General features: G+C 59.2%; 397 protein-coding genes, 8 tRNA genes, 8 pseudogenes and 2 riboswitches (2 of these 415 running past the window's edge). Of the genes and pseudogenes, 236 read left to right on the top strand and 177 right to left on the bottom strand.

The features are described from left to right. From PI739_RS12445 to PI739_RS12430, 4 genes are all read left to right on the top strand, one after another. A protein-coding gene (locus tag PI739_RS12445; RefSeq protein WP_054082129.1) for a serine hydrolase domain-containing protein crosses the window boundary here: on the top strand, positions 1-869 show its 3' portion. 280 nt of this gene lie to the left of the window's left edge; the window shows 869 of its 1,149 coding nt (coding positions 281-1,149); the start codon falls outside the window, past its left edge; it ends in the stop codon at positions 867-869. Between the two features lie 153 nt (positions 870-1,022). Beyond that, positions 1,023-2,183 carry an OmpA family protein gene (locus PI739_RS12440; protein ID WP_054082130.1) on the top strand — a complete coding sequence of 387 codons (1,161 nt, stop codon included), beginning with the start codon at positions 1,023-1,025 and terminating at the stop codon, positions 2,181-2,183. A gap of 73 nt (positions 2,184-2,256) precedes the next feature. Then, positions 2,257-2,904: a pyridoxamine 5'-phosphate oxidase gene (pdxH, locus tag PI739_RS12435; RefSeq protein WP_003363512.1), complete on the top strand. Its 648-nt coding sequence runs from the start codon at positions 2,257-2,259 to the stop codon at positions 2,902-2,904. A 147-nt stretch (positions 2,905-3,051) separates the two neighbouring features. Further along, positions 3,052-3,516 (top strand): outer membrane lipoprotein, encoded by a 465-nt coding sequence (locus PI739_RS12430; protein WP_003363510.1) that lies wholly within the window; start codon positions 3,052-3,054, stop codon positions 3,514-3,516. Between the two features lie 128 nt (positions 3,517-3,644). Here the strand turns inward: PI739_RS12430 and PI739_RS12425 are convergent, their stop codons facing one another. From PI739_RS12425 to PI739_RS12390, 8 genes and pseudogenes are all read right to left on the bottom strand, one after another. Next, a complete protein-coding gene (locus PI739_RS12425) occupies positions 3,645-5,258 on the bottom strand; it encodes an NAD(P)/FAD-dependent oxidoreductase (RefSeq protein ID WP_003431164.1) in 1,614 nt (537 codons plus the stop codon). 97 nt (positions 5,259-5,355) lie between these two features. Then, positions 5,356-6,036 (bottom strand): COG3650 family protein, encoded by a 681-nt coding sequence (locus PI739_RS12420; RefSeq protein WP_003363504.1) that lies wholly within the window; start codon positions 6,034-6,036, stop codon positions 5,356-5,358. Between the two features lie 256 nt (positions 6,037-6,292). Next, a complete protein-coding gene (locus PI739_RS12415; protein WP_054082131.1) occupies positions 6,293-6,994 on the bottom strand; it encodes an ABC transporter ATP-binding protein in 702 nt (233 codons plus the stop codon). Then, on the bottom strand, positions 6,995-7,762 hold the full coding sequence (gene livG / locus PI739_RS12410; protein ID WP_003314434.1) for a high-affinity branched-chain amino acid ABC transporter ATP-binding protein LivG: 768 nt from the start codon (positions 7,760-7,762) through the stop codon (positions 6,995-6,997). Beyond that, a complete protein-coding gene (locus PI739_RS12405; protein ID WP_003363501.1) occupies positions 7,759-9,024 on the bottom strand; it encodes a high-affinity branched-chain amino acid ABC transporter permease LivM in 1,266 nt (421 codons plus the stop codon). Before PI739_RS12405 ends, livG begins: the two co-directional genes overlap by 4 nt. Beyond that, the gene (livH, locus tag PI739_RS12400) at positions 9,021-9,944 is read right to left on the bottom strand and encodes a high-affinity branched-chain amino acid ABC transporter permease LivH (protein WP_003314436.1); all 924 of its coding nucleotides are present in this window, start codon (positions 9,942-9,944) and stop codon (positions 9,021-9,023) included. Before livH ends, PI739_RS12405 begins: the two co-directional genes overlap by 4 nt. Before the next feature lie 227 nt (positions 9,945-10,171). Further along, a complete protein-coding gene (locus PI739_RS12395) occupies positions 10,172-11,296 on the bottom strand; it encodes a branched-chain amino acid ABC transporter substrate-binding protein (RefSeq protein ID WP_003431160.1) in 1,125 nt (374 codons plus the stop codon). 75 nt (positions 11,297-11,371) lie between these two features. Beyond that, a pseudogene (locus PI739_RS12390) lies at positions 11,372-11,623 on the bottom strand (hypothetical protein); the annotation flags it as partial. On the opposite strand from PI739_RS12390, the gene PI739_RS12385 reads away from it, so the two are divergent. Beyond that, positions 11,622-11,927 (top strand): DUF2288 domain-containing protein, encoded by a 306-nt coding sequence (locus PI739_RS12385; RefSeq protein ID WP_003393364.1) that lies wholly within the window; start codon positions 11,622-11,624, stop codon positions 11,925-11,927. The pseudogene PI739_RS12390 and the gene PI739_RS12385 sit on opposite strands and share 2 nt — an antisense overlap. A gap of 150 nt (positions 11,928-12,077) precedes the next feature. Here PI739_RS12385 and PI739_RS12380 read toward each other — a convergent pair whose 3' ends face one another. Beyond that, on the bottom strand, positions 12,078-14,369 hold the full coding sequence (locus PI739_RS12380; RefSeq protein ID WP_271351882.1) for a putative bifunctional diguanylate cyclase/phosphodiesterase: 2,292 nt from the start codon (positions 14,367-14,369) through the stop codon (positions 12,078-12,080). A 361-nt stretch (positions 14,370-14,730) separates the two neighbouring features. After that, positions 14,731-17,577, bottom strand: a complete 2,847-nt coding sequence (rapA, locus tag PI739_RS12375; protein ID WP_003363488.1) for an RNA polymerase-associated protein RapA — start codon at positions 17,575-17,577, stop codon at positions 14,731-14,733. 233 nt (positions 17,578-17,810) lie between these two features. On the opposite strand from rapA, the gene PI739_RS12370 reads away from it, so the two are divergent. Next, positions 17,811-18,152 (top strand): hypothetical protein, encoded by a 342-nt coding sequence (locus tag PI739_RS12370; RefSeq protein ID WP_003363486.1) that lies wholly within the window; start codon positions 17,811-17,813, stop codon positions 18,150-18,152. A gap of 100 nt (positions 18,153-18,252) precedes the next feature. Beyond that, complete coding sequence (locus tag PI739_RS12365; protein ID WP_002554798.1) at positions 18,253-18,408, top strand: hypothetical protein; 156 nt, start codon at positions 18,253-18,255, stop codon at positions 18,406-18,408. Between the two features lie 218 nt (positions 18,409-18,626). On the opposite strand, the gene PI739_RS12360 is transcribed toward PI739_RS12365, so the two are convergent. Beyond that, complete coding sequence (locus PI739_RS12360; RefSeq protein WP_054082133.1) at positions 18,627-20,204, bottom strand: pectate lyase family protein; 1,578 nt, start codon at positions 20,202-20,204, stop codon at positions 18,627-18,629. 169 nt (positions 20,205-20,373) lie between these two features. Next, complete coding sequence (locus PI739_RS12355) at positions 20,374-20,844, bottom strand: MaoC family dehydratase (protein ID WP_003363482.1); 471 nt, start codon at positions 20,842-20,844, stop codon at positions 20,374-20,376. Positions 20,845-21,212: 368 nt separating this feature from the next. Here PI739_RS12355 and fadD2 point away from each other — a divergent pair, with 368 nt between their 5' ends. The 6 genes from fadD2 to PI739_RS12325 all read left to right on the top strand — a co-directional run bounded on the left by fadD2 (position 21,213) and on the right by PI739_RS12325 (position 36,907). Further along, on the top strand, positions 21,213-22,901 hold the full coding sequence (gene fadD2, locus PI739_RS12350) for a long-chain-fatty-acid--CoA ligase FadD2 (protein ID WP_003431152.1): 1,689 nt from the start codon (positions 21,213-21,215) through the stop codon (positions 22,899-22,901). A 353-nt stretch (positions 22,902-23,254) separates the two neighbouring features. Beyond that, positions 23,255-24,946: a long-chain-fatty-acid--CoA ligase FadD1 gene (fadD1, locus tag PI739_RS12345; RefSeq protein ID WP_054082134.1), complete on the top strand. Its 1,692-nt coding sequence runs from the start codon at positions 23,255-23,257 to the stop codon at positions 24,944-24,946. 504 nt (positions 24,947-25,450) lie between these two features. Next, the gene (gene hrpA, locus PI739_RS12340; RefSeq protein ID WP_046271180.1) at positions 25,451-29,362 is read left to right on the top strand and encodes an ATP-dependent RNA helicase HrpA; all 3,912 of its coding nucleotides are present in this window, start codon (positions 25,451-25,453) and stop codon (positions 29,360-29,362) included. A 240-nt stretch (positions 29,363-29,602) separates the two neighbouring features. Continuing rightward, complete coding sequence (locus PI739_RS12335; RefSeq protein WP_003363473.1) at positions 29,603-30,724, top strand: beta-ketoacyl-ACP synthase III; 1,122 nt, start codon at positions 29,603-29,605, stop codon at positions 30,722-30,724. A 120-nt stretch (positions 30,725-30,844) separates the two neighbouring features. After that, positions 30,845-35,740 (top strand): NEL-type E3 ubiquitin ligase domain-containing protein, encoded by a 4,896-nt coding sequence (locus tag PI739_RS12330; RefSeq protein WP_271351878.1) that lies wholly within the window; start codon positions 30,845-30,847, stop codon positions 35,738-35,740. 39 nt (positions 35,741-35,779) lie between these two features. Further along, positions 35,780-36,907: a GNAT family N-acetyltransferase gene (locus PI739_RS12325; RefSeq protein ID WP_003363470.1), complete on the top strand. Its 1,128-nt coding sequence runs from the start codon at positions 35,780-35,782 to the stop codon at positions 36,905-36,907. Between the two features lie 284 nt (positions 36,908-37,191). On the opposite strand, the pseudogene PI739_RS12320 reads toward PI739_RS12325, so the two are convergent. The 4 genes and pseudogenes from PI739_RS12320 to PI739_RS12305 form a co-directional block, all read right to left on the bottom strand. After that, a pseudogene (locus tag PI739_RS12320) lies at positions 37,192-37,341 on the bottom strand (hypothetical protein); the annotation flags it as partial. Between the two features lie 104 nt (positions 37,342-37,445). Then, on the bottom strand, positions 37,446-39,278 hold the full coding sequence (locus PI739_RS12315; protein WP_003431136.1) for an ABC transporter ATP-binding protein: 1,833 nt from the start codon (positions 39,276-39,278) through the stop codon (positions 37,446-37,448). A gap of 102 nt (positions 39,279-39,380) precedes the next feature. Further along, positions 39,381-39,944 carry a peptidylprolyl isomerase A gene (locus PI739_RS12310; RefSeq protein WP_003363466.1) on the bottom strand — a complete coding sequence of 188 codons (564 nt, stop codon included), beginning with the start codon at positions 39,942-39,944 and terminating at the stop codon, positions 39,381-39,383. Positions 39,945-40,166: 222 nt separating this feature from the next. Further along, positions 40,167-41,090 carry a LysR family transcriptional regulator gene (locus PI739_RS12305; protein WP_003363464.1) on the bottom strand — a complete coding sequence of 308 codons (924 nt, stop codon included), beginning with the start codon at positions 41,088-41,090 and terminating at the stop codon, positions 40,167-40,169. 154 nt (positions 41,091-41,244) lie between these two features. Between PI739_RS12305 and PI739_RS12300 the strand changes: the two genes are divergently transcribed. Next, positions 41,245-41,472 (top strand): 3-phosphoglycerate kinase, encoded by a 228-nt coding sequence (locus PI739_RS12300; RefSeq protein ID WP_271351874.1) that lies wholly within the window; start codon positions 41,245-41,247, stop codon positions 41,470-41,472. A gap of 184 nt (positions 41,473-41,656) precedes the next feature. Here the strand turns inward: PI739_RS12300 and PI739_RS12295 are convergent, their stop codons facing one another. Beyond that, positions 41,657-46,489: a M10 family metallopeptidase C-terminal domain-containing protein gene (locus PI739_RS12295; RefSeq protein WP_271351873.1), complete on the bottom strand. Its 4,833-nt coding sequence runs from the start codon at positions 46,487-46,489 to the stop codon at positions 41,657-41,659. A gap of 267 nt (positions 46,490-46,756) precedes the next feature. On the opposite strand from PI739_RS12295, the gene PI739_RS12290 reads away from it, so the two are divergent. Beyond that, positions 46,757-47,635 carry a carboxylate/amino acid/amine transporter gene (locus PI739_RS12290; protein ID WP_074804848.1) on the top strand — a complete coding sequence of 293 codons (879 nt, stop codon included), beginning with the start codon at positions 46,757-46,759 and terminating at the stop codon, positions 47,633-47,635. Position 47,636: 1 nt separating this feature from the next. Here PI739_RS12290 and PI739_RS12285 read toward each other — a convergent pair whose 3' ends face one another. Together PI739_RS12285 and PI739_RS12280 are read right to left on the bottom strand one after the other, a co-directional pair. Continuing rightward, positions 47,637-48,371 carry an SDR family NAD(P)-dependent oxidoreductase gene (locus tag PI739_RS12285; RefSeq protein WP_003314465.1) on the bottom strand — a complete coding sequence of 245 codons (735 nt, stop codon included), beginning with the start codon at positions 48,369-48,371 and terminating at the stop codon, positions 47,637-47,639. A gap of 78 nt (positions 48,372-48,449) precedes the next feature. Beyond that, positions 48,450-48,698, bottom strand: a pseudogene (locus PI739_RS12280) (BRO-N domain-containing protein); the annotation flags it as partial. A gap of 234 nt (positions 48,699-48,932) precedes the next feature. On the opposite strand from PI739_RS12280, the gene PI739_RS12275 reads away from it, so the two are divergent. After that, positions 48,933-49,508: a DUF1349 domain-containing protein gene (locus PI739_RS12275; RefSeq protein WP_054082137.1), complete on the top strand. Its 576-nt coding sequence runs from the start codon at positions 48,933-48,935 to the stop codon at positions 49,506-49,508. A gap of 56 nt (positions 49,509-49,564) precedes the next feature. Here PI739_RS12275 and PI739_RS12270 read toward each other — a convergent pair whose 3' ends face one another. Both PI739_RS12270 and PI739_RS12265 read right to left on the bottom strand, forming a co-directional pair. After that, positions 49,565-50,002 carry a DUF3757 domain-containing protein gene (locus tag PI739_RS12270; protein ID WP_003431127.1) on the bottom strand — a complete coding sequence of 146 codons (438 nt, stop codon included), beginning with the start codon at positions 50,000-50,002 and terminating at the stop codon, positions 49,565-49,567. A gap of 698 nt (positions 50,003-50,700) precedes the next feature. Then, complete coding sequence (locus tag PI739_RS12265) at positions 50,701-51,459, bottom strand: SDR family oxidoreductase (RefSeq protein WP_003363443.1); 759 nt, start codon at positions 51,457-51,459, stop codon at positions 50,701-50,703. A 101-nt stretch (positions 51,460-51,560) separates the two neighbouring features. Here PI739_RS12265 and PI739_RS12260 point away from each other — a divergent pair, with 101 nt between their 5' ends. Beyond that, positions 51,561-52,154: a TetR/AcrR family transcriptional regulator gene (locus PI739_RS12260; protein ID WP_032609194.1), complete on the top strand. Its 594-nt coding sequence runs from the start codon at positions 51,561-51,563 to the stop codon at positions 52,152-52,154. Between the two features lie 59 nt (positions 52,155-52,213). Here the strand turns inward: PI739_RS12260 and dctA are convergent, their stop codons facing one another. Then, positions 52,214-53,521: a C4-dicarboxylate transporter DctA gene (dctA, locus tag PI739_RS12255; protein ID WP_003431124.1), complete on the bottom strand. Its 1,308-nt coding sequence runs from the start codon at positions 53,519-53,521 to the stop codon at positions 52,214-52,216. Between the two features lie 102 nt (positions 53,522-53,623). Continuing rightward, positions 53,624-54,793 carry a mandelate racemase/muconate lactonizing enzyme family protein gene (locus PI739_RS12250; protein WP_003431122.1) on the bottom strand — a complete coding sequence of 390 codons (1,170 nt, stop codon included), beginning with the start codon at positions 54,791-54,793 and terminating at the stop codon, positions 53,624-53,626. 100 nt (positions 54,794-54,893) lie between these two features. On the opposite strand from PI739_RS12250, the gene PI739_RS12245 reads away from it, so the two are divergent. After that, a complete protein-coding gene (locus tag PI739_RS12245) occupies positions 54,894-55,769 on the top strand; it encodes a LysR family transcriptional regulator (RefSeq protein ID WP_054082138.1) in 876 nt (291 codons plus the stop codon). 13 nt (positions 55,770-55,782) lie between these two features. On the opposite strand, the gene relB is transcribed toward PI739_RS12245, so the two are convergent. Then, positions 55,783-55,977, bottom strand: a complete 195-nt coding sequence (gene relB / locus PI739_RS12240) for a type II toxin-antitoxin system RelB family antitoxin (RefSeq protein ID WP_003363436.1) — start codon at positions 55,975-55,977, stop codon at positions 55,783-55,785. Positions 55,978-56,226: 249 nt separating this feature from the next. On the opposite strand from relB, the gene PI739_RS12235 reads away from it, so the two are divergent. After that, positions 56,227-56,733, top strand: coding sequence for a hypothetical protein (locus tag PI739_RS12235; protein WP_003363434.1), 507 nt, complete (start codon positions 56,227-56,229; stop codon positions 56,731-56,733). A gap of 352 nt (positions 56,734-57,085) precedes the next feature. Here the strand turns inward: PI739_RS12235 and PI739_RS12230 are convergent, their stop codons facing one another. Both PI739_RS12230 and PI739_RS12225 read right to left on the bottom strand, forming a co-directional pair. Continuing rightward, positions 57,086-58,126, bottom strand: coding sequence for a DUF4062 domain-containing protein (locus PI739_RS12230; RefSeq protein WP_271351868.1), 1,041 nt, complete (start codon positions 58,124-58,126; stop codon positions 57,086-57,088). A gap of 170 nt (positions 58,127-58,296) precedes the next feature. Next, positions 58,297-60,416: pseudogene (locus PI739_RS12225) on the bottom strand (alpha/beta hydrolase domain-containing protein). 534 nt (positions 60,417-60,950) lie between these two features. Here PI739_RS12225 and PI739_RS12220 point away from each other — a divergent pair. The 3 genes and pseudogenes from PI739_RS12220 to PI739_RS12210 form a co-directional block, all read left to right on the top strand. After that, positions 60,951-61,109 carry a hypothetical protein gene (locus PI739_RS12220; RefSeq protein WP_154583529.1) on the top strand — a complete coding sequence of 53 codons (159 nt, stop codon included), beginning with the start codon at positions 60,951-60,953 and terminating at the stop codon, positions 61,107-61,109. Between the two features lie 503 nt (positions 61,110-61,612). After that, positions 61,613-62,890, top strand: a complete 1,278-nt coding sequence (drt2, locus tag PI739_RS12215; protein WP_054082139.1) for an antiviral reverse transcriptase Drt2 — start codon at positions 61,613-61,615, stop codon at positions 62,888-62,890. A gap of 289 nt (positions 62,891-63,179) precedes the next feature. Further along, positions 63,180-63,441: pseudogene (locus PI739_RS12210) on the top strand (transposase); the annotation flags it as partial. A gap of 39 nt (positions 63,442-63,480) precedes the next feature. On the opposite strand, the gene PI739_RS12205 reads toward PI739_RS12210, so the two are convergent. Then, positions 63,481-64,761, bottom strand: coding sequence for a mechanosensitive ion channel family protein (locus PI739_RS12205; RefSeq protein WP_080377418.1), 1,281 nt, complete (start codon positions 64,759-64,761; stop codon positions 63,481-63,483). Between the two features lie 159 nt (positions 64,762-64,920). On the opposite strand from PI739_RS12205, the gene PI739_RS12200 reads away from it, so the two are divergent. Then, entirely contained in the window at positions 64,921-66,033 is a 1,113-nt protein-coding gene (locus tag PI739_RS12200; protein ID WP_054082141.1) for an XAC2610-related protein, read from the top strand. Between the two features lie 15 nt (positions 66,034-66,048). On the opposite strand, the gene PI739_RS12195 is transcribed toward PI739_RS12200, so the two are convergent. Continuing rightward, complete coding sequence (locus tag PI739_RS12195; protein WP_003363413.1) at positions 66,049-66,942, bottom strand: LysR family transcriptional regulator; 894 nt, start codon at positions 66,940-66,942, stop codon at positions 66,049-66,051. A gap of 106 nt (positions 66,943-67,048) precedes the next feature. Here PI739_RS12195 and PI739_RS12190 point away from each other — a divergent pair, with 106 nt between their 5' ends. Both PI739_RS12190 and PI739_RS12185 read left to right on the top strand, forming a co-directional pair. After that, on the top strand, positions 67,049-68,311 hold the full coding sequence (locus PI739_RS12190) for an MFS transporter (protein WP_271351865.1): 1,263 nt from the start codon (positions 67,049-67,051) through the stop codon (positions 68,309-68,311). Beyond that, on the top strand, positions 68,308-69,336 hold the full coding sequence (locus PI739_RS12185; RefSeq protein ID WP_054082143.1) for an alpha/beta hydrolase: 1,029 nt from the start codon (positions 68,308-68,310) through the stop codon (positions 69,334-69,336). The genes PI739_RS12190 and PI739_RS12185 overlap by 4 nt, the downstream gene beginning before the upstream one ends. An 82-nt stretch (positions 69,337-69,418) precedes the next feature. Here the strand turns inward: PI739_RS12185 and PI739_RS12180 are convergent, their stop codons facing one another. Continuing rightward, on the bottom strand, positions 69,419-70,219 hold the full coding sequence (locus tag PI739_RS12180; protein WP_054082144.1) for an NAD(P)H-dependent oxidoreductase: 801 nt from the start codon (positions 70,217-70,219) through the stop codon (positions 69,419-69,421). Between the two features lie 88 nt (positions 70,220-70,307). Between PI739_RS12180 and PI739_RS12175 the strand changes: the two genes are divergently transcribed. Beyond that, on the top strand, positions 70,308-71,207 hold the full coding sequence (locus tag PI739_RS12175; protein WP_054082145.1) for a LysR family transcriptional regulator: 900 nt from the start codon (positions 70,308-70,310) through the stop codon (positions 71,205-71,207). A 19-nt stretch (positions 71,208-71,226) separates the two neighbouring features. Here PI739_RS12175 and PI739_RS12170 read toward each other — a convergent pair whose 3' ends face one another. Both PI739_RS12170 and bamA read right to left on the bottom strand, forming a co-directional pair. Beyond that, a complete protein-coding gene (locus PI739_RS12170; RefSeq protein WP_003363403.1) occupies positions 71,227-71,640 on the bottom strand; it encodes a hypothetical protein in 414 nt (137 codons plus the stop codon). A 119-nt stretch (positions 71,641-71,759) separates the two neighbouring features. Then, entirely contained in the window at positions 71,760-74,132 is a 2,373-nt protein-coding gene (gene bamA, locus PI739_RS12165; protein WP_054082146.1) for an outer membrane protein assembly factor BamA, read from the bottom strand. Between the two features lie 216 nt (positions 74,133-74,348). Between bamA and PI739_RS12160 the strand changes: the two genes are divergently transcribed. Next, entirely contained in the window at positions 74,349-75,038 is a 690-nt protein-coding gene (locus PI739_RS12160) for a response regulator transcription factor (RefSeq protein ID WP_003363397.1), read from the top strand. An 11-nt stretch (positions 75,039-75,049) separates the two neighbouring features. Further along, positions 75,050-76,285 (top strand): HAMP domain-containing sensor histidine kinase, encoded by a 1,236-nt coding sequence (locus PI739_RS12155; protein ID WP_054082147.1) that lies wholly within the window; start codon positions 75,050-75,052, stop codon positions 76,283-76,285. A 39-nt stretch (positions 76,286-76,324) separates the two neighbouring features. On the opposite strand, the gene PI739_RS12150 is transcribed toward PI739_RS12155, so the two are convergent. The 7 genes from PI739_RS12150 to PI739_RS12120 are packed head-to-tail and all read right to left on the bottom strand — an operon-like array spanning position 76,325 to position 82,630. Further along, complete coding sequence (locus PI739_RS12150; protein ID WP_003431077.1) at positions 76,325-77,692, bottom strand: ATP-binding protein; 1,368 nt, start codon at positions 77,690-77,692, stop codon at positions 76,325-76,327. Next, positions 77,689-78,351 (bottom strand): response regulator, encoded by a 663-nt coding sequence (locus PI739_RS12145; protein ID WP_003393295.1) that lies wholly within the window; start codon positions 78,349-78,351, stop codon positions 77,689-77,691. Before PI739_RS12145 ends, PI739_RS12150 begins: the two co-directional genes overlap by 4 nt. Positions 78,352-78,361: 10 nt before the next feature. After that, entirely contained in the window at positions 78,362-79,003 is a 642-nt protein-coding gene (locus PI739_RS12140; protein ID WP_054082148.1) for a tetratricopeptide repeat protein, read from the bottom strand. Beyond that, positions 79,000-79,809: an SDR family oxidoreductase gene (locus PI739_RS12135; RefSeq protein ID WP_054082149.1), complete on the bottom strand. Its 810-nt coding sequence runs from the start codon at positions 79,807-79,809 to the stop codon at positions 79,000-79,002. Before PI739_RS12135 ends, PI739_RS12140 begins: the two co-directional genes overlap by 4 nt. Then, entirely contained in the window at positions 79,796-80,485 is a 690-nt protein-coding gene (locus PI739_RS12130; protein ID WP_054082150.1) for an iron-containing redox enzyme family protein, read from the bottom strand. The genes PI739_RS12135 and PI739_RS12130 overlap by 14 nt, the downstream gene beginning before the upstream one ends. Beyond that, the gene (locus PI739_RS12125) at positions 80,482-81,963 is read right to left on the bottom strand and encodes an AMP-binding protein (RefSeq protein ID WP_054082151.1); all 1,482 of its coding nucleotides are present in this window, start codon (positions 81,961-81,963) and stop codon (positions 80,482-80,484) included. Before PI739_RS12125 ends, PI739_RS12130 begins: the two co-directional genes overlap by 4 nt. Beyond that, the gene (locus tag PI739_RS12120; RefSeq protein ID WP_054082152.1) at positions 81,953-82,630 is read right to left on the bottom strand and encodes a thermostable hemolysin; all 678 of its coding nucleotides are present in this window, start codon (positions 82,628-82,630) and stop codon (positions 81,953-81,955) included. Before PI739_RS12120 ends, PI739_RS12125 begins: the two co-directional genes overlap by 11 nt. A 288-nt stretch (positions 82,631-82,918) precedes the next feature. Between PI739_RS12120 and PI739_RS12115 the strand changes: the two genes are divergently transcribed. Then, a complete protein-coding gene (locus PI739_RS12115) occupies positions 82,919-84,256 on the top strand; it encodes a DEAD/DEAH box helicase (protein WP_003431067.1) in 1,338 nt (445 codons plus the stop codon). A gap of 183 nt (positions 84,257-84,439) precedes the next feature. After that, entirely contained in the window at positions 84,440-84,742 is a 303-nt protein-coding gene (locus PI739_RS12110; RefSeq protein ID WP_003349651.1) for a hypothetical protein, read from the top strand. Between the two features lie 254 nt (positions 84,743-84,996). Here the strand turns inward: PI739_RS12110 and PI739_RS12105 are convergent, their stop codons facing one another. The 4 genes from PI739_RS12105 to PI739_RS12090 all read right to left on the bottom strand — a co-directional run bounded on the left by PI739_RS12105 (position 84,997) and on the right by PI739_RS12090 (position 87,671). Further along, the gene (locus tag PI739_RS12105; protein WP_003363382.1) at positions 84,997-85,860 is read right to left on the bottom strand and encodes a DUF6279 family lipoprotein; all 864 of its coding nucleotides are present in this window, start codon (positions 85,858-85,860) and stop codon (positions 84,997-84,999) included. Between the two features lie 69 nt (positions 85,861-85,929). Then, a complete protein-coding gene (locus PI739_RS12100; protein ID WP_003363380.1) occupies positions 85,930-86,658 on the bottom strand; it encodes a TorF family putative porin in 729 nt (242 codons plus the stop codon). A gap of 144 nt (positions 86,659-86,802) precedes the next feature. Beyond that, positions 86,803-87,315: a hypothetical protein gene (locus PI739_RS12095; protein ID WP_003363378.1), complete on the bottom strand. Its 513-nt coding sequence runs from the start codon at positions 87,313-87,315 to the stop codon at positions 86,803-86,805. Positions 87,316-87,482: 167 nt separating this feature from the next. Further along, on the bottom strand, positions 87,483-87,671 hold the full coding sequence (locus tag PI739_RS12090; RefSeq protein ID WP_002554403.1) for a PFL_1563 family small protein: 189 nt from the start codon (positions 87,669-87,671) through the stop codon (positions 87,483-87,485). A gap of 306 nt (positions 87,672-87,977) precedes the next feature. Here PI739_RS12090 and PI739_RS12085 point away from each other — a divergent pair, with 306 nt between their 5' ends. Further along, positions 87,978-88,814 carry a CvfB family protein gene (locus PI739_RS12085; protein ID WP_003314497.1) on the top strand — a complete coding sequence of 279 codons (837 nt, stop codon included), beginning with the start codon at positions 87,978-87,980 and terminating at the stop codon, positions 88,812-88,814. Positions 88,815-88,883: 69 nt separating this feature from the next. On the opposite strand, the gene PI739_RS12080 is transcribed toward PI739_RS12085, so the two are convergent. Next, positions 88,884-89,516: a DsbA family oxidoreductase gene (locus tag PI739_RS12080; protein WP_024663706.1), complete on the bottom strand. Its 633-nt coding sequence runs from the start codon at positions 89,514-89,516 to the stop codon at positions 88,884-88,886. Positions 89,517-89,660: 144 nt separating this feature from the next. Here PI739_RS12080 and PI739_RS12075 point away from each other — a divergent pair, with 144 nt between their 5' ends. Next, a complete protein-coding gene (locus PI739_RS12075) occupies positions 89,661-90,062 on the top strand; it encodes a DUF2177 family protein (RefSeq protein ID WP_054082153.1) in 402 nt (133 codons plus the stop codon). Positions 90,063-90,132: 70 nt separating this feature from the next. Here the strand turns inward: PI739_RS12075 and PI739_RS12070 are convergent, their stop codons facing one another. Beyond that, entirely contained in the window at positions 90,133-90,513 is a 381-nt protein-coding gene (locus tag PI739_RS12070; protein ID WP_003363371.1) for a hypothetical protein, read from the bottom strand. Between the two features lie 220 nt (positions 90,514-90,733). Here PI739_RS12070 and PI739_RS12065 point away from each other — a divergent pair, with 220 nt between their 5' ends. The 3 genes from PI739_RS12065 (at position 90,734) to def (ending at position 92,710) form a co-directional block, all read left to right on the top strand. Further along, positions 90,734-90,925 carry a CsbD family protein gene (locus PI739_RS12065; RefSeq protein ID WP_003363370.1) on the top strand — a complete coding sequence of 64 codons (192 nt, stop codon included), beginning with the start codon at positions 90,734-90,736 and terminating at the stop codon, positions 90,923-90,925. 226 nt (positions 90,926-91,151) lie between these two features. Further along, on the top strand, positions 91,152-92,120 hold the full coding sequence (locus tag PI739_RS12060; RefSeq protein ID WP_003363368.1) for a YihY/virulence factor BrkB family protein: 969 nt from the start codon (positions 91,152-91,154) through the stop codon (positions 92,118-92,120). Between the two features lie 50 nt (positions 92,121-92,170). Then, positions 92,171-92,710, top strand: a complete 540-nt coding sequence (gene def, locus PI739_RS12055) for a peptide deformylase (RefSeq protein WP_003363366.1) — start codon at positions 92,171-92,173, stop codon at positions 92,708-92,710. A 24-nt stretch (positions 92,711-92,734) separates the two neighbouring features. Here def and PI739_RS12050 read toward each other — a convergent pair whose 3' ends face one another. Next, entirely contained in the window at positions 92,735-93,145 is a 411-nt protein-coding gene (locus tag PI739_RS12050) for a GNAT family N-acetyltransferase (protein WP_003431060.1), read from the bottom strand. A 120-nt stretch (positions 93,146-93,265) separates the two neighbouring features. Here PI739_RS12050 and PI739_RS12045 point away from each other — a divergent pair, with 120 nt between their 5' ends. From PI739_RS12045 to PI739_RS12010, 8 genes are all read left to right on the top strand, one after another. Next, entirely contained in the window at positions 93,266-94,279 is a 1,014-nt protein-coding gene (locus PI739_RS12045; protein ID WP_003431058.1) for an ABC transporter substrate-binding protein, read from the top strand. Positions 94,280-94,412: 133 nt separating this feature from the next. Next, the gene (locus PI739_RS12040) at positions 94,413-94,913 is read left to right on the top strand and encodes a hypothetical protein (protein ID WP_003349900.1); all 501 of its coding nucleotides are present in this window, start codon (positions 94,413-94,415) and stop codon (positions 94,911-94,913) included. A gap of 30 nt (positions 94,914-94,943) precedes the next feature. Continuing rightward, positions 94,944-95,381, top strand: coding sequence for a nucleoside deaminase (locus PI739_RS12035; protein WP_044309772.1), 438 nt, complete (start codon positions 94,944-94,946; stop codon positions 95,379-95,381). Between the two features lie 289 nt (positions 95,382-95,670). Next, a complete protein-coding gene (locus tag PI739_RS12030; protein WP_054082154.1) occupies positions 95,671-96,492 on the top strand; it encodes an alpha/beta fold hydrolase in 822 nt (273 codons plus the stop codon). Then, positions 96,482-97,669 carry a PAS domain-containing sensor histidine kinase gene (locus tag PI739_RS12025; protein ID WP_054082155.1) on the top strand — a complete coding sequence of 396 codons (1,188 nt, stop codon included), beginning with the start codon at positions 96,482-96,484 and terminating at the stop codon, positions 97,667-97,669. Before PI739_RS12030 ends, PI739_RS12025 begins: the two co-directional genes overlap by 11 nt. Positions 97,670-97,782: 113 nt before the next feature. Further along, complete coding sequence (locus tag PI739_RS12020; RefSeq protein ID WP_054082156.1) at positions 97,783-98,967, top strand: GAF domain-containing sensor histidine kinase; 1,185 nt, start codon at positions 97,783-97,785, stop codon at positions 98,965-98,967. Between the two features lie 230 nt (positions 98,968-99,197). After that, entirely contained in the window at positions 99,198-99,518 is a 321-nt protein-coding gene (locus PI739_RS12015) for a hypothetical protein (RefSeq protein WP_271351855.1), read from the top strand. 55 nt (positions 99,519-99,573) lie between these two features. Continuing rightward, positions 99,574-100,737: a PQQ-dependent sugar dehydrogenase gene (locus tag PI739_RS12010; RefSeq protein WP_003431049.1), complete on the top strand. Its 1,164-nt coding sequence runs from the start codon at positions 99,574-99,576 to the stop codon at positions 100,735-100,737. 93 nt (positions 100,738-100,830) lie between these two features. On the opposite strand, the gene PI739_RS12005 is transcribed toward PI739_RS12010, so the two are convergent. Then, a complete protein-coding gene (locus PI739_RS12005) occupies positions 100,831-101,139 on the bottom strand; it encodes a PepSY domain-containing protein (RefSeq protein ID WP_003363351.1) in 309 nt (102 codons plus the stop codon). A gap of 303 nt (positions 101,140-101,442) precedes the next feature. Here PI739_RS12005 and PI739_RS12000 point away from each other — a divergent pair, with 303 nt between their 5' ends. From PI739_RS12000 to PI739_RS11980, 5 genes are all read left to right on the top strand, one after another. Continuing rightward, complete coding sequence (locus tag PI739_RS12000; protein WP_054082158.1) at positions 101,443-103,617, top strand: TonB-dependent siderophore receptor; 2,175 nt, start codon at positions 101,443-101,445, stop codon at positions 103,615-103,617. An 812-nt stretch (positions 103,618-104,429) separates the two neighbouring features. Then, positions 104,430-105,746 (top strand): MFS transporter, encoded by a 1,317-nt coding sequence (locus PI739_RS11995; RefSeq protein ID WP_003434304.1) that lies wholly within the window; start codon positions 104,430-104,432, stop codon positions 105,744-105,746. Positions 105,747-106,233: 487 nt separating this feature from the next. Further along, on the top strand, positions 106,234-106,503 hold the full coding sequence (locus PI739_RS11990; protein ID WP_003363345.1) for a helix-turn-helix domain-containing protein: 270 nt from the start codon (positions 106,234-106,236) through the stop codon (positions 106,501-106,503). Between the two features lie 182 nt (positions 106,504-106,685). Continuing rightward, positions 106,686-107,417, top strand: a complete 732-nt coding sequence (locus PI739_RS11985) for a hypothetical protein (RefSeq protein ID WP_003363343.1) — start codon at positions 106,686-106,688, stop codon at positions 107,415-107,417. 694 nt (positions 107,418-108,111) lie between these two features. Beyond that, positions 108,112-108,981: a hypothetical protein gene (locus PI739_RS11980; protein ID WP_003363341.1), complete on the top strand. Its 870-nt coding sequence runs from the start codon at positions 108,112-108,114 to the stop codon at positions 108,979-108,981. A 4-nt stretch (positions 108,982-108,985) separates the two neighbouring features. On the opposite strand, the gene PI739_RS11975 is transcribed toward PI739_RS11980, so the two are convergent. Next, positions 108,986-110,062 (bottom strand): diguanylate cyclase, encoded by a 1,077-nt coding sequence (locus PI739_RS11975; protein WP_054082159.1) that lies wholly within the window; start codon positions 110,060-110,062, stop codon positions 108,986-108,988. 297 nt (positions 110,063-110,359) lie between these two features. Beyond that, positions 110,360-111,562 carry an MFS transporter gene (locus tag PI739_RS11970; RefSeq protein ID WP_054082160.1) on the bottom strand — a complete coding sequence of 401 codons (1,203 nt, stop codon included), beginning with the start codon at positions 111,560-111,562 and terminating at the stop codon, positions 110,360-110,362. A 110-nt stretch (positions 111,563-111,672) separates the two neighbouring features. On the opposite strand from PI739_RS11970, the gene PI739_RS11965 reads away from it, so the two are divergent. Further along, on the top strand, positions 111,673-112,581 hold the full coding sequence (locus PI739_RS11965) for a LysR family transcriptional regulator (protein ID WP_271351853.1): 909 nt from the start codon (positions 111,673-111,675) through the stop codon (positions 112,579-112,581). Positions 112,582-112,614: 33 nt separating this feature from the next. Here the strand turns inward: PI739_RS11965 and PI739_RS11960 are convergent, their stop codons facing one another. From PI739_RS11960 to PI739_RS11950, 3 genes are all read right to left on the bottom strand, one after another. Then, complete coding sequence (locus tag PI739_RS11960; RefSeq protein WP_003434309.1) at positions 112,615-113,205, bottom strand: DcrB/PsbP domain-containing protein; 591 nt, start codon at positions 113,203-113,205, stop codon at positions 112,615-112,617. Between the two features lie 135 nt (positions 113,206-113,340). Then, entirely contained in the window at positions 113,341-114,153 is an 813-nt protein-coding gene (locus PI739_RS11955) for an MlaA family lipoprotein (RefSeq protein ID WP_003363329.1), read from the bottom strand. Next, the gene (locus tag PI739_RS11950; RefSeq protein ID WP_003363327.1) at positions 114,146-115,444 is read right to left on the bottom strand and encodes a hypothetical protein; all 1,299 of its coding nucleotides are present in this window, start codon (positions 115,442-115,444) and stop codon (positions 114,146-114,148) included. Before PI739_RS11950 ends, PI739_RS11955 begins: the two co-directional genes overlap by 8 nt. A 1,180-nt stretch (positions 115,445-116,624) precedes the next feature. Here PI739_RS11950 and PI739_RS11945 point away from each other — a divergent pair. The 3 genes from PI739_RS11945 (at position 116,625) to PI739_RS11935 (ending at position 119,680) form a co-directional block, all read left to right on the top strand. Continuing rightward, positions 116,625-117,479 (top strand): glycine betaine ABC transporter substrate-binding protein, encoded by an 855-nt coding sequence (locus PI739_RS11945; protein ID WP_003434310.1) that lies wholly within the window; start codon positions 116,625-116,627, stop codon positions 117,477-117,479. 234 nt (positions 117,480-117,713) lie between these two features. Beyond that, a complete protein-coding gene (locus PI739_RS11940; protein ID WP_003314526.1) occupies positions 117,714-118,025 on the top strand; it encodes a DUF485 domain-containing protein in 312 nt (103 codons plus the stop codon). Then, entirely contained in the window at positions 118,022-119,680 is a 1,659-nt protein-coding gene (locus tag PI739_RS11935) for a cation acetate symporter (protein WP_003363323.1), read from the top strand. Before PI739_RS11940 ends, PI739_RS11935 begins: the two co-directional genes overlap by 4 nt. Positions 119,681-119,797: 117 nt before the next feature. On the opposite strand, the gene PI739_RS11930 is transcribed toward PI739_RS11935, so the two are convergent. Then, on the bottom strand, positions 119,798-119,956 hold the full coding sequence (locus PI739_RS11930; protein ID WP_002552554.1) for a DUF3309 family protein: 159 nt from the start codon (positions 119,954-119,956) through the stop codon (positions 119,798-119,800). A gap of 315 nt (positions 119,957-120,271) precedes the next feature. Here PI739_RS11930 and PI739_RS11925 point away from each other — a divergent pair, with 315 nt between their 5' ends. From PI739_RS11925 to csrA (PI739_RS11910), 4 genes are all read left to right on the top strand, one after another. Continuing rightward, a complete protein-coding gene (locus PI739_RS11925) occupies positions 120,272-120,649 on the top strand; it encodes a DUF2784 domain-containing protein (RefSeq protein ID WP_003363321.1) in 378 nt (125 codons plus the stop codon). A gap of 103 nt (positions 120,650-120,752) precedes the next feature. After that, positions 120,753-121,568 carry an SDR family oxidoreductase gene (locus PI739_RS11920; RefSeq protein ID WP_003363320.1) on the top strand — a complete coding sequence of 272 codons (816 nt, stop codon included), beginning with the start codon at positions 120,753-120,755 and terminating at the stop codon, positions 121,566-121,568. Between the two features lie 305 nt (positions 121,569-121,873). Further along, positions 121,874-122,206, top strand: coding sequence for a YnfA family protein (locus tag PI739_RS11915; RefSeq protein ID WP_054082161.1), 333 nt, complete (start codon positions 121,874-121,876; stop codon positions 122,204-122,206). Between the two features lie 170 nt (positions 122,207-122,376). Continuing rightward, positions 122,377-122,571 carry a carbon storage regulator CsrA gene (csrA, locus tag PI739_RS11910; protein WP_003363316.1) on the top strand — a complete coding sequence of 65 codons (195 nt, stop codon included), beginning with the start codon at positions 122,377-122,379 and terminating at the stop codon, positions 122,569-122,571. 78 nt (positions 122,572-122,649) lie between these two features. On the opposite strand, the gene PI739_RS11905 is transcribed toward csrA (PI739_RS11910), so the two are convergent. The 4 genes from PI739_RS11905 to PI739_RS11890 all read right to left on the bottom strand — a co-directional run bounded on the left by PI739_RS11905 (position 122,650) and on the right by PI739_RS11890 (position 127,745). Beyond that, positions 122,650-122,877 carry a YheU family protein gene (locus PI739_RS11905; RefSeq protein WP_003314533.1) on the bottom strand — a complete coding sequence of 76 codons (228 nt, stop codon included), beginning with the start codon at positions 122,875-122,877 and terminating at the stop codon, positions 122,650-122,652. A 67-nt stretch (positions 122,878-122,944) separates the two neighbouring features. After that, positions 122,945-124,141 (bottom strand): osmoprotectant NAGGN system M42 family peptidase, encoded by a 1,197-nt coding sequence (locus PI739_RS11900; RefSeq protein ID WP_271351850.1) that lies wholly within the window; start codon positions 124,139-124,141, stop codon positions 122,945-122,947. A gap of 79 nt (positions 124,142-124,220) precedes the next feature. Further along, entirely contained in the window at positions 124,221-125,969 is a 1,749-nt protein-coding gene (gene ngg / locus PI739_RS11895; protein ID WP_054082162.1) for an N-acetylglutaminylglutamine synthetase, read from the bottom strand. Between the two features lie 3 nt (positions 125,970-125,972). Further along, the gene (locus PI739_RS11890) at positions 125,973-127,745 is read right to left on the bottom strand and encodes an N-acetylglutaminylglutamine amidotransferase (RefSeq protein WP_024661722.1); all 1,773 of its coding nucleotides are present in this window, start codon (positions 127,743-127,745) and stop codon (positions 125,973-125,975) included. A 283-nt stretch (positions 127,746-128,028) separates the two neighbouring features. Here PI739_RS11890 and PI739_RS11885 point away from each other — a divergent pair, with 283 nt between their 5' ends. Both PI739_RS11885 and PI739_RS11880 read left to right on the top strand, forming a co-directional pair. Further along, a complete protein-coding gene (locus PI739_RS11885; RefSeq protein WP_054082163.1) occupies positions 128,029-128,211 on the top strand; it encodes a type II toxin-antitoxin system HicA family toxin in 183 nt (60 codons plus the stop codon). A gap of 35 nt (positions 128,212-128,246) precedes the next feature. After that, positions 128,247-128,651 carry a type II toxin-antitoxin system HicB family antitoxin gene (locus tag PI739_RS11880; protein ID WP_024661723.1) on the top strand — a complete coding sequence of 135 codons (405 nt, stop codon included), beginning with the start codon at positions 128,247-128,249 and terminating at the stop codon, positions 128,649-128,651. Positions 128,652-128,667: 16 nt separating this feature from the next. On the opposite strand, the gene PI739_RS11875 is transcribed toward PI739_RS11880, so the two are convergent. From PI739_RS11875 to mnmC, 4 genes are all read right to left on the bottom strand, one after another. After that, entirely contained in the window at positions 128,668-129,747 is a 1,080-nt protein-coding gene (locus PI739_RS11875) for a lipocalin-like domain-containing protein (protein ID WP_054082164.1), read from the bottom strand. Continuing rightward, entirely contained in the window at positions 129,737-132,217 is a 2,481-nt protein-coding gene (locus tag PI739_RS11870; protein ID WP_054082165.1) for an ABC transporter permease, read from the bottom strand. Before PI739_RS11870 ends, PI739_RS11875 begins: the two co-directional genes overlap by 11 nt. Continuing rightward, on the bottom strand, positions 132,217-132,885 hold the full coding sequence (locus PI739_RS11865; RefSeq protein ID WP_044309787.1) for an ABC transporter ATP-binding protein: 669 nt from the start codon (positions 132,883-132,885) through the stop codon (positions 132,217-132,219). Before PI739_RS11865 ends, PI739_RS11870 begins: the two co-directional genes overlap by 1 nt. Positions 132,886-133,059: 174 nt before the next feature. Continuing rightward, positions 133,060-135,042, bottom strand: a complete 1,983-nt coding sequence (mnmC, locus tag PI739_RS11860; RefSeq protein WP_054082166.1) for a bifunctional tRNA (5-methylaminomethyl-2-thiouridine)(34)-methyltransferase MnmC2/FAD-dependent 5-carboxymethylaminomethyl-2-thiouridine(34) oxidoreductase MnmC1 — start codon at positions 135,040-135,042, stop codon at positions 133,060-133,062. Between the two features lie 148 nt (positions 135,043-135,190). On the opposite strand from mnmC, the gene pap reads away from it, so the two are divergent. Beyond that, positions 135,191-136,687: a polyphosphate:AMP phosphotransferase gene (gene pap / locus PI739_RS11855; RefSeq protein WP_054082167.1), complete on the top strand. Its 1,497-nt coding sequence runs from the start codon at positions 135,191-135,193 to the stop codon at positions 136,685-136,687. 38 nt (positions 136,688-136,725) lie between these two features. On the opposite strand, the gene PI739_RS11850 is transcribed toward pap, so the two are convergent. Together PI739_RS11850 and PI739_RS11845 are read right to left on the bottom strand one after the other, a co-directional pair. Beyond that, a complete protein-coding gene (locus PI739_RS11850; RefSeq protein ID WP_271351848.1) occupies positions 136,726-137,139 on the bottom strand; it encodes a YbaN family protein in 414 nt (137 codons plus the stop codon). Positions 137,140-137,149: 10 nt separating this feature from the next. After that, positions 137,150-137,737: a UPF0149 family protein gene (locus tag PI739_RS11845; protein WP_003314545.1), complete on the bottom strand. Its 588-nt coding sequence runs from the start codon at positions 137,735-137,737 to the stop codon at positions 137,150-137,152. A gap of 177 nt (positions 137,738-137,914) precedes the next feature. Between PI739_RS11845 and recQ the strand changes: the two genes are divergently transcribed. The 3 genes from recQ (at position 137,915) to PI739_RS11830 (ending at position 142,878) form a co-directional block, all read left to right on the top strand. Continuing rightward, a complete protein-coding gene (gene recQ, locus PI739_RS11840) occupies positions 137,915-140,044 on the top strand; it encodes a DNA helicase RecQ (RefSeq protein ID WP_054082169.1) in 2,130 nt (709 codons plus the stop codon). Between the two features lie 93 nt (positions 140,045-140,137). Continuing rightward, on the top strand, positions 140,138-140,572 hold the full coding sequence (locus PI739_RS11835) for a MarR family transcriptional regulator (protein ID WP_003363288.1): 435 nt from the start codon (positions 140,138-140,140) through the stop codon (positions 140,570-140,572). A gap of 95 nt (positions 140,573-140,667) precedes the next feature. Beyond that, entirely contained in the window at positions 140,668-142,878 is a 2,211-nt protein-coding gene (locus PI739_RS11830; RefSeq protein ID WP_054082170.1) for a motility hub landmark protein FimV, read from the top strand. Between the two features lie 32 nt (positions 142,879-142,910). Here PI739_RS11830 and PI739_RS11825 read toward each other — a convergent pair whose 3' ends face one another. Then, positions 142,911-143,258 (bottom strand): topoisomerase DNA-binding C4 zinc finger domain-containing protein, encoded by a 348-nt coding sequence (locus tag PI739_RS11825; protein ID WP_054082171.1) that lies wholly within the window; start codon positions 143,256-143,258, stop codon positions 142,911-142,913. Between the two features lie 243 nt (positions 143,259-143,501). On the opposite strand from PI739_RS11825, the pseudogene PI739_RS25080 reads away from it, so the two are divergent. The 12 genes and pseudogenes from PI739_RS25080 to PI739_RS11770 form a co-directional block, all read left to right on the top strand. Then, positions 143,502-143,783 (top strand): annotated as a pseudogene (locus PI739_RS25080) (PAS domain-containing protein); the annotation flags it as partial. Positions 143,784-144,032: 249 nt separating this feature from the next. Beyond that, positions 144,033-145,067, top strand: a complete 1,035-nt coding sequence (locus tag PI739_RS11820; RefSeq protein WP_404944150.1) for a methyl-accepting chemotaxis protein — start codon at positions 144,033-144,035, stop codon at positions 145,065-145,067. Between the two features lie 640 nt (positions 145,068-145,707). After that, positions 145,708-148,713 (top strand): autotransporter serine peptidase EprS, encoded by a 3,006-nt coding sequence (eprS, locus tag PI739_RS11815; protein ID WP_271351847.1) that lies wholly within the window; start codon positions 145,708-145,710, stop codon positions 148,711-148,713. Between the two features lie 90 nt (positions 148,714-148,803). Then, positions 148,804-151,920: an autotransporter serine protease gene (locus PI739_RS11810; protein ID WP_271351846.1), complete on the top strand. Its 3,117-nt coding sequence runs from the start codon at positions 148,804-148,806 to the stop codon at positions 151,918-151,920. 592 nt (positions 151,921-152,512) lie between these two features. After that, positions 152,513-153,859, top strand: a complete 1,347-nt coding sequence (locus PI739_RS11805) for a DUF6861 domain-containing protein (RefSeq protein WP_122265813.1) — start codon at positions 152,513-152,515, stop codon at positions 153,857-153,859. Positions 153,860-153,870: 11 nt separating this feature from the next. Continuing rightward, positions 153,871-154,479: a GAD-like domain-containing protein gene (locus tag PI739_RS11800; protein ID WP_024648680.1), complete on the top strand. Its 609-nt coding sequence runs from the start codon at positions 153,871-153,873 to the stop codon at positions 154,477-154,479. Between the two features lie 160 nt (positions 154,480-154,639). Further along, entirely contained in the window at positions 154,640-154,963 is a 324-nt protein-coding gene (locus tag PI739_RS11795) for a hypothetical protein (protein ID WP_058416724.1), read from the top strand. Between the two features lie 133 nt (positions 154,964-155,096). Then, positions 155,097-155,378, top strand: a complete 282-nt coding sequence (locus PI739_RS11790; protein WP_058416725.1) for a hypothetical protein — start codon at positions 155,097-155,099, stop codon at positions 155,376-155,378. A 42-nt stretch (positions 155,379-155,420) separates the two neighbouring features. Next, complete coding sequence (locus tag PI739_RS11785) at positions 155,421-155,753, top strand: hypothetical protein (protein ID WP_058416726.1); 333 nt, start codon at positions 155,421-155,423, stop codon at positions 155,751-155,753. 98 nt (positions 155,754-155,851) lie between these two features. Further along, a complete protein-coding gene (locus PI739_RS11780; RefSeq protein WP_058416727.1) occupies positions 155,852-156,532 on the top strand; it encodes a hypothetical protein in 681 nt (226 codons plus the stop codon). Beyond that, entirely contained in the window at positions 156,513-156,881 is a 369-nt protein-coding gene (locus tag PI739_RS11775) for a hypothetical protein (RefSeq protein WP_222944501.1), read from the top strand. The genes PI739_RS11780 and PI739_RS11775 overlap by 20 nt, the downstream gene beginning before the upstream one ends. A gap of 322 nt (positions 156,882-157,203) precedes the next feature. After that, positions 157,204-157,494, top strand: a complete 291-nt coding sequence (locus tag PI739_RS11770; protein WP_058416728.1) for a hypothetical protein — start codon at positions 157,204-157,206, stop codon at positions 157,492-157,494. A 52-nt stretch (positions 157,495-157,546) separates the two neighbouring features. Here the strand turns inward: PI739_RS11770 and PI739_RS11765 are convergent, their stop codons facing one another. Continuing rightward, positions 157,547-158,122 carry a BRO-N domain-containing protein gene (locus tag PI739_RS11765; protein WP_096107539.1) on the bottom strand — a complete coding sequence of 192 codons (576 nt, stop codon included), beginning with the start codon at positions 158,120-158,122 and terminating at the stop codon, positions 157,547-157,549. Positions 158,123-158,553: 431 nt separating this feature from the next. Here PI739_RS11765 and PI739_RS11760 point away from each other — a divergent pair, with 431 nt between their 5' ends. Beyond that, complete coding sequence (locus PI739_RS11760) at positions 158,554-160,107, top strand: McrB family protein (RefSeq protein WP_271351842.1); 1,554 nt, start codon at positions 158,554-158,556, stop codon at positions 160,105-160,107. Further along, positions 160,104-161,363 carry an McrC family protein gene (locus tag PI739_RS11755; protein WP_271351841.1) on the top strand — a complete coding sequence of 420 codons (1,260 nt, stop codon included), beginning with the start codon at positions 160,104-160,106 and terminating at the stop codon, positions 161,361-161,363. Before PI739_RS11760 ends, PI739_RS11755 begins: the two co-directional genes overlap by 4 nt. Here PI739_RS11755 and PI739_RS11750 read toward each other — a convergent pair. The 4 genes from PI739_RS11750 to PI739_RS11735 all read right to left on the bottom strand — a co-directional run bounded on the left by PI739_RS11750 (position 161,258) and on the right by PI739_RS11735 (position 165,367). Next, on the bottom strand, positions 161,258-162,706 hold the full coding sequence (locus PI739_RS11750) for an ATP-binding protein (RefSeq protein WP_074809315.1): 1,449 nt from the start codon (positions 162,704-162,706) through the stop codon (positions 161,258-161,260). The genes PI739_RS11755 and PI739_RS11750 overlap by 106 nt on opposite strands. Continuing rightward, a complete protein-coding gene (locus PI739_RS11745; RefSeq protein ID WP_271351840.1) occupies positions 162,703-163,386 on the bottom strand; it encodes a response regulator in 684 nt (227 codons plus the stop codon). The genes PI739_RS11750 and PI739_RS11745 overlap by 4 nt, the downstream gene beginning before the upstream one ends. Before the next feature lie 260 nt (positions 163,387-163,646). Continuing rightward, on the bottom strand, positions 163,647-163,883 hold the full coding sequence (locus PI739_RS11740) for a hypothetical protein (RefSeq protein ID WP_003434339.1): 237 nt from the start codon (positions 163,881-163,883) through the stop codon (positions 163,647-163,649). A 272-nt stretch (positions 163,884-164,155) separates the two neighbouring features. Continuing rightward, the gene (locus PI739_RS11735; RefSeq protein WP_003434341.1) at positions 164,156-165,367 is read right to left on the bottom strand and encodes a multidrug effflux MFS transporter; all 1,212 of its coding nucleotides are present in this window, start codon (positions 165,365-165,367) and stop codon (positions 164,156-164,158) included. Between the two features lie 148 nt (positions 165,368-165,515). Between PI739_RS11735 and PI739_RS11730 the strand changes: the two genes are divergently transcribed. The 3 genes from PI739_RS11730 to PI739_RS11720 all read left to right on the top strand — a co-directional run bounded on the left by PI739_RS11730 (position 165,516) and on the right by PI739_RS11720 (position 187,432). After that, complete coding sequence (locus PI739_RS11730) at positions 165,516-166,112, top strand: TetR/AcrR family transcriptional regulator (protein ID WP_003434343.1); 597 nt, start codon at positions 165,516-165,518, stop codon at positions 166,110-166,112. A 33-nt stretch (positions 166,113-166,145) separates the two neighbouring features. After that, entirely contained in the window at positions 166,146-166,742 is a 597-nt protein-coding gene (locus tag PI739_RS11725; RefSeq protein ID WP_003434345.1) for a cytochrome b, read from the top strand. A gap of 659 nt (positions 166,743-167,401) precedes the next feature. Then, positions 167,402-187,432 carry a non-ribosomal peptide synthetase gene (locus tag PI739_RS11720; RefSeq protein WP_271351838.1) on the top strand — a complete coding sequence of 6,677 codons (20,031 nt, stop codon included), beginning with the start codon at positions 167,402-167,404 and terminating at the stop codon, positions 187,430-187,432. A 260-nt stretch (positions 187,433-187,692) separates the two neighbouring features. On the opposite strand, the gene PI739_RS11715 is transcribed toward PI739_RS11720, so the two are convergent. Beyond that, positions 187,693-188,940 carry a ribonucleotide-diphosphate reductase subunit beta gene (locus tag PI739_RS11715; RefSeq protein ID WP_002554639.1) on the bottom strand — a complete coding sequence of 416 codons (1,248 nt, stop codon included), beginning with the start codon at positions 188,938-188,940 and terminating at the stop codon, positions 187,693-187,695. A gap of 225 nt (positions 188,941-189,165) precedes the next feature. Then, positions 189,166-192,078, bottom strand: coding sequence for a ribonucleoside-diphosphate reductase subunit alpha (locus PI739_RS11710; RefSeq protein ID WP_003363268.1), 2,913 nt, complete (start codon positions 192,076-192,078; stop codon positions 189,166-189,168). 708 nt (positions 192,079-192,786) lie between these two features. Between PI739_RS11710 and PI739_RS11705 the strand changes: the two genes are divergently transcribed. The 3 genes from PI739_RS11705 to fhuF are packed head-to-tail and all read left to right on the top strand — an operon-like array spanning position 192,787 to position 195,849. Next, positions 192,787-193,530, top strand: coding sequence for a response regulator (locus PI739_RS11705; RefSeq protein ID WP_024661551.1), 744 nt, complete (start codon positions 192,787-192,789; stop codon positions 193,528-193,530). 4 nt (positions 193,531-193,534) lie between these two features. Beyond that, the gene (locus PI739_RS11700; protein WP_054080832.1) at positions 193,535-195,145 is read left to right on the top strand and encodes an ATP-binding protein; all 1,611 of its coding nucleotides are present in this window, start codon (positions 193,535-193,537) and stop codon (positions 195,143-195,145) included. After that, positions 195,103-195,849 (top strand): siderophore-iron reductase FhuF, encoded by a 747-nt coding sequence (gene fhuF, locus PI739_RS11695; protein ID WP_054080833.1) that lies wholly within the window; start codon positions 195,103-195,105, stop codon positions 195,847-195,849. Before PI739_RS11700 ends, fhuF begins: the two co-directional genes overlap by 43 nt. Here the strand turns inward: fhuF and PI739_RS11690 are convergent, their stop codons facing one another. Continuing rightward, positions 195,850-196,575: a 4'-phosphopantetheinyl transferase family protein gene (locus tag PI739_RS11690; RefSeq protein ID WP_204912394.1), complete on the bottom strand. Its 726-nt coding sequence runs from the start codon at positions 196,573-196,575 to the stop codon at positions 195,850-195,852. Positions 196,576-197,185: 610 nt separating this feature from the next. Between PI739_RS11690 and PI739_RS11685 the strand changes: the two genes are divergently transcribed. Further along, complete coding sequence (locus tag PI739_RS11685; protein ID WP_003434354.1) at positions 197,186-197,719, top strand: REP-associated tyrosine transposase; 534 nt, start codon at positions 197,186-197,188, stop codon at positions 197,717-197,719. 114 nt (positions 197,720-197,833) lie between these two features. On the opposite strand, the gene PI739_RS11680 is transcribed toward PI739_RS11685, so the two are convergent. Continuing rightward, entirely contained in the window at positions 197,834-198,622 is a 789-nt protein-coding gene (locus PI739_RS11680; protein WP_003363262.1) for a dienelactone hydrolase family protein, read from the bottom strand. A 173-nt stretch (positions 198,623-198,795) separates the two neighbouring features. On the opposite strand from PI739_RS11680, the gene PI739_RS11675 reads away from it, so the two are divergent. Genes PI739_RS11675 through PI739_RS11665 form a run of 3 tightly spaced genes read left to right on the top strand, consistent with a single transcriptional unit; the run spans position 198,796 to position 201,194 of the window. Then, positions 198,796-199,146, top strand: a complete 351-nt coding sequence (locus PI739_RS11675) for a hypothetical protein (RefSeq protein ID WP_003363261.1) — start codon at positions 198,796-198,798, stop codon at positions 199,144-199,146. Between the two features lie 27 nt (positions 199,147-199,173). Continuing rightward, on the top strand, positions 199,174-199,851 hold the full coding sequence (locus PI739_RS11670; protein WP_003407750.1) for a response regulator: 678 nt from the start codon (positions 199,174-199,176) through the stop codon (positions 199,849-199,851). After that, positions 199,848-201,194, top strand: coding sequence for an ATP-binding protein (locus PI739_RS11665; protein WP_054080835.1), 1,347 nt, complete (start codon positions 199,848-199,850; stop codon positions 201,192-201,194). The genes PI739_RS11670 and PI739_RS11665 overlap by 4 nt, the downstream gene beginning before the upstream one ends. A 102-nt stretch (positions 201,195-201,296) precedes the next feature. Here PI739_RS11665 and PI739_RS11660 read toward each other — a convergent pair whose 3' ends face one another. Further along, a complete protein-coding gene (locus PI739_RS11660; RefSeq protein WP_054080836.1) occupies positions 201,297-202,019 on the bottom strand; it encodes a hypothetical protein in 723 nt (240 codons plus the stop codon). A gap of 544 nt (positions 202,020-202,563) precedes the next feature. Continuing rightward, positions 202,564-203,037: a hypothetical protein gene (locus PI739_RS11655; protein WP_054080838.1), complete on the bottom strand. Its 474-nt coding sequence runs from the start codon at positions 203,035-203,037 to the stop codon at positions 202,564-202,566. Between the two features lie 685 nt (positions 203,038-203,722). On the opposite strand from PI739_RS11655, the gene PI739_RS11650 reads away from it, so the two are divergent. After that, the gene (locus tag PI739_RS11650; protein ID WP_003363255.1) at positions 203,723-205,075 is read left to right on the top strand and encodes a dicarboxylate/amino acid:cation symporter; all 1,353 of its coding nucleotides are present in this window, start codon (positions 203,723-203,725) and stop codon (positions 205,073-205,075) included. 66 nt (positions 205,076-205,141) lie between these two features. Here PI739_RS11650 and PI739_RS11645 read toward each other — a convergent pair whose 3' ends face one another. Continuing rightward, entirely contained in the window at positions 205,142-205,636 is a 495-nt protein-coding gene (locus PI739_RS11645; RefSeq protein WP_003434357.1) for a SprT family zinc-dependent metalloprotease, read from the bottom strand. A gap of 194 nt (positions 205,637-205,830) precedes the next feature. Here PI739_RS11645 and ttcA point away from each other — a divergent pair, with 194 nt between their 5' ends. Continuing rightward, on the top strand, positions 205,831-206,655 hold the full coding sequence (ttcA, locus tag PI739_RS11640; protein WP_003363253.1) for a tRNA 2-thiocytidine(32) synthetase TtcA: 825 nt from the start codon (positions 205,831-205,833) through the stop codon (positions 206,653-206,655). A gap of 6 nt (positions 206,656-206,661) precedes the next feature. Here the strand turns inward: ttcA and PI739_RS11635 are convergent, their stop codons facing one another. The 3 genes from PI739_RS11635 to arsC form a co-directional block, all read right to left on the bottom strand. After that, positions 206,662-207,333, bottom strand: a complete 672-nt coding sequence (locus tag PI739_RS11635) for a DNA-3-methyladenine glycosylase I (RefSeq protein ID WP_003363252.1) — start codon at positions 207,331-207,333, stop codon at positions 206,662-206,664. A 99-nt stretch (positions 207,334-207,432) separates the two neighbouring features. Then, entirely contained in the window at positions 207,433-208,038 is a 606-nt protein-coding gene (gene wrbA, locus PI739_RS11630; RefSeq protein ID WP_003363251.1) for an NAD(P)H:quinone oxidoreductase, read from the bottom strand. Next, a complete protein-coding gene (arsC, locus tag PI739_RS11625; protein WP_054080839.1) occupies positions 208,035-208,388 on the bottom strand; it encodes an arsenate reductase (glutaredoxin) in 354 nt (117 codons plus the stop codon). Before arsC ends, wrbA begins: the two co-directional genes overlap by 4 nt. Positions 208,389-208,517: 129 nt before the next feature. On the opposite strand from arsC, the gene PI739_RS11620 reads away from it, so the two are divergent. Then, a complete protein-coding gene (locus PI739_RS11620; protein ID WP_271351832.1) occupies positions 208,518-208,985 on the top strand; it encodes a TlpA disulfide reductase family protein in 468 nt (155 codons plus the stop codon). 168 nt (positions 208,986-209,153) lie between these two features. Here the strand turns inward: PI739_RS11620 and PI739_RS11615 are convergent, their stop codons facing one another. From PI739_RS11615 to PI739_RS11605, 3 genes are all read right to left on the bottom strand, one after another. Further along, complete coding sequence (locus tag PI739_RS11615) at positions 209,154-209,561, bottom strand: META domain-containing protein (RefSeq protein ID WP_271351831.1); 408 nt, start codon at positions 209,559-209,561, stop codon at positions 209,154-209,156. Beyond that, entirely contained in the window at positions 209,558-209,995 is a 438-nt protein-coding gene (locus PI739_RS11610; RefSeq protein ID WP_024661367.1) for a hypothetical protein, read from the bottom strand. Before PI739_RS11610 ends, PI739_RS11615 begins: the two co-directional genes overlap by 4 nt. Positions 209,996-210,075: 80 nt before the next feature. Beyond that, entirely contained in the window at positions 210,076-212,829 is a 2,754-nt protein-coding gene (locus tag PI739_RS11605) for a response regulator (protein WP_003363246.1), read from the bottom strand. A gap of 250 nt (positions 212,830-213,079) precedes the next feature. Between PI739_RS11605 and cysM the strand changes: the two genes are divergently transcribed. From cysM to PI739_RS11580, 5 genes are all read left to right on the top strand, one after another. Continuing rightward, a complete protein-coding gene (gene cysM / locus PI739_RS11600) occupies positions 213,080-213,982 on the top strand; it encodes a cysteine synthase CysM (protein WP_003434369.1) in 903 nt (300 codons plus the stop codon). Then, the gene (gene rlmD, locus PI739_RS11595; protein WP_054080840.1) at positions 213,982-215,337 is read left to right on the top strand and encodes a 23S rRNA (uracil(1939)-C(5))-methyltransferase RlmD; all 1,356 of its coding nucleotides are present in this window, start codon (positions 213,982-213,984) and stop codon (positions 215,335-215,337) included. The genes cysM and rlmD overlap by 1 nt, the downstream gene beginning before the upstream one ends. 156 nt (positions 215,338-215,493) lie before the next feature. Further along, positions 215,494-217,737, top strand: coding sequence for a GTP diphosphokinase (relA, locus tag PI739_RS11590; protein ID WP_003434372.1), 2,244 nt, complete (start codon positions 215,494-215,496; stop codon positions 217,735-217,737). A gap of 27 nt (positions 217,738-217,764) precedes the next feature. Further along, on the top strand, positions 217,765-218,598 hold the full coding sequence (gene mazG, locus PI739_RS11585; RefSeq protein ID WP_003349676.1) for a nucleoside triphosphate pyrophosphohydrolase: 834 nt from the start codon (positions 217,765-217,767) through the stop codon (positions 218,596-218,598). A gap of 30 nt (positions 218,599-218,628) precedes the next feature. Then, entirely contained in the window at positions 218,629-219,168 is a 540-nt protein-coding gene (locus PI739_RS11580) for a DUF2058 domain-containing protein (protein WP_003349677.1), read from the top strand. Between the two features lie 78 nt (positions 219,169-219,246). Here the strand turns inward: PI739_RS11580 and PI739_RS11575 are convergent, their stop codons facing one another. From PI739_RS11575 to purM, 4 genes are all read right to left on the bottom strand, one after another. After that, positions 219,247-219,426, bottom strand: a complete 180-nt coding sequence (locus tag PI739_RS11575; RefSeq protein ID WP_002554613.1) for a hypothetical protein — start codon at positions 219,424-219,426, stop codon at positions 219,247-219,249. A gap of 1,044 nt (positions 219,427-220,470) precedes the next feature. Next, positions 220,471-221,184, bottom strand: a complete 714-nt coding sequence (locus PI739_RS11570; RefSeq protein WP_003369623.1) for a DUF3108 domain-containing protein — start codon at positions 221,182-221,184, stop codon at positions 220,471-220,473. Between the two features lie 8 nt (positions 221,185-221,192). Continuing rightward, positions 221,193-221,843, bottom strand: a complete 651-nt coding sequence (gene purN, locus PI739_RS11565; protein WP_003344861.1) for a phosphoribosylglycinamide formyltransferase — start codon at positions 221,841-221,843, stop codon at positions 221,193-221,195. Next, a complete protein-coding gene (gene purM, locus PI739_RS11560; RefSeq protein ID WP_003344863.1) occupies positions 221,843-222,901 on the bottom strand; it encodes a phosphoribosylformylglycinamidine cyclo-ligase in 1,059 nt (352 codons plus the stop codon). Before purM ends, purN begins: the two co-directional genes overlap by 1 nt. A 341-nt stretch (positions 222,902-223,242) precedes the next feature. Between purM and PI739_RS11555 the strand changes: the two genes are divergently transcribed. The 6 genes from PI739_RS11555 (at position 223,243) to PI739_RS11530 (ending at position 228,749) form a co-directional block, all read left to right on the top strand. Further along, positions 223,243-224,346: a DUF2066 domain-containing protein gene (locus PI739_RS11555; protein ID WP_122240676.1), complete on the top strand. Its 1,104-nt coding sequence runs from the start codon at positions 223,243-223,245 to the stop codon at positions 224,344-224,346. Positions 224,347-224,385: 39 nt separating this feature from the next. Next, on the top strand, positions 224,386-225,459 hold the full coding sequence (locus PI739_RS11550) for an AI-2E family transporter (RefSeq protein ID WP_003434374.1): 1,074 nt from the start codon (positions 224,386-224,388) through the stop codon (positions 225,457-225,459). A gap of 388 nt (positions 225,460-225,847) precedes the next feature. Continuing rightward, positions 225,848-226,552: a DnaA regulatory inactivator Hda gene (gene hda, locus PI739_RS11545; RefSeq protein WP_003369632.1), complete on the top strand. Its 705-nt coding sequence runs from the start codon at positions 225,848-225,850 to the stop codon at positions 226,550-226,552. Further along, positions 226,546-227,310: an NAD-dependent deacylase gene (locus tag PI739_RS11540; RefSeq protein WP_003369633.1), complete on the top strand. Its 765-nt coding sequence runs from the start codon at positions 226,546-226,548 to the stop codon at positions 227,308-227,310. Before hda ends, PI739_RS11540 begins: the two co-directional genes overlap by 7 nt. 75 nt (positions 227,311-227,385) lie before the next feature. Further along, positions 227,386-228,114 carry a C40 family peptidase gene (locus tag PI739_RS11535; RefSeq protein WP_003369635.1) on the top strand — a complete coding sequence of 243 codons (729 nt, stop codon included), beginning with the start codon at positions 227,386-227,388 and terminating at the stop codon, positions 228,112-228,114. Between the two features lie 89 nt (positions 228,115-228,203). After that, on the top strand, positions 228,204-228,749 hold the full coding sequence (locus tag PI739_RS11530; RefSeq protein ID WP_003369637.1) for a C40 family peptidase: 546 nt from the start codon (positions 228,204-228,206) through the stop codon (positions 228,747-228,749). 164 nt (positions 228,750-228,913) lie between these two features. Here the strand turns inward: PI739_RS11530 and PI739_RS11525 are convergent, their stop codons facing one another. Then, positions 228,914-230,242, bottom strand: a complete 1,329-nt coding sequence (locus tag PI739_RS11525) for a PQQ-dependent sugar dehydrogenase (protein WP_003369639.1) — start codon at positions 230,240-230,242, stop codon at positions 228,914-228,916. Positions 230,243-230,361: 119 nt separating this feature from the next. Beyond that, a riboswitch (cobalamin riboswitch) is annotated at positions 230,362-230,575 on the top strand. A gap of 91 nt (positions 230,576-230,666) precedes the next feature. Here PI739_RS11525 and cobO point away from each other — a divergent pair. From cobO to PI739_RS11460, 13 genes are all read left to right on the top strand, one after another. Further along, entirely contained in the window at positions 230,667-231,278 is a 612-nt protein-coding gene (gene cobO / locus PI739_RS11520) for a cob(I)yrinic acid a,c-diamide adenosyltransferase (RefSeq protein ID WP_003369640.1), read from the top strand. Positions 231,279-231,303: 25 nt separating this feature from the next. Further along, on the top strand, positions 231,304-232,599 hold the full coding sequence (locus PI739_RS11515; RefSeq protein ID WP_003434375.1) for a cobyrinic acid a,c-diamide synthase CobB: 1,296 nt from the start codon (positions 231,304-231,306) through the stop codon (positions 232,597-232,599). After that, positions 232,596-233,246 carry a 5,6-dimethylbenzimidazole synthase gene (gene bluB / locus PI739_RS11510; protein ID WP_024661931.1) on the top strand — a complete coding sequence of 217 codons (651 nt, stop codon included), beginning with the start codon at positions 232,596-232,598 and terminating at the stop codon, positions 233,244-233,246. The genes PI739_RS11515 and bluB overlap by 4 nt, the downstream gene beginning before the upstream one ends. Continuing rightward, the gene (gene cbiB / locus PI739_RS11505; protein ID WP_003369648.1) at positions 233,243-234,151 is read left to right on the top strand and encodes an adenosylcobinamide-phosphate synthase CbiB; all 909 of its coding nucleotides are present in this window, start codon (positions 233,243-233,245) and stop codon (positions 234,149-234,151) included. The genes bluB and cbiB overlap by 4 nt, the downstream gene beginning before the upstream one ends. After that, complete coding sequence (gene cobD, locus PI739_RS11500; RefSeq protein WP_024661930.1) at positions 234,144-235,148, top strand: threonine-phosphate decarboxylase CobD; 1,005 nt, start codon at positions 234,144-234,146, stop codon at positions 235,146-235,148. The genes cbiB and cobD overlap by 8 nt, the downstream gene beginning before the upstream one ends. Beyond that, a complete protein-coding gene (locus PI739_RS11495; RefSeq protein WP_024661929.1) occupies positions 235,145-236,605 on the top strand; it encodes a cobyric acid synthase in 1,461 nt (486 codons plus the stop codon). The genes cobD and PI739_RS11495 overlap by 4 nt, the downstream gene beginning before the upstream one ends. Next, on the top strand, positions 236,606-237,127 hold the full coding sequence (gene cobU, locus PI739_RS11490; RefSeq protein WP_003369657.1) for a bifunctional adenosylcobinamide kinase/adenosylcobinamide-phosphate guanylyltransferase: 522 nt from the start codon (positions 236,606-236,608) through the stop codon (positions 237,125-237,127). Continuing rightward, complete coding sequence (cobT, locus tag PI739_RS11485; protein WP_024661928.1) at positions 237,124-238,176, top strand: nicotinate-nucleotide--dimethylbenzimidazole phosphoribosyltransferase; 1,053 nt, start codon at positions 237,124-237,126, stop codon at positions 238,174-238,176. Before cobU ends, cobT begins: the two co-directional genes overlap by 4 nt. Beyond that, entirely contained in the window at positions 238,173-238,745 is a 573-nt protein-coding gene (cobC, locus tag PI739_RS11480; protein WP_003369660.1) for an alpha-ribazole phosphatase family protein, read from the top strand. The genes cobT and cobC overlap by 4 nt, the downstream gene beginning before the upstream one ends. Before the next feature lies 1 nt (position 238,746). Next, entirely contained in the window at positions 238,747-239,478 is a 732-nt protein-coding gene (locus tag PI739_RS11475; RefSeq protein WP_024661927.1) for an adenosylcobinamide-GDP ribazoletransferase, read from the top strand. A gap of 98 nt (positions 239,479-239,576) precedes the next feature. Next, entirely contained in the window at positions 239,577-240,785 is a 1,209-nt protein-coding gene (locus PI739_RS11470; RefSeq protein WP_003434384.1) for an MFS transporter, read from the top strand. Further along, positions 240,782-240,904, top strand: coding sequence for a hypothetical protein (locus PI739_RS11465; RefSeq protein ID WP_003369667.1), 123 nt, complete (start codon positions 240,782-240,784; stop codon positions 240,902-240,904). Before PI739_RS11470 ends, PI739_RS11465 begins: the two co-directional genes overlap by 4 nt. 61 nt (positions 240,905-240,965) lie before the next feature. After that, positions 240,966-241,517, top strand: a complete 552-nt coding sequence (locus PI739_RS11460; RefSeq protein WP_003369669.1) for a glutathione peroxidase — start codon at positions 240,966-240,968, stop codon at positions 241,515-241,517. Between the two features lie 211 nt (positions 241,518-241,728). On the opposite strand, the gene PI739_RS11455 is transcribed toward PI739_RS11460, so the two are convergent. The 3 genes from PI739_RS11455 to PI739_RS11445 form a co-directional block, all read right to left on the bottom strand. Next, positions 241,729-243,012, bottom strand: coding sequence for an OmpP1/FadL family transporter (locus PI739_RS11455; protein ID WP_074808934.1), 1,284 nt, complete (start codon positions 243,010-243,012; stop codon positions 241,729-241,731). Between the two features lie 240 nt (positions 243,013-243,252). After that, the gene (locus PI739_RS11450) at positions 243,253-243,471 is read right to left on the bottom strand and encodes a hypothetical protein (RefSeq protein ID WP_002554588.1); all 219 of its coding nucleotides are present in this window, start codon (positions 243,469-243,471) and stop codon (positions 243,253-243,255) included. Between the two features lie 481 nt (positions 243,472-243,952). Then, the gene (locus PI739_RS11445) at positions 243,953-244,258 is read right to left on the bottom strand and encodes a hypothetical protein (RefSeq protein ID WP_003369674.1); all 306 of its coding nucleotides are present in this window, start codon (positions 244,256-244,258) and stop codon (positions 243,953-243,955) included. Between the two features lie 752 nt (positions 244,259-245,010). Between PI739_RS11445 and rmuC the strand changes: the two genes are divergently transcribed. Then, positions 245,011-246,375, top strand: coding sequence for a DNA recombination protein RmuC (gene rmuC, locus PI739_RS11440; protein ID WP_195843818.1), 1,365 nt, complete (start codon positions 245,011-245,013; stop codon positions 246,373-246,375). A gap of 199 nt (positions 246,376-246,574) precedes the next feature. Beyond that, on the top strand, positions 246,575-246,697 hold the full coding sequence (locus PI739_RS11435) for a PA1414 family protein (RefSeq protein WP_003418154.1): 123 nt from the start codon (positions 246,575-246,577) through the stop codon (positions 246,695-246,697). 85 nt (positions 246,698-246,782) lie between these two features. On the opposite strand, the gene PI739_RS11430 is transcribed toward PI739_RS11435, so the two are convergent. Beyond that, positions 246,783-247,082, bottom strand: a complete 300-nt coding sequence (locus PI739_RS11430) for a hypothetical protein (RefSeq protein WP_003369678.1) — start codon at positions 247,080-247,082, stop codon at positions 246,783-246,785. A gap of 225 nt (positions 247,083-247,307) precedes the next feature. Between PI739_RS11430 and PI739_RS11425 the strand changes: the two genes are divergently transcribed. Together PI739_RS11425 and PI739_RS11420 are read left to right on the top strand one after the other, a co-directional pair. Continuing rightward, entirely contained in the window at positions 247,308-247,907 is a 600-nt protein-coding gene (locus PI739_RS11425) for a tRNA-uridine aminocarboxypropyltransferase (protein WP_054080844.1), read from the top strand. Positions 247,908-248,007: 100 nt separating this feature from the next. Next, positions 248,008-248,967: a DMT family transporter gene (locus PI739_RS11420; RefSeq protein ID WP_003434388.1), complete on the top strand. Its 960-nt coding sequence runs from the start codon at positions 248,008-248,010 to the stop codon at positions 248,965-248,967. 20 nt (positions 248,968-248,987) lie between these two features. Here PI739_RS11420 and PI739_RS11415 read toward each other — a convergent pair whose 3' ends face one another. Both PI739_RS11415 and PI739_RS11410 read right to left on the bottom strand, forming a co-directional pair. Beyond that, entirely contained in the window at positions 248,988-249,602 is a 615-nt protein-coding gene (locus PI739_RS11415; protein ID WP_054080845.1) for an NAD(P)H-dependent oxidoreductase, read from the bottom strand. Then, complete coding sequence (locus PI739_RS11410; RefSeq protein ID WP_003434389.1) at positions 249,595-250,989, bottom strand: class II fumarate hydratase; 1,395 nt, start codon at positions 250,987-250,989, stop codon at positions 249,595-249,597. The genes PI739_RS11415 and PI739_RS11410 overlap by 8 nt, the downstream gene beginning before the upstream one ends. 169 nt (positions 250,990-251,158) lie before the next feature. Here PI739_RS11410 and PI739_RS11405 point away from each other — a divergent pair, with 169 nt between their 5' ends. From PI739_RS11405 to PI739_RS11375, 7 genes are all read left to right on the top strand, one after another. Beyond that, positions 251,159-251,686: a DUF2059 domain-containing protein gene (locus PI739_RS11405; RefSeq protein WP_003314637.1), complete on the top strand. Its 528-nt coding sequence runs from the start codon at positions 251,159-251,161 to the stop codon at positions 251,684-251,686. 15 nt (positions 251,687-251,701) lie between these two features. Continuing rightward, positions 251,702-251,995 carry a BolA family protein gene (locus PI739_RS11400; protein ID WP_054080846.1) on the top strand — a complete coding sequence of 98 codons (294 nt, stop codon included), beginning with the start codon at positions 251,702-251,704 and terminating at the stop codon, positions 251,993-251,995. A gap of 188 nt (positions 251,996-252,183) precedes the next feature. Continuing rightward, entirely contained in the window at positions 252,184-253,122 is a 939-nt protein-coding gene (gene trhO, locus PI739_RS11395; protein ID WP_042930799.1) for an oxygen-dependent tRNA uridine(34) hydroxylase TrhO, read from the top strand. 3 nt (positions 253,123-253,125) lie between these two features. Next, the gene (locus tag PI739_RS11390; RefSeq protein WP_058397278.1) at positions 253,126-253,758 is read left to right on the top strand and encodes a DsbA family protein; all 633 of its coding nucleotides are present in this window, start codon (positions 253,126-253,128) and stop codon (positions 253,756-253,758) included. Then, entirely contained in the window at positions 253,751-255,577 is a 1,827-nt protein-coding gene (locus PI739_RS11385) for an ABC transporter ATP-binding protein (protein ID WP_003369696.1), read from the top strand. Before PI739_RS11390 ends, PI739_RS11385 begins: the two co-directional genes overlap by 8 nt. 123 nt (positions 255,578-255,700) lie before the next feature. Then, positions 255,701-258,163: an EAL domain-containing protein gene (locus tag PI739_RS11380; protein WP_003369698.1), complete on the top strand. Its 2,463-nt coding sequence runs from the start codon at positions 255,701-255,703 to the stop codon at positions 258,161-258,163. A 30-nt stretch (positions 258,164-258,193) separates the two neighbouring features. After that, on the top strand, positions 258,194-258,976 hold the full coding sequence (locus PI739_RS11375; protein WP_003369700.1) for an iron-containing redox enzyme family protein: 783 nt from the start codon (positions 258,194-258,196) through the stop codon (positions 258,974-258,976). Between the two features lie 26 nt (positions 258,977-259,002). Here the strand turns inward: PI739_RS11375 and PI739_RS11370 are convergent, their stop codons facing one another. The 5 genes from PI739_RS11370 to PI739_RS11350 all read right to left on the bottom strand — a co-directional run bounded on the left by PI739_RS11370 (position 259,003) and on the right by PI739_RS11350 (position 263,680). After that, complete coding sequence (locus PI739_RS11370; protein ID WP_003369702.1) at positions 259,003-259,929, bottom strand: GGDEF domain-containing protein; 927 nt, start codon at positions 259,927-259,929, stop codon at positions 259,003-259,005. Positions 259,930-260,136: 207 nt separating this feature from the next. Then, positions 260,137-260,877 carry a YciK family oxidoreductase gene (locus tag PI739_RS11365; RefSeq protein WP_054080848.1) on the bottom strand — a complete coding sequence of 247 codons (741 nt, stop codon included), beginning with the start codon at positions 260,875-260,877 and terminating at the stop codon, positions 260,137-260,139. A gap of 12 nt (positions 260,878-260,889) precedes the next feature. Then, a complete protein-coding gene (gene mupP, locus PI739_RS11360; protein WP_054080849.1) occupies positions 260,890-261,561 on the bottom strand; it encodes an N-acetylmuramic acid 6-phosphate phosphatase MupP in 672 nt (223 codons plus the stop codon). Positions 261,562-261,564: 3 nt separating this feature from the next. Further along, on the bottom strand, positions 261,565-262,263 hold the full coding sequence (gene ubiG, locus PI739_RS11355; protein ID WP_003434397.1) for a bifunctional 2-polyprenyl-6-hydroxyphenol methylase/3-demethylubiquinol 3-O-methyltransferase UbiG: 699 nt from the start codon (positions 262,261-262,263) through the stop codon (positions 261,565-261,567). 85 nt (positions 262,264-262,348) lie between these two features. Beyond that, positions 262,349-263,680, bottom strand: a complete 1,332-nt coding sequence (locus PI739_RS11350; RefSeq protein WP_054080850.1) for a TRZ/ATZ family hydrolase — start codon at positions 263,678-263,680, stop codon at positions 262,349-262,351. Positions 263,681-263,800: 120 nt separating this feature from the next. Between PI739_RS11350 and mtnA the strand changes: the two genes are divergently transcribed. From mtnA to PI739_RS11280, 14 genes are all read left to right on the top strand, one after another. Next, a complete protein-coding gene (gene mtnA / locus PI739_RS11345; RefSeq protein WP_003434400.1) occupies positions 263,801-264,877 on the top strand; it encodes an S-methyl-5-thioribose-1-phosphate isomerase in 1,077 nt (358 codons plus the stop codon). 304 nt (positions 264,878-265,181) lie between these two features. Beyond that, positions 265,182-267,968 carry a DNA gyrase subunit A gene (gene gyrA / locus PI739_RS11340; protein ID WP_003434401.1) on the top strand — a complete coding sequence of 929 codons (2,787 nt, stop codon included), beginning with the start codon at positions 265,182-265,184 and terminating at the stop codon, positions 267,966-267,968. Positions 267,969-268,172: 204 nt separating this feature from the next. Continuing rightward, positions 268,173-269,258 carry a 3-phosphoserine/phosphohydroxythreonine transaminase gene (serC, locus tag PI739_RS11335; protein ID WP_003369720.1) on the top strand — a complete coding sequence of 362 codons (1,086 nt, stop codon included), beginning with the start codon at positions 268,173-268,175 and terminating at the stop codon, positions 269,256-269,258. Continuing rightward, positions 269,258-270,352, top strand: a complete 1,095-nt coding sequence (gene pheA, locus PI739_RS11330; protein ID WP_003369723.1) for a prephenate dehydratase — start codon at positions 269,258-269,260, stop codon at positions 270,350-270,352. Before serC ends, pheA begins: the two co-directional genes overlap by 1 nt. Before the next feature lie 57 nt (positions 270,353-270,409). Continuing rightward, the gene (locus PI739_RS11325; protein WP_054080852.1) at positions 270,410-272,014 is read left to right on the top strand and encodes a prephenate dehydrogenase/arogenate dehydrogenase family protein; all 1,605 of its coding nucleotides are present in this window, start codon (positions 270,410-270,412) and stop codon (positions 272,012-272,014) included. Further along, a complete protein-coding gene (cmk, locus tag PI739_RS11320; RefSeq protein WP_002554563.1) occupies positions 272,011-272,700 on the top strand; it encodes a (d)CMP kinase in 690 nt (229 codons plus the stop codon). Before PI739_RS11325 ends, cmk begins: the two co-directional genes overlap by 4 nt. A 121-nt stretch (positions 272,701-272,821) precedes the next feature. Continuing rightward, positions 272,822-274,513 (top strand): 30S ribosomal protein S1, encoded by a 1,692-nt coding sequence (rpsA, locus tag PI739_RS11315; RefSeq protein WP_002554562.1) that lies wholly within the window; start codon positions 272,822-272,824, stop codon positions 274,511-274,513. A gap of 321 nt (positions 274,514-274,834) precedes the next feature. Next, on the top strand, positions 274,835-275,131 hold the full coding sequence (gene ihfB / locus PI739_RS11310; protein ID WP_003369729.1) for an integration host factor subunit beta: 297 nt from the start codon (positions 274,835-274,837) through the stop codon (positions 275,129-275,131). Between the two features lie 24 nt (positions 275,132-275,155). Next, the gene (locus PI739_RS11305) at positions 275,156-275,398 is read left to right on the top strand and encodes a lipopolysaccharide assembly protein LapA domain-containing protein (protein ID WP_054080853.1); all 243 of its coding nucleotides are present in this window, start codon (positions 275,156-275,158) and stop codon (positions 275,396-275,398) included. Positions 275,399-275,811: 413 nt separating this feature from the next. Continuing rightward, the gene (locus PI739_RS11300; protein ID WP_054080854.1) at positions 275,812-277,245 is read left to right on the top strand and encodes an MBL fold metallo-hydrolase; all 1,434 of its coding nucleotides are present in this window, start codon (positions 275,812-275,814) and stop codon (positions 277,243-277,245) included. 198 nt (positions 277,246-277,443) lie between these two features. Further along, positions 277,444-278,424, top strand: a complete 981-nt coding sequence (locus tag PI739_RS11295; protein WP_054080855.1) for a UDP-glucose 4-epimerase family protein — start codon at positions 277,444-277,446, stop codon at positions 278,422-278,424. After that, positions 278,417-279,427, top strand: coding sequence for an MraY family glycosyltransferase (locus tag PI739_RS11290; RefSeq protein WP_003369738.1), 1,011 nt, complete (start codon positions 278,417-278,419; stop codon positions 279,425-279,427). Before PI739_RS11295 ends, PI739_RS11290 begins: the two co-directional genes overlap by 8 nt. Positions 279,428-279,531: 104 nt before the next feature. After that, complete coding sequence (locus PI739_RS11285; protein ID WP_003434424.1) at positions 279,532-281,526, top strand: polysaccharide biosynthesis protein; 1,995 nt, start codon at positions 279,532-279,534, stop codon at positions 281,524-281,526. 158 nt (positions 281,527-281,684) lie between these two features. Further along, a complete protein-coding gene (locus PI739_RS11280; protein WP_054080856.1) occupies positions 281,685-282,047 on the top strand; it encodes a ComEA family DNA-binding protein in 363 nt (120 codons plus the stop codon). A gap of 102 nt (positions 282,048-282,149) precedes the next feature. Here PI739_RS11280 and PI739_RS11275 read toward each other — a convergent pair whose 3' ends face one another. Together PI739_RS11275 and PI739_RS11270 are read right to left on the bottom strand one after the other, a co-directional pair. Then, positions 282,150-282,719 carry a TetR/AcrR family transcriptional regulator gene (locus tag PI739_RS11275; RefSeq protein ID WP_003369744.1) on the bottom strand — a complete coding sequence of 190 codons (570 nt, stop codon included), beginning with the start codon at positions 282,717-282,719 and terminating at the stop codon, positions 282,150-282,152. A gap of 120 nt (positions 282,720-282,839) precedes the next feature. Next, positions 282,840-283,631, bottom strand: a complete 792-nt coding sequence (locus tag PI739_RS11270; protein ID WP_054080857.1) for a TlpA disulfide reductase family protein — start codon at positions 283,629-283,631, stop codon at positions 282,840-282,842. Between the two features lie 415 nt (positions 283,632-284,046). Between PI739_RS11270 and PI739_RS11265 the strand changes: the two genes are divergently transcribed. After that, positions 284,047-285,324, top strand: coding sequence for an aromatic amino acid transport family protein (locus PI739_RS11265; RefSeq protein WP_003369750.1), 1,278 nt, complete (start codon positions 284,047-284,049; stop codon positions 285,322-285,324). 72 nt (positions 285,325-285,396) lie between these two features. Here the strand turns inward: PI739_RS11265 and PI739_RS11260 are convergent, their stop codons facing one another. The 3 genes from PI739_RS11260 to PI739_RS11250 form a co-directional block, all read right to left on the bottom strand. Next, positions 285,397-285,603: a hypothetical protein gene (locus PI739_RS11260; RefSeq protein ID WP_002554553.1), complete on the bottom strand. Its 207-nt coding sequence runs from the start codon at positions 285,601-285,603 to the stop codon at positions 285,397-285,399. A gap of 123 nt (positions 285,604-285,726) precedes the next feature. Then, positions 285,727-286,209: a GreA/GreB family elongation factor gene (locus tag PI739_RS11255; protein ID WP_003369752.1), complete on the bottom strand. Its 483-nt coding sequence runs from the start codon at positions 286,207-286,209 to the stop codon at positions 285,727-285,729. A gap of 3 nt (positions 286,210-286,212) precedes the next feature. Then, positions 286,213-286,617, bottom strand: a complete 405-nt coding sequence (locus tag PI739_RS11250; RefSeq protein ID WP_003369754.1) for a hypothetical protein — start codon at positions 286,615-286,617, stop codon at positions 286,213-286,215. 159 nt (positions 286,618-286,776) lie between these two features. On the opposite strand from PI739_RS11250, the gene earP reads away from it, so the two are divergent. Both earP and PI739_RS11240 read left to right on the top strand, forming a co-directional pair. Continuing rightward, positions 286,777-287,913 carry an elongation factor P maturation arginine rhamnosyltransferase EarP gene (gene earP / locus PI739_RS11245; RefSeq protein WP_054080858.1) on the top strand — a complete coding sequence of 379 codons (1,137 nt, stop codon included), beginning with the start codon at positions 286,777-286,779 and terminating at the stop codon, positions 287,911-287,913. 99 nt (positions 287,914-288,012) lie between these two features. Then, a complete protein-coding gene (locus PI739_RS11240) occupies positions 288,013-288,582 on the top strand; it encodes an elongation factor P (protein WP_002554550.1) in 570 nt (189 codons plus the stop codon). A gap of 102 nt (positions 288,583-288,684) precedes the next feature. Here the strand turns inward: PI739_RS11240 and PI739_RS11235 are convergent, their stop codons facing one another. Further along, positions 288,685-289,104: an organic hydroperoxide resistance protein gene (locus tag PI739_RS11235; protein ID WP_003434440.1), complete on the bottom strand. Its 420-nt coding sequence runs from the start codon at positions 289,102-289,104 to the stop codon at positions 288,685-288,687. A gap of 212 nt (positions 289,105-289,316) precedes the next feature. Then, a complete protein-coding gene (locus PI739_RS11230; protein WP_003369762.1) occupies positions 289,317-289,790 on the bottom strand; it encodes a MarR family winged helix-turn-helix transcriptional regulator in 474 nt (157 codons plus the stop codon). A gap of 188 nt (positions 289,791-289,978) precedes the next feature. Between PI739_RS11230 and PI739_RS11225 the strand changes: the two genes are divergently transcribed. Further along, positions 289,979-290,725, top strand: coding sequence for a sulfite exporter TauE/SafE family protein (locus tag PI739_RS11225; protein ID WP_042930760.1), 747 nt, complete (start codon positions 289,979-289,981; stop codon positions 290,723-290,725). Here PI739_RS11225 and PI739_RS11220 read toward each other — a convergent pair. From PI739_RS11220 to PI739_RS11210, 3 genes are all read right to left on the bottom strand, one after another. Continuing rightward, on the bottom strand, positions 290,715-291,569 hold the full coding sequence (locus PI739_RS11220; protein ID WP_003434445.1) for a LysR substrate-binding domain-containing protein: 855 nt from the start codon (positions 291,567-291,569) through the stop codon (positions 290,715-290,717). The two genes, PI739_RS11225 and PI739_RS11220, sit on opposite strands and share 11 nt — an antisense overlap. A gap of 85 nt (positions 291,570-291,654) precedes the next feature. Beyond that, positions 291,655-292,692 (bottom strand): glycosyltransferase family 4 protein, encoded by a 1,038-nt coding sequence (locus tag PI739_RS11215; RefSeq protein WP_003369768.1) that lies wholly within the window; start codon positions 292,690-292,692, stop codon positions 291,655-291,657. Beyond that, complete coding sequence (locus PI739_RS11210; protein ID WP_003369770.1) at positions 292,689-293,819, bottom strand: hypothetical protein; 1,131 nt, start codon at positions 293,817-293,819, stop codon at positions 292,689-292,691. The genes PI739_RS11215 and PI739_RS11210 overlap by 4 nt, the downstream gene beginning before the upstream one ends. Positions 293,820-294,279: 460 nt before the next feature. Between PI739_RS11210 and PI739_RS11205 the strand changes: the two genes are divergently transcribed. Next, on the top strand, positions 294,280-294,513 hold the full coding sequence (locus PI739_RS11205; protein ID WP_003369772.1) for a DUF1127 domain-containing protein: 234 nt from the start codon (positions 294,280-294,282) through the stop codon (positions 294,511-294,513). A 27-nt stretch (positions 294,514-294,540) separates the two neighbouring features. On the opposite strand, the gene PI739_RS11200 is transcribed toward PI739_RS11205, so the two are convergent. Further along, on the bottom strand, positions 294,541-295,887 hold the full coding sequence (locus tag PI739_RS11200; protein ID WP_271351820.1) for a class II 3-deoxy-7-phosphoheptulonate synthase: 1,347 nt from the start codon (positions 295,885-295,887) through the stop codon (positions 294,541-294,543). Between the two features lie 169 nt (positions 295,888-296,056). Here PI739_RS11200 and PI739_RS11195 point away from each other — a divergent pair, with 169 nt between their 5' ends. Further along, on the top strand, positions 296,057-296,818 hold the full coding sequence (locus PI739_RS11195; protein ID WP_003369776.1) for a spermidine synthase: 762 nt from the start codon (positions 296,057-296,059) through the stop codon (positions 296,816-296,818). Between the two features lie 420 nt (positions 296,819-297,238). Beyond that, the gene (locus PI739_RS11190) at positions 297,239-298,945 is read left to right on the top strand and encodes a DEAD/DEAH box helicase (protein WP_170846046.1); all 1,707 of its coding nucleotides are present in this window, start codon (positions 297,239-297,241) and stop codon (positions 298,943-298,945) included. Between the two features lie 90 nt (positions 298,946-299,035). Here the strand turns inward: PI739_RS11190 and PI739_RS11185 are convergent, their stop codons facing one another. Beyond that, positions 299,036-299,803, bottom strand: coding sequence for a DODA-type extradiol aromatic ring-opening family dioxygenase (locus PI739_RS11185; RefSeq protein WP_003369780.1), 768 nt, complete (start codon positions 299,801-299,803; stop codon positions 299,036-299,038). A gap of 101 nt (positions 299,804-299,904) precedes the next feature. Between PI739_RS11185 and PI739_RS11180 the strand changes: the two genes are divergently transcribed. Then, positions 299,905-300,561, top strand: coding sequence for a thiopurine S-methyltransferase (locus tag PI739_RS11180; protein ID WP_054080859.1), 657 nt, complete (start codon positions 299,905-299,907; stop codon positions 300,559-300,561). Positions 300,562-300,991: 430 nt separating this feature from the next. Here the strand turns inward: PI739_RS11180 and htpX are convergent, their stop codons facing one another. Continuing rightward, positions 300,992-301,879 (bottom strand): protease HtpX, encoded by an 888-nt coding sequence (gene htpX / locus PI739_RS11175; protein WP_003369784.1) that lies wholly within the window; start codon positions 301,877-301,879, stop codon positions 300,992-300,994. A gap of 265 nt (positions 301,880-302,144) precedes the next feature. Continuing rightward, entirely contained in the window at positions 302,145-303,356 is a 1,212-nt protein-coding gene (locus PI739_RS11170; RefSeq protein ID WP_003314686.1) for a pyridoxal phosphate-dependent aminotransferase, read from the bottom strand. 188 nt (positions 303,357-303,544) lie between these two features. Here PI739_RS11170 and msrB point away from each other — a divergent pair, with 188 nt between their 5' ends. Together msrB and PI739_RS11160 are read left to right on the top strand one after the other, a co-directional pair. Further along, a complete protein-coding gene (gene msrB / locus PI739_RS11165) occupies positions 303,545-303,940 on the top strand; it encodes a peptide-methionine (R)-S-oxide reductase MsrB (protein WP_003434456.1) in 396 nt (131 codons plus the stop codon). 57 nt (positions 303,941-303,997) lie between these two features. Continuing rightward, a complete protein-coding gene (locus PI739_RS11160; protein WP_003369788.1) occupies positions 303,998-304,483 on the top strand; it encodes a glutathione peroxidase in 486 nt (161 codons plus the stop codon). 4 nt (positions 304,484-304,487) lie between these two features. Here PI739_RS11160 and PI739_RS11155 read toward each other — a convergent pair whose 3' ends face one another. Then, on the bottom strand, positions 304,488-306,839 hold the full coding sequence (locus PI739_RS11155) for a hybrid sensor histidine kinase/response regulator (RefSeq protein WP_003369790.1): 2,352 nt from the start codon (positions 306,837-306,839) through the stop codon (positions 304,488-304,490). Positions 306,840-306,924: 85 nt separating this feature from the next. On the opposite strand from PI739_RS11155, the gene PI739_RS11150 reads away from it, so the two are divergent. Then, complete coding sequence (locus tag PI739_RS11150) at positions 306,925-307,815, top strand: ATP-binding protein (RefSeq protein WP_003418057.1); 891 nt, start codon at positions 306,925-306,927, stop codon at positions 307,813-307,815. Continuing rightward, on the top strand, positions 307,812-308,294 hold the full coding sequence (locus tag PI739_RS11145) for a free L-methionine (R)-S-oxide reductase MsrC (RefSeq protein ID WP_003369796.1): 483 nt from the start codon (positions 307,812-307,814) through the stop codon (positions 308,292-308,294). The genes PI739_RS11150 and PI739_RS11145 overlap by 4 nt, the downstream gene beginning before the upstream one ends. Before the next feature lie 53 nt (positions 308,295-308,347). Here the strand turns inward: PI739_RS11145 and PI739_RS11140 are convergent, their stop codons facing one another. Continuing rightward, a complete protein-coding gene (locus PI739_RS11140) occupies positions 308,348-309,106 on the bottom strand; it encodes a hypothetical protein (protein WP_054081671.1) in 759 nt (252 codons plus the stop codon). Positions 309,107-309,410: 304 nt separating this feature from the next. Here PI739_RS11140 and PI739_RS11135 point away from each other — a divergent pair. From PI739_RS11135 to PI739_RS11120, 4 genes are all read left to right on the top strand, one after another. Beyond that, a tRNA-Glu gene (locus PI739_RS11135) sits at positions 309,411-309,486 on the top strand. Positions 309,487-309,488: 2 nt separating this feature from the next. Further along, positions 309,489-309,564, top strand: a tRNA-Gly gene (locus tag PI739_RS11130). Between the two features lie 100 nt (positions 309,565-309,664). Further along, positions 309,665-309,740 (top strand) — tRNA-Glu (locus PI739_RS11125). A 4-nt stretch (positions 309,741-309,744) separates the two neighbouring features. Continuing rightward, positions 309,745-309,820 (top strand) — tRNA-Gly (locus PI739_RS11120). A 110-nt stretch (positions 309,821-309,930) separates the two neighbouring features. Here the strand turns inward: PI739_RS11120 and PI739_RS11115 are convergent. Beyond that, the gene (locus PI739_RS11115; RefSeq protein WP_003369800.1) at positions 309,931-310,659 is read right to left on the bottom strand and encodes a pirin family protein; all 729 of its coding nucleotides are present in this window, start codon (positions 310,657-310,659) and stop codon (positions 309,931-309,933) included. A gap of 183 nt (positions 310,660-310,842) precedes the next feature. On the opposite strand from PI739_RS11115, the gene PI739_RS11110 reads away from it, so the two are divergent. The 3 genes from PI739_RS11110 to PI739_RS11100 all read left to right on the top strand — a co-directional run bounded on the left by PI739_RS11110 (position 310,843) and on the right by PI739_RS11100 (position 315,171). Continuing rightward, positions 310,843-311,751 carry a LysR family transcriptional regulator gene (locus PI739_RS11110; protein ID WP_054080860.1) on the top strand — a complete coding sequence of 303 codons (909 nt, stop codon included), beginning with the start codon at positions 310,843-310,845 and terminating at the stop codon, positions 311,749-311,751. A gap of 117 nt (positions 311,752-311,868) precedes the next feature. Then, complete coding sequence (locus PI739_RS11105; RefSeq protein WP_177343144.1) at positions 311,869-312,861, top strand: ABC transporter substrate-binding protein; 993 nt, start codon at positions 311,869-311,871, stop codon at positions 312,859-312,861. A gap of 39 nt (positions 312,862-312,900) precedes the next feature. Continuing rightward, positions 312,901-315,171 carry a molybdopterin guanine dinucleotide-containing S/N-oxide reductase gene (locus PI739_RS11100; protein WP_054080862.1) on the top strand — a complete coding sequence of 757 codons (2,271 nt, stop codon included), beginning with the start codon at positions 312,901-312,903 and terminating at the stop codon, positions 315,169-315,171. A 7-nt stretch (positions 315,172-315,178) separates the two neighbouring features. Here the strand turns inward: PI739_RS11100 and PI739_RS11095 are convergent, their stop codons facing one another. From PI739_RS11095 to PI739_RS11080, 4 genes are all read right to left on the bottom strand, one after another. After that, a complete protein-coding gene (locus tag PI739_RS11095; protein WP_054080863.1) occupies positions 315,179-316,372 on the bottom strand; it encodes an acyl-CoA dehydrogenase family protein in 1,194 nt (397 codons plus the stop codon). A 21-nt stretch (positions 316,373-316,393) separates the two neighbouring features. Continuing rightward, positions 316,394-317,383, bottom strand: coding sequence for an ABC transporter substrate-binding protein (locus PI739_RS11090; protein WP_054080864.1), 990 nt, complete (start codon positions 317,381-317,383; stop codon positions 316,394-316,396). An 86-nt stretch (positions 317,384-317,469) separates the two neighbouring features. After that, positions 317,470-319,053, bottom strand: a complete 1,584-nt coding sequence (locus PI739_RS11085) for a rhodanese homology domain-containing protein (protein ID WP_271351817.1) — start codon at positions 319,051-319,053, stop codon at positions 317,470-317,472. After that, positions 319,050-319,658, bottom strand: coding sequence for a cysteine dioxygenase family protein (locus tag PI739_RS11080; protein ID WP_054080866.1), 609 nt, complete (start codon positions 319,656-319,658; stop codon positions 319,050-319,052). Before PI739_RS11080 ends, PI739_RS11085 begins: the two co-directional genes overlap by 4 nt. Before the next feature lie 207 nt (positions 319,659-319,865). Between PI739_RS11080 and PI739_RS11075 the strand changes: the two genes are divergently transcribed. Then, entirely contained in the window at positions 319,866-320,771 is a 906-nt protein-coding gene (locus PI739_RS11075; protein ID WP_003434494.1) for a LysR family transcriptional regulator, read from the top strand. A gap of 65 nt (positions 320,772-320,836) precedes the next feature. Here the strand turns inward: PI739_RS11075 and PI739_RS11070 are convergent, their stop codons facing one another. Continuing rightward, complete coding sequence (locus tag PI739_RS11070; protein ID WP_003434496.1) at positions 320,837-321,925, bottom strand: LLM class flavin-dependent oxidoreductase; 1,089 nt, start codon at positions 321,923-321,925, stop codon at positions 320,837-320,839. A gap of 257 nt (positions 321,926-322,182) precedes the next feature. Here PI739_RS11070 and PI739_RS11065 point away from each other — a divergent pair, with 257 nt between their 5' ends. From PI739_RS11065 to PI739_RS11050, 4 genes are all read left to right on the top strand, one after another. Continuing rightward, positions 322,183-323,040, top strand: a complete 858-nt coding sequence (locus tag PI739_RS11065; protein ID WP_003434499.1) for an ABC transporter permease — start codon at positions 322,183-322,185, stop codon at positions 323,038-323,040. Positions 323,041-323,044: 4 nt separating this feature from the next. Next, positions 323,045-323,869, top strand: coding sequence for an ABC transporter ATP-binding protein (locus tag PI739_RS11060; RefSeq protein ID WP_054080867.1), 825 nt, complete (start codon positions 323,045-323,047; stop codon positions 323,867-323,869). A 51-nt stretch (positions 323,870-323,920) separates the two neighbouring features. Beyond that, a complete protein-coding gene (locus tag PI739_RS11055) occupies positions 323,921-324,223 on the top strand; it encodes an Rdx family protein (RefSeq protein ID WP_003369824.1) in 303 nt (100 codons plus the stop codon). Between the two features lie 92 nt (positions 324,224-324,315). After that, positions 324,316-325,137, top strand: a complete 822-nt coding sequence (locus PI739_RS11050) for a UDP-2,3-diacylglucosamine diphosphatase (protein ID WP_003342638.1) — start codon at positions 324,316-324,318, stop codon at positions 325,135-325,137. A gap of 10 nt (positions 325,138-325,147) precedes the next feature. Here PI739_RS11050 and PI739_RS11045 read toward each other — a convergent pair whose 3' ends face one another. Further along, the gene (locus PI739_RS11045) at positions 325,148-325,459 is read right to left on the bottom strand and encodes an Mpo1-like protein (protein WP_003393857.1); all 312 of its coding nucleotides are present in this window, start codon (positions 325,457-325,459) and stop codon (positions 325,148-325,150) included. Positions 325,460-325,650: 191 nt separating this feature from the next. Then, positions 325,651-327,105 (bottom strand): TrkH family potassium uptake protein, encoded by a 1,455-nt coding sequence (locus PI739_RS11040; RefSeq protein WP_003369828.1) that lies wholly within the window; start codon positions 327,103-327,105, stop codon positions 325,651-325,653. A 173-nt stretch (positions 327,106-327,278) separates the two neighbouring features. Here PI739_RS11040 and PI739_RS11035 point away from each other — a divergent pair, with 173 nt between their 5' ends. After that, positions 327,279-327,839 (top strand): nitroreductase family protein, encoded by a 561-nt coding sequence (locus PI739_RS11035; RefSeq protein ID WP_054080868.1) that lies wholly within the window; start codon positions 327,279-327,281, stop codon positions 327,837-327,839. Here PI739_RS11035 and PI739_RS11030 read toward each other — a convergent pair whose 3' ends face one another. The 6 genes from PI739_RS11030 to PI739_RS11005 all read right to left on the bottom strand — a co-directional run bounded on the left by PI739_RS11030 (position 327,840) and on the right by PI739_RS11005 (position 332,089). Continuing rightward, positions 327,840-329,189, bottom strand: coding sequence for a sensor histidine kinase (locus PI739_RS11030; RefSeq protein ID WP_003369832.1), 1,350 nt, complete (start codon positions 329,187-329,189; stop codon positions 327,840-327,842). Positions 329,190-329,274: 85 nt separating this feature from the next. Beyond that, a complete protein-coding gene (locus PI739_RS11025) occupies positions 329,275-329,760 on the bottom strand; it encodes a Spy/CpxP family protein refolding chaperone (protein ID WP_003434514.1) in 486 nt (161 codons plus the stop codon). A 186-nt stretch (positions 329,761-329,946) separates the two neighbouring features. Continuing rightward, complete coding sequence (locus PI739_RS11020) at positions 329,947-330,624, bottom strand: response regulator transcription factor (RefSeq protein ID WP_054080869.1); 678 nt, start codon at positions 330,622-330,624, stop codon at positions 329,947-329,949. Between the two features lie 7 nt (positions 330,625-330,631). Continuing rightward, entirely contained in the window at positions 330,632-331,045 is a 414-nt protein-coding gene (locus tag PI739_RS11015) for an SH3 domain-containing protein (protein ID WP_054080870.1), read from the bottom strand. A 146-nt stretch (positions 331,046-331,191) separates the two neighbouring features. Then, a complete protein-coding gene (locus PI739_RS11010) occupies positions 331,192-331,491 on the bottom strand; it encodes a YciI family protein (RefSeq protein WP_054080871.1) in 300 nt (99 codons plus the stop codon). A gap of 1 nt (position 331,492) precedes the next feature. Beyond that, entirely contained in the window at positions 331,493-332,089 is a 597-nt protein-coding gene (locus PI739_RS11005) for a septation protein A (RefSeq protein WP_003314713.1), read from the bottom strand. A gap of 65 nt (positions 332,090-332,154) precedes the next feature. Here PI739_RS11005 and PI739_RS11000 point away from each other — a divergent pair, with 65 nt between their 5' ends. The 8 genes from PI739_RS11000 (at position 332,155) to arfB (ending at position 339,298) form a co-directional block, all read left to right on the top strand. Then, a complete protein-coding gene (locus PI739_RS11000; RefSeq protein WP_054080872.1) occupies positions 332,155-333,018 on the top strand; it encodes a PHP domain-containing protein in 864 nt (287 codons plus the stop codon). A gap of 13 nt (positions 333,019-333,031) precedes the next feature. Further along, a complete protein-coding gene (locus PI739_RS10995) occupies positions 333,032-333,661 on the top strand; it encodes an L-threonylcarbamoyladenylate synthase (RefSeq protein ID WP_003434523.1) in 630 nt (209 codons plus the stop codon). Positions 333,662-333,780: 119 nt separating this feature from the next. Then, positions 333,781-334,479 (top strand): segregation and condensation protein A, encoded by a 699-nt coding sequence (locus PI739_RS10990; protein ID WP_170846047.1) that lies wholly within the window; start codon positions 333,781-333,783, stop codon positions 334,477-334,479. Between the two features lie 15 nt (positions 334,480-334,494). Continuing rightward, positions 334,495-335,262, top strand: a complete 768-nt coding sequence (gene scpB, locus PI739_RS10985; protein ID WP_054080873.1) for an SMC-Scp complex subunit ScpB — start codon at positions 334,495-334,497, stop codon at positions 335,260-335,262. A 304-nt stretch (positions 335,263-335,566) separates the two neighbouring features. After that, entirely contained in the window at positions 335,567-335,758 is a 192-nt protein-coding gene (locus tag PI739_RS10980; protein ID WP_002554453.1) for a DUF1289 domain-containing protein, read from the top strand. A 184-nt stretch (positions 335,759-335,942) separates the two neighbouring features. Next, on the top strand, positions 335,943-337,172 hold the full coding sequence (gene rluB / locus PI739_RS10975; protein WP_003314721.1) for a 23S rRNA pseudouridine(2605) synthase RluB: 1,230 nt from the start codon (positions 335,943-335,945) through the stop codon (positions 337,170-337,172). Between the two features lie 271 nt (positions 337,173-337,443). Beyond that, on the top strand, positions 337,444-338,853 hold the full coding sequence (locus PI739_RS10970; protein WP_054080874.1) for an amino acid permease: 1,410 nt from the start codon (positions 337,444-337,446) through the stop codon (positions 338,851-338,853). 31 nt (positions 338,854-338,884) lie between these two features. After that, entirely contained in the window at positions 338,885-339,298 is a 414-nt protein-coding gene (gene arfB, locus PI739_RS10965; protein WP_003314723.1) for an alternative ribosome rescue aminoacyl-tRNA hydrolase ArfB, read from the top strand. Between the two features lie 232 nt (positions 339,299-339,530). On the opposite strand, the gene PI739_RS10960 is transcribed toward arfB, so the two are convergent. The 4 genes from PI739_RS10960 to phhA all read right to left on the bottom strand — a co-directional run bounded on the left by PI739_RS10960 (position 339,531) and on the right by phhA (position 342,693). After that, the gene (locus PI739_RS10960) at positions 339,531-340,733 is read right to left on the bottom strand and encodes an MFS transporter (protein ID WP_054080875.1); all 1,203 of its coding nucleotides are present in this window, start codon (positions 340,731-340,733) and stop codon (positions 339,531-339,533) included. A gap of 137 nt (positions 340,734-340,870) precedes the next feature. Further along, positions 340,871-341,050 (bottom strand): hypothetical protein, encoded by a 180-nt coding sequence (locus PI739_RS10955; RefSeq protein WP_003369861.1) that lies wholly within the window; start codon positions 341,048-341,050, stop codon positions 340,871-340,873. Between the two features lie 453 nt (positions 341,051-341,503). Further along, positions 341,504-341,860: a 4a-hydroxytetrahydrobiopterin dehydratase gene (locus PI739_RS10950; RefSeq protein WP_054080876.1), complete on the bottom strand. Its 357-nt coding sequence runs from the start codon at positions 341,858-341,860 to the stop codon at positions 341,504-341,506. 35 nt (positions 341,861-341,895) lie between these two features. Next, positions 341,896-342,693, bottom strand: coding sequence for a phenylalanine 4-monooxygenase (gene phhA, locus PI739_RS10945; RefSeq protein ID WP_054080877.1), 798 nt, complete (start codon positions 342,691-342,693; stop codon positions 341,896-341,898). A gap of 265 nt (positions 342,694-342,958) precedes the next feature. Here phhA and PI739_RS10940 point away from each other — a divergent pair, with 265 nt between their 5' ends. Further along, positions 342,959-344,536: a sigma-54-dependent transcriptional regulator gene (locus PI739_RS10940; RefSeq protein WP_054080878.1), complete on the top strand. Its 1,578-nt coding sequence runs from the start codon at positions 342,959-342,961 to the stop codon at positions 344,534-344,536. A 97-nt stretch (positions 344,537-344,633) separates the two neighbouring features. On the opposite strand, the gene PI739_RS10935 is transcribed toward PI739_RS10940, so the two are convergent. Continuing rightward, the gene (locus PI739_RS10935) at positions 344,634-344,900 is read right to left on the bottom strand and encodes a DUF2790 domain-containing protein (RefSeq protein ID WP_032609668.1); all 267 of its coding nucleotides are present in this window, start codon (positions 344,898-344,900) and stop codon (positions 344,634-344,636) included. 342 nt (positions 344,901-345,242) lie between these two features. Here PI739_RS10935 and acs point away from each other — a divergent pair, with 342 nt between their 5' ends. The 14 genes from acs to astE all read left to right on the top strand — a co-directional run bounded on the left by acs (position 345,243) and on the right by astE (position 360,939). Further along, positions 345,243-347,198: an acetate--CoA ligase gene (gene acs, locus PI739_RS10930; RefSeq protein ID WP_003434545.1), complete on the top strand. Its 1,956-nt coding sequence runs from the start codon at positions 345,243-345,245 to the stop codon at positions 347,196-347,198. A 531-nt stretch (positions 347,199-347,729) separates the two neighbouring features. Beyond that, positions 347,730-348,506, top strand: a complete 777-nt coding sequence (locus PI739_RS10925) for an ABC transporter substrate-binding protein (protein ID WP_003434548.1) — start codon at positions 347,730-347,732, stop codon at positions 348,504-348,506. A gap of 84 nt (positions 348,507-348,590) precedes the next feature. After that, complete coding sequence (locus PI739_RS10920) at positions 348,591-349,280, top strand: ABC transporter permease (RefSeq protein WP_054080879.1); 690 nt, start codon at positions 348,591-348,593, stop codon at positions 349,278-349,280. Beyond that, positions 349,277-349,975 (top strand): ABC transporter permease, encoded by a 699-nt coding sequence (locus tag PI739_RS10915; protein ID WP_003314733.1) that lies wholly within the window; start codon positions 349,277-349,279, stop codon positions 349,973-349,975. Before PI739_RS10920 ends, PI739_RS10915 begins: the two co-directional genes overlap by 4 nt. 1 nt (position 349,976) lies before the next feature. After that, positions 349,977-351,089 (top strand): succinylglutamate desuccinylase/aspartoacylase family protein, encoded by a 1,113-nt coding sequence (locus PI739_RS10910; protein ID WP_003434558.1) that lies wholly within the window; start codon positions 349,977-349,979, stop codon positions 351,087-351,089. A 22-nt stretch (positions 351,090-351,111) separates the two neighbouring features. Beyond that, complete coding sequence (locus PI739_RS10905) at positions 351,112-351,876, top strand: ABC transporter ATP-binding protein (protein WP_003434561.1); 765 nt, start codon at positions 351,112-351,114, stop codon at positions 351,874-351,876. Between the two features lie 135 nt (positions 351,877-352,011). Continuing rightward, positions 352,012-353,004: a transcriptional regulator ArgR gene (argR, locus tag PI739_RS10900; protein ID WP_003434564.1), complete on the top strand. Its 993-nt coding sequence runs from the start codon at positions 352,012-352,014 to the stop codon at positions 353,002-353,004. A 236-nt stretch (positions 353,005-353,240) separates the two neighbouring features. Beyond that, positions 353,241-354,458 carry an aspartate aminotransferase family protein gene (locus tag PI739_RS10895; RefSeq protein ID WP_004416903.1) on the top strand — a complete coding sequence of 406 codons (1,218 nt, stop codon included), beginning with the start codon at positions 353,241-353,243 and terminating at the stop codon, positions 354,456-354,458. Between the two features lie 133 nt (positions 354,459-354,591). Further along, positions 354,592-355,623, top strand: a complete 1,032-nt coding sequence (aruF, locus tag PI739_RS10890; RefSeq protein ID WP_003369882.1) for an arginine/ornithine succinyltransferase subunit alpha — start codon at positions 354,592-354,594, stop codon at positions 355,621-355,623. A gap of 63 nt (positions 355,624-355,686) precedes the next feature. Continuing rightward, complete coding sequence (gene astA, locus PI739_RS10885) at positions 355,687-356,712, top strand: arginine N-succinyltransferase (RefSeq protein ID WP_044309931.1); 1,026 nt, start codon at positions 355,687-355,689, stop codon at positions 356,710-356,712. Further along, the gene (astD, locus tag PI739_RS10880) at positions 356,709-358,178 is read left to right on the top strand and encodes a succinylglutamate-semialdehyde dehydrogenase (RefSeq protein WP_187809868.1); all 1,470 of its coding nucleotides are present in this window, start codon (positions 356,709-356,711) and stop codon (positions 358,176-358,178) included. Before astA ends, astD begins: the two co-directional genes overlap by 4 nt. A 46-nt stretch (positions 358,179-358,224) precedes the next feature. After that, on the top strand, positions 358,225-359,571 hold the full coding sequence (gene astB, locus PI739_RS10875; protein ID WP_054080881.1) for an N-succinylarginine dihydrolase: 1,347 nt from the start codon (positions 358,225-358,227) through the stop codon (positions 359,569-359,571). 61 nt (positions 359,572-359,632) lie between these two features. Further along, positions 359,633-359,920, top strand: coding sequence for a hypothetical protein (locus tag PI739_RS10870; protein ID WP_003314741.1), 288 nt, complete (start codon positions 359,633-359,635; stop codon positions 359,918-359,920). Positions 359,921-359,931: 11 nt separating this feature from the next. Beyond that, a complete protein-coding gene (astE, locus tag PI739_RS10865; protein ID WP_003434579.1) occupies positions 359,932-360,939 on the top strand; it encodes a succinylglutamate desuccinylase in 1,008 nt (335 codons plus the stop codon). Between the two features lie 106 nt (positions 360,940-361,045). Here the strand turns inward: astE and PI739_RS10860 are convergent, their stop codons facing one another. After that, a complete protein-coding gene (locus tag PI739_RS10860; protein WP_003369893.1) occupies positions 361,046-361,558 on the bottom strand; it encodes a 6,7-dimethyl-8-ribityllumazine synthase in 513 nt (170 codons plus the stop codon). Positions 361,559-361,684: 126 nt separating this feature from the next. Then, positions 361,685-361,850, bottom strand: a riboswitch (FMN riboswitch). Between the two features lie 212 nt (positions 361,851-362,062). Between PI739_RS10860 and ltaE the strand changes: the two genes are divergently transcribed. The 7 genes from ltaE (at position 362,063) to PI739_RS10825 (ending at position 367,949) form a co-directional block, all read left to right on the top strand. Beyond that, entirely contained in the window at positions 362,063-363,067 is a 1,005-nt protein-coding gene (gene ltaE, locus PI739_RS10855; RefSeq protein WP_003434582.1) for a low-specificity L-threonine aldolase, read from the top strand. Positions 363,068-363,211: 144 nt separating this feature from the next. Further along, positions 363,212-365,836 carry an alanine--tRNA ligase gene (gene alaS / locus PI739_RS10850; protein ID WP_054080882.1) on the top strand — a complete coding sequence of 875 codons (2,625 nt, stop codon included), beginning with the start codon at positions 363,212-363,214 and terminating at the stop codon, positions 365,834-365,836. A gap of 91 nt (positions 365,837-365,927) precedes the next feature. Then, positions 365,928-367,160 carry an aspartate kinase gene (locus tag PI739_RS10845; RefSeq protein WP_003369901.1) on the top strand — a complete coding sequence of 411 codons (1,233 nt, stop codon included), beginning with the start codon at positions 365,928-365,930 and terminating at the stop codon, positions 367,158-367,160. A 170-nt stretch (positions 367,161-367,330) separates the two neighbouring features. Further along, complete coding sequence (gene csrA, locus PI739_RS10840; protein WP_002554426.1) at positions 367,331-367,519, top strand: carbon storage regulator CsrA; 189 nt, start codon at positions 367,331-367,333, stop codon at positions 367,517-367,519. A 62-nt stretch (positions 367,520-367,581) separates the two neighbouring features. Beyond that, positions 367,582-367,672 (top strand) — tRNA-Ser (locus PI739_RS10835). 109 nt (positions 367,673-367,781) lie between these two features. Then, positions 367,782-367,858: transfer RNA gene (locus PI739_RS10830), tRNA-Arg, on the top strand. A gap of 14 nt (positions 367,859-367,872) precedes the next feature. Next, positions 367,873-367,949, top strand: a tRNA-Arg gene (locus PI739_RS10825). Positions 367,950-367,993: 44 nt separating this feature from the next. Here PI739_RS10825 and bamE read toward each other — a convergent pair. Next, the gene (gene bamE, locus PI739_RS10820; protein WP_003434590.1) at positions 367,994-368,485 is read right to left on the bottom strand and encodes an outer membrane protein assembly factor BamE domain-containing protein; all 492 of its coding nucleotides are present in this window, start codon (positions 368,483-368,485) and stop codon (positions 367,994-367,996) included. A gap of 325 nt (positions 368,486-368,810) precedes the next feature. On the opposite strand from bamE, the gene mgtE reads away from it, so the two are divergent. Next, positions 368,811-370,253, top strand: a complete 1,443-nt coding sequence (gene mgtE, locus PI739_RS10815) for a magnesium transporter (RefSeq protein WP_003434593.1) — start codon at positions 368,811-368,813, stop codon at positions 370,251-370,253. A 176-nt stretch (positions 370,254-370,429) separates the two neighbouring features. Here mgtE and PI739_RS10810 read toward each other — a convergent pair whose 3' ends face one another. The 3 genes from PI739_RS10810 to PI739_RS10800 all read right to left on the bottom strand — a co-directional run bounded on the left by PI739_RS10810 (position 370,430) and on the right by PI739_RS10800 (position 371,647). Beyond that, positions 370,430-370,756: an Arc family DNA-binding protein gene (locus PI739_RS10810; protein WP_002554423.1), complete on the bottom strand. Its 327-nt coding sequence runs from the start codon at positions 370,754-370,756 to the stop codon at positions 370,430-370,432. Positions 370,757-371,185: 429 nt separating this feature from the next. After that, complete coding sequence (locus tag PI739_RS10805; RefSeq protein ID WP_054080883.1) at positions 371,186-371,371, bottom strand: PA3371 family protein; 186 nt, start codon at positions 371,369-371,371, stop codon at positions 371,186-371,188. A 36-nt stretch (positions 371,372-371,407) separates the two neighbouring features. Next, positions 371,408-371,647: a hypothetical protein gene (locus PI739_RS10800; RefSeq protein ID WP_003369913.1), complete on the bottom strand. Its 240-nt coding sequence runs from the start codon at positions 371,645-371,647 to the stop codon at positions 371,408-371,410. Positions 371,648-371,964: 317 nt separating this feature from the next. Between PI739_RS10800 and PI739_RS10795 the strand changes: the two genes are divergently transcribed. Further along, positions 371,965-372,041 (top strand) — tRNA-Arg (locus PI739_RS10795). Positions 372,042-372,053: 12 nt separating this feature from the next. Here the strand turns inward: PI739_RS10795 and PI739_RS10790 are convergent. Next, positions 372,054-374,465 (bottom strand): DUF3772 domain-containing protein, encoded by a 2,412-nt coding sequence (locus PI739_RS10790; protein WP_054080884.1) that lies wholly within the window; start codon positions 374,463-374,465, stop codon positions 372,054-372,056. A gap of 338 nt (positions 374,466-374,803) precedes the next feature. Between PI739_RS10790 and PI739_RS10785 the strand changes: the two genes are divergently transcribed. Together PI739_RS10785 and PI739_RS10780 are read left to right on the top strand one after the other, a co-directional pair. Beyond that, the gene (locus PI739_RS10785) at positions 374,804-375,505 is read left to right on the top strand and encodes a glutathione S-transferase family protein (protein ID WP_054080885.1); all 702 of its coding nucleotides are present in this window, start codon (positions 374,804-374,806) and stop codon (positions 375,503-375,505) included. A gap of 212 nt (positions 375,506-375,717) precedes the next feature. Then, complete coding sequence (locus PI739_RS10780) at positions 375,718-376,302, top strand: TetR/AcrR family transcriptional regulator (RefSeq protein WP_054080886.1); 585 nt, start codon at positions 375,718-375,720, stop codon at positions 376,300-376,302. 19 nt (positions 376,303-376,321) lie between these two features. Here PI739_RS10780 and PI739_RS10775 read toward each other — a convergent pair whose 3' ends face one another. The 4 genes from PI739_RS10775 to PI739_RS10760 all read right to left on the bottom strand — a co-directional run bounded on the left by PI739_RS10775 (position 376,322) and on the right by PI739_RS10760 (position 379,907). Further along, positions 376,322-377,134: an oxidoreductase gene (locus tag PI739_RS10775; RefSeq protein ID WP_054080887.1), complete on the bottom strand. Its 813-nt coding sequence runs from the start codon at positions 377,132-377,134 to the stop codon at positions 376,322-376,324. 64 nt (positions 377,135-377,198) lie between these two features. Beyond that, positions 377,199-378,200, bottom strand: a complete 1,002-nt coding sequence (locus tag PI739_RS10770; protein ID WP_054080888.1) for an NADP-dependent oxidoreductase — start codon at positions 378,198-378,200, stop codon at positions 377,199-377,201. Between the two features lie 59 nt (positions 378,201-378,259). Next, positions 378,260-379,048, bottom strand: coding sequence for an SDR family NAD(P)-dependent oxidoreductase (locus PI739_RS10765; RefSeq protein WP_003369923.1), 789 nt, complete (start codon positions 379,046-379,048; stop codon positions 378,260-378,262). 256 nt (positions 379,049-379,304) lie between these two features. Next, positions 379,305-379,907, bottom strand: a complete 603-nt coding sequence (locus tag PI739_RS10760) for a TetR/AcrR family transcriptional regulator (RefSeq protein ID WP_003434607.1) — start codon at positions 379,905-379,907, stop codon at positions 379,305-379,307. Between the two features lie 117 nt (positions 379,908-380,024). Here PI739_RS10760 and PI739_RS10755 point away from each other — a divergent pair, with 117 nt between their 5' ends. Next, positions 380,025-380,888 carry an alpha/beta hydrolase gene (locus PI739_RS10755; RefSeq protein WP_054080889.1) on the top strand — a complete coding sequence of 288 codons (864 nt, stop codon included), beginning with the start codon at positions 380,025-380,027 and terminating at the stop codon, positions 380,886-380,888. Positions 380,889-381,131: 243 nt separating this feature from the next. Continuing rightward, positions 381,132-381,446, top strand: coding sequence for a hypothetical protein (locus PI739_RS10750; RefSeq protein WP_003434609.1), 315 nt, complete (start codon positions 381,132-381,134; stop codon positions 381,444-381,446). A gap of 112 nt (positions 381,447-381,558) precedes the next feature. Here PI739_RS10750 and PI739_RS24880 read toward each other — a convergent pair whose 3' ends face one another. The 5 genes and pseudogenes from PI739_RS24880 to PI739_RS10730 all read right to left on the bottom strand — a co-directional run bounded on the left by PI739_RS24880 (position 381,559) and on the right by PI739_RS10730 (position 387,751). Continuing rightward, complete coding sequence (locus tag PI739_RS24880) at positions 381,559-382,323, bottom strand: methyl-accepting chemotaxis protein (protein WP_371124892.1); 765 nt, start codon at positions 382,321-382,323, stop codon at positions 381,559-381,561. A 90-nt stretch (positions 382,324-382,413) separates the two neighbouring features. Continuing rightward, positions 382,414-383,448 (bottom strand): annotated as a pseudogene (locus PI739_RS24875) (HAMP domain-containing protein); the annotation flags it as partial. 161 nt (positions 383,449-383,609) lie between these two features. Continuing rightward, on the bottom strand, positions 383,610-383,933 hold the full coding sequence (locus tag PI739_RS10740) for a hypothetical protein (protein WP_080377301.1): 324 nt from the start codon (positions 383,931-383,933) through the stop codon (positions 383,610-383,612). A gap of 1 nt (position 383,934) precedes the next feature. Further along, entirely contained in the window at positions 383,935-386,010 is a 2,076-nt protein-coding gene (locus tag PI739_RS10735) for a hybrid sensor histidine kinase/response regulator (RefSeq protein ID WP_054080891.1), read from the bottom strand. 289 nt (positions 386,011-386,299) lie between these two features. After that, on the bottom strand, positions 386,300-387,751 hold the full coding sequence (locus PI739_RS10730; protein WP_003369940.1) for an NCS1 family nucleobase:cation symporter-1: 1,452 nt from the start codon (positions 387,749-387,751) through the stop codon (positions 386,300-386,302). A 343-nt stretch (positions 387,752-388,094) separates the two neighbouring features. Between PI739_RS10730 and PI739_RS10725 the strand changes: the two genes are divergently transcribed. Together PI739_RS10725 and PI739_RS10720 are read left to right on the top strand one after the other, a co-directional pair. After that, the gene (locus PI739_RS10725; RefSeq protein WP_054080893.1) at positions 388,095-388,814 is read left to right on the top strand and encodes a GntR family transcriptional regulator; all 720 of its coding nucleotides are present in this window, start codon (positions 388,095-388,097) and stop codon (positions 388,812-388,814) included. A 10-nt stretch (positions 388,815-388,824) separates the two neighbouring features. After that, on the top strand, positions 388,825-389,556 hold the full coding sequence (locus tag PI739_RS10720; RefSeq protein WP_054080894.1) for an aspartate/glutamate racemase family protein: 732 nt from the start codon (positions 388,825-388,827) through the stop codon (positions 389,554-389,556). Positions 389,557-389,696: 140 nt separating this feature from the next. Here the strand turns inward: PI739_RS10720 and PI739_RS10715 are convergent, their stop codons facing one another. Both PI739_RS10715 and PI739_RS10710 read right to left on the bottom strand, forming a co-directional pair. After that, entirely contained in the window at positions 389,697-390,932 is a 1,236-nt protein-coding gene (locus tag PI739_RS10715; protein WP_054080895.1) for a zinc-dependent alcohol dehydrogenase, read from the bottom strand. 103 nt (positions 390,933-391,035) lie between these two features. Further along, entirely contained in the window at positions 391,036-391,941 is a 906-nt protein-coding gene (locus PI739_RS10710) for a LysR family transcriptional regulator (protein WP_003434613.1), read from the bottom strand. A gap of 161 nt (positions 391,942-392,102) precedes the next feature. Between PI739_RS10710 and PI739_RS10705 the strand changes: the two genes are divergently transcribed. From PI739_RS10705 to PI739_RS10695, 3 genes are read left to right on the top strand one after another with little or no spacing between them, the layout of a single operon-like run. Next, positions 392,103-392,993 carry an NAD(P)-dependent oxidoreductase gene (locus PI739_RS10705; protein ID WP_003434614.1) on the top strand — a complete coding sequence of 297 codons (891 nt, stop codon included), beginning with the start codon at positions 392,103-392,105 and terminating at the stop codon, positions 392,991-392,993. A 3-nt stretch (positions 392,994-392,996) separates the two neighbouring features. Continuing rightward, complete coding sequence (locus PI739_RS10700; RefSeq protein WP_096107482.1) at positions 392,997-394,514, top strand: aldehyde dehydrogenase family protein; 1,518 nt, start codon at positions 392,997-392,999, stop codon at positions 394,512-394,514. A 4-nt stretch (positions 394,515-394,518) separates the two neighbouring features. Then, the gene (locus PI739_RS10695; RefSeq protein WP_054080897.1) at positions 394,519-395,676 is read left to right on the top strand and encodes a M20 aminoacylase family protein; all 1,158 of its coding nucleotides are present in this window, start codon (positions 394,519-394,521) and stop codon (positions 395,674-395,676) included. Between the two features lie 124 nt (positions 395,677-395,800). On the opposite strand, the gene PI739_RS10690 is transcribed toward PI739_RS10695, so the two are convergent. Further along, positions 395,801-396,727 carry a LysR family transcriptional regulator gene (locus tag PI739_RS10690; protein ID WP_032609679.1) on the bottom strand — a complete coding sequence of 309 codons (927 nt, stop codon included), beginning with the start codon at positions 396,725-396,727 and terminating at the stop codon, positions 395,801-395,803. A gap of 151 nt (positions 396,728-396,878) precedes the next feature. On the opposite strand from PI739_RS10690, the pseudogene PI739_RS10685 reads away from it, so the two are divergent. Together PI739_RS10685 and PI739_RS10680 are read left to right on the top strand one after the other, a co-directional pair. Further along, positions 396,879-397,662: pseudogene (locus tag PI739_RS10685) on the top strand (YqcI/YcgG family protein). 6 nt (positions 397,663-397,668) lie between these two features. Further along, positions 397,669-398,310, top strand: a complete 642-nt coding sequence (locus tag PI739_RS10680) for a LysE family translocator (protein ID WP_003434619.1) — start codon at positions 397,669-397,671, stop codon at positions 398,308-398,310. Positions 398,311-398,323: 13 nt separating this feature from the next. Here the strand turns inward: PI739_RS10680 and PI739_RS10675 are convergent, their stop codons facing one another. Further along, positions 398,324-399,700 carry an L-serine ammonia-lyase gene (locus PI739_RS10675; protein ID WP_003369966.1) on the bottom strand — a complete coding sequence of 459 codons (1,377 nt, stop codon included), beginning with the start codon at positions 399,698-399,700 and terminating at the stop codon, positions 398,324-398,326. Positions 399,701-399,829: 129 nt separating this feature from the next. On the opposite strand from PI739_RS10675, the gene PI739_RS10670 reads away from it, so the two are divergent. Further along, complete coding sequence (locus tag PI739_RS10670) at positions 399,830-400,741, top strand: LysR substrate-binding domain-containing protein (protein ID WP_003314779.1); 912 nt, start codon at positions 399,830-399,832, stop codon at positions 400,739-400,741. Positions 400,742-400,766: 25 nt separating this feature from the next. Here PI739_RS10670 and PI739_RS10665 read toward each other — a convergent pair whose 3' ends face one another. From PI739_RS10665 to PI739_RS10650, 4 genes are all read right to left on the bottom strand, one after another. Further along, positions 400,767-402,095, bottom strand: coding sequence for a DUF3100 domain-containing protein (locus PI739_RS10665; protein ID WP_003434622.1), 1,329 nt, complete (start codon positions 402,093-402,095; stop codon positions 400,767-400,769). A gap of 60 nt (positions 402,096-402,155) precedes the next feature. Continuing rightward, on the bottom strand, positions 402,156-402,461 hold the full coding sequence (locus PI739_RS10660) for a hypothetical protein (RefSeq protein ID WP_129484940.1): 306 nt from the start codon (positions 402,459-402,461) through the stop codon (positions 402,156-402,158). A gap of 387 nt (positions 402,462-402,848) precedes the next feature. Beyond that, positions 402,849-404,240: a 2-oxoadipate dioxygenase/decarboxylase HglS gene (gene hglS, locus PI739_RS10655; RefSeq protein ID WP_054080898.1), complete on the bottom strand. Its 1,392-nt coding sequence runs from the start codon at positions 404,238-404,240 to the stop codon at positions 402,849-402,851. Between the two features lie 23 nt (positions 404,241-404,263). Beyond that, positions 404,264-405,511, bottom strand: a complete 1,248-nt coding sequence (locus PI739_RS10650; protein ID WP_054080899.1) for a 2-aminoadipate transaminase — start codon at positions 405,509-405,511, stop codon at positions 404,264-404,266. A 253-nt stretch (positions 405,512-405,764) separates the two neighbouring features. On the opposite strand from PI739_RS10650, the gene amaB reads away from it, so the two are divergent. Beyond that, a complete protein-coding gene (amaB, locus tag PI739_RS10645; protein WP_054080900.1) occupies positions 405,765-407,255 on the top strand; it encodes an L-piperidine-6-carboxylate dehydrogenase in 1,491 nt (496 codons plus the stop codon). Between the two features lie 42 nt (positions 407,256-407,297). After that, positions 407,298-408,584 (top strand): L-pipecolate oxidase, encoded by a 1,287-nt coding sequence (amaA, locus tag PI739_RS10640; protein ID WP_003434635.1) that lies wholly within the window; start codon positions 407,298-407,300, stop codon positions 408,582-408,584. 12 nt (positions 408,585-408,596) lie between these two features. On the opposite strand, the gene PI739_RS10635 is transcribed toward amaA, so the two are convergent. Next, on the bottom strand, positions 408,597-409,970 hold the full coding sequence (locus PI739_RS10635) for a sensor histidine kinase (protein ID WP_003434638.1): 1,374 nt from the start codon (positions 409,968-409,970) through the stop codon (positions 408,597-408,599). Further along, positions 409,967-410,629 carry a response regulator gene (locus PI739_RS10630; protein WP_003349281.1) on the bottom strand — a complete coding sequence of 221 codons (663 nt, stop codon included), beginning with the start codon at positions 410,627-410,629 and terminating at the stop codon, positions 409,967-409,969. The genes PI739_RS10635 and PI739_RS10630 overlap by 4 nt, the downstream gene beginning before the upstream one ends. A 166-nt stretch (positions 410,630-410,795) precedes the next feature. On the opposite strand from PI739_RS10630, the gene PI739_RS10625 reads away from it, so the two are divergent. The 7 genes from PI739_RS10625 to PI739_RS10595 all read left to right on the top strand — a co-directional run bounded on the left by PI739_RS10625 (position 410,796) and on the right by PI739_RS10595 (position 418,802). Beyond that, entirely contained in the window at positions 410,796-411,059 is a 264-nt protein-coding gene (locus PI739_RS10625; protein ID WP_003349279.1) for a PepSY domain-containing protein, read from the top strand. Continuing rightward, positions 411,059-411,604, top strand: coding sequence for a cytochrome b/b6 domain-containing protein (locus tag PI739_RS10620; protein ID WP_054080901.1), 546 nt, complete (start codon positions 411,059-411,061; stop codon positions 411,602-411,604). The genes PI739_RS10625 and PI739_RS10620 overlap by 1 nt, the downstream gene beginning before the upstream one ends. Positions 411,605-411,642: 38 nt before the next feature. Then, the gene (locus PI739_RS10615) at positions 411,643-412,941 is read left to right on the top strand and encodes a sialidase family protein (protein ID WP_058397073.1); all 1,299 of its coding nucleotides are present in this window, start codon (positions 411,643-411,645) and stop codon (positions 412,939-412,941) included. Further along, complete coding sequence (locus PI739_RS10610; protein ID WP_054080903.1) at positions 412,938-413,558, top strand: hypothetical protein; 621 nt, start codon at positions 412,938-412,940, stop codon at positions 413,556-413,558. The genes PI739_RS10615 and PI739_RS10610 overlap by 4 nt, the downstream gene beginning before the upstream one ends. Before the next feature lie 10 nt (positions 413,559-413,568). Beyond that, positions 413,569-415,602 carry an LTA synthase family protein gene (locus tag PI739_RS10605; protein ID WP_060708045.1) on the top strand — a complete coding sequence of 678 codons (2,034 nt, stop codon included), beginning with the start codon at positions 413,569-413,571 and terminating at the stop codon, positions 415,600-415,602. Positions 415,603-415,953: 351 nt separating this feature from the next. Further along, positions 415,954-416,568 carry a biliverdin-producing heme oxygenase gene (locus PI739_RS10600; protein ID WP_003369999.1) on the top strand — a complete coding sequence of 205 codons (615 nt, stop codon included), beginning with the start codon at positions 415,954-415,956 and terminating at the stop codon, positions 416,566-416,568. Beyond that, entirely contained in the window at positions 416,565-418,802 is a 2,238-nt protein-coding gene (locus PI739_RS10595; RefSeq protein ID WP_054080905.1) for an ATP-binding protein, read from the top strand. Before PI739_RS10600 ends, PI739_RS10595 begins: the two co-directional genes overlap by 4 nt. Before the next feature lie 47 nt (positions 418,803-418,849). On the opposite strand, the gene PI739_RS10590 is transcribed toward PI739_RS10595, so the two are convergent. From PI739_RS10590 to pobA, 12 genes are all read right to left on the bottom strand, one after another. Continuing rightward, a complete protein-coding gene (locus PI739_RS10590; RefSeq protein ID WP_195843819.1) occupies positions 418,850-419,449 on the bottom strand; it encodes a permease in 600 nt (199 codons plus the stop codon). Positions 419,450-419,606: 157 nt separating this feature from the next. Continuing rightward, a complete protein-coding gene (locus PI739_RS10585; RefSeq protein WP_271351806.1) occupies positions 419,607-422,987 on the bottom strand; it encodes a toxin VasX in 3,381 nt (1,126 codons plus the stop codon). Positions 422,988-423,289: 302 nt separating this feature from the next. Continuing rightward, positions 423,290-424,060, bottom strand: coding sequence for a DeoR/GlpR family DNA-binding transcription regulator (locus tag PI739_RS10580; RefSeq protein ID WP_003436038.1), 771 nt, complete (start codon positions 424,058-424,060; stop codon positions 423,290-423,292). Positions 424,061-424,099: 39 nt separating this feature from the next. Further along, entirely contained in the window at positions 424,100-424,786 is a 687-nt protein-coding gene (locus PI739_RS10575) for an SDR family NAD(P)-dependent oxidoreductase (RefSeq protein ID WP_054081546.1), read from the bottom strand. 54 nt (positions 424,787-424,840) lie between these two features. Then, the gene (locus PI739_RS10570; protein WP_003370014.1) at positions 424,841-425,965 is read right to left on the bottom strand and encodes a sialidase family protein; all 1,125 of its coding nucleotides are present in this window, start codon (positions 425,963-425,965) and stop codon (positions 424,841-424,843) included. Next, positions 425,952-427,376: a sodium:solute symporter family protein gene (locus tag PI739_RS10565; protein ID WP_096104830.1), complete on the bottom strand. Its 1,425-nt coding sequence runs from the start codon at positions 427,374-427,376 to the stop codon at positions 425,952-425,954. The genes PI739_RS10570 and PI739_RS10565 overlap by 14 nt, the downstream gene beginning before the upstream one ends. A 78-nt stretch (positions 427,377-427,454) precedes the next feature. Next, a complete protein-coding gene (gene pdxA, locus PI739_RS10560; protein WP_003436046.1) occupies positions 427,455-428,477 on the bottom strand; it encodes a 4-hydroxythreonine-4-phosphate dehydrogenase PdxA in 1,023 nt (340 codons plus the stop codon). Then, complete coding sequence (locus tag PI739_RS10555; protein ID WP_042930806.1) at positions 428,470-429,729, bottom strand: four-carbon acid sugar kinase family protein; 1,260 nt, start codon at positions 429,727-429,729, stop codon at positions 428,470-428,472. Before PI739_RS10555 ends, pdxA begins: the two co-directional genes overlap by 8 nt. Beyond that, positions 429,726-430,895 (bottom strand): iron-containing alcohol dehydrogenase, encoded by a 1,170-nt coding sequence (locus PI739_RS10550; protein ID WP_003436050.1) that lies wholly within the window; start codon positions 430,893-430,895, stop codon positions 429,726-429,728. The genes PI739_RS10555 and PI739_RS10550 overlap by 4 nt, the downstream gene beginning before the upstream one ends. Positions 430,896-430,905: 10 nt before the next feature. Beyond that, positions 430,906-431,784: a 4-hydroxy-tetrahydrodipicolinate synthase gene (dapA, locus tag PI739_RS10545; RefSeq protein ID WP_003370023.1), complete on the bottom strand. Its 879-nt coding sequence runs from the start codon at positions 431,782-431,784 to the stop codon at positions 430,906-430,908. Between the two features lie 170 nt (positions 431,785-431,954). Further along, a complete protein-coding gene (locus PI739_RS10540; protein WP_054081548.1) occupies positions 431,955-433,280 on the bottom strand; it encodes an MFS transporter in 1,326 nt (441 codons plus the stop codon). 214 nt (positions 433,281-433,494) lie between these two features. Continuing rightward, positions 433,495-434,679: a 4-hydroxybenzoate 3-monooxygenase gene (gene pobA / locus PI739_RS10535; RefSeq protein ID WP_003370026.1), complete on the bottom strand. Its 1,185-nt coding sequence runs from the start codon at positions 434,677-434,679 to the stop codon at positions 433,495-433,497. A gap of 153 nt (positions 434,680-434,832) precedes the next feature. On the opposite strand from pobA, the gene PI739_RS10530 reads away from it, so the two are divergent. Continuing rightward, on the top strand, positions 434,833-435,702 hold the full coding sequence (locus tag PI739_RS10530) for a helix-turn-helix domain-containing protein (RefSeq protein WP_054081549.1): 870 nt from the start codon (positions 434,833-434,835) through the stop codon (positions 435,700-435,702). A gap of 51 nt (positions 435,703-435,753) precedes the next feature. Here the strand turns inward: PI739_RS10530 and ppnN are convergent, their stop codons facing one another. After that, on the bottom strand, positions 435,754-437,127 hold the full coding sequence (ppnN, locus tag PI739_RS10525; protein WP_003436065.1) for a nucleotide 5'-monophosphate nucleosidase PpnN: 1,374 nt from the start codon (positions 437,125-437,127) through the stop codon (positions 435,754-435,756). Between the two features lie 452 nt (positions 437,128-437,579). Between ppnN and PI739_RS10520 the strand changes: the two genes are divergently transcribed. From PI739_RS10520 to PI739_RS10510, 3 genes are all read left to right on the top strand, one after another. Then, a complete protein-coding gene (locus PI739_RS10520) occupies positions 437,580-438,254 on the top strand; it encodes a TIGR04211 family SH3 domain-containing protein (RefSeq protein ID WP_003436066.1) in 675 nt (224 codons plus the stop codon). 400 nt (positions 438,255-438,654) lie between these two features. Further along, positions 438,655-440,256, top strand: a complete 1,602-nt coding sequence (locus PI739_RS10515; RefSeq protein ID WP_003370034.1) for a tetratricopeptide repeat-containing response regulator — start codon at positions 438,655-438,657, stop codon at positions 440,254-440,256. Then, on the top strand, positions 440,253-440,948 hold the full coding sequence (locus PI739_RS10510) for a sensor histidine kinase (protein ID WP_044309047.1): 696 nt from the start codon (positions 440,253-440,255) through the stop codon (positions 440,946-440,948). The genes PI739_RS10515 and PI739_RS10510 overlap by 4 nt, the downstream gene beginning before the upstream one ends. A gap of 65 nt (positions 440,949-441,013) precedes the next feature. On the opposite strand, the gene PI739_RS10505 is transcribed toward PI739_RS10510, so the two are convergent. After that, the gene (locus PI739_RS10505) at positions 441,014-441,823 is read right to left on the bottom strand and encodes a glycosyltransferase family 2 protein (protein WP_054081550.1); all 810 of its coding nucleotides are present in this window, start codon (positions 441,821-441,823) and stop codon (positions 441,014-441,016) included. A 236-nt stretch (positions 441,824-442,059) separates the two neighbouring features. Between PI739_RS10505 and PI739_RS10500 the strand changes: the two genes are divergently transcribed. From PI739_RS10500 to PI739_RS10490, 3 genes are all read left to right on the top strand, one after another. Next, positions 442,060-442,971, top strand: coding sequence for a methyltransferase domain-containing protein (locus PI739_RS10500; RefSeq protein WP_032609902.1), 912 nt, complete (start codon positions 442,060-442,062; stop codon positions 442,969-442,971). A 195-nt stretch (positions 442,972-443,166) separates the two neighbouring features. Next, a complete protein-coding gene (locus tag PI739_RS10495; RefSeq protein ID WP_161937179.1) occupies positions 443,167-444,408 on the top strand; it encodes a glutamine synthetase family protein in 1,242 nt (413 codons plus the stop codon). Positions 444,409-444,462: 54 nt separating this feature from the next. Continuing rightward, the gene (locus tag PI739_RS10490; protein WP_054081552.1) at positions 444,463-445,878 is read left to right on the top strand and encodes an MFS transporter; all 1,416 of its coding nucleotides are present in this window, start codon (positions 444,463-444,465) and stop codon (positions 445,876-445,878) included. 68 nt (positions 445,879-445,946) lie between these two features. Here the strand turns inward: PI739_RS10490 and PI739_RS10485 are convergent, their stop codons facing one another. The 4 genes from PI739_RS10485 to flgA form a co-directional block, all read right to left on the bottom strand. Beyond that, positions 445,947-446,693 carry a flagellar brake protein gene (locus PI739_RS10485; protein ID WP_003370048.1) on the bottom strand — a complete coding sequence of 249 codons (747 nt, stop codon included), beginning with the start codon at positions 446,691-446,693 and terminating at the stop codon, positions 445,947-445,949. An 82-nt stretch (positions 446,694-446,775) separates the two neighbouring features. Beyond that, positions 446,776-447,243 carry a flagella synthesis protein FlgN gene (locus PI739_RS10480; protein ID WP_003370050.1) on the bottom strand — a complete coding sequence of 156 codons (468 nt, stop codon included), beginning with the start codon at positions 447,241-447,243 and terminating at the stop codon, positions 446,776-446,778. A 49-nt stretch (positions 447,244-447,292) separates the two neighbouring features. Beyond that, positions 447,293-447,607, bottom strand: a complete 315-nt coding sequence (gene flgM, locus PI739_RS10475; protein WP_003370051.1) for a flagellar biosynthesis anti-sigma factor FlgM — start codon at positions 447,605-447,607, stop codon at positions 447,293-447,295. A gap of 161 nt (positions 447,608-447,768) precedes the next feature. Then, positions 447,769-448,527 carry a flagellar basal body P-ring formation chaperone FlgA gene (flgA, locus tag PI739_RS10470; protein ID WP_003417867.1) on the bottom strand — a complete coding sequence of 253 codons (759 nt, stop codon included), beginning with the start codon at positions 448,525-448,527 and terminating at the stop codon, positions 447,769-447,771. Between the two features lie 77 nt (positions 448,528-448,604). Here flgA and PI739_RS10465 point away from each other — a divergent pair, with 77 nt between their 5' ends. Then, the gene (locus PI739_RS10465) at positions 448,605-449,531 is read left to right on the top strand and encodes a chemotaxis protein CheV (RefSeq protein WP_003436070.1); all 927 of its coding nucleotides are present in this window, start codon (positions 448,605-448,607) and stop codon (positions 449,529-449,531) included. Between the two features lie 51 nt (positions 449,532-449,582). Beyond that, positions 449,583-450,410 (top strand): protein-glutamate O-methyltransferase CheR, encoded by an 828-nt coding sequence (gene cheR, locus PI739_RS10460; RefSeq protein ID WP_003347319.1) that lies wholly within the window; start codon positions 449,583-449,585, stop codon positions 450,408-450,410. A 92-nt stretch (positions 450,411-450,502) separates the two neighbouring features. Here the strand turns inward: cheR and cynR are convergent, their stop codons facing one another. Continuing rightward, complete coding sequence (gene cynR / locus PI739_RS10455) at positions 450,503-451,414, bottom strand: transcriptional regulator CynR (RefSeq protein ID WP_054081553.1); 912 nt, start codon at positions 451,412-451,414, stop codon at positions 450,503-450,505. A 73-nt stretch (positions 451,415-451,487) separates the two neighbouring features. On the opposite strand from cynR, the gene cynS reads away from it, so the two are divergent. The 7 genes from cynS to PI739_RS10420 all read left to right on the top strand — a co-directional run bounded on the left by cynS (position 451,488) and on the right by PI739_RS10420 (position 457,952). Further along, complete coding sequence (gene cynS, locus PI739_RS10450; protein ID WP_054081554.1) at positions 451,488-451,955, top strand: cyanase; 468 nt, start codon at positions 451,488-451,490, stop codon at positions 451,953-451,955. 10 nt (positions 451,956-451,965) lie between these two features. Then, on the top strand, positions 451,966-452,439 hold the full coding sequence (locus PI739_RS10445) for a nuclear transport factor 2 family protein (RefSeq protein ID WP_003370064.1): 474 nt from the start codon (positions 451,966-451,968) through the stop codon (positions 452,437-452,439). A gap of 659 nt (positions 452,440-453,098) precedes the next feature. After that, the gene (flgB, locus tag PI739_RS10440) at positions 453,099-453,506 is read left to right on the top strand and encodes a flagellar basal body rod protein FlgB (RefSeq protein WP_003370068.1); all 408 of its coding nucleotides are present in this window, start codon (positions 453,099-453,101) and stop codon (positions 453,504-453,506) included. 3 nt (positions 453,507-453,509) lie between these two features. Further along, positions 453,510-453,950, top strand: a complete 441-nt coding sequence (gene flgC / locus PI739_RS10435; RefSeq protein ID WP_002554316.1) for a flagellar basal body rod protein FlgC — start codon at positions 453,510-453,512, stop codon at positions 453,948-453,950. A gap of 15 nt (positions 453,951-453,965) precedes the next feature. Further along, a complete protein-coding gene (gene flgD, locus PI739_RS10430; protein WP_003370069.1) occupies positions 453,966-454,655 on the top strand; it encodes a flagellar hook assembly protein FlgD in 690 nt (229 codons plus the stop codon). A gap of 25 nt (positions 454,656-454,680) precedes the next feature. Next, positions 454,681-456,009 (top strand): flagellar hook protein FlgE, encoded by a 1,329-nt coding sequence (flgE, locus tag PI739_RS10425; RefSeq protein ID WP_003436076.1) that lies wholly within the window; start codon positions 454,681-454,683, stop codon positions 456,007-456,009. 197 nt (positions 456,010-456,206) lie between these two features. After that, positions 456,207-457,952: a flagellar hook protein FlgE gene (locus tag PI739_RS10420; RefSeq protein WP_271351804.1), complete on the top strand. Its 1,746-nt coding sequence runs from the start codon at positions 456,207-456,209 to the stop codon at positions 457,950-457,952. Here the strand turns inward: PI739_RS10420 and PI739_RS10415 are convergent, their stop codons facing one another. After that, positions 457,953-458,144, bottom strand: coding sequence for a hypothetical protein (locus tag PI739_RS10415; RefSeq protein WP_032609907.1), 192 nt, complete (start codon positions 458,142-458,144; stop codon positions 457,953-457,955). Between the two features lie 283 nt (positions 458,145-458,427). Between PI739_RS10415 and PI739_RS10410 the strand changes: the two genes are divergently transcribed. The 4 genes from PI739_RS10410 to PI739_RS10395 form a co-directional block, all read left to right on the top strand. Then, positions 458,428-459,168, top strand: coding sequence for a flagellar basal body rod protein FlgF (locus PI739_RS10410; RefSeq protein WP_003370079.1), 741 nt, complete (start codon positions 458,428-458,430; stop codon positions 459,166-459,168). Between the two features lie 46 nt (positions 459,169-459,214). Next, positions 459,215-460,003 carry a flagellar basal-body rod protein FlgG gene (gene flgG / locus PI739_RS10405; RefSeq protein WP_003412455.1) on the top strand — a complete coding sequence of 263 codons (789 nt, stop codon included), beginning with the start codon at positions 459,215-459,217 and terminating at the stop codon, positions 460,001-460,003. A gap of 84 nt (positions 460,004-460,087) precedes the next feature. Further along, positions 460,088-460,801 (top strand): flagellar basal body L-ring protein FlgH, encoded by a 714-nt coding sequence (gene flgH / locus PI739_RS10400; RefSeq protein WP_002554309.1) that lies wholly within the window; start codon positions 460,088-460,090, stop codon positions 460,799-460,801. Between the two features lie 13 nt (positions 460,802-460,814). Next, positions 460,815-461,373, top strand: the 5' portion of a protein-coding gene (locus PI739_RS10395) for a flagellar basal body P-ring protein FlgI (protein WP_003436081.1). The gene runs 551 nt beyond the window's last position; 559 of the gene's 1,110 nt are visible here — the first part of the coding sequence; the start codon lies at positions 460,815-460,817; its stop codon lies beyond the right edge, outside the window.

Raw genomic sequence — 461,373 nt, 5'->3', positions numbered from 1 at the left:
GGCTCTGGCCCGAATTCGCCGCGGCGGGCAAGGCCTCCATCACCCTGCGCCAATTGCTCTGCCATCAGGCCGGCCTGCCCGCGTTGCGTGAGCCGTTGCCTGCCGAAGCGCTTTACCAGTGGGACACCATGACCGCCGCCCTGGCAGCCGAAGAACCCTGGTGGACACCGGGTCAGGGGCATGGTTATGCAGCGATCACCTATGGCTGGCTGGTGGGCGAGATGCTGCGCCGCGCCGATGGTCGAGGTCCCGGTGAATCCATTGCTGCGCGTATCGCCCGCCCGCTGGGGCTGGATTTTCATGTGGGCCTGGCGGATGACCAGTTTCATCGCGTGGCCCACATCGCGCGTGGCAAAGGCAATGCCGGTGACGACGCTGCCCAGCGCGTGCTTCAGGCGACGATGCGCGAACCGGCTTCGATCACAGCCAAGGCGTTCACCAACCCGCCGTCGATCATGACCAGCACCAACAAGCCGGAGTGGCGCCGCATGCAGCAGCCAGCAGCCAACGGTCACGGCAATGCGCGCAGTCTTGCCGGTTTCTATAACGGTCTGCTCGATGGCAGCCTGCTTGAAGCAGACATGCTCAATGAGCTGACCCGTGAACACAGCCTCGGTCAGGACAAGACATTACTGACCTCGACCCGTCTGGGACTGGGCTGCATGCTCGATCAGCCGGGCGTTGCCAACGCGACTTACGGCCTGGGGCCAAAGGCCTTTGGCCATCCGGGGGCGGGCGGCTCGGTGGGTTTCGCCGATCCTGATGGCGAGGTTGCCTTTGGCTTCGTTACCAACACCTTGGGGCCGTACATTCTGATGGACCCACGCGCTCAGAAACTGGTCGGGGTTCTGCGTGAGTGTTTGCAGTAAGTATCGGCCATAAGTGCTTGTTTCATACCGACTGTCAGTTAAATGGCTGTAACAGGAACCGTACGACGGTTTCTTTTTCCAACTGCATCTTTATGCATGTTATACCGGCGTAGTTACGTCCTTCTGTCTGATCAAAACCGTTGCGGGTTACCCATGTCGTCTAATAAAAGCCTCGTTCTCGCCCTGTGCATCGCCGTGACCGGCTGTGCGCAAACCCCACAATCCGACTCTGCTGCAACCGGAGGCCATTGGTGGCAGTTCGGTTCCGGCAGCGACTCCGCTGACGCAGGCACCGCTGCCAAGGCTCCGGCACCGAGCCCGGCGCCCGCTCCGGTTGCCAAGGCTGCTGCAACGCCGGCACCTGAGGCAGGTGCTGAAAACAGCGCGCGGTGGTACTGGCCGTTCGGCTCGAACGATAACGCGCAGGCCAAACCTGATGCCGTGGCCGACAAGCCGGCCGCCAAGCCTGCTGCACCGGCGATGGTTGCCAAGTCGGAGACCGACAGCAAGTGGTGGTGGCCGTTTGGCAATGACTCCGCCAAGGACGAGCCGAAAGCGCTGCCGATGCCTGATCCGAAAGTGACCCAGGCCTGGCTGGACGAATACGAGCCGCGCCTGCGCGCTGCAATCAAGGACAGCCCTTTCCAGCTGGAGCGTCGCGAAGACCTGCTGGCAATCACCGCGCCCGTCGACAGCTCGTTCAACCCCGACCGTCCGGCCATGCTGCTGCCGAACACGCTGGGGCCGATCACCCGTCTGGCCAAGGTGGTAGAAGGCGATCAGAAAACTGCCGTGCTGATTCTCGGTCATGCCGACACTTCGGGTCCTACCGAAGCCAACCAGAAGATCAGCCAGGAGCGTGCGCAGTCGGTTGCCGCGATTTTCCGTCTCAGTGGCCTGGAGCGTAATCGCCTGAGCCAGCGTGGCATGGGGGCGGTGATGCCGCGCGCCGCCAACGACAGTCTGCAGGGGCGTGCGCTCAACCGCCGGGTCGAGATCCTCATGACGCCGCAGGACACCATGCGCGCGCTGATGAGCCGCTACGCACTGCCGCCAGTTGCACCGACCATGGTCGCGACCCAGGACGTCAAGCCAGTCGCCCCGGCACCTGCCGCCGCACCTGCGAAGAAAGCCGCTGCGAAGAAAGACACCGCCAAGAAAGCTGCACCGGCCAAAGCCAGCACCGCCAAGAAGGCCGCGCCAGCCAAGACCACCGCAGCGGCCAAGAAGCCGGCAGCGACCAAAACCACCGCCAAGGCCCCGGCCAAAACCGCAACGCCCGCCAAGAAGGATGACAGCCAGGCCAGTAACTAAGCCTGTCAGCACCCACGCGGATCGTCACTGACGCTTCGCGTGGGGTCGATCCCTGACCTCGCAGGAGCAGACCATGACCCAGACCCTGGCCGATATGCGCCGTGATTACACGCGCGACGGGTTGACCGAAGCGCAATCGCCGGACGAGCCCTTTGCACTCTTTCATGCATGGTTTGCCGACGCGGTGAACACCGAGCAACCGCCGGTCGAGGCTAACGCCATGACATTGGCGACGGTTGATGAGCAAGGACGTCCACATTGCCGCGTCCTGCTGCTCAAGGGCCTGGACACTCAGGGCTTTACGTTTTTCACCAACTACGAAAGCGCCAAGGGCCAGCAGATCGCTGCACGTCCATTTGCCGCGATGACCTTCTTCTGGCCGACACTGGAGCGCCAGGTGCGTATCGAGGGTCGGGTCGAGAAAGTCTCTGCGCAAGAATCCGACGCCTATTACCAGGTGCGCCCTCTGGGCAGCCGTCTGGGTGCATGGGCCTCGCCACAAAGTCGTGTGATCGCCGATCGCGACGAACTGGAAGGTCTGATCAGACAGACGGAACAACGCTTCGCAGACACCCAGCCACACTGCCCCGAGCACTGGGGTGGCTATCGTCTTTTGCCCGAGCGGATCGAGTTCTGGCAGGGTCGCTCCAGTCGACTTCACGACCGTTTGAACTATCGTTTGATAGACGACAGATGGACACGCGAGCGCCTTGCACCCTGATTGAATTATTCGTCTGGCCAATCGTCTGAGCGTTATACGGGCCGTGGCTGTATGAGGCCTGAATCAATTTAATTTGCGGGCTCGGGGCCGTGACAGCGCCTTTGTCGGGTAGTCTAATGGCCACTGATTCCTCTGGAGATTCCTTTTATGCGCAAGTCTGCTCTTCTGGTTGCTTCGTTCACTGCCATGGCACTGATGATGGGCGGCTGTACCTCGAATCTGACCGGTGATTCCTACTCCCGTGACGAGGCCAGGACCGTACAGACAGTTCGCATGGGAACGATCGAATCCCTGCGTCCGGTCAAGATCGAGGGCACCAAGACCCCGATCGGCGGCGCGGCAGGTGCAGTCGTTGGTGGTGTGGGCGGCAGCGCTATCGGTGGCGGTCGCGGCAGTATCGTGGCAGCGGTGATCGGCGCAGTGGCCGGCGGCCTGCTGGGTTCGGCGACCGAGGAAGGCCTGACCCGTACGCAAGGTGTCGAAATCACCGTGCGTGAGGATGACGGCAGCATGCGTGCCTACGTGCAGCAGGTTCAGGAAAACGAGATTTTCCGGGTCGGCGAGCGTGTGCGCATCATGAGCGTCAACGGCACCAGCCGCGTTACTCACTGATCCGCAACACCGCACAGCAAAACCCCGAGCCGCAATGCTCGGGGTTTTTTATTGCCAGGCGTAAATGGGCGTGAATACCATGCCCATTGCTCACGAAGACGATGTATCGAACGCCCTGTTTCCTGGGGTCAGCCCTCGATCCCCAGCATGTCGCGCACCAGCGCTTCAGCCACCCGAATGCCGTCCACGCCAGCCGAGAGAATCCCGCCCGCATAGCCAGCGCCTTCACCGGCCGGGTAAAGGCCTTTGGTGTTCAGGCTTTGCAGCGCCGGCCCGCGGGTAATGCGCAGCGGTGCCGAGGTACGGGTTTCGATGCCGGTCAGCACGGCGTCGTGCAGCGAGAAGCCTTTGATCTGCTTGTCGAACGCAGGCAACGCTTCGCGAATAGCTTCAATGGCAAAGGCGGGCAGGGCCTCGGCAAGGTCCACCAGCTTCACGCCCGGCTTGTAGGACGGTTCAACACTGCCCAGAGCGGTCGAGGCCCTGCCTGCAATGAAGTCGCCGACCAGTTGCGCCGGAGCCTCGTAGCTGCTGCCGCCGAGCAGATACGCGTGGGATTCCAGACGCTCCTGCAACTCGATACCGGCCAGCGGGCTGCCAGGGTAGTCCTGTTCCGGCGAGATACCGACCACGATGCCCGAGTTGGCATTGCGCTCGTTGCGTGAGTATTGGCTCATGCCGTTGGTGACCACTCGGCCGGGCTCTGATGTGGCTGCCACGACCGTGCCGCCAGGGCACATGCAGAAGCTGTAGACCGAGCGGCCGTTGCTGGCGTGGTGCACCAGTTTGTAATCGGCTGCGCCGAGCTTCGGGTGACCGGCATATTTGCCCAGTCGCGCGCGGTCGATCAACGATTGCGGGTGTTCGATGCGGAAGCCCACCGAGAACGGCTTGGCTTCCATGAACACGCCACGGCCGTGCAGCATGCGGAAGGTGTCACGGGCACTGTGGCCCAGCGCCAGAATCACGTGCCGGGACTCGATCTGCTCGCCGCTGTCGAGCTGCACGCCCAGCAATTGGCCATCCTCGATCATCACGTCGGTCACGCGCTGCTGAAAGCGCACTTCGCCGCCCAGTGCTTCGATCTGATGGCGCATGTTCTCGACCACGCCCGTCAGGCGGAACGTGCCGATATGCGGCTTGCTGACATAGAGGATTTCTTCCGGCGCGCCGGCCTTCACGAACTCGTGCAGCACCTTGCGGCCAATGAATTTCGGGTCCTTGATCTGGCTGTAAAGCTTGCCGTCGGAAAAGGTCCCGGCACCGCCCTCGCCAAACTGCACGTTGGATTCGGGGTTGAGCACGTTTTTGCGCCACAGTGCCCAGGTGTCCTTGGTGCGCTGGCGAACTTCGGTGCCGCGCTCGAGGATGATCGGCTTGAAGCCCATCTGCGCCAGCAGCAGCCCGGCAAAAATGCCGCAGGGTCCGAAACCCACGACGATCGGACGCTCTGTCAGGCCCTCGGGAGCGTGACCGACGACTTTGTAGCTGACATCAGGTGCCGGGCCGACGTGGCGGTCATTGGCCAGCTTGCGCAACAGTGCCTCTTCATCCTTGACCTGGAAGTCGATGGTGTAGATGAAGCACAGCTCGGAAGACTTTTTGCGCGCGTCGTAACTGCGTTTGAAGAGGGTAAAGTCCAGCAGTTCGCCGCTGTCGATACCCAGGTGCTTCAAGAGCGCAACGCGCAGGTCTTCTTCCGGATGATCTATCGGCAGCTTGAGTTCGGTGATTCGTAACATTAAGGGGTCCAGTTTTCGGGCCGCAGGTTCAGCCCGACAGCACTACAAGAACCGGCGATTATAAGCGCTGAACCCCTTTGGCGGCGAGCCTGGGCGATCAGTCGTCGCGCGAACCGCCGTAATAACCGCAGCCACGCTGGGCCTGGCCGTTGATGCGCAGCTCTGCGGTGAGGTGTTGCACCGAGCCGTCGACGCTGTCGACGCAGCGCTGTGGCGCGACCCAGATCTCGATGCGCTGGTTGTTGGCTTCACTGCTGATGCTGAAACTGCCGTCCGGCAGCTTCTCTTCCACGTAGGGCAACGCCAGTGGGGCAACGCCCTCGCGCTCCAGAACCATGCCCTTGCCGCTGACATTGACGTTCCAGGCGGGTTTGTTGCCATTGACGTGCAATGTCAGGCGTTTGAAATTGAGGTCTTCACAGGCCTGGCCGGGACGTTCGACGCGGTACAACTGATGCAGGTCCAGCTGTCCGTCACTGTTGGCCGCCTTGCTCGCAGCAAAACTGCCGCGCAGATCGGCAAACACCGTGCCCTTGCTGTCCGCCAGCGAGGCCGCTTCCTGCAGAATACCGGTGTTGCCGCGATCCTTGACCACGTAGCGACGCTGCTCGTTACACGGCTTGAACAGCAGCTGGCCGTTTTCTCCGGTCAGGTCGCCCTGCATACGGAGCATGCCCGCCGTGGAAACCTTCGGTTCCTCGGCCTGTTTACCGAGCAACTGACACCCGGCAAACAGCGGTAGAAGAGCAAATACGAGGACGGAACGGGCAGCGAACATGATGTGGTCTCCAGACAAGTGCCGCCACGTTACTCAGACTGGAGGTGCATCACAAGGGTCGGGATGCTTATCGCGCGAGCAGTGGCTTTGACTATCGTTCAGGTTTGACGCTGACAGTAGGAGCGAACGTGTTCGCGAAAGGGCCGTTTTGTTCGACGAAAATACATCGTTTAAACGAACGCCTTCGCGAACAAGCGAAGCGTCACCCGATTCGCTCCTGCAAAACCGTTTCGGCCTATAGGGGCATGGCGTGCGCTTACCCGCCCAGATACGCGTCCCGCACTTTCGGATCGACCAGCAGTTCTTCGCCTGTGCCTTGCATGACCACGCGGCCGTTTTCCAGTACGTAGGCGCGGTCGGCGACTTTCAGGGCCTGGTTGGCGTTCTGTTCGACCAGAAACACCGTCACGCCATCGCGGCGCAGCTGTTCGACGATCTCGAAAATCTGCTGGATGATGATCGGCGCCAGACCCAGCGAAGGCTCGTCCAGCAACAACAGCTTGGGCTTGCTCATCAGCGCACGGCCAATGGCCAGCATCTGCTGCTCGCCACCGGACATGGTGCCGCCGCGCTGATTGAAGCGTTCCTTGAGGCGTGGAAAGAGCTGCAGGACCTTGTTCATCTGCTCCTGATAATCAGCCTTTTCCGTGAAGAAGCCGCCCATCGCCAGGTTCTCTTCAACGGTCAGACGCGCAAACACCCGACGGCCTTCCGGCACCACGGCAATGCTCTTGCGCATGATGATCGACGACTCCAGCCCGACCAGTTCCTCGCCCATATAGCGAATACTGCCGCTGTGGGCGCGTGGTGAGCCGCACAGGGTCATCAACAGGGTGGACTTGCCGGCACCGTTGGCACCGATCAGGGTGACAATTTCACCCTGACGCACTTCCACGTTGACGCTGTGCAGCGCCTGGATCTTGCCGTAGAAGGTGGAAACGTTTTCGAACTGCAGCATTTACGCTTCCCCCAGGTAGGCTTTGATCACATCGGGATTGTCACGAATCTGTTCCGGAGTGCCATCGGCCAGAGGCGTGCCCTGATTGATCACCACGATGTGGTCGGAAATGCTCATTACCAGTTTCATGTCGTGCTCGATCAACAGGACCGTAGCGTTGTGCTCGCTGCGCAACACGCCGATCAGCGCTTTCAGATCATCGGTTTCTCTGGGGTTCAGACCCGCCGCCGGTTCGTCGAGCATCAGAATGCGCGGGCGCGTCATCATGCAGCGGGCGATTTCCAGGCGGCGTTGCTGACCGTAGGCCAGCGTCCCGGCAGGGCGGTTGGCGAACTCCCGGAGGTTGACCGCCTCAAGCCAGTGCTCGGCGTAGTCCATGGCTTCACGTTCGCTGCGGCGGAACGCGGGCGTCTTGAACAGGCCGGACAGGAAGTTGGTGTTCAAATGCCGGTGCTGGGCAACCAGCAGGTTTTCCACGGCAGTCATTTCCTTGAACAGGCGCACGTTCTGGAACGTTCGCACCACGCCCTTGCGCGCGATCTGATGGCCAGCCAGGCCCTGGATCGGCTCACCGTCCAGCAGAATCGTGCCCGCGCTTGGCCGGTAGAAACCGGTCAGGCAATTGAAAACTGTCGTCTTGCCGGCGCCATTGGGGCCGATCATCGATACGACCTGCCCCTGATTGACGGTCAGGGCAACGCCATTGACCGCCAGCAGGCCGCCAAAACGCATGCTCAAGCCAGTGGCTTGCAGTAATGGGCGGCTCATTTCGACTGCTCCGCTTTCAATTTCATTTCGGGGCGCTGCATCGGCAGGAAGCCTTGTGGGCGCCAGATCATCATCAGCACCATCAGCGCGCCGAACATCAGCATGCGGTAGTCACTGAACTCACGCATCAGCTCGGGCAACAGGATCATCACGATGGCTGCCAGGATCACACCCAATTGCGAGCCCATGCCACCCAGCACGACGATGGCCAGGATGATTGCCGACTCGATGAAGGTGAACGATTCCGGGGTGATCAGGCCCTGACGTGCGGCAAAGAAGCTGCCTGCGAAACCTGCGAACGCAGCGCCAAGGGTGAACGCCGAGAGCTTGATCACGGTCGGGTTCAGACCCAGTGCACGGCAGGCGATTTCGTCTTCGCGCAAGGCTTCCCAGGCCCGGCCGATCGGCATGCGCAGCAGGCGATTGATGACGAACAACGCCGCCAGTGCCAGCAGCAGGGCGATCAGGTAGAGGAAGATGACCTTGTTGATCGAGTTGTACGGCAGGCCGAAGAACTCATGGAAGGTCTGCATGCCCTCAGCGGCCTTGCGCTCGAAGGTCAGACCGAAGAGGGTCGGCTTTTCGATGTTGCTGATGCCGTTCGGGCCGCCGGTGATATCGGTCAGGTTACGCAGGAAGATACGGATAATCTCGCCGAAGCCCAGCGTCACGATAGCCAGATAGTCGCCGCGCAGACGCAACACCGGAAAGCCCAGCAGGAATCCGAACAGCGCCGCCATCAACCCCGCGATCGGCAGGCAGATCCAGAAACCGAGTCCATAGTAGTGCGACAGCAGGGCATAGCTGTAGGCGCCGACCGCATAGAAACCGACATAGCCCAGGTCAAGCAGACCTGCCAGGCCGACTACGATGTTCAGACCGAGGCCGAGCATCACGTAGATCAGGATCAGCGTGGCAATGTCCACCGCACCGCGCGACCCGAAAAATGGCCAGATGAACGCAAGCACGATGAGCGCCGCAAGGCCCCAGCGCTGGGTTTTCGGCTGGGTCAGGAAGTCGCTGGTCTTTTGCGGGATCAGCGGCTTGTCGGAGCCGCGACGCAGGCCGCTGATCTGCTCGGCAAACAACACGCGCAGAAACAGCAGGACCGAACACACGGCAATGATGGTCAGGGTCAGCGGGCTGGCGTTCTGCACTTGCAGGGTGACGCCGGAAAAGGCCAGTTTCAGACCGAACACCGGATAGGCCACGGCCCAGACCAGTGCGGCGCTGAACAGCGCCTGTTTGAAGGACTTGCTCATACTTTCTCAACCTCCGGACGACCCAGAATGCCGGTCGGTCGGAACAGCAGCACCAGGACCAGCAGGCCGAAAGCCACCACGTCCTTGTACTGATCACCAAAAATGTCGGCGCCGAAGGCTTCGGCGACGCCCAGCACCAGGCCACCGAGCACGGCACCCGGGATCGAACCGATACCGCCCAGTACCGCAGCCGTGAAGGCTTTCAGGCCGACGAGGAAGCCGGCGTTGGGGTTGATCACGCCGTATTGCATGCTCAGCAGCATGGCGGCGACAGCGGCCAGTGCCGCACCGACCACGAAGGTCAGGGCGATGATGTTGTTGGTGTTGATGCCCAGCAGATTGGCCATCTTCATGTCCTCGGCGCAGGCGCGGCAGGCGCGGCCCATTCGCGAGCGGGAAATGAACAGGGTCAGGCCGGTCATGGCCACCAGGGTGACGACGAACACCACGATCTGCATGTAGGAAATCAGCACTTCCTCTGCGCCACCGGGCCCGAACGAGAGGCTGCCGGGTAGCAGGTTGGGGATGGCGAAGTTGCCCGAACCCTGGGAAAGCTGGACCGAGTTCTGCAGAAAGATCGACATGCCGATGGCAGAAATCAGTGGAATCAGACGGTTGCTGTTGCGCAACGGACGGTAGGCCACACGCTCGATGCTGTATCCATAGGCACTGGTCACGATGATCGCAGCGGCAAAACCGGCAATCATCAGCAACGGCAGGCTGTGAATCCCCAGCATCGCCAGGCCGGCGAGTGCCATGAAAGCTACATAGGAACCGATCATGTACACCTCGCCATGGGCGAAGTTGATCATTCCGATGATGCCGTACACCATCGTGTAACCGATGGCGATCAATGCATACGTACTGCCAATGGTCAGGCCATTGACCAGCTGCTGCATGTAGTGGAATAACTCGGGCATTTACCGCGCTCCTAAAAACCTGATCTGCATTTCTCTGACCTGCGCCGGGGTGGCATTCTGTGGATGCGTAGCCTGTTGCGCTGCCAGGGAACCGCTGTTGACGGTTTTAAGATTTTCAGGGGGCCTCGTGCACGCCGTTCGGGTCGCCGAAACGTGCGTACGGGCCTGGATTCGTAAAACAAAGCCCACTGCGCTGGCAGTGGGCTTTGAGGGTTGATGCAAGCAGCTTATTTGGCGGCTTCGGTCTTGGGTTTGCCGAAGTGCCACTCGTAGACCACGAACTGGAAGTTCTTCAGGTCACCTTTTTCGTCGTAGCTCAGCTCGCCCATTGGCGTCTTGAAGGTACCGGCATGGATGGCAGCGGCCACCTTGGCGGTGTCTTCGGACTTGGCGGCCGCGATGCCGTCAGCAATGACCTGCACGGCGGAGTAGGACGGGTACACGAACGGGCCGCTCGGATCCTGGCTCTTGGCCTTGAAGGCTTCGGTCAGCGCCTGGTTGGCCGGGTCCTGGTCGAAGGATTTTGGCAGGGTGACCAGCAGGCCTTCCGAAGCATCGCCCGCGATTTGCGAGATCGACTCGTTGCCGACGCCTTCAGGGCCCATGAATTTGGCGTTCAGGCCTTTTTCCTTGGACTGACGCAGGATCTGGCCCAGCTCAGGGTGGTAGCCGCCGTAGTAGACGAAGTCGACGTTGGCCTGCTTGAGCTTGGCGATCAGCGACGAGAAGTCCTTGTCGCCAGCGTTAATGCCCTCGAACAAGGCAACCTTGACGCCTTTTTTCTCCAGCGTCTGCTTGACGGCTGTCGCGATACCTTCACCGTACTGCTGCTTGTCGTGGATGACTGCAACGATTTTCGGCTTGGCGACGTCGGCAATGTAGTTGCCAGCGGCCGGACCCTGGGCGCTGTCGAGACCGATGGTGCGGAACACCAGTTTGTAGCCGCGCGCGGTGATTTCCGGGCTGGTGGCAGCCGGGGTCACCATGATGATGCCTTCATCTTCGTAAACGTCGGACGCTGGCTGAGCGGAGCTGGAGCAGAGGTGGCCGACCACGTATTTAACGCCGTCGTTGACCACTTTGTTGGCGACCGCAACGGCCTGTTTCGGATCGCAGGCATCATCGTATTCGACGGCTTCGAGCTTTTTGCCATCCACGCCGCCTTTGGCGTTGATCTGCTCGATGGCCATCTTGGCGCCATTGAACTGCATGGTGCCGTATTCGGCGACAGGGCCGGTCTTGGGGCCGGCAATGCCGATCTTGATGGTGTCAGCTGCGAACGAATGGCTGGCAACCCCCGCCATAACCAGTGCGGCAAACAGCCTTGAAAGCTTATTGGTACCCTTAGTCATGATGCTCCACTCTTGCGTTGTAGTTTTTATAATCCTGATGGCCAAGGCTCCAGGACCGATTCGATCACCGGTTGTCCCACGCCGCCAACTGTACCGGAACAGTTTAGAGCGCGGTTCGCTGGCTTGGAAAGCCGGGCGTCTGGGGACAAACCTGTGGGTGTCGCTTAATCGAAAGAAAGTTACAGAATCGAACCGCTTGAGTGCCTGAAATCACTTCAGATCCATAAGGTTATCTGCACTTCCCTGCGATAAATCGCCTGCTTCTGGGCTTGCCGGTGGGAAAGTCGGCGGTATGATTGCGCCGATTTTCTTTTTGGTGAAACCCATGACGCAAGAACCTAGCACCCTCTATGCCAAACTGCTTGGCGAAACGGCCTCAATCACCTGGACTGAATTGCAACCATTCTTTGCCAAGGGTGCCCTGTTGTGGGTCGAGTTGCCTCTGGATTTGATCGAAGTCGCCGAGGCAGTGGCCGAAAATGATGCAGCCAGGGTGTCTGCGTGGCTGGCGGAGGGGCGGGTTGGCAAGGTGTCTGAAACCAAGGCGCTTGAGCTGGTGGAGACAGATCCGCTGCTCTGGGCTGTGGTAGTGGCACCTTGGGTTTTGATTCAAAATAGGGCGCAGGATTGATTTGCGCACCAGTCAGGTGCCTTGCGGTTTTCCGGAGTGAGTGGGAAGGTAACTCTTCGGCAGCCCGCGTAGCGTAAAACCACACCGTTAAGGTGGCGGTTTCTGCAGGCTGCACTGTTTCTTTTGACGATGGAGCCTTGCGCTGCTCCTTCAGGTACGAACAGGTCTGGGACTGGCGAAGTCGTCATTTTCAGGCAGTTCGGCAAACACATCCGGAATGTCTGGTGTTTCGCTGTCTTGCCCCTGGCTGTGCTGTTGTGGCAGGGCAGACCAGCGGGTCGTGGGCTCGCGCTGGTTCATCTGTCTGGCAAGAGGCAGGATGCGCTCCAGCGGCTGGGGCCTGTTGAACAGATAACCCTGTACGTAATCACTGCCAAACTGCCTGAGAAACTCCAGTTGATCCTGGGTCTCGACGCCTTCGGTCACGACTTTCAAGCGCAGCGTATGCGCCATGACAAGGATTGCCTGAACGATTTCCATGTCCTGCGGGGACTGGGGGATGTCGATAATGAACGATCGGTCGATCTTCAACGTGTCCAGCGGCAGCCGCTTGAGATAGGCGAGCGACGAGTAACCGGTGCCGAAGTCGTCGATCGACAGGGAAACACCCAGGCTGCGAATGTGTTTGAGCATCAGGATAGTGTTGCTGATGTTGCCCATCAGGGCATTTTCGGTCACTTCCAGTTCCAGCCGTCCAGGCGCTGCGTCAGCATCGGCCAGCGCCCGCTCAACCTCTTCGACCAATTCGTTGCGGCCCAGCGTCAGCGCTGAGCAGTTGACGGAGATGATCAGCTGTTCCAGCCCTTCCTGATGCAGAGTGCGCAAGTCGTGACAGGCGCGGCGCAGCACCCAGTTATCCAGTTCGGCAATCAGGCCGTTGGCCTCGGCGATGCCGATGAAGCGTGCGGGCACCAGCAAGCCGTGCTGCGGATGATTCCAGCGTACCAGCGCCTCGAGCTTGGCAACGTGGCCGGTGCGCATGTCGACGATAGGTTGGTAATACACCTGCAGCCCCGTTCCCTCGCGCAGGGCATTGCGCAGTTCTTCTTCCAGTTGCAGCTCCAGACTGGCCTTGGTCTTGAGGGCCGGATTGAAGAAATTGACGCCGTTGCGCCCTTTGTCCTTTGACTGGTACAGCGCGAGGTCTGCGTGCTTGAGCAACTCATCGCAGGTCTCACCGTCACGCGGGAATACGGCAATGCCGATGCTGGTGGTCATGACCATGCGCCTTCCTACCAGCGCGATGGTCTCCTTCATCTTTTGCATGACCCGATGAGCCAGATGGCGGGCCTCTTCGTAGTCCGGAATGCTCAGCAGGATGCAAAATTCATCGCCGCCGAAACGCGCCACCACGTCCTGGGTACGGGTAGCACTGCGGATACGCTCGGCGATCACCTTGAGCAGCTCGTCACCCGCATCATGGCCCAGGCTGTCGTTGATGCGCTTGAAGTGGTCGATGTCCAGAAACATCACCGCAAGCATGCCTTTGTTGAAGATATGCTCCTGCAGCTTCTCGGCGAAGATCTGATTGAACCCGCGGCGGTTGATCAGGTTGGTCAGCGGGTCGTAATGCGCAACCTGCTGAAGCGAAACGCGTGCCTGATCCAGCTGGGTAAGCAGTGCATTGACCCGCTGCAGATCATGCTCCTTGCCTTGCAGTTTCTTGTCGGCCATTGCCGCGCTGATGCTGCCGGCGATGGTCAGCAGGGCGATGGCCGCGATGGTAAGCCCCAGTTGCTGGCTGTTTTCAGTGCTGGGGACGTGCAGCTCAATGCCTTCGGGTATCACCAGCCGCAGCGCCTTCATGCCCATCAGGTGCATGGTCAGCAGGCCTGCGCCCAGCAGAAGGCTGACCGCATAACGGAACATCTGATGAAACATGCCGTGGTACTGGCGCAAGTGCCGGGACAGGGTCAGCAGCGCAATGCTGGAAAGAACCGCGACCAGGATCGACAGGGCGAACATCCGCGGCTCGTAGTACTGCGTAGCGGTAGAGCGCATGGCTGACATGCCGAGGTAATGCATGACGCTGATGCCGATCCCCATCACCACCGCGCTGGTCAGGCAGCGTCTCAGGGTCAGCTCCGGGATGGTCAGCGCCCGCATGGCCACCAGTGCGGTAACCAGTACGATCAGCAGGGAAATCAGCGTGATGGAAAGGTCATAAGTGATTTTGAGCGGCGCCTGGAACGCCAGCATGCTGATGAAGTGCATCGCCCACACGCCACCGGCCAGGCATAACGCGCCCAGCGCCTTCCAGAGGCGACGGCTTTTAAGGGCGTCGACCTGGATGACACGGTCCGCAATGTCCAGCGTGGCAAAGCACGCAGCACAGGCCACGCCGTAAGCCAGCGCGACCAGAAACAGGTTGTGACTGCAGTCGATCAATAATTGCACGTCCGCTGGTGGGCCAGCGAATACGTTCAAACCCAGCCAATCCATAGCTTGCCCTTATCTCACTGCAAGGCCGCCAAGGCCGAAAGCCTGGCGTTCAAAGCTGAGTATAGAAGCTGTTTACAACCTGCAAATGCACGAGGTGCCAATTTGGCATCAAAGTGATGGCTGGCGTGTTTGGTGCTTATTGTTTAGAGGACGCAGAGCGTCCGGAAAGGCATGCCTACGCGGAGCATGGGCACGATAGGGGTTGTTGCGGATATCGCGGAGCAGGGGCGTGGTTACGGGACACATCGTTCCTCACGCTCCAGCGTGGGAATGCCTTTCATGACGCTCCGCGTCATAGCGTGAGCAAGAGCGTCATGCCCATGCGGGGCATGGGCATGACGGGCGGGTGTGTGACCAGCCCTCAGCCTGCGACCAGTACCCGGATCGCTTCCAGACGCAGGGCCGCTTTTTCAAGCATGGCCAGACCCTGTTCACGTTGCGTGCGCAGAGCCACCAGTTCACTGTCGCGCACGGTTGGGTTGACCGCTTGCAATGCCGTCAGGCGGGCCAGTTCTTCTTCGGTGTCGGCTGCCAGGCGACGCTGAGCTTCGGCGACGCGCTCTGCGTGTTTCGGCGTGATTTTCTCTTCGCCCGCGTTGATCCTCGGGGTCAGTTGGTCGCGTTGTGCCTGGATGAACTTGTTGGCGCTGGCACGGGGCACGCTTTCGAGCTGATCGTTGAGCGTATTGAACGACACACGGCTGGCCAGATCGTTGCCATTGGGGTCAAGCAGGCAGCGCAGCGCAGCAGGCGGCAGATAACGCCCCAGTTGCAGCGAGCGAGGCGCAACCACTTCGCTGACGTAGATCAGTTCGAGCAGAACGGTGCCCGGCTTGAGCGCCTTGTTCTTGATCAGTGCCACGGCGGTGTTGCCCATCGAGCCGGACAGCACCAGATCCATGCCGCCTTGCACCATCGGGTGCTCCCAGGTGATGAACTGCATGTCCTCGCGGGACAGCGCCTGATTACGGTCGTAGGTGATGGTCACGCCTTCGTCGTCGCCCAGCGGGAAGCTGGCGTCGAGCATCTTTTCACTCGGCTTGAGGATCAGGGCGTTTTCCGAGTGGTCCTCGCTGTCGATGCCAAAGGCGTCGAACAGGGTTTCCATGTAGATCGGCAGGCTGAACTGATCGTCCTGGTCGAGGATCGCTTCGACCAGCGCTTCGCCTTCGCCTGCGCCGCCGGAATTGAGTTCCAGCAAACGGTCGCGACCGGTATGCAGTTCGCTTTCCAGGCGCTCGCGTTCGCTGCGGGCTTCATCGATCAGGGTTTGCCACTCGTCGTCATCACCGCTTTCCAGCAACGGCAGCAGGCGCGGGCCGAACTGATGCTGCAGGGCGTTGCCGGTCGGGCAAGTGTTGAGGAATGCATTGAGCGCTTCGTGATACCACTGGAATAGGCGGGCCTGCGGACTGGTTTCCAGGAACGGGACATGCAGCTCGATGGTGTGCTTCTGGCCGATCCGGTCCAGACGCCCGATACGCTGCTCCAGCAAGTCCGGGTGCGACGGCAGATCGAACAGGACCAGATGGTGGGAGAACTGGAAGTTGCGGCCTTCGCTGCCGATTTCCGAACAGATCAGCACCTGGGCGCCGAACTCTTCGTCTGCAAAGTAGGCCGCGGCTCGGTCGCGCTCGAGGATGTTCATGCCTTCGTGGAAAACCGTGGCGGGGATACCGGAACGCACACGCAGCGCGTCTTCCAGGTCCATGGCGGTTTCGGCATGGGCACAGATGACCAGCACCTTGACGCGCTTAAGCATTTTCAGGGTATCGATCAGCCAGTCGACGCGTGGATCAAAGCGCCACCAGCGCTCTTCCTCGCTGACTTCCGACTGCGACTGGAAGCTGACTTCAGGGTAAAGATCGGCGTGCTCGCCGACCGGCAGTTCGAGGTATTCGACAGGGCAGGGCAGCGGGTATTGATGCAGCTTGCGCTCCGGGAAGCCCTGCACGGCGGCACGGGTGTTGCGGAACAGCACGCGGCCGGTGCCATGACGGTCCAGCAGTTCGCGAATCAGACGCGATTTGGCTTCTTCGTCGCCGGTATTCACCGAGGCCAGCAGCGAATCGCCTTCGGCACCCAGGAAGCCGTGAATGGTTTCCTGCGCCTCGGCAGACAGCTTGCCCTTGTCGAGCAGCTCCTGAACGGCCTGAGCCACCGGGCGATAGTTCTCGCTCTCGGCGCGGAAGGCCTTGAGGTCGTGGAAACGGTTCGGGTCCAGCAGGCGCAGACGGGCAAAGTGGCTGTCCTGGCCCAGTTGTTCCGGCGTCGCGGTCAGCAGCAGTACGCCGGCAATGACTTCGGCCAGTTGTTCGACCAGCGAATATTCGCGGCTGGCCTTGTCTTCGTGCCAGACCAGGTGGTGCGCTTCGTCAACCACCATCAGGTCCCAGCCTGCCGCAAACAGGGCGTCCTGGGCTTTTTCGTCTTCGACCAGCCATTCCAGGGCGACCAGTGCGAGCTGGGTGTCTTCGAACGGGTTGCCGGCATCGCTTTCCATGAAGCGCTCGGCGTCGAACAGCGCGACCTGCAGATTGAAGCGGCGACGCATTTCCACCAGCCACTGGTGCTGGAGGTTTTCCGGGACCAGAATCAGCACGCGGCTGGCGCGGCCCGACAGCAGTTGGCGATGGATGACCAGACCGGCTTCGATGGTTTTGCCCAGACCCACTTCGTCGGCCAGCAGAACGCGCGGCGCGATACGGTCCGCGACTTCGCGAGCGATGTGCAACTGGTGGGCGATAGGCTGTGCCCGCACGCCACCCAGGCCCCACAGGGAGGACTGCAATTGGCGGCTGGTGTGTTCGAGCGTGTTGTAGCGCAGCGAGAACCATGACAACTGGTCGATCTGGCCGGCAAACAGACGGTCGGTCGCCAGGCGGAACTGGATAAAGTTCGACAGCTGGGTTTCCGGCAGCGTGACCAGTTCGTTCTGCGCGTTCAGGCCGTGGTAGACCAGCAGACCATCGACATCGTCGACTTCGCGAACGGTCATTTTCCAGTTTTCGAAGTGCGTGATCACGTCGCCAGGGGAGAAGCGCACGCGGGTCAGCGGCGCATTACGCAGTGCGTACTGACGTGTTTCGCCAGTGGCCGGATAGAGCACGGTCAACAAGCGGCCGTCCTGTGCCAGAACGGTGCCCAAACCCAGCTCGGCTTCGCTGTCACTAATCCAGCGTTGCCCCGGTTGATACTGCTGCGCCATGCTGCCTGTCTCCCGCTTGAAAAAGCTGAGTATGTTAACGGAACACGCTCCGAAGGCCAAAGGCAGCGTGAAAAAACTCATGGTCAGCGCCGGAACCTATCGAATTTTTGGTTCCATGACACTTATTTCACTGAGAGGGGTCAAAAAAGATCTTATAAACCACCACTGGCTCTTTCAGCCCGGTTCAAGTTGCCTCGTGCACGGCCGAAACCCCGGTAAGAGGAGATAAAACCATGCTGCAACCTATGCTTCCGTTAAGTGTGGTGCCTGTGACATCACAGCTGGATCCGGCCAAGCGCATGCCGGACATTCCACCTGTAGCGCCGGTACAGGAGAGCTCCAGCGAGACCTCCATCGACCTGCGCAATGAAGATACTGAACGCAGCGCGTTGCTGTTGCGTGAAGAGCAACAGCGCCAGCAGCAACAGCAGCAGGCTCATGGCGGCGGAGAAGCCGAGGAATACGTCGGGCTGGTCGTCCCGGGTGATTCGCTGAACGCCGACAACACCGTACCCGTTGTACCGCTCATCGACGACGAGCCGCGCCAGGGGCTTTGGGTGGATATCCAGATCTGATCGCTGCACCGCCCAGGGCTGTACTGGTCACGGGACTGGTCAGGGCCGCTGCGATTGAGCATTATTGGCCCTGATTTCCCGTGTTCGAGAACCGCAAGCCATGAGCGACGATGCACAATTGATCGACCTGGGTGCCGAGCGCGCCAAGCGTATCCACGATCTGAATGACAAGCGCCTCAATGAAGTGCGTAACGCCTTCGAACAGGCGATGCCATTGAGCAGCAAAAAACCGAAGAAAAAGCCCAAAAAACGCTGATCCAGCCGCCACACCCTTGATCTGATCAGTCTGGTTCAGTAACAGCTGATCTGGATCAACTCGCCGTTATGTTCGCTGCCTTAATCTTGTTCCATCGAATGCGTTGTGGGCGGACACGCGCCTGCATGCATTCAATGAGCACGCAAGGCACTTGGGGCGACTTCGGTCGCCCTTTTTTTCTTCTGCATGCCACGCCCTGCATCGAACGCCGGGCGCTATCAGCTCACGGTTTTGGCACCGGCATTGGCCAAGTCATAGGCTCTGGCGGCTTCGGCGGTCTTGATGTCGCGCTGATAGCTCGGCGTCCAGGCGGTCACCAGTGACTTCTGGGTGAAGCTGACATTGCTGCCGATGTCCTTGAAGTGCGCATCGCCATAGTCATCCAGCACGCCGGAGTTGCTGGCCTTGTTGGAAACATCCACGCCTTTTGCGAAATAGTTGGCCTGCGAGAGGATGGTCGCATCCCCCGTCGCGGTGAAGCCAAGATGGAAGTTGTCGATCGAGTTGTTGTAAACGTCAAAGTCGCCATGCCGCATCAGGCCGGGTGCCCGAACATCCAGGTTGCTGAACACATTGTTGGCGATGGTCATGCGCGGGTAACCCTTGTACTCGGCCTTGGCTTGAGCGGAGTCGTCCGGCTGACCGAGAATCACGCCATATTCGTTGTTCTGGAATTTCGAGTTGGTCAGACTGACGTTGTCTGCCGTCCCGCCGACATAAAGCAGTTTGTCCAGGCCTTTGGCGTTCTGATCCTTGGTGCCTGAATAGGTGTTGTGATCGATCCAGTATTTCTGACCGCTGCTGATGAACATCTGCATGTCACCGTTTTCGCGATAACGGCTGTCGTGGTCGAAGTTCAGATTCTGGAAGATGTCATTGCTGGCGGTCTTGCCGCTGGCCAGGTAGATGTTGTGCAGGCTGTTGCCCTTGTCGGTACCTAGCAGGGTCTTGTTGGCGCCAAAGTTGATGGTCACCTTGCTGTCGGCAGACAGGTTGGCCCCCAGTTTGACGGTACGGGCTTTGTCGTCCTCCATGTACTTCTTGAGGTCCGCTACGGTATTGACCGTGACGACTTCGCCACCATTACCGCCGGTGGTATTCGCCTGTTTGGCGAAGCCGACCATTCCGGACATGTCGGCCCCAGGACCGTTGCCCGCTCGGTGCGCGGGTTGCGCCACTTTTTCTGTGGTCTCAGATCTGTCTGTGGCGGTTGGCAACGTTTTGGCGGGCGCAGGCTGATTGGCGGCTGGCGTATTGCCTTGGGCTGACGCCGAAGTGCGCGTCGTATCAGACGGCGCTGCTGTGGCGTTCTTTTGCAGCGAGACCGGTTTGTCGGTCGGATAATCGTTTTTCACCACGAACGGCTTTTCTGTGTTGCCGGACGATGACGGCGACCCTGAAGAGGGGGCTGATGAAGACTGAAGGGAGGTCGGCGCCTGTTCCCGTTCAGACGGCGCAGGTGCCGGTGTCGAGCCGTCCTGCTGATGATGCCCTTGTGATCTGGAAAACAGATCCTTGAGGATGGTGCGAATGGCTTCCACCAGCTTGTTCAGCAACAACTCGACGGGGTTTTCAGTTGCACCCGAGGCTGCGTTTGTAGCGGGCGTTTGCGCCCTGGAGCCAAGGCCATTGAACGACGACTGCAACCCTGTTGCCTGCTGCGGCGGGGCGAAGTCGACCAGTTTGCTGCCATTGCCGGACGTTACCTGAGGTGGCGGACTGTTATCGGCTTGCGGGTTTATGCCCTGGGTTGGTTGCCCGGAGACGGGATAATAATTTCGGGTGATCATATTCATGGGTGATTGCCCCGCCTGCAGGAATGAACGATTCGTGATCCGGATAAGGTAGCGCTGGTTTCCTGAGTGGAAAGCGCAGCCAAAACAGTTCCGAGGGCATCATGAATTTGTGTTCAGGTCAGCAGTGGAGCCCGGGCGCGGCCGCAGGTGCGCGCGCCGGTTCCGGGTATCAGCCGAAAGTGATCTCGGGCAATACGGTCAGGTCGACGGTCTGCTGCTTGCGCGGGGCGAGAATCTCGGCTTCGCCGTCTACAACCAACTCATCGTTCTGATTGAAAACACGGGTGGCGATGCGCACGCGGAATTTCGGCAGTTTTTCCAGGATTTCCAGGCGCACAGTCAGGGTATCGCCCAGTTTCACCGGCTTCTGGAAGGTCATCTGCTGACCGATATAGATGGTGCCGGGGCCAGGCAACTCGCATGCAACCGCCGCACTGATCAGTGCGCCGCTGAACATGCCGTGGGCAATACGCTCCTTGAACATGGTCTTGGAGGCGTATTCGGCGTCCAGGTGGACCGGGTTGTGGTCTCCGGACATGGCGGCGAACAGTTGAATGTCACGCTCTTCCACTGTCTTGCTGTAGCTGGCGGTCTGACCGACTTCAAGAGCTTCGTAAGGCGTGTTGGTGACTTGAGTCATGTGGCTGTCCTGACAATAAAAATGAATTGAAGCGTGCCGGTTCGTGCAATCCGACCTGGCCTTGATTTGTAACACTTGATGACCTGTCGCCGCCAATGCGCAGACAAGATCATTCAGACGCTTGCTGGCGCTTCCCGGATCACATTCAAGGCAAATAATAAGCAAACGCCATGTGAATAAGGCTACTGAGCGATCGGGCAAGTATCTTTACCAGCCCGATTGCCGTGAGCAGTGTATCGCCGACGACAGATTTCAGTCTGAACAGAGACAAGATTCATGCTGCTGATGAGGCCCGGACGATCATTTGCCTGAGACACTTTAACTGCTAACGTCCGCCCAGAACCATGCAGGGAAAAAGGATAAAAATAATGCAAGCTGACTTCTGGGATGACAAGCGTCCGGCGGGTGTCGACGCCGAGGTGGATCTGCAAACCTACCAATCGGTCGTCGAGGTGTTCGAGCGCTGCTGCAGGAAATTCGCCGACCGACCTGCGTTCAGCAACATGGGCGTGACGCTGACCTACGCGGAACTCGAGCGTCACTCCGCCGCCTTCGCCGCGTATCTACAGCAGCATACGCAACTGGTGCCGGGTGATCGCATTGCCGTACAGATGCCCAATATCCTGCAATATCCGATCGCCGTATTCGGTGCGATGCGCGCCGGTCTGACGGTGGTCAACACCAACCCGTTGTACACCGCACGCGAGATGCGCCATCAATTCAAGGACTCTGGTGCCAGAGCGCTGGTTTACCTCAACCTGTTCGGCAAGCTGGTGCAGGAAGTGCTGCCGGACACGGCCATCGAATACCTGATCGAAGTAAAAATGGGCGACATGCAGTCGGCGGCCAAGGGCTGGCTGGTCAATACCATTGTCGACAAGGTCAAGAAGATGGTCCCCGAATTCCATCTGCCTCAGGCCGTCGGCTTCAAGCGCGCGCTGCGCCTGGGGCGCGAGAGCCGCATGCAGGTCGTACCGCGAGGTCTGCAGGATGTTGCCGTTCTGCAATACACTGGTGGCACCACGGGGCTGGCCAAAGGCGCGATGCTCACCCATGGCAATCTGGTCGCCAACATGCAGCAAGTCTATGCCTGCATGCGCCAGCAAGGACCTCAAGGCGGATCGCTGTTTGAAGAGGGCAAGGAGGTGATGATTGCGCCGTTGCCGCTTTATCACATCTATGCGTTCACGGCGAACTGCATGTGCATGATGATCAGCGGCAATCACAACATCCTGATCACCAACCCTCGCGATATCGGCGGCTTCATCAAGGAGCTGGGCAAGTGGCGTTTCACTGCCATGATCGGCCTCAACACGCTGTTCGTGGCGCTCATGAACCACCCGGAATTCAAGAATCTGGATTTCTCGGCGCTGAAAAGCACCAACTCCGGTGGCACTGCACTGGTCAAGGCCACGGCCGAGCGCTGGGCGCAGATCACCGGCTGCACGATCGTCGAAGGTTACGGCCTGACCGAGACGTCGCCTGTCGCCAGCGCCAATCCCTATGGCGCCCTGGCACGCCTGGGAACCGTGGGCATTCCCGTGCCCGGCACCGCGATGAAAGTCATTGATGACGATGGCATCGAGTTGCCTTTCGGCGAGCGTGGCGAGCTGTGTATCAAGGGGCCGCAGGTCATGAAAGGCTACTGGAACCAGCCTGATGCCACGGCCGAATGCCTGGACGCCGAAGGCTGGTTCAAGACCGGTGACATTGCCGTGATTGGCGCTGACGGGTTCGTCAGTATCGTCGACCGCAAGAAAGACTTGATCATCGTGTCCGGTTTCAACGTCTACCCCAACGAAATCGAAGACGTGGTCATGGCCCATCCGAAAGTCGCCAACTGCGCCTGTATCGGCGTGCCGGACGAGCGCTCGGGGGAGGCCGTGAAGCTGTTCGTGGTGGCGCGAGACCCGCAGCTGAGCATTGAAGAGCTCAAGGCCTTCTGCAAAGAGAATTTCACCGGCTACAAGGTGCCCAGACAGATCGTTCTGCGTGATTCATTGCCGATGACTCCGGTGGGCAAGATTCTGCGACGCGAGCTTCGGGACATCGCCTGACCCTTTAATCGTCTCCATGTGTGTACCTGGCCCCGTTTGCAGAACGCTGTAAACGGGGTCGGTTTTTTTCGGAAACAGGCGATTATATTGATTGACCGCTCTGTTCCGGTACTTTCGACGTGATGATGAAAATTTATTAAATGAATTTAAAGTGACTGCTTGTTAGTTTCTGGTCGTATTCGTGACTGTGTGGCCTGCTTCTGCCTCTAGTCGGCCTTTGGCAAAGCTGCTACTCTCGGCGCGCTTTTTGATCAGTCATAAAGCGAAAAAGCGTCTACTGCATAATTCCAAGCACAAGAAAATCATCGCTTCAGGCGATGTGAAGAATTCGCTATCGCTACGGAGCCGACTGAATGATTGATAACTTCTGGAAGGACAAGTACCCGTCCGGTATCCCTGCCGATATCAACCCCGACGAGTACCCTAACGTCCAGGCGGTCCTGAAGCAGTCCTGCCAGCGCTTCGCCGACAAGCCGGCGTTCAGCAACCTGGGCAAGACCATCACCTACGGCGAGCTGTATGAGCTGTCCGGCGCGTTTGCCGCCTGGATTCAGCAACATACCGACCTGCAGCCGGGTGACCGTATCGCCGTGCAGCTACCCAACGTATTGCAGTACCCGATTGCCGTCTTTGGTGCGATTCGCGCCGGGCTGATCGTGGTCAACACCAACCCGCTGTACACCGCGCGGGAAATGGAACACCAGTTCAACGACTCCGGTGCCAAGGCGCTGGTGTGTCTGGCAAACATGGCCCATCTGGCCGAGAAGGTCGTACCCAAGACGCAGATCAGGCAGGTGATTGTCACCGAAGTGGCTGACATGCTGTCGCCGTTCAAGCGCTTGTTGATCAATAGCGTCATCAAGTACGTGAAGAAGATGGTCCCGGCCTATCACTTGCCCAAGGCCATCAAATTCAACGATGTGCTTGGCAAGGGCTGTGGTCAGCCAGTGACCGACGTGTCGCCCGGCAGCGCCGATGTTGCCGTGCTGCAGTACACCGGCGGCACCACCGGGGTGGCCAAGGGGGCAATGCTGACGCACCGCAACCTGATCGCCAACATGCTGCAATGCCGCGCGCTGATGGCGTCAAATCTTGGCGAAGGCTGTGAAATCATCATCACGCCGCTGCCGCTGTATCACATCTATGCCTTCACCTTTCATTGCATGGCGATGATGCTGCTTGGCAATCACAACATCCTGATCAGCAACCCGCGTGACCTGCCGGCCATGGTCAAGGAGCTTTCGAAATGGAAGTTCAGCGGCTTTGTCGGCCTTAACACGCTGTTCGTGGCCCTGTGCAATAACGAAGGCTTCCGCAACCTCGATTTCTCGGCGTTGAAAGTCACCTTGTCCGGTGGCATGGCCCTGCAGCAGGCCGCCGCCGAGCGCTGGAAGCAGGTGACGGGCTGCCAGGTCTGCGAAGGCTATGGCATGACCGAGACCAGCCCGGTGGCCACGGTCAATCCCGCTCAGGACGTGCAGATGGGCAGCATCGGCATTCCCGTACCGTCGACCCTGTGCAAGGTCATCGACGATGCGGGCAACGAACTGGCGTTCGGTGAAACCGGCGAGCTGTGCATCAAGGGGCCGCAGGTCATGAAGGGCTACTGGCAGCGCCAGGAAGCGACCGATGAAATGATCGACAGCGAAGGCTGGCTGAAGACCGGCGACATCGCGATCATTCAGCCTGATGGCTACATCCGGATTGTCGATCGCAAGAAAGACATGATCCTGATCTCCGGTTTCAACGTGTACCCCAACGAACTGGAAGACGTACTGGCGACACTTCCCGGCGTGCTTCAATGCGCGGCCATCGGCGTACCGGACGAGAAATCGGGCGAGACCATCAAGGTTTTCGTGGTGGCCAAACCGGGCGTGACCCTGACCAAGGATAAGGTCATGGAGCACATGCGCGCCAACCTGACCGGCTACAAAGTGCCACGCAGCGTCGAATTCCGCGACGTGCTGCCAACCACCAACGTCGGCAAGATCCTGCGTCGCGAGCTGCGTGACGAGGAATTGAAGAAGCTGGGTGTGAAGAAGTAGGGTGGAGCGTCCAGAACGGCATGCGACGCGGAGCGCCGCACGATAGTTGCGATTATCGTTCCCTACGCTCCAGCGTGGGAATGCAGGTCTCGACGCTCTGCGTCGCAAGAGGACGCAGAGTGTCCGGAACGGCATGCGACGCGGAGCGCTGCACGATAGTTGAGATTATCGTTCCGCACGCTCCAGCGTGGGAATGCAGTTCTCGACGCTCTGCGTCGCAAGAGTACGCGCAGCGTCCGGAACGGCGTGCGACGCGGAGCGCCGCACGATAGTTGCGATTATCGTTCCCTACGCTCCAGCGTGGGAATGCAGGTCTCGACGCTCTGCGTCGCAAAAAGGGCGCGAAGCGTCAGGAATGGAGTACCTCATACTTTATTGTGATTGAGCACTGCTGCCGCAAACCATGACCGCAATGGATAGCCTGACACTCAGGCCATTCGTCACGACCCGCCACAATCTGCGACAATCCGCACCTGCCATTTGAAAAAAGACCCTGCGCGCCTGATGACCGACGAATCGCCCTCTATCGACCAACTTCTGAAAAACCTCGACCAAGCGATGATCAGCGAACGTCATCGTCTGCGCCGTCAGTTGCACGACCTGCGCAAAAAGCCCGACGAGGCGAAGCTGGCGCAGTGGGTTGCGCGGGTGCAGGCGTCCTGTGCGCAGGTCACGGCGCGGCGTGAAAGTGTGCCGGCGATTCGTTATGACGATAACCTGCCCATTGCGGCCAAGCGTGACGAGATCAAGGAGGCGCTGCTCAAGCACCAGGTGCTGATCATTGCCGGCGAGACCGGCTCCGGGAAGACCACCCAGTTGCCGAAGATCTGCCTGGAAATCGGTCGCGGTCAGCACGGTCTGATCGGTCATACCCAGCCGCGCCGTATCGCCGCTCGCAGCGTGGCCAGCCGGGTTGCCGAGGAGATCGGCACACCGTTGGGCGCACTGGTCGGCTATCAGGTGCGTTTCGAGGATCAGAGCGACAGCAATACCCTGATCAAGCTGATGACCGACGGTATTCTGCTGGCCGAAACCCAGCATGATCGCTTTCTTGAGCGCTACGACACGATCATCGTCGACGAAGCCCACGAACGCAGCCTGAACATCGACTTCCTGCTGGGTTACCTGAAAACCCTGCTGCCGCGTCGTCCGGACCTGAAAGTCATCATCACCTCCGCGACCATCGACCTGCAGCGCTTTTCCGAGCATTTCAACGATGCGCCGGTGATCGAAGTGTCCGGGCGTACCTTCCCCGTGGACGTCTGGTATCGCCCGCTGACCAGCGAGCAGGACGAAGACGGCAACAGCGTTGAAGAGGACCTGACCGTCGATCAGGCGATTCTGGCAACGCTGGACGAACTGGCGGCCTTCGAGCGCAGCGAGCGCAAGAGCCCAGGCGATGTGCTGGTGTTCCTGCCCGGCGAGCGCGAGATCCGCGATGCCGCCGAAGTGCTGCGCAAGGCGCAGCTCAGGCATACCGAGATTCTGCCGCTTTACGCGCGCCTCTCGCCGGCCGAGCAGCAGCGTATCTTTCAGTCGCACCCCGGTCGTCGCGTCGTACTGGCCACCAACGTCGCTGAAACCTCGCTGACCGTGCCAGGCATCCGTTACGTGATCGACACCGGTACGGCGCGCATCAGTCGCTACAGCTATCGCGCCAAGGTCCAGCGCCTGCCGATCGAGGCGGTGTCGCAGGCCAGCGCCAACCAGCGCAAAGGCCGTTGTGGACGGGTCGAACCCGGCCTGTGCGTGCGTCTGTACAGCGAAGAGGATTTCAACGGTCGGCCGGAATTCACCGACCCCGAGATCCTGCGCACCAACCTGGCTGCGGTCATCCTGCAGATGCTGCACCTGCGCCTGGGCGAGATCACCGACTTCCCGTTCATCGAACCGCCGGACGGCAAGGCGATCAGCGACGGTTTCAACCTGTTGCAGGAGCTCTCGGCGGTCAACCGCGAGAATCAGCTGACCCCGCTGGGCCGTCAACTGGCGCGTCTGCCGGTGGACCCGCGTATGGGCCGCATGCTGCTGGAAGCAGCGAAGCAGGGCAGCCTGCAGGAAGTGCTGATCGTCGCCAGCGCCATGTCGGTACAGGACGTGCGCGAGCGCCCGCCCGAGCGTCAGCAGGCCGCGGATCAGGCCCACGCGCAATGGAAGGACGCCGACTCGGACTTCGCCGGGATGGTCAATCTATGGCGCGGCTTCGAAGAGCAGCGCCAGACCCTGACCGCCAGCCCGCTGCGTAACTGGTGCCGGCGCAATTTCCTGAATTACCTGCGCCTGCGGGAATGGCGCGATTCTCATCGGCAATTGAGTCTGATCTGTCGCGACCTGCAACTGACGGTCAACAAGGAGCCGGCCGATTACCCGAAATTCCACAAGGCCATTCTTTCCGGTCTGCTGAGTCAGATCGGGCAAAAGACCGACGAGGGCGATTACCTCGGGGCACGGCAGCGGCGCTTCTGGATTCATCCGTCCTCCGGATTGGGCAAGAAGCGTCCACAGTGGCTGATGACCGCCGAACTGGTGGAAACCACCAAGCTGTACGCGCGCATGGTCGCCAAGATCGACTCGGACTGGATCGAGCCGCTGGCCGGCCACCTGATCAAGAAAAATCATTTCGAGCCGCATTGGGAGAAGAAGCGCGGGCAGGTTGTGGCGTTCGAACAGATCACGCTGTTCGGCCTGATCGTGGTGGGCCGTCGCCCTGTGCATTTCGGCCCCATCGACCCGGTGGTTTCGCGCGAGCTGTTCATTCGTGAAGGCCTGGTGCGTGGCGATATCCTGTCGCGGGCCAAGTGCCTGAGCGCCAATACCCGCTTGCTGGAGCAGCTCGACGAGCTGGAAGCCAAGGCTCGACGCCGCGATATTCTGGCTGACGAAGACACCTTGTACAGCTTTTATGAAGCACGCATCCCGGCCGAGATTCATCAGACGGCCACCTTCGACAGCTGGTACAAGACCGAAAGCCAGAAGAATCCGCAGCTGCTGATCATGCGCGAAGAGGACGTGCTGGCTCGCGAGGCCAGCGAAGTCACCGCCGCGCAATACCCGGATACTTTGCGTCTGGGCGACCTGAGCCTGTCGCTGAGCTACCACTTCGAACCCAACCACCCGCGTGACGGCGTGACCTTGCGCGTTCCCGCGCCATTGTTGCTGTCGCTGCCTGCCGAGCGTCTTGAGTGGCTGGTGCCGGGGTTGCTCGAGACCAAATGCATTGCGCTGGTCCGCAACCTGCCCAAGGCGGTACGCAAGAATTTCGTGCCGGTCCCGGATTTCATCAAGGCGGCGTTGCAGCGCATTACTTTCGGCGAGGGCTCGTTGCCTCAGGCGCTGGGTCGTGAGCTGCTGCGCATGACCGGCGTACGGGTCAGTGACGAAGCCTGGGCCGAGGCGGCACAGCAGCTTGAAGGCCACCTGAAGATGAACCTGGAAATCGTCGATGGCAGCGGCAAGTTTCTTGGTGAGGGACGTGATCTGGCCGAGCTGACGGCGCGCTTTGCCGAGGCGAGCCAGGCCGCGCTGGCCGTGCCGCAAACCGCAAAAAGCCAGCAGCCGGTGCAGGCCAAGGCCTTCGCAGCGGTGGCGCAGAAAACCCAGCAGAACATCGCCGGGCTGTCGATGACGGTCTATCCGGCGCTGGTCGAAGAGGGCGGCGCGGTCAAGGAAGGCCGGTTCTCGACTCAGGCCGAGGCCGAATACCAGCATCGCCGCGCCTTGCAGCGTTTACTGTTGCAGCAGTTGGCCGAACCCGCCAAGTTTCTGCGCAACAAATTGCCGGGGCAGACCGAGCTGGCCTTGCTGCATCGCGAACTGGGGCGCATCGATGCGTTGATCGAAGACATTCTGCTGGCCAGCCTCGACAGCTGCGTGCTGGAAGGTGAGGCCGAGTTGCCGCGCGACGGTGCCGGCCTGCTGTCACTGGCTGAGCGCAAGCGCGCCGACTGGACCGAGCATGCCGAGCGGCTCGCGAAGCTGACGCTGGAAATCCTCAAGCTGTGGCACGGTCTGCAAAAGCGCTTCAAAGGCAAGATCGACCTGTCCCAAGCGGTGGCGCTCAACGATATCAAGGCGCAACTGAGCAAGCTGGTGTACCCCGGATTCGTCCGCGAGACCCCGGCGGTATGGCTCAAGGAGCTGCCGCGCTACCTGAAGGCCATCGAGATGCGCCTGGAAAAACTCCCGGCTCAGGTGCAGAAGGACAGAGTATGGAGCATCGAGCTGGCAGGTCTGTGGACGCAATATCAGGCACGCGCCGACAAGCATGCTCAAGAGGGCAAGCGCGACCCGGAGCTGGCGCTGTACCGCTGGTGGATGGAGGAATACCGCGTCTCGCTGTTCGCCCAGCAACTGGGCACCAAAATGCCGGTGTCGGACAAACGGTTGAGCAAGCAGTGGAGTCAGGTGGAGAGCTGATCCACTGCTTCCTGTCACCCATTAAAAGGCGTCTATCGTGCCTATATTCATTGGCCCGATAGCGCCAAAACCGGGCTCTGTGGCACACTCCGCGCCTGTCTTCACCGTGTCATGAAATGCTGCTCCCTGTTACGGGCAGCTTTTACAGTCGCACTGGTACGTTGGTCCCAAAAACAGTGGGCCTTCAATTGCCGTGCCTGAGCAGGTCATTACCTGCAACTCAATAAGAGAGGAACGACCGTGCACAACGTCGTCATCAGCGGCACAGGCCTGTTTACCCCGGCCAACAGCATCTCCAACGAAGAGCTGGTGCAGTCTTTCAATGCCTATGTTGCACAGTTCAACAACGATAACGCCGCCGCTATCGAACGTGGCGACGTGCAGGCGCTGAGTGAATCCAGCGCCGCTTTCATCGAAAAGGCTTCGGGTATCAAAAGCCGCTTCGTCATGGACAAGGAGGGCATTCTCGATCCGCAGCGCATGAAGCCCAACCTGCCGGAGCGCAGCAATGACGAATGGTCGATCCTCTGTGAGATGGGTGTAGCTGCCGCCAGACAGGCGCTGCAACGCGCGGGCAAAACCGCTGCCGATATCGACGGTGTAATCGTTGCCTGCTCCAACCTGCAGCGGGCCTACCCGGCGATCTCCATCGAGATTCAACAAGCGCTGGGTGTCGCCGGTTACGGGTTCGACATGAACGTGGCCTGTTCCTCGGCCACCTTTGGCATTCAGGCAGCCTGTAACAGTGTGCAACTCGGTCAGGCCCGCGCCTTGCTGGTGATCAGCCCGGAAATCTGCACCGCACACCTTAATTTCCGTGACCGTGACAGCCACTTCATCTTTGGTGACGGCGCCACTGCCGTGGTGGTCGAGCGCGCCGACCTGGCAACCTCGCCTTACCAGTTCGATATCGTCAGCACCCGCCTGCTGACCCAGTTCTCCAACAACATCCGCAACAATTTCGGTTTCCTCAACCGTACCTCGGACGAGGGTCAGAATGCGCCGGACAAGCTGTTCGTGCAGGAAGGCCGCAAGGTGTTTCGCGAGGTGTGCCCGATGGTCGCCGAGCTGGTCGCTGCGCATTTGCAGGATAACGGCATCAACATCACTGACGTCAAACGCTTCTGGCTGCATCAGGCCAACCTGAGCATGAACCATCTGATCGTCAAGAAGCTGCTGGGCCGCGACGCTACGGTCGAAGAGGCGCCGGTGATTCTCGACACCTACGGCAATACCAGCTCGGCGGGTTCGGTGATTGCGTTTCACACCTATCAGGATGACTTGCCGCAAGGCGCGCTGGCGGTACTCAGCTCGTTTGGCGCCGGTTATTCGATCGGCAGCGTGATTCTGCGCAAGCGCTGATCGCGTTCGACGGGTAGCGCTCGGGAGTCGGGCGCTACCTGTCATATCCCGTTATGTCATGTGCAGGCCCTTGGGTCTTTATCGTATTGGCTATTCACAAAGCCATTAGCGGTATCGACCATGTTCACCCTCCGTTACAACCCCTTTGAAACCATAGAAGCGTCCATTGCGCACGCCTCTGTAACGCCTCGAGCGCAGGACGCGGCGCCGTTCGAAGCGGAGCACGCCAACACCGAATTCATCAGGCTAAACTTGCCAGACTGGTATGTGGGTGCGCCCACGGCACTGCGCCAGGCACTGCACGCCAGCCAGCAAAGTGCACGGCGTTACGCGCAGGCGCTGGAGCCGGTGCGCAACCGCCTGTTATCGCCACAGCAATTTGCAGCGCCCTTGCTGTCGAAAGCGTTTGTCGAACGTTTCCAGCTCGACCTGGACGTTGAAGCCTTTCAACTGATGACCTGGCGCTACGACAGCGCCTGGAACCCCGCCCCGCTCGAGCAGACCTTGCTCCAGGCGGCCTTGCTGAACTTCGCTCCGAGCAACAGAAGCCGCTTCAATCCCTACTCGGCAATCCTGCGGACAGGTGGCCTGCGCTACTGGCTGATCGACAGCGCCCAGCGCCGCTACAAGGTGGAATACCGGGACCGTCAGGCGATCGATCTTGAGCAGTTCGCTGATTTTTGCCATGAGCTGGATCTGGGCCGTCAGTATCAGACTCACCTAGACAGCGTGTTCAAGCCGCCAGGCCCGGCTGCGCGAGCGGTTGCCAGCGCGTTCATGGACAGCGAGCGTGCCGCCGTCGAGGTGCTTGCGCATATTGCCGTGATGAAAGGCGATATCACTGAAGCGGCGTACCAGACCCTGCTGGATATGGTGAAGTCCGTTGACCAGCCCCGCTGGGATGGCAAGGGCGTGCGCTATTGCCAGTTGCACGTGCTCGACACCTACACGTTTTCAGGCTCGCTGTTACAGGGTGCCTTGCTGATACAACAGGACGGCGCCAGGCCCGATGACAGTCCTTGTCTGGTCTACCTGCCTTCCGAGCCCTCGCATCCGATCAGGCAGTTCGAGTCATTGCGGGCCTTCAACGCCTGGCTGGTGACGGCGTTGGGCAGCGAACACTATCGACGCTACTTCAGCCGTTTCGTCAGCCTTGGCCAGGCTCCGGCATTTTTTACCAAACTGGACGCACGGCTGCATCCCGCCGGGGACCGCAAGCTGGACCCCGACGCCGACCTGGTCGTGCAGGCACAGCCGTTTTCGAAACCGCCATTCGAACTGCTGTACGACCATTTGCTGGCCAAAACCTATGACGACTCAAAGGCTATCGCGGTGCCTTCCGCGCAGGTGGACCAGCAGGCTCATGATTCACTGATCGAAAGCCTTGAAAACAATGGCATGAACCTGCTCAACGTGGCCGGGTTCTTTGTGCCGGTGCTGGGTGAAATCATGTCAGTGGTCGCCCTCTATCAGCTCGCCAGCGAAGCGTTCGTGGCTTACGAGGACTGGCAGCACGATGAAGTCGAAGACGCCATGCGACATGTCTACAACATCGGCGAAAACGTTGCACAGATGTTGCTGGTAGGCGGTGTGGTGGGCGCGGTGAACGGGTTGCAACCCTCGATGTTCATCGAAAGCCTGGTGCAACGACGTGTCGACGGGGCCGTACGTCTCGGCAAGCCGAGCATCGACGCCTATGCGCATACGGTTTCGTTGCCCGACAACCTGAGCAGCAACGCCCTTGGACTTTATGAGCACGATGGCAGGACCTGGCTGCCACTGGACGGCAAGCTGTATCGCGTCGAGTCCGATGCCTCCGGCGCCAACTGGCGCATCAGGCATCCGCTGAATGAGCGTTCTTACGCGCCGAAGCTCAAGCACAATGGGGCCGGTGCCTGGCGCCATGAATGGGAAAACCCTATGGGTTGGGACGAGGTAACGGCTTTCAGACGCCTCAACCCGACCTGTCATGCACTCCCGGAAGAGGACATTCAGAAAGTCCTGCGCATTACCGGCACCCACGAGGCGTTGCTGCGCCAGATACATGTCGAGAACCTCCAGCCTCCGGCCTTGCTGAAGGACGCCATTCAGCGCGTTGAAACAGAACGGCAACTGCACGTCTGCATCGGCGCTCTTCAGGCCGCCGATGTGTCTGAGGTCCATGTTTCTCATCTTGAGCCGTGGCTGAAGCTGCTGGTGTCGTCACCGCGCTGGCATGAGCCCCGCGGCCTGTTGCTCATCGACGCCCAAGGGGCGCTGCTGGAATCCTGGAACGTGGGATCGCAGATGACGCTGTCGTCCCATGTCACAGGGCCGACCGGGCACCTCAGTCAAGTGCTCGGCCAGTTGCTGGAAGGTCTGCCCGCCGATGAAGTCACTCGTTTGACCGGGAGCGACAGTGCCGACAAGGCCGTTCAACTGCGCGGCTTCAAACGCTATCTGGCCGATTGCGCCCAGACGCACGTGGGGCGCCTGCTGGATGACGTGCAGGCGCTCAAAGGTCGCAGCGACGACCCGCATGTTCAACTGATACAGCGCGACTTCGGCAGCTTGCCGAGCAGCGTGGCGCTCGAACTCATCGGCATGGCCAGCGACGCGGACAAAGCGCGGATGACTACGGAAGAACGCATTCCTCTGACACTTGCCGAGCATGCCCGCGAGTATCAGCAGCAACTGCGGATAAACCGCGCCAACGAAGGCTTCTATCGGGCAGTAACCGACAATCTGGACACCCAGGCGGCGGGGATGGGCATGCTGCAGTACGTGCCAGGCTGGCGAGGTGATGTTTCCATCGATCTGCTGAAAGATTCGCTGGAGGGCGACGAAATCGCCAGTCTCGACAGCGATCAGGCCTCAGTGCACCGGCTGCTGGTCAGCACCGAAGCGGGCGTTCAGTGCTTCGATCCTTCAGGTGAGCCGCTCGGTGAAGTCGATCAGCAATTTTTCAGGGCGTTGCTGCTGGCGCTTCCCGAACAGATACGCCTCGACATTCAGCTGCCTGCTGGCGCGGATGAGCAGCAACTGCGCAGTCTGTTGCGCAATATGGCAGTCGAACGGCGTGAGCGCATGGCTGCCATTTTGCAATTGCAGCCGATCAAACCGGGTATCAAGTGGCCGCAACGCTTGCCTCATGGCGGTATTGGCTACCCCCTGAGTGGACGCTTGCGGGGTTTCTTTCGTCGCTTGGGCATTGGCGCGTCCAGGCACTCGCCGGAGCTTGCGGTAAGAAGTCTGTACCCGGGTTTTTCCGATGCAGAAGTGTCCGACTTCCTGAGCACGCTGCGCGCCGAACACACCGGACCGGCGAGGGAGTTGTCGACTTTCGTCCGGCAAAGACTGAGCAGCCTCGCCGATGAATTGCGAACGCTTCAAGTTACCCTGGACAACTGGGTCGCGGAAACGCCCTTTTCTTCGTTGCGCAGACCGAGGGAGGTCGCCGCGACGCGCATTCGCGACTGCTGGAAACGCTTGAGCTTTCAGTGCCGAAACTTTCAGGGTGACTTTTTAGGGTATGCGCTCGATCTGGATAACTTGCGTATCGGAGAACTCCCGGATATCACGGCTAACTTCGACCATGTGGCGGTGCTGAAAGCCCGCACCATGCAGCTTACCGATCCACAAGCGAATGCATTACTGAAAAACTTCAACAGACTGCGTTCGCTGAGCCTGGACTTCAATGATCTGCGATCCTTGCCGACCTCGATAGGGCAAATGCCTCAGCTTGCAGAGCTGTCCATCAGCCACAACCCGCTGATCTGGACAGAGTCCGCCAACGCGGCGTTGCAGAACCTGAACCGGTTGGAGATTCTGGACCTCAACTTTTGCTCGCTCGGCGAGGACGTCCCCATCCACGCATTGAACTCATTGCGCCTACTGTTTTTGCGTGGCACGGGCATTCGAACATTGCCGGCATGGAACTGGGTGCGGTCCGAGCTGATTCGGATTGATGTGCGTGACAATCGCATCTCGGAAATATCCATCGATGAACTCGATAACATCGAGCGCTCCCTCAGTTCCTCGCGCCTGCACCTGCATCTGAGCGGCAATCCGTTGAATTCACCCACGCTGGAACGCATCAGGCTGTTTCGCGAGGGCAGGTTGCGCCCGCGGTGGGGTGTCAGCCAGAGTCGCAATCCGGTCGAGGCCGGACCTGGCAGTGCGCCGTGGCTTGCAGGTCTGAATCGTGAGCAGGTGAATACCCGCATAAGGCTGTGGCAAGACCTGCACGCCTGTGCCGGATCCACGGATTTTTTTCAGATGCTGAGCGATCTGACGCAATCGGCCGACTTCTCAAGTAACCGCGATGAGCTGATTGCGCGAGTCTGGTCGATGATCGAATCGGCGTCGGTCAACGCCGAGCTGCGTGCCCAGCTCTTCGATGTTGCCGCGCACCCGCAGACGTGTGGTGATGGACTGGCAATGGTGTTTGGCGATATGGAAGTGCGCGTCCAGATCTTCTCGATCATGTCATCCACGACGGCGGCCGCGCAGCCACGCAAGCTGTTCAGGATGACCCGCAGTCTGGACCGTCTGGACCAGGTGGAGAAAATTGCCCTGCGCGATATAGCGTTTCGTCAGGCGAGCGGCGAAACGGTCGATGAGGCCGAAGTACGCCTGGCCTACCGCGTCGGTCTGCAGGCGCGGCTTGAGCTGCCGGGCCAGCCGCGAAACATGTGGTTCCGCGCTATTGCCAAGGTGAGCGAAGCGTATTTGCAGGCCGCTTACAACGAAATCATCGATCGCGAAGCCACCCCTGAGTTTTTCCAGTCGATGATTGCCCGGGAATTCTGGATGAGTTATCTGGAAATTCGTTACGCCCCGGAGTTCGAGCCGGTCAAGCAGCCTTTCAATCAGCGCCTGGTGGCCCTGGATGAGTTGCCGCCTGATCAGCGATCCGATCAGCAGTACCTCGAGCAGATTGGCCTGATCTCTCGTCAGCGTGAGCAGGCGATCAACGAATTCGCGATCACTCTTTCCAGGCAGATTGCCCAGGCGGTGAACATGACGGCTCAATAAGGGATATTCTTAACCCTGTCTGCCTATCGGGGAACCTGCATGCCTGTTCATGTAATCGACAGCCTCGGCACCGTCGCGCCTGCCCAGTGGGATGCGCTGGTGCCTGGCAATCAGCCATTCCTGCGGCATGCGTTTCTCAGCTCGCTGGAGGACAGCGGCAGCCTCGGGCCACGATCGGGCTGGCGTGCCGAGCACGTGCTGCACTACCAAAACGATCAGTTGGTGGCGGCGTTGCCGGCTTACCGAAAGTGGCATTCGTATGGCGAGTACGTGTTCGATCACGCCTGGGCAGACGCCTGCCGTCGCGCCGGCATCGCCTATTACCCCAAGCTGCTGATCGCCGTGCCTTTCAGCCCGGTCGGCGGTTCGCGGATTTTGTCGGCGACGCCTCAGGGCGGTATCGAGTTGCTCAGCGAGCTGCCTGCCTATCTGCAGAGTGAAGGGTTGTCGAGCGCCCACGTGAACTTCACCGATCCGGCGGCCGATGCCTTGCTTGAAACGCAACCGGGTTGGCTGGAGCGCTTTGGCTGCCAGTTTCACTGGCACAATCGCGGCTACCGGGACTTTCAGGACTTCCTTGATGCATTGAGTTCGCGCAAGCGCAAACAGATGCGCAAGGAACGTGAGCAGGTGGCCGGGCAGGGCATCGAGTTTGAATGGCTCGAAGGCGCGCAGATGAGCGAAGTGCTGTGGGACTTCGTCTATGCGTGCTACTCCAATACCTACGAGGTGCGCGGGCAGGCGCCTTACCTGACGCGTGAGTTCTTCAGCCTGCTGGCTGAGCGCATGCCTGAATCGATCCGTGTGGTCATCGCGCTGCAGGGCTCACGGCCGGTGGCGATGGCCTTCAGCCTGATCGGCGACGACAGTTTCTATGGGCGCTACTGGGGCTGTCTGGCCGAGTTTGACCGGCTGCATTTCGAAACCTGTTTCTATCAGGGTATGGACTACGCCATCGCCCACGACCTGCAACGCTTCGACGCCGGCGCGCAGGGCGAACACAAACTGATCCGCGGCTTCGAACCGCAGATCACCCGTTCGTGGCACTACCTGATGCACCCAGGCCTGAAAGACGCGGTCAGCGAGTTTCTGGAGCAGGAGCGAGTCGGCGTACTGGCCTATGCCGAGGAAGCGCGCAGCGCGCTGCCGTATCGGCAGGTGGAGTAACCGGCCAGAAGACATTCAGCGACTGCACTGGCCCCTTCGCGAGCAAGCTCGCTCCCACAGGTGCGGCGTACATATGACCGACAGGCGGGTTAGCCACACAGCAGACATTCATTCAGCGACTGCACCGGCCTCTTCGCGAGCAAGCTCGCTCCCACAAGTGCGGCGTACACATGACCGACTGGTGGGTCCCACAAGTGCTGCGTCGCTGCCGCTGAAGATGTTGTGGCCTCTGAAGATCCTGTGGGAGCGAGCTTGCTCGCGAAGAGGCCAGCAGCCTCCCCCTATCAATCCACGCCTACAAACCCACCCGTTTGATGCTGCCACAACCGCGCATACAGCCCGCCATGCGCCAGCAGTTCGCTGTGCGTGCCTGTTTCAGCGATCTGGCCTTTCTCCAGAACCACTAGGCGATCCATGCGTACGATCGTGAACAAGCTTGCTCCCACAAGTGCTGCGTCGCTGCCGCTGAAGATGTTGTGGCCTCTGAAGATCCTGTGGGAGCGAGCTTGCTCGCGAAGAGGCCAGCAAATTCCCCCTATCAATCCACGCCTACAAACCCACCCGTTTGATGCTGCCACAACCGCGCATACAGCCCGCCATGCGCCAGCAGTTCGCTGTGCGTGCCGGTTTCAGCGATCTGGCCTTTCTCCAGAACCACCAGGCGATCCATGCGTGCAATCGTCGACAGGCGGTGCGCGATGGCGATCACCGTCTTGCCCTGCATCAACGTCTCCAGGCTTTCCTGAATCGCTGCTTCGACTTCCGAGTCGAGTGCCGAGGTGGCTTCGTCCATGATCAGGATCGGTGCGTCCTTGAGCAGCACGCGGGTGATCGCGATACGCTGGCGTTGACCGCCGGACAGCTTGACGCCGCGTTCACCGACATGAGCATCGAAGCCGGTACGACCTTCGGAGTCCGACAGCAGCGGGATAAACTCGTCAGCACGAGCCTTGCGGATCGACTCCCAGAGCTGTTCGTCGGTTGCGTGCGGATTGCCATACAACAGGTTCTCGCGAATCGAGCGGTGCAGCAGCGAGGTGTCCTGGGTAATCATGCCGATCTGCGCCCGCAGGCTTTCCTGGGTGATTTCGGAAATATCCTGGCCGTCGATAAGGATCCTCCCGCCTTGCACGTCGTACATGCGCAGCAGCAGGTTCACCAGCGTCGACTTGCCCGCGCCGGAAGGCCCGATCAGACCGATCTTCTCACCCGGTTTGATGTCCAGGTTGAGGTTGTGAATGATCCCGTTGCCATTGCCGTAATGGAAATCGACGCCGTCGAACCTGACACCGCCGTTTTCGATCTTCAGCGGCAGGGCGCCGGGTTTGTCATTGACCGTAACGGGCTGCGAAATACTTTCCAGGCCGTCCTGCACGGTGCCGATGTTCTCGAAGATGCCGTTGACCACCCACATGATCCAGCCGGACATGTTGACGATGCGGATGACCAGACCGGTGGCCAGTGCAATCGCCCCCACCGAGATCATCGACTGGGTCCACAACCACAGGGCCAGGCCGGTCGTCGTGACGATCAGTATGCCGTTCATGGTGGTGATGGTGGTGTCCATCGACGTGACTACGCGGCCGGCCAGCTGACTTTTTTCGGTGTGATCGCGCATCGCTTCGCGAGCGTACTGCTGCTCGTGGTTGGTGTGGGCGAACAGCTTGAGCGTGGTGATGTTGGTATAGCCGTCGACGATGCGGCCCATCAGTCGTGAGCGCGCATCGGACGAATCCACCGAGCGCTGCTTGACCCTCGGCACGAAGTACATCAGCGAGAGGATGAACGCCGCGATCCAGGTACCCAGCGGGATCATCAGGCGCCAGTCGGCCTCAGCGAACAGCACCATCGCGCTGATCGCGTAGATCAGCACATGCCACAGCGCATCCACCGACTGTACGGCCGAGTCGCGCAACGAGTTGCCGGTCTGCATGATGCGCTGAGCGATACGCCCGGCGAAGTCGTTCTGGAAGAAGTTGACGCTCTGCTTGAGCACGTAACTGTGGTTCTGCCAGCGAATCAGGTTGGTCATGCCGGGGCTGATCGTCTGGTGTACCAGCAGGTCATGCAGGCCGACGAAAATCGGCCGCAGCAACAGGGCGACGACGACCATCCAGATCAGCTCGGAGCCGTGAATGCTGAAGAAGTTCTCCGGCGGCGTGGTTTGCGCCAGATCGATGATGCGGCTCAGGTAACTGAACAGCGACACTTCGATCAGCGCACCGATCAGCCCGACCACCAGCAGCGCGGTAAACGTCGGCCACACCTGACGCAGGTAGTAGAGGTAGAACGCGAAGACAGTATTGGGCGGGGCAGCGGTAGGAGCGTCTTTGAAGATATCGATCAGTTTTTCGAAACGACGATAAAGCATTGGCTATCACACCCACGCGACGTGGGTTCTCCTTGATAAGTGGAGGCTCTCCCGTCCGGACCGCACGAAGCCCGAAGGCTCCATGCGGTGCAGGTTTCCCGATCAGTTGACGCGTTTGGCGGACTTGATCAGGATCGGGTCGATTGGCACGTTTTGCATGCCTTTCTGAGTCGTGGTGCGGGCGTTGACGATGTTGTCGACGACGTCCATACCCTTGACGACTTTACCGAACACCGCGTAACCGAAGTCGCGCGCGCCGTTGTCGAGCATGGCATTGTCGTTGGTGTTGATGAAGAATTGACTGGTGGCCGAGTTCACGTCCGAAGTACGCGCCATGGCAATGGTGCCGCGGACGTTATGCAAACCGTTCTGGGCTTCGTTCTTGATCGGATCCTTGGTCTGCTTCTGAACCAGTTGCTGGGTGAAGCCACCGCCCTGCACCATGAAACCCGGAATCACCCGGTGAAAGATGGTGTTGGTATAGAAGCCGCTGTCGACATAGCCCAGAAAGTTCTGGGTGCTGATCGGCGCCTTGGTGTCTGCAAGTTCGATTTCAATCTGGCCGAAGCTGGTGTCGAGTACCACGTGCGTGGCTTTATCCGGAGCAGCCATCAGGTTGGCGGCGAACAGTACGGAGCAGGCGGCGAGAGCGATTTTTTTCAGCATGTGGCAACACGTCCTTCATTAAGAGATATCGACTGTGACCGGCAAGGTAACCACGTTTGGCTTTTTTTGCCCAGCGTATTGGCGGGTTTGCAGCACTTCAGACGATCAGGCTGCACGTCCATGGACCGCACAGGATTTTCAGACTGCGTTGCTGGCGATGAATTCCAGCCGCGTGCGATTGACGTGCTGCATACAGTGAAGAGCGCCAAGTGCCTGCGCCGGTCAGGCATTTTGCGGCGTGCCGAGTGCAGCGGTGAGCGGGGTCGTGTCAAAGCTGCGGATCAGATCGATCAGAATCTGCGTGGCCGGGCCCAGCGGTCGGTCCTTGCTGGAGTAAAGATAGAAGGTCGGGTTGCGGCTGCCACCCTTGTCCAGGCGCAGGGGCTTGAGCAGGCCTTCGCGCAGTTCACGCTCGATCATGTGCCGAGGCAGCCAGGCGAAGCCCAGGCCGTTGCTGACGAAGGTCGCAGCGGTGCCCAGGCTGCCGACGGTCCAGCGCTGTTCCGCGCCCAGCCAGCCGAAGTCCCTGGGTTGCTGCCTGCCGGAATCACGGATGACGACCTGCAACTGGCTTTCCAGGTCCTGAAAGGTCAGCTCGCGATTGGCCTGATGCAGGGCGTGGTCCGGGTGAGCGACGGCGACGAACTCGACCGAGCTCATCTCGGTGCCCAGATGCCCGGCAATGCTGTAGCCGCTGATGGCCAGGTCCGCGACGCCTTCGAGCAAGACCTCCTCGACGCCGGAGAGCACTTCCTCACGCAGTCGCACCCGGCAGCCACGGCTCTGCGGCATGAACGCAGTCAGCGCCCTGACCAGACGCGCCGAAGGATACGCCGCGTCGATCACCAGACGCACTTCCGCTTCCCAACCCTGCTCCATATGGTGGGCGAGGTCTTCCAGTTGGCTGGCCTGTTTGACCAGTTGCCGCGAGCGGCGCAGCAGTACGCCGCCGGCTTCGGTCAGCACCGCCTTGCGCCCGTCGATACGCAACAACGGCACGCCGAGCTGTTCCTGCATGCGCGCCACGGTGTAACTCACCGATGATTGCGAGCGATGCAACGCTTCGGCGGCCTGAGCAAAACCACCGTGATCGACCACGGCCTGCAATGTGCGCCACTGGTCGAGAGTCACGCGGGGCGCTTTCATGCTGTAACTCCTCTTAAAGTACGGGCTTATTGTTCTACTCTGACAATCCCGACTCGGAGATTGCCGAATGAGTCGACTGTGTTGTGCGCTGCTGGTCATGTTGCCGTTGACGGCCCTGGCGTACCCCATCGAGGTGGAAAAACAGTACTAGGGCGTGAAGATCGATTATGTTGCCCACGACGTCTATCACGATACCGGGTCAATCACCGTCAACAACTACGGTGAAGTAGACGCCAAATGTTCGGTGGTGTTCATCAACGGGCCGGAGGCACCGCGCACCCGACATGTGCAGGTCGGCGCAGGCAAGAGTCTCGACGTTTCATCCCGATTCAATCGCAGCATCATAAAGTTGCGAATCAGGCTCAGCTGTCAGCCCGCCTGAGAGTAGAGCGCTCTTATGGATAAGACAAATTTATGGGGGGAGCACAGAGGCTTCGCGTTTTTGTGCAGCGCGTTGGTGTGGGACCGGGGTTGCGGGGGGGTACTCACCCCGGTCGCTCTTGCTGATGTTCTGAGGGGGCAGCCCCGTTTCCAGGGCTTTTTATGAGTTATGTGCTTTGGGACGGTCAGACAATGATGTCGGCGGCCTGAAGCGTTTGCACGCCCGTGAGCTGGATTTCGAAGTCCGCGCCGACGTTGTCATCGATATTGCCGTACAGCACACCGTCGGCAAAACGCAGTTCACCGCTGTTGTTTGCGCTGAACGCTGCGTTGCCGATGAATACGAACGCATCGTGGCCATCGGTCAGCGGTCGGGCATCGAAGCCGGAGAAGTCCAGCTTGTCGCCTTCGACTGTCTTGAAGCCATTGATGATGTCGCGCAGTCCGCCCAGGCCCGTATCGGTGATGCTGTTGAACACGTAGTGGTCCGCGCCGGTGCCGCCGATCAGCGTATCAGCGCCTGACCCGCCGATCAGCACGTCATCACCCGCACCGCCGGACAAGGTGTCATTGCCATCGCCGCCGCTCAGGGTGTTGGCGTTCTTGTTGCCGGTCAGCGTGTCGGCAAACTGGCTGCCGATCAGGTTTTCAGTGAATTTCAGTGTGTCCAGGCCCGAACCCCCGGTGGCTTGCTGGGCGCTGGTGTTCAACGCAACGGTGACGCCGGCGGTGGCGAACAGATACGACACGGTGTCATTGCCGTCGCGGCCGTCCATGACGTTGTCGCCAGCGCCCGCGTAAATCAGGTTGTCCAGGGCATTGCCGGTGGCGTTGGCGGCCCCGGTACTGTTGATGACGATGTTTTCCACATTGGCCCCCAGCGTGTAGCTGGCCAGCGAGCTGTACACCGTATCCACACCACCCACCTGTGCATCGGCATTGGTTTCAACCACCCTGTCGGCGGCATCGTCGACGTAATAACTGTCCGATCCATCGCCGCCGGTCAGCATGTCGGCACCTGCAGCACCGTCAAGAATGTTGTTGCTGGCATTGCCGATGATGACGTTCTTCACGGCGTTGCCGGTGCCGTTGATGGCAGACACGCCGATAAGCACCAGGTTTTCCAGGTTGGCGCCCAGCGTCCAGCTGACAGACGACACCACGGTGTCGACCTGCGAGGGCGAGTCGTTGCTTTCGGTGACGGTATCGAAAGCGTTGTCGACGACATAGATGTCGTTGCCATCGCCGCCGCTCATGTCATCCGCGCCCTGATCGCCGTCCAGCACGTCATTGCCGGAACTGCCGACCAGTGTGTCGTCGTCACTGGTGCCGAAGATGTGGCCACCTTCGTTCTGGCCACTCTCGAAAATGGCCGCCGGGTCGTTGTTGTCAGCGGCGTTGCCGTGGAAACCCAGGTCATCGGCGATGAAATCGGCCAGGCGCTGGCCGACGATCTCGGCGGACTCTTCATGCAAGTGCCAGACGTCATCGGGGTAAACCAGCGGGTTGACCTCGTAACGCAGCGGCAGGTCGGTGTAGTCAACCGCCAGCTTGACGTCGGCGCGCTCAGTGGCAATGGCTTCCTGAACGCTTCTGACGTACCCGGTACCCTCGACAATGGCGTTGATCTTTTCATCGGTGTAGCCGCGGGCCTTTGCCGCGTCGGTCTGGTAGTGCCCGGTTTCGGCGATGTATACGGTGAAATCGCCGATCTGCGCATGCAAGTAGTCGAACACTTTCAGGGTCGAGGCCTTGTACAGCTCGGCTGCCGCCTGCTTGTCAGTGGCGCGGGCGATTTCCTGAGCGGCTTCTTCACCCTGACCCCAGATGATCCCGGTGGTCACTTTGTCGATGGCGGTCAGCGACGCCAGTTGCGACTTGAGCAACTCGGTGGCGCGCAACAGCGCAGGGCCCGGCTCATCGGTGTCGACCAGCCACCAGGAAACACGCTGTTCTTCCTGAGTGCCGGTCGAGTAGCCGACCACGGTGCTGCCGCCCACGGCGAGGTCGATGCCATCGCCGTTGGCGTCGGTGAACTGGCTGCGCACGTCGTAATCGGTGTAGCGGGTCAGGTCCTTGACCATTTCCGAGGTGCCGGACTGGTTATCGTCTTCGGTCATGCGCAGCAGGCGCGCATTGGACTGGCCCAGCGTCGGCAGGTAGAGAATCTCCTGCGACTCACGCTGGCCGAAGACGAAGTCCGCATCGGTCAGGGTGTTAATCAGGTTGCCGCTCAGGGCGATTTCGAAGCGATTGCCGTCGGCATCCGCCGTAGCGGACTTGATGTAAGTCTTGTCGCCCGTTTCGTTGAGGGTCATGTACAGCGTGTGATCTTCGCCGTTGCCCAGCCCCAGAAAGCCCAGGGCGGAAACGTCTATCTTGTCCTGGCCGGGGGTGAAGTCATAGATCGTGTCGGTGGCGGTCAGCCCGCCAGCGTCGTAATCGCGGTAGCTGTCGGTCAGGGCGCTGTAGACGAACGTGTCGGCATCGGCTCCTCCGTACAGGGCGTCACGTCCTGCGCCACCGTTGATGATGTCGGCGCCGGTATCGCCGCGCAGCGTGTCGTCACCGCCCAGGCCCAGAATCGTGTCGTTGCCTTCGGTGCCATACAGCGCCTCGGCGTTCTCGGTGCCGGTGAGGGTCCCCGGCGTGACGTTGCCCACATTGATGGCAAAACTGTCGGCCACCGACGCGCCGGTGGCGTCGCTTGCGGTCAGCAATACCGAGTAAAGCCCCGATGCCGTGCCACCCGGCGTGCCGCTGAAGGTCAGGGTCTTGCTGTCGAACTTCAACCAGTCGGGCAGGGCGCTGTTATCGGCCAGGGTCGCGCTGTAGGTCAGCGTGTTGCTGTCCGGGTCGCTGAAGCTGCCGGGTTGCACAGCGTAGGAGAACGCCTTCAGCTCGGTGATGTTCTGGTCCATCAGCGGCGTATTGAGCACTGGTGCCTGATTGGCGGCGGCTGCGGTGGAGAAGATGAAGTTGGACGCGCTCAGTTTGTCGGCCAGATTGCCTTGCAAGGCGATCTCGAAGCGATTGCCTGTGCTGTCGACCGCATCGGTCTTGATGTAGGTCTTGCTGCCGTCGGCATTGACGGACAGGTAAATGGTGTTGGCGCTGCCATCGCCCAGGCCGCGCAGGCCGATGCTGGACAGGTCGATGCGGTCTTCGGCCGGGTTGAAGTCGGTGATCGTGTCGCTCTGCTTGGTGCCGCTGGCGGTGTAATTGCGATAGCTGTCCAGACGCGAGTTGTAGATGAACAGGTCCGCGCCCGCGCCACCGGTCAGGGTGTCGGCATCGGCTCCGCCAGTGATCGTGTCGGCGCCCGCGCCGCCATCGATACGGTCCGTACCGGCGTTGCCGTTGATCACGTCATTGCCGTCGGTGCCGGTCAGGGTATCGCCGCCCGCCGTGCCTTCCACGACATGCTGGAAGATGAAATGACTGGCATTGAGCGTGTCTTTCAGGTTGCCGCTCAGGCCCAGTTCGAAGCGGTTACCGCTGGCATCGGCGTCGAGTGATTTGACGTAGGTGCGGTCCAGCGTGGCGTTGTAGCTGATGTTCAGCGTACCGCCCTTGCCGCTGCCCAGCCCGGTGAAGCCCAGGTTGCTCAGGTCGATGCGGTCCTGGCTGATATCGAAGTCGGTGACCAGATCGGTGGAACTGGTGGTCGCTGTACGGTAGCTGTCGGTCAACTGATCGAAGCGAAAGGTGTCGGCACCCGCGCCACCGGTGAGCTTGTCGGCCCCTGCCCCCCCAATCAGGATGTCGTCACCCGCACCGCCGTTCAAGGTGTCCTTGCCCGCCAGACCGAAGATCTGCTCGTGGGCCGCGCCACCGGTGATGACGTCGTTGGCCTCGGTGCCATTGACGGTCACCAGCGGGAACGCATCGCCAGCAAAGCTGCCGTCGCCATACACCAGGGTCAGCCCCTTGCTGGTGTGGCTGATGGTGTTGCCGACGATGCTGTTGCGGTCGGTGCCGTCTTCGTTGCGCTCGGCGACGCCGTAGGTGGAGTTGTCACTGCCGGTGATCGTGTTGCCACGGATCAGGTTGTCGCTGCCGCTGAAGAACTTGCCGGACACGCCCGTCGTGTCGTCGTAGGACTGAATGATGATTTCCGGAACCGCTGAACCCAGCGCGTTGTTGCTCAGGGTGTTATCGAAGATATCCACCCCGGAACTGCCATAAATGCGCACGCCGGCGTTGCCATTGTCGTGGATGTCCACGCCGCTGACCGAAACCTGGCTGGACAGCTTGATCAGTACGCCTTCTGCTGCGTTGCCATACACCGCGCCGCCGGTGATGGTGATGTTGGCGGGAGAGGGGATGTTCTCGCTGCCGCGCTGCACCACGATGCCGGTGCTGCCATTGCCATAGGCAACGTTGTTGCTCAGGGTGAAGTCGTGGGTGCTGGTGACCACGTTGAAGCCGTGACGATCGTTGTCGTACGCAACGTTGTTTTCAAACACGCTGTCGCTCAGGTAATCGGCCACGAAGCCGTCCAGGCCGTTGCCATGCGACACGCTGTTCTTGATCACCATGTTGACGGTCTGCTCGTGCGGGTCGAAGCCGTAGCCCGAGCAATCCTTGATCTCGACGCTGTCGAGAGTGACGTTCGAATCCTTGCCGTCAGAGCCTGGAATGTAACCGTTGAACCAGCCGTCCACCTTGCCGGTGGTGGCGTCCCGGTTACCGTCCAGCGTCAGGTTCTTCATGCCGAAGTCGTGGGTTTCTTCGCCATAGGCCGAGCGCACGATGCCGGTGATCTTGGTGTCCGAGCCATCCGCAAGCTTGATGACCGTCTCGCCCATGCCTGCACCCGACAGGGTGACGTTGCTCTTGAGCATCAGGCAGCCATCAGAAGGCTCTTCGCCACCGGACACGATGTATGTGCCGGCCCCCATGACCACTTCACCGCCGCCTGCAGCCGCCGCCGCATCGATTGCGGCCTGAATGGCAGCTGTATCGTCAGTGACGCCGTCGCCCACTGCTCCGAAGTCTTTTGTGTTGAATATCATGGTGTTACTCCAGGCGACGACGAATGTGGATGAAATGAGTCAATATTGCAGCGTCGAGATGATAAGACCTTTTTCTGTGGAAAAGTTGCCGATATAGGCTATATTTTCGTCGAAACCGACGACATGTACGTCAATAATGCGACTGTCATATTTGTGACGGGTAACGCGGAGCGCGGCGACGGGTTGGCGTCAAAAATTGGCGGCCGTCGAGTGGACAGTGAGTGACGCAACCGCTATGGTCGCGCCCTTCAAAAATGGGGGGCGGGCATGGGTTATCTACTTTTCGTCACACTGATTCAGGCGTTTTCATTCAGCCTGATCGGTGTCTATCTGGCCGGGCACGTCGACAGTTATTTCGCGGTGCTGGTCCGCGTGGTGCTGGCGGGTCTGGTATTCATTCCGCTGACCCGCTGGCGTCAGGTCCAACCCCGCTTCATGCGCAGCATGCTGCTGATCGGCGCGCTGCAATTCGGCGTGACCTATGTCTGCCTGTACCTGAGTTTCAGGGTGCTGACGGTGCCGGAAGTGCTGCTGTTTACCATTCTCACGCCGCTGCACGTGACGTTGATCGAAGATGCGCTGAACCGGCGCTTCAACCCTTGGGCATTGCTGGCGGCGGCGGTCGCGGTGCTGGGCGCTGGCGTGATTCGTTACGATGGCCTGGACGGCGACTTCCTTGGCGGCTTTCTGCTGCTGCAACTGGCCAACTTCACCTACGCCGCCGGGCAGGTGCTGTACAAGCATCTGGTGGCGCGCTACCCGAGCGACCTGCCGCATTACCGACGCTTCGGCTACTTCTACCTCGGCGCACTGGCCGTGGTACTGCCTGCGTTCCTGATATTCGGTAACCCGCAACACCTGCCCGAAGCGCCGACCCAATGGATCGTGCTGCTATTTCTCGGCCTGTGTTCGACGGCGCTGGGCATGTATTGGTGGAATAAAGGTGCGTGCATGGTCAACGGCGGCACCCTGGCGGTGATGAATAACCTGCATGTGCCGCTGGGGCTGTTGATCAATCTGCTGATCTGGAACCAGCATGAGGACTTCACCCGCCTGCTGATCGGCGGCGGGGTGATCGTGGCGTCGGTGTGGATCAGTCGCCTGGGCGTGCGGCGCGTGCCGGAGAGCGTTTCCGGCACACGTTGAGTCAGACGTGCTGGCCGCCGTTGACGTGAATCTCCGCACCGTTCACGTAGGACGCGCCAGCCGTGCACAGGAAGTAGATCAGCGAAGCGACTTCCTCGGGCTTGCCCAGCCGGTGCATCGGCACCAGCCGCTCGACAATCTCGGCGGTGCCGGGTGACAGAATCGACGTATCGATTTCACCCGGCGCAATGGCATTGACCCGTATCCCGTGCGGGCCGAAATCGAAGGCCATTTCCCGGGTCAGGGCAGACAGTGCCGCCTTGGACGTGGCGTAGGCGACGCCTGCAAACGGGTGGACCTTCGAGCCGGCGATCGAGGTGACATTGATGATGCTGCCCTTGGCTGCCTTCAACTCGTCAAACAAACCCCGACCCAGCAGCGCGGTAGAGAACAGATTGACGTTGAACACCTTGATCCAAGTGCTGTAATCCGACTCCAGCACACCCATGCGCCCGCCGTCCTCGGTCTTCGGTGAAACGCCGGCATTGTTGACCAGCGCATCGAGCCGCCCGCCGAGCTTGTCCTTGATCGCCGCCATGCTCTCGCTGACGCTGTCGATGTTTTCCAGGTCCAGGTGAATGTGGTTGAGCAGACCTTCAGCCCACGGGCAGTCAGCGACCCAATTCTGCCGCGACGCGGTAAACACCTCCCAGCCAGCGGCATTGAAATGCTTGACCGTGGCATGACCGATACCCCGGCTTGCGCCAGTCAGCAAAAGCTTTTTCTTGTCGCTCATGAGTGCGTTCCGGTTTTTAGGGTGGATGCATCATGTTTTTTGGTGGGAGGGGTGTCAACGGGGTTCAGACAGTACCGGTCAGGCGGCAGTGCGCATTGTGTTGATGCGCTTCAACACCCTGCGCCATAACGGCCGCCTCGGACGAGGAGATGCCTCGGCCACCACATTCGGCATGTCGCGCAAGCGAACCCAGGTTTCGCTGCGCCAGTGCAGCACGCTCAGCGACGTGCCGGGCCATTGCAGCTGGCTCATTCTGGGGTTATCCAGCGTGACGTTCTGTTGATCATGCAAGGTCGTCAGCACCTCATGCGTCAGCCACTGACGCAGCATATGGCTGTGACGGAGGACGAGGGTGGCTTCGAAATGGGGTGTGTGGGGGGAAAGGTGTGGGGCTGAAGCGTAGGAAACGGCATTTTTTGGGGCGGCTGCGATGCGTTAGATTTTAGGTTGTGTTCAGATAGTGTGTTGTCGGTTGATGTTTATTATTGAAGCGCGCCCATCTGCATGGGTTAGATGAGGTAACGCCTCCATCACCCTCGACAACCCCACACAGGAGGCGACATGTTCGACAAAGGCATCTGGCTGAACCAACCCCGGCACTGCAGCATGACGGACGAGTGTCTGACGGTCACCACAGACCCGCAAACCGATTTCTGGCAGCAGACGCACTACGGCTTCTGTCGCGACACCGGCCATTTTCTGGGTGTTTCGGTGACCGGTAATTTCACTGCGCAAGTGCATGTGCAGGGTGACTTCAAGACACTTTACGATCAGGCGGGGTTGATGGTCCGCATTGACGAGCGCAACTGGGTCAAAACCGGCGTTGAAGTCAGTGACGGAGCCCTGATGCTGGGCAGCGTTCTAACCTGCGGACAATCCGATTGGGCCACGGGTGTATTTGATGATTCGTCATCCGGCCTCTGGCTGCGAGTTACCGTCGCCAAGGGCGTGTTGCGCATTCAGCACTCCAGCGACGGCCTGCGCTGGCCGCTGCTGCGCCTGGCACCATTTCCCGTGAGTGAGTCTTATGCCGTAGGGCCGATGTGCTGCAGTCCGGAGCGGGGAGGGCTGGAGGTCGTGTTCTCTCATTTCGAGGTCGTGCCTGCACTGGGCAAGGATTTGCATGATCTGACGTGAGTGACTCTTCAGCCGGCCATTGCAGGCCCGCTGAAGAGCGACATGCTCACCTTGTTTTACTTAACAACGGTGAACTTGCAGTTTTCAGGTGATGTTTTTTCACATACGTTATAGACGAGACCCAAAAAACCATTTTCTTTTTTCCAGGTACTGCCTGCAGTTTTTACAGTGAAATCCTTATTGTTTTTAGCAGTGAAGCGCATGTCCAGCATCTCGCGCCCACCGATGTTGTAGGTACAGTATTGCAGCATCTGAGGCGCGTCTGCGCTCTCTTGAATAGCGATGGCCAGTTCAAAGGACTGCACAGGCATTTTCTTTTTTACAACGCCTTGCAGCACGCCGGTCCACTCGCCGTCATTGCCGCTCGCCCGGTATACACCGGGTGAGACCTGCTCGATCTTCTCGACGGTAGGGCAGTTTTCCGCCGCTTGAGAGGTCAGGGACATGCCCAGCAGGCACGTAGCAATTGCGGCGCTGATTAATACTTTTTTCATGATATTCCTTTAATTGAAAAACTCAATTCTTGATGTGTGTAGGCTTGCGTGCGGTTTTTTTGCGTGGTTAGGCGGTAAACTTTTTGGATTCGCTAATGGGTTACATGTTTCTATCGGATGCGTGGCAGCAACTGTGTTGCATGTTGTCTCGTTACTAAAGATGTCTGTATTTCAGCAGTTACTTGACCACATGCAATTTAGGTAGGGCTATCTTAGTTGCCAGGCTGTTTCCTGTCTGTGCCTTCAGGCCTTAATTGTTTGTAGGAAATGGCGCTGCTTATATTCGGATAATGGGCTGGCGGAGGTCTCTCATCGCTGACTATTTTCTTTGCGGAATAACTCGACCGACCATTCGATAAGGTGCGCGGTTGCGCCTTTGCGCTTGGTGACACGCTGGCAAACCAATGCCAGCCATCAGCACTACAAAAAAGGCCGAGGCCCGCCGACTTTCTAGCACAAAGAAAAATGGGCACAGTACGCGCACCGGTCCCATTAGGTTGCTGACAATTAAGAACCCATCAGCGATTGAACGTGGTGGCGGTCATGTTAGGCCCAGCACCGCTGGTTCGAACTCTGTCGACAGCCACCCCGCATGCTCCTGTGCACAATGTTTCAGCATGAGAGGCGAGCTGAGTAGCTGGGCAAGCAAATGCATTTGCCGACAGCGATGGCATCAGTCGCCACTCACGTGGTTAATATCATTGTGCCGGTGGTTTGTACCCTGCAAGCATTTTCAATACCTCATCATGGGCACCGCTTGCTTCGGCGAAGCGCAATGGCTTGGCGCGCTCCACTATAAGTTCTGGTGGGGTCGGAGAGGTCTCGAGCAGGTCGAAAATTTGATCCAGAAACTCTTCCAGAGGCATCGCGTGCTCGTCATTTTCCTGCCCGAGCAATGTGGTGCGTACACCCGGTGGTGCAAGCTCGATAACCTCGATCGGCGAGCCCTCTAGCTGCACTCGAAGACTTTGAGTGAACGAATGAACGGCCGCTTTGGTTGCGCTGTAGGTTGGTGTCGCAGGCAGCGGAACGAATGCCAACGCCGAACTGACATTCACGATCGTTGCACTGGGCTGCTTGATCAACTGTGGCGTGAATGCATACACCATGCGAATAGTGCCGAGTAAGTTGGTTGTCACGATATCTTCGGCTGTGCTCAGGTATTGCGGATCAGTCAGATCCTCCCAGTGCATGATGCCTGCGTTGTTGATGAGAACGTTCAGATGCGGGTGGCTGATCGCAAGCGCCTCGCTGCTGCGCTGGATTGATTGTGTATCGGAGACGTCCAGCAATATCGACTCGATACCTGGATGTTCTGACACAATCTTGTCGAGAAGAGCCTTGCGACGTCCCGCGATGATGACAGTGTTGCCCGCTTTTTGAAGCCTGAGGGCCAGCCCGAGGCCTATGCCTGAGGTGCCGCCAGTAACCAGAATCGTATTGCCAGTGCCGTTCATAGTAAACTCCGGAAATAATGCTTAAGCGGACAATTGTCCACTTGAAGGACATTACCGGACAGGTGTCCGCTTATCAATCCAATCAAGGAAAATCTTTGCTCATGACTGACGAATTGGTGATGCGTTCTGACGCCAGGAAGAACCGTGAACGGATACTGGAGGTCGCAGTGGTGGAGCTGACCAGCGATCCTGCTGTGGCGCTAAGCGCAATCGCGAAGAAGGCCGGGGTAGGGCAGGGAACGTTCTATCGCCATTTTCCTACCCGAGAGAAACTGGTATTCGAGGTTTATCAATTCGAAATGCAGCAAGTGGCGTCGTTGGCGGAACAACTGCTCGCCACTACTGCCCCCAGGCAGGCCCTTCGTGAGTGGATGGACCACCTCGTTGAATATGCAATGACCAAGGCGGGTCTCGCCACCGCTATCCGGCAGGCCGCGTCTGTTTATGAATTTCCGGGGCAGTCCGGATACGCACCCGTTCAGTCGGCCGCCGAGCTGCTTTTGCGGGCCAATGAAGCTGCTGGAACGATTCGTAGCGGTGTAACTGCTGATGACTTTTTTCTCGCCATTGCAGGCATATGGCAAGTTGATTCTCAAAGTGAATGGCGCTCACGCATCACCAGATTGTTGAACCTGGTGATGGATGGTTTATGTGCAGGCAGCCCCGAAAGCTTGAACAAGAACGTCCAGCTCTAAAGCCGCAAACCCTAACCGTCATGCCGTATTTGAACGGCATGACCAAGGTGCTCCGAGGGTTACTTTTGCGCCAATAATGCTTTTCTCGCTGTTTTTTCATCTTTCATCGCGGCGATTTCACGCTCGCAGGCCTCGACATCGAACGAGTTGTCCCACTTGGCAATGGCGAGGGTGCCGATGCCGTTACCGATCAGGTTGGTCACGGCCCGCGCTTCGTTCAAAAACCGGTCAATGCCCAGAAGTAATACAAGACCTACCAGAGGAATGGAGTGGATGGTTGTGAGCGTTGCAGCCAGCGTCACAAACCCCGCACCCGCCACTCCGGCCGAGCCTTTGGACGTCAGCAGAAACACCCCCAGTAGAATCATCTGATCTACAAATGTCAGTGGCGTATTGGTCGCCTGAGCGATGAAGATGGCGGCCATTGTGAGGTAGATACAGGTGCCGTCCGCGTTGAAGGTGTATCCCGTTGGCAGCACCATGCCCACTACCGACTTTTTGCAGCCAAGCTTTTCAAGCTTGGCCATCATTCGCGGCAGCACGGCTTCTGTCGAGCAGGTGCCCAGTGTGATGAGAATTTCATCCTTGAAGTAGCGGAGGAATTGCATCAGCGGCATGCCCGACCATCTGGCAACCGAGCCCAGCACCACCACGATGAAAATCAAGGTGGTAACGTAGAGGGCGACCAGCAACTGCCCGAGTGACAGCAGAGTACCAATTCCGTATTTGCCGATCGTGAACGCCATGCCGGCACCAGCACCCAGAGGGGCCAGGCGCATGACCATTGCAACGATCCTGAACAGACCTTGCAGGAACAAATCAATGGTATTGATCAACGGCTTGCTGGTTTCGCCCATTTGCACCAGTGCAATACCCATCAGTACCGAAAGCAGGATCACCTGAAGCATCACGCCATTGGAGAACGCGCCAAGAAAGGTATTCGGGATAATATTGAGAAAGAACTCGATAGTGCCTCCTTGCTCACTGGCAGCCTGGCTGTACTTGCTGATAGCACTGCCATCAAGCGTACTGGCGTTGATATTCATACCCGCGCCAGGCTTCACAATGTTGACCACAATCAGGCCAATCACCAGCGCGATGGTTGAAAGAATCTCGAAGTAGACCAGCGCTTTAACACCGATCCGTCCGACTTCTTTAATACTGCCCATCTTTGCGATGCCTACAACCACCGTACCAAAAATGATGGGTGCCAACAGCATTTTGATCAGCTTGATGAAACCATCGGCAAAGGGCTGGAGCTTGGCGCCGACATCAGGCACGAAGTAACCGATGGCTGCACCGATCACGATGCCGATCAGCACTTGCACATACAGCTGGCTATACCAGCGGGTTTTGGAGATTTCCACGGAAGCACCTCATTTTATTTTTGTGATGGGCATGTGGCTTGGCGTCAGTAGGTGACGCCTGATGCTGCGGCCTCTCTCAAGGAGGCCGCAGATCTAGGGAGATCAGCCTTCGCCCAACTCGCGCATGACTGCGTACAAGGCGGACTTGGCTTCGAAGCCAACACCTGGAATATCCGGCAGGCCGACATAACCGTTTTCTACCTTGATCCCGTCCGCAAAACCGCCGAAAGGCTGGAACACATCCGGGTAAGATTCGTTGCCGCCCAAGTGCAGGCCGGCTGCGATGTTCAGGGACATCTGGTGACCACCATGTGGAACTACGCGGCGGGAAGACCAACCCATTTCTTCCATTACCTTGAGGGTGCGCATGTACTCCACAAGCCCATAGGACAGAGCGCAGTCGAACTGCAGATAGTCGCGATCAGGGCGCATACCGCCGTGGCGTAACAGGTTACGGGCATCCTGGTGGGAGAACAGATTTTCACCGGTAGCCATGGGCAGTTCATAGTGATTGGCAAGCTCGGCCTGCAATGCATAGTCCAGCGGATCGCCAACCTCTTCGTACCAGAAGAGGTTGTACTTCTTGATGGCTTCGGCGTAAGCGATTCCGGTCTGAAGATCGAAACGACCGTTGGCATCGACCGCCAGTCGACGACCGTCCCCAACCACTTCAAGCACCGCTTCGATGCGACGGATATCCTCATCCAGTGGCACTGCACCGATCTTCATCTTGACGACGTCGTAGCCCCGATCCAGATAACTCTGCATTTCTGCCTTGAGCTTGGTCTGGTCTTTGCCAGGGTAGTAGTAGCCACCCGCGGCGTAGACCCAGACCTTGTCATCGGCGACACCTTCGCGATAGCGGTCGGCCAGCAGACGATACAAAGGTTTGCCTTCAATCTTGGCAACAGCATCCCACACAGCCATGTCGATCGTGCCCACTGCAACCGAGCGCTCGCCGTGGCCGCCCGGCTTCTCGTTAGTCATCAGGGTTTTCCAGATGGCGAACGGATCGAGGTTGTTGTTTTCATGATCGACAAGGGTGTCCGGGTCAGCTTCCGTGATGCGCGCCAGGAAACGATCACGCATCAGTGCGCCCTGGCCATAGCGACCATTGGAGTTGAAGCCGTAGCCGATAACAGGTTTACCGTCGCGAATCACATCGGTAATCACAGCGACGACCGAGCAGGTCATTTTCGAAAAGTCGATGTAGGCGTTGGCAATAGGGGAGGCGATAGAAACAGTTTTTTCACGAATGTCTACGATGCGCATGACGGGCTCCTCTTGTTGTTTGTGAGCGCCACGTTATGCGTTGCGACGCCACCCGCCCAATGCTATTAATGCCGCACCCTATGCACAGGAGGCATGGCCCTTGGAACTCGTCTGGCTTGAAGACCTTTCAGCGCTCGCGGAGTACGGCAGCTTTGTTCGTGCCGCTGAAGCACGCCATGTCACCCAGCCGGCGTTCAGCCGAAGAGTTCGTTCATTGGAGAACTGGATGGGGGTGGAGTTATTTGTCCGCACACCGCAAGGAGCCACCCTCACCGAGGCCGGAAGGCAGATTTTGCCCAGTGCTCAGGAAGCTGCCCGGCACTTGTACAGAATGCGCAGTGAGGCTCAAGAAGTCGCTGGCGTGGCAGCCAGGTCGTTGCGGTTTGCAGCCACTCATTCTCTGTCGTTCACGTTCTTTCCCAAGTGGCTCAGAACCGCAGAAAACGGTGCCCCGATCGAGGCCGTACAACTGCATTCCGACAGCATGGCTGCTTGTGAGCAGATGCTGATACATGGTCAGGTGCAGTTTCTGCTCTGCCACCGCCACCCCGACGTTCCGCCTCTACTGGCCCCTGATCAGTTTGTCAGCAAGAAAGTGGGTGAGGACGTTCTCGTTCCGCTTGCAAGCGCCTCCGCCAACGTCGGCACCTCGCCTGCGGCGTTGCCCTACCTCGCGTACACCCACGAATCCGGACTAGGCCGTATCGTCGCCCACCGACTGCGCGGCAAGGAAGATTACCTGCACCTCAAACCACTGTTCAGCAGCCATCTTGCGGCGGTGCTCATGTCCATGGCCCTAGAAAGCAAAGGCGTAGCGTGGTTACCCAAGAGCCTCACCGAACAGGAGGTTCTTGATGGTCGCCTGGTCAGAGCGCTGGACGAAAGCTGGGATATACCACTGGAGATTCATCTGACCCGGCCAAAAGCATTGTCCAGTCAACCGGTCGAAGAGTTCTGGGGGAGGGCGGGACAGTGATCCGCGAGATTGTTCAATCAAAGTCAATGGCTGCGAGCTGCTTCGACTTTAAAAGCGCCCGCATCTCGGCCATGACCTGATCGTTTGGAATATTAGGCGCTGGGTAGTTGATTGAGGCTTGGACCTGCGTACAAAACCACTTGTCATAGCGGGTGTCCTGTTCCTCAGTTTCAAATTCCGGCGCGATTGGAGAAATTCGAGCGCTCATGATTCAGCTCCTATTGGTTGTGAATCCATCTTAGGTGCTCAGCGGCGTATTATCTGCGCCTATCTGCCTAATTTTCTGTAGGAAACGGCTCTATCGCCGGATCAGCCCCGAGCAGCGCTGACGCCCCCTGCAACTTACAATTGGCACGATTTCTAGAGTTTCCATTACCTTCGATTTTTCGAGAGCAGACGACAATGTTTTCCTACTGAATTAGGATATAGTTATTTATAGGAAAGTCGGAAAGAACGCATGGCAAGGAACATTCATAGCCCTAGTGTTGATGACCAGATCTCTTACCTAAGAGAAGCGTTAGAGCTACGTCTTCTTGAGGTTTCGGACATTGTGCAATGGGCGGACGATCAGATCACTGCACGGGGAAATCCTACCTATGAACTGATAGAGCTCGCGCTGATGAGTGACTCGAATCGGTACGACACCGCAAATCAGTTACTTCGAGTCGGGACTCCCTCCTTGAGCCGCGCAGAGGTGTTGCCCTATGTGCTCGCCAAGGCACATGAAAGACTACTTGCAGATCCTGATTTTGGAAAGGTCTTAGCAGAGGGGATGTATCAATCCTGGTTTCGATCGAATTACGACTTTCCTGACGCTCTTAGCCTGTGCGGCTATTTCGAGGATGCTTATTCATTGGCTGAGAGCGGTATAGTTGGAACAGTTGACCAGATCAACCGAGAGTTGCTTAAGTTTACTGCCCAGTTTCAGGACTGTAACTGGTTCGCGAGTGTGCTTGGCCGATAGCGTTCTCGTTTTGAGGCTGGATCCGAGATTATGGGACTAGAAGACATTGGCGCTAGGCGCTCGCGAGAGTCATGCGTGACTCAGGCAGGCATCGGCTGACGATGCGATAGTAATTGGCCAATCTCACTGGTCGCTACGTCGGCAACCTAGCCAGCGCGTTCGACATACCTGCACGCGTATCCATCGGTTCGGTGGAGAGCCAGATGACGTCAATGCGGACCACTAGGCAACCTTAATGACTGTCGGCAGTTGGAGTTATGCGGAAACGCTGTTGGGTGCCTATGGCACATTGAAGGCTGAACAGGACTCCCTCGGCTCATGGTGACCGAGGCGCGTATTTGGGGTACACAGATCAATAGGCCAAGCTTCTGGCCATTCTTACGATGCTTTCCTGTGTCCATTGCTCCACCATGGGACGTGTGGCAGGTATGAAAAGTCGTGACTCGCTGACAAACTTTTCACGACGCATCGGCATTGTATAGCTGTTGGAGGCAGTCGCTGGTGGCTCTTCTATCTTCGCCATTTCTAAGTTCTTCAACGTAATGCGATACCAGCCACTGTTGAATGCGGCCACTTCGAAGCAGGACATAATCAGCTTGGACAGGCTGGTTGGAGAAACGAAATAGAGACCAGCAGTACGCCCCTCCACCGGCACACTTGCATCAGTTTCCAACAGGATGAGACCGTCGTCGAAAACACGCCAGGACGTTTCTCCCGACTTCAAACCCGTGAACGACCTGTCATCCCATTCTTCATAGCCCTGCTTAAACTTCGCTAAGCCCAGATTATGAAGGCTTTGGAAAATATCATCACGGCGTTGGGTAGCCCCGTGCACAGCATGCTGCTCAACGGGCTGTGGCAAAAAGGCAAACTCAAGTTTTGGCGTGTAAGAGTGCCCACTGTACGAACGAGCGCATGATGCCTCCATGATGCGCTCGTGAAAAGCTTTCTCGGGAAGTGAGTTTTTGGATTTTTCCATCCTGCTCAGGCCTTGGACGATAGCTTTCAACAGCTCTTGGGGATCAGAGAATGAAGCTCTGAAAAAACCTAGCTTGTAGTCGGACACCTCATTGACGAACACAGCCTGCTTCGGATCAAAGTCTGTCTGCTGGATAAAAACCAGAATCGGCTTACGCTTGCTTACCGCCTGGCGAAATTCCTGCTGCGTAACAGAGAGGGCTGGCTGGGGTTCATAGCCGTAATTAGCACCGAGGATGAGAATATAAACGTCGCATTGGTCGACCTCTGTCAGGCAGGCATGCTCCGAAGAATATGTGCGCGCCCCGAAGTACTCGCTCATGATCGGCTTCATATCCAATGTTTCCACGGCGTCTTTGGCTGCGGCCCTGAAATGCTCGAATCCTTTTACCACGGAGCTTATGAACACCTTCATCAGTACATCCTCTGAACGCTGGCACATGTGCGGATTTGGACTGCTGCCAGATGGGATTGTTGCAGCTAATCTTGGTGTTGAAGGGTGGGTTAACGACCATATGATCAAACGCCTCTACATTCAGATCAGACGCCGTACCGTTAGTTACCGCCAGCTGCAATCACCCCTGCTCAAGGCCCTACACGCACACCTTTCTCCTGCGCCTCCTTTACAAGCCGCTCACGGTCTTCAGGAAGCAGCATCCGCGCCTCAACCAGCGAGTCTGCAGCTTTACTCACTGCAGACACATAAGCCTCTTTCGTGGGGTAGCGTTCCTCCAGGGAAAGGCGAGGGTCTCCGGCCACGATTCGCTCTTTCTTCGTCGCGGCAAACGGGAGGAAGCTGCCTTGGAAGTTACAAAAGCCACCATCAAAAAATTCGGGCCGGAAGGTATTCCAACCCGTGTAAGTTCCGATGGGAGCGCCTAGATACACATCCCGAACGCCACCCACATCAATTCCGTCTGCATCCACTTGAGGTACCAAGAGGCCGTAACTGCCGACCCCCGATTTCGGCGGCTCGTTTGTGAGAATGCCAGAGCTGTCTTCGGGACGAAAACCAGGTCCAAAATCAAGCACTTGCAGGCTGTTGACGGCACCGGTGTAGCGGAGCGCGGGGCGCGTAACGCCACCATAATTGGTCGCGGGGATGAGCGGGAAACTGACCCTGTCCGCCGGCACGAGGGTGCCGTCCGCCACAGAAGGCTTTATCGAAGCGGGTGGTGTTGTCTCATCACGTACCCAACCGACGAGGTTGATGAACGCTGCGCGCATTGTCCAGGTGTGTGGATTGGGATTTGATTGGACCTGGCAAAGCCCAAAGGGTGGATTAGCCGGGAGTGGCAAAGACGGCGGGGCATGCTGTGTACTTGCCATAATAAAAGTGCGGACGTTTTCCGGTTCATGTGTATCGCGCAAGCCGAGTGGGTCGGTAAGGCCAAGCGACTGGCGTCCCTCCCAAAGTTCAAGGGCCGTTGCCATGTGGAATATCAGAGGGCAGGTGTTGTTATCGTTGCAGCGATCCAGCAAACCCTGCGAGCGTCCGGTAACAGGGTCGGTTTCCCGGCCATAGGTAAACGGAAAATCGTAAGCAGGGGAATCATGATCGACCTGCTGGCCCCACGCCCGACCAGGTTGAGCAAATCGGATGTTGAGCGGCATCAGGCCGCCACCGATATGCGGCATCGCACCATCATAGACCCGATGACCTTCCTCGCTGCGGTTGAAACCCAGTGCGATCATGCTGCGGATGAATCGGCCGGATTGTGATGAGCCAGTGATAATCGACTTGACCTTGGGCCCATGCACGACAGGGTTGGGCACACCTTTATCGTCATGCTCAGCCTGCTGGAAAAACGCACCAACATCCCGTGCGATCGCAAAACCGATACCCATTACCGCCGGCTCCTTGGCCCGGTATATCAGCTCGTAAAGCTTGCCGGGCTGAAAACCAGCGGGTAGGCATATCTGGGTTTCGTTTGGCGTATTGCAATCGCCAAACTTCCAGTCATTCACTGGAATTTCCTGCCTGGGCGCATTTGCCCGCGAACGCACCGTCAACGTCGGACGAAAGCCATCCGAGAGCACTTTGGTATTGTCGGTTTCAACCGATTTATAGCTGGTATGAGGCGGGGTGGAGGTGAACCAACCTGCAGACAGGTTAAGGCTGACGGTCGGTGAGAGCGTGGTCAACTCACTGCGCACCACACCTGTTACCGGCGACCCATCAGTATTTATGGCCGTCGGCAATTGCACCATCATGCGGTTGTCGCCCGGGGCAACGTCTCCCTGCCAGGCAAACGCGATCAGCGTCGTACCCTGGCGCTGTAAAAAACCGTCCCCGGCGACTTCGAAGTTGTTGAACGCTGCTGGACTACCCTGCATATCAGCGTTGAACAATAACATCGCGCGCTTAGAGCCGCGATTTGGCACGTCGAATAGAAGAATGTCATTCGATTTGGCCACGTCAGCGGGACGCAGGATTGCGACATCAGTCGTGTATTCGACCATCCCGCGATGGTACGGGGCGCAAGTTCGATGTCTTGAATAATCTTGTTTCCAGAAGCTCCTGGGTCTAACTCACCATGAGCGCGCGCAAATACGCGTTCGTAAACCCCTGTATTCCCGAAGCTTTCGCCTCCGAAAGCGGGTTCGGTCCGCAGGATCTCCAGCTGTGTAGTACGGGCTTGGGCGGGTGCTGCAACGATCATCATGGAGCTTGCCAACGCTGCAGCATGAAATAGGCGATTCATCCTTACCCCCAATTTGTCATTTTTTTTATGGATGGCTTTTGATGCTCTGATGACGATGATTTGTACAGACAAAAAGGCTTCAAGCATAGCTCGCAGCTAGCTCGGTTATCGTAAATTCGTGAGCGTTCCGAGAGCACGCCTTGCCAATTCCAGCATCCTGGTGGGCAGTGGCTATGTAGGTCATGCATTCCTTCCTGTCGAAGGACGTTCCAATTGGGGTAGCCCGACCTCGCCGTACCGGGAGGTCGGGCCACGAAACAAAACATTACCGTCGAAGCGCTTTATTAGTTGGTGTAACTCGTCGACACTTTCTGCTGCATATTACCTCAAAGCTGCTTCTGTTGCCGATAGCGTATAGCATTGGTTTTTTACCCGTGCTTTGCACGCTTTGTCGCAAAAAAGTTGCGCAAGTGCTGATTTTCTCCTGAAGCACTTCGACAGTATTCATATCGGCGCGATGATTCGGCTGTGGGCAACGTACACGTTGTCTTTCACCGCATGGCATTCCACGTAACGGTCGCCTTGGAAGGTTGAGTGCTCGGTGATTTGATGGTGGCAGCTGTCGATACGGATTTACCCGCGATTCATATTCCGCTTGATGGCATCCGGGCCGAGATTCTTCGGCTGCGCACGAAATCGCGTGTCTTAGCTGGCGGCCTGTTCCTCAGTTCCGACACAATTGGAAAAGTCTGAGTGCTCATGACCAATCTCCTGCCTGCTAGGTGTGAGTCCATCTGAGGTGCTCAGTCGGGTGTTGTATGCTCCTTTCAGCCTTAAAGTTTTGTAGAAAAAAGCTTTAATATCAGGGTGTTAAGCATAAGGCTTGGATGGTTTCTGCAATGAGAATAGTCCGTAAAGCTGAAATCGATTTGGAACGGGATTCGATGTGTGCTAACGTAATACCGCTTGTGGCATTTGGCCATAAGGTGAATCACAGATTGTCAAGTTCGCAATGGTTCGCCGCGAAAGCGACCAGCAGACTAAACAATGATGTGCGGAAACTCTTCATTGAGCACCTCCAAGCATTATACAAACAGTGATACTGACATTATACGTCATCCCTAGCAGTTGCGGCCTAGTTCATACAGCTTGTATACGTGTATGGATGGATAGTGTGGGGAACATTTAAGATTAGCCGGTGAGGCGCTCAGGATTGCCGCCATCCGAGTCTCACCGGTTGGCTTGATAGGTAAATCATGGAAGAAAATAGTTGGTATAAGCCTCGACATTATTTGCATTTTGATCGTCCAGTCGGTTTGCGAGTCGCATTTCAGTACGTTTCTGATCCGGCCAAGGTATGCGTGCACTCGTTCTATCCTTTTATTCGCAATGCGACGATAACAAAAAAGACCAAATATAATACATTGTTTCGAACTTTCGAAGTGACGGAAAAAGTACGGCCTATATCGTATGCGGCTCACATGGATTCTAATATCTATGCATACTACTCGTCAATTTTGTCTTCGAAGTATGAGGAAAAGCTCAGGACGCATGGTCTTCAAACATCTGTGCTTGCCTTTCGATCTCTTGGCGGGCAGAGTAATATTCATCATGCACATAATGCATTTCAAGAAATAAAAGCTCGCGAAGAAAGTAGCGTGCTATGTTTTGATATTGAGAAATTCTTCGATAGACTGAATCACGGACTCCTCAAGAAAGTTTGGCAAGAGTTGCTAGAAGTTTCCAGTCTGCCTGATGATCATTATTCGGTATTTAAGGCTATAACAAAGTATTCTTCCGTAAACAGGCTGGATGCCCTAAAAGCCTTGGGTGTTTCTGTGCACAATCCAGCTGTGATCAATAATAGGCTATGCAGTGCAAAAGAATTCAGAACTCTTATTCGAGAGAATAAGCTTGTAGTGCCAAATAATGAAAGGTATGGCATTCCTCAGGGGTCGCCTATTAGTGCGATTCTTTCCAATATGTATATGCTGGATTTTGACAGGTCCATGCTCCTTTATCTCTCTGAGACTGAGTCTGTCTATTATCGGTATTGTGATGATATTATGATTATCTGTCCTGTACACGCGCAGGATAATATACAGGAGTATGTTGAAGCAGAGATTAGAAAAATGTTGCTTGACGTTCAACACAAAAAAACTCATATTCAGCAGTTCTCTCGCGATGCTCTTGGGAATCTCCGCACTGAAAAACCTATACAGTATCTGGGGTTCATGTTTGACGGAGAGCGTATTTTTATTCGGCCCGCTTCCCTAACTCGATATTATAAGAAAATGAAGTCTCGGGTGGGGTTGGCTAAAAAATCTAAAGACCGTATAAATGTTTTGCGGCGTACTCGAGGAGAGGCGGATAAAGGGTTGTTTTTACGTGCTATCTATAAAGGATATACTCACTTAGGACGCCGAAATTTCATAACTTACGGCTATCGTGCTGCCAAGATTATGGGTTCTAAAACTATCAGGCAACAGTTGCGTGCACATTGGCAGAAGGTTCAGCAAGAAATAAAAGACTAAAAGCCGCCAGACGCTAAATACGTGAATAGCCTCCCATGTCTGCTTATTGGGTCTGGCTTACACGAGCTATATGCATGCATAGCTAAAGTCTAGATACGACGTCTCCTGAACAAAACCTCAGATTCTTCTGTAAAAGTCTTTAATGTTAGCACGGAAAAAATGGCCTATTGATAATATAATTTTCTATCGAGCCATTAGAAGTGAGCGGAAGTCAATAGACATCTGTTGTAGTGTTCTAATTATTTCCGACGCTCATTTAGGCAGGAATATTGTCAGATAGGGGGGGCTGATGACCAAACAACGTCGCACCTTTTCCACTGAATTCAAACGCGAGGTTGCAGGGCTTCGTGCTCGATCAAGTCTATGATTATATCAAAGCTTCCCATTAGCTTTGGAGGCAAGTCTACGTTATGTAATGGGGTCAACCGGCTTCGATAGGAGCGCAACGGTGTGACCCCGCAGAGCAAAGCCCCTACGACCGAGCAGCAAAAAACTCAGGAGCTGGAAGCTGAGCTGTCCGGCTTGAGCAGGAGAAATCTATTTTTAAAAAAGCTTAACGCCGCTTCCAAGATTAGTTGGCCGCTACAGTGCTAAGTTCTGTTCGGATCAACGCCAACCGACTCCCCCCGCAACCCCACCCGCATATCCGCTCCACTCGGCTGCTGATACAAACTCAACCCGAACTCCGGCATCACCGTAATCAGATAATCGAAAATATCCCCCTGTATCCGCTCGTACTCCACCCACACCGTCGTGCGCGTGAAGCAGTAGATTTCCAGCGGGATGCCCTGTGAGGTGGGTTCGAGCTGGCGAACCATGCAGGTCATGTTCGGGTTGATGTCGACGTGGCTCTTCAGGTACGCCAGGGCGTAGGCGCGGAAGGTGCCGATGTTGGTCATGCGCCGGCGGTTGGCGGACATTTGTGCGACGTTGCCTTGTGCCTGGTTCCAGGCCAGCAGTTCGGCCTGTTTGCGGCCGATGTAGTCGGTGAGCAGGTGGATTTGCATGAGTTGCTGTTCTTCATCGTCGCGAACGAAGCGCACGCCGCTGGCGTCGATGAACAGGCTGCGCTTGATGCGCCGTCCGCCTGATTGCTGCATACCGCGCCAGTTGCGGAACGACTCTGACATCAGGCGCCAGGTCGGGATGGAGACGATGGTTTTATCGAAGTTCTGCACTTTGACGGTGTGCAGGGTGATGTCCACCACGTCGCCATCCGCGCCGACCTGCGGCATTTCGATCCAGTCGCCGACGCGCAGCATGTCGTTGCTGGTCAGCTGCACACTGGCGACGAAGGAGAGCAGGGTGTCCTTGTAGACCAACAGGATGACCGCCGACATGGCGCCGAGGCCGGACAACAGTAGCAGGGGAGAACGGTCGATCAGGGTGGCGACGATGATGATCCCGGCGAAGACGTAGAGGATCATCTTCGACAGTTGCACGTAACCCTTGATGGAGCGCGTGCGGGCGTGTTCGGTGCGCGCGTAGATGTCCAGCAGGGCATTGAGCAGGGTGCCGATGGCTAATGTCATGAACAGGATGGTGAACGCCATGGCGATGTTGCCGATCACGTTCCGGCCCGCAGTGCTCAGGCCCGGGACCAGCGTGAGGCCGAACTGAATGACCAGTGACGGCACCATCTGCGCCAGTCGGTGAAAGACCTTGTTGTGGCGGAAGTCGTTGACCCAGTGCAGGGACGGCTGACGGCCGAGCATCCTGACGGCGTACAGCACCAGAAAGCGCGCCACGCGGCCAAGCACCAGTGCGGCGGTCAGCAACAGGATCAGCGCCAGCCCGGTGCGTACCCACGGGTGCTGATCGAGCATGTCCCAGATTTCCTGGGTCTTGAGCCAAAGCGAGTGAATATCCATAAAAGCATCGGGCCCGTTGAGCGAAGAGGGGGGCGTGATTAGAACATTTACCGGGTCGGACGGGGCGGCCCGTGAGCACGAAGTGCACGTCGGGCAATGATTTAAAATTGTATCGATCGCTGAAGTAGACTCATCGCTCATTATCAAAGGAGTTGCGTCTTGCACCTATCCATCGTTCAACGCTGTGCGTCACGTCTCGGGTTGCAGGCCTTGTGGGTACTGGTCGGTCTGGCCTCGTCGACATTGGTCAGTGCCGCCGGCGCGTTACCGACCTACGGTGAAATGGACGCAGCAGGTTTCGCGGGCTCGCCCCGGGAGAACTACGCCCTGCAGGACTTTTCCGATAAATACCGTGCGACGCTGGATATTTCCGCCAAAGACGATGTGTTTCGTCCCGGCGTGATCAACGTGTACGACAAGGCCAGCGGTGCGGCCTTGATCCGCGTGCAGTCCGATGAGCTGGTGCTTGGCACTGACCCGAAAACCGGCAAGGTCAAAACCAACGTGCACGAATTGCCCTATGGCGAACAGAGCGTACTGATCTATCAGGATTTCAACTTCGACGGCATCAAGGACCTGGCCTTGATGGACGGGCAGAACAGCTGCTATCACGGCCCCTCGTATCAGGTCTTTCTCGGCACGGCCGATGGTTTCCGGCACAGCGATTCGTTTACCGAACTGGCGCAAAACAACTGCGGCCTGTTCAGCGTGGATGAGAAAGCCCGCAAGATCGAGACCATGACCAAGGACGGTTGCTGCTGGCACCAGACGTCTACCTACAGCATCCGTAATGGCGAGCCGGTTCTGGAAACGCAGACGGTCCTTGACCATACCGGCGGGTCGGGACTGCCGACTGAAACAGTCAGTCGCAATCAGAATGGCAAGATGACGCACACCACCAGCATCGTCTGGGAGGAAGACGAGTCGCGTGAGATTCTCCTGTCGTTCAGGCTTGCGCCGTCCGGCAAGCGCATTGTGTTGTTCCGCTCAGGGGACGCAAGCCCGGTCTTCTACGCGGCGGTGGACAGCAAGAATCAGGTCGGGCTGCTGTTTCCGCAGGCTGACGGTGAGCAACTGAAGTACGACGCTGCCAGTCACGTATTGAGCTTTGTGCGCGGCGACACCGTTTACCGGATCGTGGGTGACGCAAAGGGTGCGCCCACCGCCGTGCAAGTGGTGGTGCGTGGCAAAACCACCGAACTGAAGCTGCTTGCCGAGCCTGCTCAAGGTTCGCTGAACAAGGTCGCGGATGCGTTGAAAGCCGCGCAGTAATCAGGCGGCGGGGTGCTAGCCCCGATACCTCACCGCCTCGACAAACGCGCTGAATGCCGGCGACGCCTGTCGCCGGTTCGGGTAGTACAAGTGAAAACCTTCGAAGTAAGGGCTCCAGTCGACCAGCACTTCTTTCAGGCGGCCGCTGGCGATGTGCGGCTCGGCCATGGAGTCCGGCACGTAGGCCAGGCCCACGCCGTCCAGTGCGGCGTTGAGCACATGGATCATGCTGTTCGACGTAAATTGCCCGTTGACCCGTAGGTTGAGCTTGCGGCTGTCCTTCTCGAACTCCCAGGCGTAGCAACTGCCGTTTGGCGAGTGGCGGATGTTGATGCAGGTGTGTTGAGTCAGGTCCTGAGGCTGCAGCGGGACGGGATGTCGCTCGAAGTAGGCCGGCGAGCCGACCACTGACAAGCGCCAGTCAGGCCCCAGGCGCACGGCAATCATGTCCTTGCTGATGGACTCCCCCAGACGGATGCCCGCATCGAAACGTTCGCTGACAATATTGGTGAAGCCGTAGTCGATGCAGATCTCGATCTGAATATCCGGGTACTGCGCCAGAAACCCTGCAAGCATCGGGCGGATGATGCCTTCTGCGGCGTCATCGGAGCAGGTAATGCGAATGGTGCCGGCGGGTTTGTCGCGCAGTTCGCCCAGCACTTCGACTTCTGCGGCAATCTGATCCAGCAGCGGCCCGATCGAGCGCATCAGCCGTTCGCCAGCCTCGGTCGGGGCCACGTTGCGGGTGGTTCTCGCCAGCAGGCGCAGGCCCATGCGCTCTTCAAGGCCCCTCATGGTGTGGCTCAGGGCTGAAGGCGTAACGCCCAGTCTGGTCGCGGCCTTGGTAAAGCTCTGATCGCGTGCCACCTGCAGGAAGGCTTGCAGGTCATTGAGTTTGGGTGTGCTCATTACTGAATCCTTCTCACAAGCGCGTATAAATTGTGGTGTCTAATCATCCTAATACCTTTGCCCTAACCTGTGCCGACTCATTTTTAACGTCGCCAGGTCAGGACGCATGCAAGCATTTGATTCAACCCTGAAGCAGTCCGAAATAACCACTCATTCGCCAGCCTGGGGCGCCGTGTTTTCGATGGCGCTGTGTGTGGTGGTGCTGATTGCGTCGGAGTTTATGCCGGTCAGCCTGCTGACACCTATCGCGCAGGACCTCGGCATCAGCCAAGGGCAGGCAGGGCAGGCGATTTCGATCTCCGGCTTTTTTGCCGTGCTGACCAGTCTGCTGAACACGCCGCTGACCGGACATCTGGATCGCAAGCCTGTCCTGCTGGGCTTCAGCCTGTTGCTGCTGGTGTCTGGCGTGATCGTCACGCTGGCCTCCAACGGCTGGTTGTTCATGACAGGCCGTGCATTGCTCGGGATTGCCATTGGCGGCTTCTGGTCGATGTCGACCGCTACCGTGATGAAGTTGGTGCCGAAGCAATCGGTCGCCAAGGGCCTGGCACTGATCAACGGCGGCAATGCGCTGGCGGCGACGGTCGCCGCGCCATTGGGCAGCTTCATGGGCCAGTACATCGGCTGGCGCGGGGCGTTTTTCTTGGTTATCCCGCTCGCGGCGCTGGCGTTTGCCTGGCAGTGGCTGAGCCTGCCGGCCATGCGCAGCCAGCCGAACAACCGGGCACGCAATCCGTTCCGCCTGCTGCGCAACCCGCAAGTGGCCGTCGGCATGAGCGCGATCCTGTTGCTGTTCATGGGCCAGTTCGCCGTCTTCACCTACCTGCGCCCGTTTCTGGAAGAGATCACCGGGGTCAGCGTCAACACGTTGTCCCTGATGCTTTTGGCGCTGGGGGCCAGCGGGCTGGTCGGCACCTACCTGATCGGCAGGCTGCTGCACACAGGCCTGTATGCCTGCCTGATCGCCATTCCGTTGCTGATGGCGGTGCTGGCCGTGGCGCTGACCGGCCTGGGCCATTCACCTCAGTCCGTCGCCATTGTGCTTGCCGTCTGGGGGCTGATTGCCACACCTGCACCGGTCGCCTGGGGCCTGTGGTTGAGCCGCACGCTGCCCGACGATGCCGAGGCAGGCGGCGGCCTGATGGTGGCGACCATTCAATTGGCGATCACCGCCGGGGCCGGCATCGGCGGCGCGCTGTTCGACAGCCTCGGTTGGTGGAGCCCGTTCGCATTCGGTGGCGTGTTACTGGCGTGTTCGGCCGCGCTGGCCTGGACGGCACGCGACAACGCGTCCCTGCAGGAAAGCAACACCGGTCAGGGCCGGGCAGATAAACGCGGGTCAATTTATCAACGAGGTAACACGCCATGAAAAAGATTCTTTTGATGCTTGGGCTTTTAATCAGCTCATACGCTGCGACAGGAGCAGACATGTCTCAAGGTGCCGATAATTTCTACACAAGCGACAAGGTCGTTGCGCAAAAAGTGCTGTTCAACAACCAGTACAAGATGAAAGTCGCGGGCAACCTGTTTATACCCAAAGGCTCGAACCCGAACGTTAAAGCTCCGGCCATCATCATCGGCCATCCGATGGGGGCGGTGAAGGAGCAAAGCGCCAATCTCTACGCGCAGAAACTGGCCGAGCAAGGGTTTGTCACCTTGTCGCTGGACCTGTCGTTCTGGGGCGGGAGCGAAGGCCAGCCGCGTAATGCCGTTTCACCGGATATCTACGCCGAAGACTTCAGCGCCGCAGTGGACTTCCTGAGCACGCAGACCTTCGTGGACAAAAAACGAATCGGCGTGCTGGGGATTTGCGGCAGCGGCAGCTTTGTCATCAGTGCCGCGAAGATCGACCCGCGCATGAAAGCCATCGCCACGGTGAGCATGTATGACATGGGCGCCGCCAACCGCAACGGCCTGAAACATTCGCAGACGCTGGCGCAGCGCAAGAAGATCATCGAGCAGGCGGCACTGCAGCGCGACGTGGAATACAACGGCGGCGACACCGCGTACACCAGCGGCACGGTACACAAACTGACTGACACATCCGGCCCGATCGAACGCGAGTTCTATGATTTCTATCGCACGCCACGGGGCGAGTTCACGCCTGAAGGCCAGTCCCCCGAACTGACCACTCACCCGACGCTGACCAGCAACATCAAGTTCATGAACTTCTATCCGTTCAACGACATCGCGACCATCTCGCCACGCCCGATGTTGTTCATCGCCGGCTCAAAGGCGCACTCTCTGGAGTTCAGCGAGGAAGCGTACAAACTGGCCGGCCAGCCCAAGCAACTGATCATCGTGCCGGAGGCCGGGCATGTGGATCTGTATGATCGGGTCGATCTGATCCCGTTCGACAAGTTGGGCGAGTTTTTCAAGAACAACCTGAAGTAATCCGCCGGAAGACAATACGTATGAAAAGGCCCTGCACGATCAGGGCCTTTTCATTATCGGTCACTGGTGGTTTCAAATCTGCCTAAAGATATGCAGGCTCATCCTCATCACGAAGGTGAATGTCCAGTCCCTGCCGACCCACTGCAAGATGAGGACGCAATGTCAGTGCCGGGATCTCGTAGTCACCGTCGTTCTGCCTGCGAAACGGCAAGGGCTCAAGGGTGAACAGGGTATCCAGGCGGTTGCCGTAATCGGCGCAAATGCGGGCAAATGTCGCGCTGTCCACCTTGCCTGCCCGGTACACAGGGAAGGGCGCGAGCACATCGAAACCTGGATAGAACAGGATGCCGTGCTGGATAGGAAAGAGCACGTCGTTCAGCGCTCCGTTTACGCCACGCTCGCTGTAGTGGGACTCCCAGCCGCCCATGGTCACCGTCAGCATGGCGCGCTTGCCTGCCAGCGTTCCCTCACCGTATCGATCACCCCAGTGCTGGTCGCTGTGCTCGCCCACGCCGTAGGCGAAACCACAGGCGTACACCCGCTCTATCCAGCCTTTCATGATCGCCGGCATCGAAAACCACCATAGCGGAAACTGAAATATGACGGCGTCTGCCCAGAGCAATCTGGCCTGTTCGGCCTCGATGTCCGGCGGTTGAATACCGGCGGCAAATACGCGTTGCGACTCAAGGGCAGGGTCAAAGCGGCTGCTGCTCTCAAGGCCTGGTGCATCGTTGGCGTCGATTGTCGCCTTCCAGCCCATCTGGTAAAGGTCGGACACCTGCACCTGATGGCCTTTACTCTGCAGATGATCGACTGCGAAGTCTTTCAACGACCCATTCAGCGAGCGCGGTTCGGGGTGGGCGTAGACAATAAGTACGTTCATGAGGGGCTCCGGTTTGTCTGTCATGAGGCAACGCTACAGACTCGATCGGGTATGCTGGAAATCAATCTCCCAAACACTGGGTATGTGCATGAACAATACCTTGCGGCGTATCGACCTCAATTTGCTGATCACGCTGGATGCATTGCTCTCGGAGCAGAACGTGACCCGCGCGGCGCATCGGCTGAACCTGACTCAGCCGACGGTCAGCCTGCAATTGGGCAGGCTGAGGCAGGTACTGGATGATCCATTGCTGTTGCCGGGACCGCGGGGCATGACCCCGACTGCGCGGGCTGAACAACTGCGCGAACCGCTCAGGCAGGCGCTTGCAGCGCTGGAGTCCGCTTTGCTGCCCGGCCGGGATTTCGACCCGGCAAAGGCCGATCACACCTGGCGCGTGGCCGCCAGCGACTACGCGACCATCGCGTTGATATGGCCGTCGCTCGGCAGGTTGCGCAGCAGTGCTCCGGGTACGCGCCTGGCCCTGTTGAACAAGCACCCGGTCAGCCTTGCCGCGGATCTAGAAAGCGGTCGACTGGATCTGGCGTTGCACACCCGCGATGAGGCGCCGCCCAAGCTGCGTCAGCGGTCGTTGATCCATGAACGTTATGTGCTTGCTGCCCGGCATGATCATCCGGATTTTGTGCAGCCCGTATCGCTGACACGTTTCTGTGAGCTGGAGCATGCGGTCATGTCTCCCAACGGCGGCGGGTTCGCCGGAAGCACCGATCAGGCCCTGGCGGCGCAGGGGTTAAGCAGACGGGTCGTGTTGTCGGCGCCGCATTTCGGCTCGCTGGTGTCTGCACTGACCAGCAGCGATCTGGTTGCAGTGGTGCCCGAACGGCTGGTGCGCGCCCAGCCGACGCTCGTGGTTCAGGAACCGCCGCTTTCGATTCCCGGGTTTGAAATGCTCATGCTGTGGCCTGAGCGTTTGCACCGTGATCCGGCTCATATGTGGTTACGAGAACTGATGGCTTCGGCCATTGATTGAGCCGTGCGGCGCTCATGATTCAAGCCCGCAGCCTGCGTTCGCGTAACGCACTCAAACACTCGCGCCCCGCAGCCTCGGCGGTTTGCGTGACTGTCTGGCTGTTGTCCTCGGTGATCCAGGTCAGCAGCCGCACCTGACCCGTCGCCTGGCTGCCGCCGTGCATGCGAGACAGGGTTTCGCGGTGCTTGAGCATGGCTTTCATGCGGGTGGCGAGCATGAAGATATCGTCGATGAAACCGTCTTCGACGTTGTCGTGATGCTCGATGCCCAGCCCCGTGGCGTCGTGGTCGATACGCAGGTGGTAGTGCATGGCCCCGGTTGCATCCTCGCTGCCGAACAGCGCGATGACGAAGCCTTTGCCCAGCAGTGAGCGCAAGGCGTGCTGGATGATTTCCTGCACATCGGGGGTGATCTGTCTGACTTCGCGGCTCATGTAACGACTCCTGACCTGATGAGTAGTGCAGGCAGTATTCAACGACGGGATGTAAAGCGCGGTCCGGGCCAGGTAATGCTGGGTAAAGACCGCCTTGTTCATGCTGTAAAAGCTCCGCCTCAAAAGGTCTGGCCCAGCGAGAACTGGAACACTTGGGTCTCGGCGTCTTCGGGCTTTTTGATCGGCACGGCGAGGTCGAAGCTCAGGGGGCCGAGCGGCGAGTACCAGGTCACGCCGACGCCGACCGAACTGGCCATCTGGTCGATATTGATGTTGCCGCAGTTCTGCGTGGTGGTCAGGTAGCACTTGTCCGCGTAAACCGTGCCGAAGTCCCAGAACAGCGAGGTGCGCAGGGATTTCTGGTCTTTGACGAAGGGCATCGGGAACAGGTATTCCATGCCGCCGGTGATCAGGATGTTGCCGCCCAGGGCTTCGGTGTCGCGGTCGGAATAGTAGATCTGCCCCTGACTGGCGTAGGTGCCGGTGGCGGGGGTATTGCGTGGCCCCAGCGTGCCGTCCTTGAAGCCACGCACGGTGGCCTGGCCGCCCGCCGTATAGTTTTCGTAGAAGGGCAGGCCGTCGGTATCGCCGTAACCGTTGCCGTAGCCGAGTTTGGTATGCAGGCGCAGCGAGGTGGTGTCGCTGAGCGGCAGGAAGGTCTGGCCGTTGTAGTCGAGTTTGTAGAACTGCAGGTCACTGCCCGGCACGGTGCTGGTCAGGGTCAGGCTTTGCGAGTGACCGCGGGTGGCCAGTACGCCTTTGTTGAGGGTCGATTCCGACCAGCCGACGCTGGCCTTGAGGTTGGTGAACGCATCCCCCTCGCGCTCGATGAAGTCGTAGATCTCGTCAGCGCTGTAGCTGCCGGCGTCGAGGGTGTCACGCTGGATCGACAGCCCGTAGGTCAGGCGCGATGTTTCGCTGATCGGATAGCCGAGGTTGACCCCGGCGCCCACGCTGTTGAGCGAATAGTAGGAGACCTCGTCGTCATCGTCGTAGTACTTGCTGTAGTCGGTCGCGTTGTAGAAAACGTTGTAGCCCAGGCTCACCCCGTCAGGCGTGAAGTACGGGTTGGTGAACGCGAAGTTGTACTTGGTCTGGTACTCGGAGCGGGTCATGCCAAGGCTGGCGAAGTTGCCGGTGCCGAGGATGTTGTTCTGCGAGATGGAGCCACCCAGTATCAGCCCGGCGCTTTGCGAAAAGCCCACGCTGGCGGTGATGTTGCCCGAGGCCTGTTCTTCGACGGCGTAGTTGATGTCCACCTGATCGTCGGTGCCGGGGACCGCTGGCGTTTCGACGTTCACTTCCTTGAAGAAACCGAGACGCTCCAGGCGCACCTTCGACTGGTCGATCAGGTAGGTCGAGGCCCAGCCGCCTTCCATCTGACGCATTTCACGGCGCAGCACCTCATCGGCGGTCTTGGTGTTGCCGCGAAAGTTGATGCGGTTGGCGTAGGCGCGCTTGCCGGGGTCGACCACGAAACTGATATCGACGGTGTGATTGGCCTCGTTGGCTTTCGGCACGCCATTGACGTTGGCGAATGTGTAGCCATCGTTGCCCAGACGACGAGTGATCAGGTTGGTGGTGTCAGTCATGACCTTGCGTGAAAACACCTGCCCCGGTTTGACCAGAATCAGTTGTTCGAGCTGGTCCTTCGGTACTTTCAGGTCGCCGCCCAGTTTGACGCTGCCCACGGTGTACCGGTCGCCTTCGGTGATGTTGACGGTAATGAACACGCCTTTCTTGTCAGGTGTCAGCGATACCTGCGTCGAGTTGATATCCATGTTGATGTAGCCGCGGTCCAGGTACCAGGAGCGCAGTCGTTCCAGGTCGCCGGAGAGTTTTTCACGGGCGTACTTGTCATCGTTCTTGAAAAACGACAGCCAGTTGCTGGTCTTGAGCTGAAACTGATCAGCCAGTTGTTCATCGGAGAACACGGTGTTGCCGACCACGTTAATGTGCTGGATCGACGCCACCGTCCCTTCGTCGATGGTGATTTTCAGGGCAATGCGGTTGCGTGGTGCAGGCAGCGCCTGGGTATCGACCGAGGCACTGTAGCGGCCCTGGGAGACATACTGGCGTTGCAGTTCATTGCGCACGCCTTCAAGCGTGGCGCGCTGGAATATCTCGCCCTCACTGAGCCCCGACTGCTTGAGCCCCTTCATCAGGTCGTCGGTGCTGATGACCTTGTTGCCGACAATCTCGATACTGGCGATAGAAGGGCGTTCGACTACATTGATCACCAGCACATTGCCATCGCGTGCAACGTTGATGTCTTGAAAGAAACCGGTCTTGAACAGTGAGCGCGACGCGTCGGCCAGACGCTGCTCATCGGCCTGATCGCCGACATTGAGCGGCAGCGCAGCGAATACGCTGCCGGCAGATACGCGTTGCAGGCCGTTGACGCGGATGTCCGAGATGGCAAAAGTATCGGCGTGTACCAGCGGGATGCTGAATAACAGGCAGAACGATAGAAGCAGACGCGAAGAAATCATCAAACCCTTTCCAGAAAGCTGCGACAAAGGCATTTGAGCGCTGCCGATGACACGCCAGAAAGGGCCGGTCCGGCGGGCGCTGTTGGCTGCGCAGCATAGGGGGAGGGCATGTTGGGGACGGTTAACGCCGTGTAAGGTTAGGTAAAGATCAACGAGCCCGGCTGACACGCCGCAGCAGCGCCGGGATAATCGGCAACCACCAATCAAGGGCCTGCCATGACTTCCGTATTGCTTGTCGATGATGATCGGGAACTGACGGAAATGCTCAGCCAGTACCTGACCCGTGAAAGCTTCGACGTGACCTGCACCAACAGCGCTGAAGAGGGCGAGGTTGAAGCCTTGTCCGGGCGTCACGACATCGTCGTGCTGGACATCATGATGCCGCGCATCTCCGGCATTGAGGTGCTGCGGCGGATCCGTGCGCAAAGCCAGGTGCCGGTGATTCTGCTGACCGCACGCGGCGACAATATCGACCGTATTTCCGGTCTGGAATTGGGCGCCGACGATTACGTGCCCAAGCCCAGCTCTCCGGGTGAGCTGGTGGCGCGTCTGCGGGCGATCATGCGCCGGGTGCGTGCGGTGCCGGTGATCGAGACGGTCAGGGAGGTGATTCAGGCCGGAGAGCTGATGCTCTGGCCAGGCAAGCGTGAAGCGCGCTGGCAGGGCGTGACGCTTGAACTGACCGGCAACGAGTTCTGCCTGCTCGAAGAGCTGGCGCGGCATGCCGGGCAACTGGTCAGCAAACAGAACCTGTCGATGAACGCGCTGGGACGGCCGCTGGCCCGCTACGATCGCAGTATCGACGTGCACATCAGCAGCATTCGCCACAAGCTCGGCCCGCGCAACGATAACCAGAGCTGGATACAGAGCGTGCGTAATCTGGGCTATATGTTGATCACGCCATGAGACCGAGCCGGTTGTTCTGGAAGCTGTTTCTGGCGTTCTGGCTGGCGACCAGCCTGACCTTCATGGTCGGTGCCGGCCTGTTCATGTTCACCCAGTCGGGGCGTGGCGATCCTTCGTTCAGCACGGTGCTCGACAACGAAGTGCGCATTTTGCAGCGCTCGGGCATTGCCGCAGGGCAGGCGTTGCTTGATGCCTGGCAGCCGGAGGGTCACAGCAAGGTCGGTCTGTACGACAGCCAGGGGATGCTGCTGGCGGGCGATTTGCTGGAAAACCCTCGCTTCGAACTCGCCGTGCGTACGCGCGAAGGTGCAATCGTGCATATCCGCTCTACCCAGCGCCCCAACCATGACGATCAACCCTCTCACCTCAATCCGCTGATCACCGGCACGGTCATGAGTGCGCTGTTCAGCTGGTTTCTCAGCAGCTATCTGGTGGCACCGCTGATTAAATTGCGCGAGGCGATGGGCAAGGTCGCCAGAGGCCGATTCGACACACGGGTGAAACCTGATATGGGCCGCCGGCGCGATGAAATCGTCGACCTCGCCGAGGATTGCGACCGCATGGCCAATCAGCTCAAGGTCATGGCCGACTCCCAGCAACAACTGCTGCATGACATTTCCCATGAGCTGCGTTCGCCGCTGACGCGCATGAGTGCCGCCATCGGCCTGCTGCGCCAGGAGCCGACCCAACTGGACATGCTCGAACGCATCGAGCGCGAATCGGAGCGAATGGACTCGCTGATCGAAGAATTGCTGACCCTGGCGCGCATGCAGAGCGATGTCGAAAGCCTGACCCGCGACCAGGTCGATGTCATCAGCCTGCTGGCAGCCATCGTCGAAGATGCCGAATTCGAGGCCGGACTGAAGCAGTGTCGGGTCAGGCTGCAGGCTCCCGGATCTTTCGTCGCCCAGGTCGACAGCGAATTACTTTATCGGGCCTTCGAAAACGTGATCCGCAATGCCGTTCGCCACACGGCGGTCGGCACGGATGTGGTGGTGGTCGCCAACGTTCAGGCCCAGCCGCTGTGCCTGATGGTCAATGTCATCGATCAGGGGCCAGGTGTGGACGAGGCGTGTCTGCAACGGATTTTCCAGCCCTTCGAGCGCGGTCCGGAGAATGCCGCGCAGGGCTTTGGTCTGGGCCTGGCCATCGCCCTGCGGGCTATCGAAATGCACGGCGGGCAGATCGCCGCACGCAATCGGCCGGGCGGCGGTCTGGTGGTCGATGTACTGCTGCCGGTGTCGTGACTGCGCTCGATGACCGTCCCTCGGCGCGTTGCTCAATGCTCAGCGCAGCGGCGCCTGCAGACTGGCCCTGAGCCCACCCTGCGGACGATTGTCGAGGCTCACGTTGCCACCCATCAATAGCGCGACTTTCTGCACGATGGCCAGTCCCAGACCCACGCCTTGATCGTTGCCACGGCTGTAGAACGGCTCGAACAAGCGCTCGCGCTCCTGCTCATCGATACCGGGGCCCTGATCGTCGACGTTGAGCCGGAAGCAATGCTCACTGAATGTCAGCCCCACCGTGACCTGGCCACCTTCGGGTGAGAAGTTGACGGCATTGGTGATCAGGTTGTGCAAGGCAATGTCCAGCGCGGGGAAGTCGACCATGACTTCGCGGCTGGCTTCAGTGCATTCAAAGGACAGCTCCAGATGCTTGCTCAGCACCCACGGCGTCAGCTGCACCAGACTGTCGCGCACGGCGCTGACCAGATCCACCGCTACCTTGCCCGCTGGCGAAGGGCCGGGCTCCAGGCGCGCAATGGTCAGTAACTGGTTGACCAGCCGCGTCGTACGGTCCACGCCGATGATCAGGTAGCCCAGCGACTGTTGCCGCTGCTCTTCGTTGTGCGCTTCCAGGACGTTTTGCGCGTGCACCCGCAGGACCGCCAGAGGCGTGCGCATTTCGTGGGCCGCATCGGCAATGAAGCGTCGCTCGCGTTTGAGCAGGTCCTGAATCTGCCCCAGCAGGCGGTTCAGGGCGGCCTGCATGGGCTCCAGTTCAGCGGGCAGGGCGTTGAGTTGCAGAGGGTGCAGAGAGCCGGCGTTACGGCCACGCAGGGTATTGGCGAAATCGGCCAGTGGCCTCAGCCCCCAGCGGATCGCCAGCCAGATGGCGATCATCAGCACCAGACTGCCGATCAGGTTCGGCAAGACCGTGTGACGCACAATGCGGTTGACCAGATCCGAGCGCACGTCATCGCGCTCACCGACCCAGACCAGCAGCCCGTGCTGTTGGTCCCTGAGCACGAAGGCTCGCCATTGATGGCCGGTCATGTCATTGAAATCACTGAACCCGGTGCTCTGTGGCGGATGAGTGAAGGTCGGTGCGCTGGCGGTGTGTACCAGCGAATTGTTGTCCTTGTCCCAGACCTGAAAGGCGATCTTGCCCTCGTAAGGATGGCCGTCCACACGCGGTTCGGCCTGGGCGAGCGCCTGATTGAAGGCCTGATAGAGCTGCGCGTGCTCCTTGCGCTCCATGGGCATGCGCATCACGCCTTCCAGCAGTCTTGCGTTCTGCGCCAGCTGGGCATCGTAGATTTCCGCGATTTCGTGATTGCTGTCATGCACGTTGAACAGCGTCAGGACCAAAAGACCACACAGCAGCAGGCCGATGATCAGGGTCAGTGTGCGGCGGCGTATCGACTTCAAGAACGCTCCTCCACCAGGTAACCCACGCCTCGAATGGTACGGATCAGGGTGCTGGAAAACTTTTTGCGCAGATGATGAATGTGCACTTCAAGGGTGTTGCTTTCGGCTTCTTCGTTCCAGCCGTAGAGCAGTTGCATGAGCCGTTCGCGGGTCATGACCCTGCCTGGTGGCGAGAGCAATTCATACAGCAATTGGTATTCCTTGGGCGTCAGCGCAACTGCAGCATCGTGATAGCTGACCTGTTGCGTGCTGGGGTCCAGACGGATGCCGTTGTGTTCGATCAGCACCTTGGCGCGTCCTGCACTCCGGCGTAGCAGGGCGCGCAAGCGGGCTTTCAGCTCGGACACATCGAAGGGTTTGACCAGGTAATCGTCAGCGCCACTGTCCAGGCCGATAATCCGGTCTTCGGTGGCGTCGCGTGCGGTCAGGATCATGACCGGCAGCGTCGAGCCGCTGTGACGCAGTCGACGCAACACTTCAAAGCCGCTCAGCGTCGGCAGGCCGACGTCGAGAATGGCCAGATCGAAGCTCTCGCTGAGCAGGGCATGCAGGGCGCTGCTACCGTCCTTGATCCAGTCAACGGTGTAGCCTTCCCGGCTGAGTGCCTGCTGAATGCCTTCGCCCAGTGCAACGTCGTCTTCGATAAGCAGCAGACGCATGGTCTCTCCGTCAGTTGAGCTTCTTGTTCACGCTGGCGAGCAGCGACTGAATGTCTTTCCTGCGCCCGGCGTCGGCCTCTTCACGGCCCGGACGGGGGGTTGCCTGCAACGCCTTGTTCAGGGCTTGCTGTGCTTGAGCATAGTTGCCTTGATCGAACTGATGTTGCGCCGAGAAAAATAGCGTATCTATGCCGTTCGGGTTGATTTTCAACGCCTGCTCCAGCAATTGCCCGGCCTTGGCCGAGTCGCCGAAGCCTATCGGCCAGCCGGGGACTTTGTCATACAGCGCTGCCAGGCTGGTGTAGGCCGAGCCTTGCAAGGCATTGGCGTCGAGGGTCATGGCCTTTTCCAGGTCGGCCTTTGCCTGTTTGGCTTTGCCCAGCGCGCCAAGGCCGCCTTGTGCCCCGGCCCAACTACTGGTGACGATACCCGACCAGATCCACGCTTCTGCTGCGTCGGGACGATCCTGAGTGAAGGCCGTGGTTTGCGTGGCCAGCTTCTCGAATGCGTCGACACGCTGCTTCTCGGGCAGGCCGTACTGAATATGCGCCCATTCTTTCTGGATACCGGCCAGACGTTGCTGGTCGGGTGCATCGAGTGCCCAGAGCGGCAGGCTGATCAGGCTCATGACGACGAAAGCGATTCTTTTCATGGTATGTGCTTCTCTTGCGCAATGGGTGAACTGTGGTGGCGGATCAACGGGAGATGCTTGCGCAGGCCGCGGTCCACGAGGGTCGGCAACAGGCTGTTGAGCCTGACGAAAAAACGCTCCGGCCACCCCAGGTAAAGCTCTCTGCGGTTACCTGCAATGGCTTGGAGCACCGCTTGGGCAACGTCTTGCGGGTCGTCGACTGCCGAGCTCAGCGCGTCGTTCAGGGCCTGTGCTGCGGCGCTGTTCATGCTGGTCCGGGTGGCACGCGGGGCGACGTACAGTACGCCCACCCGGGTGTCGGCCAACTCGCGACGCAGCGCTTCGGAAAACCCTCGCAACGCAAACTTGCTGGCGCAGTAGGTGGCATACCCGGCATGGCCGATGGAGCCGTAGGTAGAACCGACGTTGACCACCATGGCTTCGCTGGCCTGCTTGAGCACCGGCAGCATCAGGCTGGTCAACAGGATCGGTGCATGCACGTTGAGGGTCAGCATGGAATCGATGTCGCTGGCTGACAGCTGCTCGAGCATCGCGAAATGGTTGGTGCCCGCCGCATTGATCAGCAGGTTGACGCCAGGCACGGCGCCAACCGCACGGACTACTTGCTGACGACCTTGCGCCGTGCACAGGTCCGCCTCGACCCAGTGCAGGTTGGCCGGGTAGAGCTCGAGCAACTGACGCAGCGGATGCACGTGCCGCGACACCGCCAGCACCTTGGCGCCCTGGCTGCACAGTGCCTGGGCGATTGCCAGACCGATGCCGCCGCTGGCACCGGTGAGAACGACGTGCGCGTCAGGCAGCCGCATGATCGGACCCCTTGTGCACGGTCAGCGCAGCGCCCGGCAACTCGCGAAACATCTCTGTGTACAGGCGGTAAACCATGCGCGACGCATGAATCACGGCTTGTTGGTCGTCCGGATCGTCGACCTTGTCCATCAGTTTTCGGAAGGTTTCCATGTGGCCGATGTCCAGGCTGCCGTGAGAGCTCAGGTAACTGAACGCTTCTGGCCCAAGGCCGAGCCCTTTGCGCATGCTGTCTGCTGCGTGCGTAGCCAGGGCAATGCTGGTGCCTTCCAGCACATTGACCATGCCGAACAGGCCCACCGGGTTGCCACGTGCGATCAGGTCGTACAGGTAGGCGACCATCAGTTCGATAGGTGCGCCGGGTTGGCCGTTTTCCACGGCGTCAGCCTGACCGCCGCAGGCACGCAGGTCGTTGAGTACCCACTTTTCATGCCCGTATTCGTCCTCGATGTACTCACAGACGGCCGCGCGCAGCCATTCCATGCGCGACGGCAGCCTCGCGCCGCAAGCCATCATCAACGGCACGGTATGGCGCACGTGGTAGTAGGCCTGAGTCAGAAACGCCCGGTAACTTTCCAGGCTGACCTGGCCGGCCATTGCCTGGCGGATGATCGACAGGTTGAACAGGGTTTCGCGTTGTTCCTGGGTCGCATCCTGCAGGGTCTGAAAAAAGCTCATGACAAGGCACCTTGGGTCAGGTTGGAGGGCGTGAAAAGGGTTTGGTAGCGTTCAAGAATGGCCTCGCGGCGAGGCCGGCCATTCGCGGTGGACAAGCCGTTTGCCGGGCTGAAAGGCTCGTCGAGACGGGTCCAGCTCGTGACGCGGGCGTAGTCGGGCAGCGCCTGATTGGCCCTGTTGACGGCTTCTTCGATCTGCAGGTCAGTGGTGCCGGGGCGCGATGGCCAGAGCAGGGCGTGATTGGACGGCAGAGCCTCGCCATACACGAACGCCTGGGCGATGCAGAGGTTCTGGGTCAGTTCGGCTTCGATCCATTCCGGATTGACGTTGCGTCCGAAGCTGGTCACGAACTGATGTTTCTTGCGGCCTTTCAAGTACAGGTAGCCGTCAGCATCGAGCTCACCCAGATCGCCGGTAGGCCACCAGGCCGGTGTGGGTGTCGTGTCGCCCAGATAGCCGAGCATCGGGCTGCCGGCCACCAGCACTTCGCCGTCAGCCGCAAGCCTTAGCCAAATGTGCGGCAGTGGGCGACCGACACTGCCGGCACGCTGGGCGTCCGGTCGATTGAGGGTGATGACCGAGGCGCACTCCGACAGACCATAGCCCTCGAAGACCGGCAGGCCTGCCGCTTGAGCGCGTGACAGCAGATCAAGGCTGACGCGTGCGCCACCGACTGCGGCGAAGCTCAGCATCGACGCATCGAACGCGCCCGCTTCGCAGGCCGTCACCAGCAGCAGCAACAATTGCGGAACCAGAATCATGCTGTCCGGGCGGCGCTGCTGTAAAAACATCAGCAGACGCGACGCATCGACGCCACTGGCACCCTGGATACCCAGGTCCTGCTGGCTAGGCAGGCTGATGCGTGCGCCGGCATACAAGGCCGCGTAGCAGCCAATGTTTTCCAGCAGGATCGCCAGCGGCAACAGGCTCAGATGATGTACGGGGTGTACCGACTGACTGGCTTCATGAAGCCCGCGAGCTACCCTGAGGATGCTGTCGGCGCTCAGGCACACGCCCTTGGGGGTGCCCGTAGTGCCCGACGTGAAGGTCAGTTTGGCGGTGCCCGCCGGCATGTACGGTTGCTCGGCAGCGCGGCGTTGCCAGAGTGCGCCGTGTTGCCTGTAATCAGAGGCCTGCAGCTCTTGGGCGAAGATCGATCCGGTAATCACCGTGTCCGCCTGGCTTCGTTCCAGGCAGTGTTGTCGTTGAGCGGCGCTGAAGAACGGCGGCAGCGCCACGCAGCTCAGGCCTTCGAACAGCACGGCCAGGTCCCAGAGCAGGGCGTCGGGGCTGTTGTCCAGCAGCAGCGCCACGATCCGCGCATTGGCGACGCGCAATTGTTCGCGGCGCTGCGTAACCTCTTCGATCAGTGCGGTGTAATCCAGCGTCCGGTCTTCGCCTTGCAGGGCGATGGCCCGGGGCTGCTCATCGGCCAGCGTCTGCAGTTTTTGCCAAAAGGCTTCACGTTCATGCGACATGGCTATCAGGCTCCAGTGTCTGTGGCAGTCCAAAGCGCTCGAAGATGCCCATGCTGCTCAGGTGCAGAAAACCGGCACGGATGTCGCCGACATGCACGCTGGGCCGTGAGTCGTAATACGAGCCCCAGGTGTGACGTTCTTCACCCAGGCGTGCCGGATCGGCAGTGCACAGCGTGACCGGATTGAGGCCCAGACGATTGAAGCTGTTGACCAGCGCCGCATTGCCGGTAAAGGCGACCCATTCGAAACCGCCCATCGCCAGCAACCAGGTCACTGTGATGATGCTCAGCCGGGCGCTGCCCAGACTGCTGGCCGCCAGGTTGCCGACTTCGACAATGCCCTGGCGCTCGATCAGTCGCCCTGCTGCAGCGTTGACCTGTTGTTCGATGGGCGCATCCAGATAGTTCTCCAGAAACAATGTGCCGGCGCTGGCGTGACGAATGCCGGCAACCGCACACAGCGCGCCGCTGCCGTCCTGAAGCCCGAAAAGCTCCGGCATGAATTGCCTGACGTCGGCGTTGTGGGCCTTGCGAAATTGTTGCTGAACGAACCGTTCCAGAGGCTCACGCGGCTGTTCATGCGCCAAGGCGCGGAAGAGGGTCAGGGTGGGGGCCCCGGCATTGCCAAAACTCAGCGGTAGACGAATGTTCGAATCGATATCAGGCATTGGCGAGGCTCCTCCCCCGGTCAGCGAGTAGGGTGGAGTATCGAAGCGCTTTCTTAACCGAATCTGAAGGTAGAAAAAGAAATCACGACCTTCGGTTTTTTGCGCGCAAGAGGGGGGGAAGAGAGGGTCGAGGCGCGGGTTTGCGGCGTTGCCCGGCAAACTTGCGAATGGCCTTTATGCGCCCGTTGGTAAACAAAATCGGCCTTTGTTGGTAAAGAAACTCGGCCCCGGCGCTCGAAACCGTTACGCTATGCGGCTGTATTTTTGTTTTTCGTCGAGGTAGCACCCGTGTTTTCCGAATTCGCCCTGCACGAACGCCTGCTCAAAGCTGTGGCCGAGCTTAAATTTGTCGAGCCTACGCCCGTGCAGGCGGCCGCCATTCCGCTCGCACTGCAAGGGCGCGACCTGCGGGTGACTGCGCAAACCGGTAGCGGCAAGACCGCCGCATTTGTGCTGCCGATCCTCAACCGTCTGATCGGCCCGGCCAAGGTTCGCGTCGACATCCGTGCGGTGATCCTGCTGCCGACCCGTGAGCTGGCTCAGCAGACGCTCAAGGAAGTCGAGCGCTTCTCGCAGTTCACATTCGTCAAGGCCGGTTTGATCACCGGTGGCGAGGACTTCAAGGTTCAGGCCGCGATGCTGCGCAAGGTGCCGGACATTCTGATCGGCACGCCGGGGCGTCTGCTGGAGCAGTTGAACGCAGGCAATCTGGACCTCAAGCACGTTGAAGTGCTGGTACTGGACGAAGCCGACCGCATGCTGGACATGGGCTTCTCCGAAGACGTCGAGCGTCTGGCCGGCGAATGTGCCGGTCGTGAGCAGACCATGCTGTTCTCGGCGACCACCGGCGGCGCTGGCCTGCGGGAAATGATCGGCAAGGTGCTCAAGGATCCACAGCACCTGCAAGTGAACAGCGTCAGCGAACTGGCTTCCGGCACACGCCACCAGATCATCACTGCCGACCACAATGTGCACAAAGAGCAGGTCCTCAACTGGCTGCTGGCCAACGAGACTTACCAGAAAGCCATTATCTTCACCAATACCAAGGCTATGGCCGACCGTCTGTATGGCCGTCTGGTGGCGCTGGAATACAAGGCGTTCGTGCTGCACGGCGACAAGGACCAGAAGGACCGCAAGGCGGCCATCGACCGTCTCAAGCAAGGCGGCGCGAAAGTCATGGTCGCCACCGATGTGGCGGCTCGCGGCCTTGATGTCGAAGGTCTGGACATGGTGATCAACTTCGACATGCCACGCAGCGGCGATGACTACGTCCACCGCGTCGGGCGTACCGGTCGCGCAGGCAGCGACGGTCTGGCGATCTCGTTGATCTGTCATGGCGACTGGAACCTGATGTCGAGCGTGGAGCGCTACCTCAAGCAGAGCTTCGAGCGTCGCGTCATCAAGGAAGTCAAAGGCACCTACGGCGGGCCGAAGAAGGTCAAGGCCTCCGGCAAGGCAGTAGGCGTCAAGAAGAAAAAGACCGACGCGAAGGGCGACAAGAAGAAGGTCGCGGCCAAAGGGCCGACCAAACGCAAGACAGTCAACCGTCCCAAGTCCGACCTGGTCAGCCAGGACGGCATGGCCCCGCTGAAAAAACGCAGCACTCCGGCCCCGGCTGCCGAGTGATTGCCGTGATCGCTCCCGAGCATTCGGGAGCGATCGACCTCTTTGCAGTACTGACAACGCCTCGTCACACCGTCCGCCAGCTTCTCTGAACCGTCACACACCTCGCGGGTCACACCCTTGAGTCACATGCCCGTGGCTGGAGGTCATGGGTGATCATTCCATGCTGGACGGAGGTTTAGAAAAATGACTTATAACTGGGACCTTATCGAGCGTTTGTTGCACGATGTGCAGAACAACGGCACCCCATCGACATCCACTGAATTCGAGACACTGCTGAATCGCAGCTACATCGAACCGCGTCCTCGCGAGGAAGGCGGAGATGGCTCGACGTACATGCTGACAAAGCGCGGCGCAAGTCTGCTGGCTTTGATCGACAGCAGCATTCCGGGGAATGATCACCCCCGTCAGGTGCTCAATGAGCAGGCCGGCGACCCCCTTGACCCCGCGCTCTTCGACACCATCGCCAAAAAGCCGCAGATCGCCTGAAACCGCTGACACTGCACATGCCGATTCTGAGGACGCAGAGCGTCCGGAACGGCATACCCACGCAGAGCATGGGTACGATAGTCATCGTTGTGCTGAAATGACCATCGTTCCTCACGCTCCAGCGTGGGAATGCATTGGGTGACGCTCTGCGTCACGATCCTGCGCCGCGCACTCAAGGCAGAACGCAGAGCGTCCGGAACGGCATGCCCACTTCAGAGCATGGGCACGATAGTCATGGTGATAGGGCTAGCGGACTACTTCTGCGACTTCAGGCAATCCAGGTCGGTGAAGTCCTTGCGCATGTCGGCGATGCGGCTCAGCAGTTTGGCGCGCTGTTCCGGGGTGCTCAGGGCGGTGATGTCGACGATCAGCGATATCGCGGCCTTCTCGGTCTGGTCGTAGGCCTTGCGGTATTCAGGGGTCCAGAACGTCTCGCGGTCCTGCAGCAGCGCGGCGATGCGTTGCGGGAAGTCACTGGCCTGACGCTGCTGGACCGTGGCCAGGAACAGGTTCTGCCAGCGCGTACGGTTTTCAATCCACGCCTTGTTCTGCTCGCCCAGTGATGCAGACCATACCTGAATGCGGTCCTTCTGCGCCTGATTGAGCTTGCCGACCCACGGTGTCACGCGTTTTTCCATCCGGTCGGCACGCTCTGCAATCTGGCGCTCCAGTGGCTGGTCGAGGTACTTGTTTTCGCGCTTGCGCTGGTCCTTGGCGAACGACTCCTGCATCTCCTGCACTTGCTTGTCGTCAAAGCGCGACAGCAACTCCACGGCAGACGGGGTGATTTCCTTCGAGATCTTGGCGATCGCCTCTTTGGCTTCGCTGGTACGGGCTTGCAGCCCTTCGTAAGTCACCTGGTCGGTCTTGACCATGTCTTCAAGCTTGTCCAGCCAGGTCAGGTATTCCGGCAGCTGGGTGCTGCAGTGCCAGCTCAAATGCTGTTTGAGGCGCACGTCCAGCCAGCTTTTCTGTTCCGAATTCATGTCCAGGTAGTCGCTGAGCGTCCACGGAATGATCACGTCGAGGTTGCGATACGCCAGTCCTACCTGATTGCATCCTGCGAGCAGTGCAACGGTCATCAACAGCGTGACGAATGCTTTGAATAAAGACTGCATGACATCTCCTTGGCGTACTGACGTGCAGTAGAGGAGTGTAGCGTCTGGCAGTTCAACCGGTTTGGGCCTTTAAAAGAATGAACGCACCGCTTTGAGCGTGAACGTCCCTTCACAGCGCGCGTTGTGGCCGCTGTAGACGCTGCAATCGCCGCCGCTCAGGCTTGAGCCACTGTAGATGAGGTTCATGTCGATGCCCAGCCAGGGGCGTGACAGGTTCAGCGACCAGTCGTTGAAGCCGTTGATCAATCCGCCGTCGGCTGAGGACTGCGGGGTATCGAACTGGTGATTGGCGTACTGCATGCGCACTCCGACCCCCAGTTGCTCGATGGCACCCAGATCAACGAATACCGTGCTGTCGCGGCTGCCGACATCGTTGCTGAAGGCCGCGCCGATGCGGCTGTTGAGCATGCGCAGACCGGCATAGAACTCGTGGCTGTCGATCTGGCTGGTGTCGGGGTAACTGTAACGAATCATCCCCAGCTCGTAGCCAAGGGTGTTATCGAACGGCTTCTTGAAGCCCATGTAGGAATCAAGCTCCATCCCGGTATCGGAGGTCAGGCCCATGTCGGGCGCCCATTGTCCGAAATAGAAACCGCTCTCGTGGGTCAGGTCCAGGCCGCCATGAAAGGAGCCGGAACCGCCGGTGGGCGTCACCAGACCCTGGGCCATGCTGCGCGTAGGCGTGGTGGCGAGTTTCAGGTCGAAATCGCCCAGATCCCGCTCCAGAACCTGGGCAGAGACGGACTGACAAACAAGCATGGCGCTGAAAGACAGCACATGTAAGCGATGGCTGAGCATGGCTCACTCCTTGATCTGCGAGGAGTGTGGTCAGGGATGGCGTATCGAAAATGGCTCAGGAGCCGACACAAGCCGCGAGCTAGAGCCTCGCAAGCATACCGTCGAAATCAGCTGAGGGCGGACCGTTCGTCGATCCGTTGTGTGTCAGTTGGCCGCAGTGGTGCGTGCAGACGGAATGATCAGCCCGCGAATCACCACCAGCGCCTGCTCGAACGACGGGTAGCCGCTCTTGGCGACGTCCAGTTGGGCGTATTCGGCCTGGTAACGTTCAGCAAGTTTTGGGTCGCTGACACTCAGTTGCTGGGAGAGCAGGGCAATGGCCAACGGATGCTTGTGTTTAGCAGCGGTTTGCAGCAAATCGATGATCTGCTTTTGGTCGGCCTGCTGGCGAATCAGCAACACGGCCTGATAGAACTCGGCTTCGCCCGACGCGTCGTCAAGTGCGGCACGACGCAGCATGGCTTCGGCCAGCTCATAGTTTTCGCGGTTGTCTTCGCTGATCAGCAGTTTGGCCTGCAGCATGTCGTTTTGATAGAGCAGGTGCTCCGCCCGGCAAGGGCTGTCGGTGAGCTGACTGTCGTTGGGGCCGTTTTCGCAGTGGTGCGACGCGCAGCCGCCAAGGTAGACAAGTGCACCGAAAAGCATCCAGTTCTTCATTCGAGCATTCCACAAAGAAGATAACGTCCAGAGCGTGATCCAGCTCGTGGTCATAGTGATATCAGAGGAGAGAGTAGCAGCGTGACCGGAAGAATATCCAGCGAAGGATGGTCAATCTAGCGCCTTGAGCGTCAAGGCGCATAGAGATCGACAGGCAGAGCGCGGTTTTACTTTTTACCGAGATTGATCTGCTTGGACGGTGCGAAGGTCTGGCCACTCACGCCTTTGGCAATTTGCTGGATTTCACCGCCGGACTTCAGGAAAGCTGCAATCTGCGCGTTGATCGAGTCGCTCGTTTCAACGGCTGGGGCGGGTTTGGCTTTCGAGTGGGATGCTTTGATACGCATGGCTGCCATTTACCTTCATAAACGTAATACGGCCAGCCAGAGTACAGGAAACGCTTGATTATTGCTTGGTGAATGTGGCAATCGCCTGAGCCGAGCCTGTACTCGTCGGCTTGGTGGATTTGTCTGACACAGCGCTAACCGACTGTTTTCAGGTATAAAATTTCGATGAGAGGCTGCGCCGCTGCGCATCAGGGAAGGCCGCTGAGCATCCGGGAAACTGACGAGTGGAGGCTGTGCCGACACCTTCTGCCACGCAACGCGAACCCGGACTCAAAGTCGGGTAGAATGCCGCCCACGTAATGAGGGTATCTGGAAATGGCTTTAATCGGGCGCTACAACAGCTTGCAAATCGTCAAGCACACGAACTTCGGTCTGTATCTGGACGGCGCGCAGGACGGTGAAATCCTTCTGCCCAATCGGTACATCCCCAAGGACGTTCCTACGGAAGATGAAGACTGGCTCAATGTGTTCGTCTATCTGGACAGCGAAGACAAGCTGCTCGCCACCACTGAAAAACCCAAGGTGCAGGTCGGTGAGTTCGCCAGCCTGAAGGTGGTTGAAGTCAACAGCATCGGTGTGTTCCTCGACTGGGGCCTGCCCAAGGACCTGTTGCTGCCGTACTCCGAAGAGAAGCGCACCTTGCAGGCCGGTGATTACTGCGTGGTTCACGTCTACCTCGACAAGCACACGCGGCGTATTACCGCCACTGCGCGTCTGGACCGCTACCTGGACAAGACCCCCGCCAACTACAGCGTGGGGCAGGAAGTCGATCTGCTGGTGGCTGAAGCCACCGACATGGGCTTCAAGGCGATCATCAACAACAAGCACTGGGGCCTGATTCACAAGAACGAAGTGTTCAAGTTCATGCGCGCCGGCAAGCAGGAAAAGGGCTACATCAAGGAAATCCGCAGCGACGGCAATATCAGCCTGAGCCTGCAGCCCGTCGGTGCAGAGGCTGCCAGCAGCCTGAATTCGAAGATTCTCGCCAAGTTGCGCGAGAACGACGGCACGCTGCCGGTCAGCGATAAAAGTGATCCGCAGGTCATCAGCGGTCTGTTTGGCGTCAGCAAGGGCAACTTCAAAAAGGCCATTGGTGCGTTGTACAAGCAGGGCCAGATCGTGATTCACGCCGACCGTATCGAGTTGGTCTGATACGGCATCGCAGCCTGGGTGCACGTGAGGTCATCGATGTGAGCTGCAATCGACGCAGCTCGCGGCACCTCAAGCCCAGGTGGCGAGCGCGTCTATTTCCTGGCTCAAGCGATCGAACGGCAAGGTGCCGTTGAATACCCGGGCGTCTTCCAGTGCCTCGTCACTGCGTCGCAGCAGGACGACTGGCACAGCCCTCAGCCCAAGCTTCTGCGCCAATTGCTGGTCGTCCATCACGTCCTTTTCGAAGTGACCGGCGTTAAGTGCCTGTTCCATCGCTTGCCGATCCAGCCCGGTGGAGGTGGCGAGGTCGAGCAGCGTGTGCGTCTCGCCGATATCCAGCCCCTTTTCGAAGAACGCCCGGTAAGCCTCTTTGTGAAACGCCTCAAAACCTCCTGCATTCCTGGCAAACGCCGCAGCTTCCAGAACCTTGCGGCTGCGCGGCTGAACGCTGGGCATCTTCATCATCACCTGACGCCTGTCGGCCATCGGCAGTACTGACCGAGACCAGGTTTCACGCAGGTAATCGGCACTCGGGTCGAGCAGTGCCAGCGGGTCAGGACGCAGTTCAAAGGCATGCCAATTGAATTCGAGCCGTTCACCGTAGGTTTGCTGAAGCTGTTCCAGGACGGCCAGTTGCAGGTAGCAGAACGGGCAGACGTAGTCGCTCCAGACATCTATTTTCAGGGGACCAACAGTGTTCATGTGCTTGAAACTCCATAACGCTAGTTAACACTGACTCCCTTAACCTTTTAAAAGTCCTGAAGGTGGATGGATCAATGTCTACCTTTGGTCGGTCATACCCTCAAGCGGGCTTTCCCGGCCCTGGAACTTCATCAAGGACGCGCCATGAAAAAAATACTGATCGCTTACTTCGGCACATTACTGGCGTTTCTGATCCTCGACGGAGTGTGGCTGGGCGTTTTGATGGGGCCGACCTACCGTGAATGGCTTGGACCGATGATGCTCGATACGCCGGTTTTGGGACCTGCTATCGCGTTTTATCTGCTGTACGGAGCGGGGGTGGTGTTTTTCGGCGTCATGCCTGCGCTCAGAGCGCAACGACTGAGTCATGCGACATTGTGCAGCGGTCTGCTGGGGCTGATTGCCTACGGCACCTATGACCTGACCAACTGGGCCACCTTGCAGGGCTGGCCTGCGCAACTGGCGCTGGTGGATCATGCATGGGGCACGGTGGTGTCGGCGCTGGCCGGTACGGCGGGCTATCTGGCGGTACATCGATTCGCCTGAAGCGGCGGTGTGCCGGAATGAGCGTTGCCGGCGCGCGACGCTCACCCGGTGCAGTGCGGGAACGCAGCCACTACTTCTGCAGGAAGCCGGCAAAACTCAGGTTGCTGCCCTTGGGGCGCATGTCCTTGAGGAAAGAGTCCTTGTCGGCGCTCAGTTCCAGGCTGACGGTCGGTTTGCGCTTGTCGGCATTGCGCACTTCAAGGCCTTCCATGTGGTCGCGCATGAATACCGTGGTCACTTTCAAATGCAATAACTGGTCGGTTTCAGGCGTGTGCAGCAGCAGGTGCAGCCACTCGTACTGACCTACTTGCAGGCGCGGGACAGGCAGGTCGAACCACCAGATGTTTCGTTTGTGGTCCAGCACGGCGAAATGCGTGTTGTTGACGCCCAGCACTGCGCCACCCAGATCCTGGTTTCTGCGTGCAATGGCCAGCTTTTTATCGAGTTTCATAACGTTCCTGTGAATCGGTGTGTTCAGCGTGTCGGCCCTGCCGGACAACGGTGGCGCGCATTCTCGCACAAACTCTGCTGCAAACCTGCCCCAATGCACGGCAGATGAATGGCAACAGCGGCCCGGAAAATAGTTGAAACTCTTCGCCACCGGCACAGGTCAATCTTTTGTCGAGTACGACATCCGATCCAGTGCGGTCTTCAGACCCAGGAGATTTCCGATGAGCAGCACCAGCGATAAAGCCAAAGGTATGGCCAACGAAGCAGTTGGTAACGTCAAGCAGGCTGTTGGCAAGGCTACCGACAACGACAAACTGCGGGCTGAAGGCAAGGTACAAGAGCTGAAAGGCGAAGGCCAGCAGGCGAAAGGCGAAGTCAAGGACGCGATCAAGAAGGGCGTGGACAAGGCTTGAGTCGATCGTTTCCGGCGCCCTGGCGCCGGGAGCAGGCATTACCGATAACGGCCATCCACGGATGGCCGTTATGCTTTCTGCTCTGCGGGACTGAAACCTTTCATGGCCTGTCCAGTCAATGTGCCATCGGTATTCGCGTATCGGCTCCGTCAGCGCGATATTTCATCTAGGACATGCCGGTTTTCAGGATGTAAGGTTTTCCAGTAAGGGAGCGAGAGGAAGCGCCATGATTTTCCCCCATTTGCGTAAATTGAAAGTCGGCAAGGTGCTGGTGAGAACCGTCAACGAATTCCTCGATGACGAGATGTCCACCTATGCATCGGCACTGGCTTACCAGATGCTGTTTTCTCTGTTTCCGTTCTTGCTGTTTCTGATCGCGCTGATCGGCTTTCTGCACCTGCCGGACTTTTTCTCCTGGTTGCGACTGCAATCGGAGTTCCTCTTGCCGCCGCAGGCCCTCGAGCAGGTCAACCCGGTCATCGACCAGTTGCAGCAGTCCAAGGGTGGCTTGCTGTCGATCGGTATCGTCATCGCGCTGTGGACCGCGTCAGCAGGTGTACGCCTGATGATGAGCGCCATGAACGCTGCGTACGACGTCGTCGAAGGACGCCCTATCTGGAAGCGTTTGCCGCTGTCGATTCTCTATACCGTAGGCATTGCCGGCATGTTGCTGGCAGCAGCAGCCTTCATGGTGCTGGGGCCGCAGGTCATGAACTGGATTGCCGCGCAGATCGGCATGGAAGACTTCATCGTGACGCTGTGGACCATCCTGCGCTGGCCCGCGATCATTATCCTGCTGATGGTCGCTGTGGCGTTGATCTATTACGTGATGCCCGACGTCAAACAGGAGTTTCGCTTTATCACCCCAGGCTCGGTGCTGGCCGTGGTGGTGTGGATCGTCGCTTCCCTGGCCTTCGGTTTTTACGTCAAGACCTTTGCCGACTACAACGCCATGTACGGCAGCATCGGCGCGATCATCGTGCTGTTGCTGTACTTCTATATTTCGGCGGCGGTGCTGTTGCTGGGTGCGGAAATGAATGCGGTGATCGAGCACATGTCCGCTGAAGGCAAGGACGCAGGCGAGAAGGAAGCCGGCGACGGCCTTGGCGAGGAAAGCAGCGAGACAGGCAAGCAGCATGTCTCCGGTCTGGGCCGCGACCATTCGGTGCCGCTGCAGAAGGCGGACGAAGCCTGATCGCTTTCTGTGGCAAGATCGCCTTTTAAGTCGGCGAGGGACAGGCAGTCATGATCCATAACATCCTGAAGATGGGCGATGAGCGCCTGTTGCGCATCGCCCCTCCGGTGCCCGCAGACATGTTTGGCAGCAGCGAGCTCGATACGCTGATCGCCGACATGTTCGAAACCATGCACAGCGTCGGCGGTGTGGGCCTGGCGGCACCGCAGATCGGCATCGATCTGCAGCTGGTGATTTTCGGCTTCGAGCGCAACGAGCGCTATCCCCAGGCCGAGGCGGTTCCGCAGACGATTCTCATCAACCCGCTGATTACCCCGCTGAGCCCGACGCTGGAAGAGGGCTGGGAAGGGTGTCTGTCAGTGCCCGGATTGCGCGGCATGGTGGACCGTTATCAGAGCATTCGTTACGAAGGCTTCGATCCTCAAGGCCAGCCCATCGTGCGCGTTGCCCACGGTTTTCACGCGCGGGTCGTCCAGCATGAATGTGACCACCTGATCGGTCGGCTTTACCCGTCGCGTATCACCGATTTCAGCAAATTCGGCTTCATGGACGTGATGTTTCCGGACATGGACCCCAACGCCGACGAGTGATCGTGGCGTTTCGTTGCGAAGCCGTCAGGCTTCGCGGCACAGTGCGACCAGCGGCTTGCTGCGGCTGTAACGCATGAACCGTTCGCCCAGTGCCTGTGGCAGACGCTGTGCCGTCTCGAACCCCGAGCGTTGGTAAAAGCCCAACAGATCCGGATGGCAGAACAGCCACACCGGCCCGTTCAGCGGTTGCAATGCCGCTTCGATCAGGCCCTGCGCCACGGCTTGTCCGCGCAGCGCCGGCGCCACGAACAGCCCGGTCAGCCAATGCCCCTCTGCGACAGGTGTCAGGCACAACGCACCGATGATTTCTGCCCGCTTTGCAACCCATGCCTGGCCCTTGCTGGCAGGGCGCATTGACGACTGGTGCTCACGGTAGAACTTGCCCAGTAACGGGCGACATTCATCAGGTAGCGGGTAGAACTGGATTTCGGACATCGCGGCGGCGCTTTAAACAGGGGCCTCGCATCATACAGAGGCTCAAGCCGTGACAACTAATCGGCGCTGGCTGGTGTCGATACTTTCAGACCCGTTTCTTCCGCGCCATTTGAGGTGAGCATGAAATCAATAACACGACTACTGGGCTGTTCACTTCTGGCGCTGGGCCTGCTTGGGCAGACCGCGACAGCGGCTGAAAAGACCAAGCCTATCCAGTTCGGCGCGCTGACCTGGGAAAGTGGCAGCCTGATTACTGAAGTCCTGCGTACCATCGTCGAGAAGGGCTATGGCTACCCGACCGATACCCTGCCCGGCAGTACCGTCAGCCTGGAAACCGCGTTGGCGAAAAATGACATTCAGGTGATCGCCGAAGAGTGGACCGGGCGCAGCCCGGTGTGGGTCAAGGCTGAAGAGGAAGGCAAGGTGCTCGGCCTGGGCAACATCGTCAAAGGCGCGACCGAAGGCTGGTGGGTGCCTGAGTACGTGATCAAGGGCGACGCCGCCAAAGGTATCAAGCCGCTGGCGCCGGACCTGAAGTCTGTCGCGGATCTGGCACGCTACAAGGACGTCTTCAAAGACCCGGAGTCGCCGGACAAGGGCCGATTCCTCAACAGCCCGAGCGGCTGGACTTCGGAAATCGTCAACACCCAGAAGCTCAAGGCTTATGGCCTGGCTGACAGTTTCGTCAACTTCCGCACCGGCTCGGGCGCAGCACTGGACGCCGAGGTCGCATCGGCTATCCGGCGCGGCAAGCCTGTGTTGTTTTATTACTGGTCACCTACGCCGTTGCTGGGCAAGTACAAGCTGATCAAACTGGACGAGCCAGCCTTTGATGCCGAAGCCTGGAAAACCCTGACCGACGCCAGCAACCCCAATCCGCGCGGCACGTCTTCGCTGGCGGCAACCCTGTCGATCGGCGTGTCGGCAGAATTCGGCAAGCAATACCCTGAGCTGGTGAGTGTCTTCAAAGGCGTGGATTTCCCGATTGACCTGCTGAACAAGACCTTGGGTGAAATGAGTGACAAGCATGAGGATGCCAAGGTCGTGGCTGAACGCTTTCTCAAGCAGCATCCCGACGTCTGGAAAGCCTGGTTGCCTGCCGATGTAGCCGAGCGGGTCAGCAGCAGTCTTTGACTAACGCCCTGCTGAATGACACGAGGCGCATAGCTGATAACGGCATCGATGACCGGTATGCGACGCGCCGAGTGGTAAAGCGTCACCGAGCTGATAAGTTCATGTCTGGGTCAATCGATGCTCGGGAGGCGTCATGACTGGTCACGTTCGGGGCTCGCGCGGCACGTGGCAGACTTGCCTGGCATTGCTGGCCTGTCTGTCGCTGGACGCGATGCAGCCGGCCAGTGCCGAAGAGGCCGACGACATGGCGCTGGCGCTGGTGGAACAACGAAACCTGGGCGAAGGCCTCGCCTGGCTGGGGTATCAGGTCGCCTCGCGCACTGCGACGTTTGCCGGTATCGTGCAGGCGGTTGGCAAGACTGAAGCCCAGGAACTGGTGCAGAAGGAACTGCAGCGCCTGAAACCGGAATATCAGGCGCAGTGGGACCGCAATCTGGCAGCCGCATATGCTCATTCCTTTACCGCCGAGGAGTTGCGTTCGCTCAATCAGGGGGCGGATTCGCCTTCATTGGGGAACAGATTCAGGGCCAGAAACACCCAGGTCAGCACCGATATGAAAGCCCGATCATCGGAACTGCTGGGACAATTTGTCAGCCGTGCGCTGGGCAACGCCGAGGCAGCACTGCAACACTGACAGCTATTTTGACGATACGAGGCAAAAAACATGGACGCATTCATGCAGGCAGCATTCGATGAGGCGCAACTCGGGCTGAAGGAGGGCGGAATCCCTATCGGCTCGGTCATCGTCCACGGCGGCAAAATCATCGGTCGAGGCCACAACCGTCGTGTACAAGAGGGCAGTGCGACGAAGCATGGCGAGATGGATGCACTGGAAAATGCCGGTCGCCAGCCGGCCAGTGTCTACCGTGACTCGGTCCTCTACACCACACTGTCGCCCTGTGCGATGTGCAGCGGTGCGATTCTGCTCTACGGCATTCGTAAAGTGATCATCGGCGAGAATGAGTCGTTCATGGGCGAGGAAGACCTGCTGCGCTCGCGTGGCGTGCAGATCGACGTGCTGGATAACCATGATTGCAAGCACATGATGCAGGGCTTCATCGCCAGCAAGCCCGAGCTGTGGAACGAAGACATCGGCGAGTGAATCCCGCGTCTTATCAGCCCCACGCTCCGCGCTCATCGGAAATCTAACTGCTTATCGTGCCAATGCTCGCGTTGGCATGCAGTTCGTGACGCTCTTCGTCGCCTGACACCTCCCTGATACCCTCAACGTTCAGGCTTGCATCAGAATACTGCCCGTCATTAATCTTCTCCGGCTCCTGCCTTAAAGTGCGGTTTGTGCCACTAATGTGCCTTTAACGGTGATAACCTCCTCCCATCTTTATCACGGTATGCATACCCAGCCGTTTACCAGGCCATTTTCGGAGCCCGATATGTCGGTCCAGCAGCGTAACAACGTCAACATTGTGGGCGACGGACCGATCACTCTGATTTTTGCTCATGGATTCGGCTGCGATCAGAACATGTGGCGTTTTATGGCGCCGCACTTTGCAGAGCGCTTCAAGGTCGTGCTGTTCGATCTGGTGGGCAACGGCAATTCGGATGTGTCGGCCTGGTATCCGCACAAGTATTCGTCGCTCAAGGGTTATGCAACCGACTTGCTGGAGGTGGTCAACGAGTTCGCCGCACAGGGGCCGGTTGTGCATGTCGGCCACTCGGTCAGTTGCATGATTGCCGTGCTTGCCGAGCTTCAGTCACCCGGTCGTTTCGACGGCCACATCATGATCGGCCCATCCCCGCATTACCTCAACGAGGCAGATTACGTGGGGGGATTCACTCGCGCCGATGTCGATTCGTTGCTTGAAACACTGGAAAGCAATTATCTGGGATGGTCCAGCACCATCGCGCCGACGCTCATGGGCGCCTCGGACCAGCCTGAGCTGAGCGAAGAGCTCGCCAACAGTTTCTGTCGCACCAATGCCGAGATCGCCAGACAGTTTGCCCGCGTGACGTTTTTATCCGACCATCGTGCCGATGTCATGCAACTCAAGAGCAGAACACTCATTCTGCAAAGCAGCGACGATATGGTGGTGCCGGTCGAGGTGGGTGAGTACCTGCACCGTGTCATCGCCAACAGCACCCTGCACATGATCGACAACGTAGGGCATTACCCGCACATGAGCGCAGCACAGGAATGCATTACTGCGATGAATCAGTTTCTGGCCTCTTACGAGAGCGCCGCACATGACCGTTGAACAGGTAAGCCTGCCCGTCACCGAAGAGCTCTATGAACAGGCGCCCTGTGGTTTGTTGATCACGCTGCCCAACGGCACCATCGAACGCGCCAATCTGACGTTTTGCCGATGGCTGGGTCTGGAGCGCGACGCTGTTGTGGGCCGCCGCTTTCAGGATCTGCTGAGCCTGGCAGGCAAGGCCTTTCTGCAGACTCACTGGGCGCCTACGCTGCAGTCGCAAGGTTCAATTGCCGAGGTCAAGGTCGAGCTGATTCATGCCGATGGCCGCCCCATTCCGATGATGCTCAATGCCGTACGCCGCGAGTACCCGTCGGGGTATCTGCATGAAGTGGCCGTGTTCCTGGCCGAAGAGCGCAACAAGTACGAGCGCGAACTGCTGGCGGCCCGCAAGATCGCTGAAGAGCTCCTGCAACAGCAGATGACCGTGCAGAGCGAGCTGACTTCGGCGCGCAATCGCTTGCGTCTGGCGCATGCCGAGGCGGAGATCCGGGCTATTTTTGCCGAACAGATGATTGGCATCGTCAGCCACGACCTGCGCAACCCGCTGGCCGCGATCAAGATGGCTGCCGGACTGCTGGAGCGCACATCGCTTGAGTCGCGCCAGGAGCGGATTCTGGGACACATCAATCATTCCACCGACCGTGCCGATCGCATGATTGTCGATCTGCTGGATTTCACTCACGCCCGCGTGGGCAGCGGCATTACCGTCGTTCCTCAGCCTGTCGATTTTCACGCAGTGGTCGCCCGCGGCGTCGAAGAGCTGCGCCAGGTTTTCCCGGATCGGGTGCTGACCCATCGCAGCGAAGGGCAGGGCGCATGTTCGGCTGATCCTGACCGCCTGCTGCAGATGCTCGGCAATCTGGTCAGCAATGCCATCAATTACGGCACCGACGACGGTGAGGTTTTGATTACGTCGTCGTTCGACACCTGGATGATCAAACTGTCGGTGCACAACGTCGGTGAGCCGATACCGATGGAAAAAGTAGACGACCTCTACGAGCCCGTCGTACGCGTGGTCAGCGACAGTGACGAGACCCGTACAGTCGGGCTCGGCCTGTTTATCGTGCGCGAGATCGTTCGAGCCCATCTGGGCGATGTGACGGTTCGTTCTTCGGCTGAAGAGGGCACGACGTTCACGGTGGCGTTTCCGCGTCCCCCGGCGAAATCCGAGGTTTGATCAGGTTTCATGCAGATTGCCGATCAACCCGTGTTATTCACGGGTGCAGAAAAATCGTTACAGTCCTAAACTAGCGTGCTGCGTCATCACATCAAGGCTCATACAGGTTCTACATGCGGCGATCCATTTCAAATGATGTGGCCACGATCAGTCGGATCAGTGCGGTGCCGGCCATCCTGCAGGTCATTGCCGAATCCACAGGGCTGGGGTTCGCCGCCGTGGCGCGTGTAACCGAAAATACCTGGACGGCCTGTGCGGTTCTGGACAAGCTCGATTTCGGTTTGAAACCTGGCGGCGAACTGGACGTAAGCAGCACCATCTGCCATGAGATTCGCAACTCCCACAAGGCTGTGGTGATTGATCATGTCGCTGAGGATCCGCTGTTCTGTACGCATGACACTCCACGTCTGTACAGCTTTCAGAGCTATATCTCGGTGCCGATCTTTCTCTCCGACGGCTCTTTTTTCGGCACCATCTGCGCGCTGGATCCCAAGCCTGCAAAGCTGACCGGTACGCCCATCGAGGCAATGATGGTGTCGTTCGCACGTCTTCTGGCGCTGCAGATCGAGGCCGAGGAAAATCTGCAACAGGCGCGTGAAGACCTGCTCGCCGAACGTGAGGTGGCTGAGCTGCGCGAGCAGTTTATCGCCGTGCTGGGGCACGACCTGCGCAACCCCCTGTTTGCCATCAATGCCAGTGCCGAATTGCTGTTGCGTCGTTCGCTGGATGAAAAGGCCCTGCAGGTTGTGCAACACATCCTGACCTCTGGCCAGCGTGCTTCGCAGTTGGTCGATGACGTGCTCGATTTTGCCCGAGGCCGCATGGGCCACGGCATTCCTCTCAGTATCCATGAGGCGCACGGCCTGGATAAAACCCTGGAACATGTGATTTCCGAGGTGCAGCGTGTTCATCCGTCGCGGCCGATTCATTCGGACATAGGCGTGCTGGAGCGTATCCGCTGCGATCACGAGCGGATCGCGCAATTGCTCTCCAATCTGGTGTCCAACGCGATCAGTCATGGCGATGCCGAGAGCCCGGTCGAAGTGACGGCAGGTGTGCATGGCGAGCTGTTTGTACTCAGCGTTACCAATCAGGGGGAGCCGATACCTGAATCGGTTCGTGCGCAACTGTTCCTGCCGTACTCAAGACCCATCACCGATGAGCCGCAAGCCGGGCTCGGACTGGGTCTGTACATCGCCAGTGAGATCGCCATTGCTCATGGAGGTACGCTCGAGGTGTGCTCCACGCGTGAGCAGGGCACGGTCTTTACCTTCAGCATGCCGTTGAAGTCTGCGTAAGCATTCTGCGTCAGCCAACGCCTGAGCGCAGGCTGCCCGCCTCCGGAAAACCTCGCGCTGCAGGCCGTCGCGTCGTTCGGTTGCGACAGCCCTGACCATCCTTGTTACAAACTCGTCCATCGCTTTGCTTGCTCATCGGCAGTGTCGCGTCGAACCTGAGGCTCGGGTTGCCATCAAAGGCCTGAGCCTTCACGGTTACTCCGAAGTTTTCACCTTGCCCAGAGGTAGTGATGAACAGTTTTGTGCGCAATCTTGTCGGGGGCGTGCTTGTTGCGTCATGCAGCATCGGCGCAGCCCAGGCGCAGACGCTGCCCAACAGCACCCTCAACAACGGTGCCAGCAGCAACCCGTATAACAGCCCGATCCACCGTGCCAACCCCAACAGTCGCCAGGGCACCGAGTCCAGCGTGCCCCCGTCTGGTGGCCCCAACATCGCGCCGCCGGTGCGCAAGCCTACCCTGGAAAACGGTGGCATCGGCAACGGCTACCCCACGCGCCAGAACACGCCACGTCCTTCTACACCGACAATCGACCCCAAGCGCAACAACTGAATTTTCAACCCGGCGAACCCGTGTGGACGTCGACTCAATGCATAAGGAAACGCTCATGCTTAGAAAAACCCTGATCGCGACATTGTGTACTGCAGCCATTCTGAGCCTGCCATTGACGGCCAGCGCCGCTACGGAAACCTACAAAAGCGAACTGGGCACCGTCACGGTGACGCCTGTTGTCGAAGGTCTGGATCATCCGTGGGCGCTGGCCTTTCTGCCTGACAGGCAAGGCATGCTGGTGACAGAGCGTTCCGGCAACCTGCGCGTGGTGTCGGCAGATGGCAAATTGTCTGCGCCGCTTTCCGGGGTACCGCAAGTCTGGGCGCAGAAGCAGGGCGGTCTGCTTGATGTCGTGCTGTCACCGGATTTCGCCAAGGACCGCATGGTGTATCTGACCTATTCCGAGGGCAGCGGCAAGACCGCCGCCGAGGGTGATACCGCCGGCACTGCCGCAGGGCGTGGTCGCCTGTCCAAAGACATGACCCGCTTGGAAGACTTCGAAGTCATCTTCCGCCAGGAACCGAAACTGTCAGTGGGCAACCACTTCGGCGCGCGGATGGTCTTCGATCGCGACGGTTACCTGTTCATTGCGCTGGGCGAGAACAATCAGCGCCCCACTGCGCAGGATCTGGACAAGCTGCAGGGCAAGATTGTGCGCATCTATCCGGACGGCAGCGTACCGAAAGACAATCCGTTCGTGGGCCAGAAGGGCGTACGCCCCGAGATATGGTCCTATGGCCATCGTAATCAGCAGGGGGCCGCGCTGGATCCCTGGACCGGGACGTTGTGGACCAACGAGCATGGTCCCAAGGGCGGTGATGAGTTGAATATCATCGAACGTGGCGCGAATTACGGCTGGCCGATCGCGACCCACGGTATCGACTACTCGGGTCAGCCGATTTCGGAGTCCAAGGGCAAGGTTGTCGAAGGAACCAAAATTCCGTTCCAGGTCTGGGAAGTGTCGCCGGGCTTGAGTGGCATGGCGTTCTATGACCACAGCCTTTTCAAGGCATGGGATCACAGTGTATTCATCGGTGCGCTGGCCACTGAGGAGTTGATCAGGCTGCAGTTCGAGAATGACAAGATCGTTCATGAGGAGCGTCTGTTGAAAGACATGAAACAGCGCATACGTGATGTGCGTCAGGGGCCGGACGGTTACTTGTATCTGTTGACCGACGACGATAAGGGAAGCCTGCTGAAAGTCGGCTTGGCTCAGTAATAAACTATTAATCGTTTGAAAAAGAAAATTCCCACAATGTTGTGGGAATTTTCTTATGAGTTGCTTGCGGTGGTAACCGTTAAAGCCGTCGGATCAATTATCCTTTGCGTCACGTACCACTTCGCCTGTCTTGGCATCGACGTCGTAGTTCCACTCTACACCCTTGGCGTCTTTCAGTTCGATCTGGTAGATCAGGCGGCCGGTGCGGTCTTTTTCCAGCTCGGTATCGCTGACCGTAAAGCCCTGGTGCTTGGCAACAGCGTTCTTGTTGAACTGTTCAAAGTCACCCAGCGCCTGAGACTTGTACAGGCGGATCACTTCATCGGGACCAACGTCAGCCTGGGCGGCACCTGCAACAGCAGTGAGGGCAACAGCGGCGAAAACGGCAGGCATAAGTTTCATGGGGTATTTCCTTTCTGATTGATCTGTCTTGATGGATTCATCACAGGCTGATTGGTTCAGCGGTTTTGTTGAACTCAGATTATCCGCGCTTACTTAATTCACGCTTAATTATTCAAGTGTGCGAAACGTTATGAAGCCGGTCTCGCTCTGCCGATTCGCAAGTAAAGTTTTCCCCTGCACTTCGTTTACAGGCAGAGCGTCACGTAAAGGTTGAAAAAAACCGGCAGTGAACGTAAAAGGTTGGCCCCCTGCCGGAAGTTGCGTCGCGTCTGTCCAGGCATCTGTCCTTTCGGAGTCTGCTCGATGAGAACGCCTTACCGACCTGCCATGCGCCACGCCTGGCGATTGTTACCGTTGGGTATGGCGGTTGCCTCGCCGTTGCTGGCCGCAGAAGTGGTCAGCCTGGATGCGGTCAATGTCACTGGGTTCAGCGAGCCGGAAAGCACCGGCGACTATAAAGCAGAGCGGGCGTCGATCTTCGGCTTGGATCAGGCCTCTCTGCTGGACACGCCGGCCTCGGTGTCGGTGTTCAGCGCTGCGCTGATCGAGGACCGTCAGGCAAAGCTGCTGAGTGAATTGCTGCGCAACGATGCGTCGGTCGGCGACGGCTATGCACCAGTGGGCTATTACGAAAACTTTGTGGTGCGCGGGTTTTCGTTGAACGCCGCCAACAGTTATCGCATCAACGGCCGCAGCATTGCCGGTGAGCAGAATGTAGCGCTGGAGAACAAGCAGCAGGTCGAGTTGCTCAAAGGGCTCTCCGGCCTGCAGAGCGGTGTGGCCGAGCCCGGTGGCGTCATCAACTATCAGACCAAGCGGGCGCAGGACGTCCGGTCGGTCACGGTCTCGACCAACGAGCACGGTGAACGTTACATCGCCACCGACGTCGGTGGCTGGTTCGGCAGCGAGCAACAGTTTGGCTTGCGCGCCAACCTTGCCCACGAAGACATTCGCTCGTATGTCGAACACGCCGATGGTCAGCGCGATTTCGCCTCGCTGGCGTTCGACTGGAACATCAGCGAGCGCGCGCTGCTGCAACTCGACGTCGAGTACCAGACCAAAGAACAGCGCTCGGTGCCCGGTTATCAGCTTCTGGGCGGTACTGCGCTGCCTCACGATGCCTCACCACGTAAACTGCTGGGCTACCAGAACTGGTCCAATCCGGTCGGTATCGACTCGCTGAACATGAACGGACGTTTCGAATATCGATTCAATGACAGCTGGAAGGGCAGTCTCAGCGCTTCACGCAGTCGTGTGGTCATCGATGACTACAGTGCCTTTGCGTGGGGTTGCTACGGCTCGGCCAGTTGCGCAGGGCAAGCGGTGCCCAACCACTTCAGTGCCGAGGGTGATTATGACATCTATGATTTCCGCAGCCCGGACGACACGCGTCGCAACGATGAAGTCGAAGCGGCCATGTCCGGCACATTCACTACCGGATCGCTGGGGCACGAACTGACCTTCGGCAGCAGTGCCTACCGCCGAACGGTCGATACGCGCGGGACCTTCAACGAATTCGTCGGCTCGGGCAATATCAATGAGGCGCCCGAGCAAGTGGCGCCCTCGACTCTGGCGCTTGCGCACACCGAGCGTCGTCTGGACAGCCGCCAGTACGGGCTGTTTGCCACCGACCGGATCAGTTTCAACGAGCACTGGCAAACCGTGCTGGGCGGACGCGGGGTGCGGCTCGATGAGCAGGCGTTCAACGAGGAAGGCAGCGATGCGCGACACACCGAGCGCTATGTGTTTCTGCCTCAGGCGGCGCTGATCTACAAGCCGGTGGACAACGTTTCGCTCTACACCAGCTACAGCAAAGGCCTGTCGCTGGGCGGGACAGCGGCGTGGTTCACCACCAATGCCAGTGAAATTCTTGCGCCGACCGTATCCCGACAGCTGGAAGCCGGTATCAAGTATGACTGGCAGCGCATGAGCCTGACCGCCGCAGTGTTTCAGGCCCGCCAGGCGTATCAGTACTCCAGGCCCAACGATGACGGCACGTTTACCTATGTGCAGCAAGGCGAGCAGAAAAACACCGGGCTTGAACTGGGGGCGAGTGGCTGGGTGACCGACCGCCTGCAGATATCCGCCAGTGCGGCGGCCATCCGGGCGCGCGTTGAAGACAGCGGCACCGAGGCCTATGACGATCATCAGGCCCTCAATGTGCCCAGATACCGTGGCAGCCTGCAAGCTGACTACAGCCTGCCGGTGCCCGGGCTCGCCTTACTCGGCGGGATGCAGTACAGCGCCAGCAAGTACGCTGACCGTGAAGGCTCCGTGCAGGTCAATGACTACACACTGTTCAATATCGGCAGCCGTTACAGCACCCGAATCAGCGGCTACGACACGGTCCTGCGCCTGACCGTCGACAACCTCTTCGACAAACGCTACTGGCGTGATGCCGGGGAGTATCTGGGTGACGACTACCTGTTCATGGGCGCACCCAGAACGGCGAGATTGTCGGCCACCGTCAACTTTTAGTGGACGGGCTCTACTGCACGGAGCGTTGGCACGAACGTCGGGATTCTCGTTCCACACGCTCCAGCGTGGGAGTGCAGTTCACGACGCTCTGCGTCGTCAAGAGAACGCGGAGCGCCGCATGATAGTTGAAGTGATCGTTCCTCACGCTCCAGCGTGGGAATGCAGTTCTCGACGCTTTGCGTCGTCAAGAGGATGCGGAGCGTCCGGCACGGCATGCGACGCAGAGCGTCGCACGATAGCTGAAGTGCTCGTTCCTCACGCTCCAGCGTGGGAATGCAGGTCTCGACGCTCTGCGTCGTCAAGAGGACGCGGAGCGTCCGGAAAGGCATGCGACGCGGAGCGCCGCACGATAGTTGCGATGATCGTTCCGCACGCTCCAGCGTGGGAATGCAGGTCTCGACGCTCTGCGTCGCCAAGAGGACGCGGAGCGTCCGGAAAGGCATGCGACGCGGAGCGCCGCACGATAGTTGAAGTGATCGTTCCTCACGCTCCAGCGTGGGAATGCAGTTCTCGACGCTCTGCGTCGTCAATAGGACGCGGAGCGTCCGGAACGGCATGCGACGCGGAGCGCCGCACGATAGTTGAAGTGATCGTTCCTCACGCTCAAGCGTGGGAATGCAGTTCTCGACGCTCTGCGTCGTCAAGAGAACGCGGAGCGTCCGGCACGGCATGCGACGCAGAGCGTCGCACGATAGTTGCGATCATCGTTCCCGCTACAGGCCTCAGCTTCGTATCAGTGCGCCCGCAAGCTTTGCTATTCTTCGCGCCCTGTGAGCGCCAGGCGCTTTTTTCAGCCATGTTTCGGGGGCGTCATGACGGCCATCGTTCAATCCACTCCGCAACCTTTTACCAAAGGCGACTACAAGACCCTGAGTCTTGCGGCGCTGGGTGGGGCGCTGGAAATCTACGACTTCATCATTTTCGTATTCTTTGCACTGACCCTCAGCCAGCTGTTTTTCCCACCCGACATGCCCGAGTGGCTGCGTCTGCTGCAAAGCTTCGGGATCTTCGTGACCGGCTATCTGGCGCGCCCGCTGGGCGGGATTCTCATGGCGCACTTCGCCGACCGGCTGGGCCGCAAGCGCGTGTTCAGCCTGAGCATTCTGATGATGGCCCTGCCTTGTCTGCTGATCGGCATCATGCCCACCTACGCACAGATCGGTTACTGGGCGCCGCTGGTGCTGCTGGCGCTGCGCATCCTGCAAGGGGCCGCTGTGGGCGGCGAAGTGCCAAGCGCCTGGGTATTCGTGGCAGAACACGCGCCCAAGGGGCACCGCGGCTATGCACTGGGTGTACTGCAAGCCGGCCTGACGTTCGGGTACCTGCTGGGTGCACTGACCGCGACATGGCTGGCACGGGTCTTCAGCCCTGGCGAAATCCTCGACTGGGCATGGCGTATTCCGTTCCTGCTCGGTGGCGTATTCGGCGTGGTGGGCGTCTGGTTGCGCCGCTGGTTGAACGAAACCCCGGTATTTATCGCGATGCATGCCCAACGTGAACATCTGACAACGCTGCCACTTGGCCAGGTCCTGCGTGAGCACCGCCAATCCTTGCTGCCTGCTGCGCTGCTGACCTTTGTGCTGACCTCCGCAGTGGTGGTATTGGTGGTGATCACCCCGACCGTCATGCAGCAGCGCTTCGGTATCAGCGCCAGCGATACCTTTGCCCTGAGCGCCGTCGGCATCGTGTTTCTCAATATAGGCTGTGTGTTGGCAGGCATGCTGGTCGACCGCATCGGCGCCTGGCGCGGCATCATGTTCTACAGCCTGCTGATGCCGATGGGCATTGGCGTGCTTTACACCAGCCTCATCGAGCAATGGATGCCACTGGGCATCGCCTACGCGATTGCCGGGCTGGCGTGCGGGATTGTCGGTGTGGTGCCGTCGGTGATGGTCGGACTTTTCCCGGCGAACATCCGGGTGTCAGGCATCTCGTTCACTTACAACATCGCCTACGCCTTCTGGGCCAGCACCACGCCATTGATGCTGATTGCTCTGATGCCCTGGAATATCTGGGTGTGCGTGCTGTATAGCCTGATCATGGGCGCCACGGGCCTGATGACCGCTGCGGTATTCGGTCTGCGCCGGGGCGTGGTGGTGGATGACCTGGCAAGCGGTAAAGCCGGATAACACCAGGCCGGTTGACACGGCGAATGCCGTTCTCGCAGAGACCGGCGACATCCGCTGCTCACCTCTGCTGTGGGGTGAGTAGCCGTTCAAATATGAGCGCAAAGTTCCTGGCACCCGACGCTTTCAATTGTAACAAGTGATTGTAATTCCGTTTCCTCAAGTCTATCTTGCGCCTCTCTATACTGTTTACGTTATTTATCTAATGTGCTCTTGGGTCGTGCCTGTGGAAAATGTTTCTTCAGGTGGATCATTCGCAGTGTCGATACGTTGGTAGGCGTAATTATTCCGCGTTTCATGTAGGAGCTTTCCTCAATATTTTATTATTAAAGATTTTTCTTACAGCTTTCGGCTGTATTGCAGGACTTTTAAGGTGTATCTCGTGTTTATGCAAAACAAGACTAAATAAAATGATTTCTGTGCCGATTGACTGTTTGGGCCATGGAAGACGAATGTAAGAAACATCCTACAAATTTGCCTATTAGGCAAAATGATGGCAAGGGGAAGTATCATGTGGGTGACAATGAGAGAGCAGGAGGTTCTTGGCCTGTTGTTGCAGGGATGTACGAACAAGGAAATTGCCAGGCAGCTCAGTATCAGTGACTACACCGTTCGCGATCACGTATCTTCGCTGCTAAGAAAGAATCAGGTAAGGACGCGTGCCGAGCTCATGGCCAGGTGCGTATCTCTATTGCTTCCGGGGAACACTGCCCGACCCCCTACATCTGTCGGATTGCGTAGCGAGCCAGCACATACATAATGTGTCTTGTCGCAACCTGTAACGTGTTAATGCAATGAGCACTGCTGACGTTTTGCGGTGCAATCAATAATACCGTGCTGCTCTGTGACTGCTGTCGGCCACTGTTTCCCGGCTGTCTGCAGAAAGGAATATCCGAAACCTGCTCGCACGACGAACTGTAAACAATAAAAAAGGAGCCACTCATGACTGTTTGTTTTGTTCGGGGCGAGTCAGGTGCCGACACGGCGTTGCGGCTGGATCCGCAGCGGCCTGATTTTAATATGACAACGGACTTCCAGCATCTGGCAACCCGGCAGTCCGCGCTTTCGGTGACGCAACTTGCCGAGCAACAGGCAAAGCTGTCCGGCCCTGTTGGCCTGTTTGCCAAACTCTGTCGGCAGCTTCGTTCGCAGGGGCGTCAGGCACCGTTACTCGAAGAGGTTACCCGACTTGAGGGCCGTAAGCGTCAATGGCTGGCCGAGCGCGCCGTACAATTCGCACTGGGCCTGCACGGCCGTCGGTCAGAAGCCGAGAACCCGTTCAAGGGCCTGGTGCGCGAAGACCTGTGCTGCATCGTATTCGATGAGCCATCGCCGCACACGCTGGTCGAGCGTTATGCCGCCAGCGAAGCGCTGCGAGCTCAGGACAGTGAGTACTTCGTCAAACTCATTGCTACCACGCGCAATACCGTCGAACGGCGAATCGTCTTTCATGGTCTGCTCGAACACTTCGACCGGCTGTTGCCCATCGAGAAGAGCATCTATCCGCTCAACTATCGCGCTGTTCAGCAAGCGTACCTCGATCATGAAGAAGCGCTCTATGGCGCGCTGATAAAGCAGCAGCCCATCGGCACATTGCTTGAGAGGCATACGCCTGAGTGGCTGTTGGATAACCTGTCCTCATTTGAACTTTCCATCGATCAAGCGTGTGGCTAATCAGGTCTCGGACGTGGGTATTTATACCAGTCGGTTGATGAGGTTTTACAAGCGCTTCAGGTCTTTTCTAAAAAAACATGTTTAATCAGAGTGCGCGTTAGCGCGCTCGGTGAATGATAAAAGATAACGGTTCGTGCAGATGCTTTCAAGCCTGCGGCTTTCGCACAGTCGATGAATTTGATTTATAAATATTGGAGTAATATCCATGAAAAAAATAGCACCCTTGCTTGTGTTGTTAGTGTCGGCTGCCAGCCAGGCGGGCGATTATTCTGTTACGACTACCCGAACGCCGACGTTTATCAATGGGCCTGGTCACAGTGCGTTTTCTCGACACCAATTGAGATTGGCTGACTACCCCCGCGGCGCGGCGAATAACTCTCGGTTGCAAAAGATTTCCTGGACCGCGACTACTTTTCCGGAAAGCGTGAACGAACGCGCAAATCTTTGTTTTAGGAGAGGCGGTGTACATGATTCTGATTGTATCTCTATAACGCCAGGCGTGCCTGGCAGTACTGAGAGGTTCAACAGTCTTGGTTTTAGCTATGCCTCCGACGTCATGATTAGGCACAGCGCTGAAAGTGGACCTTGGCAAAGCAAGCCTGCCGGGCCAGAAACAGTCACCTTTCATTTAACGTATTGATTGTTAATCCCTGGCGAGAACCGCCAGGGATCTTTCGGGGCAGGAGCCAACGTCATGCGAGTCATAAGTTCCGGAGCAGATGCACTGATAGCCGCGCAACAACTTGACGATAAAAGAGCGGCAAAAAACATGCCCTCAATTGCCAATTCCCCCCTCCGATCAACCTCTCCAGACTCTGCGGTGACCATCAGCGGCCAGGCCCTCCTGAAACACAGGGTATTTGGGGGCGCGGACTCTGCTGGTTCTGCGCCCATGCTGGGAAAAGCCGAATGTGGAATGTCCATGCCCGAGGCGTTTTTTTTAACCCGGGATGATCGCAGGCTGCTGGGTGATGTTTACGAGTGGGCGAGCGCTCAGGGAGCTGATCTAGGCTATGTTGATGATCTGGCTTTTGGACTGGCCTCGTACAGAGAGAAAGATGATGGAAGAATATGGGGCCGCCAGAACCAGGGCAAAACATATGACATGGAAGGCCACAAGGTGTTCTACAGTTTTACCGAGTCGCACGCGGCCACCGCCAAGCGTATTACCGAAAGCGATGGGTTAAAAACAACGCGGCTGGATCAGGGGTTTGTTCGCTTCATCACTGACAAGGACTACGGGTCCATAGGTCACAATAATTTTGATTTCATGGAAAAAGTCATTAACAGGTTTTCAACGGCAGGGGAAAGGGACGAGCAACTGGGGACAGATTTCACTACTTACAAAAGCCAGAAGAGTGACTACGTAAGGACGCTGTCCAAGGAAAAATACACGCCTGGCGAAGGCGACTCTCGAGAAACGGCCGCCGTAAAAAAATCCACCAAACCCAAGGAAATAACTCTGGAAAGCCTGCGTGCCGATATGCGCGAGGCGTTCTTCAAGGCGATGGGGGTCAAGAGTTTCTCATCCCTGTTCGACATGCTGTTCAAGCACAAGCGTTGACGGATCAGGCCTGTGCGCCAAGCGAATGGTGGTCTGACGGTGCATCCTGAGGGCTGACTACGCGGTTGCGACCGGTGCTTTTAGCCAGATACAGGGCTTTGTCTGCTTCATGCAGCCACGAGGAGGCATCCTGCATTTCAGGGGAGTAGGCGGCAATGCCGATACTGAGGCTGACCTTGAGATCGCAATGCAGGGTATAGGTCATTTCATCTATCGCCAGGCGCAGGCGCTCAAGGATTTCCTTTGCCTGAAACAAGCTGGTATCGGGCAGAATGACGCAGAATTCATCGCCGCCACAACGCCCGATCAAGTCGGAGTCGCGCAGGTTTTCTATCAGTGCTTCGCTGATACTCTGCAGCACCGTGTCGCCCATCAGGTGGCCATAAGTGTCGTTGATGACCTTGAAGTGATCGATATCGATCAGCGCGATGACGCACTCCTGATACGCGCCTTGGTTACTGGCGTACTTCAGGTCAAGCAGGTCCTTCCATGCGCCATGATTGAGCAGGCCGGTGAGGCTGTCTGTGCGGCTTACCTTGCGCAGGATGTTGCGGTGTTCCCACAGCTTGAGGGTGACCTGATGGCTCAGCCAGCCAATGAAAATGGGGTAGATCACCAGTACAGGAAGACAGGCATAGATCTGCGCCATGTTGCCGTGCAGATTGACCACAGGGTTGAGCGCGGCCAGTGAAATCAGCACGCCCAGTGCCTGTGCGCACAAGCCCTGGAGCATCAGGCGTGGCCCGGCGGCGGCCATGTTATGCATGGCCATCATGGCAAGGACGGTGACCCCGGGAACCGCACTGAAACCCATCGCACCCACCCAGAAACCGCCCAACAGCGAATCGAATAGCAAATTGCGCCATTCGGCTTCATAGGGCTCGCGCGACTTTCTTGCAATCTGGTAGGCAACATGCGGCCATACCAGAGCGTTGAACAGCGCCAACAACCACAGCCAGTGTGCAGCATTCACGTAATATAAAGACACAGCAACCGTCACAAAACCAACGCTTACACCGAGTGATCTCGGGGCGTAGATCCGCTTGGCGAATGCCATCCCTTTGCGGTGATAGGTGCTCATAGGTGCTTACCGGACATTACTTTTGAATCGGTCAGAAACCGCCACCACCTGACCGAAAGGCTGGAGTTTGAGCGTTCGCTAATGGCAAGGGAAGTGTATTTTGCCTGGAGGTGTCAAATAGCTACATGGTGAGGAAAGATCACTGTTTAAAAGTCAATTAAATGACAGAAACAGTGCTAAAGCCTGTTCAAAAATATGACGATATATAATTCAACACACGGTAAATAACCGGGGCAGGGTGTCTGAGTGTTTGCAGACACACTGCCCGGCGAGTTCAATAAAGCGACAGTCAGGCGGTTATAACGGTGCCTTGTTTTTCTGAATGCTGGTCATCCATGCTACGGCAATGGACAGCAGCGCAACAACAGCGGCGACATACCCTACGGCACCCAGGCCCAGATGCTCGATGGTAAGGCCTCCGATGATCGAGCCCAGGCCGATGCCGGCATTGGCGGCCGAGACATTCAGGGTCCCTGCCAGTGCCTGGGCCTGAGGCGCTGCTTTCATCACCCTGATCTGGCAGATTGGAAACAGCGCCGTATGCGCGATGCCCCAAATCACCAGCACCACGGCCAGCAGCGGCATGGAGCCTGCGGCGGGTACGCTTGCGGTCATGCCCAGTGCGAGCAGCAGCGCAAAGGCCATGGTCGAGCCGAGGGGGCTGCGGTCCACATAACGTCCCCCCAGTGCATTACCGATCAGGCCAACCGCGCCGAAGCCCATCAACCACCATCCCACTTGAGCCGATTCGATGCCTGCGATGCGTTCCAGCGTGTCAGCCAGGTAGGTATAGGCACCGAACATGGCCGTGAACAGCAGGATGGACAGCAGCAGGTTGAAGAGGAAAAACGGATCCCGGAGAATTTTTGCCTGCTCGGCGAGGCCGACCTTTGCAGTAGGTTCGATACGGGGCATCGACAGTGCCAGCAACAGGGCCATCAACGCTGATAGCAGCGTCAGCGCCCAGAATGCGCCGCGCCAGCCCACGGCATCGGCAAATACTGTACCCAGCGGAATACCGAACAGCATGGCAGCCGAGATGCCGAGGTACACCTGCGCAACGGCCTTGCCGGCGCGCTTGGGTCCGGCCAGCAGGCTTGCCGTTTCACTGGCCGTGCCCCAGAACACCGGCAAGGCCAATGCCGGAATGAACCGCGCCAGCGCCAGCACCCAGATGTTGCTCGACACCGCCGCCAGTGCGTTGGAGGCGGCGAAGATCAGCAGAATGACGATGAACGTGCGCTTGCGGTCCAGGTGCGAGAGCATGGCCGTTAGCGGTGGGCCAAAGAGCATCACCGTGAAGGCGAACAGCGTCACCAGCAAACCGGCAGTTGATATGGAAATTCCCAGATCGCGGGCCATTGAAGGCAGCAGACCGATAATGAGAAATTCTGTGGTGACGATCACGAAGCCGGCCAGGGCCAGAATCGCGATGGACAAACCGGCACCGGTCGAGCTTTCGCTGCGGGTGCCGGCAGCAGTGGTTTCCAGAGAAGGCATGGTACAGACCCCGTAAAAAATAAGTCCGCCAGCTTATTGCAGAAAAGAATTCCTATCTTTGGTAAATTTTCCCTGCATTATGGATTGAATTTCACCAATCGAGGTTTCATGTGCTGTCGACTGACCGCCTCAAAGGTATCGAAACGTTCGTTGCCGTTGCCAACGCGGGAAGCTTTACCGCAGCCGCTGAACGCTTGAACCTGACCAATTCTGCGGTCAGTAAAAGTGTGGCGCGCCTGGAAAGTCGTCTCGGCATGCGCCTGTTCGAGCGGACTACTCGCAGTCTGGCGCTGACGGAGGAGGGCGCGGCCTATCACACCGTGTGCGTGCGGATGCTTGCCGACCTGGAGGCTGCTGAAACTGCGCTGGCGGCTCAACGCACAGAGCCCGCCGGACAATTGCGCATCGATCTGCCTGCGACCTTCGGCCGTTTGCATGCGCTGCCGTTGATTCTTGCCTTCACCGGGCAGCATCACAAGTTGCGCCCGCGAATAACCTTCACCGACCGTTTCGTCGATATCCTTGAAGAGGGCATGGACCTGGCCGTGCGTATCGGTGGTCCACGGGTCTGGCCCGCAGGCGTCGCGCACCGGTATCTGGGCACCGAGCGGGTGATCTTCTGCGCTGCACCGGCGTATCTGCAGCGTCACGGCACCCCGCATACGTTCGAGGACCTGGCCAGTCATGCCTGCATTCTGTTTGGCCGTGGCGATGGCAGTACCAGCCCCTGGCTGTTTGTCGATGAGCAGGGGCAGCGAGAGGCACGCGCTGTAGAAGCACGACTGGTTATCGGCAACGCAGAGGCCCAGGTGGCAGCGGTGACGTCGGCATGGGGAATTGCCCAGCTGGCAACCTGGTTGATCAGGGAGCAGCTCCAGCGCGGCGAATTGGTGGAGATCCTCCCGCAACTGGCCACCGATGGCCTGGCCTTGCACCTGGCCTGGCCGCGTAACCGCGAGTCTCTGCCCAAGGTGCAGGTGCTGGTCGAGCGGTTGTCAGAGGCGTTGCGGGTGGACTGAGTCGTATCGGACCGGCTGACCGGTCCGCGCAGATCACTGGCCGATGACAGTCTTCACCAGCGCAGCATGCTCTTTCGGATTCTTTGCATTGGAGACCACGTTCAGCACCGCTGCGCGGGTACCCGATGCTGCGACGATCGATGTGCTCAGCACCTGGGCGTCGCTCATGGTCGCTGAGGTGTCCAGCTGGCGCACACCAAGACCGTTCTTCTTGACGATCTTCTTGTCACCCAGTTTTTTGAAGTCCTTGTAGCCGGTACTCTGCTGGGCAAGGATGCCGGTGACCAGTCCATCAAGTACTACACCGTCGTTATCGCTGGCCTGCACGCCCATTGGCATCGGCGTTTCGGTAACGATCAACACGCGCTTTTCAGCCGCATTGGTGTACAGCGACCCCGTCACACCCTGGGCCTTGGCTTTTGCGTCAATCTCGGGCATCTCACCCTGTACGTAGCCCGCAGGAATGGTGAAGGTCAGTTTGCCGCCCAGCAGTGAAGCGTTTTGCACCGCAGCAGCGGTGGGCGCAGCAGCCTGCGGCTTGGTGGCAGCCTGAACGCTGACCATGCTCTGACATGCTGCCAGTGCGACACACACAGCCATTGCCTTGAAACCGAAAGAACGCATGGAAATTCCTTTTTTGTCTGTTAATGACACAGGCGTTTGCGCCTGAGGCATGTGAGTGACCGGGCAGGTAAAAGTGCCCATAAAAAAACGACCAGTCCGATCACTCAGGCTGGCCGTCGTTTTGCTGCGTTACGCTTATTCGGCGATTTGCAGTTTGCGCGACTCGGTGTAGACGTAACGCACTTTTTCATACTCGAACGGCGAGTTGAGCTGGCCGTAACGGAAGCTGGTGACGTAACGGCGATCAATGGCGCGCAACACGGTGATTTCCGGATGGTCGTTGCTGACTTCGGCCACGTTCAGGAAGTTGATCTGGTTTTCAGCCGTGTAGTCGAACAGCATGCCACCAGTGTCACGCAGGTTCGATGGACCGAACAATGGCAACACCAGATAAGGCCCTGCAGGCACACCGTAGAAGCCCAGCGTCTGGCCGAAGTCTTCGCTCTGACGCGGCAGGCCCATCATGGTCGCCGGGTCCCACAGACCGGCGATGCCGATGGTGGTGTTGAGCAGCAGACGGCCAGTGGTGTCCAGCGAGCGCTCGCCCTTGAACTGCAGCAGGCTGTTCAGCAGGTTGGAGACATCGCCCAGGTTGCTGAAAAAGTTGCTCACACCGCTGCGCACGAAGCCAGGGGTGATGTAGCGGTAGCCGTCCACGACCGGCAGGAATACCCATTCATCGAAACGGTAGTTGAAGTGGTAAACCCGGCGGTTCCAGGATTCCAGCGGATCATAGACTTCCAGTGCGTTGATGGAGGCGCGCTCGAACTCACGCTGATCCAGCCCCGGGTTGAATTGCAGCGACTTCAGCGGCTGGGTGAAACCGTCAGCATCGGTCTGACGGGCCACAGTGGCCGGGTGCTGAGCCTTGTTGCTGGTATCCGCGTCAGCGGCCTGGACTGTGCCGGCACAGAGCAGAGCGGCAAGAAGTAAAAGACGTTTAGCCACGGAAAAACTCCAGCATGGCGTCGGTGTTGACGCGGTAATTAAGGTTGCCGCAATGCCCGCCGTACGGGTAAACGGTCAGGCGATCGCCAAAGGTCTTGCGCAGGAAGCCGAGGTCACCCGAGCCCAGAATCACGTCGTCGGCGTTGTGCATGACGGCAATCTTGGTGTTGCTGTGCAGGTAATCCTTGAGGGCGTAGAGGCTGACCTGGTCGACCAGTTGCAGAAGGCTACCGCCGTCGGTGCGTGCGCGCCACATCGGGATGACCTGTTCGGTCAGGTAGCAATCGAAGTCGCACTGCAGGGCACGCTTGAGGAATGGCGTCAGACTGGTGCCTTCGGTGATCGGGAATTTCGGTGGCGTGATCAGACCGCGACGGTTGATCAGGTCGGAGGTGAACGCGATATCCGCCGACGAGAAGCGGAACGAGGTACCGATCAGCATCGCCATCTGTTCATTGGTCAGGTGCTGCTTGGACTGCTGGAAGTCGAACAGCAGTGCATCGTTGAGGTCGATGTAGCCCTTCTGGCGGAAGTAGCGAGTCAGCTTGGCCAGCACCAGTTCATAGAACGTAGTGGTGTTGTTGATACCCTTGACGTTGGTTTGCACCAGTTTGTCGAGGTTGCTGATCGAGGTGTAGAGATTGACCGGCGGGTTGAGCAGCAGGACTTTCTTGAAATTGAAGCTGCGACGGGTTTCGTCAAGCTTGCTGACGAATGCAGCATTCAGTGCGCCGAGGCTGTAACCGGTCAGGTAATAGTCGGTTACCGGCAGTTGCGCCTGCTGAGCCCGAATGGCCTGCATGACGCGATAAATGTCTTCTGCGTCGTCGGTGGAGACGCCGGGAGTCGCAAAGCGCGAGGCCGAGCTCATGAAGTCATAGCTGGTGGGCGAAGACAGCTGCACGACGTGGTAGCCCGCGCCGTAATAGAGCTTTTTCAGGAATTCATTGATGGTGCTGTTATACGGCGCGCCGGTGCCGGCGATCAGGAAGATCAGCGGTGCAGCGTGGTCCTGTTTGGCCAGGCGATAGTGCAACTTTTTCACTGCCCAGAAGTTGTCGGGCAGGGTGAACTCGCGCTCGGGATGCAGGTTCAGGGTGTAGACATCCTGATCGATATCTTCATCGTCAGGCAGGTCGGGGCGCAGATCGGGCGGTGTGGTCGCAATGGTCGCTTCAAACGGATTAGTCAGCGGGTAGCCATAGGTGGCGGAGTCGACATTGGTTGCCAGAGCGGACGCACTTAAACACAAGCCACCTATAACGGTGGCGAGGCGCAGAAAACGGAGCATGACTAAATCCCTTGGGAAAGAAGTGCTGATGAGATACGCAGGCTATGACCAAGGTGTAGTGCCAAAGTGCCCCATCCACCGGTTAACCCTGTAAATATGACGGAACAATACACGTTCTTTGGATTTTGCAATGCAGATATGCGGTTTATTTTTGCATGGCTAGTGTATTTGCTGCCCCGGCGCGACGTTTACACGGGCTGGGAACGGTAGGCAGGCCCTGGCCTGGCGGCGAATTTTTCGGCTTGCGGAAAGCACAAAGGAGAGCCGTAGCTCTCCTCCAATGTGGTTCACGTGCTCTTTTTATTGTTATAGGGCGGCCTGTTATTGTTGTTGGCGGCCAGTCCCTTTACAGCGTTGTTGTGCGACCCCCATCCGGGGTCAAGAGCAAACGTATTTTTTTGAGCGCTGATTCGCTTTAATCACCTGTCTGCACAACGGGTTGATCCCACCGGTTCTGGAGCTACCTGACGGTAGTTTTATTGTTCTCGGTCCGGTCGCGAGGCCTTCCATTGAAAGGTCCCTGTAAAGCGGGTCCACTCCAAAAAAATCTGTTAGCTGCGCCTCTGTCCGTTTTGTTCTTGTTGTGTCAGAGCCGTTACGTCTTATTTTTATTGGTTTGCTGCATCATTTCTTGTTTTTGTTGTACCAGAGATATAGCAGGACCCGTGCCAGTTTTTGAAATTCCTTTTAAATCAGTTATTTATGAATTCTGATGGTTGTCGGTTAGTCATAGAGCCGGAAAAAATGTTTCCGTGTTACCCGTTCACGGTGGTGATCGTAAACCTGCGGTAACACATCGTGTTTCCTTCGCAGTATGAGCCGGAATGGTGCGCCGCAAGTCTCTGTCGTCTATACGACGATGGTATGGGGGCCGGCGATCGCCATTGGACACAACGGTGTGTCTCCTGCCGTTGATGGCTGGATCAAAGCGTTTTTCGCTGTGCGTTGTCGTTGATGGCTCGATGTTGTCGTTTCCCATTGCCCCGGTGTCGCAGACAGAGCATGCCCGCCTGTCCGGCAGGTCGATGATCAGTGTGGCGTTGTAGTGCGTTTGATTGCGCGCGGCAGCGATAAAAACGTGCAAGGCGCCGCGTGCCCCAAGGTCGGGCGCGGGGCGGTCTGGAGAACAACGTTAACCATGCCCCGACACCCGTCGGTGCAGACTTCCGGGGAAGCGACAATGATGATGCGAAAAATACTGGGGGCGGGTGCCGCTCTGGTACTTGCGGTCAGCTCCACGCTGGCGGTTGCTGAAACCAAGACCCTGACCATCGGCTATGTGGAAGGCTGGTCCGACAGTGTCGCCACCACCTTCGTGGCCTCCGAAGTGATCAAGCAAAAGCTTGGTTATGACGTCAAGTTGCAGTCTGTCGCTGCAGGGATCATGTGGCAGGCGGTGGCCACCGACAAGCTCGACCTGATGCTGTCTGCGTGGCTTCCAGGCACGCATGGCGAGTACTACGCCAAGTACAAGGACCAGGTCGTCAACTATGGCCCCAACTTCAAGGACGCCAAGATTGGCCTGATCGTGCCTGAATACGTGAAGGCCAAAACCATCGAAGACCTGAAGACCGATGCTTCCTTCAACAAGAAGATCACCGGGATCGATGCGGGCTCGGGCGTGATGCTCAAGACCGATCAGGCTATCAAGGACTATGGTCTGGACGGCTATAAACTGCAGGCGAGCTCCGGCGCAGGCATGATTGCCGAGCTGACCCGCGCCGAGAAGGCGAAGAAATCCATCGTCGTCACCGGCTGGGTGCCGCACTGGATGTTCGCCAAATGGAAGCTGCGTTTCCTCGACGACCCGAAAGGTGTCTACGGTGAGGCTGAAACCGTAGACAACGTTGGCAGCCTGGGCCTGGAGAAAAAAGCCCCTGAGGTCGTGGCCTTCCTGAAAAAATTCCAGTGGGCATCCAAGGATGAAATCGGTGAGGTGATGCTGGCGATTCAGGACGGTGCCAAACCTGAAGCTGCAGCCAAGGACTGGGTAGCCAAGCACCCGGACCGTGTTGCTGCATGGACTGCCAAATAGTCTCAAAGTGTCTGAACAGCCGTTCTCGAGGCCGTCTGGTGTTATCGCCAGACGGCCTTTTGTTTTCCTGCCCCGGAGTGTTTTCGGTGCGACCGACTGCCGGCGGGTCCAGGCCGTGCGAGAAGAGCTATCTGCAGCTAATGTCGTTCTAATACTAAGGTCGTCTGGAGTGCGCGCCGGACCCGACTAAAGTGCATTACGTGACATCTCATCTGTGCTGCGAGGACAAAAACAATGAACGACAGCATTTACCTCTCGATTCAAAACAGCCCGCGTTTCAAGGAGCTGGTATCCAAAAGAGAGCGGTTCGCCTGGATTCTCTCGGCGATCATGCTTGGCCTGTATGCGGCCTTTATTCTTTTGATTGCTTACGGACCCCATATTCTGGGGGCCAAACTGAGTCCCACTTCGACCATTACCTGGGGAATGCCGATAGGCGTAGGGCTGATCCTTTCCGCGTTTATATTGACCGCCATCTATGTTCGCCGTGCCAACGGTGAATTCGATGACCTGAATAACGCGATCCTGAAGGAGGCTCAGCAATGATCCGGCGCCTATCAGCAGCACTTGGCCTGGCCGCCTTCGCGCCGACCCTCTGGGCGGCAGACGCGTTGACGGGTGCAGTGCAGAAGCAACCCCTGAACGTCGCCGCGATCGTCATGTTCGTGGTCTTCGTAGCCTTCACGCTGTACATCACCTACTGGGCGTCGAAAAAGAACAAGACCGCGTCGGACTATTACTCGGCAGGTGGCAAGATCACCGGTTTCCAGAACGGGCTGGCGATTGCCGGTGACTACATGTCGGCAGCCTCCTTTCTGGGGATTTCCGCACTGGTCTACACCTCCGGCTACGATGGCCTGATCTACTCGATCGGCTTCCTGGTGGGCTGGCCGATCATCCTGTTCCTGATCGCCGAACGCCTGCGTAACCTGGGTAAATACACCTTTGCCGACGTGGCCTCGTACCGCCTCAAGCAAAAGGAAATTCGTACCCTGTCTGCCTGCGGCTCGCTGGTGGTGGTGGCGTTTTACCTGATTGCGCAAATGGTCGGTGCCGGCAAGCTGATCCAGCTGCTGTTCGGTCTGGACTACGCCGTTGCGGTGGTGTTGGTCGGGATCCTGATGTGCCTCTATGTGCTGTTCGGCGGCATGCTCGCCACGACCTGGGTGCAGATCATCAAGGCGGTGATGTTGCTGTCCGGTGCTTCGTTCATGGCACTGATGGTCATGAAGCACGTCAACTTCGACTTCAACATGCTGTTCTCCGAAGCGATCAAGGTTCACCCCAAAGGTGAGGCGATCATGAGCCCTGGCGGGCTGGTGAAAGACCCGATCTCGGCGTTCTCGCTGGGTCTGGCCCTGATGTTCGGTACCGCAGGCCTGCCACACATCCTGATGCGCTTCTTCACCGTGAGCGATGCCAAGGAAGCCCGCAAGTCAGTGCTCTACGCAACCGGCTTTATTGGCTACTTCTACATCCTGACCTTCATCATCGGTTTCGGCGCGATCCTGCTGGTCAGCACCAATCCGGCGTTCAAGGATGCAGCGGGCGCCTTGCTGGGCGGTAACAACATGGCAGCGGTTCACCTGGCCGACGCGGTCGGTGGCAGTCTGTTCCTGGGCTTCATCTCGGCAGTAGCCTTCGCCACCATTCTGGCAGTGGTTGCCGGTCTCACTCTGGCGGGTGCTTCGGCGGTTTCCCACGACCTGTATGCCAGCGTCATCAAGGCAGGCAAAGCCAACGAGAAGGACGAGATCCGTATCTCGAAAATTACCACCATCGCTTTGGCGGTCGTGGCGATCTTTCTGGGTATTGCCTTTGAAAGCCAGAACATCGCCTTCATGGTGGGCCTGGCGTTCTCGGTCGCGGCAAGCTGCAACTTCCCGATCCTGTTGCTTTCCATGTACTGGAAAAACCTGACCACCCGTGGCGCCATGATCGGCGGCTGGATGGGCCTGATCAGTGCAGTGGTGCTGATGGTGCTGGGTCCGACCATCTGGGTGCAGATCCTGCATCACGAGAAAGCCATTTTCCCTTACGAATACCCGGCGCTGTTCTCCATCGCCATCGCCTTCGTAGGTATCTGGTTCTTCTCCATTACCGACAAGTCGAAAGCGGCAGAGGGCGAGCGCGCGCTGTTCTTCCCGCAATTCGTCCGCTCGCAGACGGGGCTGGGTGCCAGTGGTGCGGTTTCGCACTAAGTTCAGGTTGTTGTGAACGAAGCAGCCTTCGGGCTGCTTTTTCATGGCCGATAAAAAACCCCGCTTGAAAAAGCGGGGTTTTTATTGGCTACATGCGCTGCTGCGTGGAGCAGCAGGTCATATCTTGCCGAGCAACACCAGAATCAGCAGGATCACCAGGATCGTACCGATGATGCCCGACGGACCGTAGCCCCAGCTGCGCGAGTGCGGGAATACTGGCAAACCGCCAACTAGCAGCAGAATCAGAACGATGATAAGAATAGTGCCGATGCCCATGGTGAGTTCCCTCTTTACATTAGTGTTAATTAACAGATGCAGTTGAAACGTCATGCCGGACGGTATGAAGTTGCCTGCTTGACTCATCGGACTCTGGGCGTCGGAGAAAGGTTCGATCTATTTTTAATAATTTATTACATATTTGAAAATCATTGAAAATCATGGGTTTGTCGCATTTTTGTCTGACAATAACTCAGTCTTTTTTGACCTGATGCGTTTGATTCAGTCTTAAAAATCATTGAACTAAACACCCTGGAAAGTCTCCTCGCGGCGTGAACTTTCTACCTGAGGCATGGCCCACAAGAGGACACCGTGATGATTTATCGAGTGGCGGCGGATGCCGTGGTCGTGTTTCATCTACTGTTCATTGTGTTCGTCCTGTTCGGCGGACTGCTGGTATTGAGAAGGCCCTGGCTGGCACTGCTGCACGTTCCTGCTGCGGCCTGGGGGACAGCGGTCGAGTTTCTGCACCTGTATTGCCCGCTGACACCGCTGGAAAACACCCTGCGCAGCAACGCTGGAGGGCAGGGCTACACCGGGGGCTTCGTGGAGCATTATCTGATCCCGCTGATTTACCCGGCCGGGCTTACGCCGGGCATACAGCTTTGGCTGGGCGGCATTGTCGTGCTGCTCAATGTGTCGGTGTATGGCCTGTTGCTGGTGCGGTATGTGACACGAGCGAGGCGTTCATAGGGCTGCGGTTTGCACCAGGCATTCAGCGTCTTGATGGTGGGGTTGTGGCGCTTCCGCTGTGATTACACTCAGGCAACTCCTGCACATCACAAGGCTCTCGGCTATGCAAAACCGCATCATGATTACTGGCGCCGGCTCAGGTCTGGGCCGTGAAATTGCACTGCGCTGGGCGCGCGAAGGGTGGCGGCTGGCACTGTCGGACGTCAACGATGCAGGCCTGCAGGAGACCCTTGCGCTGGTACGCGAGGTGGGTGGTGACGGTTTTGTGCAGCGTTGCGACGTTCGCGACTACAGCCAGCTCACCGCGTTTGCCCAAGCGTGCGAACAGCGCTTTGGCGGTATCGACATCATCGTCAACAACGCGGGTGTCGCTTCCGGTGGCTTCTTCAACGAATTGTCGCTGGAGGACTGGGACTGGCAGATTGCGATCAATCTGATGGGCGTGGTCAAAGGCTGCAAGGCGTTCCTGCCAATGCTGCTGGCCAGTAAGGGCCGGATCATCAACATCGCCTCGATGGCAGCGCTGATGCAGGCCCCGGCGATGAGCAATTACAACGTCGCCAAGGCCGGGGTCGTCGCGCTTTCCGAGAGCCTGCTGGTCGAACTGCATGACCAGGGCGTTGGTGTTCATGTGGTCTGCCCATCGTTCTTTCAAACCAACCTGCTGGATTCCTTCCGTGGCCCTACGCCCGCGATGAAGGCGCAGATCGGCAGGTTGCTGGAGAAGTCGCCGATCACCGCCGCAGATATCGCCGACTACATCTTCAGGCAGGTGGGCGAAGGCGAATTCATGATCCTGCCCCACGAAGAGGGCCGTATGGCCTGGGACCTGAAGCGCAAACAGCCACAGGCGATGTATGACGAAATGACCGTCATGTGCGCCAAGATGCGCGCCAAGGCGCAAAAGGGGCATGCCTGACTAGCCCGGACGCTCCGCGTCCTCTTGCGACGCAGAGCGTCGAGACCTGAATTCCCACGCTGGAGCGTAGGGAACGATCACCTCAACTATCGTGCGACGCTCCGCGTCGCGATCTGCATTCCCACGCTGGAGCGTAGGGAACGATAACCGCAACTATCGTGCGACGCTCCGCGTCGCATGCCTTTCCGGACGCTCCGCGTCCTCTTGGGGATACGGCGTTGCCTGTTCAAGGTTATCAAGGTCATGACCGCACGGTTTTCTGGTAGGGTTGCGCGCATCTTTCAGCCCTGTCCTGAGAACCTTTCATGCTCAATTATCTGTGGTTCTTCCTCGCCGCCCTGTTCGAGATATTCGGCTGCTATGCCTTCTGGCTATGGCTGCGCCAGGGCAAGAGCGCGCTGTGGGTGATTCCTGCGCTGGTCAGCCTGACGCTGTTTGCACTGTTGCTGACACGTGTGGAGGCGGCTTACGCGGGGCGTGCCTATGCGGCGTATGGCGGGATCTACATTGTTGCGTCGATCGCCTGGTTGGGGCTGGTCGAGCGGGTCAGGCCGCTGGGCACGGACTGGCTGGGTCTGGCGTTCTGCGTCCTCGGTGCGACCATCATTCTGCTGGGGCCACGTTGGTCTGCCTCCTGAGTAACCACCGCCGCGAACGAAATTTCCCACGGATTTGGCCGGAAAGTAAGACGTTTCCTTCAGTCTTTTCCGGTGCTGTTGCAGGACGTTACTGATTTGCCATCAGTGCATTGAAGCGCCACGTTTCGCCATGCACCCTGCCTCTTTTGCGCAACGCAAGGGTGGGAAAAATGCTGGTACTGATGCGGGAAATTGGCGAAACGTTTTCCATCGGTGATGACATCACCGTGCAGATTCTGGGGATCAACGGCAATCAGGTCAGGCTCGGGATCAATGCCCCGAAAGACGTCAAGGTGCACCGCGCCGAGGTCTACAAGCGCATTGCCAGGACGCTTTCGCAACAGGCAACGACGCCGCTTCAGTGAGCGGCGTTGTCAGCAAGCGATCTTATGGGCAGATGACCTGACTCGGCCTGTCGAAAACCCGGCTAAGGCACCGTGGCGTTATTCAAAAAACTCCTTGGGTACGTCGTGCTTGAGCATCAGCTGACACTGCTGGCTCTCCAGGTCGAAAAAGATCACCGCCTGGCCCTTGGTCAACGCATGACGCACGCGCAGTACCCGGGTTTGCAGCGGTGTTTCATCGCCATTATCGGTGCCCTCACGGGTGACGAAATCCTCGATCAGGCGAGTGAGGGTGTCAGGTTCCAGTTGGTCGTAGGGGATCAGCATGGCGGTTCTCGTGTCGATGAGCGGCGATGATAGAACTGCGGTGCCATGCACCGCAATTCACAGGGCCTCAACTCTCTTCGCGATTCTGCCCGATCAGGCTGTCGACCGGTGGCACGCGGGTATCGGATTCCATCTGCGCATCGTGCTCGATCTGATGGCTGAAGCGCTCCAGCGAGCTCTGCGCAGGCTTGGCATCGCTGGCGAATACCGGTGGGCTGAGCATGTAGGCACCGAGCAACTTGCTCAGCGCTGCCAGACTGTCGATATGCGTGCGCTCGTAGCCATGCGTCGCGTCACAGCCGAAGGCCAGCAGGGCGGTGCGGATGTCATGCCCCGAGGTCACCGCCGAGTGCGCATCACTGTAGTAATAGCGGAACAGGTCACGACGCACCGGCAGCTCGTTGTCCACGCCCAGCCGTAGCAGATGACGAGACAGGTGGTAGTCGTAAGGACCGCCCGAGTCCTGCATCGCCACGCTGACGGCGTGCTCGCTGGAGTGTTGACCCGGCGCAACCGGTGCAATGTCGATGCCGACGAATTCGCTCACATCCCAAGGCAGCACACCGGCTGCGCCCGTACCGGTTTCTTCGGTGATGGTGAACAGCGGGTGGCAATCGATCAACGGCTCGGCACCGCTGTCGACAATGGATTTCAGCGCGGCGAGCAGTGCCGCCACACCGGCCTTGTCATCCAGGTGACGGGCACTGATGTGTCCGCTCTCGGTGAACTCCGGCAGCGGGTCGAAAGCCACGAAGTCACCGATGCCGATGCCCAGTGATTCGCAGTCGGCGCGGGTGGTGCAATAGGCATCCAGGCGCAGCTCGACGTGGTCCCAACTGATCGGCATTTCGTCCACGGCGGTGTTGAACGCATGTCCGGAAGCCATCAGCGGCAGAACGCTGCCACGGATTACGCCGGTGTCGGTGAACACGCTGACCCGGCTGCCTTCGGCAAAGCGGCTCGACCAGCAGCCGACTGCAGCCAGCGCCAGGCGGCCGTTGTCTTTGACTTCCCGAACACTGCCACCAATGGTGTCCAGGTGCGCCGATACGGCCCGGTCGGGGCTGTTCTGCTTGCCCTTCAGCGTGGCGCGAATCGTGCCGCGGCGGGTCAGTTCGAACGGGATGCCGAGTTCTTCGAGGCGCTCGGCCACGTAACGCACAATAGTGTCGGTAAAGCCGGTAGGGCTTGGGATCGCGAGCATTTCCAACAGAACTTTCTGCAGGTATTTCAGATCCGGATCGGGGATATTTGCAGGGGTCATGGATGCTCCTCATGGAACAGTTGCAAGCCACGGGCTGCAAAGGCTGATGCGCCATTTGCAGCCGTGCCCGCAGCTGCGATCAGATATGCACAGGCAGGCTGTGCGGAAACAACAGATCGACGAAACGTTCGGCGGTGGGTTGTGGTTCGTGATTGGCAAGGCCTACGCGTTCATTGGCTTCGATGAACACATATTCAGGCTGATCGGCGGCCGGCACCATCAGGTCCAGACCGACGACCGGGATATCCAGCGCCCGTGCAGCACGTACTGCTGCGTCGCTGAGCACCGGGTGCAGAATGGCCGTGACATCTTCCAGGCATCCGCCGGTGTGCAGATTGGCGGCACGGCGCACGGCCAGGCGCTGATCCATCGGCAGAATATCGGCGTAGTCAAAACCGGCCTCGCGCACCGTGCGCTCGGTTTCCTGATCCATCGGAATGCGGCTTTCGCCATCCGTTGCAGCGGCGCGGCGTCGGCTTTGGGCTTCGATCAATTGTTTGATGGTGTGGCGACCATCACCAATGATTTCAGCCGGACGGCGTATCGCCGCAGCCACGACCTGAAAGCCGATCACCACGATGCGCAAGTCCAGGCCTTCGTGAAAGCTTTCCAGGATCACGCGAGTATCGAACTGACGAGCCTGTTCGATGGCGGCTTGCACGTCCTCGATAGTACGCAGATCAACCGCCACGCCCTGGCCTTGTTCACCGTCCAGCGGCTTGACCACGATTTGCCCGTGCGCTTCGAGAAACGCCAGATTATCGTCTGCGTTGCCCGCCCTTTGCTGTTCGGGCAAGCGCAGGCCGGCGGCCTTCAGGGCACGATGTGTCAGGCTCTTGTCCTGACACAGAGTCATGCTCACCGCGCTGGTCAGATCACTCAACGACTCGCGGCAGCGGATGCGACGACCGCCGTAGCTGAGAGTGAACAGCCCGGCATCCGCATCATCCACCTGCACGTCAATGCCGCGCCGGTGGGCTTCCTCGACAATGATCCGCGCGTACGGATTGAAGTCCGCCTGCGGGCCAGGGCCGAGAAACAATGACTCGTTAATTCCGTTTTTGCGCTTGATGGCGAAGGTCGGCAGATTGCGGAAATTCAATTTGGCGTACAGCGCCTTGGCCTGATCGTTGTCATGCAGCACCGACAGGTCGAGGTAGCTCAGGCCGCGACTCATGAAATGCTCGATCAGGTGCCGGACCAGTACTTCGCCGACGCCCGGACGCGTGCATTGCGGGTCGACGGCCAGGCACCAGAGGCTGCTGCCTTTTTCCGGGTCATTGAAGGCCTTTTGATGATTGAGGCCCATGACGCTGCCGATGATCGTTTTGCTGCCCTCATCCTCGGCCACCCAATACACCGGGCCACCTTCGTGGCGTGGGGTCAGCAGCTCGGGGTCGATGGGCAGCATGCCGCGCGCCAGATACAGGTTGTTGATGGCCTGCCAGTCACTTTCATTGTGCGCACGGCGGATGCGGTAGCCGCGAAACACACGGTGCGCCGGGCGGTAATCGCTGAACCACAGGCGCAACGTGTCCGACGGGTCGAGAAACAACTGCTGCGGCGACTGCGCCAACACCTGTTGCGGCGCTGCCACGTACAGGGCGATGTCGCGCTCGCCGGGTTTTTCGTTGAGCAGGTCCTGAGCCAGCGCGGCCGGATCAGGGTAGGTATGACCGATCAGCAAGCGTCCCCAGCCACAATGCAGCGCCAGAGGGTCTGCATCTATCTGGCTGCCGTCTTCAGCGAGTCGTGCCTGCAGACGTTCGTACGAGGGCGACTGGCCGCGCAACAGGCGCTGGCTATAAGTCGTCGCGTTCTGTTTCATCGATCACAGTCCCTGTTCGCTGAGCCACAGGTTCAGCGCTGCCAGTTGCCACAGCTTGGAGCCGCGCAATGGCGTGAGCTGGCCCTCGGGGTTGGTCAGCAGCTTGTCGACCATGGCAGGGTTGAACAGGCCGCGGTCCTGACTGGAGTCGGTCAGCAACTCGCGCACCCAGCTAAGCGTGTCGCCCTGCAAGTGTTTGAGGCCAGGCACCGGGAAGTAGCCTTTTTTGCGGTCGATCACTTCCGAAGGAATGACCATGCGCGCAGCTTCTTTCAGCACCTGTTTGCCACCGTCGGGCAACTTGAATTTGCCGGGGATGCGAGCCGACAGTTCGACCAGACGATAGTCAAGGAACGGCGTGCGCGCTTCCAGGCCCCAGGCCATGGTCATGTTGTCGACACGTTTGACCGGGTCATCGACCAGCATCACCGTGCTGTCCAGGCGCAAGGCCTTGTCGACGGCGGCGCTGGCGCCTGGCTGGGCAAAGTGATCGCGAACGAAATCACCGGCGGCGTCATTGGCAGTGCGCCACTTCGGCTGCACAGTCTCGGCGTATTCCGCGTAGCTGCGGTCGACGAATGCGTCGCGGTAGGCCGCCACCGGATCGCTCGCGCCGTCGACTTGCGGGTACCAGTGGTAACCGGCGAACAGTTCATCAGCGCCCTGACCGCTCTGTACCACCTTGCAGTGTTTCGACACTTCACGTGACAGCAGATAGAAGGCGATGCAGTCGTGGCTGACCATCGGTTCGCTCATGGCGCGGAACGCCGCAGGCAACTGCTCGATGATCTCACGTTCCTGGATACGCAGCTGGTGATGGCGCGTGCCGTAGTGCTTGGCGATCAGGTCGGAATACTGAAATTCGTCGCCACGCTCGCCGCCGGCATCCTGGAAACCGATAGAGAAGGTCGACAGGTCCTCGACACCCACTTCGCGCAGCAGACCTACCAGCATGCTCGAGTCGACGCCGCCGGACAGCAGAACACCGACGTCCACGGCAGCACGCTGACGGATCGCTACCGCTTCACGCGTACTGTCCAGTACGCGGTCGCGCCAGTCTTCGAGGGTGAGATTTTTCTCGTCTTCGTGCGGGCCGTAGGGCAGGGTCCACCAGACTTTCTGTTCGACCTTGCCGCTGGCGTCGATACGCATCCAGCTGGCTGGCGGAAGTTTTTCGACGCCGGCCAGCAAGGTGCGCGGCGCAGGCACCACCGCGTGGAAGTTGAGGTAATGGTTGAGCGCCACCGGATCAAGCATCCCGCTGATGTCACCACCCTTGAGCAGGGCAGGCAGCGAGGACGCGAAACGCAGGCGCTTGTCGGTTTTCGACAGATACAAGGGCTTGACGCCGAGGCGGTCACGGGCGATGAACAGATTCTTGCTGTCACGTTCCCAGATGGCAAAGGCGAACATGCCATTGAGCTTGGGCAGCATGTCTGCGCCCCAGGCGTGATAGCCCTTGAGCAACACTTCGGTGTCACCGCCGGAATGGAACTGATAGCCAAGGCTTTCCAACTCGGCACGCAATTCAGGGAAGTTGTAGATCGCGCCGTTGAAGGCCATGGACAGGCCCAGATTGCTGTCGATCATCGGCTGCGCCGAGCCATCCGACAGGTCCATGATTTTCAGGCGACGATGACCAAGGGCAACTGGCCCCTGACTATGAAACCCCCACGCATCCGGGCCGCGAGGCGCCAGCTCATGGGTAATGCGTTCAACAGCGGCTAGGTCCGCTGGTTGATGGTCGAAACGTAATTCACCTGCTAATCCGCACATAAGTCCTTACCGGGTTTCCGTTGGGGAGGTGACTGAGAAAGTGCAGTCACCCAGAAACTGACCCAGTGAGGGCATGGTAGTTTTAGATCAAAAAGTTATAAGCGTTTGTTTTCAGCTGGTTTGGCTGCATTGGCTGGCTCCCTCGTCGAGCCAGGCAACCACAGGCTAGTCTTCGCGAAATAAGTTGTGAAGGAATAAAAAAGATAACTCTGGGTGCCTTTTTTGTATTGTCTTAACATGCGCCCAGGGTTATATTTTTTAAGTCGAATGACTGGAGGTGGGGGTGCAGAGCAGGCAATTGATAAAGGAGCTTGAAGCAGATGGATGGATTCTGGATCGTGTTTCAGGCAGTCACCATATTTTCAAGCATCCTGAAAAACTTCAGACAGTCCCCGTACCGCATCCCAAGAAAGACTTGCCATTCGGAACGGTGCGGGCCATCAAAAAGCTTGCCGGGCTGGTTTAGTCCAGTTTTGCCCTGATACCCTTTTGGAGAAAAAAATGAAATATCCAATGTGCATAGAATGGGGAAGCGAAACCACGGCGTTTGGTATCCAGATTCCCGATATCCCAGGTGCCGTAACCGCAGGGGATACGTTCGAGGAAGCCCACGCCGCGGCGGTGGAGATTGCTCATATCATGCTTCAGGAAATAGCAGCTGGTGGTGGAACCATACCCAAGGCCGGCACTGTTGCCGAGCACGCCAGGAATGCCGATTTCGCCGGAATGGGCTGGGGCATGATCGAGATTGACGTAACGCCTTATCTTGGTAAGACGGAGAAGGTCAACGTCACACTGCCTGGTTTCGTGATCAAGCAGATCGATCGCTATGTACGGGATCACAGCATCAAGAGTCGTTCCACCTTCCTGGCCGACGCGGCGCTGGAAAAACTGGGCCGGGCATGACGGCTAATCGGAGTGCTCAATACCCGGTCATCTCCAGATACCCAACGCCTTCCTGACTCCCGCTGAACCTCACCGGCCCCTCCCAGTAGGGAATACTCACGCCCATCCAGGCGGCCGGATTCAGCGCATCGGTGGTGATGTCCAGGTTTCGGTCCGGGACCCTGACTCTCCAGCGGGTGGGCACTTTATGCTCGCCGATCACGGTTTCCTTTAATGGCTCCAGGCTGATCTCGTTGGCGTGCAGCATCCGGGTAGTGCCGTCGGCGCTTATCCAGTTACCGGTCAGGTAGGGGGCGCCGTTCTTGTGGCGGATGCGATAGAGCATCAGGCGATCGCCATCTGCAAGTTGCAGCGAAAACCAGTCCCAGCCGCTCTGGTTGGCGGTCAGTGGCTGGCTGCTCCATTCCCGGTCCAGCCAGGCGTGGCCGGTGACCTGATAGGACTTGCCTTGTATTTCCACGCTGCCTTTGGCGTCGAAGAAGGGCTGGCTGTAGTAGTACGACGCCTGGCCCGCCTCCGATTTCTGGCTGTAGCCCTGTTCACCCTGCAGCACCAGCGGTTTGCTGGATGTCAGGTTCAGGTCGTAGCGAAAGTCCTTGCCGCTGGCCTTCAGTTGCATGGCAGTCAGCGGATCACCGCTGCGGACATTGCTGGTAAAGGCCCAGTCATCAATCCGCGCCGAGAAGGGGGCCAGTGTCACGTCGGCCTGACCGATACCGCCGCGCGCATAACGCTCCGCCACATAATGGCCGCTGCTTGAAGTCGCCGCCGCATGGCCCAGCCAGATCGTGCCGTCATTCCAGCCGCTGCCGGTCTGTTGGCCGGGGCGCAGGGCATTGCGAAACAACGTCCACTGCACGCCGAACTGCTGGCCCGCGTCATCCTTGAGGGTGGCGGTGATGTACCACCACTCGATACGAAAGCCGGGGTGCTGGCCGTGGTCCTGTGGGAATGAAAAGACCTTGCCGGGTGTCACCTGCGCATAGCTGTCGGCCGTATTGCCCAGACCGGCGAAACCGCTTTCAGGCTGCGGTTTGTCGTCGCAAGCGGTGAGTAGCGCTGCGATGACCAGCGGCACCAGCCATTTACTGTTCATTGGCGAATGTCCTGATTAGATCCGCTGGACGACTACGGTACAGCCTCAGCAACGGCCAGGCCGAGGCCAGCAAAGTCGCCAGCATCGCCAGCGCCATCAATTGCAGCAGTTGCAGCGGGAACACCTGCAGCGGCAGGCGCCAGCCAAAGGCGCGAACGTTGATCACCGCATCCAGGCACCAGGCCAGCAGCAGCCCCAGTGGCAGCGCGAGCACCAGTGTCAGGACCGCCAGCAGCCAGGTCTGCCCCAGGTTGAGCAGCATCAATTGCCGTCGCGTGACGCCCAGCGCCCACAACGGGGCGAGCTGCCCGAGGCGGCTCTGGCTCTGGGTCAGCAGGCTGATGAACAGCGCCACGCCCGCCACGCCCAGTGTCAGGCTGTTGAGTGCGGCAGTGGCGGCAAACGTACGTTCAAAGACCTGGCTCGACCAGCCCTTGAGCTGGCTTTGATCGATGATGTGATTGTCGTCCAGCTTGAAACGCGCTTGCAGCCGGGTGACCAGCGACGGGATTGTCGCCTGATCGACCCTCAGGTTGAAACGCACCGGCATCGATTGCGGCCAGTGGGCGAGCAGGTGCCGGGCATTGACCAGCAGATGGCCTTTGGGGTTGCCATAGTCGGCATAGATCCCGACGATGCGTGGGGTCCACTTGCCAGTGGGCACCGGGATATTCAGCGTATCTTCCAGCCCCAGTTGAAGGCGGCGGGCCAATTGTTCGCTGAGCATGACTGTGTCTTCATCGCGCAACAGATTCCACGGATCACCGGCGACGGATTCCAGCAACGCCCAGTGCTGGCGATAGGTGTCGTGATCGATCACGCCAAACAGGTCCGCTGGCCAGCCCTGGACTTGCACCGGCACTTGCCAGTTGGGCAGCACGGCGCGGATATCCTGTTGCTGGCTCAGCCAGGTGTTCAGCGGCTCGGCCTGCTCCGGATTCTGCGGGCTGACATACAGTTCGGCGGTCAGGCGTTGCTCCAGCCAACTGTTGAACGTCTGACGAAAACCCGACGTCATGCTGCCTGCGCCGATGTTCGCGGCCATCGCCAGCAACAGGGCCATCAGCGCCAGACTCAGGGCGGGCAACTGTTGACGGCAATCCGCCAGAAACCATTGCCCGAGCACCGAGCGACTGCGCTTCAACAGACCACCAAGCATGGCGTCCAGTAAAACCGGCAGGGCCAGTGCGGCACTGAGCAGCAGGGCGGACATCATCACAAACCCCAGCATCAGACTGGTGCCGAACGACAGCGCGCTCACGCCAACCACAACGCCCAGCACCGCCACCCACGCCTGACGCTGCAACCAGCGTGCATGGGCTTGCTGCCATGCCTGTGCATCGGCCAGCGCCAGCACCGGCAGGCGCGCAGCCCGCAACAGGCTGTTGGCACCGGCCAGCAACGCGCCAAGCAGACTCAGGCCGATACCGCTCAGCCACCACCACAGACTGAGGTTCAACTGGCCAGCGACCTCCGCGCCGTACAAGCCGCGCAGGCTGGCCGCGACATCCGGCAATAACAGGCTGGCCAGCAAGTAGCCGCTGACCACACCAAAAATACCGCCCAACAGGGCCAGTGCGCCCAGCTCTACTCCCAGCGCAGCGATCAACAGGCGTGCGCTGACGCCACAGGCACGCAAGTTACGCAACAGCCCACGGCGCTGTTCGAGGGCCAGGCCAATGGCCGCGTGGACAATGAACAGGCCGACGATGAAGGACAGCACCCCGAGCGCATTCAGATTGAGGTGGAAGCTTTCGGTGAGACGCTCCAGATTGTTTTCTTCGCCGCTTTTCTTGATCACCAGCAGGTCATTCAGGGCTGCCGGCAGCGCAGGGTTCTGCCGGGCAAAATCCTTGGCCAGCAGCATTCCGGACAATTGCCCCGGCTGGCCCAGCAACGGTTGCGCAAAGCCTATGTCAGTCAGCAAAACGCCGGGCGCCATGTCGGGTTTGGCGTGCAAGGGGGGCAGCGGAACACCGGTTTCGGTCAACGGCTGCTGGCCTTCTTCGAGCCCCAGCGCTTGCAGGGTCTGCGGTGCAATCCAGGTCATGCCCGGCGGCGTGAGGAAGTCCACGACCTGTTCAGCGTTCAGCGTCTGCCCGGCCAGTGCCGAGCCGGTCGGCAAGGTTACCGGCTCGATACCCATCAGTTGCAGGCGACGGTCTTCGCGCCCTTGAAGCACGATACGGCCTTGCAGCATGGGCGATACGGGCCAGCCTTCGCGGCGCAACTCGATAAACAATGCCTGCGGGAACAGCCCGCCGCTGCTGGCGGCGATACGGGTCTGCGGCTCGCCGCCAATCAGCTGGCTGGCGCGCTGGTAGCTTTCCCGCGCCTGGCTATTGAGCGCCTGCACACCGGTAAGCAGCGCGGTGGCCAGCCACAAGCCGGTCAGCACACTGAAAAACTGCACCGGATGACGGCGCCAATGGCTCAGCAGGGCGCGCAGCGTCCAATAGAAAACCCGCATCAGCGTTCGCCTTCGTCAGCCAGACGCCCCATATGCAGTACCACTTTACGCGACAGGCGCTGCGCGACGCGCGGGCTGTGGGTGACCATCAGCAGGCTGGTGGGGCTGTCGGCGAGAATATCCAGCAGCAGTTGCAGCACCTCGTCGCTGGTGGCTTCGTCGAGATTGCCGGTGGGTTCGTCAGCCAGCAGCAGGCCGGGTCGAGAGGCGAGCGCGCGGCCTATTGCCACTCGTTGCTGCTGTCCGCCGGAGAGCTGTTCGGGATAGCGATCCAGCAGTGCGGCCAGACCCAGGCGCTCGATCAAATGCGCCTGCCAGGCTGCATCTACGCGCCCGGCCAGTCGTGCCTGAAACGCCAGGTTGTCGGCTATCTTCAGGCTGCCGATCAGGTTGAACTGCTGAAACACCAGACCGATCTCGGTACGCCGCCAGTTGGCCAGCTGGCTTTCGTTCATCAGGTCCAGACGCTGGCCTGTTACCTCGATGCTGCCATCGTCGACCTGATCCAGGCCCGCGACCAAATGCAGCAAGGTGCTCTTGCCACTGCCGGACTCACCCATCAACGCCAGGCTTTCGCCTTGTGCCAGATGCAGATCGACACCACGCAAGACATCCAGCGGTCCCTGTGCCGTGGTGTAGCGCTTGAATACGTTTCGCACTTGCAGCATGAGCGGCTCTATATGCTTGACTGAGTTCAAAGAGTAGCGCCTGAGCGCAAGCGCGTCGCGACCAGATATCAGCTATCGTGCGACGCTCCGCGTCGTCATGCCGTTCAGGACGCTCTGCGTCCTCTTTGCTACGCAGAGCGTCGCGACCAGCATTCCCGAACGACAATCATAAAGCTACTTCCCGCCGCCGCGAATCAGCCCGCGCAAGGCAAAGCGGTTGGGGTGACAGGCCTCGGCCACGCTGCGTGGCAGGGGCAGGGGTTCGTTATCGAGCCAGGCGGCGATCAGTTCGCCACACAGCGGCGCGGTGATCAGCCCGCGCGAACCGTGGCCGCTGTTGACGTACAGGCCGTCCAGCCACGGGCAGGCGATATCCGGCACCTGACGTGCGTCCTTGCCCAGCGCGGCATAGGCCTGCATGAACGCCTTGCGGTCGGCCAGTGGGCCGACGATGGGCAGGTAATCCGGGCTGGTGCAGCGAAACGCCGCGCGCCCCTGCAATTGCTCGTGCGCCAAATCGGCGGCCCCAAGGCGCGAAGTGAGGTCTTCCGAGATCTCCCGCAACAGCCCCAGATTGTCCAGATGATCGGCCAGGTTCGGCGTCAGGTCAGTGCTGTTGAAATCGAAACTGGCACCCAGCGTATGTTCGCTCAGACGCGCCGGAGCCACATAACCCTCGGCGCACACCACGCTGCGCAATGCCTTGCTGGCCTGAGTCTGCGGCAAACGGGTGATCTGTCCGCGGATGCGTTTGAGCGGTAAGTCGGCGCTCTGCGAAAACTGCTGGATATCAGCTGCCCCGGCCAGCACCACGACCGGAGCACTGTCGATCAACTGTTCGTTACTCCAGACCTGCCACTGATCATCGACGCGTCTCAGCTCCAATGCCTGCTGATGAGCGATCAGGCGGATATTGGCGTGCGCGGCCTGTGCGTGACACAGCGCAGGCGGATGAACCCAGCCGCCTTCGGGGTAAAATAGCCCGCCACTGTTCAGCGCAACGCCGCTCTGCGCTTCGGCCGCAGGCTGGTCCAGCAGGTGCAGGAGTGATTCGGGGAAGGCATCGGCCAGCTGTTTCTGACGCAGCGCTTCCTTGTCGTCGAAGGTCAGTTGCAGCACCCCGCAAGCGTCCCAGTCGACGCCGCGCTGCAAGCGTTCAAGCAGCCTTCGCGTATGACCGAAACCACTGAGGATCAACTGTGACAGCGCTGTACCTTGCGCCGACAGTTTCAGGTACAGCACGCCCTGCGGGTTGCCGGATGCTTCCTGTGCCGGCGCGGCGTGGCGCTCCAGCAGGCTGACCTGCCAACCGCGTTGCGCCAGACTCTGCGCGGTGGCGCAGCCGGCCAGCCCCGCGCCAATCACCAGCGCTTTGCGCTCGCCGCCAATCGGCGCGGGGCGGGCGAACCAGGGCTTGGCGGCAGGTGGGTGCGCCACGTCCTCTGGCCAGGCGATAAAAGTGCCGCGCAGCACTTCCCATTTATGGCCGATGCCAGGCACGCGCTTCATCTTGAAACCTGCCGCATTCAGCAAGCGGCGCACCCAGCCGGTGCTGGTGAAGGTGCCAATTGTGGTGCTCGATGTGGACAGGCGCGCCAGTTCGGCAAACAGCTCGGGGGTCCACATTTCCGGGTTTTTCGCTGGCGCAAAACCGTCGAGAAACCAGGCGTCGATCTGCCCGTCCAGTTGCGGCAACATCTGCAGCGCATCGCCAATCAGCAGCGTCAGGGTCACACGGCCGCCAGCGAACACCAGACGCTGAAAGCCTTCATGCACAGCCACATATTGATCGAGCAATTGACCCGCGAACGGCGACAGCTCTGGCCACAACGCCAAGGCACGCTGCAGGTCGGCGCGGCTCAGCGGGTATTTCTCGACGCTGACGAACTGTAGGCGCGCATTGGCGGGCGCGCACTCGTCGAACAACTGCCAGGCACAGAGGAAATTCAGCCCGGTGCCGAAGCCGGTTTCACCAATGATCAACCGGCCGTCGTCCGGCAATTCGGTGAAGCGTCGGCGCAGGTCGTTCTGCACCAGAAACACATGGCGCGTTTCGTCCAGACCGGACTCGGTGGAAAAGTACACGTCGGAAAATTCGCGGGAACGCGGGTTGCCGTGTTCGTCCCAGTCGATCTGGGCGTGGCGGGTAATGGTCATGTCGGGCTCGGCAGAGGCAGTGGCGGCATTTTAGCCGTCTGCGCAGAGAAAAGTGCTATCAAGGACGTGCGGATTGACCGATGCCTGCAATCAATGGTCACAATCTCCATCAGGCGTTCTCTGAGCCAACATCAATCAGGAGCTGTGCATGTTTGAATCCGCTGAAATCGGTCATGCCATTGACGATGAGACTTACGAGGCAGCGTTGCCGCAATTGCGCGAAGCCTTGCTGGAAGCGCAGATAGACCTGCACGAGCAGGCCGGTCGCCAGATCATCGTGCTGATCAACGGCATAGAAGGCGCAGGCAAGGGCGAGACCGTCAAACTGCTCAGCGAGTGGATGGACCCGCGCCTGATCGAGGTGCGCACCTTCGATCAGCAGACCGACGAAGAACTCGCTCACCCGCCCGTCTGGCGTTACTGGCGGCAATTGCCGGCCAAGGGCCGCATGGGTATTTTCTTCGGCAACTGGTACAGCCAGATGCTCCAGGACCGGGTTCATGGTCGCTTCAAGGACGCGGTACTCGATCAGGCCATCAGCGGTGCCGAGCGATTGGAAAAGATGCTCTGCGATGAAGGCGCGCTGATCTTCAAGTTCTGGTTTCACCTGTCCAAAAAACAGATGAAGCTGCGCCTCAAGACCCTCAAGGATGATCCGCTGCACAGCTGGCGCATCAGCCCGCTGGACTGGCAGCAGTCCAAGACCTACGACAAGTTCGTGCGCTTCGGCGAACGGGTCCTGCGTCGCACCAGCCGCGAATACGCCCCTTGGCATGTGATCGAGGGTGTGGACGCCAACTACCGTAGCCTGACCGTCGGCCGCCTGTTGCTGGAAGGCATGCAGGCCGCGCTGAACAAGGCCGAGCCCGAGACCGCTGCGCTGACGGTCGGGCCGCTGGCGATTCACAGTAACGAGCTGACGCTGCTCGACAGCCTCGACCTGAGCCTGAACCTGAGCAAGGACGACTATCAGCAGCAGTTGATTGCCGAGCAGGCGCGGCTGTCCGGCAACATGCGCGACAAGCGCATGAAAAGCCACGCGCTGCTGGCAGCGTTCGAAGGCAACGATGCGGCAGGCAAGGGCGGTGCGATCCGTCGCGTTGCGGCGGCACTGGACCCGCGCCAATACGCCATCGTACCGATCGCCGCGCCGACCCAGGACGAGCGCGCGCAACCGTATCTGTGGCGTTTCTGGCGGCAGATACCGGCGCGCGGCAAATTCACTATTTTTGACCGTTCATGGTACGGCCGTGTGCTGGTCGAGCGCGTCGAGGGCTTTTGCAGCGAGTCGGACTGGAAGCGCGCCTACTCGGAAATCAATGACTTCGAAGAGCAGCTCACCGACGCAGGCGTTGTGGTGGTCAAGTTCTGGTTGGCCATCGATCAGCAGACCCAGCTGGAACGCTTCAAGGAGCGCGAAAAGATCCCTTTCAAGCGCTACAAGATCACCGAGGACGACTGGCGCAACCGCAAGAAATGGCCTGACTACCGCCAGGCAGTCGGCGACATGGTGGATCGCACCAGCACCGAAATCGCGCCGTGGACATTGATTGAGGCCAACGACAAGCGCTGGGCCAGGGTCAAGGTGTTACGCACCCTCAACGAAGCGCTGGAAGCGGCCTTCGACAAGGACAAGAAGAAGTGATGGTCTGAGTGTTACGGTGGCGTCGGCGTTGCTCGGCGCTACCTCTTGCAACTGTCCGGTGCTCGCGTCTTCTGCCTGAGGATATAGATCGTCACCAGCACTGCGCTGGTCAGCATGAAGACTCGTGCCCAGGGTGATGGAACCAGGTAGCAGGACAGGCTGATGCTGAGCCACATCAGACCGATGGCGTACACCTTGCCCTTGAGCGGTATGCCGTTGCCTTCGAGGTAATCACGAATCCACGGGCCGAGCTTCGGGTGGTTGACCAGCCAGTCGTAGAAGCGCGGAGAGCTGCGCGCGAAGCAGGCAGCGGCCAGCAGCAGAAAGGGCGTGGTGGGCAGCACCGGCAGGAAAATACCGACGACGCCCAGTATCACGCTCAGCCAGCCTACCGCTACAAGCAGATAGCGCACCGCTCTGTGACGGCTGGTGCGCGGTGAGCCTTGCGCCATAGGCGCCGACTCAGTGATGGCGGGGCTTGAGGATCGCCGGCTTTTCGTCGGGTGCCTGGCAGAGCAGGTACAGGGCGGTCAGCGCTTCGGGGATCTGCACGATCATGTCGTCCATCAGGTTGGCGTCCTGGGCGATGTCGGCGAACTCCGGCTGCTCGTCGAACAGACCCGAACCGACCATGATCGGCAGGAGCATTTCGCTGACTTCTTCCTCAGCACTTTCGAACCAAGCGTTTTCACGCAGGAACACGCCTTCCATGAAGCCGATGCACCAGCCGCGCAGATCGGAATCATCCGGGTCGTCGCCCAGATCCAGATCGCACGGCAGCTCGAACTCTTCGTCCGAAGCCAGCTGGCGGGCAATGTGTGCCTTGAGGGCAATCAGCGTCGCTTCGACTTCTGTCTGTTGCGCTTCGCTGGAGTACTGCGGCGGCTCGGAGAACAGTGCGTCGATCCACTCGCGCTCCGGCACCTCTTCAGCGCAGATGGACAAGGCGGTCAGGTAGCCATGCGCGGCCACGTAGTCCAGTGCTTCTTCGTGCAGTTCATCTGCATCGAGGAAGACTTGCAGGCGGGTTAATTGCTCAGCGAAGGACATGGAAGCGCTACCTTGAAAATAAACGATGCTGGATTCTAGGCCCTGAGCGTCCGTGGCGCCAGCGCGCAGGCCAATTGCAGTTAATTTCGACCGCTCATGTCCCAGTCATCCATTGCTCCCGAGCGCTCGGGTATACTCCTCCGTTTTGCAGTGCAGCAGGATATTCCGGGGTTTTTTATGCTTGAGCAGGCACAACGCGTACTTAAAGACATCTTCGGTTACGACAGCTTTCGTGGTCGCCAGGATGCCATTATTGAGCGTGTAGCCAGCGGTGGTGATGCGCTGGTGCTGATGCCCACCGGTGGCGGCAAGTCCCTGTGTTTTCAGGTGCCGGGGCTGTTGCGTGACGGGCTGTGCGTGGTTGTGTCGCCACTCATCGCGCTGATGGACGACCAGGTTGCGACGCTGGATGAACTGGGCGTGTCGGCCGCTGCACTCAACTCGACCCTCAGCGCCGAGCAGCAGCGTGACCTGGCCAATCGCATTCGTCTGGGCGAAGTCAAAATGCTGTACCTCGCCCCGGAGCGTCTGGTCCAGCCACGCATGCTGTCATTCCTGCAAAACCTCAAGATCGCCCTGTTTGCCATCGACGAAGCGCACTGCGTGTCGCAATGGGGCCATGACTTCCGCCCTGAGTACCTGCAACTGGGGCAACTGGCCGAGCTGTTTCCGGATGTACCGCGCATCGCGCTGACCGCCACCGCCGACAAGCGCACCCGGGAGGAAATCGTCACGCGTCTGCACCTGCAGAACGCCGAGCGCTTTCTGTCCAGCTTCGACCGGCCCAACATCTTCTATCGCATCGTGCCCAAGGAACAGCCGCGCAAACAGCTGCTGGCTTTCCTTTCCGAGCGCCGCAGCGATGCCGGTATCGTCTATTGCCTGTCGCGCAAGAAAGTCGATGAGGTCGCCGTCTTCCTCAGTGAAAACGGCTACCCTGCTTTGCCTTATCACGCTGGTCTGCCGTCCGAAACCCGAGCGGCCAACCAGAAGCGCTTTCTCAACGAGGAAGGGCTGATCATGGTCGCCACCATCGCGTTCGGCATGGGCATCGACAAGCCCAACGTGCGCTTCGTGGCGCACATGGACCTGCCCAAATCGCTTGAGGCTTATTACCAGGAAACCGGCCGGGCAGGGCGTGACGGTCTGCCCGCCGATGCCTGGATGGCCTACGGTCTGCAAGACGTGCTGATGCTCAAGCAGATGCTGCAGAACTCCGAAGGCGACGAACGTCACAAGCGGCTGGAGCAGCACAAGCTCGATGCCATGCTGGCCCTGTGCGAAGAAACCCGTTGCCGTCGACAGACCCTGCTGGCCTATTTCGACGAAGACATGCCCAACCCGTGCGGCCATTGCGACAACTGCGTCGATGGCGTGCAGACCTGGGATGCCACCGAACCTGCGCGTCAGGCGCTGTCGGCCATCTACCGGACCGGCCAGCGTTATGGCGTCGGTCATCTGGTCGACGTGCTGCTCGGCAAGTCCAACGACAAGGTAGAGAGCTTCGGCCATCAGCACCTGTCGGTATTCGGGGTGGGCAAGGCGCGCACCGAGGCCGAGTGGCGCTCGCTGTTCCGCCAGCTGGTTGCGCGTGGTCTGGCGGACATCGACCTTGAAGGCTATGGCGGCCTGCGCCTCAGCGAGACGTGCCGCCCTCTGCTACGTGGCGAAGTTTCTTTGGAACTGCGCAAGGACCTCAAACCACAAACCACGTCGCGAAGCAGCTCCGGCAGCCCGGCCAGTCAACTGGTGCGTGGCGAAGAGCGCGAGCAGTGGGAAGCCCTGCGTGCCTTGCGCCGCAAGCTGGCTGAAGAGCACGGCGTCCCGCCTTACGTTATTTTTCCGGACTCGACCCTGCTGGAAATGCTACGCAGCAAGCCCGGATCAATGGCCGAGATGGCCAAGGTCAGCGGCGTCGGCGCGCGCAAGCTGGAGCGTTATGGCGAAGCCTTTCTTGAAGTGCTCAGTGGCAAGGCCGAGGCTCCACGCGTGGTCGCCGATGTGCGTCATGAACTGATCAGCCTGGCGCGCGCGGGCATGACCCCGACGCAGATCGCCGGGCAGTTGCAGTGCTCGGAAAAGAATGTCTACACCCTGCTGGCCGAGGCCATCGGCAAGCAGCAGTTATCCATCGAGCAGGCGCTGGACTTGCCGGAGGACCTGCTGGGTGAGGTGCAGGACGCCTTTCTCGATGGCGAAGGAGAACTGCCGACGGTGTCGGCGATTGCCGAGCAGTTCGCCGGGCGGGTGCCTGAGGGCGTGCTGTATTGCGTGCGTGCAGCGCTGCAATCGGAGTTTGAGGTATAACAGCGTGCGGCGGAGCGTCACCGTCCCGTGCTTGCTTGAACATAAGGACCATGCTTAGCTCGCTAATAATTAGTTTGAATCACGAGTTTCCTTATGCCAATGACTGATGAACATCGTTTCGGGATGCAACTCGGACACCTCACGCGAGGCTGGCGTGCCGAGCTAGATCGCAGGCTGGCCGATCTTGGCCTGTCTCAGGCTCGCTGGCTGGTCCTGCTGCACCTCGCGCGCTTCACCGAGCCGCCCACCCAGCGCGAGCTGGCGCAAAGTGTAGGCGTAGAAGGCCCCACCCTGGCGCGTTTGCTCGACAGTCTTGAAAAGCAGGGCCTGGTTCAGCGTCAGGCGGTGCTCGAGGATCGACGTGCGAAGAAGATCCTGCTCAGTGACACGGCATTGCCCCTGATCGAAAAAATTGAAAACATCGCCAATGTCTTGCGCATCGAGCTGTTCGAGGGCGTGAGCGAAGAGGATTTGCGCGTCAGCATGCGCGTGCATTCGCAGATTCTCGCCAATCTGGAAAGATCCTGAGACGAAGCTGCGCATTCTCAACCATAATCGTTCAACGGATACTGACGTCCATCTGATTACGTGAGAAGCCTGCCGTGGTTTCCATAAGGGTTCGCATGCTGAAGAGTTCACTGGCTGCTGTCGAAGGTGCAGGTCGCAGGGCGCGCATGGCGTTGGGCAAGGGCGTGCTGGCGGTCTCGTTGCTGACCTGCTCTACGCTGGCGTCTGCGTTGGGCCTGGGTGAAATCACCTTGCACTCGGCGCTCAACCAGCCATTGAATGCCGAGATCCAGTTGCTGGAAACCGGCGGTCTGAGCAATGAAGACGTGATCGCCCGGCTCGCATCGCCTGAAGCGTTCGCCAAGGCGGGTATAGAACGTGTGTTCTTTCTCAATGACCTGCGCTTCACGCCGGTACTGCGCGGTGACCGCGGCGTGATCCGGGTGGTTTCCAGCAAGCCGGTTACCGAACCCTACTTGAGTTTTCTCGTCCAGTTGGCGCGGCCGAATGGCGATTTGCTGCACGAGTATACGGTGTTGCTTGATCCTGCCACTTCGGCACAAGGTCTGGCCGCCACGCGCAGTCGCAACCAGCAGCGCTCGGCCACCTCCGCTTCGGAAAGCCGCATGCCGATCGCGCCACCGGCGGCCGTGCAGGGCAAACACTATACGGTCGCCAGTGGCGACACGCTCAATGGTATCGCCAGCCGCTTGCAGGGGCCGGGCAATAAGGTGTCGGCAAGCCAGCTGGCGGACGGTATTCGTTCGCTCAACCCACAGGTATTTGCCGCAGGCGCCGGTTCTGCGCTTAAAGTCGGTCAGGACCTGTTGCTGCCGGACGCAGCCGTATTGCCAACCGCCGCAGCGCCTGCCGCAAGCGCTGCTGCGCCGTCGCCAAAACCTGCTGAATTGCAGCGTACCGCCGAGCAGTTGTCAGCTGCGGCCATCGAAAACCAGCAATTGGCTCAGTCGCTGGAGGCGCTCAAGGCTCAGACTCAGGAACTGCAAGAGCAGATGAGCGGCAAGGACAAACAGATCATCGCCTTGCGCAGCGATCTGGCCGCCGCGCAATCCGCTGCCACGCCATCTGCACCTGCAACAGCCACGCCTGCACCCGCAACACCTGCGGCTGCGCCGGCCACTCCTGCTCAGCCTGTTGCTGCATCGGGTGACGACTCATTCCTGAGCCTGCCGATACTGCTCGCTGCCGTATTGATCGTGCTTCTGCTGGTGGCGTTTGCTTATTCGAAACGACGTCAGCAGCGCAAGGACTCAGCAGCGCCCGCCGTTACCCCGGATGACCCGTTGATCAAGCCCGCGCAGGCCGCCATGCTTCCTGTGTTCGAAGTTCCTGCGGTGGCGCCGCAACCCGTGGTGCAGACCCCGTCACCGGCACCGGCCAAACCGTCGCCAGCGCAACGCTCGCCAGGCTCTGCTCCGGATGCGCTGGATGGCGTGAGCATTTACATCGCCTACGGACGCTTCACCGAGGCGATGGGCATTCTGCGCAGCGCCCTGGAAACCCAGCCCGAGCGTGATGACATTCGCATCCGCCTGCTGGAGTTGCTGGCGGAGCAGGGCGATGGCAGCGGTTTCGTTCGCGAAGAACAGGCCGCGCTGGAGCATGGTGTCGACCCGCAGACCATTCAGGATATTCGTGATCGCTTCCCACAGCTCAAGGCTGCCGAGGTCGCTCCCGTGGCGGCGGTCGTCCCGGCTGTCACAGTGGCGGCCAGCACATTGTCGTTCGACAAATCCGAACCCGAGCCTGCGCTCTACCTGCAGCCCGAGCCTGAGCCAAAACCCGCCGCGCAGCTGGATGAAAGCGCTGCTGCGGCGCTGAATCCACAGCATACCGACGAGTTTCAGTTGAACCTGGATGACCTGTCGATGGACGCCGACTGGGATCTGGTCGACCCGTTCGACAGCCCGCCGCCGCGTGCCAAGCCTGCCGCTGCGCCAGCGCCCGCTGAAGTCGACCCCGGTTTTTCATCGGACCTGACCCAGCTGCCGGAAGTCTTCGAACTCTCGGACGAACAGTTCCTCAGTGATTTTTCCGAGCCCGAAATCGTGGAGCCTGTCGAGGTCATTGCGCCTTCTGCCGCCGACGGCCTGAGCGACGATTTCCTCGACAGCTTCATGAACGATGACGCCGATTTCGACCTGCTGGATCTGGAAGAACCGCCCCTCAGCCAGATCAATCAGGCGCAGGTGCTGATTGAGGACGGCGATCTCGAATCGGCCCGTGAAATCCTCCAGCAAGTCATTGACGAGTCCGACGAAGAGCATCAGCGCATGGCGCGCGAGCTGCTGGCCAGCATTACCTGAGCGACGCTGTCGAGGCGCGACCGGTCTGGCGTTTAGCGAAAGATCGGTCGGATCCCCCGACATTTCGGATAGGCCACACAACCCCAGAATTCTCCGGCGTTCTTGCCGGTGCGGGCCACCTTGATCACCATGGTTTTCCGGCAATGCGGACACGCAGGCGCCGCCGGCTTTGCCGTGGGTGTTGGCGGCGCAGGTGTGCGGGGCTGTTTGCCGGGTTTGGCACGGCGGGTTTTGACAGGCACTTGCGGTTCAGGCGGGAGCGCTTCAGGCGCAGCGGGCTCCGGGTGCTGTCGCTGCGGCGTGCCTCCTGCAACCCGGCTCAATAACTCGCGCAGTGTCTTGATCAGTGCGTTCAGCGCAGAGGCTGCGTTGCGTGCCATTGGAGTGCCTTGGGTCGGGTCGCGATCAGGGCAGCATGGTGCAGGCATCCTCGTCGTGGCGCAAACACTTGATTTCGCCACCATGCCTGACGTTTCTTGAACAGCGTATTCCCGCTAGCTGTTAAATCCCTGAGTCGTGTGGGCGATAACAGTGCATCATGACGATCGGTTGTCACTTTGAAAGGCAGTGCTACACCTTCAACAGCTGCCCGGAGTATCAGCATCATCACGGAGCGATTATCAATGCGCGTCAACATGCCTATCACGCAGACTGAACGGACTTTCCCTGCCTCTGAACGCCTCATTTCCACCACCGACCTCAACAGCCACATTACTTATTGCAACGACGCCTTCGTCACGCTGAGCGGCTTCACTCGCGAAGAGCTGGTCGGGCAGCCGCATAACCTCGTGCGCCACCCGGACATGCCAGCCTCGGTGTTTGCGCATATGTGGGAAACCATCAAGCAGGGCAAGCCGTGGATGGGCGTGGTCAAGAACCGCTCCAAGCAGGGCGATTACTACTGGGTCAGCGCTTATGTGACGGCGGTGTACGAAAACGGCCGGATCATCGGGTACGAGTCGGTGCGCTCGCTGCCGACCCGCGATCAGGTGCGGCGCGCCGAAGCGCTGTATGCGCGGTTGCGGGCGGGCAAGTCGGCAGTTTCCGCCAGCAGCTCAGCGACCTATCACCTGATTCGTCAGTTACCGATGATCCTCTGCGCGCTTGCGCTGGCTGTGGGTGTCTACCTGCTCGACGATTTGCCGTCGATCATCATGATCCCGATTGTGATGGTTGTGCTGGGCGTTTTTCTTGAAGTGCGCCAGCGCAGCAGCATCCGCAAAACCCTTGAAGAACACCCCAAGGCCTTCACCAGTGCACTGATTGCGTTGACCTACAGCGACAATCGCGGCCCGCAGGCGCAGCTCGACCTGGCCATGCTCAGCGAAGAGGCGCGCCTGCAAACGGCCCTGACGCGTCTGGCGGATACCGGGGAAAGCGTGCGCCAGCATGCCGGGCGGTCAGCGCAATTGTCCCTGCGCCAGGCCGAGTCGCTGGATCAGCAGCGCAGTGAGGCCGATCAGTCAGCCACGGCCATCAATCAGATGGCGGCGACCATTCAGGAAGTCACCCACAACGTGCAGAACACTGCCCATGCTGCCGAAGAAGCCGACAAGCTGGCACAGCAGGGGCGTGGTCTGGCCGATGAAAGCCTGTTGGCGATTCGACACATGGCCACCTCGGTGACCGACATTGGCAACGCTGTGGGGGAACTGGCTGACGCGACCCAATCGATCGGCAGTGTGGTCGATGTGATCACCTCGATCGCTCAGCAAACCAATTTACTGGCGCTCAACGCGGCCATCGAAGCGGCGCGTGCCGGTGAACAGGGACGTGGTTTTGCAGTGGTGGCTGATGAGGTGCGCTCACTGGCGTCTCGCACGCAGTCGTCGACTGAGCAGATCCAGCAAATCATCACCTCGCTGCGCGATGGCGCCGATCGAGCGGTACAGACCGCCAGCAAGGGCGAGCAGATCTCTCAGGAGAGTGTCGCCAGTGTTGAAGCCGTGCAGAAGGCGCTGGATGGCATCAGCCAGTCGGTGACCCGCATTACCGGCATGAGCCAGCAGATGGCGTCGGCGTCTGAAGAACAGAGCCACGTTGCGGAAACCATCAGCCAGCAAATCACCCGCATCGCGCAACTCTGCGATGAAAGTGCCAGCCAGGCGCAGCAAGGCTCGCAGATCAGCAGCGAGCTGGAAGAAATGGCGCATTACCTGCACAGCCTGGCCGAGCGGTTCAGTCGCTAAGCATGCGCAGAGGACGCAGAGCGTCCGGAACGGCATTACCACGCGGAGCGTGGTAACGATGATCTGCGTTGGATTTGGCCATGTACGCTGATCGCAGACCCCGGAATCTTGCGCTGTTCCGCACTCTCTGGATTGGACACAGAGCGTCCTGAGCGGCATTACCACGCGCAGCCTGGTAACGAGAGTCGGGGGTATTGCGGCTGCGTGCGTTTACGCAAAACCCAACCCCACCACCTATCGTGCCCATCGCTCCGCGTGGGCATGCAGTTCATGACGCTCCGCGTCATCTGTTTGCCGTAACGCAGACTCCATTTGGGTGATTATCAATTATTGTCGGACAATTATTGGTATATCCGAATAAATAAGGCGCTTAACTGAAGTTGTTGAAGATATGGGCTGGAAAACTAGAAAAAGTGGAGAGCGTGCAATTAAATTGCCACTACTCAATTCAATTACCTCCATATCAAAAAAAACTCAATACATTCAAACGGATATCACTGAACTATATATCCAGTAATGCATTATCCTTATGTACTTAAACTTGTATCAGAATTGAAATAAATCTGTTGCCAAGTGCATAACTGCAGACTATGTTCTGGAATCGCTCAATCAAGAGCCAACCAGTATCAGGTGTGCAGGGATGCAAAAGTCGAAGTGCGTGGGTGTTGTCCGTTATTCGTTCAAGCCTGTAGCAACAGGCGCGCTTTGTGCGCTGTCTTTTACGTTTGGCTGCTCGGCTTATGCTGACTATGTCGAACAGGGCAAGCCGGGAGACGCGGCCAGTTGGCGGTCGGCAGAATTCCAAAGCGATTGGGGGCTGGGCCGTATCCAGGCTGATCAGGCTTACGCCGCTGGCATCACCGGGGCCGGCGTCAAGATCGGTGCGCTGGACTCGGGTTTCGACCCGTCCCACCCGGAAGCCACGCCATCCCGCTACCACGCAGTCACCGCTACGGGTACTTACGTTGACGGCTCGCCGTTCAGCATCACCGGTGCCATCAACCCGAACAACGACACCCACGGCACGCACGTCACCGGCACCATGGGCGCGGCGCGCGATGGCGTCGGCATGCACGGCGTGGCGTATAACGCTCAGATCTACGTCGGCAACACCAACCAGAATGACAGCTTCCTGTTCGGCCCCAACCCCGACCCGCAGTATTTCAAGGCGGTGTACGGCGCCTTGGCGGATGCCGGCGTGCGCGCCATCAACAACAGCTGGGGAAGCCAGCCGGCCGACGTGACCTACGCCACCGAAGCAGGCGTGCGCGCTGCCTACGCACAGCACTACAACCGCGGCACCTGGCTGGACGAAGCGGCGAATGTCTCGCGCAAGGGTGTGATCAACGTGTTCAGCGCCGGCAACAGCGGTTACGCCAATGCCAGCGTGCGGGCGTCGCTGCCGTATTTCGAGCCGGACCTCGAAGGCCACTGGCTGGCCGTGTCGGGCCTCGACAGCAGCAACGGTCAACGCTACAACCAGTGCGGCCTGTCCAAATACTGGTGCATCACCATGCCCGGTCGGCTGGTCAACAGCACCGTGCCGGGCGGTGGCTACGGCATTAAATCCGGCACTTCCATGTCCGCGCCGCATGCCACTGGCGCGCTGGCGCTGGTGATGGAGCGCTTCCCGTACATGAACAACGAGCAGGCGCTGCAAGTGCTGCTGACCACCGCCACCCAGCTCGACGGTTCGATCACCCAGGCACCGACCAATAGCGTCGGCTGGGGTGTGGCGAATCTGGAACGGGCGATGCGCGGCCCCGGCCAATTGCTCGGCACCTTCGATGCCAATCTGGGCGCAGGTTTGACTGATGTGTGGAGCAACGATATTTCCGATCAGGCGCTGATCCAGCGTCAGGCCGAGGACAGCGCCGAGCAGGCCACCTGGCAGCAAACCCTGATCAGCAGAGGCTGGCAGAACGGCGTTGCCGGCACCGCCAGCCAGCAGGATCAGACCGATTACGCCACCGGCACCGCTCGCGCCGCTGCTGCTGCGCAACGCCAGTATCAGGGCAGCCTGATCAAATCCGGCGCAGGCCGCCTGATTCTCGACGGCGCCAACACCTATCGCGGTGACACGCTGGTCAATGGCGGCGTGCTGTCGGTCAATGGGTCGCTGGTGTCAGCCGTGCAGGTCAATGCCGGCGGCACACTGGGCGGCAATGGCCAGATCGGCGGGCTGACAGCGCGCAACGGCGGTATCGTCGCGCCGGGCAATTCCATCGGTACATTGCAGGTCAATGGTGATGTGACCCTAGAGCCGGGTTCGACCTACGCCGTGGAGCTTTCACCGACCGCCAGTGACCGCATCGTCGCCACTGGCAGCGCTACCGTGTCAGGCGCGAACATGACGCTGGCTCTGGAGAATACAACGCCAGTGGCCTTGAGTTCTGCGCCGATCCAAAGCGTGGTAGGTCGCCAGTACAACGTGCTGCAAGCCGCCAACGGTATCAACGGCCAGTTTGGCAGCGTCTCTTCCAACTACGCCTTCCTCGGTGGCCGACTCGACTACTCAGCCACCGGCGTGGCACTGAACGTCGAGCAAACCGCCGCTTTCAACAGCGTTGCGCAAACCCCTAATCAGGCTGCCGTGGCGACTGCCGCCGAACAACTCGGCGCCGGTAACGCGTTGTACGAAAACCTGCTGCTTACCCAGAGCGCTGCCTTCGCACGCGATAGCTTCCAGCAATTGTCCGGCGAAATTTACCCGGCTATCGGCAGCATGCTGATCAACGACAGCCGTCAGGTCCGCGATGCGGTGGGTGAGCGCCTGGGCGCCAGCGTGTTCGGCACCGATGGCAACACTGCCGCACAAGATAACGTCTGGCTCAAAGCCCTGGGCGCATGGGGCAAGACCGACTCGCGCGACGACACCGCCGGTTACACCTCCTCGATAGGCGGGCTGCTCGCCGGTGTCGATGGCAACCTTGCCGATGACACCCGTCTGGGCGCCGTCGCAGGCTACAGCGACAGCTCGTTGAATATGGGCTCCGGCACGCATTCCCGGGCTTCGGTGGACAGCTACCATCTGGGCGCGTACCTCGGCCATGAAATCGGCGCACTGCGCCTGACCCTCGGCGCCGCACACAGCTGGCATCGCATCGATGCGCAACGCGACGTGCAGGTCGGCGGCACAGCGGGCAAGGAGAAAACCAAACACGATGCACAGAGCACCCAAGTGTTCACCGAGGCGGCGTATCGCATTCACCTGCAACCCGCGACGCTTGAGCCGTTCGCCAATCTGGCCTATGTCCACCTGAACACCGATGGCTTCACCGAGAAGGGCGACGCTGCAGCGCTGTCTGCCGGTAGCGACAACCGTGATGCGGTACTCAGTACTCTGGGCCTGCGTGCCCTGAAGAGCATCGCAATCAGCGACCGCCAGAAGGTCGACCTGTCCGGCAGCCTCGGCTGGCAGCACAACCTGAGCAACACCGATTCCGAACAGCATCTGGCGTTTGCCTCCGGTGGCGGCAGCTTCGCTATCGAAAGCTCGCCGCTGGTGCGTGACGCCGCGCTGGTCGGTGCTCATGCCAGTCTGGCGTTGAGCAAGGAAGCGAGGATCAGCCTCGATTACAGCGGCCAACTGGCCAGTCGTGAGAAAAGTCACGGTGTGGGCCTGAGTCTGAACTGGCAGTTCTAAGCAGTACGCAACCCTAAAACCAAAAGAACGACGCGCATGCAAATGCATGCGCGCGGAGATTCGTGCGCGTTAACTAAGGACGGTAGCTTGATGAAAGATGCATTCAACACCCGACACACCTCTGTCAAACCCCTGGGCCACGCCATTCGGGCGATCAATCGCGCCTCCTGCGGCGCGCTCGCCTGCTACCTGGCGACACTGGGCGTGGCGCATGCCGCACCGTATGTGGAAGCAGGGCAGGCGGGCAATGCGGCCAGCTGGCGCAGTGCCGAATTCAATGCCGACTGGGGCCTTGGCGCGATCAATGCTGATCAGGCCTACGCTGCAGGCTACTCGGGCAAGGACATCAAACTGGGCATCTTCGACCAGCCGGTCTATGCCCCGCATCCGGAATTCGACAGCCCCAACAAGGTGGTCAATCTGGTCACCAGCGGCATCCGCGAATACACCGACCCGTATATCCCGGTGAAGGCGGGCGACGCTTTCCGTTACGACGGCGCACCGAGCCTGGACTCCGGCGGCAAACTCGGTAACCACGGCACCCACGTCGGCGGCATCGCCGGTGGCAATCGCGATGGCGGTCCGATGCACGGCGTGGCTTACAACGCGCAAATCATCAGCGCCGACAACGGCGACCCGGGCCCGGAAGACGGCATCGTGCTGGGCAACGACGGCGCGGTGTATCAGGCTGGCTGGAACGCGCTGGTCAACAGCGGCGCGCGGGTCATCAACAACAGCTGGGGCATCGGCATTACCGACCGTTTCAGCAAGGGCGGTCGCGATCCGGCGTTCCCGCACTTCACCGTGCAGGACGCACAAGTGCAGTTCGACCAGATCCGCCAGATCCTCGGCACGCGTCCGGGTGGCGCGTATCAGGGGGCCATCGACGCGGCACGCAGCGGCGTGGTGACCATCTTCGCCGCAGGCAACGACTACAACCTCAACAACCCCGACGCAATGGCCGGGCTCGGCTATTTCGTACCGGAGATCGCCCCCAACTGGCTGACCGTCGCCGCCCTGCAACAAAACCCGGATGCCGCAGCGGCCGCCACCACGCCCTACACGCTGAGCACCTTCTCGTCGCGCTGCGGCTACACCGCCAGCTTCTGCGTCTCGGCGCCGGGCACGCGCATCTACAGCTCGGTCCTTAACGGCACCAGCCTTGCAGACCTGACCGTCGGCTGGGCCAACAAGAACGGCACCTCAATGGCCGCACCTCACGTCGCAGGCAGTATGGCTGTGCTGATGGAGCGCTTCCCGTACATGACCGGCGCGCAGGTTGCCGACGTGCTGAAGACCACCGCCACCGACCTTGGCGCACCGGGCGTCGACGCGCTATACGGCTGGGGCATGATCAACCTCGGCAAGGCTATCAACGGCCCGAGCATGTTCGTGACCGAGGCAGATATTCCTGCCGAGTTTCGTATCGACGGCGCCTACGGCGACAGCCAGTTCGTGGCTGACCTGCCTGGCGTCGGTGCGATCGTCGATGCCGGCAAACCGACGCAGCGCACCTGCACCGGGCCGCAATGCGGGCTGGATGTGTGGAGCAACAACATCTCCGGCCACGGCGGCCTGACCAAACAAGGCATCGGCACCCTGGTGTTGAGCGGGGCCAACAGCTACAGCGGCCCTACGCTGGTCAATCAAGGACGCCTGGCCATCAACGGCTCGCTGGCCTCTGCGGTCACCGTCAACAATGGCGGCATTCTGGGTGGCAACGGTAGCGTCGCGTCGCTGACCGCCAACCGTGGCGGCACAATTGCACCGGGCAACTCCATCGGCACCCTGCAAGTGGCGGGCAACCTCAACCTGACACCGGGCTCGACCTACGCGGTTGAATTCTCGCCCACTGCCAGCGACCGCATCGTGGTCGGCGGCACCGCGACCGTAAGCGGCGCCAACATGGCCCTGTCCCTGGAAAACGACAACGCAGCACTGCTCAGCAGCAACCAGACCCGCAGCGTTCTGGGTCAGCAGTTCAACGTACTGCAAGCGGCTGGCGGCATTCAGGGTCAGTTTGGCTCGGTGACGGATAACTACGCATTCCTCGACGGCAACCTGGCTTACACCGGTACAGGCGTGACACTGGCCCTTGAGCGTAACGGCGACAGCTTCGCCAGCGCGGCGCAAACGTCCAATCAACGCAGCGTGGCCCAGGCCATTGAGCAACTGAGTGCGGGCAACTCCGTCTATGAGAGCATCATCCTCAGCCAGGACACTGCCAGCGCCCGCCGCGCATTCACCCAACTGTCCGGCGAAGTGCACCCGGCCATCGCCACGCAATTGATCAACGACAGCCGCCAACTGCGCGACGCCGTGGGTGATCGCCTGCGCGTCGAAGGGCTGTACGACCAGCCAGCAGCGGGCACTGAAGATAACTCGGTGTGGGTCAAAGCGCTGGGTGCCTGGGGCAAAAACAGCGGCAGCAGTGACAGCGCCAGCTCGACCTCATCGCTGGGCGGCCTGCTGGCAGGCGTCGACGGCCTGATCAGCGAACACACCCGTCTGGGCGCGATGGCAGGTTACAGCGACACCTCGCTGAGCCTGGGCGACGACACCCACTCGCGGGCCTCGGCAGACAGCTACCACCTGGGCGCCTACATCGGCCACGAACAGGGCGCACTGCGCCTGACCGCAGGCGCGTCGCACAGCTGGCACCGCATCGACGTGAAACGCGATCTGCAATTCGGCGCGTTTTCCGACCGTCAGAAGGTCAAGCGTGACGCCCAGTCGAGCCAGGTCTTCACCGAAGCCGCCTACCGCCTGAACCTGCAACCGCTGGCACTGGAGCCATTCGCCAACCTGGCTTACGTCCACTTCGACAGCGACAGCTTCACCGAAAAAGGCGGCGCCACGGCCCTCAAAGGCAGCGACGACACCCGCGACACCGTGCTCTCGACCCTGGGCATGCGCGCCGGCAACCGCTTCAACCTCAACGACACACAAAAACTCGACGTCTCCGCCACCCTCGGCTGGCAGCACAACCTGAGCGACACCTCGTCCGAACAACACCTGGCCTTCGCCAGCGCCGGCAACAGCTTCAACGTGCAAAGCGTCTCAATGGACCGCGACGCCGCCGTAGTCGGTGCCCGCGCCAGCCTGGCCTTGGGCAGGGACGCACGCATCAACCTGGACTACAACGGCTTGCTCGGTGCGCGGGATAAAACCCACGGTGTGGGGCTGTCGCTGGATTGGCAGTTCTGATGTGGGATGCCTGCGGGGTGCAGTAGCCCCGCAGGCACTCGGTAATACCTATCGTGCCCATACGTACCGTATGACTATCGTGACAATGCTCCGCGTTGGCACGCACCTCGTGACGCTCTGCGTCACATCCAAGCCATCACGCGAATGCTGGATCACTCATAAGTCCAAGCTTCTGCCCGCAGGGCGTGGGAGCAACCGGGGCGGCGATCCGCATTGCTCGCGATATGCCGGGAACCGGCAGAAAAACCTGTGCATGCGGTACATCAGGCACAACCGAGGTGACCTTTTCAGGGCCGCTTCGCAACCGTCGTAACTTCTTCCCAAAACTCCCTATTTTGAGGGGTAGAAGCCTGCTCTCCGGGCTTGCCAAGGCTCGTATACAGACTGCGCGGAAATTCTGGCCAAGTTCAGCTTCACACCTGCACCACACGCGGGAAACCGGAGTCAGTCAACGGCTGCTTTTGAGCCGCCAAAGCGGTTGTACGAATTTTCCGAATTTTTGCGGGCTTCATGTACCCCTCGGATTTTTTTACACTTCTTCTGTTAAGTTGCTCAGGCAGAGCTGTATCAAGAGTTGTCAGGGAGACACTGAATGTTCTTTTTTCACATGCTGCCCTCATGGGATGACATACGGCGAAAGCTTGACCGTGATATCGCGCCCTACAGAGGTGGCCATTTTCGCACGCATCGAAATGAACCCGTCCCGTCGCCCGCGCTGATCATTCGCCGCTTCAATTGTGTCAGGTCCGCGTTCGACCGCGCCGAATCGGAGGCTTGTCGCATACTGGGACAACGTTTCGTTGACCTCGACATCTCCAGCATCATCAAGGACTTGATCGATGTAGTCGCCCAGATGGCCATGATCGTCGTGGGCAGTGCTTTTGTCGGAGGGGTAGCCGGTGCAAGCGCGGGCGCGCTTTTTTTCGGGGTGGGTGCTGCTCCCGGTGGTTTAATGGGCGCTACATTAGGGGCGCAGGCCAGTACTTTCATACTGGGGATTCTTGGTCTGGAGTCCATCGCTGAATCCGTCATCGATGGCTTTCCGCGCATCATTCATTACTACACTCGCGGTATCAGCACAGCATGGCAAGGCCCCCGCGAACAAGGGTGGAGCTCCTTCATGGGAGACGACCCGGTCGCACAGAACAGCGCGGTTCAGGAAATCGCACAAGGGCACGTTGAAGTAGTGATTCTGCTATTGGGCGCGATGGTTCAGTACATCACACGCGGCCGCGGTAACGCTCGTGTTTTGGCAAATGAAATGCGGGCCAGCGCCAAAGGCGAGCGACTGGGCCAGTGGATGCTTGAGCATGAAGATGACCTGAAGAAGCGACCTGATTTGCAGAGGCCGGAGCCGCGTAGGGGGGCGCTTGATACGCAGGAGCCGCCGCAGTCGCCACACCGGCCAGCTGAAAAAGATAGAGAGCCTTCTGGCGCAAAGCCGAATACCATGCCGTTCTTTAAAGTTGATTGCTTTGAAGCTGGTAAATTGCCGGCATCAAAAATCGTTGAGTTCAAACGGCAGTTAAAAGGGCAGGAGAACGGGCTGAATCGTTTGACCGTGGATGAGTATCTGGAAAACATTGCCAACCCAGTTAAGCGTAACCGGACAGTTGCAAAAATCGCACGTAAAAACTTTCAAGCCAAGTTGCAATCAAGATTTCAAGATGAGTATTCGCAATATATGGATCCAGTGATTGCCAAGGCTGAGAGCTTGAAAAAAGCCAAAGAGACTATGGCAAGTTTAGCTGGTCTCCATAATCCTGATCTTAGTGCGGGTGGGAAAGATTTAGTCCGGGACTTTGGTGATCGTCAAGTTAATTCTAGCATCGGCCCTCAATGGAAACCAAGAATTGCAAGTTTGAAAGAGGCTGTAGAAGCGATACCTATGCATCTTCGCAGTAAAACGTATCTTAATGTCGAACTTCATAAGTGTTAGGGTGGAAGGCAATGGACGAAGTATTTTCAGTTTTTCTAAAAACATTCGGCGGACCTGTTGGTCGACAAGAAGTGCCAAAATCTAGTATCGAGCGCTATAAGGGGAAATTACCTGACCTGCTGTTGCATTACTGGAGCGAGCACGGCTGGTGCGGCTACGGCGAGGGGATTTTCTGGATGGTGAACCCGCAGGAATATGAGGGTGTGACAGCATCATGGATTCAAGGCACCGAGTTTGAAAATCAAGACACTTATCATTTGATCGCTCGAAGCGCGTTTGGCGAACTTTATTTTTGGGGAGAAGAGACAGGAGCGTCGCTTAAAATAACTAGCATTGTTTCCCGCTGCACGACCTTTGTATCCAGTCTGCCCAAAGATCAAATGGATAAACGGTTTCAAAATTTTTTATTGTCGGCGGAAGTGGAGTACAACGATTTTGATGATCTGTTTCAGCCTGCGAAGAAGAAGCTGGGTACTTTGAGTCGCGATGAGATGTACGGTTTTGTTCCTGCTATTATGCTGGGTGGGAGTGATGCGCTAGATAATTTGAAGAAAGTAAGGTCAGTAGAGCATCTTGTTTTCCTATCTCAACTTTCTGACCTTGAAGTGTACGATTTTTAATGCAATGTAAAACGATTAGATAGGATCAATTATTTTGATGATGTTCTGTGTGGCTTAGTATCTATTTTTAATCTGTGCTCCCACAGATTGATGTGCCGGAGTTAGAGCGGATAGGTGTTGAGTCACGAGGTTTATTGGGTTTTTTAAGGTGTCCTAAACCATGAAATTTGATTACAGGCTCATCGAGAATAATCTCGTGTTACTGCTTAACGAAATTAAAAGCCAGCCGGAAATTGCTTTTTATACTTCGAGCGAATCGCTTTCCTATAGTGATCAGGTTGAACAGTTGTCTGAGTGGCTGCACGATGCTGGAGAGTATGGGTTGGTTTACGAAAGTATTGTGTCCCTGCTTGAGAGGTTGCCATTTAAATTGTCTGGGAGGGCATCGGTAAAGCTATTGGAGGTTGGCTTGATCTTTGGGTTCAAGACAGAGATGGAAGTAGATATGAAGTTCGATAGGCGTGATTGTAAATTGGGTAAGTGACTTGCTTTAAGGGTTTTTATTAGATGGTTCAGTGCGTATGTAAGATTGCAGGCAGGTTTTATTTTAATTGGTGATGTGTTTTGAGGGGTGACTTGGGTGCTTAGGCTCTGCTATTTTAGGATGTCAAATATCTGTGAAACATAAAAATATCCGACACATGCTAAAAACAGTTTTCTGCTCCGACTTCAATCTGCCAGAAAATGTTGCCATAAACATATATATTAATAGCCTGAATTCCAGCAGCAAAAAACACGAGATGATGCGAGAGCTGGCTGACTGCTTCGATGATCAGGATATATCTTGGCGGGGCCTGCTTGCGAATGATGAATATGAAGTGTTAAATTTCGAAACCGAGCAGGAAGCCAAAGCTTACATAAGGAGAGTGCTCTGGGCATCCTTAGATGAAAAAATCTAAGTCAGGGCTTCAAGCTTTCGATAAAAATTTGGGCGCGGCCTTATGAAGAGAAATTACCAAGCTGCTTTCATAATCCCTCTTGGGGCATCCAAGGTTTTAGGTGATGATGGGTGGGAGTTTGATAGCGGTGAGCGACTTCCTGAAAGTACGGGAGGATATTTAGCTGAGCTTCTAAATCTTGAGTTTATAGAGGAGTATACGGGCATCAGAAGGTATATAAGTAATCAGGTAAACATGTCGATTTTTTTTGACAGCGCTAATGAAGTAGAGAGCATTTATTTCCAAACTTTTGATAACGGTCTGGCTTTGCTTTCTGAAGCCTGCGAAATCGAAGAGGTTGCTTGTCATGCAGAAATCTTTATACCTGAAAAATAAGAGTCTTCAAAAGGAACTACTTGACCGCTTCGGTTGAAAGCTGGGAAGGCGCTAAATGCCTTGGTTGAATAGAGTGTTAAAACGAGGGTTGCTCAGCAATGGCCATGCATAAGCTAGAATTTCGTCATAGAGCCTATCACGGCGATTCTATCGAAACTCGCCATATGCGGTTCATTAAAGAAATCTCTACATTAGGTAACGGCTGGGATTTGAAGGAGTTGGGTAAGTTGCCTGATATAGGCTCCGAGCTTGTTCTGTCCGTGATTCTTGATAGTTCCCTTCCGCCAGGCATCAGAGGTCGGTTGAGTTATCAATATAGACATGAAGGCTATCTAGAAAATAACGCTCAGTACGACGATACGCTTTTCATAGAGTTCTCATCGGAGAGAGTTGATTTCTCGGGTGTCGTGAAAAGACTATTTCCTTCATACGTTAAAGCATTCGGCTGCTATCGTGCCACCCTGCATAACTGGGCTTTGACAAGGCGCGACTGGCCCAAGGTTCTTGATGCATGCGAGGCCACGGGTAAGGACGTGAATGGTAGAGATGGGATTTATCGAATAAACTCAGTCAACTATTTTGATGATGCACTGTGTCGCTTAGAGTTTAATTTGACTCCAAGTCAAATAATCGAGCGTTTAAGAGGTGGCGTTGAGATTGCTAGTGAATTTGAGAATGGCATTCTTTTAATCTATACCTCTCATGAGGTTACTGAGTCAGACCTGGAAGGTATAAATACTGAGGTGCGGAGACTTCTAAATGATAGTCAAGCAGTGTGAGTGGATCTCTAAAGATGCTAAAGAGGCAATGCTGATAATTAGTGACGGTAAAATGCATTGCGCAGCTTTTTCTCATCCATGTTATAGAAGTGCTGGAGATGTGCTGCTTGAACCTCTACTCGCCGTATCAATAAAAAACATAGCCAAGATGAGGTCGGACTCTCAACCATACATACGATGTCTTAGAGATAGTTTGGCACATGAGTTTTTGGCTGAGGTGACTAATCTAGAAAAATCTTTAGTGGTTGCGGGTACATTCATTGTTGAGTTGGATGATCCTTTGCCTGGAGACATAAGCCTCGGGGATATGATCAGTTTCAGCTGTGGGCGTATAGATGTGATTTCCTGATTTTTAAAGATGATGCTGCCGATGTGTCGCCATCGCTGCAACAGATTCGGCAACTGGATTAAATGCTCTACTGTTTTTAGTTTTTTTACATGCATCAAGGGATGCAGGTTCACCAAGCATAGCGCTGGAGAAAAACTATAAATTTCATCATGGTGAAGCGTTGCGAGCTTTCTTCTTGCCCACCTCAAGCCAATGCCAGTTTCGTACAAATTGACTTGGTAGATGGCCTTGACGGACGTCTGCAAACAAAAAATTGATGGCTCAATACCATCATGGTAAAACCTTGCAACAGACGCTCGTCTGTACTCGCTAAGGAATAGCCATGAAAAAGACAGGGACAGGCCTCTTCGCCATACTCGCATTGCTCTGCGCCTTCACCGTGCAGGCTAGAGAAAACCAGGTAACAGACGCCTCAATCGTCAAAGCCATCATCCAGGAATCCATCGACAGCTACCCCGGCAACTGCCCATGCCCCTACAACTCTGCCCGCAATGGTAGTCAATGTGGCAAGCGCAGTGCGTACAGCCGCAAAGGCGGCTACGCGCCCATCTGCTACAAGGACGATGTCACCCAAGAAATGATCAACGACTACCGACGCCGCCTGAAAGACTGATCCGACGAGACACAATGGCCGTCACCCACACGGCACGGCCATCACGCCGCATTCAACCCAACCGAGAAGCAGGCAACACCGCCCGCCACCAAGGCCTGCCTAAACTGCGCGGACGCCCCTCAACCTGCATCTGCGGATGCGCCAACAGCATCGGCATATCCCGCAACCGTATCCACGGCTCGCTGTGCCAGTGCAACAGACTCACCGACAACCCCGGCCACTGCAGCATGCTCAGGTTCGGCGTGCGGTCATCGAACGGCACCTGCCCATCCCGCAACGCAGGCACCACCTCATGGGTAAGCCACTGTCGTAACCCACGATTCTCCGCGTGATAGTGATGCACCATCATCGCGTACGCCCCCGACTCACTGACGATCAGCTCTGACTGTGCTTCGCCGTGCAGGTCGAGCGTGATCATCCGGTGCTGGTCAGCGTCCAGCTTGCGCAGCGTCCGCTCGTTCAAAGGCCAGCCGATCATGCGACCCAGATCGCGGGCGCTGAACCAGGGTTGGTTTTCGAGGAGGAGGGCGAGGAGTTGGCGGTTGTGGCGGTGGAAGGGGGTTGGGATTAAACCGATACGCACCTCGCGCCGCTGACGGGCACTTGCCCGAAATAAATTGCTTAACATGCTGACCTCTACGTATGAGCTGAAATGACGTTAAAGACCAACGTAGAGCGGGCGTAAGAAAACCCAACTGAGCGGATCAGCAAAGCCGAGATTCCCCGTTCAATTAGAACGATTGGAATCTGAAGCTATGCGTGAACTCACTGCATCTACGTTGGGTGTTTCTTAGGCACCGGCGCATACGATACTGGCCCTGGCAACGTGTCGATATCGGAGCGGGGAGGGAGAGGCTGTCAGGGGTTTCCGATCTTCAGGCGAGGTATCGGGCTCAGCAACCCATATCGTTCCAACGCTCCGCGTAGGAATGCAGTTCGCGACGCTCTGCGTCGCATTCTCAGGGCTGCTACATAAACACAACATCACCGAGGCTTCGCTTTACCCATGCTGGCAATCTAGATACTGTTGTCGGACTTTTCCTACAGGGACGTTCGGCAATGCCTTCGCTCAATCAGATTTTCTTCGGTCCGCCCGGTACGGGGAAAACCTACGCCACAGTCGAAGCGACATTGCAGATACTTGACCAGCCTTTTCTTGCTAGAAACCTTGATAACCGATCAACGCTGAAAGCTCGATTTGACGAGCTGCTTGCAGCAGGTGATGTGCGCTTTGTGACCTTTCATCATAGCTTCAGCTACGAAGACTTTGTTGAAGGGCTTCGCGCTACGACTGATGAGCAAGGCCAGATCCGTTACGAAGTGGTCTCAGGCGTTTTCAAAAGCCTCTGCGAGTCAATTGCGAGTGAACTGAGCGGAAAATACCGAGCATTCAAAGTCGGTGATCGCTACGGCACAGGCTACAAAGTGACCCGCGCCACACCTGACGTCGTTGAGATAGAGAAGCCTCAAGGTAAGCACCTTCCCATAGGTATGAGTTTGCTAAATACGCTCGCTTCTTATGTGGACGCAGGCACCTTCACTATCGAAGAACTGGGCAATGGTCGCTGGGACAAGAAAGTGCCGGGTTCCATCCTTGATCCGTTCTTGGTGAATGGCTACAAGAACTTTCTGCCGTCGATGGTCGAACACATGCTGGGTAAAAGCGAGGAGGGCTTATTTGAGCCTGCCCCTATTCAGCATAGCGATGCCAAAGTGCTGATCATTGATGAGATCAACCGAGGCAACGTCTCGCGCATCTTCGGCGAGCTGATCACCCTCATTGAACCTTCCAAGCGTGCGGGCGCATCAGAGGCTCTCGAAGTTACGCTGCCTTACTCGAAAGAGCGCTTCAGCATCCCCAGCAACATTCACTTGATCGGCACCATGAACACATCTGACCGATCATTGGCCGCACTTGATATTGCCCTGCGTCGTCGCTTCACGTTCATTGAGGTGCCTCCTAACCCGGAGTTGCTTGAAGATATAGAGGTTGATGGCATCGCCATTGATGAATTGCTCAGTGTGATGAACCAGCGCATAGCCGTCCTGCTTGATCAAGATCATTGCCTGGGGCACGCGTACTTCATGCCTCTTGAGAGCGATCCGACATTGGAGCGGCTGGCAGGCATTTTTCAAGAGCAAATCCTGCCGCTACTTCAGGAGTATTTCTTCGAAGATTGGCAGCGTATCCAGTGGGTCCTCAACGACCAACGCAAAGCTCCAGAAAATAGGTTCTTGATCCAGCCGAGCCAAGACCTCAGCGTGCTGTTTGGAGATGCTGTCACTTTGGGGCAGAACAACGAACGTTGGGAATTGAATCTGCCTGCATTCAAGAATATCGAGTCATATCTGGGTGTAATCGATCACAACCTGAGCGTCAGTGCGCCGCTGGAAGCGAAGAGCGTCAGAACGGAAGGCGTAGACATACGACAAGCCGCTAATGGCAGTATTGAGGTCTATCGTGGAGGTCAGCAGGTCAAACCTGCCAAGCCACATTTGCGAGAGATTGCCAGCAAACATGGCCTATCTATTACATCAGCGTCGGGCATCAAGCTGAACACGCGGAGCCTCGGGCGTAAGATCATCAAGTTCCTTAGCGAACAGCAAAGGTGAAAACCACCGTAACGGTCCGGGAATATGCTCGGCTGACAACCAGCAATGTTCTTAGCCCGACGCTCGACGTAGCCCAGGTATCGCCTTCAGCTTTCGACTGGCTCTGTGAAATCAGTTCTCGCTTTAGCAAAGCGGGTGCGGCACTGGTTCAAGTTGAAGGCCGCCGCTGGCTTAAGCTCGATAATTACGTTGGCGCGCTGGAGACACCCTGCGGTACGCGTATCGAAATCCTGCCTAAGCATTTTGAACAAGGCGACTGCATCCAGCAAAGCCGTGCGCTGCTCAGGCGCATGATTCAGAAGTCACTAGACCTACCTACACGTAAGGTCGGCGCAACCGCATTACAGCGTTTCGATGCGCCGTTGACCGAATGGGTAATGAGCAGCTTTCTGGAAGCGCTCGACCACCTCATCAAGCGCGGCCTTCGCTTCGACTACCAACGTGTCGAAGAGGAGCAGCGTTATCTGCGTGGCCAGCTCAATACTGCCCGCCAAATGCGCCAACCTCCTGGCCGACAGCACCACTTTCAAATTCGTCACGACGTATTCCTGCCCGATCGGGCCGAGAACCGCCTTCTCAAAACAGCGTTAGATACCGTTTGTAAAACCACTCAAGACCCCAGTAACTGGCGTCTTTCCCTCGAACTGCGCTCACTGTTGCTAGAGATCCCAAACAGCCGAGACACCACTCAAGATTTCAAGCAGTGGCGTCACGACCGGCTCATGGCCCATTACCAGCCTGTAAAACCGTGGTGCGAACTCATCATCCAACAGCAAACACCGCTGGCGGTTGCAGGCGAATGGCAGGGCATGAGCTTACTGTTCCCGATGGAGAAGCTGTTCGAGCGCTACGTGGCTGCTTGCCTTAGAGATTCACTGCCGCCAGACGCTACGCTATATACGCAGCGTAGCGGTGAGTACTTGTGCACTCATCAGGGCAAGAAGGTCTTTCAGCTACGGCCCGATCTGATGATTACTCAGGGGGAGAAGAGCTGGGTTCTGGACACCAAATGGAAGCGGCTGGACAGCGAGCTGGGTGGCAAAAATTATGGCCTGAGCCAGACTGATTTTTATCAGTTGTTTGCGTATGGGCAGAAGTATTTGAACGGGCAGGGGGATCTGGTGCTGATTTACCCGAAACGTGCTTCGTTTCAGGAGGCGTTGCCGGTTTTTGAGTTTTCGGAGGGGCTGCGGTTGTGGGTGGTACCGTTTGATATCGAGACAGGATGTTTGATATCAGGCGTGCTGCATTTATAGGTCTTTTCGTAACTTTCCCCTTTGGCGGGCACCAAAGGCATGCCTAGCGCCACCTCGAAATACTGACTGGTGGTTGTGAATTTTATTGTGCACCCGCATCTCTCGACTATAGCTTGCACGATGGCGAGGCCAAGACCGCAGCCAGTACTTGAGCTACCGCGCCAAAATCGCTCGGTCAGGAGATGAATATTATCTTGTGACATCTCAACGCTCACGTTCTTAACCGTCACCAACGCGAACCCGCTATCGTCGGTCACACTAACGACCACCTGCGTATTTGCTGGGCTGTGGCGCAGCGCATTATCAAGTAGGTTGCGAAGCGCAGCCACGGCAAGTACGGCCGGCATATCCAGGCACGCCAAGGGTCTTACAAACTGAAAGGTCTGAACTATCCGCTCTGTGCTGGACGTTGCATCCTGAACAGCTAACGAAACGACCTGTTCGACACCGCATTGACTTCCATCATCAAATGACAGACTGCCTTCAACCCTGGCCAACAGAAGCAATTGCTCAAGCGTGCTATGCAGACGATCAGTACCTTGCTCGGCTCGGCTCAACGCCAAGCACTGCGCGTCCCCTGAAGTCATTTGCGCAACCTGCAAATGGGTCTTAATGGCCGTCAATGGACTACGTAATTCATGTGCTGCATCACCCGTCAGGCGGCGTTCACGCTCGATTGCCCGGCTGATACGCATCAACAAGTGATTTTGAGTTTCCAGCAAAGGCTTTAACTCACAAGGAAGCATCTGAAGGTGCAGTGGTTCAAGGGAGTCGATGTTGCGCTTTCTCAATTCGTCGCGCATACGATTGAGTGGCGCCAGGCCCTTACCTATTCCCAACCAAAGCGTTGCGACGCAGGACAAAAGCGCTACCAATACTGGCATTGACGCTGATAGCAGGACAGAGTGATTCAGTTGCTCACGCTCTTGCTCGCGGTCAGCCGTCGTGATGCGAACGTCGTCCTGCACAAGCGTGAAACTTCTCCAATGCTCTCCATCAATCACTTGGTCATAAAAACCACCGCTGGGACTGGCGATGACAGTGCCAGTATTGCTGCGGTTACTTGCCAAAATTTCCCCGCGCAACGAACTGACCTCACACGCCATGCCATCGGGGATGCCCAACTGATCGGCGCTGAAATGAGCCCCGTGATCTTTGCTGGACAAAGGTTGAGGCAACTGGGCGACCAAACCCGCAACCATTCGTGCTGATGCCACAAGTCGCTGATCCAGTGAGTACATCATTTGGCTACGTACATCTTGGAACATCCAGGTCGCAGCGAGTGTCCAGACCGCGACAAAAGCAACACCCAGTATCAGACTTAAGCGTAAACGCAGGCTCACGAACAGCAACTCTGGAGTGAAGAAGCAACGCCTAGTCGATACCCTGAGCCTCTAACCGTCTCGATGATTTGCCCTCCCAATTTGCGCCTTAGATGAAAAATATGGACATTAAGTGCATTGCTCTCGACCTCATCAGTGAACCCGTACACGCTATCTTTTAGTTGCTCAAGCGAGAGAACACGCCCTGGATTGTTCAGGAGGGCCAAAAGCACTGCTTGTTCACGACGCGAAAGGTCTATGGCAGTGCCAGATAGCCAGGTTTCCCGCGCACTGGGGTCGTAAGTGAGAATGCCATGTTCGATGTGGTTTACCGTTCGTCCTGCAACGCGACGAACCAACGTATGTAATCGAGCAAAGAGTTCCCTAAGGTCGAATGGCTTTACCATGTAGTCATCAGCTCCAGCGTGGAGCCCCTTGACCCGATCATCCACGTCATCACGTGCGGTCAAAATCAACACCGGGATGTTATGCCCTCGACTTCTTAAGGATCTCAAAAGGCTGATACCGTCTTCATCGGGCAACCCCAGATCAAGAATCATCACGTCAAACTGCGCCGCATCTAAGATCGCATGAGCCGCAGAGGCTGAGCCAACACGGTCAAGGTTAAGGCCTTGAGCATGCAAACCAGCGACGATGCCACTGGCAATAAGCTCGTCATCTTCACAAAGCAGAACGTGCATTGGTGGACCCTAATGGAGGAAAGAATTACACATAGAACGCATCGGAGCCGCTACGGTCTGCGTTCACGAAAAATAACTATGCCTGATGTTGCAGATTGCCTGTCTGACTGAACGTTTATTTCTCAACAGGCAGATGATTGATACAGCTATGTTCATATCATCCGCCCCAAAAAAACAGGCTGAGCGTTATCTTCAATCACTTTAAATATTCGAGCCCTCATCAACGTCAGTGCGTTGGCTTAGGCAGTGGAAAACATTTTTCAATGGATTGGCTTTTCTTCAGATTTTGACACATATTTATGTTTGATTGATGAGGTGACAGCCGATTTCTCGTTGTGCTTTTTGTCTTCAGGCTCCGCAAGTTTCTCACGTGCTTGCTGACGCTCAAGCGCTCTAGCTTCTTGGCGTTTTTGCAACATATCAGCGCCGTCTTGAGCAAAAGCGGCGCAGCAACACAGACTAAGAAACGAAGCCAAAACCAGCGTCGGCGTTTTCATTAATACATTCCTCTCGGGGCAGGTTTGCAGAGCTAATCCGTCTGCTTGGATGAGCTATAATTTAATGCACCTCGATTAACCCAGTATTAAGAGCGACTAAAAATCACAAAAAAATACAGACGTATACGATTATTCCTGTCGTTCAGCGCCCTCGCGCCGACTGTAAACTACAGCAGCCTTTATAAAGGGCGAGTTTGCTATACAAAAGAACTGCTAAACATTCGCTCTTGTAAATGCCGACAACAGGTCACCCTGCAAATGAGCGCACATCGTCACTGTACGGGTATGACTTTTTCGCTCACGCTACGGACACTAATGAAAACAAGAGCAAGGCTCACCAACGCAGCCGCAAGCAGCAAAGCCAACCATGCATGCGCGCCGATCTGTGCGAGAGAGCCGGCCAACGGTGTAGCAAGCGAACCTAGAATGTGCGTGCTGGCACCTAATAAAGCGGCAGTGGCACCTAAAGCTCGTTCTTGTGAGGCCATCGCAATGGACATGAGTGATGGTTCGGCGATCCCAAAACCGAAAACAGCGATGAATAGCGCTGGGACGATGCCATAAAGATCTGCACCTACGTACACGGCGAGCAGTGCCAGCGCTGAACCGCCGCTCATCATGGCAACTCCAAGCAGTGCCATCAGGCTCGCCGAGCATCTGCTGGCCAAACGGCTACCGGTCATTGCACCCAACATCATAGCCACGCCCGTGCCGCCGAATACAAAGCCGAAGATGTCTGAACGCAAGGCGTAGCCACTTTGGTAAACAAAAGATGCACCACCGACGTAGCCAAACAAAAAGAAAAACACGGATGAAAGGGCCAGAGCAGGAAGGATAAATCGCTTATCCGCAACAAGACGCCGATAGGTGCCGAACACACTGGCAGGCCTGAACGGCGTGCGCTTTTCTCTGGCTAAGGTTTCCGGTAGGCAAACACTGGAGTTTAACAAAGCCAACACACCGACAATGGCCAGCGCCAGCATCACGGCTCGCCATCCGAAGTGCACATTGATGATGCCGCCGAATGCCGGTGCGAGTATCGGGGCGGCACCCTGTATGGTCACGAGCAGAGCGAAGAGCTGCGTGGCACGAATGCCGCTGGAGAGGTCGCGCACCGAGCTCATGGCGATAACGAGCACCAGCGCAACAGACAGCCCCTGAAAGAATCGAGCGAGCAGCATGGCGCCCATCGACTCGCTTAAGGATGCCCATAACGAAGCCAGGATGAACGCCGCCAGGCCCGCCAGCAAAGGGCGTCGGCGGCCTAGCGCGTCGATAACCGGCCCGAACACGAGCTGTCCCGCGCCCATTGCCAATAAAAACACCGTCAACGTCAGCTGCATGGTGGCGTAGTCAGTATTCAGGTCCTTGGTCATCTGGGGCATGGCCGCCAAGTACATATCGATGGCCGAGGGCCCAAGTATTGTGATCAAGGCCAGAGAGGCTGCTGCCTTGAAGCCGACGGTGTGCTGTGGGGTATCCATAATTTGACCGACTCGTACCTTCAGGATGCACTTGCAACGCATCAAAGAGAATTCACATACGCTACGCATGCAAAATCAAATCGTATTGACATTCGAGAGGTATGTCAATTAGCGTACGCGGCGTATGTGAGCTAAAAAGGATGTTTTTATGCAGCAACAACGCCGTACGCGCGCCGGAATGATTGAGCAAACTCGCGCCAAGCTGGTAGCAGCCGCCCGGCAGGCATTTGCCAGCCAGGGCTTCGCTCATACTTCAATGGATGATTTCACCGCCGAAGTCAGTCTGACGAGGGGGGCGATCTATCACCATTTTGGCAATAAGGAAGGATTGCTACTCGCAGTCATCGAGCAGATCGAGACCGAAGTGGGCGAACGCCTTCAGGCAATTTCGGATGCGGCACCTTCTCCGTGGGAAGCATTCCGTCGACGTTGTCGCGCCTATCTTGAACTGGCACTGGAGCCGGAAATCCGCCGGATTATCTTGCAGGATGCACGAGCCATCTTCGGTGATGTTCCGCAAGCCGCTCAGTCATTGGGCATTGCCGCACTGCAAGCCGCGCTCGACGGACTGATTGCCGAAGGTGTCGTGGCACCGCTGCACACAACCGTGACAGCCCGAATGATCTATGGCGCTGTCACCGAAGCATCGTTCTGGATCGCAGAACCTGATGGCGACATTGAGGCACGTTTGGCCCAAGCACTTGAAGGCTTGGAACGGCTACTAAGCGGTCTGCTTAATAGCTAACCGCTGCCACCTCACTTTTCAGGAATACCTACTATGCAATGGCGCAATAGCGCGACCTGTTTTGGTGGCCTTGCCAAATTTTTTCACTGGACGAGCGCGGCTTCATTTATCGCGGCTTACATCGTCGTCTATTACGTTATCTGGTTCATGGATGACACCTCGCCGGAGTCTTTGCCAGTGCTCAATATTCATTGGGTGCTTGGCCTGCTAGTCGGTTTTCTAGTGTTGCCCAGGTTGCTATGGCGATTGCTGGACATGCAGCCGGATAACCCGCCCGGTTCGGCGTTGGAACACATACTCGCGCACGTTGCACACGGGGGACTCTATGGTCTGATGATTGCGATGCCGCTAACGGGCTACTTGGGCACGGGGGCACCTACTGACTTCGGACTGTTCAGCATGACAGGCTTCAATGAAACCAAGCTATTCGCCTGGTTCAGTGTCACATTCAGTTTAAGCTATGAAGCGTTTGAGGCTCCGATAGATACTGTTCATCATTTCCTTGGGAAGTGGGTTGCCTGGGTCGTGGTGAGCCTGCATGTGTTAGCTGCGCTCTTCCATCACCTGGTACGCCGCGACAGTGTTTTGAGACGTATGCTGCCTTGGTCAAGCCTGCCTAAAGCGTCATGAGCTGTGGGAGCCCGGCAAGCGTGGAGAACGCTTCCAAATTAAGGGATTGATGTTTAAATCCTGCCTCTGACAGAGGGGCAGGAGTCATTAGTCTACTATCTCCTTTGTTCCATGCTAATTGTTGACTGGCCAGCCAATTGAGCAGCGCCTTGAGCAAAGTTCAAACCCCGCGTCTATCGATCAGTCCCGCGCCTCCAGATAATGTGATATGCCGCGTTTTGCCTTGGCAAATGAAGCGAAAACGGTTTATTGAATGTGGGAGGGTGCACTGGTAATACGGGACAAGCCCTCATTTCTGTTTTTCTCTTTGTAAGTGTCAACGCTATTATTGCAGGTCTAGCAGCTTATCTGGGGGCAGGGTCTTTTTTCGTCGGTTCGAACCGTTCACGACTTAGGGGGAAATAGAGAAACCCGCAGTCCGGAAGTATCAAGGTGCTACTAGCCGGTACTGTCGGCACATCAATGACATTCTCCCAGGTCCCTATCGCAGTCATGCAGACAGGGCAAGCCAGGTTCTGACATCCGGTTTATCTGCGACAAACTTGTGCTGTAACTGCCGAGTTCTGTATGGAACTTGGCCAGCACGCCAGGAATTCGGCAGGGCCGCGGACATCGTCACTCGGCTCCCGAAAGGATATTAAAATCAGGGATGTTTACGCATGACGTCGTCGCATCAACACGTATCGAACAACTCCAATGTCTCGTATGAACTATCTTCTGTACAGCAGGGTATCTGGCTCGGTCAGATAGCGAACCCGGACATACCGCTGTACAACATTGGCATGAAGCTGGAGATCAAGGGTGATCTCGATATTCCAATGTTCGAGAAGGCTATCAATCTCGTTGTCAGGCATAATGATGCGCTACGACTTGCCTTGTTCCAAGAGGGTGATATAGCCCGGCAGAGAGTGTTGCCATCTGTCGATATCACACTCGAACTCGTCGACTTTTCAGACTACGTTGACAGCGTCGAGCGAGCGCAGGAATACCTTCAACACGCATTTTCCCGACCTTTCAATCCATTGGAAGGCATTCTTTGGGAGGCGCAGCTCGTACGGTGCAGTGCATCCCGTCACTACTGGCTGGGTCGCTACCATCATTTGGTCATGGACGGCTCAGGGGCGACGCTGTTTTGCCATGCAGTCGCGAAGGCCTACAACAATTTACTGGTGGGCATCGACGAGCTCGAGGAAGGCCCTTCCTACAGAGACTTCCTGGTCAAAGACCAGGCCTATCTGAATTCGCCGCGCCTGGAGCGTGACCGGTCGTTTTGGCGCGAACGCTACGCACAAATACCGCCATCCCTGCTGCAGTGGTCCGGCGACCATGCCGTGGGTTCGATGTGCAAGAGCGGTCATATTCGCTCGACGATCAAGCGTGACCTGTTCAATGCTGTGGCCGCGGTTGCCACCGAGCATGGCCTTTCTCCTGTCACGGTATTCTTTGCAGTCGTCAGTGCCTATTTTTCACGCGTCGGTGGTGCAGAAGAAGTCATCATTGGCATGCCCCTGCATAACCGCACGACGGCCCGCCAGAAACAGACGATCGGGATGTTTTCTTCCGTCATCCCGATCGGCGTACGGGTTGACCCTAATCGCTCCCTGCTCGAATTGATGGGCGATGTGGCCGCCGAATTGCGACGCTGCTACCGCCACGAGCACTTCCCGATTGCGGAACTGAATCGCGCCCTGAATATTGGCCATTCCAGGCGCAAGCAGATCTTCGACATCACGCTTTCATTCGAAAAATTTGACGCAGACTTTTTCTTTGGCGGCGCCCCTTCGAAGGCGATCAGGATGTACAGCGGCTTCGATCAGACGCCGCTCTCAATCGCTATCTGTGATTACTATTCGGATGAAGACGTAGTCGTTGACTTCAACTTCAATCTGGCCTGCTTTCGCCCGGACGAAGTTGAGCGGATTCGGGACCGCATTACGCTGCTCCTGGAGTCGGTTGCCGCTCATGAATCGACGCCGATTGGCCAGCTTGCGCTTATGGGGGAAGCGGAACGCCGGCAAGTGCTGGTCGAGTTCAACGCAACACATCAGGCCTTGCAACAGGATCTATTGGTCCATCAGCTTTTCGAACAGCAAGCGCAGCAGCAGCCCCAAGCGCTTGCACTGGTCTGCGGCGACGAGCGCGTGACCTACGCTGAACTCAACGAACGCAGTAATCAGGTGGCTCATGCCTTGCTGTCACTGGGCATTGCTCTGGACGACCGCGTGGCGATCTGTGTGGAACGCAGTGTTGAGATGGTGGTGGGCTTGCTGGGGATCCTGAAGGCGGGCGCTGCCTACGTGCCGCTGGACCCTGGGTATCCGCCGGAGCGGTTGCGCTACATGCTGGAGGACAGCGCGCCAGTGGCGGTGCTGGTGCAGCGTACGACCCGGGAGTTGCTGGGTGCGCTGGCGATGCCGGTGCTGGATCTGCAAAGCGTGAACCGGGCGGCTGAAGCCTGGCATGATCGCGTGTTGCCGACGGTCGCGCCACAGCACCTGGCTTATGTGATCTATACCTCGGGTTCGACCGGCCAGCCCAAGGGCGTGATGATCGAGCATCGCAATCTCGTGAACCTGGTGGCCTGGCATTGCGAGGCGTTCGGTCTGACCCATCGCAAGCGGGTTTCGAGCGTGGCCGGTGTCGGTTTCGATGCTTGCGTCTGGGAACTATGGCCAGCGCTGTGCGTGGGAGCCAGCCTGTCGCTGTTGCCTGGACAAGCGCTTGGCAATGATGTGGATGCGCTGCTGGGATGGTGGCGTCGGCAAGATCTGGATGTGAGCTTCTTGCCTACGCCGATTGCCGAGATTGCATTCGCCCAAGGGATCGAGCCGGCGTCGCTGCAAACGTTGCTGATCGGTGGAGACCGGTTGCGTCAGTTTCCCAATCCGGATAGTCGGGTTGCGCTGATCAACAACTATGGTCCGACCGAGACCACGGTTGTGGCCACATCCGGTCTGATCGATGCAACGCAGTCGGTATTGCACATAGGCCGTCCGATAGCCAATACGCAGGTTTACCTGTTGGATGCGCACGGCCAGCCTGTGCCTATCGGGGTCAGCGGCGAGATTTATATCGGCGGCGCGGGGGTTGCCCGGGGTTATCTGAACAGGCCGGAACTGACGGCGGAGCGTTTTCTGGATGACCCGTTCAGTGCCGAAACGGCGGCGCGGATGTACAGGACCGGCGATCTGGGGCGCTGGTTGGCGGACGGCAATATCGAGTACCTGGGGCGCAATGACGATCAGGTCAAGCTCCGCGGAGTTCGTATCGAGCTGGGCGAGATTGAGGCGCAACTGAGGCAGATCGCGGACATCAGAGACGCGGTGGTGATTGCCCAGGAGGATACGCCGGGTGAAAAGCGTCTGACGGCGTACTACACGATGCAGGAAGCTGCACAGGCCATGACAGCGCAGACGTTGCGTGCTGCCTTGCAGGCGAGGCTGCCGGAATACATGGTGCCGGCGGCGTATGTGAAAGTGTCCGAATGGCCGCTGACGCCGAACGGCAAGCTGGATCGACGGGCATTGCCGGCGCCGGAGGACGACGCTTATGCCAGTCGTGACTACGAGGCGCCGGCAGGCGAAGTCGAGCGTGCGCTGGCGGAGATCTGGCAGGAGCTGCTCGGTGTCGATCGGGCGGGGCGCAACGATCACTTCTTCGAGCTGGGTGGGCATTCGCTGCTGGCGATGAGGCTTATCTCCCTGGTCCGGCAGCGTTTGAACGTGGAATTGGAACTGGCCGCGTTATTCGCGAATCCGCAGCTCGAGGCGCTTGCCTGCGTGGTGGCGCAGGCACAAAACAATACACTGCCGCAGATTGTGCCAACGTCACGAGAGGCGCAACTGCCGCTGTCGTTTGCTCAGCAACGGTTGTGGTTTCTGGCGCAGATGGAAGGTGCCAGCGCTGCTTACCACATACCGGCGGGGCTGCGCATCGTCGGCGCGCTGGATGAGGCGGCCTTGCAGCGTGCGTTGAACCGGATTGTGGCGCGTCACGAAGTACTGCGCACAACGTTTGTCCAGACCGGGGATCAGGCCGTAGTGCTCTGCATCCATCCCGAGGAAACAGGCTGCCCGTTGCGCAAGTACGATCTCACGACGCATGCCGATAGCTCGAGTGAGTTGGCACGACTGATGGACGAAGAAGCCATTGGGCGCTTCGATCTTCAGCAGGGACCGCTGATTCGAGGGAGTCTGGTTCGGCTGAGCGATGACGAGCATGTGTTGCTGTTGACGATGCACCACATCGTATCGGATGGCTGGTCGATGGGCGTGTTGACGCGCGAGTTGGGAGCACTCTACGCGAGCGGTTGCCAAGCTGATGCAGACCCGTTGCCGCAGTTGTCGATCCAGTACGCTGACTATGCGGTGTGGCAACGAGGCTGGTTGAGCGGCGAGGTATTGCACAAGCAAAGCACCTACTGGCAGACCGCTCTGCTCGATGCGCCGGCATTGCTGATGTTGCCCTCTGATCGTGTACGTCCGGCGCAACAGGACTATACGGGCGATGCGGTGCCCGTGGTGCTGGATGCGACGCTGAGCCATGAGCTCAAGGCGCTGAGTCGGCGGCACGGCACGACCCTGTTCATGACATTGCTGGCGGGCTGGGCGACGGTATTGAGTCGTTTGTCCGGGCAGGATGAGGTGGTGATCGGTTCGCCGGTGGCGAACCGGATGAGCGCTGAGGTCGAGGGCCTGATCGGGTTTTTTGTCAACACCCTGGCGTTGCGGGTGAATGTGTCGGACGATCCGGCGGTCGAGGCATTGCTGAGTCGCGTCAAGGCCTGCACGCTGGCGGCCTATGAACACCAGGATCTGCCTTTCGAGCAGGTGGTGGAGTTGCTCAAGCCGGTGCGCAGCTTGTCCCATAGCCCGCTGTTCCAGGCGATGCTGTCGTGGCAGAACACGCCGCCCGCAGAACTGGCGTTGGAGGGGCTGGAGCTAACGCTGCTGGATTCGGTAGCACGCACCACCAAGTACGATGTGTCCCTCGACTTGGCGGAGGTGGAGGGACGGATCGTCGGTTCGCTGGAATATGCGACGGCGCTGTTCGACCGCGAGACGGCCCAACGCTACGTGGCGTATCTGGAACGGGTGCTGCGTGCGATGGTCGAGAACGAGCGCCAGGTTGTGGGCGCGATCGAGCTTTTGGGCGAAACCGAACGTCGGCAAGTGCTTGTCGAGTTCAACGCGACACATCAGGCCTGGCCACAGGATCTATTGGTCCATCAACTTTTCGAACAGCAAGCGCAGCAGCAGCCTCAAGCGCTTGCACTGGTGTGCGGCGACGAGCGTGTGACGTACGCGGACCTCAACGAACGCAGCAATCAGGTGGCTGATATTTTGCTGTCACTGGGCATTGCTCCGGACGACCGCGTGGCGATCTGTGTGGAACGCAGTGTGGAGATGGTGGTGGGCTTGCTGGGGATCCTGAAGGCGGGTGGTGCCTACGTGCCGCTGGACCCTGGGTATCCGCCGGAGCGGTTGCGCTACATGCTGGAGGACAGCGCGCCGGTGGCGGTGCTGGTGCAGCGTACGACCCGGGACTTGCTGGGTGCGTTGGCGATGCCGGTGCTGGATCTGCAAGGCGTGAACTGGGCGGCTGAAACCGAGCATGACCGCGTGTTGCCGACGGTCACGCCACAGCACCTGGCTTATGTGATCTATACCTCGGGTTCGACCGGTCAGCCCAAGGGCGTGATGATCGAGCATCGCGCCATTGTGAACCGCCTGTTGTGGGCACAGGACCAATATCGGCTGAGTCGCGAAGACCGCGTCTTGCAAAAGACACCGTTCGGTTTTGACGTGTCGGTCTGGGAATTTTTTCTACCCTTGCTCGCGGGTGCGCAATTGGTGATCGCGCGTCCGGGAGGCCATCAGGACCCCGAGTATCTGGCCGAGTTGATCGCAGACTCGGGTGTCACGATATTGCATTTCGTACCGTCCATGTTGCAGAGCTTCCTCAATCAGTCTGGCCCGCTGGCCTGTAGCACATTGCGGCAGGTGTTCTGTAGCGGCGAGGCGTTGCCCTATAGTTTGCAAAAGCACTTCGAGCAACGCTTTGCACATGTGCAATTGCACAACCTGTATGGCCCCACTGAAGCCGCTGTCGACGTCACCTACTGGCACTGTGTGCCCGACCTGCATGCGGGGATCGTGCCGATCGGCCGGCCGGTCGCCAATACCCGGATGTATCTGCTGGACCCGCACATGCAACCGGTCCCGGTTGGCGTCTGCGGCGAGATTTATATCGCGGGTGTACAGCTCGCACGCGGCTATTTGAATCGTGATTCGCTGACCGCAGAGCGGTTCGTGAAAGACCGTTTCAGCAACGACCCGACGGCGCGGATGTACAGGAGCGGCGATTTGGGTCGTTGGCTGGCGGACGGCAATATCGAGTACCTGGGACGCAACGACGATCAGGTCAAGCTCCGTGGCTTCCGTATCGAGCTGGGCGAGATTGAGGCGCAGTTGGCTGGGTGCCCTGGTGTCGGAGAGGCGGTGGTGATTGCCCGGGAAGACACGCCGGGTGACAAACGTCTGATCGCGTATTACACGACGCGGGAAGCGAAAGAGATCGTTGCGGTGCAGACGCTACGGTCGGCCTTGCAGGCGAGTCTTCCGGAGTACATGGTGCCGGCCGCGTATGTGAAACTGCCGGGGTGGCCGCTGACACCTAACGGCAAGCTGAATCGCCGGGCGTTGCCTGTGCCGGAGGCTGACGCTTATGTGAGCCGCGGCTACGAAGCGCCGTGCGGGACGGTGGAGACGGCGCTTGCCGACATCTGGCAGGAGCTGCTTGGTGTCGAACGGGTGGGTCGCCACGATCACTTCTTCGAACTGGGTGGGCATTCGCTACTGGCCGTCAGTCTGATGGGCCGGATGCGTCAAGCGGGACTGTCGGCGGATGTGCGGCTGCTGTTTGCCCAGCCAACCCTTTCGGCGTTTGCCGAGGTATTGGGTAACGGTCATGAGGTAGAGGTGCCCGCCAACGGAATCGTGGTCGGGTGCACACGAATTACACCGTCGATGTTGCCGCTCGCGGACCTGAGCGAGGATGCCATCGAGCGGATTGTGCGTGCTGTGCCAGGCGGGACGGCGAACGTCCAGGATATCTATGCACTGGCGCCACTGCAGGAAGGGGTGTTGTTCCACCACCTTGCGTCGGTCGAGGGTGACCCCTATTTGCTAAATACGCGTTTTGCGCTGCCAAGCGAAGACCACCTGAAGGCGTTTGTCCGGGCACTTCAGGGTGTGATTGCCAGGCATGACATCTTGAGAACGGCGGTGCTGTGGGAGGGGCTGGACGAGCCGGTTCAGACAGTCTGGCGCGAAGCGCCATTGGCCGTTGAAGCGTTGGAGCTGAAGTCGGCCGACGGAGACATCGAACAGCAACTCCAAGAGCGCTTCGACCCCAGGCATTACCGGCTGGATTTGACGAAAGCGCCCTTGATGAAGATGGCTTACGCCTACGACGAAGCGAATAGTCGCTGGGTGGCGATTTTGCTGTTTCACCATATGGTGCTGGACCATACGGCGCTGGAAGTGGTGCAACATGAGGTACAGGCGGATCTGCTGGGGCAGGCAGCCGGACTGCCGGATTCGGTACCCTATCGCAACCATGTGGCGCAGGCGCGACTGGGCGTAAGCCAAGCGGCGCATGAAGCGTTCTTCCAGGAAATGCTCGGTCAGGTGACGGAGCCGACGCTGCCATTCGGTTTGCACGATGTGCAGGGTGACGGTCGGGACATCAAGCAAGCCAGGCAGGCAGTGGCCGCAGAGCTGGCGGGCAGGATCCGCCGGCAAGCCAGGAGTCTGGGCGTAAGTGCTGCCAGCCTGCATCATCTGGCCTGGGCGCAGGTGCTGGGGCGCACATCGGGCCAGGAAGACGTGGTGTTCGGTACGGTGTTGCTGGGACGCATGCAGGGTGGCGACGGTGCCGACCGCTCGTTGGGGATGTTCATCAACACCTTGCCGTTGTGCTTGAACGTCGGTGAGCAAGGCGTGCGTGAGGGGGTGAAGGCCACGCATGCCCGCCTGACCGCGCTGCTCGGTCACGAACATGCGTCGTTGGCGCTGGCGCAACGCTGCAGCGCCATTGCTCCGCCGTTGCCGCTGTTCAGCGCGCTGCTGAATTACCGCCACAGCGCCGAACCGCAAGTCTCGGACCAGGGAGACCGCGCCTGGGGCGGAATCGAGGTCCTGGGCTGGAATGAGCGAACCAACTATCCACTGACACTGGCTGTGGACGATCTGGGCGAGGGCTTTGCACTGACCGTTCAAGCCACGGCGGGGATCGATCCGCAGCGGGTATGTGCTTACATGGAGACGGCGCTGGAGAGTCTGGTCGACGCGCTGGAACACTCACCTGAGTCGTTGCTGCGCAGTCTGGAGATGCTGCCGCGATCCGAGCGTCAGTTGCTGCAGGAGTGGAATGCGACGGCCGTGGATTATCCGCAAGGCACCTGCGTCCATCAGTTATTCGAAGCGCAAGTAGAAAAAACGCCAGAAGCGATTGCGCTGGTATTTGAGGCGCACACATTCACTTATGCGCAACTGAATGCGCGCGCCAACCAGTTGGCGCATCATCTGATCGGCCTGGGCATCGGGCCGGATGACCGGGTGGCGATCTGCGTCGAGCGTAGCCCGGAAATGGTAGTGGGCTTGCTGGGCATCCTGAAGGCGGGTGCTGCCTACGTGCCGCTGGACCCGGCGTATCCGGAGCAGCGGTTGCGCTACATGCTGGAAGACAGCGCGCCGGCGGCGGTGCTGGTGCAGAGCGCGACCCGGGCGTTGCCGGGCGAGTTGACGGTGCCACTGCTGGACCTGGAAGGCGGGTGCTGGGAAGCTGAGGCTCACCATGATCCAGTGGCGCGAGCCGTCAAGCCGGATCATCTGGCCTATGTGATCTACACCTCAGGCTCGAGCGGCCAACCCAAGGGCGTGTTGATCGAGCAAAGGGGCTTTCTAAACCTGATGCACTGGTATCTGGCCGAGCTGAAACTGGCGCCCGATGATGCCGTACTGCTTGTTTCCTCCTATAGCTTCGATCTGACGCAAAAAAATATTCTCGGTCCGTTATTGGTCGGTGGAACACTGCACCTGGCCAGAGAGGCTTTCATTCCCGAGGTGCTGCTGGAGCAGATTCAACGCGAGCGTATTACCCATATCAATCTTTCACCCAGTGCGTTCAACACGCTCATCGACGCAAACGATTCAAGGCAACTTGACAGCATTCGCCGGGTGGTACTGGGTGGAGAGCCTATTCAAGTCGCCAGGCTGGAAATGCTTCCCGAGCCGAGGCCCGAATTCATTAACAGTTACGGGCCCACGGAGTGTAGCGACGTGGTGGCCTGGCATAGACTGGTTGACGATATCGACTGTTATCGGTCTTCGGTATTTCCAATTGGCCGTCCGATCGCGAACACACGGATTTACCTGCTGGATACACACGGCCAGCCGGTGCCCATCGGGGTCAGCGGCGAGATCCATATCGGCGGTGCGGGGGTTGCCCGTGGCTATCTGAATCTGCCGGAACTGACGGCGGAGCGTTTCCTGGACGACCCGTTCAGTGCCGAGCCGGCGGCGCGGATGTACAGGAGCGGCGATCTGGGGCGCTGGTTGGCGGACGGCAATATCGAGTACCTGGGGCGTAACGACGATCAGGTCAAGCTTCGGGGCTTCCGGATCGAGCTGGGCGAGATCGAGTCGCAGCTGGCGGCTTGCCCTGGGGTCAGGGAAGCGGTGGTGCTGGTGCGCGAGCACCGTCCAGGCGACAAACGCCTGGTGGCGTACCTGACGGCGCAGGAAGGTGCCGTATTGTCGGCGGCGCAGTTGCGCGAGCAACTGTCGCAAGGGCTGGCGGAGTACATGATTCCGAGTGCCTTCGTAACGCTGGCGCGTTTCCCGCTAACGCCAAACGGCAAGCTGGATCGACGGGCATTGCCGGCGCCGGAGGACGACGCTTATGCCAGTCGCGGTTACGAGGCGCCGGCAGGTGACATCGAGCATGCGCTGGCGCAGATCTGGCAGGCGTTGCTGGGGCTGGAGCGTGTCGGTCGCCACGACCACTTCTTCGAACTGGGCGGGCATTCGTTACTGGCGGTACAACTGGTGTCGCGTCTGCGTCAGCGCTTCGAAGTCGAGGTGGCACTGCGGGATGTGTTTGCCGAGCCGACGCTGCAAGGTCTGGCACGTCAGGTGGCGAACGCCCGGCTCTCGGCGCAGACGCCGTTGACGCTGGTCGACCGCGATCTACCTTTGCCGCTGTCGTGGGCGCAGCAACGCTTGTGGTTCCTCGATCAACTGGACCGCGCGGCGGGTGCTGCTTATCACATCCCTGCAGGACTGCGCTTGCGCGGCCGATTGGACAGAGACGCCTTGCAGGCCACGCTTGACCGGATCGTGGCGCGCCACGAAACCCTGCGCACCCATTTTGCCTTGCACGAGGGCCAGGCGATCCAGGTGATCGCGCCGGCGACCCAAGGGTTCGCCCTGGCCAGTCATGACCTTCGCCCGCTGGACAGCGCGGCGCAACACGAGGCCGTAGAGCGGCTCGCTCGCGAGGAGGCGCTGGCGCCGTTCGACTTGTCGAGCGGTCCGCTGATTCGCGGGCGGCTTGTGCAACTGTCGGAGACGGAGCACATCCTGCTGGTGACCCAGCACCATATCGTTTCTGACGGTTGGTCGACGGGCGTTCTGCTGCACGAAATCGGTACGTTGTACCGCGCCTTCAGCCAGGGGCTGGCCGACCCTCTGCCGGCACTGGCCTTCCAGTATGTCGACTACGCCGCGTGGCAGCGGCAGTGGTTGCAGGGCGAAACGCTGCACACGCAGGTCGAGTTCTGGCGGCAGCACCTGAGTGGTGCACCGGCCTTGCTGGAGCTGCCAACCGACCACCGCCGCCCACCGTTGCGCAGTTATGCCGGCGGACGGGTGAGCCTGGCCCTGAGCCCGGCATTGACGGCAGGGTTGCGGCAGTTGGGTCAGCGTCACGGTGCGACGCTGTTTATGACCTTGCTGGCGGGCTGGTCGAGTCTGTTGAGCCGCTTCAGCGGGCAGGACGATGTGGTGATCGGCACGCCGGTGGCGAATCGTCCGCGCAGCGAACTGGAGTCGCTGATCGGCTTCTTCGTCAACACACTGGCGCTGCGGATCAGGCCGCAAGGGCGCCTGAGCGTGGCGGCGTTGCTGGAGCAGGTCAAGGCGGTCATGCTGGCGGCGCATGCGCATCAGGACCTGCCGTTCGAGCAGGTGGTGGAGGCGTTGCAACCACCGCGCAGCCTGGGCCATAGCCCAATCTTCCAGGTCATGCTGGCGCTGAACAACACCCCGGGCGGCGGCGAACTCAGTCTGCCGGAGCTGAGTCTGGAGCCGCTGCAAGCGCCGCACACGACGGCCCAGTTCGACCTGTCGCTTGCGCTGGTCGAGGCGGATGGCGGGTTGGTCGGCTCTCTGGAATACGCGAGTGATCTGTTCGAGCGTGCGACGATCGAGCGGATGGCGGGGCACCTGCAGGTACTTCTGGAAGCCATGGTGGCGGATGACCAGCAAGCGGTCGCAGAACTGCCGCTGCTGTCGTGCGAGCAACGTCGGCAGGTGTTGGAGTCGTTCAACGATACGGCAGCGGCCTACCCGGCGGACAAGTTGCTCCATCAACTGTTCGAGGAACAGGCGGCACAACAGCCCGATGCCCTGGCGGTGGTCGATGAAGCCGGAAGCCTGACCTATAGCGAACTCAACGCGCGGGCGAATCGACTGGCACATTACCTGATCGGCCTGGGTATCCAGCCGGATGATCGGGTCGCGATCTGTGCGCAGCGCAGCCTGGAAATGGTGGTGGGCTTGCTGGGGATTTTGAAGGCGGGCGGTGCGTATGTGCCGCTGGATCATGGATATCCGTCGGAGCGGTTGCGCTACATGCTGGAAGACAGCGCGCCGGTAGCAGTGCTGGTGCAAGCGGCGCTGCAGGAATGCCTGCCGGCGGTAAATGTGCCGCAGGTCGTGTTGGACAGCGTGGACCTGTCCTCAGGGACCGGTGGGCTGCCGTGTGGCAATCCGGATCTTGATGCCCTGGGGCTGACGTCGAGAATGCCGGCTTATGTGATGTATACATCCGGCTCCTCGGGAGTGCCGAAGGGCGTGCTGATTGAGCACCGCAGTGTGCTGCGTCTGGTTATCAATAATCCTTATGCCAGGATCACCACAGAGGATTGTGTTGCGCATGGCGCCAATACGGCCTTCGACGCTTCGACCTGGGAAATCTGGAGTGCGCTGCTCAATGGGGCGAAACTGTTGGTTGTGTCTCAGGCGACGCTGCTCAATCCCGCGCGCTTGAACCATATATTGATTGAAGGTGGCGTGACCGCTTTATGGTTGACTGCTGGATTGTTCAATGAATATGTCGATGTACTCGCCGCTGCCTTCTCAAAGCTGCGATATCTCCTGGTCGGTGGGGATGTGCTCGATCCAGTGAGCGTTGCGAAGGTTTTGTCCCGCGCCCATCGCCCGAGGCATCTGATCAATGGCTATGGACCAACGGAAACAACGACCTTTGCCAGTACCTATGAGATCCATGCGCTGTCCGACAATTCGCGCTCGATTCCTATTGGCCGCCCTATCGGCAACACACGCATTTACCTATTGGATGCACACGGCCAGCCGGTGCCCATCGGGGTCAGCGGCGAGATCCATATCGGCGGCGCGGGGGTTGCCCGTGGCTATCTGAATCTGCCCGAACTGACGGCGGAGCGTTTCCTGGACGACCCGTTCAGTGCCGAGCCTGCGGCGCGGATGTACAGGAGCGGCGATCTGGGACGCTGGCTGGCGGACGGCAATATCGAGTACCTGGGGCGCAACGACGATCAGGTCAAGCTCCGTGGCTTCCGTATCGAGCTGGGTGAGATCGAGTCGCAGCTGGCGGCTTGTCCTGGAGTCAGGGAGGCGGTGGTGCTGGTGCGCGAGCAGCGTCCCGGAGACAAACGCCTGGTGGCGTATTTGACGGCGCGGGAAGGCGCCGTGTTGTCGGCGGCACAGTTGCGTGAGCAACTGTCGCAAGGGCTGGCGGAGTACATGATTCCGAGTGCCTTCGTAACGCTGGCGCGTTTCCCGCTAACGCCAAACGGCAAGCTGGATCGACGGGCATTGCCGGCGCCGGAGGACGACGCTTATGCCAGTCGCGGTTACGAGGCGCCGGCAGGTGACATCGAGCATGCGCTGGCGCAGATCTGGCAGGCGTTGCTGGGGCTGGAGCGTGTCGGTCGCCACGACCACTTCTTCGAACTGGGCGGGCATTCGTTACTGGCGGTACAACTGGTGTCGCGTCTGCGTCAGCGCTTCGAAGTCGAGGTGGCACTGCGGGATGTGTTTGCCGAGCCGACGCTGCAAGGTCTGGCACGTCAGGTGGCGAACGCCCGGCTCTCGGCGCAGACGCCGTTGACGCTGGTCGACCGCGATCTACCTTTGCCGCTGTCGTGGGCGCAGCAACGCTTGTGGTTCCTCGATCAACTGGACCGGGCGGCGGGGGCTGCTTATCACATTCCGGCGGGACTACGGTTGCGCGGCCGATTGGACAGAGACGCCTTGCAGGCCACGCTTGACCGGATCGTGGCGCGCCACGAAACCCTGCGCACCCACTTTGCCTTGCACGAGGGCCAGGCGATCCAGGTGATCGCGCCGGCGACCCAAGGGTTCGCCCTGATCACTCATGACCTGCGCGCTCTGGACAGCGCGGCACAACACAAGACGCAAGACGAGACGCAACACGAGGCCGTAGAGCGGCTCGCTGGCGAGGAGGCGCTGGCGCCGTTTGACCTGTCGAGGGGGCCGCTGATTCGCGGACGACTTGTGCAACTGTCGGAGACAGAGCACATCCTGCTGGTGACCCAGCACCATATCGTTTCTGACGGTTGGTCGACGGGCGTTCTGCTGCACGAAATCGGTATGTTGTACCGGGCCTTCAGCCAGGGGCTGGCCGACCCTCTGCCGGCACTGGCCTTCCAGTATGTCGACTACGCGGCGTGGCAGCGGCAGTGGTTGCAGGGCGAAACCCTGCAAACGCAGGTCGAGTTCTGGCGGCAGCACCTGAGCGGCGCACCGGCCTTGCTGGAGCTGCCAACCGACCACCGCCGCCCACCGTTGCGCAGTTATGCCGGCGGACGGGTGAGCCTGGCCCTGAGCCCGGCATTGACGACAGGGTTGCGGCAGTTGGGTCAGCGTCACGGTGCGACGCTGTTCATGACCTTGCTGGCGGGCTGGTCGAGTCTGTTGAGCCGCTTCAGCGGGCAGGACGATGTGGTGATCGGCACGCCGGTGGCAAATCGTCCGCGCAGCGAACTGGAGTCGCTGATTGGCTTCTTCGTCAACACACTGGCGCTGCGCATCCGGCCGGAAGGGCGCCTGAGCGTGGCGGCGTTGCTGGAGCAGGTCAAGGCGGTCATGCTGGCGGTGCATGCGCATCAGGACCTGCCGTTCGAGCAGGTGGTGGAGGCGCTGCAGCCCCCGCGCAGCCTGGGTCATAGCCCGATCTTCCAGGTCATGCTGGCGCTGAACAATACCCCGGGCGGCGGCGAATTCAGCCTGCCGGAGCTGAGCCTGGAGCCGCTGCAAGCGCCGCACACGACGGCCCAGTTCGACCTGTCGCTTGCGCTGGTCGAGGCGGATGGCGGGTTGATCGGCTCTCTGGAATACGCGAGCGATCTGTTCGAGCGTGCAACGATCGAGCGGATGGCGGGGCACTTGCAGGTGCTTCTGGAAGGCATGGTGGCGGATGACCAGCAAGCGGTCGCAGAACTGCCGCTGCTGTCGTGCGAGCAACGTCGGCAGGTGTTGGAGTCGTTCAACGATACGGCAGCGGCCTACCCGGCGGACAAGTTGATTCATCAACTGTTCGAGGAGCAGGCGGCGCAACAACCCGATGCCCTGGCGGTGGTCGATGACGCCGGAAGCCTGACCTATGGCGAACTCAACGCCCGGGCGAATCGACTGGCACATTACCTGATCGGCCTGGGTATCCAGCCGGATGATCGGGTTGCGATCTGTGCGCAACGCAGCCTGGAAATGGTGGTGGGCTTGCTGGGGATTTTTAAGGCGGGTGGTGCGTATGTGCCGCTGGATCCTGCGTATCCGGAGCAGCGATTGCGCTACATGCTGGAAGACAGCGCGCCGGTGGCGGTGCTGGTGCAGGCCGAGACCCGGGCGTTGCTGGGCGAGTTGGCGGTGCCGACGCTCGATCTGCAAGATGCCGACTGGGAGGTTGAAGCTGAACACAATCCTGTAGTGCCGGCCATCACGCCGCAGCACCTGGCCTATGTGATCTATACCTCGGGTTCCTCCGGTAAACCCAAAGGCGTGGGCGGTCCACATCAGGCCATGGTTAACCGTCTTTACTGGATGCATAACACTTTCGGTGGTCAGCGACTCGAAAAGCATGCACAAAAAACGTCGATCAGTTTTCTCGATTCGGTGACTGAAACGCTGATGCCCTTACTGTTTGGCGCGCAACTGCATATCGTGTCGCCGCTGGCCTCCAGGGATCCGCTACAGCTGTGGCAGGCGGTTACAGAGCATCAGTTGACCCGTCTGGTTCTTGTCCCTTCACTGCTGGAAGAACTGTCGAGGATAGAGAACCGACAAATTTCGCCAGAAAAGCGGCTGATCGTTTGCAGTGGCGAGGTGTTTTCGTCCTCCCTGCTTGCTCGCACTCGTGCTTGGTTACCTTCGGCCACGATACTGAATTTCTACGGTTCGTCGGAAGCGGCGGGTGACTCTACTTTTTACCTGTGCGACAGCGCTGTTCAAGCGGGTCATTCACTGCCGATAGGTCGTCCGATCGCGAATACACGGATTTACCTGTTGGATGCACATGGCCAGCCGGTACCGATTGGGGTCATTGGCGAGATCCATATCGGCGGCGCGGGGGTTGCCCGTGGCTATCTGAATCTGCCGGAACTGACGGCGGAGCGTTTCCTGGACGACCCGTTCAGTGCCGAGCCGGCGGCGCGGATGTACAGGAGCGGCGATCTGGGGCGCTGGTTGGCGGACGGCAATATCGAGTACCTGGGGCGTAACGACGATCAGGTCAAGCTTCGGGGCTTCCGGATCGAGCTGGGCGAGATCGAGTCGCAGCTGGCGGCTTGCCCTGGGGTCAGGGAAGCGGTGGTGCTGGTGCGCGAGCACCGTCCAGGCGACAAACGCCTGGTGGCGTACCTGACGGCGCAGGAAGGTGCCGTATTGTCGGCGGCGCAGTTGCGCGAGCAACTGTCGCAAGGGCTGGCGGAGTACATGATTCCGAGTGCCTTCGTAACGCTGGCGCGTTTCCCGCAAACGCCGAGCGGCAAGCTGGACCGACGGGCATTGCCAGCGCCGGAGGACGACGCTTATGCCAGTCGTGATTACGAGGCGCCGGCAGGTGACGTCGAGCATGCGCTGGCAGATATCTGGCAGGTATTGCTGGGGCTGGAGCGTGTCGGTCGCCACGACCACTTCTTCGAACTGGGCGGGCATTCGTTACTGGCGGTACAACTGGTGTCGCGTCTGCGTCAGCGCTTCGAAGTCGAGGTGGCACTGCGGGATGTGTTTGCCGAGCCGACGCTGCAAGGTCTGGCACGTCAGGTGGCGAACGCCCGGCTCTCGGCGCAGACGCCGTTGACGCTGGTCGATCGCAATCTGCCATTGCCGCTGTCGTGGGCGCAGCAGCGCTTGTGGTTCCTCGATCAACTGGATCGGGCGGCCGGAGCCGCCTATCACATCCCGGCGGGACTGCGCTTGCGCGGCCGATTGAACAGAGACGCCTTGCAGGCCACGCTTGACCGGATCGTGGCGCGCCACGAAACCCTGCGCACCCATTTTGCCTTGCACGAGGGCCAGGCGATCCAGGTGATCGCGCCGGCGACTCAAGGGTTCGCCCTGGTCACTCATGACCTGCGCCCGCTGGACTGCGCGGCGCAACATGAGACGCAACACGAGGCCGTAGAGCAGCTCGCTCGCGAGGAGGCGCTGGCGCCATTCGACTTGTCGAGGGGGCCGCTGATTCGCGGGCGGCTTGTGCAACTGTCGGAGACGGAGCACATCCTGCTGGTGACGCAGCACCATATCGTTTCGGACGGTTGGTCGACGGGCGTTCTGCTTCACGAAATCGGCATGTTGTACCGCGCCTTCAGCCAAGGGCTGGCCGATCCTCTGCCGGCACTGGACTTCCAGTATGTCGACTACGCCGCGTGGCAGCGGCAGTGGTTGCAGGGCGAGACGCTGCACACGCAGGTCGAGTTCTGGCGGCAGCACCTGAGTGGTGCACCGGCCTTGCTGGAGCTGCCAACCGACCACCGCCGCCCACCGTTGCGCAGTTACGCCGGCGGACGGGTGAGCCTGGCCCTGAGCCCGGCATTGACGGCAGGGTTGCGACAGCTGGGTCAGCGTCACGGTGCGACGCTGTTCATGACCTTGCTGGCGGGCTGGTCGAGTCTGCTGAGCCGCGTCAGCGGGCAGGACGATGTGGTGATCGGCACGCCGGTGGCAAATCGTCCGCGCAGCGAACTGGAGTCGCTGATCGGCTTCTTCGTCAACACACTGGCGCTGCGGATCAGGCCGGAAGGGGGCCTGAGCGTGGCCGCGTTGCTGGAGCAGGTCAAGACGGTCATGCTGGCGGCGCATGCGCATCAGGACCTGCCGTTCGAGCAGGTGGTGGAGGCGCTGCAACCACCGCGCAGCCTGGGTCATAGCCCGATCTTCCAGGTCATGCTGGCGCTGAACAACACCCCGGGCGGCGGCGAATTCAGCCTGCCGGAGCTGAGCCTGGAGCCGCTGCAAGCACCGCACACGACGGCCCAGTTCGACCTGTCGCTTGCGCTGGTCGAGGCGGATGGCGGGTTGGTCGGCTCTCTGGAATACGCGAGTGATCTGTTCGAGCGTGCGACGATCGAGCGGATGGCGGGGCACCTGCAGGTACTTCTGGAAGCCATGGTGGCGGATGACCAGCAAGCGGTCGCAGAACTGCCGCTGCTGTCGTGCGAGCAACGTCGGCAGGTGTTGGAGTCGTTCAACGATACGGCAGCGGCCTACCCGGCGGACAAGTTGCTCCATCAACTGTTCGAGGAACAGGCGGCACAACAGCCCGATGCCCTGGCGGTGGTCGATGAAGCCGGAAGCCTGACCTATAGCGAACTCAACGCGCGGGCGAATCGACTGGCACATTACCTGATCGGCCTGGGTATCCAGCCGGATGATCGGGTCGCGATCTGTGCGCAGCGCAGCCTGGAAATGGTGGTGGGCTTGCTGGGGATTTTGAAGGCGGGCAGTGCGTATGTGCCGCTGGATCCTGGGTATCCGTCCGAGCGATTACGCTACATGCTGGAAGACAGCGCGCCGGTGGCGGTGCTGGTGCAGGCCGAGACCCGGACGTTGCTGGGCGAGTTGGCGGTGCCGACGCTCGACCTGCAAGCTGGCGACTGGGAGGTTGAGGCTGAACATAATCCCGTAGTGCCGGCCATCACACCGCAACACCTGGCCTATGTGATTTATACCTCGGGTTCCACTGGTAAACCCAAAGGCGTGGCCAACCAGCATGACGGCGTCGTCAACCGGTTGTGGTGGGCAAAGAGCGAATACCGGATTGGAGCCGAAGATCGTGTCTTGCAGAAGACGCCCTTCGGTTTCGATGTATCGGTCTGGGAGATCTTCCTGCCTCTGCTGGCCGGGGCACAACTGGTCATGGCCCGCCCCGGCGGGCATCAAGACCCTCACTACCTGATGGAGGTGATCGAGCGCCGAAGCATCAGCATGCTGCACTTTGTTCCTTCCATGCTGCAGGCCTTCGTCAATCAGACGCCAGCAGGGCGGTGTTCGACGCTCAAGCGAGTACTTTGCAGTGGTGAAGCGCTGCCGCATGCTTTGCTATTGCAAGGCCAGGCACATTTCCCGAAAAGCGAGTTGCACAATCTGTACGGCCCCACCGAAGCAGCCATTGACGTCACGGCATGGCATTACGTGGCAGAGCAGGATATCGGTATCGTTCCGATCGGCCGTCCGATAGCGAATACACAGATTTACCTGTTGGATGCGCACGGCCAGCCGGTACCGATCGGGGTCAGCGGCGAGATCCATATCGGCGGTATCGGGGTTGCCCGAGGTTATCTGAATCGTCCGGAATTGACGGCGGAGCGTTTCCTGGAAGATCCGTTCAGTACCGAGCCGGCGGCGCGGATGTACAGGAGCGGTGATCTGGGGCGCTGGCTGGCAGACGGCAATATCGAGTACCTGGGGCGTAACGACGATCAGGTCAAGCTCCGGGGCTACCGTATCGAACTGGGCGAGATCGAGTCGCAGCTTGCGGGTTGCCCTGGGGTCAGGGAGGCGGTAGTGCTGGCGCGCGAGCACCGTCCCGGCGACAAACGCCTGGTGGCGTATTTGACGGCGCAGGAAGGCGTCGTATTGTCGGCGACGCAGTTGCGTGAGCAACTGTCGCAAGGGCTGGCGCAGTACATGATCCCGAGCGCCTTTGTAACGCTGACGCGTTTCCCGCTAACGCCGAACGGCAAGCTGGATCGACGGGCATTGCCGGCGCCGGAAGACGACGCTTATGCCAGTCGTGGTTACGAGGCGCCGGTAGGTGAAATCGAACATGCGCTGGCGGAGATCTGGCAGGCGTTGCTGGGGCTGGAGCGGGTGGGTCGCCATGACCACTTCTTTGAACTGGGCGGGCATTCGCTGCTGGCAGTGCAACTGGTTTCGTGCCTGCGTCAGCGCTTCCAGGTCGAAGTGGCACTAGGCGATCTGTTCATGCACCCGACAATCTGTGAACTTGCCGCGTCTTGCCATAGCGGTCTGAGCAAGGCTCTGCATCCGAATCTGACCACCATTCGCAAAGAGGGGGCTCAACATCCTTTGTTCCTCATTCATGAAGGGTCAGGGGATATCGGCTATGCCCAACAGTTGGCAAAGCAAATTCCCTCTGACATTCCGGTGTATGGATTTTCGGCGAGCGGACTGCAAAGTGGGGAGGAACACCTCACCACTATCGAGGCAATGGCCTCACGCTACATTGAGGGGATCCGCCATATACAGCCACAGGGGCCGTATCGCGTCGCTGGCTGGTCTGCCGGGGGAACGATCGCCTATGAAATTGCCCATCAACTGATAGGGGCCGGTGCTACGGTAGAATTCCTCGGGCTTATCGACACCACCAGCGACTATCGGCATTTGTTTGATGCGCAGGAGGGCGGGTACGCTCATCTCGATGAAAGGCCGGATTTCGACGAGATCGAAGCCTTATTGAGACTTCTGCCGCCTGATGTACGTCAGGGGCTTGTCAGACACTTGGCTGCTGCTCGGGATTTCGAGGCCTTGTTGGCTTATACGCAAGTTCAAGGTCTGCTTCCTGAAGGTATAGAGAGTGATCTTGCAAAAAGATACCTGGCACTGATCCGCAGTATCGGTCTGGCGCTCTACCGTTACATGCCGCCCGCGCTACCGGTGCGTGTCACTTTATTCTCAGCAATGGGAGAAAACCGTAGTGATATCAGCATTGGTTGGGAGGCGCTGATGCCCAAGGAGCAACTGCAAGTCATCTCCATCATGGGAACTCATCACTCCATTGTGAAAGAGCCCGACATTCGTGAGCTGGGGCGGGCGATCCTTGAGGCGGTCACCAATAAGGGGAGGGCCAGCCAAACCAGATTGCCTTTGGAAACCGTGTAGTTTCGTTTGACCTTCCCTTTGCCATCATCCGTCGTCCTGGTCTTTGCCGTCTGGGATGATGGCCGAGAGGAAGGTCAAGCAAGGCAAAAACAGGCGAGGCCCGGCCGGAGTCGCATTCGACCGGATTTAACCGAGTCAAACCTCACATTTTTGCCGAAACAAAAATAAAAAAGGCTGCCAGTTGGCAGCCCTTTTCTCAGAACCCGTTTCATTTTTGATGAGATGGGTTCAGCTTTTATTGCAACTCCGCGGGATGCAAATCAATCCCAGCTCAAAGCTCCACCTGTCTGATACTCAATAACCCGCGTCTCAAAGAAGTTCTTCTCTTTCTTCAAGTCCATGATCTCGCTCATCCAAGGGAACGGGTTGGTCGTTCCTGGATACTCTTCCTTCAAGCCAATCTGGCTCAGGCGGCGGTTAGCGATGAATTTCAGATAGTCTTCCATCATCGCAGCGTTCATACCGAGTACGCCGCGGGGCATGGTGTCGCGGGCGTATTCGATTTCCAGCTGGGTGCCTTGCAGGATCATCTGCGTGGCTTCTTCTTTCATCTCGGCATCCCACAGGTGTGGGTTTTCGATTTTGATCTGGTTGATCACGTCGATGCCGAAGTTCAGGTGCATGGACTCGTCGCGCAGGATGTACTGGAACTGCTCGGCGACGCCGGTCATCTTGTTGCGGCGGCCCATGGAGAGGATCTGGGTGAAGCCGCAATAGAAGAAGATGCCTTCCAGTACGCAGTAGTAAGCGATCAGGTTGCGCAGCAACTCTTTGTCGGTTTCGACGGTGCCGGTTTCGAACTTCGGATCGGAGATCGAACGGGTGTACTTCAGGCCCCAGGCTGCTTTTTTAGCGACCGATGGGATCTCGTGGTACATGTTGAAGATCTCGCCTTCATCCATGGCCAGCGATTCGATGCAGTACTGGTAGGCGTGGGTGTGGATCGCCTCTTCGAAGGCCTGGCGCAGGATGTACTGGCGGCACTCCGGGTTGGTGATCAGGCGGTACACGGCCAGTACCAGGTTGTTGGCAACCAGCGAGTCGGCAGTGGAGAAGAAGCCCAGGTTGCGCATGACGATGCGGCGCTCGTCGTCGGTCAGGCCTTCCGGGTTTTTCCAGAGGGCGATGTCGGCGGTCATGTTGACTTCTTGCGGCATCCAGTGGTTTGCGCAACCGTCCAGGTACTTCTGCCAGGCCCAGTCGTACTTGAAAGGTACGAGCTGGTTGAGGTCGGCGCGGCAGTTGATCATCATTTTTTCGTCAACCGCGACGCGGGCGCTGGCGCCTTCGAGCTCGGCCAGGCCTTCAGCGACGTCCAGTGCGTCCAGCGCTTTCTTGGCGCGGATCAGGGCAGCGGAGTCGGCGGCGGTTACGGCGCGAGCTTCCTGGGCTGCGAGGCCACCGGCGCTGTCGAGGCGGTCCATGTTGGCTTCGTTGGCGTGGCCGGCGTTGGTCGCTTTGGCGACTACTTCGCCGTCTTCTTTATCGAATTCGTCCCAGCTCAGCATGGTGTACTTCTCCTGCTTGAGGGTCAGTCGGGTGGACTGGCCTGTTGGATCCAGAGGGGGTGTTGCTTGCTTTTAAGGTGTTGCGCGCAAGGAACATGAATTTTTGGTTTTTGAGGCCTTTGGGTGAGGAGGCGGGCGGTAAGGGTAGGTTTCCCTTACCGGCCTCTTCGCGAGCAAGCTCGCTCCCACAGTTCTAAACGCGCTGTGGGGGCGAGGTGGGTTGCCTTACTGGCAAGCCTCACAATCCGGCTCGTCGATTGCGCAAGCCTTTGGCACTGGGGCCGGGCCGGCCGGTGCCGCTTCGGTTGGGCGCGGGGCGGTGATCGCCGAGTCGTCCGGGCCGTGGCCGCCGCTCGATACTGCGTTGAGCTTGCCGGTGTTGACGGTGGACTTCTCGGTGCTGGTCGCGGCCAGGGCACGGAGGTAGTAAGTGGTTTTCAGACCACGGTACCAGGCCATGCGGTAGGTCACGTCCAGCTTCTTGCCCGAAGCGCCAGCGATGTACAGGTTCAGCGACTGAGCCTGGTCGATCCACTTCTGACGACGGCTTGCCGCGTCGACGATCCACTTGGTGTCCACTTCGAAAGCAGTCGCGTAAAGCTCCTTGAGCTCCTGCGGGATGCGCTCGATCTGTTGTACCGAACCGTCGTAGTACTTCAGGTCGTTGATCATGACCGAGTCCCACAGGTCGCGGGCCTTGAGGTCGCGTACCAGGTACGGGTTGATCACGGTGAATTCGCCGGACAGGTTCGATTTCACGTAGAGGTTCTGATAGGTCGGTTCGATCGACTGCGACACGCCAGTGATGTTGGCGATGGTGGCGGTCGGTGCGATGGCCATGATGTTCGAGTTACGGATACCTTTCTGCACACGGGCACGAACCGGCGCCCAGTCCAGGGTTTCCTTCAGGTCGACATCGATGTACTTCTCGCCACGCTGCTCGATCAGGATCTGTTGCGAATCCAGCGGCAGGATGCCTTTGGACCACAGCGAACCCTGGAACGTCTCGTAGGCACCGCGCTCGTCGGCCAGGTCGCAGGACGCCTGGATGGCGTAGTAGCTGACCGCTTCCATGGACGTGTCGGCGAACTGCACGGCAGCATCGGAACCGTACGGGATGTGCTGCAGGTACAGCGCATCCTGGAAGCCCATGATACCGAGGCCGACCGGACGGTGGCGCAGGTTGGAGTTCTTGGCCTGCGGTACCGAGTAGTAGTTGATGTCGATCACGTTATCGAGCATGCGTACTGCTACATCGACGGTGCGCTTGAGCTTGTCGGTGTCCAGCTTGCCGTTGACGATGTGGTTCGGCAGGTTGATCGAGCCCAGGTTGCAGACCGCGATCTCGTCCTTGTTGGTGTTCAGGGTGATCTCGGTGCACAGGTTCGAGCTGTGAACCACGCCCACGTGCTGCTGCGGGCTGCGCAGGTTGCACGGGTCCTTGAAGGTCAGCCAAGGGTGGCCGGTTTCGAACAGCATCGAGAGCATCTTGCGCCACAGATCCTTGGCCTGGATGGTCTTGAACAGTTTGATCTTGCCTGGGTATTCGGTCAGCGCTTCGTAGTACTCGTAACGCTCCTGGAAGGCCTTGCCGGTCAGGTCGTGCAGGTCCGGTACTTCGGATGGCGAGAACAGGGTCCACGGGCCGTCGTCGAAGACGCGCTTCATGAACAGGTCAGGGATCCAGTTGGCGGTGTTCATGTCGTGGGTACGACGACGGTCATCACCGGTGTTCTTGCGCAGCTCGATGAACTCTTCGATGTCCATGTGCCAGGTTTCCAGGTAGGCACAGACAGCGCCCTTGCGCTTGCCGCCCTGGTTGACCGCAACGGCGGTGTCGTTGACCACTTTCAGGAACGGCACGACGCCTTGCGATTTGCCGTTGGTGCCCTTGATGTAAGAGCCCAGCGCACGAACCGGTGTCCAGTCGTTGCCCAGGCCGCCTGCGAATTTGGACAGCATGGCGTTGTCGTGGATCGCGTGGTAGATGCCCGACAGGTCATCCGGCACGGTGGTCAGGTAGCAGCTGGACAGCTGTGGACGCAGGGTGCCGGCGTTGAACAGCGTCGGGGTCGACGACATGTAGTCGAACGACGACAGCAGGTTGTAGAACTCGATGGCGCGATCTTCACGGGCTTTCTCTTCGATTGCCAGGCCCATGGCCACGCGCATGAAGAAGATCTGCGGCAGTTCGAAACGCACGCCATCCTTGTGGATGAAGTAACGGTCGTACAGGGTTTGCAGGCCCAGGTAGGTGAACTGCTGATCACGCTCGTGGTTGATCGCCTTGCCGAGTTTTTCGAGGTCGAATTCGGCCAGCACAGGGTTGAGCAGTTCGAACTTGATACCGGTGGCGACGTAGGCAGGCAGCGCCTTGGCGTACAGGTCGGCCATTTCGTGGTGAGTGGCGCTGTCGGCGACACCGAGGAAACCCAGGCCTTCGGCACGCAGGGTGTCCATCAGCAGGCGGGCGGTGACGAACGAGTAGTTCGGCTCGCGCTCGACCAGGGTACGGGCGGTCATCACCAGCGCGGTGTTGACGTCTTTCAGGGCCACGCCGTCGTACAGGTTTTTCAGGGTTTCGGTCTGGATCAGGTCGGCGTCGACTTCAGCCAGGCCTTCGCACGCTTCGGTGACGATGGTGTTCAGGCGGCCCATGTCCAGCGGCGCAAAGCTGCCGTCGGCGCGGGTGATGCGGATCGACGGGTGAGCCTGGACCTGCTCTTCGGGGGCGCGAACGGCACGCTCCTTGGCGCGCGAGTCACGGTAGATGACGTAGTCGCGAGCCACTTTCTGCTCGCCGGCACGCATCAGTGCCAGTTCGACCTGATCCTGGATTTCTTCGATGTGGATGGTGCCGCCCGAAGGCATGCGACGCTTGAACGTGGCGCTGACCTGTTCGGTCAGGCGTGCAACGGTGTCATGGATGCGCGACGAGGCAGCAGCATTGCCGCCTTCAACTGCAAGAAACGCCTTGGTGATGGCAACGGTGATCTTGTCGTCCGTGTAGGGAACGACAGTACCGTTACGCTTGATCACGCGCAGTTGACCGGGGGCAGTGGCAGACAGATCCTGCTGGGTCTGGCTTGCCTGCGGCGCGCCGGTCGGCGAGTTCTCGCGAGTTGTGTCTGTTTGCATGTGTGACTCCACGTTCTTTAAGTTTGTTCGGGCATTGCTGCCCACCATTTCGTTTAGAGCAGTCAGTCGCAAAAGGCGACCAAAGGGCTCCAAAACGAAGGTGAAAGCGGGGTGCTGTCGCCGCTTCCAGGTTTTGAAGCCAAAAAGGACCGGGCTATGCCCGATCCTTCGAAAATCTGATCAAAAGTGCGTGTTCGATGTTGCAAAACGTGTACGGGATGGCTCTGGTTCACGCGCGAGCGTCTTGGTGCCTAAACTGGCTTGAAGTTCAACCCCTCAGACGCAACAAAAATGCTTGAATTTCCCATTTGAGTTGTGCTGGCGTTTTTATTCAAAACCCCACATGTAGGGTGTGTCTCGTCGCCGGGCTACAAGATAATGCGTTTTGGACATGAATTGCAACGCACCGCTTGTGGATAAAGTGTGTGTAGTTTGTGTATGAATCGCACACCTTGCGTGTAGGCCGCATAACTACTGGATCGTGACCGTTTGTCACCGTTTTCTGTAGGCACTGGTGAGGCACTGCTGATTTTTAAGGGCGCGAACCCTATCACAAAAAAACACAGCTGAAAGGCCGTTCTGGCATGTCATGTGCTATGCCGCGTGCGGTGTCGTGTGATCCGCGCAAGGGTTGCTACACTCGCCTGCGACGTGGTGCCGCAACCCCTGCATTTCAAAAACAAAAAGCGCTCGATAACGACAAGGAAGATTGCTGTGGAGCCACATACCTGGCACGTGCTGATCGTCGAGGATGACCAGCGACTGGCCGAACTGACCAGCGATTACCTGCAGAGCCACGGTCTGCGCGTGAGCATCGAAGGCGACGGCGCGCTGGCGGCGGCGCGGATCATCGCCGAGCAGCCGGATCTGGTGATCCTCGACCTGATGCTGCCCGGCGAGGACGGTTTCAGCATCTGCCGCAGCGTACGTGACCGCTACGACGGGCCGATTCTGATGCTCACCGCGCGCACCGATGATACCGACCATATAGAAGGACTCGACACCGGCGCCGACGATTTCGTCTGCAAACCGGTGCATCCGCGCGTGTTGTTGGCGCGTATCAAAGCCTTGCTGCGCCGCAGTGAAGCGCCGCAGGTGCCGGCTGCCGAGCTGCGCCGTCTGGTGTTCGGTCCGTTGGTGGTGGACAACGCACTGCGTGAGGCCTGGCTGCGCGAGCAGAGCATCGAACTGACCGGTGCCGAGTTCGACCTGCTGTGGCTGCTGGTGGCCAACGCCGGGCGCACGCTGTCCCGCGAAGAGATATTCACCGCGTTGCGCGGCGTGGGGTACGACGGGCAGGATCGCTCCATCGATGTGCGTATCTCGCGTATCCGCCCGAAAATCGGCGACGATCCCATTCATCCGCGTCTGATCAAGACCGTGCGCAGCAAGGGCTATCTGTTTGTGCCCGAAGCGGCTCAGGACATGAGCGGCCACGTGTTCAGCGGATGACCTGATGAATTCGATCTTTCTGCGCATCTACGGTGGCGTACTGGGCGTGTTGGTGCTGGTCGCGCTGCTCGGCGTGCTGGCCCTGCATGTGCTCAATCAGTCGCGCGGCGAGCAGTATCGCGAGCGCTTGGCTCACGGCACCTTTACGATCATGGCCGACAATCTGGTGCCGCTCGATGGCATCGAACGGCGCCGCGCCCTGGCGATCTGGGAGCGCCTGCTGGGGATTCCCCTGAGCCTGCAAAGTCTTGAGCAGGCTCACCTCGACAGCAGCGCACTGGGCCAACTGGCGCGCGGCAAGGTGGTGGTCGAACAGATCGGGCCGCACGCTGCCAGGGTTTATCGTCAGTTGAGCGACAAGGAGCCGCTGTTGCTGACCGGCGAAGTGCAGCAGATCACCGAACAATTGGCGAGAGCCACTATCTACCTGCTGATCGATGAACTGGTGCGCTTTCCGGTCGACGAGCAACCTGCGCGGCTGCAGGCCCTGCGCAGCGACAAGGGATTCGGTTTCGACCTGCACCTGCTGGCGCTGGATCAGGCGGATCTGGACGATGACCAGCGCCGCCGCGTCTATGAGGGCGATACGGTCATGGCGCTGGGCAAGGGCGGCGATTCGATCCGCGTGCTGGCCGGGATCGTCGACACCAACTGGGTGCTGGAAATCGGTCCGCTGTACCAGATGAACCCTTATCCGCTGCATTGGCTGTTGCTGATCGCCTTGATGGGCCTGTGTCTGATTGGTCTGGTGGTGTACTTGCTGGTGCGGCGTCTGGAGCGACGGGTGCTGGAGCTGGAGGCGGCCGCCACGCAGATTACCCAGGGCAGCCTGCACACCCGCGTGCCGACCGAGGGCTCCGACTCGGTGGGGCGTGTGGCGGCGGCGTTCAACAGCATGGCCGAGCATCTGCAGCGCTCGTTGATGATCCAGCGCGAACTGGTGCGCGCGGTGTCTCACGAACTGCGCACGCCGGTGGCGCGGCTGCGTTTCGGTCTGGAGATGGTCAGCGACGCCGCCACTCCCGAGGCGCGGCGCAAATACATGCGCGGCATGGACAGCGATATCCAGGACCTCGACAAGCTGGTCGATGAGATGCTCACCTACGCGCGTCTTGAGCAGGGCGCGCCGATCCTGAATTTCCAGCGTGTCGATCTGGATGCGCTGATTGATCAGGTGATCGCCGAACTGGCGCCATTGCGCGCCGACGTACGGGTTTCGCGCGGCGAATGCCTGAGGGCCGAAGAGGGAGAGGCTGCCTGGGTCGAGGGCGAGCCGCGCTACCTGCACCGCGCGGTGCAGAACCTGGTGAGCAATGCGCTGCGCCATGCCGAGAGCGAGGTGCGCATCAGCTATCGGCTGGAGGCGCAGCAGTGCCGTATCGACGTGGACGACGATGGTCCTGGCGTTCCGGAACAGGCGTGGGAACAGATTTTCACACCGTTCATGCGCATCGATGACAGCCGCACCCGAGCCTCGGGCGGGCATGGGCTGGGCTTGTCGATCGTGCGGCGGATCATCCATTGGCATGAAGGTCGTGCGCTGATCGGGCATAGCGTCAGCCTGGGCGGGGCGTGCTTCAGCCTGTCCTGGCCGCGCATGCAGGTGCCGCGTTGAGATTGCCGTTGTTTGTCGGGCCATTTGCGCAGTTCGGGCGGACGTTGCTGACGGCGGATGATGCGCGCCCGGTAGTGACGTTGCCTGATCTGCTGCAGCCCGAGCGTCTCGATCAACTGCTGCTGGCTGTTTACGGGCCGCAGTTAATGCCCGATCAATTGCCGGTGCTGGTGTCGCAGTGGGCCAAGTTTTACTTCATGCAACTGATTCCGCCGGTGCTGGTGGCCGGCCTGGTGCATGACTGGCATTGGCCGTTGCAGCTTGAGCAGGTAGCGCTGGCGCTGGATGAGCGCGGCGTGCCGAACGGCGTCAGGCTGGCGGAGGAGGGACGCGTCTGGCGGGGTATGTCGGTTGATCCGTTTCAGCGCTTTGCCGGATTGCTCGATGACAATCTTCAGCCCTTCATTGCATCGCTGAGCGCTTATGGCGGACTGCCTGCCGCGGTGTTATGGAGCAGCGCCGGGGATTATCTGGAGGGCTGCCTTGCTCAACTGGCCACGTGCAGTGATGTGTCGCTGGCTGCGGGGCTGGCGCTGTTAAGCGAGAGGAAAAGGCCGGACGGGCGCGCCAATCCTCTGTTTCAGGCGGTGCGTTATGTGCCGCAGGCGCAGGGCGGCGAACCACGCAGGCAACGGCGTGTGTGCTGTTTGAGTCATCGGGTTGAGTGGGTTGGGCGTTGCGAACATTGTCCGCTGCCCGGCTGATCAACCTTCGACGGCAACCAGGCTCAACAGGTGATCGTCCTGCACACTGAACTGACCGTCCAGCTCCTTGCCCGCATGCCACTCGCTGGACAGGTCGATCAGCAGCTGTAGCCGTGCGCGGCCGTCGGCGGACCATTCCAGCAGTTGCGCGTCTTCGAAGTAGAAGCGCTTGTGCACGATGGGGTAGAGCGCCTTGAACAGCGCTTCCTTGATTGAAAAGGTCAGGGTCACGCGCAGTGCGATCTGATCTTCTGGGCCCGCCGCCATCTCTGCCAGCTCGGCCGCCGTCAGAATCTCCCCGGCCAGGCGTGAGGCGCGGTCGTGGCTCAGCAGGTTTTCCGTGTCCAGCCCCAACCCGCGCCACTGCTGCTTGTGCGCCACCACGGCGGCAGCCCAGCCGGTGCTGTGAGTGATCGAACCACAGATATCAGCGGGCCAGATTGGCGCGCGGTCTTCCCCCACCACCGGAACATGTAAGCGGCCATCCAGCTGACGCATGGCTTCACGGGCGCAGAGACGACCGGCGAGGAATTCAGTCTGACGCTTGGCCACCGAACGCTGAATGCTGGCCGGCATTTGCAGCTCACAACGCTGAAAGTCGCCGTCGACCAGCTTGAGCGGATCAAAATGTCCACTCACCAGTACCGCTCCCGGCAAGGCTTGTGGCAACGGCCAATGCCGGATCAGTTCCGGGCAGCAGATGGGGAGGTCGGATAGTCGAGTCATGGGCGGCATTTTGCCGGGGGAATGGGTTGGAGGGAAGGGCACTGGTAACATCTGCGTCCTCTTGACGACGCAGAGCGTCGAGACCTGCATTCCCACGCTGGAGCGTGCGGAATGATCGTAACTATCGTGCGTCGCTCCGCGTCGCATGCCTTTCCGGACGCTCCGCGTCCTCTTGCGACGCAGAGCGTCGAGAACTGCATTCCCACGCTGGAGCGTGAGGAACGATCATCGCAACTATCGTGCGTCGCTCCGCGTCGCATACCTTTCCGGACGCTCCGCGTCCTCTTGGCGACGCAGAGCGTCGAGAACGGCATTCCCACGCAGGAGCGTGAGGAACGATCACCACAACTATCGTGCGTCGCTCCGCGTCGCATGCCTTTCCGGACGCTCTGCGTCCTCTTGCGACGCAGAGCGTCGAGAACTGCATTCCCACGCTGGAGCGTGAGGAACGATCATCGCAACTATCGTGCGGCGCTCCGCGTCGCATGCCTTTCTGGACGCTCCGCGTCCTCTTGGCGGTGCATAGCAAAAAACTGGTCACACTTTCATTATTTCCACGTACTCGGTCGGAAGGTACTTTTCACGGCTCTGATGATTCAAGGATGAACACATGGGCCGGAGTAGATACACGATCACCGAACCTGAAAAACCTCATTTCCTGACGTGCACGGTGGTGGAGTGGTTACCGCTTTTTACCCGGCCTGTTCTGGTAGACATTCTGTTGAATGCCTGGCGCTACCAACAGGCTCATCAGGGACTGCAGCTCTTCGGGTATGTCGTACTGGAAAACCATTTGCACTTCGTGGCCCAAGCGCCCGCCTTGGACAAATGTGTGAGCAGTTTCAAGTCGTTTACGGCTCGACAGATAATCGAAGCACTTGAGAACGCCAACGCCGAGAGCACGCTGGAGCGTCTGCGATTCGTCAAGCGTCTGCACAAGAGTGACAGGGTGTATCAGGTCTGGCAGGAAGGAGCTCATGCCGAGCTTGTGTGGAGTGAAAAGGTTATGCGGCAGAAGCTCGATTACATTCACCACAACCCGGTAAAGAGAGGCTACGTGGACATCGGTGAGCACTGGAGGTACTCCAGCGCTCGCGATTATGAGGGGCAGCGCGGTTTGATCGATATTCAGCGCTGGTATTGACGCATAGCGTGCGGAGCGATGACCTCAACTATCGTGCGGCGCTCCGCGTCGCATGCCTTTCCGGACACTCCGCGTCCTCCCCGTTTCGGGCGGACGCGGAGTTTCAGTTATCGCTCAACCAAATATCTTTTTGAAAAACACTTTCATGTCCGCCCAGGAGCTCTCATCGGCGGCCTTGTCGTAGCCGATGTCCGGGCCGCCGTGTTCGCCGTGGCTGAGGCGGTCGGCGTCTGGGTTGGTGAAGCCGTGTTTGGCGCCGTCGATGCTGACGAATTTGTAGTCAGCCTTGGCGTCGTCCATTTCCTTCTTGAACGCGGTGACGTTTTCAGGGGTGACCATGCTGTCCTTGGCGCCGTGTTCGACCAGCATTGGCACCTTGATACCCGGTTTCGCCGGGGTGTTGGTGACCAGTGCGCCGTGGAAACTTACCACGCCCAGCAGCGGCTCATCGCGGCGTGCCGCATCGAGCACGATCTTGCCGCCGAAGCAGTAACCGATCGCGGCGATCTTTTTCGGATCGGTCTGAGGCTGCTGCTTCAATTGCTCCAGCCCGGCGTCAAAACGCTTGTCTGCGGCATCGCTGTCCTTCAACGCGGCCTGCATGAAGGCCATCGCGTCCTTCGGGTGTTCGGTGTTCTTGCCTTCGCCGTACATATCGATGGCCATTGCGCTGTAACCCAGTGCAGCCAGATCGCGAGCGCGGCGCTTGGCGTAGTCGTTCAGGCCCCACCATTCATGAACCACCAGAACGCCAGGGCGCGGGCCTTTTACCGCGTCGTCGTAAGCGTAATAGCCCACCAGCTTGGTGCCGTCGGCACTTTTATAATCGATCTGCTCGGTCTTGATCGCCGCCTGGGCGAGGCCGGTCAGGCCCATCATGATCATTGCAATCCACACACGCATGGTCAGCTCCTTGTTGATGTTTTGAAGTGGCAAACAACGATAGCCGATTCTGCTGCACAGGGTGCGGATGACTGTTCAGCGCCGGTTCATGCAGTGTTCAGTCGGGGTTCAGCCCGGCGCGATTACTGTTGGCCCATACCTTGACAGCGTCCCCGAGCGCAAAAGGAGTCGATATGTTGAATCTCAACAAGTTTTTCCTGGCCCTGGCTTTTCTGGGCGGCAGTGCTGCGGTGCAGGCGGGTGATGGTCGGCTTGACGTGGCCCGTATCGAGTTCAGCAAGACCAGCGAAAGGCTTGACGATACCAACAGCTGGGGACACGCGCTCGGGGAGCAGGCGCATTCCAACGTCTCGGCGGGGACGCTTTATTCGCCACCGGTTTACGGCAGCCTGACGGGCACTCACAATGGTGCGCCTGTCAGCCGCGAAATCCTGCTGGGCAGCTATGATGTGACACAGCACGTGCCCGTCAGCGCCCGCCTGTTGAGTACTGATGCGACGATGTCGTTTCATTCTTTGTCTTGAGGCTGCGATTGTGCCTGGGAGAGCTGCATGAAGTTGTTGGTAGTTGAGGATGAAGCGCTGCTGCGCCACCACCTGCGAACCCGTCTGACCGAAGCCGGGCATGTGGTGGAAGCGGTGGCCAACGCTGAAGAGGCGTTGTATCAGGTCGCGCAATTCAATCACGACCTGGCGGTGATCGACCTGGGCCTGCCGGGCATCGGCGGCCTGGACCTGATTCGCCAGCTGCGCACATTGGGCAAGGCGTTTCCGATTCTGATTCTGACCGCGCGTGGCAACTGGCAGGACAAGGTCGAAGGCCTGGCTGCCGGTGCTGACGACTACGTGGTCAAACCTTTCCAGTTCGAAGAGCTGGAGGCACGGCTGAACGCTTTGTTACGGCGTTCCAGCGGCTTCATCCAGTCAACCATCACCGCTGGCCCGCTGTTGCTGGACCTCAATCGCAAGCACGCCGCCCTGGCCGAGCAGCCCTTGGCGCTGACGGCCTACGAATACCGCATTCTCGAGTACCTGATGCTCCATCATCAGCAAGTGGTGCCCAAGGAGCGTCTGATGGAGCAGCTGTACCCCGATGACGACGAGCGCGACCCGAACGTGATCGAAGTGCTGGTCGGTCGTCTGCGTCGCAAACTGGACAGCAGCGTAGCCTTCAAACCTATCGAAACCGTGCGCGGCATGGGCTATCTGTTCAATGAGCGCTGTACGTGATTCGTTCGCTTCGCCTGCGCCTGATGCTGGGCGCCGCCACGCTGGCGGTGATCTTCATGCTGCTGATGCTGCCTGCACTGCAGGGGGCGTTCAGCCTGGCGCTGCGCGGAGCGATCGAGCAACGCCTGGCTTCTGATGTAACGACCATGATTTCGGCGGCTCGCGTCGAAAACGACCATTTGTTGATGCCCTCAGTGTTGCCGGGCGAACAATTCAATCTGCCCGGCAGCCGACTGCTGGGTTACATCTATAACCGCCAGGGGCAGATGGTCTGGCGCTCGTTGTCGACCGAAGGCGAAAACATCGACTACCGCCCGCAATACGACGGGCAGGGCAGCGAGTTCACCAAGATCAAGGAAATCAATGGCGATGAGTATTTCGTCTATGACGTCGAGATCCGGCTGCTCGGCGGGCGCAATGCCGCGTTCAGTATCGTTGCCGTGCAGCCGTTGCGCGGCTATCAGGAAACCATCGACGGTTTGCGCCGCAAGCTCTATCTGGGCTTTGGCGCAGCACTGGCGGTGCTGCTCGGGTTGCTGTGGATGGGCCTGACCTGGGGGCTGCGGGCCTTGCGCGGCTTGAGCCAGGAACTGGATCAAGTGGAAGCCGGTGCGCGCGACAGCCTCAGCGAAGAACACCCCAGCGAACTGCTGCGCCTGACCGATTCGCTCAACCGCCTGTTGCGCAGCGAGCGGGAGCAACGGATCCGTTACCGCGATTCTCTGGATGACCTGGCGCATAGCCTGAAAACCCCGCTGGCGGTCTTGCAGGGCGTAAGCGAGAACATCGCCAAGCGTCCCGAGGATGTCGAGCAGGCGTGGGTGCTGCAATCGCAGATCGAACGCATGAGCCAGCAGATCGGCTATCAACTGCAGCGGGCCAGCCTGCGCAAAAGCGGTCTGGTGCGCCATCACGTGATGTTGCGGCCTGTGGTCGAAAGCCTGTGCAACACGCTGGACAAGGTGTATCGCGACAAACAGGTCAAGGCCACGCTGGACCTCCCCGAGCACTGCCAGGTGCACATGGAGGAGGGCGCGCTGCTGGAAATGCTCGGCAACCTGCTGGAAAACGCCTATCGGCTGTGCCTGAGCGAAGTGCGCGTGAGCTTTACCCGCTCAGTGGACGGCGATGAGCTGTGCGTCGAAGACGATGGCCCCGGCGTCCCGCAGAGCCAGCGTGCCCGCATTCTCGAACGCGGCGAACGGCTGGACCGCCAGAACCCCGGGCAAGGCATCGGCCTGGCGGTGGTCAAGGACATCATCGAAAGCTACGGCGCGCAACTGACGCTGGGTGATTCCCCATTGGGTGGCGCGGCGTTCAGGATTCATTTTCTGGCGCAGTGAGGGCAGGAGCGCGTCAAGAATCTCGCCCGACGTTTCAATTTTCTGAAGTAAAGCTCCGCGTTTGTCATCACTGAACCGCTGATAATCATCACCAATTGCGTATCAGTTGCCTGGCTTCTTACGATGGGAAGCCAGCCATTTAAATAGTCGACTTAGCCACCACTTGCTACGTGCTTCGCGAATCTCTTCAATATTTGCGAACGTGTAAGGCGCATTATTTTTTTCTTTCTGCATGAGTACGATCAAACCGCGTATGGCGAATCGGTAATGAAACATCAGATACAGTGTTAGTACTATTGAGGCGAAGCCGACCAAAAGGCCTGTGCTGGCCGCTCCGAACGTTTTGAGAATGATGCTGGAAATCAGTGTGGTCACGCCAGCTATTATTCCGCTTTGTACATTGTAGCTAGTGTGCTCTGTGATGACTCTACCATTGTGGGTCTTGAAAGGAAGTGCTTCATGGTTGAAGCGGCTTTTGACGATTATCAGGAATCCAATCAGCACAAGCAATAAAGGAAGGCACGCCCAGAGCGCTGCAGTGACGGTATCTTGATGGAAATCATTTTTTGATACGGTGTAGGTACTTCCGACGCTTATAATAGTGAATGTTAGCAGTATGACGGCATAAAACTGCGCAGCAAAAGCAGAGAAGCGCTCGTTGACATAAATCAAAAACAGCGTGCGACCCAGAAATACAAAGAGAGAGCCCACTGCAAACCACAGCAGAAAGGGGGATTTGGATGATAGAATAAATATAAAGAAATAAAGTAAAATAGTATTGGCGTAAAGTACTTTTCTTATTGAGCTGGGTTGTGTATCTACCATGCTGCTGCTCTCCACTGCTTTAAACGCTCCGCGATAGATTTGTCCCAGCCGGAGTCTCCCATAAAGTACTGCGCCGCCAATCCGGCTATTAACCCGGCACCAATGATTACTACAAGTGGTGCGCTTGCTCCTATCATGACAGTGGCTATATATCCAGCGCCGAAGGCTGCGAGATTAGTAGGCTGCGTATCTGCGGACTTATCTAAGAACTCCCCCATAGAGCTTGAACTTGTAGCATCCATGTAGGCTTGGGGGCCTACAGCCAAGGCAAATCCTATTATGTTACCACCGATAAGTTTTGGGACTCCTCGGGCTCCTTCCGAATTTAGTCGTGCAGAAGAGTTTAAAGCTTTTGCAGTACCTGTGGTCGGGATATGCACAGCCTGACCCGCATTGGCGCCAAATATTCTATACCTGATCGCTTCTGCGGTTAGAGGTACTTCCAAATGAAGCTTTCCGTTGATTCTGATAATCTTGAATCTGCCTTTGAACTTTTTGTTAACTTTGCTGAAGTTCTCTGAGCCTTTGGTTTTCGCCCAGGCATTTAGTTTTTTTGTAGGCCGGACGGAAGGTCCATTAAGTCCGAAACTTTTTTTGTCTTTGAGGCCGCGGAAATCATTCCGCCTACACTGGCAGCTGTACCAGGTAGGTTACTGGAGGAAAATAATAACGGTCCAACGACAGGAATGCTCATCGCTTCTTTTTGAAGATTCGCTAATGCCTCAGCTGAAATATCCAATCCAGTTCGCAGATTTGCAATAATATCTCTCAAAAAAAGGGCTGATGACTTCGATTCTGTTTCATTCAGATTGGCGTCTGGATCCTTTAGCTCATTGATAAGAATCATTGCAGCGCTGACATCGTCAATAGCGTAGTAGCCACCAAACGTCATGAGCGCAGAGGTTCGCTGAGTCGGCTGCTCGCTGGGAAAGGACTTTTGTCCTTGGCCAAGCAGACCTGCTTGGCTGCTGGGCCCTCGTAACATTGCAGCAGTACGAGGTAAAAGCCTTTCATCCATGTACGTCACTCCGTGTGCTGTGAAATTTATGATTTAAGGATTTCACAAAATCTTGCATCAGTAATTCGAGATCTCGCAGGCGTGATGGCAATTTGCCGTGCGAGTGCGTCAGGATTGGTTTGGCTGACGATATGAACTCCTTTGGGGTTCATAATTACGACATCGCAACACGCATCAAGGGTGCCCCATTTTTTTAAAATAATGAAGAGACTAGGGCAATGATTTTTGAGCGAAAGCGTTTAAGGGTGCGGGATTCAAGGTTAGACAACGGTGTGGGAAGGCCGCTTATTCTGGCGCAGTGACCGCTTAAACCGCTTCGGCCTGCGACATTTTAGTAATGCGCGACATTTGATACGCGTACTCAAACGGGAGTTTGATCAAGCGACGCGCAGAAAGGGCTTCGTCAGGCGGCGGATACCCGCCACTGTGTGCGCATTTTTCCCACCATACGGCGGAAAACCGCCACCTCTCTTGTGGAATCCCTACTACCGTTACCAGTGTGCGCCTTGTATTGCGGGGTTTTGATATCAAAATGATTCTATGGCACGCGTATTGCTACCTACATGGCAGAGGCCTGCCTTGCGCAGCTCGACAAAACAAATCCCTCCAGTGCAGGAGGGTTAGCGCTTTATAGGCTCGCGTGCATCAGGTGAAGATGCCGACGACGCCCTTGAGGAAAACTGCAATGACGACTCGTCAGCCCATCTACAAATCCCTCTATTTTCAGGTAATCGTAGCGATTGTCATCGGTATCCTGATCGGTCACTTCTATCCGGACACCGGCAAGGCGTTAAAACCGCTGGGTGACGGGTTCATCAAACTGATCAAGATGGTCATTGCCCCGATCATCTTCTGTACCGTTGTCAGCGGCATCGCCGGCATGCAGAGCATGAAGTCGGTCGGCAAGACCGGCGGCTACGCGCTGCTGTACTTCGAGATCGTTTCGACCATCGCCCTGCTGATCGGTCTGATCGTGGTCAACGTGGTTCAGCCGGGTGTCGGCATGAACATCGACGTCAGCACGCTCGACGCTTCGAAGATCGCCGCCTACGTCACTGCCGGTCAGGATCAGAGCATCGTCGGCTTTATCCTTAACGTGATTCCGAACACCATCGTCGGCGCGTTTGCCAACGGCGATATCCTGCAAGTGCTGATGTTCTCGGTGATCTTCGGCTTCGCGCTGCATCGCCTGGGTGCCTACGGCAAGCCGGTTCTGGACTTCATCGATCGCTTCGCCCACGTGATGTTCAACATCATCAACATGATCATGAAACTGGCCCCGCTGGGTGCGTTCGGTGCCATGGCCTTCACCATCGGTGCCTATGGCGTCAGCTCGCTGGTGCAGCTGGGTCAGTTGATGATCTGCTTCTACATCACCTGCGTTCTGTTCATCGTGTTTGTACTGGGCGCGATCGCCCGCGCTCACGGCTTCAGCATCTTCAAGCTGATTCGCTACATCCGTGAAGAGCTGTTGATCGTACTGGGTACTTCTTCTTCGGAATCGGCCCTGCCGCGCATGCTGATCAAGATGGAGCGCCTGGGTGCCAAGAAGTCTGTGGTTGGTCTGGTTATCCCGACGGGCTACTCGTTCAACCTGGACGGTACGTCGATCTACCTGACCATGGCTGCCGTATTCATCGCTCAGGCGACCAACACGCACATGGACATCACGCACCAGATCACCCTGTTGCTGGTGTTGCTGCTGTCGTCCAAAGGTGCTGCCGGCGTAACCGGTAGCGGCTTCATCGTGCTGGCTGCGACCCTGTCGGCTGTAGGCCACCTGCCGGTTGCCGGTCTGGCGCTGATTCTGGGTATCGACCGCTTCATGTCCGAAGCCCGCGCCCTGACCAACCTGGTCGGTAACGCCGTTGCTACCGTTGTGGTTGCCAAGTGGGTCGGCGAGCTGGACACCGACAAGCTGCAGTCCGAGCTGGCTTCCGGTGGCTCTGCCATTCTGGAAACCCGCCCTGAAGACGACCTCGGCGTTGCCGAAGGCCCGACTCCAGCGGCTGCGGTGAACACCACCAAGACCGTCTGATAACCTTCAGGCCATAAAAAACCCATCTTCGGATGGGTTTTTTTATGCCTGCAGTTTGCCGGAGGATTATTCCGTGCGCGTCTCGCCGCTGAACACCAGAGGCTCGCGGCAGCGACGGCACAGATAGCGCCGGCCCTTGCGGACCATGCCGTGACGCTGCGCGGTGAACGGAAAGTCGCTGTCGGGGCACGGGCAGCGGTAGATGTAACGGATCACACTGCGCCGTTTGATCGCATAGGTATGGCAGCGATTGGGCGGCAGCTCATAGACGCCGCGCATGATCAATTGCCATTCTTCGCCGTGCGGCTGAATGCTGCCACCGAACAACTGGTGGGCAATCAGGTGCGCAACCTCGTGGGGTACGGTCTGGCGCAGGAAGTCTTCGGCGTTTTCCTTGTAGAGCTGCGGGTTGAAGCGCAACAGGTTTTCATGCAGATGAGCGACACCGGCCTTCTGACCGCGCAACTGGAAACTGACCACCGGGCGTTTGAAGGTGCGCTTGAAGAAGGCTTCGGCTTGTTGGTAACAGGTCTCGACGCGTGAATTGAGTTGTTCGGGCATGCTGTGGGGTTCTCCAGTGCGCCAAGTATGCCGCAATGTGGCTAAGCTCTGAACATGCCAGCCGCCCGGTGGTCATTTTTGATCCAGTGTGGTCGCCTGTCTGAACAGTAAGAGCGCAGCATATTTAACCAATGGTCGGTTACGGGTAAAATGTCCGGCTTTTCTCAAGCTACCGTCAGCGGATATTTCCATACATGGGCACCCTTTCAGTCAATCAGAACAAACTGCAGAAACGTCTGCGTCGGCTGGCCGGCGAAGCGGTTGCCGACTTCAACATGATCGAAGAGGGTGACAAGGTCATGGTCTGCCTGTCCGGCGGCAAGGACAGTTACACCATGCTCGATGTGCTGATGCACTTGCAGAAGGTCGCGCCGATCAAGTTCGACATCGTGGCGGTCAACATGGACCAGAAGCAGCCCGGCTTCCCTGAGCACGTGCTGCCTGCCTACCTGAAAGAACTGGGTATCGAGTACCACATCGTCGAGAAAGACACGTATTCAGTGGTTAAGGAATTGATCCCCGAAGGCAAGACCACCTGCTCGCTGTGTTCACGGCTGCGTCGCGGCACGCTTTACACTTTCGCGGACGAGATCGGTGCCACCAAGATGGCGCTCGGGCACCACCGCGACGACATCGTCGAGACATTCTTTCTCAACATGTTCTTCAATGGCTCATTGAAGGCCATGCCGCCCAAGCTGCGGGCCGATGACGGCCGCAACGTGGTGATTCGTCCGTTGGCGTACTGCCATGAAAAGGACATTCAGGCCTATTCGGATTTCAAACAGTTTCCAATCATCCCGTGCAACCTGTGCGGCTCGCAGGAGAACCTGCAGCGTCAGGTGGTCAAGGAGATGCTGCAGGACTGGGAGCGCAAGACGCCAGGCCGGACGGAGAGCATCTTCCGCGCCCTGCAGAACGTGCAGCCCTCGCAGTTGGCCGACCGCAACCTATTCGATTTCAGCAACCTGCGCATCGACGAAACCGCTGCGTCGCGGTTCGTCAATGTGGTCAATCTCTGACGGCACTCAGTGGTTGACGGTGAACGCCAGCATGGCTGACAGCTGGCACATCGGCCGACCGCTTTCTGCGTGCCACTGGTTGAAGACGTCCTGCACGATCGCCTGATCGCGTTTGCTGCTTGGTACACGGTCGACGATATCCTGCGCATTCAGGGCGGCAACCACATCCCAGGTCGGAATGAAGGTGTCCTTGCCGATCATGCGCAGAAAGCGCGGCGCTGACAGGCCGCCCATCTGGTTACCGTGTTTGGCGATGTACTGCCACAGGCCTGTGATGTTATCGACTGGCCACTCAGCGATGAACTTGCCGAAACTGCCATGCTCCTGCTCGATGTCCAGAATCAGTTGTGCATTGCGCGGCACGCTCTTGAGCTTGCCCAGATGACGAATGATGCGCGCGTCCTGCATCAGCCGTTCCAGGTGATCGGCGCCCATCAGCACGACTTTCTCCGGGTCGAAGCGAAAGAACACTTCTTCGAACGCTGGCCACTTGGCGTCCACCAGGCTGTGTTTCAGGCCTGCGCGGAAAACCCGCAGGGCCATTGTCGACAGATAGCGGTCGGCGCTGATGGCTTGCAGTTGTTTGGGTGTTTTGGGGGAGGGCAGATGAGCTTCCAGAGCTTTGGCGGAGCCGAATCGATTCAGGCAATACTCGTTCAGCCATTTGTAGTCGTGCATCGGTTCTCCAAAGAAATTCAACAGGCAGGACAAGGGTTCAGACCGACCCTTGCCCTGCAAGTTTACGATTTAACTGAAAGCATCCGGCGCTCTGCCGATTCAGCTGCGCGGCGCGTCCAGTTGCACTGCGGTTTTGGCCAGACGCTGGCCCAGCGCGCGGCACAGGTCAGTTTCATGACGGTCCAGCGCGCGCTTGCCATCGGCACCGGCGTGATGGCTGGGACCGTAGGGCGTGCCACCCCCGGTGGTTTCCAGCAGCGCCGATTCGCTGTAGGGCAGGCCCATGATCAGCATGCCGTGGTGCAGCAGCGGCAGCAGCATCGACATCAACGTGGTTTCCTGACCACCGTGCAGGCTGGCGGTGGAGGTAAAGACGCCCGCGGGTTTGCCGACCAGTGCGCCGGTCAGCCACAGGTTGCTGGTGCCGTCGAGGAAGTATTTCAGCGGCGCGGCCATGTTGCCGAAGCGTGTCGGGCTGCCCAGCGCCAGGCCGGAGCAGTTTTTCAGGTCGTCGAGGGTCGCGTACAGCGCACCGCTTTCCGGAATCTCGGGGGCGGTCGCTTCGCAGTCGGCGGAAACGGCAGGTACGGTTCGCAGCCGTGCTTCCATGCCGCCCAGTTCGATGCCGCGGGCAACCTGCCGGGCCATTTCGCTGGTGGAGCCGTTGCGGCTGTAATAAAGGACCAGAATGTAGGGTGTGCTCACGGCAGCAGCTCCAGAATGTTCTCGGGTGGGCGGCCAATGACAGCCTTGTCGCCAGCGACCAGAATCGGTCGTTCGATCAGTTTGGGGTGAGCGGCCATGGCGGCGATCAGTTGCTCGTCGCTCAGGCTCGGGTCGGCCAGATTGAGTTGCTTGTAATCGTCCTCGCCGTTACGCAGCAGTTGCCGGGCACCGATGCCCAGCTTGCCGAGCAGGTCGCGCACACGGTCGGCGTCGGGCGGGGTTTCCAGGTACAGGACGATGTCCGGCGTCAGGCCGCGGGCCTGAAGCAGTTCCAGCGCCCCGCGGGACTTGCTGCAGCGCGGGTTGTGATACAGCGTCAGATCGGTCATTTGCACGTCGCATCTTGTGTGGGGTGGCGTATTCTAACCAGCGATGGCACTGTCCGACATATCAGATGGTCAATAGTCGTGGCTTGGGTATAAGTAATTGCAGGTTGAACGGGGCGAGGAAACAGGCAAATGGCAAGGCGATTAACAGCAGCGGTAATACTTTTCAGCAGTTTGCTGCTCAGCGGATGTGGCGTGGACCTGGGCACAGATCAGAATGGCCAGAAGGTCGCCAGCGAACGCATCAAAGGGCACTGGCTGGTGGTCAACTACTGGGCCGAATGGTGTGGCCCTTGCCGTACCGAGGTTCCGGAGTTCAATGCATTGTCCGAGCAGCTCAAGGACAAGAAGGTCACCGTGCTGGGGGTCAACTTCGACAACCTGCAGGGCGACGAGCTGAAAAGCGCTGCCAATGCACTGGGCATCAAATTCACCGTGCTCGCCCAGGACCCGGCCGAGCAATACAGCCTGCCGCCCTCCGAGGCACTGCCGGTGACCTACATCATCGACGACAAGGGCAAGATGCGCGAACAACTGCTCGGCGAGCAGTCAGCCGCCACCGTGATCCAGAAGCTCAAGACGTTGCGCGGTGAGGGGTGATCAGATCGGTTCTGGGCGCTCTGCGTCGAAAGAGGACGCGGAGCGTCCAGAACGGCATGCGACGCGGAGCGTCGCACGATAGTGATCGTTCCCTGCGCTCCAGCGTGGGAATGCAGTTCTGGACGCTACGCGTCGCAAGTTACGCTGAGCTTCGGCACGATAGTTACATCAGCTGTCTTCCAGCCAGAAACGCAATGGCTTGCCCTGCGTTGGCCACAGACGCAACTGCTCGATGGGCGAGATATCCCAGCGCTGCACACTGCTGATCGCCTTGATAAAGCGCTGTTCCTGCTCCATCAACGCCGGCGCGCACATCTTGCGCGTCTTGCCCACCGGACCGAAACTGATGCTGTGATCGTTCAGCGTATAGGGCGCAAACCAGTGGTTGCAGCCCGCATTGCCATACGCACGGCCATCGGCACCCAGCGTCATGGTCAAGCGACTGTTATCGATCAGCGGACGTTCGCCTATCCACTCCGTTACATAACTGTGATCCTGCTGGATCGGCAGCGTGTCAGCGGTACAACCGGCCAGCAGCGCGCCGCCGATCAGGCTCAGGAGCGCATACTGTTTCATGCCGCTTTCTCCTGGCACTTCTTGCAGAAATGCTTCTCGCCCTCGGTTTTCCAGCCCAGCTCCGCGATGCGCGCGGTAGCAGCCGGTTTCTGCGCCTTGACGCCCAGTTTGCTCTCTACCATGAACTCGAAGTTCAGTTCGGCGGCGCAGCTGTCGCAATTCACTTTCCACTGATGAATCGCCAACTCGTCGAATACCGGGCCTTTGGCCACCGCAATCCACTGGCCGGGCGGGTTGATCAGGTGCCGGACTTTTTCGACGGTAAGGCGCATGTGCAGGCTTTTGCTGCCTTTGATGGTCACTAATAACTGGTCGTTATCGTGAATCGAGCCGCCGTTGCCGGTGACCTGGTAGCGACCGGGTGCCAGCGTGCGGCATTCGGTCAGCGTGTGCTGGGGGTTGAGCATGCTGTAGCGAAAATCGTGTTCGACCATGGGTCCTCCAAAATTGCGCGCATCCTAACATGCTCTGTCCACGCTGGAGTGTCAGGCACGACAGGCGTCCCGTCGCGCGCTCACGCCATGACCCGCGCCTCGGCTTCCAGGCGAATGATGGCCTTGTCCAGATCGTCCAGAGCCGCTTCGGTGTGCGGCGCATTTTGCTTGAGCAGGGTTTCGGCGCGCTGGCACGCGCTGCGCAGCTGGGGAACGCCGCAATAACGTGTTGCGCCGTGCAGACGGTGGATGCGCTCGATCAAGGCGTGTACATCCTGACTGGCGCGCGCCACACGAATAGCTTCGCGGTCGGCGTCCAGTGAAGCCAGCAGCATGGCCAGCATGTCGGCGGCGAGATCCGCCTTGCCCGCGGCCAGGCGCAACCCCTCCTCATGATCCAGCACCAGCGGCCCTACGTGGACCTCAGGCGCTTCATTCTGGCGTTCCGGCGCAGGGTTGCGCAGCGCCAGCCCTGTCCACTTGAGCACCACCTGCGCCAGTTGCCGTTCGCTGATCGGCTTGGTCAGGTAGTCGTCCATACCGCTTTGCAGCAGTGAGCGTTTTTCGTTGGCCATCGCATGGGCGGTGAGGGCTACGATCGGCAGTGAGCTCTGGTTGCGTTCGGCCTCCCAGGTGCGGATCGCCTCGGTGGCCTGACGACCGTCCATGCCGGGCATTTGCACGTCCATCAACACCAGGTCGAACGCTTCTTGCTGTACGGCGTTGACCGCTGCGTAACCACCCTCGACAGCGACCACTTCAGCGCCCATGTCTTCGAGCAGGGTCTGTACCAGCAGCAGGTTGGCCGGGTTGTCATCCACGCACAGCACTCGCGGCGCGCGGCTCGACAATGGCGGACCGATGTCGGCACGCACCGCTCGCGGCGCGATCAGCTCGGACAGGGCTTTTTGCAGTTTGCGGGTGCAGGCGGGCTTGGCCTGCAGTTGCGTGTAGACATCGTGGACCGCCAGCTGGAACAGCGCATGCTCGGTGGTCGGGCACAGCACCATGACCTTGCAGTTGAGGTTTTCCAGGTCCCAGATGTGCTGGCGCAGCCGTTCCGGAGAGATTTCCAGCGCCGTTACGCCAAGTACCGCCAGATCGATGGCCGCTGGCGTCTCGTGCGCTGCGGTCACGCCGTTGAGCAGGTTTTCCAGATTATTGAACACGATGGTCTGCAGGCCGCAGTCTTCCAGCTGATGCTCCAGCGCCTGGCGCGCCAGGTCATGATGTTCAAGCACTGCGGCGCGCAGGCCTCCGAGCGGAATATTGAGTGATTCTTCCTTGTCTTCGCGGGCCTTGGGCAGTTTCAGGCTGATCCAGAATTCCGAACCTTCGCCCGGTGTGCTGTCGACACCGATTTCGCCGCCCATCTGTTCGATCAGGCGTTTGGAGATCACCAGACCCAGTCCGGTACCGCCCGGTTGGCGCGAGAGCGAGTTGTCGGCCTGGCTGAAGGCCTGGAACAGTGCCCGCACATCCTGGCTGGACAGGCCGATCCCGGTGTCCTGCACGCTGATGCGCAGTTGCGCGTGCTCTTCGGTTTCATCCTCGAGCATGGCGCGCGCGACGATCGTGCCTTCGCGGGTGAACTTGATCGCGTTGCTGACCAGATTGGTCAGAATCTGCCGCAGACGCAGCGGGTCGCCGGACAGCGCCAATGGCGTATCGCGGTACACCAGACTCACCAGCTCCAGCTGTTTGGCGTGCGCCGCCGGGGCGAGGATGGTCAAGGTGTCCTGCAACAGGTCGCGCAGGTTGAACGGGATGTTATCGAGCACCAGCTTGCCGGCCTCGATTTTCGAGAAGTCGAGAATCTCGTTGATGATGCTCAGCAGGTTGTCGGCGGACTTCTCGATGGTGCCCAGGTAGTCGAACTGGCGCGGGGTCAGCTCGCTTTTCTGCAATAAATGGGTGAAGCCCAGAATGCCATTGAGCGGCGTGCGGATTTCATGGCTCATGTTGGCCAGGAATTCGGACTTGATCCGGCTTGCTTCAAGCGCTTCCTTGCGTGCCAGGTCGAGTTCGATGTTCTGGATTTCGATGGTCTCCAGATTCTGCCGGACATCCTCGGTTGCCTGATCGATGCTCAGTTGCAGTTCTTCCTGTGCGTTCTGCAGCGTTGCCGCCATGCGGTTGATGCCCGACGCCAGCTCATCCAGCTCCCGGCTGCCCAGCGGTGGCAGGCGGGTTTCCAGATTGCCGTCCTTGAGTTGCGACACGGCCTGCTTGATCTGGCTCATCGGCCCGTTGATGGTGCGGCTCATGCGTACCGCGAGGGTCGCGGTAAACGCCAGCCCGGTGAGGATCAGCAGCAGGCTGGCAAACAGGCTTCGGTAACCGCGCAGCAGCGTGCCGTTATGGGAGATTTCAAGCTCGACCCAGCCCAGCAGGGTGTCGGCTTCGGCAGGAATGATCGGACTGGTCAGATGCCGTTGACTGCCGAAGACCGGCAGCAGGTAGCGCGTGGCGTCGGTGCCGGTCGAGCTGAGCAGTTGCGAGCCGCTGCCAATCGGCGACGGGCTGATCATGGTCGGCCCGGCGTGGGCCAACTCCGTGCGATCGGTGTCGAGAAACGACACGGCGCGCACGTCGGTCTGCTCCAGCGTCTGGGTGGCAATGCGACTGAGCAGCACTTTGTCCTTGCGCCCCAGTGCATTGGCGGCAAGCGGCGCAAGGTCCTGGGCAATCATTTCGCCGCGTTGCAGCAACTGGCTTTGCAGTTCGCTCAACTGCATCCAGGTGAAATAACCACCGAGCATCGCCGCCATCAGGCTGGCAGGTAGAATAGTCAGTAGCAGCACACGGCCTTTTATACCCAGCTTGGTCAGCACGCTCTTCCTCCGGCAACACGTATCAGTCCGTCGATATCAGGCATCGGCTGCCTTGCTGTATCGGCACAAGGGGATGAGTTTAGCCATTTACCGTCGGCATGGGCACCTAACTCTCTGTGCTGAGCAGGGCGGCAGTGGAAAAATCAGCGTTTATTCTTTTTGGGAATAAGCAGCGCACTTTGCGTGATATGGGCTTTGGCCGTTTGCCGTTATGATAGGCACCCCCCGCAGTCTGGATTGCGAAGACGCCATGACCCTGCAGTATCAAACCATTGCCGATTGCGTCGGCAACACCCCGCTGGTGCGTCTGCAACGCATGGCGGGCAACACCAGCAATACCCTCCTGTTGAAACTCGAAGGTAACAACCCCGCTGGCTCGGTAAAAGACCGCCCGGCCTTGTCGATGATCACCCGCGCCGAGTTGCGCGGCCAGATCCATCCGGGTGACACGCTGATCGAAGCCACCTCCGGCAATACCGGAATCGCGCTGGCCATGGCCGCGGCGATCAAGGGCTACCGGATGATTCTGATCATGCCGGACAACTCCAGTGCCGAACGCAAGGCCGCCATGACTGCCTATGGCGCCGAGCTGATTTCGGTCAGCAAGGATCAGGGCATGGAAGGCGCCCGTGATCTGGCCGAGCGCATGCAGGCCGAAGGCCGCGGCAAAGTGCTCGATCAGTTCGCCAATGGCGACAATCCCGAGGCGCATTACACGTCCACCGGTCCGGAAATCTGGCGGCAGACGGGCGGTACCGTGACCCATTTCGTCAGCTCGATGGGCACCACCGGCACCATCATGGGCACCTCGCGCTACCTCAAGGAGCAGAATCCGGACGTGCAGATCGTCGGTCTGCAACCGATGGAGGGCGCTTCGATCCCCGGTATTCGCCGCTGGCCGCATGAATACCTGCCGAAAATCTATCAGTCGGACCGTGTCGACCGCATCATCGACATGGGCCAGACCGAAGCCGAAGACACCATGCGCCGACTGGCGCGCGAAGAAGGCATCTTCTGTGGCGTGTCGTCCGGTGGCTCGGTCGCCGGGGCGTTGCGTATTTCCCAGGAAGTCGAAAACGCCGTGATTGTGGCGATCATCTGTGACCGAGGCGACCGTTACCTGTCGACCGGCGTCTATGATTCGCCCAACTGATGGCCAAGCACGAAAGAGGTTTGCGCTTTCAGCCTGCGGGCGGCGTTAAAACCGTACAGATTCCTGCCGGTAAAAAGCAGCGGTTGACCATCGAGCGGCTGTCCGACGACGGTCGCGGTATCGCTTTTCTCGAGGGTAAAACCTGGTTTGTCGCTGGCAGTCTGGCCGGCGAAGAGGTCGAAGCGCGCGTGCTCAATGCGCGCGGCAAGGTCGTCGAGGCGCGCACCGAGCGGGTCTTCACCGCCAGCACCATGCGTCGCGCTCCGGCCTGTGAGTATTTCGGTCGCTGTGGCGGCTGCAGTGTTCAGCATGTGCCCCACGAAGAACAGCTTGCCCTGAAACAGCGCATGCTCGCCGAGCAATTGTTGCGCGTGGCGAATGCTGTGCCGGATGAATGGGCGGCACCTTTGAGCGGTGCCGAGCTGGCCTATCGCCGACGCGCGCGGGTCGCTGTTCGCTGGGATGCCAAGGCCAAAAGGCTGGACGTGGGGTTCCGCGCAGCCGCCAGTCAGGACATCGTCAGCATCGAACACTGTCCGGTGCTGGTACAGGCCTTGCAACCCATCATGAATGAGTTGCCTGGCATGCTGAAAAACTTCAGCAAACCGCAGGCGCTGGGTCACGTCGAGTTGTTCAGTGGGGTTGCGACTGCCGTGTTGTTGCGCCACACCGCGCCGCTTGCCGAGGTCGACCTGGCGCTGTTGCAGGCGTTTTGCTCCAAGCACGGCGCGCAGCTGTGGCTGCACGGCGAGGGCGAGCCCCAACCGGCCAGCCCCGGCGATACGCTGGGTTACCGGCTGGAGCCGTGGAACCTGCAACTGGCCTGGCGACCGGGAGATTTCATTCAGGTCAATGCGGCGGTCAACACCGCGATGATCGAGCAGGCCCTGCAATGGCTGGCGCCTGCAAAAGACGAACGTGTCATGGACCTGTTCTGTGGTCTGGGCAATTTCGCCTTGCCGCTGGCGGGTCTGGCCAGGGAAGTGGTGGCGGTCGAAGGCGTTGCGACCATGGTCGAGCGTGCAGCCGTCAACGCAATGAGTAATGATCTGCACAATGTGCAGTTTTTTCAGGCGGATCTTTCCCAGCCGCTGACACATGCCGACTGGGCGGCAGAAGGGTTTTCTGCGGTACTCTTGGACCCACCGCGTGACGGGGCCTTTGAAGTGGTCCGCCAGATCAGAAAGACGGGGGCCCGGCGACTGCTTTATGTTTCATGTAATCCGGCAACTTTGGCTCGTGACACGGTCGAACTGATCAGTCAGGGCTACCGATTAAAACGTGCCGGAATCCTCGATATGTTTCCTCAGACGGCGCATGTCGAGGCGATGGCGTTATTTGAAATGAGTAAGTGAGCGGCGTTCACTGGAACGAGTTCGTTGCTGACAGGGAATCTCATTTAATCCGACTGGCCCGCGAATGCCGGTCCTTGCTTGCCCGGCAAGTGGCATTCGCTCAGAAGGCTGGCGACTGATGGCGCTTTTCATCGCGCCTTAGGGAAGGTAAGCAGCATGGTACAGGTGAGAGCGAACCAGCCGATAAACACAGACGGCAGTATCAATCTCGACGCGTGGCTCGATCATATTGTCAGCGTCGACCTGGTCCTGGACCGGGAAGTCATGAAAAAGGCCTGTGAGTTTGCCCGGGAAGCCGAGCAGACCGACAAGGCCCACAAGAATCATTGGGCAGAGGGCACCTCCAGTTTCCAGACCGGTCTGGAGATCGCGGAGATTCTGGCTGACCTCAAGCTGGATCAGGACTCACTGGTCGCTGCGGTCATTTACCGTGGTGTGCGTGAAGGCCTCGTTGCGCTGCCGGACGTCGAGCAGCGCTTTGGCGCAACGGTCGCCAAACTCATCGACGGCGTGCTGCGCATGGCCGCGATCAGCGCCAGCCTCAGCCCTCGTCAGTCTCTGGTACTCGGCAGTCAGGCGCAGGTCGAAAACCTGCGCAAGATGCTGGTGGCGATGGTCGACGACGTTCGTGTTGCGCTGATCAAACTGGCCGAACGTACCTGCGCGATTCGTGCGGTGAAGAACGCCGACGACGAAAAACGCAACCGTGTGGCCCGCGAAGTCTTCGACATCTATGCACCGCTGGCCCACCGCCTGGGTATCGGACATATCAAGTGGGAGCTGGAAGACCTGTCCTTCCGCTACCTGGAGCCCGATCAGTACAAGCAGATCGCCAAGCTGTTGCATGAGCGCAGGCTGGACCGCGAGCGCTTCATCAGCGACGTCATGTCCCAGCTCGACAACGAGCTGCAGGCTACTGGCGTGACCGCTGACATCAGTGGCCGTGCCAAGCATATCTACTCCATCTGGCGCAAAATGCAGCGCAAGGGCCTGGCGTTCAGCCAGATCTATGACGTCCGTGCGCTGCGTGTGCTGGTCCCGGAAATGCGCGATTGCTACACCGCGCTGGGTATCGTGCACACGTTGTGGCGGCATATTCCCAAAGAGTTCGACGATTACATCGCCAACCCCAAGGAAAACGGCTATCGCTCGCTGCACACCGCCGTGATCGGGCCGGAAGGCAAGGTGCTGGAAGTGCAGATCCGCACCCACGCCATGCATGAAGAGGCCGAGTTGGGCGTTTGTGCGCACTGGCGCTATAAAGGCACCGACGTCAAATCCGGCTCCAATCATTACGAAGAGAAGATTTCCTGGCTGCGTCAGGTGCTCGAATGGCATGAAGAGCTGGGCGACATTGGCGGCCTGGCAGACCAACTGCGAGTCGATATCGAGCCTGACCGCGTCTACGTCTTCACCCCTGACGGCCACGCCATCGACCTGCCCAAGGGCGCGACACCACTGGACTTCGCCTATCGGGTGCACACCGAAATCGGCCATAACTGCCGGGGTGCAAAGATCAATGGCCGCATCGTCCCGCTCAACTACAGCCTGCAGACCGGCGAGCAGGTCGAGATCATCACCAGCAAGCACGGTACGCCAAGCCGCGACTGGCTGAACTCGAACCTGGGGTACATCACCACCTCGCGCGCGCGGGCCAAGATCGTTCACTGGTTCAAGTTGCAGGCCCGCGATCAGAACGTCGCCGCCGGCAGAACCCTGATCGAACGCGAACTGGCGCGCCTGGCGTTGCCTCAGGTCGATTTCGACAAGCTGGCGGAAAAAGCCAATCACAAGACCGCCGACGACATGTTCGCGGCTTTGGGCGCAGGCGACCTGCGTCTGGCGCAACTGGTCAATCTGGCCCAGCAGCAGGTCGAGCCTGATCGCGTCAATGAACAGCTGGAACTGATCCCGCGCAAGGCCACCGGCTACAAGCCCGGCAAGCGGGGGGATATTCAGATTCAGGGCGTTGGCAACCTGATGACGCAGATGGCCGGCTGCTGCCAGCCGCTGCCGGGCGATGCCATCGTCGGTTATATCACCCAGGGTCGTGGCGTCAGCATCCACCGTCAGGATTGCGCTTCGGTGCTGCAACTGGGCGGTCGCGAGCCCGAGCGGATCATTCAGGTCAGCTGGGGACCGGTGCCGGTGCTCACCTATCCGGTGGACATCATCATTCGCGCCTACGACCGTTCCGGCTTGCTGCGGGATGTCACCCAGGTGCTGCTCAACGAGCGGATCAACGTGCTGGCGGTCAACACCCGTTCGAACAAGGAAGACAACACTGCGCTTATGTCCCTGACCATCGAGATTCCAGGTCTGGACGCGCTGGGGCGGTTGCTGGGGCGTATTTCCCAGTTGCCGAACATCATTGAAACGCGCAGGAACAGGACGCCATAAGCGTCGCCTGCGCTCACAGGGAGCCCCATGCATACAGTTCAAGACCTGCTGAACCTAATGGCCCGGCTGCGTGATCCGCAGTTCGGCTGCCCGTGGGACCTGAAGCAGACCTACGCCAGCATCGTGCCGCACACGCTGGAAGAAGCCTATGAAGTGGCCGACGCCATCGAACAGGGCGACCTCGACCATCTGAAGGGTGAGTTGGGTGACCTGCTGTTTCAGGTGGTTTTCTATGCGCAGTTGGCCAAAGAGGAAGGCCGGTTTGAATTCGACGACGTCATCGACGGTATTACCCGCAAGTTGCTGCGTCGCCATCCGCACGTGTTTCCGACTGGCGAGCTGTACGCGCCGGCAGAAACGCCACGCCTGACCGACGAGCAGGTCAATCTTCGTTGGGACGAAATCAAGGCCGAGGAGCGTGCCGAGAAGGCCGGTGTGCCCGAGCAGTTGTCGCTGCTCGACGACGTGCCCCGGGCCTTGCCCGCGTTGAGTCGGGCAGCCAAACTGCAGAAGCGTGCGGCGCAGGTGGGTTTCGACTGGCCCGCGGCATTGCCGGTGGTCGACAAGGTGCGTGAAGAACTCGATGAAATTCTCGAGGCCATGGTCGACAATGACGCCGAGGGCATTGCCGAGGAAGTCGGCGACCTGCTGTTCAGCGTCGTCAACCTGGCCCGACACCTCAAGGTCGACCCGGAAACTGCGCTACGCTCGGCCAATAGCAAGTTCGACAGACGCTTCCGATTCATTGAACAGGCTTTGCGCCACCTGCAGCGTCCTATCGAAGCGTGCTCGCTCGAAGAAATGGATGCGTTGTGGGGCGAAGCCAAACGTCAGGAAAAGAGCACACCCGGCTGCGGCTGAGTGTGCGGTAACGGTATAAGTGAGTAGACAATGAGCCTTTCCCTTCGCGATCAGTTGCTCAAGGCAGGTCTGGTCAACCAAAAGCAGGCCAAGCAGGTCGGCAAAGAAAAGCAGAAAGAGCAGCGTCTGGTGCACAAGGGTCAGGCGCAGGCCGATGACTCGCAAAAGCGTGCGGCCCAGGAGGCCATGGCCGAGAAGGCCAAACGTGATCAGGAGCTGAACCGTCAGCAGCAGGAGAAGGTCGAGCAGAAGGCCCGCGCCGCTCAGGTCAAGCAACTGATCGAAGTGTCGCGCCTGCCCAAGCTGATCACCGAGGATTACTACAACTTCGTTGACGACAAGAAGGTCAAACGCATCCCGGTCAACGCCATGGTGCGCAACAAGCTCAGCAGCGGTTCACTGGCCATCGTTCACCACGGCGGCGGTTACGAGATCATTCCGCGGGAGGCTGCGCTGAAGATCCAGGAGCGTGACCCGCGTCGTATCGTGCTGCTCAACACCCCGACCGAAGCGCCGGATGCAGACGACCCGTATGCGGCGTATCAGGTGCCTGACGATCTGATGTGGTAAGCCCACGGCGCTGTCATTGAGTTATCAAAACAAAACCCGCATTCAGCGGGTTTTGTCTTTTCCTGTTCTTGGATTTGTTCAGTGGTTGCCCTGGCTTTCCAGCGCTTCCAGCTCTTCCTTATAGCGAAGGGCATCGGACTCAACGTGGAACATGCCTACCAGTTGGTCCTGTTGGTGCACGTCCCAGATCTGGATGCCGTCGGCAACGGCTTCGTGAGAGAGGTGGGCGTCGTCGCGTTCAGTAACTCTGACAGTCATAGTAGTAAGCTCCTGACTTTGATGGCCTGAATGGTTAGGCCTCTGGATACTGCGGCGATGTGTCGCAGGACTCTTTTATAGGATTTGTTAGCTGCCTAAGTAAATAGCCTGTTCAGGTTCCCCGGTGGTCATAAACTCATCGATCCTCTGCAGCCCTTACATGACGTGGCTTACAGCGCAGTGGTGGCAAAATGAAGGATGTTTCATGTGCTTCTAGCCTGTCCGAATGCGCGTGTAAACGCCGTTCCAGACGCTCCGCGCCCTCTTGGCGACGCAGAGCGTCGAGAACTGCATTCCCACGCTGGAGCGTGAGGAACGATCATCGCAACATCGTGCCGATGCTCCGCGCTTCTGTCTGTAGGGCGTGGGAGTGAGCTTGCTCACGAAGGGCAGGTGCAGGCCCGACTATCTTGCGGCGCTCTGCGTCGCATGCCTTTCTGGACGCTCCACGTCCTCTTGACGACGCAGAGCGTCGAGAACTGCATTCCCACGCTGGAGCGTGAGGAACGATCATCGCAACATCGTGCCGATGCTCCGCGCTTCTGCCCGAAGGGCGTGGGAGTGAGCTTGCTCACGAAGGGCAGGTGCTGGCGCGACTATCGTGCGGCGCTCCGCGTCGCATGCCTTTCTGGACGCTTCGCGTCCTATTGACGACGCAGAGCGTCGAGAACTGCATTCCCACGCTGGAGCGTGAGGAACGATCATCTCAACTATCGTGCCCGATGCTCCGCGCTTCTGCCCGAAGGGCGTGGGAGTGAGCTTGCTCACGAAGGGCAGGTGCAGGCGCGACTATCGTGCGGCGCTCTGCGTCCTCTTGACGACGCAGAGCGTCGAGAACTGCATTCCTACGCTGGAGGGTGAGGAACGATCATCGCAACATCGTGCCGATGCTCCGCGCTTCTGCCCGAAGGGCGTGGGAGTGAGCTTGCTCACGAAGGGGGCGGTGCAGGCGCGACTATCGTGCGGCGCTCTGCGTCGCATGCCTTCAGCCAATAAAAAGCCCCGCTAAAAAGCGGGGCTCTGTGGTGCGTGCTGCCAGGGCAATCAGCTGCCTTTGACGGCCTTGCCGTTGACGGTGCCGTCCAGCAAGACGATGTTGTATTCCTTGCCGTCGGTTTCGACCTGTTGCAGGCGGACCAGCAGGTAATCCCAGTCCTTGGCGAACCACAGCACAGTGGTGCGCTTGCTTTGCGTCGGGTCGCGCACGCGCTCGACCTTGATCGCATCGACCTGGCCGGTCTTGGTGGTGACTTTTTCCGAACCCAGCACGCGGAAGTCGTAGGTGTCTACTTCATCACCGTCGACAACCTGATAGCTCATGCTCTTCTTGCCCTCAGCGATGTCGTGTTGCAACGCCAGCTGATAGGTGGACTTGTCGAGGATGCCACGGTTGAGCGGCAGCTTGATCGCATCGCCACGGTCGGTGCCGGTGACGAACTTGGTGTTCCAGTCGAACGCCAGATCGACCTTCTTGGATTTACCCAGGCCACTGCGCTCGAAGTTGTAGGTCTGCGGCAGCAGGGTGTCCTTGTCGACCTTCAGGGTGCTGACTTCAGTCAGGCTAGCGATCATCATCGAGGCCTTGAAGCTCAGGGTCCAGGTGCCATTGGCGCCGGCTTCCAGGCTGCGTTCGGCCGTGCCACTCATGGGCAGCTGTTTCCAGTCGGCGGTGTAGCTGGCGGAGAAGGGTTGAAGGTCTGCGGCCTGTACGGCAGGCAAGGCGAGCAGAGCGAAAGCGAAGAGCAGAGCGCGACGCATAGTATCTCCTAATGTCGAATCAGATGGCCGCTGGCCGGGAGTAACTGGCTATCGAGTAACGCACCTTGTTCACCAAGGCTCAGTCGGCCTTCGGCAAACCAGCGAATGGCCAGTGGGTAAATACGGTGCTCTTGAACATGGACCCGTTGCGCGAGCGTTGCGGGCGTGTCGTGCAACTGTACCGAAATAACAGCCTGTACGACCAGTGGGCCGCCATCGAGTTCCTCGGTAACGAAATGCACGCTGCAACCATGCTCGGTGTCGCCGGCCTCCAGCGCACGCTTGTGCGTGTGCAAGCCTTTGTAACGCGGCAGCAGGGAAGGGTGAATATTCAGCAGGCGGCCATGGTAGTGGCGAACGAATCCTGCGCTGAGAATGCGCATGAACCCGGCCAATACGACCAACTGTGGCTGGAAGGCGTCGATCCGTTCGATCAGCGCTGCATCGAAGGCTTCACGGCCCTCGTATGCGGTGTGATCCAGTACGCAGGTTTCGATGCCTGCGTCCCGTGCACGTTGCAGGCCGAATGCATCTGCGCGGTTGGAAATCACCGCGCGGATGCGGACGGGGCTGGCCCCGTCCTTGAAGCTGTCGATCATCGCTTGCAGGTTGCCGCCGGTGCCGGACAACAGCACCACGACTTCGCAGATGGCTGGCATCAATGCGCCTTGAGGTTTTTCAGCTCGACCTGTGCTGCGCCTTCGGCAGCGGTGGCGATCTGGCCGATCACCCAAGGCTGCTCGCCAGCTTCACGCAGCACCTTCAGTGCTGCTTCGACGTGCTCCTGAGCGACGCAGATCACCATGCCCACGCCGCAGTTCAGCACGCGGTGCATCTCGTTTTCCGCAACGTTGCCTTGCTGCTGCAGCCAGTCGAACACGGCCGGACGCTGCCAGCTGGCGACGTCGACCACGGCCTGAGCGCCTTCCGGCAGTACGCGTGGAATGTTGTCGAGCAGGCCGCCACCGGTGATGTGGGCCATGGCCTTGACTGCGCCGGTTTCCTTGATCAGCTTGAGCAGCGGCTTCACGTAGATGCGGGTCGGCGCCATCAGCAGTTCGGTCAGTGGCTTGCCGTCCAGCTGGATGTTTTCGATATCGGCGCCTGCCACTTCGATGATCTTGCGGATCAGCGAGTAGCCGTTGGAGTGCGGGCCGGACGATGGCAGGGCGAGCAGGGCGTCACCGGCAGCGACTTTCGAGCCGTCGATGATCTCGGCCTTTTCCACGACGCCGACGCAGAAGCCTGCCAGGTCGTAGTCTTCGCCTTCGTACATGCCCGGCATTTCAGCGGTTTCGCCGCCGACCAGCGAGCAGCCGGCCAGTTCGCAGCCGGCGCCGATGCCGGTGACGACCTGAGCGGCGGTGTCGACGTTCAGCTTGCCGGTGGCGTAGTAATCGAGGAAGAACAGTGGCTCTGCGCCGCAGACCACCAGGTCATTGACGCACATGGCGACCAGGTCGATGCCGATGGTGTCGTGCTTGTTCAGGTTCAGCGCCAGACGCAGCTTGGTGCCCACACCGTCGGTGCCGGAAACCAGAACCGGTTGCTTGTAGCCGGCCGGGATTTCGCAGAGGGCGCCGAAGCCTCCCAGGCCGCCCATGACTTCCGGACGCTTGGTGCGCTTGGCGACGCTCTTGATGCGTTCGACCAATGCTTCACCGGCGTCGATGTCTACACCGGCGTCTTTATAGCTCAGGGAGGGTTGCTTGCTCATAGAAAATCCAGGCCTTTAGGGGGGATTCGGAGGTATCGACCGCTGCGTTAGGACCCGTTCAGCACCGCGCTGTCATGCGGTGGTAATGTTGGGGCCATGGCGATTGCCGGTCTGCGAAGGCGCGCGATTTTATCAGGCTTGCTCATCAGGGGCCATCCTTGCGCCGACAACAGGGCGGTGTTGCACCAAATTAACCTCAAGCAGGTGGCCTGTCAGTGCGACCCTGGACGTTTAGGGTGTACTTTATGCGCGAACTGAATGATAGGTGGCTCACGTCTGTCCCAGACTGGTACACCTGCTGAAACCGCTTCTTTTTACTTTTTTCCGTTCGGGAACTGTCCATGCGTTTTTCCAGAATTCTTCTAGTCGGCTGTCTATCCCTGATCAGCCTTCCCAGCCTTGCCGAAACGGTCAGCAACCTTTATCAGGTTCGCGAGCCGGTCAATGGCCAGTCGCCCGATGAGCGCACGCGGGCCACGCAGGCCGCCGTCGAAACCCTGGTGCTGCGCCTGACCGGCGACGCCAAGGCCGTGCAGGGCTCGGCCATCGCCGCACTGCGCAAGGACCCGCAGCAGATCATCAGCCAGTACGGCTACGAGGCCGGCCCGCCGGAAACCCTGCTGGTCGACTTCGATCCGGCCACCACCGACCGTGCCTTGCACGATGCGGGGCTGCCGATCTGGGGCAGCAATCGCCCGTCGATTCTCGGCTGGTGGCTGAATGACTCGGTGGAAGGCTCGAATCTGGTCGGCGACGGTCAGGCCGCTGCCGAACCCTTGCGCCAGGCCGCTCAGCACCGCGGACTGCCGCTGCGTCTGCCGCTGGCTGATTTGAGCGAGCAGGGTATCGGTAATGCGAAAACCCTGGAGGGCACTGACCCTGCGCCGCTCAAGGAAGCCTCCGAGCGCTATGGCGCTGACGCGATACTGGCCGTGCACGCCCGGGAAGATGGCGGTCAGTGGCAGGGCAAATGGCGCTTGTGGCTGGGTGATCAGCGCGAACAGGGCACCGCAACCGGTGCCACATCCGAAGCCTTGGTCGATGCGGTGCTGCTGTCGGTCAGCGAGCGTCTGGCTCCGCGCTTCGTCGCCAAGCCCGGTGCGTCGACCGGCATGCTGATCCAGGTCCAAGGCATGACACTCGAGCGCTATGCGCAACTGCTTCAGTTACTCGAACCGTTCGGCGTGCGTCTGAGTTCTGTCGAAGGCGATAAAGTGGTGTTTGAGGTCAGTGGCAGCACCGATCAGCTACGCTCGCAGTTGTCGCTGGCCAAATTGCAGGAAGTGCCCGCAGCCGAAGCAGCCGCTACCGCAACGTCGCCTGCTGCGCCTGTCGATGCGACTGCGCCGGTTGCGCCAGCCAATGGAGCTGCTGCTGTTCCGGCACCTGCGCCCGCACCGATGATTGTTCCGGCGTCTGCGCCACAGCTCTATTTCCGCTGGTAACCCGGCAAGAACGCTTTTCCACTGGCTTGAGGGATGTTGATGACTGATACGCGGCGTTGGTTCTGGATCGGCGGCCTGGCCTTGCTGGTTGCATTCGTGGTGCTGTTGCACACGATCCTCACTCCTTTTCTGGTGGCGTTACTGCTGGCCTACATGGGTGATCCGCTGGTGGACCGTCTGGAGCGCGCCGGACTGTCCAGAACCCTGAGCGTTGTGGTCGTGTTCGGGTTGTTCACGCTGGTGCTGATGGCGTTGCTGCTGGTTCTGGTGCCGATGCTCGCCAAGCAGTTGTTCCGTCTTTACGAGCTGGCGCCGCAGATTCTTGACTGGCTGCAGCACTCGGCGTTGCCGTGGGTCCAGGCCAAGTTCGGGCTGGCAGACGGGTTCTGGAAGTTCGACAAGATCAAGGCAGCCATCTCCGAGCATATGGGCCAGGCCGGGGACATCGTCTCTATTGTGCTGTCCCAGGCTACGGCGTCCAGCCTGGCGCTGATCGGCTGGCTGACCAATCTGGTGCTGATCCCCGTGGTGTGTTTCTACCTGCTGCGTGACTGGGACATCATGACCGGCAAGATCCGTGGCCTGCTGCCGCGTCAGCGTGAAGGGCAAATCGTCAAGCTGGCGGGCGAGTGCCACGAAGTGCTGGGCGCGTTCATACGCGGTCAGTTGCTGGTGATGGTCGGCCTTGGCGTGATCTATGCGGCCGGTCTGATGCTGGTCGGGCTGGAGCTGGGCCTGCTGATCGGCGTGATTGCCGGTCTGGCGGCCATCGTGCCTTATATGGGGTTCGTGATCGGTATCGGTTCGGCGCTGGTGGCCGGGCTGTTCCAGTTTGGCGGTGACCTGTACCCGATGATGGGGATTGTGGCGGTGTTCATGATCGGTCAGGCCCTCGAGGGGATGGTGCTGACGCCGTTGCTGGTCGGTGATCGCATCGGCCTGCACCCGGTCGCCGTCATCTTCGCGATTCTGGCGGGTGGCGAGCTGTTCGGCTTCACCGGCATTCTGCTGGCCCTGCCGGTGGCGGCGGTGATCATGGTGCTGGTGCGCCACATGCATGATCTGTACAAGGACTCGGAAATCTACGCAGGCGCGGAAGATCCGGAGCTGTAATATCGATGCAAGCCTCTTCGCCGCCCGGTGAAGAGGCTCATGCCTTGAGTGCATGCCCCCTGCAAACGCCCTGTCCTGGGCTCTGTACGAAAAGTGGCTGCGCTCGGTGATGCTTCGTTAAAAACAGGCTCGGATGCGAGTCCAATCGGAATGCTCATTTACAACACGTAGAGTCGAGCGCGACCCCGGCCGTTCCTCGCCTGTTTTTGCCTTGCCTGACCTTCGCTCGCCGACTTTTCGTACAGCGCCTGGACGGCGCTTTACTCTCCCTGACGCAAACCTTTGATTTTGCTTGAGGTCTGTCGCATTGTGCGACCAGCGTCACGGGTATAAACTTTGCGCTCTTTACACAGAGGCCCTTGACGGTTTGCATGAGCCGTTAGTCAGCATGAAACCGATTCAGCTGCCCCTGAGTGTGCGTCTGCGTGATGACGCCACTTTCGTCAATTACTATCCAGGCGCCAACGCCGCTGCACTCGGCTATGTCGAGCGGCTGTGCGAAGCCGACGCTGGCTGGACCGAAAGCCTCATCTATCTGTGGGGTAAGGACGGAGTAGGGCGCACGCACCTGCTGCAGGCTGCCTGCCTGCGTTTCGAGCAGTTGGGCGAGCCTGCAGTGTATCTGCCGCTGGCCGAAGTCATAGATGAAGGCATCGAGCTGTTCGATCATCTGGAGCAGTACGAGCTGGTGTGTCTGGACGATCTGCAGGCGATCGTCGGCAAGCCCGACTGGGAAGAAGCGCTGTTTCATCTGTTCAATCGTCTGCGTGACAGCGGGCGTCGTCTGCTGATTGCCGCGTCCAAATCGCCCCGCGAATTGCCGGTAAAGCTTCCCGACCTGAAATCGCGCCTGACCATGGCATTGGTGTTCCAGATGCGCGGTCTGTCCGACGAGGACAAGCTGCGCGCCTTGCAACTGCGTGCCTCTCGGCGTGGTCTGCACCTGACCGACGATGTCGGGCATTTCATCCTGACGCGTGGTACACGCAGCATGAGCGCGCTGTTCGAATTGCTCGAGCGCCTCGATCAGGCGTCACTCCAGGAAAAGCGCAAGCTGACCATTCCCTTCCTTAAAGAGACCCTCGGGTGGTAGATCAGGCGCTGTTGATGCAGACGGCGGCTGCCTTGCGCCATGCACAACGGATTCTGGTGATCACCGGGGCGGGTTTGTCTGCCGATTCGGGGTTGCCGACCTACCGTGGTGTGGGCGGGCTTTACAATGGCAAGACCGATGATGGCCTGCCTATCGAAATGGCCCTGTCCGGGCCCATGCTGCGCCGTGACCCCGAGCTGTGCTGGAAGTACATCGCTGAACTGGGCAGGGCGTGTCTGGGTGGCGAACCGAATATCGCGCATTACGCCATCGCCCAGTTGCAACGCATCAAACCCGAGTGCTGGGTGCTGACCCAGAACGTCGACGGTTATCACCGTGCGGCGGGCAGTCCGCCGGAGCGCCTGATCGAAATTCACGGGCAACTCTCGCCACTGTTTTGCCAATCCTGCGGTGCTGAGGATTCGCAATTGAGTGAGCACTTGCAGCGCCCTTTGCCCCCCTTATGCCCGGCATGTAGTGGCATTTTGCGACCGTCCGTCGTTCTTTTTCAGGAAATGCTTCCCGAAAAAGCCCTGGAAACACTGTATGAACAGCTGGCTAAAGGCTATGACGCAGTGCTGAGTATCGGCACCACCGCAAGCTTCCCCTACATTCACGAACCGGTCATTCGCACCAGGGTTTCCGGGGGTTTTACCGCAGAAATCAATCCGCAGCCGACGGACCACAGCGCGCAGATGGACGTCTTTTTGCCGTACCGCGCGGCACATGTCATGGCCGAACTCATAAGTCACATCTAGTTCGATTGAATTTGCAAATCACCTTCATAAAAGGCATAGTCTCGCCATCTTAACTAGTCAGCCACGGTTGTGCCCATGCAAGTTGTTCGCTTCGCACCCCTCGTGCCTCTCGCACTCGTTACATTTCTCTTCGGTTGCTCGGCCAATATGCCGGTCGCACAGCAGGAACAGGCCCAGCCAGTTCCACGCTATCAGAGCGCGATCAATGCCAATGCCCAGTCCGCAGCCCGTCGCGCCGACGCGGCAGTCCTGCAGGACGAGCTCGCTACCGAAGACGAACTGGCCCAGTTCGCTGATAACAAGTCTTACCAACTGCCGGCCCTGGCCGACAGCATCCTGGAGCGTGGCAAGTCGCTGATCGGCACACGCTACAAGTTCGGCGGCACGTCGACTTCTTCGGGTTTCGATTGCAGCGGCTTCATCGGTTATCTGTTTCGCGAAGAGGCCGGCATGAGCCTGCCACGTTCCACGCGTGAAATGATCAACGTCAACGCACCTCTGGTGGCGCGCAACAAGCTTCAGCCGGGCGATGTGCTGTTCTTCAGTACTCGCGGTCGCGGTCAGGTCAGCCACGCAGCGATCTACGCCGGTAATCGGCAGTTCATCCACTCCAGCAGTCGCCGCAGCGGCGGTGTGCGCATCGACAGCCTCGATGACGCCTACTGGAGCAAGACCTTCATCGAGGCCAAGCGGCCGCTGGCGATGGCCCCGGGTACTGTTGCAGTAAAATCGACACCTGAAGTAACGCAGACAACGGCGATGACTTCGACTACAGTCAAGACCGCGCCCAAGCGGCGTAAATAAATAGAACGCGCAGTACAAGACCTTCGGGTCTTTCTGCGTTTTTGAGCTTCTCGGCAGCGTAAGCCGCATCCGGATAGGTTGTTGTGGTTATGTCGATTGCGTTGCGCCTGTTAGTCATTTCTGTTGCTGCGTTGCTCGGTGCCTGCGCCAGCGCGCCGCCCCCGCCCAAAGCGCCCCGGATCGTTCAGCGTCCGGTGGTCACTGCTCCTCCCCAGATTCTTTCTCCAGCTGCCGAAGACGTGCTGTTTCGTGCGTTGGGGCTGGTTGGCACGCCTTATCGCTGGGGCGGCAACACGCCTGACTCCGGTTTCGATTGCAGCGGTCTTATAGGTTATGTCTATCGTGACGCGGCTGGCATTTCCCTGCCACGTTCCACGCGCGAGATGATCGTGATGGGCGCACCGAATATTCGCCGCGAGCAACTGCAGTCAGGTGATCTGGTGTTCTTTGCCACGTCAGGTGGTTCGCAGGTGTCGCATGCGGGGATTTACGTGGGCGAAGGCCGCTTCGTGCATGCGCCGGCCACCGGTGGCACGGTCAAGCTCGACAGCCTCGACAAGCCTTACTGGCAGAGAGCCTACCTCAACGCCAAGCGCGTGATTCAGCCGTCCAGTCTGGCGCAGAATCGGCCTTAGGCAGGAACCGCTGATCAGCGGCTCCCCCCAGCTCCAGCCTCAGGATCGGACGCAGAGCGTCCAGAAAGGCGTGTCCACGCTGGAGCGTGGCACGCTGGGGATCGCCGTAGCTGTGTCGGCCTCTTCGCGAGCAAGCTCGCTCCCACAGGAATCACCGCTCGGCGTTACTGAGCAGTCTTGGTTGATGTCACGCGCCAGATCTTGTTGCCGACATCGTCGGCCACCAGCAAACCGCCGCGCTGGTCATTGACCACGCCAACCGGACGGCCCATGGCTTTTTCATCCTTGTTGAGGAAGCCGGTCAACACATCGACCGGTGTGCCGTTGGGTTTGCCGCCACTGAATGGAATGAACACCACCTTATAGCCGCTGTGCGGTTTGCGGTTCCATGAGCCGTGCTGGCCAATGAACAGGCCTTCGTTGAACGGTGCAGCCAGTGTCTTGCCGTCAGCGAACACCAGGCCCAGCGAAGCGGTGTGCGGACCGACTGCGTAATCCGGGGCAATCGCCTTGGCGACCAGTGCCGGGTTCTGCGGCTTGACGCGCTCGTCGACATGCTGGCCGTAGTAGCTGTAAGGCCAGCCGTAGAATGCGCCGTCCTGCACCGAGGTGACGTAGTCAGGCACCAGATCGCTGCCGATCTCGTCGCGCTCGTTGACCGCCGTCCACAGTTTGCCGGTCTTCGGCTCCCAATCCATGCCGTTGGGGTTGCGCAGGCCCGACGCGAAGATCCGGTGGTTGCCGGTGGCCGCGTCCACTTCCCAGATCGCCGCACGACCCTCTTCCTTGTCCATGCCGTTTTCGGCCACGTTGCTGTTGGAGCCCACGGTCACGTACAGCTTGCTGCCATCCTTGCTGGCGATGACATTCTTGGTCCAGTGGTGATTGAGCGTGCCGCCCGGCAGGTCGACCACCTTGGTCGCCTGCGCGCTGATCGAGGTCTGCCCTGATTCATACGGGAAGCTGATCAGGCGATCGGTATCGGCGACATACAGCTTGTTGCCCACCAGGGTCATGCCGAACGGCGAATTGAGGTTTTGCAGGAAAACCGTGCGCGTCTCTGCCACACCGTCCTTGTCTACGTCGCGCAGCAACGTGATGCGGTTGGCGCTGGGCACACCGGCACCGGCGCGGCCCATGACTTTTTCCATCACCCAGCCGCGAATGCCTTTGGAGTCATCCGGTTTGGCGGGCGAATTGGTTTCTGCGACCAGCACGTCACCGTTGGGCAACACATACAGCCAGCGCGGGTGGTCGAGGTTTTCGGCGAACGCAGCCACTTGTGTGCCCGGCGCGGCGACCGGCTTGGCGCCTTTTTCCCAGCCTACGGCAGGGGCGATGTTGACGGTCGGGATCAGCGTCTTGTTGGGCTCCGGCAGCTTGGGCGAGGGGCCTGTTCCATCCGAGACTTGCAGTCTCGAAGACTCGCCGCAGGCAGCGAGGCCGCCGGCGACCAGAAGCAACACTGCGTAGTGGGGGCTGAGTTTGAACATTGTCGATCTCCATTAACAAGGGCATGGTCCAGTAACTGATAGAGGCACCGCCAACCCGCTAGGTTCAATCACGTTCCGCGGCGACGGTGTCGATTGACGCTCCCGGTCCAACCCTCTACCCTTCGCGGTTTGTTTCAGGTGCTCTGCAATCCCCGATTGGCAGAGTGAAACAGGGAAGCCGGTGTGGGTCGACAGATCCGATCCCGGCGCTGCCCCCGCAACGGTAAATGAGTCAAGGCTGTGCCTGACGCCACTGTGTTTCGACATGGGAAGGCGCGCAGCCGGGGTGACCCGCTCATGAGCCCGGAGACCGGCCTGAATCACTCAATGACATCACGGAGGGTGATGTTCTGTGCAGGGCGTTGCCGTGCTGTCCAGTGCTGTCCTTCCGTCTGTTGTCGCCTGCCCCGAGCGGAGAACCCAGATGAACGAATCCCCCGAACGCGACGAACGCCATCTGGCGCGCATGCAGCGCAAGAAAGCCGTCATGGACGAGCGTATCGCCAGCTCGCCCAACGAGTGCGGCCTGCTGCTGGTATTGACCGGCAATGGCAAGGGCAAGAGCAGCTCGGCATTCGGCATGCTCGCCCGCGCCATGGGCCACGACATGCAGTGTGGTGTGGTGCAGTTCATCAAGGGCCGCAACAGCACGGGCGAAGAAATGTTTTTCCGCCGTTTCCCCGAGCAGGTGCGCTATCACGTAATGGGTGAGGGCTTCACCTGGGAAACCCAGGATCGCCAGCGCGACATCGCCGCCGCCGAAGCCGCCTGGGCCGTGTCTCAGGAAATGCTTCGCGATCCGGCCATTGGTCTGGTGGTGCTCGACGAACTGAACATCGCCCTCAAACATGGCTACCTCGACCTTGAACAAGTGCTCAGCGACCTGCAGGCACGTCCGCCGATGCAGCATGTATTGGTGACTGGCCGCGGTGCCAAAGCCGAATTGATCGACCTGGCCGATACCGTTTCCGAGATCGGCGTGGTCAAGCACGCGTTTCAGGCCGGTATTCGTGCGCAGAAAGGTATCGAGCTGTGAACCCTTCATCATTGAGCGCATTGCAATGAGAGCCCCGCGTGATTGTCCGGCGGTATTGATCGCTGCGCCTGCCTCCGGGCAAGGCAAAACCACGGTGACCGCTGCACTGGCACGCTTGCACCGCAACCAGGGGCGCAAGGTCCGGGTGTTCAAGTGCGGCCCGGACTTTCTTGACCCGATGATTCTTGAGCGGGCCAGTGGTGCGCCGGTCTATCAACTGGACATGTGGATGGTCGGTGCCGATGAAAGCCGTCGCCTGTTGTGGGAGGCGGCTGACGAGGCGGACCTGATTCTGATCGAAGGGGTCATGGGGCTGTTCGACGGCACGCCGTCGAGCGCCGACCTGTCCCGGCATTTTGGCGTGCCGGTACTCGGTGTGATCGACGGCACGGCCATGGCGCAGACGTTTGGCGCACTGGCGCTGGGCCTGGCGCGCTATCAGCCTGATCTGCCGTTCGCCGGCGTGCTGGCCAATCGCGTCGGCACGGTACGCCATGCGCAGTTGCTGGAGAACAGCCTGACCGAAGGCCTGCGCTGGTACGGCGCACTGTCCCGGGAAGTCGGCTTCGAATTGCCCAGCCGTCATCTGGGGTTGGTCCAGGCCAGTGAGCTCAATGATCTGGACGTGCGTCTGGACATGGCTGCTGCGGCGCTGGCCAGCACCTGTGAAGTGGCTTTGCCGCCGGCCGTGACCTTTACCGCGCCCGACCCGGTTCATGTCGAACCGCTGCTGCGCGGCGTACGCATTGCCATCGCACGCGATGAAGCCTTTGCCTTTCTGTATGGCGCGAGCCTGGAACTGCTGAGGAACATGGGCGCCGAGCTGAGTTTCTTCTCGCCGGTCCATGATCGCGAGCTTCCCGAGGCCGACAGCCTGTACCTGCCCGGTGGCTACCCGGAGCTGCACCACGTGGCGTTGGCCGCCAATGGCACAATGCAGGCTTCGATCAGGGCTCACCATATTGCCGGCAAGCCGATTCTTGCCGAGTGCGGCGGCATGCTCTATTTGCTCGAAGCCCTGACCGATGTCGAGGGCGTGCGCGCCGAACTGGTCGGCTTGCTGTCCGGTGAAGCGGTCATGCAGAAGCGTCTGGCGGCGCTGGCCTTGCAGGCCGTCGAGCTGCCCGAGGGCACGCTGCACGGCCATACCTATCACCACTCGCTGACCAGCACCGAGCTGCAGCCGATTGCGCGTGGCGTCAGCCCCAATGGCGGGCGCGGCGCAGAAGCGGTCTATCGTTTGGGTCGTCTGACCGCGTCCTACGTGCATTTCTATTTTCCTTCCTGCCCCCGGGCGATTGCGGCGCTGTTCAAACCATGACCGAGCAAGCGTTCAGCCCCGAAGAGCGGGCTGCGGTGTACCGCGCTATCGCCGAACGTCGCGACATGCGCCACTTCATCGGTGGTGCGGTCGCGCCCGAGCTATTGGCGCGCGTGCTCGAAGCTGCGCATCAGGCTCCCAGCGTCGGGCTGATGCAGCCGTGGCGCTTCATCCGCATCAGCGATCCGCTATTGCGCGGCAGGATGCAGGCGCAGGTAGAGGAGGAGCGTGTTCGTACCGCCGAGGCGCTGGGGGAGCGAACCGACGAGTTCATGAAGCTCAAGGTCGAAGGCATCAACGACTGCGCAGAAGTGCTGGTCGCCGCGCTGATGGAAGGGCGTGAGCAACACATTTTCGGGCGTCGCACCTTGCCCGAAATGGACATGGCATCGCTGTCCTGCGCGATCCAGAACCTGTGGCTGGCATCGCGTGCAGAAGGCCTGGGCATGGGCTGGGTGTCGCTGTTCGACCCCGAGGCATTGGCCGAACTGCTGGGCATGCCTGACGGCGCGAAGCCGCTGGCGATCATTTGCCTGGGGCCGGTCAAGGAATTCTATCCTGCGCCAATGCTGGTGATGGAAGGCTGGGCGCAGGCGCGTCCGCTGCACGAGCTGCTGTACGAGAATCAATGGGGAGTGAATCAATGAGTGTGGCGCTGTTGAGCGTCGCCGGGGTCGCGCTGGATGCGCTGCTCGGTGAGCCAAAACGATGGCATCCGCTGGTGGCGTTCGGCAACTTCGCCAATCGGGTCGAGCAGCGTTTCAACAGTGGCGGCCGTGGCTGGCGCAGTCACGGCGTTACCGCCTGGGTCATCACCGTTGTGCCGCTGACGCTGCTGGCCACGCTGCTGAGCTGGTTGCCTGGCGTGGGCTGGCTGTTCGAGATTCTGGCGCTGTATGGCGCGCTGGGCATGCGCAGTCTGGGCGAGCACGTTCAGCCGGTGGCGCAAGCGCTGCGCAGTGATGATCTGGTTGAAGCACGTCAGCGGGTCGGTTATCTGGTCAGTCGCCAGACCACTGAGCTGGACGCTACCGAAGTCGCCCGCGCAGCCACCGAGTCGGTGCTGGAGAACGGTAGCGATGCGGTGTTCGCAGCGTTATTCTGGTTTGTCGTGGCCGGTGCGCCCGGCGTGGTGCTGTACCGGCTGAGCAATACGCTGGACGCCATGTGGGGCTATCGCAACGAGCGCTTTGAGCGTTTTGGCTGGGCTGCGGCGAAGATCGACGATCTGCTCAACTATATTCCCGCACGTCTTGTGGCATTGACTTACGCCTTGTTGGGCAAGACCCGACTGGCGCTGCGTTGCTGGCGCACACAGGCTCCGGCCTGGGACAGTCCGAATGCCGGTCCGGTGATGGCCGCTGGCGCAGGCGCGCTGGGTGTCGAACTGGGTGGCGCGGCGATCTACCACGGCGAGTTGCATCAGCGTCCGCAACTGGGTGAGGGTGCGCCTGCCGACGCGGACTCGATCGATCGCGGCTGGCAACTGGTGCAGCGCGGCGTCTGGTTATGGCTGCTGGTCATCTGCGTGGCGGCTGAATTTTATGCTTGAGCACGGCGGGCGGTTGCGCGCGGCGGCGCAGCATTACGGTATTCAGCTAGCCGACTGGCTGGACCTGTCCACTGGGATCGCGCCCTGGTCGTGGCCCATCCCGGAGATTCCGACGCGTGCCTGGGCGCGGTTGCCCGAGACCGACGATGGTCTGGAAGCGGCGGCCTGCGCGTATTACGGTGTGTCCCGGTTATTGCCGGTGTCTGGTTCGCAGGCCGCGATTCAGGCACTGCCGCGGGTGCGCAGCGGGGGGCGAGTTGGCGTTCTGTCGCCCTGCTACGCAGAGCACGCGCATGCCTGGCGCAAGAACGGTTTCGTGGTCCGTGAGGTGGGTGAGCAGGAGGTCGACTACTTCCTCGACAGCCTGGACATACTGGTAGTGGTCAACCCCAACAACCCGACCGGTCTGCACCTGAGCGCCGAGCGCTTGCTGGAGTGGCATGCACGACTGGCCGAGCGCGGTGGCTGGCTGGTCGTCGATGAAGCGTTCATGGATAACACGCCGGGCATGAGCCTGGCGGCCGAAACGGGGCGCAGCGGGCTGATCGTCCTGCGTTCGTTCGGCAAGTTTTTCGGCCTGGCTGGCGTGAGGCTCGGTTTTGTCATGGCCGAGCCGGTGCTGTTGAGGATGCTGGCGCAGGAAATCGGCCCCTGGTCGGTCAGTGGGCCAACCCGGATCATCGGTCAGGTGTGCCTCAGTGATCAGCAGGGGCAGGCGCGTCAACGTGAGCGCTGTGACCAGGCCCGCGACCGGCTGGTGGCGTTGCTCGACCGCTACGCTCTGACCCCGCAAGGCGGCTGTGCGCTGTTCCAATGGCTGGTGACCCCTGAGGCGCAGACGCTCTATGAGTTTTGTGCGCGGCGCGGCGTGCTGCTGCGTCTGTTCAAGGGTGACACCTCCGAGTCGTCCAGTCTGCGTTTCGGTCTGCCCCGCGACGAGGCCGACTGGCTGCGGCTGCACGATGTTCTGCTTGAATACCGCAAGGAATACCCATGAGCACGCTGATGGTACAAGGCACCACCTCCGATGCCGGCAAAAGCACTCTGGTGACGGCCCTGTGCCGCTGGCTGACTCGTCAGGGCGTCAGGGTCGTGCCGTTCAAGCCGCAGAACATGGCGCTCAACAGCGCGGTGACTGCAGACGGCGGCGAGATCGGCCGCGCGCAGGCCGTGCAGGCGCAGGCGTGCTACCTCGAACCGCACACCGACATGAACCCGGTGCTGCTCAAGCCCAACAGTGACACGGGCGCGCAGGTGATCATTCACGGCCGTGCAGTGACCACCATGAACGCGGTGGCTTATCACGGCTACAAAGAGATCGCCATGCAGGCGGTGCTGGAATCCCATCGGCGCCTGGGTGAAAGCTACCCGGTGATCGTGGTCGAGGGCGCGGGTTCTCCGGCCGAGATCAACCTGCGCGCCAACGATATCGCCAACATGGGCTTTGCCGAGGCGGTCGACTGCCCGGTGCTGCTGATTGCCGATATCAATCGTGGCGGGGTGTTTGCCCATCTGGTCGGCACCCTCGAGCTGCTGTCGCCCAGTGAGCAGGCGCGGGTCAAGGGTTTCATCATCAACCGTTTTCGCGGTGACATCGCCTTGTTGCAGCCGGGTCTGGACTGGCTGGAAGCACGCACCGGCAAGCCGGTGGTTGGCGTGCTGCCCTACGTGATGGACCTGCACCTCGAAGCCGAAGACGGCCTGGACCAGCGCCAGACCGACAAGGTCGAGCATGTGCTGAACGTGGTGGTCCCGGTGCTGCCTCGCATCAGTAATCACACTGATTTCGACCCGCTGCGCCTGCACCCTCAGGTCAATCTGCAGTTCATCGGTCCCGGCCAGGCGATTCCTCCTGCGGACCTGATCATTCTGCCCGGCTCGAAAAGCGTGCGCAGTGATCTGAACTACCTGCGCAACAATGGCTGGGACACCGCCATCGAGCGGCATTTGCGTTATGGCGGCAAGCTGATGGGGATCTGCGGCGGCCTGCAAATGCTCGGTGAGCAGGTGCACGATCCTCTCGGGCTGGAAGGCGCAGCCGGGTCCAGCGCCGGGTTTGGCCTACTGGCAATGAGCACGGTGCTGGAAGCGGAAAAGCAACTGCGCAATGTGCGCGGTCGTCTGACCCTGGAAGACGCCGAGGTCAGCGGCTACGAAATTCATGCCGGGGTAACGACAGGGCCGGCGCTGGAGCAGGCTGCCGTGCAACTGGACGACGGGCGTTGCGATGGCGCGCAGAGTGTCGACGGGCAGGTGCTCGGGACTTACCTGCACGGCCTGTTCGAATCACCTGCGGCCTGTAGCGCGTTACTGCGCTGGGCGGGGTTGGCGAACGTGCAGTCCGTCGACTATCACGCCCTGCGCGAGCGCGACATCGAACGTCTGGCGGACCTGGTGGAAAAACACCTGGACGGCCCATTGCTTCGCGAACTGTGTGGCCTGGAGGCGAACTGAATGCTGCAATTGATCCTCGGCGGCGCGCGTTCCGGCAAGAGTCGCCTGGCGGAAAAACTGGCCGCCGACAGCACGCTGAAGGTGACCTACATCGCCACCAGTCAGCCTCTGGACGGCGAAATGAATCAGCGTGTTGCGAGCCATCGCGCACGCCGTCCCGAGCACTGGGGGTTGGTCGAAGAGCCGATCGAGCTGGCGCGGGTGCTGCGCGAAAATGCGGCGCCCGATTGCTGCCTGCTAGTCGATTGCCTGACCCTCTGGCTGACCAATCTGCTGATGCTCGACAACCCCGAGCGCCTGCTTCAAGAACGTGAATCCCTGCTCGACAGCCTTGCCGGGCTGCCGGGTGAAATCATTTTTGTCAGCAACGAAACCGGGCTTGGCGTCGTGCCGCTCGGCGAACTGACCCGTCGCTATGTCGATGAAGCCGGCCTGTTGCATCAGGCGCTGGCCGAGCGTTGCCAGCGTGTCGTGTTGACCGTTGCCGGCTTGCCCCTGACGTTGAAAGGAACCGCGCTATGAGTAATTCCTGGTGGCTCAAGCCTGCACAGGCCATTGATGTACCGATGCGCGAGGCGGCACTGGCCCGTCAGCAGCAACTGACCAAACCCGCCGGTTCGCTGGCGCAACTGGAGCGCCTGGCGGTACAGCTGGCCGGTTTGCAAGGGCGTGAGCGTCCGGCCGCCGATCAACTGTGGATCGCGATTTTTGCCGCTGATCATGGTGTCGTCGCTGAAGGTGTGTCGGCGTATCCACAGGAAGTCACCGGGCAGATGCTGCACAACTTCGTCAACGGCGGCGCCGCGATCAGCGTGCTGGCGCGTCAGCTCTCCGCGCAACTGGACGTGGTCGATCTGGGCACTGTGTCGCCAATGGATTTGCCCGGGGTGCGCCATCTGCGCATTGGCGCGGGCACCGCTAATTTTGCCTATGGGCCGGCCATGAGTGTCGAGCAGGGGCTCGCTGCCCTGCAGGCCGGGCGTGACAGCGTATTGCGCGCCAAGGCTGTCGGCACTGAACTGTTCATCGGCGGCGAGATGGGCATCGGCAACACCACAGCCGCCAGCGCAGTCGCCTGCTCGTTGCTGGAGTGCGCTGCGCCGTTGCTGGTCGGACCCGGTACCGGGCTGAACGCCGAGGGCATTCAGCACAAGACTCATGTCATCGAGCGCGCACTGGCATTGCACGTCGATCAGGCGGGAGACCCGTTGAACAGCCTGTTCTGCATGGGCGGCTTCGAAATCGCCGCGCTGACCGGTGCGTACCTGGCCTGCGCGCAGGAAGGTATTGCGGTACTGGTCGACGGTTTCATTTGCAGCGTGGCCGCGCTGGTAGCGGTGCGCCTGAATCCCTCCTGCCGCAACTGGCTGTTGTTCGGTCATCGGGGCGCCGAACCGGGCCACCGGCATCTGCTGGAAACGCTGCAGGCCGAACCGCTGCTGGACCTCGGTTTGCGTCTGGGCGAGGGCAGCGGTGCCGCACTGGCTGTGCCGCTGGTACGCCTGGCGTGCGAGCTGCACAGCGGCATGGCGACGTTTGCCGAAGCGGCTGTGGCGGATCGCCCCGCATGACCTTGCACCTGGACCTGTTGCGGCACGGCGAAACCGAACTGGGCGGCGGCCTGCGCGGCAGTCTCGACGACGCGCTGACCGAGTCTGGCTGGCAGCAGATGCGTGCGGCGGTGGTCGATTGCGGCCCTTGGACGCGGATTGTCAGCTCGCCGCTGCAACGTTGCGCACGTTTCTCCGAAGAGCTGGCGCAGCGCTTGTCGTTGCCTCTGCACCTGGAGCCAGGTTTGCAGGAGCTGCATTTCGGCGACTGGGAAGGGCACAGCCCTGCGCAACTCATGGAAACCGATGCGCAGGGCCTGGGTCTGTTCTGGGCGGACCCCTACGCGTTCACCCCCCCCAACGGCGAGCCGGTGCTGGATTTCTCGAGCCGGGTATTGAGTGCCATTGAGCGTCTGCATCAGGCTTACGCCGGTGAGCGCGTGTTGCTGGTCAGTCATGGCGGTGTCATGCGCTTGCTGGTGGCGCAGGCGCGTGGTTTGCCGCGTGAGCAACTGTTGCAGGTAGTGGTCGGGCATGGCGCGCTGTTGTCGATTCAGGTCGCTGCTGATCGCGTACTCACGGAGATCTGAGATGCTGCCGTTCTGGATCGCCCTGCAATTTCTCGGCAGCCTGCCGATCAGACTGCCCGGCATGCCGCGCCCTGAAGAGCTAGGACGCTCCTTGCTGTACTACCCGTTGGTCGGGGCGGTGTTCGGCACGCTGCTGCTGGGCTTCAACACCTTGCTCAGTGGTACGCCGCTCATTCTGCACGCCGCGCTGGTACTCAGTGCCTGGGTATTGCTAAGCGGCGGCCTGCATCTGGACGGTCTGGCCGACAGTGCTGACGCCTGGCTGGGCGGCTTCGGTGACCGTGAACGCACCTTGAAGATCATGAAGGACCCACGCAGCGGGCCTATCGCCGTGGTCACACTGGTCCTGGTGCTGCTGCTCAAGTTTGCTGCGATTCTGGCGCTGATCGAGAGCCATGCCAGTGTCTGGCTGCTGTTGGCGCCGGTGATCGGGCGCGCGGCCATGCTTGGGCTGTTTCTGGGAACGCCGTATGTGCGTTCCGGGGGATTGGGGCAGGCGCTCGCCGATCACCTGCCGCGTGGCCCTGGACGCAAGGTTTTGGCCGCCACTGCCATTGTGTGCGTGCTGCTCGCCGGCTGGTCAGGGGTAGCTGTATTGCTGGTCTGCGCCGTTTGTTTCTTCTGGCTGCGGCAGTTGATGATGCGCCGTCTGGGCGGCTGCACCGGCGATACGGCCGGGGCATTGCTTGAGCTGCTGGAATTGGCGGTGCTGCTGACGCTGGCGCTGCTTTGAGACCCTGCACAACGCTTTGTTGACAGCTTTTACCGGCAGCGCGTAGCTTCGCGAATTGCGGGTCAAACCATGTAACACAAAGCGCAGGGAGCTTAACCATGACATCGATCTGGCGTACCAGTGGCTGGGTTCTGCTGGGCAGTGCGTTGATTCTTGCGCTTTCGCTGGGTACGCGGCACGGCTTCGGTCTGTTTCTGGCACCCATGAGTGCCGAGTTTGGCTGGGGGCGTGAAGTCTTTGCCTTTGCCATCGCCCTGCAGAATCTGATGTGGGGCCTGGCGCAGCCCTTCGCCGGGGCGCTGGCAGATCGATTCGGGGCGGCGAAAGTTGTCTTCGTCGGCGGTGTGCTGTATGCAGCAGGTCTGCTGTGTATGAGTACCGCCGATTCTTCCCTCAGCCTTTCATTGAGCGCCGGTCTGCTGATCGGTATCGGTCTGTCCGGCACATCGTTTTCGGTCATCCTGGGGGTCGTGGGGCGTGCGCTGCCTGCGGAAAAACGCAGTATGGGCATGGGGATCGCCAGCGCCGCCGGCTCATTCGGTCAGTTCGCCATGCTGCCCGGTACATTGGGTTTGATCAGTTGGCTGGGCTGGTCCGGCGCCTTGCTGGTGCTGGGTGTGATGGTGGCGTTGATCCTGCCTCTGGTGGGCATGCTCAAGGATACGCCGAGTGTATCCACCGGCGTCGAACTGACCCTCGGCGAGGCGCTGCGCGAGGCGTGCTCGCATTCGGGGTTCTGGCTGTTGGCGCTGGGGTTCTTTGTCTGCGGTTTTCAAGTGGTCTTCATTGGCGTGCACTTACCGGCCTATCTGGTGGATCAGCACTTGCCCGCCAAGGTTGGCACTACAGTGCTGGCCCTGATTGGCCTGTTCAATATCTTCGGCACCTATACCGCAGGCTGGCTGGGCGGGCGCATGTCCAAACCCCGGCTGCTGACTGTGCTTTACCTGTTGCGCGCGGTGGTGATCGTGCTGTTTCTCTGGATACCCTTGAGCCAGACCACGGCGTATCTGTTCGGCGTGGCGATGGGCTTGCTGTGGCTGTCGACCGTGCCGCTGACCAACGGTACGGTTGCGACACTGTTCGGTGTGCGTAACCTGTCGATGCTGGGCGGCATCGTCTTTCTGTTTCACCAGTTGGGCGCCTTCCTCGGTGGCTGGCTGGGCGGGCTGGTGTATGACCGCACCGGCAGCTACGACCTGATCTGGCAAGTCTCGATCCTGCTGAGCCTGCTCGCGGCGGCGCTCAACTGGCCGGTGCGCGAGCGCCCGGTGGCGCGCTTGCAGGCGCAGGGCAGTCTGGCATGAGTCGGCGATGGCCTTTGCTGATGGCACTGCTGGTGGGCGCGGTGGTGCTGGGATTGCTCTGGTGGGCCTGGCAGCATGTCGGGCTGGCCGCTCTGCAATTGGGAATGGGCGCTTGCTAGGCAGACGCTCCGGCATGGGGTAGCGTGTCGGCAGACGACAACAATATTCAGGGCCGCCATGATGAACATTCGCTTTCTTTCGATCCCTCTTTTGCTGCTGGCCGTGAGCGGTGCAGCGATGGCTGCCGACTGCCCGCCATTGCTGCAAGGCGAATTGCCCAAGCTGCGCGCCAAGGAAAACATCGACCTGTGCAAACGCTTCGCCGGCAAGCCGCTGGTGGTGGTCAATACTGCCAGCTTCTGCGGCTTCGCTCCGCAGTTCAAAGGTCTTGAAGAGCTGAGTCAGCGCTACAAGGGGCAGGGGCTCGAGGTGTTGGGCGTGCCGTCCAATGATTTCAAACAGGAAGCCAAGGATGGTGAGGAGACCGCCAAGGTCTGCTACGTCAACTATGGCGTGACCTTCACCATGACCGAGCCGCAGGCGGTACGCGGTGATGATGCGACCCACTTGTTCAAGGTGCTGGCCGAGCAGAGCAGTGCGCCGCGCTGGAACTTTTACAAATACGTGGTTGATCGCCAGGGCAAGGTCATCGCCAACTTCTCCAGCATGACCAAGCCGGATGATCCGGAGCTGATCGCAGCCATTGAGAAGGCGATTGCGTCGAAGCCTTAGGGGCAAAAAAGGGCGGTTTGAGTCTTGTTTGAATCGACCACCCTTGTGTGACGCGGAGTGCCACAAAGAGGACGCAGAGCGTCCAGAACTGCATGCCGACGTGGAGCATCGGCACGCTAGTCAATCAATGCAGGTCTGAGCGCTCCAGGTACGCAATAAAAAGCCCGCAACCATCACTGGTTGCGGGCTTTTTTCAGCCTGGCAGTTGCTATCAGAAGCGATAGGTAACCGAAGTGCCCAGGCCGTGAGCAGTGTTACGGTAGTCGGCGCTGTACGAGCCTTTAGACGGGCTGCTGTCGCGGATCTTGGTTTCGTCTTCACGCAGGTACGAATACGCCACGTCGATGGTCAGGTCGTCGGTCGGGCTCCAGCCTGCACCGAAGCTGATGATCTTGCGATCGCCGGTCGGGATGCGTGGGGAGCGGTTGACGTTGTTGGTCGGCGACTGATCAACGGAGAAGCCGGTGCGCAGCGTCCACTCTTTATTGACCTTATACGACGCACCGATGGCGTGTGCCCAGGTGTCGTGCCAGTTCTGTTCTTCGGTGATGGTGCCGATTGGGCCTGCGGAACCGCCCAGCAGGGCAGGGACGCCATCGTTGTTGACGGTGATGTCTTGCAGGCGGCTCCAGCGAGTCCAGGTACTGCCGGCGTAGACCGTCCAGTTCTCGTCGATCTGCTGGGTGATGGAGAAGTCCACGGACTCAGGCGTGGAGATGTCCAGCGAAGCGTCATACTTCTGACCGCCGAACGGACCAAAGCCCGAACCTTCGATCTTGGTCTTGCCCTTGAGCTTGTAATCGACCTTGGAGTGGTAAGTCAGGCCCAGGCGGGTGGTGTCGGTAGCCTGGACCAGAATGCCGGCATTGAAGCCGACTGCGGTGTCATCGCCTTCGATCTTCACCTTGCCGTCGTTACGGCCAAGCGAGCTAGTATTCAGGGTCGCAGAGGTCAGCTCGCCGTCGATACGGTTGATCGTCGGGCCGAAACCGATGGAGACCTTGTCGTTGAATGCATAGCTGACGGTCGGCTGGAAGGTCACGACCTGGACGTGACTCTTGTCGCCAAAATAGCGGCCAGCGAAGCCTTTTTCGTAATCAGTGACCAGGCCGAACGGTACGTACACGCCCAGACCAAATGCCCAGTGATCATCGATTGGTTTGACGTAGTAGCCCATGGGTACGCCGACCACCGGAACCATATCGCCGTCGTTGCTGCCGCCAAATGTGCCACGACCGTTGTCGATGTCGGTCTTGGCGATCACGGCAGCTGCGCCGACGCTGATTTGTTCGCGTTTGATGCGGGACATACCGGCAGGGTTGCCGAATACGGTGCTTGCGTCATCGGCTGACGAGGAGCGACCTGCAAAGCCGGTGCCCATGCCGCTGATGCTTTGTTCGTTGAGGGCAAAGCCGGCAGCGAGCAGTTGAGAAGAGGCCAGACCCAGTGCGAGTCCAAGCGTTGTCCGGTTCAGTGCTTTTGTCATTATTTTCATTATTAGAACTCCTTGTTGTTCACCGGTCGAAAATTACCAACATTTTCGACGGCGCGCTATAGGCTGAGGAGCCCGATTTAGAGCTATTCTTGTAGGACAATCCCATCAAGGGAGTAGGAATTGCAATTTAGAGCAAGTTCCAGTGCTGCAGGCATTGTGTGATGCAGACGATACAAAGCGCGCATAAAAAAACCCCGCCTTTGCAGTGCGGGGCTTTCGGCTTGCGGTGCAGCGTTTTCGTCAGGCGATGAGGGCCTGACGGGTACGCTCGATCACGGCCTGCAGCGGCTCGGCGCTGGCGTACTGATCGGGGTACAGGCGTTCGCTGTGGCGGGCGATGCCGTGTTCATTGACGATGGTGAAGCTGAAGCAGCCTTTGCGAGCGGCCATGATCAGGCAGTTCATCGGGGCAAAAGCATTGGTCAATGTGTGAATTGCATGTTGAGTCTGAGTATTCATATTCAAGGTGTTTCCTGAAGCAACACGGAACAATACCGTGCAAAAATAAAGATTCCAGTAAACGCGGGCCGACATTTGATACAAAAGCCTGGCTGGGCGGAGAACCTGACTGGAACAAAGACAGGCAGTTGAAGCGCGCTTTATCGTATGGCGCTCTGGCTGACCGGTAGGTACTTAGGAGGGCAGGCAACACAACAGGAGCAAAGGTTCTACGCTCCGGGTGAAGATCCTGATCAATTGCAGGCTGGTTGAAGCAGACCATGAGAGCCATAACTGCACTGTCACCCCAAATGGTGCATCAGCGCGAGAGGTTCATGTCTGGAAACCATCGAGGTGGTCGATCCCTTGTTGCCAACATTCTCGTCGCATGGAGGAGTGTCTGTCGGGGGACTTGTCGACCGGAATTGATTTTCAGCTTGGTACTAACGGCGGCGATATTACCCGCCTCATCGAAACATTGCAAGTGGCAGTGAATGAATCTTCACCAGTGCCCGACCAGTCGATAGATCAGTACAGTAACCGATGCAACCATCGAGCAGCCCAGCAGGTAGGCGGCTACGGTCAGCCGTAGTGACCTGCGGCTTTCGATGGCGCGCATGATATCGCCTGTCGCGTTGATACGCCCGTTGCTCAGATCGCTGCAGATGATCAGCATCAGGGCAATCGCCGACAGCAGCACGCTGTAGGCGAACACGCCGCCGTCCGGGGGTGGCAGTACGATACTGACTGCCAGGGCGACGAGGCAGACGGCCAACAACAGCAGGAAGAACCTGGCGATCTCCTTCATGGATTCCTTCACTGAATCGTTGGTGAATTAGGGTGAGGTGCATTTTTGCCAGTGCTTGGACCGCGGGTTGTGCAATTTGTCGCCTGCGTCGCTTTCATCGCCCCGAATAATGCTCGAAATGCGTCGTCAGCCCTGTCGATCCAGCACCTGAAAACCTGCTGAAAGCCTTGTATTCATTGAGAATACGTTGCAATTGAGCAAACATTACATGACGCGTGAAATGATGAAAAAGGGGCATGCTCATGAGTTGTGCACATTAGCGGCACAAGCTGCCACATCACTGTCACAACCGAAGCTAAGGGTTTGATTTATGATGGTGAATTATTAAGTCAATGAAAAACATCGTTTTTTTTAGCTGGTGAAAAAATCGTCAGTTTGAGCGCAGGCCCCATGCTGCTTGCGTTTGCGGAAGTTAAAGGGGGGTTGTCCACTGAGTTATCCACAGCTTCTGTGGATTGTCCCGCGCAAAATGTCCCCCTAATAGGGGCTGTGTGCCGCGCTGAAAACGCGTACAATCCGTTCCCCCGATTTACCCCCGCCTGTTGATCCCGTCTCACCCGAGACGATGTTTCTGCTGCACTATCACGCTCTACCCAAACTGCCGCTGGCCCTTATTATTCAGCCCGCATGGAGTCTTTATGGCACTGGACCTGAACAGCCTGTTACTGGGGCTTGGCGCAGCAGCATTGCCCTTGCTGGGCCTGCTCTGGCATTTGCAGCGCCGTCTGGCCGCTCGCCAGGCTGAGAGCGCCCTGCTCGACGAGCGTCTGAGCATGGCGCAAATGGCGCAGGAGGGTCTCAATGCCCAGCTGGATGCGTGCCGTGACGAGGTCAGCGACCTCAGTCAGGCCAATGCGGCCAAGCAGGCTGACCTTGCGGCATTGCGCCGCGAGGTCGAGTTGCTGCGCCAGGAAAGCGATAACGCGCGCGAAACGGCGCAGGACTGGAATCATGAACGTGCCGCCAGAGAGGCGGAGTTGCGCCGTCTTGATGCGCAGTGTGCCGCGCTTAACGCTGAGTTGCGCGAACAGCAGGATGGCCATCAGCAGCGCCTGAACGATTTGCAGGATTCCCGGGATGAACTGCGCGCGCAGTTCGCCGAACTGGCGGGCAAGATTTTCGATGAGCGCGAGCAGCGCTTCGCCGAGACCAGCCAGCAGCAGTTGGGCCAATTGCTCACGCCGCTCAAGGAACGTATCCAGTCGTTCGAAAAGCGTGTCGAGGAAAGTTACCAGAACGAAGCGCGCGAACGCTTCTCCCTGGCCAAGGAGCTGGAACGTCTGCAGCAGTTGAATCAGCGTTTGAGTGATGAGGCGACCAACCTGACACGCGCCTTGAAGGGGCAGAAGACCCAGGGCAACTGGGGCGAGTTGATCCTGGAACGCGTGCTGGAGCATGCCGGGCTTGAAAAGGGCCGTGAGTACCAGACGCAAATCAGCCTCAAGGGGCCGGACGGTGAGCGCTTTCAGCCTGACGTGCTGATCATGTTGCCGGGCGACAAGCAGGTGGTGGTCGACGCCAAGGTCAGCCTGACGGCCTACCAGCAATATGTGTCTGCCGATGACGAGGTGATTGGACAGGCTGCGCTGAAGCAGCACGTACTGTCGCTGCGTAACCATGTCAAAGGCTTGTCAGGCAAGGATTACAAGCGTCTCGAAGGGCTGCACAGTCTGGATTTCGTTCTGCTCTTCGTGCCGATCGAAGCGGCTTTTTCTGCCGCCTTGCAGGCCGAGCCGAATCTGTTTCAGGAGGCCTTCGATCGCAACATCGTGATTGTCAGTCCCACGACCTTGCTTGCCACGTTGCGGGTGATTGACAGCTTGTGGAAGCAGGAGCGTCAGAGCCAGAACGCCCGTGAGATCGCCGAGCGGGCAGGCTGGCTGTACGACAAGTTCGTATTGTTCATCCAGGATCTGGATGAGGTAGGCAACCGCCTGCAACAGCTGGATAAGGCCTATTCGGCAGCGCGCAACAAGCTCACCGAAGGGCGCGGTAACCTGATCAGCCGCAGCGAACAACTCAAACTGCTCGGTGCGCGGGCCAGCAAGAGTCTGCCCGCCGATTTACTGGAGCGGGCGATGACCGATAATGATGGCCTGATCAGCCCGCCGGACTGAGCTGCTCGAATCGTCGGCGTAATGTTCAGTAACAGGCCGTCCGTCGCAAAGACTAGAAGCGATCCTGCACAAATGTCACATTGGCTCCATCGGGAAAATTGTTTCTCGTTGCACTCGGCTAACAGTTCATTTGCTTCTATGATCTCTAGTGAGTGATGAGTACGGATCGACTGCCGAGTATTTCCCTCAAGGGGGCTCTATGAATAGCAAACTGCAAGAATGGCTCCACGATGTAGGCGTTGCACTGGGTCTGATAGAACGCCCAAAACTGCAACCCATTCCGGTTCGTGCCGACGACGATCGTCGCCGTCAACGCCGGTAAGCCTCTCGCCTGATCCTGGCCACAGGGTAGTGCGCATGTTGAGTTTCGTCGGGGCGCACAGGGCGTCCCGATACAAGAGCCGGCGCTAATGCTGATGCCCGGGCTCGTTCTTCGGCTCTATCGAGCCCTTTTCCGTCTCCTGCAATAAAATCAGTCCTATGATCCTGTGCAACGCAAACTGTCCGGGGCTGGCGATCACCGCTGTCCTGATGGTTTCCGTGAGTGTGAAGCCGAGGGCTTCCTTCAGTTCGAGGAAAAACAGCTCGATATCATCGTCATCAAGGGCCAGATCGGCGAGCGTGGCGTCATCCTGAATCGCGCTCTTGTCCACTAGAATGATGCCTAGAGCGTTGAATACCTTTTGCCTGATCTCTTCGCGATTCATGAAAGCCCCTGATGTGGATCTTGTCAGATACAACAGGCGTACTTCATTTATCCAGCCCAGATCCATGAGGCTAGCTCAAATCGCCGTTGCGGCTGTGGATTGCCCCGCCGTTATGGTGCCGATTTGTTTAAAATGCAGGGCTGTTCGACAGGCGGTTGGTGGCAACGCTGATTCGTTGTGCTGTGCAGCACCTTTAACCTTGTGAGATTGACCGAGTACTGATCCATGTCCCGCGCCCGTTGTGAGCGTTGTCTGCGTCCTGCCACGCATTGTCTGTGCGCCCTGATTCCGCAGCTGGACAGCCGCACGCGAGTGTTGATCCTGCAGCATCCCGATGAAGTCGGCCATGCCTTGAACACCGCCCGACTGGCCGCGCTCGGTCTGGTCAATGCGCAGTTGTTGGTGGGCGAAGTGTTCGACGATCTGCAGCAGATTCTGAATCCGCCCGGCTATCAGCCTCGATTGCTGTTTCCGGGTGAGGCTGCGCAGGCGCTGACGCCTTATGCGCAGGATTCACTGCCCATGCTGCTGGTCGTGCCGGATGGCACGTGGCGCAAGGCGCGCAAACTGCTGCACCTCAACCCCTTGCTCGCCGAGCTGCCAAGGGTGACGCCGGGCGACGTGCCTGTTTCGCGTTATCGCTTGCGCAAGGCGCCCGGCCCTGAGGCCTTGTCGACACTTGAGGCCATCGCGCATACCTTGCAGATGCTGGAAGCACCCACCTCGTTCGAGGCGTTGCTCAAGCCGTTCGATGCGTTGATCGAAGGTCAGATTCAGGCCATGGGCAGTGAGACCTACCAGCGCAATCACGGCGGCCAGCGGTAAGGAACACAATTTGCGCCGTTAACTGCACCCAGCTGTAACTGTTGCTTTGCCGATCAGCGCCTAGAATGGGGGTTCTGTTCTGTCTCATGCGGAAGTTGCAATGCACATCTCGTCTGGTCGCTGGGTCTATGGCCTCTGTCTGTCACTGTTGACCGCGCTGCTGTGGGGGATTTTGCCGATCAAGCTCAAGCAGGTGCTGCAGGTGATGGATCCGGTGACCGTGACCTGGTTCCGTCTGGCTGTGTCCGGGGCGCTGTTGTTCATCTGGCTGGCGTCGGTCAAACGCCTGCCCAGTTTCAAGGTGCTGGGACGCAAGGGCAGGGTGCTGGTCGGGCTGGCCGTGTTCGGTCTGGTCGGCAACTATGTGCTCTATCTCATTGGCTTGCGGTTGCTGAGCCCGGGTACCACGCAATTGCTGGTTCAGGTCGGTCCGATTTTTCTGTTGATCAGCAGCATCTTTCTGTTCAAGGAGCGTTTCAGTCTGGGGCAGGGCATCGGTCTGGCGGTGCTGCTGGTGGGCTTCGGGTTCTTTTTCAATCAGCGGCTGGTGGAGCTTTTCACCTCGTTGGGCGATTACACCCTGGGCGTACTGGTGGTGCTCCTGGCCTCGACCATCTGGACGTTCTACGGGTTGAGTCAGAAGCAGCTTCTGACGGTATGGAATTCGCTGCAGGTGATGATGGTGATCTACCTGTTTTGCGCCCTGTTGCTCACGCCGTGGGCGCACCCTGCTGAGGCGTTGCTGTTGAGCCCGTTACAGGGCTGGCTGCTGCTGGCCTGCTGTCTGAATACGCTGGTGGCTTACGGTGCGTTCGCTGAAGCGCTGGCGCACTGGGAGGCCTCGCGGGTCAGTGCGACGCTCGCGCTGACGCCCTTGGTCACGCTGACCGCCGTGGCGGTTGCCGCCTGGCTGTGGCCGGATTACGTGCAGGCTGAAGAGTTGAACATGCTGGGTTATGGCGGTGCGCTGCTGGTGGTGGCCGGATCGGCGCTGACGGCGCTTGGCCCCTCGCTGGTCGCCGGTCTAAGGGCCCGCAAGGCGCGGCTGGCGCAGGCCTGACTTGCGGGTGGTGGGGCAGATCAGCGTCTGCCCAGCCCCTGCGCCTGAATAATCCACTCCTGACGCTGCTGTTCGCTGGCGCTGTGTACCGGGGCAAATTCGGTCAGACGTTTGGTCTTTATCCCGCAAAAGCCGAGTATGGCCCGCACCATCTGCCGGTGAGCCGGCGCGCCGTATATCCAGTGAAAGTAGCGTGGCGGCGTGTCCATGGCGACCATCAGCTCCGCCGTCCGGCCTCGGAGCAGCTCATTGGATGAATGCTTGCGACCATGCACCTTGAACGCAAAACCGGGTGTCAGCACTCGGTCGAAAAAGCCCGTCAGTAATGCCGGCAAACCTCCCCACCAGACCGGATAGACGAAGACCAGATGCTCGGCCCAGTGGATCTGGCGCTGGGCTTCGAGCAGGTCGGGCTCAAGTGTCTGAGTCTGATCGTAGCCGTTGTGCAGAATCGGATCGAAGTCCAGTTCGCCGAGCTTGATAACCCGCACTACATGCCCTTCGCCCCGTGCCGTCTGCGCATACGCGTCACCCAGCGCGTGGCAGAAACTGATGGTCTTCGGCGTGCCGTAGACCATCAGGATTCGTTTGCCATTGCCCTCCAGAGGCGTTGCGCCGCTTCTGGCATCAGCCATTACTGCCTGCCTCGAGCATTTTGTCCGGCCGCACCCAGGCGTCGAACTCTTCATCGGTCAGGTAGCCGAGGGCCAATGCCGCTTCGCGCAGGGTCAGCCCCTCGGTGTAGGCTTTCTTGGCAATCTGCGCCGACTTGTCATAGCCGATATGCGGATTGAGTGCGGTGACCAGCATCAGGCCGCGCTCCAGGTGTTCAGCCATTTTTTCGCCATCCGGCTCCATGCCCGCGATGCAGTGCTCGTTGAAATTGCTGCAGCCATCGGCCAGCAGGCGAATCGACTGCAGAATGTTATGAATGATCACCGGTTTGTACACGTTGAGTTGCAGGTGACCCTGACTGGCGGCGAAACCGATGGTCACGTCGTTGCCCATGACCTGGCAGGCCAGCATCGACAAAGCCTCGCACTGGGTCGGGTTGACCTTGCCGGGCATGATCGAACTGCCGGGCTCGTTGGCGGGCAGTCTGACTTCTGCCAGCCCTGCACGCGGGCCTGAGCCCAGCAGGCGCAGATCGTTGGCAATCTTCATCAACGTACCGGCCAGCGTCTTCAGTGCGCCGGACAGCGCTGCGAGCGGCTCATGACCGGCCAGCGCGGCGAACTTGTTGGGCGCCGTGACGAACGGCAGACCGGAGAGGGCGGCGAGTTCTGCTGCAATGGCCTCGGCAAAGCCCTTGGGCGCATTGAGTCCGGTGCCGACTGCTGTCCCGCCCTGAGCCAGCTCGTAAACGGCGGGCAGGGCGGCGCGAATGGCTTTTTCCGCGTAATCGAGTTGCGCGACAAACCCGGACAGCTCCTGGCCGAAGGTGATCGGCGTTGCGTCCATCATGTGCGTGCGCCCGGTCTTGACCAGCTTCATGTGCCGCGCGGCCTGTTCGGCCAGCCCGCTGGACAATTCGGCGATGGCGGGCAGCAGCTGCGCCTTGACCGCCTGAGCTGTGGCGATGTGCATGGCCGTCGGGAAGCAGTCATTGGAGCTTTGCGAGCGATTGACATGATCGTTGGGGTGGACCGGCGACTTGCCGCCACGACCCTGGCCAGCCAGTTCGTTGGCGCGGCCTGCGATCACCTCGTTGACGTTCATGTTGCTTTGCGTGCCACTGCCGGTCTGCCAGACCACCAGCGGAAATTGCGCGTCATGCTGACCATCGAGCACTTCATCGGCGGCCTGTTCGATCAGGCGGGCGATGTCGGCAGGCAAGTCGCCATTTCGATCGTTGACACGTGCTGCGGCTTTCTTGATCAGGGTCAGCGCGTGCAGGACGGGCAACGGCATTCGCTGGTCGCCAATCGCAAAATTGATCAGTGAGCGTTGGGTCTGCGCGCCCCAGTAGGCATCTTCGGGGACTTCGATCGGGCCAATGCTATCGGTTTCGGTGCGGCTCACTGGTCTTACTCCTTTAAGTGCGTTGCAGGGTTAGGTGTCCATATGCCCACAGGGTTCCCGCGCAATGCTTTTTAACCGCTGGGTGAACCGGGGGTTGAGCCAAAAGCCCAGATAAGCGCAGAATGGTCGGCCCTGGGGTAATGCCTCGTTTGCTAGATAAGGAAACTCGATGACCCGTCTTCGTGCCATTTGTACCGCGGTAGCCCTGGTCTGTGCCAGCGGCCAGGTCTTCGCCGACACCGCCAGTCACAACGCGAGCGCCGAAACGTTCCTGAAGCTTGCCAACGCCGATCGCCTGGGCGCTCCGGTCTACGCTCAGGTTCAGCAGATGTTCGCTCAGCGTTTTGCTGAAACCAAGGCACCTGCATCGAAAAAAGCCCTGCTTGAAACCTATCAGGCCAAGGCCAACACCGCTCTGGACCAAGCCATTGGCTGGAACAAGCTCAAGCCCGAGATGGTCAAGCTGTACACCGCCAACTTCACCGAAAGCGAGCTGAAGGATCTGGTTGCGTTCTACCAGTCGCCACTGGGCAAGAAAGTGATGACCAAGATGCCTGAGCTGGCTCAGCAGTCGGCCCAGCTGACCCAGAGCAAGCTGGAAAGCGCTGTTCCGGTCGTCAACAAGCTGCTGGCTGACATGACTGCCGAACTGGAACCTGCCAAGGCAGCTGCTCCGGCTCCGGCCAAAAAGCCCTGACAGGCGATTTCCATCATGACCATGCAACAACGAATCGAGTCGGCGCTTGCGCTGCTGCAACCGCATCATCTGCAAGTGCTCGACGAGAGTCATATGCACAGTCGTGGCCAGCAGACCCATTACAAGGCTGTTCTGGTCAGTGATCAGTTTCATGGCTTGAACTCGGTCAAGCGGCATCAGAAGGTCTACGCCACGCTGGGCCCGCTCATGGGCGAGTTTCATGCGCTGGCGTTGCACACTTACACGCCTGAAGAATGGTCGAAGGTCGGTGCAGCGCCCGCTTCGCCGACCTGCGCCGGCGGGCACTGATCAGGGCTTTTTACTGATCCGGCCCCTTTGCCGGGGGCGATTGCCCCGCCGAGCTGTCTGCTGTACTCCGGTTTTTGCTAGAATCCGCACCGCGCCGCCTGGCCGGTGCGTTTTTTTGGTCCGCAATTTTTTACCCGGTAGGCCCTTTGCGAGGGTCGCCACTGGAGAGATACATGACTCAAGAGCCGATGACTCAGCCGATCGTCGTGGCCGCGCTGTACAAGTTCGTCACCCTCAGCGATTACGTGCAGCTGCGCGAGCCGCTGTTGCAGGCGATGGTCGACAATGGCATCAAGGGCACGTTGTTGATCGCCGACGAGGGCATCAACGGCACCGTGTCCGGCAGCCGCGAAGGCATCGATGGTTTGATGGCGTGGTTGAAGAACGACCCGCGTCTGATCGACATCGATCACAAGGAATCCTACTGCGACGAGCAGCCGTTCTATCGCACCAAGGTCAAACTCAAGAAAGAGATCGTGACCCTTGGTGTCGAAGGCGTCGACCCGAACAAGAGCGTCGGTACTTACGTCGAGCCCAAGGACTGGAACGACCTGATCAGCGATCCCGAAGTGCTGCTGATCGATACTCGCAACGATTACGAAGTCTCGATCGGCACCTTTGAGGGCGCCATCGATCCGAAGACCACGTCGTTTCGAGAGTTCCCGGAATACATCAAGGCGCATTTCGACCCGGCAGTACACAAGAAGGTCGCTATGTTCTGTACCGGCGGCATCCGTTGCGAAAAAGCCTCGAGTTACATGCTTGGCGAAGGCTTCGAAGAGGTCTATCACCTCAAGGGCGGCATTCTCAAGTACCTGGAAGAGGTCCCCGAGCAGGAAAGTCACTGGCGCGGCGAGTGTTTCGTGTTCGACAATCGGGTCACGGTGCGTCATGACCTGACCGAAGGCGATTATGATCAGTGCCACGCGTGTCGCACGCCCATCAGTGCCGAGGACCGCGCCAGCGAGCATTACTCGCCTGGCGTCAGTTGCCCGCATTGCTGGGATTCGCTGAGCGAGAAGACGCGACGTAGCGCCATCGACCGGCAAAAGCAGATCGAACTGGCCAAGGCACGTAACCAGCCTCATCCGATCGGTCGCAACTATCGTTTACCCTCCGAGGCCTGAGCCATGTCTGCCCGCCTGATCTATGTCATGGACCCGATGTGCTCCTGGTGCTGGGGCTTCGCCCCGGTTGCCGACGCGTTGGTGCAACAGGCTCGGGCGGCGGGTGTGCCGCTGCATCTGGTCATGGGCGGTCTGCGCTCCGAAGGTGCTGCGCTGGAGCCGGCCAAGCGTCGTTACATTCTTGAGCACTGGCAGGCGGTCGAAGAGGCCACCGGCCAGCCGTTTCTTCGTGAAGGTGCGCTGCCGGAAGGGTTTGTCTATGACACCACACCCGCTTGTCTGGCCGTCACTGCAGCGAGGCAGCTGGACCCTGACCGCGCCTGGGCACTGGTCGGGCTCATTCAGCGTGCTTTCTACAGCGAGGCCCGGGACGTGACGCGTCCGTCATTGCTGGCCGAACTCGCCGAGCAGACAGGGCTGTCGCGTCAGGCATTTGCCGATGAGTTCGAAAGTCCGCAGCGGCAGGCGGCCACCGCCGCCGATTTCGCCTGGGCACAGGATCTGGGCATCGCCGGCTTCCCCACCCTGCTGGCCGAGCGCAACGGTCAGTTGGCGCTGCTGACCAACGGTTATCAGCCACTGAGCAGCCTTTCGCCCTTGCTGGGTCGATGGCTGGAGCGTGCAGCCAGTGCATGATGAAGTGCCTGAGGCTGCCCGACAGTCGCACACCACGCGCAGCGATGCGCTGAGCTGGGCCGAGATCCGTCGTCTCGCCCTGCGGCATAAAAAAGCCCTGTGGCTGGCCAATGGTGTCGCAGTGCTGGCCACGCTGTGCAGCGTGCCTATCCCGTTGCTGCTGCCGTTGCTGGTCGACGAGGTGTTGCTGGGCCGTGGCGATGCTGCGCTCAAGGTCATGGATCACTTGCTGCCTGGCAACTGGCAAAAGGCGGCGGGCTACATTGGTCTGATGCTGTCGTTGACACTGGTGCTGCGGGTCGGGGCGCTGGTGTTCAACGTGCTGCAGGCGCGGCTGTTCGCCGGGCTGGCCAAGGACATCGTCTATCGTATCCGGCTGCGGCTGATCGAACGGCTCAAGCGTATTTCCCTGCGTGAATACGAAAGCCTGGGCAGTGGCACGGTGACCACACACCTGGTCACCGATCTGGATACGCTGGACAAGTTCGTCGGTGAAACCCTCAGTCGTCTTCTGGTGGCCACGCTGACGCTGGCAGGCACTGCAGGCATTCTGATGTGGATGCACTGGAAGCTGGCGCTGCTGATCATGCTGTTCAACCCGCTGGTCATCCTGCTCACGGTGAAACTGGGCAAGCGTGTCAAGCACCTCAAGAAGCTGGAGAACGACAGTACGTCGCGGTTCACCCAGGCACTGAGCGAGACGCTGGATGCGATTCAGGAAGTTCGGGCGGGTAACAGACAAGGCTTCTTTCTGGGACGCCTGGGCGTACGTGCGCAGGAAGTGCGTGATTACGCGATCAATTCACAATGGAAAAGCGACGCCTCGGGCCGTGCCAGCGGGCTGCTGTTCCAGTTCGGTATCGATATCTTCCGCGCCGCAGCAATGCTTACCGTGCTGTTCTCGGACCTGTCCATCGGGCAGATGCTCGCGGTGTTCAGCTACCTGTGGTTCATGATGACGCCAGTCGAGCAATTGCTGAACCTGCAATACGCCTACTATGCGGCAGGCGCTGCCCTGACACGCGTCAATGAGTTACTGGCGCGCGCCGACGAGCCGCAATATGCCGGCGGTACTGATCCGTTCGAGGGTAAGGAAACCGTCGGGGTCGAAGTGCGTGGCCTGACTTTCGGTTATGGCGAAGACCTGGTCCTGGACCAGTTGAACCTGAACATCGCGCCGGGAGAAAAGGTCGCCATTGTCGGTGCCAGTGGTGGCGGCAAGAGCACGTTGGTGCAGTTGCTGCTGGGGCTCTATACAGCGCGCACCGGGGTGATCCGTTTTGGCGGTGTCAGCCAGCAGGATATCGGCCTGGAAACCGTGCGCGAGAACGTCGCCGTGGTACTGCAGCATCCGGCGCTGTTCAATGACACCGTGCGCGCCAACCTGACCATGGGCCGCGACTGCAGCGATGAAGCCTGCTGGCGTGCGCTGGAAGTTGCGCAACTCGATTCTGCGATCCGCGATCTGCCACAAGGTCTGGACAGCGTGGTCGGACGCTCCGGGGTCAGAATGTCGGGTGGCCAGCGCCAGCGCATGGCTATCGCGCGCATGGTGCTGTCCGACCCCAAAGTAGTGATCCTCGATGAGGCCACCTCGGCGCTGGACGCTGCCACCGAATACAACCTGCATCAGGCGCTCGCACGTTTTCTGCGCAGTCGCACGACGCTGATCATTGCCCACCGCCTCTCGGCCGTGAAGCAGGCCGACCGGGTACTGGTGTTCGATGGCGGGCGTATTGTGGAAGATGGTGACCATCAGCAGTTGATTGCCGATGGAGGTCTGTACGCCAAACTGTACGGACATTTGCAACAAATCTGATGCGCGAAGCCTCTATCAGCGCACAGGTTGGCTCGATTGCGGGAGAATCACCTGCCATCATGGGCGAATTTAGCCTAGTCTCTGCGCTAGACGTTTATTCAGGCATGTGGTGACGTGAAACCCATGAAGCAACCATGGATCTTCTCCAAGCCCCGTCTGTTGGGCATCGTATGGCCTTTCATTGCCGTCGCGCTGTTTCAGGCGTTGCTGGGATGCGTCAGTCTCTACACCATGTCTGCCGTGCGCAGCTATGTGGCGGGGGAGAGTCTCTGGTCCAAGGGGCAGAAGGACGCCATCCACTACTTGAGCCTGTACGCCAACCGGCATGATGAGCGTGACTACCTCAAGTATCAAAAAGCCTTTTCCGTCCCCCAGGGCGGCCATGCGCTGCGCAAGGCTCTCGATCAGCCCAATCCGTCCCTGGCCGAGGCCAGAAGTGGAATCATTCAGGGCGGCAATCACCCGGATGACGTAAACGGCATCATCTGGATGTACCTGAATTTCCACAACTTCAGTTTCATGAAGCAGGTCATTCATTTCTGGGAAGTGGGTGACGGCTACCTCATGCAGCTCGACGAACTGGCCCGGCGCATCCATGAGCGGGTTGGGCAGGGCGCTGTGAGCGCCGCCGAAGTCGATCAATGGCGCGAGCAGATCAATGTCATCAATGAAGGCGTAACGCCTGCTGCGCGAGCGTTCAGTGATGCGCTGGGCGAAGGCTCCAGACTGATTCTCAACCTGTTGATAGCGGTCAACCTGGTCACCGCTGTGGTATTGATTCTTCTGGCGCTGCTGCGTGTGCGTCGTCTGATCGTCCAGCGACGTGTGTTTGCCGATGCCCTGCAACTCGAAAAGGAGCGCGCGCAGATCACGCTGGAGTCCATCGGCGACGGCGTGATCACTATCGATGTGGCCGGCGCCATCGTCTACATGAACCCCGCCGCCGAGGGTCTTACCCACTGGAAAAGCACTCAGGCCAGCGGGCTTCCGCTGGCTGCGCTGTTCAATCTGCTGGATGAAAACGATCAGAAGGACCAGTCAACGCTGGTCGAGCAGATCATCACCGGCAAGCTCAAGGGCGGCAGCGCCAACAGCAAGCTGATCCAGCGGCTTGATGGCAGCACGGTGCCGGTCGCGCTGGTCGGCACGCCGATCTACACCGAAGGCGTGATCAGTGGTGCGGTGCTGGTGTTGCATGACATGACCCAGGAGCAGCAATACATCGCCGATCTGTCGTGGCAGGCTGCCCATGATCCGCTGACGGGCTTGGTCAACCGCAGTGAATTCGAACGCCGCTTGCAGCGAGTGCTCGACGAAGACTGCGGTCAGGGCCGCAGCCACTGCCTGATGTTTCTCGATCTGGATCAGTTCAAGCTGGTCAATGATACCGGTGGCCATGCGGCGGGTGATGAACTGCTGCGTCAGCTGTGCCGGGCCTTGCCGCAGGGCTTGCGTGACGGGGATACGCTGGCCCGGCTGGGAGGTGACGAGTTCGGTGTTTTGCTGGTTGATTGTCCCGCCGAAACAGCGCTGGATATTGCCGAGGCGTTGCGCGAGGTGGTGCAGCATCTGCATTTCATGTGGAAAGGTCGGCCATTCATGACTACCGTCAGTATTGGCCTGGTGCACCTCGGCGACACGCCTGCTTCTCTGGAGGGGTCATTGTCTGCCGCTGACATGGCCTGTTATATGGCCAAGGAAAGGGGGCGCAATCGGGTTCAGGCCTACAGTGTGGATGATCTCACGCTGTCGATGCGTTTCGGCGAAATGGCCTGGATACAGCGGCTGCACATGGCAATGGACGAGAATCGCTTTTGTCTTTACGCGCAGGAAATCGCGTCGATAAAGGGCGAAGTGGGCGAGGTGAGGCACATTGAAATCCTCTTGCGTCTGCGCGATGAGTCTGGGCGAATGGTCGTACCGGACAATTTCATTCCGGCCGCCGAGCGCTACGGACTCATGACCACGCTGGATCGCTGGGTGGTACACAATGTGTTCAAAGTCATAGCCCAGTGCCAGAGTGATGATCGGCATCAGGTACCGCAGGCACTATGTGCTATAAATTTGTCTGGATCGAGTATCGGTGATGATACGTTCCTCGAATATCTGAAACAGCAATTCAGCACGTTTGCCGTGTCGCCCGGGATGATCTGCTTCGAGATCACCGAGACCAGTGCGATTGCCGACCTGCAAAGTGCGATCAGATTCATCAACGAGTTGAAGGGATTGGGGTGTCAGTTTTCCCTTGATGATTTCTGCTCGGGTATGTCGTCTTTTGCCTATCTCAAGCACCTGCCGGTGGATTTCCTGAAGATTGATGGCAGTTTTGTAAAGGACATGCTCGACAACCCGATCAACAAGGCGATGGTCGAGGTGATCAATAACATCGGCCATGTCATGGGCAAACGCACCATTGCAGAGTACGTTGAAACGCCGCAGATCGAATCTGCATTGCAGGAAATGGGCGTGGATTTTGCACAGGGCTATCTGATTTCCCGCCCTGAATTGTTCACTTGCGAGAGTCTTTATATTCAGCCCGTACGGCCTGACCCCCTGATGTTCGGCGCGCCAGGAACGCTACGTTAATCAGTTGAAACCCTCATAAGGAGATACCCAGTGATCGACGCTTTCGATAGAACCGGTCCGCTCATGGAAGCCAGCAGTTATCCGGCCTGGGCGCAGCAGTTGATCAAGGATTGCAGCGCTGCAAAAGCACGCGTGGTCGAGCACGAGTTGTACCAGCAGATGCGTGACGCGAAGTTGAGTCCGCAGATCATGCGCCACTACCTGATCGGCGGCTGGCCAGTGGTCGAGCAATTCGCGGTGTACATGGCCAAGAACCTCACCAAGACCCGCTTCGGTCGTCACCCTGGTGAAGACATGGCGCGCCGCTGGCTGATGCGCAATATCCGCGTCGAACTCAATCACGCCGACTACTGGGTCAACTGGTGTGCGGCCCATGGCGTGACGCTTGAGGACTTGCATGATCAGCGGGTAGCGCCCGAGTTGCATGCGCTGAGCCATTGGTGCTGGCAGACCAGCTCGTCGGATTCGCTGGCCGTGGCGATGGCGGCTACCAACTATGCCATTGAAGGGGCGACCGGCGAATGGTCGGCCGTGGTCTGCTCCAGCGGTGTATACGCCGAAGCGTTTCCTGAAGAGACCCGCAAGAAAGCCATGAAGTGGCTCAAGATGCATGCACAGTATGACGATGCGCACCCTTGGGAGGCGCTCGAGATCATTTGTACGTTGGTGGGTAACAAGCCGAGTGTGCAATTGCAGGCCGAGCTGCGTCAGGCCGTTACCAAAAGCTACGACTACATGTACCTGTTTCTTGAGCGTTGCATGCAGCTGGACAGGGTCAAGCCGCGAGGACGTGTTGCCGCGCTGGAAGCGTAGGGGCGGGCGAGAAGGCAGGAAGAGTGCTAGCTGGCCATGGCGATACGATTGCGGCCTTCGCGTTTGGCGACGTACAGGGCATTATCGGCACGGCGCAGCAGGCTGTCGGCTGTTTCAGTCGGCAGCAGTGTCGAGCAACCCAGGCTGACGGTCATGGTCAAGGCCGGGCTGAGCTCGCGAAACTCGAGGTTTCGCACGGCCTGGCACAGCCGCTGACCAATCAGTTCAGCGGACTCTGCGCCAGTGTTGGACAGAATCACCACGAACTCTTCACCGCCATAGCGGAATACCCGATCAATATTGCGCAGTTGCGCCTTCAGGCTCTGCGCGACGGTCTTTAGCACATCGTCGCCGGTGTGATGACCGTACTCATCATTCACTTTCTTGAAGTGGTCGATATCCAGCATCAGCAAGGACAGGGGCTGTTTGTGGCGACGTGAAATCTCGATTTCACGGGCCAGGCCCTGATCCATGGCGATGCGGTTGCCGGTGCTGGTCAGTGGGTCACGCAGGGCAGTCTGTGTGGCAATGCGGTAAAGCAGCGCATTCAGCAGCGGGTACACCAGGCAGACCAGCAGCGACTCAAGGTCGCTCAGTTGTCGGGTGTCGAATGGCCTGGCGCCCTGAAACTCCAGTTCGCCGATGCACTTGCCTTCATGACGCAGATGAAAACTGGCGCTGTCGGATGACATCTCGCCCAGACGCAGATGCAAGTCGCTCTCGATATGCCGATACATCAAGCCGCTCAATGGCAGGAAGCGTTGTACGCCCTGAAAAAACAGGGTCAGTATCCGCTCGGCTTCCAGACTGGTCTGCAGTTGTCGCCCAAGCTGATAGACCAGCTCGGGCAGTGACGGGGGTGGAAGTACTGCGTCAGGTCGATTTCTAAAACCGAGGCGTTGCAGTTCAGCCGTATCGAAGTCGATTGCATGGGTCTGGGTAGGAAAATTCATCTCTTCGCTCCTCAGCACATATTGCTGGCTTGGCTGGGTTAGAGGGGACGTGGTGCCATTCGGTTCATTTTTGGCCAGACTTATTAAAATCAGTGGTTTAGCTGACGCCATCTCTCTGACAGTGGCGCCGGATCGGCAATTCCTTGACTTGGAAAGCCGCTCGAAACAGCCTTTTTGACGGTTTTCCGTCACAACGGCCTTCTCCCTTCACTGGGCATTCAACGCCTGTCCGTTGATGCCTTTGCTGTCCGGTCCCATCAGGTACAGATACACCGGCATGATAGCTTCTGGCGTCGGATTATTCTGCGGATTTTCATCCGGGTAGGCCTGTGCGCGCATGCCGGTGCGGGTTGCGCCGGGGTTGATGCTGTTGGCGCGGACCGTACTGACGCCTTCCAGCTCGTCAGCGAGGGTTTGCATCAAGCCTTCGGTGGCAAACTTCGACACCCCGTAAGCTCCCCACTGTGCGCGTCCCTTGCGGCCCACGCTGCTGGAGGTGAAGGCTATCGATGCATCCGTCGAACGCTGCAGCAGGGGCAGCAGTGCCTGGGTGAGCATGAAGGTAGCATTGACGTTGACGTGCATGACCTGCATGAAGTCTTCGCCTGGCAGGTGTTCCACTGAAGTGCGCGGTCCGATGATCGAGGCGTTGTGCAGCAGTCCGTCCAGATGGCCGACCGTGCGCTCGATCGTGGTCGCCAAGTCGTGATACTGCGCTGGGTCGGCGCTTTCCAGATCGAAGGGTATGACCAGTGGCTGCAGGTGACCTGCTGCCTTTATCTCGTCATGGACCTGAGCCAGGCTGGCCTCGGTCCTGCCCAGCAGCAGGACAGTGGCGCCATGCGCTGCGTAGGTTTTGGCGGCTGCGGCACCGATGCCGCGAGCGGCGCCAGTGACCAGAATGACCCGGCCCTCGAGGAGTTCCGGGTGCGCGGAGTAATCAAACATGTAAAGCCTCGTTCAGCAGCTGCACAGTGCGTTATCCAGCACTTTGCGCAATTCCAGCGGATGATCGACCACCACGTCGGCACCCCAATGATCGGGGTTGTCGTCGGGGTGAATATAGCCGTAGCGCACGGCGGCGGTTTTTGTGCCGGCGTCGCGTCCGGACTCGATGTCGCGCAGGTCGTCGCCTACGAACAGAACGCTGGCCGGGTCGAGGTCAAGCATCCGGCAGGCCAGAATCATCGGCTCCGGGTGTGGCTTGCTGTGCGTGACATGGTCAGGGCAGATCAGCAGCGCCGAGCGTTCCGCCAGGCCGAGCCGCTCCATGATGGGCTGGGCGAATCGCACCGGCTTGTTGGTGACCACGCCCCAGATCAGACCCGCCTTCTCGATGTCGGTCAGCAGTTCGTCCATGCCGTCGAACAGTTTGCTGTGAACGGCGCAGTCACGCTGATAGCGCTTCAGAAACTCCAGGCGCAATGCCTCGAATTGTGGATCTTCAGGGGACATTGCAAAGGTGGCCGCCACCATGGCTCTGGCACCGCCGGAAACTTCGTCACGGATCAGTTTGTCCGGTACCGCAGGCAGGTTGCGGTCGGCAAGCATTGCCTGGGCAATGGCGATGAAGTCCGGTGCGGTGTCGAGCAGGGTGCCGTCCATGTCGAATAAAACCGCTCTCAGGCGCATCTGTCATGCCTCCCGCAGGGTCTGGATCATGTAGTTGACGCCGACGTCGGAGGTCAGCTTGTAATGCTTGGTCAGCGGATTGTAGGTCAGGCCAATAACGTCCTTGACTTGCAGACCGGCGTCACGGCTCCAGGCGCCCAACTCGGAAGGGCGGATGAATTTCTTGAAGTCGTGGGTGCCGCGCGGCAGCAGATTGAGGACGTATTCGGCGCCGACCACGGCGAACAGGTACGCTTTCGGGTTGCGGTTGATGGTCGAGAAGAACACCTGGCCGCCTGGCTTGACCATGCGGTAGCAGGCGCGGATCACCGAGGAGGGGTCCGGCACGTGCTCGAGCATTTCCAGGCAGGTCACCACATCGTACTGCTCGGGCATTTCTTCGGCCATGTCCTCGGCGGTGATCTGCCGATACTCGACGCTGACACCCGATTCGAGCTGATGCAGTTGTGCGACGGCCAGCGGCGCTTCGCCCATGTCGATGCCGGTCACCGTTGCGCCGCGCAGGGCCATCGCCTCGCTGAGAATGCCGCCGCCGCAGCCGACGTCGAGCACCTTCTTGCCTGCCAGGCCGACACGCTCGTCGATCCAGTTGACGCGCAGCGGGTTGATGTCATGCAGCGGCTTGAATTCGCTTTCGCGGTCCCACCAGCGATGGGCCAGGGCCTCGAATTTAGCGATTTCTGCGCGGTCGACGTTGCTCATGGGTGTCCCTCTTGAACTCAAAATTCTTTTTCATCAGTCAGGCTTATAGATAAGCCTGACTGGCATGTGTTCGGTTCGAATCGAATTATTCGGCTTTACCGGAAATACGCTGGCCCCACGCAATCGCGGTGTCGCGCAGTGCGGGTTCATCCATGCGAGTCAGCCGGCGAGCGTCGAGCAATTGCTTGCCGGCCACCCAGACATGGCTCACGCAATCGCGGCCAGTGGCATATATAAGCTGCGATACCGGGTCGTAGATCGGTTGCTGGGCCAGACCCGACAGGTCGAACGCGACCATGTCCGCCGCCTTGCCGATCTCCAGCGAGCCGGTCTCGGCCTGAATACCCAGGGCGCGAGCGCCGTTCAGCGTCGCCATGCGCAGCGCGCGGTGTGCGTCCAGCGCCGTGGCCGAGCCGGCAACAGCCTTGGCCAGCAAGGCGGCGGTGCGGGTTTCGCCGAGCAGGTCCAGGTCATTGTTGCTGGCGGCACCGTCGGTGCCTACCGCAACGTTCACACCGGCCTGCCACAATCGTTCGACCGGGCAGAAACCGCTGGCCAGCTTGAGATTGGATTCGGGGCAATGAATGACGTTGGTATTGCTTTCCACCAGCAGGGCCAGATCGTCGTCGTTGATCTGCGTCATGTGCACGGCCTGGAAGCGCGGCCCGAGCATACCCAGCCGGTTGAGGCGGGCGAGGGGGCGTTCCTGGCGCTGTTCGACAGCCTGCTCGACTTCAAATGCGGTCTCGTGGACGTGCATCTGGATCATGGCGTCCAGCTCGTCGGCGATCACCCGGACCTTCTCCAGGTTTTCGTCGCCCACGGTGTAGGGCGCATGCGGGCCAAAGGCGATCTTGATGCGTGGATGATGAGCGAGGTCGTTGAACAGTTCGATGCCGTTGTGCAGGGCTTCAGCCGTGGTGTGGGCACCTGGAATCGGAAAATCCAGCACCGGGACGGTGATCTGCGCGCGCATGCCGCTGGCGTGGACACGTTCGGCGGCCACCTTGGGGTAGAAATACATGTCGGAGAAACAGGTAATGCCGCCCTTGAGCTGCTCGGCGATGGCCAGGTCTGTACCGTCACGCACGAAGTCTTCATCGACCCACTTGCCTTCGGCGGGCCAGATGTGGTCCTGCAGCCAGGTCATCAGTGGCAGGTCGTCGGCCAGCCCGCGAAACAGCGTCATCGCCGCATGGCCGTGGGCGTTGATCAGGCCGGGGCTGAGCAGCATGCCGGGCAGTTCCTGCACCTGCACGGCGTTTTGCCGCAGCGCTTCGGCGCGTGGACCGATATAGACGATACAGCCATCGCGGATGCCGATGCCGTGGTCCTTGAGCACGACGCCTGCGGGCTCGACCGGCACCAGCCAGGCGGGCAGGAGCAAAAGGTCGAGCGGTGCTGTAGCGTTCGGCATGAGAAGGTTTCCATCGTTTATTACGTTGATGACGAAGTATACCCGAGCGTCTTCGCAGGCGGCTCGCTATAATCAGCGGCTTTTGATGCTGGGTTTCGGATGTTCAAGATGGAGTTGGCGATGCGCGATCGACTGTTGGCTGCGGAGAAGGTTAAGGCCATCGATTGGCGGGACGACGCTCTGTACCTGCTGGACCAGCGGGTACTGCCGTTCGAGGAAGTCTGGCACCGCTATACCACCGCCGAGGGAGTCGCCGAAGCGATTCGCACGATGGTCGTGCGCGGGGCGCCAGCTATCGGCATCAGTGCCGCCTATGGTGCGGTGCTGGGCGCACGTGCGCGTATTGCGCAAGGTGGAGACTGGTATCCGGCGCTGGAAGAGGACATGCAGTTGCTGGCCGATTCGCGCCCGACTGCAGTGAACCTGTTCTGGGCGCTGAACCGGATGCGTGATCGTCTGATGCGCGTGAAGGACGGCGATGACCCGCTGGCGGCCCTCGAGGCCGAAGCCGTGGCGATTCACCTGAGCGACCGCGAGGCCAATCTGACCATGGCGCAGCTGGGCGCTGACCTGATCCGCAAGCACCAGGGCAATCTGCAGACGGTGCTCACCCACTGCAATACCGGGGCGCTGGCCACGGGCGGCTTCGGCACGGCGCTGGGCGTGATTCGTGCGGCGCATCTGGAAGGCATGATCGAACGGGTCTACGCCGATGAAACCCGGCCCTGGCTGCAGGGCTCGCGGCTTACCGCATGGGAGCTGGCCAACGAGGGCATCCCGGTGACGCTGAACGCAGATTCCGCCGCCGCGCACCTGATGCGCACCAAGGGCATCACCTGGGTCATCGTCGGCGCCGACCGCATCACGGCCAACGGCGACGTGGCGAACAAGATCGGTACCTATCAGCTCGCCGTTGCCGCCATGCATCACGGGGTGCGCTTCATGGTGGTCGCGCCGAGTTCGACCATCGACATGGAAATGGCCAGTGGCGACGACATCATCATTGAAGAGCGCGACGGCCGCGAATTGCTCGAAGTGGGCGGCCAGCGGGTCGGCGCCGAGGTCGAGGCTTTCAACCCGGTATTCGATGTGACGCCGGCAGACCTGATCGACGCCATCGTGACCGAAAAGGGCATTGTCGAACGTCCCGATACCGCGCGCATGGCTCAATTGATGAGCCGTAAACACCTTCACTGAGGCCGACAGGCCCGACCGGTCGCCTCTGTGCAATGCGGCTGGACGGGCCTGTAAGCGTTTCTCAGGCGTGTTATGCGTGTGCGGCTCGCTTTCAGCGCCTGCAAAGGATGTGAGCGCCTCGGCGATTGTGGTAATATCCGGCGGTTATCGGGGACACTGATTGTGGTCGCCCATGCTGCGTAGATTCATGGCATAACTCGTTGATTTGTCGTAAGTCGCTGCCCTGCACATGCTGGCAGCGGCGAGCTTCGTATACCCCGAATGGGTTTGCGAGGTTTCACCAGAAAAAGGAATCAGGCTTCTCATGGGCGAACTGGCCAAAGAAATCCTCCCGGTCAATATCGAAGACGAGCTGAAGCAGTCCTACCTCGACTACGCAATGAGCGTAATCGTCGGTCGCGCACTGCCCGATGCACGCGATGGCTTGAAGCCCGTGCACCGGCGCGTGTTGTTCGCAATGAGCGAGCTGGGTAACGACTGGAACAAGCCGTACAAGAAATCCGCCCGTGTGGTTGGTGACGTGATCGGTAAGTATCACCCGCACGGCGACACGGCGGTGTACGACACCATCGTTCGTATGGCTCAGCCATTCTCGCTGCGCTACCTGCTGGTAGACGGTCAGGGCAACTTCGGTTCGGTCGACGGCGACAACGCCGCCGCCATGCGATACACCGAAGTGCGTATGACCAAGCTGGCGCACGAGCTGCTGGCCGACCTGCACAAGGAAACCGTGGACTGGGTGCCGAACTACGACGGCACCGAGATGATCCCGGCGGTCATGCCGACCCGTATTCCCAACCTGCTGGTCAACGGTTCCAGCGGTATCGCCGTGGGCATGGCGACCAACATTCCGCCGCACAACCTCGGTGAAGTCATCGACGGCTGCCTGGCGCTGATCGACAACCCCGAGTTGACGGTCGACGAGTTGATGCAATACATCCCCGGCCCGGATTTCCCGACGGCGGCGATCATCAACGGTCGCGCCGGCATCATCGAGGCCTATCGCACAGGCCGCGGACGCATTTACATGCGTGCCCGCTCCATCGTCGAAGACATCGACAAGGTTGGCGGTCGCCAGCAGATCGTCATCACCGAGCTGCCTTACCAGCTGAACAAGGCGCGTCTGATCGAGAAGATCGCCGAGCTGGTCAAGGAAAAGAAACTCGAAGGCATCACCGAACTGCGCGACGAGTCCGACAAGGACGGTATGCGCGTGGTCATCGAGCTGCGCCGTGGCGAAGTGCCTGAGGTTATCCTCAACAACCTGTATGCCCAGACCCAGCTGCAAAGCGTTTTCGGCATCAACATCGTTGCCCTGATCGACGGTCGCCCGCGCATCCTGAACCTCAAGGACCTGCTGGAAGCCTTTGTTCGTCACCGCCGCGAAGTGGTGACCCGTCGTACCGTGTTCGAACTGCGCAAGGCGCGCGAACGTGGCCACATCCTTGAAGGTCAGGCGGTTGCGCTGTCCAACATCGACCCGGTCATCGCCCTCATCAAGGCATCACCGACACCTGCCGAAGCCAAGGAAGCGCTGATCAAGACGCCTTGGGAGTCGAGCGCAGTGGTCGAGATGGTCGAGCGTGCCGGTGCCGATTCGTGCCGCCCCGAGAACCTCGATCCGCAATACGGTCTGCGTGAAGGCAAGTACTTCCTGTCGCCGGAACAGGCTCAGGCCATTCTGGAACTGCGTCTGCACCGCCTGACCGGTCTGGAACACGAGAAGCTGCTGGGCGAGTACCAGGAAATCCTCAATCAGATCGGCGAGCTGATCCGCATCCTCAACAGCGCGACGCGCCTGATGGAAGTGATCCGCGAAGAGCTGGAACTGATCCGCTCCGAATACGGCGATGCCCGTCGCACCGAAATTCTCGATGCGCGTCTGGACCTGACGCTGGGTGACCTGATCACCGAAGAAGAGCGTGTGGTCACCATTTCCCACGGCGGTTATGCCAAGACTCAGCCACTGGCGGTCTATCAGGCTCAGCGTCGTGGCGGCAAGGGCAAGTCGGCCACCGGCATCAAGGATGAGGACTACATCGCTCACCTGCTGGTCGCCAACAGCCACACCACGCTGCTGATGTTCTCCAGCAAGGGTAAAGTTTACTGGCTCAAGACCTACGAGATTCCGGAAGCGTCGCGCGCTGCCCGTGGTCGTCCGCTGGTCAACCTGTTGCCGTTGAGCGACGGCGAATACATCACCACCATGCTGCCGGTCGATCTCGAAGCCATGCGCAAGCGTGCCGATGAAGAAGGCGAGGCCCTGGAAGGCGAGCTGGACGACGCGGAAAACAGCAGCGAGACCGAAGAGGAGCGCAAGGCCCGTATCAAGGCTGCCGACAAGAAGAAGGCTCCGTTCATCTTCATGTCCACCGCCAACGGTACTGTCAAGAAGACCCCACTGGTTGCATTCAGCCGTCAGCGCAGCTCGGGCCTCATCGCCCTTGAGCTGGACGAGGGCGACATCCTGATCTCTGCGGCCATTACCGATGGCGAGCAGGAAATCATGCTGTTCTCCGACGGTGGCAAGGTGACCCGCTTCAAGGAATCCGACGTGCGCGCCATGGGCCGTACCGCTCGCGGTGTTCGTGGCATGCGTCTGCCAGAAGGGCAAAAGCTGATTTCGATGCTGATCCCTGAAGAGGGCAGCCAGATTCTGACCGCTTCCGAGCGCGGCTACGGCAAGCGTACGGCCATCTCCGAGTTCCCCGAGTACAAGCGTGGTGGTCAGGGCGTCATCGCCATGGTCAGCAACGAGCGTAACGGCCGTCTGGTCGGTGCGGTTCAAGTGCTCGACGGCGAAGAAATCATGCTGATTTCCGACCAGGGCACGCTGGTTCGTACCCGCGTCGGCGAAGTCTCCAGTCTGGGTCGTAACACCCAGGGCGTTACCCTGATCAAGCTGGCCAGCGACGAGAAGCTGGTCGGTCTGGAGCGTGTTCAGGAGCCGTCGGAAGTCGAAGGCGAAGAGCTTGAAGGCGAAGAAGTTATCGATGGCGTGATCGTCGATGCCGCTGAAGCTGAAGTGGACGATGCCGGTGAAGACCTGCAGGCAGATGCTGCGTCAGACGAAGACGAACCACAGAACTAAGCGGTAACGTAAATCAGGTAAGGGCTGGCTCGTCTGTGCATGCATCTGCATTCCAGGCAAGTCCAGCCCTTGCGGTATTCGGCCAGCCCTGCGGCCGGAGCAAGATTCCCGCAAGGAGCTGCCAGTCGCTGCGGCGTCTGTCTGCTCGTGGCAAGCAACCAGAAACAAGCGCGTACAGACCCAACGTATTTGACGAGAGTGGATATGAGCAAGCGAGCCTTTAACTTCTGCGCAGGTCCTGCTGCGCTTCCTGAAGCTGTTCTGCTGCGTGCCCAGGCGGAACTCCTCGACTGGCACGGCAAAGGCCTTTCCGTCATGGAAATGAGCCACCGCAGTGATGAGTTCGTCTCCATTGCCACCAAGGCCGAGCAGGATCTGCGTGACCTGCTGTCCATTCCTTCGAATTACAAGGTGTTGTTCCTGCAAGGCGGTGCCAGCCAGCAGTTCGCCCAGATTGCGCTGAACCTGCTGCCTGAAAACGGCAAGGCCGATTACATCGACACCGGCATCTGGTCGCAGAAGGCTATCGACGAGGCTTCACGCTACGGCGCAATCAACGTCGCGGCCAGCGCCAAGGCCTACGATTACTTTGCCATTCCCGGCCAGAACGAGTGGAAGCTGTCCAAGGACGCGGCTTACGTCCACTACGCGCCGAACGAAACCATTGGCGGTCTGGAATTCAACTGGATTCCGGACACCGGCGACGTTCCGCTGGTTGCCGACATGTCTTCGGACATCCTCTCGCGTCCAGTGGACATCTCGCGTTTCGGCATGATCTACGCTGGCGCCCAGAAGAACATCGGCCCCAGCGGCATCGTGGTGGTGATCATTCGCGAAGACCTGCTGGGCCGCGCGCGCTCGCTGTGCCCGACCATGCTCGACTACAAGGTCGCTGCCGACAATGGCTCGATGTACAACACGCCGCCGACCCTGGCCTGGTACCTGTCCGGGCTGGTCTTCGAATGGCTGAAAGAGCAGGGCGGTGTCGAAGCGATCGGCAAGCGCAACGAAATCAAACAGCGCGCGCTGTATGACTTCATCGACGCCAGCGAACTGTACAGCAACCCGATCAACAAGCCTGATCGTTCGTGGATGAACGTACCGTTCCGTCTGGCTGACGATCGTCTCGACAAGCCATTCCTCGCCGGTGCCGATGCAAACGGCCTGCTCAACCTCAAGGGCCATCGCTCGGTAGGCGGCATGCGTGCATCCATCTACAACGCGATCGATATCAACGCCATCAACGCTTTGGTGGCCTACATGAAAGACTTCGAGAAGGAGCACGGCTGATGTCCGAGCAAGAACTCAAGGCGCTTCGCGTCCGTATCGACAGCCTCGATGAAAAGGTTCTGGAACTGATCAGCGAGCGTGCCCGCTGTGCCCAGGAAGTGGCCAGGGTCAAGATGTCCTCGCTGGCGGAAGGCGAAGTGCCTGTGTTCTACCGTCCGGAGCGCGAAGCTGCGGTGCTGAGGCGAGTCATGGACCGCAATCGTGGTCCGTTGAGCAACGAAGAGATGGCGCGTCTGTTCCGCGAAATCATGTCTTCCTGCCTCGCATTGGAGCAGCCGCTCAAGGTCGCCTATCTCGGGCCTGAGGGGACGTTCACCCAGGCCGCGGCGATGAAGCATTTCGGTCACGCCGTCATCAGTCTGCCGATGGCTGCAATTGACGAAGTGTTCCGCGAAGTGGTCGCTGGTGCCGTGAATTTCGGTGTGGTTCCGGTGGAAAACTCCACCGAAGGCGCGGTCAATCACACCCTCGACAGCTTCCTCGAACACGACATGGTGATCTGCGGCGAAGTCGAACTGCGCATTCATCACCATCTGCTGGTGGGCGAAAGCACCAAGACGGAAAGCATCACGCGCATTTATTCCCATGCCCAGTCACTGGCCCAGTGCCGTAAATGGCTGGATGCCCATTACCCGAATGTCGAGCGCGTCGCCGTTGCCAGTAACGCCGAAGCCGCCAAGCGGGTCAAGGGCGAGTGGAACTCGGCGGCCATCGCTGGCGATATGGCTGCAGGTCTGTATGGCCTGACCCGTCTGGCGGAAAAGATCGAAGATCGTCCGGACAACTCCACACGCTTTCTCATTATCGGCAATCAGGAAGTCCCGCCGACCGGCGATGACAAGACCTCGATCATTGTGTCGATGAGCAACAAGCCGGGCGCGCTGCACGAGTTGCTGGTGCCGTTCCACGAGAATGGCCTGGACCTGACGCGTATCGAGACCCGTCCTTCGCGCAGTGGCAAGTGGACCTACGTGTTCTTCATCGACTTCGTCGGCCATCACAAGGATCCGCTGGTCAAGGCCGTGCTGGAGCAAATCAGCAGCGAAGCCGTGGCCTTGAAGGTGTTGGGCTCCTACCCGAAGGCGGTTCTCTGAAGGTGCGGTCCATGATTCGTTTGTTTTTTACCTTGGCAGGCTGTCAGGTGTGTTCGCGTGGTTGATGTGATTGCAGAACAGTCGGTACGGCCGGTGATCGGTCGTCTGGTGGTTGTCGGGCTCGGGCTGATCGGCGGTTCCTTTGCCAAGGGTGTGCGCGAAAGCGGCCTGTGCCGCGAGGTCGTCGGCGTCGACCTTGATCCACATTCGCGACACCTGGCGGTCGAGCTGGGGGTTGTGGACCGTTGCGAGGCAGACCTTGCCACCGCTTGCCGTGGCGCTGATGTGATTCAGCTGGCGGTGCCGATACTGGCAATGGAAAAGCTGCTTGCCCTGCTGGCACCGATCGATCTGGGTCATGCCATTCTGACCGATGTCGGCAGCGCCAAAGGCAATGTGGTGAGGGCTGCGCGTCAGGCGTTCGGGCACATGCCGTCGCGCTTCGTGCCCGGCCATCCGATTGCCGGTTCCGAGCAGAGCGGCGTCGAGGCCTCCAATGCGGCGCTGTTTCGTCGCCATAAGGTCATTCTCACGCCGCTGGCTGAAACCGATCCTCACGCGGTGGCGATTGTCGACCAGTTGTGGTCAGCCCTGGGGGCCGATGTCGAGCACATGCAGGTTGAGCGTCACGACGAGGTGCTGGCTGCCACCAGCCATCTGCCGCACCTGCTGGCATTCGGTCTGGTCGATTCGCTGGCCAAGCGCAATGAAAACCTGGACATATTCAGGTATGCAGCAGGCGGGTTTCGTGACTTCACGCGCATCGCAGGCAGCGATCCGACCATGTGGCATGACATTTTCATGGCCAATCGTGATGCCGTACTGCGCACTCTGGACAGCTTTCGCACCGATCTCGACGCCTTGCGCGACGCTGTGGATGCTGGCGACGGCGCGCAGTTGATGGACGTATTTACCCGTGCGCGCGCAGCGAGGGAGCACTTCGGCAGAATCCTCGCCAGCCGTGCCCGTGTCGACACCGCACCCGGCGAGCCTCGTGCCATTCACGGCGGGTCTGCGGAGGGTGTCAGTCATCGCATCAAGGGGCCGGTGGATGTGACGTCTGCGGTGCTGTTCATGGTCGCGACGTCGATCAGTGAAGGCTGCGACCTGTTGCTGGAGGACGTTCCCGTCAGTTCATCGTGCGAGGGTGCAATCGATATTTTGCGCCTGATGGGCGGCGATATCGTGCTGCAGAACGTCCGCAAACTGGCGGGTGAAACGGTCGCTGATCTGCACGTTCGCTCGACCCGGCTCAAAGGCGCTGACATCCCCGAAGCGCTGGTGCCGCTGGCACTGAATGCATTTCCGGTGCTTCTGGTTGCCGCAGCCTGTGCAGAAGGGCGTACCATTCTGCGCGGCGCGCAGGCCCTGCAAGCCGATGAGTCGGAGTGCGTCAGGCTGATGGCTGACGGTTTGCTGGCTCTCGGCATCGAGGCCGAGCCCGTGCTGGATGGCATCATTATCGAAGGCGGTGTGCCGGGTGGCGGCGAGGTTGATGCTCGCGGTGATCAGCGTATCGTCATGGCGTTTCGCGTTGCATCGTTGAGGGCTTCGGCGCCCATCCGTATTCAGGCGTGCGCGGATGCCGCCGCGTTGTTTCCCCATTTTCTGGCGCTGTGCGCTCAAGTTGGCATGCGTGTAGCGCAAGAGGACAAAAAGTGAAAATCAAAGCTCCTGTTATTACCATCGACGGACCCAGCGGTTCCGGAAAGGGCACGGTCGCCGGATTGCTGGCCAGGAAACTCGGTTGGTGCCTGCTCGACTCCGGTGCGTTGTATCGCCTGCTGGCTTTCGCGGCGCGCAATCACGGTGTCGACCTGACCAATGAAGAAGCGCTCAAGCTCCTGGCCGCTCATCTGGATGTTCAGTTCGAGGCGACTGCGGCAGGGCAGGGGCAGCGCATCATTCTTGAAGGCGAGGACGTCACTCACGCCATTCGCAACGAGCAGGTCGGCAGCGGCGCATCGCAGGTGGCCTCGCTGCCGGCGGTGCGCGATGCGTTGCTGTTGCGCCAGCGCGCGTTTCAGGAAGAGCCGGGTCTGGTCGCGGACGGTCGCGACATGGGCACCGTGGTCTTCCCGGATGCACCGCTGAAGATATTCCTTACCGCCAGTGCCGAGGAGCGTGCGCGTCGACGTTACTTGCAGTTGAAGGCCAAGGGCGATGATGTTAGTCTGTCGAGTCTGCTAGATGAGATATGTGCACGCGACGAGCGTGACACCCAGCGAGCGGTAGCCCCGCTGAAGCCGGCGCATGACGCCATACAGCTGGATTCCACTGAATTGTCCATCGAACAGGTGCTGGAACGCATTCTGAGTGAAATCGCGCTTCGCGGTATTGCCGGATGACGAAGAAGCGTGTGGGAGACCAGTCATAGTCCCGCAGGCTTTCTTTTACTTGAACGAAACCCACGTTGTCTGGAGCGTGGCAGATGGGCGTATCCTTCGCCCTTGATCAACAGGAATTAAAATGAGCGAAAGCTTTGCAGAACTTTTTGAAGAAAGCCTAAAGACCCTCAACCTTCAGGCCGGTTCGATCATCACCGCGATCATCGTTGATATCGATTACCAGGCAGGTTGGGTTACGGTTCACGCCGGTCTGAAATCTGAAGGCCTCATCCCGCTGGAACAGTTCCACAACGACGCTGGCGAGCTGACCATCAAGATCGGTGATGAAGTTCACGTTGCGCTGGACGCGGTCGAAGATGGCTTTGGCGAAACCAAGCTGTCCCGCGAAAAAGCCAAGCGTGCCGAGTGCTGGATCGTTCTGGAAGCGGCTTTCGCAGCTGAAGAAGTGGTCAAGGGCGTTATCAACGGTAAGGTTAAAGGCGGCTTCACTGTCGACGTTAACGGCATCCGTGCGTTCCTGCCTGGTTCTCTGGTTGACGTCCGCCCTGTGCGTGACACGACTCACCTGGAAGGCAAAGAGCTCGAGTTCAAGGTCATCAAGCTGGACCAGAAGCGCAACAACGTTGTCGTTTCCCGTCGCAGTGTCCTGGAAGCCGAGAACAGTGCCGAGCGCGAAGCTCTGCTCGAGTCCCTGCAGGAAGGTCAGCAAGTCAAGGGTATCGTCAAGAACCTCACCGATTACGGCGCATTCGTCGATCTGGGTGGCGTCGATGGCCTGCTGCACATCACCGACATGGCCTGGAAGCGTATCAAGCATCCATCGGAAATCGTCAACGTTGGCGACGAGATCGATGTCAAGGTCCTGAAGTACGATCGCGAGCGCAATCGTGTTTCCCTGGGTCTGAAGCAACTGGGTGAAGACCCATGGGTTGCTATCAAGGCTCGCTACCCGGAAAGCACCCGCGTTACCGCGCGTGTTACCAACCTGACCGACTACGGCTGCTTCGCAGAGCTGGAAGAAGGCGTGGAAGGCCTGGTACACGTTTCCGAAATGGACTGGACCAACAAGAACATCCACCCTTCGAAAGTCGTTCAGGTTGGCGACGAAGTGGAAGTCATGGTTCTGGACATCGACGAAGAGCGTCGTCGTATCTCCCTCGGCATCAAGCAGTGCAAATCCAACCCATGGGAAGATTTCTCTGGCCAGTTCAACAAGGGCGATAAAATCTCCGGCACCATCAAGTCGATCACCGATTTCGGTATCTTCATTGGTCTGGACGGCGGCATCGACGGTCTGGTTCACCTGTCCGACATCTCCTGGAACGAAGTGGGCGAAGAAGCCGTACGTCGCTTCAAGAAGGGCGACGAGCTCGACACTGTGATCCTGTCGGTTGATCCTGAGCGTGAGCGTATCTCGCTGGGTATCAAGCAGCTGGAAAGCGATCCGTTCTCCGAGTACGTCACTGTCAATGACAAGGGCGCGATCGTTCGCGGTATCGTTAAGGAAGTTGACGCCAAAGGCGCCATCATCACTCTGGCCGACGACATCGAAGCGACCCTCAAGGCTTCCGAAATCAGCCGTGACCGCGTTGAAGACGCGCGTAACGTTCTGAAGGAAGGCGAAGAGATCGAAGCCAAGATCATCAGCGTTGACCGCAAGAGCCGCGTAATCAGCTTGTCCATCAAGTCGAAAGACGTTGAAGACGAGAAAGAAGCGATCCAGAGCCTGCGTAGCAAGCCTGAAGTCGCTGAAAGCACTGGTCCTACCACTATCGGTGACCTGCTGCGCGCGCAAATGGAAAAACAGAACTAAGTTCTGCTTGACCAAAAAAAGGACGACTTCGGTCGTCCTTTTTCGTTTCTGCCGTTCAGGCCCTACAGGTTCGGATGCGCCTGGCTTGCTCTCACGCACAGTGTGAGTCGCTAAACGTCTCCAGTAGCCTCTCAGGCCGTCTCGTTTCGCCTATTGCTCAAGCTCCCTTCCCATATCTGTCTCCTGTCATGTCGCTGTAATCTGTTCATGCCTGGTTAGACGGTATTGAACATAAGTCAATAGATGGGCTGTTCAAATTCATCCGGTCATGCTAAAACCTTCCAAGCGCTGATCTAGCTGCTTGAAAAAGAAGGGAAAAATATGACGAAGTCGGAGTTGATCGAACGAATTGTCACCCATCAAGGGCTGCTCTCATCCAAGGATGTCGAGCTGGCCATCAAGACCATGCTTGAACAAATGTCCCAGTGCCTGGCAACCGGTGACCGAATCGAGATTCGGGGCTTTGGCAGCTTTTCGCTGCATTACCGTGCACCACGGGTAGGGCGCAACCCGAAGACCGGACAGTCGGTCAGTCTCGATGGCAAGTTTGTCCCGCATTTCAAGCCGGGCAAGGAGCTGCGGGATCGGGTCAACGAGGATGAAGAAGAGGGCCTTTAAAGCCATCCACCACAGGATTACCAGATGCGTATCTTCAAACGAGTCATTCTGATCGTCGCCGTGTTGCTCGCTGTTTTGGCAACAACCGTGTTTGTGCTTGAGAACCGGCAGTCTGTTGCCGTGACGTTTTTCGGTTTGTCGGCGCCTCAGCTTCCTCTGGCATTGCCTGTTGTCCTTGCGTTGCTCTTGGGCATGGTGATCGGCCCGATACTGGCATGGATAGCCAGTCTTCGTAAAAAGCGCACACCTTCCCCTCGCTCTGTCTGAGCAGCGTCGATCATGCGTCGTCGGAGATTGATCTGGCGACACGATAGCGCGCGTTTTTTACCCCTTTCTGTTCAATAAAGCCGCATGCGATGCTTCGGGGCTGGCGTGCTTCGTTGTGCCTTCGCGCGTTTTTATCGAAAAAAGAGCCTTATAGTTCTGTCAGTTTATTCTTCGCTTATATAGAGAATAGTTGCTCAGGCGTGTAGGAATATTCGCTTTTTTAATTCGTGTACCCATTTTAAAGGGGGTGCGGGTTATATTCATTTTCAGTGTTGATTACTGCTGCCCTGACTGCCTTGTGTCAAGGCTTGAAAATGAATCGTTCAAGTGCAGAATGCGCCGAAACTTAATGTTCAGACCTGCTGCCGGATGTACCGCGTATTCAGAGCAGGCTGGCAAGAAAAGGTGACTGCATGTCTTATCCGCAAATCATTCATCACGGCGCTGTCGATACAGTCACGGGTTCGTGTCATCAATTGCACATGGATGCATCGAGCAGCCTGCTGATTGACTGCGGGGCGGTGCAGGAGCGCGGCAGGCAGTCCGGGACCGCTTTATTCGGATTCGACCCGGAGGCTGTCAGAGCGTTATTGATCAGCCATGTGCACAATGACCATGTCGGGCGTATTCCCGAGTTGCTGGCATCCGGTTACAAGGGGCCGATACTGTGCAGTGAGCCCAGTGCCCACCTGTTGCCACTGGTCATGGAAGATCTTCTGAAAATCGAATTTGCACACGACCCCGGGCAAGTCGGACGCTACCTGGATGTCATCAACAAGAGAATCATCGCTCTACCATTCGATGAATGGTTCAGCCTGGTCGACAACGAATCCCTGCATTGCCGGGTCCGTTTGCAGCGTGCCGGGCACATACTGGGATCTGCCTATATAGAATGCGATCTTCAATACCCTGCACAAACGCGTTCTGTGCGCGTGGTGTTTTCCGGTGACCTGGGGGCGAGTCATACGCCGTTTCTGCCTGCGCCGAAGCCGCCCGAGCGCGCGGATGTGCTGGTGCTGGAAAGCACCTATGGCAATCGTGTTCACGAAGATCGCAGCACTCGTCAGCAAGGGCTTGAGCGCATCATAGACAAGGCGCTGGAGGATAACGGCACCGTCCTGATACCGGCATTCAGCATCGGCCGAACCCAGGAATTGCTCTACGAGCTGGAAGACATACTGCGACGCAAGATGCCATCGAATCATGCCGTCGAAAACGGTAGGCAGCCGGGTGACGGTGATCCGGACTGGTCGAGGTTGCCGATCATCCTTGATTCGCCTCTGGCGAGTCGCTTTACCAAGGTCTATCAGTCGTTTGAAGACTACTGGGATGAGGGCGCGCGGTTAAGGCTCGACGTCGGCAGAAAGCCGTTGGGCTTCGAACAACTGGTTACCGTCGACACCCATGAGGAACATCTGCGCACTGTCAATTACCTGGCCAGTACGGCGCGTCCGGCCATCGTGATTGCCGGTAACGGTATGTGTGCCGGAGGCAGGATCGTCAATTACCTGAAAGCCATGCTCGGTGACACACGGCATAACGTGGTATTTGTCGGCTATCAGGGCAAGGGAACGCCGGGCGAGGCCATTCAGTTGCACGGCCCGTCGGGCGGCTATGTAGAGCTGGACCGCGAGCGCTTCGATATAAATGCCGGGGTCCATACCGCAAAAGGCTATTTTGCCCACGCTGATCAGGTCGAACTGGTCGAGTTCGTGACGGGGATGAAAGAGTGGCCGACGCAGATCAGGCTGGTGCATGGCGAGGCGGCCGCGAAAAAGGTTCTGGGCAATATTCTGAGTCGCAAGTACTCGCTCAAGAAACGCCCGTTGGAAATGTTTATCCCTTGAAGGCGCGATGAGCACGTTAGTTGTCGGCTGATGCGGTAATCGAATTCTTGCAAGTGAGTGCCAATGCATGATTATCGTGCATTGTCCCTGGGGTACGTTGAGCGTCATCGTGAAAGTTATAAAATGGCTTGAACATATTTCAGTTGTCAAAACGGGTTACTTAAGCAATATTTGGCCGATTTGGAAGGGCGTGTTTGCATGAGCGGTGATGTTGCATTGGTTGCAATAACAGGTGCGACAGGTTTCGTGGGCAGTGCTGTGGTTCGCCGACTGATCGAACGCACAGGCTGCTCTGTGCGGGTTGCGGTCCGGGGCGCCTATGCTGCTTCCGACTCGCGCATCGATGTTGTCAGTGCGCAATCATTGGCGCCGGACAATCAATGGGCAAGTTTTGTAACCGGCGCGGACGTGGTGATTCATTGTGCTGCCCGGGTGCATGTACTCAACGAGACCGCTGACGCACCGGACCAGGAATACTTCCGCGCCAATGTCACCGCAACGCTGAATCTGGCCGAGCAGGCCGCAGCGGCAGGCGTCAGACGCTTTATCTTTATCAGTTCCATCAAGGCCAATGGCGAGTCTACGCTTCCGGGCGCGCCATTCAGTGCGAGCGACCCGTGCAATCCGCTGGATGCCTATGGCGTGTCAAAGCACAGGGCCGAAGAGGGCTTGCGCGAGTTATCTGCCCGCACCGGTATGCAGGTGGTGATCATTCGACCGGTATTGGTCTATGGTCCGGGGGTCAAGGCGAACTTCAGAAGCATGATGCGCTGGCTGGACAAAGGGCTGCCGTTGCCGCTCGGGGCCATCGATAATCGTAGAAGCCTGGTGGCGGTGGATAACCTGGCAGACCTGGTGACCGTCTGTGTCGATCATCCTGCTGCGGCTGACCAGACGTTTCTGGTCAGTGACGGTGATGATCTGTCCACGGCCAGGCTGCTGCGCGAAATGGGCAAGGCCCTGGGCAAACCTGCCCGGCTGCTGCGGGTGCCGACTGTGCTGTTGAACGCGGCTGCAGTACTGTTGGGCAAGAAGGCTTTTTCACAACGGCTGTGCAACTCGCTGCAGGTCGATATCAGTAAAACCTGTACGATGCTGGATTGGCTTCCACCTGTGAGTATTGAACACGCCATGCAGGACACCGCTCGATATTATCTGGAACACGACAAGCATGATTGAGTGGCTGTCGGTCATCGCTATTGCCTTTCTGTCTCTGATTCTAACGGCGTTGTTGCGCAAGTATGCGCTCGCCAAAAGTCTGATCGACATTCCAAACGCTCGAAGTTCGCATTCCATACCCACGCCCAGAGGTGGCGGCGTTGCCATCGTCATCACTTTCGTCATGGCGATGGCTTTGCTGGGGTGGGCCGGCTATCTGCCTTGCTCTGCGCTTGTTGCCATCGTCGGTTCGGGCGGCTTGGTGGCGGTGATCGGTTTCATGGACGATCACGGGCATATCGCCGCACGATGGCGCCTGCTGGGGCATTTTGCTGCGGCTGCATGGGCCTTGTTCTGGCTGGACGGTCTTGCCCCGCTTGACGTCATGGGCTGGACGGTCGACCTGGGGCCATTCTGGCAAGTACTCGCGGCGTTCTATCTGGTGTGGATGCTGAACCTTTACAACTTCATGGACGGAATAGACGGTATCGCCGGTATCGAGGCGGTCACTGTATGCCTGGGCATGAGCATCATCTATGCCTTGGATGGCCACGCCGGGCTGTCCTGGGAAGTGCTCATGCTGGGCGCTGCCGCAGCAGGTTTCCTCTACTGGAACTTCCCGCCGGCGAAGATATTCATGGGCGACGCGGGCAGCGGCTTCCTCGGGATAGTGCTCGGTGTGCTATCCATTCAGGGTTCCTGGGCCTCACCTCAGTTATTCTGGTCCTGGTTGATTCTGCTGGGAGTGTTTATCGTCGACGCGACCGTGACCCTCGTGCGACGCCTGTTACGCAAGGAAAAGCTCTACGAGGCACATCGCAGCCACGCGTATCAGTTTGCGTCGCGTCATTACGGCCGGCATGTGCCGGTTACGCTTGCAGTGGGGCTGATCAATCTTGTCTGGTTGCTGCCGATTGCACTATGGGTTGCGCTGGGCGATGGAGAAGGGCTTATATGGGCGGTAGTTGCTTACTGCCCGCTGATTCTACTGGCGCTGAGGTTCCGCGCCGGCAAGGCAGAATAAGGTAACGAAGTGTTTTTCTGGTTGTCTCAGACACGTAGCTGTTTCACAGGTACCGATTTCAGATCATGTTGCAACCGGTAGCATAACGGAGCATTAAAAAATTGATGAGCAGGTTGCGGACCAGATTACTGGCTCTACCACGCCGCAAAAAACGAATAATTCAGGTGGCTGCCGACGTCCTGTTGGTCTGGTTGGCTCTATGGATGGCGTTTGTCGTACGACTGGGTATCGATGAGCTGATCAATCCGCTCGAGAAGCACACGTGGCTGTTCATCAGTGCGCCCGTTGCGGCTATCCCGCTGTTCATCCGGTTCGGCATGTATCGCGCAGTGATGCGCTATTTCGGCAATGATGCGCTGATTGCCATCATCAAGGCCGTGACGATGTCGTCGCTGATCCTTGGGTGCATGGTCTACGTTTACAGTAACCACCAGCAATTGGTCCCGCGTTCGGTGATCTTCAATTACTGGTGGCTGAGCATGGTCATGATCGGCGGTCTGCGACTGGCCATGCGGCAGTATTTTCTCGGCGACTGGTTCGCTGCGGCGCAGCACGTACCTTTCGCCAAGAGCGACAACGGTTTGCAGAAGGTTGCCATCTACGGCGCTGGCGCTGCGGGAAACCAGTTGGTCGCCGCATTGCGCATGGGCCGTCTGATGCATCCGGTGGCGTTCATCGATGATGATGAATCGATTTCCAACCGGGTTATTTCCGGTCTTCAGGTCTACAAACCGCGAAACATCCAGCGAATGATCGATTCCACGGGGGCTCAGGAAATCCTCCTGGCAATCCCTTCATCGTCGCGTGGACGTCGTCGGGAAATCCTCGGTTTTCTGGAAGGCTTTCCGCTGCACGTACGAAGCGTTCCGGGCTTCATGGATCTGGCCGCTGGCAGGGTCAAGGTCGATGACCTTCAGGAAGTCGACATTGCAGACCTTCTGGGGCGCGATGCAGTCCCGGCCCGCGATAACCTGCTTGAGCACTGCATCAAGGGCAAAACGGTGCTGGTGACCGGTGCTGGCGGCTCGATCGGCTCCGAGCTGTGCCGACAGATATTGCTGCTGCAGCCTACCCAGTTACTGTTGCTGGACCACAGCGAGTTCAATCTCTACAGCATTCTTTCCGAGCTTGAACAGCGCTCGGCCCGTGAGTCACTTTCGGTGAAATTGCTGCCCATACTCGGTTCGGTGCGCAACCACCCCAAATTGCTGTCGATCATGAAAACCTGGAAGGTCGACACGGTCTATCACGCTGCGGCCTACAAGCATGTGCCCATGGTCGAGCACAATATTGCCGAAGGCGTCATCAACAACGTTGTGGGCACGCTCAATACCGCCCAGGCGGCGTTGCAGGCAGGCGTGTCCAACTTTGTCCTGATCTCTACCGACAAGGCGGTCCGCCCGACCAATGTAATGGGCAGTACCAAGCGTCTCGCCGAATTGATATTGCAGGCACTGAGCCGCGAAACCGCACCAGTGATCTTCGGCGACAAGGCCAATGTCTATCAGGTCAACAAGACCCGCTTTACCATGGTTCGCTTTGGCAATGTGCTTGGCTCGTCCGGTTCGGTGATCCCGCTGTTCCACAAGCAGATCCAGTCAGGCGGGCCGCTGACGGTGACGCATCCCAAAATCACCCGCTACTTCATGACCATCCCCGAAGCCGCTCAGTTGGTCATTCAGGCGGGCTCCATGGGGCATGGCGGCGACGTGTTCGTTCTCGATATGGGTGAGCCGGTCAAGATTGTCGAACTGGCCGAGAAGATGATCCACCTGTCCGGTCTGGCCATTCGCTCGGAGAAAAATCCGCACGGTGATATCTCCATTGAGTTCACCGGGCTGCGTCCTGGCGAAAAACTCTATGAAGAGCTGTTGATCGGCGACAACGTGGTTGCCACCGAGCACCCCATGATCATGAGTGCAAACGAAGATTGCCTGCCGTGGGATGTATTGAAAGGCCGCCTGACAAAACTGCTGGACGCGGTCGACCGCGACGATTACACCAGTGTGCGTCAGTTGCTGCGCGAAACGGTAAACGGTTATACGCCAGAGGGCGAAATCGTTGACTGGATGTATCAGGAACGCAGCGGCGAAACGTGATTTCACCAGCACCGCCGGGGCTCTGGGCTGAGGCGGAAATACGTTGAACGATCCGGCAACAGGCAGCAACGCTCGAGTGCTTTTCCAGGAGGGGACGCTGGTCTAAGTTTCAGGCACAGCATGTGGATGCTGCCTTGAACTGCTATGGAGCTTTATCTATGCGAACCCCTATTTTCAGTGCCCTGATCTTTGCCTTGCTCACCAGTGCCTCGGTTGCGGTCAATGCCGCCCCTGTGTCTCAGCCCGCCACATCGGCGCCCTCGGTATCCCATTCGCCGATGATGGAGGACACCGCGTCCACTGCGGCGCCTGAGCAACGCAAGGACAGGGTCAATCTCAATACTGCCGATGCGCAAACACTGCAGAAAGAACTGGCGGGTATCGGGAAGAACAAGGCCGATGCCATTGTGGCTTACCGGGAAGCCAACGGTGAGTTCACGTCGATTGATGAGTTGATAGAGGTCAAGGGGATCGGCAAGGCCATTCTGGAGAGGAATCGCGAAAAACTTGCGATCGACTGAACAGTGTTTCAGCCAGTAAAAACACAGGCCGATCAATGATTGGCCTGTGTTTTTATAAACTCTCGCTGAGACGCTCCCCGCGAAAGTGTCTGTACCAGAGGGTCAGTTGGTGCTCTTTTTTATCTCCTGTTTGAGATAGTCGCGGGTCGTGTCCAGAATGCGCTGTGACAGCTCCTCGTCAAAAGCGCTGCGGGCGAGTGCCAGACCACCCACCAGTGCGGACAGCACCGGCAGGCTTTTGGACTCCATTCCATTCTCCGCGAGGGGCTTGTCGAACTGCTCCAGCAGGTGAAGGATGATTTTATCCGTCGTCATGCTGGGCTGATCGCGCTGGCCCAGTTCCAGGCACATGGTCGGTAACGGGCACCCCCCGTCCTCCGCATCGCGGCTGGCTATCGATAGGTAGAGATCAATGAATTCACTGAGCGAGTCCTGTCTGGCGAAAACGTCGCTGGTGATTCCTTTTACATTGTCGAGGGCGTGACTCAATGCCTGTTCAACAAGATCATCCTTGGATTTGAAATGCGCGTAGAACCCGCCATGGGTCAAGCCAAGTGCCTTCATCAAAGGTTGCAAGCCCGTAGCACCAATGCCGTCACGACGGAAGCGCATGGACGCTTCCTTGACAATGCGTTGGTGCGTTTGGGCCTTATGATCGAGCGCGTAACGCATGCGCTGAGTCTCCAGAGAGGGCCAATGTGTCAGCGCATTTATACATGGATAGATGAAACGTTGCAGCAGGCTTTCGCTCGCAATGAGAACTTCAGCTCAATCAGTAAGGTGAATACCTGACTATTTATCAAGATAATGAGTGAGGCTGGCTCTGGACAATTCGCCCAGATGGCTACCGATCAGGCGTCCGTCCGGCGAATAGAAGAGAGTGGTGGGCAGCGCCGCCGAACCGACCTGGCGGGCGAACTCGCCGTCCGGATCCAGAAAACTGTTGCTCAGCACCAGTTGCTGTTTGGACAGATAGTCGCTGACTGTCCCGGCGCTTTCGGCCTGATTGACGAACAGAAATGTAATGTCCTTGCGTTCCCGTTGCATGTCGCGCAGCACCGGCATTTCGCGGCGACACGGAGGGCACCAGGTGGCCCACAGGTTGATGACCACCGATTTGCCCCGGTAGTCGGACGCCCTGACCGGCTCGCCAGCCAGCGTCCGAAGTGTTGTATCAGGCAGTGAAATACGCTTTTGATAATGATCCAGAATCAAGCCGCCCGATACCCAGATCGCCAGTCCGATGCCCATCCCGAACGTCAGGGCGCGACGCTGTTCGGGACGGCGCCAGCCGATGATCAAGGCGCCCAGCAGGGCGCAGATAACCCCGGGCCAGACCAGAAAGCCGCCATCACGGATGTCCAGTGCCTTCCAGGGAGTGTCGCTGTACTGTGCGAAATAGGTCAGGACGAACGCGATACGTGCGCTGGCGACACCCAGAATGAAGAGTCCGAACACGGCGGTCTTTCTGGACAGGGTATGCCGGACAAGCCGCGCCTCTATCCAGGTGGCCGTCATCAAGGCGCCCCACAACAACAGGTGGGGTATCGCGAGGGCGAACGGCCCGGCGTTGATGCTCAACATCGTTTTGGGTCCTTGAAGGGGTTTTTGCCGGGATCACATTCAGCTGCCGGTGCGCTTATCTGCCTGACGACCATCCATTGCGCACTGCACAGGCGCGGCATGGTATCGCTGCCGGCCCCTCCAGGAAAACGCAGAACTGTTCCCGGATGTCAGGCCGCGTGGGCGGCTTGATTGAGCCTGTAAGCTGTTGAAACACTAATTCCTCGACAAGAGGTCGACCGTCCTCCAGCCCTTTGTACAAAAGGCGTGCGCTCGAATGCCGACTTGTTGTGGAAGAAACTATTGTCCTACAAGCCTTTGACTTCTGGCGTCAATCCCGGAGAATCTCGCCCGCTGTTTTCGAGGGGGGCGCTGAACTGCCGGTTTTTTCGATGCGTTTCCCTTTTTGATAAACCGGCCACGGAGAGTCGACCGGATGAATGATCAGGCTAATGGCGTCGTAGAACGTCTGGATGTAGCTCCCGAGAGCATCGCGTCGTGGAATCGTAATGACACGACCTGGATGCTCGGATTGTTCGGTACCGCCATCGGTGCGGGTACCCTGTTTTTGCCAATCAACGCAGGTATCGGCGGTTTCTGGCCATTGATGGCGCTGGCGCTGCTGGCGTTTCCCATGACCTTCTACGCCCACCGCGGGTTGACGCGCTTTGTGCTGTCAGGGCGTGAAGGTGCCGACATCACCGATGTGGTCGAACAGCATTTCGGCAAGAGTGCCGGTGCGATGATCACCTTGTTGTACTTCTTCGCAATCTTCCCGATCCTGCTGATCTACAGCGTGGCCCTCACCAACACCGTTGGCAGTTTTCTTGAGCATCAGTTGCACATCACGCCACCGCCACGCGCCGCACTGGCGTTCGTGCTGATCATGGGCCTGCTGGCCGTGGTGCGTTGCGGCGAGCGGTTCATCGTCAAGGCCATGAGCCTGATGGTTTACCCGTTCATCGTCGCTCTGTTGTTTCTCGCGGTATTCCTCATCCCGCACTGGACCGGCGGCATTCTGAGTACCGCTACGACGTTCCCCGAGCTATCGGCGTTCATACCTACGCTGTGGCTGGCCATCCCGGTGATGGTGTTCTCTTTCAACCACACACCGATCATCTCGGCCTTTGCCGTTGATCAGAAGCGCCAGTATGGTGAAAACGCAGAGGTACGCAGCTCGCAGATTCTGGCCCGCGCCCACGGTCTGATGGTGGTGATGGTGCTGTTCTTCGTGTTCAGTTGCGTGTTGACACTGTCACCTGCTCAACTGGCCGAGGCCAAGGCGCAGAACATTTCGATCCTGTCCTACCTGGCCAACCACTTCAATAACCCGACCATCGCCTTTGTCGCACCGCTGATTGCGTTCGTGGCTATTTCCAAGTCGTTTCTGGGTCATTACATCGGTGCAAGCGAGGGCTTGAAAGGCCTGGTTCTGAAAGCGGGTCGTCGTCCTGCACCCAAGGCGCTGGACCGTATGACCGCGGCGTTCATGCTGGTGGTGTGCTGGCTGGTGGCAACGCTTAACCCAAGCATTCTGGGCATGATCGAAACCCTGGGCGGGCCGGTGATTTCGGCTCTGCTGTTCCTGATGCCGATGTACGCTATCCACAAAGTCCCGGCCATGCGCAAATACGCTGGCGCATGGTCCAACTACTTTGTGGTTGCCGCCGGTGTGGTGGCGATTTCAGCACTGATCTTCTCGCTGGCCCGCTGAATCCGGCAAGCGAAACCTCCTGGTCTGCGCCGATTCAACGGCGCAGACTTTGATCAGGTTATGCGATCGTGATCAATCTACTGGCTCGGGATACAGCGGCCTGGACAAGTGCATGATGCTCGCATAGTCGTAAACGTACTGCCGTCCCGCATGGCTGGTCGAACGCAGTTGGTCGATCAGTTGTCGTTCTTTCTTGTTCAAGTATCTCAACGCCGGATCTTGGCTGGACTTCAGGCGATCACGTTCATGGGCGTCAGGGAATGCGATGACGTTCGTCATGAAAAATCTCCTTGGGTTTTAGTCCTTGTTTGCTTTGATGTTGCCCCGGTTGCGGTGGTGATGGCGACGGTTCACCTTACCCACAAAAACTTGATGCGATCAACCCTGTAGATGCCGGGTGTGTCACAACGTTTGTGTGATCTCGTAGGATTGTCGGCTGCCGTTGATGACAATCTGTACAGCATCGTCTTCGAATTTGCCCAGCAGGTTCTGCCCGAGGGGGGCTCTGGCAGTAATGACGGTGACCAGTTGATCGCCTGCGCTGACCTTCAGCCCGGCAGCATCGGGGCCGAGGAACAGATAGTGTGTCTGCCCGCCCGCATCCTCGACAACTATCAGATCACCGGTCTGAATACCGCGCGATTCATCGAATGGCTTGAGCGACCATTTTCGATAAAGCGCCAGCGACTGACGAATTTCCTCGACGCGGCGTGCCTGTCCGGCTGCCAGATAAGAGGCCTCCAGCCCTAGCGTGTCGTACTTGTTCTCGGCGATGTTCTCTTCGTGGGTTGCCGTTTCGTAGGCGGTCTGCGCCGCTCGTTCGGCGATGTCCAGATCGATGTTCAGTTTATCGATGATCAGTTGCAGTACATCCCGTTTATTCATGGTTCATCCGCAGTACTGATCGATGCTGGCACGGCTTTTCTCGCTTGGTGCGGTGCGATCCTGCTGTATCCAGAAATCACACTTCGAACGGTTGAAGGTACGCTGTTGTTGCTCCTGAGCCTGTTCACGCGCCTGGCGGGCCTCGCTTTCACGCAGGCTTTGCTCATATTTGCGAAACATCTCGGTCTCCGGCGCAGACGGGGAGGCGGCCTTTTGTGCGGGCGGTGCAGTCAACTGCGCGGCGGCATTGTCCAGCGCCTGGGCCTGGGCCTGGGTCGGTGGCAGGCTTTTGTAGTAGAGCAGGGCGGTCAGAAACACCGCCAGGGCGCCCAGCCAGATGCCCAGCGCAATGCACACGATCAATTTCAACGACACGTACAGGTCGCGACGGCGGGTGGGAAATGACATGGCTGAACTCCTTGCAGGCCAACAGATGTGATTGTGCCATGCCTGATGCCCAGGCATGAAAACTGTGCAGCATGTTTGCCTGGCAGCACCAGGCTGGTGACAACGTGCCGTTCTGAACGACAATCAGCGTTTTTTGCCATCCAGCCTCAGGGAGTCAGGATGAAAGCCTCGTGGGATATTTTTTGCAGCGTAGTCGACAACTACGGTGATGCGGGCGTGACCTGGCGGCTGGCGCGCCAGCTGGCTGCCGAGCACGGCCTGCAGGTGCGTTTATGGATCGATGATCTGTCGGCTTTCGTTCGCTTGTGCCCCGGTGCAGATCCACAGGCCCGGCAACAGTGGCAAGAGGGCGTGAGCGTCTGCCAGTGGCCGACCGACTGGGTGAGCACCGATATTCCTGACGTGGTCATCGAAGCCTTCGCCTGCCGCTTGCCGACGCGCTATACCGAATCGATGCTGCAGCGTTCGCCAAGGCCGCTGTGGCTGAATCTCGATTACCTCAGCGCCGAAGACTGGGTGTCCGGCTGCCACGGCCTGCCTTCGCCACAGTCGAACGGTTTGAAGAAGTTCTTTTTCTTCCCGGGCTTTTCCGAGGCCACGGGTGGGTTGCTCCGCGAAGCAAACCTGATCGAGCAGCGTCAGGTATTTCAGCGAGACATGGCCGCGAAACAAGGCTTTCTGAAGGGATTGGGTATCGAAGCGTTGGCCGAGGCACGGTTGATCTCGGTATTTGCCTATGAAAACCCCGCGCTCGGCAGTTGGCTCGACGTCCTGGCCAGCGACAGCCGGCCGACGCATCTTCTGGTGCCGGAGGGACGCATTCTCGGCGACCTGCAGCGCTGGCTGGGTATCGACGATCCGCTGTACGCCGGGTTCATTCAGGTCCGCGGGGGGCTGACGGTTCAGGTCCTGCCGTTCATCCGTCAGGAGCTTTACGACCAACTGCTCTGGAGCTGTGATTTCAACATTGTGCGCGGCGAGGACTCGTTCGTGCGTGCGCAGTGGGCGGGGCGGCCGATGCTCTGGCACATCTATCAGCAGGAAGAAGACGCGCATCTGCCCAAGCTCGATGCGTTTTTAACGCTCTACCTCGCGGGTCTTTCCCCGGCGGCCGCTCAAGCGGTGAATCAGTTCTGGCAGCGCTGGAATGTCGGCGGCGACCTTGGCGAGTGTTGGACGGCGCTGGCAGAACACTGGCCGCAGATCGAGCGACATGCCGAACGCTGGTGCCAGCAACAAGCCGCACAGACTGATCTTGCCACGGCGCTGGTGCAGTTTTATGTAAATTCGCTATGATACGCGGCCTTGATACAAGGCTCTGTACGAAAAAGGCCTGCGCAGGTTGTTTCTCGTACAGAGCCTTTGGTTAATTCCATCCAAATTCGGATATATGCAATGAAAACTGGTAAAGAGCTGAAACCCGGTACCGTGATCCGTCTCGAAAACGATCCTTGGCTGGTTCAGAAAGCTGAATTCACCAAATCCGGTCGTAACAGCGCGATCATGAAGACCAAGCTGAAAAACCTGCTGACCGGTTACAAGACCGAGATCGTTTACAGCGCCGACGACAAGCTGGACGACGTGATCCTGGATCGCAAGGAAGCCACCCTGTCGTTCATCAGCGGTGACACCTACACGTTCATGGACACCACTGACTACACCATGTACGAGCTGAACGCCGAAGACATCGAAAGCGTTCTGCCTTTCGTCGAAGAAGGCATGACCGACGTCTGCGAAGCCGTGTTCTTCGAAGACCGTCTGGTTTCCGTAGAACTGCCGACCACTATCGTGCGTCAGGTCGACTACACCGAAGGCTCCGCTCGTGGCGACACGTCGGGCAAGGTCATGAAGCCTGCCAAACTGAAAAACGGCACCGAGCTGAGCGTTGCTGACTTCATCGAAATCGGCGACATGATCGAGATCGATACCCGTGAAGGCGGTTCCTACAAAGGCCGTGCGAAGTAAGCATGGTTTTGTAACCCCGTTACGCAAAAAACCCGCATCGCTGCGGGTTTTTTTGTGCCTGGGATTCTTGCCGGACAGCGGTCACTCAGGCGTCCGACAGGATCAGACCGTTACATGCAGGCGCACATCGACGTTACCGCGAGTGGCGTTGGAGTAAGGGCAGACCACGTGAGCGGCATCGACCAGTTGCTGAGCGTCGGCTTGTTCCAGACCTGGCAGGCTGACATGCAGATCGATGTCCAGACCGAAACCGCCCGGGATCTGGCCGATGCCTACATGGGCGGTGATCGAGGTGTCTGCCGGAATGCTGCGTTTGCTCTGGCCGGCCACGAACTTCAATGCACCGATGAAACAGGCCGAATAACCGGCAGCAAACAGCTGCTCAGGGTTGGTGGCTGCGCCGCCAGCACCGCCGAGCTCTTTCGGGGTGGCCAGCTTGACGTCGAGAATCTTGTCGTTGGAGACAGCACGACCATCACGGCCGCCGGTGGCGGTTGCAACTGCGGTGTAAAGAGTGTCCATGATCTTTCCTCGTTCGATGAAGGTTTGATTGCGCTAAATGCTTGCGCGCTAACTAATCGCAGGACAAGGGTAGTCCAGGGATAGTTTGCGCGCAAGCTAATTTTGCAAAAAAGTTCGAGGCTGGTCGTTGGCGGGCGAGGCAACAGGCTTGAAGGGCCTGCCAGACCTCACGCGTAGTGGCCGGGCATGACGAGAGCCGGGTAACGCTTTTTCTAGAGACTATGGTGCAGGTGCTCGCGCAGCTCCAGCAACTGGGCCTGCAGGTCGCGAAGCTTTTCCATGGTCAGCCCGCTCGACGAGAGAATGCAACCAGGTACGCTCAAGGCCTTTTGTTGCAATTCGCGTCCCTGTGCGGTGAGGTGAAGCAACACCACCCGCTCGTCTTCCTTGCTGCGCGTACGGCTGATGAAGCCTTCGCCTTCGAGGCGTTTGAGCAGCGGCGTCAATGAGCCCGGATCGGTAAGCAGACGCGTGCTGACGTCCCCTACAGTAAGCCCGTCCTTTTCCCACAGCACCATCATCGCCAGATACTGTGGATAGGTCAGCCCGAGCGCCTGCAGCAGCGGCTTGTAAACCTTGGTCATCATCAACGAGGTGGAATACAGGGCAAAACACAATTGGTTATCCAGCAGCAGCGAATCGCAATCGGCAGGTGCGGAGCGGGTCGGGCTTTCGTCGGCACTCATATCAGGTCCTCAAACTCAGTCGAATGAGTTTAACTTAGTGTTGCACTCTTTAATGCGCCAGATAATTTCGCTCGTGCATGCTCGAAGCGCCGGCATTGTGCGTGACGCGTGAAAAAAACGGCGTCATCGGGTGTCGGTCCAGAGCAGGACTGCGTAGCATTTGGTCATTGACCGGGTGGGGACGCAGTGTGATTGAAATTGTGATGTTTGTATTGCTGGGTGCAGCGATGGGCACCCTGGGAGGGTTGTTCGGCATCGGTGGTGGTCTTGTGGCAATTCCCGCGCTCGGGGTGCTGTTCGGTCTGGATCAGCAACTCGCTCAAGGGACCGCCTTGTTGATGGTCCTGCCCAATGTGTTGCTTGCCTTGTGGCGTTACAACCAGCGCAACCGGATTCTGCTGCGTAATGCGCTGATGTTGATCATCCCCAGTTTCATTTTTGCCTGGCTGACCTCACTGCTGGCGGTCCGCGTCGACCCGCAGGGCATGCGCCTGGGCTTCGTCGGTTTTCTGGTGGTGCTGACCGTGTTCAACGTTGCGCAGATGTATTGGCGCAGCAAGCAGGCCGCTGGCGGGTTGCGTCATGAGAAGTGGTTATGGCTGCTGGGCGTCGGGTCCGGCGTGACCGGTGGCCTGTTTGGCGTTGGCGGCGGAGTAGTGGCGACGCCGATCCTTACCAGCGTCTTCGGCACGACCCAGGTCGTGGCCCAGGGGCTGGCGCTGTCCCTGGCTGCGCCGAGCACCGGCATCACGCTGGTCACCTACGCGCTGCACGATCACGTCAACTGGTCGATGGGCATTCCGCTGGCCATCGGCGGCCTGGCCAGCATCAGTTGGGGCGTGAAACTGGCGCATTCGTTACCCGAGCGAACCCTGCGCCTGATGTTCTGCGTGTTTCTGGTGTTCTGTGCGGTCATTCTCGCGCTCAAGGTTTGAAGCCGGCGATGATGTAATCGGCCATGCATTCGGTGATGGGCGAGGGATTTTCAGGGTTGCGCAGCAGGACGATGCTGGCGGTCGGCAACTGTGGCAATTGTTCCGCCTCGCCGAGGATACGCAAATCCGCTGTGGCCAGGCTCTGGAACTGTGCGGTGACTGCCAGGCCCGCACTGACCACTGCGGTGATCGCTGCCATGCTCGAGCTGCTGTAGGCGATGCGATAATCGCGCCCCGCACCGTCCAGCGCATTGCAGGCCCAGTCACGACAGAAGCAGTGGGTGTTGAACATCGCCAGCGGAATGGGCGTTTGCTCATGTGGGGCAAAGCCGATGGCTTCCATCCACATCAGACGCTCCTGACGCAGCAGTGTGCCGATCTCAGTGCCGGGCTTGCGCGTGACGATGGTCAGATCAAGGTCGCGGCGTTGCAGCAGAAGGTCCGATGGCTCGCAATGCACTTCCACCTGAACCAGCGGATAGGCCTGGGCGAACTGCGCCAGAATGCCGGGCAGGAAGCGCATCACGTAATCGTCCGGCGAGCCGATTTTTACCACGCCGATCATGTGCGGCTCGCGCAAGGTGTTGAACACCTCGCTGTGCAGCTTGAGGATCCGTCGTGCGTAACCGAGCAGTACCTGGCCCTCGGCAGTCAGGTTCAGAACCCGACCTTCACGCTGAAACAGCGGGCGCTGCACGACGTCTTCCTCAAGACGCTTCATCTGCATGCTGACCGCCGACTGCGTGCGATTGACGGCTTCGCCTGCACGGGTAAAACCGCCGTGATCGGCAATCGCCACGAAGGTGCGCAACAGTTCGGTATCAATGCTCGGGTAGGTGGCCAAACCATCAATCTCCCAGAGGGACTGCATAAGAAACATTCTTCAAGCTGATCTTATGCATCAGCTCTGTTTTTTACGATGACTACTTTTAACAGGGTGAGGACCGGTCAATGAGTGACTGATAGGCATGGACATAGTTTTCGGCCATTTGACGCGCTGAAAAACGCTTTTGAAACTGCTCGCGTATTCGCATGGCAGATAGCTGGCCCACCTTATGGACGGCGGCTATCGCTTCTGCTTCGTTGCGGACAACGAAGCCTGTGACTCCGTCTTCTATGACTTCTGGGACTGAGCCGGAGGGAAATGCGATCACTGGAGTACCGCAGGCCATTGCCTCGATCATGACCAGACCGAAAGGCTCTGGCCATTCAATAGGAAACAAAAGTGCCAAGGCGCCTGACAGGAAAGTGGTTTTTTCCTGCTCATTGATCTCACCTATGTATTCGACCAGCGGAGAATCCAATAGCGGACGTATGTCTCGTTCAAAGTAAGCGCTGTCAACGGCGTCTATCTTGGCAGCAATCTTGATGGGGATATCGCATTGTTGGGCGATGCGAATGGCCGCATCGACTTGCTTCACAGGCGTGATTCGTCCCAGAAAAGCAAGGTATGTCCTTTTCACTTGCCGGGGTGTATGGAGTTGTAGCGGCAAGCCGTGATACACCGTGCCCACCCAGTTGGCGGCTGGCAGATCATTGCGTTGAGCGTTGGAAATCGAAATAAGCGGCATGTCTGCAAAGGTGTTGAACACCGGTTTGAGTGCGGGCAGATCGACTCGACCATGCAAGGTGGTAACAAACGGTGTGGGCTGGCGGCTGAACAGGGAGAAGGGGTAGAAGTCCATGTGGAAGTGAATAATGTCGAACTCCTGCGCACGACGCCTCACGCGTTCCATCATGACCAGGTGCGGGCTGATGACGTCGAAGCTTCCGTAATCGAGCCTCAGAGCGGCGGGCCAGACTGCATCAAGCTCTGCAGACGTCAATGAGTCGCCGCTGGCGAACAACGTCACTTGGTGGCCTAGTTCAACAAGTGCCTCAGTGAGGTAGGACACCACTCGCTCCGTACCTCCGTAGCGTTGAGGCGGGACCGCCTCGAACAAAGGGGCAACCTGGGCAATTTTCATAAGCGATCTCCGTTTTCGGGTACGTTTATCCATTCCCTGATTTTTTGAGCGGCCACTGCGTCACCTCCGCTGCCGAAGCGTTCGATCAGCCGAGAAGTCTTGCCGCCTGTGCACTGGCGCATGCGGGCAACTGCAACTGCCATTTTTTCATTGAGAATGGCACTTCGCTCAATGTCTCCCAGTGTTGAAATCGCCTCGTCGATGCTAGCCAGACAGGTTTGTGTGGATGTTGTGTAATCAATGTTGACGCCCAGCGTTTCCCAGCCTAGCTCCGCGTCGACCATACCGGCGTTGCGCAGATGAGCCAGCTGAAGGCCTTGCGTATTGTTGACGGGCGGCAGCCATATGACCGGTGTTTGCATAACAGCCGATTCGTAGATGTTGCCCAAGCCAGGTGTACAAACTGCAAATTGGCAGTCATGCATCATCCGGGCGACCTCCGTAAGGGGGTAAGTGGTGGCATCGTCTGATTCCAGTGCTTCTGCGATTGTTTGGCTGGTGGCGATGTGAAGCTTCACCCCCTGATCGAGTGCTGCGCGCAAGGCGAGCGTAATCGCGCGGGCAAAGTCGATAAGCATCGCCTCATCGGTATAAGGGTTCTTAAGTCCGCCCAGATTAAGCAGGACAACGTTGGACTCGCTATTTCGAGGTGCGTACCTGGCCCGGGATGTGATGGGCGGGACGACAAAGTGATTGTTTGATTTTATGCCCGCGAGGCGTTCAACGACGCCTATAAAGTTCTGGGCAATATAAAGTAAGCGAGGGCGGTGAATAAGTTCTTCGATGCGGGGCCAGCGTGTTTCTGCTTGCCAGCACCAGGTCAAGGCATCATAAAAAACAACGCGTTTACCTAAGGACAGTGATCGAGTTGCTATGTCGAGATCCATGGCTGTTACAACGATATCGACATCAGAGATTATAGTATCCCAGTCGCTCGGGCTGCTTCCGGTCATGTCATGGATTTTTCGATAGGGGAGGTGCTTTTGCAGATCCAGTGAGTGCCCTTCACCCGCGTAGGCATGGCAGCCGCTGCCTATAAAGTAAGGTGCAATGGCGGCAATTGCCGCAGAGGGACCGAATCCAAACGGTTCGGCGTTGAATAAAATGCGATTGGCTTCCATGCCCATGTGTTTCTCCAGAACGCTACCTAATTACCGATGCACGTCTTCTCGTTTCGGGGGCGCCTCTCCGCACCCTCAGCGGTTAGCTATTATCTTCAATGGACGGGTGTCAGCCGTTTTTATAATCGGTATTGGTATAATGATTTTTACAGTAGTTACTCAAGATGCTGTTTTCAGAATTCTAGAACGTTCACGGGGCCTGTCAATCGAAACGCTAGTCTATTCTGTAATAACGAAAGCGTTTGGCTTGCTGTAAGGTTGCTGCATGTCTCGCTTGGGTTTTATATATTGGTTATATGTCTGTCGGGGCAAGTGGGCAATTAAATAGTTATCGACTGGCGGTGTGAGCGGCAGCACATTTGGGTTGATCAATGCATCAATTTTAAGGATGTATTGCATAAGAAACATTCGTTGGATTGATCTTATGTCAGGCGCGAGACTTTAGTCATCTCACACGGAGGGCAAGATGATGAATGGTCAAAAAGAGTGTGTATTGATCGCAAGACCTGCCGGGCATGCTCAGCCTGGCAAGGCGTTGGTGTGGTTGAAGCATCACTTGCAGCGCTGGCTGGAGCTGCACCTTCAGCGCCGCTATCTGGCGCAGATGAGTGATGACACGCTGAAGGATCTGGGTCTGAGTCGGGCCGACATTCAACAGGAAGCCGAGCGTCCTTTCTGGGACGACCCGCTCAAGCATTGAGCGGGCCGTTGCACTGGGGTTTTTTGTTTAGCGCCTGACCTGCTTGAGGGTCTCGGCAATCAGGAAGGCCAGTTCCAGTGACTGATCGGCGTTCATGCGTGGGTCACAATGCGTGTGATAGCGATCCGAAAGGCCGTCTTCAGTGATCGGACGGGCGCCACCGATGCATTCGGTGACGTTCTGTCCGGTCATTTCGATGTGGATGCCTCCGGCGTAAGTGCCCTCGGCCTGATGCACCTGAAAGAACTGCTTCACTTCGCCAAGGATCTGCGCAAAGTCACGGGTCTTGTAGCCACTGCTGGCCTTGATCGTGTTGCCGTGCATCGGGTCCGAGCTCCACAGCACCTTTCGGCCTTCGCGCTCGACGGCGCGGATCAGCTGCGGCAAGTGATCACCCACCTTGTTGGCACCCATGCGCGCGATCAGGTTCAGGCGGCCCGGGTCGTTGTCCGGGTTGAGGATGTCGATCAGGCGAACCAGGTCGTCGGTGTTCATGCTCGGGCCGACCTTGACGCCGATCGGGTTGTTGACCCCACGCAGGAACTCGACATGCGCGCCGTCCAGTTGGCGGGTACGGTCGCCTATCCACAGCATGTGCGCCGAGCAGTCGTAGTAATCGTTAGTCAGGCTGTCGCGTCGCACGAAGGCTTCTTCGTAATTGAGCAGCAGCGCCTCGTGAGCGGTGAAGAAGCTGGTTTCGCGCAGTTGCGGCGAGCTGTCCATGCCGCAGGCGCGCATGAACGCCAGGGTTTCATCGATACGCCCCGCCAGTTGGCTGTATTTCTCGGCCAGCGCCGAGTTGGCGATGAAGTCCAGGTTCCATTTATGGACCTGATGCAAGTCGGCGAAACCGCCCTGAGCGAAGGCGCGCAGCAGGTTCAGGGTGGCGGTGGACTGGTTATAGGCCTGCAGCAGGCGCTCCGGGTCCGGTACACGGCTCTTTTCGTCGAACCCGATACCGTTGACGATATCGCCGCGGTACGCCGGGAGCGTCACGCCGTCGATGATTTCGTCGTTGGCCGAGCGTGGCTTGGCAAATTGCCCGGCCATGCGTCCGACTTTCACCACTGGGCAGCCGGCGGCAAACGTCATCACGATTGCCATCTGCAGCAGAACCTTGAACGTATCGCGAATCTTGGCGGCGGAAAACTCCATGAAGCTTTCCCCGCAGTCGCCGCCCTGCAGCAAGAACGCACGCCCCTGAGTTACTTCGGCAAACTGACGGCGCAACTCCCGGGCCTCGCCGGCGAATACCAGCGGCGGATAACTGGCCAGCGTCTGTTCGACCCTGTGCAGGTGCTCGGCATCAGGGTAGTGAGGTTGCTGCTGAATCGGCAGTGCCCGCCAGCTGTCGGGGCTCCAGGGTTGGCTCATTATTGGCTCTAGGGTTGTGCAATCGGATCGGCATGTTAGCAGTTCGTCGTTGCTCTGCCAGTCTGGGGCGGACCATTGGAGCGGCGCCGCACGCCACAACGTGTGACAAAGCCGCGCGCTTGCCCGACAATTCGTATTTTGCGCTCAGCGCAGACAACCAGGAACGGTGATGACGGAAGAGCGTGAGCGCGTAGAGCGGATCCTGGCCGAGGTCCACGACGACTTCGGCATGATTCGCGTGCTGGAAGTGGAGGACTACCGCTTTCTGGAGTTTGGCGATGCCATCGAGCAAAGCTGCACCTTTACAGCCGATCCGAGCTGGCTGGAGTACGACTACACCCGGGCGATGTTGATCGGCGCGCTGTGCCATGACGCGCCGGAAAGCGCGCTGTTTCTGGGGTTGGGTGCCGGCACGCTGACCCAGGCCTGCATGAAGTTCCTGCCGCTTGAAGACGTGGAGGTCATCGAGCTGCGCCCGGATGTGCCACGTCTGGCCATGGAGTTCATGGGGCTCGACGACGATCCGCGTCTGTATATTCGCATCGGCGATGCGCTGGACCTGCTGGACAGTACAGAGCCTGCCGACCTGATCTTTGTCGACCTGTACACCGATGTCGGGCCTGGGGTCGGGCACCTGGCCTGGAATTTCCTGCAGAGCTGTCAGCAGCGGCTGAATCCGGGCGGCTGGCTGATCATCAATCAGTGGGCCACCGACGACGGCAAGCCGCTCGGAGCTGCCCTGCTGCGCGGCTTGTACCACCGTCATTACTGGGAGCTGCCGGTGAAGGAGGGCAACGTCATTCTGCTCGTGCCGGCCGACCTGGATCAGACGCTGGATATCGACGCGTTGAGCGGGCGAGCCGAGGCACTTGCGGCGCATCTGGGTTACTCGCTGGCGTCGTTGATCGGGGCGATTCGTTCCGCGACCTGAGCAGGCGAAAAGTGAGGCGATTGTGCCGAAAACGGGGTGGGACAATTCGCCACACCTCGAAGGTCGGGATGCTGGCGATGCGCAGGAATAGGTTAAACGTTTAAGCAGTAATGCCCGCAATCTCGGGCCCGCGCCCCGATCAGGCGGCCTTCTGCCCGGCCTCAGGGCCTGTCGCCGCTCAAGAATGGCGCAACGTTTCGTAAAAAAAGACTCACTAAGGTGCGTATTTCCGGTATAGTGCGCGCCGGCCTTAACACGGCCCTCGTCAAGGTATTGCAGTTCCCCGAAGCCAGCTTCGGTTGCTTGTTCGCACAACGGACTAGCCTGGACGATCCATTCATCAAACGTTTTCGCAAATCCCCGCCGACAAAGCAGCCAGGGTGACCTCAAGGTCGTACACGGCACGCGCAGCTTTGAAGCATGGGTCTTTGCGGATGCACTAGAGGCAGACCCATGACCCAGGAAATCGGCGGCTTCGCCGCTCTCGAACTTCATCCCAATATCGTTGCAGCAGTCGTCGCCACTGGCTACGAAGAGCCTTCGGCCATTCAGCAGCAATCGATCCCGATTATTCTCGCCGGTCACGACATGATTGGTCAGGCGCAAACCGGTACGGGTAAAACCGCCGCGTTCGCACTGCCTATCCTGCATCGTATCGACCCGAGCAAGCGCGAGCCGCAAGCACTGATCCTGGCCCCGACCCGCGAACTGGCACTTCAGGTTGCCACCGCGTTCGAGACCTACGCAAAACAAATGCCGGGCGTGACCGTTGTAGCGGTCTACGGCGGCGCGCCGATGGGCCCTCAGCTCAAGGCTATCCGCAACGGCGCACAAATCGTCGTCGCTACCCCGGGCCGTCTCTGCGACCACCTGCGTCGTGACGAGAAAGTCCTGGCGACCGTGAACCATCTGGTTCTCGACGAAGCGGACGAAATGCTCAAACTGGGCTTCATGGACGACCTCGAAGTCATCTTCAAGGCCATGCCTGAGTCCCGTCAGACCGTACTGTTCTCGGCCACGCTGCCACAGTCGATCCGTGCCATCGCCGAACGCCATCTGCGCGATCCGAAGCACGTCAAGATCCAGACCAAGACCCAGACCGTTACCGCGATCGAGCAGGCTCACCTGCTGGTTCACGCTGACCAGAAGACCTCGGCCGTACTGAGCCTGCTGGAAGTCGAAGACTTCGACGCCCTGATCATGTTCGTCCGCACCAAGCAGGCGACCCTGGATCTGGCCAGCGCCCTTGAAGCCAAAGGCTACAAGGCTGCCGCACTGAACGGCGACATCGCCCAGAACCAGCGCGAGCGCGTTATCGAATCCCTCAAGGATGGCCGTCTGGACATCGTTGTGGCGACCGACGTTGCTGCCCGTGGCCTTGACGTTCCGCGTATTACCCACGTGTTCAACGTGGACATGCCGTACGATCCAGAGTCCTACGTTCACCGTATCGGCCGTACCGGTCGTGCCGGTCGCGAAGGTCGCGCACTGCTGCTGGTGACGCCTCGTGAGCGCCGCATGCTGCAAGTGATCGAGCGTGTTACCGGTCAGAAGGTTGCGGAAGTCCGCCTGCCGGATGCCCAGGCCGTTCTGGATGCACGCATCAAGAAACTGACCAACAGCCTGTCGCCACTGGTCGCTGATGCCGAATCGACTCACGGTGATCTGCTCGATCGTCTGACTGCCGACATCGGCTGCAGCCCTCGTGCCCTTGCCGCTGCACTGCTGCGCAAGGCTACCAACGGTCAGGCACTGACCCTGGCAGCCATCGAGCGCGAGCGTCCACTGGTTCCGAACAACGCCCCGCGCGGTGATCGTCCAGAGCGCAGCAGCGACCGTGGTGATCGTCCTGAGCGTGAGCGTCGTGCGCCGGTTCCATTGGCCGAAGGCCGTGCTCGTTGCCGTACCGCGCTGGGTGCGCGTGATGGTATCGCTGCCAAGAACCTGCTGGGTGCCATTCTCAACGAAGGCGGCCTGGCCCGCGAAGCGATCGGCCGTATCCAGGTTCGTGACAGCTTCAGCCTGGTCGAACTGCCGGAAGATGGTCTTGAGCGTCTGCTGACCAAACTCAAGGACACCCGCGTTGCTGGCAAGCAGCTCAAGCTGCGTCGCTATCGCGAAGACTGATCGGCTCTTGAGCTGATCGGCCAATAAAAAATCCCCGACTGGTTCGGGGATTTTTTTGCTTCGAATTCGGGCAGTCGGATGCTTTCGGGATCAATCGAAGCGGTAGATATCCATCCCTAGCGCGCCCATGGTGAAGCCCTGATAGGCAATGCCGAAGGCACCGCCAGCGCCGCGTGCGAAATACAGCGGTAGCAGGTGTTCGTCACTGGGGTGCGCTCTGGCCGCATGAGGAGCCAGGCTGCGGTAGTCGTGCAGTGCGGCTTCATCGTCGTCTTGTAGCTTGTCGATCATCCAGTCACGAAAGGCTGCAGCCCAGGGCTCGATACTTTCGGGGCCGGCGTTCCAGTCAAGGTCGCGCAGGTTATGCGTGATGCTGCCTGAACCGATGATCAGCACACCCTGTTCACGCAGGCTGGCCAGTGCCCGGCCCACGCGGGTCTGCAATTGCGGCCCCTGGCGGCTGGGCAGCGAAACCTGCACCACCGGAATATCGGCGTCCGGGTACATAAGCGACAACGGCACCCAGACGCCGTGGTCGAAGGGACGTCTGCTGTCGATGCGTGCAGGCAGGTTACTGGCGGCAAGCAGTTCAACCACCTCGCGCGTCAGCTCCGGCAGCCCTTGCGCCGGGTACTGAACTGCAAACAATTCGGGCGGAAAGCCACCGAAGTCATGCCATGTCTCGGGTTGTGGATTGCCGTTGACGATCAGTTCATGACTTTCCCAGTGGGCAGACACCATCACGATGGCGCGAGGCCGCGGCAGGCTGGCAGCCAGTCGCTTCAGGGCCGGGCCGCTTTCGCCGGGTTCCAGCGCCAGCATGGGGGAGCCATGGGAAATAAACAGGCTGGGGAACATTTAAAGCTCCAGAATAGAGGGATGACTCATAGTCGGTCATTTTTATGATCTAAATCTAATATAAGTTCTGGCGCTTTTTTATCGAATTTTCAGGAGGTTTCATGCAGGCGGATTTTTGGCTGCAGCGCTGGGGTGCCGGGCAGATCGGCTTTCACCAGTCAGAGGTCAATAAGGACCTGCAACAATATTGGTCCTCGTTGAATGTTGCGCCAGGAGCGCGGGTTCTGGTGCCGTTATGTGGCAAGAGCCAGGACATGAGCTGGCTGAGGGGGCAGGGGTATCATGTGGTGGGCGCCGAGCTCTCCGAGGCGGCGGTAGAGAGCTATTTCACTGAGCGTAGTGAGCGGCCGCACATTACGTCACATGGCGACTTCAAGGTCTACGCTGCGCCGGGTATCGAAATCTGGTGCGGTGATTTCTTCGCGCTGACTGTGCGCGATATCGGTCACTGCGCGGCGTTTTACGACCGCGCCGCGATGATCGCTTTGCCAGCGGACATGCGTGAACGCTATGTGCGGCAGCTTGAAGCGCTGATGCCGCAGACGTGCAGTGGTTTGCTGATCACCCTGGAATACGATCAGACCCTGCTCGAAGGCCCGCCCTTCTCCGTGCCGCACACATGGCTGCACAGGGTCATGTCAGGGAACTGGGAGGTCACCAAGGTTGGTGGGCAGGATACGCTGCACAGCAGTGCCAGGGGGTTGAAGGCCGGATTGGAGCGTATGGATGAGCATGTTTATGTGTTGGAGCGTCTGTGACTCTGAGAGCGCAGGCCTCCCGACTCTCACTTCCGTTGCTGTGCGTTGAGTCAATTCTTGGAGGCAGCACAACGTCATGCCTTGTCCATAGTCACTGCACACAAAAGCGCTTTTTTATCGCGATCGCACTGACGACGCAAATTGCGACGTTAGTGACGGCTGAGTCCTGGCGCTGATCCGGGGGTAACTCGGCAGGACGCCGAGTTAGCCGCACCGGGCCATGGATGGCCCGTTGCGGCGACCCCCGGATCAGTGACAGGGCGAAGGAACCCGACGAAGTCGGGCCGGAAACAGGAGCGAGGGGATTTGCCTACTTTGGCCCCATCAAAGTAGGTCGCCGAGGGGCGAAAAGGTGACCTGAGTCGAGCCTCATTTCCCCTGACAAAGAAAAACCAGCGTCTCACGCGGAGCGTGGGTGCGACCATCTGATTCAACCGCGGCGGCGCAGGGCCTCGATGCGTTGCTCCAGCGGCGGGTGGCTCATGAACAGGCCGGCGAGGCCTTTCTTGAGGCCGGCGTTGATACCGAAGGCAGTCAGGCTGTCGGGCATGTTCACCGGTACGCCCTGTTCGGAGCGCAGGCGTTGCAGCGCACCGATCATGGCACCCGTACCCGCCAGTCGCGCACCGGCATCGTCAGCGCGGAATTCGCGTTTGCGCGAGAACCACATGACGATGGCGCTGGCCAGAAAGCCCAGTACCAGCTCGGCAAAGATCGTCGTGATGTAGTAAGCGATGCCCTGACCGTTTTCAGTCTTGAAGATCACCTTGTCGACGAAATTACCGATGATGCGGGCGAAGAACATCACGAAGGTGTTCACCACACCCTGCACCAGCGCCAGCGTCACCATGTCGCCGTTGGCAACATGGCCGATTTCGTGCGCCAGTACGGCTTTCACCTCATCCGGCGAAAAGCGCTCGAGCAGGCCCTGGCTGACCGCGACCAGTGCATCGTTCTTGTTCCAGCCCGTGGCGAACGCATTGGCTTCGTACGCCGGGAAAATACCGACTTCCGGCATCTTGATGCCCGCGTCGCGGGACAGTTGTTCCACGGTCTGCAGCAACCATTGCTCATGGCGGGTGCGAGGCTGGCTGATGATCTGAGTACCGGTGCTCATCTTCGCCATCCACTTGGAGATGAACAGCGAGAACAGCGAGCCCGCGAAACCGAACACAGCGCAGAAAACCAGCAGCTGATTGAGGTTCAGATCAACCCCGTTGGCCGCCATGAACCCATTGAAGCCAAAAAGGCTCAGGGTGATGCTGGCAATCAGCACGACCGCAAGGTTAGTGGCCAAAAACAGCAAAATGCGCATCATGGTCGAAACGTTCTCCTCAGGTAAATATGTAACTCGATGCCGGGTATATAAGGTGATGCTTGCTGCTATTCAACAGAGGGACTATTTCAAACTGTGTCCTCTGGTCGCAATCAATGCTAATCCCGCAAGGCTGAACGGCGCCTGAGCCAGAGTGGTCGATGCCTGAAGCGGTTACGGCAGGAGGTTCATACTGTTTCGGGCAGACAGAAATAAACTGCCCCGAGCGGGTCGGGGCAGAGAGGTCAGGCGAGAGGGCTCTGGCTGTTTACTGCCGATAACCCTTCAGGAAATTGCCGATGCGACCAATGGCCTGCTCCAGCTCATCGACGCGGGGCAGGGTCACGACGCGGAAGTGGTCAGGGTACGGCCAATTGAACGCAGTACCCTGAACCACCAGTAGCTTCTCGGAAAGCAGCAGGTCGAGGACGAACTTCTCGTCGTTGAGGATCGGGCAGACCTTCGGGTCAATGCGCGGGAACGCATACAGCGCGCCCATCGGCTTCACGCAGCTGACACCGGGAATGTCGTTGAGCAGTTCCCAGGTGCGGTTGCGCTGTTCCAGCAGGCGGCCAGGAGGAAGAATCAGGTCGTTGATACTCTGATAGCCGCCCAGTGCAGTCTGAATGGCGTGCTGGCTCGGTACGTTGGCACACAGGCGCATGTTGGCCAGAATGTCGATGCCTTCGATGTAGCTCTGCGCGTTGTGTTTCGGCCCGGAAATGGCGATCCAGCCGGAACGGAAGCCCGCAACCCGATACGACTTGGACAGACCGTTGAAGGTCAGACACAGCAGGTCCGGTGCCAGCGAGGCGGTGCAGATGTGCACTGCGTCGTCATAGAGGATCTTGTCGTAGATTTCGTCGGAGAACACCACCAGATTATGCTGGCGAGCCAGCTCCAGCATGCCCAGCAGTACTTCGCGCGAGTACACCGCACCCGTCGGGTTGTTCGGGTTGATGATGACCATCGCCTTGGTGTTCGGGGTGATCTTGGCCTTGATGTCTTCAAGATCCGGCCACCAGTTGGCCTGCTCGTCGCACAGATAATGCACCGGGCTGCCACCGGACAAGGCGACAGCAGCGGTCCACAGCGGATAGTCGGGGGCCGGAACCAGCACTTCGTCGCCATTGTTGAGCAGCGCCTGCATCGACATCACGATCAGCTCGGACACGCCGTTGCCCAGGTAGATGTCTTCGATGCCGACGCCTTCGACCTGCTTCTGCTGGTAATACTGCATTACCGCCTTGCGGGCGCTGAACAGGCCCTTGGAGTCGCTGTAGCCCTGCGCAGTCGGCAAGTTGCGGATCACGTCCTGCAGGATTTCGTCCGGCGCCTCGAAACCAAACGGTGCCGGGTTGCCGATGTTCAGCTTGAGGATGCGATGGCCTTCCTCTTCCAGGCGTTTGGCGTGCTTGAGCACTGGCCCGCGAATGTCATAGCAGACGTTTGCGAGCTTGTTCGATTTGTTGAACTGCATGGTGATGATCCCGAAAATGGACGAGCTGTCGCCGGCTTGCAATGAAGGTCGCTACATTCGCCATGAAAATGGGTTTGTGTACGACAAACGCGGGTGCCAGACTGACGTCTGACCTGGCGCAATGATACGTGCCACCTGATCTGCGGAAAAGGTACAGATCAGGGTTTTTCGAATTCGGAGGTGTACCTGTGGAAAAGTTGCAGAAAACGCTGGAAGAGTGGAAACAGATGCTCGACCCGGAGCAGTACAACGTCTGCCGTCTGAAAGGCACCGAGCGGCCGTTCTCCGGCAAGTACAACGAGACAAAGACCGACGGCATCTATCACTGCATTTGCTGCAATGAGCCGCTGTTTGATTCCACCACCAAGTTCGATTCAGGCTGCGGCTGGCCCAGCTTCTATGCGCCGCTCGAGGGCAGTGCGGTGGTCGAGGTTCGCGATATGAGCCACGGCATGATTCGTACCGAAGTGGTCTGCGCCAAATGTGATGCGCACCTGGGCCACGTGTTTCCGGATGGACCGCCACCCACCGGCCTGCGTTATTGCATCAATTCGGTATGCCTGGATCTGGTGCCACGCACCTAGACGCCTTGCAGATTCAGTCACCGCCCTGTTCCAATTTCAGTATCGAGGCCTCCTTTGATGAGTGAAAACCTGCTGAGCATCCCGGTCACGACGATCAAGGGCGAACAGAAAACCCTCGCTGATTTTTCCGGCAAGGCGTTGCTGGTGGTCAATACCGCCAGCAAATGTGGCTTTACCCCTCAATACAAGGGGCTGGAGAAGCTCTGGCAGGACTATCGGGATCAGGGGCTGGTGGTGCTGGGCTTTCCCTGCAACCAGTTCGGCAAGCAGGAGCCAGGCGACGAGGGAGCGATTTCCGGCTTTTGCGAGCTGAACTACGGCGTTAGCTTCCCGCTGTTCAAGAAGATTGATGTGAACGGCGAGCAGGCCCATCCATTGTTCGTGCAGCTCAAGCAGCAGGCTCCCGGTTTGCTGGGTACGGAGCGCATCAAGTGGAATTTCACCAAGTTCCTGATTGGCCAGGATGGCCGGCTGGTCAAACGTTTTGCGCCACTGACCAAGCCCGAGGAACTGACGGGAGACATCGAGGCGCTGTTGCGTTGAGTCTTCAGTCGATGCCGGTAATGGGTATCCACTGATCCAGAATGCTGACCAGTTCGGCACGCCGGAACGGCTTGGCCAGATAGTCATTCATGCCCGCCGCCTTGCAGCGCTCGCGTTCATCGGGCATGGCATTGGCGGTAAGGGCGACGATCGGCAGGTTCGGCCAGCGGCCACTGCTGCGGATCTGGCGGCTGGCTTCATAGCCGTCCATGACCGGCATGTTGCAGTCCATCAATACCAGGTCGAAATGGCCCTGCTCCAGCTGTTCCAGGGCTTCGCCGCCGTGGCTGCTGATGATCACTTCGCAACCCAGCTTGCCGAGGATGCCCTTGGCGACCAGTTGATTGACCGGGTTGTCCTCCACCAGTAACACCCGCGCCAGACGTGGCGCAGTGTGTTCGAGCGCCTGTGTGTCCTTGAGGCCCGTTTCTTCCTGGCCCAGTATGCGCCGCAGTGTGTGGTAAAGCGCGTTGCGCGCCAATGGCCGGGCCTGCTGTTGCAGCGGGGCCAGGGCGGCGACCTGTTCGCCAGGCATGAAGTTGCCATAGGCGGTTACCAGCAGGATCGGCACGGGCGTGGTGGGGCGAATCGCGAACAGGCACTCGGGGCAATCGGTAATCACCAGGTCCGGGCTGCTGTCGAGATCCACGGCTTCCGGGCGATCGTCGATGCTGCGTCGCTTGAGGTCGACGCCCCAGAACGGCAGCAGACTGCCAAGCAGCTCCACCAGGCCGCTGCCTGCCGAACTGACCACGGTCACCCGGCCTTTGAGCGGGGTCTGAGTGACCGCGGCCACGTGCACCGGCAGCGGCAGTTCGGCGCAGAACTGGCTGCCGAAGCCGGACTGTGACTGGATGCTCAGCGTGCCATTCATGGCCTCGCAGAGGTTATTGGTCAGCGCCAGGCCGAGTCCGGTGCCGCCGTACTGGCGGGTGATGGCGGTTTCAGCCTGGGTGAACGGCTGGAAGATTCGGGTCTGCGCGTCCTGCGCAATGCCGATGCCGGTGTCGCGGACTTCGATGCGCACCCGGTTTTCACCGGAGCTGGCGTCCCGATGGTGAGTCAGACGCACATCCACACGCCCGAAACGGGTGAATTTGAGGGCATTGGACAGCAGGTTGCTGACGATTTGTCGCACCCTGGTCGGATCGCCGGTGACCATGGCCGGGAAGTCGGGGGCGATCAGGCAGGTCAGTTCCACGCTGGGCGCTGCGTTCTGCGACAGCAGGTTGGCGGTGTCCTCGATCAACATCCCCAGGTCGAAAGGAATGCGTTCGATCTCCAGGTGACCGGCATCGAACTTTGACATGTCGAGAATATCGTTGAGCAGCTCGACCAGCACCTTGCCGGAGTCGTGGGCGATCATCAGTTGCTGGCGCTGTTCGGCACTCAGCGGACTGTCCAGCGACAGTGCCAGCATGCCCAGCAGGCCGTTGAGCGGGGTGCGAATCTCATGGCTCATGTGCGCCAGAAACGCAGAGCGCGCGTGAGCCATGTCCAGTGCGGTACTGCGCGCTATCTGCAGTTCTTCATTGGACTCGCGCAGGCGCAGGTTGCTGGCCTTGAGCTCGTTGGTGCGCGCCGAGACGATGTTTTCCAGTTCGTTGAGGTGGTCGGTCAGCCGGTCCTCGGCCGCGCGTCGCCTGGAAAACTCGCTGCTCATGGTTTCAAACTGACGGTTGAACGTCTCGACCAGCACGCCGATTTCATCCTGGGCATGGTAGGGCGGGCAGGTTATTTTCCCCTGGTCAGGGTTGCGCGGATCGCGACTGCTCAATTCGCGGATCACCCTCACCAGTGGCTTGGTCAGGGTCGCGTAAAACAGAATGGTCAGAATCCCGGCCAGCGCCAGGCTGCGGACAAAGCCGTTGAGCAGGGTGATTTCAGCGCGTTGCAGAAAATGGCTGCCGAACGCGAAGGTGTCCACGGTCAGGTACAGTGTGCCGATGGTTTCATTGGGCAGGTGATTGAGGTGCAGCTTTTCCTGAAACTGCCGGCTTTCGCCGAACAGCCAGTCGCTGAACACCCGATAACGCCCGGTGGCCATCGGACGCTCGACGCTGGAGAGCACGGCGTCGTTGTTATCGGTAAGCCTGGCGCTGACCACGGCAGGGGAGCGCAGCAGGCCGAGTGTGAGTTCCTGGGCCAGTTCGGAGTCGATGTTGTAGGCGATGCGCGACGCCGGGTTCTGGATGATTTCCAGCAGTGACTTGATTTCACGATTGATGGAAGCGTCTTCGCTGGCATAATCGATTGCAATCTGAAACAGGCTCAGCAAGGTCCCCAGCACGAAGCCGATCGATACAGCCAGGCGCGCCTGCTTGAACGACAGCCTGTTTTTGAGCGATATATCCATGAGTACTGCCACTTCTGGTGCCCGGTGCCGGCCAAGCATAGCTGATCGGCACCGCTGACTAATCAGTTAAATATAAGGAGATCCCGTGGATTCTCGGTTGGATGCTTTTCTGCAGCGCGCCGACGCCGTGCTGGCCCGACTGGAACCCTTGCTGCCAGCGCTGCGCGAGCCGGTCGACTGGTCGCAGGCACTGGCCGCGCGCTGGGTGCGAGAAGGCCGCAGCGGTTACCTGATGCCTTTGCAGGTGAGCCTGGATACACGCCTGACCGATCTGATCGGCGTCGACCTGCAACGTGATCAGTTGGGGCGCAATACGCGTCAGTTTATCGATGGGCTGCCTGCCAACCATGCCTTGCTGTGGGGTTCGCGCGGTACCGGCAAGTCGTCCTTGATCCGCGCGCTGCTGGCCGAGTACGCCCCGGCCGGCCTGCGTCTGATCGAGATCGAGCGTGATCATCTGGGCGACTTGCCGCGTGTGGTCGAACAACTGCACAAGCTGCCGCAGCGCTTTGTACTGTTCTGCGATGACCTGTCGTTCGAGTCGGGCGAGGGCGATTATCGCGTACTGAAAAGTGTGCTCGACGGCTCGCTGGAGCAGGCACCGGACAACGTGCTGCTGTACGCGACCTCCAACCGTCGTCACCTGGTGCCCGAGAAGGAAAGTGACAACGTTGACTGGAAGCACGTTGACGGCGAACTGCACCCCAGTGAGGCCGTCGAAGACAAGATCGCCTTGTCTGACCGGTTCGGGCTGTGGCTGTCGTTTTATCCGTTCACTCAGGAACATTATCTGAACGTGGTCGAACACTGGATCACGCAATTGGCGCAAAAAGCCGGATTGCAGTGGCAGCGTGACGAAAACCTGGAAAAAGCCGCGATTCGCTGGGCAACCGCGCGCGGCAATCGCAACGGCCGCTGCGCCTATCAATTTGCACGTTACTGGGTAGGACTTGAATTGTTGGAGCAACACACATGATTGATTTGCAAAACACCGGTGCGGGCCTGGACGGCTACGGTCTGTTGGCCGCCCAGCTCGAAGCCCTGCTGGCCGACGAGCGCGATTTCATCGCCAATGCGGCGCAGTTCTCGGCGTTTCTCTATACCCAGCTCGACGATCTGAACTGGGCGGGCTTTTACCTCAATCGCAATGAAGAACTGGTACTGGGGCCGTTTCAGGGGCAGATCGCCTGCGTGCGCATTCCTTTCGGTCGCGGCGTTTGCGGGGCGGCCGCGCAGAGTCGGCAAACCCAGCGCGTTGAGGACGTTCACGAGTTTCCCGGACACATTGCCTGCGACAGCGCATCGAACAGCGAGTTGGTGGTGCCATTGATCAAGGACGGGCGTCTGATCGGCGTTCTGGACCTGGACAGTCCAAGCGTGGGGCGTTTCAAGGAGGGGGATCAGGCAGGGATCGAGCGTCTCGCGGCTATCTTTCTGGCATCGACCGACTGCTGAGCCAGTCGGCCTGCCGCTGCCGGAGCACAGTTCCGGCAGCGGCGGGTCAGTCATCAATCGTAGATGACTTTCTTCTTCCATTCCGACTCGGTGTCGTCCTGCTTCAGGCCTTCGGTCAGTGCGTTGTCGTCGTCTTCGGTCGGTGCGGTGTTGGTCAGCACTACCGAGTTGGCACGGGCCAGTTGTTTTTCCATCGCCAGCAGCTGCTGTTGATAAGTAACCGGGTCCGGCTGGTTGCGCAAATACTGTACGCCGCGCTCGAACGCCAGACGTGCCTGGCCTGGCTGATCCTGAGAAAGTGCGGTCTGGCCAAGGTTGTTGAAGAACTCGATGTGCAGATTGACCAGAATCGTGCGGATTTCACGGATCCAGTGTTTCGCTTCGCTGGTCTGCAGGAAACCGTCATGTGCAGCGCGCGTCACCTGACCATGCAGGGCTTCCAGCAGAAAACGCACGTCCTTGGCCTTGGCTTCGGTCTGGATCGGTGTGACCGGGTTGGGTATGTCGATGCCTTCGCCCTTGGCAATCTGCTGTTCCAGTTCGCCGATGCGGTGCTTGAGCTGAGCGTTGCCTTTCTCCATGTTCAGCATGCGCTGTACAACGTTCAGCTCCAGCCGCGTCAGCAACAGCTTCAAGGCGGGTGACATCAGCTGACCCGGGAACACTTCGGTGATCTCGCTGCAGCGACGCAGGCGATCCCCGAGTTCGACCTTGGTGCGAGCCTTCTCCAGTTTGCCGTTTTCAGCGACGTGATTCAGGTAGCCGATCGCGATGAGCAGTGCGATACCTGCTACTACCATCAGCGTGATCATGAGTGGAGTCACTGTGCAAACCTCATTCGTTCAATTAGTTTTAGTGCGAGTGTAGTGGCTAAGCACTACTGCGCATAGATGTCCCTCTCGGAGTTTGTCGGCCTCTCTTCTATATAGATTAGGGGAGATTGATCAGCCGGGCGCCTGGCGACAGCCGGTCAGCGTCAGAACGGCATCGAAGTTATTGATTTCAATAAATTTTCACATGGGGGTTGACGACCCCTCAATCCATCCATAGAATGCGCGCCACTTACAGCGTAAAGCACACAGCGTAGCGCAAATAAGTAGTGAATGTTGTACGTGTGTCCCCTTCGTCTAGTGGCCTAGGACACCGCCCTTTCACGGCGGTAACAGGGGTTCGAGTCCCCTAGGGGACGCCATTGCGGGAATAGCTCAGTTGGTAGAGCACGACCTTGCCAAGGTCGGGGTCGCGAGTTCGAGTCTCGTTTCCCGCTCCAATTTTAAGCAGCTTTGCCTTAGGGCAGGGTTGAGTGAAACCAGAACACGTCTTCGGATGATGTCTGGAACTGAAACACACACCATTGTGTTTCAGGCAGTGTCCCCTTCGTCTAGTGGCCTAGGACACCGCCCTTTCACGGCGGTAACAGGGGTTCGAGTCCCCTAGGGGACGCCATATTGCGGGAATAGCTCAGTTGGTAGAGCACGACCTTGCCAAGGTCGGGGTCGCGAGTTCGAGTCTCGTTTCCCGCTCCAAATTCACAAAAACGCCGCTCAACAGAGCGGCGTTTTTGTTTGTGCGTTTTAAGCCATATGTTTTAACGTTATATAAAGGAACGCCACTCTAAGAGCGGCGTTTTTTCATTTCAGGCTCGAGGCATCTGCGGCAATTCGTTTGCTCGCATGTCGAACACCAACACCTCTGCGTCAACCCCTGCGCTCAGGCTCAGAATCTGTTCGTCGCGTACACGCACGCCATCCCCTTCACCCAGTTGCTCGCCGTTGAGCACCACACTGCCACGGGCAACGTGTACGTAGGCATAGCGGTTGGCTGCCAGCTTCAGGGTCGCGCTTTCATCGCCATCGAACAGACCGGCATACACTCGAGCATCCTGGCGCACCTTGAGCGCACCGTTCTCGCCTTCGGGCGAAATGATCAGTTGCAAGCGGCCGCGTTTCTGCTCCGGGCTGAAATGCCTCTCCTGATAGTCGGGCGCCGCGCCTGCAACATTCGGCACGATCCAGATCTGCAGAAAATGCACGCCCTCGGTCTGCGAATGGTTGAACTCGCTGTGTGCCACACCCGTGCCGGCGCTCATCAACTGCACGTCGCCAGGGCGAATCACCGAGCCAGTGCCCAGTGTATCCTTGTGTTCCAGCGCGCCTTCCAGCACATAGGAAAAGATCTCCATGTCCCGGTGAGGATGCTGACCGAAGCCTTTGCCTGCACTGACACGGTCGTCGTTGATCACCAGCAGGTCGGAAAAACCCTGTTCCTGCGGATTGCGATAGCCGGCAAAGGAAAAGGTGTGAAAGGATTTCAACCAGCCGTGGTCGGCTGCACCACGATCAGAGGCTTTGCGAAGAGTCAGCATGATTCTTTCTCCATCTATCGACGCTGCACATTCAGCAATCGATCACGTAGGAGCAAGAGTACGGCTTATCGACTGTCGCAATAAGTAGCTGAAATATGAATAACTGTCTCGCTGAGGTTGACAGTACCCAGCGCTGCGTTACGCTTTGCCGAACGCCATTAGCGCTTGATCAGGTCGTAACATATGAACCCTTTCGAAGACATGCGGATGTTCTGCCAGGTGATGGAGTCAGGCAGCCTGACCGCCGCGTCCGACAAGCTGGGCCTGTCCAAGCAGTTTGTCAGCCGGCGCCTGATGCAACTGGAGGAGCGGCTGGGCGTACGCCTGCTCAACCGTTCGACGCGACGTCTGGATGTCACGCCGTTGGGGCAGAGTTACTACGAATCCGCCCTGCGCCTGCTGGCCGAGCTGGAACAGGTGGAGCAGGGCATCGCCGGGCAGAACAACGAACCGCGTGGCACCTTGCGCGTGAGTGCGCCGCTGTCGTTTGCCGTTACGCACCTGGCATGCCTGCTACCGCTGTTTTTGCAGCGCTATCGCGACGTGGCGGTGGAAGTGGACCTGAGTGATCGTCCGGTGGATGTGATCAGCGAAGGCTACGACGTGGTGCTGCGTATCGGGGTGCTGGAAGATTCCAGCCTGATCGCCCGGCGCATTGCCTCGATCGACCGGGTGTATTGCGCCAGCCCGGCGTACCTGGCCGAGCGCGGCACACCACAAAGGCCCGAAGACCTGCACACCCATGACTGCCTGCCCTATGGCCACAGCCGTCAGGCGCAATGGCGTTTTCAGGGGCACGACAAGCCTTTGACCCTCAATGTCAGCGGGCGCATGCGTGCCAATAATGGCGAGTTGCTGAGGGAATCGGCGATTGCCGGGCTGGGCATCACCTATTTGCCGACCTTCATTGTTGGCGCGGCGTTGCGCGACGGCAGCCTGGTGCGGGTGCTGGACGAGCTGCGCCCCGAGCCCTTGACGCTGTCAGCAGTTTACCCGCAACACCGTCAGGCGTCGCGACCGGTGCAGGCATTCATCGAGTTCCTGCGCGAGCGTCTGGAGTCAGGCATTGAGCTGAATGATCGGCAAGCTTGAAGCAGGCTGGCGGCCGATCTGTTGATGATTAACTTGCATCTTAGGCTAGAACAAAAATGAATTTAGCTAATTTTTGTTTGGGTGTTAGGGTCGTTGCCGATCATTTCGATTTGCCCAATGCCTGTGGAGAACGTACCTGTGCCAACGACCCTCGTCCTTTGGAGCCAACGCTTGCTGAAGGGGCTGGCGCTGGGCCTTGTGGCCTCGCTCAATACCCAGGCGGCCAATCTGATCGTCGGCGATCAGAGCTACAGCGCGCGTACCGTGATGGAAGCCGCCGGGGTGCTTGAGAATTTGCCTTACGAACTGGAATGGAAGCAGTTCACCGCAGGCTCGCCGGTCGCCGAGGCCTTGAACGTCGGCAGCCTGGACATCGGCTTGCTGGGTGATTCGCCTGCGCTCTTCATGGGCGCGCTGGGCGCTCCGATCAAGGTGATTGGAGTGTCACGGCAGAACCTCGACGGCGTTGCCATCGTTGTGCGCAAGGACTCGCCGATCAAGACCGTGGCGGATCTGGCGGGCAAGAAAGTCGCCATCTGGAAAGGTTCGTTCAGCCAGCAACTGATGCTCACTGCACTGGACAAGGCAGGTGTCGCCCGCGATGCCGTTGAATATCGCTACCTCAGCGCACTGGATTCCTCCCACGCGCTGGATGGCGGCTCGGTGGATGCGATTGCCACTTGGGAACCCTATGTGACTCAACAGGAGCGGCAGGGCGCGCGGATTATCGCCACTGCCGAGGGCTTGATTCCTGCGCAAAGCTTCATCGTCGCCAACGATCAGGCGATCAAGGACAAGCGTGCGCAGATCAGCGATTTCCTGCAGCGCCTGCAGGCCGCCCGCGCCTGGTCGGTCAGCGATCCGCAGCACAATGAACGCTATGCCAACGCCTGGGCCGCGCTGACCAAGGCCGATGCCGAGGTGGCTCGGCGCTGGTTTTCCCGTGCTCAGGTGGTGGTCGTGCCGATCACTGCACAAGTAGTTGCCGGTGCGCAGCAGACCATCGATTTTTTCAACAACGCGGGGCTCACCAAGCGTTATCCTGCTGCCAGCGTGTTTGACGAGTCGTTCAGTGCAGCGCTGGCCGATCAGGCGCAGGCAGCGCGCTGACCGAGCGCCTGCCACTGCGCTTATCCGGGGGCCTTCACCATGAGTTTCACATCACTGCATTGGGGCGCTTATCGTCCACAAGTCGAGGACGGCAAGTTGGCCGGGCTGCTGCCCGCAGAATGGGACAAGGACCCTTCTCCGATAGGCGATTCGGTTGCCGACGCCATTACCTCACCGACCCGCATCAGGCGCCCGGCGATACGCCGCAGTTTTCTTCAGCAGGCCGGTGGACGACCCGATCTGCGTGGTCAGGAGCCGTTTGTCGAGGTCTCCTGGGACGTCGCGCTGGATCTGGTCGCCAGCGAGTTGCAGCGAGTCAGGCACGAACACGGCAATCAGGCTATTTTTGGCGGCAGCTACGGCTGGGGCAGCGCGGGGCGCTTTCATCACGCACAAAGCCAGTTGCATCGCTTCCTCAACTGCATCGGCGGTTATGTGTTCAGCACCGACAGCTACAGCCTGGGTGCCGGGCGGGTGCTGATGCCGCACATCGTCGGCAACATGGACTGGCTGCTGGCGGCGCATACCTCGTGGAAGAACCTGGCCGAGCATTGTCAGCTGTTCGTCGCGTTCGGTGGCTTGCCCGCCAAGAATGCGCAGACCAGCCCTGGCGGTGCCAGCGACCATCTGTTGGGCGACGCGCTGCGACGCATGTCCGCCGCGGACGTGCAGTTCGTCAATGTCAGCCCGCTGCGTGACGATCTGGTTGGCCCGACGCATAACCAGTGGCTGGCGGTACGTCCCGGCAGCGACACGGCGTTGATGATGGCGCTGTCCTGGGTGTTGATCAGCGAAGGGCTGCACAACGAGGATTTCGTCCAGCGCTATACCGTGGGCTATGAGCGTTTTCGCGATTATCTGCTGGGCCACACCGATGGCCAGCCGAAAGACCCGCGCTGGGCCGAGGCGCTGACCGATATTCCTGCGCAGCAGATTGTCGAGCTGGCACGACGCATGGCCAGCAAGCGCACCATGATCAACGTCGCCTATTCATTGCAGCGCTCGATACACGGCGAGCAACCCTTCTGGATGACGGTAACCCTGGCCGCGCTGTTGGGGCAGATCGGTTTGCCCGGTGCCGGTTTCGGCCTGGGGTATGGTTGCATGAACAACACCGGCAGTGGCCGCAAGGCGTTCTCGGGGCCGCGCTTTTCCCAAGGCAGCAACCCGGTCACGGACTTCATTCCGGTCGCGCGGGTGACGGATATGCTGCTCAATCCCGGCACACCCTTCGATTACAACGGACAGCAGCGCACGTACCCGGACATTCGCCTGGTGTACTGGGCGGGTGGCAATATCTTTCACCACCATCAGGACCTCAATCGGCTGCTGGAGGCGTGGCAGCGGCCGCAAACCATCATCGTTCACGAACAGTTCTGGACCGCCCAGGCGCGCTATGCCGACATCGTATTGCCGGCCACCACGGCTCTGGAGCGCAATGACATCGGCAGTTCGGCCTCCGACCGCTTCATGATCGCCATGCAGCAGGCGATCGAGCCAGTGGGCGAATCGCGTGACGACTACTCGATCCTGGCCGCGCTGTCCGAGCGACTGGGGGTGGCACAGGCGTTTACCGAAGGCCGGGATGCCCAGGAATGGCTGCACTTTATCTATGACGAGTCTCGGCAACGGGCCGAAACGTTTGGCATCACCCTGCCGGAGTTCGAGCAGTTCTGGCGTGACGGTGTACTGGAAATAGACTACCCGCACACCGACAACATACTGCTCGAATCCTTTCGCCAAGACCCAGACGCGCATCCGTTGCCGACACCGTCCGGGCGCATCGAAATTTTCTCCGAGCGCATCGCAGGCTTTGGCTATGCCGATTGCCCCGGTCACCCGGTGTGGCTGGAGAAGCCTCGGCCAGCCCACGCGCTGCACTTGCTGTCCAACCAACCGAAAACCCGTCTGCACAGCCAGTACGACCACGGCAGCTACAGTCGCTCCTCGAAAATTCAGGCGCGCGAGCCGCTGACCCTTAATCCGCTGGATGCTCGCGCACGCGGACTGGTCGATGGCGATGTGGTCAAGGTGTTCAACGAGCGGGGCGCGTTTCTGGCCGGGGTGATCGTCTCGGACGGCATTCGCCCCGGCGTAGTGCAGATTGCCACCGGGGCCTGGTTCGACCCGCTGGTGCACGGCGGACGGGGCAGCCTGGAAAAACACGGCAACCCGAATGTGATCACCGAAGATGTAGGCGCCTCCAGCCTGTCACAGGGTTGTGCAGCGCAGACGGCATCGGTGGACATCGTCAAATGGGACCAGGATCTGCCGCCGGTGACGGCGTTCGAACCGCCGTCACTGCTCTGACAGGGGGTTAATGGTCTTTGCTGCGCGCCGCAAAGGCCGCCCTGCCCACGCCCGTCAGTACTGCGTCGTTCTGGGGGGTGTGCACCCGACCGCACAAGACGTTGCGGTAGTGGCGCTGCAACGGGTTGCTGCGTGACAGTCCCGGATTCCCCGAAGCCTCGATGGCCAGCTCTACCGCGCGGATGGCGTTGCCGGTCACCAGGTATTTGATCTGCCCGGCGTGCTGGGCAGGTGTGTGCCCATGGGCAGCCGATTGCAACAGGCTGCGATTGGCGAACAGCAGGGTATCGATCTGCCCGACGGTTTCCTGAAAGCGCGGCAAGGTCGACAGCGACGCGCCGAGGTTGGAGGGCGTGCGCTGTTCCAGCCAGTGCACCAGCCAGTCGCGGGCGGATTGAGCGATGCCGTCGTAGACCGACGACAGCAGCACCGACATCCACAGCAGGCCCGATCCATCCAGTTCGGATTGTGGGGCGCTCCACGGGCTGACGCTGACGGCGTGATCAAGTGGCACCAGCACGTTGTCGAATCTGACTTCGTGGCTGCTGGTGGCGCGCATGCCCAGATGATCCCAGTCCTCAATGATGGTGATGCCCGGCGTGTCCTTGTGGACCAGCCAGCTGCCCACCAGCGGGTCATCGTCATCGCTGCGCGCCCACACGGCAAACCAGGTCAGACCGTGGCTGCCGGTGGAGTAGATCTTGCTGCCGCTGATGCGCCAGCCTTGAGCGGTGCGGCGCGCGATGGTGCCTGGCAGGCCACCCCGCGCGGGCGTTCCCAGATCGGGCTCGACGCGCAGAGCGTTGATCAACGCGCCCTCGCGCACGGCTTGTTCGGCCACTTGCACGCGCAGATGGCTTGGCCAGTTGCGGTTCTCCTGCAGCCTTGAATGCTGCAGGTATTGCATGACCAGAATCAGCGCCGTCGACGGCTCTCCCCTGGCCACCGCACTGATCACCTGTTGAGCACGGGGCAAGTCGGCACCGCCGCCGCCCAGTTCGGTCGGAACGGTCAGGCCAAGCAGGCCGTGAGCGTGCAGCAACTGGAAGTTGGCATGGGGAAATTGCGCGCTGATGTCGTATTGCTCGGCGGTTTCGGCCAGTGCTGCGGTCAGTTCCGCCAGCCGTTTGCTGAAGTCCTCGTCGGACTCGGGCGCGTTATGCAACTGGCGCTGGATAGGGCGCAGGGGCGAGAGTGTCATGCGGTGTCCTTGTCGCAGCGTTTATGGGGCGGTGGCCTGCGCGATCTGCGCGCGCGATGCGTTGAAGCTTTTGTCGAAGCCTGTCGAAACGTCGATCCGTTTGCTCAGGATGCCTTCAGCCAGGTAAGTGTCGGCCGTGTTTTGCAGGCCCTGGACAATCTGATCGTCAATCGGCGTACGTTGCATTTTCGTCGCCTTGGCTACCGCCAGATGCACCGCCAGGGGCAGGCCGGTGACTTTCGCCTGGGCCGCTGCGTACTCCTCGGGATGGGCGTTGGACCAATTGAAGGCGCGTTCCACACGCGCAACGAAATCGTCCAGTTGCGCGCGCTTGCCTTCGATGGCCTTGCTGGTTGCGGCAAGGTAGAGGTGGTTGCTCAGCAGCTCGCTGCCGCTGACCAGCACCCGCGCGTCGCTTTGCGTGATGGAGATCGTGGTGTACGGGTCCCAGGTCGCCCAGGCGTCCGCATCGCCACTGTCCAGCAGCAGACGCGATTCACTGGGTAGCAGATTGATGAAAGTGACGTCACTGGTTTTCAGCCCGGCCTCATGCAGGGCGCGGATCGCCAGATAATGGCCGATGGAACCGCGTCCGGTAACGATGCGCTTGCCCTTGAGGTCGGCAACGGTCTTGATCGGCGAGTCCTTGGGCACCAGCACAGCGGTGGTGAAGCGGCCCCGGGCATGGGTGATGCTGACCACTTTCAGGGGGGCACCCGCGCCCAGAGCGAATACATAAGGCGCATCACCCAGCGCACCGATATCCACCGCGCCCGCATTCAGTGCCTCTCCCAGCGGGGCTGCCGAGGGGAATTCGGAAAACTGGATCTCGTAAGGCACGTCTTTGAGCTCTCCGGAGACCTGCAGCAGGATTTTCAGCAGCGACTTCTGATTGGCGACCAGCAGCGGCGCCTGCTCGGCAGCCAGCACCTGCTGACCTGCCAGCAGGCTGAGCAGTGCGCCCAGCAGCAGGCTTTTAAAGGGGCGGGCGGATTTGAAAAAAGGCAGCATCGAGGTGTTTCTCCATTGAGTTGATTGGTCGTCCAGACACCCATCGTTCCTCACGCAGAGCATTGGCACGATGGTCGTTTGTCCGCTCAAATCACATAAAACCCGTGTGTGCCGTCACGTCCCAGCTGCTCCACCAGGCCGAATTCCCAGTCCAGATACGCCTGCATGGCTTCGCGCGGTGCGTCGGTGCCTTCGTACGGGCGGCGGTAGCGATCGATGCGTGGCGAGGCCAGTCGGCTTTCGCCGTGTTCCAGCGGCAGACCGGCCTTGATCCAGCTGGCGGTGCCGCCTTCGAGCAGAAACACCGGCTTGTCGGTCAACGCTTCGAGGTCGGCTACGGCAAAGCGCGCCAGACGGCTGCTGCCGCAGGTCAGAACATAACGGTCAGCGGGTGGCAGCTTGCCCAGCGCCTGTTTGAGGTCGGCGCGCAAGGTCCACCAGGCACCGGGAATGTGCTGTTTGACATAGTTGGCGCTGGCGGTGAAATCCAGCACCGCCACGTTGACCTGTGTCTGCCAGTGGGCGAGGGTCTCGACGCTGATCGCCTCCACCTGCGGTGGCGTCGGGAAGGGCGCGTCCCAGTCGCCCTGTTCGCTGAAGTCTGCTGCATCCAGGTCATCGAGCACCGACACGTCCCAACCCAATTGCGCCAGCCAGGACGCCGACATGTTGGCGCGTACGCCGTCGTCGTCCAGTAGAGCGATTCGCGCACCGCGGACGCTGGCGAAATGATCGGTTTCCTGCACCAATTGCCCGCCCGGTGTAGAGCGCGCGCCTGGCAGATGGCCTTTGGCAAACTCTTCCGGGGTGCGGACATCGAACAGGTAAGTGGTACGTGACGCATCGGCTTGCCAGTTTTGCAGATCAGCACGGCTGGCACGTTTGACGCTGGCGCGATCGGCCACTTTGCGTGCATCGGCACTGGCGGTTTCGCGGGTCTCTTCACTGACTGCCGCAAAGCGCCGGTTCTGGCCATGGTCCAGCGTCTGACCGGCCAAAAGCCAGCCAATCGTGCCATTGCGCAGCGCGTTGATCGGGTTGGGCAGGCCCGCGTTGACCAGTGACTGGGTGCCGATGATGCTGCGCGTGCGACCGGCACAATTGACGATGATTCGAGTAGTGGGATCCGGTGCCAGCTCACGTGCCCGCAGCACCAGTTCGGCACCCGGTACGCTGATGCCGCCAGGAATGCTCATGGTCTGGTATTCGTCATAGCGCCGGGCATCGAGCACCACCACGTCGGCATTGCTGTCGAGCAGGCGCTTGACCTCTTCTGCGGCCAGCGACGGGGTGGCGCGGTGATGCTCCACCAGCTCGCCAAACGCCTTGCTCGGCACATTCACGTCGATGAACAGTTCGCCGCCAGCCGTGCGCCAGCCCTGCAGGCCGCCGTCGAGCAGCTTCATGTTGCTGTAGCCCAGTGTCTGCAGGCGTTGCAGGGCGACCTGCGCCAAGCCTTCGCCATCGTCGTACAGGGTCACGGCAGTGTCGCGTCGCGGAATGCGGGAGAAAACCTCCAGCTCCAGCTTCGACAGCGGGATGTTCACGGCAAACAGTGGATGAGCCTGGGCAAAGGGGGCCTCTTCGCGGACATCTACCAAGGCCAGCTCCTGGCGGTCCAGCAAGGCCTGGCGAATATCGGCGAATGATCGGGTGGCAGATGTGGTCATGGGGTCGGGCTCCCTGTTGGCTGATCCTGATGGGCAGTGACTACGGCGTTCGAATAGCCGGAAATGAACAGTTTTTCGGTGCCGTCGAGGTCATAGACCGCACGCTTTACGGTGCCGATATCGGCGCCGTAAACGTGGATGCTGATCGACACCTGATCGCTGAAGGCGTTGCTGACTTGATGAACATCGTTGCTGTGCGGTGACAGCGCCTCGACCTGGCCCGGTTGCAGGCGAATCGCCGGGCCGCTGGTTTCCAGGCGTCCTTGCGCGTTGCGAAGGTAACCCTGGGAATCTTCCGCGCCGCGCAACATGCCGATCAGCCCCCATACGCGATGGTCGTGAATCGGCGTGCGTTGCCCTGGCCCCCAGACGAAACTGACTACCGAAAAGCGCTGCTGTGGATCGACATGCAGCAAAAATTGCTGGTAGCGATTGGCATCGGGTACGGCGAACTCTTCTGCCAGCCAGTCATCGTGGCTGACCAGTTGCGCCAGCAGCTTGCCGCCGCGGCGCAACAGATCGCCTTCGTGCGGTTCGCTGCCAAGCAGTTCGGTGAGTGCATCGATAAAGGCCCCGAGTCGTTCCGGGTGTCGGTTCTGAGTCATGTCCATTTCCAGATCAAGGTCGGGCAATGGTTTGATGTAAGCATAATATGGATATTTAATATGCTATTTTTTAATGATTAGGTTATAACGAAAACGTCTTTTACTTCTTTGTGGTAATCCGCGAAATCTACGCTCGGGCTATCCATGAGCGCCTGCTGGTACTATGCTTTTTGCCTATGTTTAATCTCTTCTTTATGTGCGGTCCGAATGAAGATTGATGATATCGATGCGTTCGTTGCAGTCATCCGCTGCCAGTCGATCAGCCACGCCGCTGAATCGCTGGACCTGACCCAGCCCGCCATCACGCGCCGGGTGCAGAATTTCGAGCAAGCCCTCGGGGTCGAGCTGTTCGACCGCAATACCAAGCCGCTCAAGCCGACTCCGATGGGTCTTCAGGTGTACCAGAAGTGCCTGGCGATTCTGCGCGAGATGGATTCGTTGCGCGAGCTGGTGGCCAGTGACACGCCGCCCAGCGGTCTACTGCGTCTGGGCGTGCCACAAACCATCGGTGACGTGGTGCTGCTCGATGCGCTCAAGCAGTTGCGTGGGGAATTTCCCGATCTGCGTGCCCAGGTCAGCACCGGTTGGGGCAGCCACCTGATCGGCAAGATCGAAAACGGCGAGCTGGATGCGGCGGCTGCACTGTTTCCGGCAGGCAAGATATTTCCGGACAACATCATTGGTCAGTCGATTGGCAAGATGGAGCTGGTGGTGGTCTGCGCCAAGGGCCTGGTGCCGAAAAAGCCCGGCAAGCTGGCAGACTGTTATGAGCAGGGCTGGGTGCTGAATCCGGACGGTTGCGGCTTTCGTGCAGGTTTGCAGCGCACGCTGACCGATCAGGGCCTGAGCATGAAGGTCAATCTGGAAACCTTCGGCACCGAGCTGCAACTGGGGCTGGTGGCCGATGGCATGGGACTTGGCCTGGTGCCCAGGCCGTTGCTGGAACGAAGCGCGCACCGCGAGCAGTTGGTGGCGTTGCCGCTCAAGGACTTCAAGCCGGTGATGGACTTGTGGCTGTTCTACCCGCGCTTCCTGGGTAACCTGCAAGCGCCGGTCGAAGCCTTTGGCGCACTGGTGGCCCGGTCGCTCAAGCCTGTCTCGGCCGCCGCCTGAACACCGCAACGCGGGCAGGCGGTCTGGCGCTGGGCGTCAGACCGGCCCGCAGGGTATGGGTTGAATCAGGCGACCTGTTCACGAGCCTGCTGTTCACGCTGCGCCACCAATGCGCGAGTCAGCGGGATCAGCTTCTTGCCGTAGTCGATGGCATCTTCCAATGGATCGAAGCCGCGAATCAGGAAAGTGGTAATGCCCAGGTCGTAGTAATCCAGCAGCGCTTCAGCGACCTGTTCCGGGGTACCGACCAGCGAGGTCGAATTGCCCTGGGCGCCGAGCAGGCCGGCAATGCCTGTCCACAGGCGCTTGTCCAGGCGCGATCCTTGTGCTGCGGCGGCCAGCAGACGGCGTGATCCTTCATTCGGTGGTTCGCGACGTACGAAGCCGTTGCGGTCTGCCAGGGCCTTGGCCTTTTCCAGAATGCTGTCGGCGCGTGCCCAGGCCTGTTCCTCGGTCTCGGCCAGAATCGGACGCAATGACAGGCTGAAACGAATGGTCCGCCCATGTCTGGCGGCTTCGGCGCGAACCTGTTTCACCACGTCACGCACCTGTTCGTATGTCTCGCCCCACAATGCATAAACATCGGCGTGTTTACCGGCCACAGCAATTGCCGCTGCCGAGGAACCGCCGAAGTACAGAGGGATATGTGGCTGCTGCGGGGATTTGACCAGTGAGTGCGCACCCTCGAACTGATAGTAGGTGCCGTTATGATCGAACGGCTTGTCGCTGGTCCATTCCTGACGCACCACGCTGAGGTACTCGTCGCTGCGTGCGTAGCGTTCGTCCTTGCCGATGTGGCTGCCGTCGGCACGCAGTTCCTTGTCGTCACCGCCGGTGATGATATGCACGGCAGTGCGCCCGCCATTGAACACGTCCAGCGTCGCGAACTGCCGTGCCGCCACTGTAGGGGCGATGAAGCCCGGGCGATGGGCGACCAGAAACTTCAGTCTGGTGGTGACGCTGGCGGCATGCGCTGCGACCAGCGTGCTGTCCGGGCTGTTGGAGTGGTAGGCGATCAGTGCGCGATCAAAACCGGCATCTTCATGAGCCTTGGCCACGGTCTTCACGTAGTCGGGCTGGATGGTCGCGCCGCTGCGCGGGTGGATTTCAGAACCGGGTTGCGTGGCGATATAGCCAATGAATTCGATGCTCATGAAAACTCCTGCCAATGGTTGAGGTCCGTTCGACCTTGTCGAGAGGCACCATAAAGGCAAGGAGCAGACGCTGTGAAATTCGATTTCGGTCTAAGTTAATTATAAAAAATATGCATTATCGTATCGGTTGGTGATCAAATATTTTAATTATTAGCTTAGTTCTAAATCGAATTTCACGCGGCGTTCTTATGCTCATAATATGGCCTTCATAATGCATCGGGTGCGCCTTGCCCGATTTGTCCAGGAAGGATGTACCCATGTCTGACACAACACTCATCCCCGCGGAACCCGGTTTTCTGGTGGTCAATAAACCCGCACAGGGCCGCGCCTCGCAACCGGGTCGCCCGCGCTGGCAAGTGCCGGGCTCTGTCTTGCGCCTACTCAGCCCGCTGGCGCTGTTGCTGCTCTGGGAACTGGCCTCACACACCGGGCTGCTGCCAGTCCGCGTGATTGCCGCGCCGTCGCAGATCGGCGGTACGCTCTGGTCGATGATCGTCTCGGGCGAACTGGCTCACCACTTGTGGGTTTCATTGCAACGGGCGCTGTTGGGCTTGAGCATCGGCGTCAGTATTGGCGTGGTGGCTGCGCTTGTGACCGGGCTTTCCCGACGCGGCGAAATCGTTCTCGACTCGCCCATGCAGATGATGCGCACCATTCCCTCGCTGGCACTGGTGCCACTGTTCATCCTCTGGTTCGGCATTGGCGAGTTCACCAAAGTGGCGCTGATCGTCATGGGCACCACCTTTCCGGTGTACCTGAACCTGTTCTCCGGCATCCGCAATATCGACCCGAAACTGATTGAGGCTGCCAACACGCTCGGGCTGAGCCGCCGCGAGCTGATCTGGCACGTCATCCTGCCCGGCTCGTTGCCTGCGTTTTTTGTCGGGCTGCGTTATTCACTGGGGATTTCGTGGCTGGCCCTGGTCTTTGTCGAGCAAATCAACACCACCGCTGGCATCGGTTATCTGGCCAGCGATGCGCGGGACTTCATGCGCACTGATGTAATCGTTATCTGTCTGTTGATCTACAGCGTCCTTGGCCTGGTGATCGACGGCATCATTCGTACGCTGGAGCGCTATGCGCTGGCCTGGCGGCCGACCTTCGTGAGGCATTGAAAACATGGCGACTCTCGATTTGCGCAACACTTCAACTGTCGCGCCCGAGGCAGGGCAGGCACCTGTGCAACTGCGCAGCGTGGTGCGTCAGTTTGGCCGGCAACGGGTCATCGACGGGCTGAATCTGGACATTGCTCCAGGTGAATTTGTCGCCTTGCTCGGCGCCAGTGGCTCTGGCAAGACCACCTTGCTGCGCACCCTGGCCGGGCTGGACGAGATCGACAGTGGCGAACTGCGTGTGCCGGTGGCGCGGGCGGCGGTGTTTCAGGAGCCGCGCCTGATGCCGTGGAAAAGCGCCTGGAAAAACGTGGTTCTCGGCCTGCGCATCAACGATGCCAAGGCTCGGGCCGAAGCGGCCTTGACCGAAGTTGGCCTGGCGCATCGGCTGAATGCCTTTCCGGCCACCTTGTCCGGTGGCGAAGCGCAGCGTGTGGCGCTGGCGCGGGGGCTGGTCCGTGAGCCAAAACTGTTGCTGCTCGACGAGCCTTTCGCTGCACTCGATGCCCTGACGCGCATTCGCATGCATCAGCTGATCATCGACCTCTGGCGCAAGCACACCCCGGCGGTGCTGTTGGTGACGCACGATGTCGATGAGGCGATCCTGCTCGCGGACCGTGTCATCGTGCTGGCCGATGGCAGGATTGCCGATGACATTCGCGTCGACCTGCCGCGCCAGCGTGACAGCGGGCAGGCCGGGTTCCAGCTGATTCGCAGCCGCTTGCTGGGCTTGCTGGGCGTCAAGGTGCACGCGGCTGCCGATACTGCTCCGCAAGCGCCGGAACAGGACGTGACCCTCAGTGCGCTGCGTCGCTTCGCCAACGCTCGTTGATTCGGCGCACGCTGCGTATCATGGTCGTCTGAATTTCCGAAGGGGACGCCCATGTCTGCCGAAAAACCTGAAGTCATCATCACTTATTGCATTCAATGCCAATGGCTATTGCGCGCTGCCTGGCTGGCCCAGGAACTGCTGAGCACGTTCAGCGACGATCTGGGTAAAGTCTCGCTGCAGCCAGGCACCGGCGGCGTGTTCCACATTACCTGCGACGGCGTACAACTCTGGGAACGCAAGGCCGATGGTGGCTTTCCCGAAGCCAAAGTGCTCAAGCAGCGGCTGCGTGACCAGATCGACCCGGCCCGCGATCTGGGCCACAACGACCGCCATACTCCGGAAAGTGCTCAGTAATACAGGCGACTGTCACGACATCGCCACGCACGTGTCACATTCGGTTAACCGGCATGCTCCACTCTTCTGGAAACCCTGCCGGAGGTCGTCACATGACCAGTGCTCAGCTCGCCACACCCAGCCGCAAACAACGCGTGCGCACCTTGTGGATTTCCGACGTTCACCTGGGCACGCGCGATTGCCAGGCCGAGCACCTCTCCGCGTTTCTCAAGCGCTATCAGGCTGACAAGGTGTATCTGGTCGGCGACATCATCGATGGCTGGAAACTGCGCGGCGGCATGTACTGGCCACAAGCACACACCAACGTGATTCGCCGCTTGCTGACCATGAGCAAGCGCGGCACTGAAGTCATTTACGTCACCGGCAATCACGATGAATTCCTGCGCCGCTACTCCAAGCTGGTGCTGGGCAACATCCAACTGGTCGACGAAGTCGAACACGTGACGGCCGATGGACGTCGCTTTCTGGTCATTCACGGCGACCAGTTCGACGTGATCACCCGTTACCATCGCTGGCTGGCCTTTCTGGGCGACTCGGCCTATGAATTCACCCTGACCCTCAACCGCTGGCTCAACCACTGGCGCGCCAAGTACGGCTATGGCTACTGGTCGCTGTCGGCGTACCTCAAGCACAAGGTCAAGAGTGCGGTGAATTTCATCAGCGATTTCGAGGAAGCCATCGCCCATGAATGCGTGAAGCGCGGGCTGGACGGGGTGGTCTGCGGGCACATCCACCATGCGGAAATCCGTCAGGTGGGCGGCGTGGAATACCTCAACTGCGGCGACTGGGTCGAATCCTGTACCGCCCTGATCGAACACCTGGACGGCAACATCGAACTGTTCCGTCTGGCGGATGCGCATTTGAAGGCGCAACAGGTTGCTGTCGAGGAACCCGCCAGCGAAACGCTTGCCTGAAGCAAGCGGCCTAGAACGGCACCTTGCCCAGGAGCATGTCGCGGTACATCACGAAGTCGCCGAGCAGGCTGTAAAACGGATGCTTGAACGTGGCCGGACGATTCTTCTCGAAAAAGAAATGCCCGGCCCAGGCAAAGCCGTAACCCGCGACCGGCAACAGCCACAACAACCCCCACCGGCCGCTGCCCACACCAAACGCCAGCAGGAAAATCACCAGCGATGTACCGACAAAATGCAGACGCCGACTGGTAGCGCTGCTGTGCTCGGCAAGATAGAAAGGATAGAACTCGGCAAAGCTCGAAAAACGCCTGATGGTATCCACGGTGCCTGTCCTCGTGTGGGTTCTTATTGTTATACACAAATTTAGCCGGCTGTCGTGCCGGTGTGGAGTATTCGAGTCCTGCTCATGTTTACGACTATCGTGCCAATGCTCCGCGTGGGAACGATAAATCAAATGCCGTCTTCGCGAATAAGCGAAGCGTCGCTCGGTCCGCTCCGACACCCAGCCAGACCTCAATGCCGCCAGAATGCCGGTACACAGAGCACCAGCACAGTAATGATTTCCAGACGGCCAAGCAGCATGCCGCCGGACAGAATCCATTTGGCCGCATCCGGCAGGGTAGAGAAATTGCCCGCTGGCCCGATGACCTCACCCAGCCCTGGCCCTACACCCGATACCGTACTGGCAGCGCCGGTCAGCGCCGTCATCCAGTCCAGCCCGAGCAGCGACAGCATCAGCGCGATCAGACAGATAGTGATCGTAAAGAAAAACGAAAAGGTCAGGATCGAGCGCACGATCTCATCGTCCAGTCGATGGCCATTGTATTTCTGCTTCATCACCGCGCGCGGATGGATCAGTTGATTGAGGTTGGTCTTGAGCAGAATGTAGGCCACCTGAAAACGGAAGATCTTCACGCCGCCCGCTGTCGAGCCGGAACAGCCGCCGATAAAGCCCAGATAAAAGAACAGCATCAGCGAGAAATTGCCCCACAGGCTGTAGTCACCCAGTGCAAAACCCGTCGTCGTCACCACCGAGGTCACGTTCAGCGCGACATGGCGCAGCGCCTCGGTCCACGGCAGGTCCGTGGTGTTGGCGTACCAGACCGTCATGACCAGCCAGGTGATCAACAGCAGCCCGATCAGCCCCTGAACCTGCTCATCCTTGATCAACGCCTTGCGATTGCCGCGCAGGGTGGCGACATACAGGGTAAAGGGCAGACTGCCGAGGATCATCACCACGATCGCCACCCAGTGCACCGCCGGTTGCGGCCATTTGGCCAGCGACTGGTCGGACGTGGAGAAGCCGCCGGTGGAAATCGCCGACATCGCATGGTTGATCGCGTCGAACAGACTCATGCCCGCCGCCCAGAAGGCCAGGCTGCCCAGCGCGGTAAAGCCGACGTAGGCGAGCACGATGAACTTGGCCACCATGTGCGAGCGGGGCATGACCTTTTCCGAGCGATCCGAGGACTCGGTCTGGAACAGACGCATGCCGCCGATGCGCAGCAAGGGCAGAATCGCCACGGCCATACCGATGAAGCCGATGCCGCCCAGCCAGTGCAGCATCGAACGCCAGATCAGAATGCCCGGTGACATGCTGTCCAGGTTGCTGAGTACTGTCGAACCGGTGGCAGTAATGCCCGACATGCTTTCAAAAAACGAGTCGGTGTAACTGATGTGCTGGGTCAGCAGAAAGGGCAGGGCGGCGAAAATGCACACCACGATCCAGCTGGAGACGGTCAGCATGTACATGTCCCGCGGGCGCAACTGAACGTTGTCGGGGCGTCCGGGCACCACCAGCGCCAGGCCGGCGATAAAGGTAATGGCGCTGGCCCACAGGAATTCGCGCAGGTCCTCGAAACGGTCGTAGATGACCAGCGTGGCCATGGGCACGATCATGGCGACAGCCAGGGTGATCAGGAAGATGCCGATAATGAAACCGATGATACGCAAGGTCGGCAACGACATGACAGGCTCTGGCTGGTGTGAGGAAAGGCGCCATTCTACCTGCGCTTGAGGGCATGTAAACCGGCGCCGCCGAGGACCGGCTGCGAGCGCAGAGGTAACGAATTGTCCGTCGCACTCGTTATTGACGCTAAACAGGCTCTAGAATGCTCGATCACTTTTCAAGGAGACAGTCCATGCAGGCGCTCGACGTTTTGCTCAATCGTGTATCGGTTCCACGACTGGTCGACCCGGCCCCGGACGCTGCGCAGCGGGAAATCCTGTTCGGTGCTGCATTGCGCGCGCCGGACCATGGACAGCTCAAGCCGTATCGTTTTCTGACGGTCGAAGGCGCGGCCCGTGACCGCATGGGCGAGATGCTGGCGCAGGCGCTGCAGGAGAGTGGCGCTGAAGTTACCCCGCAGGCGCTGGAAAAGGCCCGTCTTGGCCCATTGCGTGCACCCTTGGTGGTGGTCGTGATCGCGCGCTTGCAGGACCACTTCAAAGTCCCGCACTCGGAACAGCGGATCACCGCCGGATGCGCCGCACATGGCGTGTTGCTGGCAGCGTATGCACTGGGTGTCGGTGCGGTCTGGAGGACTGGCGAGCTGTCCTATGCGCCGCAGGTGGCCAAGGGCTTCGGCCTTGAAGCCGGCGAAGAAGTGCTCGGCTTTCTGTACCTGGGCACCCCGCTGAACCCGCCGCGCGAAGCGCCAAAAGTCGATGTGGGCGGGTTTGTCAGCGAGTGGCAGGGCTGATCAGACAGACGATAAACTGAGCGGCTCTCTGGGCAGATCCAGCGTGGCGATAAACCCGCCTTCCGGGTGATTGCCCAGCATCAGGGTGCCGCCATGTCGCTCCGCTGCGCGTTTGGCGATCGCCAGCCCCAGGCCGTGACCGGGCGTGGTCTGGCCGGGGGCGCGGTAAAACGGCTCGCCCAGTTGTGCCAGATGTTCGTCGGCAACCCCCGGACCATGATCGCGGACGCTCAGACGGACGTGATCGCCGACCTGAGTTGCCTGCAGATCGATGCGCTGACCGGAGGGGTTGAAGCGCAGCGCGTTGCGCAGCAGGTTGTCCAGCGCACGTTCGATCATGTCCGGCCAGCCTTTGAACTGCAGGTTGTCCTGCACCTCGACGCGAATGTTCTGGTCGATACCGTCCAGTTGGGTGTCGTTCTTCAGGCGCTGCAGCAGCGCTTCGAGGTCGACAGGCTCAGGGCCGCGAAGCTCGGCGTCGAGGCGCGCCAGGGCCAGGATCTCGCTGATCAGCGCCTCCAGCCGGTCACACTCACGGCCCAACCGTGGCCAGAGCTTTTCACGCTCGGCAGGCTCCGCACGTTCAGCCAGCGCCAGGGCGATGCGCAATCGGGCCAGCGGTGAGCGCAATTCATGAGACACATCGCGCAGCAACTGACGCTGACTGCCAATCAGGCTTTGCAGGCGCGCGCCCATGCGGTTGAAGTCCTTGGCCAGCACGCCGAACTCGTCACGCCGGTTGGCCAGTTGTCCGAGGCTGTGCTGTTGATAGCTGGTTTGCCCCAGGTCGTGTACTGCACCGCGCAGGCGACTCAGCGGTCGGGTAATCGACAGCGTCACGAACAGGCTGAACAGGGTCAGCACCACCAGCGCAATGCCCAGCGCGCTCAGCGGCCACATCAGACTCTGACGGTGCCATTCGTCGAGCTCCGGGTGCGGAACGCGGTAGATGAACAGGTAGGTTTCGCCGGTCTTAGGGCTGCTGTATTCGGTGGCCAGACGGCGCCAGGGCAGTTTGCGCCCCTGATCGTCGTCTTCCCGCTGCCGCGCTTCCAGAGCTGCGGCGCGCGGCGGGAAGGTGCCACGCACCATCGGCTCGCCGCTGTCGCTGAGCACTTGTGTGTCGATACGATTGCGACGTTTGATGTCCTGAAGAAATTCCTGAGCGTTATCCGCGCCCTTGTCCTCGAAGCGTTGCGTCCACTGTTCGGGTAACGAGTTGAGCACCGGGTGACGACTGAGGATCCACGCATCCTGATTGAGCATGTGCCCCATGAGCACCGACAGGCCGCCTACCAGAGCGATGGCCAGCCAGAAGCTGGCCAGGATTCGCCAGAACAATGAACGCACGGGATTTCCTCGGTCTCAGTAAAAAAGCCCGGCATGCGCGTGCATGCCGGGTTGTGTTCAGCTCATCGGCCGCGAGGCCTGATGGTTACAGCGCTTTTGCTGCTTTTGCCGCTTTCCAGGCCTTGAACTCGGCCCATTCGGCGCGACGCTCATCTTCTTTCTTCTTGATCTCGTCAAACAGCTTCTGCTGGTCAGGCCTCAGCAGTGCACGAACTTCGCTGTCGGTCTTGGAGCGTTTGGCTTCGATTTCGTCGTGCATTGCTTTCTGGTCGGCAGCAGGCATTTTTTCCAGGTAGCTTTGAGTGATTTCGCGACGCTCGTGCCGTTGCTCGCGCATCAAGCGTTCGATCTGCTGACGCTGTTCACGTGTCAGGTCCAGCTCGGCCATCGGTCCCATCGGGCCAGGGCCGCGATCCATACGTGGGCCAGGGCCAGGGCCGCGGTCATCGCGATCCATGTGCATGGCAGGTGCGTCAGCATCCGGGCCACCGGCAGGTGGCGCTGGTGGTGCGGCCATGGCAATGGTCGGCAGGGCAGTGGCAAACATCAAAGCGATCAGGGTCTTGCGCATTGTGTATCTCCTTGTCTCTAGTGCGGCTCGATGCCGATGAGCCCAGTTTAGGGAGATCAAGGTCAAGCGCAGTCAGCGCTTGGTAAAGCTTGTGTAAGGAGACCGTTGCAAGTTGTCAGCTTAAGGCTACACGCCAGAAGCGCCGGGCTTTCAACTTGCTGCGTCAGGCTTGCCACGTGAAGCGACTCAAAGCGCGTAGTAATAGCCGCGGCTGCGCAGCGCGACGATGCGTGGGCGGCCATCGGCGTGCGGGCCGATTTTCTTGCGCAGGTTGCTGACGTGCATGTCCAGACTGCGGTCGTACAGGGTCAGTTTGCGGCCCAGGGCCAGTTGCGCCAGTTCCTGCTTGTCCAGCGGTTCGCCGGGCTGGCGCATCAGCGCTTCCAGCAAGCGGCTTTCGGACACCGTGAGGGTCAGCTCCTTTTCGTCGACACTGACCACACCGCGCATCGGGCTGAAGGTCAGGTCGCCCAGTTCGATCTGGCTGGATGATGCGACCGGATGACTGCGGCGCAGCACGGCGCGCAGGCGGGCAGTGAGTTCGCGAGGGTCGCAGGGCTTTGCCAGGTAATCGTCAGCGCCCAGTTCCAGACCCAGAATGCGGTCCAGCGGCTCGCCGCGTGCCGAGAGCATGACCACCGGCAGGTCGGGGTGGTCGGCACGTAATTGCTTGAGCAACTCCAGACCGCTGCCGTCAGGCAGCATCACGTCCAGCACCACGGCAGCGGGTGCGGCGTCGGCCAATGCCTGACGCGCGCTGGTCCCGTCGTGACAGGCGCGCACCTGAAAGCCTTCCTGGCTCAGCCAACTGCTCAGCAGTTCGCACAGTTCCTGATCATCATCAATTAGTAACAGCTCGCTCATGACTCACTCAATTTAGCCACTGCCGACGTTGCCTACGCCAACCGCTGACCAATATACCGCACAGAAGGGCGAACATCGCAACGCCACCGCCTGCGATGAACCATTGTTGCTGCTCGGTCAGCAGGCGCGGGGGCGCTGCGGACAGTGCTTCTTTGAGCTGCAACTTGAGCTTTTGGTTCTCCTGACGCAAACGTGTCAGCAAGGCGTTGTTGCGTTCCGGATCGGCGTTCTGCAACTGCCGGGTCAATTCTTCGCGCTGCCGCTCGCTGTCCTTGAGACGCACCTGGAGGTCGGCCATCTGGCTGGCGGTGCCTGGCTGATGCAAAGGCTGTACTGCGCCACCTTCACCGACCGTCTCGGCGTTTACCTGCACACTCGCCGTCATCAATATCGCCAACAGACACCACGTCGCTGAACGCATCTGAACTCCCTTTTACCGAGCCGTGTAAATTCGCACATTGAGCAGGTTATCGGCAGGCAGGCGGGAATGATGAATGAAGGGCGGGGCGGCAGGACGGCCCTGCTTCGCTGGAAGCAGGGCGTGCAGGTGTTGTCGAAGGGCGGGGATCAGGGCAGGACTTGCTTGAACGGCTTGACCACGACGTTGGCATAGACGCCAGCGGCAACAAATGGATCGGCTTCGGCCCACGTCTTGGCGGCGCTTTGTGATTCGAACTCGGCAACGATCAGGCTGCCGGTGAAACCGGCAGCGCCGGGGTCGTTGCTGTCGACTGCCGGGTGTGGACCGGCCAGCACCAGACGGCCTTCATCCTTGAGCGCGTTGAGGCGATCGAGGTGCGCCGGGCGAACGCTGAGGCGTTTTTCCAGCGAGTTTTCGACGTCGGTGGCGATGATTGCGTAGAGCATGTCAGTCCTCGGATTTGGTCGTATTGGGAGCGGTGTCGTGCAGGTGGCGTGACAGGTAGATTCCCTGGCCGACCAGGAAGATCAGGGTCATGCCCAGGCTGCCGAATACTTTGAAGTCGACCCAGAATTCCTGATAAGTGAAGGCTACATACAGGTTGGCTGCGCCACAGAACAGGAAGAATATGATCCAGGCGATGTTGAGCCGGGTCCAGATCGCTGCCGGCAGGGTCAGTGCATGACCCATGATGCGCTGGATAAGCGGACGGTCGCCGATGAAATGACTGCCGGCGAAGGCGACGGCAAACAGCCAGTTGACCACCGGGGCTTTCCATTTCAGGAAGGTTTCGCTGTGGAAGGCCAGGGTCAGGCTGCCGAACACCAGGCACGCCACCAGCGTGAGCCACTGGCTTTTTTCCAGCTTGCGTTGTTTGACGTAGAGAATGCCGTAGACCACCACCGAACTGATGATCAGCATCGCCGTTGCACTGAAAATGCCGCCTACCATATAGGTATTGCCGAGGATATCCACGGCACGCGGCTCGGTTTTGTAAACGATGAAGAACAGGAGCAGCGGGATGAAGTCGATGAATTGTTTCACAATGGCAGCCAGAAGCAGGATGTGGCGGCATAATAACAAACATCAATGAACACGAAAGCATCACTATGAATGTAGACCTGCACTGCCACAGCACCGCTTCCGACGGGGCGCTCTCGCCTACGGCACTGGTTGCGCGTGCTCATGAAAACGGCGTGCGCGTCCTTTCGCTGACCGACCACGATACCCTCGAAGGGCTTGAAGAGGCCCGTGCGGCGGCGCATTCATTGGGTATGCAACTGGTCAACGGGGTGGAGCTGTCCTGCACCTGGGGCGGCGCGACCATCCATATTCTGGGTTACGGATTCGATACCCAGGCCCCGGCGCTGACCGAAGCCATCGGCCGTTTGCATGAAGGACGCTGGCTGCGTGCGGAAGAAATCAGCCGTAAATTGGCGATCAAAGGTATGCCTGGCGCGCTGGAAGGCGCTCGCGCGATTCAGCAGGGGCTGGGTGACAGCGGTAATGCGCCTGCGCGTCCGCACTTTGCCGACTTCATGGTGCGCTCGGGTTTCGTCAAGGATCGCGCCGAGGCATTTCGCAAATGGCTGGGGGCGGGCAAACTGGGCGATGTGAAGCAGCACTGGCCGACGCTGGAGGACACGGTCGCCACCTTGCGGGCGTCGGGTGCGTGGGTCAGCCTTGCGCATCCTTCACATTATGACTTTACCCGCAGCAAACGGCGTAAACTGGTCGGCGATTTCGTCCAGGCCGGTGGGCACGCCATAGAAGTGGTCAATGGCATGCAGCCTGCCGATCAGGTCGGAACCCTGGCCATCCTTGCACGCGAGTTCGGTCTGCTGGTCTCTGCCGGCAGCGACTTCCACGGTCCTGGCACCTGGGGCGAGATCGGTACTTATCGTCCCGTGCCTGAAGATCTACCGCCTTTGTGGTGCAGATTCAAACATGAACAGCCTACTGCCGCCGTCTGAACAGGAAGTAATCGTGAGTCAATTTTTCCAGGTCCATCCGGAAAACCCGCAGCCGCGCCTGATCAAACAGGCCGCTGAAATCATCAAGGCCGGCGGGCTGGTGGTGTACCCGACAGATTCGTCCTATGCACTGGGCTGCCAGATCGGTGACAAGAGCGCCATCGAGCGCATCCGCCGCCTGCGCCAGCTGGACGACAAGCACAACTTCACCCTGATGTGCTGCGACCTGTCGCAGCTGGGGCTGTTTGCCAAGGTCGACACCGGCGCGTTCCGTGCACTGAAGGCGCACACGCCCGGGCCGTACACCTTCATTCTCAATGCCACCCGTGAGGTGCCGCGCCTGGTGCTGCACCCCAAGCGCCGCACCATCGGCCTGCGGGTGCCAAGCCATCCCATCGCCCAGGCCCTGCTGGAGCAATTGGGTGAGCCGCTGATGAGCGTCAGCCTGATCATGCCGGGCGACAGCGTGCCGCTCAGCGATCCCTACGAGATGCGCCAGATTCTCGAGCATCAGGTCGACCTGATCATCGACGGCGGGATCGGCGGTATTTCGGCGTCCACGGTCATTAACCTGGCCGAGGGTGAACCTCAGGTCGTTCGGGTCGGCTGTGGTGATCCGACGCCGTTCGGTGAACGTGCCTGATGACAGCCGTCGAGGCAGTGGACAGCCAGGCAGACGCCCAGCAGGAACTGCCGTTCGCGCTGGTCTACGGGCGTGCTGTCACGCAGATGCCGCTAGACCTGTACATCCCGCCCGACGCGCTGGAGGTCTTTCTCGAAGCGTTCGAAGGCCCGCTTGACCTGCTGTTGTACCTGATCCGCAAACAGAACATCGACATCCTCGATATTCCCGTTGCCGAGATCACCAAGCAGTACATGGGTTACGTCGAGCTGATGAAAACTGTGCGCCTGGAGCTGGCTGCCGAGTATCTGGTCATGGCCGCCATGCTGGCCGAGATCAAATCGCGCATGCTGTTGCCGCGCTCGGCGGAAGTCGAAGAGGAAGAAGGCGATCCACGCGCCGAGCTGATTCGCCGCTTGCAGGAATACGAACGCTTCAAGGTCGCCGCCGAGGGTATTGACGGGCTGAGCCGGGTGGGCCGCGATGTCATCGTGCCGAAACTGGACGCTCCCGAAGCCCGCGCACGCAAGTTGCTGCCGGATGTCAGCCTTGAAGAAGTGCTGATGTCGATGGCCGAAGTGCTGCACCGTGGCGACATGTTCGAAAGCCACCAGGTCAGCCGCGAGGCACTGTCCACCCGCGAGCGCATGAGCGATGTCCTGGAGCGTCTCAAGGGCGGCGGTTTTGTGCCGTTCGCCGAGCTGTTTACCGCCGAAGAGGGGCGTCTGGGTGTGGTCGTGACGTTCATGGCGGTGCTTGAGCTGGTCAAGGAGTCACTTGTCGAACTGGTCCAAAACGAGCCCTTTGCGGCGATCCATGTCCGGGCGCGAGCCGAGTAGAGCAAGAACACACCCATGAACCTCAACGAACCCCGCGAACTGGCCCCGCTGCTTGAAGCATTTCTGCTGGCCTCCGGAAAACCGCAGACGCTGGAGCGCCTTTATGAGTTGTTCGAGGAAGGTGAGCGCCCTGAGCCTCCGGTGTTCAAAAAGGCACTCGAGGTGTTGCGCAAGTCCTGTGAGGGGCGCGCCTTCGAGCTCAAGGAAGTGGCATCGGGTTATCGCCTGCAGATTCGTGACCGCTTCTCGCCGTGGGTCGGGCGGTTGTGGGAAGAGCGGCCGCAGCGTTACTCCCGAGCCATGCTGGAGACCCTCGCGCTGATCGCTTACCGCCAGCCGATCACGCGGGGCGAGATCGAAGATGTCCGTGGTGTCGCGGTCAACAGCCACATCGTCAAGACTCTGCTCGAGCGCGAGTGGATTCGTGTGGTGGGCTACCGGGATGTGCCCGGCAAACCGGCCATGTTCGCGACCACCAAAGGCTTTCTCGACCACTTCAATCTCAAAAGCCTCGACGAGCTGCCGCCGCTGGCCGACCTGCGCGAGATGGAAACCGAGCCGGTGCTGGATTTCGAAGAGGCACCGGTGCCTGCGCACCTGCAAGCCCTGGCCGACGCCAGCCTCGACCCGGACGCAGAGCCGGAAGCCCCGCGTGACGAAACCAGCTTCCGCAGCCTGCTGGTGGAACTGGACTCGATGGAGCAGGGCCTCAAGACCGACTTCGACGACCTGCTGCGCGCGGAGCCAGAGCCTGAAGACGACAAAGGCGAAAATGAGGTCTGATTGACTCGCGCTCCCACGCTGAAGCGTTCAGCGTGGTACACAAGTCTCGTGGGAGCGAGCTTGCTCGCGAAGGCGATGGTGCAGGCTCGCTATTTTCGGATTCTGTGCGGGCCCTTTCGCGAGCAAGCTCGCTCCCACATGACCTGTATGTAGCCATGAGCGCTCTGCGTCCTATTGATACCTCGTCCTGGGGCGTGCAGAACGATAATCAGGACTGTCGTGCCAACGCCCAGCGCATTTCGGTCGAATTCATACGCCAGCCCAGGGTCACATCTGATACCACTCGCCATGAGATTCGCTGCCCATGAGTTCGACCAAGAACCCCTGCATCAGCCTGTGCAAGTTCGATGATGACATTTGTCTGGGATGCGGCCGCAGCAAGCGCGAAATCAAGGCCTGGAAGAAACTCGACAAGGACGACAAGCGCACGGTGCTTGAGGAGTCTGCCAAGCGGCTCGCCAAGCTCAAGACCGCCGGTCGTAAAAAGAAGAAGTGATTCGGGCATTTGCCGTTGACGCCGGATGCGTAAACCGGCGCAGGGGCGTATGATGGCCGACCCTCGGCGATCAAGTGTCGCCCGGGCTTTCAAGTATTTCGCCTTGCCGCTATCCACAGCGCGCCGGGCACAGGTCTTGCCGGTTCTCGGCCAGCCCTGATTCGACACACCGGGAGGTGCCCAGATGAGTGAAAAAGACAAGCAGGACAGCCAGGAAATCGGACCCGCAGGCGAAAAGCTGCAGAAGGTTCTGGCGCGCATTGGCGTGGGTTCACGCCGTGACGTGGAAGCCTGGATTACCCAAGGCCGTATCAAGGTCAACGGCAAGGACGCGACCCTCGGTCAACGCGTCGACCTGCATGACGCCATCAGTGTCGATGGTCGCGTCATCAAGCGCGAAGAAGCGGCCGAAACGGTCCGTCGCGTCATCATGTACAACAAGCCCGATGGTGAAATCTGCACCCGTGACGACCCGGAAGGCCGTCCGACCGTGTTCGACCGTCTGCCGCGTCCGAAGGAAGGTCGCTGGATCAACATCGGTCGTCTCGACATCAACACCACCGGCCTGCTGATGTTCACCACCGACGGTGAACTCGCCAACCGCCTGATGCACCCGTCGTTTGAAATGGACCGTGAATATGCGGTTCGTGTGCGTGGCGAAGTCGATGACGACATGCTGCTGCGCCTCAAGAATGGCGTGATTCTCGAAGACGGTCCTGCACGCTTCACCGATATCCAGCAGGCACCGGGCGGCGAAGGCTTCAACCACTGGTATCACTGCGTGGTGATGGAAGGCCGTAACCGCGAAGTGCGTCGTCTCTGGGAATCCCAGGGGCTGGTGGTCAGCCGCCTGAAGCGCGTGCGTTACGGACCGGTGTTCCTCAACTCCGACCTGCCGATGGGCCGCTGGCGCGAAATGAGCCAATACGAAGTCGATATTCTGGCAGCTGAAGTTGGTCTGCAACCTGTGGCCCAGCCGCAGATGAATGCCAAGACCAAAGACAAAATGGAGCGTCTGCAGCGTCAATCGTCGCGCCCTCTGGGCAAAGGCGAGCGTGTTCGTACCTTGCGTCCGGCGGCGGGTGCTCCGGCGACCGGCGGCGAACGCGCACCGCGTCAGCCGCAGATCACCGGCAGCGAGCGCGATCGTCCGCGCGGTGGCGATTCGACTCAGCGTCCTTCGCCGCGCAAGGATTCGGGCAAGCCCGGTTCACGCGCGCCGCGTCCGGCCGACAACAGCCGTGGTACGCCGGTCGCCGAGCGTCCGAGCGACATGAACAAGCGTCCGGCCAAACCAGGCCCGAAGCGTGTCGGCATCAAGCTGGTCAACGATGATGCGCCGTCAGGCAAACGCCGTGGCCCACCGGCAGGTTCAGGTCAGCGTCCAGGCTTCGGTCGTCGCAAGCCTGAGTGATCGCTCGGTGTGAATGAATGGCAACGCCAGTCCACAGGGCTGGCGTTGTCGTTTTCGGCGCTCTGAAAAGCGCTGTCACACTGCGGTCACGCATCGACCTTCCGGTTTTGAACCTCAGCCGGAATGCCCGTGTACAATGCTGCGCTTTTTTCTGTGAAACAGTGCTGTTCAACGCTCCGGGCCATCCGCCTCGAACGCTGCAATTCTGTTGCGTCACAAGCGCAGCAGGTTCTATTTCGTCACAGCACAAGATCGATCAGGTGGCTATTGAATGAGTGAAACAACCTCACCCTCGGGCGAACTGAAACGCGGCCTGAAGAATCGACACATCCAGTTGATCGCCTTGGGCGGTGCCATCGGGACGGGCCTGTTTCTCGGCTCGGCGGGCGTGCTGAAATCAGCCGGGCCGTCGATGATTCTCGGTTATGCCATCTGCGGCTTCATCGCCTTCATGATCATGCGCCAGCTGGGCGAGATGATCGTCGAAGAGCCGGTCGCCGGGTCGTTCAGCCACTTCGCGCACAACTACTGGGGCGGTTTCGCCGGGTTCCTGTCGGGCTGGAATTGCTGGCTGCTGTACATTTTGGTCGGCATGTCCGAGTTGACCGCCGTCGGCAAATACATCCATTACTGGTTGCCGGACATCCCGGGCTGGGTATCCGCAGCGGCCTTCTTCGTGCTGATCAATGCCATCAACCTGACCAACGTCAAGGTGTTCGGCGAGACCGAGTTCTGGTTCGCGATCATCAAGGTGGTGGCGATCATCGGCATGATCGCGCTGGGCAGTTACATGCTGGTCAGTGGCAGCGGTGGCCCGCAGGCCTCGGTGACTAACCTCTGGGAGCATGGCGGGTTTTTCCCTAACGGCGTCGGCGGCTTGGTGATGGCGCTGGCAATCATCATGTTCTCCTTCGGCGGGCTGGAGATGCTCGGTTTCACCGCTGCCGAAGCCGAACAGCCGAAGACCGTGATCCCCAAGGCAATCAACCAGGTCATCTACCGCATCCTGATTTTCTACATCGGCGCGCTGGTGGTGCTGTTGTCGCTGACGCCCTGGGACAGCCTGCTGGCCAGTCTCAATGCGTCTGGCGATTCCTACAGCGGCAGCCCGTTCGTGCAGGTGTTCTCGATGCTGGGCAGCGACACGGCGGCGCATATTCTTAACTTCGTGGTGCTCACAGCGGCACTGTCTGTGTACAACAGCGGCACCTACTGCAACAGCCGCATGCTGGTGGGCATGGCCGAGCAGGGCGATGCACCCAGGGCGTTGGCCCAGGTCGACAGGCGCGGGGTGCCGGTCAAGGCGATTTTCGCCTCTGCCGCGGTGACACTGGTTGCGGTGCTGCTCAACTATTTCGTGCCGCAGCAGGCGCTGGAACTGTTGATGTCGCTGGTGGTGGCTACGCTGGTGATCAACTGGGCGATGATCAGCTACTCGCACCTGAAATTCCGCCAGCACATGAATCGGACCGCGCAAGTGCCGCTGTTCAAGGCGCTGTGGTATCCCTACGGCAACTATGTGTGCCTGGCGTTTGTGGTGTTTATCCTCGGCATCATGCTGATGATCCCCGGCATCCGCATATCGGTGTACGCGATACCGGTCTGGCTGGCGGTGATGTGGGTCTGTTATCGGGCCAAAAACAGGCGTAGCGTTATCGTGCCTGCCCAGTCCGGCAAGTAGCCTTGCCCGTTGCCGAGAAGAAGATAACCCGATGCTGGTGATTTCCAACAACGTCCATCTGCCTGACGCCGAGATCGAATTGACTGCTATCCGTGCCCAGGGCGCAGGAGGGCAGAACGTCAACAAGGTCTCCAGCGCCGTGCATTTGCGTTTCGACATCAATGCCTCGTCGCTGCCGCCGTTCTACAAGGAACGGCTGCTGGCGTTGAGTGACAGCCGGATTACCAGTGACGGCGTGATCGTGCTCAAGGCCCAGCAGTATCGAACCCAGGAGCAGAACCGTGCCGATGCGTTGCTGCGTTTGAGTGAGCTGATCGTCAACGCGGCCAAGGTCGAAAAGAAGCGCCGCCCGACCCGCCCGACTCTCGGCTCCAAGACCCGACGCCTGGAGTCCAAGAGCAAACGCGGCTCGATCAAGGCCGGACGCGGGAAAGTGGATTTCTGAAGTGTTTTTCAGTCTCGTGCCACGCCGGAGCGCTTATCGCTATACATAAGTCCGCTCTTGATTCTGGCCGCAGGCCGTGCGAACTTGTTCGCGAAAGGGCCCGTGCCGTCGCAAAAAATTTAGCTTTCAAAACAATGTCTTAGCTCACAAGTTCGCTCCCACGCCCTGCGGGCAGAAGCCTGAAAACTCCGCTTTCCGGGCTATTCAGGACCTGTATAGCTATGAGCACCGATCATCGCTGGCGCAACACCTGCGCCTGCTTGTACAGATAAACGCTCAACGCCAGCCCGGTAAGTGATGCCAGTGCCGCGAACAGGAAGATCGAGACGAAGCCGAAGCCGGCAGCAATCGCGCCTGCCAGTGGCCCGGTGATGCCCAGTGACAGGTCGATGAACAGCGAATAAGCGCCTACTGCTGCGCCTCGGCTTGACGCCGGGACCAGATTGACCGCTTCCACACCCAGCGCCGGGAACACCAGCGAGAACCCGAAACCGGTCAGCGCCGCGCCAGCCAGTGCCAGGTTTGGAGTGGGTGCCAGCCACAGCAGCAACAGGCCCAGGCTTTCCACCGACAGACAGACAATCGCCACTCGAAAGCCGCCCAGGCGATTGATCAGGTTACCGAACAGCAGGCGCGCGGCGATGAAGCTGCCGCCAAACAGCGTCAGGCACAGCGCGGCATTCGGCCAGTGGTTGCTGGCGTAATACAGGGTGATGAACGTCGCGATAGTGCCGAAACCGATACCGCCCAGCGCGAGGCCCATGCCATGCGGAAACACTCGCCCCAGCACATGCATGAACGGCAGTCGCTCACCCTGCACAATCGGCGCGGGCTCTTTGTGCCACGTCAGGTAAAGCCCCAGCGCGCACAGCAGCATGATGCTCACGCCCACTGTCCACAGGCCGAGTTCGTCAACCATCCACACACCTAATGGCGCACCAATGGCCAGCGCGCCGTAGCTGGCGATACCATTCCAGGAAATGACCTTGGCGGTGTTCTGCGCGCCGACCCGGCCTATGCCCCAGCCAATCGAACCCGAACCGACCAGGCTTTCCGCGGCACCGAGGATCACCCGGCCAATCAGCAGAATCACCAGGCTCGCCATCGGCCAACTGTCCAGCCATACCGGCACCAGCATGAACACACCGCTCAGCCCGCAGCCGGTCAGCCCGATCTGCACGGCCTTCTTGCTGCCCAGATTGTCGATGATGCGACTTGCCCAGGGCCGACTGATCAGCGTGGCCAGGTATTGCACGCTGATGACCAGTCCTGCGATGACTGCACCGAAGCCCAGATCACTGTGGACGTAGCCGGGCAGAACGGCGAGGGGAATGCCGATGTTCAGGTAGCCGATGAAGGTGAACATCACAATGGAAACGACGGTCAGGGTAACGGCCATCGGGGTTTGCGGTGTGTTTTTCGGTGTCTCGGACATGGGGCGGGCTTTCATTCTGTGCGGGCATGGCGTTCGAGCGGGCAGGGAAAAACCCTTAGCAAGCTCTCGAAGTGCTCATCATACCGATGCATCGGGTGATGCAGGTGCAACAGATTGAAATAAACGTGAATGGAAGGTTATTCGTGCCTGGGTGCCACAAGGTGTGTGGTCACGAGGGCGGCCAGGGCGTTTTCCTGAGTACCGAAGCGGGCGAGCAGGGCGCTCTGTTTTTCCGGGCTGAGGCGTGACCAGATTTCGATCATTTTCTCGGCGGTGCCAATCAGGGCGCTGGCTTGCGTTTCAGTGAAGTCGCTCATAAAAATCTGCTGTTTGCCTGTTGCTGGTTTTCCAGGCGTATTGAAAACCGGCAAAACCGTTTTTCGATACGCCTGAAAACAATCGCCTTCAGTCTTTGCGTCCGGCTTTCTGGCTGTCTTTAGCCGAGGGTGCTGCTTTCATTGCGACAGGTTGACCAAGCTCTTGCTGAGCCAGAGTCGACTGTTGTGGTTCCTGTTGGCCTGGTGGGAAGTTAGGGATTTCATGCATCGTCGTCGCTCCTCGCAAGGGGTTGCAGATAGAACCGTGCTTTAAAAAGCCTGCGCAGGATAACCCACCGAAAATGACAATCAGGATATTTTTTTACCCCGATTGCCCTGATTGTGAAACAAAATGGCTTTTTTACTGTCCTGCTTTTTATCTCGCGAGGCGCTGACGAGCTTGATTTCATTGGGCCGGACCGCGTGAGCAGGGTCCGCGGCCCGTTGAACATTTTATTTTCGGCCTTCTGCATCCCTTGCCACTTCGTCAGTGCGCGCGGCCATGATGAAATCGTTGCGGTGCAGGCCCTTGATCGAGTGGCTCCACCAGGTCACGGTCACTTTGCCCCACTCGGTCAACAGGCCCGGGTGATGGCCTTCCGCTTCAGCAATTTCGCCCACCGCGTTGGTGAACGCCAGCGCCCATTTGAAGTTCTTGAACAGAAACACTTTTTCCAGCTGCATCACTGCGTCGCGGACCTCGATGTTCCAGTCCGGGATCTGCTTGAGCAGTTCCGGCAATTCGGCTTCGCTGACCTGCGGCGCGTCGGCACGGCAGGCTTCACAGTGAGCTTGATTCAAGGTGGTCATAAGCAGAGGGTCCTTTTCGGATAGCGGGCCGAGGGTCAGGCGGCGTGGCTTTTGGTTTTAGGTGGAAATTTGGGAGCGTGCAAGCCCAACTGCATGCCTTGCCCGACCAGCGCCATGATGTCTTGCTGCGCCAGATCGAACAGACGCTTCAAATCCGGCAGGACAAAGTACAGCGGTTGCAGAATGTCGATGCGATACGGTGTGCGCATCGCTTCAAGCGGATCGAAAGGCTGGTGTTCGGGGGCTGACGACAAGCTGTAAACCGCCTCTTTTGGCGAAGAAAGAATACCGCCGCCGTAGATTTTCCGTCCTTGTGGTGTGTCGACCAGGCCGAACTCGATGGTCATCCAGTACAGCCGGGCCAGGTACACGCGTTGTTCCTTGCTCGCGCTCAGGCCGAGTTTGCCGTAGGTGTGGGTGAATTCGGCAAACCATGGATTGGTCAGCAGCGGGCAGTGGCCAAATATTTCATGAAAGATGTCCGGTTCCTGCAGGTAGTCCAGTTCTTCTGCGGTACGAATGAACGTCGCCACCGGAAAACGCTTGCTGGCCAGCAGCTCAAAGAACGTCTGGAAGGGGATCAGCGCGGGCACTCGCTCGACCTGCCAGCCAGTGGTCGCGCCCAGAACCTTGTTGATTTCGCCTAGCTGCGGGATGCGATCGAGCGGCAGGCCCAGTTGTTCGATGCCGTCCAGATACTCCTGACAGGCACGCCCTTCGATGATGCTCATCTGCCGGGTGATCAGGGTGTTCCAAACCGCATGTTCGTCCGCCGTGTAATCGATGAAACCCGAAGCGTCCGGCTCGCGTGCCACGTAAAGCGTCTGGGCCATGCTGATGTCCTCGAAAGGCTGCTGTTTTTAAAGTGTTCTTGTCAAAGCCTGTGGTCAGGAATAACCCGGTTTCGAAGGTACGTCAGCGGCTGTGAGCGGGGTGGCGCGAGGATTTGATCACTGGTTCGTAACGAAAAGTTTACGATTACGATAGGCGGGGCCTGAAATCAGCCATTCTGTCGCTCGCGAAGTGTGAATGCGTAACGTATTGTTGACATTAATTTTGCTGCCTCACAAAAAACTACCCTCACAGGGGCGATGACTCATGCGCATCAAGGTGCACTGCCAGAACCGCATCGGCATTCTTCGCGACATTCTCGATCTGCTGGTGGCTTACGGCGTCAACGTGGCGCGCGGTGAAGTGGGGGGCGAGCACGGTGATGCGATCTATCTGCATTGCCCGAACCTGATCAACCTTCAGTTTCAGGCCCTGCGCCCGAAGTTCGAGGCGATCACCGGGGTGTTCGGCATCAAGCGTGTCGGGCTGATGCCCAGCGAACGCCGGCACATGGAGCTCAATGCCTTGCTCGGCGCGCTGGAATTCCCGGTGTTGTCCATCGACATGGGCGGGGCCATCGTTGCGGCCAATCGTGCCGCCGCGCAGTTGCTGGGTGTGCGGGTCGATGAAGTGCCGGGCATGCCCTTGTCGCGTTACGCCGAAGATTTCGACCTGCCTGAGCTGGTGCGCGCCAGCCAGTCGCGGATCAATGGCCTGCGGGTCAAGGTATGCGGCGACGTGTTTCTTGCCGACATCGCGCCTCTGCAATCGGAACATGACGACAGCGAGGCGATGGCCGGGGCCGTGCTGACGCTGCACCGCGCTGATCGGGTCGGTGAGCGCATTTACCATGTGCGCAAGCAAGAGCTGCGTGGCTTCGACAGCATTTTTCAAAGCTCGAAGGTCATGGCTGCTGTGGTTCGCGAGGCGCGGCGCATGGCGCCCCTGGATGCGCCGCTGCTGATCGAAGGGGAAACCGGTACCGGCAAGGAATTGCTGGCCCGCGCCTGTCACCTGGCCAGCCCACGCGGCCAGTCACCGCTGATGGCGCTCAACTGCGCCGGGTTGTCGGAGTCCATGGCCGAGATCGAGCTGTTCGGCTATGACCCCGGCGCGTTCGAAGGCGCGCGTGCGGAAGGGCGGCTGGGGCTGTTGGAACTGACTGCGGGCGGCACGCTGTTTCTTGATGGCGTGGGTGAGCTGAGCGCGCGCATGCAGGCCAAGCTGCTGCGCTTCATTCAGGACGGAAGCTTTCGCCGGGTCGGCAGTGACGAGGACATGTTTCTCGATGTACGGGTGATGTGTTCGACCCAGGTCGATCTGTCGGAGCTGTGCGCCAAAGGCATGTTCAGGCAGGACCTTTATCATCGCCTTAACGTGCTGTCGCTGCATATACCGCCACTGCGCGACTGTCTGGACGGTCTTGAGCCTCTGGTGGAGCATTTTCTCGATCAGGCCAGCCGGCAGATCGGCTGTTCGCTGCCCGGCATATCACCTGCGGCCATCAAGCGTCTGAGTCAGTACCACTGGCCCGGCAATGTGCGGCAACTGGAAAACGTATTGTTTCAGGCTGTATCGCTGTGTGACGGCGGCAAGGTGCAGGCCGAACACATTCGTTTGCCGGATTACGGCGTGCGACAGGGATTGAGTGAGGTGTCGCTGGAGGGCGGGCTGGGCGCAATTATCGGGCGCTTTGAAAAGTCGGTGCTGGAACAACTGTATGCGCAATATCCCAGCAGTCGCCAATTAGGCAAACGCCTGGGGGTGTCTCATACAACGATTGCCAACAAGTTGCGCGACTATGAAGTGGGGCGCGAATCAGATCCGCATTCAGTCGATAAATAACTCGCTGATTGATGACTCTGCAACTTAACGTCGTGCATGCGCCTCGCACCTTATAGAGCGGCGAGGCGTCGTGCACAGGCTGTGACAGCGAAAAGCCTCAACCGTTGCTGCAGCCGTTGCCCATCACCTGATAGCTCATAATGTGGCGTGCGCCTTGCGAGTCCTCATACACCATGCGTGCCGGGACCACTTCGCAGACATTGGGGATCTGGCTGATGGAGATAACCCGGGCGATATCCAGATGCGTGCCGTAGGTATATTGCTCGACACGCGCCTGTTGCGCCGCCACTTTGGTCTGCGATTCTTCGGCCATGGCGAAACTGCTGATGCCGCACAGGGCCAGGGCCATTAATAAAGCTTTCATTGTCGTTTACCTTTTTGAAAGTGAGCGCCGTCGCATCACGTTTTTGACGTCATGGGCTCAGGCGGTCTGATGCGTTTTTCGAGTTGGAACAACACTGCGTGGGGGCAGTTGATGTTTGCCTTGTTGGCGGATCGAATTCTATGCCTGTTGCAACAGCGCATATATAAAGACTTTGGATAAGCGCTTTTATCAAAATGGTAATAATCTGACGTACTGCTTCACGCGTGCGGCTTGTCGTCATGGCCCCGGTCCCGCCGGTAAGACCAACGTCGAATGGCCCCTGCGGGTGGGGCGGGATACAACAGGGGCATAAAACAACAACTATCCACCGAGGTAACCAAGATGAGTGCAGCTTCCCTGTACCCCGTCCGCCCAGAAGTCGCAGCGACTACGCTGACGGATGAAGCGACCTACAAGGCCATGTACCAGCAGTCGGTGGTCAACCCTGATGGTTTCTGGCGTGAACAGGCTCAGCGCCTCGACTGGATCAAACCTTTCACCGTGGTCAAGCAGACCTCGTTCGATGATCACCGTGTCGATATCAAATGGTTCGCCGATGGCACGCTGAACGTCGCCTATAACTGTCTGGATCGCCATCTGGAAGAACGCGGCGACAGCATCGCCATCATCTGGGAGGGCGACGACCCTTCCGAGCACCGGGAAATCACCTACCGCGAACTGCACGCCGAAGTGTGCAAGTTCGCCAACGCGCTGCGTGGCCAGGACGTGCACCGTGGCGACGTCGTGACGATCTACATGCCGATGATCCCCGAGGCTGTGGTCGCCATGCTGGCGTGCGCCCGGATCGGTGCGATTCACTCGGTGGTGTTCGGCGGTTTCTCGCCCGAAGCGCTGGCTGGCCGGATCATCGATTGCAGTTCCAAAGTGGTTATCACCGCCGACGAAGGCCTGCGTGGCGGCAAGAAGACTGCGCTCAAGGCCAACGTCGACCGCGCCCTGACCAACCCGGAAACCAGCAGCGTGCAGAAGGTTATCGTCTGCAAGCGCACCGGGGGCGAGATCGAATGGAACCGTCACCGTGATATCTGGTACCACTCGCTTCTGGAAGTGGCGTCCAGCACCTGCGCGCCGAAAGAGATGGGCGCCGAAGAGTCGCTGTTCATTCTCTACACCTCGGGCTCGACCGGCAAACCCAAGGGCGTGTTGCACACCACCGCAGGTTATCTGCTGTATGCGGCGCTGACCCACGAGCGCGTGTTCGACTACAAGCCTGGCGAAATCTACTGGTGCACCGCTGACGTCGGCTGGGTGACCGGGCACAGTTATATTGTCTACGGCCCTCTGGCCAATGGTGCGACCACGTTGCTGTTCGAGGGCGTGCCGAACTATCCGGACATCACCCGTGTGTCGAAAATCATCGACAAGCACAAGGTCAATATCCTCTACACCGCGCCGACCGCGATCCGCGCCATGATGGCTGAAGGCACCAAGTCCGTTGAAGGCGCCGACGGTTCCAGCCTGCGCCTGCTGGGTTCGGTGGGCGAGCCGATCAACCCGGAAGCCTGGGCCTGGTACTACAACACGGTCGGCAAGCAGAACTGCCCGATTGTCGATACCTGGTGGCAGACCGAAACCGGCGGCATCCTGATCAGCCCGTTGCCAGGCGCGACCGCCCTGAAGCCGGGCTCGGCGACACGTCCGTTCTTTGGCGTGATCCCGGCGCTGGTGGACAACCTGGGCAACCTCATCGAGGGTGCTGCCGAGGGTAATCTGGTAATCCTCGATTCGTGGCCGGGTCAGTCGCGCTCGCTGTACGGCGATCACGACCGTTTCGTCGATACGTACTTCAAGACCTTCCGCGGCATGTACTTCACCGGTGACGGTGCCCGTCGTGACGAGGACGGTTATTTCTGGATCACCGGGCGTGTGGACGACGTGCTCAACGTTTCCGGGCACCGCATGGGTACCGCGGAAATCGAAAGCGCGATGGTTGCGCACCCGAAAGTCGCCGAGGCGGCCGTGGTCGGTGTGCCGCATGACCTGAAGGGGCAGGGCATCTACGTCTACGTCACCCTCAACGGCGGTGAAGAACCAAGCGACGCGTTGCGTACCGAATTGCGCAACTGGGTGCGCAAGGAGATCGGCCCGATTGCCTCGCCTGACTTCATTCAGTGGGCGCCGGGCCTGCCGAAGACCCGTTCGGGCAAAATCATGCGCCGTATCCTGCGCAAGATTGCGACTGCCGAGTACGATGCGCTGGGTGACATCTCCACCCTGGCTGACCCGGGCGTGGTGCAGCATCTGATCGACACGCACAAGACCATGAATGCTGCCTGAGCGATCCTGTGACTGAAGCGCCCCGTTCGGTGAGAGCCGAACGGGGCGCTTTTGTTTCAAGTGTCTGACTTGGAAAACGGGATATATATCGGGTTGTTACCGGTCTACACGGTGTTGTCGAACGTTGCTTCGTTGTAGGACACGTCCGAGCTTTCTATGTAAGAAGGTGCGACACCGCAGGGCTTTTAAACCCCCATGTGACACGCTGGGCTTGCCGGATTAAAAGGGTTTGCCAATAATGGGCGCGCTTTTTGCTGTTATGACAGGTTGAGTCTGTGTTGCTGGATCAGCAGATACAGGCCCCGTCAATACCGTGTAGTGGGTTTTCATGCGCTTCTGTAACTAGTTGTCGCATTGAAGAAATATCGACTTCGAGCCTGTCGTTAAAATGCCCCTCATTCGCCGAAGGGCTGTGAGCCGCCTGCGCGGTGTCACGTACCCGGCGTCGCTTTTCCCCGAGGTTGTCCTTTCGCACATTGGGCGCTTGCTCACTTTGCCACTTGTCGTGCTTTACCGATGGAGTCCCTGGAAATGAAAAAGCTCATGCTTATTGGCGCGATGGCGTTGTCCGTGCTCGCCCAGCCGATCTTTGCTGATGAAAAACCACTGAAAATCGGTATCGAAGCGGCTTACCCTCCGTTCGCGTCCAAGGCCCCGGACGGCAGCATCGTCGGCTTTGACTACGACATCGGCAATGCGCTGTGTGAAGAAATGAAGGTCAAGTGCACCTGGGTCGAGCAGGAGTTCGACGGCCTTATCCCGGCGCTGAAAGTGCGCAAGATCGATGCGATCCTGTCGTCGATGTCCATCACTGACGACCGCAAGAAGTCCGTGGACTTCACCGGCAAGTATTACAATTCCCCGGCGCGTCTGGTCATGAAGGACGGCACTACGGTCAGCGACAGCCTGGCAGAACTCAAGGGCAAGAAGATCGGCGTGCAGCGTGGCTCGATCCACGAGCGGTTCGCCCGCGAAGTGCTCGCTCCCAAGGGTGTCGAAGTGACGCCGTACGGTTCGCAGAACGAAATCTACCTGGACATCGGTGCAGGCCGCCTCGACGGTACTGTCGCCGACGCCACGCTGTTGCAGGATGGCTTCCTGAAAACCGACGCTGGCAAAGGCTATGCGTTCGTAGGCCCGTCGTTCGTCGATCCGAAATACTTCGGTGACGGCATCGGCATTGCTGTGCGCAAGGGCGACAAGGCCAACCTTGACCGTCTCAACGCCGCCATCGCCGCGATTCGTGCCAACGGCAAGTACAAGGCCATCCAGGACAAGTATTTCGATTTCGACATCTACGGCAAATAAGTCGTCGTCCTTACCCTGACCAATGGCGCAAACAGAATTGCCTGGATTGCGCCATTTTTATTCCACGCTTGAGGACCGCACATCATGTTGAAAGGTTACGGAGCTGTCATCCTCGAAGGTGCCTGGCTGACGTTGCAGCTGGCCCTGTCGTCGATGGCTCTGGCGATCGTTCTCGGTCTGATCGGCGTGGCGCTGAGGCTGTCTCCGGTACGCTGGATTGCCTGGCTGGGCGATCTGTACAGCACGGTGATTCGTGGCATTCCCGATCTGGTCCTGATTCTGCTGATCTTCTACGGCGGCCAGGACCTGCTCAACCGCGTTGTCCCCCTGCTGGGGTTTGACGACTACATCGACCTTGATCCGTTGATGGCCGGCATCTGCACGCTGGGCTTCATCTTCGGCGCGTATCTCTCGGAAACCTTTCGCGGCGCATTCATGGCCATCCCCAAGGGGCAGGCCGAGGCAGGCATGGCGTATGGCCTGAGCAGTGGCAAGGTGTTCTTCCGCATTCTGGTGCCGCAGATGATTCGTCTGGCGATTCCCGGCTTCACCAACAACTGGCTGGTGCTGACCAAGGCCACCGCGCTGATTTCCGTGGTCGGTCTGCAGGACATGATGTTCAAGGCCAAGCAGGCGGCCGATGCCACCCGCGAGCCTTTCACCTTCTTTCTGGCGGTTGCGGCGATGTACCTGGTGATCACCAGTGTGTCGCTGCTCGCCTTGCGTTACCTCGAAAAACGCTACTCGGTAGGCGTGAGGGCGGCTGACTTATGATCTTTGACTACAACGTGATCTGGGACAGCCTGCCGCTGTACTTCGGCGGCCTGCTGACCACCCTCAAGCTGTTGGCGATTTCGCTCGCGTTCGGGCTGCTGGCGGCATTGCCGCTGGGCCTGATGCGGGTCTCGAAAAACCCCTGGGTGAACATGCCTGCCTGGCTGTATACCTACGTGATTCGCGGCACGCCGATGCTGGTGCAACTGTTCCTGATCTACTACGGGCTGGCCCAGTTCGACGCGGTGCGCGAAAGCTTTTTGTGGCCCTGGCTGTCCAGCGCTACCTTTTGTGCCTGCCTGGCGTTCACCATCAACACCAGCGCCTACACGGCGGAGATCATCGCCGGCAGCCTCAAGGCAACACCGGCCGGTGAAATCGAGGCCGCGCGGGCCATGGGCATGTCGAAAGCCAAGATGTACCGGCGCATTCTGCTGCCCTCGGCCTTGCGCCGGGCGCTGCCGCAGTACAGTAACGAGGTCATCATGATGCTGCAGACTACCAGCCTGGCGTCCATCGTGACCCTGATCGACATCACCGGCGCGGCGCGTACGGTCAATGCGCAGTTCTACCTGCCTTTCGAGGCTTATATCACCGCAGGCGTTTTCTATCTGGGCCTGACATTCATTCTGGTGCGGCTGTTCAAGATCGCCGAACGTCGCTGGCTGGGCTACCTCGCCCCACGGAAGGTCTGAAATGCAAAGAACCGATCATGTATTGCCGTGGAGTACCCTCGGCACCGAACGCACGCTGAGTGTCTTTCGCTTCGGCACCGGTGAGCGCAAGGCGTACATTCAGGCCAGCCTGCATGCCGACGAACTGCCCGGCATGCGCACAGCCTGGGAGCTGAAAAAGCGTCTGACCGAACTTGAGCAGCAAGGCCTTCTCAAAGGTGTCGTCGAACTGGTGCCGGTGGCCAATCCACTGGGCCTGGGGCAGTTGCTGCAAGGCGCGCATCAGGGCCGTTTCGAGTTCGGCAGTGGCAAGAACTTCAATCGTGACTTCACCGAGCTGAGCGAACCGGTCGCCGAGTTGCTGGAAGGACAGTTGGGCGATGACCCGCGTGCCAACACCCGGCTGATTCGTCAGGCAATGAGCGCTGCGCTCGAGGCTCTGCCTGCGCCGCAGAGCGAACTGCAAGGCATGCAACGCATCCTGCTCAGTCATGCCTGTGTCGCTGATGTGGTGCTCGATCTGCACTGTGATGCCGATGCCGCGCTGCACATGTACGCCTTGCCGCAGCACTGGCCACAATGGCGTTCGCTGTCGGCGCATCTGAATATCCAGGTGGCGCTGCTTGCCGAAGATTCCGGTGGCAGCTCCTTCGATGAGGCCTGCTCGCTGCCGTGGCTGCGTCTTTCGCGGATTTTCCCGCAGGCGCAGATCCCGCTGGCCTGCCTCGCGACCACTCTTGAGCTGGGCGGTCAGGCCGACACCGGCAAGCCGCAGGCACTCGCGCACGCCGAGGGTATTCTGGCGTTCCTCGCCGAACAGGGTTTTATCAGCGGCGACTGGCCGCAGCCGACGCACGAAGCCTGCGAGGGCTTGCCGTTCGAAGGCACCGAATTGCTCTATGCGCCGCACCCTGGCGTGGTGACGTACCTGCGCGCTGCAGGCGACAGGGTCGAGGTGGGCGATCCGCTGTTCGAAGTGATCGACCCACTGTCCGATCAGGTCAGTACCATTTGTGCGAATACTGCCGGGGTGTTGTTCGCCATCGAGCGGCTTCGTTACGCTCAACCCGGTTTCTGGCTGGCCAAGGTGGCGGGGCGCACGGCGCTGCGTCACGGACGTCTGCTCAGTGATTGACCGTTCTGTGGAAACCCAAAGCATGAACAAACTGGAAGTGCAGGATCTGCACAAGCGCTATGGCAGTCACGAAGTGATCAAGGGCGTGTCCCTGACCGCAAAAGCCGGCGATGTCATCAGCATCATTGGCTCCAGCGGCTCGGGCAAAAGCACCTTTCTGCGCTGCATCAACCTGCTCGAACAGCCCCATGCCGGCAAGATCCTGCTCAACAACGAAGAGTTGAAGCTGGTGCCGAACAAGGACGGCGGCCTGAAGGCTGCCGACGCCAAACAGTTGCAGCGCATGCGCTCGCGTCTGTCGATGGTGTTTCAGCACTTCAATCTGTGGTCGCACATGACTGCACTGCAGAACATCATCGAAGCGCCGGTCCATGTGCTGGGTGTGTCGAAAAAGGAAGCGCTGGAGAAGGCCGAGCACTATCTGGCCAAAGTCGGCGTGTCCCATCGCAAGGACGCTTACCCTGGGCACATGTCCGGCGGTGAGCAGCAGCGCGTGGCGATTGCCCGCGCACTGGCGATGGAGCCCGAGGTGATGCTGTTCGATGAGCCGACCTCGGCGCTGGACCCGGAGCTGGTCGGTGATGTGCTCAAGGTCATGCAGGGCCTGGCTCAGGAAGGTCGCACCATGGTGGTGGTGACTCACGAAATGGGTTTTGCCCGTGAGGTCTCCAATCAGCTGGTTTTCCTGCATCAGGGTGTCGTCCTGGAGCGTGGCGATCCGCGCGAAGTGCTGGCCAATCCGCAGACCGAGCGTTTGCAGCAATTCCTGTCCGGTAGCCTGAAGTGACGATCGGCAGCGCATGACGATGCCTTTTTATGCCAGAACAGGGCATGCTGCGCGACGCGCGACACGACCTGGATGTTCCAGACCGAGCTATCTTTCCAGACTCGGCTTTTGCGGCGATACGTATCGGATGTCCCAATGACTGCCCATCGAATAGGTTTCCTCGTCTGGCCTGGCACCAAAGCCCTGACCCTGGCACTGGCCGAGGAAGCCTTGCGCGTTGCGCAGCGCGTTCATCCCGAAGTGGTCTATGAACTGTCGTTCCTGCAGGCCGAGGCCGCGGAGCCTTCGGCGGTTGCCGGCGCGTGGCAGTTGCCGGGTGAGCCCTGGGCGGGGCGGCTGGAAGGCTTTCAGAAGCTGTTTTTATTGGCTGACGAGCCTCCTGCTGGTGTGGCCCCGGCGCTGGGCAGCGCGCTCAAGCAACTGGTGCGTGCCGGTTGTTCGATTGGCGGGCTGTCGGCGGGCGTCTACCCGCTTGCGCAACTGGGCCTGCTGGATGGCTACCGGGCCGCTGTGCACTGGCGCTGGCAGGACGACTTCGCCGAGCGCTTCCCCAAGGTCATCGCCACCAGCCATTTGTTCGATTGGGACCGGGATCGCCTGACTGCCTGTGGTGGCATGTCGGTGCTCGACCTGCTGCTGGCGGTGCTGTCCCGTGACCATGGGGCCGAACTGGCCGGGGCGGTTTCCGAGGAGCTGGTGGTCGAGCGCATTCGCGAAGGCGGCGAGCGTCAGCGCATTCCGCTGCAGAACCGTCTGGGCTCCAGCCATCCCAAGCTGACCCAGGCGGTGCTGTTGATGGAGGCCAACATCGAAGAGCCGTTGACCACCGACGAAATCGCCCAGCACGTGTGCGTGTCTCGTCGTCAATTGGAACGGATCTTCAAGCAGTACCTTAACCGTGTGCCCAGTCAGTATTATCTGGAGCTGCGCTTGAACAAGGCGCGCCAGATGCTGATGCAGACCAGCAAGTCGATCATTCAGATCGGCCTTTCGTGCGGTTTTTCCTCGGGGCCGCACTTCTCCAGCGCTTACCGCAATTTCTTCGGTGCCACGCCGCGTGAAGACCGCAATCAGCGACGCAGCAGCAGCCCGTTCGAACTTTCCCCCGTGCCTGCCGAACGCGGTTGATTGCCTTGTCGCGATAGAAGTGCTGCCGCGACAGCTCTGGTCCAGACAGGCCAGCCTCAATCCGTTTAAACTGCGCCTTTGTGACGCAAATTGTCGCATTGCCGAAAACCTTGAAAAAACCCGGTTTTGCGCTGTAACAAGTTGTCGCCTGGCGGCAAGGCCGAACACAATTCAGTCCTTACAATCTTTCCATCGCTCGCCAGTTTCAGGCGGGCGTTCCTCATCAGGAGACTCCGATGTCCGTTGAGCATGCTGCGGTGCAACGCGCCGATTTCGACCAGGTAATGGTCCCCAATTACGCCCCGGCCGGGTTCATCCCCGTGCGCGGTGCGGGCTCCCGGGTCTGGGATCAGGCGGGGCGCGAACTGGTGGATTTCTCGGGCGGGATCGCCGTCAACGTATTGGGCCACTGCCACCCGGCGCTGGTCGGTGCCTTGACCGAGCAGGCCAACAACCTCTGGCATGTGTCCAACGTCTTCACCAACGAGCCGACCCTGCGTCTGGCGAAAAAACTGGTGGATGCGACGTTCGCCGAGCGCGTGTTCTTCTGTAACTCCGGTGCTGAAGCCAACGAAGCCGCTTTCAAGCTGGCGCGTCGTGTGGCGCATGATCAGTACGGCCCGGAAAAGTACGAAATCATCGCGGCCCTGAACAGTTTTCATGGCCGTACCCTGTTCACTGTCAGCGTGGGTGGGCAGCCGAAGTACTCCGATGGTTTCGGGCCGAAGATCACCGGCATCAGCCATGTGCCGTACAACGACCTCGACGCACTGAAGGCTGCCGTTACCGACAAGACCTGTGCCGTGGTGCTGGAGCCGATCCAGGGCGAGGGCGGTGTGCTGCCGGGTCAGCTTGAGTACCTGCAAGGTGCGCGCAAGTTGTGTGACGAGCACAACGCGCTGCTGGTGTTCGATGAAGTGCAGAGCGGCATGGGCCGTAGCGGCCATCTGTTCGCCTACATGCATTACGGCGTGACCCCGGACATCCTTTCCAGCGCCAAGAGCATCGGCGGCGGTTTCCCGCTGGCGGCCATGCTCACCACTGAAAAGCTCGCCAAGCACTTTGCGGTCGGCGTCCATGGCACCACCTATGGCGGTAACCCGCTGGCTTGCGCGGTCGGTGAAGCGGTCATCGATGTCGTCAATACGCCTGAAGTGCTGGCTGGCGTGCAGCGCAAGCATCAACAGTTCAAGACCCGTCTGGAAAGCATCGGCCAGCAGTACGGCGTGTTCAGCGAAGTGCGCGGTCTGGGCTTGCTGATCGGTTGCGTGTTATCCGATGCCTGGAAAGGCAAGGCCAAGGACATCTTCAATGCGGCCGAGGCCCAGGACCTGATGATTCTGCAGGCCGGCCCTGACGTGATTCGTTTCGCGCCGAGCCTGGTGATTGAAGACGCAGACATCGAAGAGGGCCTGAACCGCTTCGAACGCGCCATCGCCAAACTGACATCCTGACTCGATTGCAACCTTGCGGTGCCCGCCTGATGGCGGGTGCCGAACCTGTTTCCTGCGCCATGCGGCCTGACGCCGCGTGGTGCTCTTACTAGCGCCGGTCGTAAAGGCTGGTCGATCTACAAGGAGTGGCACCATGCTGGTAATGCGCCCTGCGCAAATGGCTGACCTGGCCGAGGTTCAACGCCTCGCTGCCGACAGCCCTATCGGTGTCACGTCCTTGCCCGACGATGCTGGCCGCCTGACCGACAAGATCGGCTCGTCGGAGGCGTCGTTTGCCGCCGAGGTCAGCTTCAACGGCGAAGAAACCTACTTCTTCGTGCTCGAAGACAGCGAAAGCGGCAAGCTGGTGGGCTGCTCGGGCATCGTGGCCTCGGCGGGCTATTCCGAGCCGTTCTACAGTTTCCGCAACGAAACCTTCGTGCATGCTTCCCGTGAGCTGAAGATCCATAACAAGATTCACGTGCTGTCGCAGTGTCATGACCTGACCGGCAACAGTCTGCTGACCAGTTTCTACGTGGTCCCGGAGCTGGTCGGCACGGCATGGTCGGAGCTCAATTCGCGCGGCCGTCTGCTGTTTGTCGCCAGTCACCCCGAGCGCTTTGCCGATTCGGTGGTGACCGAGATCGTCGGTTACAGCGATGAGCAGGGCGACTCACCATTCTGGGATGCCATCGGGCGCAACTTCTTCGATATCAATTACGCCGCTGCCGAACGCCTGTGCGGGCTGAAAAGCCGGACCTTCCTCGCTGAGCTGATGCCGCATTACCCGATCTACGTGCCACTGCTGCCCGACGCGGCGCAGGAAGCCATGGGGCAGGTGCATCCGCGCGCGCAGATCACCTTCGACATCCTGATGCGCGAAGGTTTTGAAACCGATCACTACATCGACATTTTCGACGGTGGACCGACGCTGCACGCGCGGGTATCCGGGATCCGTTCGATTGCCCAGAGCCGTCTGGTTCCGGTCAAGGTCGAGCCCGGGCAAACCAGCGATGTCGGCAAGGGCGGGCGTCTGTATCTGATCGCCAATGGCCTGTTGCAGGACTACCGCGCGGTGCTCCTGGAGCTGGACTGGGCGCCCGGCAGGCCGGTGGTGCTGAGCCTCCAGGCTGCCGATGCCCTGGGTGTTGGTGAAGGTGCCAGTGTGCGGATCGTCGCGGTCTGAACCGGACGTTCGATAGCTGATTAGCGAGTTTCAAGGCTCTTGATGAGCCGCTGAGGAGATAACATGATCGTTCGTCCTGTACGCAGCAGCGACCTGCCCGCGTTGATCGAGCTGGCGCGCAGCACCGGCGCCGGTCTGACGACCCTGCCCGCCAATGAGCAGCGTCTGGCGCACCGGGTAGGCTGGGCCGAAAAGACCTTTCGCGGCGAAGCCGAGCGCGGCGACGCCGATTACCTGTTCGTGCTGGAAGATGATGACGGCCGGGTGGTGGGCATTTCCGCCATCGCCGGAGCGGTCGGTCTGCGCGAGCCCTGGTACAACTACCGGGTTGGTCTGACCGTCAGTGCTTCACAGGAGCTGAACATCTACCGGGAAATTCCGACCCTGTTCCTGGCCAACGACCTGACCGGCAATTCCGAGCTGTGCTCGCTGTTCCTGCACAGCGATTCGCGCACCGGCCTCAACGGCCGCCTGCTGTCCAAGGCGCGCATGCTGTTCATCGCCGAATTCCCCAGGCTGTTCGGCAACAAGATCATTGCCGAAATGCGCGGCATGTCAGATGAGCAGGGCCGTTCGCCGTTCTGGGAAAGCCTGGGGCGGCACTTCTTCAAGATGGAATTCAGCCAGGCCGATTACCTGACCGGCGTGGGCAACAAGGCATTCATCGCTGAACTGATGCCCAAGTTTCCGTTGTACAGCTGCTTTCTTTCCGAAGACGCACGCAACGTGATCGGTCGGGTGCACGCCGACACCGAGCCTGCGCTGACCATGCTCAAGAGCGAGGGCTTTTCGTATCAGGGTTATGTCGACATCTTCGATGCCGGCCCGGCCATCGAGTGCGAGACCGGCAAGATTCGCGCAATCAAGGACAGCCAGGCGCTGGTGCTGGCCATCGGCACGCCCGGTGACGATGCTCCACAGTTTCTGATCTACAACCGCAAGCGTGAAGACTGCCGCGTGACCGTAGGCGCTGCGCGTTTTGCCGCTGGCACGCTGGTCGTCGCTCCGCAAACCGCCAGGCGGCTGCGCATGAGTGCCGGCGACAACGTACGCGCGGTGCCCTTGTCTGCGGCGCGGGAGGGCGTTTGATGAATAGCCTTTACATCGCAGGTGCCTGGCAGGAAGGGCAGGGTGAGCTGGTCAAGTCGCTGAACCCCATGACTCAGCAGGTGCTGTGGTCCGGGCGTGGTGCGAGCTCCGCGCAGGTCGAGCAAGCGGTGCAGGCGGCGCGTCAGGCATTTCCCGGCTGGGCGCTGCTGTCTCTGGATCAGCGCATCGCGGTACTGGAAGCCTTCGCTGCACGTCTCAAGCATCATGCCGACGCGCTGGCGCACTGCATCGGTGAAGAAACCGGCAAACCGTTGTGGGAGTCGGCGACCGAAGTGACCAGCATGGTCAACAAGATCGCCATCTCGGTGCAGAGCTATCGCGAACGAACCGGTGAAAAGAGCGGGCCACTGGGCGACGCCACTGCGGTACTGCGCCACAAGCCGCATGGCGTGGTCGCTGTGTTCGGCCCGTACAACTTTCCGGGGCATCTGCCCAACGGCCATATCGTCCCGGCCTTGCTGGCGGGCAACGTGGTGCTGTTCAAACCCAGCGAGCTGACACCGAAGGTCGCTGAGCTGACCGTCAACTGCTGGATCGAAGCCGGGCTGCCTGCCGGTGTCCTGAACCTGCTGCAGGGCGGTCGCGAAACCGGTATCGCGCTGGCGGCCAATCCGGGCATCGACGGCCTGTTCTTCACCGGGTCGAGCCGGACTGGCAATGCGCTGCACCAGCAGTTCGCCGGTCGGCCGGACAAGATTCTTGCGCTGGAAATGGGCGGTAACAATCCGTTGATCGTCGATCAGGTTCAGGACATCGATGCAGCGGTGTACACCATCATTCAGTCGGCCTTTATTTCCGCCGGCCAGCGCTGCACCTGTGCGCGTCGTTTGCTGGTGCCCGAAGGCCACTGGGGGGATGCCTTGCTGGCACGACTGGTTGGCGTCAGCGCGACTATCGAAGCCGGGGCGTTCGATCAACAGCCTGCGCCGTTCATGGGCTCGGTGATTTCGCTGGAGGCCGCACGTGCCTTGCTCGACGCGCAGCGCAAGCTGCTCGCCAACGGCGCGCTGACCCTGTTGGAAATGCGCCAGCCGCAGCCCGGCGCCGCGCTGCTGACACCGGGCATTATCGATGTCAGCGCGGTGCCGGATCGACCCGACGAAGAGCTGTTCGGCCCGCTGCTGCAGGTCATTCGCTACTCCGGTTTTGACGCCGCCATCGCCGAAGCTAACGCCACCCGTTATGGCCTGGCCGCAGGTTTGCTCTCGGACTCCGAAGCGCGTTATCAGCAGTTCTGGCTGCACAGCCGTGCCGGGATCGTCAACTGGAACAAGCCGTTGACCGGAGCCGCCAGCAGCGCTCCGTTCGGCGGGGTCGGTGCCTCGGGCAACCACCGCGCCAGCGCCTATTACGCGGCCGATTATTGCGCCTATCCGGTGGCTTCGCTGGAGGCGGACAGCCTGACGCTGCCTGCGACACTGACCCCCGGTATCAGGCTGAGCTGACAGTGCGCACGATTGCTTATAAAAACAGATCCACGGAGCCTTGCCGATGAAGTCCTGTGAAGTGAATTTTGACGGTCTGGTCGGGCCAACCCACAACTACGGCGGGTTGTCCTACGGTAACGTTGCCTCCCAGAGTAACAGCCAGCAAAGCGCTAACCCGCGTGAGGCGGCGCTGCAAGGCCTGGCAAAAATGAAGGCGCTGATGGACCTGGGTTTTACCCAAGGCGTGCTGGCACCGCAGGAACGTCCTGATGTGTCCGGCCTGCGCCGTCTGGGCTTCACCGGCAGCGATGAGCAGGTGATTGAAAAGGCGGCCCGTCAGGACATGCCGCTGCTGGTCGCCAGTTGCTCGGCATCCAGCATGTGGGTGGCCAACGCGGCCACGGTCAGCCCCAGTGCCGACACTGCCGATCGGCGCGTGCATTTCACGGCGGCCAACCTCAACTGCAAATACCACCGCAGCATCGAGCATCCGACCACCACTCGCGTGCTGGGCGCCATGTTCGCCGATGCAAAGCATTTCGCTCATCACCCTGCGTTACCGGCTGTCGCGCAGTTCGGTGATGAGGGCGCTGCCAACCACACCCGTTTCTGTCGTGATTACGGCGAGGCTGGGGTCGAGTTTTTCGTATTCGGCCGCAGTGCGTTCGACACGCGCTACCCGGCGCCGCAGAAGTACCCGGCCCGTCAGACCCTGGAGGCGTCACGCGCCGTTGCGCGGCTGCACGGTCTGAGCGAGGCCGGCGTGGTCTATAGTCAGCAGAACCCGGCGGTCATTGATCAGGGTGTGTTCCATAACGATGTGATTGCGGTCGGCAACGGTGAGGTCTTGTTCTATCACCAGGACGCATTCCTCAATACCGAGCCGATGCTCAATGAGCTGCGCGACAAACTCAGTCGTGTCGGCGGGCAATTGCGGGCCATTTGCGTACCGCGTGCCGAGGTCTCGGTTCAGGATGCCGTGCGCTCCTATCTGTTCAATAGCCAGCTGTTGTCGCGGGCCGATGGCTCGATGCTGCTGATCGTGCCGCAGGAATGCCAGGCTAATGCGAGCGTCTGGGCTTACCTGCAGCGGCTGATTGCCGATGACAGCCCGGTTGCCGAGGTCAAGGTGTTCGACCTCAAGCAAAGCATGCAGAACGGCGGAGGTCCGGCCTGCCTGCGCTTGCGTGTGGCGCTCAATGACACCGAGCTGGCGGCGGTGAATCCGGGGGTGATCATGACCGCGCCGTTATACGAAACGTTGACGCAGTGGGTCGACAGGCACTACCGGGACCGCATGAGTGAAAGCGATCTGGCCGACCCCCGATTGCTCAACGAATGTCGCACGGCATTGGATGAACTGACGCAAATCCTTAAACTGGGCGCGGTTTATCCGTTTCAACTGAATTGAAGCACCCTGCGCGTCGGGCAATTGTCCTGCGCACTATTTCATTTATAGAGAGCATTCCTACATGAGCGACGCCCTGCAACTGATCCTTGAAGACACTGATGGCACCCAGCTGGAAACGTCCTGCACCCGCGTTGCCGTCATCTGGCAGGGCAAGGAATTGTGGATTCAGCAGGATGGCCGTGGCCAGTTGCTGATCGGCGTTGACGTCGAAGAAGACGACGCCGAATACGCCAACCTGCTGCTGCGTCCGCTGGCGACCAACCTGGTCAGCCTGCAACTGGAAATGGAGCCGGCCGACATGGGTGTCGAGGAAGACGGTCACGTTCACGGCCCTGACTGCAACCACTAAGGAAGCGCGCCATGCTCGCCCTCGGCAAACTGCTTGAACTGACCCTGGCTGGACGTGAGCCAGCGGAGAAGACTCAACTGACCGTCGAAGGCGTGCGCATGCGCTGGATGGGCGAGGGCGCGCTGGAAGTCCGCCCGCCAGAAGTTCGTGACAATGGCACCGATCTGCTGCTGTCTGCCGGTATCCATGGCAACGAGACGGCGCCCATCGAGCTGCTGGATGAACTGATCCGCAGCATCGCGCGCGGCGACCTGAAACCGCGCGCACGTATTCTGTTCCTGTTCGGCAATCCCGACGCCATGCGACGCGGGACGCGTTTTGTCGAGCAGGATGTCAATCGGCTGTTCAATGGCCGGCACGAGCAAAGTGGTGGCGCCGAGGCCTTGCGCGCTTGCGAGCTGGAGCGACTGGCAGCCACTTTCTTCAGCCTGCCGGACCGCTACCGCCTGCATTACGACCTGCACACGGCCATTCGTGGCTCGACGATCGAGCAATTTGCGCTGTACCCGTGGAAGGAAGGACGTAATCATTCGCGGCTTGAACTGGCCCGGCTGCGGGCTGCGGGTATGAGTGCGGTGTTGCTGCAAAACAAGCCGTCCATTGTGTTCAGCGCCTACACCTACGATCAGTTGGGTGCCGAGGCCTTCACTCTGGAACTGGGCAAGGCGCGGCCGTTCGGGCAGAACCAGCAGGTCAATCTTGGGCCACTGCGCTTGTGTCTCGAGCAGCTCATCGAGGGCACCGAGCCCGAGCGGGATGACGATCTTGAAGGGTTGCAGCTGTTCAGCGTGGCGCGGGAAGTGATCAAGCGTACCGATGCGTTCACGTTCAACCTAGCCGATGACGTCGAAAACTTCTCGCCGCTGGAAAAAGGCTACGTGCTGGCCGAAGACGCGGGTGGTTCACGCTGGGTAGTGGAAGAGGAGGGTGCGAGGATCATCTTTCCCAACCCCAGGGTCAAAAACGGCCTGCGGGCGGGGATTCTGATCGTACCCACTGATGCGGATAGCCTCGGCTGATCGCCCGGCACCCTCAAGACCGGACGCAGAGCGTCCAGAACGGCATTCCCACGCTGGAGCGTAAGGAACGATAGGTGTCCGGGAGAACACCTACCGATGCTTCGTCTTAGCAGGCCGCTTTCTGCTGTGCATCCAGACGGCGCAGGCTGCGTACCTTGTTCAGGGTGTCAGCGCAGGTCTTGGCTGCTTCTTCGCCCTTGTGCACGAAGTGATCGAAGAAGAACTTCTGATGCTCTTCGCCTGCATGGAAATGATGCGGTGTCAGGACCACGGAGAACACCGGTACTTCGGTTTCCAGTTGGACCTGCATCAATGCGCTGACCACTGACTGCGCGACGAATTCGTGACGATAGATGCCTCCGTCCACTACCAGTGCGGCGCCGACGATGCCAGCGTAGCGGCCGGTATTGGCCAGCAGTTTTGCATGCAGCGGGATTTCAAAGGCGCCGCCCACTTCAAAGATGTCGATATCGCTTTCGGCATAGCCCTGATTGGCCATCTCGGCGATAAACCCTTTACGGCTCTGGTCGACGATATCCTTGTGCCAGCAGGCCTGGATGAACGCGACACGCTCGTTTGCGTGGCTTTTGCTTTTGCTGTCGATTGCAGTTGGTTGCACGTGTTCTGACTCCTGTTTATGGAAAAAACAGGGCATTTGGATCGAAAGGGATTCAAGCTGCGTAGGAAAGCCTCCTGAACGATGTCGTTCATGGATAGGTTTTACAGACGTTCTTGCTGACACCAATCCCGCTCTCTCTTCATCCGGACTATGACCGTCGGCCCCGGAATCACACCGGGTCTGCTGACCTTGCAGATAGCAGCCAAAGCCGCGATCCCCAAGCGCTCGCGGGCTAGACGCATTGCGCATCATTACCGCCGGTGGGGAATTGCACCCCGCCCTGAGAACGTTGCCGTCACTTTACGTGGCCGGCGCGAGATTTTTATCATAGTTCGCTGGATCATGCATGGACACTTTCGTACGGTACACCTACCTTTTTCTTATAAGGGCACGGAGTATCGAGAGCGGCGGTGCTTGATTATCATGTACCGCGGCCTCAGTAATGCCTTGTTGCAAGCCAAAGGTTGCATGCATTATCGATCTTCAACTTCAGGGAGCTTTTTCGTGACTGTCATCGATCTGCGCAGCGACACAGTGACTCTGCCTACGGCCGGCATGCTCGATGCCATGGCACGTGCGCCCGTTGGCGATGACGTCTACGGTGAGGACCCTACGGTCAATCTGCTCGAAGCAACGCTCGCCGGGCGTCTCGGATTCGACGCCGCGCTGTTCGTGCCGTCTGGCACCATGAGCAATCTGCTGGCGCTGATGGCGCACTGTGAACGCGGCGATGAGTACATCGTCGGCCAGCAGGCCCACACCTATAAGTACGAAGGTGGCGGTGCGGCAGTGCTGGGCTCCATTCAGCCGCAGCCACTGGAGGTACAGGCCGACGGTTCTCTGGACCTGCAGCAGGTGCTCGACGCCATCAAACCCGATGACTTTCACTTCGCCCGCACGCGCCTGCTGGCTCTGGAAAACACCATGCAGGGCAAAGTGCTGCCCCTGGACTACCTGGCTGCCGCGCGTACCCTGACCCTGGAAAAGGGGCTCGCTCTCCACCTGGACGGCGCACGGCTGTACAACGCTTCGGTCAGGCTGGGTGTCGATGTTCGCGAGATTACCCGGCACTTCGATTCTGTTTCGGTCTGCCTCTCCAAGGGGCTGGGCGCGCCGATCGGCTCGGTGCTCTGCGGTTCGCACCCGTTGATCGCCAAGGCCCGCCGCTTGCGCAAGATGCTGGGCGGTGGCATGCGTCAGGCTGGAGGGCTGGCTGCGGCAGGGCTCTACGCGCTGGATCATCAGGTCGAGCGGTTGGCGGATGACCATGCCAACGCGGCGTTTCTGGCTGAAGGCCTGAGCGGGCTCGGCTACGCTGTCGAGCCGGTACAGACCAATATGGTCTATGTGCCGATCGGCGAGCGCGCGGCATCGCTCAAGGCGTTCTGCGCCGAGCGGGGCATCGTACTCACGGCCGCACCGCGGCTGCGTATGGTGACCCACCTGAACGTGTCGCGCGCTCAGATCGAACAGGTCATCGCCGCATTCGCAGCCTTTGAACACTCATGACATGCCGATAATCCAGTTACTTGTTTCTATCGCACAAACACACTGTACCGAGGGCGCAACGCCTATATAATGCGGCCCTTTGCCGTCGCTACGTCATTTGACGTTTTGCACTTGCCTCTGGCCGCAGTCTCCGTGGAAGAACCTATGAAAAGCGCAGAAATCCGTGAAGCCTTCCTTGGCTTCTTCGAAGAGCAAGGCCACACTCGTGTCGCTTCAAGCTCCTTGATTCCGGGCAACGACCCAACCCTGCTGTTCACCAACGCAGGCATGAACCAGTTCAAGGATTGCTTCCTGGGCCAGGAAAAGCGCGCCTACACCCGCGCCGTTACCAGTCAGAAATGCGTGCGTGCCGGTGGCAAGCACAACGACCTGGAAAACGTCGGCTATACCGCCCGTCACCATACTTTTTTCGAGATGCTGGGCAACTTCAGCTTCGGTGACTATTTCAAGCGTGATGCCATCACCTACGCCTGGACGTTCCTGACCTCCGAAAAATGGCTCAACCTGCCCAAGGAAAAACTCTGGGTCACGGTGTACGCCACTGACGATGAAGCCTATGACATCTGGACCAAGGAGATCGGCGTGCCAGCCGAGCGCATGGTTCGCATTGGCGACAACAAAGGCGCACCGTACGCCTCCGATAACTTCTGGACCATGGGCGATACCGGCCCGTGCGGTCCTTGCAGCGAGATTTTCTTCGACCACGGCCCGGAAATCTGGGGTGGCCCGCCAGGCTCGCCGGAAGAAGACGGCGACCGTTACATCGAAATCTGGAACAACGTATTCATGCAGTTCAACCGGACTGCAGATGGTGTGCTGCACCCGCTGCCAGCGCCTTCGGTCGATACCGGCATGGGCCTGGAGCGTGTCAGTGCGGTTCTGCAGCACGTGCACTCCAACTACGAAATCGATCTGTTCCAGAGCCTGCTGGCTGCGTCTGCCAAGGCCATTGGTTGCAGCAATGACAACCAGGCTTCGCTGAAGGTCGTGGCTGACCACATTCGCTCGTGCGGCTTCCTGATCGCCGACGGCGTGCTGCCGTCCAATGAAGGTCGCGGTTATGTGCTGCGCCGCATCATTCGTCGCGCCTGCCGTCACGGCAACAAGCTGGGTGCCAAGGGCAGCTTCTTCTACCAGATCGTTGCCGCGCTGGTTGCCGAGATGGGGTCTGCGTTCCCTGAGCTGGTGCAGCAGCAGTCGCACATCGAACGCGTACTCAAAGGCGAAGAAGAGCAGTTCGCCAAGACCCTCGAGCAAGGTCTGAAAATCCTCGAACAGGATCTGGCCGACCTCAAAGGCACCGTGGTTCCGGGCGAAGTGGTGTTCAAGCTGTACGACACCTATGGCTTCCCGATGGACCTGACAGGCGACATCGCCCGTGAGCGTAATCTGACCCTGGACGAAGCAGGCTTCGAGCGTGAAATGGACGCCCAGCGCGTGCGCGCCCGTTCGGCCAGTTCGTTCGGCATGGATTACAACAGCCTGGTCAAGGTCGATGTGGCCACCCAGTTCACCGGTTACTCGGCGACCACTGGCAGCGCCAGCGTCGTGGCCCTCTATAAGGAAGGCCAGTCGGTTTCTCACCTGAATGAAGGTGAAGAGGGCGTGGTGATTCTCGACGTCACTCCGTTCTACGCCGAGTCGGGCGGCCAGATCGGTGACAGTGGTTTCCTGCAGGCCGGTGACGCGCGCTTTGACGTCAGTGATACCACCAAGACCGGCGGCGCCTTCCTGCACCACGGCGTTGTGGCGTCCGGCAGCCTGAGCGTTGGCGCGCAGGTTGAAACACAAGTGGCTGATGAAGTTCGCGATGCAACTAAATTGAACCATTCGGCCACTCACTTGCTGCATGCCGCATTGCGTCAGGTGCTGGGTGAGCACGTTCAGCAGAAAGGCTCGCTGGTCGACAGTCAGCGTCTGCGCTTCGACTTCAGCCACTTCGAAGCGATCAAGGCCGAGCAACTGCGCGCGCTGGAAGATATCGTCAACGCCGAGATTCGCAAGAACACCGAGGTCATGACCGAAGAAACCGATATCGACACGGCGAAGAAGAAGGGCGCCATGGCGCTGTTCGGCGAGAAGTACGGCGACAGCGTTCGCGTACTGAGCATGGGCGGCGAGTTTTCCGTCGAGCTGTGTGGTGGCATTCACGCCAGCCGCACCGGTGACATCGCGCTGTTCAAGATCGTCAGTGAAGGCGGTGTCGCAGCAGGCGTGCGCCGTATCGAGGCAGTCACCGGCGCTGCGGCCCTGGCTTGGCTGAATTCGGCCGAAGATCAACTTAAGGAAGCCGCGACGCTGGTCAAAGGCAATCGCGACAACCTGCTGGACAAGCTGACGGCGGTGATTGAACGCAACCGTCTGCTGGAAAAACAACTGGAACAACTGCAAGCCAAGGCAGCCAGTGCCGCCGGTGACGACCTGTCATCAGCTGCGCTGGATGTCAAAGGGGTCAAGGTTCTGGCCGCGCGCCTGGATGGTCAGGACGGCAAGGCGCTGTTGGCGCTTGTCGATCAGTTGAAAAACAAGCTCGGCCGCGCAGTGATCCTGCTCGGCAGTGTTCATGAGGACAAGGTTGTCTTGGTCGCAGGCGTGACCAAGGACCTGACTGGCCAACTCAAAGCCGGTGATTTGATGAAGCAGGCAGCTGCCGCCGTAGGTGGTAAAGGTGGTGGCCGTCCTGATATGGCTCAAGGCGGTGGTGTCGATGCCGGTGCGCTGGATTCAGCGCTGGCACTGGCCGTTCCTTTTGTAGAGCAGGGTATCTGAGTCGGGTCAGCAGGCCTGCCGCACACCGGCAGGCCTTACTTGGACTCGAATGTTAATGGGTGCTCTTAACGGGATTTGAGGCGGCTTTGAGATGGCTTTAATCGTACAGAAATTTGGCGGCACCTCCGTGGGCTCTGTAGAGCGCATCGAGCAGGTGGCCGACAAGGTCAAGAAATTCCGTGAGGCGGGTGACGACCTGGTGGTCGTGCTGTCGGCCATGAGCGGTGAAACCAATCGTCTGATCGAGCTGGCCAGGCAGATCAGTGATCAGCCGGTTCCCCGTGAGCTGGATGTCATTGTCTCCACGGGCGAGCAGGTGACCATCGCGCTGCTGGCGATGGCCTTGATGAAGCGTGGCGTTCCGGCGGTGTCCTACACCGGCAATCAGGTGCGTATTCTCACCGACAGCGCGCACAACAAGGCGCGCATCCTGCAGATCGACGACCAGAAGATCCGCTCCGACCTGAAAGCGGGTCGTGTGGTGGTGGTCGCCGGTTTCCAGGGTGTCGACGAACATGGCAACATCACGACCCTCGGGCGTGGTGGCTCGGACACGACCGGTGTTGCCCTGGCGGCGGCGCTGAAAGCGGACGAGTGCCAGATCTACACCGACGTCGATGGCGTCTACACCACTGATCCGCGCGTCGTGTCGCAGGCCCAGCGCCTCGACAAGATCACCTTCGAAGAGATGCTGGAAATGGCCAGCCTCGGTTCCAAGGTGCTGCAGATCCGTGCGGTCGAATTCGCCGGCAAATACAATGTCCCGCTGCGCGTTCTGCACAGCTTCAAAGAGGGGCCGGGCACCCTTATTACAATCGATGAAGAGGAATCCATGGAACAGCCGATCATTTCCGGCATCGCCTTCAACCGCGATGAAGCCAAGCTGACCATCCGTGGTGTGCCAGACACCCCCGGCGTGGCGTTCAAGATTCTCGGCCCGATCAGCGCGGCCAATATCGAAGTGGACATGATCGTGCAGAACGTCTCGCACGATAACACCACCGATTTCACCTTCACGATCCATCGCAACGACTATCAGGCGGCCTTGCAGGTGCTTGAGGCTACCGCGCGTGAAATCAGCGCGCGTGAGGTTTCCGGCGATACCAAGATTGCCAAGGTGTCCATCGTCGGCGTTGGTATGCGCTCGCATGCCGGCGTTGCCAGTCGTATGTTCGAAGCGCTGGCCAAGGAGAGCATCAATATCCAGATGATCTCCACATCGGAAATCAAGGTTTCCGTGGTCATCGAAGAGAAATACCTGGAGTTGGCTGTGCGCGCACTGCACACGGCCTTTGAGCTGGATGCTCCGCGGCAGGGTGAATGACCCTGTCATCGAAGGGCGCGGCGTGACCGCGTCTTTCGGGTGCTGCGCAGAAGGGCTTTTGTTTTCTTTGCGTTAGTCGATATACAGGTAGTGGTTATGGCGCTTTGCTACTGTCACTGCCTATAGGTTTGCAGACTGTTGTCCCTGAATAAAGGCGTAAGGAGAAAAGTATGCTGATTCTGACTCGTCGGTGCGCGGAAAGCCTGATCATTGGAGATGGTGAGATCACCGTCACCGTGCTCGGAGTGAAGGGTAATCAGGTGCGTATTGGTGTCAATGCGCCCAAGGAAGTCGCGGTTCATCGTGAAGAGATTTACCTGCGTATCAAGAAAGAGAAGGACGAAGAACCAAGCCATTAATTTTTATTGAATTTTTGGTTTGCAAACGGGGAAAAGGGTGGTTATTATACGCCCCGTGTTGCGGAGAGCTGGCCGAGTGGCCGAAGGCGCTCCCCTGCTAAGGGAGTACACCTCAAAAGGGTGTCGGGGGTTCGAATCCCCCGTTCTCCGCCATTATTTATGTAGTGCGTAAGATTGGGCTTGATCTGTAAGTTGTTGAATTTACTAGAAAAAGTGCTTGACTAAACAATTTTACGACCTATAATGCGCGGCACCAACACATGCACTCGTAGCTCAGCTGGATAGAGTACTCGGCTACGAACCGAGCGGTCACAGGTTCGAATCCTGTCGAGTGCACCATTTAAAGCACCAATGCACTCGTAGCTCAGCTGGATAGAGTACTCGGCTACGAACCGAGCGGTCACAGGTTCGAATCCTGTCGAGTGCACCATACAAACGAAAAGCCCACATCGAAAGATGTGGGCTTTTTGCTTTCTAACGTTTTCCTTTAACGCATCCGTTCTCGTCAAATGTCACCTTATTGCTGCGGCCTTTTTTCTGGTTGTACACGTAATGCAATTCTCCATTGCGGTTAGTGACTTTGTCGGGGCGTCCCAGCAGGCTCTCGACATCACGCTGCGTCATACCGGGAGGGGTGCGCTGGTTGATGATCGCAGCCCGGCGCTGTTCGGCGCTCAAGCGGTTTCCACAGCCATCATCGCGTGTGCCGACCACGACCAGTGTCTGATCTGCCGGTTTTCCACGCGCGGTTTGCGCAGTGTTGGCGGGCGGCAGCACATCGATACGGGTTCCCGGTGGTGCGTTGAAGGCTCTCTGCAGGCGGGTACTGTGCCCATCCGGGCAGCCGAGGGTGGTAAACGTAATCTTTCCGGATGCATCCTCGCAGCGATGAACGTTGCTGGCGGTTGCAGCGGCAGGAAGGCAGAGCAGGGCGCTCCACAGCAGCAGATGATTTTCAGGTCGCATGCTCAAGGTCCTCCGTGACAGGTGTCGGCAAAGGCTAACTGCGGTCTTTGAAAGGGGCGAGCGTGTTTTATTGGCTGAATGTGACGTCGAACCCTGGCTGGCTTACGGAGTTGTGCAGGTTTGCGCTGCAAACGGTTGTTATGAGCTGAATTTTCTCGCGTGCGCTTCGCTCAAAGCGGTGTATCATTGCGCCCGTCAGCTCCGCCGGGGCTTGTGGAACACCTCCATGGACATACCCAGTCGTTACTCGATAATGTTTTTCAACAATCATGAATTAACTGATTGATCTCCCGGCGTGCTCCGCTGCTGGGAGTGGAGTTCGCCTATGACCGAAAGAGAAGTAAAAAAAACGCAGGAAAGCTTGCAGGATCGCCTGGCTCAGGTTGTCGATCTGCTGCAGCGCCAGCGTATTGTTGAAGACCTGACCCACCGTCAGGAAGGTCAGCATCAGGACCGTGTAGAAAACCTGGTTCACCGGCAGAACCTCGTCGAGTTGCAACGCAAGCTCGAAGACCTTCACTCTGCCGACGTCGCCTATATCCTTGAAGCCTTGCCCCTGGAAGACCGCCTGACCGTCTGGCAGTTGGTCAAGGCCGAGCGCGACGGCGACATTCTTCTTGAAGTATCCGATTCCGTTCGTGAAACCCTGATCGCCGACATGGACGATCATGAGTTGCTCGCGGCGGCACGGGACATGGACGCCGACGAACTGGCCGACCTTGCTCCCGAGTTGCCCCGCGACGTCGTTCACGAGCTCATGGAAACACTGGATTCACAGCAGCGTGAGCGCGTGCGGTCGGCCTTGTCCTATGACGAGGATCAGGTCGGTGCGCTGATGGACTTCGAGATGGTGACGATCCGTGAGGATGTCAGCCTTGAAGTCGTGCTGCGCTACCTGCGCAGGCTCAAAGAGCTGCCTGGTCACACCGACAAACTGTTCGTAGTCGATTCCGAGGGTGTGCTCAAGGGCGTGCTGCCGATCAAGCGTCTGCTGGTCAATGATCCGGAGAAGCAGGTTGGCGAAGTCATGGCCAACGATCCGGTCAGCTTTCACCCTGAAGACGATGCCTACGATGCGGCACAGGCGTTTGAGCGTTACGACCTTATCTCCACGCCGGTCGTGGACAAGAACGGCAAGCTGATCGGCCGTCTGACCATCGATGAAATGGTCGACCTGATCCGTGAGGAAAGCGAGAGCGAAGTCCTCAACATGGCGGGTCTGCGTGAAGAAGAAGACATCTTCGCGTCGGTATGGCGTTCGCTGCGCAACCGCTGGTCCTGGCTGGCAGTCAACCTGGTAACCGCGTTTCTGGCCTCGCGTGTGATCGGCCTGTTCGAAGGCTCCATCGAGAAGTTGGTGGCGCTCGCTGCGCTGATGCCTATCGTGGCCGGGATTGGCGGCAACTCCGGTAACCAGACCATCACCATGATCGTCCGCGCGATGGCGCTGGATCAGGTCAATACCGGTAATACGGCGCGATTGCTGCGCAAGGAGCTGGCTGTCGGCTTGATCAATGGTCTGATCTGGGGGGGTGTGATCGGCGTGGTCGCCTACTTCCTGTATGACAGCTGGTCGCTGGGTGTGGTCATGACCGCAGCCATGACGCTCAACCTGTTGCTGGCAGCGCTGATGGGTGTTTCCATTCCTATGGCGCTTGCACGTTTGGGGCGAGATCCCGCGATGGGGGCGAGCGTCATGATTACGGCGATGACCGACAGCGGCGGCTTCTTCATCTTTCTCGGGCTGGCGACGATCTTTCTGCTCTAAGGCTCGCGACGGCTAGAGTCTATTGAAATAAAAAAACCGCCATGATCAGGCGGTTTTTTTATGCTTTCGCCAAGTCTTCAGGTCGCTGTGTAACGCAATAAGCCGACGACTAATAAAGAAAAAGGCTACAACGAAAAAGGCCAGCTTTCGCTGGCCTTTGTCTGTTACGTCAAATCTCAGGACTCTTCGGAAGCGAGTTCCGTGTCATGAGCAATCAGCGAAACAAGAGCGTTCTGTTGACGATGTGAAAGCTGACGAAAGCGCTGCAGCAGCTCGCGTTCGTGCAAGGACAGCTCAGGACTATCGAGGCGCAGGCTTGGTTCATCACCAAGAGCACCTTCCTGAATCAGGCTTTGTTCGAGACGAGCGATGATTTCCGAGTTCATGCTGCGGTGATGATTCTTGGCTACCTCTTGCACGCGATTACGCATGCCGTCTGGTAGGCGAACGACGAACTTGTCAGCCGTGCGGCTGGAATAAGTAGCCTGTTTCATAGGGCTCATATATTTAACCGGTTAGTTCAGGGGAAGCGGTTCTAGCAAGTGGCCGCAAGATTGTCACAGTCAGACAATCATTTTGGCCAAATGTTCAACCGGGGTTCCAAGGGGCCGACATCATGCCGTATTACGTCGAATCCTTGGCGTCAATTCTGTGACAAATATTGACTCAGGTAGCGGCGTATTGCCAGCACCAATTATCAGAAATGCGAGCGAATTTGCAAACTCATCACATTTGTCCCCGGATAAAAGGGCACGCCATTGAGCTTTTTTGCTGTCATGGCCATTTGACTCTGAGTATGCGTCTAAATTCAGCGTGACCGAGGTTAGCCGACAAAGGGTTGGCTGCGGTGCAGGAAGGTTCTTTCGAAGGAGGGGAGATTCTGGATGCGAACGGTCAGACGACCGGGCAAATTACCGCAGGTAGCTTCGCTGTCAGCGAAGCACCGGGTCGAATTTGAAGCGGCGACCGACGAACAACGCAACCACAAAGAGACTGGCGAACACGCCTGCGGCGATGTTTGCAGCGATACTCATGGCCTGTGCATTAGCAGGAAGCAAAAGGTCGGCGACGACAGCCATGATCGCCAGGACCAGAAATGACAACGCGGATTTTGACATGGCTACTCTCTCTTGGAAGGGTCGTTGCGGGCGTTATCAGAAAACCCAGCGCTGTTCAGCGCGTGGAAACTGAAGTGACTCATCATCGTCATTGGCCAGCACCGCTGCGCTCGCAACGCGTTCGGTCATGATTGCCAGCTTTGGCGCCTGACTGATCTGGTGGTGGACAGGAGCAGGCGTGATGGCCTGAGCGTCCTTGATACCAGAATCCTGGAAATGAAATGCTACCAGAGCCACCAGAGCTGCCGCATTCAACACTGAGAGAGTCTTGTTCATTTTCCAGTACCTGTGCCCGACCGTTTGGGATGAGATGTGTTCCACAGATATCAATAATGCAGTCTGCATGCCAATCGGAAAATGATAAAAAGTCCTTTAAAATCAATTACTTATTAAATTAAAAAAAGTGCTCTACAGTGCGTTTTGCAATGATGGCTTTTTGGGGGATTGCAAATTGCATGATCGGTTTATCAGGCCGTGTTTTCAGGCGACATCGGCTACAGGTTCGAAGGACAATGACGACATGACAAAAGCGCCACATGCCGCTAAGATGCACGCCGTCCTCGCTGGCACCGATCGGTGTGTCGGCACGCAGTGTCTCAGTAGCTCAATTGGATAGAGCATCCCCCTCCTAAGGGGAAGGTTGCAGGTTCGAACCCCGCCTGGGACACCACACAAACAAGCATCACTGACTCTCTTCCGCCGCCGCCTCCTTCCCAGCCCCCTCATTAATCAACACCATGCTCTGCGGTGCAGACAGCGCTACACCCAATTCCCTCAGACGCCCCAAGACCGTAAACAACAGATCACTCCGTGCGCCACCCACCGAGCGTGGGCTGTTCACGTAGCCGCTGGCGCTGATGATCAAACCGGTATTGGTCAGGTCCTTGAAGGTGACTGAAGGCGCTGGTGCATCGAGTATCGCTTCGTGTTCGGTGAAGGCCTGCAACAGCAGTTCGCGTATTTGCAGGACGTCTGTTTCCAGGGGCAGGGTAAGGGTGATTCCGACCACGCCCAGCGCATTGCCCATAGTCACGTTGCGGACGTTCTGCGTGATGAACTGCGAGTTCGGCACGATCACTGTTGAGCGGTCGCCCATCTGGATTTCGGTCGCGCGGACGTTGATCCGGCGAATATCGCCTTCGACCCCCGCCAGGCTTACCCAGTCGCCGACTTTGACCGGACGCTCGGTCAGCAGAATCAGGCCGGAGATGAAGTTCTGCACAATGGCTTGCAGGCCGAAACCTATCCCCACCGACAGCGCACTGACCACCCAGGTCAGATTGGTGAGGCTGATATTGAGCGTGGACATCACCACGGCTACCACCAGCACAAAGCCGATGTAACCGATCAGGGTCACCAGCGAGGCCTGCATGCCTGCGTCCATGTTGGTTTCGGGCAGCAGGCGTTCTCCAAACCACTCCTTGAGTACACGCACACTCAGCAGGCCGACGACCAGGCAGACCAATGCCACCAGAATGTCGCTGGGGACAATGTTCAGGTTGCCCATGGATTTGGACGTGACATCCAGCTGAGTAAAGCTGGCGAGCAGGTCGCCCGGGCTCGACCCTGAAGGCATGAACGCCAGCAGTACAGCGGTGAGCAGAAGCAAGGTGCGGCCTATGCCGGCCAGTACGGTACTTGCCTGCGCCTGATGGCGAGTGGACAAGCCCAGCGCTGAGCCCAGCGCCAGGCCGCCAGGTTGTTTGGGTGACAGGAGGGTTTCGCAGATGTCACCGAAGCAGGCGATCAGCAGGTATGCAGTGGACGCCACCACGCTGATCCAGAGCAGTTTCACTGCCAGAAAGTAAGCCAGCGTCAGGTAGCCGCTCAACAACGCCAGCAAACTCAGGCCGACCCACACCGCAACGATAAACGGAATCAGCCCGGCGAAGCCTGCCGGCCGCTCTAGTTCAAAGCGGCGGCGGGTACGGCGGTAGCGCAACAGGGCGTAGAAGAACACCAGCGAAACCGCCAGTGCCGTCAGGCCATTGACCGCAACCGTCAGTGCCAGGCTGCTGGCAATCACACTGTTGATTCGTTCCTGCGTGCCGATGACCATCAGTGCCAGTGCCAGGGCAGGGGGGAAGCGGCCCAGTGCGGTGGCAATCTGGTCAGGAATTTGCGGCAGGCGCCACGAGGCATGTGCCAGCATCAACAGCGCGCGGCCCAGACCGACGATGAAGGCGCAGAAGGTAATCAGCGTCTGCACCTGATCGAGCAGATTGACCACGTCGTTGCTGAGCACCGCGTTGTGGACGATTCCCCAGCGCAGCAAGGAAGTGGCAATGGTGATGGTGAGAATGGTCGACAGCCCGACCGCCAGGGCCAGGGCGCTGCGGCGCAGGCGGCCTTCGGGCAGCCAGCGAATCATCGCCCAGATCAGCAGGCGCTCCAGCAGGCGCCGGACAACCACCCAGATGAACAACGCGCCCAGCACCACGCTGATGAATTGCACACGGTTGTCCGGTGCCATCGCGTTGTTGAGTACTTGGCGCACGTCCACCAGAAGCCTGTTCAGGCGTCCCAGGTCGTCATCGGTCGGGCGAATCAGCGTGGACCAGAATGCCGAACTGAGCGGGCTCGCCGTGCGCGTGCTGATCTGTGAATCGAAAAGGCTGCGGCGCAGGTTGAATATCTGCGTAGCCAGATCCCGGGCTGACTGGCTCAGCTCATTGGTCTGACGTTCATCATTGACCAGCGCGTTTTTCTGCGCGGTCAACGTCTTGCGCTGACTGGTCAGGCTTTGCGCTTCGTCCGGTTGCACCGGCCCGAGAATGTTGAGCTGATCATTCAGGTGTTCGATATCGACAGCCTGCTGAGCAATCAGATTGTCGGCTTGTTTCTGGACCTGCAAAGCCGCCTGGCGCAGGCTTGAAAGCAGGTCGTCGTTAGCGCTGACCGTCACTTTCTGACGGATCTGATCGAGCTGTTGGCTCAGATCATCCAGGCTCGGGGCATCCACGGCAGGGGTCGCGCTGCTGGCGCTATCGGCCTGGGGGGCGGGAGCATTCTGGGCCAGGGCCGGCAAGGTCACGCAGAGCAAAAGCAAGGCGAGCAACCCGGTACGAAAACGGTTCAGCGAAGCGTGCTGCATTCTTTTTCCTTCTTTCTCTGCGCTATGCGGCCAGGCGAGGCCTGTGGTTCGAGCCCGAGTTTTGTATGGTTTTGAGCGGCATTCACTGGCCGCCCGAGATCGGCGCACAGGATATCAAGGCGCTCACGTTTGAGCGCTGTCAATGCGGGCCAACCCATGCCTGAAGGCTGCATTTTCAGCAGAATCTTCTCCGATTGCCAGGCTTGCTGATCAGCCGAGTGGATACTACTGGCCTAACAAGTGTTAGGTAAACGTTGACTCAGAACAAAAGTACCGCTACGGTGTGGCTACCTAACGATAGTTAGGTAGGTGTTTTACCCTACCTCACAGGCCTGACCATGACCTCTAAATTGCGACTTTTCACCTCTCCTTCGGCTTTTCCGAATCCTCAACGCCTGCGTTTGTTCATCCACGAAAAAGGCATTGCCGATCAGTTCGAAGAAACCATTTATGACATGACGCCGGGTGGAGAGCAGCGTGGCTGGCGTCATCTGAACATGAACCCGTGGGGTGAAACACCGACCCTGGAACTGGCAGACGGCAGCTTCATATCCGAGACGGCCGCTATCGCTCGCTATCTGGATCAGTCTTATCCGGGCCGCAAGATCATGGGCGAGGGCGCTCTGGAGCAGGGCCTCGATAGCATGTGGGACAACCGCATCTGGGTGCATATCCTCTATCGGATCGTTACGGCCTTTCACGTGCTGCACACCGGACTCGGTTTCAAGCTTGAACTGACCAAGAACGAAGCATGGGGCGAGCACTGCCGCAAAGAAGCGCTGAGCCACGCGGCATTGGTCAATCGTCATTTGTCCGATGGTCGCGAATGGCTGCTGGGCGGCGATGCGCCAACGTTCGCGGACATCACGCTTGCAACTGCTATTGCCTTCTCCAAGTTTCCGGTCAACGCCACGCCACTGGATGAGCGTTTCGAGTTTCTGGACCTGTACTGGCAGCGCTGGCAGAAACGTCCGGCTTTTCAGGCGGCCTATGCTGATCGCAGCAGCGGTATTCCCGAGCTGGACTCGCCGGCCGAGTGATTGAGCTGTTTTTACGCTCACCTTATCGCCGGGAACGTCATGCGGGATGTTCTCGGCGATAGCCGTTTCAGCTTGTGAGAAACCGACGATGGCCGTTCAGCAGCGTATGGCTGCTGCCATGCGCCACACCGTCTTTCTACCTAACAAAAGGCAGGTTTTTGAATTAGCATGTGCCGGTCTCCAGAAACGCGTCCGAAGTACAAGGCACTACGATGACCATCAACGCCCGTGAGGCGATCCTGCTTGCTGCGAGAAATATCGCCCAGTCCCAGGGCTACAACGGCCTGAACTTTCGCGATCTGGCCGCCCAGGTCGGAATCAAGCCGGCCAGTATTTACTACCACTTCCCCAGCAAGGCTGATCTGGGTGTCGCTGTTGCCAGGCGATACTGGCAGGACGGTGCCGCTGTACTTGAGACGATCGCCGAAGAAACCCCCGATCCCAGCGAAGCATTACAGCGCTTTCCGGAGATCTTCCGGCGCTCGCTGGAGGTTGAAAACCGCCTTTGCCTGGGCACTTTCGTCGGCGCTGAAACCGACAACCTGCCGCCGGAGATGACTGAAGAAATGCAGCTATTCGCCCAGGTCAACATTGCCTGGCTGAGCAAGCTTCTGGTGGCAGCGAACATTTGCCCGCCTGCGGACAGCGAGGTGCGGGCGCAGGCCATTTTTTCCGCTGTGGCGGGCGCTCAACTGGTTGCCAGAAGCAGGTCGGACATTTCCCTTTTTGACACGTTGATCGACACCTATCGCGCCTGCGGGCCATTGCCGAGCCAAGTCAGTATGGAAAGGCGCTGATACGTCCAGACTATGGCATCTATACCGGCAAGCGAAACTGCTTGCGCAAGCTTTTATCGAACGCTCCGGCAGGCGCGAAGCGCCGTAGCAGGCTGATTTGTCGGGCGGCCTTGCCGGCGGTGTATCGATGCCGTGGGCGAACATCGCTCGCCGCTTTCAGTACCACCGCTGCGACAACCTCGGGCAGGTCGGCTGTCGGCATCACATCGGCGAGCAACGCACGGACACCCGCTCGCGCCTGATCATACTCCGGCAACCGTGAGTCCGGCTCGATGCCGTTTTGATCGAAGACGGTGCGTACGAATGCCGGCTCAATGATCGAAACCCGGACGTTGAAGGCGCGAATTTCGTGATCGAGCGATTCCGAATAGCCTTCCAGAGCATGTTTGACCGCCGAATAATGAGCCGAGTAGGGCGCGGGTATCAGCCCCAGAACCGATCCGATATTGATAATGCGTCCCCGACCTTGTTGGCGCATCGACGGCAGTACTGCGCTGGTCATGCGCATGACGCCAAACAGATTGACGTCGAACAGTGCCTGCACTTGCGGGATCGAGAACTCCTCGGCCCCGCCCAGCATACCGATGCCGGCATTGTTGACGAGCAGGTCGATACGCCCGGTTTTCGCAAGCACGGTGGCAACGAGCGCGCGGACAGAGTCGTCATTCGTGACATCGCAGGTCAGCATGGAGACCTTTGCATAACTGTCACCAATTTTGCGGCTTGTGCCAAACACGGTATACCCCGCGCGCGCCAGCGCCTCTGCGGTGGCACGACCGATGCCCGATGAGGCACCCGTGACGATGGCGGTTCTTTCGGAAGAGGTGTCCATTTGATACTCCAATGCTCGACAGATGCGGGCCTGAATGGTGGCTGAGTGGACGTTGAATAAACGCTTACTTGATCTTCACGACGACCTTGCCTTTGGCACGGCCCTGGCCCAGGTATTCAAGCCCTTCGCTGGCCTGTTCAAACGCAAAGACCCTGTCAATCACCGGTGTTATGTGGCCACTTTCGAGCAGCCTGGCGATGTCGCCAAGTTGAGCGCCATCCGCGCGAACAAACAGAAACGAGTACGACACATTCTTCTTCCTCGCCAGGCGCGTGATTCTGCGGCTCATCAACCCGAATACGAAGGTGAAGAAGGCATTCATCCGCCGAGCCCTGGCGAATGCCTTATCCAGCGGGCCGACCAGGGATACGATCCTGCCGCCGGGCTTGAGGATGCCGACAGCTCTTTCAAGGTCGTCTCCCCGGGTGGTGCCGAGCACCAGGTCAACGTCGTGCAGCACTTGTTCAAATGCCTGCTCTTTGTAATTCACGACTTCATCTGCGCCCAGGCTGCGAACCAGCTCCATATTCCCCGCGCTGGTGGTCGTGGCCACTTTGGCGCCCAGGTGTTTGGCCAGCTGGATGGCGAAGGTGCCGATACCTCCAGACCCGGCCGGTATGAACACCTTCTGGCCCGCTTTAAGAGGGGCGCGTTCCTTGAATGCCTGCCACGACGTAAGCGCGACCATCGGGATGGAGGCGGCCTGAACAAAGTCCAGATTGGCGGGTTTCAATGCGGCAGCGTGCTCCGGTACGGCGGCGAACTGGGCGATGGCGCCCCCACGCAGTTCGAACAGGCTCGCGAATACTGCGTCGCCTGCCTTGAAACGAGTGACTGCGCTGCCTACTTGAATGACCATGCCTGCCAGATCGCTGCCCATGGTGGCCGGTAGTTGCAACTTCACTACAGGCTTGAAGACCCCCGTAGTGATGATGTTGTCGATCGGGTTCAACCCGGCCGCGTGAACTTCCACCAACAGTTCGTCAGGTTTGATGGCCGGTATGGGGACGTGGGTAATCGCAATCTCAGGCGACTTGCCGTACTTTTCGAATGTCAGTGCTTTCATGACGCTCTGATTCCAGTGTCGTCGAACAAGGGTGTGGATCTGCCGCGGCTTGACCCGCCTCAGGCTTGCGGGCGATAGCGCTCGGCCGCCTGAGCCTGTCGAATGTCCGACAACAGCCCTTGCCGCGCCTCATCCAGCGAGTCCCAACGACCCGCTACATGCAGCGGCGGAATGGTCACCTGTTCGCGGCGGTCGTAGCCCACCAGTGCCGCATCAACCAGTTCGTCGACGTCCATCACCTCTGCAATCGTGTTCAGATCGATCCCCGCACGCTCCCAGATTTCGGTGCGCGTGGCCGCCGGAAGCACCGCCTGGACGTAGACGCCGTTGGGCGCCAATTCCACGTTCATTCCCTGGGAAAGGAACAGCACGTAGGCCTTGGTCGCACCGTAGACCGACATGCCGAACTCTGGCGCAAAGCCCACCACCGAACCGAGGTTAACGATCGAGCCCGAGCCGGACTGCGCGAAACGTGGGGCCACGGCGGCCGCAAGGCGTGTCAGGGCGACGATATTGAGGGCGACAAGCTTGTCGATGGACTCGGCGTTCTGTTGCGCGAACCCTCCGGATTGAGCAATGCCCGCGTTGTTGATCAGCACACCGATGCTGGCGTCCTCACGCAGGCGGGTTTCCAGAGCTGTGAGGTCGGCAGCTTGAGTCAAATCGGCCTGAATGACTTCAACGGCAACGCCGTTTTCTTCACGAAGGCGTGCTGCCAGATCATCAAGACGTGCCTTGTCACGAGCGACCACTACGAGATTGTGACCGCGACGGGCAAATCGTTCGGCATATACCGCGCCGATGCCGCTGGAAGCACCGGTAATGAGAACAGTGGATGGCGTTGTCATGGAGGATGTACTCGTAAACTGCGTGGAGGAGATGGCAGTTATGATTACGATCAAAATCTAAAATGTCAACGTATTGATGTTGATCGACATCAAAAATAGGCCGTGCTGATCCTGCTCGGGTTTCGGAAGGGGACGTGGGGAACATCATGGGAAGACGTGCGGGCAAATTGCATGCACACCGCCAAAACCGCTTCTGCGCAAGCGCAGTCACGACGGCGGTTGTGTATCGATCTGATGGAGGTCAGTGCGTCTGTTTTCAGTCTGACGGCATAAGCACGGCGCATGTCATCAATTGCAGTACCGACTCGGCAGAGGGAATAGGGGGGGTATTCGTCTTTCTGTCGATGGTCAGGGAAGCGTAGCCATGCGCGGTGCTCCAGGCGAGGAAGGTGCGCTGTTCAAGCAGTTCCGGGTCGGGCTCGCTACCGTATTTTGTTATCCAGGCGTTGCGTATCGACTGGCGGAGGACTTGCAGCGCACGTTCACCCGATTCGAGAAGCCTGGGCAACGTGCGGTTTACACCCGCGCCAAACATCAACCGGAAGTGCTCCGGGTAACTTTTGGCAAAACTTACATAACCAATGCCGCAACCCAGGAGGGTGTCGTCAAGTTCCTGTTGCACGGCAACGATGACGTCGGCCATGCGCTCATACCCATCGGCCACCACCTCCGCCAGCAGATTTTCCAGAGAGCCGAAATGGTGGGCGGGGGCGGCATGAGAGACATTTGCCCTTCTGGCGCACTCGCGCAGTGACATGCCGCGGACTCCCGCTTCCCCCACGATATCCCAGGCGGCCTGACGCAGGACGGCGGGCAGATTGCCGTGGTGGTAGGTCCGTGGGGCGTCTGAAGTCGACATGTAAGGCTCCCTATCATGAAACAAAAGTTATATTCCCATCGGTTCAGCCTATCTTGTCGGTGACAAGATAGGCTGTTCTAATGGCGCCAGATCATCTGACGGGCGTGGGGAATAGCGATGAGCGACATCATCAACAGGCTTCGACTATTGACGCTGCGCGGCATGTTCACGCTGAGCAGCCGTATTCTACCGGGCATCACTGGAAGATACCTCGCTCAACGTTTTGTGACTCCTCAGGCGTCCGGACGTGCCAAGGCTGCCGAAATCCTGAGTACAGCGACGGATGTGCAAACCGGTAGCCTTGAACTGGACGGCATCAGAATTGCCACCTATGTCTGGGGCGATCCCTCCAGCCAGCCGTATGTGTTGCTGGCCCACGGCTGGTCAAGTTACGCAATGCGTTTTATCGGATGGGTCCCGTTACTGCGCTCGATGGGTTACGCCGTGGTGGGGTTCGATCAGCCCGCGCACGGGTTGAGCGCAGGCAATATCAGCCACATGACCCAGTTCGTGGCTGTGCAGCAGCACGTGGGACGCCATTTCGGAAAACCTGCGGCGGTGATAGCGCATTCATTGGGCGCTTCATCGATTGTTTTCGCTCAGGAACAGTCGTGGTGCCCTGATCGTTTTATCCTGATTGCGCCGTTCCTTGCACCTACGGACAGCGTACTTCAACTATTCGATTCGGTCGGTGTTGCCCACACAGTATTCAAACCTTTCGAGGGCGTCCTGCACTCGCTGACCGGTCGCCGCTTTGCAGACTACGACGCCAGTTCGCGACTGCCGCTGCTTGATCGTCCCGCCCTGATCATTCATGACCGCCGTGACCGTGAAACACCGTGGGAAAAGGGCGCTCGTTTTGCAGAACTATGGCCGGGGGCGCGTCTGTTTACCACTGAAGGGCTTGGTCACAATCGGCTGATTGATCACCCTTCGGTGATTGCGGAAGCGATGAACTTTCTGAAACCGGATCATCGTTAACGGCATCCGCAACGGATGGCCTTTCCGACGGTTCCACTCTGAAGCGTCTATACGCAGCTTCATGAAATCCGTATGTGCCAGTTGGATCTGGCTCGTTTAATTGCAAGATGAATCTGGCTCGTTTAATTGCAAGATGAATAACGGAAGCCAGATGCGTTTCCGCTCATCACGAGCTGAGCTTCTTTTAAAAGTCCTGACACGGCCGGACAGGCGAGTCAGCGTCTTCAGAAGTGGGAGGCCGCTATGGGTTTTAATAATTTTTCCGATGAATTGGCGGTGCTTGAAATCGTCCGCAGCGCCAACTTCGTCCGCCCTGGAAAGTTGACGTCCGGTCAAATTTATCTCGCGTTGATACGCCTTCAATCAGACGTTCCGGCGGCCGGGGATTTTATGGCAATGATTGATGAGCTGGTCAAAGAGGGTCTGCTGGTTTCAGCCGCTGTGCTGGAGCACGACATCTCGTTTCCCTATGTCCAGCACATTGTTCTTGGTGTTACCGAAACAGGTGCGGCCGTACTGGAAGACCGGAGTTTTCAGGCTGACCTTTTTTACGTGTGATCGACGGTGCCGTTTCTTGCTTTTGGTGTAGGCGAGCTGCCGGATGGGCTGAATGGAACAGTCGAGCAGAGCAGGCCGCTGCCTAACGCTTTCCGGCAGCTGCCTTGCCACGTCAGATTCGGAAACTGCCCACCAACTGCGTCAATCGAGTGGACTGCTGTTCAAGGTCAGTGCACGCGCGCAGGGTCGCGTTCAGGTTCTCTACGCCTTGCTGGTTCAGCGTATTGATCTCGGTGATGTCCACGTTGATCGCTTCCACGACGGCGGTCTGCTCTTCGGTGGCAGTCGCCACCGACTGGTTCATGCCGTCGATTTCGCCGATACGCTCGGTGACGTTTTCCAGACTTGTCACGGCCTTGTTGGCAATCTCGACCGTTTCAACGCTCTCGCGCTGGCTGTCGTTCATGATCGCCACGGCTTCACGAGCACCGGATTGCAACTGCTCGATCATCTCCTGCACCTGACTCGCTGATTCCTGGGTTCGGTGCGCCAGGCTGCGGACTTCATCGGCGACCACGGCAAAACCTCTGCCGGCCTCACCCGCACGCGCGGCCTCGATGGCCGCATTGAGGGCCAGTAGATTGGTCTGTTGGGAGATGCCGGTAATCACGTCGAGGATCTGGCCGATGTTGGCTGTTTTGGTATTCAGCGTCTCGATCTGCTCGCTTGCGCTGCTGATGCGTTTGGAGAGACGGCTCATGGCCGAGATGTTCTGTCCGACTACGTCCTGCCCGTTAGATGCCAACGTCCGTGCATCGCTGGAGTGCCCCGATGCACGCGCGGCGTTCTGGGCGATCTCCTGTGTTGCGGCGCCCAGCTCATTGATGGCTGCGGCGACGCTGTTGGTGCGGTGAGACTGCTGATCGGAATTGAGCATCGACGAGTTGGATGCGTTCAATACGCGCTGGGCAACTTCGTTGAGCTGCACGGTGGAGGAGGCGACTTCACGCATCGAGTCATGGATTCGCTCTACAAAGAGGTTGAAGCCGTTGCCCAGATAGCCGAACTCGTCTTGGCTCTCGATAATCAGGCGCTTAGTCAGGTCACCTTCGCCGGCAGCGATATCGTGCATGGCGCGGCCCATCAGGTTCAGTGGCCGCAGCAGGACGCTCAGGAGCATGCCCAGCAGCAGGATGATCAGCACCACAGCAATCACAGTGGCCACGATGGCCGAGTTTCTGAACTCGCCCAGCGCCGCATAGGCGATGTCTTTATCCATCGCCACGCCGACGTACCAGTTGACCGATGGCAGACCGTCCACGTGAGCGAAGGTAAGGATCTGTGTCTTGCCGGCATATTCGCTTTCACTGAGGTCTTGCGACAGCTTCGGTGTGTTCGTCGGGTAGACTTCGGCCAGCGTCTTCATCACCAGCGAGGTGTCCGGATGAACCAGAATGCGGCCATTCGCATCGACCAGGAACGCGTATCCGTCGCCGTGCAGTCGCAGTGAACTGATCATCTTTACCAGGATTTCCAGGCTCAGGTCACCGCCAATCACGCCGGCCACGCCAGACTCACCCTTGATCGGTGTGGCAAGGGTCACGATCAGGCCCTTGGTCACCGCGTCCAGATACGGCTCGGTGAGGATGGTTTTGCCGGCGCGAACGGCATCGACATACCACGGCCGCGTTCGCGGGTCGTAATCGGCCGGCATGTCATCAGGCGGCTGGGTGACGAAGGAGCCATCACTTCTGCCCTGGTAAATGCTCATGAAGGTGGCGATCAGCGTGGGTTGGCCGAGCACCCGATTCTGCTCTTGCGCGGACTGAGGCGAAGAGGCGTTTTCCGCCAGGTTCTCTACCAGAAGAATTCGCCCTGAAAGCCAGTTACGGATATTGCCAGCGGTGCTTTCGCCCGTCTGGTTAAGGTTCTCCTTGAGCTGCACGCGCAACGCATTGCGCTGCAGATAATCGTTGTAAAAGGTGAACAGTGTGAAGGCGGCGATCACCACAAGGGACGCTGCCAAGAGGATTTTATGACTGAATTTTAACGATGTTCTCATGCCGGTATGAGCCTTTAGAGGGGTATTACGCAAGGAGTCATAGGTAGTGGGTAAAGCTGGGGTGGTTATCGGCGGGAATCGATGTTTATGAATGTCATATGTCATATAAATGACAAAACACCTGAAGGTTTCATCCTTCAGTTCAGAATGACGCTGTCAGTTCAGTAGGCAGGGTGATTCAAATCGAGATACCACTGTGCATAAGGCGTGTTTTTCACCTTGCGCTGATTGAAGTCCTCGGCGCCATCGGTCCACCAGACCTCACCGCGCTCGCCAAGCGCAACCTTGGCCTTGTCCACACTGGTCCGAGCCGTCTTCAAGGCTTCGGGGTCTTCGGACGCCTTGGCGGCCTTGACTGCACGACGTGCAGCCATCAGCTCATCCACCAGGTGCTGGCGGACGTCGTCGCTCAAAGAGGGATTGGAGCACCGCCAGAGTTGGTCCCTGACCACAAAATACCGACCGTCAGGCGTGGTCGGATTCACCCTACGAAAACCCGCGCGCGACCGCGTCAGCGCCGATCAGGCCTGTCACTCGCCCGGCCAGCGCATCCAGCCCGAACGGCTTGGTGAGCACTTGCGTGCAAGGCCGCAGGTGGCAATCGTCCAGCACGGATGTTTTGGCATAACCGGTGATGAACAGGGTCGGCAGGCCCGGTCGACAGTCGCCTGCCGCATCGGCCATTTCCCGGCCATTCATGCCGCCCGGCAAGCCTATGTCACTGATCAGCAGGTCGATGCGTGTGTCCGACTGCAGGATCTGCAAACCTGACTGTGCGTCTGCCGCTTCCAAGCAGTTGTAGCCCAGACCGCTGATGACTTCGGCGACGAGCATCCTCACCGAGGGTTCGTCGTCCACGATCAGGACGGTTTCGCCGGTGTGATGCGGCGGTTCTTCAATGACTTCCGGCTCGACGGGGCGGGGAGCATTTTCAGCAGTGTGGCGTGGCAGGTGCATGACCACGCTGGTGCCCTGGCCTTCGACCGATTCGACGCGAATCTGCCCGCCGGACTGGCGCACAAAACCATACACCATCGACAGCCCGAGACCGGTGCCGGCACCTATGGGCTTGGTGGTGAAGAACGGTTCGAAGGCTTTGGCGGCAATGTCCGGACTCATGCCGATGCCCGTGTCGGTGACCCGTATGCTCAGGTGCTCGCCGGCAGGAATGCCATGGTCCGGATCGGTGCACTCTTCAAGAGACGCGTTAGCGGTCTCGATGATAATGCGCCCGCCGTTGGGCATCGCGTCACGGGCGTTCAGGCACAGGTTCAGGAGCGAGCTTTCCAGCTGGGCATGATCGATCAGCGCAGGCCATAGATCATTCTGGGCGACGACCTTTATGTCTATCTCCGGGCCGACGGTACGGGCGATCAACTCTTCCATGTCATGAATCAACCCGTTGACGTCGGTGACTCTCGGCGACAGTGTCTGGCGTCGGGAGAACGCCAGCAGACGGTGAGTCAGCGACGCCGCGCGGCGTACCGCACCCTGGGCGACCGACACGTAACGGTCAACATCGCCGACGCGCCCCTGAGCCAACCGTTTGGTGATCAGTTCCAGGCTGCCGGAAATACCGGCCAGCAGGTTGTTGAAGTCATGAGCGATGCCTCCGGTCAGTTGCCCGACGGCATCCATCTTCTGCGAGTGGCGCAGGGCGTCTTCGATCTGCTCGCGTTCGAAAACGGCTTGTTCGATGCGCTGTTCGAGTGTCTGATTGAGTTCTCTGACCGCTTCTTCGGCTTTTTTTCTGGCGGTGACATCAACAGACGAGCCGATCAGACCGATCACCTCGCCGTTTTCATCGAGCAAGGGCGCTTTGGTCGAGAGCCACGTCGCTGCAGAGCCGTCAGGCAGGTTGACGTGTTCTTCGATCTGTTCGCTGACATTGTTCTGCATGATCCGGCGGTCGGTTTCCATGAGCACCCGTGCCTGCTGCGGATCATCCAGAAACTCCAGGTCCGTCTTGCCGATGAAAAACGCGGGCGGTTTGCCGATCAGTTCAGCGGTGCCACGATTGGCGACCAGCATGCGACCCTCGAGATCCTTGGCGTAGACGACGCCGGGAACGGCAGCCGTGAATATCCTCAGCAACTCGTTGAGCCGGTCGCGCTCCTCTTCAGCCGTGCGACGGCTGTCTATATCGAGCAATACGCCCGGACTGCGAACAGGTTTGCCGCGACTATCGCGCTCGATTCGTCCGCTGGCTTCGATCCAGCGATAAAGACCGTCTTCATGCAGAACCCGGTATTCGCATCGGTAGGTTTCGCTGCTTTGAAGCGCGTCCTCGATTGACTTGTCGACTCTGGCCGAGTCGTCGGGATGAATGGAGGCAATCACCAGTTCCAGTGGCAAGCCTTTGGCGCACAGCTTCGGGGACAAACCGAAGGTCCGGGCAAAACGCTCATCGCCGGTCAACTGATCGGCAATGATGTCCCACACCCAAGTGCCGACAACTGCCCCTGAATCCAGGGCGAGTTGTAGCTGCTCGGCCGCTTCCTGCTCCGAAGGCGGGGGTGGCTGGGGGGCAAATGGCCTGCCGCCAGAAACATCATTGCTCATCACTATCGACCCACTTGAACGCCTGGTTCACAAAGACTCAGTCATAGGGCAGCGCAGCGGCCTGAAAGTTGTACAAAATTTATTCTATTTTGTGCCTGATGCCTCACAGAGCGATCAGTAACACTCGATCATTCCATGATTCTGGATAGGGTGATATTAAATTAATATCATTTGAGGTGCGCGCTATTTTCAGCGGAGCAGGCAGGGCAGCGCTTTCAGGTCATGCCGGGCTCGGCGAGTCACCTGAAAGCGCTGGTTTCATTCAAGTATTCAGCGTCCTGCGAACGTCTCAATGCTGGCCGACGGGCGCAGGCAGGTTGGCAGCCTGCACCGGCGACCAGCGGGTTAGCGCATAAAACACTGCGCCGCCCAGGATGCAACCGGTAAACCAGGCGAAGTTGGCAATCGGCTTGAACCACTCGACAAAGGTGAAGCACAGACCGACCAGTGCAGTGAGCAGCAGTGCCTTGACCGCGATCCAGTTGACGCCGTTGGTGTACCAGTAACGACCGCTTGGCGTGTCATTGAACAGGGCGTCGACGTCGATCTGCTGTTTCTTGATCAGGTAGTAATCCACCAGCAGGATGCCGAACAGCGGGCCGATACAGGCCGCCAGCACGTCCAGAGTGTAATGGATCACTTCCGGGTTGTTGAACAGGTTCCAGGGGGTGATGAAGATCGACGCTACGGCAGCGATCATGCCGCCTGCACGCCAGCTGATGCGGCTGGGCGCCACGTTGGCGAAGTCGAAGGCAGGGGAAACGAAGTTGGCGACGATGTTGATACCGACCGTCGCGGTCACGAAAGTAAAGGCGCCGAGCAGCACGGCCGTGGTGTTATCGATGCGCGCGACGGTCGCGATCGGGTCGTGGATCATCTCACCGAAAATCGGCAATGTGCCCGAGACGATCACCACCGTTACCAGTGAAAACGCCAGAAAATTCACCGGCAAGCCCCAGAAATTGCCGCGGCGCACGTCGGCCATGCTGCGGCAATAGCGGCTGAAATCACCGAAGTTCAGCGTCGGCCCGGAGAAATACGAGACCACCAGCGCGATGGCCATGACCACTTGCCCGAACGCCGCCCAGCCGGACAACTCTTTTTCAGCCAGGGTGAAACTGATGTTGTCCCAGCCGGCGCGCCAGACAATCCAGCCTGCCAGCGCGAACATCACCGCGTAAACGGCAGGACCGGCCCAGTCGATGAAACGTCTGATCGACTCCATGCCGGTCCAGAACACAGCAGCCTGAACCACCCACAACGCCAGAAAGCCGGACCAGCCAAGCCACGACAGCCCGAGAAAGGTCACATTCTGATACGCAGCCAGTTCCGGGAAGAAACGCAGCACCACGATCACTAGCGCGCTGGACGCCAGGTAGGTTTGAATGCCGTACCACGCCACCGCGATCAGCCCGCGAATGATGGCGGGAATGTTGGCACCGAAGACGCCGAAGGCCAGGCGGCAGATGACCGGGTAGGGCACGGCGGCTTGCTGACTGGGTTTGGCCACCAGATTGGCGATCACTTGAATGATGCAGATCCCCACCAGCAGCGCGATCAGCACTTGCCAACTGGCCAGGCCCAGAGCGAACAGACTGGCCGCGAAAACGTAGCCGCCGACGCTGTGCACGTCGCTCATCCAGAACGCCAGGATGTTGTACCAGGTCCACTTCTGCGGCACCGGCCCCAGATCGTGGTTGTGCAAGCGCGGGCTGTACCCGGTCGGGCGTTGATCTGTCATTGCGTGACTCCCTCGGTGTGTCGTGACGGGATCGGAGTACGATCGGCGATTTTTTTGTATACGATCGTGTACGCAAAAAATGTGCCATACGATTATCATTCGGCCTGGAATGGTCGCGAGTCTTGTTTCAGGGCGCTTGTACCGAGACGGGTGGGTAAATCAGACAGGTTCGAACCTGCGCTTGAAGTGCACGTAAACAGGGCGCTTTTGCTCATTTACGGTGCGATTCATACGTTTTCAACTGAGAAGCCATTTGGCGCGCTGCTAAATTGCGCTACTCATCATGTTCCGCATCAGGCACTATTCTTGTATACGATCTGTAATGCCAATGTGATGTGAAGCCATGATCCGATCTGACAGTGCCCCGTTGTTTCTCACGCCTTCTGCCGATGAAAAAGGCCGTGATGAACAGATTTACCAGCATGTACTGGAAGCTATCGTCGAACATCGGCTCGCTCCGGGGACGCGCTTGCCCGAGGACGCTTTGGCCGACGTATTCGAGATCAGCCGTACCGGTATTCGCAAGGTCTTGCAGCGTCTGGCGCTGGAACGACTGGTGACCCTGCGCCCCAAGCGCGGTGCAGAGGTTGCGCAACCGTCGGCTCAGGAGGCACAGGATGTATTGGGTGCCAGGCAACTGATCGAGCCCGCGCTGATGGCCGATATCGCCACGCGAGTCGCCGGTCAGTGCCTGCAAGCCCTGCGCGCGCTCTGCGATCAGGAGCATGAGGCGCAACACGCCGGGCGCCACAGCGAAGCGATTCAATTGTCGGCGCGTTTCCATGTGCAACTGAGCGCGCTGGCGGGTAATCAGGTGTTGACCGAGCAGGTTGCGCAACTCACCACGCGGTCCTCGTTGATTGTGGCGGTGTACGGCTCGCGACGCAGTGTCGGCTGTGATTGTGGCCAGCATGTTGACTTGCTGACCTTGCTCGAAAGCGGGCACGGCGAACAGGCACGTGAATGGATGGCCGAGCATCTACGGCGCATCCGTGCCAGCCTGAATGTGGATGCGCCGGTCAGCGAGACAGTGGATTTTCATAGCATTTTCAAACGGCGCTGAAGGAGTTCCGGTGCGTATTCAAGTAATCAACCCCAACACCAGCGAAGCCATGACCCACAAGATCGGTCTGGCCGCGCAAGCCGTGGCGCGCCCTGGCACACAGATCATCGCCTGCAGTCCGGCGGATGGCCCGGTGTCCATCGAAGGCCATTTCGACGAGGCGATCGCGACCCTTGGCGTGCTGGAAGAAATACGCAAAGGCCGTGAGCAGCAGGTCGACGCGCACATCATCGCCTGTTTCGGCGACCCCGGCCTGCTGGCGGCACGCGAGTACGCCAGCGCCCCGGTGATCGGTATCGCCGAAGCGGCTTTTCACATGGCCAGCCTGATTTCTACCCGTTTCGCCGTGGTCACCACACTGACCCGCACCCGGATCATCGCCGAACATCTGCTGCAGCGTTATGGCTTCAGTGAATTATGCACATCGGTGCGCTGTATCGATCTGCCGGTGCTGGCGCTGGAGGAAAGCGGGCCGGAGCTCATCGAATGCATGGCCGAACAAGCCCGTCGCGCCCGTGATGACGAAGGGGCGGGAGCCATTGTGCTGGGTTGCGGCGGGATGGCGGATCTGGGCAGGCAGTTGAGCGAAGCGATCGGCCTGCCGGTCATCGACGGCGTGGCTGCGGCGGTGAAACTGGCCGAATCGCTGGTGGATCTGGGCCTGACCACCAGCAAACACGGCGACCTGGCCGACCCCATCGGCAAACCGTTCAAAGGCCGGTTTGCCTACCTGAGCCGTTGATGGCTTCTGCCCGAAGGGCGTAGGAGCGAACGTGTTCGCGAAAGGGGCGGCATGAACGATGAACATTCATCGTCTGAATACCGTTCGCGAACAGGTTTGCTCCTGCGGCCTTAGGCCAGAATCAAAAGCGAACTTGTATCTCACATAGCCGGCACGCCACCCCCGACCAAGGCTTCGGTCGTGTCGTCGGGCACCACAATCGTATTGTTGCCCGGCGTCAGGATGACCTTGCGGCAATCCTCTTTCTTCTTGTCGAACAGCTTGTAGCCCTTCGCCGCATCCTCCAGTGACATCCGGTGCGTGATGATAGCTTCGGGCTCCAGGCGGCCGGCCTCAATGTGTTCCAGCAGTTCAGGCATGAAGCGATGCACGTGGGTCTGGCCCATCTTGAAGGTCAGGCCCTTGTCGAACGCATCGCCGAACATGAAGCCGTGGATGAAACCGGCATATACGCCTGGCACACTGACCACGCCGCCACGTCTTACCGCCGCGATGCACTGACGCAATGCCTTGCCGCTGCTGCCTTCCAGCTTCAGCGTGGCCAGGATGGTTTCAGTGGTGCTGCCCTTGGCCTCGAAACCCACCGCATCCACAACGCCGTCCACGCCACGCATGCCAGCAGTCTGGCGGATGATCGTGTCGGCCGGATCATCATCTTCGTCGAAGTTGATCGGGATCACGCCGTAGGTTTTCTGCGCATAGGCCAGACGGTACGGGTGGTGATCAACCATGAAGATCTTCTCCGCACCGAGCATTTTTGCGCACGCTGCGCTCATCAGGCCGACCGGGCCAGCCCCATAAATGGCAACAGTCGAGCCTTGGCCTATCCCGGCGTTGAGTACAGCCTGCCAAGCGGTGGGGAGAATATCGGAGAGGAACAGAACCTTCTCGTCAGCCAGCGTGCCCGGCACCTTGAACGGACCGACATTGGCCTTGGGCACGCGCACGTATTCGGCCTGGCCGCCCGGGACGCCGCCATACAGATGGCTGAAGCCGAATAGCGCCGCTCCTGGTGGAATCGACTTTTTGTTAAGAATCGCGCCACGTCCGGTGTTGGTGGTTTCGCAGGCCGCGAACAGGTCGATGTTGCAGAAAAAACAGCTGCCGCAGGCGATGACGAACGGGATCACCACGCGATCGCCTTTGGCCACGGCCGTGACGGCCGAGCCGGTTTCTTCCACGACGCCCATGAACTCGTGACCGAAAATGTCGCCATGTTCAACCGTAGGGATTTTGCCGCGATACAAGTGCAGGTCGGAACCGCAGATAGCCGTCGCGGTTACGCGCAGAATGATGTCATCCGCTTGCTCGATCACGGGGTCCGGCACCGTGTCGACCTTCACATTGTTCGCACCGTGGTAAGTCAAGGCTCTCATGGTTAATCCTCAATGGCAGCAGGAATTCCGCTCCGTTACTGAAGATGAACCATGAGATTTTTGTTGGTTCAGCGCGATTGGTTGACGTGGGACTAACGGTAGGTCAGTTGCGGAACGCCGTCATATCCTGCAACAGCATGCCCATCAGGCGGTTGGCGCCGACACTCAGTTGACGGCCCAGGCGGCTGATCAGGTGGGTCTGCGGGGTGCTGAACACCTCATGCTGCAAGGGCAGGGCCCGCAATGTTCCGGCCTTTATTTCTTCCTCCACGACAAAGGTCGGCAGCAGCGTGACGCCACCCTGCATGGCGAAATGCTTGAGCATGGCGAAAGTGCTGCAGGTCAGCGTCGGCTGCACAGTGATGCCCAACTGGTGCTCGGCTTGCAGCAGAATCTGGCGGATACCGTAAGACACTGCGGGCAGGGCGACACGGTAGTCTTCAAGTGCCTGGAGCTTTATCGGGCCTGGTTCTTCCGCCAGCGGATGATTCGGCGCGGTGATCACACAGACCGGTTGACGCTGATGCGCATGCGAGCGGATTTTCGGGTCGGCAGCCGGGTTGAAGACCAGGCCGATGTGCGCTTCATCCTCGACCACCTGGCGAATCACTTCGTTGCTGCCACACACGTTCACGATCAGTTCGATCCTGGGGTACAGCTCGGAAAACCGGGCCAGCGGCTGCGCGAGACTTTCCAGAAACCCCTCTCCGGAGACCAGCGTCACCGAGCCGCTGTGCAAGCCTTTCAGAGCCTGAATCGAATCCAGCAGGACCTCCTGCTGCGTCAGTCGCTGGCGGTAGTAGGCCAACACCTTGTCGCCCGCCTCGGTCGGTTTGACGCCGCGTCGATGACGCTCGAGCAGTGGAGAGCCCAGCTCCTGTTCCAGTTGCGCGATCTGACGGCTGACCGCCGAAGGCGCAACGTTGAGGAAGTCGGCAGCAGCCCGGACGCTGCCCAATCGTACGGCTTCGAAAAAATACAGGATGCGTCGATCTTGAACGAGGCTCATGGGCTTCCAGTGTTGCGCTAAAGGCAACATAAATTCGATTTTTGGATTATTGCTGAGAGGGGAGAGCGCTGTCCATACTCGAATCATCAGCACATTGCAGGCCGAAAGGGCCCGCAGCGTCATCCTCTAATTCGTACAAAATCTTTGATCGGGATGCAGACATGACTTTGAAAGCAGGTGTGATCGGATTGGGCAACATGGGCGGCGGCATGGCTGCGACGCTGGCGGGCAAGGGCTTTGATGTCAGCGGCTTCGACCTGTCGCAGGCCGCACTGGCCCAGGCCGAAAGCAAGGGCGTCAAGCCGGTTGCCGATCGCACGCAACTGATTCAAGGCGTGGACATTCTGATCCTCTCGCTGCCCAAGGCCGAGCATGTGGAATCGGTGTGCCTCGGCGAGGGTGGCATCAACGAGGTGGGTCGCAAGGGCCTTATCGTCGTCGATACCACGACTTCAACGCCGGAAATGAGCCGCAAGGTCGCCACCGAACTGGCGAAGAACGGTATCGCGTTCATCGACGCGCCGGTGTCTGGCGGCCCGAAAGGCGCAGCCACCGGCACCATGTCGATGGTCATCGGTGCCGAGGACGCCGACCTGGCGCGCGCCATGCCAATCCTGGAAGGCATGAGCGGGACACGCGTGCACGTCGGGCAATGTGGCGCAGGCAATGTCGCCAAGATCGCCAACAACATGCTCGCCGCCTGTCACCTGATCAGCACTGCCGAAGCCGTGGCGATGGCCGCGCGTGCAGGTGTCGATCCGGAAAAACTTCTGCAGGGCCTGAATGCCGGTTCCGGACGCAGCGGTGCCACGCAAGTGATGTTCCCGACCTGGGTACTCAACAAGGCCTATGACTCGGGTTTCACCATGGGCCTGATGCGCAAGGACGTTGGCCTGGCCAGCGATCTGGCGGACAGCCTGGACATGGACCTGCCGCTGTCGCGCGTCGTCGCACAATTGTGGCAGGCCAGCAGTGAAACCCTGGCGGACAATGAAGACTTCTGCGCCATCGTGCAACGCACCGATGGCAAACTTTACGGTCATGGAGAATAAGCGATGAGCACTGCAAAAATCCTCGAACTGATGCGTCCTTACTGGGGCGATCGCAGTGTCATCGCCAGCTACGTAGGCGGCCAGTTCATCGAAGGTCACGGCGCGCCCGTCGAAGTGCGCAATGCCCACGACGACAGCCTGTTGCTGAGTTTCCCGGATGCCGACGAGTCGTTGGTCGAAGTGGCCGACAAGGCCGCCAGGGCTGCACAACAACAATGGTGGGCACTGACCGCTCAGGCGCGTGGCCGCGCCATGTATCAGGTGGGCAATCTGATTCGTGACGAGCTGGAAAACCTCGCTCAGATTGAATCCCTGACCGCCAACAAGCCGATCCGCGATGCGCGTGTCGAAGTGCTCAAAGTGGCCGAGATGTTCGAGTATTACGCCGGTTGGGCGGACAAGCTGCACGGCGACATCATCCCGGTGCCGACCACGCACCTGAACTATGTGACCTACGAACCACTGGGCACGGTGTTGCAGATTACGCCCTGGAATGCGCCGATCTTCACCTGCGGCTGGCAGATCGCCCCGGCGATTGCAGCGGGCAACGCGGTCATTCTCAAACCGTCGGAACTGACCCCGCTCAGCTCGCTGATGGTCGGCGTGCTGATCGAGCGTGCCGGCGTGCCGAAAGGGCTGGTCAACGTGATTGCCGGTTTCGGTCATTCCATCGGCCAGGCGTTCATTGCCAAGGCTGACATTCGCAAGGTGGTGTTCGTCGGCTCACCCGCCACTGGCCGGCATATCGCTGTGGCAGCGGCGCAGCGTTGCATTCCTGCGGTGCTGGAACTGGGCGGCAAGTCGGCCAATATCGTGTTCGACGATGCCGACCTGGAAGTCGCCTTGCGCGGTGCCCAGGCTGCGATCTTCTCCGGTGCCGGGCAGAGCTGTGTTTCCGGTTCGCGCCTGTTGGTGCAGGAGTCGATCTTCGAGAAGTTCACCAATGCCCTGGCGGTGGCTGCGACGCAGTTCAAGGTCGGTGACCCGAGCGATCCGGAAACCCAGATCGGCCCGATCAACAACGCCAAGCAATACAGTCATGTGAAAAACATGGTCGAGCAGGCGCTCAAGGACGGCGCAAAACTGGTGGGCGAGCACGCTGATCCGATCCCGGAAAAGCCCGGTTACTACATCAACCCGACCGTTCTGGCGGGCACCAACGCGCTGTATTGCGCGCAGGAAGAAATCTTCGGCCCGGTGGTAGTGGCGATTCCATTCAAGGACGAAGAGGACGCGATCCGCATCGCCAACGACAGTCGTTTCGGTCTGGCCGGTGGTGTCTGGACCCGTGATGTCGGCCGCGCTCACCGCGTTGCAAAGCAAGTGCGAGCGGGGACCTTCTGGGTCAACGGTTACAAGACGATTCACGTCAGTTCGCCGTTCGGCGGCTATGGTGAGAGTGGTTATGGCCGGTCTTCCGGTCTGGATGCCCTGCGCGAGTACAGTGAAGTGAAAAGCGTCTGGGTCGAAACCGCCGCCAAGCCAGCCGCCAGCTTTGGCTATGGCGCGAGTCTGGAGTAAGCACATGTCCATTTCAAAGACGTTGATTGACGAAGCCACCGTGTGGCGCCGCACCCTCCACGCCGCGCCGGAACTGGGGTTCCAGGAGCTGAAAACCTCTGACAAGGTGGCTGAGTTGCTGAGCGGTTTCGGCATCGAGATCCACCGAGGTCTGGGCGGCACTGGCGTGGTTGGCACCCTGCGTAATGGTGACGGGCCGACCATCGGCCTGCGTGCCGACATGGATGCCTTGCCGATTCAGGAGCTGGGCGACAGCGTTCACAAGTCGACCCACAAGGGCTGCATGCACGCCTGCGGTCACGATGGCCACACCGCGATCCTGCTGGCCACCGCCAGGCATCTGGCCGAGACTCGCCGCTTTCGCGGCACAGTGCATTTCGTCTTCCAGCCTGCCGAAGAGAACCTCGGCGGCGCACAGCGAATGATCGAAGACAGGCTGTTCGAGCGCTTTCCGATGGAAGCCATCTACGGCCTGCACAACTGGCCGGGTGTGCCTGCGGGCAAGGTTGTGATCAATCCGGGTCCGATGATGGCCTCGCTCGACACCTTTGAAATCACCCTGACCGGCAAGGGCAGCCACGCGGCCATGCCGGACAAGGGCAATGATCCGATCGTGGCCGCAGCCGAGCTGGTGCTGGGGCTGCAAACCATTGTCTCCCGGCGCCTGTCACCGCTCGACTCGGCGGTGGTCAGCATCACTCAGTTCAATGCCGGTGAGGCGATCAACGTGATCCCGGAAACCGCCACGCTGCGTGGCACCGTGCGTTGCCTGCAAACCCCTGTGCGGGAAAAGGTCCAGCGACTGATCGGCGAGTTCGTCGAGCGTTTGCCGACGGCCTTCGGCGTGCGCGGCGAACTGGTTTACAACGTCGGCTACCCGGTGACCGAAAACCACGTCGAAGCAGCAGCCACGATCCGTCGTGCAGCGGTCGCTGCAGTGGGCGAGGCCAACGTGCAGTGGGGCTGCAACCCGTCGATGGCCTCCGAAGACTTCGCCTTCATGCTGCATGCCTGTCCGGGTGCCTACATCTGGATGGGCGTCGACGGCGAGAAGCCGTCGGCGGCGTTGCACAATCCGTACTACGACTTCAACGACCAAGTGATTGAGCCCGGCGTTGCGGTCTGGACCTCGCTGGTGGAGCAGTGTTTGCCGCTGAGTTGAATGGCTCGCATACATATGTCGTAGGAGTGAGCTTGCTCACGAAAGCAATGGTCCAGACGCCCTTTTTTATGGGATTTACTGGCCTCTTCGTGAGCAAGCTCACTCCCACCGGGAACGGACTCCGTCAAGGTGCCGCGAGCAATTCCACTGCAATACCGGATATGTCCGGCAGGCAGGTCAGCAGGTGGTCGCGCAGTTCCAGTACTCGCTGGCGCTTGAAGCTGTCCTGCAGCCAGACCAGGTAATAGGCATCTCCGGTGCCAACCGCCGAGTTGAACGGCAGAAAAACCTGGCCTTCGTTCAGGTCATCAGCGACTAGAAACAGATCGCCAATCGACACACCGTGCCCTCTGACCGCGGCGGTAATGCCCTGATCAAGCGTGTCGAACACCTTGCCTTTGCTCAACGTCACCTGACCGGAGAGGTCCATCCGGTTCAGCCAGCGCCGCCAGTCGCGGCGGTCGCTGGACGGATGGATAAGTTCAGCGGCCTGCAGCCTCTCTGTTCCCCACGGCTGGTCGCCTAACGTGTCTGCCGAGCAGATCGGGATCAGCCACTCATCGAACAGCTTGCAGGTTTCCACCTCGGCACCAAAGTTGCCATTGCCCAGCAGAATCGCGCAGTCGAAAGGCTCCGAATAGAAGTCCACGCTATCAAAGTCCATCCACACGCTGGACAGCTGAACCGGCAGGGCGGGCGCAGGCTTTTTGAAGGACTCCAGCGCGTGCAGCAGCCAGCGCATGGTCAGGGTGGACGGTGATTTGAGGCGCAGATTCGCGCCCTGACCCCGGAAGGGCTGGCAAGCGTCCTCGATAATCCGGAAGCCGATCTTGAGCTGGCTGGACAGCCTCCGGCCCTCGTCACTGAGCGAAAGCCGCGGGCCATTGCGCTCGAACAATCGACAGCCAAGGGTTTCTTCCAGGGTACGAATATGACGGCTGATGGCACTCTGGGTAAGAGATAGCTCCTGCGCAGCACGCGTAAATGAGCATGATCGGGCCGCTACTTCAAAGGCTCTCAGCGCGTAAAGAGGCGGTATACGTTCAGTCATGTGATAACTAACCATGATTATTTGTCATAGTAGGTTACACCTTTTTCCATTTTTCCGCGCACGCGTCTCCGGTCAGAATCGCCGGCTCGTCCACTGTCGTAAAAATCAAACAATAAGGCGGTGTTCTTATCTGCTGCGTGCGTGAGGGAATATGCTGCCCAAGTCCGAAAAGCTGTTGCGCCAATCTGTTGTAAGACATTTGCTGGAAAGTGACACCGCCCTGGAAATGGGCTGGCGGGTTCAGGCTTACAGGCAGTTCGAGCAGGTGCTGAGTGACAAGGGCTTCCCTTGTCTGTTTGGACGCCGTGCCAACAAGTCCGGAAGTTGTCTGCTGCTGTTCATCCCCTGTGAGAATGAGCAACAAGCGCTACGTGACGGCATGGAAGCGTACGTGAAGTTCGTTAATGACACACCACTTGAAGATCGCCTGTTCAACCCGTTGATTGTCATTTTCGAGAAAACCGATTTCAACAGCCTGGCCGAAGAACAGGCCTATGCCTGGGCCACCCTGCAACATTTACATGAAGGTGACCGATCACCCTGGCCGGCCAACGCCTGCACAGACCCTGAAGTGTTCGAGTGGACCTATCACTTCGCCGGACTGCCGATGTTCATCAACATGAGCTTTCCCCCGTCACAGCGCGATGAAAAGCCGTTCGCTGGGTGGGCACATTGTGTTTGTGGTCAACCCTCGGGAGAACTTTGACGAGGTGGCAAGCGCCGAGACGGAAAGTGGTCGCAAGGTCAGGGAAAAGATTCGCCAGCGAATCGCCGATTACAACAACGGCGTGGTACCCGACACGCTGGGTTTTTTCGGCGACCGTAGCAGCCTGGAATGGAAGCAATATCAACTGTATGAAGAAGGCGGGCTTTCACTGTCCCGTTGTCCTCTGCACATCAAAGTCGACAAGACTGACCATTTGAACGAGCGTTGAGTACCCATGGATATATCGTTGCTGCTGATCTACATGTTCAGCGTGTTCATGCTGATCATCACCCCTGGTCCGGTGGTGGCACTGATCGTCAACACCAGCCTGGCGTGCGGGCCGAAACGCGCGATGTTGACGGCGCTGGGCACCAACTGGGCGTCACTGGTGCTGGTGTTGGTCGCGGCATTGATTCTGACGGGAACACTGTCGGTGAGCGTAAGCATGCTCAACTGGATCAGCCTGGTGGGCTGTTTCTTCATCGCTTACCTGTCGGTGCAGGCGCTGGAACAGGCGTTGCGTTACGCCCCGTCGCGGCCTGAAACAGCGCCAGCGCCGATGCCTGCGCATAGCAGGCACAGCGGGCTGGTGACCGGTTTTCTGGTCGGAATTTCCAATCCGAAGGACATCATCTTCTTCGTCTCGTTTTTCCCGCAGTTCATTCACGTCACCGAATCGTTCAAGGGCAGCATCGCCTTGTTGTCGTTGCTGTGGATCATCATTGATCTGTCTATCCTGTTCGCCTATATCTTCCTGATGCGCCAGAAACTGGCCTTGAAGTACAAGCGCAAGATCGAAGTCGCCTCCAGCGTGACCTTGCTGCTGATCGCGCTGGGCGGGATCCTCTATTCGGGCTCGACACTGTTGAATCAGTAAACGCCTGCGCCCATCAGCACTCGATCAGGTTGACCGCCAGGCCGCCGCGTGAGGTTTCCTTGTATTTGTCGTGCATGTCGGCGCCGGTGTCGCGCATGGTGCGGATGGCGTGGTCCAGCGAGATGTGATGCTCGCCGTCGCCGCGCAGGGCCATCTGGGCGGCATTGATGGCCTTCACGGCAGCAATCGCGTTGCGCTCGATGCAGGGGATCTGCACCAGCCCGCCGACAGGATCGCAGGTCAGCCCCAGATTATGCTCCAGGCCAATCTCGGCAGCGTTCTCCACCTGCTCGGGCGTTGCGCCGAGGATCTCTGCCAGACCGGCGGCGGCCATCGCGCAGGCCGATCCTACCTCACCCTGACAACCGACTTCGGCACCGGAAATCGAGGCGTTTTTCTTGCACAGAATGCCGACCGCAGCGGCGCTCAGGAAAAAGCGCACCACGTCATCGTCATTGGCCGTGGGTTTGAATTTCATGAAGTAGTGCAGCACGGCGGGCACGATGCCAGCCGCGCCGTTGGTGGGCGCCGTCACCATGCGCCCGCCTGCGGCGTTTTCTTCGTTGACCGCGAGGGCGAAAAGGTTGACCCATTCCATGGCGCTCAGCGTCGAGCCGATCACGTTGGGGTTATCGAGGTTCTGCAGGTTCTGATGCAGGCGGTAGGCACGCCGCCGCACGTTCAGGCCACCGGGCAGGATGCCGGTTTCCACCAGGCCCTTGTCGACGCAGGCGCGCATCGCGGCCCAGATCACCATGATCTTCTCGCGGATTTCTTCCTCGCTGCGCCAGACCTTCTCGTTGGCCATCATCAGTTCGGAAATGCTCATGCCGTGGGTCTTGCACAGCTTGAGCAACTGCGCGCCGCTGAAAAAATCATAGGGCAGGACGGTTGTGTCGTTGTCCAGCACGCCGCTGGCGGCCTGTTCGGCGTCGATCACAAAACCGCCGCCCACCGAATAGTAGGTCTGCTCGTAAAGTTCGCCGTTCTTGCCGTAGGCACACAGGGTCATGCCGTTGGGGTGGTAGGGGAGGCTTTCATCGAGCAGGCACATGTCCCGCTCCCAGACGAAGGTGATGGCCTGTTCGCCCGCCAGCATCAGCTGGTTATCGGCACGCAGTGCGTCGATGCGCTGGTTGACCTGGCTAGGGTCGATCTGATCCGGCCACTCACCCATCAGGCCCATGACTGTTGCGCGATCGCTGCCGTGACCGATGCCCGTGGCCGACAGAGAACCGTACAATCGCACCTCGATCCGTTCTACGCTGTGCAACCGGTTGTGGTTGCGCAGCTCGGTCACGAACAGCGCACCGGCGCGCATTGGCCCTACGGTGTGGGAACTGGACGGCCCGATGCCGATTTTGAACATGTCGAAGACGCTGATAGCCATCACGAAGGTCCTTCAGGTGAGATGATGCACGGGAATTTGGTATTCCCCTTTTTCTGTTACTCATCTTTGGCTTCGGCTGTCGAAACGACAAACGATTGTTGCTATGCAACGCTTTAGCGGAACTCTTCAATGAGCAGAATCTTCAACGCACAGATGCACGCCTGGCTACAGGTGTTCGCCTGCGCGGCCCGTCACCTGTCCTTCACCCGCTGCGCGGAAGAATTGCACGTCACCCCCGGCGCGATCAGTCAGCAGATGCGCCAGCTCGAGGAGCGCCTGGGCTTTGCGCTGTTTCACCGGGTCGGGCGCGGGCTTGAGCTGACCGCGGAAGGTCAGCGTCTGGCGGTGGTCGCCAACGAAGTGCAGAGCCGTATCAGCGAAGAACTGCGCCTGCTGTATTCCGGGCGTATCGGCGGGGTGTTCAAGCTGCGCTGCATTCCATCATTCCTGAGCAAATGGCTGATGCCGCGCCTGCCACGCTTGCAGGCAGCGTTTCCGGACATCCAGTTGCGGATCATTGCCGAGGACAGCAGCGGGTCGTTGCGTGATGACGATTTCGATCTGGCCATCGACCTGAACGACGGCAGCTATCCGGGGTTGTCGACTACGCCCTTGCTGGAGGAGGAGCTGTTTGCGGTCTGCTCGCCAGACCTGCTGGTGGGCAAGCCGCCGCTGGATACGCCCAGTCAGCTGGTGCACTTCCCGTTGCTGCACGACATCACCGCCTGGCGCGGCAGCTATGAATATGCGGAGTGGGAGTTCTACCTGACGGCCATCGGTGCCGATGGCATCGACGTGCGTCGCGGCCACACGTTCAATCGTAATCATCTGACCATCGACGCCGCGCGTATGGGTATGGGCGTGGCCATTGCACGCAAGGCGCTGATCACCGATGAGCTGGAGCAGGGCTTGCTGATCGTGCCGTTCGGCCATCCGATAAAGGCCAGAAAGAAATACGTGCTGGCCTATCGCGAAGGGGCGCTCAGCACCCCGTCACGTCGCGCAGTGCATGACTGGCTGGTGAACGAGGCGCTGGGCTGATTCGATCCGAATCATTCGGTGCGAATCAATGAAACAGCTCGGCGATCAATACCGCGCCAATGAACGTACCGAAGTTGGCCAGGAACGACACCAGCACAATCCGCCAGCCCAGGCGGCGGAAGGCCGGGAGGTCCTTGGCAATCGACAGGCCGGCGAAGGTCAGCATCGGGGTAATGACCGCCAGCAGGTTGATCGAGCTGGTGACTCGCGCAATCTCGGCGGCCCAGGGGCAGGCCGGCGAGGTCAGGAACATTGCTACCAGCGACACCATGCACACCGCGGGGATCTTGCGGCGAAGCAGGTTGCACAGCACCTCACCCGCGAAGGCGCAGAAAATCATGATGCCCATACCGGTGAGGGCATCGGCTGACAGGGTCTTGTAGCCGACATAGTTGGCAATCAGCGCCAGTGCACCCGCCGCCAGCCAGGCACTGATCTTGCCCGACCAGCCCAGCTCCGGCACCTCCAGCGACACGTCGCTGTGGCGCAGACCTTCCTCGCTCATGGACGCCTTGGTGGTGCGGCCGATCAGCGGCTCGAGCACACGGTAGCCCCAGACCGCCAGTGGCAGGGAGATGAACAGGGTGAAGTAGGTGCCGATGGTGGTGGTGATCAGGTTCGAGGCTGCCGCCAGAGTCATGACTTCCTTGGCGACTTCTGGTGTCTGTTGCGCGGCAATCGCCCCGGCAGCGGCGGCCATCATGCTGCCCGAGCCGATGCCTGAGCCCATCGCCAGCGAGTTGGGATGGAAGATCCCCAGGCTGGCGATAAACCCGGCGACAATCGCAATGAACAGCGCGCCGAACAGGGTGCCCGTCAGGTATTCGGCCAATACACCGCGACCCTCCGGAGAGTCCATGCCATAGCGTTCGCCGATGATTGCCAGGCTTGGTTCACGGCCGACCGAGAAGGTCGCACCGATGGCTTCGCGCTTGATACCGAGCATCAACGCCACCGGCAGACCGAGCACCACGGTGCCGACGAAGTGGCCGAACTCCTGAAACATCAGCGCCCATCCGGAAGCGAACACCACCGGCAGCGAGCCGCCGACCACCAGGCCGAGCTTGGCGATGAAAATCAGCAGGGCAGGTTGCAGGATGGAGGCCGAGCGCAATTGCGTACCGTGGTCGATACCAATGGTGCCTGGCATACGGCGACTGGCAAGGCCGATCATCGCGCCCAGCAGCAGCGCCCAGACCATCGGTAACAGCACCACTTTGCCGGGGCCCAGCGGGATACTGATGGCACCGATCATTTCGGCAATGATGAGGATAATGGCGGCCCAGACATACAGTTTCACCGTCGATGAAACGGCCTGATTGTCACCCGACACTGCAGCGTGTGAGTTTTGCATGATGATCCCCTTGCCTGCTGAATGGCCTTTTTCAGGCCTTATCAATCGTTATTCTGTTTTTCAGGTCGGCGCGGTGAAGCGCCAGGGCAGCGTTGAAAAGTCCATGAAGTCATGGAGACCGTTATCCGGCCAGGTATTTTTATGAGGTCTGAATGTGATCCAGACCCAGGCTGCTTCGAGCCTTTGCAAGGGGATCACCGGGTGCGCTATTTGAAGGGATGAGCCTTTGAATACGGCACTTTGCTGTCCACACGCAACCGCAGTATGCATAGCACGAGGTTGCACACCAATATTGCGAATTTTATTTATCGTTGCTTTAAACAGAACGCAGAACGCTAAGGGAATGTGACGCAGAGCGCTCATCATTATGCACAAGTCCGCTTTTGATTCTGGCCGAAGGCCGTAGGAGCGAACTCGTTCGCGAAGACGATGTTGGCTATCGTGCCGACGCTCCGCGTCCTCTTGGCGACGCAGAGCGTCGAGACCTGCATTCCCACGCGGAGCGTGAGGAACGATAGTCTCAACTCCGTGCCGAAGCTCTGCGTCGATATGCACGGACAATCCGATTATCGTGCGACGCTCCGCGTCGTCATGCAGCTCCGGACGCTCCGCGTCCTCTTGGCGACGCAGAGCGTCGTGAACTGCATTCCCACGCTGGAGCGTGAGGAACGATAATCTCAACTTCGTGCTGACGTCCCGCGTCGGTGTGTACGGATAATTCAACTATCGTGCAGCCCCTGTCGCTCTCACTAATCAGTAGGCGGGACTGCTCAGTTCCAGCGCCCTGGCGCATTCCTCCAGTGAGCGCCGCTGGGTGTCGGCATACAGGTCCAGTTCGTTGAGCGTCCCGCGTCCCAGTGCCTGCTCGAAATCCTGCTGATTCGAATTCGTCGCGTAGTGCGCCTGTGCGTTATCGCCCAGGTTGGACTGGAAAATGCCCGCCGCACTGACCGGCAAAAAGTCTTCGTACACCAGTGGCTCGAAGCGCACGTGACCTGCTTCGACAAGCTGCTCCAGACTGCCGGATGCACGCTCGGCAATACCTGATTCGGTCGGGAAATAGCGGAAGTAGGCCAGGCCCTGCCTGCGCATTTCAGCGTGGCTGTCCGGAAACGCCTCGAACGTGTTTTCCAGCAGCTCGGCATAGCGCAGGGCATTCGCCTCATTGGGGAACTCACCCAGCGCGTCTCGGGCCTCGTTCAGCAGCCGGTCATACAGCTCGCGACCTTTGGGGGTCAGTGCAGCGCCACGCTGTTCGATCTCGCCGAAGCGTGCCGAGTGGCTACCCGACTGACTGCCACCCTGGCCCATGAAGGCAATCGGTTCTTCCAGCGCCTTGAAGCTGGTCTGGCGCAGCAGAATCGGGCACTGGCGACGTGGCGGCCCCTCGACCACCGCCTTGGGTGTGATGCCTTTGCCGGGCATACCGGCCTGAACCGCATCAATGTCCAGCGTGCGTGGCGTCAGGTGGTTGATGTGCGGACCTCGAAACGCCACCACATCGGCGATCAGGCGATGCTGAGTGTTCAGCTTCTGGTAGTCGTCCAGCGAAACGGTCGCCATGTTGTGCCAGCGAAAGGTTTCCAGCGCCTGCTGAATGAACTCGGCCGCATCGGTTTCGCTCAAGCCGCCGTCTGCTTCATGCTTGTCGATCAACGCTAGGGCGCCGGGCGTGAAGATACTGCGTTTGCCCAGCACCTGACCGGCGAACTCACGCAGGCTGTCGCTTTCGATCAGTTCCAGACGCAGCAACGAGGTGAACACGCGAAACGGACTGACCTGCAGCGCCTGCTCATGCACGGCGCGAAAGGCGGTGGAGTGAACCGGCACGCCGGCCGCGCTCAGGTCGTAGTAACCCACCGGCTGCATGCCCATGACCGCGAACAGGCGGGCGAGGGTGGCCAGTTCCTGTGCCGTGCCGACGCGGATTGCACCGTGCCGTTCCATATCCAGGCGCTGGATTTCACCGGTCTGGCGCAAACTGTCCAGCACGCTGCTGTCATGGTTCATGACCTGTTCGTTGACTTCACTCACCAGCGCCATCAGCGTGCCGTACAGCGGCACTTCGTGCTTGTACATCTGCGACATGGCGCGAGAAAAGCCCGCGCGGATCTGGTCCGGGTCGGCAAAGCGTGCTGTGCTCATCAGGGTGTTTTCTCCGTACGGGTTCAAGCCAGCGCTGCCAGGCAGCGCTCGAAAATATCCAGCCCTTCGTGCAGCACGTCGGGCTCGATGGTCAGCGGGATCAGCAGGCGGATGATGTGCCGCGACTTGCCGCTGGGCATCAGCAGCAGCCCGGCGTCCCTGGCCAAGCTCAGCAGCTCGGCGAGCTGTCGGGTGCCGGGCTCGCCCTCCGGCGTGATCAGTTCGATACCGCGCATGCAGCCGACACCGGTCAGCCTGCCCAGATACGGCGACAGTTTGCTCGTCCGCCAGGCTTCATAGCGTGAAACGATAGCGTGCTCCTGCTGCTCGCCCCAGCTGGACAGGTTGGCATCGGTCATCTGCGCCAGTGACGCGAGGCCCGCTGCGCAGCCGATCGGGTTACCGGAATACGTGCCGCCCAGGCCGCCCTTGGGCAGGTTGTCCAGCAACTGCCTGCGACCTACCACCGCGCCCAGCGGGATGCCGCCCGCAATGCTTTTGCCCAGCAGAATCAGATCCGGCTCGATGCCCAGACGACTGAACGCAAAACGCTGCCCGGTACGGCCGAAGCCGGACTGGATTTCATCGGCGATCAGCACGATGCCGTGTTTATCGCAGAACGCTCGCAGTGCCTGGGCAAAGTCCGGCTGCATGGCCAGAAAACCGCCTTCGCCCTGAACCGGTTCGAAGATGATGCAGCCCACGTCGTTGACGTCGATCTCGACGCTGAACAGCCGGTCCATGGCCTTGAGCGCCTGCTCGGTGGACACGCCGTTGTCCTTGCTGGGGAACGGAATGTGAAAGACCGGACCGGGCAGCACGCCGACTTTCTGTTTATAGGGCGCTACCTTGCCGTTGAGGTTCAGGGTCGCCAGCGTTCGGCCATGAAAGCCGCCGTCAAAGGCGATGACCGCCGTGCGGCCGGTGGCGCCGCGTACGATCTTCAGCGCATTTTCGGCCGCTTCCGCACCGCTGTTGGTGAGCATGCCGCTGAGGGGGTAACTGACCGGTACGAACTGCGTGAGCTGCTGCATGAAGCGGATATACGGGTCATGAGGCGTGGCGTTAAAGCAATAGTGGGTCAGCTTTGCCGCCTGATCCTGAATTGCCGTGACCACCTGCGGGTTGCAGTGCCCCAGATTGAGCACCCCGATGCCGCCGACAAAGTCGATATAGCGCTTGCCGGTGGTGTCCCAGACTTCGGCGTTGCGGCCGTGGGAAAGCGTCATGTTGTGGACAAACGAAATGGATTCGCTGATGTGTTCGCTCATCGGCCTGGCCCTGACTCCGGGTGATCATGATGGCCTTATCCAAACAAACATCGGGCCGCGCTCGCAAACGAAATAAAATCACCGGGTCATTCCAATAATTCCCGATGTAAGGGCTTTTATGGCTATTAACGATCAGGAGTTCATTCCTAAAAGGAATCATGTTTTTCAAAAACGTCGTTTGTAGCCCGACCCTGAGTAGCTTGATACTGAGGTCATCGATGATTTCCACCGGGTTCATGACAGGAGAATCAACATGGTTGCCGAGTTATTAGCACGTCTGGGCGTAGCGAACAGTGCCCACACACAAGGGGACTATCCGGTTTACACCCCGATTGATGGCAGCCGGATTGCCTCGGTCACGCTTGAAGACAAGGCACAGGTCGTGGCGCGTATCGACAGCGCCCACAATGCGTTTCTAAAGTGGCGCACAGTACCTGCGCCACGGCGTGGCGAGCTGGTGCGGATCTTTGGTGAAGTGCTGCGTGAGCACAAGGCTGATCTGGGCGAACTGGTGTCGGTCGAGGCCGGCAAGATCACTCAGGAAGGTCTGGGTGAAGTGCAGGAAATGATCGACATCTGCGACTTTGCCGTCGGTCTGTCGCGTCAGTTGTACGGCCTGACCATCGCCTCCGAGCGTCCCGGTCATCACATGCGCGAAACCTGGCACCCGCTGGGTGTGGTCGGCGTGATCAGCGCGTTCAACTTTCCGGTTGCGGTCTGGGCCTGGAACACCACGCTGGCGCTGGTCTGCGGCAACCCGGTGATCTGGAAGCCTTCGGAAAAGACTCCGCTGACGGCACTGGCCTGTCAGGCGCTGTTCGACAAGGCGCTGAAGATTTTCGGTGATGCGCCGGCAGCACTGGCGCAACTGGTGATCGGTGATCGTGACGCCGGTGAAGCGCTGGTCGACGACCCTCGCGTGCCACTGATCAGCGCCACCGGCAGCACCCGCATGGGCCGTGAAGTCGGGCCGCGTGTCGCCGCCCGTTTCGGGCGCAGCATTCTGGAGCTGGGCGGCAACAACGCGATGATTCTGGCCCCGAGCGCCGATCTGGACCTGGCCGTGCGCGGCATTCTGTTCAGTGCGGTAGGCACCGCCGGTCAGCGTTGCACCACGTTGCGCCGCCTGATTGTGCACCGCTCAATCAAGGACGAAGTGGTCGCCCGCGTCAAGGCAGCCTACGCCAAGGTGCGCGTCGGTGATCCGCGCGAAGGCAATCTGATCGGCCCGCTGATCGACCAGCAAGCGTTTTCGGCCATGCAGAACGCGCTGACCAAGGCCCGCGACGAAGGCGGTCAAGTGTTTGGTGGCGAGCGTCAGTTGCAGGACAAATACCCGAACGGCTACTACGTCACGCCGGCCATTGCCGAAATGCCTGGCCAGAGCGAAGTCGTGCGTCACGAAACCTTCGCGCCGATTCTCTACGTGCTGGTTTACGACGACTTCGAAGAGGCCTTGCGCCTTAACAACGAAGTGCCGCAGGGCCTGTCGTCGTGCATTTTCACTACCGACCTGCGTGAGGCCGAGGCTTTCCAGAGTGCCGCGGGCAGCGATTGCGGTATTGCCAACGTCAATATCGGCACCAGCGGTGCGGAAATCGGCGGGGCATTTGGTGGCGAGAAGGAAACCGGTGGGGGGCGCGAGTCCGGCTCCGATTCGTGGCGCGCCTACATGCGCCGGCAGACTAATACCGTCAACTACTCCCGCGAGTTGCCGCTGGCTCAGGGCATCGTTTTCGACTGATGTGAACCGGGCGCTTATTGCCGACATTGCTGGAGCTTTTCGATGGTGCAGTTTGCTGAAGGCTGTCTGTGGGAACAATTGACTCCGCAACGTCCGGTCAGCCCGGCCCTGAGCGGTGAGCGGAGCGCCGACGTGTGCATCATCGGCGCCGGGTTCACCGGTCTGTCGGCGGCGTTGCGCTTGCTGGAAGGCGGCAAGTCGGTGTGCGTGGTCGAAGCGCATCAGGTCGGGCATGGCGGTTCCGGACGCAACGTCGGTTTGGTGAATGCCGGGACCTGGGTGGCGCCTGATCAACTGGACAAGGTACTGGGCAGTGTCGAGGCCAGCCGATTGAATGGCGCGTTGGGCGCGGCGCCGGCACTGGTGTTCGCGACCATCGACAAGTACCGCATCGATTGTCAGGACACTCGCACCGGCAACCTGCACATGGCGCACAACGCCAAGGGTCTGGCTGATCTGCGCAGCCGTGCCGCACAGTGGCAACGGCGTGGTGCCAACGTTGAATTGCTGACCGGCAAACCCTGCGAAGACGCCTGTGGCACCGACAAGGTCAGCGGCGCCTTGCTCGATCATCGCGCAGGCACGGTGAACCCGATGGCTTATGTCTCGGGCATGGCGCTTAACGTGGTAGCGCAGGGTGGGCAAGTATTCGGTGATTCTCCTGTCAACGGCTTGCAACGCACCGCTGATGGCTGGAAGGTCTCTACTGCTGCGGGCAGTGTGCGCGCCGAGAAAGTAATCATCGCGTCCAATGCCTACACCGAGGGCGAGTGGACCGACATCAAGGATCACATCTTCGCTGGCTATTACTATCAGGTCGCTTCGCAGCCACTCAGCGGTGCCGAGCAGGCGCAGATTCTGCGCGGCGGGCAGGGTTCGTGGGACACGCGCACGGTGCTCAGCAATATTCGTCGCGACGCTCATGGGCGCCTGCTGCTGGGCAGCCTGGGTAACGCCGGCAATTATCCGCTGTGGTTCATTCGTCAGTGGGCGGATCGCGTCCAGCAGCATTACTTTCCGCAACTGGGCCGGGTCGAGTGGCAGAGCACCTGGACCGGGCGCATCGGCTTTACGCCGGACCACTTGCTGCGCCTCTTCGAACCTGCGCCAGGCTTGCTGGCGGCGACCGGTTTCAATGGCCGGGGGGTGACCACCGGGACACTGGTGGGCAAATGCTTTGCCGATTACCTGCTGAGCAACGACGCGGCTGCGCTGCCGGTGAGCTTTTCAAGCGGTAAAAAGGTTTCGGGCAGTTCGCTGCGCAGCCTGGCCTACGACGCGGGTTTCACCCTGTATCACGCCGGGCAATGCCTGCGCGTGGTGCTTTGAGCCGAGCAGGGTTCAGCTCGTCCTGCTCTTGATGCGCAGCTCTGCACACAGTCCGCCCTGCGCCGAGTTGCGCAGGTGCAGGCTGCTTTCCAGTTTGCGCACGATCATGTCGACGATCGCCAGCCCCAGTCCTGCGCCGTTGCTGTGACCCTGGCTGTAGAAGCGTTCGAACAGGCGCGCCTTCTGCTGTTCGTCGATACCAGGCCCAGCGTCTTCGACCGACAGGTGCGCGCTGCCATCTTCCTGGGCGTGCAGGGCAACGCGAATCTCGCTGGCGGTCGGGGCGAAATTCAGCGCATTGGTCAGCAGGTTCTGCAGGGCAATGGTGATGGCTGCCGGGTCGCTGCGGATCACGCAATCCTCGCCTTCTTCAAATACCAGATCGACACGCTTCTCCAGTGCCAGCGGCGTGAGTTCGGCCATTTCCTCGCGTACCAGCGTGTTCAGCTCGAAGGTCTGTAACTGACTGACTTCAAGGCGCGGTTCCAGGCGTGCCATGGTCAATAGCTGACTGGCCAGGCGGGCGGCGCGGTCGACGCCATGCACGAGAAAGTCCAGCGCTTCCAGGCGTTGCTCCGGGGTTTCGGCCTGGCGCGCGTTCTGCGCGTGGATACGCAGGATGGTCAGCGGCGTGCGCAATTCGTGGGCCGCGTCAGCGATGAAACGTCGCTCGCGTTCCAGCACACTTTCGATCTGGGTCAGCAGGCGGTTGAGCGCGTACTGCATGGGCTCCAGTTCTTTGGGCAGGGGCGTTACATCAAGCGGTTCCAGGCTCTCGGCATCGCGCTTGCGGATAACTCTGGCCATTGATTGCAGCGGGCGCAGGCCCCAGCCGATGGCCAGCCAGATCGCGACCACCAGCAGCGGCACACCGATCAGCGCCGGCCACAGCGTGTGACTGACAATGCGCTGAATCAGGTCTTGGCGTACGTCATCGCGCTCACCCACCCAGATCAGAAAACCCTGCTGTGGATCGGCGAGGAGAAAGCCGCACCACTCGTGTCCGTTTTCGACTAAGTCGTGGGAGCCTTCGGTTGCGGGAGGTGCGCTGAGCAGCGGGGCTTCGGCCGAGCGCACCAGCAGCTCGCCCGAGGTACGCCAGACCTGAAAGGTCAGCCGGGTTTCGTAGGGGTGGGCCACGCCGCTGGTGCCAACCCGGCTCATGGCCTGATCGAACGCCTGATACAGCTTGTCGAGATCCTGCTCACCCGCTGCGCGCTGACGTAGCACACCCTGCAGCAGACGCGCGCTCTGGGCCAGTTGTGCATCGTAGACTTCTTCGATTTCGTGATGGCTGTCGCGCAGGGCGAGCAGGCTGATCGTCAGGTCGCCGAGCAGCAACAGCATCAGTACCGGGATCAGAATACGCGCGCGTACCGAGGTCATGCCTTGAGCTCCAGCAGGTAGCCGACACCGCGCACGGTGCGGATCAGCTCGGTGGACAGTTTCTTGCGCAGGTTGTGAATCAGCACCTCCAGCGTGTTGCTTTCGACCTTGTCCTGCCAGCCGTACAGGGTATTGGACAAGCGCTCGCGGGTGACCACCTTGCCGGGACGGATCATCAGTTGATGCAGCAACTGGTATTCCATCGGCGTCATCGGTACTTCGCTGCCCTGAAAACTGACCTGTTGCGACGCCGGGTCGAGGCTGATGCCGGCGTGTTCCAGCAGCGGTTGCGCACGGCCCTGGCTGCGCCTGAGCAGGGCGCGGACCCGGGCTTTCAGTTCATCGACGTCGAATGGCTTGATCAGGTAGTCGTCCGCGCCGGCATCCAGACCGGCAATACGGTCGGCAGTCCCGTCGCGTGCGGTCAGGATCAGCACCGGCAAGGTAAGTGCTTCGGCGCGCAACTGGCGCAGCAGGTCCAGGCCATCCATGCGCGGCAGTCCAAGGTCGAGCAGCAACAGGTCGAATGGCTCGCTGCGCAGGGCGTGCAGCGCGCTCAGCCCGTCCTCCAGCCAGTCGAGGGTATAGCCCTCGGTATTCAGGGCCACGCGAATGCCTTGACCAATGGCTCGATCATCCTCGACGAGAAGCAGGCGCATAGGGCTTTGACCGGTGAGTGTGGGGAAGGGCGCCATGATGCCGTCAGCAGGCAGCAGCGCGAAGTGCCGTGTGTCCGGGAAGATGTTACGAGCTATTACGTATTAAGCTTTTCCTAAGATTCGTTTCGCACAGTAGGCGCTCCTTAACTGCTTGCGAGTATCTGTCATGCGTAAAGTCCTGCTGATTTCCTTGTGTCTGGCCAGCCCGCTGGCACTTGCCGGCCCGCAATGCACCACGGCTGACAAATCCCAATGGCAGGATCAGGCCAAATTCCAGGAGCAGCTCAAGGCTCAGGGTTACGAGATCAGCAAGTTCAAGGTGACTGACGGCAACTGCTACGAAATCTATGGTTTCGACAAGGACAAGCGCAAGGTCGAGATCTATCACGATCCGGTGACGGGTAAAGCGGTGAAGACCGAGACCAAGTAATGAGCCGTGTTTCCCTGCGCCTGTGGGACCCGCTGGTCAGGCTGTTTCACGTCTCGATCGCGGGTGTCTTCGTTGCCAATTATTTCTTCAATGAAGCAGGTGGCGACTGGCACATCTGGCTGGGCTATTACGCGGTTGCCTGGCTGGCGGTGCGCGTGGTGTGGGGATTCATCGGGCCGCGCAGCGCACGCTGGAGCGATTTCTGGCCACATCCGGCGCGCCTGCGTGCGCACATCCGCTCGCTGATCGACCGGCGGCCGATGCATCGGCTCGGCCATTCCCCGCTCGGCGCGTTGGTCATGGTACTCATGATGGTGCTGATCTTCGGCATGGGCCTGACCGGTTTTCTGATGGAAGAAGTCGATGCCCTGTGGGGCGTCGACTGGCCGCAGGACATCCACGAAATTCTCGCCAACACTTTGTGTGCCTTGGTGGTGCTGCACATGGCCGCCGCCATCTTCGAAAGCGTTCAGGTGCGTGACAACCTGCCCTTGTCGATGCTGACAGGCAAGCGACGCCCGTTGCCCGAAGATCGCCATCGCTGAAACCACACCTTTGTTCCTCTTTACAGTGATGCCTCCCGATGCGTGTTATTTCCCGAAACCTGGCTGCATGGAGCGCAGGCCTGATTGTTGTGGCGATTTTTCTCAGTGCGTGGCTCAGCCATCCACAGCACCGTATTGCGCCGTTCGCGCTCAGCCCCGCGCCGGTTGGCGCTGAAAGCGTGGCGCCCAAGGCGTCCTACATTTCGCGTTTCGCGTCTTCCGATCTGGACGACTTCGTGCATTCCTCGGCCGTGACGGCATTGCCCGGCGGCGACCTGATGTCGGTGTGGTTCGCCGGTTCTCGCGAGGGCGCGGGCGACGTTGAAATACGCACCTCGCGCTTCGACGCGGCCAGTGGTGAGTGGGGCGGCGAGCAGGTGCTGGCAACCCGTGATTCCACCCAGTCGGGCACTGGTAAATACATCCGCAAACTGGGCAATCCGGTGATCGCCCTGGCTCCGGACAATCGCCTGTGGCTGTTCTACGTTTCAGTCTCGGTCGGCGGCTGGGCGGGCAGTACGGTCAACGCCATGGTCTCCAGCGACATGGGCTCCAGCTGGTCGCCGCCGTGGCAACTGGTGACAACCCCGTTTCTGAACATCAGTACGCTGGTGCGCGGCGCGCCGGTGTTTCATGCCGACGGTTCGATCGGCCTGCCGGTCTATCATGAGTTTCTCGGCAAGTTTGCCGAATACCTGTACCTGAGCGCCGACGGTGAAGTGATCGACAAGTTTCGCATCAGCCGTGGCAACAATTCCCTGCAGCCCACCGTCGTGCCTTTGGACGGGCAGCGCGCCGTGGCCTTGTTGCGCTATGCCGGTGAGACGTTCCACCGGGTGCTGGCCAGCCGCACCGAAGACGGCGGGCAGAGCTGGAGCGAGCCGTATCCGTTGACCCCGAGCAACCCCAATTCTTCGCTGGCTGCGGTCGGTGTGCCAGGCAAGGGGCTGCTCGTGGCGCTCAACGACCTGCGCGAGGGGCGCTTTAAACTCAGTCTGTACGGTACTGACGAGGAGATGAACGTCTGGAGGCCACTGATGGATTTCGACAAGTCGCCCGATCCGCTGGGCACACCGTTTACCCTCGAAGCATACAAGGAGGTGATCGGCGAGGGCTTCCGCAGTTCCAGTGGCGCCCTGCGTCAACCGATGGAAGAGGCGTTTCTGAGCAATCTGGACCAGCGCGTCTGCTCGCCCCAGGGCTGCGACTTCGAATACGAATACCCGTACTTCATCCGCAGCCCGGACGGCCTGTATCACTTGGTCTACTCATGGAATAACACCTTCATCAAGCATGTCAGCTTCAACGAGGCCTGGCTGGCGGAGCAACTTTTATGATCGCGTTGGGATTGGCTCATCTGGCATTTGCCTGGACCCTGTTTGTGCTGTTGGCGCCCTTGACCGCATCGTTATGGTGGCGCTGCGGCCTGCTGGCTGCCGTCTCGCTAGTGAGTGTGATCTCGATCGACGGGCTGTCGATGGCGTCCTATGCCCGCAGCCTGACCGATGACCTGGCCATCAGCAGCCTGGTGCTGCTGGGCTGGCTGACCCTGCAGCGACTGGGTGTGCTCAGGCCGATGGCAGTGTCCAGGCGCGGGCTGATGCTGTTGGTGTTCGCTGCGCTGGCACTGACTTTGTACCCGGCCACGCTGGGCCTGACGTATTTCGATCCGTACCGCTGGGGCTACAACCCGCGGCCGATGATCATGGTTGTCGCTGTCATCGCGCTGGGGCTGGTCTTTATGCGCAATGCGCTGGCCGTCGTGATGCTCAGCGCAGCGACGCTGGCCTTCACTTTCCGCATCAAGCCATCGGAAAATTATTGGGATTACCTGATCGACCCGCTGCTTGGCCTTTACTGCTGTGGGGCCTTGCTGGTCCTGGCTGTCCGGTTTGTTTATCGCCGCACAATGGAGACGCGCCGTCCGGCGGCTCTGTCTGTCGGCAATGTCTAGAGGAATGACGATGAGTTGGTTGCAATCGCGACGCCTGCATTATTGGCTGGGCGCGGTCATGGTGGTGTTCCTGCTGTCGGCGTTGCTGAGGGGCGTGTTCTTCTACGGGTTTTCCGGTATCGAACCGGGCACGCTGTTCACGCATGGCGAGGTCGCAAAGACGCTCGGCATCGGCTTGCGCTTCGACCTGCGCCTGGCGCTGCTGATACTGCTGCCGGTCGCGGTGCTGCTCTGGATGCCGGGTTGTAACCTGATCAGCGTGCGTGCCCTGCGCTGGCTGGCGCGGGGCTATCTGATCGTGGCGCTGGCGATTCTGACAATGATTTACATCGTCGACTTCGGCCATTACGCCTATCTCGGGGTCAGGCTCAACGCCAGCGTGCTGCGCTATCTGGAGGATGCGCAGATTTCCCGGGACATGCTTTGGCAGACTTATCCAGTATTCTGGATCACTGTCGGCTGGCTGCTCACTGTCGCAGTGCTCGGCTGGGCATTGATCAGGCTTGAACGTGCCACCCTGGACCGTGAGGCCAGACCGATCAAACGCGGGTCCGCGGTCTGGGGTTCGGCGCTGATGGTCTGTGCAACCTTCCTCGGCCTGCTGGGCCGGGTCGAGAATCTCAATCTGGAAAACCCGGTACCGTTGCGCTGGAGCGATGCATTCTTCTCAGGCAACAGCCAGGTGGCGGCACTGGGGCTCAACCCGGCGCTGTTCCTGTACGACACGCTCAAGGTCTCCCAGTCGAACTTCGACGAACCCGAGGTGCGCAAGCATTATGAGCGGGTCGCGCGTTATCTGGGCGTCCGGCAGCCAGATGTACAGGGATTGAGTTTCAAGCGTCACCAGACCGTGCAGCCCTACCGGCTGCCGGGCGAGCGGCCGCCGAATGTCATGTTCGTCATGCTCGAATCGCTGGGCACCAGTGCTGTCGGTGCCTACGGTAACCCGTTGAACCCGACGCCAAACCTGGACCATCTGGCCACCCAAAGCTGGTTCTTCAAACACTTTTACGTACCGGTGACCGGCACTGCGAAAACGGTCTGGGCGAGCATCACCGGTGTTCCCGACGTGACACGGCAGGAGACCGCCACGCGCCATCCGCTGCTCACACGGCAAAACACCATCATCAATGACTTCAAGGGGTACGAGAAGCTGTACATGATTGGTGGCAATTCCGGCTGGGCCAACATGAACGCCTTGATCCGTCGCAGTATCAACGACGTACGGCTGTACGACGAGCGCGACTGGAAGTCACCGCAGGTGGATGTCTGGGGGATTTCCGACCTGGATCTGTTCAAGGAGAGCGACCGGATCCTGCGTGCGTTGCCAGCCGACAAACCGTTCTTTGCCTATGTGCAGACTGCGGGCAATCACCGGCCGTTTACCATTCCGAAGGACAACGATGGTTTTCAGGTCAGCGACAAGACCGTGGAGCAGGTCCAGGCCGCCGGTTCGCGCAGCGTGGAGCAGTACAACGCCGTGCGCCTGCTGGATTTCAACATTGGACGGTTGATGGAACTGGCCAAGGCGGGCGGTTACTACGAAAACACCATCTTCGTGCTGTTTGGCGATCACAACACGCGCATCAGCCAGATCCCACACATGGCGCCGGCGTTCGAGCAACTGGGCCTGGAGAGCAACAACGTTCCGCTGTTGATTCACGCCCCCGGCCTGCTGGGCACACGCGTTGTCGACGAAGCGGTCGGTCTCGCCGACCTGCTGCCGACACTGGCGGGGATGGCCGGAATGGACTTCACCAGCGGCACCATGGGTCGTGACATTCAGCAAGCGGCTCCGGAAGGTGAACGTGTGGTGCCGCTGGTACTGCGCGAAGGTACGTTCCCGCTGATCGGCGGTGTCACGCGCAACTACCTGCTGCAAATGGAGCACGACGGCAGTTCGCCAACGCTCCATGACCTGTCTTCACCCACGCCGCTGGACAACGTCGCCGAAAAGAACCCGCAAGAGTTCGAACGGCTGCGCGACCTCACCCGCGGTCTGCATGAAACCTCGCGAATGATGCTGTATCAGAACGTGCGTTGACGAAGCGAACCGGCCTTTGTCAGCGTTGCTACGCAAGCCGCTGGTCGAGTCAGCGGCTTGCCTGAGGATGGCATATTTATTGGATGATGTTAAAGTGCTTGCGCCTGTGAACCACGCACGCACGAAACGCATATAGGGCTCGGTTTTCGACTATCTTGGTTAGTTGAGCGCGTATTTTGCGGGGAGTTGTAAACCGTCGTCCTGTCACGCTGGCTTTTATCTTTATGGATTGCGGTATTTCATCGCAAACACATGAAAAAACTGTCAGATTTTGCTCTGAATCTGTATTTTGGCGGCCTGTTTTCGCTCGGATGCGTTTTTTGCCCATTGCACACTCAAGAGCCTTACTGGATGCCGGCAAGTTTTTCATGTGTTAACCCGCCGAAACTGCTTGATGCACTGCGTGCTGAAACGAGGCAGTTGCACGTCAAGCTTGAAAAACGCATGCCGTTTTTTTCACCCGCTCTGGATCACGCTCTTTACCTCCGTCTGCTTCAGGCCTACTACGGTTTTTATGCACCGCTTGAAGCGATACTGCATGGCAGTGCCTTGATACCTGCGGAGCTTATTCCGGTCGAGAGGGTCAAAACTCCTGTGCTGGTCGAGGATCTGCGTGCGCTGGGGCTGTCCGATCACGACATCGGGCAATTGCCCCGCTGCGAACGGTTGCCCACTGTTGATTCTGCCGGTGCATGCCTGGGTGTGATGTATGTGCTGGAAGGGGCGACACTGGGCGGGCAGGTGTTGCGACGTGAGATAAACCGGCGTTTGGGCCTGGATGAGCAACGTGGAACGGCCTTTCTCGATGTGTACGGTGCCCTCACCGGACCTCGCTGGAAGGCGTTTCTGAATCATCTGGACGACGTGCCGCGAGAAGTTGTTCTTATTGATGCCGCCGCGTTTGCAGCGCACTCCACATTTGCATGTTTCGAGCACTGGCTCGAGGGTCAAGAGGTACTGCTATGAGCCAACTCGACAAAGACGCCTTTGAAGTCCTTCTGGCCAATTGTGCGGATGAGCCCATTCAGTTCCCTGGCGCCATTCAACCCCACGGCCTGCTGTTCACGTTGCAAGAGCCCGAGCTGACTATCCTGCAAGTCAGTGCCAACGTGCACTCTGTGCTGGGCCATGTGCCCGAGCAGGTGCTCGGCAAGGGGCTGGACTGTGTGCTGGGCGCTGGCTGGGCCGAGGTGATTAAAAGCGCCAGTGCTCATGACTCGTTCATCGACGCGCAACGCCTGCTGATGTCGATCAACGGCATCGAGTTTGAAGCCTTGCTGCACCGCAGCCAGGGCGTTCTGATTCTGGAACTGGAGATTCAGGACAAGGATGCGCAAGCGATCGGTTATTCCGAGCGCACCGGCAACATGGGCCGCATGTTGCGCCAGTTGCATGCTGCGAGTGATCTGCAGACCCTGTATGAAGTCAGTGTCCGCGAGATCCAGAAAATGACCGGTTACGACCGGGTGCTGATCTACCGTTTCGAAGAGGAAGGCCATGGTCAGGTGATCGCTGAAGCGTCGTCGCCCTCCATGGAGCTTTTCAATGGACTGTTTTTCCCGGCATCGGACATTCCCGAGCAGGCGCGCGAGCTGTATCGCCGCAACTGGCTGCGCATTATTCCCGATGCCGATTACATCCCTGTGCCCTTGTTGCCTCAACTGCGTCCGGACACTCAGGAGCAGCTTGATCTGAGTTTTTCGACGTTGCGCAGTGTTTCACCGATCCACTGCCAGTACATGAAGAACATGGGCGTGCTGTCATCCATGAGTGTTTCGCTGATTCAGGGCGGCAAGTTGTGGGGATTGATCAGTTGCGGCAACCGCACGCCGCTGTACGTGACTCACGAACTGCGCAGTGCCTGCCAGGCGATAGGTCAGGTACTTTCCCTGCAGATCAGTGCCATGGAAGCGCTGGAAATAAGCCGTCAGCGAGAGGCGAAAGTCAGGGCGCTCGAGCAATTGAATCTGGCCATGGCCGAGTCCGAAGAAAACGTCTTTGACGGTCTGGCGCAGCAACCACAGTTATTGATGGATCTGGTAGGCGCGAGCGGCGTCGCCATCATCGAAGACCGGCAAACGCATTGTTTCGGCACCTGCCCGGAGCCTTCTGAGGTACGTGCACTGCATGCGTGGATGATTGCTGGTGGCGAACCAGTGTATGCCAGTCATCATCTATCCAGTGTCTATCCGCCTGCCGAGGCCTATCAGCCAATTGCCAGCGGCGTATTGGCGATGAGCCTGCCAAAGCCGGTCGACAACGGCGTTATCTGGTTTCGCCCCGAGGTCAAGGAAACGGTTCAGTGGAGCGGTAATCCGAAAAAACCACTGGATATGGAGAGCTCGGCAGGCGGCATGCGTCTTCGGCCGCGCACCTCGTTTGAGATCTGGAAAGTCGAGATGACCGGGATCGCTACGAAGTGGAGCTATGGCGATGTGTTCGCCGCCAATGACCTGCGCCGCTCCGCTCTGGAAAATGACCTCGCCCGCCAGGTGCGCAGGGAGCAGCAGGCCGTTCGCGCCCGCGACGAGCTGGTAGCGGTTGTGTCCCATGACTTGCGCAACCCGATGACGGTCATTTCCATGCTGTGTGGGATGATGCAGAAGTCGTTCAGCTCCGATGGGCCACACACCTCGCGACGTATTTCCACGGCAATCGATACCATGCAGCAAGCGGCCAGCCGCATGAATGTGTTGCTCGAAGACCTGCTCGACACCTCGAAAATCGAAGCAGGCCGTTACACCATTACGCCGCAGCCGCTGGAAGTCAGCCAGATATTCGAGGAGGCTTACACCTTGCTGGCCCCCCTGGCGATGGACAAGTCCATCGAGATCTCCTTCAACGCCGAGCCTGACCTCAAGGTCCAGGCCGACCCGGAGCGTCTCTTCCAGGTGCTGTCCAACCTGATCGGCAACGCCATCAAGTTCACCCCGAAAATGGGCACAATCGGTGTGGCGGCAATGTCCAACGGCGCTGAAATCGTGTTCACCGTACGGGACTCCGGCGAGGGTATCCCTCCCGAGCAGTTGCCACACATCTTCGAGCGCTACTGGACCGTCAAGGAAGGCAACCCGACCGGCACCGGTCTGGGCCTGTACATCTCGCAAGGCATCATCAAGGCACACGGCGGTGAACTGGCTGCGCAAAGCCGGGTGGGCGAGGGCAGCGAGTTCCGCTTCACGGTGCCAATGGCAGTTTGATCGCTTTCTCAGGCTTGCAGTGTGTGTCGGCTCAAGCCTGAGTTGCGTCAGCCCTGATACCAGTTAGTGGCTTTTTCGATGTATTCAGCGTTCGCCGGAAGTACCTCGCGCAGGAAAGCGAGGTACTTGTCCATCAACGCCTTGCTGGGAAAGCGCGCGGCGAAGCCGGTGGTGATATCGTCGCAATGGATGATGACCATCAGGCGTCTGTGATCGACCGTGACAAATTCATGCAGGTGCCAGGGGGCGGTTTGTCGATGGTGGACAGGGTTTTCCCAGTTCAGCAGTTTGATGGCGGCGATGAAGGCCATCGCTACCGGGCCGACCAGAAAGAGCAACGATCCGGTCAGGACGGCGACGAATCCGAATACCAACATGACGAAAATGGCGATGCCCTTGAAGAAGCTTGAGGCGAAGTCGGGGTAGTGGAGGTAATACTCGACCGTGGCGCCATCGGTTTTCAGGGTGTAGTTGAAGATGGTTTTTTGGCGGACCATCAAGCCAACATAGTAAGCATAATTCGCGGCGATGACCGAAGTGAACACAGCCGCCCAGTGTGGCTCCTGAATAAATAAGTCCCACCATGCCCAAACATTGAACAAGAGCATCGCTACGTGACCCAGCCCCAAAAATAATTGCATTCGCATAATTTCTCTCGGAGGATGCGCCATTGCTTTGATTGACCAACTCAGGACGTCGTTGCCTATCAAGCGAGGTAAGCGTTTTAAAGGTGGCTCTGCGATGCATTCGCCTGCTCTGAAATCGGATTTTGAGTGCGGCAATTTTTGAGGTGTATTCATGTTTTTAATTCGCAATTTCAAGCATTAGAATACCTTCTCGACTAGAAGATTTCACTTCAAGTTCAGCTTCAGTCAGGTCAGCGAAAGATGTACTGCCTTTAGTGTCAAGTTCTAGCTGAAATGAATAACCCGTATCGTTCTGGCCGGAATTTATCAGGTGCATTGGGTAATGTATTTGCAATTCCAGATAGCTGGCGTCCTTATCAAGCGGTACCCAAGTTTCCCAAATAACATCTTCGTTTTGAGGTGGCATCAGAGGGTAAGTAAAGTCTTCATAAGCTTTGCCTACAGGCTTGTTTGTAAGCGTCCCGAACTGTTTGACGTTCCTGAATTGTCCTCGGTCCAGAAAATCTGATTGGACTGAGCGGTCTATTTTTTCTACAGGTAGCACGCCCCACGGTCGCTTGCTGCTAATGACGTTAACAGATACAGATGACCCGCGCAGTGTACCCGGTAGACGAACCTGTATGCCGGCACCATTCTGTACAGCAACACTGATGTAATCACCTTTGCCAAGATATCGGTCTTCGTAATGTACCGTGCTTTTTACATAAATTTGTGGGCTTAGTTGTATTTGCAATAAGCTACGTATCTCATCATTTTGTCCTTGGGCGGTATTTGCATGTTGGTGCTCTGGGGTCCGTGACCAACAGCATTTACGTAGCCACCAGCCAACGCTATCTTGTTTGAAATAATTTAACACCATTGTCGCGAAGAGGTAAATTGTGCCTGCTATGAGTAGTGCCAAACTGAACCACGGACTCATAACTACAGCAGTTAGCCTGCTAGCAGGCGATATACCTGTTAGCAATTGAGCTAACGAGGCTAGCCCCATTGCAGCTACAGCGAGCCCCTTTATCACAGTCGCGTTTTTCTCTGCCGAAGTTTTCAGCTTGCTCCGGTCGTTGCTGATGTCGATTGCCTCCAGCGCCGCGGCCGCTATCCCAAACGCCCCCATCGCCACCATCGAACCTCTAAACCCCCTTATCGCATCCCCCCAAACCGCATTACCTCGTGCTTTCCAGTAAGCCGCCGATTTATCGAGAATGCCTATGTTATAGCCGCCAATGACAAGTGGCTTCGCCGTACTGATAACCGCCCACGGCGCTTCAACAAACACCGCCATCAACAAGTTAAAGCTATACCCCAACCCATACGTCACCTTGCCGATGTCCTTGGCACTGAAGTCTCCATCCCGAGTAAGGTCGCGATAAGTGAAGGCGGTGTTGATGAAGTTGAGCATGATCACGCTCCAGGTGATCGAGCCGGCAATCCCTCCCAGTCCATCGAGCCAGCGCTTGGCGGTGCTCAGCCAGTTTTTGGCGATGGCTTTGCCGGACTGGAAGTGCAGGCGAATCTCGCCCTGCAACTGCCTGGCGTACTCGTTGTTCTGAAAGTCGAGCAGGGCGGGCATGCTCAGTTCGTGCAGGCGAAGCTTTTGCTCGAGCGTGCGCAGGTGGCTGGCGATGCTTTTGCGGGGGTTGTAAGCGGTTGGGTAGAGCCAGCTGCGACGGGTATCACTGATCTGTTTGTTGAGCACCTGCCACTCACTGATCCAGTTTTTCAGCTTCGCGAGCATCTTGTGATCGATCGCGATACGCGCCTTCGAATCGAGCAGGGTCTGGCCGATCAACAGCGTGCGTATCAGTGCAACGATGTTCTGCTGCTTGCCCACCGCCAGGCGGCTGTCGATGGGCACCCAGGCCAGCAGGATGCTTTCGAACGTCGCCTTGCCTGCGCTGCCGGCCAGTTGGCCGAGAGCTTTGAAGGTGTCCTGAACGGGTTGTTTCAGCGCCTTCATCCACGGCTTGTCGGCAAAGCCCTGATGATTGAGCGTGCCGTTGAGTTCGCCGATTCGGGTGGCCAGGTTGGTCACGTCGCCAAGGCCGTTCAGCAGCGCGTTGGCCTCCTGATGCAGCGCGTGTTTGAGCGCCGGCGAGAAGCCATAGCGCAAGGTGCCAAACAGGCTGCTGTCGTTGGCTTCCTGCTCGGCAAGCCAGGTGCTGGCGGCGTTGTCCTGAGCGTAGATGATCTGCAGGTTAAGCATGAGCGTTTGCAGATAAAGCAGGCTTTCTGGGTGGGTGGTGTCGACAAACAGCTTGAGCGGTTCCGTGCCCAGATGGGTCGACCATTGCCTAAAGTCGCTTTGCGTGTCACGCACCTGTTGCAGCAGTGTGTCGCCGGTTGACAGGTGCTGCTGAAGGTATTGGCGCGCACCGCTCAGATCGACCTCGCGCCGCCATTTGTGGCGATCTTTCCAGGCTTGCAGGGCCTCGTCGGAGGGCGCGCTGCCGTAACGCATTTCAATCGATTTGCGCATTTCCAAGCTCTTGAACATGTCCGGCATCAGCAGAAAATCGCCGGGAACGTTACTGCTGCTGATCTGCGCTTCCTCAAGGATGCACTGCTCGAAGTAAGCTTCGAGCTCGCCCAGGTACTGATGGGTGAGCGCCGCATTGTCGCGCACCGATGTCGGCAATTTCTCTGGTTCACTTTCAGCGCCGCACAGTGCGGTGACCGTCTGGGCGATCTGGATCCTGTGTTCGTGCTCGGCTTGCCAGTTGCGGTAAGCGGCCTGATCGGCGGCCAGTTGCATGCCCAGATCGTTGAAAATGGCCAGCGGGTCATCAAGGGCGATGAGCAGTGAGCTGTGCTGGTCTTCAACGCTGCCCTGCCAGAAAACGTCAGCGCCGATTGGCGAAAACAACGGCTGGGTTTCTTCGCTGGAGGCCTTGGATGTAGGAATCTCCGAGTCTGCAAAGCGGTCATCATCAACCACATGCTCCTTGTCGATGTCCGCCACCGCTTCGGCAATGCGGTTCAACGGCAAGGTATCCGGCTCGGCCATGGTCATGCAGTAGCGTTTCAGATCCAGCGCTTTCATCCATGAAGCGCGGCTTGCCGGGTTCGAACGCAGGTGTTCGCATGTTCGCCACGTCCATTGCAGCGAAGAAAAGGCGATATGAAGCCGGTTGTTTCGCGGATAGAGCAGGAAGGGTTTGCCATCGTCGGCACCGCTTCGCCGGTCACTGCCAAGCTGCGTATCGGTCCAGACAATACGGCTCAGGTTGCCAGTGGCGGCTGACACCGCGTACTCATGCAACGTTTCGGCAGTCTCGTCATAGACATATACGTAACCGTCATACAGCTGGCGAAGGGTATAGCTGCGTGTTTTCAGCTTCGGCATCACCGCCCAGCGGCTGCCCTTGAGTAGCGGTTTCAGCTTCTGGGGCGCGGTATCGTAGCGGGAGCGATCCAGCGCATAGCGCACGGGCACGATGGCGACGTCAGGTCCGCGGAAGGGACACAGGCTGGTGGCCGTGGCGGGAGTTTTGGCGAACGTTGCAGCACGTCGTTGGGTATGGGTGCCGGATTTGTCGGTCATGCATGGAATCTCTGCGCAGAAACGGTCGATATCGCCCGCTGTATGCAGAGGTGCATTCCAAGATGTGTGCCGACTGTCTACTTATCTATAAAAAACAAAGAGATAGGGATTTAAAGCAAAGACATCGAGCAAGAAAAGCGTGAAATAGTGCGCAAGTATCTGCACACGTGCGCTGACTCGCGCATGCTCGCTGCATCGCTTTGAGTACAAGCCTTGGTCGATTTTATTTAGGTATTGGGTGCGCAAAAGTCTGCACGGCCCGCGCCAAGTGCCACGAACAGGAAATCAGGTCGTTTGCCGAATCAGGCAGGCAGTGCAATTTCCACCTGAATACTCTTGCGTGCCTTGAACGGAGCGAGCAGGGATTCGTCATCCACCGGGTTGGTAATCAGCGTCCAGGGCTGGCGCAAGGGTGTCCAGTGCTGCTGACGAGCTCGGCCCAGCTTGGTGACGTCAGCCAGGACGAAGACCTGAGCGGCACGTGCCACCATGTTTTCCTTTAGATACGCCTGTTCGGCGCTGGCCTCGCACAGACCCAGCTCCGCTACCACGCCATCGGCACTGATGAACAGTTTGTCGGCACTCAGGTGTTCCAGGGCTGCCTGCGCCGCCACGCCATAGGTCGACATGCTCGATGCGCGCAGCGTGCCGCCGAGCACGGTGATGCGCCCATCGGGGATCAACGCCAGATCGCTCAGCGCCAGCAGGTTATTGGTGATCACATGCAGCCCGCGCCGCTGATTGAGAATGTGCGCCAGCGCGCTGGTACTGGTACCGCCTTCGAGAAACAGCGTGTCGTGATCCTCGATGTGCGCCAGTGCGGCACGGGCGATGTCCATTTTTTCCTGGCTGTGCTGACGGCTACGCTCTTCCAGGGAAGTTTCCGGCTCGCGCTGACCGACGTGTGCCGCGCCGCCGTAGGTGCGCAGGATCAAGCCGTGTTCGGCCAGGGCGGTCAGGTCGCGGCGAACCGTGGCTTCCGAGACGCCGAGTTGGGCGCACAGCTCGTCCACGTTGGATTTGCCGGAAAGAACCAGTTCGAGTATCGCTTGACGACGGTTGGCGACTTTCATTACAGCCCTTGCACTAAAGCCTGGAAGCGGGATGCAACCTTACAACGACGCACCGCCGCACACCACCAGGCTTTGCCCGGTAATTGCACCCGCGTCGGGGCCGAGTAGAAACGCCGCCAGACCGGCGATTTCCTCGGGTTGCACGAAGCGGCCGATCGGAGGCTTTCGCGGCGGCGTGCCACTGCGTCCCGGGTCCAGCAGCATCGGCGTTTCGGTCGCGCCGGGGGCGATCAGGTTGACGGTGATGTTACGCGGGGCCAGCTCGATCGCCCATGAGCGAACCATGCCTTGCAGCGCCGCCTTGGTCGCTGCGTACTGGCTACGTTGCGCCGCGCCCTGCATGGTGCGGCTGCCGATCATCAGGATACGGGCACCGTCGCGCAGGCGTGGGTAAAGCGCATTGACCATGTGGCTGGCAACGGCCACATGCAGATGCCACATCGCCTGGCCATCGGCATCGTCCAGTTCGCCAAGCGCTGCAGTGCGCATGAAGCCGGCCGCATGGATCAGTGCATCGATGCGCGGTGTTTGCTGCAGGGCTGCGTCCAGCGCGTTGAAGTCGTTGAGGTCGCACGCTCGCCAGGTGAAGTTCTTGTGTTCCAGGTCTGGCGTGCGGCGGCTCAGACCGGTGACCTGCAAGCCCTGTGTCAGCAAGCGCGTGACAATGGCTTTGCCAATGCCGGAGCTGGCACCGGTGACGAGTACGGACTGAATCGGTTCGGGCATGGCATGGGTTCCGCAAAGGCGTCGATCGGCAGCAGGCTGATCGACGCGGGTGGGTCAACGGATCGCGTTCAGCGGCAAGTGAATATGTTTGATCTTCTGTCGGAAGTAGGTGAAGGCGACATGCAGGCTGCCATCCGCGGCCTGGATGATGCTGGGGTAGGAGAATTCGCGGTTGAGCTTTTCCTGTGAGTTGTTGGTCAGGCAAAAGCCGTCGCCCAGCTCCAGGTCCAGACGGGTCGGCCAGGTACCACCGCCGTCCCGCGAGACCGCCAGGCTCATTGGCGCACGGGGGATGCCCCACACTGCAGCCTTGCCGTCCTCACGCGGTCCCGGTGTGATCCGCTCGTCACCTTCGTCTTCGATTTCGTCGTACAGCGAGGCGCGGCGCTGGGCGTGGCCGTCGGCGCTGACAGGGTTATAGACCAGTGCCAGCTCGTCCGTCGCCAGTCTCACGAACTGGATCGACGAGTTGTTGTTGGGCAATTCGGTCGGTGCCGGCACGCTCCAGGTTCGTCCCCGGTCGCTGGACCGGCTGCTGTAGATGAAGTCTGCCCAGCGGCTGCGGAACAGACCGAGCAGGCTACCATCCGCCAACTGATGAACATTCATGTGCACGCTGCCGGTGCTGTCAGGCACGTCGTGGCGTGACCAGTTGTGTCCTTGATCGGTGGAGATCATTACTGCACTGACGTCATGGTTGCCGACCCACTTTTCACCGGGGCCGGTGATGCAGTACCAGACCGGCAATACCCAGTCACCGTTATCCAGTACCACCGGCGGCTGGCGTACAAAGGTGCCCGGCTCGTCGAACAGGGTGTCTATAGGCCCCCAGCTCTGGCCGTGGTCCAGCGACAGGCGACGGCGGATGATCGCGGTCTCCTGATTACCGGAAATCTGTGCGGTCCAGATCAACCACAGCGGGCCGTCGGGTGCTTGAAACAGAATCGGGTTCTGTTCGGAGCGGGTCGAGTCTTCGGACATTTTCCGGGGCTCGCTCCAGACGCCCGTCACCGGGTCACGGCGCGACAGCAGTACGAAGATGTCGGCCATACCCTCCTGAGTCCCCGCGAACCAGGTGCATAGCACTGTGCCGTCGGCCAGCTCGTGCAGGTTTGCCGCATGGTTCTGTGCGTAAGGCGTTGGCAGGAACGCGTCCTGACGGGTATCAGCGGTTGGCATGGGGGACCTCGGTTTCTACAGGATTGGCAGGTTGGCTCGGCACGGACTGGGGCAGCAGGCGCTCGATGGCAATCACAATGGCAGGTGTCACCAGGGCGATGTACATGTTGTCGATGCCGTAAGGGTTGTTCAACAGATACCAGACGCTGGTGGTAATCGCTGAGGCGATCAGACCCAGCGTGGCGCCTCGGCCCGAACCGAAGAACGGCAGGTAGATGGCGATCATGGCGACAACGGCAATCGACAGGCGCAGGGCGCGAGTGAAGAATGACAGGTTGAGGATTTCGGGGACGAAGAACACGAAGAACAGCGGCACGAAACCGATCACCAACGCGATCAGGCGTGTGGTTTTGAATTCCTGATCCACGGACGGTTTGCGCCACGGTACGTAGAAGTCACGGACGACCAGCGAGGCGATGGCCAGCGCTACCGTACTGACGCTGACGAAAATCGAAGCGACCAGCGAGATGGTCACTACGCCTGCCAATACCGGGCTCATCGATTGCAGGAAGATCGGCAGCGCGTACAGGCTGCTCATTTCCGGGTGCAGGTACTTGGACGCGACACCGATGAAGCCCAGCGCCAGGGCAATCGGGATGCACAGCAGCGAGGCATAGAAGGTCGAGCGGCGTGCTGCGTTCTGATTCTGCGTCGAGGAGATGGCCTGAATGATGAACTGCGTGGAGAAAATCGCGCCGACCGTGCCGATGATCCAGGCGAGGATTTTCGAACCACCGATGGCGCCGTCCCACGTGAAGTAATGCTCGGGCATGTTCTGCACCACGGGGCTGAAGCCGCCAGTCATTTTCAGTGCCACGCCGAGCACGATCAGCACGCCGATGTATTTCACCCCGGTGTGCAGAATACTCATGTAAGCCACGCTTTTCAGACCGCCGAACACGTAGTAGAGCGTGCTGATGATCGCGGTAATGAAGGCCGCAGTGGTCAGGTTGATCTTCAGAACCGTGGCAATGGCCGCCGCGCCGCTGACGTAGTTGCCGACGTTCACCAGCAACAGCGCGTAGATCATGATGATCGAGACTGCGAGTTTGGTGGAGGTGCCGTATTTTTTGGCGATGAAGCCGGAAATGGTGAATTCGCCGGAGCTGTACAGCTTGCGCGCCATCAGCAGGCCGAACAGCGGGAAGCCGATGGCTGCGGCGATCACTGACCAGGAGGCGGCAAAGCCGCTTTCGAAGGCCGCTTGTGCCGTACCGACCGTAGACTTGGCGCCGATGAATTCGGACATCATCAGCACGCCGACGACAAAGGCGGGCATGGTGCGCGAGGCGACCATGTATTGCTCACTGGTCTTGCTGCGCAGGCGCATGCTCATCCAGGTGGTTATGAGGATGTAGACGACCACCATACCGATGATGATCGAGGTGTCTTGCGCGTTGAAGGTATCCATCAGTCTCGCTCCATTGTTTTTGTTCTGGCGCGTTATGGGGTGCCGCTGGGGATCGTTGGGTCAGTACCGGTAACGACCTCAGACGGCGATGGAATTGCGGGTGTCGCGTTTTCGGGTGGCCAGCTCCACGGCCTGGCGCATGGCTTCGATCAGGCTGCGTTCGTCGGCGATGCCCTTGCCGGCGATGTCGAAAGCGGTGCCGTGATCCACCGAGGTGCGGATCACCGGCAGGCCGATGGTCACGTTGACCCCGGCCTCCAGACCCATGACCTTGACCGGGCCGTGGCCCTGATCGTGGTACATCGCAACCACGGCATCGAAGTCGCCGCGTCCGGCACGGAAGAACAACGTATCGGCGGGCAGCGGGCCTTCCACGCGCCAGCCACGGGCGCGCAGTTCATCAATCGCAGGCTGGATCTTGGTGGCTTCTTCGCCATAGCCGAACAGGCCGTTTTCCCCGGCGTGAGGATTGATGCCGCAGACCGCGATCAGCGGGTTATCGATGCCTGCGCGGGTCAGCGTCTCTCTGGCGCGCTCGATGGTGCGCTTGACCAGCCCAGGTTCGATGCGCGCAATGGCGTCGATGATGCCGATGTGGGTTGTGACGTGAATTACCCGTAATGTCGGGGTCATCAGCATCATCGACACTTCTTCGATGCCCAGCAGGTGCGCGAGCATTTCGGTGTGACCGGGGAAGATATGCCCGCCTGCGTGCAGGGCTTCCTTGTTCAACGGAGCGGTGCAGATCGCATCCAGCTCGCCGGCCTGAGTCAGTTGCACCGTGCGCTCGATATAGCGGAAGGCCGCATCACCGGCGACCGGCGAGAGTTTTCCATAAGGCAGGTCGGCGGGGATCAGACCCAGGTCGATGCAGTCCACGCTGCCCTGAATGAAGCGCGCTTCTGCCGGGCTGGCGATGCTGTTGACGCGCAGTTGGCTGCCGACGATGCGGTTGGCATCTTCCAGGCGTTGCGCATCGCCGATCACCAACGGTCGGCAAGTCGCGTACACCGAGGCATGGGTGAGCATTTTCATGATGATTTCCGGTCCCACCCCGGCGGCGTCGCCCATGGTGATACCAATGACGGGACGTTCAGACATAGGAAACTTCCTCGTTGAAAGGGGTGTCGGTCGCAGCCGGTGCGTGGAGCCGTTGCCAGGCGTCAAGCAACGTGTCGGGGTCGCCGAAAGCGCCGGCTTTGGTCACTACATTGAGTGTGTGCCTGCCCAGTTGCGCTTCGGCCAGAACCACGCCGGTGGCCAGTTCGCCAGACAGCATCAGGCGTTCGATACCGGCGGCAATCAGGATCGCCCTGGCGGTTTCGCCGCCCGTGGCGATCAGCGAGCCTGCATGGGGCAGGGCGGGTGCCAGCCATTGCGCCAGCGCGTGACTCAAGGTGGCTGCCCGGGCTGGATCGCGCTGTTGTTGATCGAGGCGCACCAGTACATCCTGCCCGGTGGCGAGGTGTTGCTGAAGCTGCTCGCTCAGGGCATCGCGCTCGGTGCTCCTCTCTTCATTGAGTAGCGTCGAAGGTTGCAGCGTCAGGCACAGTGCCTGACTGGCGTGCGCGAGCCTGTCGGCCTGGGCTTGAGAGTGCCGGGACATGCTGCCGATCACGGTCAGCACCGGTGAGCGTGGTCTGACACTGATCTGCAGGGCTGCGGCCAGACCGAACGCTTGTGGCAGATGGCGAGCCAGCCCGGCAGAGCCGACCCAGAACAGCTCGTCGTGCCAGCCCACTGACGCGTCGGCCAGACGCAGCAGGTCACTGTCCAGTTCAGCGTCGCAGACCAGCACCTGCACACCCTGCTCAAGCGCGCTGCGCAGAGCGGTTTTCAGACCGGCAGGGTCGCGAATGGCATCGAGCCCCAGCCATTGCGTGTGCAGGCCCTGCGCGGCAAACAGCTCAAGCAGGTCGCCGGTGCCCTGCAGGTGCTCGTTGCGCCACACATCACTTTGATCGACCGGCACACCATTTATCAATTGCACACCCATCACGGTGGTGCGCTGCATGGCCGGGAACGCCGGAGCGACCAGCGCCATGCCGCGCAGCCCCTGCAAGGCATCGACCTCGCTGGCGATATTGCCGCGCAGTGTCGAGTCGATTTTCTTGTACAGCGCCATGCCTGCGCGGGACTGTTGCTGCAGCGCTACGCGGTTCTGTTCGGCGGCCTGTTGCGGCGCCAGGCGACGCGAATCGGTATCGAAGGCGATGACCCCTTGCAGGTCTGGGGCGCCGTTGCTCAGCAGCACATGGGTATCGACCCGCGAGGCGAAATCCGCCGCGCAATCGGCGGCCCCGGACAAGTCATCGGCGATGATCAACAGGCCGGGAAACTCGACGTGACTCATGGCAGCAGGCACCGGTACAGTTGCTGGATATCGTCAAGGCTGAGCGCCTTGGGATTATTGGTCATCAGGCGGGTGACCCTTGAGGCCGCCACGGCCATGTCGGCCAGATGCTCTTCGGCCACGCCAAACTCACGCAGGTTCTGCGGGATGTTCAGCACTTGAGTCCATTGGCGAATCTGTTCGATCAGCTTGTGGGCCGCCGCCTCATTGCTGTCGTCCTGCTGTGCTACACCGCAGATCAGTGCCGCGCGCTTGAGCCGTTCGGCGCAACTGTCCAGATTGAAGGCCATCACGTGGGGCAGCAGCATGGCGTTGGCTACGCCGTGGGTGACGTGAAACTTGCCTCCCAGCGGGTAGGCCAGCGCATGCACTGCAGCGGTCCCGGCAGCCGTCAGCGCCAGGCCGCCGTACATCGAACCCAGCAGCATGTCGCCGCGAGCGCGCACTGATTCCGGTTGTTGCCAGGCTTCCACAATGCTGCCTGCGATGAGACGCATCGACTCCAGGGCAAAGGCATCGCTGATCGGGTTGGCCTTGGTGGAAATGAAGGACTCCAGCGAGTGCGTGAAGGCATCCATTCCGGTCGCGGCAGTGATCGCTCGGGGCAGGCTGAGGGTCAGTAATGGATCGAGAATCACCAGCGTCGGCAGCAGATGGCGGCTGACCACGCCGATCTTCAGTTCTTCGTCGGGCAGCGTGACGATCGCGTTGGGTGTCACTTCCGATCCTGTACCCGATGTGGTGGGCACCAGCACCATGGGCTTGCCGGGGTGGGTCACCTTGTCGATGCCCAGCAGGTCTCTGAGTGGCGTGTCATTGGTCAACATGACGGCGAACAGCTTGGCGGCATCCAGCACGCTGCCTCCACCGATGGCGATCAGGGCGTCCGGCGCATGCGGAGCGACGTCGTCACGGAACACACGTTCGATGTTTTCCAGGGTCGGTTCGATTTCGACGTTGTCGAGCATGTGCACGCGGATATTCAGGTCGCGTAGCTGATCGGTGACGCGCTGGGTGACGCCAAGGTTATGCATGGCGTTTTGCGTGACCAGAATGACGGTCCTGACCGGCACATCGAGCAGTGGCAGCTTTTCGCCCAGCAGATCCAGGCTGCCGGGACCGTGGACAACATGCTTCACGGTCTGGAAATGGTAGGTAGCAGACATCGCAATGACCTCAGGCTTGGCGGTAAACGGCCAACAGGCTGTGAAGTTTTTCCAGCGCGGCGGCGTCGAGCGGCTGTACCGGCGCACGGCAGGGGCCGACCGGTACATTGAGCAGTTGCGTGGCGGTTTTCAGCACTACAGGCAGGGTGCCCAGCGCGAAGGCATCGCGCAGCGGGCGCAGGGACTCCTGCGCGGCGCGGGCAGCGTCATGATTGCCCGACTGGAAGTGGTTCCAGATCGACATGACCAGACCCGGCACCGCGTTGGCGGTTGCAGCCACCGCACCGTCACCGCCGGCCAGCAGGTTCCAGTGGATCAGCGAGTCGGTTCCGGCGAATACCGCGAAGTCGTCGCTGCGGTACTTCATCATCTGCACCAGTGCATCGAAGTTGCCAGCACTGTCCTTGATGCCCTTGATCTGCGGATGCTGGCTGAGGGTGGCCACGGCATCCATGCCGATCGACATGCCGGTCTTGGCCGGAATGTTGTACATCATCAGCGGCAGTTCGGACGCATCGGCGATGCTGGTGTAGTGCTTGATCAGCTCGCGCTGGCTGACAGCATTGAAGTACGGCGTGATGATCGACAGGGCATCGGCGCCCACATCGATCATCTTTTTGTTCATTTCAATCACTTCGTGCGTGGCAAATGCTCCGGTGCCGACTACGACAGGTACGCGTCCTGCCGCCGCTTCGACGGTAATACGAGCGATCTTTAGTTTTTCCGCTTCGGAAAGGGCGAAGAACTCACCGTTGGTGCCCAGTACGAAAAGCCCGTGAACACCTGCATTCAGAAGGTTTTCGATCAGATTGCGCAGGGCCTGCTCGTCGAGCTGCTGATCTTCGGTGAAGGGCGTGACCAGAGCTGGAATGATGCCGCGAAATTGCATGGCCAGGTTCTCGTTTTATTTTTAGTAAAACGATAGTGATTGAATCGATCATTACTGGCAAGCATTTTGAGCGTTTTTTTCACGAAGGAGTGGGGTGATGCAGTAAAAATGAAAGAACCGATCAAAAAGCCAGGCACAAGGCCTGGCTCTAGATGAGGGTATCGAAAAGGTCAGGCGGGCCTAGCCACCTTGATTGCCGACAAACGACTGATTCGCAAGGCCACCAGACTGCCGACGATGGTCAGCGCGGCCAGTGAATACAGCGCCAGGGTAGTCGAGCCGGTTTGATCCTTTATCCAGCCCACCAGGTAAGGGCTGAGAAAGCCTGCCATCTGCCCGATCGAGTTGATCAGCGCCAGCCCGCCTGCGGCAACGCTGGCGCTCAGCAGGGCGGTTGGCAATGGCCAGAACATCGGCAGGCTGGTCAGCGCACCCATGGTCGCGATAGTTAGCCCGATGATGGCAACGATGGGCAGCGTCGCGAAGTTGGCGGCAATGATCAGGCCGGTCGCGCCCATCAGCATTGGCACCACCAGATGCCAGCGGCGCTCATTACGCAGGTCGGCGGAGCGGCCGACCAGCAGCATGAACACGCCCGCCATCAGGTACGGCACGGCACTGATCCAGCCGATCACCAGTGCATCGCTGAAACCGAGGTTCTTGATGATCGACGGCAGCCAGAAATTGATCGCGTAGACGCCGCTTTGAATGCAGAAGTAAATAAAGCCCAGAATCCATATGAACGGCATGGTCAGCACTGAAGCCACCGAGCTCTTGCCGTGCACCGGACGGCTCAGTTCATCGTTGGTGATATCGGTCTTGACCCGCTGACGCTGCGCGGGCGTCAGCCAGCGGGCATCCTCGACCCTGTCGCACAGCAGAACGAAGGCCAGCACACCCAGCGCCACGGTCGGCAGCCCCTGAATCAGAAACATCCATTGCCAGCCGGCCATTCCGCCCTGGCCCGCAGCGAAATGGTTGAGAATCCATCCGGAAAAAGGACCGCCCAGCAGGCCGGAGACCGGAATGGCCGACATGAACAGTGCCATGATCCGTCCGCGACGCTGGTTCGGATACCAGCGCGAGAGGTACAGAACGATGCCGGGGAAGAAGCCGGCCTCTGCCATGCCGGTCAGAAAGCGCAGCACGTAGAACTCGACCGGCGTGGTGACGAACAGCAGGCAGGTCGAGAAGATTCCCCAGGTAATCATCATCAGACCGATCCAGCGACGCGGCCCGAAGCGGTTCAGCGCCAGATTGCTGGGCAGGCCACACAGCACGTAGCCAATGAAGAAGATACCGGCACCTAGGCCATAGACCGTCTCGCTGAAACTCAGGGCATCGAGCATCTGCAGCTTGGCAAAGCCCACGTTCACGCGGTCGAGGTAATTGAACAGGTAACAAATGAAGATAAACGGGATAAGGCGCAGGGTGATGCGACGGTAGACATGATTGCCTTCGGCGTCGCCCACCTCGTGGGTCGAGAGAGGTGTCATGGCGGGTGTTCCTCTGTGCTTGTTGTTTTTATATAGCCGGATAGCTACTGGATGCACTCCTGATCATAGGTGGGCAGTGACAAAAACGCTTTGGGGTTTTGCACGGCGGCAGGGGGCACGCGTTGTGTGATTGCACAACGCGTGCCCCCGGGGAGCTTATGGCTTGCCGCGAATGTCAGCACGCAACGAAAATCATTGCGCCGGGGCCAATGCTCTACTCGACAGCCTCATACGGCAAGCCCACATAATTCTCGGCAATGGTCCTGCGCCCGGCTTCCGAGCCGACGTAGTAGTCCAGTTCGGTCTGCTGGATGCGCTGGCTGAACGCGTCTGTGTCGGGAAAGTTGTGCAGCACCGACGTCATCCACCAAGAGAAGCGCTCGGCTTTCCACACTCGGCGCAGGCAGATCTGTGAATACTTTTCCAGCAGGTCAGTGCGGCCTTCCTGATAGACCTTGAGCAGGATGCGGTACAGCGTGCTTACATCGCTGGCCGCCAGGTTCAGCCCCTTGGCACCGGTCGGCGGGACGATGTGCGCGGCGTCGCCGAGCAGGAACAGGCGACCGTACTGCATGGGTTCAACCACAAAGCTGCGCAGCGGCGCGATGCTTTTCTCAATGGACGGGCCGGTGACCAGGCGCTCTGCCAGCTGCTCGGGCAGGCGGGATTTGAGTTCATCCCAGAAGCGCTCGTCCGACCAGTCTTCGACCTTCTCGTCGGCACTGACCTGCACGTAATAGCGGGTACGAATGGCCGAGCGCATGCTGCACAAGGCAAAGCCGCGCGGGTGATTGGCATAGACCAGCTCTTCGTTGACCGGCGGCGTATCGGCCAGTACGCCGAGCCAGCCGAACGGATAAACGCGTTCGAATACCTTGAGGGCGTCGGCGGGAATCGATTGCCGTGACACGCCGTGAAAGCCGTCACAGCCGGCAATGTAATCGCAGTCCAGGCGCACGGTCTCGCCGTCTTTCACAAAGGTCAGGTACGGACTATCGCTTTTGAGGTCGTGCGCTTTGACGTCTGCGGCGTCATAGATCGTCATTGCACCGCTGGCTGCGCGCGCGGCCATCAGGTCGCGGGTGACCTCGGTCTGGCCGTAGACCATCACCGTCCTGCCATCGGCAAGGCTCTTCAGGTCGATGCGCTCGCAACGACCGGCGAACGCCAGCTCGAAACCGTCATGGATCATGCCCTCTGCGTCCATGCGTTCACTGACGCCCGCTTCACGCAACAGGTCGGTCATGCCTTGTTCCAGCACGCCGGCGCGGATGCGCGACAGGATGTAGTCGGGGTCCTTGCGCTCGACGATGACGTTATCGATGCCGGCACGTTGCAACAGTTGGCCCAGCAACAATCCGGAAGGGCCTGAACCGATAATGGCAACCTTGGTTTTCATGGCGATAGTCCTGTCTTTTGATCCCTGCCAGGTTTAGTCAGCGGGAAATGTTTGTTTTTGTCTCCTGCATTTTTAATGGATGCCGTCGAGATAAGAAGGCAATATCCGCTGCATTATCTGGACTTTTCGAGGGTCCGGACCAGAGAGGACGACATGGCCACACCTGCCACAGCAGCGATACCGGTGTTCAAACTCTATGGGGAAACCGCGGCCTGGCCGACCCCCGATCTGATCCACTGTGAGTCGATCCCCGAGCGCAGCAGGATTCACGAATGGGAGATCAAGCCGCATCGGCATGGCGATCTGGTCCAGCTGCTTTACGTGCAGTCGGGCAAGGCGATGCTCAAGGTCGAGGACCGGGTCAGCGAGGTCGAGATGCCTTCGTTGCAGGTCGTGCCCGCACTGAGCGTGCACACCTTCAGGTTTTCCAGAGATATTCAGGGCCATATTCTCAGCCTGGCCAGACCCTTGGTGGAGCAACTCGAGGCTGCGCTCGACGTCTCTGCCCTCAGCGCTGCCCGCTGCTATGCGCTTGGGGCGGACAGCGATTATGTGGACACGCTGTTCAATGCCATTGCCAATGAATACCGGCAGCCCAGAGCGGGCCGCGATCTGATGCTGCACTCGCTGGTCAGTGTGCTGGCGGTGTGGCTCAGTCGGCGCAGCAGTGAAGGTGCTGGCGAAGAGACTCACGCCATGGACCGCGGCCGCGAGCATTTGCAGGTGTTCATGCATCAACTGGAAGCGAGTTTTCGCGAGCACTGGTCGATTGACCAGCATGCCCAAGCGATGGGCATCAGCGCCGCGCATTTGAACGCTCTGTGTCGGCGGCTGTGCAACCAGTCGGCCTTGCAGATCATCAGTGAGCGCTTGCTGCTGGAGGCCAAGCGCAACCTGATCTACACCACCCTGACCATCAATCAGGTGTCAGACAGCCTGGGCTTTTCCGAGCCGGCGTATTTTTCGCGTTTCTTCAAGCGCGCTACCGGGCAATCACCCAAGGCATTTCGCCGGCAGCAATAGAAACGGGGTGCTCAAGAGCACCCCGTTGGCTTGTCGCAGGTCGCTGTGCGGTCAGGTCACGACCTGGTAGCACGGCACGTACGCCGCGCCGCCTGGCAGCTTCATGCGGTGCTGATCGACGAAGGCCTGCAACAGCTTGTCCAGCGGGCCCATGATCGATGGGTCGCCGTGGATCTGATAAGGACCGTGCTGTTCGATCAGGCGAATGCCCTTGTCCTTGACGTTGCCGGCGACGATGCCGGAAAACGCCCGGCGCAGATTGGCGGCCAGTTCGTGAGTCGGCACATCGTGGTTCAGTTGCAGTCTGGACATGTTCTCGTGGGTCGGATCGAAAGGGTGCTGGAAGCTTTCCTCGATCTTTAGCAGCCAATTGAAGTGAAACGCGTCATTACGCTCGCGGCGGAACCGCTTCACTTCCTTAAGGCCCTGAGTCATCTGCCGGGCAACGTCTGCCGGGTTGTCGATGATGATCTGGTAGTGGCGCTGCGCCTCTTCACCCAACGTGGCACCGACAAATGCGTGCAGTTGCTGCAGGTACGGCTCGGTGTTTTTCGGGCCGGTCAGGATCACCGGGAACGGCACGTCCTTGTTGTCCGGGTGCATCAGAATGCCCAGCAGATACAGGAACTCTTCGGCAGTGCCTGCGCCACCGGGGAAAATGATGATGCCGTGACCGACGCGGACGAACGCTTCGAGGCGTTTTTCGATGTCCGGCAGGATCACCAACTCATTGACGATCGGGTTGGGCGCTTCGGCAGCGATGATACCCGGCTCGGTCAGGCCCAGGTAGCGACCGCCGACGATACGCTGCTTGGCGTGCGCGATGGTCGCGCCTTTCATCGGGCCTTTCATCACGCCGGGGCCGCAGCCGGTGCAGATATCCAGGCTGCGCAGGCCCAGTTCGTGGCCGACTTTCTTGGTGTATTTGTATTCTTCGGTATTGATCGAATGGCCGCCCCAGCACACCACCATCTTCGGCTCGACACCGGCACGCAGGGTACGAGCGTTGCGCAGCAGGTGGAACACGTAGTCGGTTATGCCCTGGGAATTGCTCAGGTCGATGCGCTGGCTGTCCAGCTCGCTTTCGGTATAGACGATGTCGCGCAAGGCGCTGAACAGCATTTCGCGGGTGCTGGCGATCATCTCGCCGTCGACGAAGGCATCGGCCGGAGCGTTGAGCAGCTCCAGGCGAACGCCGCGGTCCTGTTGATGGATGCGGACTTCAAAACTCTCGTACGCTTCAAGAATGGTCTTGGCGTTATCGACGTGGGCGCCAGTATTGAGAATGGCCAGGGCGCACTGGCGAAACAGGGTATAGGTGCTGCCTGAACCGGCCGCGCTGAGCTGCTGCACTTCACGTTGGGACAGGGTTTCAAGGCTGCCTTTCGGGCTTACGGTGGCGTTAATCACTTGTCTTGGGATCATTCTATTTTCCATTAGAGCGATGCAGTCGAGCATCAGGATGGTGAATATCGAGAACATTCACCCCTGTGGAGCCTTTTCTACAGCACTTGGCCGGGAAAGCAAACGCCGGACCGCAGACGTCCCCTGTTTGAGCCGTTGTGCGTCATCGCAGGATTGAATCGGCAGGTGAATTCTTTTGAAAGCAGGCACTTGCTTCGCATGACCGTGCGGCTGAATTTTGACGCGGACAACGGGCAATAGTGAACCTGACCCCGTTAACGGAGTCTGTTAGCTGATGGACTTTCTGGACGGCCTGCACGAAAGGGATCATCAGGTGCTTTTTCAGCACGCCTGATAGGCAGACATTCCGTCCGGGCAGGAGTTGCAAAACCGTTGATCACTTGCCGCTCCCATCCTTAGCCGGCCCGTTAAACGAGGCTTTATTTTCATTTCAGATAAAGATAATTATCGCCATGTCTCGTCATTTTTCCGCACTTCTTTCCCGAGCCCCTGGCCTGTTCGTCGTTTCGCGTCGCTTGCTCGGCGCAGGCCTGGTTGGCGCTGCATTGACCGTTGTCGTGCCTGGCAGCGCACAGGCCGCAGGCAGCGATCGCTGGGTCAGCGACAGTCTTACGACTTATGTACGCAGCGGACCAACCGATGATCACCGGATTGTGGGAACGCTGAAATCCGGGCAGAAGGTCGAACTGCTCAGCGCTTCGGGCAAGTTCAGCCAGGTGCGCGGCGAAGGCGGTTCCACGGTGTGGATTCCGAGCAGCGACTTGCAGGAAGTCCCTGGCCAGGCCGAGCGTGTCCCACAACTGACTCAGCAGGTCGCCGATCTGACCGAGCAGCTGGCGGGCATCGACAACACCTGGAAGACTCGCGTGCAGGGCATGCAGGAAACGCTGGACGCGCGCAAGAAACTGGTCGATGAGCTGGAGGCGCGCACCAAGACCCTCAACGATCAGCTGGCCGACTCTCAGGCTGAATTGCGTGCGACTCAGGCACGACTTGGCGATGAGAACAAGCAAGTGATGATGCGTTACATGGTCTACGGCGGCAGCATTGCCGGTGCCGGCTTGCTGGTCGGCCTGATCCTTCCGGCGCTGACCAAGGGCCGTAAGAAGAACGACGGCTGGGTGTAAACCACCTTGATCACCTCACATGCCAGCGTCCCGCGCTGGCATGTTGTCCGCCACGCTGTGCGTTTTATCGAGTGCGCAGCCGATGTGTGACGGACCTCTCCGAAAATGCCTTTCCCCTGCCGCAATCACGATCCAGCCCACACTCTTTATGCCTGCCTGGCACAGGGTTCGTGCGCGAAGTTGATGTTCGTTCTACAGTTTCTGCGTGGATGGTCGAAAAACTGAGTGTCGCCCTCAACCTCGTGCGCTGACGCATAGGAGGAGGGGACCGGCAAGTTGTGTTGTGGCTCTTTGCCATCAGTTATTATATGCGTCCTGAAAAATGGGCTGCCGAGTCGGGCCTGAATGATTTTCATGCCGCGGGTCTCATATTTTCACCCTCTCCTGTGCAGGAATCCGGATGCTGGCGTACAACCAAAAAAGCTTTCTTATCGTTGATGATTTCTCTGACTTTCGCAGTTCAGTGAGATCGATGCTGCGTGAGTTGGGCGTCAAGGAAGTGGACACCGCCGACACCGGCGAGCAGGCTCTGCGCATGTGCTCGCAAAAGCGTTATGACTTCGTGCTGCACGATTTCAACCTGGGTGATGGTCGCAAGAACGGTCAGCAAGTGCTGGAAGACCTGATGATCGAGCGGCTGCTGAGTTACGAAAGCGTATTCATCATGGTCACTGCCGAAAACAGTCAGGCGATGGTCATGAGTGCGCTTGAGTGGGAGCCGGATGGTTACCTGACCAAGCCGTTCAACCGCGCCGGGCTGGCCCAGCGCCTGGAAAAGCTGGTGCAGCGCAAGACCTTGCTCAAGCCGATTCTGCAGGCCCTCGACCGTCGCAAACCGGCCGAAGTACTGGCCGCGTGCGACAAGCTGATCGAGCAGGACCCACGTTATGCGCCGTTGTGCCTGCGCTACAAGGCCGATGCCCTGCGTGACCTGAAGCAGAACGAGCCCCTGGAAGCGTTCCTCAAGACCATTCTGGCCGATCGGGCCACGCCGTGGGCCTACGGTGCATTGGGCAGCCTGCTGCTCAAGCGCGGCAAGACCGCCGAGGCGCAGGCTGTCTACGAACAGGCAATCAAGGCATTTCCGACCATGCCTGCGCTGTTCGATGGCCTGGCTGATGTGCTGGTCGCGCTTGGCGATGGCAAGCGCGCGCAGTCCGTGCTGGAAAGCGCAGTGCGCCTGTCGCCGCTGGCGGTGCGTCGGCAGAAGCTGCTGGGCAAGCTGGCATTGGGCAACGAGGACTTCGAAAGCGCTTCCAAGGCATATCGCCAGGCCGTCTCCCAAGGTCAGCATTCGCGTTTCAAGGATCCGGAAACCAACCTGGGGTTGGCGCATGCGCTGATCAGCAAAGGCGGTGATCAGGGGCTCGATGCGCGCACCCGTGTCGAGATCAACAACGCCCTGGTCGATGTGGCCAAGGAGCATGGCGACGACGAGGGTCTGCAAGTGCGCACCCGCTTGATGAAAGCGGCCAGCCTGCAGCATTCGGACCCGGAAACCGCAGCCAAGCTGACCGAGCAGGCAATGGCCAGACTGGATGGCATGGAGCAGGTGCTCAGTGCCGATGCCGCACTGATGGTGGCTGCGCAACTGAAGAAGCTTGGTCAGGAAGAGGCCGGTGCCGGCGTCTTGAAGAGTTGTGCGGGAGCCTATGGCGATGATCCTGCGGTGATGAAAAGCATTGCCAGCATGACCGATGATCCGGCGATTCTGGGTGCCAGCAAGGCGGCTGTCGATTTCAACCTGCAAGGCGTGCGCAGCTACAAGGCCGGCAATCTTACGGAAGCACAGGCATTTTTCCGCAGTGCGCTGGGGCTGCAGCCAAAGAACATCAGTATTGCGCTGAACATGGTGCAGTCGCTGCTTCACCCTGGCCAGAATCTGGGCCAGGCCGGAATTGACGAGTGCCGTGCCAGCCTGACCATGCTTGGCAAGATCCCGGAAAGCGATCCACGCTATGAGCGCTACCAGAAACTCAGGGAGAGGGCATTCAGCGCATGAGTGAGGAGACAGAGCAGGGCCTCGACTTTTCCATGGTGATCGCCTCCACGGTGCACGACATGAAGAACTCGCTGGCGACGCTGATCCAGGCACACAGCCAGTGGCAGGCGAAGCTTTCGGTCCAGCAGCGCGATACGCCGGAGCATGGCGTCATCAATTACGAGTTCGCCAACCTCAACGGGATGCTCGTGCAGTTGCTCGGTCTTTACAAGCTGGGTGTCAACCAGATGCCGTTGCGTCCGGACTACCACGAACTGGACGATTTCATCGAAGCGCAACTGGCCCATCATCAGGACGTGCTGGCCAGCCGCGGGATTGCCGCGCGTCATGCGATCGATGTGGTTAGCCCCCTGGGCTTTTTCGACCGCGAACTGATCGGCTCGGTGGTGGGCAATATCATCGTCAACGCCATCGGCTTTGCCCGCGAGCAGATTGTTGTCAGTGTCGGTGATGAAGGCGGGCAGCTGAAGATCACCATCAATGACGATGGCCCCGGCTACCCGGCGTATCTGATCGAACGCCAGACCGACTATGTGCAGGGCATCAACCAGGGCAGCGGCAGTACCGGCCTGGGCTTGTATTTCGCTGCGCACATTGCCCGGCTGCATGTACGCAACGGCATGCGCGGGCGCATTGAAATCGCCAACGGCGGCGTGCTGGGCGGGGCGATGTTCAGTATGACCCTGCCCTGAGAGGCGGCAGCCTTTCCAAGAGCACCCCGCAACGCCTTGTCAGGATTGCGGGGCGTATTCGGCGCTTAGATATTCAGCCCGAAGTTCTGTTTGATGCTGTTCAGGCTGTCCATCAGGTCCTGATCAGATGCCAACGGATGTCTGACCGGTTCGCAGCCGTGCTTGAGCGTGAAGTGCTCGATGGCCGCAAGAGCATTTTGCCGATGCAGGGTATCGGACGAGATCGTTGAGCCCTCGAGCGTCCAGGGCTCGTCCCCCAGATACAGCTGCGAATTATCGATGTCGGCAAAAAACCAGAACGGCGGGTGCATGTTCTGGTTGATGATGGCCAGGGTGTGATCGACGTGTTCGAAGGCGTTGTGATACGTCTCGTCCATCAGGCCGGCCGCTTCCAGGCTCCGTCTGGAATAGTAGGAAAACGCACCGACGCAATGGCGGTACAAGGGCAGATTGATGCCGTTGCCGTAGTCAATCTTGTACACCGCATTGGCCTCGCCGGACGGCGTCTTGTTCATCAGGCCATGCTGGCTGTAATTGAGGTGCTGAATACCGGTCAGTGTCGAAGTCAGAATATAAAGCTCGAAGACTTCCGGGCTTTTTATGTAGATGTCGTCTTCGATCAGGAACAGATGCTCGCACCCGGCATCCATCAGTCGCGACAAGGCTCTGTTCTTGGATTTTCCAACGCCGAGGTTGGTTTCATTATTGAAGAAAACCTCGCTGTCATACGCGGAAAACTCCGGATACACATCGCCGTCATTGATGATGACAACGCAGTCGATGATCTCGGCAGGCAGGGAATCGTAAAGTTTTTTCAGCAGCGCAGGACGGTTGTAGGTGACGATTCCGCAGCCAACCTTTTGACCATTGATCATGGTGATCCTCTGTTCTCTTGGGCGTGAGCGTGTTTGTTTGTTGATTGGCGTCGCAGCGTGGCGAGTGGTTCAGGCCTGCGCTGACGTAAATCGACGTATGTACGCGGTGGATTGCAATATTTGCGCCAATTGCGGGCACGCCAAAGGCCTGGAGCGGTGCCGGTTAAAGTTTTAGCGGACACCGCCGAAATCGATGAAAGACTGTATTCGATATCACGATGAGCGGTGGGTGGGTGATGCTGTTAGCTAAAAAGTACTGCCAGGGGCATGGTATAGAGTTGGGCGCAGCGGCTCACAATGCGTTCAATCTTGCCAATTGCCTGAACGTTGCGCCGTGCAACGGTGTGGATTTTTTGCACCCTCGCGACATGGAAGACTATCAGCAGTACTTCGTCGAGCAGATGAAAGTGTCGGGCGACGTTTCGAAGGTCGACATGCTGGGCGATTTTCAGTGCATCCATACGGCCGACTCGTCAGTTGACTATCTGATCAGTTCGCACGTCATCGAGCACGTCCCCAACCTGCTCTCTGCCTACGTCGAATCCTTCAGAGTGCTGAAGAACGGCGGGGTATTCTTCTGCATCTTTCCCAAGCGCACCGCAGCCAAGACTGATCGGGCCCGTCGTTTGACGACGCTGGCGCAGATGATCGAGGACTATGAAAACAAGGTCGACATGACCACCGTCACTGAAGGCGAGTGGCGCGGTCACTATCAGGTCTTTTCCCTGCAAAGCATGCTCCGCGCAGTCAATTATGTTAACTCGTCAGGCCTGGGTTGCTGGTACATCGAGTGCGTCGAAGAAACCGATTCGAAAGTAGGCAACGGCCACACCGTCGTGCTCCGCAAAGTGGAGGGCTTGTCTGCGGAAAAGTGGCAGGACGTCGGCGACTTCAATACCCAGTTCAATCAGTTGTTGATGGCGGGCAAGCTCGAGAACGCGCTGACGCTGACCAAAATCATGCTGTCATTCAATTTTTTCGATGCCACCAGGCTGCACCTTGCCGGCGCTCTGAGTCGTCAGTTGGGCAATGTGGCCGAAGGCGTCGAATTCCTGCGTCAGGCCCTTGTGGTCGACCCGGAAAACGAAGACTACCGAAAGGAGTTCATCGAAGTGACCGGGACGCCTTTCCATAACCCGGTTCTCTGACGCGGCAGGCCGACAGCCTGAAGCGCGGTGCTTGAAGATTGCAGTCTGAAGGTTGAAGCTTGGCGTTTGCTGCTCAACTAAAAGGACTGACCCATGACAGGCAATGACCCCCATTCGCAGAAAGAAATGCTGATGGGCATTGATGAAGTGGAGTGTGTAACCCCGGATTTGAACGGTGTACCGCGCGGCAAGGTAATGACCGCTGAAGGTTTTCTCGAGGGCCGCCGTTTGCAGCTGGCGCGCGGTGTGTTGCTGCAATGCATCATGGGCGGCTATCCGCCGGCGCGCTTCTACGGCAGTGACGACGGCGATCTGGCGCTGATCAGTGATCCACAGCAGCTCCACCGTCTGCCCTGGAGCACATCGCCGCGCGCCTTGGCGATCTGTGATGCGCAGGACCTCAATGGTCAGCCCTGCATGCTCTCCACCCGTAATCAGCTCAAGGCAGTTATCGCCCGTTACGCTGCGCAGGGCCTGGTGCCGGTGGTGGCCACTGAACTCGAGTTTTTTGTCTTTGCGCCCAATCCCGAGCCGCTTCATTCATTCGTGCCGCCGACCGGGCTGGACGGACGACGCGAACAGGGGCATTCGGCATTCAGCGTCAGTTCCAACAACGGCTTGCGGCCTTTTTTCGCCGAGGTATACGCCTGCATGTCGGCGTTGGGCCTGCCGCGTGACACGGTGATGCACGAGATGGGCGTCAGTCAGTTCGAGATCAACCTGCTGCATGGCGATCCGCTGCTGCTGGCCGATCAGACGTTTCTGTTCAAGCACCTGCTCAAGGAGGTGGCGCTCAAACACGGGTTCATCGTGGTGTGCATGGCCAAACCGCTCGCCCATACAGCGGGCAGTTCGATGCATATTCATCAGAGCGTGGTGACAGCAGAGACCGCAACGAACATCTTCAGTGATGCGCAGGGTGAGCCGACCGACACGTTTCGTCATTTCATTGCTGGCCAGCAAGCCTGCATGGCGGACTTCACCGCGCTGTTCGCGCCCAATGTGAATTCCTACCAGCGCCTGTGCCATCCGTATGCCTCGCCCAACAACGCCTGCTGGTCCTACGACAATCGCGCTGCCGGATTACGTATACCGTCGAGTGCAGCGGCGGCCAGAAGGGTGGAGAATCGTCTGCCGGGCGCTGATGCCAATCCCTATCTGGCCATTGCCGCAAGTCTGGCGGCCGGGCTGCATGGCATCGAGCAACGGCTGGAACCGACGCCGCCGCTGCAGGGCGAACTCGAGGTGCCGGAAGAATTGTTATTGCCGTGTACCTTGCACGCTGCTCTGGAGCGTCTGAAAAGCAGTCAGTTGGCCAAGGAACTGTTTGGTCATGAATTCATCGAAGGCTACATCGCGTCGAAGACCCTGGAACTGACCAGTTTTTTTGACGAGATAACCCCCTGGGAACGGCGCGTGCTGGCTGCTCAGGTTTAAGAATCGCAGTGTTGGGCTCGCCCAGTCGGGCGACTCCCTATTTTTGGAAAGTTGATGCGCCAAATCTGGAAGTCCTTTCGAGCGCTTTATTTTGCCTCGTTGATGATGTTGATCGGCTCGGGTCTGCTGAGCACTTATCTGGCCCTGCGCCTGGCGGCCGATCAGGTTGACAGCCTGTGGGTCGGTGCGTTGATGGCCGCCAACTATTTCGGTCTGGTGCTGGGCGGCAAGATCGGTCACCGCCTGATCGGCCGTGTCGGTCACATTCGCGCCTACGCCACCTGTGCCGGCATCGTCGGCGCGGCGGTACTCGGGCATGGCCTGATCAGCTGGTTGCCGGCCTGGCTAGTGCTGAGGGTCATCGTAGGTCTGGGCATGATGTGCCAATACATGGTCATCGAGAGCTGGCTGAACGAGCAGGCGGCCGCCAAACAGCGCGGCATGGTCTTCAGCGGTTACATGATTGCCTCCTACCTGGGGCTGGTGCTGGGTCAGCTGGTGCTGGTGGTTCACCCGCAACTGGGGCCTGAGCTGCTGATGCTGGTAGCGCTGTGTTTCGCACTGTGCCTGGTGCCGGTCGCCATGACCCGGGCGATTCACCCGGCACCCCTGCATCCGGCACCACTGGAGCCGCGCTTCTTCATGAAGCGTGTGCCGCAGTCGTTGACGGCGGTACTGGGCGCCGGCCTGATCATCGGCTCGTTCTATGGTCTGGCACCGGTCTACGCCGCTGAGCAGGGGCTGTCCACCGAGCAGGTCGGTCTGTTCATGGGCTGCTGCATTCTGGCCGGGTTTCTGGTGCAGTGGCCGTTGGGCCTGCTGTCCGACCGCTATGACCGTTCCGTACTGATGCGCATCTTTGCCGCCGCACTGGTGGTGGCGTCATTACCGCTGGCGGTGTTTCCCAGTGTGCCGGTCGAGGTGCTGTTCGGTGTCGGGTTTCTGGCTTCGCTGATGCAGTTCTGCCTTTATCCGCTGGCAGTGGCCTTCGCCAATGACCACGTCGAGGCCGAGCGCCGGGTATCGCTGACGGCCATGTTGCTCATGACCTACGGCATTGGCGCCAGTATCGGTCCGTTGGCCGCGGGTGTGGTGATGAAGCAGTTTGGCGGTCACATGCTCTATGCGTTCGTCTGTGGCGCGGGCGTGATTCTGGTACTGCTGATCAGGCCCAAGGCGGTCACTCACTTGCATCAGGTCGAAAACGCACCGCTGCACCACGTTGCGATGCCGGACAGTATGTCCAGTTCGCCACTGGTAGTTGCACTTGACCCGCGTGTCGATGAGCAGGTGGTTCAGGAACAGATGCAGGCAACCGTTGAGCCTGAGCCGGAGCCCGAGGCGGTGCCTGAATCGGAGGTTGAGGCAGAAAGCGAGGTTCTGGCGCAGACCGAGCCGGCTGCCGGAGCGGAACCAGCTGAAGCCGATGAGCATGAACGCGAGCGTGAAAGCGAGACCTGGAAGGCCTGAGGGGAGAGTGCAGGGTAGTGCATGATTGCGGCAGCATTGCCGCAATCGCCGAAGGATTCAGGTGAGTGTCAGAAGTCCTCGTCTTTGTCGAAGCGTCGTGCTTCGCGCTGTAATTGATAGACGAAGCGCTCGACCTGACGCTGCACCAGCCCACTCATGTTGTGGAAGCGGACGCCGGCAAAGGTGGTGTTGAATCGTTCTTCGAAATGCAGGTGGCGCAACTCGACAGGTGCTGTCATGGCGCCGAAAGGCAGCTTGGCGACGAAACGCTCGTATACCTGGCCCAACTGCATGCGATCGGACACGTCGCCCTCGAAGCGCAACTTGCAACCTGTGGCAGAAATGTCCAGCAGCTTGCCGGCCAGCGTGAACTTCAAGCGGTCACCGCCGATTTCTACATCGACCAGTTGTGCCAGCTTCAGCGCAGCCCGAAATGCGTTGCGCCGCTGGTGATAGACCACTTCCTCAGGCATCGGGCCACGGTACATGCGTTGACCGTCAGTGCTGAGGATGTCCATGTGCGCAGTACTTTCCCAGGCAATCCGCACGCCGTCATGAAAGCCTTCGACACGGAAGGATTCGCCGTTGCTCAGAAAGCGTTCGCCATCACGGGGGATCATCTCGTCGAGAGCCATGACGTTGTTGTCACGGTCGACTTCAAGCAGATAACTCTGAAAGCGCTGGGGACGCTCATGGAAGGTAATGATCAGAGGATCATGACTCTCGAGTAGCAGCCGCAGGTTTGCGGCGATTTCCAAAGGTGTATTGAGAACCTTCGGGGGCTGCGGAGCATCGTCCGCGCTTGAGCCATTCACGTTCTTGAATCTCCAGGCAAAATACTACGGCAACGCAACAGCAGGCATTCTGCCACTATGCACGAAACCTTGATACAGGAAGTTACGCCTGACTCAGGGGGCGTGGTTTTGCTCTAAGGGCAGTCGATCCGCGACTGTCATAGAGTGTAGGCGTATCGCCACCGTTCAGTATGCGAAGCTGGTGAGCGGTACTGACCTGTTGCAGCTGGATCAGACTACCATTGCGCTCGTTGAGCGTCTGGCATTCGTTGATCAGTGTATTCAGTTCGTCGGCGGCCAGCAGCAATTGCTCACCGATATCCGACTGGCTGGCCAGTTGCTGGAGACCACTGCGATTGGCTGGCAGGCCCATGCCCGCAAGCACCTGGCTACGCTTGCGGCCGTGCTGGTCGAGAAGAATGACCAGCGCCTGTTTCTGCGCCAGCACCTGCTCCATCTCGCCCATGTCGCGGCCGTGAAGAATCAATGATTCGGCCTGCAACAACTCAAGAAGCTGTCGGGCTGAAACCATGTCGTCAGTGATCATCTGCAGCAAAGTAGTGTCGTGCATCGCATGCTCTGGTTTTTAAGCGTCCAGAATATCCAGCGCCAGCCTTGGCTTAGCGTTGGGTTTCGAAATTCAACAGTTTGCTGGCGACACGGTTGCTGTCCACTGTGTAACTACCGTCGGCGATGGCCTGTTTGAGCTCGGCAACGCGAGCACTGTTGACGGTTGGCAGATCGGTCAGCTTGTCCGTGATTTTCTGCAACTGTTGAGCCTCACTGCTCAAGGAAAAAGTTTCCCCGGTGCTTTTGACACCTGCGGTGACGGCAGGGGCTGGGGCATCGGTTTTGGCGGTGTCTTTACTGGCGCTGGTACGTGAAGTACCGGCAACAGCCTGTGAGTTGTTAAGGCGACTGAAATCTATGACCATGATTGAAAAAACCTCTGGGTGTTTGGACGCTTGCCTTGTTTTCGGCCAACCCCTGTCAAACTTTAGGCTGATTGTGAGAAAGCTTCCCAATAGACGACATTTGCCGTCGGGCATTCCCCGCAGTCTAAAAAAAACACACCCTTCGCGCCACTATCAATGCACTACATAGCGACTTCCACCTGCCCTGGGCCGGTGACACTTGCTTTGATCACCCGCTGGGAATTGAGGTTTTTCACCCGTATCTGTTCGTTGAAGCCTCCATCGGACATTGCTTCGCCGGGCATGCGAACCGCCAGCGAGCCGCTGCGCGCGATGATCACCACCTGATCGCCCTTGTGAACCATTTGTGGCTGTTCAAGCGCCACCGGGGTAATGACCTGGTCGATGACCATTTGTCGGACAACCTTCTGACCGACTGCCTGATCCAGCGACGCCAGGAAACCCTGACCCAGACTGCTGACATCCCGCTCACGCATCGCGACGTCTTCTTCGGTGACGATCGCGTCACGCTTGAGCGGGCGCATCACGGTCACGACGTTGCGATACAGCAATACCTGAGCGGGCACAAACACCGTCCAGGGCGAAGAACCTTCGCAGCGCACGCGCACGGTAACCCGGCCAACCGGGCGCGGACTTTCCAGTGTGGCTGTCAAATCCTTGTCGCAGGCACCCATCCTTAAACGCGGGTCGAGCTGCTTGACCTGTATCTCATGACGCCCGTCAATCTGGTTGGTTGCCAAATAGTCTTCTACTGTGAACTCAAGAAACCCTTGGGTGACGCCGATAAGCTGTTCAGGCAGTGTGAAATTCTCGGCACGAGCGAGGGTCACCGTGCTGGAAAGGCACAGCAGAGCGATTGCGCACAGAAGCCTGCGGGTTTCTAATGCGAGGTGTCGAGAAATTGTCGTCTTTGCGTTCATGACGTAATAAATAGCAAAGCCCGTGCCGCTTGTTGATCTGGTGTCTGGGCGGCGGTCATTTTGTAAGGGGGTTCGGCATGGCAGGTGTAATGGATTCGGTAAACCAGCGAACTCAGCTGGTGGGTCAGAATCGCCTGGAGCTGCTCTTGTTCCGTCTCGACGGCAAGCAGCTCTATGGGATCAACGTCTTCAAAGTGAAAGAAGTACTGCAATGCCCGAAACTCACCATCATGCCCAAATCGAGCAAGATCGTTCGGGGCGTGGCCAATATTCGTGGCGGCACGATCCCGATCATGGATCTGGCAATGGCGACAGGATCCACAGGGATGATTTCGCTGGTTAACTCCTTCGTCATCATTACCGAGTACAACACCAAGGTTCAGGGCTTTCTGGTGCATTCTGTCGAACGCATCGTCAACATGAACTGGGAAGAGATTCATCCACCACCCAAGGGCACCGGGCGCGATCATTACCTGACCGCCGTCACCCGGGTTGATAACCAACTGGTGGAAATCATCGACGTCGAGAAAATTCTCGCCGAAGTCGCGCCAGTGTCCGAAGAAATCTCGGTCGGTGTCATTGACGCCGAGGTTCAGCACAAGGCTGTCTCTATGCGCGTGCTGACGGTCGATGACTCGTCGGTGGCCCGCAAGCAAGTGAGCCGCTGCCTGGAAACCGTCGGGGTGGAGGTCGTCGCGCTCAACGATGGTCGTCAGGCGCTGGACTACCTGCTCAATATGGTCGCAGAAGGCAAAAAGCCTGAAGAAGAGTTCCTGATGATGATCTCCGACATTGAAATGCCGGAGATGGATGGCTATACCCTTACCGCAGCAATACGTAATGATCCACGCATGCAGAAGATGCACATCACCTTGCATACCTCGTTGTCAGGGGTATTCAACCAGGCGATGGTCAAGAAAGTCGGCGCGGATGACTTTCTCGCGAAATTCCGGCCTGATGATCTGGCGGCCAGGGTCGTTGCGCGGATCAATGCAGCAGAATAACCAGCCGGGGGCGTCGTCCCCGGTGATTCACATGATTTGAGAGGCGGCACTTTGTCTACGGGTAATTTGGATTTTGATCAGTTCCGGGTATTTCTGGAAAAAGCCTGTGGCATTCTGCTTGGGGAAAACAAGCAGTACCTGGTGTCCAGCCGCCTCAACAAATTGATGGAGCAGCAAAGCATCAAGTCGCTTGGCGAGTTGGTCCAGCGTATTCAGACCCAGCCGCGCAGTGGTTTGCGCGAGCAGGTCGTCGATGCGATGACCACCAACGAAACCCTGTGGTTTCGCGACACCTATCCGTTCGAAGTGCTGAAGAACAAGGTGCTGCCCGAGCAGATCAAGGCCAGCCCTGGTCAGCGACTGCGCATCTGGTCGGCCGCCTGTTCGTCGGGTCAGGAACCGTATTCGCTGTCGATGTCCATCGACGAGTTCGAGCGTGCCAATCAGGGTCAACTCAAATCGGGCGTGCAGATCGTCGCAACCGATCTGTCGGGCTTGATGCTCAATAACTGCAAGACCGGCGAATACGACAGTCTGGCTATCGGCCGCGGCCTGTCGCCGGATCGTCTGCAGCGCTTTTTTGACGTTAAAAGCCCGGGCCGCTGGGTGGTCAAGGCGCCGATCAAGAGTCGTGTGGAGTTCCGCTCGTTCAACCTGCTCGACAGCTACGCCTCGCTGGGCAAATTCGACATCGTGTTCTGCCGTAACGTATTGATCTACTTCTCCGCTGAAGTGAAGAAAGACATCCTGCTGCGTATCCACGGTACGCTCAAGCCAGGCGGTTACCTGTTTCTGGGGGCTTCCGAAGCACTCAATGGTTTGCCGGATCACTACCAGATGGTTCAGTGCAGCCCCGGGATCATCTATAAGGCCAAGTGACGGTCTGTCAGTTACCTGCGATGAAAAAAGAGACCTTCGGGTCTCTTTTTTTGTGCGCGGCTGAAAACAGCTTTGATCGTCTGCCCATCGGTTCATGTTTGCGTACTGTTGCTCACCAGTTTTGCAAAAGCGTTGGCGGCGGCGCTCTGGTAGCCGTTTTTACGCCGCAGCAGCGCAACCGTCCGCCCGGGCAAGGCAGGGATCGTCTGAACTTCGCACAACCCAGGCTGCTCGCGAACGATGGCATCGGGAAGAATGGTCGCCATGCGGCCCTGGGCAACGACCTTGAGCAAAATGGCAATTGAGTTCGCCTCTAGGCCGACCGTCGGCTTGAAGTTCTGCGTATGGCACCGGGCATCCAGCAATTGGCGAGTGGCGAATCCGGGGGCGAGCAAGGCAAAGCGAAGCGTTTGCAGGTCCTCAAGTGTCAGCGCGGTCTGTTTTTCGGGGGCAGACTTGGCCATGACCAGGCACAGTTGTTCATCGAACAGAGGCTGGCTGTCTATCTCGACGGCATGACTGCCGGCAAAACCGATGGCCAGATCGAGCGCGTCACTGATCAATGCCTCGGTGATCCGCTCCAGAGGCAGCTCCGTGAGGATGATTGCCACGCCGGGATACAGCGCGCTGAAGCGGTCGATCAGCGGCGCTATCAGGTATTCACTGAAGGTGGGCGTGACGCCGAGACGCAAGTGTCCGCGTGACAGGTCGCTGACATCGTTGAGCGCACGCTTCCCGGCCTCCAGCTCAAGCAGGCAGCGACGCGCGTGGTCCAGATACACGCGGCCGGCATCGGTCGGCACGACGCTGCGGCGGGTGCGGTCGAACAGTTGCACACCCAGGCTGCTTTCCAGCTGCCTGATCTGTTGCGACAACGCCGGTTGCGAGACATGCAGGGCCTCGGCCGCCCGGGTGAAATTGCCATGGTCGGCGACTGCCAGCAAATAACGTATATGGCGTAACAGCACGGCATCACCATAAGGCAGGATTATGGCTATGATCATAAATCAGTCTTGGATCTTATGGTGATAGTTGCCGATGCTGTGATTGACGTGAATTCATTCCGGAGGGTTACCTATGCCGCACAGCAACATTTCCAGAGCGCCGCGCCAGAATCTGACTGAACGTGTGCTGCAGGCCAAGACCGCAAAGAACCTGACGTGGGCAGGGCTTGCAGAAGGTACGGGGTTGAGCGTGGTGTATGTCACGGCTGCATTGCTCGGTCAGCACCCATTGCCGGAAGCGGTGGCCGAGGTAGTCGCCGAGCGTCTCGGGCTGGACAGGGACGCGGTCGCCGAACTGCAAACCATCCCGTTGCGCGGCAATGTCGAAGACGTCTCCAGTGACCCGACGATCTATCGCTTCCACGAAATGGTTCAGGTCTATGGCACGACGCTGAAGGCATTGGTGCATGAGCAGTTCGGCGACGGCATCATCAGCGCAATCAACTTCAAGCTCGACATCAAGAAAGTCGACGATCCGGAAGGGGGCGAGCGAGCCGTGATCACCCTCGATGGAAAATTTCTGCCCTACAAACCGTTCTGAGGACGCTGGTATGAGTGATAAAGGAAGACCGCCATTTCCACCCTTTACCCTGGAGACGGCTGTCCAGAAAGTCCGTGGCGCCGAGGATGGCTGGAACTCTCGCGATGCGGCTAAAGTTGCGCTGGCCTACACCGAAGACACCTACTGGCGTAACCGCAGCGAGTTCATCAATGGTCGTGCAGAGGCTCAGGCCTTTCTGGAGCGCAAGTGGCGCAAGGAACTGGACTACCGGCTGATCAAGGAGCTCTGGGCATTCACGGATAACCGCATCGCGGTGCGCTATGCCTACGAATGGCATGACGACTCCGGCAACTGGTTCCGTTCGTATGGCAACGAAAACTGGGAGTTCGCTGCAAACGGCCTCATGCAACGGCGCTTTGCCTGCATCAACGATTTGCCGATCGCCGAGTCCGAGCGCAAATACCATTGGCCATTGGGGCGCCGACCGGATGATCACCCGGGTTTGAGTGAGCTGGGTCTCTGATTGAAAGCGTTGTCCGGGCGGAAATGATCGAAAACCGCCCGGACTTTCATTCGGTGGAGGGTGCGTCGGTAGCTGATGCACTGTCGCCAAATAAGCTTTGATCTCTAGCCATGCCTGCGAAAGGATTCTCTCTACCGCCGTTCACAAATTGAGTTGCTTTTTTCGCGCGTGCCAGCAGTTCGGGATCAGTCGTGTCAGGCACCTCGGCATCATTTTTAGCCTTGTTGACGTCGTAGCTTCGGCCAACCTGAGTCCTGCGCTTTGTTTGAGGTGGCAGAAGGGGCACGGGGGGTGTGTGAGGTGGCGGGGGGCGCCACGGCTTTCGCGGTGTTAATGACCGGGTTGTTGTGAGTGCCTATTGAGTCGACCAAGATGAAGCTCCTTTCCAATTCCCAATCCTTGTGCGCTTGAGTGTATCGGTCATCACCACAATCCTGTAGTGCAGATACGAGATTCGCCAACGCTGCCCCCATACTGGCAAAAAAACGGCACCCACCTTGCCGCTTTGCCCCTCCACAGCGGAAATGCCTTGCCGCTTTTCTGGCATTGCCGCCTCACCGCTGCCTACGGCCCCCGCAATCATTGGCTTTTACAACATGGCACGCCGATTGCTTTGTCAGTAGCAACAGAATCAGGTCAACCGGCAAAGGTTTCCCGAAATGAGCATCAGCTTCGATAAAGCGCTAGGCATACATGAAAAGGCTCTGAACTTCCGGGCTCAGCGTGCAGAGGTGTTGGCCAACAACATCTCCAACGCCGACACCCCGAACTTCAAGGCTCGCGATCTGGACTTCTCGTCGGTGCTGGCTGCCGAAAACGACAAGGTCCAGAACGGTCACTTCGCGCTGAACAAGACCAACAGCCGTCATATCGAAGCCGAGGGCATGGGCAATGACGACGGTACGCTGATGTATCGCACGCCGTCGCAGCCTTCGCTGGACCAGAACACCGTTGATTCCCAGGTCGAGCAGGCCAGCTACACCGAGAACGCCATGGGCTTCCAGGCCAGCTTCACATTGCTCAACAGCAAGTTCAAGGGGCTGGTTGCAGCCCTTCGCGGAGAATAACTCATGTCACTAGCCAATGTGTTCAACATTGCCGGTAGCGCCATGAGTGCCCAGACCACGCGTCTGAACACCACGGCCAGTAACATCGCCAACGCCGAGACCGTGTCTTCGAGCATGGACCAGACCTACCGCGCCCGTCACCCGGTGTTCGCCACCGTGATGCAGGGTCAGCAGTCCACAGGTGGTTCGTTGTTCCAGGACCAAGGCGAAGCCGGGCAGGGCGTTCAGGTCAACGGCATCATCGAAGACAGCTCGAACCTGGAAGCACGTTACGAGCCCAATCATCCTTCCGCTGACAAGGACGGGTATGTCTATTACCCCAACGTCAATGTCGTGGAAGAAATGGCCGACATGATTTCTGCCAGCCGGTCTTTCCAGACCAACGCAGAAATCATGAACACCGCTAAATCCATGATGCAGAAGGTTCTGACCCTCGGTCAGTGATAGAAGGCGAAAGTTATGGCCGTTGATAACACCTCAGCAACCAGCGTCTCATCGACATTCCTGAATACGCTGCAGAACCCGACACCGACCAAGACGGACTCTACCGGTACGTTGGGCAAGGATTCGTTTCTGCAACTGCTGGTCACGCAGATGAAGAACCAGAATCCTCTGGACCCGCAGGACAACACGCAGTTCGTGGCGCAACTGGCGCAGTTCAGCAGCCTTGAAAGCATGCAGAACCTGACGTCGACGGTGGATACGATCGCCAGCAGCTACAAGTCGTCGCAGGCCTTGCAGGCCTCGTCACTGGTCGGTCGCTCGGTGATCATTGATGCGAGCAGTACTTCGGTCGATACCACCAAAGGCCTGACCGGTTCGATCGTGGTGCCGGGCGAAAGCTCGCTGACGACCGTCAAGGTGTACGACGCGCAATCGAATCTGGTCGACAGTGTCGACCTGGGCACGCAAAAAGCCGGTACCACCAGCTTTGCCTGGGACGGTACGGACTCAAGCGGTACCCAGCTGCCATCGGGCACTTACAGCTTCAAGGCTGAAGGCTCGGTGGAAGGCAAGAACACGCAGTTTTCAACTTACCTGCCCGCCACGGTCAACAGTGTCACGCTGGGTGTCAATGGCGCAGAAACAACGCTTAACCTGGCCAGCGGCAGTGTCGCCCTGTCCAAAGTTCAAACTATCGGATTGTAGAGCCGCTACGGCGCAGGAGTGAAACATGTCTTTCAATATCGGCCTTAGTGGGCTCTATGCTGCAAACAAAAGTCTCGACGTTACCGGCAACAACATTGCCAACGTCGCGACAACCGGTTTCAAATCGTCACGTGCCGAGTTCGCTGATCAATATGCTCAGTCGATTCGCGGTACTTCCGGCAATACCAGCGTCGGCAGTGGCGTGACTACCGCTGCGGTTTCCCAGCAGTTCTCCCAGGGCAGTCTGACCACCGGAACAGCCAACAGTCTGGACCTTGCCATCAATGGCGACGGGTTCTTCATGCTCAGCAATAACGGTGAGAAGCTGTATACCCGTGCCGGTGCATTCCACACCGACAAGGAAGGCTATGTCGTCAACAGCAGCAACATGAAGCTGCAGGGTTACAACGTTGACGCCAATGGCTCAGTGGTGACTGGCGCGCTCAGCGATCTGCGTGTGAACGCGTCCAACCTGGAGCCCAAGGCGACGACCACAATCACCAACTCCGCCAACCTGAACTCGACAACCGCGCTGCCGACCGTTTCGACGTTCGATGCCACCGACACCAATAGCTACAACGTCAAGTACAGCACCCCGACTTATGACACTCAGGGTAATGCGCATACCCTGGATCAGTATTTCGTCAAGACCGGCACCAATACCTGGTCGATGTATTCCCTGATGGACGGGCGCAGCATTTCCGATCCGACGTCCACCACGCCGGACAAGAATAACCTGACATTCGACTCCTCGGGCAATCTGGTGACCACTGCCGGCGGCTCTGTTCCTACCGACAGCGCCAACATCAAGTTCAACGCTGACGGTACATTCGCCGTGACCAACTGGGTGCCTGGCGTGCAGGTCGGTACTGGCACGACAGCTACCTGGGCAGCCAACGGTGCGACGGGCGCTGCTTCGATCAAGCTGGACATGTCGAGCACTACCCAGACCGCTTCGGTATCCGGTCTGCTCAAACAGGATCAGAATGGCTACGCCACTGGCCAGCTTAGCGGCATGAACGTTGACTCGAGCGGCAACCTGTTCGCCACTTATACCAACGGCAAGTCGCAGGTGATCGGTCAGACTTCGCTGACCAGCTTCGCCAACGTGCAGGGTCTGGCGCAGGCCGGCGGCACCAACTGGCGTGAAACGTTCGCTTCCGGTGTACCGGTGAGCGGCGCACCACAGTCGGGTACGCTGGGTTACATCACCGGTCAGGCGCTGGAAGAGTCCAACGTCGACCTGACCATGGAACTGGTTAACCTGATCAAGGCGCAGAGCAACTATCAGGCTAACGCCAAGACCATTTCCACCCAAAGCACCATCATGCAGACCACTATTCAGATGACGTAATACGCGTTGTTTGATACGTGCTGAAAGAGCCCCTGTAAAAAGGGGCTTTTTTATGGTTGTCTGCAAAGTATTTTGTCATGTCTTTTTTAGTGCTGAAAGTTACGGATTACTCCCTCAGTCTACTTGGAAACTTCCTACGCACGATGGTGTGAGAATAAAACTCCTCTATGAATTGCCTTTATGGCAAGGGAGTTCTCATGTCATTCAATACAGCGATCAGCGGTATTCAGGCTGCCAATAAACGACTGGAAGTAGCGGGTAATAATATTGCCAACGTCGGCACCCTGGGGTTCAAGTCGTCTCGTGCGCAGTTTTCTGCTCTATATGCGTCCGCACAGTTGGGGGCCGGGCAGCACGCTGTCGGGGATGGCGTACGACTTGCTTCGGTGCAGCAGAATTTCAATCAGGGTGAAACCGTGATCAGTTCCGGCAATGCGTTGGATATGCGTATTCAGGGTAACGGTTTTTTTGTGGTCAGTGATCAGGGTTCACTGGCCTATACCCGGGCCGGCGCCTTTCTGAAGGATGCTGCCAACTTTGTCGTCGACAGCGATGGTGGGCGTTTGCAGGGTTATGCCGCAAACGACAAGGGCGAGATTGCCAGTGGTATCCGCACGGACTTGCAGATCGATACGTCCAACGTCGGTGCTCGGGCCACGACCCGGGTGGCCGAAACCATCAATCTGGATGCCTCGCTGCCGTCACTCGCCCGCTTGCCGACCTTTGACCCGGACAACCCCGCGACCTATACACGGGTTGCCACCCGGACCATCCAGGATGTGGGGATCACTCCGGTGCCCGCATCCGACCATGAACTGAAGCAGTATTTCGTCAAGACCGAGGCTGATCAGTGGTCGATGTATGTACTGGTGGACGGGCGCAACCCGGTGGATCCCGACAGCGTAGCGCCGTTGCAGGTAAGCCTTGAGCTGAAGCCTGACGGTTCCCTGTCGTACAGCGGCAATGATCAGCATCTGCGCAAGCTTTCGGACACCGAGTTTGCCTTGCAGGGTTGGGTGCCTGCCGCGCAGATCAATGGCGCCTGGGCGGCAAATGGCTCCCTGAACGGCGGGGCTGTTTCGTTGCCGTTGAGCGACGCCGGGGCCAGTCTGCTCGACCCGGGCGATACGGTCATGCATCGGCCGGTTCCGCACTTCAACCCCGCAGATCTGAACACCTATAGCAGGATGTTCGGTAACCAGATCTTTGACAGTCAGGGCAACATCCATGAGCTGAAACAATATTTCGTGAAGGACGGCACCAACAGCTGGCGCCTGCACGTACTGATCGACGATCGAAACCCGCAGAACTCCGGGTCCACCACGCCGCTGACGGCAAACATCGTCTTCGATTCCCATGGCGCCGTCGCGTCGTTGACCGGCAGTCCGGGCCTGAGCAGCAATGGCGATCAGCTGAAGCTCACGGGCTGGTCGCCTGTGAGGGCGGTTGATCCTGGCACCGGTCGCGAGCGCTGGATATCCAATGGGGCGGCTGGCAGCGCTGACGGCATCACCATCGACTTCACCCATCTGCTTCAGCACAACGCTGCCAGTTCGCGCTCCGCCGCATACGTGGATGGCCATTCGGCAGGGGAATTGAAAAGCCTCGACGTTGGCCGGGACGGCATTCTGCGTGCGGGGTTTACCAATGGCATGACTAAAGATATCGGTCAGGTGATGCTCGCCAGTTTCGCCAATCCGCATGGCTTGCAGCCGCGTAGCGATACACGCTGGACCGCCACTGCCGATTCCGGAGTGGCTGAATATGATGTGCCGGGCGTCGGTACGCTGGGCAGCATCGTCAGTGGCGCGCTGGAAGGTTCGAACGTCGTGCTGGCCGATGAGCTGATTGCGCTGATCCAGGCCCAGACGGCCTATCAAGCCAACTCCAAGGCGATATCCACCGAAGTGACGCTGATGCAGACGCTGATCCAGTCGACCTGATCAGATCGAGCAGTCGGCTTTGATGAAGTGGCCTTTCAAGCGTTTCCAGCCTGGGCCCGGGCTGGCCTGGGCGCAGACGATCCGGCTGTCGCCCTGCCATTTGTAATAGTGGGCGGGAGCGGCCTGAGAGAGCAGGGCAAAGGTCATCAGGCTCGCGCTCGCGATACCGATGATGCACGCACGAAAAGGCATGACGGTTCCCGGTCACGGTTGCGGTGTCGGCAAGATTATCACTGTCGATCCGGTTCTCGGCGCAGTTCGCTGAAGTTTTTTTGGCGGTGTTTCCTGTCTGGCAAGCGGCAGGCGGCAGTCCGCCGCCGCTATTGGTTGGCGCTCTTTCCTCAAGCCATCGGCGATCGCCAGTTTTTACTGGCTAATCAGGCATTTGTATCGAGCCTGACAAGTTGGTTCAAAAATTGCTTTAACCCTTTCAGAACAGCTACAGGCGGCAAGCGTCTGTCGGAGGAGGAAGACTGTGGACAAGTTGCTTTACGTCGCAATGAGCGGTGCATCCGAAAACGCGATCGCGCAAAAGGCTCATGCCAACAACCTGGCAAACGTCTCGACCAACGGTTTCATGCGTGACCTGGAACAGGCCCGCTCGATGCCGGTGTTTGGCGAGGTCATGCCATCGCGAGCCTACGCCATGAGCGAGCGTCCCGGGACCGACTTTTCCGCCGGTGCGATGGTGCAGACCGGTCGTGAGCTGGACATCGCCGTCAAGGGTGATGGCTGGATCGCAGTGCAGACCCCCGACGGCGGTGAAGCCTACACCCGCAGTTCCGGCATGAACATCGATGCCCTGGGCGTGTTGCGCGACGGCAGTGGTTTGCCGGTTATGGGCAACGGCGGTCCGATTGCCGTGCCGCCTCAGCAGCAGATCGAGATCGGCGCCGACGGCACGATCAGTATTCGTTCGCTGGGCGAGAGTCCTCAGGTGATGGCGCAGGTCGACCGCATCAAGCTGGTCAAGCCTGACCTGAAGACCATGGAGAAGGGCCCTGATGGCCTGATCCACACCAAGACCGGCCGGCCTGCCGATGCAGATGCCACCGTTCAGGTCGAGTCCGGCTTTCTGCAGGCGAGCAACGTCAATGCGGTCGAGGAAATGACCTCGGTACTGGCCTTGTCCCGTCAATTCGAATTGCACGTCAAGATGATGAAGACCGCCGAAGAAGACGATCAGTCTATGGCTCGCGTCTTGCAACTTGGCTAATCAATGACAGCTTGCGCCGACAAACCGGCGCTCGAGGAGAACACACATGCTTCCTGCACTATACGTCGCCAAAACCGGTCTTGCCGCTCAGGACACCAACCTGACCACCATCTCCAACAACCTGGCGAACGTCTCGACCACCGGTTTCAAGAGTGACCGGGCCGAGTTCCAGGACCTGCTGTATCAGATCAAACGCCAGCCGGGTGCCCAGTCCACTCAGGACAGCGAACTGCCTTCCGGCCTGCAACTGGGTACCGGTGTGCGTATTGTCGGTACGCAGAAGAACTTCACTGCCGGTAGCCTGCAGACCACCAACAACCCGCTGGACCTGGCGGTCAACGGTCGTGGTTTCTTTCAGGTGACCCAGCCGGACGGCACCATTGCCTACAGCCGTGACGGTACTTTCCACCTCGACGCCAACGGCCAGATCGTCACGGCCAACGGTTATGCCCTCGAGCCTGCGATCGTCGTTCCGCAGAACGCCCAGACTTTTACGGTCGGTCAGGACGGTACTGTTTCCGTCACGCTGGCAGGCGCAACCGCTACGCCGCAGATCATCGGCAATATCCAGACCGCCGACTTCATCAACCCCGCCGGCCTGCAGGCCATCGGTGGCAACCTGTACCTGGAAACCGGTTCGAGCGGCGCGCCGCAGATCGGCACCCCTGGCCTTAACGGCCTGGGCCCGACCCTGCAGAACACCCTTGAAAACTCCAACGTCAGCACCGTTGAGGAACTGGTCAACATGATCACTACCCAGCGCGCCTACGAGATGAACTCCAAAGTGATCTCGACCGCTGACCAGATGCTGCAAAACCTGACTCAGAACCTGTAAGTCCTTGATGTCGCTGCTCGTAGAACCGCTCAATCCGATGGGGCGCCTGATAAGCGCCTGTTACACCGCGAGGTTTCAAGTGTCATGAACCGCCTTAGTGTTCCGCGTTTTTCAGTGTTGATCGCTTCATTGTGCGGGATCACCCTGCTGTCCGGCTGTGTCGCGCCGACGGCCAAGCCCAATGACCCTTATTACGCTCCGGTGTTGCCGCGTACGCCCATGTCGGCGGCTGCCAACAATGGCGCCATCTATCAGGCCGGTTTCGAGCAGAACCTGTACGGCGACCGCAAGGCCTTCCGTATTGGCGACATCATCACCATCACGCTTTCCGAGCGTATGGCGGCGAGCAAGGCGGCCACTTCGGCGATGACCAAGGACAGCACCAACAGCATTGGTCTGACCTCGCTGTTCGGTTCGGGTCTGACCACCAACAACCCGATTGGCGGTAACGACCTGAGCCTGAACGCTGGTTACACCGGCGCGCGGACTACCAAGGGTGATGGCAAGGCCGCACAGAGCAACAGTCTGACCGGGTCGGTCACCGTGACGGTTGCGGATGTGCTGCCCAACGGCATTCTGGCGGTGCGTGGCGAGAAGTGGATGACCCTCAATACCGGTGACGAACTGGTGCGGATTGCCGGCCTGGTCCGGGCTGACGACATCGCTACCGATAATACCGTGTCGTCCACCCGTATCGCCGATGCACGTATTACCTATTCGGGGACCGGAGCCTTTGCCGATACCAGCCAGCCAGGCTGGTTCGACCGGTTCTTCCTCAGCCCGTTGTTCCCTTTCTGATAGCGGGATAGACATGATCAAGCTCAAGCAACTGATAGCGGCGACCTTGTTGTTGTCCACAGCGTTCGGCGTGCATGCCGAGCGTCTGAAGGACATCGCAAGCATCTCCGGCGTACGGGCCAACCAGTTGATCGGTTACGGTCTGGTCGTGGGTCTCAACGGTACAGGTGACCAGACCACCCAGACCCCGTTCACCCTGCAGACCTTCAACAACATGCTGTCGCAGTTCGGCATCAAGGTGCCGTCGGGTTCGGGCACCGTGCAGCTGAAAAACGTCGCGGCGGTTGCGGTGTACGCAGATTTGCCAGCGTTCGCCAAACCGGGCCAGACGGTCGATATCACTGTTTCCTCGATCGGTAACTCCAAAAGCCTGCGCGGTGGTGCGCTGTTGATGACACCGATGAAAGGTGTCGACGGCAACGTTTACGCCATCGCTCAGGGCAACCTGGTGGTCGGCGGTTTCGACGCGGAAGGCCGTGACGGCTCGAAGATTACCGTCAACGTTCCGTCGTCGGGTCGAATCCCCGGTGGTGCGTCGGTAGAACGCGCTGTACCGAGCGGCTTCAACCAGG

Origin of the sequence: Pseudomonas cerasi (assembly GCF_027983475.1) — a bacterium.
GTDB lineage: Bacteria > Pseudomonadota > Gammaproteobacteria > Pseudomonadales > Pseudomonadaceae > Aquipseudomonas > Aquipseudomonas cerasi.
This window is presented reverse-complemented; position numbering and strand designations above follow the sequence as displayed.

Bases quoted from the DNA above. Each gene is read 5' to 3' on its own strand.
- PI739_RS12145 (WP_003393295.1), bottom strand. From the start codon at position 78,351: ATGCGTCTGCTGCTTATCGAAGACGACGTTGCACTGGGCGAAGGCATT.
- PI739_RS11930 (WP_002552554.1), bottom strand. From the start codon at position 119,956: ATGGGCATCGGCACTATTCTTATCATCGTTCTGATTCTGCTGCTAGTT.
- PI739_RS11400 (WP_054080846.1), top strand. From the start codon at position 251,702: ATGACCATGCAACAACGAATCGAGTCGGCGCTTGCGCTGCTGCAACCG.
- PI739_RS12040 (WP_003349900.1), top strand. From the start codon at position 94,413: ATGACTGGTCACGTTCGGGGCTCGCGCGGCACGTGGCAGACTTGCCTG.
- PI739_RS10905 (WP_003434561.1), top strand. From the start codon at position 351,112: ATGAACAAACTGGAAGTGCAGGATCTGCACAAGCGCTATGGCAGTCAC.
- PI739_RS11100 (WP_054080862.1), top strand. From the start codon at position 312,901: ATGAGTTTCACATCACTGCATTGGGGCGCTTATCGTCCACAAGTCGAG.
- PI739_RS11065 (WP_003434499.1), top strand. From the start codon at position 322,183: ATGTCTGACACAACACTCATCCCCGCGGAACCCGGTTTTCTGGTGGTC.
- hglS (WP_054080898.1), bottom strand. From the start codon at position 404,240: ATGAGCACAGCACGCTTTGCCGACCCGGACCAGATCCGCGCGGGCTTT.
- PI739_RS12365 (WP_002554798.1), top strand. From the start codon at position 18,253: ATGAGCGACGATGCACAATTGATCGACCTGGGTGCCGAGCGCGCCAAG.
- PI739_RS11850 (WP_271351848.1), bottom strand. From the start codon at position 137,139: ATGGCGCAAGGCTCACCGCGCACCAGCCGTCACAGAGCGGTGCGCTAT.
- PI739_RS12120 (WP_054082152.1), bottom strand. From the start codon at position 82,630: ATGCCTGATATCGATTCGAACATTCGTCTACCGCTGAGTTTTGGCAAT.
- ttcA (WP_003363253.1), top strand. From the start codon at position 205,831: ATGGGCACCCTTTCAGTCAATCAGAACAAACTGCAGAAACGTCTGCGT.
- cobU (WP_003369657.1), top strand. From the start codon at position 236,606: ATGCTGCAATTGATCCTCGGCGGCGCGCGTTCCGGCAAGAGTCGCCTG.
- PI739_RS12090 (WP_002554403.1), bottom strand. From the start codon at position 87,671: ATGGCAGCCATGCGTATCAAAGCATCCCACTCGAAAGCCAAACCCGCC.
- PI739_RS11070 (WP_003434496.1), bottom strand. From the start codon at position 321,925: ATGAGCATCGAATTCATTGGCTATATCGCCACGCAACCCGGTTCTGAA.
- PI739_RS11445 (WP_003369674.1), bottom strand. From the start codon at position 244,258: ATGAAGGAGATCGCCAGGTTCTTCCTGCTGTTGTTGGCCGTCTGCCTC.
- PI739_RS12275 (WP_054082137.1), top strand. From the start codon at position 48,933: ATGTTCGACAAAGGCATCTGGCTGAACCAACCCCGGCACTGCAGCATG.
- PI739_RS12015 (WP_271351855.1), top strand. From the start codon at position 99,198: ATGAACAGTTTTGTGCGCAATCTTGTCGGGGGCGTGCTTGTTGCGTCA.
- PI739_RS10445 (WP_003370064.1), top strand. From the start codon at position 451,966: ATGAGTGATAAAGGAAGACCGCCATTTCCACCCTTTACCCTGGAGACG.
- PI739_RS12020 (WP_054082156.1), top strand. From the start codon at position 97,783: ATGCGGCGATCCATTTCAAATGATGTGGCCACGATCAGTCGGATCAGT.
- PI739_RS12125 (WP_054082151.1), bottom strand. From the start codon at position 81,963: ATGTCGCATGAACGTGAAGCCTTTTGGCAAAAACTGCAGACGCTGGCC.
- PI739_RS12395 (WP_003431160.1), bottom strand. From the start codon at position 11,296: ATGACTAAGGGTACCAATAAGCTTTCAAGGCTGTTTGCCGCACTGGTT.
- PI739_RS10725 (WP_054080893.1), top strand. From the start codon at position 388,095: ATGATCCGATCTGACAGTGCCCCGTTGTTTCTCACGCCTTCTGCCGAT.
- PI739_RS12250 (WP_003431122.1), bottom strand. From the start codon at position 54,793: ATGCGCATCGTAGACATTCGTGAAAAAACTGTTTCTATCGCCTCCCCT.
- PI739_RS10540 (WP_054081548.1), bottom strand. From the start codon at position 433,280: ATGACACCTCTCTCGACCCACGAGGTGGGCGACGCCGAAGGCAATCAT.
- PI739_RS11035 (WP_054080868.1), top strand. From the start codon at position 327,279: ATGCAGGCGCTCGACGTTTTGCTCAATCGTGTATCGGTTCCACGACTG.
- PI739_RS10610 (WP_054080903.1), top strand. From the start codon at position 412,938: ATGATCGCGTTGGGATTGGCTCATCTGGCATTTGCCTGGACCCTGTTT.
- PI739_RS12025 (WP_054082155.1), top strand. From the start codon at position 96,482: ATGACCGTTGAACAGGTAAGCCTGCCCGTCACCGAAGAGCTCTATGAA.
- PI739_RS11645 (WP_003434357.1), bottom strand. From the start codon at position 205,636: ATGCCCGAACAACTCAATTCACGCGTCGAGACCTGTTACCAACAAGCC.
- PI739_RS10960 (WP_054080875.1), bottom strand. From the start codon at position 340,733: ATGTCCGAGACACCGAAAAACACACCGCAAACCCCGATGGCCGTTACC.
- PI739_RS24880 (WP_371124892.1), bottom strand. From the start codon at position 382,323: ATGCTCAATTCCGATCAGCAGTCTCACCGCACCAACAGCGTCGCCGCA.
- PI739_RS11095 (WP_054080863.1), bottom strand. From the start codon at position 316,372: ATGACACTCTCGCCCCTGCGCCCTATCCAGCGCCAGTTGCATAACGCG.
- PI739_RS11235 (WP_003434440.1), bottom strand. From the start codon at position 289,104: ATGGACACTCTTTACACCGCAGTTGCAACCGCCACCGGCGGCCGTGAT.
- PI739_RS11210 (WP_003369770.1), bottom strand. From the start codon at position 293,819: ATGGGCATGGAAGCCAATCGCATTTTATTCAACGCCGAACCGTTTGGA.
- PI739_RS10700 (WP_096107482.1), top strand. From the start codon at position 392,997: ATGAGCACTGCAAAAATCCTCGAACTGATGCGTCCTTACTGGGGCGAT.
- mazG (WP_003349676.1), top strand. From the start codon at position 217,765: ATGCATACAGTTCAAGACCTGCTGAACCTAATGGCCCGGCTGCGTGAT.
- pdxH (WP_003363512.1), top strand. From the start codon at position 2,257: ATGACCCAGACCCTGGCCGATATGCGCCGTGATTACACGCGCGACGGG.
- PI739_RS12050 (WP_003431060.1), bottom strand. From the start codon at position 93,145: ATGTCCGAAATCCAGTTCTACCCGCTACCTGATGAATGTCGCCCGTTA.
- PI739_RS11040 (WP_003369828.1), bottom strand. From the start codon at position 327,105: ATGTCGTTGCCGACCTTGCGTATCATCGGTTTCATTATCGGCATCTTC.
- astB (WP_054080881.1), top strand. From the start codon at position 358,225: ATGAAGTCCTGTGAAGTGAATTTTGACGGTCTGGTCGGGCCAACCCAC.
- PI739_RS12235 (WP_003363434.1), top strand. From the start codon at position 56,227: ATGGCAAGGAACATTCATAGCCCTAGTGTTGATGACCAGATCTCTTAC.
- PI739_RS12085 (WP_003314497.1), top strand. From the start codon at position 87,978: ATGGCTTTAATCGGGCGCTACAACAGCTTGCAAATCGTCAAGCACACG.
- pobA (WP_003370026.1), bottom strand. From the start codon at position 434,679: ATGAAAACCAAGGTTGCCATTATCGGTTCAGGCCCTTCCGGATTGTTG.
- PI739_RS11170 (WP_003314686.1), bottom strand. From the start codon at position 303,356: ATGCAGTTCAACAAATCGAACAAGCTCGCAAACGTCTGCTATGACATT.
- PI739_RS11085 (WP_271351817.1), bottom strand. From the start codon at position 319,053: ATGACCACATCTGCCACCCGATCATTCGCCGATATTCGCCAGGCCTTG.
- PI739_RS10750 (WP_003434609.1), top strand. From the start codon at position 381,132: ATGGGTTTTAATAATTTTTCCGATGAATTGGCGGTGCTTGAAATCGTC.
- PI739_RS11555 (WP_122240676.1), top strand. From the start codon at position 223,243: ATGCGTTTTTCCAGAATTCTTCTAGTCGGCTGTCTATCCCTGATCAGC.
- PI739_RS12325 (WP_003363470.1), top strand. From the start codon at position 35,780: ATGCCTGTTCATGTAATCGACAGCCTCGGCACCGTCGCGCCTGCCCAG.
- PI739_RS11535 (WP_003369635.1), top strand. From the start codon at position 227,386: ATGCAAGTTGTTCGCTTCGCACCCCTCGTGCCTCTCGCACTCGTTACA.
- PI739_RS12440 (WP_054082130.1), top strand. From the start codon at position 1,023: ATGTCGTCTAATAAAAGCCTCGTTCTCGCCCTGTGCATCGCCGTGACC.
- PI739_RS10970 (WP_054080874.1), top strand. From the start codon at position 337,444: ATGAGTGAAACAACCTCACCCTCGGGCGAACTGAAACGCGGCCTGAAG.
- PI739_RS10980 (WP_002554453.1), top strand. From the start codon at position 335,567: ATGAGTTCGACCAAGAACCCCTGCATCAGCCTGTGCAAGTTCGATGAT.
- PI739_RS10910 (WP_003434558.1), top strand. From the start codon at position 349,977: ATGCAAAGAACCGATCATGTATTGCCGTGGAGTACCCTCGGCACCGAA.
- PI739_RS11890 (WP_024661722.1), bottom strand. From the start codon at position 127,745: ATGTGCGGATTAGCAGGTGAATTACGTTTCGACCATCAACCAGCGGAC.
- PI739_RS12000 (WP_054082158.1), top strand. From the start codon at position 101,443: ATGAGAACGCCTTACCGACCTGCCATGCGCCACGCCTGGCGATTGTTA.
- PI739_RS11290 (WP_003369738.1), top strand. From the start codon at position 278,417: ATGATTGAGTGGCTGTCGGTCATCGCTATTGCCTTTCTGTCTCTGATT.
- PI739_RS10625 (WP_003349279.1), top strand. From the start codon at position 410,796: ATGCGTAAAGTCCTGCTGATTTCCTTGTGTCTGGCCAGCCCGCTGGCA.
- PI739_RS10730 (WP_003369940.1), bottom strand. From the start codon at position 387,751: ATGACAGATCAACGCCCGACCGGGTACAGCCCGCGCTTGCACAACCAC.
- PI739_RS10500 (WP_032609902.1), top strand. From the start codon at position 442,060: ATGCTGTTAGCTAAAAAGTACTGCCAGGGGCATGGTATAGAGTTGGGC.
- PI739_RS11830 (WP_054082170.1), top strand. From the start codon at position 140,668: ATGCTGAAGAGTTCACTGGCTGCTGTCGAAGGTGCAGGTCGCAGGGCG.
- PI739_RS12180 (WP_054082144.1), bottom strand. From the start codon at position 70,219: ATGAACGTACTTATTGTCTACGCCCACCCCGAACCGCGCTCGCTGAAT.
- PI739_RS11710 (WP_003363268.1), bottom strand. From the start codon at position 192,078: ATGCAAACAGACACAACTCGCGAGAACTCGCCGACCGGCGCGCCGCAG.
- PI739_RS11350 (WP_054080850.1), bottom strand. From the start codon at position 263,680: ATGCCGAACGCTACAGCACCGCTCGACCTTTTGCTCCTGCCCGCCTGG.
- PI739_RS11420 (WP_003434388.1), top strand. From the start codon at position 248,008: ATGCACATCTCGTCTGGTCGCTGGGTCTATGGCCTCTGTCTGTCACTG.
- PI739_RS11980 (WP_003363341.1), top strand. From the start codon at position 108,112: ATGCGAGTCATAAGTTCCGGAGCAGATGCACTGATAGCCGCGCAACAA.
- dapA (WP_003370023.1), bottom strand. From the start codon at position 431,784: ATGCAATTTCGCGGCATCATTCCAGCTCTGGTCACGCCCTTCACCGAA.
- PI739_RS11915 (WP_054082161.1), top strand. From the start codon at position 121,874: ATGCTCAATTATCTGTGGTTCTTCCTCGCCGCCCTGTTCGAGATATTC.
- PI739_RS12060 (WP_003363368.1), top strand. From the start codon at position 91,152: ATGATTTTCCCCCATTTGCGTAAATTGAAAGTCGGCAAGGTGCTGGTG.
- PI739_RS11760 (WP_271351842.1), top strand. From the start codon at position 158,554: ATGCCTTCGCTCAATCAGATTTTCTTCGGTCCGCCCGGTACGGGGAAA.
- PI739_RS12315 (WP_003431136.1), bottom strand. From the start codon at position 39,278: ATGCTTTATCGTCGTTTCGAAAAACTGATCGATATCTTCAAAGACGCT.
- PI739_RS10870 (WP_003314741.1), top strand. From the start codon at position 359,633: ATGAGCGACGCCCTGCAACTGATCCTTGAAGACACTGATGGCACCCAG.
- PI739_RS10565 (WP_096104830.1), bottom strand. From the start codon at position 427,376: ATGGATACCTTCAACGCGCAAGACACCTCGATCATCATCGGTATGGTG.
- PI739_RS11200 (WP_271351820.1), bottom strand. From the start codon at position 295,887: ATGAGCCAACCCTGGAGCCCCGACAGCTGGCGGGCACTGCCGATTCAG.
- PI739_RS11530 (WP_003369637.1), top strand. From the start codon at position 228,204: ATGTCGATTGCGTTGCGCCTGTTAGTCATTTCTGTTGCTGCGTTGCTC.
- PI739_RS10585 (WP_271351806.1), bottom strand. From the start codon at position 422,987: ATGACCGACAAATCCGGCACCCATACCCAACGACGTGCTGCAACGTTC.
- PI739_RS10515 (WP_003370034.1), top strand. From the start codon at position 438,655: ATGCTGGCGTACAACCAAAAAAGCTTTCTTATCGTTGATGATTTCTCT.
- PI739_RS10695 (WP_054080897.1), top strand. From the start codon at position 394,519: ATGTCCATTTCAAAGACGTTGATTGACGAAGCCACCGTGTGGCGCCGC.
- PI739_RS11800 (WP_024648680.1), top strand. From the start codon at position 153,871: ATGGACGAAGTATTTTCAGTTTTTCTAAAAACATTCGGCGGACCTGTT.
- flgA (WP_003417867.1), bottom strand. From the start codon at position 448,527: ATGAACGCAAAGACGACAATTTCTCGACACCTCGCATTAGAAACCCGC.
- PI739_RS11230 (WP_003369762.1), bottom strand. From the start codon at position 289,790: ATGAGTGCCGACGAAAGCCCGACCCGCTCCGCACCTGCCGATTGCGAT.
- PI739_RS10765 (WP_003369923.1), bottom strand. From the start codon at position 379,048: ATGACAACGCCATCCACTGTTCTCATTACCGGTGCTTCCAGCGGCATC.
- bluB (WP_024661931.1), top strand. From the start codon at position 232,596: ATGACCGAGCAAGCGTTCAGCCCCGAAGAGCGGGCTGCGGTGTACCGC.
- ppnN (WP_003436065.1), bottom strand. From the start codon at position 437,127: ATGATCCCAAGACAAGTGATTAACGCCACCGTAAGCCCGAAAGGCAGC.
- PI739_RS11470 (WP_003434384.1), top strand. From the start codon at position 239,577: ATGACATCGATCTGGCGTACCAGTGGCTGGGTTCTGCTGGGCAGTGCG.
- PI739_RS11240 (WP_002554550.1), top strand. From the start codon at position 288,013: ATGAAAACTGGTAAAGAGCTGAAACCCGGTACCGTGATCCGTCTCGAA.
- PI739_RS12370 (WP_003363486.1), top strand. From the start codon at position 17,811: ATGCTGCAACCTATGCTTCCGTTAAGTGTGGTGCCTGTGACATCACAG.
- PI739_RS10950 (WP_054080876.1), bottom strand. From the start codon at position 341,860: ATGACCACCTTGAATCAAGCTCACTGTGAAGCCTGCCGTGCCGACGCG.
- PI739_RS11870 (WP_054082165.1), bottom strand. From the start codon at position 132,217: ATGCGGGTTTTCTATTGGACGCTGCGCGCCCTGCTGAGCCATTGGCGC.
- PI739_RS11615 (WP_271351831.1), bottom strand. From the start codon at position 209,561: ATGAAACAGTATGCGCTCCTGAGCCTGATCGGCGGCGCGCTGCTGGCC.
- PI739_RS11380 (WP_003369698.1), top strand. From the start codon at position 255,701: ATGAAGCAACCATGGATCTTCTCCAAGCCCCGTCTGTTGGGCATCGTA.
- PI739_RS12095 (WP_003363378.1), bottom strand. From the start codon at position 87,315: ATGAAGAACTGGATGCTTTTCGGTGCACTTGTCTACCTTGGCGGCTGC.
- PI739_RS11960 (WP_003434309.1), bottom strand. From the start codon at position 113,205: ATGCGTTCTTTCGGTTTCAAGGCAATGGCTGTGTGTGTCGCACTGGCA.
- PI739_RS11160 (WP_003369788.1), top strand. From the start codon at position 303,998: ATGAGTGAAAACCTGCTGAGCATCCCGGTCACGACGATCAAGGGCGAA.
- PI739_RS11740 (WP_003434339.1), bottom strand. From the start codon at position 163,883: ATGAAAACGCCGACGCTGGTTTTGGCTTCGTTTCTTAGTCTGTGTTGC.
- PI739_RS10805 (WP_054080883.1), bottom strand. From the start codon at position 371,371: ATGTCAAAATCCGCGTTGTCATTTCTGGTCCTGGCGATCATGGCTGTC.
- arfB (WP_003314723.1), top strand. From the start codon at position 338,885: ATGCTGGTGATTTCCAACAACGTCCATCTGCCTGACGCCGAGATCGAA.
- PI739_RS10530 (WP_054081549.1), top strand. From the start codon at position 434,833: ATGGCCACACCTGCCACAGCAGCGATACCGGTGTTCAAACTCTATGGG.
- PI739_RS11670 (WP_003407750.1), top strand. From the start codon at position 199,174: ATGAAGTTGTTGGTAGTTGAGGATGAAGCGCTGCTGCGCCACCACCTG.
- PI739_RS12425 (WP_003431164.1), bottom strand. From the start codon at position 5,258: ATGTTACGAATCACCGAACTCAAGCTGCCGATAGATCATCCGGAAGAA.
- recQ (WP_054082169.1), top strand. From the start codon at position 137,915: ATGCTTGAGCAGGCACAACGCGTACTTAAAGACATCTTCGGTTACGAC.
- PI739_RS12270 (WP_003431127.1), bottom strand. From the start codon at position 50,002: ATGAAAAAAGTATTAATCAGCGCCGCAATTGCTACGTGCCTGCTGGGC.
- scpB (WP_054080873.1), top strand. From the start codon at position 334,495: ATGAACCTCAACGAACCCCGCGAACTGGCCCCGCTGCTTGAAGCATTT.
- PI739_RS12355 (WP_003363482.1), bottom strand. From the start codon at position 20,844: ATGACTCAAGTCACCAACACGCCTTACGAAGCTCTTGAAGTCGGTCAG.
- PI739_RS10670 (WP_003314779.1), top strand. From the start codon at position 399,830: ATGAGCAGAATCTTCAACGCACAGATGCACGCCTGGCTACAGGTGTTC.
- PI739_RS11365 (WP_054080848.1), bottom strand. From the start codon at position 260,877: ATGTTTGATTACTCCGCGCACCCGGAACTCCTCGAGGGCCGGGTCATT.
- PI739_RS10590 (WP_195843819.1), bottom strand. From the start codon at position 419,449: ATGCGAATGCAATTATTTTTGGGGCTGGGTCACGTAGCGATGCTCTTG.
- PI739_RS11820 (WP_404944150.1), top strand. From the start codon at position 144,033: ATGATCCCGATTGTGATGGTTGTGCTGGGCGTTTTTCTTGAAGTGCGC.
- PI739_RS11080 (WP_054080866.1), bottom strand. From the start codon at position 319,658: ATGACTCAGAACCGACACCCGGAACGACTCGGGGCCTTTATCGATGCA.
- PI739_RS10495 (WP_161937179.1), top strand. From the start codon at position 443,167: ATGACCGCTGAAGGTTTTCTCGAGGGCCGCCGTTTGCAGCTGGCGCGC.
- livG (WP_003314434.1), bottom strand. From the start codon at position 7,762: ATGAGCCGCCCATTACTGCAAGCCACTGGCTTGAGCATGCGTTTTGGC.
- arsC (WP_054080839.1), bottom strand. From the start codon at position 208,388: ATGACCGATCTGACGCTGTATCACAACCCGCGCTGCAGCAAGTCCCGC.
- PI739_RS11185 (WP_003369780.1), bottom strand. From the start codon at position 299,803: ATGTTCCCCAGCCTGTTTATTTCCCATGGCTCCCCCATGCTGGCGCTG.
- PI739_RS10845 (WP_003369901.1), top strand. From the start codon at position 365,928: ATGGCTTTAATCGTACAGAAATTTGGCGGCACCTCCGTGGGCTCTGTA.
- PI739_RS11770 (WP_058416728.1), top strand. From the start codon at position 157,204: ATGAAAAAGACAGGGACAGGCCTCTTCGCCATACTCGCATTGCTCTGC.
- cbiB (WP_003369648.1), top strand. From the start codon at position 233,243: ATGAGTGTGGCGCTGTTGAGCGTCGCCGGGGTCGCGCTGGATGCGCTG.
- PI739_RS11430 (WP_003369678.1), bottom strand. From the start codon at position 247,082: ATGAATCGCGAAGAGATCAGGCAAAAGGTATTCAACGCTCTAGGCATC.
- phhA (WP_054080877.1), bottom strand. From the start codon at position 342,693: ATGGCCCAGACGCTTTACGTGGCACGCGAGCCGGACGCTTCGGGTTTC.
- livH (WP_003314436.1), bottom strand. From the start codon at position 9,944: ATGCCCGAGTTATTCCACTACATGCAGCAGCTGGTCAATGGCCTGACC.
- PI739_RS11195 (WP_003369776.1), top strand. From the start codon at position 296,057: ATGACGGAAGAGCGTGAGCGCGTAGAGCGGATCCTGGCCGAGGTCCAC.
- gyrA (WP_003434401.1), top strand. From the start codon at position 265,182: ATGGGCGAACTGGCCAAAGAAATCCTCCCGGTCAATATCGAAGACGAG.
- PI739_RS12380 (WP_271351882.1), bottom strand. From the start codon at position 14,369: ATGGATTGGCTGGGTTTGAACGTATTCGCTGGCCCACCAGCGGACGTG.
- PI739_RS12160 (WP_003363397.1), top strand. From the start codon at position 74,349: ATGACTTCCGTATTGCTTGTCGATGATGATCGGGAACTGACGGAAATG.
- PI739_RS11715 (WP_002554639.1), bottom strand. From the start codon at position 188,940: ATGCTGAGCTGGGACGAATTCGATAAAGAAGACGGCGAAGTAGTCGCC.
- PI739_RS11255 (WP_003369752.1), bottom strand. From the start codon at position 286,209: ATGAATAAACGGGATGTACTGCAACTGATCATCGATAAACTGAACATC.
- PI739_RS11295 (WP_054080855.1), top strand. From the start codon at position 277,444: ATGAGCGGTGATGTTGCATTGGTTGCAATAACAGGTGCGACAGGTTTC.
- PI739_RS10505 (WP_054081550.1), bottom strand. From the start codon at position 441,823: ATGATCAATGGTCAAAAGGTTGGCTGCGGAATCGTCACCTACAACCGT.
- PI739_RS12080 (WP_024663706.1), bottom strand. From the start codon at position 89,516: ATGAACACTGTTGGTCCCCTGAAAATAGATGTCTGGAGCGACTACGTC.
- PI739_RS11765 (WP_096107539.1), bottom strand. From the start codon at position 158,122: ATGTTAAGCAATTTATTTCGGGCAAGTGCCCGTCAGCGGCGCGAGGTG.
- cobO (WP_003369640.1), top strand. From the start codon at position 230,667: ATGAACGAATCCCCCGAACGCGACGAACGCCATCTGGCGCGCATGCAG.
- PI739_RS11020 (WP_054080869.1), bottom strand. From the start codon at position 330,624: ATGAGCGAGCTGTTACTAATTGATGATGATCAGGAACTGTGCGAACTG.
- PI739_RS11515 (WP_003434375.1), top strand. From the start codon at position 231,304: ATGAGAGCCCCGCGTGATTGTCCGGCGGTATTGATCGCTGCGCCTGCC.
- PI739_RS11270 (WP_054080857.1), bottom strand. From the start codon at position 283,631: ATGTTGAGCATCAACGCCGGGCCGTTCGCCCTCGCGATACCCCACCTG.
- mgtE (WP_003434593.1), top strand. From the start codon at position 368,811: ATGACCGAAAGAGAAGTAAAAAAAACGCAGGAAAGCTTGCAGGATCGC.
- PI739_RS10630 (WP_003349281.1), bottom strand. From the start codon at position 410,629: ATGCGCCTGCTTCTCGTCGAGGATGATCGAGCCATTGGTCAAGGCATT.
- PI739_RS11975 (WP_054082159.1), bottom strand. From the start codon at position 110,062: ATGAGCACCTATCACCGCAAAGGGATGGCATTCGCCAAGCGGATCTAC.
- PI739_RS11205 (WP_003369772.1), top strand. From the start codon at position 294,280: ATGATGAATGGTCAAAAAGAGTGTGTATTGATCGCAAGACCTGCCGGG.
- PI739_RS11945 (WP_003434310.1), top strand. From the start codon at position 116,625: ATGATGATGCGAAAAATACTGGGGGCGGGTGCCGCTCTGGTACTTGCG.
- cobD (WP_024661930.1), top strand. From the start codon at position 234,144: ATGCTTGAGCACGGCGGGCGGTTGCGCGCGGCGGCGCAGCATTACGGT.
- PI739_RS12005 (WP_003363351.1), bottom strand. From the start codon at position 101,139: ATGAAACTTATGCCTGCCGTTTTCGCCGCTGTTGCCCTCACTGCTGTT.
- PI739_RS10790 (WP_054080884.1), bottom strand. From the start codon at position 374,465: ATGCAGCACGCTTCGCTGAACCGTTTTCGTACCGGGTTGCTCGCCTTG.
- def (WP_003363366.1), top strand. From the start codon at position 92,171: ATGATCCATAACATCCTGAAGATGGGCGATGAGCGCCTGTTGCGCATC.
- PI739_RS12045 (WP_003431058.1), top strand. From the start codon at position 93,266: ATGAAATCAATAACACGACTACTGGGCTGTTCACTTCTGGCGCTGGGC.
- PI739_RS11845 (WP_003314545.1), bottom strand. From the start codon at position 137,737: ATGTCCTTCGCTGAGCAATTAACCCGCCTGCAAGTCTTCCTCGATGCA.
- PI739_RS10665 (WP_003434622.1), bottom strand. From the start codon at position 402,095: ATGCAAAACTCACACGCTGCAGTGTCGGGTGACAATCAGGCCGTTTCA.
- PI739_RS11455 (WP_074808934.1), bottom strand. From the start codon at position 243,012: ATGAAAATAATGACAAAAGCACTGAACCGGACAACGCTTGGACTCGCA.
- PI739_RS12065 (WP_003363370.1), top strand. From the start codon at position 90,734: ATGAGCAGCACCAGCGATAAAGCCAAAGGTATGGCCAACGAAGCAGTT.
- PI739_RS11745 (WP_271351840.1), bottom strand. From the start codon at position 163,386: ATGCACGTTCTGCTTTGTGAAGATGACGAGCTTATTGCCAGTGGCATC.
- htpX (WP_003369784.1), bottom strand. From the start codon at position 301,879: ATGATGCGCATTTTGCTGTTTTTGGCCACTAACCTTGCGGTCGTGCTG.
- PI739_RS11685 (WP_003434354.1), top strand. From the start codon at position 197,186: ATGGGCCGGAGTAGATACACGATCACCGAACCTGAAAAACCTCATTTC.
- rpsA (WP_002554562.1), top strand. From the start codon at position 272,822: ATGAGCGAAAGCTTTGCAGAACTTTTTGAAGAAAGCCTAAAGACCCTC.
- PI739_RS12430 (WP_003363510.1), top strand. From the start codon at position 3,052: ATGCGCAAGTCTGCTCTTCTGGTTGCTTCGTTCACTGCCATGGCACTG.
- mnmC (WP_054082166.1), bottom strand. From the start codon at position 135,042: ATGACCATTACCCGCCACGCCCAGATCGACTGGGACGAACACGGCAAC.
- pdxA (WP_003436046.1), bottom strand. From the start codon at position 428,477: ATGTCTGAACGTCCCGTCATTGGTATCACCATGGGCGACGCCGCCGGG.
- relA (WP_003434372.1), top strand. From the start codon at position 215,494: ATGGTACAGGTGAGAGCGAACCAGCCGATAAACACAGACGGCAGTATC.
- PI739_RS12190 (WP_271351865.1), top strand. From the start codon at position 67,049: ATGCAAGCATTTGATTCAACCCTGAAGCAGTCCGAAATAACCACTCAT.
- pheA (WP_003369723.1), top strand. From the start codon at position 269,258: ATGTCCGAGCAAGAACTCAAGGCGCTTCGCGTCCGTATCGACAGCCTC.
- PI739_RS11925 (WP_003363321.1), top strand. From the start codon at position 120,272: ATGATTTATCGAGTGGCGGCGGATGCCGTGGTCGTGTTTCATCTACTG.
- PI739_RS11835 (WP_003363288.1), top strand. From the start codon at position 140,138: ATGCCAATGACTGATGAACATCGTTTCGGGATGCAACTCGGACACCTC.
- PI739_RS12385 (WP_003393364.1), top strand. From the start codon at position 11,622: ATGACGCAAGAACCTAGCACCCTCTATGCCAAACTGCTTGGCGAAACG.
- PI739_RS11015 (WP_054080870.1), bottom strand. From the start codon at position 331,045: ATGCGTTCAGCGACGTGGTGTCTGTTGGCGATATTGATGACGGCGAGT.
- PI739_RS12330 (WP_271351878.1), top strand. From the start codon at position 30,845: ATGTTCACCCTCCGTTACAACCCCTTTGAAACCATAGAAGCGTCCATT.
- PI739_RS10920 (WP_054080879.1), top strand. From the start codon at position 348,591: ATGTTGAAAGGTTACGGAGCTGTCATCCTCGAAGGTGCCTGGCTGACG.
- rluB (WP_003314721.1), top strand. From the start codon at position 335,943: ATGAGTGAAAAAGACAAGCAGGACAGCCAGGAAATCGGACCCGCAGGC.
- PI739_RS11680 (WP_003363262.1), bottom strand. From the start codon at position 198,622: ATGCGTGTGTGGATTGCAATGATCATGATGGGCCTGACCGGCCTCGCC.
- PI739_RS10660 (WP_129484940.1), bottom strand. From the start codon at position 402,461: ATGATGAGCGCTCTGCGTCACATTCCCTTAGCGTTCTGCGTTCTGTTT.
- PI739_RS11660 (WP_054080836.1), bottom strand. From the start codon at position 202,019: ATGGTAGATACACAACCCAGCTCAATAAGAAAAGTACTTTACGCCAAT.
- bamA (WP_054082146.1), bottom strand. From the start codon at position 74,132: ATGATTTCTTCGCGTCTGCTTCTATCGTTCTGCCTGTTATTCAGCATC.
- PI739_RS10635 (WP_003434638.1), bottom strand. From the start codon at position 409,970: ATGACCTCGGTACGCGCGCGTATTCTGATCCCGGTACTGATGCTGTTG.
- PI739_RS11075 (WP_003434494.1), top strand. From the start codon at position 319,866: ATGAAGATTGATGATATCGATGCGTTCGTTGCAGTCATCCGCTGCCAG.
- PI739_RS10690 (WP_032609679.1), bottom strand. From the start codon at position 396,727: ATGACTGAACGTATACCGCCTCTTTACGCGCTGAGAGCCTTTGAAGTA.
- PI739_RS11060 (WP_054080867.1), top strand. From the start codon at position 323,045: ATGGCGACTCTCGATTTGCGCAACACTTCAACTGTCGCGCCCGAGGCA.
- PI739_RS10785 (WP_054080885.1), top strand. From the start codon at position 374,804: ATGACCTCTAAATTGCGACTTTTCACCTCTCCTTCGGCTTTTCCGAAT.
- PI739_RS12195 (WP_003363413.1), bottom strand. From the start codon at position 66,942: ATGAGCACACCCAAACTCAATGACCTGCAAGCCTTCCTGCAGGTGGCA.
- PI739_RS10715 (WP_054080895.1), bottom strand. From the start codon at position 390,932: ATGAGAGCCTTGACTTACCACGGTGCGAACAATGTGAAGGTCGACACG.
- purN (WP_003344861.1), bottom strand. From the start codon at position 221,843: ATGCCAGCCATCTGCGAAGTCGTGGTGCTGTTGTCCGGCACCGGCGGC.
- amaA (WP_003434635.1), top strand. From the start codon at position 407,298: ATGGTGCAGTTTGCTGAAGGCTGTCTGTGGGAACAATTGACTCCGCAA.
- PI739_RS11475 (WP_024661927.1), top strand. From the start codon at position 238,747: ATGCTGCCGTTCTGGATCGCCCTGCAATTTCTCGGCAGCCTGCCGATC.
- PI739_RS12010 (WP_003431049.1), top strand. From the start codon at position 99,574: ATGCTTAGAAAAACCCTGATCGCGACATTGTGTACTGCAGCCATTCTG.
- PI739_RS10595 (WP_054080905.1), top strand. From the start codon at position 416,565: ATGAGCCAACTCGACAAAGACGCCTTTGAAGTCCTTCTGGCCAATTGT.
- PI739_RS10705 (WP_003434614.1), top strand. From the start codon at position 392,103: ATGACTTTGAAAGCAGGTGTGATCGGATTGGGCAACATGGGCGGCGGC.
- PI739_RS10480 (WP_003370050.1), bottom strand. From the start codon at position 447,243: ATGCACGACACTACTTTGCTGCAGATGATCACTGACGACATGGTTTCA.
- PI739_RS11495 (WP_024661929.1), top strand. From the start codon at position 235,145: ATGAGCACGCTGATGGTACAAGGCACCACCTCCGATGCCGGCAAAAGC.
- hda (WP_003369632.1), top strand. From the start codon at position 225,848: ATGAAACCGATTCAGCTGCCCCTGAGTGTGCGTCTGCGTGATGACGCC.
- csrA (WP_003363316.1), top strand. From the start codon at position 122,377: ATGCTGGTACTGATGCGGGAAATTGGCGAAACGTTTTCCATCGGTGAT.
- PI739_RS11405 (WP_003314637.1), top strand. From the start codon at position 251,159: ATGACCCGTCTTCGTGCCATTTGTACCGCGGTAGCCCTGGTCTGTGCC.
- PI739_RS11650 (WP_003363255.1), top strand. From the start codon at position 203,723: ATGACGACTCGTCAGCCCATCTACAAATCCCTCTATTTTCAGGTAATC.
- PI739_RS11880 (WP_024661723.1), top strand. From the start codon at position 128,247: ATGAAATATCCAATGTGCATAGAATGGGGAAGCGAAACCACGGCGTTT.
- PI739_RS10925 (WP_003434548.1), top strand. From the start codon at position 347,730: ATGAAAAAGCTCATGCTTATTGGCGCGATGGCGTTGTCCGTGCTCGCC.
- cobC (WP_003369660.1), top strand. From the start codon at position 238,173: ATGACCTTGCACCTGGACCTGTTGCGGCACGGCGAAACCGAACTGGGC.
- PI739_RS10940 (WP_054080878.1), top strand. From the start codon at position 342,959: ATGCGCATCAAGGTGCACTGCCAGAACCGCATCGGCATTCTTCGCGAC.
- PI739_RS12290 (WP_074804848.1), top strand. From the start codon at position 46,757: ATGGGTTATCTACTTTTCGTCACACTGATTCAGGCGTTTTCATTCAGC.
- flgC (WP_002554316.1), top strand. From the start codon at position 453,510: ATGTCACTAGCCAATGTGTTCAACATTGCCGGTAGCGCCATGAGTGCC.
- PI739_RS11620 (WP_271351832.1), top strand. From the start codon at position 208,518: ATGGCAAGGCGATTAACAGCAGCGGTAATACTTTTCAGCAGTTTGCTG.
- PI739_RS11280 (WP_054080856.1), top strand. From the start codon at position 281,685: ATGCGAACCCCTATTTTCAGTGCCCTGATCTTTGCCTTGCTCACCAGT.
- PI739_RS11275 (WP_003369744.1), bottom strand. From the start codon at position 282,719: ATGCGTTACGCGCTCGATCATAAGGCCCAAACGCACCAACGCATTGTC.
- PI739_RS11115 (WP_003369800.1), bottom strand. From the start codon at position 310,659: ATGCTGACTCTTCGCAAAGCCTCTGATCGTGGTGCAGCCGACCACGGC.
- PI739_RS10550 (WP_003436050.1), bottom strand. From the start codon at position 430,895: ATGTCTGCTACCTACCATTTCCAGACCGTGAAGCATGTTGTCCACGGT.
- rapA (WP_003363488.1), bottom strand. From the start codon at position 17,577: ATGGCGCAGCAGTATCAACCGGGGCAACGCTGGATTAGTGACAGCGAA.
- PI739_RS11865 (WP_044309787.1), bottom strand. From the start codon at position 132,885: ATGCTGCAAGTGCGAAACGTATTCAAGCGCTACACCACGGCACAGGGA.
- PI739_RS12075 (WP_054082153.1), top strand. From the start codon at position 89,661: ATGAAAAAAATACTGATCGCTTACTTCGGCACATTACTGGCGTTTCTG.
- PI739_RS10775 (WP_054080887.1), bottom strand. From the start codon at position 377,134: ATGGACACCTCTTCCGAAAGAACCGCCATCGTCACGGGTGCCTCATCG.
- PI739_RS11610 (WP_024661367.1), bottom strand. From the start codon at position 209,995: ATGGTCGAACACGATTTTCGCTACAGCATGCTCAACCCCCAGCACACG.
- PI739_RS10650 (WP_054080899.1), bottom strand. From the start codon at position 405,511: ATGAGCGAACACATCAGCGAATCCATTTCGTTTGTCCACAACATGACG.
- PI739_RS10780 (WP_054080886.1), top strand. From the start codon at position 375,718: ATGACCATCAACGCCCGTGAGGCGATCCTGCTTGCTGCGAGAAATATC.
- PI739_RS12185 (WP_054082143.1), top strand. From the start codon at position 68,308: ATGAAAAAGATTCTTTTGATGCTTGGGCTTTTAATCAGCTCATACGCT.
- flgD (WP_003370069.1), top strand. From the start codon at position 453,966: ATGGCCGTTGATAACACCTCAGCAACCAGCGTCTCATCGACATTCCTG.
- PI739_RS11690 (WP_204912394.1), bottom strand. From the start codon at position 196,575: ATGACTCGACTATCCGACCTCCCCATCTGCTGCCCGGAACTGATCCGG.
- PI739_RS11905 (WP_003314533.1), bottom strand. From the start codon at position 122,877: ATGCTGATCCCCTACGACCAACTGGAACCTGACACCCTCACTCGCCTG.
- flgM (WP_003370051.1), bottom strand. From the start codon at position 447,607: ATGGTCATAGATTTCAGTCGCCTTAACAACTCACAGGCTGTTGCCGGT.
- PI739_RS11465 (WP_003369667.1), top strand. From the start codon at position 240,782: ATGAGTCGGCGATGGCCTTTGCTGATGGCACTGCTGGTGGGCGCGGTG.
- PI739_RS11190 (WP_170846046.1), top strand. From the start codon at position 297,239: ATGGGTCTTTGCGGATGCACTAGAGGCAGACCCATGACCCAGGAAATC.
- PI739_RS11450 (WP_002554588.1), bottom strand. From the start codon at position 243,471: ATGAATACTCAGACTCAACATGCAATTCACACATTGACCAATGCTTTT.
- argR (WP_003434564.1), top strand. From the start codon at position 352,012: ATGACTGCCCATCGAATAGGTTTCCTCGTCTGGCCTGGCACCAAAGCC.
- PI739_RS11940 (WP_003314526.1), top strand. From the start codon at position 117,714: ATGAACGACAGCATTTACCTCTCGATTCAAAACAGCCCGCGTTTCAAG.
- PI739_RS11050 (WP_003342638.1), top strand. From the start codon at position 324,316: ATGACCAGTGCTCAGCTCGCCACACCCAGCCGCAAACAACGCGTGCGC.
- PI739_RS11370 (WP_003369702.1), bottom strand. From the start codon at position 259,929: ATGAATTTTCCTACCCAGACCCATGCAATCGACTTCGATACGGCTGAA.
- alaS (WP_054080882.1), top strand. From the start codon at position 363,212: ATGAAAAGCGCAGAAATCCGTGAAGCCTTCCTTGGCTTCTTCGAAGAG.
- PI739_RS11140 (WP_054081671.1), bottom strand. From the start codon at position 309,106: ATGATCACGCTGATGGTAGTAGCAGGTATCGCACTGCTCATCGCGATC.
- PI739_RS12130 (WP_054082150.1), bottom strand. From the start codon at position 80,485: ATGAGCTTTTTTCAGACCCTGCAGGATGCGACCCAGGAACAACGCGAA.
- purM (WP_003344863.1), bottom strand. From the start codon at position 222,901: ATGAGCAAGCAACCCTCCCTGAGCTATAAAGACGCCGGTGTAGACATC.
- aruF (WP_003369882.1), top strand. From the start codon at position 354,592: ATGCTGGTAATGCGCCCTGCGCAAATGGCTGACCTGGCCGAGGTTCAA.
- PI739_RS12070 (WP_003363371.1), bottom strand. From the start codon at position 90,513: ATGAAACTCGATAAAAAGCTGGCCATTGCACGCAGAAACCAGGATCTG.
- PI739_RS11700 (WP_054080832.1), top strand. From the start codon at position 193,535: ATGAATTCGATCTTTCTGCGCATCTACGGTGGCGTACTGGGCGTGTTG.
- PI739_RS12105 (WP_003363382.1), bottom strand. From the start codon at position 85,860: ATGCAGTCTTTATTCAAAGCATTCGTCACGCTGTTGATGACCGTTGCA.
- PI739_RS11010 (WP_054080871.1), bottom strand. From the start codon at position 331,491: ATGCTCTACGCAATCATCGCCACCGACGTCGAAAACTCGCTGGAAAAA.
- PI739_RS10615 (WP_058397073.1), top strand. From the start codon at position 411,643: ATGCGTGTTATTTCCCGAAACCTGGCTGCATGGAGCGCAGGCCTGATT.
- cysM (WP_003434369.1), top strand. From the start codon at position 213,080: ATGACCCTGCAGTATCAAACCATTGCCGATTGCGTCGGCAACACCCCG.
- PI739_RS11570 (WP_003369623.1), bottom strand. From the start codon at position 221,184: ATGCGTCGCGCTCTGCTCTTCGCTTTCGCTCTGCTCGCCTTGCCTGCC.
- serC (WP_003369720.1), top strand. From the start codon at position 268,173: ATGAGCAAGCGAGCCTTTAACTTCTGCGCAGGTCCTGCTGCGCTTCCT.
- PI739_RS10935 (WP_032609668.1), bottom strand. From the start codon at position 344,900: ATGAAAGCTTTATTAATGGCCCTGGCCCTGTGCGGCATCAGCAGTTTC.
- PI739_RS11415 (WP_054080845.1), bottom strand. From the start codon at position 249,602: ATGGCTGATGCCAGAAGCGGCGCAACGCCTCTGGAGGGCAATGGCAAA.
- PI739_RS11920 (WP_003363320.1), top strand. From the start codon at position 120,753: ATGCAAAACCGCATCATGATTACTGGCGCCGGCTCAGGTCTGGGCCGT.
- cobT (WP_024661928.1), top strand. From the start codon at position 237,124: ATGAGTAATTCCTGGTGGCTCAAGCCTGCACAGGCCATTGATGTACCG.
- PI739_RS11575 (WP_002554613.1), bottom strand. From the start codon at position 219,426: ATGACTGTCAGAGTTACTGAACGCGACGACGCCCACCTCTCTCACGAA.
- PI739_RS11265 (WP_003369750.1), top strand. From the start codon at position 284,047: ATGAATGATCAGGCTAATGGCGTCGTAGAACGTCTGGATGTAGCTCCC.
- PI739_RS11090 (WP_054080864.1), bottom strand. From the start codon at position 317,383: ATGCTGCCTTTTTTCAAATCCGCCCGCCCCTTTAAAAGCCTGCTGCTG.
- PI739_RS11785 (WP_058416726.1), top strand. From the start codon at position 155,421: ATGAAGAGAAATTACCAAGCTGCTTTCATAATCCCTCTTGGGGCATCC.
- ubiG (WP_003434397.1), bottom strand. From the start codon at position 262,263: ATGAGCAACGTCGACCGCGCAGAAATCGCTAAATTCGAGGCCCTGGCC.
- PI739_RS11935 (WP_003363323.1), top strand. From the start codon at position 118,022: ATGATCCGGCGCCTATCAGCAGCACTTGGCCTGGCCGCCTTCGCGCCG.
- PI739_RS11795 (WP_058416724.1), top strand. From the start codon at position 154,640: ATGAAATTTGATTACAGGCTCATCGAGAATAATCTCGTGTTACTGCTT.
- flgE (WP_003436076.1), top strand. From the start codon at position 454,681: ATGTCTTTCAATATCGGCCTTAGTGGGCTCTATGCTGCAAACAAAAGT.
- csrA (WP_002554426.1), top strand. From the start codon at position 367,331: ATGCTGATTCTGACTCGTCGGTGCGCGGAAAGCCTGATCATTGGAGAT.
- PI739_RS12305 (WP_003363464.1), bottom strand. From the start codon at position 41,090: ATGAAAGCGCCCCGCGTGACTCTCGACCAGTGGCGCACATTGCAGGCC.
- PI739_RS12360 (WP_054082133.1), bottom strand. From the start codon at position 20,204: ATGAATATGATCACCCGAAATTATTATCCCGTCTCCGGGCAACCAACC.
- PI739_RS11735 (WP_003434341.1), bottom strand. From the start codon at position 165,367: ATGGATACCCCACAGCACACCGTCGGCTTCAAGGCAGCAGCCTCTCTG.
- PI739_RS10490 (WP_054081552.1), top strand. From the start codon at position 444,463: ATGCGCCAAATCTGGAAGTCCTTTCGAGCGCTTTATTTTGCCTCGTTG.
- ihfB (WP_003369729.1), top strand. From the start codon at position 274,835: ATGACGAAGTCGGAGTTGATCGAACGAATTGTCACCCATCAAGGGCTG.
- PI739_RS11460 (WP_003369669.1), top strand. From the start codon at position 240,966: ATGAACATTCGCTTTCTTTCGATCCCTCTTTTGCTGCTGGCCGTGAGC.
- PI739_RS11810 (WP_271351846.1), top strand. From the start codon at position 148,804: ATGAAAGATGCATTCAACACCCGACACACCTCTGTCAAACCCCTGGGC.
- PI739_RS12140 (WP_054082148.1), bottom strand. From the start codon at position 79,003: ATGAAAAGAATCGCTTTCGTCGTCATGAGCCTGATCAGCCTGCCGCTC.
- PI739_RS10605 (WP_060708045.1), top strand. From the start codon at position 413,569: ATGAGTTGGTTGCAATCGCGACGCCTGCATTATTGGCTGGGCGCGGTC.
- PI739_RS11730 (WP_003434343.1), top strand. From the start codon at position 165,516: ATGCAGCAACAACGCCGTACGCGCGCCGGAATGATTGAGCAAACTCGC.
- PI739_RS11990 (WP_003363345.1), top strand. From the start codon at position 106,234: ATGATGGCAAGGGGAAGTATCATGTGGGTGACAATGAGAGAGCAGGAG.
- astA (WP_044309931.1), top strand. From the start codon at position 355,687: ATGATCGTTCGTCCTGTACGCAGCAGCGACCTGCCCGCGTTGATCGAG.
- PI739_RS10735 (WP_054080891.1), bottom strand. From the start codon at position 386,010: ATGAGCAATGATGTTTCTGGCGGCAGGCCATTTGCCCCCCAGCCACCC.
- PI739_RS11675 (WP_003363261.1), top strand. From the start codon at position 198,796: ATGTTGAATCTCAACAAGTTTTTCCTGGCCCTGGCTTTTCTGGGCGGC.
- PI739_RS11720 (WP_271351838.1), top strand. From the start codon at position 167,402: ATGACGTCGTCGCATCAACACGTATCGAACAACTCCAATGTCTCGTAT.
- PI739_RS11995 (WP_003434304.1), top strand. From the start codon at position 104,430: ATGACGGCCATCGTTCAATCCACTCCGCAACCTTTTACCAAAGGCGAC.
- PI739_RS11875 (WP_054082164.1), bottom strand. From the start codon at position 129,747: ATGAACAGTAAATGGCTGGTGCCGCTGGTCATCGCAGCGCTACTCACC.
- PI739_RS10770 (WP_054080888.1), bottom strand. From the start codon at position 378,200: ATGAAAGCACTGACATTCGAAAAGTACGGCAAGTCGCCTGAGATTGCG.
- PI739_RS11105 (WP_177343144.1), top strand. From the start codon at position 311,869: ATGCCTGTGGAGAACGTACCTGTGCCAACGACCCTCGTCCTTTGGAGC.
- PI739_RS11655 (WP_054080838.1), bottom strand. From the start codon at position 203,037: ATGGATGAAAGGCTTTTACCTCGTACTGCTGCAATGTTACGAGGGCCC.
- PI739_RS11435 (WP_003418154.1), top strand. From the start codon at position 246,575: ATGAATAGCAAACTGCAAGAATGGCTCCACGATGTAGGCGTTGCACTG.
- PI739_RS12415 (WP_054082131.1), bottom strand. From the start codon at position 6,994: ATGCTGCAGTTCGAAAACGTTTCCACCTTCTACGGCAAGATCCAGGCG.
- PI739_RS10760 (WP_003434607.1), bottom strand. From the start codon at position 379,907: ATGTCGACTTCAGACGCCCCACGGACCTACCACCACGGCAATCTGCCC.
- amaB (WP_054080900.1), top strand. From the start codon at position 405,765: ATGGTTGCCGAGTTATTAGCACGTCTGGGCGTAGCGAACAGTGCCCAC.
- PI739_RS10710 (WP_003434613.1), bottom strand. From the start codon at position 391,941: ATGAGCCTCGTTCAAGATCGACGCATCCTGTATTTTTTCGAAGCCGTA.
- cynS (WP_054081554.1), top strand. From the start codon at position 451,488: ATGCCGCACAGCAACATTTCCAGAGCGCCGCGCCAGAATCTGACTGAA.
- fadD2 (WP_003431152.1), top strand. From the start codon at position 21,213: ATGCAAGCTGACTTCTGGGATGACAAGCGTCCGGCGGGTGTCGACGCC.
- PI739_RS11900 (WP_271351850.1), bottom strand. From the start codon at position 124,141: ATGACCCCTGCAAATATCCCCGATCCGGATCTGAAATACCTGCAGAAA.
- PI739_RS10680 (WP_003434619.1), top strand. From the start codon at position 397,669: ATGGATATATCGTTGCTGCTGATCTACATGTTCAGCGTGTTCATGCTG.
- PI739_RS10580 (WP_003436038.1), bottom strand. From the start codon at position 424,060: ATGAAAGTCGCCAACCGTCGTCAAGCGATACTCGAACTGGTTCTTTCC.
- astE (WP_003434579.1), top strand. From the start codon at position 359,932: ATGCTCGCCCTCGGCAAACTGCTTGAACTGACCCTGGCTGGACGTGAG.
- PI739_RS12100 (WP_003363380.1), bottom strand. From the start codon at position 86,658: ATGCTCAGCCATCGCTTACATGTGCTGTCTTTCAGCGCCATGCTTGTT.
- PI739_RS11300 (WP_054080854.1), top strand. From the start codon at position 275,812: ATGTCTTATCCGCAAATCATTCATCACGGCGCTGTCGATACAGTCACG.
- PI739_RS11155 (WP_003369790.1), bottom strand. From the start codon at position 306,839: ATGGATATATCGCTCAAAAACAGGCTGTCGTTCAAGCAGGCGCGCCTG.
- drt2 (WP_054082139.1), top strand. From the start codon at position 61,613: ATGGAAGAAAATAGTTGGTATAAGCCTCGACATTATTTGCATTTTGAT.
- PI739_RS11390 (WP_058397278.1), top strand. From the start codon at position 253,126: ATGTCTGCCCGCCTGATCTATGTCATGGACCCGATGTGCTCCTGGTGC.
- PI739_RS11145 (WP_003369796.1), top strand. From the start codon at position 307,812: ATGATTGATTTGCAAAACACCGGTGCGGGCCTGGACGGCTACGGTCTG.
- PI739_RS11985 (WP_003363343.1), top strand. From the start codon at position 106,686: ATGACTGTTTGTTTTGTTCGGGGCGAGTCAGGTGCCGACACGGCGTTG.
- PI739_RS11260 (WP_002554553.1), bottom strand. From the start codon at position 285,603: ATGACGAACGTCATCGCATTCCCTGACGCCCATGAACGTGATCGCCTG.
- eprS (WP_271351847.1), top strand. From the start codon at position 145,708: ATGCAAAAGTCGAAGTGCGTGGGTGTTGTCCGTTATTCGTTCAAGCCT.
- rlmD (WP_054080840.1), top strand. From the start codon at position 213,982: ATGGCCAAGCACGAAAGAGGTTTGCGCTTTCAGCCTGCGGGCGGCGTT.
- PI739_RS11000 (WP_054080872.1), top strand. From the start codon at position 332,155: ATGAATGTAGACCTGCACTGCCACAGCACCGCTTCCGACGGGGCGCTC.
- hrpA (WP_046271180.1), top strand. From the start codon at position 25,451: ATGACCGACGAATCGCCCTCTATCGACCAACTTCTGAAAAACCTCGAC.
- PI739_RS11725 (WP_003434345.1), top strand. From the start codon at position 166,146: ATGCAATGGCGCAATAGCGCGACCTGTTTTGGTGGCCTTGCCAAATTT.
- PI739_RS11180 (WP_054080859.1), top strand. From the start codon at position 299,905: ATGCAGGCGGATTTTTGGCTGCAGCGCTGGGGTGCCGGGCAGATCGGC.
- flgB (WP_003370068.1), top strand. From the start codon at position 453,099: ATGAGCATCAGCTTCGATAAAGCGCTAGGCATACATGAAAAGGCTCTG.
- cynR (WP_054081553.1), bottom strand. From the start codon at position 451,414: ATGATCATAGCCATAATCCTGCCTTATGGTGATGCCGTGCTGTTACGC.
- PI739_RS12285 (WP_003314465.1), bottom strand. From the start codon at position 48,371: ATGAGCGACAAGAAAAAGCTTTTGCTGACTGGCGCAAGCCGGGGTATC.
- mtnA (WP_003434400.1), top strand. From the start codon at position 263,801: ATGCGCGATCGACTGTTGGCTGCGGAGAAGGTTAAGGCCATCGATTGG.
- PI739_RS10420 (WP_271351804.1), top strand. From the start codon at position 456,207: ATGTCATTCAATACAGCGATCAGCGGTATTCAGGCTGCCAATAAACGA.
- PI739_RS12260 (WP_032609194.1), top strand. From the start codon at position 51,561: ATGACTGACGAATTGGTGATGCGTTCTGACGCCAGGAAGAACCGTGAA.
- PI739_RS10465 (WP_003436070.1), top strand. From the start codon at position 448,605: ATGGCAGGTGTAATGGATTCGGTAAACCAGCGAACTCAGCTGGTGGGT.
- PI739_RS12170 (WP_003363403.1), bottom strand. From the start codon at position 71,640: ATGAGCCGCGAAGTCAGACAGATCACCCCCGATGTGCAGGAAATCATC.
- PI739_RS11055 (WP_003369824.1), top strand. From the start codon at position 323,921: ATGTCTGCCGAAAAACCTGAAGTCATCATCACTTATTGCATTCAATGC.
- PI739_RS12420 (WP_003363504.1), bottom strand. From the start codon at position 6,036: ATGTTCGCTGCCCGTTCCGTCCTCGTATTTGCTCTTCTACCGCTGTTT.
- acs (WP_003434545.1), top strand. From the start codon at position 345,243: ATGAGTGCAGCTTCCCTGTACCCCGTCCGCCCAGAAGTCGCAGCGACT.
- PI739_RS10555 (WP_042930806.1), bottom strand. From the start codon at position 429,729: ATGAGTCACGTCGAGTTTCCCGGCCTGTTGATCATCGCCGATGACTTG.
- PI739_RS10415 (WP_032609907.1), bottom strand. From the start codon at position 458,144: ATGCCTTTTCGTGCGTGCATCATCGGTATCGCGAGCGCGAGCCTGATG.
- PI739_RS12405 (WP_003363501.1), bottom strand. From the start codon at position 9,024: ATGAGCAAGTCCTTCAAACAGGCGCTGTTCAGCGCCGCACTGGTCTGG.
- PI739_RS11805 (WP_122265813.1), top strand. From the start codon at position 152,513: ATGTTCTTTTTTCACATGCTGCCCTCATGGGATGACATACGGCGAAAG.
- PI739_RS10755 (WP_054080889.1), top strand. From the start codon at position 380,025: ATGAGCGACATCATCAACAGGCTTCGACTATTGACGCTGCGCGGCATG.
- PI739_RS10575 (WP_054081546.1), bottom strand. From the start codon at position 424,786: ATGCCCGAACCGATTCAGTCCGTACTCGTCACCGGTGCCAGCTCCGGC.
- PI739_RS11285 (WP_003434424.1), top strand. From the start codon at position 279,532: ATGAGCAGGTTGCGGACCAGATTACTGGCTCTACCACGCCGCAAAAAA.
- PI739_RS10510 (WP_044309047.1), top strand. From the start codon at position 440,253: ATGAGTGAGGAGACAGAGCAGGGCCTCGACTTTTCCATGGTGATCGCC.
- PI739_RS11780 (WP_058416727.1), top strand. From the start codon at position 155,852: ATGGCCATGCATAAGCTAGAATTTCGTCATAGAGCCTATCACGGCGAT.
- PI739_RS10620 (WP_054080901.1), top strand. From the start codon at position 411,059: ATGAGCCGTGTTTCCCTGCGCCTGTGGGACCCGCTGGTCAGGCTGTTT.
- PI739_RS11635 (WP_003363252.1), bottom strand. From the start codon at position 207,333: ATGCACGACTACAAATGGCTGAACGAGTATTGCCTGAATCGATTCGGC.
- PI739_RS10675 (WP_003369966.1), bottom strand. From the start codon at position 399,700: ATGGCTATCAGCGTCTTCGACATGTTCAAAATCGGCATCGGGCCGTCC.
- PI739_RS11525 (WP_003369639.1), bottom strand. From the start codon at position 230,242: ATGTTCAAACTCAGCCCCCACTACGCAGTGTTGCTTCTGGTCGCCGGC.
- PI739_RS10800 (WP_003369913.1), bottom strand. From the start codon at position 371,647: ATGAACAAGACTCTCTCAGTGTTGAATGCGGCAGCTCTGGTGGCTCTG.
- mupP (WP_054080849.1), bottom strand. From the start codon at position 261,561: ATGCGCCTGAGAGCGGTTTTATTCGACATGGACGGCACCCTGCTCGAC.
- PI739_RS11950 (WP_003363327.1), bottom strand. From the start codon at position 115,444: ATGCTCCGTTTTCTGCGCCTCGCCACCGTTATAGGTGGCTTGTGTTTA.
- PI739_RS11110 (WP_054080860.1), top strand. From the start codon at position 310,843: ATGAACCCTTTCGAAGACATGCGGATGTTCTGCCAGGTGATGGAGTCA.
- PI739_RS12110 (WP_003349651.1), top strand. From the start codon at position 84,440: ATGACTTATAACTGGGACCTTATCGAGCGTTTGTTGCACGATGTGCAG.
- flgH (WP_002554309.1), top strand. From the start codon at position 460,088: ATGAACCGCCTTAGTGTTCCGCGTTTTTCAGTGTTGATCGCTTCATTG.
- bamE (WP_003434590.1), bottom strand. From the start codon at position 368,485: ATGCGACCTGAAAATCATCTGCTGCTGTGGAGCGCCCTGCTCTGCCTT.
- PI739_RS10600 (WP_003369999.1), top strand. From the start codon at position 415,954: ATGCCGGCAAGTTTTTCATGTGTTAACCCGCCGAAACTGCTTGATGCA.
- fadD1 (WP_054082134.1), top strand. From the start codon at position 23,255: ATGATTGATAACTTCTGGAAGGACAAGTACCCGTCCGGTATCCCTGCC.
- relB (WP_003363436.1), bottom strand. From the start codon at position 55,977: ATGAGCGCTCGAATTTCTCCAATCGCGCCGGAATTTGAAACTGAGGAA.
- flgG (WP_003412455.1), top strand. From the start codon at position 459,215: ATGCTTCCTGCACTATACGTCGCCAAAACCGGTCTTGCCGCTCAGGAC.
- PI739_RS11580 (WP_003349677.1), top strand. From the start codon at position 218,629: ATGAGCCTTTCCCTTCGCGATCAGTTGCTCAAGGCAGGTCTGGTCAAC.
- trhO (WP_042930799.1), top strand. From the start codon at position 252,184: ATGACTCAGCCGATCGTCGTGGCCGCGCTGTACAAGTTCGTCACCCTC.
- PI739_RS10895 (WP_004416903.1), top strand. From the start codon at position 353,241: ATGTCCGTTGAGCATGCTGCGGTGCAACGCGCCGATTTCGACCAGGTA.
- PI739_RS12295 (WP_271351873.1), bottom strand. From the start codon at position 46,489: ATGATATTCAACACAAAAGACTTCGGAGCAGTGGGCGACGGCGTCACT.
- PI739_RS10915 (WP_003314733.1), top strand. From the start codon at position 349,277: ATGATCTTTGACTACAACGTGATCTGGGACAGCCTGCCGCTGTACTTC.
- earP (WP_054080858.1), top strand. From the start codon at position 286,777: ATGAAAGCCTCGTGGGATATTTTTTGCAGCGTAGTCGACAACTACGGT.
- PI739_RS10810 (WP_002554423.1), bottom strand. From the start codon at position 370,756: ATGAGCCCTATGAAACAGGCTACTTATTCCAGCCGCACGGCTGACAAG.
- PI739_RS11970 (WP_054082160.1), bottom strand. From the start codon at position 111,562: ATGCCTTCTCTGGAAACCACTGCTGCCGGCACCCGCAGCGAAAGCTCG.
- PI739_RS12310 (WP_003363466.1), bottom strand. From the start codon at position 39,944: ATGCTGAAAAAAATCGCTCTCGCCGCCTGCTCCGTACTGTTCGCCGCC.
- PI739_RS12030 (WP_054082154.1), top strand. From the start codon at position 95,671: ATGTCGGTCCAGCAGCGTAACAACGTCAACATTGTGGGCGACGGACCG.
- PI739_RS11550 (WP_003434374.1), top strand. From the start codon at position 224,386: ATGACTGATACGCGGCGTTGGTTCTGGATCGGCGGCCTGGCCTTGCTG.
- PI739_RS11215 (WP_003369768.1), bottom strand. From the start codon at position 292,692: ATGAAAATTGCCCAGGTTGCCCCTTTGTTCGAGGCGGTCCCGCCTCAA.
- PI739_RS11025 (WP_003434514.1), bottom strand. From the start codon at position 329,760: ATGCGCAAGACCCTGATCGCTTTGATGTTTGCCACTGCCCTGCCGACC.
- PI739_RS12135 (WP_054082149.1), bottom strand. From the start codon at position 79,809: ATGCGGCTGCCTGACGCGCACGTCGTTCTCACCGGTGCCAGCGGCGGC.
- pap (WP_054082167.1), top strand. From the start codon at position 135,191: ATGTTTGAATCCGCTGAAATCGGTCATGCCATTGACGATGAGACTTAC.
- PI739_RS11425 (WP_054080844.1), top strand. From the start codon at position 247,308: ATGTCCCGCGCCCGTTGTGAGCGTTGTCTGCGTCCTGCCACGCATTGT.
- PI739_RS11825 (WP_054082171.1), bottom strand. From the start codon at position 143,258: ATGGCACGCAACGCAGCCTCTGCGCTGAACGCACTGATCAAGACACTG.
- PI739_RS11250 (WP_003369754.1), bottom strand. From the start codon at position 286,617: ATGTCATTTCCCACCCGCCGTCGCGACCTGTACGTGTCGTTGAAATTG.
- PI739_RS12175 (WP_054082145.1), top strand. From the start codon at position 70,308: ATGAACAATACCTTGCGGCGTATCGACCTCAATTTGCTGATCACGCTG.
- PI739_RS12035 (WP_044309772.1), top strand. From the start codon at position 94,944: ATGGACGCATTCATGCAGGCAGCATTCGATGAGGCGCAACTCGGGCTG.
- PI739_RS12230 (WP_271351868.1), bottom strand. From the start codon at position 58,126: ATGAAGGTGTTCATAAGCTCCGTGGTAAAAGGATTCGAGCATTTCAGG.
- PI739_RS10955 (WP_003369861.1), bottom strand. From the start codon at position 341,050: ATGAGCGACTTCACTGAAACGCAAGCCAGCGCCCTGATTGGCACCGCC.
- PI739_RS12265 (WP_003363443.1), bottom strand. From the start codon at position 51,459: ATGAACGGCACTGGCAATACGATTCTGGTTACTGGCGGCACCTCAGGC.
- PI739_RS12205 (WP_080377418.1), bottom strand. From the start codon at position 64,761: ATGGATATTCACTCGCTTTGGCTCAAGACCCAGGAAATCTGGGACATG.
- PI739_RS11775 (WP_222944501.1), top strand. From the start codon at position 156,513: ATGATAGTCAAGCAGTGTGAGTGGATCTCTAAAGATGCTAAAGAGGCA.
- PI739_RS10570 (WP_003370014.1), bottom strand. From the start codon at position 425,965: ATGCCAACCGCTGATACCCGTCAGGACGCGTTCCTGCCAACGCCTTAC.
- PI739_RS11305 (WP_054080853.1), top strand. From the start codon at position 275,156: ATGCGTATCTTCAAACGAGTCATTCTGATCGTCGCCGTGTTGCTCGCT.
- PI739_RS10520 (WP_003436066.1), top strand. From the start codon at position 437,580: ATGTCTCGTCATTTTTCCGCACTTCTTTCCCGAGCCCCTGGCCTGTTC.
- ngg (WP_054082162.1), bottom strand. From the start codon at position 125,969: ATGAAACAGAACGCGACGACTTATAGCCAGCGCCTGTTGCGCGGCCAG.